We start from the raw sequence: 455,882 nt of genomic DNA, 5'->3' as shown, positions 1-455,882 counted from the left end.
AACTTTACCAAGTCGGGCTACATGGAAGCGGTTGAAAAGGCCAAGGAATACATCCGCGCTGGCGATATCTTCCAGGTTGTTCCGGCGCAGCGTTGGACGCAGGATTTTCCGCTGCCGCCTTTTGCGCTTTATCGTTCGCTGCGACGCACCAACCCCTCGCCGTTTATGTTCTATTTCAACTTCGGTGGTTTTCAGGTCGTTGGTGCCAGCCCCGAGATTCTGGTGCGTGTTTTCGGCAGCGAAGTCACCATTCGCCCGATCGCAGGCACCCGTCCCCGTGGCGCGACCCCCGAGGAGGACAAGGCAAACGAGCTTGACCTGCTGGCCGACAAGAAAGAGCTGGCCGAACACCTCATGCTTCTGGACCTCGGGCGCAATGATACCGGCCGCGTGTCCAAAATCGGCACTGTACGTCCCACCGAAGAGTTCATCATCGAACGCTACAGCCATGTGATGCACATTGTCTCGAACGTGGTGGGTGAATTGGCGGAAGACAAAGATGCGTTGGACGCCTTCTTTGCCGGGATGCCTGCGGGCACCGTCTCGGGCGCGCCAAAAGTGCGCGCGATGGAGATCATTGACGAGCTTGAGCCGGAAAAACGCGGCGTCTATGGCGGAGGTGTCGGCTATTTCAGTGCGGGCGGTGACATGGACATGTGCATTGCCCTGCGCACCGCCATCGTGAAGGATCAGAAACTCTATATTCAGGCTGGTGGCGGTGTTGTCTATGACAGCGACCCTGAGGCCGAGTTCATGGAGACTGTCCATAAGTCAAACGCCATACGGCGCGCAGCGGAAGATGCCGCACGGTTCACTGGAAACGGCAACGGTTAAAGAACAAGGCGGCGATCGCCGCCTGATTCAAACAGTCACTGAACCTGTTTCATCAAGACGGCCGAGATCGGCGCCATCGCCACCCGGCTGCCACGATCCTCAAGACCCCACAGCAAAAGGGCCGAGATTGTCTCGGGCCGTACCCGCCCCAGCATGACAACGGTTCCTTCCTGACCTGCCCGGAACGCGGCCTGATCCAGGAACCGGCGCATGATTCTGGGATCCTGTCGTGCCCCATCGATATCGCGAAACACTACGCTGGACGGAATGCCATTGCGAACCGCCAGCTTTTGGACAGTATTCAGCCCATTGTCCTGAGTGATCAACCCTCGTCCGGTTCCGGCGGCAATCGCCGCGACCTGATCGGCCAGCTTGCGATTTCCCTGAATGCCGCTGTTCACGCCTTCCAGAATACCAACGGTTTCCGGCAACGTGTCCAGCCACACAGACAGGGAAACTTCGGCATCCTGCGCGCTTGCTGCCTCGGGCAGGTCCGCAAGGGCCAGAACTTCGAACCCGGCCGCGCGGTGCCGTGCCATCTTTTCCGCCGCATCCGGATCAGACGGGTTTACGGCAAAGCTGATCGGGTAAGGGAAATCCTGCAACGCTTCGGCACCGAATGCGCCTTCGTCATCAATCAGAATGATCGACATCAGCGGCTTAGCTTCCGGGTTCTCGAACTTGGCGGCAAAACGTTCAATCGGTTTTTCCGCAGATGGCTGTTCGGAAATCGCCTGTTCTGCAACAGGCTCATCATCTCGTTCCGTCAATGGCAGGATACGTTTTCCGACAATCGAACTGGTACTTTCTTCCTGTTCTCCCCCGATCTGAGGCAGCGCAGCAATGCGCGGAAGCTCGCGGGGCAAGGTGTCTTCATCCCCTTCCACCGCAATCGGACTGCTTTCAAATGAATTTTCTGTCGTTGTTTCATTTGTTTGTGGTTCGGCCTCAACCTTAGGCAACGGATTTGGCTCGGGCTCAAGAACTGCGACCTCGGATGTGTCGGACCCGGTCGGCGGCGCGGGGGTTTCATCAATTACAACCGGCAAGGTCTGTTCCTGCTGAACTGCGGGCACCTGGCTGGGCTCGGGCGGCGCAGCAGGGGCTTCGGTCATGACAGACACTTCGGTCGCCACCGTTGCAGCGGGCTCGTTCGGGGCCTCAGCCGCTTTACCAACCTCGGGCTGCGGCTCGGATGACGCTTCCAGCCCGGACAGGTCGGCCAGATCTTCGCTGGCATCATCGGCGGCTTCTGGCGCACGCGGGGCCAGTTCCACCAGATCGGCATCAGAAACATCCTCGGCAAGTTCACTAGGCGCCTCTGGTGTTTCTGAAATTGTCGGCGCTGGTGCTTCGGTCGCGACAACCGGTGTGTTGACCATCGGCGTGTTGAGCGACACGACCGCACCCAAGATCAAAACAACGATCGCCCCAGCGACCATTCCTCCGAAAAATCCGCCCATATTTCCTGCCTTTCGCCTCTTTTCCCTGCCTCGCCCTGCTCTGCGCCATCTGGTGTGGCACTCGGTCAATTGGAGGCGTCAGAAACCGTATGTCCTCTTGACGCTGCCGCCCAAGCCTGAGCATGTATGTGCGGACATTATACCGTGGCCCGGGGTTGCATCGCCAGCCCGAAATGCCCAAGCGAAGATAAGTGCCCATATGCTGCTGCTGATCGACAACTACGACTCGTTTACCTACAATTTGGTACATTATTTGGGCGAACTTGGTGCCGAAATGGTCATTCGCCGCAATGATGCGCTGGATGTGCAAGAAGCAATGGCCATGAACCCGGCTGGGATCCTGCTGAGCCCCGGCCCCTGCGACCCGGATCAGGCGGGCATCTGTCTAGCTCTGACCGAAGCCGCGGCCGAGACCAAAACGCCCCTTTTGGGGGTTTGTCTTGGGCATCAGACCATCGGACAGGCGTTCGGTGGCAAGGTTGTTAGATGCCACGAAATTGTGCATGGCAAGATGGGCATCATGCACCACACCGGAAAAGGCGTCTTTGCTGGCCTTCCATCGCCCTTTGAAGCCACACGCTACCATTCACTGGTGGTCGAGCGCGAGACGCTGCCCGACTGTCTTGAGATCACAGCCGAGCTGGAAGACGGCACGATTATGGGGCTGCAACACAGGGAACTGCCTATTCACGGTGTTCAGTTCCACCCTGAATCGATTGCGTCCGAGCATGGTCACGCCCTTCTCAAGAATTTCCTGCAAGAACTGAAAGTCCCCGCATGAGCGACGCGCTGAAACCGCTGATTGGAGCAGCCGCCGATCGTCCGCTGACCCGTAAAGAGGCCGAGGCTGCCTTTGGCATCCTGTTCAACGGCGAAGCCACGCCAAGCCAGATTGGCGGGCTGTTGATGGCCATGCGTACAAGGGGGGAAACGGTTGATGAATATGCCGCGGCCGCGGCTGTGATGCGCGCCAAGTGCAATGCCGTGCGGGCGCCCGAAGGGGCGATCGACATCGTTGGCACGGGCGGAGACGGGAAAGGCACCCTGAACATCTCGACCGCGACTGCATTTGTCGTCGCAGGCGCTGGCGTGACAGTCGCTAAACACGGCAACCGCAACCTAAGCTCCAAATCCGGCGCAGCGGATGCATTGGGGCAAATGGGTATCAACGTTATGGTTGGCCCACAAGTTGTTGAAAGTGCTCTGAAAGATGTCGGTATCGGTTTCATGATGGCACCGATGCATCACCCGGCCATTGCGCATGTTATGCCCTCGCGGCAGGAACTGGGAACGCGCACGATTTTCAATATCCTGGGCCCGCTGACCAACCCTGCCGGTGTCAAACGGCAACTGACGGGTGCCTTTAGCCGCGAGCTGATCCGCCCCATGGCTGAAACACTAGGCTTGCTGGGGTCAGACCGCGCATGGCTGGTACACGGATCGGACGGGACAGACGAGTTGACGATCACCGGTATCAGCTGGGTCGCCGCTTTGGAAGATGACGTGATCAAAGAAGTCGAGCTGCACCCCGAGGATGCTGGCCTGCCTGTGCACCCTTTCGAAGACATCCTCGGCGGAACCCCTGAAGAGAACGCCATCGCATTTCGTGCTCTGCTGGACGGTGCTCGGTCAGCGTATCGTGATGCCGTGTTGCTGAACTCTGCCGCCGCATTGGTTGTCGCTGATGCGGCAGGTGATCTGCGCGAAGGTGTGGCCATGGCCGCTGCGAGCATCGACAGCGGTGAAGCCAAAAACAAAATCACGGCCTTGGCCGCCAAGACTCAGGAGGCCGCATGACCGAAACCGTTCTGGACAAGATCAAAGCCTACAAACTGGAAGAAATCGCAGCAGACAAGGCTCAGAAGTCCTTGGAAACGCTGGAAAGTGAAGCACGTGCCGCTTCGGAAACCCGCGGGTTTGCCGCAGCGCTTCAAGCTGCGTCCCGGCAAGGTTACGGCCTGATCGCTGAGATCAAAAAAGCCAGCCCTTCCAAGGGTTTGATCCGGCCTGATTTTGATCCGCCTGCCTTGGCCAAGGCTTATGAAGAAGGCGGTGCTGCGTGTTTGTCCGTGCTCACCGACACGCCCAGCTTTCAGGGTGCAAAGGAATATCTGACACAAGCGCGTAACGCGACATCTCTGCCGGCTTTGCGCAAGGATTTCATGTATGACCCGTATCAGGTGGTCGAGGCACGTGCATTGGAAGCCGACTGTATTCTGATTATCATGGCATCCGTCAGCGATGACCAGGCAGCCGAGTTGGAACAAACCGCTTTCGATTGGGAGATGGATGTTCTGATTGAGGTTCACGACCAAGCCGAGCTTGAACGCGCAGCCCAACTGAAAAGTCCATTGATCGGTATTAATAACCGCAATCTCAAGACCTTCGAGACCACTCTTGACACAACACGCCGCCTGTCCAAACTGGTGCCAGCGGACCGTACTATCGTGTGTGAAAGCGGGTTGGGCACGCCAGAAGACTTGCGGGATATTGCGCGCTATGGCGCCCGGTGTTTTTTGATCGGCGAAAGCCTGATGCGCCAGGACGATGTCGAAGCGGCCACGCGCCACATCCTGTCCAATCCGCTTATCCCCGGAGTGATGTGATGCCGCTGACCCATTTCGATGCTCAAGGTCAGGCGCATATGGTCGACGTCTCGGGCAAAGAGGTCACAGATCGCATAGCCGTGGCTGTGGGTTACGTGAAGATGGCACCGGAAACCTATGAAATCATTTCAGAACAACGCGCGGCAAAGGGCGATGTTTTGGGCGTTGCCCGCTTGGCCGGCATCATGGGTGCAAAGAAGACGCCGGATCTGATCCCGCTCTGCCATCCTTTGCCGGTGACCAAGGTTGCCGTTGAACTGACCCTCGACCCGGACCTGCCGGGTGTTCAGATCGAAGCGACGGTCAAAACGTCAGGTCAAACCGGAGTTGAGATGGAGGCTCTGACCGCCGTTTCCACCGCGGCCTTGACTGTATACGACATGACCAAAGCCGTCGACAAAGCGATGGAAATTGGCGGCATTCATGTAAGTCTTAAAGACGGCGGGAAATCAGGGCGTTACGAGGCGAAATGATTACCGTCGAAGAAGCGCGCGCCCTGGTGTTCGATCTTGTCGGCCCTCTACTTTCGGAACAGGTTCCACTGGCCCAGTCCGCGGGACGTGTTCTGTCGCACGCGGTTGTGGCAACGCGCGACCAACCTCCTTTCGCCGCATCTTCGATGGATGGCTATGCCGTCAAAGCCGACGAAGTCGAGCTTCATGCCATGTTCAAAGTGGTGGGCGAATCCGCTGCGGGTCGTCGTTTCGACGGCTCGGTGGGCCCCGGTCAGGCCGTGCGTATATTTACCGGCGCTCCGGTTCCCGATGGCGCGGATTTCGTTGTGATTCAGGAAGATACCGACCGGCGTGGCGATCTGATCACGATCACAGACCACCCCGGCCCCAAAACGAACATCCGCCCTGCCGGTGTGGATTTTATGGCAGGCACGCCCATCACGGCACCGCGTTTGATCCGCGCCGAAGACGTTGCCCTGATGGCTGCGATGAATATCGCGTGGGTCCCGGTCTCTCGAAAACCCGTCATTGCTCTGATCTCGACCGGCGACGAACTTGTCATGCCCGGCGAAGAACCGGGACCGGACCAGATTATCGCGTCTAACACGTTTGGATTGCGGGCATTGCTTGAGGGGCTCGGTGCTGTAGTTCGTGTCCTTCCGATTGCACGGGACACGGTTTCATCGCTTGAGACTGCGTTTGATCTGGCGCGAGGGGCCGATCTCATCGTGACGATTGGCGGCGCGTCGGTTGGTGACTACGACCTCGTGTCTGACGTTTCGCAGGGCTTGGGGATGGATCGGTCGTTCTACAAGATCCGAATGCGCCCCGGAAAACCCCTGATGGCTGGTCGCATGGGTGACACCGCGATGGTCGGACTTCCGGGAAACCCGGTCAGCGCGATGGTCTGTGGCTATCTGTTCCTTGCCCCGATGGTGCGCCGGATGCTGGGGCTGGAAATGGTTCTGCCGCCGTTTCACTCTGCCCGGTTGACCGAACCATTGACAGAAAACGGTCCGCGCGAGCATTACATGCGCGCGGTTCTGGGCGAAACAGGCATCCAGGCCTGTGCAGATCAGGACAGCTCTCTCCTTAGCGTTCTGGCGCAGGCAAACGCCCTTTTGGTCCGTCCCCCGAACGATCCCGCCCGCAAGACCGGGGAAACGGTTCAGTACCTGCCTATCTGAACTTCGCCCAAATTCATTGACACAAAACGTGAACATGCGTAGAACAAAAGAAAACGCATGAGCGACGAGGTGTGAGCAATGCTAACCAAGAAGCAATTGGATTTGTTGAAATTCATCCAAAAACGCGTGCAGGCGGACGGTGTTCCACCCAGTTTTGATGAAATGAAGGCCGCGCTTGATCTTCGGTCGAAATCCGGCATCCACAGGCTGATCACTGCGCTGGAAGAACGCGGCTTTATCCGTCGCCTCGCGCATCGTGCCCGCGCGATTGAAATCGTAAAGCTTCCCGAAAGCCTAGGCGGTGAACCAACTACCGGATTTTCACCCCGCGTGATCGAAGGCGACCGACCCAAAGGCCCCCGCCCGGCCAATATTGAGCCTGTTGCTGTGGATGCGCTGGAATTGCCGGTGATGGGCCGGATCGCGGCGGGTGTCCCCATTGAGGCGATCAGTCACGTGTCGCATCACGTGGCAGTCCCCGGCCCCATGGTGTCCGGGAAGGGCCAGCACTATGCGCTTGAGGTTCGCGGCGACTCGATGATCGACGCGGGCATCAATGACGGGGATGTGGTTGTTATCCGCGAAACCGCGACTGCTGATAACGGTGATATCGTGGTTGCACTGGTAGAAGATCAAGAAGCGACGCTGAAACGCTTTTTCCGCCGCGGCAACGCTATCGCGCTCGAAGCGGCCAACCCGGCTTATGAGACACGCGTTCTTCCCGAAGAAAAGGTCAAGGTTCAAGGTCGCCTAGTCGGTCTGATCCGCACCTATTGACCCAGCTTCAAATGACGGTCCCCGACGGGATTCGGGGACCAGAGACGGTGACCTGTCAGTTCTGCGCTTGAAGTCAGCTTTCCATCCGACAATGACAGGCTGCCGGTTTTGGACAGGTGATCCGGATCGAAGATGGCGCACGCGCCCTCAAGTGGCAGCGCAACTGTCGAAATAATGATCTGGTTGCCTTCGCATTCGTCGAACTTGCGCGCAGCCCTTTTGCCCGGGATATGGATAATTTCCTTGTCCTGATAAGGGTACCGCTGAACGGTGCTGCTATCAGGCCATCTGCCTGCTGCCGCGATCTGATCGGCACCGTCGCCGTCATTCTCAAGCCAGACGCTGGCAACAAACCCACTGCCTTTGCTTTTACTCAGGGCCCGGCCATGATAGGTCATCACGCCAACTAACCCCCCGTTTTCCGCGATCAGAACATCTGGCCTGTGGCCGGAGTTCCAAAGCAAAAACGACAAAATGACGGGCCCGGCCCCGTACCAACGCGCGCGCCCTTGCCACAAGGCAAGCCACAAAGCTCCAACAGCAACAAGTGGCAATACATACCAGGGCGGACTGACGACGAAACCCTGAGCACTATCCAGGTGCGACACCCAGGTTGAAACCCCAAGGATCCAATGCAGCGCCCAGCCCATAACGGTCAGCGGAAAAGTTTCCAACCCAAACGGGGCCGCCAGTGCGGCGACAACTGCCGCAGGTACAACGACAAGGCCCATCACGGGCACGGACAGCAGATTCGCCAGCAACCCATAGTGAGACATTGTATTGAAATGCGCTGCGCCAATTGGGGCCGTAGCAAGCCCGGCAATCGCCGAGGACATCACCAAGCCAGCAATCGGTTTCAACCAGTTCGGGCCGGGTAACGGACCCACCTTTTGCAATGCACCGAAGACGGCGACCAAGGCTGTCGTTGCGGCAAAGGACATCTGAAACCCCGGGCTCAGCAGCGACTCGGGCCAAAGAACCAGAACGATCAGCGCAGCGACAGAAACCGCGCGCAATGAAATCGCACGCCTGTCGATCAACACGGCCCCCAGCATCACACTGACCATGACATAGGCGCGTTCGGTTGCGATATTCCCACCGGACAACAGCAAATAAAGCGTTGCCGCGACCAGCGCGAACACAGCCGCAACTTTTCGAACAGGTAGCCGCAATGCCACGAAGGGGATCAGTGACAAACCAATGCGACAGGCCACAAAAACAAAACCCGTCAGTAACCCCATGTGAAGCCCGGAAATGGCAAGCAAGTGTGCCAGGTTCGACGCGCGCAGGGACAAGAGCGTCTCTTGCCCCATACCGCTGCGATCGCCTGTGGTGACGGCAGCGGCAAACCCACCAATTTCTCCGGGCAGGACTTGTTTCACTTGATGCGATATCGCCATTCGGATTGCCGTAATCCGAACACCGTCGATACCGGCTTTGGCTGGCGCAATCCTCAGAACAGGAACGCGGGTATACCCGACCGCGCCCAACCCCTGAAACCAGGCATGGCGGCGAAAATCGAACCCGCCGGGTTCAACAGGGCCCTGCGGCGGCGAAAGATGCGCTGTGGTCATGATCCGTTGCCCAGGTGCAAAAGGTCCTGTTGCGCCATGAACAGAAAGACGGATGCGTTGAGGCCTGCGCTCCTGCGGCACGTCCCCTACGCGCACCTGATCGAGCGTCAACCGCAACGCATCCGAGGCAGACCGATCCATGGCGACGACCCTCCCCTCGACAGGGCCATAGTACCGCCAGGACAGAACCGGTTCTGCCACCATATGAGCGCGAGTGCCTGCCATTATGAAACCGACCGCAATCAGCGCCCCCCCGGTCGCTAACGTTCCCACCCCCGGTGGCAGCCGGCGGCTCAGGGCGACAAGAGCCAGGAACAAGCAAGACAGACCTGCGTATACCGGCCAGCCAGGCTCGCTCCGGGCACCGAAATAGAGACCGATCCCCGTTGCCAGCATCACTGGCGTCCACGGAAACAGATACCCAGTCTGGTGCAGCAGCGCGGCCTCGACCCGTGTAAGAACACGCATGGTTGCCCCCGTCCTTCGGGCTCGTTAGACAGGCGTCAAACTATGCCAGATACGGTTACCAAAAGGTTAATCCTCAACATGTCCGAACAGGTCGTCACACGTTTTGCCCCCTCGCCCACAGGTTTTCTGCACATCGGCGGCGCGCGCACCGCATTGTTCAATTGGCTTTATGCCCGCGGACGTGGCGGAAAGTTCCTGCTGCGGATCGAAGACACCGACCGGGAACGCTCGACCCCCGAGGCAACCGACGCGATCCTCCAGGGCATGGAATGGTTGGGACTGGATCACGATGGTGATGTAGTCAGCCAGTTCGAAGGAGCTGCCAGGCATGCCGAAGTCGCGCACCAGCTTCTGGCCGAGGGAAAGGCATATAAATGCTTCTCGACGCAGGACGAAATTGCCGCCTTTCGGGAACAGGCGCGGGCCGAGGGCAAGTCGACCCTGTTCCGCAGCCCTTGGCGTGACGCTGATCCTTCCGCACATCCCGACTTGCCATTTGTCATTCGCATCAAGGCTCCGCAGGACGGCACAACAGTAATCCGCGATCAGGTTCAGGGCAACGTGACCATTCGCAACGACCAACTGGATGACATGGTTTTGCTGCGTTCCGACGGGACACCGGTCTACATGCTGGCCGTGGTGGTTGACGATCATGATATGGGTGTTACCCATGTCATTCGCGGCGATGACCACCTCAATAACGCGGCGCGCCAAATGATGATCTATGAGGCAATGGGATGGGATGTTCCGGTCTGGGCCCATATTCCGCTGATCCACGGGCCAGACGGTAAGAAACTGTCCAAACGCCATGGTGCGCTTGGCGCGCAGGAATATCAGGCCATGGGCTATCCTGCCGCCGGGATGCGCAACTATCTGGCCCGTCTGGGCTGGAGTCATGGTGACGATGAGTTCTTTACCGATGCGCAGGCAAAGGAATGGTTTGATCTGAACGGCATCGGCAAAAGTCCGGCCCGGTTTGATCTGAAAAAACTTGAAAACCTTTGTGGTCAACACATCGCCATCTCCAATGATGCTGCATTGCGGCATGAAATCGAAGCGTACTTGGCCGCAGCCGCTTTATCCCCCCTGACAGATACACAATCGAGTGATTTGGAACGTGCGATGTATTGCCTCAAGGATCGAGCGCGAACCTTTCCTGAACTCCTTGAAAAAGCTCACTTTGTCTTAACCGAACGCCCAATTTCTCCCGACGAGAAAGCTGCAAAGGCGCTGGCATCTGTATCCGACGGTATACTGGGTGAATTGACGCCGCAGCTGCAAAATGCTAGCTGGTCTCGGAACGAACTGGAGGAGACCCTGAATTCCTTTGCCGAGTCAAAGGAGCTCACGTTCGGCAAGCTGGCTGGCCCGCTCAGGGCCGCCTTGGCTGGTCGCGCCGTCACACCTTCGGTTTTTGACATGATGCTTGTGCTGGGGCGGGATGAAACCCTGGCGCGGCTTTCAGAAGCAGCGAAATAACCCGAGCTTCATAAACGGGTAACGCTGCTCCGCTAACACCCGGACTGCGCGAGAGCGCGCAGTCGTTGCCCGCACTGCCAGAGGTTCCTTTGGCATGCGCATGAATGAAGAAGGGATAACCATGACTGACAGCAACAAAACAGCCACTCTGACCGTTCACGGCAAAGAGTATGAGTTGCCGGTTCATTCCCCGACCGCCGGTCCGGATGTCATTGATATTCGAAAGCTTTACGGTCAGGCCGGCGTCTTCACCTACGATCCTGGATTCACTTCGACCGCCAGTTGCGACAGCACCATCACCTATATCGACGGCGAAAAAGGCGAACTGCTGCACCGGGGCTATCCGATCGACCAACTGGCCGAGAAATCGCATTTCCTCGAAGTCTGTTATCTTCTGCTGTACGGAGAACTACCGGCGGCAAAGGATCTTGAGAAGTTCGAGACCACGATCACACGCCACACCATGCTGCACGAGCAGATGCAGTATTTTTATCGTGGTTTCCGCCGTGACGCGCACCCGATGGCTATCATGGTCGGCGTTGTTGGCGCGATGTCGGCCTTCTATCACGACTCAACGGATATCTCGGACCCGCAGCAGCGCGAAATCGCATCGCATCGTCTGATCGCCAAGATGCCGACAATTGCTGCGTGGGCCTATAAGTACCACACCGGTCAGCCTTTCGTTTATCCACGCAACGATCTGGACTATGCGTCGAACTTTCTGCGCATGTGTTTCAGCGTCCCTGCCGAGGAATATGAGGTCAACCCGATCCTCAGCCGCGCAATGGACCGCATCTTTACGCTGCATGCAGACCACGAACAGAATGCCTCGACATCGACCGTGCGTCTGGCGTCGTCCTCGGGTGCAAACCCGTTTGCCTGTATCGCCGCTGGCATCGCTTGCCTTTGGGGTCCGGCACATGGCGGCGCAAATCAGGCCTGCCTGGAAATGCTGGAAGAGATCGGCACCGTTGATCGCATTCCCGAATTCATCGCCCGCGCCAAGGACAAGAATGACCCGTTCCGCCTGATGGGCTTTGGCCACCGTGTGTACAAGAACTTCGATCCGCGCGCCAAAGTGATGAAGCAATCGGCAGACGAAGTTCTTGATCTGCTGGGTGTTGAAGACAACCCGAAGTTGCAGGTTGCCAAGGAACTGGAACGCGAAGCGCTGGAAGACCCGTATTTCGCCGAGAAAAAGCTGTTCCCGAATGTCGACTTCTATTCGGGTATCATCCTCGAAGCGATGGGTTTCCCAACCTCGATGTTCACGCCGATCTTCGCCCTGTCACGTACTGTTGGCTGGGTCAGCCAGTGGAAAGAGATGATCGCCGATCCACAAAACAAAATCGGCCGCCCGCGTCAGCTGTATCTGGGTGAGACGCTGCGCGACTACGTGGACATCGAAAACCGCTAATCCATTAGGGTTCGCAACCAATCCAGAAGGCCCCGGTAAAACCGGGGTCTTTTGCTTCCGATACTGAAGCAGCGGACGGTTCGGCGTTTGGTTTCAGAACAAGCTCATTTGATCCCCGGGCTGCGGCGGAACTGCAAACTGATCGCATCGTAATGGGGCGGATTTGTTCGAAAGCCCCAGTCTTTTGCAGGTTTTAGCAAACCTCAGGGTGATGAGCTCGGCATAGTCCCCCTCACCCCGCATCCTGTGCCCCCAGCGCGGGTCATAATCCCGCCCGCCATGCATTTCGCGCAGCTTGGACATGACCTTCTCTGCACGGGCGGGTTCGTACTCTGCCAGCCAGTCCTGCCAAAGCTGAGAGACTTCGCGCGGCAATCGCAACATGATCCAACTTGCCGCATCTGCGCCCGCCTCTTTTCCGGCGTCCAACAGGTTCTCCAACTCATGATCTGTCAGCCCGGGCACAATAGGCGAAGTCATTACGCGAACCGGAACACCCGCATCGGTCAACGCTCTGATCGTCTGCAACCGACGCGCCGGAGACGGTGCGCGGGGCTCCATCCGCCGGGACAGACCTGCATCCAGCGTGGTGAGCGATACACCGACCCGCACCAATCCCCGGCTGGCCATGTCAGCCAGAATATCCAGATCACGCTCGATCAGTGTTCCTTTGGTCACGATTGCGACGGGGTGGTTGAACTCTTGCAAGACCTCAAGGCACGACCTTGTAATCAGGCGGTTTTTTTCAATGGGCTGGTATGGGTCAGTGTTTGTCCCGATCGCGAGCGTGGCGACCTTGTAGGACTTTGCCGACAGTTCCTTGCGCAGAACAACGCTCATGTTGGGGCGCGCAACAAGGCGGGTTTCGAAATCCAGTCCTGCGGACAAACCCAGATAGGCGTGGCTGGGTCTGGCAAAACAATAGACACAGCCATGCTCGCACCCTCGATACGGGTTGATCGAACGGTCAAAAGGCAAATCGGGTGAGCGGTTATAGGTGATGGCACTGCGCGCCACCTCATCCCGCATCTCGGTTCGCAGGGGCGGCAAGTCTTCATCGATATACCACCCATCGTCAACGGCGTGCGTTGCAAACCGTTCAAACCGCCCGGTTGTATTGGACGCCACCCCCCTTGCCTTGACGACATACCCGATGCTCACGGCACATTTGTTCCCTATTTGTTCTTTTTGCACGATAGGCCTGAACCAAAACCAGTGCAAGCCAACCCAACGAAGAAAAAGGAACGCATAGATGAAAAACAAACAGGATAATATTGCAGACTTTTCAATCGAGCCGGTGCCATTTTTGGCATATAGGTCGGTCCCGAAACGACCAACGTCGCAATCGTCACAGTCAGAATGCGACGTTTTGGCCAAAACGGAAAAAATGCCACCACGGGCCGATAGCCCGCCCAGCACAGGGAATACCCCATGTCCGACGAAGAAGATATCGTCCTGTCCGAACTGAATGATGACGAACTGGTCGATCAGATGTTCGACGATCTCTATGACGGATTGAAAGAAGAGATCGAAGAAGGCACCAATATTCTGCTGGAACGCGGATGGACGCCGTATGACATCCTGACCAAAGCCCTGGTTGGCGGCATGACCATTGTGGGCCATGACTTCCGCGACGGCATTCTGTTTGTTCCCGAGGTTCTGCTGGCGGCCAACGCAATGAAAGGCGGCATGTCGATCCTCAAGCCGCTGCTGGCCGAAACCGGTGCTCCGCGTGTTGGCAAAATGGTCATCGGCACAGTGAAAGGCGACATCCACGATATCGGCAAGAACCTTGTGTCGATGATGATGGAAGGCGCGGGCTTCGAAGTTGTCGATCTGGGAATCAACAACCCGGTCGAGAATTATCTGGAAGCACTGGAAACGGAACAGCCCGACATTCTGGGCATGTCCGCCCTGCTGACCACGACGATGCCCTACATGAAAGTCGTTATCGACACTCTGGTCGAACAGGGCGTGCGCGACGATTACATTGTTCTGGTCGGTGGCGCGCCGCTGAACGAAGAGTTCGGCAAAGCCATCGGTGCAGACGCCTACTGCCGTGACGCTGCGGTTGCAGTGGAAACCGCCAAGGATTTCGTGGGCCGCAAGCACAATCAACTGGCTGGCTAAGACCCTTAAGGTATTCTTGAAAGGCCGCCCTTTTCGGGCGGTCTTTTTCGTTTTAGCGCGCCGTCCCTCCTGAAGTGCATCGATTATCCGTTTGTAAACGAAAGTGCGGCTAAAAACCGAAACATCCAAGTTTCGGGGGTTCTGTGCCGCAGTCATTCACAGCCATTTCGTTGGGCAAACTCGCCGATATCGACCGTGTTGAGGGCAATTACGTTGCTGAGAATGCTTCCGCGCTTGTTGGGCAAACCTTTGGTAACACGGACGCGCCGTTGGCGCACAACAACGTAACATGGAACGCGATTGGAAACCCCGGATCCACCTTTGATATGAACAACGTGACTGCCAATGATCGATTTTCGATCGACGGCGGCGCACCGCAAACCTTTGATGGCACGTCAGTTTACCACGCCACCGTCACTTATTTCGACGGCAGAAGTGCAAATATTACTGCCGTTGTCGCGCAGGATGTGGATGGCAACACATATCTGGTACCAGAGTTCTCGGCCAATGCAGATCAGGCCGCTCTGGAAGCAGGGCCTATACAATCGATCACCTTCAACAGCCTTGCCGGCAATCGGTATTCAGGCATGGTGTCCAGCCGAGAGGACTGGACTCTGGTCCCCTGTTTCACGCCCGGAACACTGATCAGAACCCGCAAGGGTGAACGCCCGGTGGAAACGCTGCACCCCGGCGACTGGGTGGAAACCCTTGATCACGGGTTTCAAACGGTACGCTGGGCCGGGCAGCGGCGGGTTCAGGCGGTTGGAGCGTTCGCGCCGGTCCTGTTCAAGGCAGGTGCGCTTGGGAACACCCGCGATCTACTGGTGTCGCAGCAACACCGGATGCTGATCCAGAACTGGCGCCTGGAACTGCATACCGGCCAAATCGAAGCACTGGCCCCGGCCAAGCACCTGATCAACGGACATGACATCATCCTCAATCCCGGCGGGGTCGTAACCTACATTCACCTGCTGTTTGATCAGCATGAGCTGCTCTGGGCTGAAGGCTGCCTGAGCGAGAGCTTTCATCCCGGCGCCCAAATCTGGAACGCCCTTGAACAGTCAGCCAGACAGGAGATTCTGTCCTTATTCCCCGAGTTATCGAAGCAAGGTATCGCCGCCTACGGCCCGCCCGTTCGGCCTCTGTTATCGGCATTCGAAACACGAACGTCGGCAGCCTGACACGAGATGTCGGAAGAAGGCTTGCCTGCAAGCTGTTTTCATTCTCTTGTGCCATGAGCCCATAAGGATGCCGATCCATGCCAAGCGATACGCTACCAGATGATGCAAGCCTGACGACCAAAGGCTATGACGGCGTGGAAAACGCAAGCATCCTGCTGATCGCCTGTGGGGCACTTGCGCGCGAAATTTTGGATATCAAAACGCGCAACGGCTGGGATCACATGGCGCTGACCTGCCTGCCTGCAATCCTGCATGTTCATCCGGAACGGATCACACAAGCAGTTGAAGACACCGTGGCCAAACACCGCGACAGGTTCGAAAAAATCTATGTGGTTTATGCCGATTGCGGAACCGGAGGCCTGCTGCAATCCGCCTGCAAAAAACTGGGTGTCGAGATGGTAGAAGGCCCTCACTGCTATTCGTTCTTCGAAGGCAATCAGGCCTTTCAAGAACGCGGCGAGGACGAAACAACTGCCTTCTACCTGACTGACTTTCTTGCCCGCCAATTCGACGCGTTTGTCTGGAAACCACTGGGCCTGGATCGCCACCCGGAACTGCGGGACATGTATTTCGGCAATTACACCAAATTGATTTATCAGGCCCAGATCGACGATCCGAAACTGACTGAACGCGCACGGGAATGCGCGGTCCGCATGGGATTGGCGTTCGAACGGCGTTTCACCGGCTACGGTGATCTGGAAACCACTTTGTCAGACTGGGCAAACCGCCCCGAGTGACCTTAGGCGTTTTCCTGCGCGACCTGGCGGATACGTTCGATCATGGCTCGCAATCCATTGGACCGCTGCGCTGACAGATGATCGTTTAGGCCCAATCGGGCCAGTTCCGCCGCCGCATCGACCTGCGGCACCTCGGACACCGGCAGCCCGTTGTAAAGGGACCGAAGCACGGCGATCAGCCCGCGAACGATCAGCGCGTCACTGTCGCCATCAAATTTGAACACGCCAGCTTCGATTATCGGGTGCAGCCAGACCTGACTGGCGCAACCATGAACCTTTGTCGCCGGAACTTTCAACGCGTCATCCAAAGGCTCCATCGCCTTGCCCTGTTCGATGACATGGCGATACCGGTCTTCCCAGTCTTCGAGAAACTCGAAATCCTCGACAATGTCTTCAAAGGCAGGCGTGGCCATGGCGCAGTGATCCTTTCGTTGAAATCACAATGTGACCTAAGCCGACGACCACCTGCTGTCCAGCCCCAGCTGTGGCTTTTCAACGCGAAGAAATTGCGCTAACCCATTGTCTGAATTCATGTGAAAAGCAGTGGGTCCATGCAAAAGTCTCTGTCCGTTCTTATCATCGCCATGCTGACCCTGACTGCCTGCGGCAGCTGGCGCGACTCGCGGGTGAATCCGTCAAACTGGTTTGGCTCCAGCCGGTCTGTGAAGTCTGAAACACCGCCGGACCCAAACGCCGCCGATGCGTTGGTTCCCAAGACAAGAGAGGGAAGCGGCCTGTTTTCGCGCCCAGATGCCGAAGACACCAGTGTTCCAATCGCCAAGATCGACGAACTGCGGATCGAACCAATACCATCAGGCGCGATCATCTACTCCTCTGGCACCGCGCTTCGGCAGGGTGCCTATAACGCACGCTTGGTTTCGGTTAATTCAGAAGAAAACAAAGAAAAGGGAGTTCTGGAGTTTGTTTTCCGAGTGAATTACCCCAGCTCACAGACCCCGCAAGGATCTGAACGCACACGAATGGTGTCGGATGCAATAAATGTCTCGACCCAGGATCTTGAAGGCATTCGCCTGATCCGTGTCGTCGGGCAACAGAACACTTTGGAATCGCGGCGGCGGTAATCGCCGTTAAAGCGAGACGACCTTGACCGCCTGCCCTTTGGCCGCCAGCGCGATTTTCCCCTCGCACAGTTTCAGCGCGTCTTCACCAAAGACCTCGTAACGCCACCCCGACATTGCGGGCAATTCTCGCTCGCCAGCGGCAATCTGGTCCAGTTCGGAACTTGTTGCGATCAGTTTGGCCGCAACGCCCGAACTTTCGGTTTTGGATTTCAGCAGAACCCGAAGCAAGTCAGCCAAAGCCGGGTTGACCTTCAGGTTGTCACGGGAATTGTCGATCTTCGGCAGATTTTCCTGCGGACAATTCACGCCCTTCGTCACCGCAGCAAGAATACCTTCGGCAATCGGGCCTTTGCGCGCCTCGCGCAGCAAAAGCCTAGACGCACCGAGATCGGCGATTGTTTTAGGCTTGGTCGACGCCAGTTCGACCAAGGCGTCATCCTTAAAGACCCGGTTGCGCGGCACGTTATGCTCCTGCGCATACCCTTCGCGAAACTGCGCCAACTCGCGTACGACGGCTAGGAACTTGGCCGAGTTCGTTCGCGTTTTGACCCGCTTCCACGCCTCTTCGGGACGGATATCATACGTGGCAGGCTGCGTCAGTGTACGCAACTCTTCAGCCACCCAGTGGTTACGCATCGTTTTATTGAGTTCCGCAGCGAGGTGTTCATAGATTCTGCGCAGATGCGTCACATCTGCCAATGCATACGTTTTCTGGGCTTCCGTCAAAGGACGACGGGACCAATCGGTGAACCGCGACGTCTTGTCCACGCCCTGCTTGCAGATTTTCCGCACCAGCGTCTCATAGCCGACCTGCTCACCAAACCCGCAGACCATTGCGGCGACCTGTGTGTCGAACAACGGGTTGGGGAACACACCCGCCTCGACCCAGAATATCTCAAGATCCTGACGCGCGGCGTGGAACACCTTGACCACGTTCTCGTTTCGGAAAAGCTCATACAGAGGTTCGAGGGACAGGCCATCCACCAGCGGATCGACCAGAACCGCGCTGTCTTCATCATCTGAGGGAACCGCCAGTTGCACGAGGCACAGTTTCGAATAATAGGTCCGCTCGCGCAGAAACTCGGTATCGACTGTGATATATGGATAGCTTGCGGCCGCCTTGCAGAAATCGGCCAGTTCTTGCGTCGTCGTCAGAGTTTTCATGCGCCGTACTAGTTTTGCTCTTGCTCTTGTGAGTGCCCGTAATATCCCTCGCCCCCAAGCGATACCGACGACCATAGGACGATTTTCAGGCGAGTGTAAATCACCCTCGGAACCTCACGGCATGAGAACAGGTGACCTGTTGCCTTCGGCAAAGCGGCGCAGCACCGCCGGATAAAGTTCATGTTCCCAGATCAGAACTTTTGCGGCCAAAGTGTACGGGGTATCTGCTGGTTCGATATCCACCCGCGCCTGCCCCAAAATCGGGCCATCATCCAGGGCCGCCGTCACCTCATGAACCGAACATCCATGTTCCGTATCACCCGCTTCAATTGCGCGGGCGTGGGTATGTAACCCCTTGTATTTGGGTAGCAATGAGGGGTGGATATTCAACATTCGCCCCTGAAAGCGCGTCACGAAATCCGCGGTCAGGACCCGCATAAACCCGGCCAGGCAGACAATATCCGGCCGCGCTTCTTCCAAAGGCTTCAGCAACTCAGTCTCAAAGGCTGCGCGATTGCCCTTGAATGGCCGGTGATCGACCACTGCGGTCGGAATGCCACGGTCCGCAGCTTTTTTCAGCCCGCCCGCCTGCGCATTGTTGGACAGAATCAAACAGGGCCGCGCCGGATGATCACCGGTCATGCTGTCGACAAGCGACACCATGTTGGACCCGCCCCCCGAAATCAGGATCGCGACGCGCTTGGGGCTCACAACAGTTTGCCCGAATAGGCAACTCCGGGGGTTTCGGTGACAGTGCCGATCCGCGCCACCGTCTCGCCGGCCTCGGCCAGCAATGTCGAAAGCTGATCGGCCCTATCCGGGTCGCACACAATGATCAGACCGATGCCACAGTTGAAGGTCTTGAGCATCTCGGCTTCCGCAATACCGCCAATCTGCGCCATCCAGCTGAATACAGACGGCAATTGCCAGCTGTCCAGATCAATCTGGGCCCCCAACCCTTCCGGCAATACGCGCGGCAGGTTCTCGGTCAGACCGCCACCGGTGATATGGGCCAGTGCATGAACGCCACCTTCGCGGATCGCGGACAGGGCCGGTTTGACGTAAAGGCGCGTCGGTGTAAGCAGCGCCTCGCCCAACGAACCTTCACCAAAGGGGCACGGTGCATCCCAGCCCAGCCCAGACAGTTCGACGAGTTTACGTACCAGTGAGTACCCGTTGGAATGCACTCCGTTCGAGGCCAGACCAAGCAGCACATCCCCCGCCTGCACCCCCGAAGGCAGATCGGCACCGCGTTCCATTGCCCCGACCGAGAATCCGGCCAGATCGAAATCGCCATCAGGGTACATGCCGGGCATCTCGGCAGTTTCGCCACCAATCAGAGCACAACCGGATTGTGCACAGCCTTCGGCAATTCCTTCAATGATCCGCGCGGCTGTATCTGTGTCCAGCTTGCCTGTCGCGAAATAGTCGAGAAAAAACAGGGGCTCGGCCCCCTGACAGATCAGGTCATTGACACACATGGCCACCAGATCGATGCCAACCCCATCCACGACGCCGGTATCGATCGCAATTCGCAGTTTTGTACCAACCCCGTCCGTGGCACCAACCAGAATGGGATCCTGATACCCAGCAGCTTTCAGGTCGAACAGTGCGCCAAAACCGCCCAGACCGCTCATCACGCCGGGGCGGTTGGTTCGCTTTGCTGCGGGCTTTATCCGGTCAACCAGAGCATTGCCCGCGTCAATATCCACGCCTGCATCGGCATAGGTGATTCCGTTCTTGCCCGCTGTCATGGCCAGTTCCTTTTGAATGCTTTGCGGGCGGGTTATTCGATTGTGGCGTTTGTTGCAACGGTCAGGCTTGACGCGGCTGTTCACCGTGATACGCAATGCGCCTAGGCGGGCCTGTAGCTCAATTGGTTAGAGCAGAGCGCTCATAACGCTTTGGTTGGGGGTTCGAGTCCCTCCGGGCCTACCAAATCACCGCCACGTGCCTTGAACACACCGCCCATCCTGCTGGTTTTGTTTGTATTTATGACCTCAGGCGTTCGTCACGTCTTGCGTACCCTGTCCACATACGCTTGGAAATCAGACGAATTTATTCAGTTCATCGATTTTCGCTCTCGGTTTAATCGCCGTGGGATGACAGGTCTTACTAAAAACTCCGAAATCATCTCGCGAGAAATCCAGCGCCTCGGCTCAGAAAATCGTCATATTGGTGCAGGTTTGGAGCGGCAAAGGTGTCAGGCGTTTACCGTCCAATAATTATATCCGCGCACAAACCGCCCAGGCGTTCACTTTTGGCCAATCGCAGAGTGCCACCATGCGCGCGCGCAACATCCGCCACGATCGCCAAACCCAAACCCACGCCACTGCCCTGATTCTGGTTGCGCGCAGGGTCAAGCCGCGTAAAGGCTTTGACCGCCTCTGTGCGCTGCTCTGCGGGAATTCCAGGGCCATCATCTTCGACACGGATGCGCATCGACTTGGCGTTCAGCGACAGGCTGACCTCAGCACGGCTGCCGTAGCGCACGGCGTTGCCGATCAGGTTTTCAACGGCCCGACGAACAGCCATAGGGCGCAGCATTGCCGTTCCCTCCCCCTCGACAGTGACCAACTCGGCCCGATGCCCTGCCCGATTGGCGTCATCCACAATCTGTCGAACAAATTCCGCCGGGTTGATTTCCTCTGGCGATCCTTCGGACGCCCCGCGCGAAAATTCGAGGAATGCATCAACCAAGGACTGCATTTCCTTTACATCCTGTAGCAAAGGTCGTGCCTCATCCTCGGGCAGCATGGCCAGTCCAAGCTTCAGGCGCGTCAAAGGCGTGCGCAGATCATGGCTTACGCCTGATAACATCAGCGTCCGTTGTTCGATCTGACGTTCGATCCGTGACCGCATATCCAAAAACGCATTCCCCGCCGCGCGTACTTCGATGGCACCGCCCGGTGAATATGGTACGCTCCGCCCTCGTCCAAACGCCTGCGCCGCATTGGCCAGCCGTGTGATGGGGCGCAACTGGTTTCGCATGTACAGAAATGAAATCGAGGTCATTATGATCGCGAAAAACAGCATCGTCACGATCAACTGATGCGGCGCCGCTGGCGACAATCTGCGCCGGTCAAAGGTCAGTTCCAGCACCCCCAGATGTGTATCCAGGTACAGACGCGCTTCGCGGCTGCTTGGCAACGCTACAGCACTCAGCTCTGGCAACCTTGCACGAAGTTCGGCCTCGACCTGCGGTGCTATGAAGTCGTACCACCGTGGACGGTCAATTTTGGGAGTTTCGTTGGCGGGCAGAAATCTGGCCTGCATTTCCAGCGCCAGAAGATCCGGGCGCACTTCGGCCAATGCCTGGTGCTGCGTCTCGGCCCCCTCCATCATGGTGGTGATCAGCATCACTTCCCTTGAGGCTGCGCGCGTCATCTGGTCAGTGACATCTTCCAGATGCTTTTGAAGAAAAGCAACTCCAACGACCAGAAGCAGCACGATCACAGGAAGAACCAGAATCAATGCTGCCCGGGCGTAAAGGCTGCGTGGCATATAGGGTTTGAGCCAGTGCGTGGACATGCGCTAAACCTAGCGGGCTGCCCGTACAAGAGGAAGAGCACAGAATGCAGGCACCTGACGAATTCAATCCGCCTTCGGGTGTTGCGACGGAACTACAACCGGGTTTACGGCGCATTCTGGCTCCTAACCCGTCACCGATGACCTATCGCGGCACCAACACCTATCTGCTGGGCGATCGCGACATTGCCGTCATTGATCCCGGCCCTGCAAGCGAGGTGCATTTGAACGCGATCCTGAATGAACTGCGACCTGGTCAGAGAATCAGCCACATAGTCGTGACGCACACCCATCTGGATCACTCACCCCTGGCTGCACCCCTGGCCGCCCGAACAGGGGCTGCGATCTATGCGTTTGGTGGCCCGGAAGCCGGTCGCAGCGCTGTTATGACAACCCTTGCAGCGCGTGGGTTGGCCGGAGGTGGCGAAGGCATCGACACCGCGTTTCGACCGGATGTCGAGGTTGCGGATGGTGAGGTCATCTTGGGCGATGACTGGCAGCTTGATGTTATTCACACCCCGGGGCATCTGGGAAACCACATTGCCCTGGCATGGAAGGATACCTGTTTCACCGCCGACCATGTGATGGGATGGGCCAGTTCGCTGGTGTCACCACCGGACGGAGACCTGACTGATTTCATGGCGGCCTGCCATCGCCTGCGCGCGCGCGACTGGTCAGTTTTTCATGCAGGCCACGGTGCACCGATTACAGACCCCGCTGCGCGATTGGACTGGCTGATCCGACACAGGCAAAACCGAGAAGCACAGATTCTGTCTGCATTGGGGGATGCACACGGAACGGCATGGCAATTGGCCGAGCGTATCTACACCGACACACCCGCGACCCTGCTGCCGGCCGCAGAGCGGAACGTTTTTGCCCACCTCGTTGATCTGACTGGAAAAAAGCAGGTATCACCGCACGGCGAATTATCTGCCAATGCAGTTTTTCGCAGAGTTTCTTAATACCGCCAAAAATTTTTGTGGTTGATGCGCTTACCCTCTGGACGCCGGGAATCCGGATTGTTATACGCCCCTCAGTTCCGGCGTAGCTCAGCGGTAGAGCAGTTGACTGTTAATCAATTGGTCGTAGGTTCGATCCCTACCGCCGGAGCCAAAATTTCCCAATATTCAATCTTTTGTCAGGGGCAGAGTCCACATCGGTATTCTGGGGCTTTTTCGTTGAAAAAATGATGACCGCCCTCTGGACGCCGGATACTCCGGTTGCTATACGGCGCGGACCGTTCCGGCGTAGCTCAGCGGTAGAGCAGTTGACTGTTAATCAATTGGTCGTAGGTTCGATCCCTACCGCCGGAGCCAATTTACCCCGCAAGATCACATCTCACCCCGCTAGGGCATCCTTGAAATCCGAACGCAGGTTTCGTTTCAGCACCTTTCCGGTTGCGTTCAGCGGCAGCGCGTCAACAAAGACGACTTTGTCAGGAATCTGCCATTTGGCGATTTTCCCTTCGAAGAAGGCCAGAACCTCTTCTTCGCTTGGATTCTCACCTTCGGCCCTTACAGCGACCAGCAAGGGCCGTTCGTCCCATTTCGGATGCGGAACACCGACAACGGCGGCAGTTGCCAGTTTCGGGTGCGCAACAGCGATGTTTTCAAGTTCGACCGAGCTGATCCACTCCCCTCCGGACTTGATGATGTCCTTGGATCGATCCCGGATGGTCATGTAACCATCGGCGTCCAGCGTTGCGACATCGCCTGTGGCGAACCAACCGTCTTGCAACAGATCCTGATCCTGCAGCAGGAAATAGCTGTCCAGCACCCAATGCCCCCGCACCATCAGATCGCCCTGCGTTTCACCGTCATGCGGCAGATCGTTGCCGTCATCATCTACGATTTTTAGTTCAACCCCAAACGGTGGCCGGCCCTGACTCAGACGGATAAGGTGTTGTTCGTCCAACGGCAGCACCAGATGTTTGGCCAATGGGTGGTTGGCGGTGCCTAGCGGGCTCATCTCGCTCATGCCCCACGCATGGACCGTATCGACGCCATATTTATTCCGGAAGATATCCATCATCGAGGGTGGGCAAGCGGCACCCCCAATCACGGTCCGTTCGAGGCTTTTCAAACTCGTCCCGCATTTGGCGGCATGCGCCAACAGTCCCTGCCAGATGGTTGGCACCCCCATTGCCAGCGTCACACCATAGGTGTCGATCAGGTTGACCAGCGCCTCGCCATGCAAATCCGGGCCGGGCAGCACAAGACGTGAACCTGACATGGCGCAGGCATAAGGCGACCCCCATGCATTAACGTGGAACATAGGAACGACGGGCATCACGACATCCATCGCCGAAAAGCCGATCACATCGCGCGTATTCGACGCGAAACTGTGCAGGACCGTCGATCTGTGGGAATAAAGAACCCCTTTGGGGTGGCCTGTTGTGCCGGAAGTGTAACACAGCCCTGACGCGGTGTTTTCATCCAGTTCAGGCCATTCAAAAGCCGCGTCACCGGTTTCGATCAGTTCATCGTAGAATTTCAAGTCGGGTATTTGTGCTGCAGCCTCATCACTGCGGGGGCCCATCAAAACAAAATGGTGAACATCCGTCAGCGCACCGTGCAAGGCGGCAACCAGCGGAATGAAGGTTGCATCAAAGAAAAGCACCCGATCCTGAGCATGGTTGATAATATAAGTCAGTTGTTCAGGAAAAAGCCTTGGATTGACTGTGTGACAGACATACCCCGCACCCGAAGTGGCATAATAGATCTCCAGATGGCGACGATTGTTCCAAGCTAGCGTTCCGACCCTGTCCTGCGGCTCCAGACCCAGCCGCGTCAGGGCCGACGCCAAACGCCGGGCGTTCACAGCTATCTCGGACCAATTAGTTTCGGTCACCGTTCCATCCGTTTCGACCGAGATGATCTCGGTCTGACCGTGGTAACGCTGTGCGTGATCAATCAGCGACGAAATCAGCAAAGGCTGCGTCATCATCTGTCCCAGCATGGACATCCTCCCGTCATAGGCGGGGCCTTGCCTGGCCCCTGCCTGTTCTGTCTGGCACTGACAAGCAGGGGTGTCTCCCGTACTGTCAGTTCAGGCGTTTCCTAAGACGGAACCCTGCCAATCATTTAATTGTCTGACAATAGAAGAATGCAGCCCACACCGATAGCGGACTACATTCCCACCGCTTAATCCCGGTGTTTCAGCGCGTAGGCGACCAATGCTGCGGTCGATCCATCCTTGCCCTCGGCGCTTTCTTCACCGTCCACGATGGGACCAAGCGAGTTGGCCAGTTCCTTGCCCAGCTCAACCCCCCATTGGTCGAATGAATTGATGCCCAGCAACACGCCTTCGACAAACACCCGGTGTTCGTAAAGCGCAATAATCTGACCCAACACAAACGGTGTGAGTTTGGGGTAAATCAATGTTGTCGAGGGACGATTGCCGGGGAAAACCCGGTGCCGGGCCTGTCGATCAAGTTCATCCCCCAGATACCCCTGCTGCGCCATACGCTGACGCGCTTCTTCGAACGAACGGCCACGCATCAGGGCCTCGGACTGCGCCAGACAATTGGCCAAAAGCAGACGGTGGTGATGGGTCAGTTCGGGTTCATGCCCCTCGGCCGCAACCATGAATTCGCAGGGAATGACATCAGTACCCTGATGGATCAGCTGATAAAACGCGTGTTGTCCATTGGTGCCCGGCTCACCCCAGACGACAGGACCTGAAGGCATGGCGAGGGTTGAGCCATCCATCGCCACGGATTTGCCATTCGATTCCATTTCCAACTGCTGGAAATATGCGGGCAGGCGCAAAAGCCGCTGGTCATAAGGCAGCACCGCACGGCTGGTATGCCCCAGAACCTGACGATGCCAGATGCCAACCAATGCCAGCATCACAGGCATGTTTTCATCCCAGTCAGCCGAGCGGAAATGCAGGTCCATCGCCTGCCCGCCGCGTAATAACGCGTCAAATGCGTTTGAACCAACTGCAATCATGACCGGCAAGCCGACCGGACCCCAAACCGAATAACGCCCACCGACCCAATCGGCGAATCCGAAGACATGCGCCTCGGGAATACCGAAGGCTTTCGTCTTGTCCAAAGCGCTGGAAACGGCGGCAAACTGGCGCGACGGATCGCCCCCGCCTTCGGACATCCACGCGCGGGCGGTGCGTGCATTGGTCATCGTTTCGATTGTGGTGAAGGTTTTTGAGGCGACAATGACCAGCGTACGCATCGGGTCAAGCTGCCGCAACGTGTCCGCGATATGCGCCCCATCCACGTTCGAGACGTAATGCACCCGTGGTCCATCGTGATAAGGTGCCAGCGCCAAAGTGGCCATGACAGGGCCGAGGTCTGACCCGCCGATGCCGATATTGACCACATCGGTAAAGTTGCCCCCCGCCCCAGCGATAGCGCCGCCGCGCACCTCTTCCGCGAACACGCGCATCCGTTGCAGCGTATCCAGAACCTCGGGCATAACGTCCTGACCGTCCACTTCAACCGGCCCGCCATCAAGGTTGCGCAAGGCCGTGTGCAACACCGCGCGCCCTTCGGTCTCGTTGATCTTCTCGCCCGCGAACATCGCATCACGCCGAGACGCAAGACCAGCCTCTGCACACAATTGAATGAGCGCGGATCGCACCACATCATCGATCTGCGTTTTTGAATAGTCGAAAACCATATCCCCGGTTGAGGCTGAAAATACTTCGGCCCGGTTTGCATCTGCCGCAAACAGGTCAAGGATACGACGGTCACTTGTCGTCTGAGCCAGTGTTCTCAAAGCATCCAGATGCATTGCCTTACTCCGCCCAGTGTACGGTCATGCCACCAAGAACTGCGGCGATCGGTGCCTCTTCCGGTGGTAGCGACATGGCTTTTTCAAGAACGGCGCGTTTTGCCTGTCCATAGATGATCAGATGTTTCGACAGCGCCCCGTCCAGGACCGGAGCGGTCAGGGAAATTCGCGCCTCTGGCTGCGTTTCGGTCCGGGCGACGATCAACGTAGGTGCATCACTGCGCAATGCCTCGTCCAGCCCCTCCATCCCCGGAAACAATGAGGCCGTGTGCATGTCTTCGCCCATTCCCAGTACCAGCACCGACAATGGCAATACCGGCGCAATCAGCGATTCGATTTCGGGCAACGCTGCCTCAGGTTCTGAACCAGGGACATAAAGCGGAATGTATTGCGCCACTGAAGCCCGGCTGGTCAGCAACCTTTCGCGGATCAAACGTTCGTTCGAGCGGTCATGATCTGCTGGCACACAGCGTTCATCCGTCGGCAACACACGCACACGATCCCACTCAAGATCGGCAGCACACAGGCTGTCAAAAACGGGGCCCGAAGTTGTTCCCCCAGGAACGGCCATTGCAACGGTATCATGGTGCAGCAATGCGGCCTCAAGGTCGCCCGCCAGCACGTTGGCCACGTCGATGGCAAGCATTTCGCGATCAGCATATTCCTGAATTTTCATGGCTTTATCCCTTGCCAGTGACGTCCGTCACGTTTCATCAGAAGTTCGGCGTCGCCCGGCCCTGTGCTGCCGCTGTCATAAGGCTTTGGTACGTCCCCACGTGCCAACCATCCGGCGATGATCGGATCGGTCCAGGCCCAGGCGGCCTCGACCTCATCCCCGCGCATGAACAGGGTCTGGTTTCCGCGGATCACGTCCATCACCAGGCGTTCATACGCATCTGGCGGGTCCTGATTTTCGGGGCCCAGGGCTTCGGCAAAGCTCATGTCCAAGGGAACGTCGATCAGTCGCATCCCCCCCTGCCCGGGTTCCTTGATCGTCACCTTCAGCGTGATCCCCTCGTTCGGCTGCAACCGGATCGACAACGTATTTGCATGGCGCCCCGCCTCTTCCCCAAATATCGAATGCGGCGCGTCCTTGAACATCACGTTGATCACCGACGAGCGCGCCACCAGGCGCTTACCGGTGCGCAGGTAGAATGGTGTACCTGCCCAACGCCAATTGCTGATATGGGCCTTCAACGCCACATAGCTTTCGGTGGTTGATCGCGGATTGCCAACGCAGTCCCGGTATCCCGGCCCGTCTGGACCGGCCGCAAACTGCCCCCGCACGATGTGGTGCGGTTCAACCGGATCAAGCGCCCGGATCACTTTAAGCTTTTCATCCCGAACTGCGTCAGGATCAAACTTGGCCGGAGGTTCCATCGCAATCAGGCAGAGCAGCTGCATCAAGTGGTTCTGCACCATGTCCCGCATCGCGCCCGCGCGCTCATAATAATCTTCGCGCCCTGCGATACCGACAGTTTCCGCAACCGTTATCTGGATATGGTCGACATACTGGCTGTTCCACAGCGGTTCGAACAGCATATTGCCAAACCGGACCGCCATCAGATTCTGGACGGTTTCCTTGCCCAGATAATGGTCGATCCGGTAGATTTGATTTTCATCAAAATGCGCGGCCAGTGTTGCATTCAACTCCCGTGCGCTCGCCAAATCATGCCCAAACGGCTTTTCGACCACAATACGGGTTTCTTCTGTCACCAGATCATACGCCCTAACCCGCTGGGCCAATGGTCCGAACAGGCTGGGACCGACTGAGAAATAGAAAGCGCGAACCCGGTCGGGCGAGAGTTTTTCACTCAGTACATCCCAACCATCCGTCGTCAGGGCATCCAGCGACACATAGTCGACCCGTTGCAGGAAATGGTTCAGGGCTTGCGAATCCTGCGCCCGTTCCGAAGCGTGCCGATGCAGCGACGCAGCTACCATGTTTCGAAAATCATCCGCCGAATGACCGGCACGCGCGGCTGCTATTATCCGGGCATCCTCGTGCCACTGACCCGCACAATACCGACGGTAAAGCGCAGGCAGGATTTTGCGCTGCGCCAGATCACCGGTGCCGCCGAAAATGATCAGATCAAATGGATCAACAGGGATGACACGTGAAACCATGAGTTGTCCTTACCCTGACACTTCCAGCATGTCCAATGTTAGCGCAACCAAAGCTCAATAAATCTCGCTGTTCAAAACTCTGTCAGAACCCCTGTGCCAGACTTACCAAACCCGCGACAAAGGGCTAGATCAGTTTGATAACTTCAACGAACCGGATGTGGGAATGAAAGACAACGCCCCTCAGCTTGCCAATGTCGGCAAGTTTCAGCGTAAACTGGTAACGGCCGACGGCCAGACCCGCGCAAAGGTTTCCCTTTCCAACCCTCAGACGCTGTGGTTCAATACCGGCACGCTGTGCAATATTGAATGCGCCAACTGCTATATCGCCAGCAGCCCGACCAATGATGCGCTGGTTTATATCACTGCGGACGAGGTTCGTGACTATCTTGATCAGATCAAAGCCCGCAATTGGCCGGTGCGTGAAATTGGTTTTACGGGCGGCGAGCCCTTCATGAACCCCGAGATGATCGACATGACACGCGCCGCGCTGGAGCGTGGGTACGAAGTTCTGATCCTGACCAACGCGATGGCCCCGATGATGCGCCGCAAGATGCGCGACGGTCTGCTGGCATTGCAAAAGACATTCAATGACAAGCTGACCCTGCGTGTTTCCGTAGATCATTACCGGGCAGGACTGCACGACCTTGAACGCGGCAAAGGAAGCTTTGGAAAAACCCTGACGGGTATGAAGTGGCTGCACGATCACGGCTTTAACATGGCTGTCGCCGGACGCACCGTTTGGGATGAGTCTGACACGGAAAGTCGTGCGGGTTACGCCGCATTCTTTTCAGAACACGGCTTTGGCATAGACCCGTATGATCCGACACAGACCGTCCTGTTCCCAGAAATGGACGAAACTGTCGAAGTGCCCGAGATTACAACGGCTTGCTGGGATATACTGAACAAGTCACCCGATGCGTTGATGTGCGCCAGCGCCCGCATGGTGGTGAAACGGAAAGGCGCTGATCACCCGGCGGTGCTGGCCTGTACCCTTTTGCCCTACGAGCCTGAGTTCGAGATGGGTCATTCTCTGGCCGAATCCGAAGCAGACGTTCACCTTAACCATCCCCATTGCGCCAAGTTCTGTGTGCTGGGCGGAGCCAGTTGTTCTGGCTGATCAGTTCAGGAGTTACCGGACTTCGTTCCAGTTGTAATAGTGTGTACGCGCCGGTCCCTTGGCTTTTTTACCTTGAGAGCATGCAGCATCAGATCCTGCACTTGCCCCTCGCTCAATTCACACGAAACTCGCCCACCATGTTGCGCCACTCTCCGGGTGCGATCATTTTGCGGTGGGTGAACTTGACAGAATGCAGCGGACCTTCGATTTCGCGCTGCCAGAAGTCGATGAATTTGAACAGTTTCGGATGATCCGGCGCAAGGTCGTAATCCTGCCAGATGAACGTGTTCAACACGTGGATGTAATCGGGCAGATGATAGAAAAACTCCGCCGTCGTCAGCCCATACCCCTTGAGCATCAGTTCGGTTTCGCTTGGCTTCATGCAGACCTCCTGTTTGATACAAGGTCCATTCAAGATACCACGAAAACCTTCTAATACTTATATAACAATATGTTACTTGAGTATTACCGGGGAAATTCCCCGTAAAGGCGCTGCTTGCTTGCACCTTATGTGCCGGGTCTGATAAGATACACCCACAAGATATAGACCCAGAACAAGACACGGGCAGTTTACGTGAGCGATACGCCAGAAATCCCCGAAAACATGGATGAAATCCCGCCCGAGCGCCCAGTCTATGACGGCCCGACGGTTTCCATCGAATCCGAAATGCGCACGTCCTATCTGGACTATGCCATGTCGGTCATCGTCAGCCGCGCGATCCCTGATTTGCGCGACGGGCTGAAACCGGTGCACCGGCGTATCCTTTATGCAATGCACGAAACGGGGAATACGCACGATAAGGCGTACCGCAAATCGGCCCGTCCGGTGGGCGACGTGATGGGTAAGTACCACCCGCATGGTGACAGTGCGATTTACGACGCGCTGGTGCGGATGGCGCAGGATTTTTCGATGTCGCTGCCGCTGCTGGATGGTCAGGGCAACTTTGGCTCGATGGACGGCGATAACCCGGCGGCGATGCGGTATACCGAAGTGCGGATGGACAAGCCCGCTGCTTCCCTGTTGGCTGATATCGAAAAAGAAACGGTCGATTTTCAGGACAACTATGACGGCAAGGACCGAGAGCCGACGGTTTTGCCGGCCCGTTTCCCGAACATGCTGGTCAATGGTGCCGGTGGTATCGCCGTGGGGATGGCGACGAATATCCCTCCCCACAACCTCGGCGAGGTGGTCGACGCCACGCTTGCGCTGATCGACGACCCCGACCTGACGTCAGAACAGCTGATTGAATACGTCCCCGGCCCCGATTTCCCGACCGGTGGCGTGATGCTGGGTCGTTCCGGTGCGCGTAAAGCCTATCTGGAAGGCCGTGGCAGCGTCATCATCCGGGCCAAGACCCGTGTCGAGGAACTGCGCAAAGATCGGTATGCGATTGTCGTGGACGAGATCCCGTATCAGGTGAACAAGGCCGCGATGATTGAAAAGATCGCCGAGGCCGTGCGCGAGAAGCGGATCGAAGGCGTGGCCCATGTACAGGACGAATCCGACCGCAACGGCGTACGCGTTGTGGTCGAGCTCAAGCGCGATGCGACGCCCGAGGTGGTGCTGAACCAGCTCTACCGCTTTTCGCCGATGCAGACCTCCTTTGGCTGCAATATGCTGGCGTTGAATGGTGGCCGCCCCGAACAGCTGACCCTGCGCCGGTTCCTGACCTCGTTCATCGATTTCCGTGAAGATGTCGTTGCCCGCCGTACCGCCTATGACCTGCGAAAGGCGCGCGAACGCAGCCACATCCTGTGTGGCCTGGCTGTGGCGGTGTCCAATGTCGATGAAGTGGTTGCAACGATCCGGTCGTCTGCGGACGCGGCGCAAGCGCGCGAAAAACTGATGACCCGCCGCTGGCCTGCCTCCGACATCGCTGGCTATCTGCGCCTGATCGATGATCCTTTGTCCAAGATGAATGACGATGGCACCTATAACCTGACCGAGGTGCAGGCCCGTGCCATTCTGGAGTTGCGCTTGCAACGACTGACTCAACTGGGCGTCAAAGAAGTCACGGACGAACTGGAAGAACTGGCTGCCAAGATCAAGGAATACCTTGATATTCTTTCCTCGCGCGAACGGATAATGAGCATCATCGCTGATGAGCTGCGCAGCGTGCGTGAACAGTTCGCGGTCGACCGCCGCACTGAGATCGTCGACTGGTCGGGCGACATGGAAGACGAAGACCTGATCGAACGTGAAGACATGGTCGTGACTGTCACTTCGGGCGGCTATATCAAACGCACGCCGCTGGCAGATTTCCGCGCCCAGAAACGCGGTGGCAAGGGCCTTTCGGGGATGCAGACCAAGGAAGAGGATGTTGTTACCAACCTCTTTGTTGCGAACACCCATACACAATTGCTGTTCTTCACAACAGACGGGATGGTCTACAAGCTCAAGACCTGGCGCTTGCCCCAATCCGGGCGCACCGGCAAAGGTAAGGCCATCGTCAACATCCTTCCGATCCCAACCGGCGTTTCCATCGCCGCGATCATGCCCGTGGATGTACCGGACGAGGAATGGGAAAACCTCCAGATCGTCTTTGCCACCAGCGCAGGTGACGTGCGTCGCAACCGGTTGTCGGACTTCACCAATGTCCGGCGCAACGGCAAGATTGCCATGAAACTGCCTGACGGCGTTGAACTGGTGAATGCGCGCATCTGTTCGGAAGACGAAGACGTGATGCTGGTCACCAATTCCGGCCGCGCGATCCGCTTCCGGACAACTGACGTGCGTGTCTTCAACTCGCGCGAATCCACAGGTGTCCGGGGGATCAGGCTGACCAACGGTGATCGTGTCGTTTCGATGTCCGTAATCCGCCATTTCGAGGCGACCCCCGAAGATCGTGTGGCCTATCTCAAGATGCGGCGTGCGGTTGCGGGGCTTACCGAAGAAGATGCCGGTGACGACGAGGAAGCCGCAGCAAGCAGCGATTTCAGCCAGGAAAAATATGCCGAGATGTCGGCGGCCGAAAACCTGATCCTGACCATAACCGCCGGAGGTGCAGGCAAGTTGAGTTCAAGCCACGACTACCCCGTGCGCGGACGTGGCGGCATGGGCGTGGCCGCGATGGACAAGGCGATGCGCGGCGGCGATCTGGTTGCATCCTTCCCGGTCGAGATCGATGATCAGATCATGCTGGCCACGTCAAAAGGCCAATCTATCCGGGTGCCGGTCGATGGCATCTCCTTCCGCTCACGCTCCGCGGGCGGCGTGAAAGTCTTCAATACCGGCAAGGGCGAAGAAGTCGTCAGCGTCGCGTGGATCGCCGATCAGGGCGACGAGGAAGAATGACAGTAACCCCGGGCACCGGTTCGACGGTTCCCGGGGTTCAGTTCATGTCAGGTAGGCATTGAAAAATGCAATGGTCCGGCTCCAAGCCAGATTTGCCGCAGCTTCGTCATACCTGGGCGTCGTATCATTGTGAAAACCGTGATTGACATCCGGATAGAAGTGCACGCTGAACTTCTTTTGATTGGCTTTCAACGCCTCTGAATATGCAGGCCATCCAGCGTTGATACGCTCGTCCAGACCGGCATAGTGAATCATAAGGGGTGCTACGATGGACGGAACATCTTCGGCTGGTGGTTGCCGACCGTAGAATGGCACCGAGGCTGCAAGGTCCGGATAGGCCACGGCCAACGCGTTGCAAACACCTCCGCCATAGCAGAAGCCGACAGCGCCAACTTTGCCGGTTGAAAGATCATGATCACGAAGGAATTCAAAGGCGGCGAAGAAATCCGCCATCAGTTTTTCCCGGTCCATCGAGCGCTGCATCTCGCGCCCTTCTTCATCAGTACCGGGATAGCCGCCAAGGGGGGACAACCCATCAGGTCCAAAAGCAAGGAAACCGGCCTTGGCCGCGCGGCGCACAACGTCCTCGATATAAGGGTTCAGACCCCGGTTCTCGTGCACGACCAGTACCGCTGGCAGTTTACCCGCGGCATTTGCCGGCATCGCCATCAGGCCGCTGGTTTCGCTATGCCCATCCGGGCTGTCATATGCGACCACCATGGTTTGGATCGCGGGATCGTCCGGGGCCACCTGTTGCGCCCAGGCGTAATTGGGTTGCAACTGGTCCAGAATCATTGCGCCTGTCATTCCGGCAGCCGTGTATTTACCGGCTTTTGAAATGAACTCACGCTTGGACATCGTACCGTGCACATATCCGTCGAATATCTCTAGGATACGCGGATCAAAATCACTGGCTTTCTTGCGGGCTTTTCCGGTCATCGAAGCCTCCCAGGCGATGGTATCGGTGCACCGATTCTAACGCCTGAGCTGCAATTCGGAAACTCACAAATCGTAGAGCGCGCCGAACTTGGCCTCGAGATAGCTTAGCAATGGGTCCGGTCCGGGCTCGATGCCGCTTGCACGGGCAATCACCTCGCGCGGTGCATAAAGGCCACCATGCTGCTGCACATGCTCACGCAGCCAGCCGGTTGCGCCGGTGGTGTCGCCGCGGGCCAGTTGCGCGTCAAGATCGGGCTCTGAACCGCGCAAGGCCTGGTAGAGGCACCCAGCATAGACATTGCCCAGCGAGTATGTCGGAAAGTAACCGAACAACCCAACCGACCAGTGCACATCCTGCAAACAACCGTTCGAGGGCTTGTCGACCGCATAACCGAAATCTGCCTTAAACCGATCATTCCAGGCGGCCTCCAGATCGCCGACCTGCAAGTTTCCGGCCATCAGCGCGCGTTCCAGATCAAACCGCAACATGATGTGCAGATTGTATTGGACCTCATCCGCCTCGGTGCGGATATAGCCGTTATGGACGCGGTTGACCGTCGCATAAAACGCATCCGGGTCGGCAATGCCGAAATCGCCGAACGCCTCTTTCATTTGTTCGAACAACCAACCGGTAAAGGCCCGCGACCGACCCAACTGGTTTTCGTAGATCCGGCTTTGACTTTCATGCACGCCCATCGACACACCAGAGCCGAGCGGTGTCAGCAGGTATTTCCTGTCGATCCCCTGTTCATAGGCGGCGTGGCCCACCTCGTGAATGGTGGAATAGAAACAGTTGAACGGGTCGGTTTCGCTGGTTCGCGTGGTGATGCGGACGTCAAGACCGCTGCCGGAACTGAACGGGTGAACCGCCTTGTCCACGCGGCCATTGTTCAGGTCATAGCCAAAAGCGATCGCCAGTTTTTGTGTCAGACGCATCTGGGTCTGCTCATCAAAACTGCGGTTCAGGGCAGCGGGTTCGGGTCGCTCCAGCACAGCGGCGCGCAGGGCCACCAGTCGTGGGCGCATCTGGTCGAAGATATCCGCAATCTGTGCGCTGGTCGTGTAAGGCTCGTAATCTTCGACCATGGCGTCGTATACGTCGCCCCCTTGTGCCAGCGCCTCGCCTTCCTGTCGTTTCAGCGATACGACCTCTTCCAGAACCGGAAGAAAGGCCGAGACATCTTCGTCCGCGCGCGCCTGCGCCCACTTTCCCTGCGCGGCGGATGTCACACGGGCAATCGCCGTCGCCAGATCGGCTGGCACCTTCACCGCGCGATCATATGCGCGCCGGATTTCACGCATCTGCGCCTTGCCGACCTCATCCTGAGGCGCGGCCTGATCCAGCCATTCGGCAACACGAGGATCAGAACGACGTGCGTGCAGGACAGATTCGATAGCTGCCATTTCTTCGGCGCGCTGTGGCGCTGCGCCGCGCGGCATGACGGTTTCCTGATCCCAGCCAAGCCGACCGGCGATCTGGCCCAAAGCCGAAGTTTCCCGCTGAAAGGTCATCAGTTCATTGAAAGCGGTCATAATTTTTAAACTCCGCGCACAGATGTTGCGATTGGATAAGCCGTGAGGAACCGCGCGCGCAGGATCAGCGTCCAAACGATGACGGCCATAAACTGGTGGAAGATAGCGACCTGCCATGGCGCGCCGTAAACCACGGTCACGATGCCGACGACGACCTGTAACGAAAGCGCGGCGAAAGCAGCGTTGAAGGCAAAACGCGTCTGCGGATGCGCGCTGCCGCTGCCACGTCGCCAGACGACAACGGCGAAGATGAACAGCAGATACCCTGCACACCGGTGGATGAACTGTACCAGACCGGGGCTTTCAAAGAAGTTTCGCCACATCGGCTCCAACATAGTCGCATCCGGTGGAAGCAACTGCCCTCCCATCAGCGGCCAGTCGGTGTAAGACCGCCCGGCGTCGATCCCGGCGACAAGCGCGCCAATGAGTATTTGTAAAAAGGCGAAGTGCATCAGCCCTGTGGACAATGAAAACAGCCTGACCTCTTTGGCCCGGCGCGCCTGCATCAGGTCACGTTCTTCCCGGCCAAGTTCAAAGATGTACCAGGCCAGCGCTCCCAGGATCACAAAAGCCAACCCCAAATGCGTTGCCAGACGGTAACTTGCAACAGCCGTCATGCCTTCACCCTGGGTGACGCCCGAGGCCACCATCCACCAACCAACAGCGCCCTGCAGACCGCCAAGAAGACCCGGAACGATCAGCTTTCCCGTCCACCCTGTCGGGATCTTGCGGGTGAGAAGAAAAGTCAGAAATCCAGCGGCCCAGACCAGACCGATCATGCGACCCAACTGACGATGGCCCCATTCCCACCAATAGATGGATTTGAAATCACCCAGTTCCATCCACTGGTTTTGGATGCGCCATTGGTCAATCTGCTTGTACTTGTCGAACTCTGCCTGCCAGTCCGCTTCGGTCATCGGCGGCAAAGCTCCGGTGATCGGGCGCCATTCGGTGATCGAGAGGCCGCTGTCAGTCAGGCGCGTCAAGCCGCCAACCGCGATCATCACAACGACCAGAGCAAACAGGATCATCAGCCAGACGCGGATCGCATTGCGCGCGCCGCCGCGCCCCCGGTCGATCATACCGGGTTGAACCGCCTGTTGTTTTTTGGTGTCCGTGACCTCTTCGAAGATGCTGCGCTTACCGCTCATGCTGTCCTCATGTCCTGATTTCGTCGCAAGCTAGGGCTTGGGCAAAGATAGGTCCAGCCTCAGCCTTTATCCTTCCAGCGGACCATCTGACGCATGATCCCGTGCAACATCTGCACATCGGCCCGCGTCATCCGCATCCGCGACCACAGGTTGCGCAGGTTTACCTTCATCCCTTCGGCCTTTTCGGGAGGGTAGAAGAACCCCGCCTCCTCCAGCCTGTCCTCGTAATGCTCGACAAGTTTTTCGACCTCGACCCCAGTGGCCCAGTCACCTTTGCCCAGGTCAGTCGATTCATGCACCACTTCGCCGGTCTGGCGCATCCACTCATAGGCGGTCAGCAATACGCATTGACCAAGGTTCAGCGAAGCATATTCCGGGTTTACCGGCACCGAGATGATCGCGTTGGCCTTGGCGATGTCTTCATTCTCTAGCCCTGCGCGTTCAGGGCCGAACAGAACGGTAACCTTCTCGCCCGCAGCGATCTTTTCGGCGGCAACCTTCATTGCGTGTTCGGGGCTGTAGACAGGTTTGGTCAAGCCCCGCTGACGGGCTGTCGTGGCGAAGACAAACGTGCTGTCGGCCAGCGACCCGGCCAAGTCGTCAAACAGCTGCGCCTCATCCAGCAAGCGCCCTGCTCCGCTGGACATTGCCACCGCTTTGGGGTTCGGCCAGCCGTCACGCGGGGCTACGATACGCATCCGGTCCAGCCCAAAGTTCCACATCGCCCGCGCAGCAGCACCGATGTTTTCACCCATTTGCGGGCGCACAAGCACGAAGGAAGGCTGGGGTTTGACGCTGGGCATGGCTCACCTTAAGAAAACTTGGCCTGCTGTAATTGGCAGGCTCTTGCAGGGCAAGGCGCAGGGGCGTTATTTGCAGGCTCTGGACCATAAAAGTTTGCTTCCCAGCCGCAATCCGCTAAACCGCGCCAAAGACTGAAAGCCGAAGGACGCGCCCATGGACACCCCCGAGCAGCCGCAGATTTACCTGATCACGCCTCCGACCATCGAGTTGAGCACGTTCACGAACAAGCTGGCGACTGTGCTGGACGGGGTCGAGATTGCCTGTATTCGCCTCGCTTTGGCCGGAAGCGACGAAGATACCATCGCCCGTGCAGCGGACGCTTGTCGCGAAGTCGCCCATACGCGCGACGTGGCCATCGTGATATCGAACCATGTATTGCTGGCGCAGCGCCTGGGGCTGGACGGGGTGCATCTGGATGATGCTGCACGCTCGGTCCGCACCGCGCGCAAGGAACTGGGTGCCGATGCAATCGTCGGAAGCTTTTGCGGCGCGTCCAGCCACGATGGTATGACTGCTGGCGAAAACGGAGCGGATTATGTGGCCTTCGGTCCTGTCGGCTCGGCCAAACTGAGAGATGGGACCCGCGCCGAAAAGGATCTGTTCCAATGGTGGTCCGAGATGATCGAGGTTCCGGTTGTGGCCGAAGGTGGGTTGACGCCCGAATTGATCCGCGACCTAGCCCCCTGCACCGATTTCTTTGGCATTGGCGATGAGATATGGGGCAGTGACGATCCTCTGGGCGCGCTGAAAACGCTGCTGGCCGCGTTGCCTTAACCCAGCACCCAAGGCTCGACAATCCAATAGACCCCGGCACCTGCAATCAGCATCGAGGCCAGAACCGATATCCGGCCTCGTTTACGGTGTGAGCCGCCAGAAAACAAAAGCGCCAGAGCAAGCCCCGCAAAGGCTACAACAACAAGCGGCAGAATATTCCCGGCGCCAAAGCCTAGGATGGCCGGAGGCAGATGATCTGGCGGTACCCCGATGCCGATCAGGGCCGACGCAAATACCAGACCTTGAAGACCGCCAATGGCGAGAACCGCCAGCAAACGCCAGACCTGCAATCGCCGGGCAACCAGGTTCCACAGCGCCAGAACGATGGTCGAAGCCACCAGAACCGGGACCTCGCTCACTTTTCCTGCATCCAATACGCCATACAAACCCAACCCAAGCCCGATCAGAGCGCCCGCTGACAGGAACACCAGTTGGGACACCACTGGGCGCAACTTCAAAGACAGAAACACTAGCGCCAAGGCGAGTATGGACGGCTTGATCGGGTTTCGGACAAAATGATCGGCCCCTTTTGTGAAATATGTCCGCAGCGTTTGCTGCGTTGTCAGAGACGCCCCGCCTTGCAAGGGGATCAGCGGGCTGGTTTCACCGGCAGCCAAATACCCGGTGTATGGGGCTGCAACATTTTGCTGTCGCAGAACGATTGGCCCGTTTTCTGACGGCCAGCTCAGACGCAGGTTTGACACCTGATCGGGTAAAGATGCAGTCAGCAACAGTTTGGAAATGCGTACTTTTTCCGTATCCCCCACTACAGGAATACGCACACCTTCATAAGACAAACTCAATCGCTCTGGTGCCTCTACCACAAGATTTTGTTTCCATAGCTGAACGAACTCTTTGATCTGGGGTTCCAGTTCAGAGGAAACCAGACGCCGCAAGGATTTGTAGTTTGGATCGTCGGAAAACGAACCGGGCTGCGCGGGATTGTTCCCGGTCAACATAGCCTCGGCATTCCATTTCAACTCAAGAAACAAAGTGTCGGACTTGACCCAGAAATCAACGACGGTCGGCGGGGCGGATTGCGCCCTGCCCGATCCGGGATGCAAAATTACAAGAACAAGAAAACTCAGGGCACAGGTTTTGAGGGTTCGAAAGATGGCGCGGAAAACAGGGCCATTCATACGAAAAGCTCCAACAGGAAAATCAAATTACCAATCATTGCCTTCGATTGTTCCCGCGAAGGCGGCAGATCGCAAGCCCAAAGGGCATATGGGACCTGTGCACCGCAAATCTCTGATTGCGGTAACGTTCTGACTTGCATGGGCATCACCGCTGCGGCATGACGTCCTTTATGACTCAGAACAGTAATATCCTGTGTATCGGCTCGGTCCTGTGGGACGTGATCGGACGATCGGCCAGTGCCATGCGGCAAGGCTCGGACGTGCCTGGCCGGATTACCCGCCTGCCGGGTGGTGTTGCGATGAACATAGCCATGACGCTGGTACGTTTTGGTATGACGCCAACCCTGCTGACCGCCATTGGCCGCGACCCCGAGGGCGACGAGCTGATACATGCCTGTTCCCGCCTCGGAATGATCACGGATCACATCTATCGCTCGCAGGACCTGCCGACCGACCGGTATATGGCTGTCGAAGGTGCCAACGGGTTGATCGCGGCCATTGCCGATGCGCATTCACTGGAAGCCGCTGGCGCTAAGATCCTGCGACCGCTGATGCACGGCCCGCTTGGCTATGAAAACACGCCCTTTGAGGGACCTATTGCGCTTGACGGCAACCTGACCCTGAACCTGCTGGAAGAAATCGCCCAAAGCCCTGCATTTGCCCGTGCCGATCTGCGTGTTGCCCCGGCCTCTCCCGGCAAGGCCGAGCGCCTATTGCCCTTCCTGAAACATGCCCGCGCCACGCTTTATGTGAACCTGGAAGAGGCAGGAATACTTTGCCAACGCGAATTCACCGATTCTGAAACTGCTGCAAAAGGCCTTCTGGATCGTGGCGCGCTACGCGTGCTGGTGACTGACGGTGGAAACTCAGCTACGGTCGGCAGTTCCGACGAAATTCTGACCCAAACACCCCCATCCGTTCTGGTCACCCGTGTGACCGGTGCCGGGGATACCTTCATGGCGGCTCATATCGCCTCCGAATCCGGCGGCGCATCGAGTGATGAGGCTCTGACCCGCGCTCTGCATGCCGCAGCAACCTACGTTTCCGGAGAAACCCCACTGTGATCGACATTCAATATTCAGCCGAGGTCCGCGCTGCCAAGGACGCAGGCCGTCCCATCGTTGCGCTGGAAAGCACCATCATCACCCATGGAATGCCCTACCCGCAAAACATCGAAGTTGCGGCGCAGGTCGAACAGGACATCCGTGATGCCGGCGCAGTTCCGGCAACCATGGCGGTGATTGAAGGCAAACTACACGTGGGGCTCGAGCCCGACCAGTTGCAATGGCTGGGTCAGGCTCAAGGCGTTGCCAAAATCTCGCGCGCGGATATGGCGGCCTGCATCTCGACCGGTGAAACCGGCGCCACAACCGTGGCCGCCACCATGATCGCCGCACATTACGCCGGGATCGAGGTATTTGCTACTGGCGGCATCGGTGGTGTGCATCAGGGGGCTGAGACGACGTTCGACATCTCGGCTGATCTGCACGAACTTGGCCATACACCGGTCACCGTTGTCGCAGCTGGGGCCAAGGCCATCCTCGATCTGGCCAAAACTCTTGAGGTTCTGGAAACACTGGGGGTGCCCGTCATCGCCCATGGTCAGGACGCGTTCCCTGCCTTCTGGTCTGCAAAATCACCCTATGCCGCCCCCCTGCGCATGGACACGCCAGAAGCTATCGCCAAGGCCCACGCAACCCGTCGCGCGTTGGGCCTGCCCGGCGGGCAGCTGGTGGCCAACCCGATCCCGATCGCGGATCAGATCCCTGCCGAAATACTGGCCCCCATCATCGCCGAGGCGCAGGCTGATGCAGATGCGCATCGGATTACCGGAAAAGATGTGACGCCTTATCTGCTGCAACGTATCTTTGAAATGACCGAAGGCCGTTCGCTGACCGCCAACATTGCCCTTGTGCGCAACAATGCGCGCCTCGCTGCGGCGATTGCACGCGCACTGGTAGAACAGGGATAACGCAAGCCTATTGTGCCAAAGCCACTGATTGACTACCTAAATCCCGACAACCACTCGGAACCAAGATGAATACACCGTTCGACGAAGAACCGCATCATCGCCGCCCCGGCATGCTGGCACGGCTGCGCGCGTCGTTCCTGACGGGGCTGGTTGTCATTGCCCCGGTCTGGCTGACGGTCTGGCTGATCTGGTCAGTTGTCGGTTGGATCGACAGCGCGGTCCTGCCGCTGGTGCCTCATCAGTTCCAACCGGAACAATACGTTGGTATCAACCTGCGCGGTGTAGGTGTGGTGATCTTCCTGATCTTTACCGTGATCGTAGGGTGGATCGCCAAAGGAATCCTGGGGCGGTCCCTGATCCTGTTCGCTGAAAGCGTGGTAGATCGGATGCCGGTCGTCCGCTCGATCTATTCCGGGATCAAACAAATCTCGGAAACCGTATTTGCCCAAACCGAACGCTCTTTTGAAAAGGCTTGCCTGATCCAGTACCCCCGCCGTGGGATCTGGGCCATTGGGTTCGTCTCGACAACCGCCAAAGGCGAAATCAGCAAACGCGCGGAAACCGGCGGAGAGCTGCTCAGCGTCTTTGTTCCGACCACCCCCAACCCGACCTCGGGCTTCTTGCTGTTTTTCCCGGCGGAAGACGTAATTATGCTGGACATGACAATTGAGGATGCCGCGAAACTGGTGATCTCGGCCGGGCTCGTTTATCCCAACGAAAAAGACCCCACGCAACCGCCCGAGTGATTAACCGAACATGGCTGGCAGATCGACAGTACTGGTCAGACCCAGATCGCTCTTGTGCTTGGCCAGAAAACGATCCGCCGCCGCCCGCCCCGCCTGTTTCAGCTTGTGCAATATAACCGGGTTGGGCACGGTTTTTGTGGCAACAGACAGGCTGCTCATCAACTCGTTATCCGCAATCATATGCACCAGGACGCGGCTCATGTCCCCGGCCTTCAGCTTGCCCTCTTTCAAAAGCCGCTGAACAAAGCTGATTGCCCGCAATTCGCGAAACAGGGATGAATTGAAGCTGATCTCGTTGATCCGGTTCTGGATCTGCTGCGGTGTGACCGGCACCGCGTCGCGCTCCAACGGATTGATATTCACGATCACCACATCATCCGGCAGATCAGTGTTGAACAGCGGATAGAGCGCCGGATTACCAGTATAACCGCCATCCCAATAAGCCTCGATCCGGTTCGTCTTTGGATCAAATATCTCGACAGCCTTGAACAGGGTCGGCAGGCAGGCCGAAGCCAGAATAGCATCTGTCGAGACCTCCTCGCCGGTAAACACCCGGATCTTACCGCTTCTCACACAGGTGGCGCACACAAACAGGCGGGGTCCCGAATCGGCGCAAACTTCCGCAAAATTGAACCTGTCCACCACCGGCTCCAGCGGATTGCTGTAGAATGGACCATAGGCATAAGGCGACACCATCCGCGACCAGGCATCACCAATGGAAAACGGCACCGAATATTCCATCGCCTGCGCGATTGCGGCCGGTTCCAACCCGCGAAACCAATTGGCAATGCGCATGTCACCAATCGCGCCCATACGCCTCCAAAGCCCATCCAGTTGCGCGCGCGCGCCCTCGCGTCCTGAATGAACCATCCCCGATTTGAACGCCGCACCATTCAACGCACCGGCAGATGTTCCGGTGATAGCGGCAACCTCGATGTCTTCTTCATCCAGCAGACGGTCAAGCACACCCCAGGTGAACGCCCCATGCGCACCGCCGCCCTGCAAAGCCAGATTGATCCGTATCACAGCCCTCACCCTTCATCTTTTCAAAAATACTCCGGGGGTTTGGGGGCAGCGCCCCCAAGGCCAATCACAAGGCGGTCCAACCGCCATCGACAGAAATCGTGGTTCCCGTGATCTGCGCCGCCGCGTCTGAGCACAGGAAAATGGTTGTTCCGCCCAATTGCTCAACCGTGGCGAATTCCTTGGAAGGTTGCCGTTCCAGAAGCACGTTTTTCACAACCTCCTCGCGGCTCATATTATATTCTTTCATTGTGTTCGGGATCTGGGCCTCGACCAGAGGCGTCAGCACATAGCCCGGGCAAATAGCGTTGCAGGTGATCGGTTCTTGCGCGGTTTCCAGTGCAACGGTCTTGGTCATCCCTACCACCCCGTGCTTGGCGGCAACATAGGCTGCCTTGAACGGCGACGCCGTCAGGCCGTGAGCCGATGCGATATTCACTATCCGACCCCATCCCGCCTTGCGCATCATCGGCAGCGCGGCAGCGGTCGTGTGAAAGGCCGAGTTCATGTTGATCGCGATAATCGCATCCCATTTATCCACCGGGAACTGATCGATCGGGGATACATGTTGAATGCCCGCGTTGTTCACGAGAATGTCGCAAGATCCGGCCTGTTCAATCAGCGCGCGGCACTCTTCACCTTTTGACATGTCCGCCTTGATGTAACGTGCTTTGGTTCCGGTCTCTTTGGCAATCTCAGCGGCCAGCGCGTGATCTTCGTCACGGTCCGTAAAGGAATTCAGGACGACATCCGCTCCGGCCTTCGCCAGCTCACGCGCGACCCCCAGACCGATGCCAGAATTAGATCCCGTGATGATTGCTGTTTTGCCGGAAAGGCTCATGACCGTTCTCCCTGATGCGATGATTTGGTGCACAATGCCATGCTGCACCTGCAAAGAAAACGGGGAAACACACCGGTCCGAAATCCCAGCCTGACACTTCTCAAGCAGCCAAAAAAAACGCCCGCACGAAGCGGGCGTTAAGTTATTGAGGCAGGTTTCATACAGGCAAGAAACCTATCGAGCAGTGCATCCTTTATAAGCAATTCCACGCCTTCGTCCAAGCTAAAAGTTTGATAATATGAAAAATCATCACTACGGTGAATCCCAACAAAATAAGGCCAGAGCAGGATTGTTTCCAAAATGAGCCCGGATTTTCTCCGACCGTTTCGACCACTTGTGGCGGGAATCGCCAGCATTTTCATGATCTCTGTCGCCCATGCAGAATCGTCTCATGGCATAGCTATGTATGGGGACCCGGCCCTACCACCGGATTTTGTGTCCCTACCCTATGCCAACCCCGATGCGCCCAAAGGCGGTAAAGTCGTTTTCGGAAATACCGGCGGCTATAACAGCCTGAACCCGTTTTTGCAAAAAGGCACCTCGCCCTGGCAATTGCCTTTTTGGACCCATGAAAGCCTGATGGGGCGATCCTGGGACGAACCTTTCACACTTTACGGGCTGTTAGCCGAATCAGTTGAGACGCCTCCGGACCGGTCGTGGGTTGAATTTACCCTACGGGAAGAGGCCCGTTTTTCTGACGGCACCCCGGTCACGATTGACGACGTGATCTGGTCATACGAGACGCTCGGTACTCAGGGGCATCTGCGCTATCGCGGTTTTTGGGACAAGATCGACAGGATCGAACAGACTGGCCCGCGTTCGGTTCGGATTACTTTCAACGTGCCGGATCGCGAACTTGCCCTTCTCGCAGGGATGCGTCCGATCCTGCAAAAGGCGCAGTGGCAGGACAAGGAATTCGCCGACGCCGCTTTGCACGATGTCCCAATCGGCACCGGCCCCTATGTGATCGATAGCTACGAGGCGGGGCGCTATGTGAACCTTCGTCGCAACCCCGAATATTGGGGGCAGGATATCCCGTTCCGTCGCGGCACCATGAATCTGGATGAAATGCGGATCGAGTTCTACGGCGACGGCAGCGTCCTGTTCGAAGCCTTCAAAGCCGGTGAGCTATCAGCGGTGCGTGAGTTCAACGGCGACAAATGGGACACGCAATACAGCTTCCCCGCCGTTCAGCGCGGCGATGTCATCAAGACCGAGATCCCGCATGGCAAACCGTCAGGCATGACCGGGTTCGTGATGAACACCCGCAAGGCCCCGTTCGACGACTGGCGCGTTCGCGAGGCCCTGACGCTGGCCTTCAATTTCGAGTTCATCAACGACACGATCACTGGTGGGGCGCAGCCACGGATTACGTCCTACTTCTCGGGCTCAGACTTGGCCATGCAGCCCGGACCGGCCCAAGGGCAGGTAAAAGCCCTGCTGGAACCCTTTGCCTCGGATCTGATCCCCGGCACGCTGGAGGGGTATGAGCTGCCGAAGGGCGACGGTTCAGCCCGCAACCGCGCAAATATTCGCAAAGCCACCAAACTGTTGACCGAAGCGGGTTGGACCGTTCAGGACGGGGTTCTGCGCAACACGAATGGTGACCCGTTCAAAATGACGGTCTTGCTACAGCAGGGGGATAGCGAGATGGCGTCGGTGGTCGAGATTTTTTCCCGCGCGCTGGAACGACTTGGCATTCAGGTCATGACGGAACAGGTCGACAACGCGCAGTATGTCGGGCGCACCGGGGAACTGGATTTTGATGTTACGCCTTTCCGGCGTGCTCTTTCACTGTCTCCAGGCAACGAACAGCGTTTGTATTGGGGAAGCGAGAACGCGGACACACCCGGTACACGCAACCTGATGGGCGTGGCCTCACCTGCTGTTGATGCGATGATTGACGCCATGCTTGCCTCGGAAACACCTGAAGATTTTACCGCTGCAACCCGCGCGCTTGACCGGGTTCTGACGGCCGGTCGCTATGTCATCCCGATCTGGAGTTTTGATGTCGGGCGGATTGCCCACATCCGCGAGCTCAAGTTCCCTGAGACTGTGCCAATCTATGGCGACGGACCGCAATACATGCCGGAAGTGTGGTGGTACGACGCCGGGTAATCACTTGAACATCAGGGCAGCCGGGCTTTGCACGACAGCGGCTGTTCTCCGCGGGGTGTTGGCGGACCCCTTGAAAAACACGATTCCTTCGCGCTTCCAGCACGATTGGCCCCGGAAAACCACGCCTGTCGGCGGAATTCAGCACATGGCCATCACACTAGGGATACGTTTCGCGACAGCAGGTCGCAGCATCAGATGTAGGCCATATCGGATGCCGGATGATCCCATGAGACGCACCTTCAGCCTGCTTCGGTCAACGTTAAAAGCTGCATTGAATCGCGGTATTTAGACATAACCCAAAGATGGAGGTCGCCTTTACAACTCGCGCGCCGGGAATACCCGGTTCCGCACCAAACAGATCTCCTGATCCGCAGGTGCTTTAAACAGTTTCAAGCCTGCCGCCCTGTTGCGGCAGGTATTGCAGAGGCACAATCTTGTAAAAGGAATGCAGTGGCATGCTGCGACATTTTGTCATGTCTTCCCTAACGGCACCCATTACGTACCCTAAAGAGGGGGAGAGCAGTCCTAAACGCTACATAAGGAAAGCTCATACATGATGAACTGGACGGATCTGACACAAGACTGGAATGCGGCCTACGCACGTGCAAAGCGGCGTTTTCCGAATTTGCGTGACCAGGACATGATGCGCGTATCAAAAGATCGTAAAGGGTTCGAAGCCTATCTGGCAGAGCGTCACCAGTTAACCATGAACGAAGCTCATGAAGAGGTCGAAGATTTCCTGTTCACCGAAGGTCTGAACAGAGAATTCTGCCGCGCGTCGCTAAGCAAGTGATGTGACCCAAAGGATTGTCGCATCTTCGTCACTGACGGAGATTACGTTATGGCCCATGCTGCCATCGTAATAGGCGCTGTCACCCCTGCGCATTTCAACCGGCTCATAGAATTCGGTATAGAGCCGGACAACACCGGTCAGAACATACATGAACTCTTCGCCATCGTGGCGCACCCAGCCGTCGAATTCGTCCATGGATCGCGCCCGAACCCGCGCGCGGTAGGGCAGCATGTGTTTCTTGGTCAGGGTTTCGGCCAGCAACTCATGCTCGTAGGTCGTTGTCGCATGGGCCGCCCCTTCGCCCATCCTGGTAATCGCCATCCGTCCGATGACCTGATCCCGCTGCGGCGGTGTGAAAAGCTGAGGCACCGAGATTTCCAAGCCAACCGCAAGCTTTTTGAGCGCGTCATAGGTTGGTGACATCTGCCCGTTCTCGATCTTGCTGAGAGTAGAACGGGCCAAACCGGCCTGACTGGCGGCCTGCTCCAGCGTCCATTTCCGCGCTTTTCGCAATTCGCGCACGCGCGCGCCAAGGTCCAGCGGTTCAACTTCGGTGTGATCGCCGGAATCGCGGGCAATTCGGATCAGGGATTTGGGATCTTGGGTGCTCATGCCATTCTCTATAGGCTTGGCCAGCCGCGCTTGCAACGCGCCAGACACCACGTTAGCCAATGGCTATGTTATCTGTCTTCGATCAGGGGGCGCCCGCGCCCTGCCCAGCACCCTTCAATCTGGCGGCGCACGTCCTTGGCCGCGCGGATCAGGTCCCCGACAAAGTGGCTTTGTCGGTATTAATGCCCCACGGCGCGCAGGACTGGACCTATCACGACCTGCAATCCGCCGTATTGGGCACTGGCACAGGATTGCTGCAAGCAGGTCTGACACCCGGCGATACCGTTCTGATGCGGCTCGGCAATACAGTGGATTTCCCGATTGCCTATCTGGGCGCGATTTCAGTGGGTATCATTCCGGTGCCGACATCGTCGCAACTGACGGAACCCGAAACCGCCAGAATGATAGACGATCTGTCCCCGGCTGCGGTTCTTCGTGATCCCGCTGTCTCATGCGCGCCTCATCCCAGACAGATCGAGTTGGATGCATTAAAGGCCATGCGCGACCTTCCACCCGCCGGTTATGACCTGGGTGACCCCGAGCGTATGGCATATGTCGTCTACACCTCGGGAACGTCGGCTAGTCCGCGTGCCGTGGCCCACGCCCATCGGGCCATCTGGGCGCGGCAGATGATGGTCGATGGCTGGTATGGTCTGCGCGCGTCCGATCGGCTGTGTCACGCCGGTGCGTTCAACTGGACCTATACACTTGGCACCGGGCTGATGGACCCGTGGACCATCGGCGCAACCGCCTTGATCCCGGAACCGGGAACAGCAATCACCGCCCTGCCTGCTCTGCTCCACCAGCATCGCGCAACGATCTTTGCGGCGGCACCGGGGGTCTTTCGCAAGTTGGTGCAAGAGTATGAGCAAATCAGCTTGCCTGACCTGCGCCACGGTTTATGCGCGGGGGAAAAGCTTTCGCGCGCCCTGCACGAGAAATGGTCAAGCGCCACCGGTACGGAGTTGTTCGAAGCCTACGGCATGTCGGAATGCTCGACCTTCATATCCTCCAGCCCGGCCCACCCTGCGCGCGGCGACGCATTGGGGCACCCGCAACCGGGTCGTCGCGTGGCCATTCTGGGCCCGGACGGCCCGGTGCCGCAGGGGCAAGAAGGCACCATTGCCATTCATCGGTCTGACCCCGGATTGATGCTGACCTACCTCAATGCACCCGATGAAGTTGAAACCCGGATGCAAGGCGAATGGTTCCTGACCGGAGATCAAGGGGCAATGGCAGTGGACGGCCAGATCAGTTATCTGGGCCGGGACGACGACATGATGAATGCCGGAGGCTACCGCGTGTCCCCGGTCGAGGTCGAAACCGCCCTGTCCCGTTTTCCCGGCATCACGCAGGTCGGCGCGGCTGCGGTCGAGGTCAAACCGGACACACTTGTGATAGCAGCCTTCTATACCGGCCCGGAAAAGCTGGACGATGCGGCCCTGCGCGCCTATGTCGAGGCCAATCTGGCGCGTTACAAACAACCGCGCGCCTTCATCCACCTGTCAGCGCTGCCCACCGGCGGCAATGGCAAACTCCTGCGCCGGGCGTTGCCGGCCTATTTCGAGGCACCAGCCACATGACCCAGACCGTCAAGCTCGACATCCTGTCCGATCCGATCTGCCCGTGGTGCTATATCGGCAAAACGCATCTAGACAAAGCATTGGCCAATGTGCCCGAACACCCTTTTGTCATCGAATGGCATCCGTTTCAGTTGAACCCTGATATGCCGGACGCAGGTATGGACCGTCGCGAATATCTGGAACGCAAGTTCGGCGGCAAGGACGGTGCCGTGCGTGCTTATGCGCCTGTGGTTGAACATGCTGAAAACGCCGGTCTGAAGATCGACTTCGAAGGCATGAAGCGCACGCCCAACACGCTGGATGCACATCGTCTGATCCATTGGGCTGGGATCGAGGGCAAACAGAATGCCGTGGTTGACGCGCTGTTTGATGCCTACTTTGTTCAGGCCCGCGATATCGGCGACCCCGAAGTATTGGCTGACATCGCAGACAGCGCCGGAATGGACGCCGCAGTGGTCATGAAGCTGCTAAAATCCGACGCTGACCGCGAGGATATTCGAAACCGCGACACCCACTCACGCGAAATGGGCGTCAGTTCGGTCCCGACCTACATAGTTGCCAACCAACATGCCGTTCCGGGTGCTCAACCACCTGAAATGTGGGAGAAAGTGATCGCCGAGATCATGTCTCAACTTGAGGCTTCTCCTGCAGAATAGCACAGAGGTCTGTGCGAATTTCCAGTCTGGTCTAACCCGATTCACCGTGATAGCGCGAACAGGTTAGGAGTGCTTCATGGCCAACCGCATGTCGAAGGCGGAATTCATTGCGCTGATCGCAATGATGTTCGCCACTATCGCGTTTTCAATCGATTCAATGCTGCCTGCCCTGCCCGAAATCGGCGCGCAGCTTAGCCCCGATGACGTCAATCGCGCCCAACTGATCTTGACATCCTTCGTTCTGGGAATGGGTATCGGTACATTCTTTACCGGCCCGTTATCGGATGCGCTGGGGCGCAAGCCAGTGATCTTTTGCGGTGCGCTTTTGTACATTGCGGCTTCGGCTGTGGCCTGGGCCAGTTCTTCGCTGGAGCTTGTGCTGATTGCGCGTGTTGTGCAGGGTCTGGGCGCTGCCGGGCCACGTGTCGTGGCGATGGCCATCATCCGTGACCTGTATTCGGGCCGGGAAATGGCGCGCATCATCTCAATCGCTATGATGATATTCACTTTGGTACCAGCAGCGGCCCCGATGCTGGGCGCGGGCGTTATTGCCCTCTTCGGCTGGCGCGGGATATTCATGTCCTTCATCCTGTTTGCCCTGATCGTCGTGATGTGGATGGGCACACGACTGCCCGAATCCCTGGCCGTCGAGAACTGCCGTCCCTTCCGTCTGCATCTGATGATTGCGGCCGTGAACGAAATGTTTGCCCATCCCACCGTGCGCTTGTCTATCTTCGTGCAGACCTTGTGCATGGGGACCTTGTTCACCATGCTGACTATGGTGCAGCCGGTCTATGACGTGATCCATGATCGGGCCGACAGCTTTCCCTTCTGGTTCGGATTTGTCGCCCTGATGTCAGGTTCGGCCAGCCTTTTGAACGCAGCTTTGGTGGTGCGCGTCGGGATGCGCCGGATGGTCACATTCGCCTTCGGCGCGCAGATTGCCATCACGTCTGTCGTCATCATCCTGAACATGGCGAACCTTTCACCCGATATGTCATTTGCCCTGTTTGTCTTCTGGCAGACGATGGTCTTTTTCATGGCTGGTGTAACCATCGGCAATCTGAATGCCATTGCCATGGAACCCATGGGCCACATCGCAGGCATGGCCGCGTCGGTTGTCGGGTCGATCTCAACAGTAATGGCCGCGGCAATCGCCGCGCCGATCGGGCTTCTGTTCAACGGGTCCATCGCGCCTTTGACAATTGGCATTCTGAGTATGTGCGTTCTGGCGTTTGGCCTGATGATCCACATGGGTCGCATCGAAGAACGGCTGCCAGCCTGACCTGTGAATCGCGGGTGAAACACGCTATCCTACCCAGAACTTAAGGGGAGGAACTGCGATGTGCGATTACTACGATCTGGGCAACTATTCCTGCGCGATTTCCACATCCAGTCCCGAAGCTCAGCTGTGGTTTGACCGTGGCCTGAACTGGACATACGGTTACAATCACGAAGAGGCGGTGGTCTGTTTTCAACGCGCGGCCGAGCATGATCCGAATTGCGCGATGGCCTATTGGGGTGTCGCGTATGCCGCCGGACCAAACTACAACCTCCCGTGGGACCTGCTGGATGAGAGAGGTCGGGAAGAAGCGTTGGCACGGGCTTACGACGCGATGCAGAAAGCCCTTAACCTGCTCGCAGGGTGCACTGCCGTCGAACAGACCCTGATTCAGGCCCTGCCTGCGCGTTACCCGCAACGTGATCCGGTTGAGGACATGCACCAATGGGACCACGGTTTTGCCGACGCGATGCGCACGGCATTTGCGGCACACCCGGACCACCTCGACTTGCGTACCATCTATGTCGAAGCGCTGCTGAACCTGACACCATGGCAGATGTGGGATCTGAAAACAGGCCAACCCACCAAAGGCGCAGCAACGAAGGAAGCGCAAGATGCGCTTGAATGGGCTATGGCGAACGATCCGTCTGCGATGTCTCACCCAGGCCTGCTGCACCTCTATGTTCATCTGATGGAAATGTCTCCAGCACCAGAGAAAGCCCTGAAAGCAGGGGATGTCCTGCGCACGTTGGTTCCGGATGCAGGCCACTTGGTACATATGCCGACGCATATCGATGTGCTTTGCGGACACTACCACAACGTTGTGCACTGGAACGAAAAAGCCTCGGAAGCCGACCTGAAATATTACGAGCGCGAAGGCGCGTTCAACATCTACACAGGCTATCGACAGCACAATTATCACTTTGCCATATACGGTGCGCTTTTTCTTGGACAGATGGAACCGGCCCTACGTGCCAATCAGGGATTGTGGGACACAACGCCGGAAGAATTGCTGCGCATCGAAAGCCCCCCGATGGCCGATTACTTTGAAAGCTACATGTCCATGGGCCCTCATATCCTGATCCGGTTTGGCCGCTGGGATGAGGCTAAGGCACTGGAACTGCCCTCAGATCCAGACCTGTTCCGCACCCTGACGGCCACAACACACTACGCGCGCGCCATCGCTCATGCAGCAACCGGTGATATCGCCAATGCCGAGGCCGAAGAAAATCTGTTTCTTGCCGCCAAAGAATGCGTTCCGGAAACACGCAGGCTGCACAACAACCGTGTGATTGACCTGCTGGAAATTGCGCGGGAAATGCTGCGCGGTGAGATCGAGTACCGCAAGGGCAAGTTTGAAATCGCGTTTGCCCATCTGCGCCGCTCGGTCGAGCTGGACGATACTTTGCCCTATGACGAACCCTGGGGATGGATGCAGCCCACCCGCCACGCGCTTGGCGCGTTGCTGTTCGAACAAGGTCATGCGGCAGAAGCGGAGGCCGTCTATCGCGAAGATCTTGGCCTTGGCGGCTCGCTCAGCCGCGCTTCGATCCATCCCGACAACGTGTGGAGCCTGAAGGGGCTGTACGATTGTCTCAAAGCCCGCGGGGAAGATGTTGAAATCCTACAGGTCAAACAACGTCTGGATCTGACTCTGGCCCGCGCTGATCGGGCGGTTGCAGCGTCCTGTTTCTGTGCGCAGGCTGCAATGCGTGTTTAGGCGGGAATCGTGCTGACGCACGATGCCTCCGGCGGGGATATTTTTAGCCAGATGAAGCAGGGATCCGCTTCTTCATCTGGCCTTAAGTATCCCGGGGGAGATGCGCGGAACGCGCAGCGGGGGCAGAGCCCCCTCTCACATCTCAACCTGCTTTGACCTTTTTTTGCGCCGCGACCACTTTTTCAGCGAGATCCCGGGCAATTGCAAAAGCCCCTTTGATCTTGTCGCTGTCCTTTTTCCAGTCCCGGCGCACGACGATTTTGTTGTCTTTGACCTTGGCCATACCGCGTTGATTCTGAATGAACGCAACCAGTCCCTGCGGCGAGGCGAATTTGTCATTGTGAAACTGGATGGTCGCGCCTTTCGGCCCGCCGTCAAGCTTTGCGATCCCGGCGCGTTTACACATGGCCTTGATCCGCACAACCAGCATCAAGGTATTCACCTCTTTCGGCAATTTGCCAAAACGGTCGATCAATTCCGCAGCAAAGCCTTCCAGTTCGACTTTTGTCGACAGCGATGACAGGCGGCGATAGAGCCCCAAGCGCACATCCAGATCTGGCACATAGTTCTCGGGGATCAAAACCGGCACACCCAGATTGATCTGCGGGGCCCATTGATCGTCCGCATCCGACAGCCCCTCCATTTCACCGGCTTTGATTTTGGCAATCGCCTCTTCCAGCATAGATTGGTAAAGCTCATAGCCGACATCTCGCATCTGGCCGGATTGTTCTTCACCCAACAGGTTGCCCGCACCACGTATGTCCAGATCCTGCGAGGCCAGAGTGAACCCGGCCCCCAACGTATCCAGCGAGCCCAGAACACGCAGGCGTTTCTCGGCGGCAGCGGTCAATTTCTGACGCGGTTTGGTGGTCAGGTAAGCATAGGCACGGGTTTTCGAGCGCCCCACCCTGCCCCGGATTTGATAGAGCTGCGCAAGGCCAAACATGTCCGCGCGGTGCACGACCATCGTATTCGCCGTCGGAATATCCAGCCCGCTTTCGACGATTGTCGTGGCCAGCAGCACGTCGAATTTCCTGTCATAAAACGCGTTCATTCGATCATCGAGCTCACCCGCTGCCATCTGGCCATGGGCGACCACGTAAGTGAGCTCAGGCAGTTGATCTTTCAGAAATTCTTCGATCTCAGGCAGGTCCGAAATGCGCGGTACAACATAGAAACTCTGCCCCCCACGATAGTGTTCACGCAGTAGCGCTTCTCGGATTGTAACGGCATCGAACTCGCTGACATAGGTGCGGATCGCCAGTCTGTCGATTGGAGGTGTTCCGATAATCGACAGGTCGCGCACGCCGGTCAACGACAGTTGCAGCGTGCGCGGGATCGGTGTCGCGGTCAGGGTCAGCACGTGAATGTCTGAGCGCAGCTGTTTCAGCCGTTCCTTATGGCCCACGCCAAAATGCTGTTCCTCGTCGATGATCAAAAGCCCCAGATTGTTGAACCGTATGTTCTTGGCCAAAAGCGCGTGCGTTCCGATCACGATGTCCACTGTCCCGCGGGCCAGCCCGTCACGGGTTTTCTGGGCTTCTTTCGACGAAACAAAGCGCGACAATTGCCGCACCTCCAGCGGGAATCCCCGAAAGCGCTCCCTGAAACTCGCGGCATGCTGGCGGGACAGCAGGGTGGTGGGCGCTACAACCGCAACCTGAACGCCCGACATGGCGGCGACAAATGCGGCGCGCATGGCAACCTCGGTCTTGCCAAAGCCGACGTCACCGCAGATCAGACGATCCATTGGTGCGCCGGAATGGATATCTTCCATCACATCCGAGATCGCTCGCAACTGGTCTTCGGTTTCCTGATACGGGAATCGCGCGCTGAATTCCTCCCACGCGTGGGGCGGCGGATCCATGACCGGGGCTTTGCGCAACGCGCGTTCAGCGGCGATGCGGATCAGCTTATCGGCCATCTCGCGGATGCGCTCTTTCAGCTTGGCCTTCTTTGCCTGCCATGCGCCACCGCCCAAACGGTCCAGCAGACCTTCGTCATGGCCGTATTTCGAAAGCAATTCTATGTTTTCGACCGGCAGGTACAGCTTCGCCTGTTCGGCATATTCCAGCAACAGGCATTCATGGGCGGCACCGGCTGCGGTGACGACCTCCATTCCCATGTAACGACCTATGCCGTGATCCACGTGTACAACCAGATCACCGGGGCTGAGCGATTGGGTTTCGGTCAGAAAGTTTTCAGCCTTGCGGCGCTTTTTGGGCTGACGGATCAGCCGGTCGCCCAGCACATCCTGTTCAGCAATCACTGTTAGATCAGGAGTTTCAAACCCGTGCTCCAACGCCCAGACGGCAAGGTGCAAGCCGCGTTTACCAATACGGGTGCCGTTGGCCACATGTATCGCCTCGGCCAACCCCTCGTCTTCGATCAGGCCGGTCAGGCGTTCCCGCGCACCGTCAGAATATGAGGCGATCAGCACCGGGCCTTTGTCGAGCTTTGCAGTAATGTGACTGGCCAAAGCACCGAACAAGCTGATGCTTTCCTGCTGGCGTTCCGGCGCAAAATTGCGCCCGATGCGTCCTCCCGCGTCGATGACACCGGGGCCAGAGGCTTGCGGCAGCGGGCTGAACTGCAATACCCGGCGATCCGCGACAGCTGCCTCCCAAGCGGTATCGTCAAGATACAGCAACCCCGGAGGTGTGGGTTTATAGACCGTGTCCATGCGGGATCGGTTTTCCAGCGCCAGCCGCCGGGTTTCATACTGATCGGCAATTGTATCCCAACGCGCCAGCCGCGCGGGCGTCACCTGATCATCGACAGTGATCACCGCATCCGGCAAATAGTCGAATAGCGTCTCAAGTTTTTCGTGGAAGTACGGCAGCCAGTGTTCGATCCCCTGATGTTTGCGGCCCGCGCTTACGGCCTCATACAATGGGTCATCTGTACCGGCGGCACCAAACTCGATGCGATAGTTCTGACGGAACCGGGTTATGGCGGCCTCGTCCAGGATGACTTCGGACACCGGTGCAAGTTCAACGATGTCCAGCTTTTCGGTTGTTCGCTGGGACGCCGGATCAAAGCGTCGCGCACCGTCCAGAACGTCACCGAACAGGTCCAGCCGAACCGGGCCCGTCTCTCCCGGAGGGAAGATGTCGATGATGCCGCCACGGATGGCGTAATCGCCGGGTTCCATCACCGTTGGACTTTGTGTGAACCCCATACGCACCAGAAAGTTTCGCAGAGCGGTTTCATCTATGCGATGGCCAACTCGGGCAGTAAACTCCGCCTCTCGCAAAACCTCCCGTGCCGGGACGCGTTGGGTCGCGGCGTTCAGCGTGGTCAGCAATACATACTGTTGGGGCATCTGGTGAACCAGCGCCGCCAGTGTGGCGACGCGCGCCGCCGAGATATCCGCATTAGGCGAGACCCGATCATAAGGAAGGCAATCCCAGCCCGGAAACACAAAGACAGGCATCTGAGGCGCAAAGAACGCCAGTGCTGAACGCATCGCTTCCATCCGCTTGTCATCGCGTGCGACATGGGCCACCGGCCCCTTGCTGCGGGCAATCTCGTTCAGCACCAGCTGCGCGTCAAACCCTTCGGGGGCGCCGCCAACTGTCACGTGGTTCGGAGCCTTCATCGCCTCGCCTTTCAGAATCTTCTATCCCAGAACGCCAATCGAAAGGTTCTGATACATGCCCCAGAACGAAGTGACCAGTATCGAGATCATGCCGATGATCTGCGTATACAGTCGGCAGCGGGAAATTGTTTTTGAGACAGTTTCAAGCGTCAATTCCTGCCGCCGAAGACGCCTTGCATGCACGATATTGACCAAAAGCACAAAGGTCATTGGGAACAAAAGCAAAAACAGGGCCTGCGCGAATTCGACGTCATAATAGAACCCAAGCGTGGCCATCCCGGTAAACAGGAAACACCCAAACGCCAAAAGGATGGTTCCAGACATGTCGACAATCAGCAGAATCCGGTTTGTATGGATGCGAACGATGTCGAGCAGATCGGTTTCGACCTGACCTCCGATCCGGCGGGCGCGGACAACCAGATCGTATGGGATGCCCATCACCCAGTGGCTGGCCGACGACCAGAGTACCGCCAGTACGATCCAGAACCACAGATTCGAAAAGCTGCGCATGTCGATGAGTTCAAAGATCGAAGAGTACCAGTCCAAACCCAACCCTTTATTCGCACTACTCAGGGGGGTTCCATCTAGGCGCGCGTCCATTGATACCCTTGAGACCTTTGTGAATTCATGCCACCCAATGCACGAATGTTCAAGGAGAACGCGCCATGAAACCGACCATTGCCCCATTTCCCATGACCCGCTTTCGCCGCGCCCGTCAATCACAGGCAATTCGTGCGCTGGTGCGTGAGAACACGCTGACAACGGATGACCTGATCTGGCCGGTTTTCGTGCGCGATGGCGAAGGTATTGAAGAGCCCGTGCCTTCGATGCCTGGTGTGGTTCGCAGATCGGTTGACCTGATTGCCAAAGCGGCAGTCGAGGCCCAGGCCCTTGGGATTCCTGCGATTTGCCTCTTTCCCTATACCGACCCTGCGCTGAAAACCGAAGACTGCGCCGAGGCATGGAACCCCGACAACCTGTCAAACCGGGCCATTCGGGCAATCAAGGCGGCGGCTCCGGACATTGCTGTAATGACAGATGTGGCGCTTGATCCGTATAACATCAACGGCCACGACGGATATGTCGTCGAAGGAGAAATCGTGAACGACCAGACCGTCGAAGCTCTGGTAAAGATGACGCTGGCACAGGCCGACGCCGGTGCGGACATTATCGGCCCGTCGGACATGATGGACGGCCGGATCGGGGAAATGCGTCGCGCGCTGGAAGGTGCAGGCCATCACAACGTGATGATCCTCAGCTATGCCGCAAAATACGCCAGTGCGTTTTACGGACCCTTCCGCGATGCGGTCGGTGCATCGGGGGCCCTGACGGGCGACAAGAAAACCTACCAGATGGACCCCGCAAACTCGGACGAGGCCTTGCGCCTGATCGAACGCGACCTGACTGAAGGCGCGGATATGGTGATGATCAAGCCAGGCATGCCTTATCTGGATATCTGCCGCCGCGTGAAAGACAGTTTCGGTGCGCCGACATATGCCTATCAGGTATCGGGCGAATACGCGATGATTCAGGCCGCAGCCCAAAACGGTTGGATCGATGGCGAGAAGGTGATGCTGGAAAGCCTTCTGGCCTTCAAACGCGCCGGATGCGACGGAATTCTGACCTATTTCTCTCCTCAGGTTGCACGCATTCTGCAGGGATAAAGCCCGCAAGTTTCGCGATATTTCGCCGATAAGATTGCCTGAACGGGCAGCTTTCCCGTGACACATCGCCCTGATCGGCGTATCGTTGCCGCCAAGACCGGGATCACCCGGCATATCAGGCACAGTTACAGAGATATAAAACCATGAGCAGTTCCAACTCCCCCCGACTGAATCGTCGCGGCTTTGCCTTGGGCATGGCAGGTCTGAGCTTGACCGCCGCCTGCGGCAACGGTGTCGGCAATTCCAACGCAGCAACAATCGATGCCCGTGTCGACGCCACGCTGACCGAGATGTACAGCCGCTATCCCAATACGGTTGAGATTGCGAACAAGGCCAACGGCATGCTGGTCATGCCGCTGATTACCGAAGCCGGTTTCGTGTTCGGTGGCGGTTACGGTCGCGGCGCGCTGCGCATCAGCGGTGCAACAGTTGACTTTTACTCGGCCGTCAAGGGCACGGCCGGGCTACAGATCGGTGCGCAGCAATATGCGCATGTTCTGTTTTTCATGACCGAAGACGCCCTGAATGATTTCCGTCGTTCCAGTGGTTGGACAGCCGGAGCGGATATTGGCTATGTGGTCAGCGATCAGGGCGATTCCCTGTCGACAGACACAACGACACTGCGCTCGCCCGTTCTGGCCGCCATTTTCGGACAGGCTGGGCTTCAGATCGGTGCAACCGTGGAAGGCACGAAATATACCCGCATTATTCCATAATTCGGGCATCCCACTTCTTCTGACAAACCCCATCACGGCGGAATGCTGCGCTGGGGTGTTTGTTTTCATCCTTTCCGCACAGGTTCTTGCCGCGTTCCTCTTTCGGTTGGACCCGCCATCCACTAATCTCCGCGCAACCTTCATGTACTAGAATTTGGGGCAGTAATGGGTCTTGTTTTCCGCTGGCTAGTGCGCATCGTGTCGGGTCTGATCATGCTGATCCTCGCTGCAATGGGCCTTGTCTATTTTCTGGCCAGCCAATCACTGCCGGATTATGACCAGACACTCGAAGTCAACGGGTTGACCGCTCCGGTTGAGATCGTGCGCGACACCGCCAATGTGCCGCACATTCTGGCCCAAAATGACCCGGATGTGTTTTTCGGTCTTGGATATGCCCACGCGCAGGATCGGTTGTGGCAGATGACAGTCATGCGCCGCACTGCACAGGGCCGCTTGTCCGAGATCTTTGGACCGCGCACCCTGCGCGTTGACAAGCTGCTGCGCCGGCTGGATCTGTACGGCCTTGCCCATCGCTCGGTCGAGGTACAGGACGACTATACCAAGGCCGCCCTTCGTGCTTATGCGGCCGGGGTCAACGCACGCCTGACCGAGATCAACGACGAGGCATTGGGGCGCGGCGCGCCTGAGATGTTCCTGTTCAATGCCCCCGTCTCACCCTGGCAACCGGGCGACAGTATTGCCGTAATCAAGCTTATGGCGCTGCAACTGTCCGGTCACCTGACAGACGAGGTTCTGCGCGCGCGTACGTCTTTGATGCTGAGCAATCCTGACAGACTGGCAGACATTCTGCCCGATGTTCCCGGCCCCGGCATTGCTGCGCTGCCTGAATACGCTTCGCTGTTTCCCAACCTTCCGCGCTATGCCGCTGGTACGAGTTTTCCCGAAACGCCTCTGTCACCCCTTCCCAAACGCGGGCTGGCGGGCGCATCAAATGCCTGGACCGCTGCGCCTTCGCGCTCGGCAAGCGGTGGGACGTTGCTGGCCAACGACCCACATCTGGGCTTCACTGCACCCGGCGTGTGGTATCTGGCGCATCTTGGTCTGGCAAAGGGAAGCGTCATTGGGGCTTCGATCCCTGGTATTCCCGCAATCATGACCGGACGCAGTGACCGTTTGGGTTGGGGGGTGACGTCGTCTTATCTTGACGATCAGGACATTCATATTGAACAGCTGAACCCGGAAAACCCCGAAGAGTACCTGACCCCGGATGGCTATAAGGAATTCCAGACCCGTCCTTCGATCATCGAAATCAAAGGGGAAGCTCCGGTCACACTGACGCTGCGCTGGACTGAGAACGGGCCAGTGTTGCCCGGTACGGATTACAAGCTAGAAACCATCACACCGCCCGGCCATGTGGCGTCTTTGTCCTGGACGGCGCTCAGCCCGCAAGACACTTCGATGACGGCGTCCATGGCCCTGATGAACGCGGACAACGTGCAGGACGCCGTAACCGTGGCCCGGCAATTCATTGCGCCCTCGCAGAACTTGTCACTGGTCGACAAAACGACAATAGGGATGAAACTGATCGGCGCTATGCCCCGGCGTGAACTGCAAAACCAAAGCCGCGGACGCATTCCGACACCCGGCTGGATCGAGGCCAATCGCTGGCAAGGCCGCCTGCCCTATGCCGACAACCCGGAATTCGTGGCCCCCGTCGGCGGCGTTCTGGGCAACACCAACAACAAGATCATCGACCGCCCGTTCCCGGATCATGTGTCCTACGAATGGGGCGACACTCAGCGCGTGCATCGCTGGGAACGTCTGATGCAATCGCGTGAGGTGCATACCCGCGATAGTTTCATCGAAGCGCAACTGGATACGGTCAGTTTCACCGCGCGCTCTTTGCTGCCGCTGATCGGCGCTGACCTGTGGTATACCGGTGCTTCGGCCCCCGAAGGGACGCCCGAACGCCAGCGCCAGATTGCGCTGTCGCTGCTGGCCGACTGGAACGGCGAGATGAACGAGCACCTGCCCGAACCGCTGATCTACGCAGCCTGGGTGCGGGCGCTTCAAATCCGCCTGATCTCGGACGAGCTTGGGCCGCTGGCCAGCGAGTTCAAACATGTCGAGCCTCTGTTCATCGAACGGGTCTATCGAGACATTGATGGCGCCGGTGTCTGGTGCGATGTTCGACAAAGCGCGCCGGTTGAAACCTGTACCGAAATGGCTCGACTTGCGCTGGATGATGCGCTGATCTGGATCACCGAACGTTACGGTAGCGCACTGGAATCCCTGCGCTGGGGTGATGCCCATCAGGCAACCCACGATCACCCGGTTCTGGGGAACGTGCCGATACTTCGGTATTTTGTGAACATTCGCCAATCGACCAGTGGCGGTGACAACACCTTGCTGCGCGGGCGCACGTCGGGCGAAGGGCTCGACCCGTTTCAGAATGTGCACGGGGCGGGCTATCGCGGTGTGTATGACTTTGCTGATCCCAACAGTTCGGTCTTTATCACGGCTACCGGCCAATCGGGCCATTTCCTGTCGCGCTATTACGATGATCAGGCGCAGCTGTGGCGGCGTGGCGAATATATTCCCATGTCGCTGGACCTTGACCTTGCCCGCGCCGCTGCTGTCGGAGTGACCAATCTGATCCCACGTTAAGCATCAGAGTTTCGGCGACTCCCCGCCCCTTTTTGCCCGGACCGTGGACGCCATGCGGCAGTTTCGCCTACCATCACCGGGCGAACTGTTTCGGACCAGGGGGAAACTATGGCCAGCATTCGGGATACTCTGAACAACCTTGCCCGGGATTACGCAATTGCCTGGAGTTCAGGTGACGCCGATGCCGTTGCCAGTTTTTTCACGCAGGACGGTCGGATCACAACCAACCGGGGTGAGCCTGTCGAAGGGCGTGCCGCAATTGCTGAGATGGCCCGAGATGTCTATTCCGATTTTCCGGATCTGGAAGTGCGGTGCGACATGATGCGATGGGCTGGCTCTCACGCCCTGTTTGTCTGGACACGTGAGGGGCACCATGCTCAGACTGGCAACCATGTTATCGCGCGCGGCTGGGATGAATGGGAACTTGCGCCCGATCATCTTGTACAGTCATCAGTCGGCTGGTTCGACACCGATGACTTACAGCGACAACTTGAAGGCACGTGACTTAGGTCGTCTTTTTGCCAGCGGTTTCAATATTGTAACTCCGCGGTATTCCCAGTGTAATCAGAAACCACTCGGATGCCTTCGTCCGCTGCTGATGCACATCAAAGGCCTGCTGATTCACAAAAACCTCTGATACAGTGAACCGTCCGGGTGTGATCTGGTCCTCGACAATGTCGAACGACAGGCAACCCTCTTCCGCCTTTGTTAGGGCGATATGCATGGGCAGAGCGGCGCGCACATCGTCCAGACGGTCCGCTGGAACATCAATAAATCCGGTCAGAAATACTCTTTGTTCCGATATATCAGTCATGTTCCGCCATTTCGCCGTTTCTATAGTGTGTCAAATTGGGCGGCCTGCTTATCCGTCCAAAGGACAGTGATACGAAACCCGTCTTCGGTCTGCTTTTCGGATTGTACAACATCCTGCCGGAACAACCACGCCCGCTTGTTACCTTCCGCAAAGGTCAGGTTCAGAACAACCTCGTGCCGGGCCCCTTGCAGGATTGCCGCAATCTCGGACAGCAAAGGGATCACGCCTTCGCCGGAAACCGCCGAAATGGCAAATATGGCCGGATCGCGATCTGCCCTCGCCAATGTGGCATCTTTTTCTTCGGCGCTCAGCAAGTCAGTCTTGTTCCAAACCTCAAGCCGGGGACGTTCTTCGTCGACACCAAGCGAGGTCAGGATTGCTTCGACATCCTGCGCCTGTGCTTCGGTTTCTTCATGGCTGATATCACGCACATGAACAATCAGATCAGCGCCCAACACTTCTTCAAGCGTGGCTCGAAAAGACGCCACAAGCTCGGTCGGCAGGTTCGAGATAAAACCCACCGTATCCGACAGGATCACTTCCGGGCCATCGGGCAGTTGCACGCGGCGCATAGTTGGATCCAGCGTGGCAAACAACATGTCCTTGGCCAACACTTCGGCCCCGGTCAGCCGATTGAACAGGGTGGATTTCCCGGCATTGGTATATCCAACCAATGCAACGATCGGGTATGGCACCTTGGCCCGCGCGGCACGATGCAATGTGCGGGTCTTGACCACTTTCTGCAATTGGCGGCGCAGACGCACCAGTTGTTCGTCAATGGCGCGACGGTCAGCTTCGATCTGGGTCTCGCCGGGTCCGCCGACAAATCCCAAGCCGCCACGCTGACGTTCAAGGTGGGTCCAGGCCCGCACCAGCCGTGTCCGCTGATAGCTGAGCGCAGCCATTTCGACCTGCAACACCCCTTCTCGGGTACGCGCACGGTCGCTGAAAATCTCAAGGATCAGCCCGGTCCGGTCGAGGATCTTGACCTTCCATGCCTTTTCCAGATTGCGCTGCTGAACCGGAGTCACTGGCCCATCGATCAGAACCAGCTCAACCTCGTTTTCACGAAGCCGCTCACCCAGTTCTTCGATCTTGCCACTGCCAAACAAATAGCCGGGTTGGGCACGTTGCAGGCGTACGATTTCAGACCCGATCACATCCAGATCGGGCAAAGCAGCAGCCAGCGCAACCGCCTCGGCCAGCGCTGGTTCAGGAACGCGGCGCTGTTCATCTGATTTGATTTCGGGATGCAGCACCCAGGCCCGGGTGCGCGTCCGGTCATGTTCCATCAAGAGGCGTCTTCGCCCTCATACAGGTTGATCGGCTGTGATGGCATGATGGTTGATATTGCGTGTTTGTACACCAGCTGCGACTGTCCGTCGCGGCGCAACAATACACAGAAATTGTCGAACCAGGTGATCACACCCTGCAATTTCACGCCATTGATCAGGAAAATTGTAACCGGAACCTTAGCTTTCCGTACATTGTTCAGGAAAGCATCCTGAAGATTCTGTCTGTCCGAAGCCATATTTTGATAATCTCGCCATTGTTCTTGCTACGCGTTGCGGACCAACGCGCTCCCTCCCGGTAAGTATGGAGTGCCGCGGTAAGATATTCCAGACGAAAAATTAAGCACTAAAGACGACGGGATCCAACCGGTTCAATCCCGCCACAGCGAAGGGGTGATCAGGGCGATGATCGCAAGCGTCTCGAGCCGACCAATGACCATCGCCGCGCACAGCGTCAGCTTGGCGCCTGCGGACAGGTCGATCAACCGGATCGGTACATCAGTGGCCAATTCAATCAGTGGGCCTGTTGTGCTGAGTGTCGCGACACTGAGCACCATGGCCTGTTCAAACCCTGCCCCCATTGCGGCCAGCAAAACGTTGAACACTGCCAATGTCAGCGCGAAGAGCATCAGAAAAATCCAGGCGATAAACGCGCCGTCCCTTTGAATGCGTCGGTTGCCGCCTCCAACCCCGCTGACCGACGAGGGATAGATCAACCGGTCGATCTCGCGCGCACCGTTCAGGTACAGGGCAAAGACCCGCAGTAATTTCACGCCGCCAGCCGTGGTCGCAACCCCGCCACCGATCAGGGCCAGCCCCATCAGCAACAATCCGGGCGTTCCCAGGCCCGACAGTTGCTGCGCGTCATCCCAGTTTGCGCTTTCAAACCCTGCTGTTGTCAGGAAAGCCAGAACAGTGAACAGCATACCCCAAATGACCTGCAATGCCTGCAAAGGTTCGATTTGCCTGCCGATTTCCGTAACGCCTGCAATAACGCGAAAGAACAGTAGCGCTGCAACGGCCAGAACAATCATCAGGCCAATGCGAAACTCCGGGTCCGCATCCAGGCGGGAATAACCGGACGTTGCCGTGTCGGTCGAAAATGTCAGGCGCGAAAGGGCAAAGAACAGGAACAGAAACAGGATCGCCTCGCCCGTGAAGCCCGCTTGCGCGCCTTCCATGCCACCCACCGGAGAAATTCCGGACGTCGCCATGACCGACATTGCGTGGCAAACGGCTGTCAGACCATTTTCGCCATCAATCAGAAGAAGGATCCAGATCACTGCCGTCAGCCCGGCATAGACCGGGGTCAGTCCCTTTGCCACACGGATCAATCGACCGCGCGGATCAACGCGTTCGCTTTGCGCAACACCCGACACGGGGCGACCCGGCTGACCACGGGCCGTGACCTCGAACCCCCCCAAGGACAAAGGGGCAAGGATCGCAGCGGCGGCAATCCACATCAGCAAACCGCCCATCCAACCAACCAAGGCGCGCCACAGGTGCAGCGGGGCCGTCAGGCGATCTGGATCTGGAAACAGATCCGCTCCCGTGGTTGTCAGGGCACTGACCATGTCAAAATAGGCGTTCAGGAATGTGGTCGTTCCCAGCGCATCGTGAAATGGAATTGCTAGAAAGACGGGAAGAATGGTGAAACATGCAAGCATCACCGCCAACTGCCCCAAAGTCCCGCGCCGTGGCACGCGATTGGACGAGGCCAATGCGATACTGGCGACCAGAAACAACCCGATTATGCCGGAATACAGAAACGACCGGGATGTGTCGTGATCATCCAGCGCCAGCGCGTAAACTGCCGGAACCCACATGGCCAGTGACGCAATAGCCCAGATCAGAAGAAACAGCGGCAACCGCCGCAATAGCCCGATCTGCTGTATCCCCGCACGCGCCATCAGAAGAAATCGATTGAAACCTGCATCAGGCGTTCGACCTCTGGCACGTCGTTGGCCATGGCAAAGATCGCGACGACATCCTTTTCATCGATCCTGAGGCTGCCCGTCGGTCGCATGACCTCATCTCCTTTGCGCACGGCCCCCACCAATACGCCCTCGGGAAAATCGATGTCGCGCAGCCTTTGACCCGCCATGGGAGAGGTTGACAGAACCTCAGCCTCGATCACTTCGGCCTCAGCATCTCCGATCGAGTAGACCTGTCGCACCCGGCCATGACGGATGTGGCGCAAGATCGAACTGACGGTGGTTGCGCGCGGATTGATATACGCATCAATCCCCAAAGGTCCCATCAGGGCCACCATACTGGGATCATTGATCAAAGCGATCGCCAGGGCACAACCCTCGGATTTGGCGCGTACAGCGGCCAGCATATTCGTGCGGTCATCATCCGTAACCGCCAGCATTGCATCCGCCCTGTCGATACCGGCCTCGCTCAACAAACCGGCATCCAGACCATCACCGTGCAGCACAATCGTTCGTTCCAGCGCCTCGGCGGCGATCTCGGCACACCGCCGATCCCGCTCGACAATCTTGGCGCGCACGCGGCTCTTTTGTTCTTCCAGAGTTCGCGCCACTTCAAGCCCGACATTGCCCCCGCCCACGATCACCACACGATCCTGACGCTTTTGGGTCTTGCCAAACACTTCCATGGTGCGATCCACGTCTTTTACATTGGTAAAGACGTAGCATTCATCGCCTATAAACAACTGATCCTCGGATTCTGGTGCAAAAAGCGTGCCATCGCGACGCACCCCGACTACGATCGAACTGAGCGTCGAGAACAAATCGGTCAATTGCCGCAAGGGTGTGTTCACAATCGGGCAGTCTTCATCCACGCGAATACCCAAAAGCTGCGCCTTGCCGTCCATGAAAATCTCGGTGTCGAAGGCGGACGGGGCCGACAGGCGGCGCATCGCGGCTGCGGCCACTTCGCGTTCGGGGCTGATCACCACATCAATCGGCAGATGATCGCGCCGGTAAAGGTCCGAGTGGATCGCCTCAAGATAGGATTTTGACCGCAGTCGCGCGATCTTGCGCTGGATCGAAAAGACCGAATGCGCCATCTGGCAAGTGACCATGTTCACTTCATCCGAATGGGTCGCAGCGATGATCATGTCCGCATCGCGCGCGCCTGCCCTTTCAAGCACATCGGGATAACTTGCAAACCCGGCGATCCCCTGCACGTCCAGCGTTTCGGTCGCCCGCCGAACCAGGTCGGGATTGTTGTCGACAACGGTGACGTCGTTCAATTCACCCGAAAGGTGCCGCGCAATCTGCCAGCCGACCTGACCCGCGCCGCAAATAATGACCTTCATGTTTCTGGCCCTTCTGCCTGAAAGGATTGAATGACAGATGCCCCCAAAGCGGTCAATTGAATTGTCATCGCTGATCAGCTGCGGCAAGATAAGCATATGAAAACGCTGTTTCCTATGCTGGTGCCCCTGATGGTGCTGTCCTCGTGCGGGCCGCTCTCGCTTTACTATCGCGAGGGTGAAACCGTGTCACGTCTGCAAAAAGAGACCACCCAGTGTCAGCTTAGGGCGGTCAAAGAGGTGCCAGTTGCCAATCAGATCCGCCAAAGTCCACCGACATATTGGCCCGGGCGCACGTATTGCGACGGCAGGGGTCGTTGCTATCAATCCCCGGGCTGGTGGCAGCCCGGCAGGGTCTATACCGTCGATGTGAATCAGGGTCTGCGAAACACGGTTGAGGCGCAATGCATGGCCGAAAAGGGATTTCGCCCTGTCAGTTTGCCGCCCTGCAAGCAAAATGTGAAATCGCGTGTACCATTGGCGCGAACAACAACATTGCCGCCCCTCAACAGTGCTTCATGCTTTGTGAAATTCGATGACGGGTCGTTTCAGATCATCACTCCGGGGCAAGCCGGGTAAGCAAAACCACGGTACCTCCGATTGATCATTCCAGTCCGGTTCAAGCGCGTTTGCGCCGCGCGGCAAGCCACAAATGAAGCGCCATGGCAACAGCATAGAACCCGACCACGGCAATCAACATGCCTGCTTCACTGGTCCGCCACAGTATTGCAAGCAAAACAGGTGTGCCCAATAGGTTACCCGCATTCCCCATCTGCGCCATCGCACCATAGCTCAGCGCCTGGCTTTCGGGTGTCGAGTTCAACTGCGGCACCGCCGCAAAGCTGCCGCCCTGAACAAGCCCCAGCACCGCAAAAAGCGCAATGCAGACCACGGGCAACGGGGCGCCAAGAAACAGGGCGCCTATCGTAAGGATAGACAGCCCGAAACCGAGGGTAACAACAAAAACAGCAGAACAAACGTTCAGCAACACTGGGACGGTAATCCAGGAAATCACGATCCCGGCCAACGGCATCAGACCAGCAATCATCGCACTGACATCGTCCGGCAATCTTCCCGGAAGAATGGCCAGCAGCGAGACAAAGGTCAGCGTGTAAAAGAACCACCCGAGCGCCGGCGCCGACACAAACGCAGAACGATAGGTCTCTACGTGTATGCCAATCAGTGTTCGAACGTTCCAAAAAGGATTGTTCGCCAAAGCCGACGCACTGTTGGGACGGAAAGACACGATCAAGCCGGCGATCAGAAACATCAGCACGCCATGGGTAGCAAAATAAACCGGAAGCCCGACCCGAGAGATCAATGGAAGCCCAAGCCATGCGTTCAGGGCAAAGGCGACGCCAAAGAAACTGCTCCACAAAACCAATGCCGCGTTGCGCCATTTTCCAATCGTGATTTGCGCAATCAGTGTTGGTGCTGCGACAACGATGGCCAGATGAGAGACCCCTTCGACAACGCGACTGACCAGAATCAGGCCCAAACTGGGGATACTGGCCTGAAACAGGGACACCGCCCCGCCAAGGATCAAGCCAAACATCAGCAGCCGGACAGGTCCCACTCGCCCGGCTATCGCGCCGGACAATGCACCAAGAATCGCGCCAATCAGGCTGATGACTGACAAAAGCCAGCCAATCTTGTCCGCGTGCGCAGGATAGAGGGCTGCGACTTGAGCAAAAGGAACCGCAATTTTGGCGAATTGGGTCGCCGCACCTAGCCCGGCAAGCCAAAGCAACAAAACCTGTAACAAGATGCGTAATGGATGGGGCATAAGCCGGTTCTACTGCACCCGACCTCACAGGAATACGCATAAATTATGCGCGTCCCGACCGTGCCCCACTGACCAGCCGGACCGGCGTTCCATCCGACAGGTACAACCGTTCCCAGGTGATCTGTCCGGCGCTGATCCGGATACGGTCGTGCCGCGCTTCGGAGGTTACAAACGACTTGGGGTTGGGCGCGTGCAAATCCCACCATCCCTCATCCTGTAGCTCGGCCTCAGCCTGGCGGATCTCGTCCGTCGCAAATTGCCAGAGGGATACGCCAAGCAGTGCCCGTTGGGAGGTTTTCCAGTCCCGCGCCCGCCGGCGGGAATAGGCCAGGCACATGTGGCTGGCCTCCTCAACCAGATGGATGCAGTCGGCCGAGTTCACGACAAGCCGTCTTAACGCGTTGTCATCCGCCCTGAAAGGAGCCAGCGCAGCAAACACCGAGTGTTGCAGATCAGGCGTTGGAAGCTGAACCCCGTTCTCCCATCTGGAAACCGTGGTCTGATCGACCTCCAGAACCTTGGCCAGCGCTGCTTGTTTCAACCCGATCGACCGTCGAAGACGCTTTAAACGCCTGCCAAAAGCCGGGTAGCCTTCGATGAACCGGCCCGTCAGATCAGAGTTTACCGTTCTCGCCATCAGTTCCACACATCCGTCTGCCCGTGAACTATGACCCCAGACTCATTCTGCCGGTTCGGGCTCGTCGATTTGCGCGACCCGCGCACCGGATTTGTTCGAGGTCACAACACCCAGCGACTTTAGCTTGCGATGCAGCGCACTGCGTTCCATGCCGACAAAGCTGGCGGTGCGGCTGATATTGCCGCCAAAGCGGTTGATCTGGGTCAGCAGATATTCTCGCTCGAACGCTTCGCGGGCCTCGCGCAGCGGCAGAGTGGCCAGCGCACCCGACAAGACAACGCGGCCCGACTCTTCGGCCTTGTCTTCTTCGCTTGGCAGCTCGCGCGCTTCAATCGGGCCGGTGCCGTCACCCAGGATCAAAACACGTTCGATCAGGTTCTTCAGCTGACGCACGTTACCCGGCCAGGTCATGGTCTGAAGCAAAGCGACCGCCTCTTCCGACAGCTCCCGCATGGGCAACCCTTGGGTTTCATTACACATTTCAATGAAATGCTGTGCCAGAACCGGAATATCTTCGCGCCTGTCCTCGAGAGAGGGAACGGTAATCGGTACCACATTCAGACGGTGATACAGCTCTTCCCGGAAACGTTCGGCCGCGATTTCATCATCAAGATCCTTGTTGGTTGATGAGATCACCCGAAGGTCCACGCGCACTTTGTCCGAGCCACCCACGCGCTGGAATTGCTGATCCACCAGCACACGCAGGATCTTGGACTGTGTGCCCAAAGGCATGTCGGAAACTTCATCAAAATAGACCACGCCGCCGTGGGCTTCTTCCAGCAATCCGGATTCCACACCGCGTTCGGCCGATTCCCGACCAAACAGAACTTCTTCCACACGCTCAGGCTCAATCCCAGCGCAGTTGACGGTCACGAACGGAGCGTTCGCACGGTTGGAGTGGGCATGGATATAACGCGCAGCGATTTCCTTGCCAGAACCCGCAGGCCCACGCAGCATGACGCGACCGTTTGATTTGGTCACCTTGTCCAACTGCCCCTGCATGGCCCGGAACGACGCGGATTTGCCGATCATATCCGAGTTGTTGACCTCTTTCCGCTTCAGGGACGCGTTCTCGCGCCGCAGACGAGACGTCTCCATCGCGCGGCGGATCACCACCATCAACTGGTCAATGTTAAAGGGCTTCTCGATAAAGTCGTAAGCACCCTGTTTGATGGCCGCTACAGCGATTTCAATGTTGCCGTGGCCGGAAATAATCACCACCGGCACATCCGGGTTATCACGCTTTACCGCCTTGAGAATATCGATCCCGTCCATGCGGCTGTCTTTCAGCCAGATATCCAGAATCAACAGACCCGGCGGTTCGGAATTGATCGACGCCATGCACTCGTCCGAGTTGGCTGCCAGCCGGGTTGAATAGCCTTCGTCCTCCAGAATGTCGGACACCAGCTCGCGAATATCGCGCTCGTCATCTACGATCAGAATGTCGCTCATCTTTGGCCTGCTTTCAGTTTGTTGGTTCTAATTGCCTGCTTCTGTGGCGCAACGGTTGGGGACATACTTGCCCCAGGCAAACGGATCACAGCCATTGCGCCAAAATGGCCCTGTCCGTCAAATACGGGCGCGTCCTCAAGGGTCAGCGCGCCGCCGTGCTCTTCTATGATTTTCTTGACAATCGGAAGGCCCAATCCGGTCCCTTCGTCGCGTGTCGTTACATAAGGTTCAAACAAACGCGCCCGGTCCTCCGGCAGACCGATCCCATTGTCTGCAATGGTGATGACTGTACCTGCATCATCGCTTGAAAGAGCCACCTTGATCTGTGGTTTCAGGTTTTCCGGGGCCCCTTTTTCTTTCAAGGTAACAATAGCTTCTCCGGCATTCTTAATCAGGTTGGTCAACGCTTGGTTGAGCATGGTCGCATCTACATCCGCCATGATTGGCTGCTGCGGCAGGTCAGCGTCAATCTGTACGTCCGGTTGTCCCGCGTGCTGCAAAAGAACGGCTTCGCGCACCAGTTCGACTAAGTCCTCTTCGCGGCGAACGGGTTCGGGCATCCGCGCGAACTTGGAAAACTCGTCCACGATACGCCGCAGGTCGTTTGTTTGCCGCACGATGACACCGGTCATCGATTCAAGGCTGCCGCTGTCTTCCTCATCCAGTTTGCGGGCAAACTTGCGCTTGATGCGCTCTGCGCTGAGCTGGATCGGCGTCAATGGGTTCTTGATTTCATGTGCAATACGGCGGGCCACGTCACCCCACGCTGCCATTCGCTGCGCGCTGACCAAATCGGTTACATCATCAAAGGCAACCACATAGCCTTCCAACCCGCCATCCTGTCCGCGACGGATGGCCATGCGGACCAGCAGGTTCTCCAGCCGCCCCTTGCGTGTGACCTTGATCTCGCCCTGAACGGCTTCTTGTCCGCTGTCCTTGAGGCTCTCAAACAAAGGCAGAAACTCGGGAACCGCAATGCCGATAGCCAGGTGTTCTTCGCCCCGCGACCAGTCCAGCAAGCGTTCAGCCGAACGGTTGACGAAGGTAACGCATCCATCGGGATCCACGCCGACAACACCGGACGTGACCGAACTGAGCACGGAATCAAACAGGCGACGCCTGCTTTCGATTTGCTGGGTGTTTTCCAGCAGCGTGTCCCGCTGCCCCTTGAGTTGTCGGGTCATCTGGTTGAAATATCGGCCCAACATCGCGATTTCGTCGTCGCTGGCCTCTTCGATCACCTGAACGCTCAAGTCTCCGGCGCCGACCCGCTGCGCCGCCGTGGTCAAACGTCCTACCGGGCGCGACAGGCGTTCGGCAAACCACATCCCCAGCGACATCGCAGCCAGGATCAGGATCAGCGCAAAGCCGAGATACAGCAGGCCGAACTCGAACAGTACCCTGCCCCGTTCACTCTCTAATTGTTGATAAAACTGTGCCGTTTCCTTGGTGTCATCCAGCAGTGTCAACAACTGCCCATCCACCTCGCGGCTGACATACAGGTAACGGTCCAGATAAGCGGTAAGCGGCACCAGCGCACGGAATTCATTATTCGGCCAGTCGGCAATGATCAGCAGCCCCTTATCTGCCGCTTCGGTCATCTGTTCCGCTGTAGGCGCCTCGTAGTTGAACAGATAGGATCGATCCCCGCGCGACCGGATTTCGCCCGTGCCGTCGATGACATAGGCCTCGCGCAATCCGCGCTGAATCCGGGCCTGCCCCTGCGCCAGAACCTCGCGGAGTTCGGCATCAGAAATGTAAAATTCCACTGAGCGTGCATTGTTCAGGAACCGCGCTAGGACGGTTGCGTCCTGCGTCAGACCGCTGCGATGTTCCTGCTCATAAGCCTCTGCCGCCGTAAGGGAAGACCCGACAACCTGGCGCACGCGATCCGAAAACCAGCCTTCCAGACCGATATTCACGGTCAGGCCAGCAAAAATGGCGACCGTAACGGTCGGAACCAGCGCAAGCAGCGTAAACGCCCCGATCAGGCGCAAATGCAGACGCGAGCCTGCCGACTTGGCCCGCCTTGCAGCAATCAGGCTGCCCAACTGACTGAGCACCAAAGCTGCCACAACCAGAACATAGACAAGATCAGCCAGCAGAATCAGCCGCAATGTCGGCGCGGTCGCACCTAGGTCAAAAGGACCAATGACGAGGTATGTGGCAAGCGCCAGAACTGGCCCCATGAGGACCAGCCCAAAGGTGCCGAAATTGCGCAGTTTCCGTGATTTACGCCATCGACCAATCGATGGGATCATCCCGCTCTGTGCTCGGGTTGCCACCGTCTGCCCTCATCCTGATGTGCCGCTTGTGCGGCTTACCGCCATATGTCGTGATCTTTTCCCGACAGATGCCGGGATGCCACGGTTTGTGTGGCGATATTACATCAGTTTGCGGCGCCGTGTCACCTGTATATCGAGATCTGTTATCTTTTTTCGCAGCGTATTTCGGTTAATCCCCAGTAAATCAGCACATTTTGCCTGGTTCCCACCAGTTGCATCCAATGCGATTTCGATCAGCGGGGCCTCAACCTCACGCAAAATCCGCTGATAAAGGCCCGGCGGCGGCAATATATTGCCGTGCAGATCGAAATACCGTCGCAGGTGACGCTCGACCGAGGTTGAAAGCTTCTCGCGTTCGCCGCCGCTCAGAACCGGCGCAGCCTCAGGCTGGCTGCCCAACACCATTTCCACCTCGGCCTTCGAAATCTCATCTGCCCGGCTGGTCAGCCCCAAACGGCGAACGGCGTTTTCCAGTTGCCGGACGTTCCCTGGCCATGAATAGCGCCGCACCAACTCAACCGCTTCCGGGCTGAGCCACCGCTTGTTTCCGCTTTCCTTCTCTTCCCGGGCCAGGAAATGTTCGGCCAGCAGTTGAATATCGTCGACCCTTTCACGCAACGAGGGCACGTGGATCGTCGCCCCGCACAAACGATAGTACAAGTCCTGACGGATACGGCCGTTTTCCATTCCATCGGTCAAGTTTGTCTGGCTGGTTGCCATGAAACGCGGAACATGATCGCCGGGCGTGTCCATCATACGCACCACGCGGGCTTGAATTTCATCGCCGATATCCGCGATTTCATCTATCAGCAGCGTACCGCCACGCACCCGCGCCATCACGCGGGCCGGGCCCTCCAGATCGCTTAGGTCGGCTGCGGTGACTGTGACAAAGGGCAATGTACGCCGATCCGAAAAGTCGTGAATTGCCCGGGCGATCAGCGACTTACCCGTTCCGCTTTCACCCGAGATCATAACCGGCAGGTCGGTGTTCATCACGCGGGCGACCAACCGATACAAAGCCTGCATGACTGGCGTGCGGCCGACCAGCGGCAGCTCATCCGGACGCTCACCACCTGCCTGTATGGGTTCCGGCTGTGCGCGCTGCTTCTGATCCAGCGCCCGCGCCGTGCGCTTCATCAAATCCGGCAGGTCAAACGGTTTGGGCAGATAGTCATATGCGTCAGCCTCAGCCGCCTGAATCGCGGTCATGATCGTGTTTTGCGCGGAAATCACGATAACCGGTAATCCAGGGCGATCCTTTGCGATCTTCGGCAGCATCTCCAGACCGTTGCCATCGGGCATGACAACGTCCGAGATCACCACGTCGCCTTTGCCTTCGCCGACCCAACGCATCAGGGTGGTCAGCGAAGACGTTGCGTGCACCTTGCATCCGGCCCGCGTCAGCGCCTGAGTCAGAACGGTGCGGATAGTGCGGTCGTCATCCGCAACCAGTACGGTGCCATCCATCAGGTGCTCTCCTTCTTGTGCTCTGTTGCATCTCGCGGCGCGCGGCGCAGCGACAGTTTGAAAACGGTGCGGCCGGGCACGGAGTCGGCCGAAATCCAACCGTCATGGTCGGAAACGATCTTGCTGACCAGCGCCAGTCCCAGACCGGTGCCGTTTTCCTTGCCAGACACGAACGGGTCAAAAATGTCACCGCGGATATCCTCGGGCAGGCCCGGACCGTCATCGATGATCTCGATCTGCAACGGCAGGGAATGACCCGATCCATCACTTCGGCGCAGGCGGAAGGAATGTTCGAAATACGTGCGCAGACGGATTGTTCCGCCCTGAGGCCCCGCGGCCTCGGATGCGTTTTTCAGCAGGTTCAGAACCACCTGAAGAAACTGGTCCGGATCGCCATAGGCCAGCGGCAATGACGGATCGTAATCCTCGATGATTGTCATATCCGCGCCAAATCCCAGCAGCGCGGACCGCCTTGCACGGTCCAGTACATCGTGGATATTGACCGGCCTGAGGTCCGGTTTCTGCAAGTTGCCGAATTGCTCGACCTGTTCCAGAAGCTTCACGATCCTGCGGCTTTCGGCCACAATAAGGTCTGTAAGTTCAAGATCCTGTGACGAAATATTCATGCTCAGCAGTTGCGCTGCACCGGTAATCCCGGCCAGTGGGTTCTTAATTTCGTGCGCCAGCATCTCGGCCATGCCAATCGCCGACTGCGCCGCTGACTTGACCGTGTTGCCCAAGGTCATCCGGCCCGCCAGTTCACGAGGCGATATGATCATGATCATCGACCCCGGATGCCCGACCAGAGGCGCGATTTGCAACGCACATTGCAAGGGTGCACGATTCCCAGAACCCGCATCCACGTCATTAACGAACAGTGGCGTGCCTTGCGACCGGGCGCGCAGGAATGCTTCCTCAAGCGGCGCGTCAACGGCGATCTGGTCCCATACCGGATGCCCGATTACCGACCGGCGCGAGGCATTCAAAAACCCCTCGCCCGCCGAATTCACATCTGCGATGCGGTCGTTTTCATCAATAATGAAAGCCGGAACCGGCAAAGAGTTCCAGATGTTGGCGTTGGAGTTCATGCCGCCGCCTCGCCCGTTTCGGCAAGTGCATCCCCAAGAAGGCGCAGGACATCATCCGTGTTGCGCGACGTCAGAACCGCCCGGCGCAGCGGCGCAGGGGTTGCGGCCTGATCCATATACCATCCCAGATGCTTACGGGCGACACGCAGGCCCAGATCGGCACCGTAGAACCCCAGCATCGCCTGATAATGCGTGCGCACCATGTCGATCAGGTCATTCCCGACCGGAATATCCGGCGCATCCGCCCCGTAAAGGTCGTGACTGATCTGCGCCAGAAGCCAGGGTTTACCCTGCGCGCCACGCCCGACCATGACCCCATCTGCACCAGATTGTTCCAAAGCGGTTCGTGCGGCAGCTGTGTCTACAATATCTCCGTTCGCAATGACCGGAATCGACACGGCCTGTTTCACGGCCTGGATCGCGCTCCAGTCAGCGCGCCCCTTGTAGAACTGGCATCGCGTGCGTCCGTGGATCGTAACCATCTGAACGCCTGCCTCTTGTGCACGGCGCGCAACCTCGGGGGCATTCAGCAGGGTGTCATCCCACCCCAGACGGGTTTTCAATGTCACCGGAACGTCAACTGCACTGACAACGGCCTCGATCAGCGTCAGTGCGTGGTCCGGTGTTTTCAGCAGGGCCGAACCGGAATACCCATTTGTTACCTTCTTGGCGGGACACCCCATGTTGATGTCGATCACCCGCGCGCCCCGATCAGCAACCTGACGCGCGGCCTCGGCCATCCAATGCGCCTCGCGCCCTGCCAGTTGCACAGCTGTGTTTTCCACATCGGCGGACAGTTCGGCGCGTTCCCGCACTCCGGGTTTGGCCTGCACCATTTCCTGACTGGCGACCATTTCGCTGACGACCATGCCGGCGCCAAAGCGCATAACCAGATCCCGAAACGGGCGATCCGTGATTCCGGCCATCGGGGCCAGCAAAACCGGCGGTGTTAAGAGTTTGTCAGCGAAGCGCAAAGTCAACGTGCTTAATCCTTGGGCAGTTGCAGTTCTGATATCGAATTCTGCGCATATGAACAACAAAACGACGCGCAACAAGCCTGCAAAACCATCAAATGCCTATTTTTTAATCACAAGACCATAGGTGATTGCCTCTGCAATCACCGCCGCCTAAACAAACGCAACAAAATGGAGGGCGCCCGGCATGACCACAGCTGCCATCATAGTCGCCGCAGGCCGCGGCCTACGCGCCGGGGGCGACGTCCCAAAACAGTGGCGCAGCCTTGCAGGCCGCCGCGTGGCAGACTGGACAATCGATCGGTTCCGCGGACAGGTCGCCCATATCGTTCTGGTCTTATCCGACGAAGACACTCTGGCCTGGGGGGAGTTTCGTAACAACGATCTGATCCTCGCGACGGGCGGCACGGATCGCGCGGGTTCTGTGCGCAACGGTTTGAAGGCCCTGACACATCTCGAAGTGACGCGCGTCTTGATTCATGACGTTGCCCGACCTTGTGTTTCGTCGCGCACCATTCAGGATGTCTTGACCGCATTGGATGCACATCAGGCCGCAGCCCCCGGACTGGCGGTAACCGATGCCTTGTGGACAGGACAAGACGGGGCCGTGACAGGCACGCAAGACCGCAGCAACCTGTTTGCTGCACAGACACCGCAAGGCTTTCATTATGACACCATCTCCGCCGCCCATGCGGCGCATCCGGGCGGTGCTGCCGATGATGTTGAGGTTGCACGCGCTGCGGGGGTAGATGTCTGCATCGTACCGGGCGATGCGGACAACCTGAAGATCACTCACCCCGAGGATTTTGCCCGGGCGGAACGCATCATGGGAATGGATATGGATGTAAGACTTGGCAACGGCTATGACGTGCACCGGTTTGGCGACGGGGATCATGTGGTCCTTTGCGGTGTGAAGGTTCCCCATGATCGCGGGTTGCAGGGGCATTCGGATGCGGATGTCGGGATGCATGCTGTAACCGACGCGATTTATGGCGCATTGGCGCAAGGCGATATCGGACAGCATTTTCCTCCCTCGGATCCGCAATGGAAAGGTGCCGCCAGCGAGATATTTCTGCGTCACGCGGTCGAACTGGCCGGACAGATGGGGTATCGCATCTCGAACGTGGATTGCACGCTGGTCTGTGAATATCCGAAGATTGGCCCTCACGCCGCTGTCATGCGCGAAGAAATGTCCAAAATCATGGGCTTGCGGGCCGATCAGGTCTCGGTCAAGGCCACCACGTCCGAGCGTCTGGGCTTCACCGGTCGCGGTGAAGGCATCGCATCGATTGCGACGGCCTGTCTGGTGAAATCATGAACGCGGCGCAGTTGATTGGTACCGTTGGCGGTGTCGGATATATGCGCCCTGCCCCCGGCACCTGGGGTTCGCTGGCCGCGCTGCCGATGGCTTGGGGCCTGCACACGCTGGGGGGATTCCCATTGCTGGCAATCGCGACACTGGTGGTGTTCGCAGGCGGCCTGTGGGCCACGCGCGTGATGACCGACGGTCAGGACGATCACGACCCGTCGGAAATCGTTATTGATGAGGTTGCAGGCCAGTTCATTGCACTCTGGGCGATCTCATATCCGTCCTGGGCGCATGGGATCGACATAACCGCCCTCTGGCCCGGTTGGGTTGCCGGGTTTGCCCTGTTCCGCCTGTTCGACATCACCAAACCTGGCCCCGTCGGTTGGGCAGATCGTCGCGGCGATCCTATGGGAGTGATGCTGGACGACGTGATTGCGGGTATTCTCGCAGCCATTGGCGTGATGGTTCTGGCAGGCATCGCACACGGGGTTTTGGGCCTATGAACGTGCCCGACCTGCTGAACCGCGCCAAAGCGCAGGGCGTTATGATCGCCACAGCGGAAAGCTGCACCGGCGGTATGGTCGCTGCGGCCCTGACGGATATACCCGGCAGTTCGGCTGTCGTGGATCGGGGTTTTGTCACCTATACCAACAGGGCCAAACAGGACATGCTGGGTGTGTTGGCAGAAACCCTGGAGGCTTTCGGCGCAGTGTCCGAGCAGGTCGCTCGCGAAATGGCCGAAGGCGCATTGCGCAACTCACAAGCGCAGCTTGCCGTCGCGATTACCGGCATTGCCGGGCCGGGCGGGTCTGAATTTAAACCCGAAGGGCGCGTATGTTTCGGACTGGCCAGAGAAGGCCGGGAAACCCGGAGTGAAACGATTGAGTTTGGCGCGCAAGGGCGGGATGCGGTGCGCCGCGCCGCGCGGGACCATGCGCTGGCGTTACTTCTGACTGGACTTTCATAACACGCACGATTTTTAGGCATTATCTGCCCACAGCCGCCAAAACTGTCATCACTTTAACAAAAGGCGACAAAACGGGCGCTCATTTCGGGTGTTGCCTCTTTTTTCCTCACCTGCCCTCCGCTTCAAGGCTCTGCACATACACTCACTCGACCCCGGAGCGTTGTCAGATGACCTGCCCGGGAAACCATGCAGGGAAAAGGAGAGCGGCCCATGAATGGAGCCGATACAGCCTGGATCATTGTTGCTACAGCTCTGGTCCTTTTCATGACGTTGCCGGGGCTGGCCTTGTTTTACGGCGGGCTTGTACGTGCCCGAAACGTGCTCAGCGTTTTTATGCATTGCTTTGCCATTGCCTGTTTGATGAGCATTCTGTGGCTGGTCGCCGGGTACTCCATCGCCTTTGGGCCCGGTGAAAGTGGGCTTTGGGGTGGTTTGGGCAAGGCTTTCCTCAACGGTGTTGATGTGGACAGCCTTGCTGGCACTCTACCGGAAATCCTGTTCTTTGCCTTTCAGATGACCTTTGCCATCATCACCCCAGCCCTGATCGTGGGCGCATATGTCGAACGGGTGGGCTTTGGCTTTGTGCTGACCTTCTCGGCGCTGTGGATGCTGCTGTGCTATGCGCCGGTGGTTCACTGGATCTGGGGCGGTGGCATGCTGGCCGATGGAGGTATTTTGGGCGACATTGGCGTGCGTGATTTCGCAGGTGGTATCGTGGTGCACGAAACCGCTGGTCTGGCAGCCCTGATCATCGCCGTCATCCTTGGCCCGCGCCGAAACCGCACGACCCCGCCGCATAATCCCGGCTACGTCATGGTCGGCGCCGCGATGCTGTGGGTCGGCTGGTTCGGCTTCAATGGCGGTTCGCAACTGGCCGCGGACGGTGGTGCTGCGATGGCGATGACCGTTACCCACCTGTCCGCCGCAACCGCCTCGCTGACATGGGCGCTTTGGGAACGCATCCGCTTTGGCAAAGCCTCGATGGTGGGTCTTGTTACCGGAACAATTGCAGGTTTGGCCTCGATCACGCCCGCTTCGGGTTTTGTGGGTCCGGTTCAGGCCCTTATCATCGGCGCTGTTGCGGGCGTTCTGTGTCAGGAAGCCGTCAGTCTGGTGCGCAACAAGCTGAATATCGACGATACGCTGGACGTGTTCGCGGTACATGGCGTCGGAGGCATCTTCGGCACCATCATGATCGCCGTGTTTGGCCTTGGCACATGGACCGCACAGTTGGGCGGGCTGGTTATCGTGGGTGTCTTTACGGCAGCTGTCACGATAGTTCTGATCAAGGCGGTTGCACTGATCACACCACTTCGCGTAAACGCCGAGACCGAGACAAATGGCCTCGACCTCTCGGTACATGGTGAGCGGGCCTATGACATGAGCAGCTAAGCCCACCTTGGCTGCCTATCGCCCGTAGGGGCAAAAGCGGACCTGTCACGGGTCCGCTTTTCTTGTTTTCGCATCTTGTCCACGTACGACACACCCAAAACACCCTGAACCTTCAGGGCAAATGATCAGCCTGACGCAGGATGCGCATTGGTTCCCTTCGGAATTACGATCCGGCATTCCAGACCGCCAAGCGAGTTGGATGCACCCAGATCAAGTCGACTGTCATAGGCCTTCAACAAATCAACCGCGATGGCCAGCCCAAGGCCACTGCCCGAGACAGAGGTATCCAGCCTCCCCCCCGATCGCAGTGCCTCGCGGTGAGCGTCCTGAGGAATTCCCGGACCATCGTCGTCAATCACAACTTCAATCCCGTTCCGGGTTCTCCCAGCCGTCAATCGGACCTTGGATTTGCACCATTTGACCGCGTTATCCAGCAGGTTGCCCAAGACTTCTTCGATATCCTGCGCGTCCATTCGCACCCAAAGACCGGGGTCGCGTTCAATTTCCAATGACTTTCCTTCGCGCTCGGCCATGGTCGTGAACAGACGCGCCAGTCGATCAATCGAATGAGACAGATCGGTACGAGAATGGGTCAAGTCCGCAGTATTCAGCGCCCGCATTCGGGCAAGCGACCGGCCCAGCTGCGCGTCAATACGGTCGAGAGCTTCCACAGCGGTCTCCGTAGAACCTCCCGCTTCGGACAACAGCAACAATTCGTTGCGCATGATCGCGGTAGGTGTTTTCAGGGCATGAGCCAAATCTGCCGCCTGACGACGTGATCCCGATACAATTTCCCGGTTTCGGCGCAAGAGCTGGTTCAGATCCTCGACCAGAGGAGAGACCTCTTCAGGATAATCACCTGGTTTAAGGTCTTCGTCCCGATCCCAACGGTGCGCCACGTCCGACCTTAGCTTTCTGAGTGGTGTCAGGATGATTGACGTCAGAAGTAGCGATCCAACGACACCGATCAGACCGACCAGCGCAAAAACCGGAAGCAGGCTTTGTTGTGCAGTGTGACGCTCTGCGACAAGCTGGGCCTGACTTTCGGCAACGCTGACCCCCCAGACCGTACCGTCCTCATAGGTAATTTTCTGATAGGCTCCTCGTAAAGCTTCGTTTTCTGGACCACGAGTATTCCAAAGCGTCGTTACATCAGGGGTGCCAGGGGGTTCGGCGATGACTCCGTCGAACAGGGAAGCCGACGTAAAGATTTCGCCTTCGCTGTTGCTGACTTGCCAGTATCGGCCAGAATACGGTGTGCCATAGGCTGGATCGAACATCAAATCGCGCAGCGCATCCGGGTCATGGGTCGTGACGCTCAACCCAACGACCAGTTGCGTGTGACGATCAAGCAATGCGGTATCAAACCTGTCTGAAACGCGGGCATTGATGAACGAGAACACGGCCAGCGTACCGACACCCACTGAAAGGGCACCCGACGCGGTCCCCCCCAGTAGAGCCCGTTGACGCAGGGATAACATCAGGCGGAGTCGATCATGTATCCGCGGCCCCGAATCGTTGTGATCAGATCAGGGCCAAGTTTTTTGCGCAGACGGGTTATAAAGACGGCAATTGTGTTCGAATCCCTGTCCCCGTCGTATTCGTAGATATGCTCTGACAGCTCGGTCCTTGAAATCATACGCCCAACATTGTGGGCGAGATACGTGAGAACAGCCAGTTCCTGCGCAGTCAGGTCGATTGGCACACCATCCGCCGTTACACGCCCGTTGCGGGTGTCCAGCACAACATTTCCCATTTCAACGACGGGATTCAACTGACCGCTCTGCCGCCGCAGAATGGCGCGGACCCGCGCTGCCAGTTCGGGCATATGGAACGGCTTGGTCATGTAGTCGTCCGCGCCCGCGTCCAACCCGTCGACCCTTTCGCTCCAGCCATCGCGGGCCGTGAGGATCAGCACAGGTGTCTTGATACCCGCACTGCGCCATTCCCGCAGAACTGAAATGCCGTCGCGTTCCGGCAATCCAATATCGAGGATGATCATGTCATAAGGTTCTGTTGCGCCCAGATGCAAAGCTTCTAGGCCGCTGTTCACAATGTCCACGACCCGACCTTCAGCGTTCAACAGTTTCTTGATCTGCTCGCAAAGGTGCGGCTCGTCTTCTGCCAGTAAGACTCTCATACTTGGGAATTATAGGCGCGCGATTGGCAGTTTAACCATTACTTTTTACCACCGCCGTTGCCGCCACCGTTTCCACCACCGTTGCCGCCAGAATTGCCACCACCGTTACCACCGCCATTGCCACCACCGTTACCACCGGAGTTGCCGCCGCCTTTACCTCCGGAGTTGCCTCCGCCATTGCCACCAGAGTTGCCGCGACCGCCACCGCTGTTCCCGCGATTGCCGCTTTGACCGCCATTTGTTTTGGCTGAAGACTTGCCTTGAGATCTTGCACTGGCCGAGTTTCCAGGCGCAGATTTTGCCGCTTCCGAGATTTGTTTTCCGATTTTGGACCTGTTGGAAACGACGACGCCGGTTTTTGCGTTAACAATAACACTGACAATCTTCCCGTTCGGTTTTTTGACCAGTACTCGGTAGTAAACTTTGTCGGCCTGAAAAGCACGCGCATCAATGGGCGTGCCGCCAAAGACCTGCTCGACCCCTTTGATGACTTTTTGCAGACGGATTGCGTTGCCAGACGTTGTCGCTTTGCGCAGCTCTGCCTGCTTCAGCTCACGAACGGCTGAATTGCCTTCTCCGGGCTGGAGAAAGACAATAAGAAACATGATGGTTAAGAGCTTTCTCATCTTCGGCACTCTTTACCGCGCAACCACCTACACAATCTACCGATTTCAACATGAACTGGGGATGAACGACCAGTTTGGCGTAGGTTCAATGATGATCGGTTTAGATAGCACCTGTCAGATCTTGATGCCGGCAAGCGGTTTCCCTGTGTGCGAATCTTGGAAAACTATGTCGGACCACTGAAACACGCCTTCGATTTACGAGGAACGCTATGAAAACCAATATGACCGGCTTGCTGAAAGCCTCTGCACTCGCAATCGCAATGTTAGGCTCCACCGCAATTGTTGGCGCGATTGCATTTCCTGACGTGGCTTATGCAAAAGATGGCAAAGGCGGCGGTAAAGGAAACGGCGATGGCAATGGTGGTGGTAACGGAAACGGCGGTGGTAACGGTGGTGGCAAAGGAAACAGCGACAGTGCCGGAAAGGGCAAAGGCAACAGCGGCGGTAATGGCGCGACCAAAGGTGGCGGTTCGAAATCCGCCGGCAAGTCAGGGCGCACAACCTCTGGCGCAAAGGGCTCGAAGTCAAAAACCTCGAAGGGAAAATCGTTCTCTTTGAAAGAACTGTTTACCGGTAAGAAGTCCAAGAAAACTCAGACCAAATTTGCACCAGCTGCACACACGAAAAAACCTAAGGTTCAGATCGAGGGAACAGAACTGACCGAGACCCGCAAGAAGGGGAATAAACTGGCTGCTGCGCTGGGTGTCCACCCATCTGAACTAGGCGCACTGAACGCAGCCAACGCAAGTGAGAAGGCCCTTCAGAACGCTTCCCCGAATTCGCGCGTCGGTCGCATTGCGAATTATCGCGATACCGTTCTGGCTGGCGAAAGTATCCGCGCAGAACTTGCTGAAAAACAAGAGCTTCTGGATGAGATGACTCCACCAGATCGTTCCAGTGAAGAAATAAACGACGACCTAGAGGATGCTCTGGCCGATGTTCAGGAAAAGCAGGACATCGTTGATGATCTTGAACAGCAGCTGGCCGACGCGGGAGGCACCGATCCTGATATCGAGGACGCCCTTCAGGCAGCAAACGATGATCTGCAGGCTTCAAAAGACACGGCAGACAACCTGAATGCCGAAAAACAGGCCGCCTTGGAATACGAGGAAGCCGTGCAAGACGTCGAAGACCTGGCAGATGCCGTTGAGCAACAGTCACTCGATGAGCGCGCGGCACTGGAAGACGCAGCGAACAAACCGGTCACCGATGAGGTTGAGGCTGCTGTAAAGTCAATGCTTGGCCTGGATAGCTAACGGCTTTTGTCCTCGTTCTTAGGAAGTGGGCAAAAGACCGGGCCAGCTAAGTGTTTACCAGCCGTTTGGCTGGCCCGACTTTCTTAAAAAGATACCGGTCCACCAGGGTGCTTGGCACGTATGTCCTTCGCAAGTTGGCATTGGAACTTGAAAAAAGATTAAGCCCGCTCCATTTCGGAGCGGGCTCTAATTTTCCTGACCTTGTTGATCTGGAAGCCTATCGGACGTTCTGATTTTCAGAAGTCCCGGTTCGCCTCTTCAAGTCGCTTGTTATTAACAATTTCCGATAGTGCATTTTCGATAGGAGGGAAGCGACTGCTGCTCGAATTCGTATTGTTTGAAACTTCACCGTTCATGACGGGATCTTGGGGTTGCATTGTCGCACATGCATACGGCGCAACCTCAATAGCAGTCTTGATCATGCTGTTCCCCTTCCATTCAACCGGACGTGGTTTGCCCGGCCTGTGCGATCAGTATGCCCCGAACCAGTTGAACACTCAGAGAATACATTGTTCACATTATGTTAATGTTGTCGCGAAATCATGAACAACGACTAAGTAATTAACAAAAAAGGATATTATTTCGCCAACAGATACAATCAGGCTGGATGGACAAAAAAATAAAGCACTCTCTCCCTACTCCGTAAGGTTGTTTAACCCAAGCAAAAGCGACATACGTTTATGGCGAGCGAGTCAGGTTTCCTACACCGAAATAGGGGGCAAAATTGCAGCTGACTAGTCGAAAAAAGGCATCCGACGAAATTGCGACGCAGTTCAGCGGTTGTTCGATCTGCGCGGCACCATTAAGGGCGTGACCATGACGGCGGATGGATCCCTTGACAACCAAAACGGTCTTCAGGTCGTCCCGGTAGCAATACATTCGGTTAACTAACCCGCGATCTGAGCAAAACCCCTGTCAGCATCAACGTTTCGGTTTAACAGATGCAAAAGCTCGACCTGGCTCGTCGCCCCTGTCTTGGAAAAAATGGAACTTAGGTGCGAACGAACTGTTGTCGGGCCAATAGACAGAGTCTCCGAAATCGTCTTCACAGTCATTCCCTCTTTCATCATCGCGCACACCCGAAACTCGCATCTGCTGAGGTCGGCCGGATTGTGTGGATCAAGGATCGGGACAAAGCGATTGTTGCTGTTGAATTTGGACCGGTGACTCCGAAGAACCTCGGAACAGGCAGCAACCGTTCCGGGCAAACGTTTGCCCCAGCCAGAAGATAGTGTTGGTGCCAGAGCAGTTAGCAGATCCAGTTCGCAGGCCTGCGGGCGGATACTGTAATGCAGTTCAATGTAATCGACTTGCACCCCAGTTACGTCCAGCGGAATTAGTATAACCTCCACCAGCCCTTCAGGCCTTTGAAGCCGATTGTGGGTCATTGATGTTGTGTCGGAAAACACCAGATCTGATAGTTTCCATACAGAACCCGGTTTCGCAGTTGATATACTATCCCCAATTACCAACTCTGCCTGTGTATGCGGCTGTGAAGGCCAGATTTTTCCCTGCTGGACGCAGCAGCGCGCAATATGCTTGGCTTTCCTATCCTTTTTGGACGTTCTGACAATTAGAACCGCATCAGCGTTTACCAGGCACATTAAACAATTTACAGCCCTTGATAGGGAACCATTACCGCATAGGGCCTGAGTCCACTCAACAACGAAGTTCAGACTCTCCCTCGCCTGAGCGCTCTTTAAGAAACTCACACTCATAACAATTAACCATTCAACAAAACAGACCGACCCAACAAACAGGTTCGGCTTACAACAACAAATTTGAACCCCTCAGGTAGTCTCAGCAATCGGAATTATCAGCTTGTCTGCGGGGCAATATTTTTTGGCAAAGTCTTCGAGTGCAAAATAGTTATTTGTTTTTATTATATTTTTCTTAAATTCATCATCACTAAACCTCGCGTCGCCATCCAGTGAACGCCTAGTCAGTCAGCAGAAATCAACACCCGTCTCGCTCACAATTCCGATCCCACGCCTCTCATTGTTTCCGAAAATAAGCGATTCGGAATTTGTTAATATGTTGTTAATTCAGGGTTAAAAGTGTTCGCCCCAAAGAGCATTTTTGTTAGCATGTTTCAATTATAGAGTGTATTTCACTTACCTTTGAAGGAAGGCACCTAAATCCCCCGAACCTATTCTGATCCCCGAGCTAATGCATTTTCGCCTGGCTTGCGCTCAGAAATACAGAGCGCTGAAAACGTCTAACCTATTTGGGGGAAATAATGACTAAATTCATGAAGAAGTTCGTTAAGAATGAAAGCGGTGCGGCAATTGTCGAATATGGCCTGGCTCTTTTGGTCGTGGCGTCGATTGCAGTTGGCGCATTCTCGTACCTGGGCACCACTACCAACACAAATGTGACTGGTGCATGCGCTGCTCTGGGTAGCGCGACCTGCTGACCCAAACACACTTACCAAAATACAGAGCTCTGTGCCGCCGCGCCACTGTTGCGGCGCAGAGTTCACCGCCAGGAATTTCGCGAAAGCAGGACGACCGAAGTTCCATATTTCAGAACGTAATTGTTGGAGAGAGTGATGCGTATCAGGCCAATCATTTCTACACTGTTTGGAATTGCGATAGCGTCCGGTTCCGTTTACCTGGCGAAGGATCACATTCAGTTTAAGACAAGCACTGCCAGTATCTCGCCAGATGCCGATCTGGTTGAGATCTACGTGGCCCGATCAGAAATCGCTTTTGGTCAAACGATCGAAGCGCACGACGTCACAATTCACCCCTGGCCGCGCGAGGCGCTCCCGGCCGGAGTTTTCACGGACATCGATGTACTTGTTCCAAACAATCGCCGTCAGCTGCGGCGCGCCAAGGGTCGGTTCTATCCCGGCGAAGTAATGCTTCTTTCCAAGGTTTCTAACTTTGGTGAAAAAGTCACCCTTGTTCAGAAGTTGGGGGAAAACACACGTGCCATGGCGATCGAGGTCGATGCTGTAACGGCCGTGGGCGGTTTTGTTACCCCGGGCGATCACGTTGATATCGTCTTGACCCAAGGTGCCAAGCAGGACCTGCGCGCGGTCACCATCTTGCAGAATATTCGCGTCATTGGCGTGGACCAGCAGTCGGAAGAATTAAGCGATCAGCCGGAGGTCGCCCGCACAATCACGGTGGAAGTGACCCCGCAGCAAGGTCAACGTCTGGCCCTGGCTCAAAAGGCCGGAACCCTGAGCCTGACACTGCGCACCCTGGACAGCGTCGAGGATGAACCCATGGAGATGGTTCGCCTGCGCGACCTGTTGCAGGAGGAAGGGCCGGTAGAAAAGGTTGATATTCAACCCACTGTAAAGCTGCGCCGGGGAACCGAGACCGAGGTTGTGACCATCCAGCGGCAACAGGAAGAAGCGGAACAGGCAACAGAAACTGCGCCCGCCGCCGAATTGCAACCTGATACCCAAAAAGATGCGCAGCTTGCGCCGGCATCCACGACGCCACGCGTCAAACCCCGCATTCGCCCAATCAAAGTCAGTCAGACACCTAGCCAATAAGTTCAGCCATGCAAACACGCGCCATCATATCCGCATTCGCCCAAGAGGAGAACGGCACCGTCGCGATCCTGTGGGGCACTGCCTTGGTCGCATTCCTCGGGTTTTTTGCGATCACACTGGACGTTGGCCGGTTGAATTCGACACATGCAGAGCTTCAGTCATTCGCCGACAACGTAGCTTTGGCCGCAGCAGGAGAGTTGGACGGCCAACCGGACGCGATTACGCGCGCCACAAATGCAGCAGCAAATCTTGTCAGCGATAGCCAGACATTCGCGAACGGGGCGACCACGCTTTCAGGATCTTCGGATTATACTCTCCTGTTTCACTCGGCGCTTCCGGCATCGGATCTGACCCCGCTTGGCGCAGATCTTACAACCGATCCACGGAAGGCCAGGTTCGCGCAGATCGTGTTGACACCCAAGTCCCTGACGATGAGCCTGGCTTCGGCGCTGGACAAAATGCTTGGTGGGGCTGGGTTTTCTGCTGCCAGCGTTTCAGCCGAGGCAGTGGCCGGATACTCGAAAGCGGCGTGCGATATCTCACCCCTGATGTTCTGCCTGCCCCCGAATTGGGAATCCACTTTGACTGTGGGCGACCAGATTCTGTTGCGCAGTGGCGGCAACGGAACGGCCTGGGGACCGGGTAACTTCGGCTTTATTGATCTGGCGAATTTTCAAGACAGCTCGGGCGTATGTGCCGACGAAGGGGGCAATAAACTGGCCTGTCTGATCGCGGCGCAAAGCCAGATCACCCAGTGTGTTCTGACCAATGGTCTGAACACCGAACCCGGCCAGAAAAACGGCATTACCAATGCTGCGTTCAACGTCCGCTTTGACATCTACCGCTCGGTTCTCAACGGTGAGAAGAACAATATCGATTTCGCGCCCGCACCGAATGTTATTAAGGGGATTGAAAGCAACGGTGGCGGCGCTTGCATTCAGGGCAATGAACAGACGACCCCTGATACAACCGGCCTAGGGCGCGATCTGTGCATGACGGCAGGCACCTGCGGTGGAAACAACCGTTTCGGTGACGGCAACTGGGATCGAACCGGGTACCTTAATCGAAACCACGATCTGGCAGATGGGATTGCCGACGGCATCGGCAGCGACACACATCTGCCACCACTGTCCGGGTCGGATACCGTTTTTTCCGGGACGCGGTATGGAATGTATCTGAGGGAAATAGCCTACGGGAACACGAACCCCTACGCGGCACCGAACGCAAATTCCATTCTTGACCCTTCACTTGCCGAAACCGGCCGTCCAATGTGTTCCAGCCAGATGTCCAACGACCCGGCACGGCGCGTTGTAACAGCTGCCGGTATTGATTGCGCGCTGAACCCAGTATCTGGTTCGACAACTGGGGTTCCGGTCACCAAATTTGTTGCCGTGTTCCTGACTGAACCGGTCGGTGATGACGGTGGCTCACCCCCCAGTTTCGACATCCACGGAGAGGTCGTCGGTTTCCCCGATGTGACCGGCGTTGGCAGCGGCGGCAACGGGTTTGGCGGCATCTTTCGCGACGTCGTACAGTTGTATCGGTAGGGGCTGAGGGTTCATGTGTATTCGCCTCAAATCCCCTTTCAAGCGCTTCGCCAAAAGCGACGATGGAGCGATCCTTGTCGAGTTCGGCCTCGTCATGCCGATTATGCTGCTGCTGTTGGCGGTGACATTGGAATCCGCACGCCTTATGTGGTCGTACCAGTCGGTCATTGCCGGTGTCCGGGATGCCAGCCGCTATATGTCGCGCGTCACGCCCTCGGATATCTGTTCGTCTGGCGGAACAGTCGCGGGGCTCAGCACAACTCTGAAAGGGATCGTCGAGCGTGACATTCATGGCAACAGCCTGTTTCCGCCCAGCATAACCGTCAACTCGGTAACACCCAGCCTATCCTGCGTGTCCGGCACGTATCGCATGAACCCGGCGCCCGTCGGTCAGGTAAGCGCCAATATCACCGTTCAGTTCCCGTTGGGGGGCATACTGAAGCTTTTCGGCAGCGGCGCGTCATCGATAACCACCGACGTCGCTGACACATCGCGGATATTTGGCCAATGACAAGGTTGCGGAATAATCGCGCCATCTGGCGCCAGGTCGCGGACAAGATGATGCGCGACCAAAATGGTGGGGTTCTTGTCGAATTTGCCGTGGTGGTGTCCTTGTTTTCCTTCCTGTTCCTGGCATTGCTGGACTTTGGTCGGCTGTCATACAGCGGAGTGAACGCGCAGAAGGCGGCACAGCTGGCGGCGCGCATCGCTGTGGTGCGCCCTCCGGCGTGTCCGGGTGTGCCACAGACCCACACGCGGGGAACATCCGCGTTGTCCCCTCGCTTTGGCACCCCATGCAATGCGTCGACTGGCGTGTGTGCCGACCCGGTAACGCCACCTTGTGCGGGTGACGCTACCAACACCACAGCATCTGAAATCTGGGGGCGCATCAACCCGTTGCTGCCCCCCGGCACGACGATTGACGCCTTGCAGTTTTCCTATGACTTCAATTCCAATCTGGGCTTCCTGGGTGGCCCTTACACACCCATGGTCACGGTTGAGCTGAACCTGAATGATTTTCAGTTCGTGTCGCCGCTGGCCGCGCTTGCAAATGCCGCGGGCGCGACCAGCAGCACAATTCCTTCAACAGCCGGGTTTTCCAATTTCAGCGTTTCGCTGCCTGCCGAAGACCTGGCATCAGGAGAGTCAGGTTAATGGTTAAGAACGTTTCCAATCTCAATTCACATTCTGTCATGCTTGTATCTGAAAGCGAAACCGTCGCTCAGGTGGTCGCCAATGCCTTTCCCGCCGGTCAAAATAATGAAATCTCAGAGAATGCGGGTTCGTTCAAAGCGTTGAACGGCACGGCGCGCAATCTGGCATTCAAGCATGACCTGGTTATTTTTGAAATCGACCCCTGCGACGCGGGCGAGGTTCTGGCTGTCAAAGACCTGCTGACCCATCGACAAGACGACACCTTGTTTGTCGCGCTGACGCAGAATGACGTTTCGATCTCGGTCGCCCGCGAGTTGCGGAAAATCGGCATTGACGAGGTTCTGCCCCTGTCCATTGACGAGGATGGGCTGAAAGCCGCAGTTGCAGAAAAAATCTCGTCCCGATCACTTCCGCAAGGATACATTCAAAATGGCCCCTCTGCCCTTGGTACAGTGATCCCGGTTGCTAAATCCCGCGGTGGGATCGGAGCGTCGACGGTCGCCGTAAACCTTGCCTGCTCGCTGGCGGGCGGAAAAGGATCATTCCTTAGGAAAAAGGCGAAAAGCCGCGTCGCGCTTCTGGATTTCGATCTGCAATTTGGAAACGCGAACGTGTTTCTGGATCTTGAAGATAATGGGGGATGCCTCCAGCTCATCGAAAACCAGGAAGAGCCGGATGATCATTTCCTGACATCGATCCTTCAGAACCATACGCTCGGCATTGATGTGTTGTGCGCGCCCGCGCCGCTGGTTCCGCTTCAATCCATACGACCGGGCTTGATCGAGGGGATGCTCGACCTGCTTCAGCGCCGGTACGACTATGTTGTCATCGACCTGCCCTGTGCCGTTGTGGAATGGGTCGAACCCATTTTCAAACGCGCGAACCAACTGGCGCTGGTTACTGACACGACGGTTCCATGCGTTCGCCAGACCCGGCGCCTGATCGATTTCTATCGCGAGGCGAACGTGGCCCTGCCCGTCGAGGTCGTCGTGAACCGCGAACGGAAGACGCTGATCAAACCCGCACACGTTCGCGAGGCCGAAAAAGTGCTGGAAACGAAACTGAAGCACTGGCTGCCGGACAATCCCAAGATTGCGCGAAACGCGGTCGATCTGGGACGACCGATTGTGGACATGAAGCCGCATTCGGACCTTGGCAAGGCCCTGACGAAACTGGCTGCGTCCATGTCCGAAGGCACCCGGCCAGCCACACAAAAAACTGCATAATGGGAGATCGCCGTGTTTAACGAGTACAAATCACGCCGGGCCGCGTCCAAGTCGAACGTGTTGGTTCTGGAACGGCCGATCGAGGTGCCAAAGTCCAAAGCAACACCAGAGCCGGTGGACGTTGACCTGCAAGCGCATCTGGAGCTTAAAAGCCGCCTGCACAGCGAGCTTCTCGACCGTCTGAACCTGTCTGTGATCGACAAGGTCGAACGGTCCGAACTGAAACGTCAGATCGCCGCGCTGGTCACCGGGCTGATCGAAGCCGAACGCCTTCATTTACGGTCCGAGGCATTTACAGCTCTTGTTGATGAGCTCATTCACGAAGTGATGGGTCTGGGCCCGCTGGAACCCCTTTTGGAAGACCCGACCATCAACGACATTCTCGTCAACTCTTATGATCAGGTCTATGTGGAACGATTTGGCCTGCTGGAACAATCCTCCGTACGCTTTCGCGACGAACGCCATCTGCTTCGGATCATTGACAAGATCGTCAGCCGGGTCGGCCGCCGTATTGATGAATCCCAGCCATGGGTCGATGCGCGTCTGGAAGACGGAAGCCGGGTCAATGCGATTATCCGCCCGTGTTCAGTTGATGGGCCGGCGCTGTCGATCCGCAAATTCTCGCGCAATCCTCTGACCATCGACAAGTTGGTTCAGCGGGACAGCCTGAACGACCAGGCCGCCAAGCTTCTGGCCGCGCTGGTCGAAGCCAGGCTGAACATTCTGATTTCTGGCGGCACCGGTTCGGGCAAGACAACAATGCTGAACGCCGTTTCATCCTATATCGACGGCAAGCAGCGTATCGTGACAATCGAAGATGCGGCCGAACTTCAGTTGCAGCAAAGCCATGTCGTCCGCTTGGAAACCCGCCCCCCCAACTCGGAAGGTCAAGGGGTGATCACGCAACGCGATCTGGTGCGCAACGCGCTCAGGATGCGGCCTGACCGCATTATTGTCGGCGAAGTCCGTGGTTCCGAATGCTTTGACATGCTTCAGGCCATGAATACGGGACATGACGGCTCCATGACGACCGTACATGCGAATTCGGCCCGCGATGCGCTCAGCCGGGTCGAACAGATGGTGACAATGCTGGGGGCGGACCTGCCCGTCAGAACCATCCGGTCTCAAATCGCCTCGGCCATTCAGATCGTCCTGCAACTCAGCCGACTGAGCGACGGGACACGCAGGGTCGTCAGCATCTCGGAAATCACGGGCATGGAAGACGATACGATCACGATGCAGGACATCTTTGTTTTCAAGCGCCGTGGCAAGTCTGAGAATGGCGACGTTTTGGGAGAGTTCCTGCCGACCGGCATACGGCCAAAATGCTTCGACCAACTGGTGGCGGCTGGTGTCGATGTGGACACCAACATGTTTATTCACGGGGCGACGGCATCATGATTGACCTTCAGCCCAACATACTGAACATCCTGATCTACGTGTCGATTTTTCTGGGTATTCTGCTTGCCTACGAAGGCGTTCACCAGCTTCTGGCGCGCAAGGAAACGCATGGCGAAGCCAGAAACCGCCGCATGAAACTGATCCAGAACGGGGCTTCGACGGATCAGGTGTTGCAGCTGCTCCGCGATCCCGCAATGATGGCCGCTGGTGAAAAAGCTGGGCTGATTACGCGGTTTCGCCGTCTGCTTGTGCAAGCCGGTTTGGCGGTCAGCCCGATTTGGGTCGTGCTCGCCGTCTCCCTTCTGGTTTTGATGATCTTTTTCGGGGCTTCCCGGTTCCTTGCCCCGGAACTGGCGGTCATTCTGAGCGCTGTGTTCGGCCTCATCGGCCCGGTTATCGTGTTGGTCGCCATGAAAGACGCCCGTTCGAAGAAACTGACGAAACAACTGCCAGACGCGTTAGACCTGATGGCCCGCGGGTTGAAGGTGGGCCACCCTGTTGCAGTGACGGTTGGAAACGTTGCCTCTGATCTGCCGGATCCGATAGGGTCAGAGTTTGGCATCATCAAAGACCAGATCAACTATGGCGATGACGTCGCGACCGCCTTTCACGACTTTGCGCACCGCGTCGGAACAGAGGATGCAAAATATCTTGCTGTAAGTATCGGCATTCAGCATGGTACCGGCGGCAACCTGTCCCGCGTTCTAAGCATTCTGTCCCAGACCATCCGGGACCGGCACACGATGCAAAAGAAGATCAAGGCAATCTCTGCCGAAGGTCGCCTGAGCAGCCTTATTCTCACGATTCTGCCGGTCATCATTTACCTTTCGATCGAGATCTCCACCCCAACATTTTACGGCGACGTACGCAGCGATCCGCTGTTTCCGTACTTCGCCCAAGTGATCATTGGCCTGACAATTGCCCAGGGTTTCATCCTGAAACGGCTGGTTAAGTTCAAATTCTAAAGGGAATTGGGATATGGATATTCTTCAGGACATTCTAAACGATCCGCGCGTCACACCGCAGTTGATCCTGTTGGTCGGAATCGCCCTTAGTGTTTTCTTTGTCTTCATGGGCTTTGCCGGATTTACAACAAGCGAAAACACAGCAGCACGTCGCATGCGCGTTGGGTCGATTTCACAAGGGCATGGGCAGGATTTTGACCTTATCCAGGGTGACAACAGCGACCCGCACGGGCTGCTGAAGGCCTTTGTCCCGTCGTCAAAACGCGAACGCTCCAGGATCGGCAAGCTTTTGAAACAAGCCGGAATTCGGCAAAAGCACGCCATTCGCACCTATTATACATTTCGGGTCGTCCTGGGATTTGTGTTGCCTGCCGCGTTCGTTGCAACCATGGCTTTGCCGATCGAAACGCAAGTTCAGTTAGGGATCGCCGACCTTTTGCAGGGTGTTACGTGGGTTAACACAATGCAGGTCGTGACGGCACTGATGGTCTTGGGCTTTTATGGCCCGGCACTGTGGTTGCGACGTCGCATAAAGAAACGCCGCCAGGCCATCGAACACAGCCTGCCAAACGCGCTTGACCTGTTGCAAGTCGCCATCGAGGCCGGGCTGGGCTTTGACGCGGCGATGATCCGGGTCTCGCATGAAATGGCCAAGGCAGCTCCGGAAATCTCGCAGGAGTTTTCGGTTCTTCAACTGGAGTTGCAGGCAGGCAAAGAACGTCAGGCCGCCTTTCTGGACATGGCGAACCGGGTCGGTATCGACGAGATGAACTCGTTCGCGAACGCCTTTTTGCAATCCAACCAGTACGGAACCAGCATATCCGCATCGTTACGCCGCTTCGCCACTGACATGCGGCTTGACCGAGAGCTTCGCGCCCAGGAAAAGGCAAACCGTCTGCCTGTGCAGATGTCTGCCGTGATGGCCATGTGCATGATGCCTGTCCTATTGCTGATTTGTCTGGCACCAATGCTGATCCGGTGGGTCAACATGTTCGGGCAAGGGTAACACAGCGACGATGGTGTTCGCATAGCAGTATGCCCGGAAACAGCGGACCTTAGGGGGGTCCGCTTTTCTTTTGTTCCAACAGCTCTCGACTCCGGGCCAAGGGTCGGGCTATCAGCCCGAAACATCATTTCATCGCCGAGGTCCTGCCATGATCCCCAGTTCTTTTCCCGACAGCACTGAAATCGCTCGCCTGACGGCCCGGATGCTGCTGGAGATCAAGGCCGTCCACTTCAACGCGCGCGAGCCGTTCACGCTGGCAAGTGGCCTTCCCAGCCCGACCTATATCGATTGCCGCAAGCTGATCTCCTACCCGCGCATTCGTTCCACGCTGATGGATTTTCTGACTGTTACGGTAATGCGGGACGCGGGTTTCGAAGCCTTTGACAATATCGCGGGCGGCGAAACTGCTGGCATCCCCTTTGCCGCGATGGTGGCTGAACGTATGGCGCTGCCGATGACCTATGTGCGCAAGAAGCCCAAAGGTTACGGGCGCAACGCCCGTATTGAAGGCGCGATGAGCGATGGCGTACGTGTGCTGCTGGTCGAGGACCTGACCACCGATGGCGGTTCGAAACTGTCCTTCGTCGATGCAATTCGAGAAACTGGTGCCACCTGCGGGCATACGGCTGTGATCTTCTATTACGGTATCTTCCCCGAAACCGAGAAGACGCTGGGCGACCATGGTGTAAAGCTGCATCACCTTTGTACGTGGTGGGATGTTCTGGCCGAGGCCAAGGCGCAAAAAGCCTTTGATCAGGAAACACTTGACGGGGTCGAGGCGTTTCTGAACGATCCGCGAGGCTGGCAGGACGCGCGAAAATCGTGATTTTCAGCCTGTGGACGGCTTGGGGATAGTTGATTTTCGAATCGCATCAAAGCACGCCTATCTAGTCAAGATATCCAGCCACCACACCAAATGTTGCGATAACGCTGCGCCCGTGTAAAACTGGTGCTAAGTTATCCCCATTGAGGTGGGCAGTTATCCCAAGGCGGGGGGCAGTTATACCAACTTACCCCCATTCATTTGCAGATAGCTTGAACCGGGGCGTGGCGTGTAGAACCTCGGAACGGGCAGCGGGGACATGATGAACGAGATCAGCAGTATCGAGCAGGCAGCGGCGCATATTCAGAACGCCGAAACCATGCCGCATTCCATTGAGGCTGAACAGCAGCTTCTGGGTGCAATTCTGACGAATAACGACCTTTACGACCGGGTCGCTTCGATCATTGGGTCCGAGCATTTCTATGACCCGGTTCATGCCCGCATTTATGAGGTCGCAGCCGCACGCATTGCAAAGAACGCGCTGGCCTCGCCTGTGACGCTGAAATCCTTCATGGCCGAGGATGAGGGCCTGAAGGAATTGGGCGGGCCCGCCTATCTGGTCAAACTGGCCGGCGCGTCGATCAGCGCCTTTGCGGTACATGACTACGCCCAGATGATCTATGACCTCGCCATCCGGCGCGAGTTGATCCGCTTGGGCCGCGACATCTCCGACAAGGCCGCGCGGGTCGATGTAGCCAGCGAACCGAAAGAACAAATTGTCGAGGCCGAACAACAGCTTTATCAGCTTTCCGAGCAGGGCCAGACCGAACAGGGGTTCCAGTCCTTCCTCAAGGCGGTCACAGAAGCCGTCAACGTCACCAACGAAGCCTACCAGCGCGGTGGCGGCATGGCTGGGATCTCGACCGGTCTGGTCGATCTCGACAAACAACTGGGTGGTCTTCACCCCTCGGACCTGATCATTCTCGCGGGTCGTCCATCGATGGGCAAAACCTCGCTGGCGACCAACGTGGCCTTCAACGTGGCCAAAGCGTACAAACGCGGTCTGAAACCGGATGGTTCCGAAGGCGCAATTGACGGCGGGGTCGTCGGCTTTTTTTCGCTTGAGATGAGCGCCGAACAGCTGGCCGGGCGGGTTCTGGCTGAGGCGTCCGAAATCTCCAGCCACAAAATCCGTCAGGGCGACATGACCGAGGCCGAATTCCGCCGTTTCGTGGATGCGGCCAAAGAACTTGAAGCCTGCCCGCTTTTTATCGACGACACGCCCGCTCTTCCGATTTCTCAGCTTGCCGCACGCGCGCGCCGGTTGAAACGCACGCATGGGCTGGACCTGCTAGTGATCGACTATCTGCAACTCTGCCGCGGCATGTCCGACAATCGGGTTAACGAGATTGCCGAGATTTCGATGGGCATGAAAGCAATCGCCAAAGAACTGAACATTCCGGTGATTGCCCTGTCGCAGCTTTCCCGCCAGGTCGAAAACCGCGACGACAAACGTCCGCAGCTGTCAGACCTGCGTGAATCAGGCTCGATCGAACAGGACGCCGATGTTGTGATGTTCGTGTTCCGCGAGGAATACTACAAAGAACGTGAAAAACCCGGCGATCACGAGCTTGAGAAGATGGAAGAATGGAAACAGGCCATGGAACGCCTGCACGGCAAGGCCGAGGTCATCGTTGGCAAACAGCGCCACGGTCCAATCGGCACGGTCGAGCTGTCGTTCGAGGCGCAATTCACCCGGTTCGGTAATCTTGTCAAACCTTGGCAGCAGGGTGGTGAAATCGAAGGTTATTGATCGCGAAAAGGACAGCCTTACTTGGGTTTTCCTGACCTTCTTTTGATTGTTGGCAAAGCAAAAAAGGTTCTGTGAACCTTTCGCGCGATTCAGGATCTGATGCGCGAACCAAGAATAAGTTTTGCCCGCCTATTCACTGACAGTTTGAACCTTGCACTCACCAAAGCGTCGGATTGTTCAACGCGGAAACACATTGCGACGGGCCGCTGAGTGGCGCAAGCGCCTGACCATCCAGCGACTGCCCCAGCCAGCCGTGCGGATGGCTCAGCTTTAGCGGCGGTTGTGCAGTGGCCTCAGAAATCTGTTCGAAACCTGTTTTTCGATAGTAAGCGGGATCACCGTAGGTGAGCGCCACGTTCACGCCTGATGCCCGCAGGCAATCCAGACCATAGGCAATCAAAGCCTGACCAATCCCGGTTTTTTGCCTGTCTGTTCTGACAGCCATAGGCGACAGGATAAAAACCCGGCGCGCGTCCTCTGGAAACAGCAATCGGGAAAAGATGGCGCAGCCAAGCGGCACCTGATCGCGACGCGCGGTGCACACCATCAGGTCCTGTGGTGGGGTGGTATCGATCATCTCTTGAACAAAAGCTTCGATAACCGTCCCCTCGTCCGGGCCTTCCGACGCCGAAAACACATCTGCGAAAAACCGGGCTGTTTCGAACGGGTCTGGCGTTTGATCGATATAAAAATCCATGATTTCCTCGGGATATGCCGCCGCACCGTTTTTTGCCGCGATGGGACGATCTTGTTCACAAGATCACTTTAACACCTATGTGAAGACAATCCCGAAAACGGCCTAGCACAGCAGTAAGTCGCCAAAATGTCTGCTTTTTTGGGTGTTTTCCGCCGTACCTGTCGTTTGATGGGCGCAATCTGTCGCGGAAAAAGCCCTTTCCCTCTTGACCTTGGACGGCGCAATGTCATGAACAGTCCCATGAGTACTGCACGTTTAACGATCAATCTTCAGGCCCTCGCCAGAAACTGGCGGGCACTCGACGCGAAAACCGGGGTCGAAACCGGTGCCGTGGTCAAGGCAGATGCCTATGGGCTGGGCGCAGGACCTGTCAGCGACATGTTGGCAGAAGAAGGCGTTCGCAAGTTTTTCGTGGCTGCCGCAGAAGAAGGCACAACCGTTCGCGAGGCAGTTGGCCCCGGCCCGATGATTTTCGTTTTTTCGGGACATATGGACGGCGATGCCGATCTACTGCGCGGCAACGACCTGATACCGCTGATCAACTCGCCAGAGCAGTTTCAACGCCACACAGAGGCCCTGCCCGACCACCCGTTTGGTATCCAACTGGACAGTGGTATGAACCGGCTTGGTCTTGAACCTGCTGACTGGGCTGAGTTGCGTTCCAAGGCCGAAGCCTTGAACCCGGCGCTCATCATGTCTCATCTGGCCTGCTCGGACGAGCCGGACCACCCGATGAACCAGCAACAACTGAAAACCTTCCGCGAGATGACTGATGGGGTCGCTGCGCCGCGCTCCCTGGCAGCGACGGGCGGGATGCTTTTGGGGCCTGAGTTTCATTTCGATTTCTGCCGCCCGGGTATCGGTCTTTATGGCGGAATGCCCTTTGTCGGTGCAAAGCCTGTCGTAACCGTAGACCTTCCTGTCATCCAGGTACGCAAGTTGGCCGTGGGCGAGACCGTGGGTTATGGAAACACCTGGGTGGCGCGACGGCCGTCCCGGATCGCCACCGTTGCTGCCGGCTATGCAGACGGCCTGCATCGCGCTATTGGCGGCGGCATCGACACATTTGCGGGCGACCAACCGTGCCCGGTTGTTGGACGTATCTCAATGGACCTGATCACCGTGGACGTCACGGACCTGCCGAAAGACCCGGAGCGCTTGCGCATTCTCAACGGTCATCAAACCGTTGATGATCTGGCCGAGGCTGCTGGTACAATTGGCTATGAAATCCTGACATCAATGGGCAATCGCTATTCGCGGGGCTACGTGGAATGAACCCAATCAGCGCGCTGGGGGGGCTGGGCCGCACCGTGCTGGGCCTGCTTGCGGCCTTTGGCCGGGTGGCCCTGTTCGCGCTTGATGCAGTGTCGCACATCCTGCGCCCACCCTTCTATCCGCGCGAATTCGGGATGGCCCTGCTGAATATCGGCTGGCTGTCCCTGCCCGTCGTCGGCCTGACCGCCATTTTCACCGGCGGTGCGCTGGCCTTGCAAATCTATGCGGGCGGTGCACGGTTCAACGCCGAGGCCGTCGTGCCCCAGATCGTCGCTATCGGCATGGTGCGCGAGCTTGGCCCGGTGCTGGTCGGCCTTATGATCGCCGCGCGCGTGACCTCGTCCATCGCGGCCGAGATCGCCACGATGAAAGTGACCGAGCAAATCGACGCTCTGGTCACGCTGTCGACCCACCCGATGAAATACCTTACTGCTCCGCGTGTGCTGGCCGCCCTGATCACCGTACCTGCGCTGGTCGCGGTGGGTGACGTTATCGGGATTGCAGGCGGGTACACTGTCGCCACGCAGAATCTGGGCTTCAACCCGGCGGCCTATCTGAAAAACACCGTCGATTTCCTTGAGATGCGCGACATTGTATCGTCTCTGGTTAAGGGCGCGGCCTTTGGCGTGATCGCGGCTATCATGGGCTGCTACTACGGCATGAACTCGGGCCGCGGCGCACAGGGTGTCGGTCGTGCAACCAAAGGGTCGGTCGAGGCCGCAGCCGTTTTGATCCTGGCCGCAAACTTTGTTCTCACAGGGGTGTTCTTCTCGCTATGATCCGGATGGAGAACGTAGAAAAAGCCTTTGGCGACAACCACGTATTGCGTGGAATGAGCCTAGAGATACCCAAAGGAACCTCGATGGTCATCATCGGGGGTTCCGGCACGGGGAAATCTGTTGCCCTGAAATGTATCCTGGGCCTGATCAAACCCGACAGCGGCATGATCTATGTCGACGGCAAGGACGCAACCAAAGGCGACCGCGACGCGTTTCTGGCCCGGTTCGGGATGCTGTTTCAGGGTGCGGCCCTGTTTGACTCGCTGACCGTCTGGCAGAATGTCGCATTCCGCCTGCTGCGTGGATCCCTGAAACGTCCCACCGAAGAAGCGCGCGAGATCGCCATCGAAAAACTGCGCCGCGTGGGCCTGAAATCCGACGTGGCCGACCGTTTTCCGGCAGAACTGTCAGGCGGGATGCAAAAACGTGTGGGCCTTGCCCGCGCCATCGCCGCCGAGCCCGAGATCATCTTTTTTGACGAACCCACCACCGGCCTCGACCCGATCATGTCCGGCGTCATCAACGACCTGATCCGCGAAATCGTGACCGAGATGGGCGCCACCGCGATGACCATCACCCACGACATGAGTTCCGTCCGCGCGATTGCCGACAACGTTGCCATGCTGCACGGAGGCGTGATCCAGTGGACCGGCCCGGTCGGTCAGATGGATGCCTCGGGTGATCCTTATGTGGAGCAGTTCATCAGCGGGAGTGCCGAGGGGCCGATTGAGGCGGTGCGCTAATCCTCCTCACTCACTAGCCAGTTTTTCGCGCTTGCGACAACCTCATCTGGAAGCAATTCGGCTTTTCGAGTTTCGAGATTTAACAAGACACATTTGAACACTGTTGAGAATACAGTTTTTCTGTCGGCAGAGCGCAGCAATCTGTGTCGGAAGGTGACCGACTTTCCGCCTATTTCTAGTACCTCACTCTCCATCTGAATTGCCTCCCCCGCTCGAAGTTCGGCGAGGAAACTACTCTCCGCATGTACGACCGCAAATGAGAGCTTCCGTCCCGAACGCATGTCGTCTGCGTTCAGTCCCATCTCCGATTGGATAGCAAACACCGAATCTGAGCAAGCCGCAAAGTATCGCGAGACATTCATATGCCCCAGAAAATCGCAATCCGAAGGATCAACAATTGACTTGAAAGCCACAATAGCTGGCATCTGACTTCTCCCCACTGACAAAAACGAGTTTGAATTCTTGAATTAAGCTAACACATAACTGAAACGCGTCGCCCGATTGGCGGCGGAACACCTAAAAAGTACTTATGACCCTCCGCCTCGCCACCCTCTCCCTCCTGATCCTCTACCCCATCGCGTGGTTCGCCCCGCTGATGCGCGCGGGGTTCCTGCCGATCTTTGGCCTCAGCGAAATCAGCGTCATCACCGGCCTCCAGTCGCTTTGGAAATCCGACATCTTCCTTGCGCTGGTTGTCACCATCTTCGCCCTTTTCGCGCCCTACATCAAAACCATTGGCACCGCCCTGATACAATGGAACCTGCTAGATGCCCGTGTGCAGCCTGCACTCAACATCCTAGGCAAGCTGGCTATGGCAGATATCTTCCTGATCGCGCTTTACATCACGCTGGCCAAAGGCATCTCTTACGCCACTGTTGAAACCGCATGGGGTCTTTACCTGTTCACCACCTGCATCCTTACCTCCATCGCTTTGGGCATTCTCACCGAACGCCACTGCAAATCCATCGCTCGGACATAGGGCGCTGACGACGAGGAAAGCCCAGCAAGGGCTTGAAGAACCGCCCGTCCTCGGGCACCAAGACGTCATGGCAAAACCAACCTTCTCCTGCTCCGCCTGCGGCGCATCCCATTCCCGCTGGTCGGGCCGCTGCGACGGGTGCGGCGAGTGGAACTCGATCATCCAGGACGTACCTCTGTCGGCAGGCCCAGCCAAGAAATCGCTGGGCTCGAAACGCGGACGGTCGATGACGCTCACCGACCTGTCGACCGAGGAAACCCCGCCACCCCGCACACTCTGCGGAGTGGAAGAGCTGGACCGGGTGCTTGGCGGCGGGCTTGTTCCCGCATCTGCCCTGTTGGTGGGCGGCGACCCCGGCATCGGTAAATCCACCCTGCTGCTGCAAGCGGCTGCCCGATTTGCCCGTGCTGGCGTCAAGACGATCTATGTCTCGGGTGAAGAAGCCAGTGCGCAGGTTCGCATGCGGGCGCGCCGCCTTGGGCTGGAGAACGCTCCGGTGCAACTTGCTGCCGAAACCAACCTACGCGACATTCTCACCACGCTTGAAGCCGAGAAACCCGGTCTGGCGATCATTGACTCGATCCAGACCATGTGGGCGGACAATGTCGACAGCGCGCCGGGGTCCGTGTCGCAAGTCCGGGCGGCTGCTCATGAATTGACCGCCTTTGCGAAACGGCATGGTGTGTCGATCATCATGGTCGGGCACGTCACCAAGGAAGGCCAGATCGCAGGGCCCCGTGTTGTCGAACACATGGTTGATACGGTGCTGTATTTCGAGGGCGAGCGCGGCCATCAGTTTCGTATTCTGCGGGCAGTCAAGAACCGCTTTGGTCCCGCCGACGAAATTGGCGTATTCGAGATGACAGGCAAAGGGCTTGCGCAGGTCACCAACCCCTCGGCCTTGTTCCTGTCGGAACGTGGTACACCCAGCCCTGGCTCTGCCGTCTTTGCCGGGATTGAGGGCACACGGCCCGTTCTGGTCGAATTGCAGGCCCTTGTCGCCCCGTCCCCCCACTCACAACCACGCCGGACAGTGGTGGGATGGGACAGCGGGCGGCTGGCAATGATCCTTGCCGTTCTCGAAGCGCGTTGCGGCATTCCATTTGCGGGTCTCGATGTCTATCTGAACGTGGCCGGTGGATTGAAAGTCAGTGAACCCGCCGCCGATCTGGCCGTTGCTGCTGCATTGCTGAGCGCACGCGAGGACACGGCCCTGCCCTCAGACACCGTCGTTTTCGGGGAAATCTCGCTATCCGGCGCACTTAGACCGGCTCCGCAGACAGAAAACAGGTTGAAAGAAGCACAAAAACTTGGTTTCACAGCAGCAATTGCTCCGGCAGGTGGCAAAACCGGTACTGTGGCAGGTCTGACACTCACCCGGCCCTCTGATTTGGTGGGGTTTGTTGGCGAAACCTTCGGAGCAGGTTAAAGTCGCGCCTTGAGGGGCAGAAAAGAACAGGCGAGGGCCATGGAAGGTTTTACAATAATCGACGGGGTGGTTGCCCTGATCATCGTGCTGTCAGGCTTGCTGGCCTATTCGCGCGGTTTTATGCGCGAAGTTCTGGCCATCGCGGGTTGGGTTGCGGCGGCCGTTCTGGCGTTCATCTTCGCCCCGCAGGCGGTACCTCTGGTCAAGGAAATCCCGGTCGTCGGAGATTTCCTGCGTGACAGCTGCGAACTGTCTGTGATCACCGGGTTTGCGGCAGTCTTTGCGGTGGCGCTGATCGTGGTCAGTATCTTCACACCGCTGTTTTCATCGCTGGTTCAGCGCTCGGCCCTTGGCGGCCTGGATCAGGCTCTGGGGCTGTTCTTCGGCATCGCTCGTGGCATTCTTCTGGTTGCGATTGCGTTCTTCGTTTACGACACCGTCATGACCGGCCAGTCTTACACAATTGTTGATGAGAGCCGGTCGGCCAAGGTGTTTGAACAGTTCAGCGGCCAGATTGAGGAACAAAACCCCGAGGCAGCTCTGGGGTGGGTTACAACTCAGTATGAAGAGCTGGTCGCCAGTTGCACGGCTGGAAACGATGAACCAACAACAACTGCGCCTTCCAACGGCTGATAGAGGCCGATCACCAGTTCATGAAAGCCCGGCGCTGCCGGGCTTTTTTGTTGCAGATCAGACAAACCCCTCGCCACCACACACCGTGCAGCGGATTGTTTTCAAGCCAAAGCACCCGTCGCATCGACTGAAGATTGGTTTTCCAAAGATATCTCTGCTTTTGGCGACCTCGCCCGCTCCGTTACAGATCTGACACGACGCGCGTCCCAATCCTCTGCACCGATGGCACCGCTGCCTGATCCGTTCCTGGTTCTTGTGAGGAGGTTTATGTTGCCACATTCAGGTCCCCCCGAGGTACTGAGTTTTAGCAGTTATGTATACAATCCAATGCATGACAGCACATATGTTTGCGCATGTCACCATCTTCGTTTTTCTACATCGACATGCGTAAACTTGGCCTGCGGCATTTGGCTATTGTGATCCTTTGATGACAGCCACGCCAATAGGCATTATGTGGGGGCCAACCCGCCACGGAATCGGAGCCACCGATCTTGTCCTTTCTGTATGAATGCGCGCTGATCGCAGTGATGGTCGCCCTAACGGCGTCTTGTTCCTGTGTAGCGAACATTTCCGCTTTGAAGATGCAGAAAGTCCGGTGCCGAACTGCGGCCAATCCTCGAATGAAATCGTCATAGAAGTTGGAGCCCCGTAGATGTGTGGGATTTTAGGAATCGCAAGCCGGACACATGATGTCTTTGCTGAGATCTATGACGGGTTGCTGATGTTGCAGCACCGGGGTCAGGATGCCTCGGGGATCGTGACCTACAACGGCGAATTCTTCCGGGAAAAGAAAGCCAATGGTCTGGTCAAGGACGTGTTCAACGCCCAGGATGCTGAAACCCTTTTGGGTCATGTCGGCATGGGGCATGTTCGTTATCCCACGGCCGGATCACTCAGCGCGGCTGAAGCGCAACCTTTCTTCGTGAACGCACCCTACGGTATCTATCTTGTTCACAACGGCAACATCACCAACACAGCGGAACAGCGCGAGAAAGTGACCGGGAAATACAGCCGTCACCTGCGCACCACATCGGATTCGGAAATCTTGCTGAACGTGCTGGCCGACAAAGTGGCTGACGCCATCAAGGTGAACGGCAATTCGGATCCGATCCGAAACATCTTTGCCGGTGTGAAGATGACGATGGAGCGGGTTCAGGGCGCCTATTCGGTAATCTGTCTGGTGGCAGGTGTCGGCATGCTGGCGTTCCGCGATCCATTTGGCATTCGGCCACTTTCGGTCGCAAAGCGCAATGTCGACGGTCAGGGGGACGATTATGCTTTTGCTTCAGAAGACGTGGCCTTTGGCATCAACAGTTTTGAAAAGCTACGCGATCTGCGCCCCGGCGAGGCCATCCTGATTGACCTGAAAGGCAACATGCACGAGTTTCAGGCGGTCCAAGGCAAGCTGACGCCCTGTATCTTCGAGTATGTGTATCTGGCACGTCCGGATTCACTGCTGGACGGTGTCTCGGTTTATAAAACCCAGATGCGTATGGGACAGACGCTGGCGAAACAAATTCAGGACTCGGGCCTGGAAATCGATCGGATCATTCCCGTACCCGACAGCGCCCGCCCCGTGGCACTGGAAGCGGCTAAAATCACCGGCATCCCCTATCGCGAGGGGTTGGTGAAGAACCGTTATGTCGGGCGTACCTTCATCATGCCGGGTCAGGCCGAGCGACAGAAATCCGTGCGCCGCAAGCTGAACGCAGTTCCGCTGGAATTCGAAGGCCACAGCGTTCTGTTGATCGACGATTCCATAGTGCGCGGCAATACCATCAAAAAGATCGTTCAGATGTGCCGCGACGCCGGGGCCAAAAAGGTTTATGTGGCCAGCGCCTCGCCGCCGGTCAAATACCCCAATGTCTATGGCATCGACATGCCGACCAAGGCCGAACTGATCGCAAATGGCAAAGAGATCGAAGAGATCCGTGAAGAGCTGGGCGCCGATGCGCTGTTCTATCAGCATCTGGAGGACCTGATTTGGGCCGCCCAGGAAGGCAACCCGGACATTCAGGGATTTGATTGCTCCTGCTTTGACGGCAATTACATTACTGGCAGCGTCAGCGCGGATTATCTGGACAGTCTGGAAAACAGCAGCCGTGTCAGCCAGAAACGCGCGGATATGCAGGTTCCGGGCGGGTCCTGGAATGCGGCCAAACTGGCCTCAGGCTGAAAGACCTAGCCCACTGAGGGCATGTACTGTTTTTGTTCGGACGGCGATTCGAACCGTTCGACATGCAGATAGGGAAGCCCCGTTCAAAGAGACTCTCACTTGTGCTGATCAACTGATGAGTGGAAATCTGCCACAACCCGGCGGCGAATCCTGCACGATCACAAGGACTAACAAAAAGGTCGCTACGTCGTGAAGCGCAGTGTCTGTGAGGGTCTTTTGCTTACCTGATCGTTTTGTTATCGGGCGGCAACCACTCACTCAAAAAAAGGGGTTCGGATCTCGCGCCGGGCCACGGACCATGTCAAACACCAATGTCAAAAGCGCGGCCACGCAGCAGGGCGCGTTGAACAAGAACTCCGTTTCTGTCCTGGGAGTGTTCGGGCCCAAAACCGAACTGCACGCCTTGGTACGCCTGTCATCGGGCCGCGTAAAAGAGGTTGAACCCGGAAGCCGTGTCGCCTCGGGTACAGTGATAGCAATCGACGAACAGGGCATCATGCTGCGACAAAGCGGCCAGACCAAGCGGATCGCCATTCCCGGAAGCTAATCGCGACTTGACGCTCCTCGCGTAGGGGTTCAAACCGCAGCCATGACCGATCAGACAAAAATCGCCCTTATCACCGGGGCCTCTCGCGGGTTGGGCGCTGCGCTGGCCGAAGCGCTGGCACCTGAATACCATATCGTCGCCGTCGCCCGGACCACCGGCGGGCTGGAAGAGCTGGACGACCGTATCAAGGCCAAGGGCGGGTCAGCCACCTTGGCCCCCATGGACATCACCGATCCAAACGCCATGGCGACCCTGTGTCGTGGCATCCATGACCGTTGGGGTAAGGTCGACCTGTGGATGCACACAGCCATCCACACATCAGCACTGACACCGGTGCATTTTGTTGACCCCAAGGAATGGGCCAAGGCGATCAACACAAATGCAAACGCGACCTCGGTTCTGATCCCCTATGTCTCACCCCTTCTGGGCGAGAGCGGCCATGCGGTGTTTTTTGACGATCCGAAAGCTGGCGAGAAGTTTTATGGCATCTACGGTGCCACCAAGGCCGCGCAGATGGCTCTAGCCCGCAGTTGGGCCGTCGAGACCGAACGCACCGGCCCGCGGGTTTCGGTTGTCGAACCCGCGCCGATGCCCACGGTCGTCCGCGCGCGGTTTCATCCCGGGGAAGACCGGAGCGTGTTGAACAGCACCAAGGATGAAGCTGCGCGGATTCTGGCACTGCTTTAGGAAATGGCCCTGACGGGCCATGCCTCTGGCGGGGATATTTGCAGCCAGGTGAAGCCGGGATCAGGTGATATGAACGCCGTTGCGCCCGGCCAGATCGACGAAGAATTGCCAGGCGACACGGCCAGAGCGCGAACCGCGCGTGGCCTGCCACTCAATTGCCTCAGCGCGCAGGGTCTCTGCATCAACTGAAACGCCATAGGCGGCGCAATAGCGGTCGATCATCGCCAGATACTCGTCCTGATCGCAGGGATGGAACCCAAGCCACAAGCCGAAGCGATCCGACAGCGAGACTTTTTCTTCGACCGCCTCGGAAGGATTGATCGCGCTGGAGCGCTCGTTTTCGATCATATCCCGCGGCATCAGATGACGGCGGTTTGAAGTGGCATAGAAGACCACATTCTCTGGCCTGCCTTCAATACCACCGTCCAGAACAGCCTTGAGGGATTTATAGTGCTGGTCATCGTGGCTGAACGACAGGTCATCGCAAAACAGTATGAACCTGTAGGGCGCGGCGCGCAGATGGTTCAGCAGCCGCGCGACCGTGCCCATATCCTCGCGCTGCAGTTCGACCAGCTTAAGGTCGGCGTACTCAACGCTCAGAGAGCCGTGCACGGCCTTCACAAGGCTGGACTTTCCCATCCCCCGCGCCCCCCAGAGTAGCGCGTTATTTGCCTTGTAACCTGCTGCAAACCGGCGCGTGTTGTCCAACAACGTGTCGCGAGAGCGATTGATGCCGACCAAGAGGTCCAGATCGACCCGGTTGACATGCGCAACAGGTTCCAGTCGATCCGGATCGACATGCCACACAAAAGCCGGAGCAGCGGCGAAATCAGGCGCCGCCAAAGGAGCCGGTGCCATGCGTTCCAACGCCTCGGCGATACGGTTCAGGGCTTGGTCGTCCATACGGGCCTCCGGTTTTGTCTTGAGGGGGTCAAAGCACGTTCCAATTGGCACAACAAGAGTTTCAAACAAAAAAGGCGCGCCTTTGGATGGCGCGCCCTTTTGTTTTCATCGGCAGACTTACTTGTCGTCTTCGAATTCCTGCATCAGGTCATCATCCGCTTCCGGCTCATCATCGTAATAACCGTCAGCGCGCAACTGGTCCTCGCGTTTCTTTTCCACCCGCGCGACCAGGAAGATCGAAATCTCGTACAAGCCGTAGACCACCACAAACAGAATGATCTGTGTGATGACATCCGGTGGTGTGACAATTGCGGCCAGAACCAGAATGCCAACTACCGCATATTTCCGAACAGCGCCCAGCCCCTCGGCACTGACCAGTCCTGCCTTACCCATGAGGGTCAGGAGAACCGGCAGTTGGAAACATAATCCAAAGGCCACGATGAACTTGATCGTCAGGTTCAGATATTCCTGGGCTGAGCCCTGGAACACCACGGTATGTGGCGCAGCAGTTGCAGCATCGACAACCGCCTCTCCCTCTGTTCCAAACTGTTGGAACCCTAGGAAAAAATCATAAGCCAGCGGCGTGACGACATAGAACGCAAAGCTCGCCCCCAACAAGAACATGAAGGGTGAAGCCAGCATGAAAGGCAGGAACGCGTTTTTCTCGGACTTGTAGAGGCCCGGCGCAACGAACCGCCACATCTGCATCCCAATATAGGGAAACGCCAATACGAACCCACCCAGCAGAGAAACCTTGATGTAAACGAAAAAGCCCTCTTGCAAGGCGATAAATATCAACCCGCAATCCTGCCCGCGTACAGCAAGAGCCTCACACAAAGGGGTTGTCAGAAAGTTAAAGATCGGCTTGGCCACTGAAAAACAGATGATCATACCGATCAGAAACGCCACGACACAGTGGATCAACCGTGTGCGCAGTTCGGCCAGATGTTCAATCAACGGGGCCGAAGAATCGTCAATCTCGTCGGTTTTGCTCATGTCTTGCTTTCAGTGTTCAGCGCGGCTTCGGCCTCTTCTGCCTTGGCCAGCGCATCGGCTGCTTCTTTGGCCTTGCGCTCGGCGGTGGCACGGGCGGCTGACGCCTGAACCTTTTTGGCCTGCTCGGCCCGCTCGGCCGCCAGTTTACCCGTTTCGCTTTCAGGGTCGAACTTTGTAGGATCGATGCTTTTCGCCATCTCCTGCGCGGCTTGCTTGACACCGTCCATGGCCGATCCCACTGGATTTACGGCAGCGTTGAGACCTTTCTTGATCTCATTCACCCCAGCCTGATCGGCAGCCTCGTTCATGGCGCTGCTGAATTCGCGCGCCATTCCACGCGCCTTGCCGACAAAACGTCCGACATTGCGGAACAGCACCGGCAGGTCCTTTGGCCCCACAACGATCAGGGCAACGATGCCGATGACCAGAAGCTCGGTCCAGCCCAGATCAAACATCCGTGCTTACGCCTTGTCTTTCTCGGTTTCAGGTGTGACGTCCTTGGCCAGTTCAGAGGCGTCCTTTTCCAGCTCTTCCGAACCGTCCTTTACGCCCTTCTTGAACGCAGTGATGCCTTTGCCGACTTCGCCCATGAGCGAACTGATCTTGCCGCGCCCGAACAGAACCAAAACCACAACGGCGATCAGCAGCAGGCCAGGAAGGCCGATATTGTTGAGCATGTCTTTTCTCCTTTTTCATCGGCACGTTTGCGCGCCGGGAACATCAACTGACTCAGTCTTTACGCCTCGATCGCCGGTCTCAAAAGACATCTGCGCCGGATTGCGGGTAAAAATTGTAGCAAACGCGTGAGATCTAAGGGGTCGCAATTCTCAACTGACAGGTTTATGTCAGTTGCTATCCGTTAGGGATTTGGCATCGAAACAAGGTCAATGGAGAAATAAATGACCCACGTTGCTGAAATCGTCACTTTCACGCTGGCCAATGGCACCACGCCGGAAGAGTTCGTGAAACTCAGTCAGGCCTCTGAGGCCTTTGTGCGCAGCGCTCCGGGATTTGCCCATCGGCAGCTTAGCCAGGGCGAAGATGGTCGCTGGACCGACTATGTTGTCTGGACCGATTTGAAGGCGGCACAGGACGCTGCTGCGCAGTTTCCGCAACAGGAATGTGCAGCAGGCATGATGGCGGTCATCAATCCAGATAGCATCCAGATGCGTCACGAGAAAGTACTATGGAACATGACTGCCTAAACGCAGTCAGAACGGCGCGTCATGCGCCGCACTGACCGCCTGTTCGATATCATCCAGATCCTGCGCGACGGCAAACTGCACCGCGCGCAGGACATTGCGGACCGGCTTGAGGTGTCGGTCCGCACCATCTATCGCGACATGGATACGCTGGTGGCCTCGGGCGTTCCAGTCGAGGGAGAGCGCGGTGTCGGCTACATGGTGCGCGAGCAGATCACCCTGCCCCCGTTGAACCTGACCCCAGCCGAGCTTGAGGCGCTGAATCTTGGCATGGCCATCGTGGCCGAAGCTGCGGATACTGACCTGAAAGCAGCCGCACAATCGCTTGCCGACAAGATCGACGCTGTTTTGCCAACGCAGGTCGTGGCCGAGGCGGACAGCTGGAAATTCGCGGTCTACCCGTTTGCCGATGCCGCAAGGGGCCTTGCCCATATGGCCCCGATCCGTGCAGCCATCAAATCTCGTCAGAAGCTTCACCTGTCCTATCGTCGCATTGACGGTGTTTTGACAGAACGCATCATCCGTCCGCTCCATATGGAATACTGGGGGCGGGTCTGGACCCTTACCGCCTGGTGCGAGTTGCGCAACGGATTTCGTGTTTTTCGAATTGACCTGATCGAAGCTGTTTCACCCCTTCCGGAGATCTTCGCCGACGAACCCGGAAAACGCCTGAGTGACTATGACCCGTACGCCTGACAGGCTTCATCTTTTCAGAAATACTCTCGCCGAAGGCATGGCCCGGTACGGGCCATACAACCTCACTTCAGATAGGGCTCGGGGTCGACGGACTCGAACCCTTTGCGGACTTCGAAATGCACATAGGCATTGTCGCCGCCCCGCAGTTGCGCCAGCTTCTGGCCACGGCGTACCTTATCGCCTTTCTTGACAGTGATCTTGTCGACATTTGCATAGACAGTCAGAAGATCGTTGTTGTGCTTGACCACAATGATCGGCACCTGATCCGCGTCCGCGGTGATCGCCGCGACCGTACCGGCTTCGGCAGCTGTGACCGACGTACCCGGAGCAGCAGCAATGTCGATGCCCTCATTCTTGCCCTTGTCATAGCCGCGAATGATAGTGCCGCCAACCGGCAGGGACAGCGCAGTAGTGCGCGTATTGGTTGGCGCTTCGGCGGTCACGTCGGGGGCCTCGGCCAGCGGCTCGATTTTTTCGTCCGGCAAGGGCTGCGTAGCGCTGGGTGGTGTCGGCGTCGGAGAACCCTGCCCCGGTTCCGTCACCTCTGTGGCGGGAACGGGCGCGGCACTAGCCGCATTTTGCCGGGGCGCTGGCTGGTTTTTGACCGGAATCAACAAGTATTGACCTTCACGCACGGTAAAATCTGATCCTAGCCCATTCCATTCCGCCAGAGATTCAACCGGCACCTGGTAGAGGCGCGAGATTGTATAGGCCGTCTCACCCCGCTTGACCTTATGCCTGACAGGCTCCGGTCCGGTTGAAATCGGCGCAGGGGTTGGTGCCTGTTTCGCGGGTTCCAGTGTTGTGGTCTGAACCGAACCCGACGCCGGCACCTGGTCAATTGCAGACCCGGCAACCGACGCGATGTCCACGCCGCTGCCAGCACCAACAGTGCGTGGCAATGCAAGAACCTCACCCTCTCTCAGCGTGTCCGTTGTCTGCAGGCCGTTGAAGCGCGAAAGCTCGCCCTCGGGCAGGCCAACCCGCGCAGCCACGTCCCGCACCGTATCGCCGCGGCGCGCCACGACCACCTGGTAATTCGGATAGGTAATGACACCCCGGCTGTCCGGTGTCGGGCGGGATGCCGTTGCGGATTGCGCTGCATTGGTGGTCGAAAATCCACCGATCTGCCCGCGAAGGTCATAATCCAGAGGCCCCTCGCACCCGGCCAGAATGGCCAGAGCGGCCACCCCGGTCGCACAGCGGTGCATTGCTGATTTGGATACTGCTCTCATAATTCTGTCCTCAACGCCTGCCCCTGTTGCCCGGAGTTCCGGCGACCAATTCTTTAAGCCTATTACGCCTCGTCCTTTCCAAGCCCCTCCAGAAGGGGCACGAAACGGACAGACGTTAATTCGTCATAGTCCAGACCATCTTCGGTGCGCGTCACTTTGATCAGTTGCTGCACCGCGTCCGACTGGCCCACGGGTAGAACCATAATACCCCCGATTTTCAGCTGCGCCAAGAGCGGGCCCGGAGGATCCTCGGCTGCGGCTGTGACAATGATCCGGTCAAAAGGGGCTTGTTCCGGAAGGCCAAATGACCCATCCGACAACATCGACGTGATATTCGTCAGGCCCAGGTCGGCAAACAGCTTGCTTGTTTCGCTCACCAACCGCCTGTGGCGTTCCACTGTGTAGACCCGGCGGGCCAGCTTGGACAGGATCGCCGCCTGATAACCTGAACCTGTCCCAATCTCGAGCACCGTGTCCCGGGGCCTCACGTTCAGGGCCTGCGTCATCAGGCCAACGACCGAGGGTTGACTGATCGTCTGACCGCAGGAAATCGGCAGCGGCATGTCCTCGTAAGCACGCCCTGCAAACAGGCCGGTGACAAAGCGACCGCGGTCCACCTGCTCCATCGCAGCCAGCACGCGCGCATCCGTGACCCCCCGTTTGCGCAGGGCAAACAGGAATTGCATTACTGTTTCAGGGTCCAGTCCGCTCATTCGACCGCCTTCAATGCCTCCAGCATGTCATGTGCAGTCAGGTCAGCGCGCATCGGCGTGACCGAGATATAGCCTTCCAGATTGACAGCCGCATCCGTTCCGGGTGCGGTCGGATTGTGCTGATAGCCACCCTTGATCCACAGGAACCGCCGCCCCGAAGGCGAACTGTGCGGTTCGACTGAAAACCGTGTGTCGCGCCGAAACCCTTGCGCCGCGATCCGCGTGCCCAGCACTTCGGCTGCCGGAACCGGGGGGAAATTCACGTTGTAAAACAGCCGGTAATCACCTTGTTCTGCCGGAGTTGCGTCCAGAATCCGGCGCACCAGATTTGCACCATACCGAGCGGCTGCCTCGAACGGGTCGTCAACGCCCAGGTTGCGGGGGCCAAAATATTGCGACAGAGCAATCGCCGGGACGCCCTGCAATGCCGCCTCCATCGCGCCACCGATCGTACCGGAATACAACGTGTTTTCGGCCGAGTTATTACCCCTGTTCACGCCGGACAGAACCAGATCGGGAGGGGTATCCAACATAACATCGTGAAGCCCTGCCAAAACACAGTCGGCAGGCGATCCTTCGGCGGCAAAGCGCCGCTCTCCCAGCTTGGCGACCATCATCGGATGCGTGTAGCTGATGCAATGCCCAACCCCGGACTGTTCAAACGCGGGCGCGACCACCCAGACCTCTCCATCCGGTCCGGCCAGTTCAGCCGCAATCGCCTCAAGCGTGATCAAGCCCGGCGCATTGATCCCGTCGTCATTGGTCAGAAGAATTCGCATGTGCCCGATTTACCCCCGCGTTTGGCTCTTGATAGACCCGGGCCTGCGTTGCGGCAAGCGACGTGGTCCCCCAATCTGAGGATTTCGCGCACCACTTTGGTGGAAATCGATGGATCAGCGCCTTGTCTCGGGGAAAACGAAGCACCTGTCGCGGCGGATGGTCAGCCACATGACCCGGCCCGGGTTGGGGACAAACACGTTCGGAACCGTCGCCTTTAGGATCGAACCATCATAGTCCATGCGGAACTCTACCAGACTCTCATTGCCCAGAAATCGCGCACGTTCAACGACACCACGGGCCGCGACACCATCTGTCGGCGTCGGCAGTGGCCCCTTGCCGTTGCGGTCAAAGTCCAGCTTGATGTGCTGAGGGCGAAAAACGATCTCGACATCCGTACCATTCGGAATGCCCGGTGCCAGGAACTGACCAAAGGGCGTGTCCGCCAATGCGCCATTCACTTGTGCCCGTAAAACATTGACATCACTGAAAAAAGATACCGCTGCCTTGTCTGCGGGACGCGTATAGACGTTATAGGGCGCGCCCTGTTGCACGATCTTGCCACGCCGCATCAGGGCGATCTCGTCGGCCATGCGCATCGCTTCTTCCGGCTCGTGCGTGACCAACAGTACGGCGGCATCTTCTTCCTTGAGAATGGCCAGCGTTTCGTCACGGATACCATCACGCAAACGGTTGTCGAGGCCGGAAAACGGCTCGTCCATCAGCATGATGCGTGGGCGCGGCGCCAGCGCACGCGCCAACGCAACGCGTTGTTGCTCGCCACCCGATAGTTGATGCGGGAAACCGTCGATAAACCGCATCAGGTCGACTTTGCGCAACAACTCCTCGACCCGGACACGTTTTTCGTCCTTGCTGCCCTTCAGGCCGAAGGCCACGTTATTGGCCACGCTCAGATGCGGGAACAGCGCAAAGTCCTGAAACATCAGACCGATCTCGCGCCGTTCCGGAGGCACCCGGAACACGGTGTCGCAGATCAGCTTACCATCAACATAAATCTCACCCGAGTCCTGCATCTCGACCCCGGCGATCATGCGCAACGTGGTGGATTTCCCGCAGCCCGACGGCCCTAGAAGACAGGTCACCTTGCCTGCCTGAACGGTCAGCGAAACATCATCCACAACAACCCGGCCTTCAAACCGACGGATAATGTTGCGAATTTCCAGACGCGGCGGAATTGCGTTACCTGTCACCGATGGACCCCGTTGCCTTTCCCGATCAAATCCATCGGGCTTGAGCGGGGATAGCAACCCCGCCCCTCAGGCGCAAGGGATCAGCAACACCCGCCAGAAGCGACAGATGCACCCGTGGCCTCAAACGGGCTTTCGCCACCACAGCCTTCGAAAATGCCATAATGGGTCGAAAAATCGCCGATAAAGTCAAAATGACGGGCAAATCGCGTGTCATTCAGCATCATCCAGGTGTTGCCGCAGACCGGAAACACCTTGCCGGCTTCGATAACGTGATGGTCATCCAGAACAAATTCATGCGGTGCGTTCGGCACGGTCCCCTTGTAGATCACGGCTTGCCCATAATCCTCACAGGCCGGTTCCAGTGCTGGCAGCTTGAACAGACGGTATGTCGCGGACAGGAACTTCAATGGCGCAACACGCTCTTCCAATACCGGATTTTCGATCGTCAGTGGACGGTGCGTCACGCGGCGCGGGTCGCCGAAACCGGCCGTTCGAGCCATTGACAGGAAATCATTCCAATAAAGCGCGCCGGACAGGCACTCGCCATAAAGTACTTCGTCCTCGGCCATCGCCTGGGGAATACGGCGGTCTGCATAGACATCCGAGAAATACATCTCTCCGCCCTTTTTCAACAACCGATGCGCGCCGCGCAGAACCGCATTCTTATCCGTGGCCAGGTTGATCACGCAGTTCGAGACGATGATATCGAACGATCCGGGTTCCAGATCAAGCTCATCCAGTTTTTCGATATAGCCGTGATGGAACTCTACATTGCTGCGGGCATATCCAAATGCTTCGGCGTGATATTCCTGATGCGCGCGGGCGACGTCCAATTGTTCGGACGTCATGTCGACCCCCACCACCCGGCCCGTCTCGCCGACCATGGCGGACAAGGCATATACATCCCGCCCGGCCCCACACCCCAGATCGAGGATCGACATGCCTTCCAGATCAAGTGGGGCAATCAGACCGCAGCCATAGTAGCGAGTCAGAACGTCGTCATGAATCTTTGAAAGGATCTTTTTGACATGACCGGGCATGTCGTCGGGCGTGCAGCACGCATTGGTCTGCAAGTCAGCACTGCTTTGCAGGACTTCACCGTAATAGTTCTGCACCGATTCATGTTTCATCGCGCTTTTCCCTCGCAAATGGTCATGTCCGAGCTAATGCAAGCGCCGGGAGTTCGCAATCCGGCGAAGGCGTTTTTGACGAAAGCGTGAGTGGTCCCGCGCGGTTTTACCCAAGCAGATCGAAGTCCACGCCCGCACGAATTTTGCCATTCACCTGAACCTCAAACCGATGTGCGCCGGGGACCAACTTGAACGTTGTGGCGTCACCCTTCAACTTGTGGCGTTTTTCCAGCGTCAGTTTCCCGTTCTTCAAAGCCGCCTGCTTCAACTTGTGCACCTTGGCTGAGATTTTCCCGCCAGGTCTTTGAAAATGAATGACATAGTCAACCAGAACTGGCAGCTCTCCGCCCCCTTTCAAAGTGACCGAAAAGGCCAGAGCGTCCCCAATTCGAGCTTCGGAGTTCAGGTTGACCGCGACCTCGATTTCCGCGTCCGGGTCATAGCCTAACATCTTCATTGCTTCAGGATGCCCCGCTTTCACAAGTCCGCGCAGGGTGTGTGACGTCATCCAGTCCAGTTCGTCCTGAGTCTGATGACCCTGGTTGCGCCACGCCTTCAGGCGATCCAATACCAGATCCGGGTCTTTCTTGGTGATGTCGTTCAGGTGATTGGATACGGACCGGGTGACATACCGCGTCGAATCCATGTGCAAATTGTCCAGCAACGGCAGCGGGTCCTGCAAACCCAATGCGACCGCCTGCCCCCATGGCAATCGGGGGCGCGTCCCCTCGCTGACCAACCTGCGCACGTGGTAACTGTCATGAGAGCACCAATCCTGCATCCGCCGCAACACCCGGTCCGGGTCATGGTTCAGGAACGGTCGGATCGCCCATTCCATTGAAAACCTCTGTGTCAGTTCCTCCATCACGTCCAAAGCCAGATCAACATGCTCAAGGCCTATGGCCGCTACCCACTCACCGACCGGCGCAAAGATGAAATCGCCAAAATCGTCATCCGTTTTCGTCGGGTCCAAAGGCGCAGGCAAGGCGCGCAGGATCGTCGGGGCAACAGCATGCAAGTCACCGGGCACCGCCTGTTGCAGACAAGTGGCGATCCAGATGATCCGATCCTTCAACTCTAGATCCAGCAATCGCGACATGACCGCAGATCGGAATGCCGGGGCATCAAATTCTGCATGAGACTCGGAAAACAAACCACTGAGATAATTTACTTTCTCAGCGTTGAACATCTGATCTTTCAACGAAAACCCTTGCGCCATAGTCACATCGTCAAATTGGTTGCGCCACCATCCAGCAGAATGTTCTGACCAACGATGAACCCCGCATGTTGAGAGCACAGGAACGCGCAGGCTGCCCCGAATTCCTGCCGCGTTCCATAGCGTCGCGCGGGAATGGTTGCCGAACGGTTTGCGCGTGCGTCTTCGATCGAGATGCCTTGCTGTGAAGCCACACCGCTGTCCAGCGCATCTGCACGATCCGTCGCGTGAATGCCGGGCAGCAGGTTGTTGATGGTCACGCCATGCGGTGCAACCTGGCGTGAAGTTCCCGCGACATATCCGGTCAAACCCGTGCGGGCTGCATTCGAAAGCCCCAGCACCGCAATTGGCGCGCGCACAGATTGCGAGGTGACGTTCACAACCCGGCCCCAACCTTTGTCCATCATTCCAGGAAGCAGCGCCTTCATGAACGCAATGGGGGTCAACATATTGGCATCCAGCGCCTTGATGAAATCATCACGCCCCCAATCCGACCATAAACCCGGCGGCGGGCCGCCGGCATTTGTCACAAGAATATCAACGCCCTGCGCTGCTTCGATCACCTGCGCCTGCCCTTCCGCAGTCGTCACGTCACAAGCGACTGTTTGTACCTCGACACCTTGCTCTGACCTGAGGCGTGCTGCCTCGCTCTCCAAAGCGTCCGAACCACGCGCATTCATCACAAGATTTACGCCAGCCTCAGCCAAAGCCTCGGCACAGCCCAAACCCAACCCTTTGCTGCTGGCACAGACCAGCGCGCGCTTCCCTTTTATTCCAAGGTCCATCGGATCCTCCCTGTCAGTCATTGCCGCATGTCTAGCATCGACCAGACAGGGAAGACCAGAAATGGCTTGGGATCAGTAGAAGAACTCTTCTCGCACGATCTTGCCATCTGCGACGTGATAGACACCCACTTCGCGCATATCAAAGGCTTCGCCCGTTTCCTTCACCTTACCCTGCACTTCGAAAATCACTGCAAAGCGGTCCTCGCCGTGCACAAACGGGTCGCTGACCGAAGCGCCAGAAACCTCGTGGGCTCCTTCCCACCATTCATGTTTGCCGCGGATCGCTTCACGCCCCTGCATTTCGCGCCCCATGCCTGAGTAATCGACTGCTTCGACCGAAACCGCGTCTGGCGCATACAATTTCTCAAGGTTTTCCTTGGCGCGGTCCTCACGGCAGCCGGCCACCAATTCATTGGCAATCTCTTTCAAATCCATCGAATTACTCCATTATTTGTTCACTATATGTTCTTATATCCACAAGGCCGTGATTCGAACCAGCCCCTTTGTCTTGCCTCGGCAGGATTCCCCGCCTATACGCGCGTTCATGCTTGATACCTCGAACCAACCTGCCCTGCCGCCCGAGATTGCCCGTCGCCGGACATTCGCCATCATCTCGCACCCGGATGCGGGCAAAACGACGCTGACTGAAAAGTTCCTGCTGTACGGGGGCGCCATTCAGATGGCGGGTCAGGTGCGCGCCAAGGGCGAGGCACGGCGGACACGCTCGGACTTCATGCAGATGGAGAAAGATCGCGGCATCTCGGTTTCCGCGTCTGCAATGTCGTTCGACTATGGCAATTTCCGGTTCAATCTGGTGGACACGCCCGGCCACAGCGATTTCTCGGAAGATACCTACCGCACGCTGACGGCCGTGGATGCGGCCGTGATGGTGATCGACGGTGCGAAGGGTGTCGAAAGCCAGACGCAAAAGCTGTTCGAGGTCTGCCGCCTGCGCGACCTGCCGATCCTGACCTTCTGTAACAAGATGGACCGCGAAAGCCGCGATACGTTTGAAATCATCGACGAAATTCAGGAGATGCTGGCCATCGACGTCACCCCCGCCGCATGGCCGATTGGCGTAGGTCGTGATTTCATCGGCTGCTACGACATGTTGCGCGACCGGCTGGAGCTGATGGACCGCGCCGACCGCAACAAGGTGGCCGAGAGCATCGAAATTAACGGGCTTGATGACCCGAAACTCGCAGAACACGTACCCGAACATCTGCTGGAAAAGCTGCTGGAAGAGGTTGAGATGGCGCGCGAGTTGCTGCCTGCGCTGAACCCGCAGGCGGTGCTTGAAGGGCACATGACCCCGATTTGGTTCGGCTCGGCCATCAATTCGTTCGGCGTTAAGGAACTGATGGAAGGCATCGGCGCTTACGGCCCGCAGCCGCAGGTGCAATCAGCCGAACCCCGCCAGATTTCGCCGGATGAAAAGAAGGTCGCCGGCTTTGTTTTCAAGGTGCAGGCCAATATGGACCCCAAGCACCGTGACAGGGTGGCGTTTGTGCGCATGGCCTCCGGCCATTTCAAGCGCGGCATGAAGCTGACCCATGTTCGGTCGAAAAAGCCGATGGCAATTTCAAACCCGGTGCTGTTTCTGGCCTCTGACCGGGAACTGGCAGAAGAGGCCTGGGCCGGAGATATCATCGGCATTCCCAACCACGGCCAGCTGCGCATCGGTGACACGCTGACCGAAGGCGAGGCGCTGCGCGTCACCGGCATCCCCTCTTTCGCGCCGGAACTGCTGCAAGGCGTCCGCGCGGGTGATCCGATGAAGGCCAAGCATCTGGAAAAGGCCCTGATGCAGTTTGCAGAAGAAGGCGCGGCAAAGGTGTTCAAACCTTCGATTGGCTCGGGCTTTATCGTCGGCGTTGTCGGTGCGTTGCAATTCGAAGTGCTCGCCAGCCGGATCGAGATGGAATACGGCCTGCCCGTGCGTTTCGAGGCGTCTCAGTTTACCTCGGCCCGCTGGGTCAGCGGTGACAAGGCCGAGGTCGAAAAGTTTGTGAATGCAAACAAGCAGCACATCGCGCACGACCATGACGGCGACATTGTCTATCTGACCCGGCTGCAATGGGACATCGACCGGGTGGTTCGGGACTATCCCGCCCTGAACCTGACTGCCACCAAAGAGATGATGGTGTGATCCAACTCACTGATTGCACAGCCGAGTCTGCCTGTGCAATTCTGCGCGCATGAGCAAGAATGAACTGACTTTCCCCGGCGGTCTGCCCGACATGCTGGACAGGTATGAAAACCGGCGCAGCCCGTTTCAGTTCGGCACCACCTCGTTGCCTGACCTTGACATCGACCTCATTGAACTGGCCGGTCGTACATTGCCCGAAAGTGCGACTGTGCCCCCGCCAAAGCCTAATACAAGCTGGGATCGCAAGTGCGCTCAGATAGCGCGGGAATTTGTCGGAAATTCTGAACTTGCTTTCCTGAATGCCCAGTTGATCTCGAACCTGCGAAAGCGGTCCTTCCCGCGCCACGCCCCGCTTCTGTTTTGCCGCCTTTGGGACGAACAGTCGGACCACCTTCTGTCCACGCTTGATCTGCGGTGGCTGGTCTCGTCGGTTCAGACCTTTGCGGACCACGGCCAAACTGCAACCCAGCGCGAGGTTGGTCATGCGTTGCGCATGTTGTTCGGCATGATGAAGCTTTATGAGTTCGAGAGGCGCTTTTCGCAGCTGCCCCCGGAAACACCATTTCCGTATCAAAAATTGAAACACGTCCCGCTGCCCTATCAGATGAAAGGGTTTTCCCTTGGAAGTGGCGGACTGGACGTCAATCTGATTGCTCCGGTCTGGACCAAAGCCCTAAGCGACACCACCATCGCGCCGCTGGTCGATCACTTGATGACCGAGCTCAACAGTGATCCCGGCGGTGTCTTTCGCCGCCTGAAACTCATGCGCGAAGCGCGCGCGCAGCGCACATGACCACATGGGGTGTCGTGTCGATGGTCAGGGGACCGACCGAAGACGTCCTTCGGTTCGTAGCCTATCACCTCGATCTGGGTGCCGAGACCATCTATATCTATCTGGATGAGCCGAACCAGCGCACGTTCGAGGCGCTGAAGGCGCATCCCAGTGTTTGCGTACAGGTTTGCGATGATGCTTATTGGCAAAAACTAAAACGCACGCGACCGGACAAGCACCAGGTTCGCCAATCGGTCAACGCCACATACGCCTATCGTGACACGCATCTGGATTGGCTGGCCCATATCGATGTTGACGAGTTTCTGTGGTCGCCGACCCCAATCTCGGATGTGTTGCGCGAAGTCCCGGACAAGGTTCACGCCGCCCGTGTCCGCCCGATCGAGGCGCTGGCAGGCGGCGACGACCTGTACAAGGCGCATGTGCCGCAAAGCCCGGCCCGTACAGAGTTGATTGAGATGCTTTATCCCAACTATGGGGCCTTCGTCCTTGGCGGGTTCCTCAGCCATGTACAGGGCAAGTTGTTTGCGCGCACGGGATTGAAACGTCTGAGTTTTCGTATCCACAACCTGTTTCAGAACGGGAAATTGCTGCCGTGCAAATACGAGCTTGTGCAAGTCGATCTATGCCACCGCCATGCGCCGGACTGGGACCACTGGATCGCACATTATCCGTTCCGCATGGATCGCGGCTCGTATCAGGCTGGTATGGCCCCGAATGCCCCGCGCGAGATGGGGGGACTGAACAAGAATGAATTGCTCAGTTGGATTGAAAGCGAACACGGCGAGGACGGGCTGCGCGCGTTCTTCAACGAGATGAGCGGCGCTGACCCAGATGTCCGCGCCCGGCTGAAGCAGAACGGGCTGATCCGCCACCGCGCATTGAATCTGGACGAGAAACTGGCGAAACACTTTCCCGGAAGTTGCTGAATTGTTGCGCAAAACTCGAACCTGTCTCAACGAAACCCGGATGCAGCGGTCTTCATTTGACCCCGACCAACGTTTTTGTTATGTCCGCGACCAAGCCGAAATGTCGCATCACGCGCATGGCCATCCGGGCCCGGCACATCTTATACGCGCGGGCCAGGTCAAGTGTCCGCATTCAACCGGACTTACATGACAAAGTTTAGCGAACTGAACCTGAACCCGAAGGTCCTCAAAGCCATTGAGGAAGCCGGATACGAAACCCCAACTCCGATCCAGGCAGGTGCGATTCCGCCCGCATTGGAAGGGCGTGATGTTTTGGGCATCGCTCAGACAGGCACGGGTAAAACCGCCAGCTTCACTCTGCCGATGATCACACTGCTGGCCCGTGGCCGCGCGCGTGCGCGTATGCCGCGTTCGCTTGTCTTGTGCCCGACGCGGGAACTGGCCGCTCAGGTGGCCGAGAATTTCGACACCTATACCAAACACCTGAAACTGACCAAAGCGCTGTTGATCGGCGGTGTCAGCTTCAAAGAGCAAGAAGCCCTTATCGACCGCGGTGTCGACGTTCTGATCGCCACGCCGGGCCGTTTGCTGGATCATTTCGAGCGCGGCAAGCTGTTGCTGACCGGCGTGCAGATCATGGTGGTGGATGAGGCGGATCGGATGCTCGACATGGGGTTCATCCCCGATATCGAACGCATCTTCTCACTGACACCTTTCACCCGTCAGACCCTGTTCTTCTCGGCCACCATGGCGTCCGAAATCGAGCGGATCACCGACACGTTCCTGTCGGCCCCTGCCCGGATCGAAGTGGCCCGTCAGGCGACCGCATCCGAGACAATCGAACAAGGCGTGGTCATGTTCAAAGGCGGACGTCGTGACCGCGAAGCCAGCAACAAACGCAAGGTTCTGCGCGCGCTGATCGATGCCGAAGGTGACAAATGCACCAACGCGATCATCTTCTGTAACCGCAAGACGGATGTCGACATCTGCGCAAAGTCATTGAAAAAACACGGTTACAACGCTGCCGCCATCCATGGTGATCTGGACCAGTCGCAGCGGATGAAAACACTGGACGGTTTCCGTGACGGATCATTGCGCCTGCTGGTGGCATCGGACGTCGCGGCGCGCGGTCTGGACATCCCGTCGGTCAGCCATGTGTTCAACTTCGACGTCCCCGGCCACCCCGAGGATTATGTGCACCGCATTGGCCGCACCGGTCGCGCCGGGCGTGAAGGCAAGGCCATCACAATCTGTTCGGGACGCGACGAAAAAGCACTGGTTGCGATCGAAAAGCTGATCCAGAAAGACATCCCGCGCTTAGACAACCCGGTCCAGGAAGACCCGAGGCCCGAACAGCCAAAGCCTGAGAAAAAGACCAAAGCCGCCGAAAGCCCGAAAGAGGGCAAAAAAGTTCGCGAGCCTAAGGGGCGCAGTCGTGGACGCAAGGAAGACACCGGCCCGGCCGTCGTGGGCATGGGAGATCACCTACCCAGTTTCATCGCGCTCAGCTTCGACGAACGTCGCGCCAGCTAGATTGCCAGCACAAGTGCTAAAATCGAAAACCCAAGCAACATCATCCCGGCGATTTCGCGCCGGGTGATTGTTTCTCGGAAGAACAGGATCGACGCCATCAGGCTAAAGATCAGCTCTACCTGCCCCAACGCTTTGACATAAGCCGCATTCTGCAAGGTGAAGGCCCAGAACCAGCAAAACGAGCCACCGAGGCTGGTCAGGCCGACAAATACCCCGGTCTTTCGCGTTTGCCAGACTGCATGCAGTTCGGCCCGGTCGCGCCACAGCAGCCATATTCCCATGCTGGTAAACTGGAATGTCACCACCGCTGCCAATGTTACCAGCGCCCGGAACCACGCATCGATATCGCCCAGTTGCAGCGAAGCCCCACGATAGCTGACGGCGGAAAACGCAAACAAGACACCCGATCCAAGCCCCAATTGCGAAGCCCGATTGGTCAGATGGCGCCACCAGGGTCCGTCCCCACCGGGTGTTTTTGACAACAAAAGCACAGCCATCAACCCCAACAGGATCGCGATCAACGCACCGCGCGACACACTGTCCCCCAGGATCAGGAAGCCAACAATGGCGGTCTGGATCACTTCGGTTTTCTTGAAGGTAATTCCAACGGCAAAGTTGCGTTGTTTGAACAGCGCCACCACGCAAATCGTGGCAAGGATTTGGGCTGTCCCGCCGATGACCGCGTAAAGCCAGAATAAACTGCTGAGCCGGGGTATACTCGCCCCAGTTATCTGCAACGCAACACATAGCCCGATAACCGCCAAAGGCATGGAATAGGCAAACCGCGCAAAAGTGGCGCCTGCGGCAGACAATTTCACGCTGGCCAGCGACTTTTGCAGCATGAAACGCACAGTCTGGAAACTGGCGGCAGCAATTGTGACAGGGATCCAGAGACTCATGCCACCCGTTGTGTCGTCAAATCAAGACTTTGGCCAGAGCGGATGTGGCACAGGGTCTTTTGCGTGAAAGAAATACTGCCGGAAAATCTGTGCATAGGACCGGTAAACATAAGCCTCATTGCAAGCCAAATACCTGTCCTTTCCGTCCCTGTACAACGATGGCAGGCGATACCATGGTGCAGTCGGATTCATATGATGAACGACGTGCAGGTTATTGTTCAGAAACAGGAAAGCCAAAGGCCCGCGATCTTCGATGATTACCGTGCGGGCGCGGGATTTTTCATGTGCACGATGTTCCAGAAACGTGCGGATCTTCAAAAGCGACAACCCCAGATAGGCCGCGATCAGATAGGCCCAAACCGGCATGGCCGATTGCGCAACAACCCACAGCACCACTACCGCGCCGGGTAGATGCACAGCCCATGCCAGCAGGATCGCCCTGTCCCCGCGCATAAATCCGCGCCATTCGTCCCGCATAAACAGAACCTGACCAAGGACGGGCCCCAGCACCATCCGCCCCAACAGCGTATTGTTCAGGCTCAGGATCATCTGCGCCAGCCGGGGCAACCCCGACCAGATATGAGGATCCAGATAATTCGATTCCGGGTCGTCATAGGGGTCCGTCAAAGTGGCATCCTGATGATGCGCCAGATGCAGGTCCCGAAAGCGGTTATACGGAATGGCCAATGTCAACGGCAGTGCCATCAACGCCTCGTTCAGCCATTTGGCACGAAAAGGGTGCCCATGCAGGGCCTCATGCGTCAGTGACGAATGCAAAGCCGCAACAACACCCAGAGCAGGGACAGCCACCCACAAGGATGTGTTTGTCAGCCAGTACAGACCGGTAAGCCACGCGGCATAACACAAGACTATCAGGAAAAACGTACCCCATTCAGGCGATTTGGGTGTAGTGGGATCAGCCATTGCGTCCCCACGAAATGTTCGCCCAGATTCTTTCGTAAATCACGTACATCGTCAGGCCGATGGCCGTGTTCACCAGCGCCAGCGCCCCTCCTACAGCGGCCGAGCCTGTTGCGATCAAGCCCACCACTGTCATGATCGCCAACCCCATCACATTCCAAACGATTGCTTTCACGACTGATCTTCGCCGCGTTTCCATTCCGAACCCCGTTCTTTTTCTTACTCAAAAGCGTTACATTCGGACCCCGGTATTGGAAATTCTGAATATGATTAACAAAATTCATCAAATGTGATAAAAAACACGACATGCAGGAAAATATCGACAAGCGCGACCGAGCCGCCCAGTTTCGTCTCCGCCTCGCCCGTGCAATGGAAGAGCGCCATGTCAGCCAAAGTGCCCTTGCGCGCAATATTGGCGTTGACCGCTCGACCGTTTCCCAACTGTTGACAGATCATGGCGCGCGGTTGCCCAACGCGCATGTCGTTGGCGGATGCGCAGCGGCACTTGGCGTGTCGGCTGACTGGTTGCTGAGCCTTTCTGACAGGCCGGAAAGCGCGGCCGAGCTTCTGGCTAGCTCGCTGACCTTTACCGAGGCCCCCCGCGCCCTTGTCGATGAACGTATCTTCGAGTGGCATCAGGAGGCCGCCGGGTACAAGATCCGCTATGTCCCGGCCACCCTGCCCGACATGCTGAAGACGCGTGCGATACTGGAATGGGAATACGCCCCGCATCTGGGTCGGACCGCTGATCAAGCCATCGGCGCGTCGGCGGATCGTCTGGCATGGATGCGCAGCGCCCAGTCGGACTATGAGATCGCTATGCCGTTATTCGAAATCGAAAGCTTTGCATACGCGACCGGGTATTATCAGGGTCTCAGCCCCGAAGTTCGGCTGGAACAGATCGATCACCTGTTGGCGCTGTGCGAACAGCTCTATCCGCGGATGCGCATCTATCTGTTTGACGCAAAACGGCTTTATTCGGCACCGGTGACGATTTTCGGCCCGCTGCTTTGTGTATTCTACGCAGGAAGTCACTATATGGCCTTCCGCGACCGGGACCGGATCGAGACGTTCTCACGCCATTTCGACACGCTGGTACGTGAGGCCGACGTGGCGGCCCGTGACTTTCCAAACCATCTGCGTCGCCTCAGAACGGCGGTTTCCCGCGACGGGTGATGCAGCAACGCTCAACCTGTGCTATTTTACTTTGGCGCGAACCATAAGGCATTCCGAACACAGACGGAGGAGCACAGGAATGGACGCAATTCAAACCGCTCAATACGCACGTGCACTTTTTGACGCCCATGGAGACCAAGCCGAAGCCGAAGCCGCGAAAAAAATGCGCGACTGCGAAGCTGCCGGAAACCGACAAGAAGCCCAGGACTGGCAGGCAGTCCGTCAGACCATCCGCCAGATCCGTGGCCCAAATCAGGGCTGAGTTACAGTTTCGGGTCCGGGTTGACCGTGTGACCATCCACCGCGATCACCTGACCTGAAACCAGACGCGCCGCATCTGAGGCAAGGAAGACTGCCATATTGGCGATATCCTGCGCTTCAACAAAGCGCCCCATTGAGGTGCCCGAGGCATAGCCCTGATAGACCTCGTCACGGGTCATGCCCTTGGCTGCGGCCTCGCGGGTCAGGACACCTTCCATCCGAGGGCCTTCAACTGCGCCCGGACAAATGGCATTGGCGCGGATGCCATAGGGCCCCAACTCCATGGCCAGCGTCTTCATCAACCCGATGACAGCCCATTTTGCCGACGCATAGGGTGCGCGAAACGGGTAGCCATACTGCCCGGCTGTCGACGAGGTCAGAATGATACTGCCCGCCCGCGCCGATTTCATCAGCGGCGCTGCATGTTTCGCCGCCAGAAAAGCACCATCCAGATTGACCGCGACACAGGCACGCCAGGCATCCAGATCGATATCCTCAATAGCATCGGTCGGACCAGCAATACCTGCATTGGCACAAAGCACATCCAACCCTCCCGTCGATTGGACGGCGTCAAATACCGCGCGCATGTCAGCTTCGTCCGCAACATCCGCTCGGTGCCTGGTCCAATGTTCGGGCAAAGAATCCAACGCCGCCTGATCGATATCCGTGACCCGGACGTCATAGCCGACAGCGTCAAACGCCTCGGCCATGGCCCGGCCGACGCCTGACGCGCCAGCCGTCACCAGAACCCGGCGCGTCATGAACGCTTCCTGATCGCCGCGCCTGCGCCTTCGGGGTAAGGCAACCCGGCCTGAGCCTCGGCAACCCGCGCCATCGCCGCCTCAATCTCAGCAGATGGCGGGCTGGGGCGGCGGGTTTTCAGACTGACATGCAGCAGAAAACTTTCGCCGGTGGCCAGCAGCTTGTCGCCCTCATACATGCTGTGGAACACATGCAGCTTCTTCCCCTGCCCCAACAGCATCTGCGTGCGCACGTCGATTTTGGCACCAGCATGAGCTTCATCCACATAGCGAATGTGGTTCTCCGCCGTGAAATAGCTGCCACCCGAGGCGATGTAATCCGCATCGCATCCGATGATTTCCATGAACCGATCGGTGGCGGAGGCAAAGGCTTCCAGATATTTCGCTTCGTTCATGTGGCCGTTGTAATCCGTCCAGTCCAGCGGAACGGCCCGCGACAGGGTCAGGATGGGCTGGCTCAGATCCGCTTGATCCAGCGTCGGCAGCGCTCCGGGTTTCAACCGTGCATCATGTTGGTTCAGCACCGCCCCCGCGCCGTAATTCTGCGCCTTGAGGGCCCGCATCATACCAACAAGGTTGTTATCGCGAATACGCTCTAATTCTCGGATCGAATGCATCCCGGATTGTGCGTCAGATTGATTGGCGATCAAATCGACCAGTTCGTCAGTGAACTCAGGAACATCCATCAACTTGGTCCACGGCCATTTCAAAGCAGGCCCGAACTGCGCCATGAAATGGCGCATCCCCGCCTCGCCCCCGGCCACGCGGTAGGTTTCGAACAGACCCATCTGCGCCCAGCGGATGCCGAAGCCCATACGGATGGCCTCGTCAATTTCTTCGGTTGTCGCGATCCCATCCTTGACCAGCCAAAGCGCCTCGCGCCAGACAGCTTCCAGGAACCGGTCGGCGATATGCGCATCGATCTCTTTCTTGACGTGCAGCGGGAAGAACCCAAGCGATTTCAACAGCTCCTGGGCCTGTTTGATCATCTCGGGCGAGTTCTTGCCTGTTGGTACAAGCTCGATCAAAGGCAACAGGTAAACCGGGTTGAAGGGGTGCGTCACCACGATCTGCTCGGGGCGCAGCGCTCCGTCCTGAAGTTCGGACGGCTTGAACCCGCTGGTCGAGGATCCAATGATCGCGCCTGGATCGCAAGCCTCCTGCAAGCCTTTGTAAACCTTCAGTTTCAAATCCAGACGTTCCGGCACGCTCTCCTGAATCCAAGTCGCACCCTTAACCGCTTCGGCCATGTCGCTGTGAAAGCTCAGCACACCCTCGGCTGGCAACGGAACATCACTCAGCCCCGGCAAGGACCGCCTTGCGTTATCCAGCACCTCGCCAATTTTGCGTTCCGCCTCGGGGTCAGGGTCAAACACCCGCACGTCCCAGCCATTGAGCAGGAACCGCGCAGCCCATCCACCGCCGATAACTCCGCCCCCAATAATTGATGCCGTTTTCATGATTTCCCACCTACTGGCTGCGCATGATTCATCTTTTTAGAAATATTCCGGGGGCTTGGGGGCTGGCCCCCAAACTCCGCGTGCCCATTATTTTGCAACCGGTGCCTGCTTGGTCAGCCCCAGCTTCGCACGGACTTCGTCAGGGCCTATCACGCGCGCGCCCATATTCTCGATGATGGATCCCGCACGTTCCACCAGTTGCCAGTTCTCGGCCATTACGCCCTTATCCAGCCAAAGGTTGTCCTCAAGCCCCACGCGCACGTTGCCGCCTGCCAGAACCGAAGCCGCGACAAACGGCATCTCGTTCCGTCCCAGCGAAAACGCGCTGAAGGTCCAGTCATCCGGCACGTTGTTCACCATCGCCATAAAGGTATTCAGATCATCCGGCGCGCCCCACGGCACCCCCATACACAGCTGAACCAGAGCGTTGGGCGCCAGAATCCCTTCCTTCACCAGTTGCTTTGCAAACCACAGGTGGCCGGTGTCAAAGGCTTCGATTTCAGGCTTCACACCCAGATCGGTCATCATCTTGCCCATTGCGCGCAGCGCACCGGGCGTATTCGTCATAACATAATCGGCCTCGGCAAAGTTCATTGTGCCGCAGTCCAAGGTGCATATCTCGGGCAAACACTCGGCAATATGCGCCACACGTTCCGAAGCGCCAACCATGTCGGTGCCTTCGGCCACAGGAAACGGGTTTTCAACACCGCCAAACACGATATCGCCACCCATCCCTGCGGTCAGATTCAAAACGGCGTCCACATCAGCGTCACGGATGCGGTCTGTCACCTCACGGTACAAATCCAGCCTGCGGCTTGGCGCACCGGTCTCGGGGTCGCGCACGTGGCAGTGAACCACTGCCGCCCCGGCCTTGGCTGCAGCGATTGCGCTGTCGGCGATCTGCTGTGGTGACCGCGGCACATGCGGGCTGCGGTCCTGCGTTCCACCCGAGCCGGTTACGGCACAGGTGATAAAGACTTCGCGGTTCATTTCCAAAGGCATGGTGTTTTCCCCAGCTTATACCGGCTTGTGCCAAGGGTTTTCCCCAGGCTTTTCCCCGGATTCCGATTTGCGTTCTGACCCGACTCTGGCGCAGCTTTGGAAAACCCACTTGGCAATATGCGAATCAAACTTGATGAAATCCGCAAAAAACATACTGCAACCGGAACACCGCGCCCTGAAAACAGCGGTGCTTGTGCTGGACGAATGCAACACGCTCAGCTTTGCCTCTGCGGTGGATCCGATGCGGGCCGCGAACCGTCTGGCAGACCGCCCGGCCTTTGACTGGGACTATGTGACCGCGACGCCAGAACCCGCAATGCTGACAAGTGCGTTGCAAGTGCCTGGTATTCCACTGGCCCGGCTGCAATCCTGCGACCTGATGATCGTGGTCGCCGGGTTCCAACTGGCCCGCCACGCCACCCCCAGCCTTCTGGCTGGTCTGCGCCGCATCGCCGGCACCGGCGCAACGATGGCAGGCATTGATGGCGGTCCCTGGCTTCTGGCCGAGGCCGGGCTACTGGACGGCCACCTGGCAACAACCCATTGGGAAGACCTCGAAAATTTCGCCACCCGGTTTCCCGAAGTTGATGTACGCACCGACCGCTTCACCGTTTCGGGCAACCGCCTGACTTCGGGTGGCGCAATTCCGGCTGTCGAGATGATGCTGCACATCATCGCCGCCCGTCACGGCGCGAGTTTCGCTGCGCGTGTTGCGGGCCTGTTCCTTTACGATGGCGCTCCGGCCCCTGGAAAACCGCAAAGCCGCACAGGCGCGCCACATCGCCACACAGCACTGACCGCAAAGGCCAACTCAATGATGCAGGCGTCACTGGATGATCCTCTGCCGTTGGCCTATATCGCAGATCGCCTAGGCACCAGCCCGCGGACGCTGCAACAACAATTCCGCCTGCGCCTGAACACGACGCCGCAGGACCACTATCTGCAACTGCGCCTGGCCGAGGCCCGTCGTCTGGTCACCGACACCGACATGCCATTGATGGATGTAGCGCTCGCCACAGGCTTTGCCTCACAATCCAGCTTTGCCCGCGCCTTCCGCACCGCCCACGGTCAATCGGCCCGCGACCTGAGACACGAACGCGCGCATCCCACCCATCACTGACCGGATCCTTCTTCATCTGGCCAAAAACATCCCGGGGGCGTCGCCAAAGGCGACGGGGGCAGAGCCCCTAAAACGGCATCGGATGCGCCCGATGCGCCCTGCTGATCTCGGCCAACACATCCTTGGGTAATTCAAGATCCACGCCCGCCAGAATATGATCCAGCTGTGCAACGGTCGTGGCCCCGAAGATTGCCGACATCATGAACGGGCGCGTCCGGCACCACGCCAGTGCCATATGCACCGGATCCAGACCATGCCGCGCGGCGATGTCCAGATAAGCTGCAACCGCCTCGAAAACACGACCGGATTTCCGGCCTCCCATCTCGGGCACAAAGGACATACGCGATCCGTCGGGGACGCAGTCATTTTGATACTTCCCGGTCAAAAATCCTGCCGCCAAAGGGGAAAACGCCATCAGCCCAACATCTTCATGCACACTCAACTCACCCAGGTCGGTGTCGAAATGGCGGCACAGCAATGAATATTCGTTCTGCACCGATGCCACGCGCGGCGCCCCCATCTGTTCGGCCAGCCGCAGCCATTGCGCGGTTCCCCAAGCGCTTTCATTAGACAGGCCAAAGGCACGGATATTGCCTTTGTCCACCTGAGCCTGCAATGCCTCAAGGCATTCCTGCATGTTGCTCAGCACTTCGTCCGTGTTTTCGCCAGACGGCGCATAATCCCAGTTCTGCCGAAACATATAGCTGCCCCGATTGGGCCAGTGGAACTGATAGAGGTCGATGTACCCGGTCTGCAAACGTCGCAAAGACCCCTCAACTGCTTCGGGTATTGTGCGGGCAGTGATCGGCGCACCATCACGGACAAAAGACAGCCCCGCGCCGGAATGCTTGGTCGCCAAAACATAATCTCCCCGGCGGGTAGGATTGGCGGCATTCCAGTTTCCCAAAATCTCTTCGGTGCGCCCGATCGTTTCTTTCGCTACAGGGTTCACCGGATACATTTCGGCCGCATCGACAAAGTTGATCCCCGCGTCCAACGCCATATCCATCTGACGGTGCGAATCCGTTTCAGACGTTTGAGAGCCAAATGTCATCGTGCCAAGGCACAGATCGCTCACGATAATTCCGGTACGGCCCAAAGGCTTTTTCTGCATTGTCGTATCTCCTGAAAAATGCGGGCCGGTCAGGCTTCAGCCTTTTTTTCCCACCGCCCGGACTCCTCCGACCAGTATTGTGCGGAACATCCGGCATCCGTCAGCGCTTTCCACTGCCCGCGCGCCTGTTGTACAGCCATGTCGTCATTGCCATCGAACAGGATACAAACCCGTTCCAACGCGGCGACTTCTTCTGCTTCGACCGGCGCGCCATCCACAGCCATGATACAGGTCGCACCATTTCCCGCCACGGCGCTGGTGGTCAGCAGGATCGGCTGGTCCGCGTCGTGCGGGCCGCCAGCGCGACCATGCGGCAAGAATCCCTCCTCGGGGCCCAGCCACAGCTTTTCATCCAGCCAGTCCATCCGCGCAGGGTCAGTACCCCGCACGGCTATCCGCCACCCGGCTTGCCGCGCCTTGTCCAGCAGCACGGGCAAGGTGTGCTCCAGCGGCTGGCGGGTCAGGTGGTAGAAATAGACAGCGCCCATATGCTTACTCGAAATTGTCCTGCACAAACCGGCTCAATGCGCGCACGCCCCAGCCGGTGGCACCTTTGGGCGCATAAGAGGTCTCTTCAGCCACCGAGGCGACGCCCGCGATGTCCAGGTGAATCCACGGCGTTTCCTCTTTCACGAACCGCTGGAGGAACTGCGCGGCGGTGACTGAACCGGCGGGGCGACCGCCCACGTTCTTCATGTCGGCAATGCGCGATTTCAGCAACTTGTCATAGGCGTCGCCCAATGGCATCCGCCAAGCGCCTTCATCCTCGGCCTTGGCAGATTTCAGGAAGGCATCACAAAACGTGTCATTGTTCGAAAAGACACCAGCGTTTTCATGGCCCAACCCGATGATGATCGCACCGGTCAAAGTTGCCAGGTCAATCATACCGACCGGCTTGAATCGTTCCTGCGCGTACCACATCACGTCACACAGAACCAGGCGGCCCTCGGCGTCGGTGTTGATGATCTCGACCGTATCGCCCTTCATCGACCTGACCACATCACCCGGACGGGTGGCGTTACCTGATGGCATATTCTCGACAAGACCGACCAGCGCCACGACATTGGCTTTTGCCTTGCGCTTGGCCAGCGCGCGCATGGTGCCCGCAACAACGCCGGCGCCGCCCATGTCCATGGTCATCTCTTCCATGCCAGCAGCGGGTTTGAGCGAGATACCACCCGTGTCGAACACCACGCCCTTTCCGACCAGTGCCAAAGGCGCGTCATCCTTGGCCCCGCCATTCCACTGCATCACCACCACTTTCGAAGGGCTGTCCGAGCCCTGCCCGACGCTTAGCAACGTGCGCATTCCCAGCTCGGCCAGCTTGTCTTCGTCCAGTACTTCGACCTCAAGACCCAGCCCCTGCATCTCAACCAGGCGGTCCGCGAATTCAGTGGTGGTCAAAACATTTGCTGGTTCATTGGTCAGATCGCGCGTCATCCGAACGCCATCAGCAATTGCATAGAGAGGTGCAAAATCTGCCTCGGCCTCCGCAGGCTTTGCGTGGCTGATTGTCACTGTGCCCGCCTTCTGGCTTTCCTTGGTTTTATGCGCGTCGAATTCATAGCTGCGCAGAACAATCCCCAGTGCCAGATCCTCGGCCCGCGCCTGATTGCCCACCATCACCAGCATGTCCTTGCCGCCTGCCAGCTTAGCCAGCGCCGCCCCTGCCTTGCGGGCTTCGCCGGCCTCGGGGCGACGTGGCAGAACCAGAACATCCAGCGCCTCTGCCGCCATCCCTGTGGGCCATGCCATCGAGACGACATCACCTGTCTTCGACTTTCTGAAACTCTCGCTTTCAACAAGCCGCGCCAAGCCGCCCTTCGTCAGACGGTTTGCCCGGCGGGCTGCCGGGCTCATCTTACCGTCATCCGGAATGATGATAGCGACGCGCCCCCCGGCCTGCGCCATAGCTTCAAGGTCAAATTCCTGAAAACGGATCGGTATCAGACTGCTCATTGTACACTCCTCGAATTCTGTTCCCCAAGACCTAGCCCGCGGGGCACGCATTGACCAGATAGCAGTTTTCCCCGCCTTTCAATTGCATTAAGGTCCCGAAAAAATGACCGGCAGGCTCGGGGGAGAAAAAACGTGGTACGACAGGGCAGGCATACGCTGTCGCGCGCAGCATTGCGCAGGCGCGATATCGGCCCGAACCCTCGCGCTACAGGCGCAATGGGTTCGCGCCCATGATCCTGGACCGTTATTTCGCTCGCCGGTTTCTGCAAAGCTTCATGGTCATCGGAGGTATTTTTCTGACCTTGATGATTCTCATCGATCTGATCGAACAGATTCGCCGCTTTGACGATTTCGACCTGTCTTTTGCCCAGCTGCTGCACCTCACACTGCTGAATACACCAGCCGCCATCAGCGAAATGCTGCCTCTGCTGGTGATCCTGTCCACCATTGCGCTGTTCGTCGGGCTGGCACGTACGTCCGAACTTGTGGTGACCCGTGCAACTGGCCGCTCGGGCATCCGCGCCTTGGTTGCGCCTGTCCTGTTGTCGCTGATCATCGGCACGCTGGCAGTCGCACTGCTGAACCCTATTGCAGCAGCCACATCCGAAGAATTCCGGCGCTTGTCGGATTCCTACCGAAACAACGGCAGTTCGGCCCTTTCGATCAGCAGCGAGGGCCTTTGGCTGCGCCAGTCTGCCGAGAATGGGCAGGCTGTCATCCACGCCCGGGCAACGTCGAACCAAGACAAGCTGCGGCTGGACGGAGTTACCGTCATCACTTTTGGGCGGGATGGCAAACCGACCCAGCAAATTGTTTCGGACCGGGCAGAGTTGGATGGCGGGAACTGGGTTCTTTCCAAAGCAAAGGTATGGGCTTTGCAGGACGGGCAAAACCCCGAATCCAACTCGGTTGCACACGAGCGTCTGGAGCTGCCAACCTCACTGACTCGGCAGCGGATCATGGACACTTTGGGGCAACAGGATTCGGTTTCGGTATACGACCTGCCCCAGTTGATCAGCGACCTGCGCGAGGCGGGATTCTCGACCAAGCAATATGAGGTCTGGCTGCAGGTACAGCTGGCCCGGCCTTTCTTTCTGATCTCGATGGTTCTGATCGGGGCCGCGTTCACCATGCGCCACGTTCGGTTCGGCGGCACAGGGATCGCCGTCCTGACAGCCGTCCTGCTTGGATTTGCCATCTATTTCGTGCGCAATTTCGCGCAAATCCTCGGGGAAAACGGACAATTGCCCATCTATATCGCCGCCTGGGCACCGCCCTTTGCCGCAATTCTGTTGTCTCTTGGTCTGCTACTGCATGCGGAGGACGGCTGATGCGGCATATCGTTCCTGTGTTGCTTACCAGTGCACTCGCTTTATCCATTCCGACGGGACTTGCGGCACAGACCTCTCAAGGCCAACCACAGCCACAGGGCGCACAAGCGCAGCAAGAGCCTGCCTTGCTGGTGGCCGACAAGGTATTCATCACGCCTGAGCGCAAACTTGTGGCTGAAGGCAATGTCGAGGCCTTTCAGGGCGACACCAAATTGTCCGCCCATCGTATCACATATGACCGCGAGACTGGCGAGCTGACACTGGAAGGCCCAATTCGTATCGATCAGGGTGGTCAGACCACCCTGCTGGCGGATTCAGGGCAACTGGACAGCGGAATTCAGAACGGACTGCTGGTTGGTGCGCGCATGGTGTTTGAACAGCAGGTACAGATCGCCTCGGTTCAGGCGAAACGGGCCGCAGGCCGTTATACACAATTCAGCAAGGTTTCAGCCACATCCTGTCATGTCTGCAACGACGGCAGGCCGCCTCTTTGGCAAATCCGGGCGCGCAAAGTCACGCATGATCAACTGGAACGGCAACTATATTTCGAAGGCGCGCAGCTTCGGGTGTTGGATTATCCGGTATTCTACTTTCCTTATCTGCGCCTGCCCGACCCAACGCTCGAGAGGGCAACCGGATTTCTGGTTCCTTCGATCCGCAGCACCTCGCAATTGGGCACTGGGGTTCAGGTCCCCTATTTCTTCAAGCTTGGCGATCATAAGGACCTGACACTTACGCCTTACGTCTCAGCCAAGACGACTACTCTGGGATACCGCTATCGTCAGGCCTTCGTAAACGGACGTATTCAGGTGGATGGCGCGTATACACGGGATGATGTGCAACCCGACCAGGATCGCGGCTACCTGTTTGCCAAAGGCTGGTTCAATCTGAAAAACGATTTCCGGCTGACCTTCAATCTGGAAACCACATCCGACGATGCCTACCTGGCTGACTATGGCTTGCCGGACCTCGACCGTTTGCGCAGCGAAATTGCGCTGGAGCGGATTAAGCGCGACAGCGCGTTCAAAACCGGCGTGATCTACTACAAAACACTGCGGGACAGCGAAAATCAGGACGAGATTCCGTCTCGCGTCTTCGATCTCAACTATGAAAAACGCTATTTTCCCAGCACGCTAGGTGGCGAGGTTCGGCTGGCTTTTATCGGTCACGCGCACGAACGCACCAGCGATACAGATGTTGTTGGTCGCGACATTGCACGGGCCACCTTCGATGCCGAATGGCTGCGCAGCTGGACTTTCTCATCGGGGCTGCGGGTCGATACCACGCTGGGGGCGTCGGTTGACACTTTCAACATTCGCCACGACAGCAACTACCCCGACAATGTGACCCGATCTACGCCGCGCGCGGCTTTAACTCTCCGTTATCCAATGACCCGGCGCGAAGAATCGGGGGCTGTTCAGTTCCTCGAACCGATCGCGCAGTTCGGATGGACACATGTATCGGACACCGATGTTCCGAATGATGAAAGCACTTTTCAGGAATTCGATCAGGGCAACCTTCTTTCCCTCTCGCGGTTTCCTGCTGAAGATCAGCGCGAGAACAGCGCCACAGGTGTTGTTGGCCTGAACTGGGCCCGGTATGGCGCGGGTGGTTGGCAGGCCCAGGCGACTGTGGGCCAAGTGTTTCGGGCCGACGCCGATCCAAACTTCACGCTCACATCGGGCTTGCAGGGCACATCATCGGATTTGCTGGTAGCCGGGCAGATCAGCACGGCCAATGGCTGGTCACTTGCCGGGCGCGGTCTGATAGACGGGGATCTAAGTTTTGTCAAAGCCGAGCTGCGCGGCGCATGGGTATCCGAAAATGCCGGCCTTTCCGGCAGCTATATCTGGCAAGAGCCGGACCCAGCGGAAAACATCACCGAAGAAATCTCGGAAATTCTGCTTCTTGGGCGCTACCAGGTCGATCAGAACTGGCTGACCAATGCCCTGGCGCGCTACGATCTGGCCGAGTCGGAACCGATCCGGCTGGGTCTGGGTGTGACCTATCAGAACGAATGCGTTCGGGTTAACATGTCCGTAAGTCGGCGCTTTACTTCAACATCCACTATTGAGCCTTCGACAGAATTCGGCTTTACCCTTTCTCTGACAGGGTACGCCCTTGAAGGCGGTGGCAAGACATACAAGAGAACATGCAGTTGATATCAGGTTTCTCCAGGTTTCTCCGTTCCGGTTGGCTTAAACCGGTCACACCGGCACTGGTTGCCGCAGTTTTTGCAATCGCGCCTCATCAGAGTGGCGCGCAAAGCCTGTTCTCACCCGCGATCCGCGTCAATCAGGACATTGTCACCTGGTACGAGCTTGAACAGCGCCTGCAATTTCTGAATGTTCTGGGTTTGCCCGGTGACAACGAAGCTGACGTCAGGGATGCCCTGATTGATGAAAAACTGCGCAAGCAGGTCATGCGCGACGCCGGCGTGCAAGCGACGCCCGAGGCCGTTCAGCTGGGCATCGACGAATTCGCCGCGCGCGGACAACTGTCATCCGAACAATTCCTGAAACTTCTCGGCGACGCTGGCGTCGACCCTGAAACGGTCCGGGATTATGTCGCGGATCAACTGGCATGGCGCGACTATATCAGCTCGCGCTATCTGTCGCAGGCCCGCCCGACCGAGGATGAGATCGATCGCGCACTGGGCCAGACGGGCGGAGGCGGATTGCAGGTCCTGCTGTCCGAAATCATTATCCCGGTAAACCCGCAAACGGTTGCCCAGACCGAGCTGTTGGCCGAAGAAATCTCGCGCCTTGAAGGGCAGGACGCGTTTTCTGCTGCCGCCGCTCAGTATTCCGCAGCCGCAACACGGGGTCAGGGCGGACGTCTGGAGTGGCTGAACATCTCGAACCTGCCCCCGGCGCTTCAACCTGTTATACTGGGGCTTCAGACCGGTGAGATCACCGACCCGATCACCCTGCCGAACGCGGTTGCTCTGTTTCAGATGCGTGGCTTGCGCGAAGTCGCAACCGGCGCTCCGCGCATTTCAAAGCTGGATTATGCCGCCTATTACCTGCCAGGCGGACGCAGCGCCGAAACCCTTTCACGTGCCGCGAAGCTGAAAGAAGAAATCGACACTTGTGATGATCTCTATGGCATTGCCAAGGATCAGCCGGCCGAAGTTCTGGACCGGGTCGAAGCCGCGCCTTCCGAGGTGCCCGGTGATATTGCCGTGGAACTGGCCAAGCTGGATCGGAACGAAGCATCGGCGACTCTGACCCGCAACAATGGTCAAACGCTTTTGTTCCTGATGCTATGCAACCGCACGCGCGATCTTGGTGAAGACACCTCTCGGGGCGATGTCGCCAACGCGCTGGCGCAGCAACGTCTTCAGGCGTTTGCGGCCAGTCTGGTGGAGCAGCTGCGGGCTGACGCTGTCATTACTCAGGAATGATACGGCCCATCGCGCTCAGCTGCGGTGAACCGGCTGGTATCGGTCCGGAAATCGCGGCCAAAGCCTGGGCTGACCTGCGCGATGCCTGCCCGTTCTTCTATATCGGAGACGCCAGCCACCTGCCCGCCGGTACTCCAGTTGCAATAATCGACCATCCCGGTCAGGTTGCAGAAACTTGTGATCGGGCCCTGCCCGTTCTTCAGATGGACTTCCCCGCCCCGAACGTATTCGGACAGCCAAACCCGGCCAACGCGCCGTCGGTGGTTGACGCCATCGAAACCGGCACCGAACTGGTACAGACCGGCGAGGCCGCAGCGCTTTGTACCGCGCCGATCAACAAGAAAGCCCTGATTGACGGCGCAGGCTTCACCTTTCCCGGTCATACCGAGTTTCTGGCGGCCCTTTCCGGAACCCGCCGGGTTGTCATGATGCTGGCTAGCGAGCAATTGCGCGTCGTTCCCGCGACAATTCACATTCCGTTGTCACAGGTTCCCGCTGCACTTACCCCTGACCTTCTGCGCGAAACGATTGAAATCACTATGCACGGTTTGCGTGATCAGTTCAGTATCGCGCATCCCCGCATAGCAGTTGCAGGCCTGAACCCACATGCAGGCGAAGGTGGTAAAATGGGCACAGAGGAGCTCGACTGGATTGCTCCGATGCTGGCTGATCTGAACCCCAAGGGCGCAACCGTTACTGGCCCCCACCCTGCGGACACGCTGTTTCACGCCGCCGCCCGCGCCCGCTATGACGCCGCCATCGCCATGTATCACGATCAGGCCCTGATCCCGATCAAGACGCTGGATTTCGACCGGGGCGTGAATGTCACCCTTGGCCTGCCGTTCATCCGCACCTCACCCGACCATGGAACAGCACTGGACATCGCGGGGAAAGGCATCGCCAACCCCACCAGCCTGATCGAAGCCCTGAAACTTGCCCAACGGATGGTAATAAACTCTTGATCCTTCACCTGGCTGAAAATATCCCCGCCGGAGGCACAAAAATCTCGGGCACAGCCCCTTTCACAGGCGCCAAGGTAATCCGATCATGAGCGCTATAGACACGCTTCCCCCGCTGCGTGAGGTCATCGCAACCCACCAGCTTTCAGCGCGCAAATCGCTGGGGCAAAACTTCCTGCTGGATCTGAACCTGACCGCCAAGATCGCTCGACAGGCCGGAGATTTGTCAGAATGCGATGTGCTTGAAATCGGCCCCGGTCCCGGTGGGTTGACGCGGGGCCTGCTGTCCGAAGGCGCGCGCAAGGTGGTGGCCGTCGAAAAAGATACCCGGTGCATTGCCGCCCTAAACGACATCGCCGCCGCGTATCCGGGTCGGCTTGAGGTAATCAACGGCGACGCCCTGGAGATCAACCCGCTTGAATATCTGACACCACCAATCCGCGTCGCGGCCAACCTGCCCTACAATGTCGGCACCGAGCTGCTGGTGCGTTGGCTGACACCGCCCGAATGGCCCCCATTCTGGCAGAGCCTGACGCTGATGTTCCAACGCGAAGTAGCCGAGCGTATCGTTGCCCAACCCGGCAGCAAAGCTTATGGACGCCTTGCCATCCTTGCCCAATGGCGGGCCGAGGCACGTATCGCCATGTCGCTCCCCCCCGGGGCCTTCACCCCGCCGCCCAAGGTTTCAAGCGCTGTGGTCCACCTGACCGCCCTGCCCGAACCGCGCTATCCTGCCGACGCCGCCACCTTGTCACGTGTCGTGGCTGCCGCATTCAACCAACGCCGCAAGATGCTGCGCGCCTCACTCAAAGGTCTTGCCCCGGATATCGAAGATCGCCTTCTGGCCGCTGGTATCAAGCCCACTGACCGCGCCGAACAAATCCCGCTGGAAGCGTTCTGCGCTTTGGCGCGAGAAATCAAGAAAACCTGATCAAACAAAAAAGCCCCGAGTTTGACCTCGGGGCTTGGTTCATTGGACATCGGCTTTATTCAGCCGCCTCCGGTGCGTCCCCTGTGTCGGCAGAAGCATCCTCTTTTGCCTCCGGTGCAGGTTTGGGCTTCCGGGCGCGTGGCTTGCGCGCGGGTTTTTCCTTGCGCGGAGCCTCTTCCGGTGTTTCAGCCGCCGGGGTTTCTTTGTTCTCCGGGGTCTCTACCAGACCGCTATCGGGCTCTGAAGCCTGATGGGTAAGGTCCATCACATCAGGCTGCGGTGCCTCGGCCGGATCAGACTGACGGGTCGCTTCGCGTTCCTGACGTTCGGCACGTTCACGGTCGCGCTCGGCCTGGCGTTCGCGGTTCTGGCGCTCCTGCTCTTCACGGCGTGCGTCAATCTCGCGCTGCGCCTCGCTCAGCATCCGCAGGTAGTGTTCCGCGTGTTGCTGGAAGTTTTCTGCCGCCACGCGGTCATTCGACAGCTGAGCGTCACGTGCCAACTGGTTGTATTTGTCAATAATCTGTTGCGGCGTGCCACGGACCTTGCCTTCAGGACCCGAGCTGTCAAAAACCCGGTTTACGACGTTGCCGCCAGAAGGACGATTGCGGTTATTCTTGGCCCGCGAACGGGGTTTGGAAGATCTCATCTTACTTTACGTCAGCCTTATCTATGCGATGTCGTTCAACCCGTGTTTTGCACTGCTCTAAGGCGTTTGCCGTGACGGGAAGTCGACTTTTTGGGCTTGGCGTCAGGGGTGCGCTGCAACAGCGTCAACCTCGCCGACTAATCCTGAGTAAACATGTCCTGACGGCGCAGACAAGAGGAATCTCGGGTTTTCACCAGCTTTTTTGTTCAGGTCGGCGGTTTTTGCCGCAAACCCGCCGCTCAACCCGGCATTCTCGCGCCGACAACGCGGTCGCGACCGTCCAGATCATGGATCACCCGAACGTCCACCAATCCGGCGGCGTCGAACAGGGCTGATACTTTTGCCGCTTGCGTCGGACCAATTTCGACAAGAATTCGCCCGCCCGGAAACAGAAAATCCGGGGTCGCCGCCGCGATCCGACGATACGCGCCCAACCCGTCCCCTTCATCCGTCAGGGCCATACGCGGCTCGTGCTCACGCACTTCGGGCGAAAGCTCTTCCATCTCAGACACTGAGATATACGGCGGGTTGGAAACAATAAGGTCGAACTGCCCCTCAATGTTTTCAAGCCAGTTTGATCGAAGGATCTCAACCCGCGCCTCTACCTGATGCTGAACCGCATTGGCACTGGCTTGCAGGCAGGCGGCTTCGCTCAGATCAACACCCAAGCCCGTGGCACTGCTGCGTTCGGCCAGAAGGGTTATCAGGATACATCCCGAGCCCACCCCCAGGTCGAGGACATGATCAAATGGTTCGCTCAACGCCGCTTCGATCAAGGCTTCAGTTTCCGGGCGCGGATCAAGGACATCCCGGCTGACGCGGAACCTGCGGCCGTAAAACTCCCGCTCACCCAACAGATGCGACACCGGAACCCGAATGGCACGCAAGGAGATCAGCTGATCATAACGCTCGGCAATTTCGGGCTGTAATTCTTCCGGGGCAATCAGCGTCACGCGGCTGGCTTCAATCCGTGCAGCGTGGGCCAGCAACAAACGCGCGTCGCGCGCCGGATCGTCAACACCGGCCGCACGCAGGCGCGCTGTCGCCGCCACCATCGCCTGTGCCGCTGTTTGCAGACCCGTCATAGTGCCATCTCGGCCAGCAGCCGGGCCTGATCATCCGCCGTCAGCGCATCAATCACTTCGTCCAGATCGCCCTGCATCACCTGATCCAGCTTATAGAGCGTCAGGTTGATCCGGTGGTCGGTCATGCGCCCCTGCGGGAAATTGTAAGTACGAATGCGTTCCGAGCGATCCCCCGAGCCCACCTGACTGGCACGATCTGCCGAGCGTTCACTGTCAATCCGCTGCCGTTCCAGATCGTACAAGCGCGTCTTCAGAACCTGCATGGCGATTTCGCGGTTGCGGTGCTGAGATTTTTCGGAACTCGTCACCACCAATCCCGTCGGAAGATGCGTGATCCGCACAGCCGAGTCTGTCGTGTTCACGTGCTGTCCCCCGGCACCCGAGCTCCGCATCGTATCGATTCGGATATCAGTGGCGTCGATCTGGATGTCTACATCCTCGGCCTCGGGCAGAACCGCCACTGTCGCCGCCGAGGTGTGAATGCGCCCCCCGCTTTCGGTTTCGGGCACGCGCTGCACCCGATGGACGCCGGATTCATATTTCAAGCGCGCAAAGACATTGTCGCCTTTGATATGGGCGACCACTTCCTTGATGCCGCCCAGATCCGAGGCCTGCTCTTCGATAATCTCGAATTTCCAGCCACGCGCCTCGGCGTATCGCTGATACATGCGCAATAGATCACTCGCGAACAAAGCGGCCTCGTCCCCGCCGGTGCCAGGGCGAATTTCCAGCATCGCTGGACGGGCATCTGCCGCATCCTTTGGCAACAATGCCAGTTGGAGCGCGTTTTCCGCCTTGGGGATGCGAGCCTGCAACTCGGGGATTTCCTCCTCGGCAAGCTCTTTCATGTCCGGGTCAGTCAGCATCGCCTGCGCCTCGGCCAGATCTCCCACCAGCTGTCGCCAGGCCATGATCTGATCGACGACAGGCTTGAGGTCGGAATATTCTTTGGCCAGCGCCGCAATATCACCACCCGACGCGCCATCGGCCATGGCAGCTTCGAGGTACTGAAAACGCTGGGTGATCTGTTCAAGACGTTCTTCGGGGATCATCCCGGCGGTGTCTCTCATCCGGGGGCTTTGGTCAAGGGCAACGTCATGCTAAGCTGGCAGCCATGAAACGGGTTTTTCTTACTCTGCTGGTGACGACCACGCCTGCATTCGCCGATTACATCGGCCCTGACGGCAAGACGCGGGATTGCTATTGCACCGACACATCCGGGTCACGCATCGAACTGGGTGAAATGATCTGCCTTCAGGTCGACGGACGCATGTTCACCGCGCAATGCCAGATGTCCCTGAACGTTCCCATGTGGCGCGAGGTTCAGGAGGGGTGTTTGTCGTCCAAATTACAGAGTGAGCCTTTCGACCCCATTGATATAGACGATGCGTCCTGACCGTTTGCGCAACGACTAGAACTGCGCCAACCACCCATCGACCCGCGCCCTGTTCACCCCGAAATCCTTGCGACCAAACCGCAGGCGGCCATGAATGCGCAGGGTGTCTCCGTCCTGCTGAGCCGTGGTGTAGTCGGGAAAGCCGATCCATTTCGTGCGGGTGATATAGGTTATCATGCCCTCGCTGACCGAGCCGGCCAATACCTTAGTGCGCGGTGTGGTTTGGGCAATCTCGTCAAGACGCTGCAACCCGTCGGGGCCGGTTTCAACAACGCGCAACACACCACCGGGCAAGTTCTGGCTTTCGGTCGAAACGAAAGCGACGTGCCACCGCGCAGGGTCTGACGGTGCCAGCCGGACATAGGCGCCTGCCCCAACCACAAGCGCAATCACTGCCCACAAAGCCATCTTTTTCATCCCGCTCCATCCCTTTTGTGAACCCTAAGCGGAACAAAACCGGCGGCAAGACATTCCACCGCGTCTTACCGCGACGTCACACCCGGAAGGATACACAGCATCTCATAGATCAGGTTGGCTGCTGTCAGTGCTGTGTTGCCCGATGGATCATAAGGGGGTGAGACTTCGACCAGATCGCATCCCACCACGTTTACCCCATGCAGGGCATGGATCAGCTGCAACGCTTGCGGTGTCGTCAGCCCTGCGATTTCCGGCGTGCCGGTGCCCGGAGCATATGCGGGATCAAGGCTGTCGATGTCATACGAGATGTAAACCGGGTGGTCCCCGATGATCTTGCGAACCTGCGATCCGATCTGGGTCAGGTTCTGCTGCCACAGCTCCCAGGCCGGGAACTGGCGAAAACCCCAGTCCTTGGCTTCGGTAAAATCCGAGGCTGCATAGCCCGAGCCGCGAATGCCGATCTGAAACGTCTTGTCGGGAACAATCAGCCCCTCTTCATATGCACGACGGAAAACGGTGCCGTGGGTTTCGCGTTCACCGAACATCTCGTCATTCACATCGGCGTGGGCGTCCACATGCACCAACGCCACGGGCCCGTGTTTGGCCTTGATGGCTCGCAGGATCGGCAGGGTGATCGAATGATCGCCCCCCATCGCCACCGGGACCACGCCTTTCGCCAAAATGGCGTCATAGCTTTCCTTGATGATCCTGAGGCTGTCCGCCAGCGAGAAGGTGTTGATCGCCAAATCCCCAATATCGGCTATCTGCAAACTGTCGAACGGGGCCGCTCTGGTGGCCATGTTATAGGGCCGGATCATCGCGCTTTCGCCGCGGATCTGCTTGGGGCCAAAGCGCGTGCCCGACCGCCACGACGTGCCGATATCCATCGGCACCCCCAACACTGCCACATCCAACCCCTCAAGCGAAGAGGCCTGCGGCAGGCGCATGAATGTGTTCGGCCCGGAAAACCGGGCCAGATCATTCCCGCTAAGTGGTTGGTTGAAATCGGTCATGTGCGTAATGGTCCCGTCCCTGTTTGTCACTTGATCCAGCACATACCTTAAGCATGGCTAACTGTTGGTTAACGTGAACCCGTACGGGTTTACCCTTCTGCTTTTTCCAGCTTGTTCCACCCCAACAGGCAAATGATCTGAGTCGCCACATGGGCCCCAGCAATCGCTGTCGCACCTGAGGTGTCAAAGGGCGGCGATACTTCGACCACATCCCCGCCCTTGATATTGATCCCGGCAATGTCGCGCAGGATGATCTGCGCCTGAATCGAACTTAACCCACCCCAGACCGGCGTGCCCGTACCAGGGGCAAAGGCCGGGTCAAGACCATCGATGTCGAAGCTGAGGTAAACGGGGCTGTCACCAAGAATACCTTTGATCTTCTGCGCGACCACAGCAGGTCCCGATTCATGGACCTCGCGCGCATCGATAATGTTCACGCCCAGCGTATCCTCATTTGTGGTGCGAATACCCACCTGGACCGAGCGTTTCGGATCGACGATGCCCGACTTTACAGCCTTGTAGAACATTGTCCCGTGATCCACGCGGGACATGTCATCATCGGCCCATGTGTCGGTATGCGCATCGAATTGCAGCAGGGACATTGGCCCGTATTTCTCGGCATAGGCTTTGAGGATCGGAAAGCTGATATAGTGATCGCCACCCAGCGCGACTGACGCCACATCAGAGCCCAGAATGGTTCGGATGTGGTCGGTCAGCGTTTCGGGAAAGGCCGGGATATTGGCGTAATCATAAGCCATATCGCCATAATCCACGATCGCCAGCTCACTCAGCGCATCAAAGGGCCAGCCATAAGGCGCATCGGGCGACTGAAGCGCGCTGGCCTCACGGATCGCCCGAGGGCCAAGGCGCGTGCCGGGCCGGTTCGTAACCGCCTGATCAAACGGCACGCCAGTAACGGCGATGTCCACGCCCTTCAGGTTCTTGGTGTAAAGCCGCCGCAAAAAAGACGTCGCCCCGCCGAACGTATTTTCATAAGACAACCCCTTGAGGTCCGGATTGGTGAATGCCTCATCCACCTGGTTTCTTGCGTCTTCCAGTGCCATGTCTTCTGTAGTCCCTTTCCCGAACCTTTTTTCAGCTCAACGGCTGCGCTTTTTCCACGATCCGCGCGAAAAACGACGCGCCCACCGGTGCAATTTCGTCGTTAAAGTTGTATTTCGGATGATGCAGCCCCGCGCCCTCACCCTGCCCGAGGAACAGATAAGCACCGGGGCGCTTTTGCAGCATGTACGAGAAATCCTCGGCCCCCATCTCGCGCCCGGTATTGCCGGTGACCCGGTCGTCACCGGATATTTCACGCGCCACCTCGGTCGCAAAGCCCGCCTTTTCGGCATCATTTATGGTGGCTGGGTAATCGACATTGTATTCCAATCGCGCCTCGACCCCATAGGATTTGGCTTGCCCTTCGACAATCTCGGCCATGCGCCGCATCACCATCTGCTGGACGTTCGGATCGAATGTTCGAACGGTACCGTTGATATAGGCCGTATCCGGGATGACGTTGTTGACCGTGCCGGTGTGGATTTGCGTGACCGAAACGACAAGATCGTCCAGCGCATAATGGTTGCGGCTGACAATGGTCTGAATGGCCTGCGCAATCCCACAGGCCGCCATAACCGGATCACGGGTTTCATGCGGCATCGCACCGTGGCCGCCGACACCCTGAATATGCACTTCGAATGTATCGACAGCCGCCATGATCGGCCCCGGCGTTGTATAGAATGTCCCTTCGGCAAATCCCGGCGCGTTGTGCAGCGCATAGACCTGCGAGATGTCGAACCGGTCCATGATGCCTTCTTCGACCATCACACCAGCACCACCGCCATCTTCCTCGGCGGGTTGAAAGATCAGCGCCACGCGACCGCTGAAATTTCGCGTCTCGGCCAGATAACGTGCCGCGCCCAGTAGCATGGTAGTATGCCCGTCATGGCCGCAGGCATGCATCTTTCCGGGGTTCTGAGAGGCATAGTCAACGCCCGTTTCCTCGGTAATTGGCAACGCATCCATATCGGCGCGCAAGCCAATCGTCGGCCCGTCGCCCTGCCCGTTGATGATCGCGACCATCCCGGTCTTTGCGATCCCCTCATGCAACTCATCAACCCCGAACTCACGCAGACGTTCGGCCACAAAGGCTGCCGTTTCATGGCATTCGAATTCCAACTCGGGGATGGTATGCAGATACTGGCGCCATCTGGTCATGTCGGCAGAGAAATCGGCAATTCGGTTGACGACGGGCATCTGGGGTGGACTCCTGATCGGGACTGCGGAATGGATGCATCTGACACCGGAATGAAAGGGTTCGCAATGGCTGAAAATCCTCTGATCCATGACAGCGATGCAGGTATCGAACGGCTGCTGGAAATCATGCGCCGCCTGCGCGATCCGCAATCTGGCTGCCCGTGGGACATCGAACAGGATTTCGCGACCATCGCCCCCTATACGATCGAAGAGGCCTATGAGGTCGCGGACGCCATCGAACGCGAAGCCTTTGACGAGCTTAAGGGAGAGCTGGGGGATTTGCTTTTTCAATCCGTATTTCACGCCCAAATGGCAGAAGAAGCAGGACATTTCACCTTTCAGGACGTGGTGCGCACCATGTCCGACAAGATGGTCAGCCGCCACCCGCATGTGTTTGGCGATGAATCCCGCGACAAGTCGGCCGACCAGCAAACCAAAGATTGGGAAGCCATCAAAGCCGCCGAGCGGGCGGGCAAAGAACAAAAAGGTGCACTGGACGGTGTGGCCGCAAACCTGCCCGCCCTGTTGCGCGCGCATAAGCTGCAAAAACGAGCCGCTCGGGTGGGGTTCGACTGGCCTGACGCCAGCCATGTGCTGGCCAAGATCACCGAAGAAGCCGCCGAACTGGAAGAGGCGCGCGACAAGATGGATGCCGACGCGCTGGAAGACGAGTTCGGCGATCTGCTGTTCGTGATGGTCAATCTGGGCCGTCATCTTGGCATCGAACCCGAAGCCGCCCTGCGTCGCACCAATGCCAAGTTCACCCGTCGCTTTGAAAAGATCGAAGCCCGGCTGGCCGAACGGGGCAAGACCCCCACACAAAGCGATCTGGCCGAGATGGATGCGCTGTGGGACGAGGTCAAAACTGAAGAGCATCGTGCCAACGGCAAACTCCCGCCGGTGGATGCAGTGGCGGCGACCAGAAACGGGTAGACAAGCGATCCGACACTTGCGAGTGTCCCACCTTCACGACCCCCGGAGACGCCAATGCCCCCTCGCAAGATCATCATCGACACCGATCCCGGACAGGATGACGCCGTCGCCATCCTGCTGGCGCTGGCCAGCCCGGACGAGATCGAGGTTCTGGGTATCACGGCCGTCGCAGGTAACGTTCCGCTCGCCCTTACGGCCAAGAACGCCCGAATCGTTTGTGAATTGGCCGGACGTACGGATGTGCGGGTTTATGCGGGCTGCGACAAACCGCTGAACCGCGCGCTTGTCACCGCAGAACACGTGCACGGGAAAACCGGGCTGGATGGCCCGGTCCTGCCGGATCCGCAGATGCCATTGGCCGACGGTCACGCAGTGGATTTCATCATCGACACCCTGCGCGCTGAAGAACCGGGAACAGTGACCCTATGTCCGCTGGGGCCGCTGACAAACATCGCGACTGCATTTCGCAAAGCCCCCGATATCATCGACCACGTGCAGGAAATCGTCTTGATGGGCGGGGCGTATTTCGAAGTCGGCAACATCACCCCCACCGCTGAATTCAACATCTATGTCGACCCAGAAGCTGCTGATATAGTATTCAAATCCGGAAAGCCAATCGTTGTCATGCCATTGGATGTCACACACAAGGCGTTAGTGACCAAACCACGAAATGACGCGTTCCGCGCATTGGACAGCAAGGTAGGAAATGCCGTGGCCGAGATGACGGATTTCTTTGAACGCTTCGACAAAGAGAAATACGGCAGCGCGGGTGCTCCCCTGCACGACCCTTGCGTCACCGCTTATCTGATACGCCCCGAGCTGTTTTCGGGCCGCCGGGTGAATGTCGAGATTGAAACAGGGTCTGACCTGACCTTGGGCATGACCGTCGCCGATTGGTGGGGTGTCACCAACCGAGCACCAAATGCGCTGTTCATGGGAGAAATCGACGCCGACGGCTTTTTCACCTTACTGACAGAAAGGCTGGCCAGACTATGAGCGCTGCCCTCCGCCTTGCGCGCCCCGACGATCTGGATCGCCTGATGACACTGGTCACCGCCTTTCATACCGAGGTCGGACTGAAACAGGACACCGACAAGACACGCGATGCCCTCGCCCCCATGCTGGATGGCATCCCTCATGGCTGTGTCTATCTGATCGGGCCCGGACGCGCGCCGTTGGGATATATCATCCTGACCTTTGGCTGGTCAGTCGAGTTCGGCGGCATGGACGGTTTCGTGGACGAGATCTATATACGCCCCGCCGTTCGGGGCCGCGGCATTGCCACCGAGGTTCTACTGGACCTGCCTAAAGCTCTTGCCGGGGCAGGCCTGATGGCTCTTCATCTGGAAGTCGACCGGAACAATGAAACTGCCCAAAAACTCTATCTGCGCACGGGGTTCAGACAACGCGACAGCTATATGCTGATGAGCAAGGTACTTTAGCGCGACTCGCCACGGAAGATATTTGCCGGATTCATGTCCTGAACCGGGTCATTCGACGAAACCTCTTCTCCGGTTATCGGATACGTTCCCGGACCCGCACACGCGGACAATACCGTGATGGACGCTGTGACGATTATCAGAAGGAATTTGGATACAGACATCGTGGTCTCCTTTCTGCAATGAAGAAAGACTACGGCATTTCGAGTGAACGCGATAAGTAACAAGTTCACACATAAGAAAATTAAGCCACTTAATTATTATCAAATTTCTACATCAAAGACGACCATACCCCTGAGAGTTTTATCTTTTCTCTGGCACGCCAATGTCTTTCTCAAAAAGCGACATCTCGAAAAAAAGCAGGTGATCGCGTGCGATTTCAGGAGTTTCGTAATAGGCGTCGCGCAGGTGAAAGCCCAAAGACAGGTATAACCGAGTCGCCACTTCCAGGGGTTTGCCGGTGTCCATTCGAATACAGTCGAACCCAAGGCCACGGCACATTTCGATCAGCGAAAGCATGATGGCACAGCCTGCGCCGGTCCCCCTTGCAGCGTCGGTTACAAATACGCGTTTGATTTCAGCCACACCGGGCTCGTACGTGTGAAACATGCCGCAGCCGACCGGTTCCCCATGCAGCAATGCCAGTTTGATCCCACCGGTCGGCGGTGCGTGTTCCGCGTCAATGTTGTCCATTACACGGGCGTATTTTTCGCTTGGGTAGAAAGCCTGCACAATCTGGGCGGTTCTTTCATCCAGCGCCAGCAGGAAATCCCTGTAATCCCAACACAAACGCCGAACCGCTTCAAACTGGTCCGGCGTTTCCGGTTCGATGATGTTCAGCACAATGCGACCCCCGGATTAAACCCAGGGGCCAGCCTAGCACCAAGTGCGTTATTTGCGAAGGATCGACGCGCCTGCGTATTCCGCAACCTCGCCCAGCGATTCCTCGATGCGGATCAACTGGTTGTATTTGGCCAACCGGTCCGACCGCGCCAGCGAGCCGGTTTTGATCTGACCGCAATTGGTCGCCACCGCCAGATCGGCAATGGTGGCATCCTCGGTTTCACCCGAACGGTGCGACATTACGTTGGTATATCGCGCCCGGTGGGCCATATCGACGGCGCGCAGGGTTTCGGTCAGCGATCCGATCTGGTTCACCTTGACCAGCATCGAGTTCGCGCAGCCGCGCTTGATCCCTTCGGCCAAGCGCGCCGGATTGGTCACAAACAGGTCGTCGCCCACCAGCTGCACCTTGTCGCCGATGGCGTCAGTCAGGGCTCTCCAGCCGTCCCAGTCATCCTCGGACATGCCATCTTCGATCGAGATGATCGGATAGTCATTGACCAGAGCCGCCAGATAGGCTGCGTTTTCCTCGGATGTCAGGGTGATCCCCTCGCCCGCCAAAACGTATTTGCCGTCCTTGTAATACTCGGTCGCCGCGCAATCCAAGGCCAGGTGGATTTCTTCTCCCGGTTTGTAGCCCGCCTTTTCAATGGACTTCAGGATGAAATCCAGCACCTCGCGGGTGCTGGCGATGTTCGGGGCAAAACCGCCCTCGTCACCGACACCGGTGGCCAGACCGGCAGCCGACAGCTCTTTCTTCAGGGTGTGGAACACTTCGGACCCCATGCGCACGGCTTCGCGGATATTCGCGGCCGAGGTTGGCATGATCATGAATTCCTGAATGTCGATCGGGTTGTCGGCATGTTCGCCGCCGTTGATGATATTCATCATCGGCACCGGCAGCACGCGGGCCGAGGTGCCGCCGACGTAGCGATAAAGGGGCTGCGTGGTGAAATCTGCTGCGGCTTTGGCAGTTGCCAGCGACACGCCCAGAATGGCGTTGGCACCCAGACGGCCTTTGTTATTGGTTCCGTCCAGTTCGATCATCGCCTGATCGATGGCCACTTGCTCTGTCGCGTCAAAACCCACCAGTTCCTCGGCGATTTCACCATTCACGGCGGCCACGGCTTCCAGAACCCCTTTGCCCATATAGCGGGATTTGTCGCCGTCGCGTTTTTCAACGGCTTCATGTGCGCCGGTGGACGCACCGGACGGTACGGCGGCGCGGCCCATGGTGCCGTCTTCCAGAATCACGTCGACCTCGACCGTCGGGTTGCCCCGGCTGTCCAGAATTTCGCGCGCGTGGATGTCAATGATGGTGCTCATGAGGTCTGTCCCTATGGCTGCAGTCGGTTGCACGCGTCATAGCAGCAACCGACCAAAAGTAAACCGGTTCCGTTATCGCTAACACGTATATTTACCGACCTTTAGGGCTAACAGTTTGCTGTTTGCGCCAACAGGTTCACACCGGGACCAGATTGCGCGCCAGACGTCGCTCGCGAATAAATGTATACAGGCCAGATCCGATGATCAGGCTCGCCCCAGCCATTGTCAGCGCATCCGGGCGTTCACCGAACATCAGCATTCCGGCAAGGATCGAAAACACCAGACGCGTGTAGCGAAACGGCATCATGGCCGAAGCCTCGCCAACCCGCATGGCCGTGACGATGCCGTAATACCCTAGAACACCAAAACCGATCGCCCCCAAATACGGCCCTGCCTGGCCGCTTTGCACCGGCACAAAGGGTGTTCCTGAAACAACCATCAACAGCAGCCCGGCCAGCGCCACTGCGATATACGCCTGCATCGCTACAACCGATGAGGCCACCCGAACATCCAGCCTGCGCGTTATCAGATCGCGCGCCGCAATCGCAAACACGGTCAGCACGACAAACAATGAATCTGGCTGAAACCCTTCCAGTCCGGGGCGAATGATCATCAGAACACCGATAAAGCCGACACCAATGGCGCTCCAGCGGCGCCAGCCGACCTGCTCTCCCAGAAACAGGGCCGCGCCCATGGTCACTGCAAGCGGCATGGCCTGAAACACGGCGGCGACAGTGGACAGATCGATCAGCGATAACGCGGTGACAAAGGTTACGGCACCGAATCCTTCTGTGCCTGCGCGCAGCATCGGCAGCAGTTTCCACGCTACGGGATCGAAGATGCGTTTACGTGTGACCACCGACATCACCGCAAAGACAAGCCCGCAGAACACACCCAGACACACCATGATCTGACCGGTCGGCACAGCGCCCGACAGGAACTTGATGAACATATCCTCAAGCGAAAAGGCCGCCATCGATCCGATCAGCAAAAGGATGCCGTTTACGTTATTCATGCGCGCGTCCACAGGAAAAGGGCACTTGGGGTACAGTATGCGGGCACATGAACCGCAACCAGCGACGTCTGGCAAGCCATTTCCCGACACGTTCAATGAATTAACGTGTTGGGGCCGTTCGCGATTTGTGATGGATCACTCCTGCTTGAGCGGTACGCCGTACAGCTCAAGCCGATGCCCTTTCAGCTTGTACCCAAGCTTGGCGGCGATCTTTTCCTGCAGGGCTTCGATTTCGGGATCGACAAATTCGATGACCTCGCCCGACTGCATGTCGATCAGGTGATCGTGGTGATCACGCTCGGCATCCTCATAACGGGCCCGCCCATCGCCGAACTCCAGACGCTCCAGAATACCGGCCTCTTCGAACAGTTTGACCGTACGATACACCGTCGCAATCGAGATGCCTGTGTCGATGGCAGAAGCACGCGCGTACAGTTCTTCGACATCCGGATGGTCGTCGCTTTGTTCCAATACCTGCGCGATGATCCTTCTTTGACCGGTCATGCGCAGACCCTTGGCCTCACAACGTCCAATAATCGTTTCCGACATGATGCCCCTCAGAATTGCTCGGGTGTCTGTCTTAGTATGTCTGCGCACTTTGCGCCACAGGGATTTCTTCTTTTCCGTTGAAGTTAAGCCACGCGCGCCAAATCAGCCCAGACCGGTAAATGATCCGATGCGATATGTGCAGGGCGCGCGTCATGGACACCATGCGCAGTGGCCCTGACGCCCGCGCCCAGCGCGATCCGATCGAGCGCGCCCAGCGGCTGCGCGGCGGGAAAACTTGGCTTGGGGGGCAGGAAACGCATTTCCGGCGCAAGGTGATCCAGAACCGGCTGTCGGGACCATTCGTTGAAATCCCCCGCCCAGACTGTCGGCATCTGCTCCAGCTCTTTATCAAACCGCCTGATATGCGAGATCTGCTGACGTCGCGATGCAGGCAACAGCCCCAGATGCATTCCCATCACCCGCAACGGCCCGATATGGGTATCAAATTCGACACGGACCGCCCCGCGCGGTTCAAGCCCGGGCAATTCGTGATGTCCGGTCCGCCGGACCGAAAGGCCCTCGCCGCGCCAGATCACCGCGTTGCCATGCCAGCCCAGACTGCCGGCACCGCCCAGATCGACGATCTGCCACCCGGCTTCATCCAGCATGAAATGCGGCAGGGCCGCCGGGCGCGGCGGCAGACGTTTGTCGGCCTCCTGCAACACAACGATATCGGCCTGCATATGTTCGATGACCTGCAAAATGCGCTGCGGCTGGCGCCGAAAATCCAGCCCGAGGCATTTCTGAATGTTATAGCTGGCAATTCGAAGGGTGGAAGATAACTGCATATAGATCTGACCAGTGGGCTTGACCCAAAGTGACACGCCTGCCGCCGGACGCAACCCTTCAGTTTCACGTCGCAACAACGGCAACTGGGGAAGTCGCCTTGGCATGGTATATCGCTTAAAAACCCGGCACGTGGTCGGCCTGAGTCTGATGGGTTCCCCACCTGCATCATTTCGGTTCACAAGGACGGAAATGTCGCAGGCTCAGCGCATCTGACACCGATCTGGACCGGACAAATCCGTTCGCCCCTCCCAGCGAACCGTTCCGCAGCGAGGGATATCCAGAGATGTTTGATCGTCACGTACCGCAGAACGTGGCGTGCACGACCTCGTTATCAGCCGGGGGCTGTTTCAGATCCTCCGCATCTGCCTGATCGTCGTAAGGCCGCGCGAGGACGGCGTTCAGCCGAAGGAACGGCTGGTAATCCCCCGCCACCGCTGATTGGATCATCTGCTCGACACGGTGATTGCGCGGAATATAGGCGGGGTTCGCTGCGGTCATCACTTCATGCGGTGACGCCTCTCGCGCCAAACGCGCACGCCAGCCCTCTGCCCAGCTGTCAAAGGCCTGCGGGTCGATAAACTGGTCGCGCGCGGTATCTTTGCCCAGCGCACGGAAGGTGTTGGTGAAATCAGCCTGCCCCTTGGCCATGCGTTTTAGCAGATCGGTGATCAGCGCCTGATCGCCTTCTTCAGCGGTCGTCAGTCCGACCTTTGCCCGGAACCGGGTCAACCAGTTCTGTTGCAGCAGATCCGGCATGGCATGCACGATCTCGGTCGCCTCCTCAACAGCGGCGTCCTTGTCGTCCATCTGCTGGATCAGTGAGGTTGCCAGCTGCGCCAGATTCCAGACAGCAATATCTGGCTGGTTGGAATAGGCATAACGGCCCATCCGATCTATCGAGCTGTAGACCGTATTGGGGTGATAAACGTCCATGAAGGCACAGGGGCCATAATCGATGGTCTCACCCGCGATCGAGCAATTGTCGGTGTTCATGACCCCATGGATAAAGCCCACGCCCATCCACTGCGCGATCAGGCGGGCCTGCGCATCCCGAACGGCCCGCAGCAGGCCCATTGGCCCTTGGGCTGCGGGATAGTGGCGCGCGATGGCATAGTCCGTCAGGCGCCGCAGATTGTCCAACTGCCCCCGCGCAGCAAAGACCTGAAAGGTGCCTACCCGCAAATGGCTGGTTGCAACCCGGGTGAGCACCGCGCCGGGCATCGGGCCCTCCCGGAACACGGTTTCACCGGTCTCTACCGCCGCCAGTGCGCGTGTTGTGGGGATGCCCAGCGCGTGCATCGCCTCGGACACCACGTATTCGCGCAGAACCGGACCCAGCCAAGCCCTGCCGTCGCCGCGACGCGAAAACGGCGTCGGGCCCGAGCCTTTCAGCTGAACATCCCGCCGCACACCATCCGTTCCGACAGTTTCGCCCAACAGCACCGCGCGCCCGTCCCCAAGCTGCGGGTTGTACTGGCCAAACTGATGCCCGGAATAAAGTTGCGCGATGGGGTCCGCACCATCGGGGATGCGATTACCTGCAAAGGCTTCCGCCATCTCTTGCACGTCGCCCGGATGGACCTGCAACAGCCGTGCCAGATCATCATTGAACGCGATCAACTTGGGCGCGCGTACAGACGCCGGTTTCTGTCGCGCAAAGAACGCGTCCGGCAGGCGGGCATATGAGTTATCGAAAGGAATGGTCAGTGTCATGGGGCAAACATATTCCCCGTGCGCACGAATACCATAGCGGATCACACCTTGCCGTGCATAATTGCGCCAAACACACGAGGGGCCACATGACCGCACAAGAGATCATCGACCGCCTGAACCTGCAACCTCATCCCGAGGGCGGCTGGTACGCGGAAACCTGGCGCGCCGAGAACAAGGGCCGCCCGACCGGCACCTGCATCTACTTCTTGCTGCAAGCGGGGGAAAGCAGCCACTGGCACCGGGTCGACGCGACCGAGATCTGGCTCTATCACGCGGGCGCGCCACTGATTCTGTCCTTGAGCGCAACAGTCAAGGGTCCGGCGGCCGACCATGTGCTGTCGCCCGATTTGTCTCGGGGCGCACCGCAACTGATTGTTCCCACCGGCCATTGGCAGGCCGCACGCAGCACCGGTGATTACACACTGGTCAGCTGTACAGTTTCACCCGGATTTCAGTTCGATGGATTCCAACTTGCAGAACCTGGGTTTGATATCCCTCGGGGATAAGCTGATCTTGGAATGCTCTGAAAAGGTGAGTTTACAGAAAGTTACGCATTTATCATTCTGTAAACGCAACCGCAGGTATCGGAGCATAGAGTGATTGTGAAACGCATCTTCCTGATCCATCTGCTTCTGTTCGCAAGCACCGGTCTTGCAAACGCCGAGATCGCCTGTGCAGAATTCCCCCTTTCATCCGAATTGGCGCTGCCCGATCTGGAGGAGGAAGTCGCAACCGAACACATCGAACCTGCCGCGGCTGTCGAACCTGCGGTGCTGATCTCGAAACGCCCTGCGCTGCGCCCTTGCAAGTTCCGCCAGTTTGAAGTGGGTCGCCAGCGTATGCGTGACCGCGGGGCGGTCTGTGGTGACTGGACCATCTTGGGCGAAACCCGCATGTCTTTGGCTGGAAAAGCGCAAGGTTGCGGCATCGCCAACCCGGTCCGGATTTACAGAATTTCGGACATTGCGCTCAGCCAGTTTTCGCTGATGGACTGTCAGACAGCCGTTACGCTGAAAACGTGGATCGAAAACACAGCCAAACCTGCCTTCGCCGAACTGGGAGGTGGGCTCAAGGGGATGCGGGTTGTTGGCCACTATGCCTGCAAGACGCAGAACAACCAGCCCTATGCGCGCATTTCCGAACATGCGCGAGGTCGGGCCATCGATATCTCGACCTTCGTGTTGCAGGACGGAACGCAGATCACCGTTCAGGACGGATGGAGCGACACCGATCAAAGCACCGTGTTACGAGAGTTGCACAGCGGAGCCTGTGGCCTGTTTGGAACTGTTCTTGGTCCTGATGCTGACCGGTATCACAAAGGGCATTTTCACTTCGACACAGCCCGTCGCAGTGGCAAGCCTGTGTGTCGATAACGCGTTAGCCGTTACCTGTATGCAACCTCAACCCACCGGTTGAGCGTTCACTGTACTGACCATGCCGCCACCCACCAGCGCTTTCACCCCGGTTGTTCCCGGGCACGAGGTTGGCAATCCCCGCGCCACGCGCACGGCCAGATAGGCAAAAGCCTGCGCCTCGAGCATATCACCGTCCAGCCCCACGGCCTCGACCGGTTCGACCGGGCAGTCGAGGGACACGCGCAGCATCTCCATCAAAACCGGATTGCGCCGTCCACCGCCTGTAACCAGCACGCAAGACGGCGGTTGCGGACAATGTTCCATCCCTTGCACCACCCCCGCTGCGCACATCCCGGTCAGGGTCGCCACCGCGTCAGCGTCACCCAGTTCTTTCACCAGGTCGATCATCTCAGAGAAATCGTTCCGGTCTAGCGACTTGGGCGGCATACGTGCAAAGAAAGGCTCAGCCAGAAACAACTCCAACGCACCCATTTCGACGGTGCCATTGCGCGCAACCGCACCATCCCGGTCCATCGGCTGCCCCAGCCGGGCCTGCATCAGGTCATCGACCGGCGCGTTCGCTGGCCCCGTATCAAAGGCAAGCAGCGCCCCAAGCGCCTCGGGACCATCAAAGCTTGGGTCCACATAGGTCAGATTACCAACACCACCCAGGTTCAGGAAGCACAACGGGCGGTCCGCGCCAAACCACTTGGCGCAAGCAAAGTGAAAAAACGGCGCCAGCGGAGCGCCCTCGCCCCCCATCGCCACGTCGTCGCTCCGGAAGTCCCAGACCACCGGGCGCCCCAGCGCCTGCGCCAGCCCAAGACCATCGCCCACCTGCAGTGTGCCACGCCCGCGCGGTTCATGCGCCAGCGTCTGACCGTGAAAGCCGATCAGATCTACATCTTCGAACTCGGACAGCGCCTCGGCATGGGCTATGGTTACCATTTCAGCCGCCGCATCGACCTGCGGGCCGTGCCATTGCCCCAATGCCGCCCGCAGCACTTCGCGCTCGGCTTCGGTATAGGCGCGATAGCCGCTTTTTCCGAACCCAGCGATGGAATGCCCGTCGGTTTCCACCACCGCAGCGTCCACCCCGTCCAGCGACGTACCGGACATCGCGCCCAATGCCCGAACCATTCCGTGTTTCTTGATGGTTTGGCCCACGCCCGCCTCCTGATCTGGCAATGTTTCCGCCGTGCCCGGAGTTCTGGACTTCGCCTCTGGGTTGCAGCTTGGTCAAGGTGCTTTTGTTATGCCGCCTTGGCAAGCCTTCTGATTGGGGGCGTCGGTTTTTTTCCGACGCCGCGCTTCAGGATCAACACCCCTGCTATCAAGTTGCGCGCGCATATCACGGCATGCGCTTTTAGAATGAAAAGGTGGCTTTTCCTCATCCGCAGCGCCGCCTATACAGTGCCGCGCAACACAAACCCCGAGGGCACGATATGACCTACCACCCCAAATCGGATTTCATCGCCACGATGATCGAGCGCGGCTTCCTCGCCGACTGCACCGATTATCAGGGCCTTGACGACGCGCTGATCAGTGGGTGCAAGCCGGCCTATATCGGCTTTGATGCAACGGCCAAGTCGTTGCATGTGGGCAGCCTGATCCAGATCATGATGTTGCGCTGGTTTCAGAAGACCGGCCACCAGCCGATCACCCTTATGGGTGGCGGCACCACCAAGGTGGGCGACCCTTCGTTCCGCGCGGATGAACGCCCCCTGCTGGGACCCGAACAGATCGACGAAAACATCGCGGGCATCAAGAAAGTGTTCGCGGCCTATATCGATTACGACACTGACGCCGAAAACAAGGCACTAATGTTGAACAATGCCGAATGGCTGGATGATCTGAACTACCTTGATTTCCTGCGCGACATCGGGCGGCATTTCTCGGTCAACCGGATGCTCAGCTTTGAATCGGTGAAATCCCGGCTGGATCGCGAACAGTCGCTGTCGTTTCTCGAGTTCAACTACATGATCCTGCAAGCCTATGACTTTCTGGAGCTGAACCGTCGCTATGGCTGTGTTCTGCAAATGGGCGGCAGCGACCAGTGGGGCAACATTGTCAACGGTATCGACCTGACCCGCCGGGTGCTGGATCACGAAATCTACGGCCTGACCTCTCCCCTGCTGACCACCAGCGACGGTAAGAAGATGGGCAAATCGCAGGAAGGCGCGGTCTGGCTGAACGCCGAGATGCGCTCACCCTATGAATTCTGGCAGTTCTGGCGCAACACCACCGATGCGGATGTCGGGCGGTTCCTGAAGCTCTATACCGAATTGCCCGTGGATGAATGTGACCGTCTTGGCGCGCTTGCCGGGTCCGAAATCAATGAGGCCAAAATCCGCCTCGCCAATGAGGTGACAGCCCTTCTCCACGGGGCGCAAGCTGCGGCAACGGCCGAAGCCACAGCCCGTGAAGTGTTCGAAAAAGGTGGGGTTGGAGACGATCTGCCCACCCTGACCCTCAGCGCGGACGAGCTGGGCGACGGCATGTCCATCGTGCAGATCATTGTCAAATCAGGCCTGGCCAAGTCCGGCAAAGAGGCCAAGCGCCTGATTGCCGAAAACGGGGCCAAACTGGACGACGCTCCGCTGACGGATGCGGGCTTGATGATCGACGCGGGTGCATTGACGTCTCCGATCAAGCTGAGTGCAGGCAAGAAACGCCACGCATTGGTGCAACTGGGCTGACGCCCCTTTCACCTTTGATTGCAAAGCAGGAAACGGCCACCCGATTGGGTGGCCGTATCTATTTTGGAATCAGCACGGCTACTGACGTCCCTTTCCGCGACCGGGCCGGTCGCTTTCGCCTTCATCGTCATTGGCGTTGTTTCCGCGACCCGGACTACTGCCCTCGCCGCCGTTGCCGCCGCCATTGTTACCCTTATCGCCACCTTTGCCGCCGCCGTTATGGCCCTTTCCGCCGCCGTTATTGCCTTTGCCACCGCCGGGTTCACCATCGCCACCGCCGGATTCCCCGCGACCACCGCCGGGCTCTCCACCGCCACCGCCGGGCTCTCCGCCACCGCTGGGTTCACCACCGCCACCACCGGGTTCTTGGCCGCCGTTGTCAGGCTCTCCTCCACCACCAAGACCGTCAGGACCAACCGCGTTCGCAAATCCTGCCCCGCCGGGTTCTGAACTGCGGCTTTCGCCCCGATTTTCTGCCGCGCCGGTCAAGCTTGCCGTTGGCAAATCCGTCAACAACGCGGCCAGCCCCGGGCATTGCGCCCCGGCAATGCTCAGCGTTGTCTCAAAATCCGGTCTCTTCTGAAGTCTGTCCAGAAAGCTCGGGGTCACCTGAACACAATCGCAAAGCCCGGCATAGTCGCCTGCATTCGCAAGATTTCGAGCCGTTTTCCAGTTACAGGTTTCCGGCGCTGCAACAGCACTGCCGGCAACCACAATTCCAAAGACAGGTGCAGTCAGTACAGCACCCAGTGATTTATTCTTACCATTTACCATATCGGAACCTCCTGACGAAAAAACACGCAATGGCTGTGATTACTTCGTTCACGAACAGGCGCGTTTTCGTGAAGTGCGGATTAAGATGCCTTAAAGATGCGAATTTGCCCGGCGGTCAGTCCGCCCCGCCCCTTTAGGCGTTCAGGCTCAAAGATGTGGACACCGACCCTGCAATGCAGTTATTGAACAGCTGTTCATATCCCAGGGAGGAGTTCCGATGCACCTGTCCACCACAGCCGCTCTTGTCACCGGCGGCGCATCCGGTCTGGGCGAAGCCACCGCCCGTCACTTTGCCGCGCAGGGTGCGCAAGTCACTATTCTGGACCGTGACGCGGACCGTGGCGCTCTAGTCGCCTCCGAAATCGGTGGGTATTTTGCGCTGACGGATGTAACCGACGAAACCTCGGTCGCAGCTGCCGTACGCCACGGCATGGACAAGATGGGCAAGATCACCGCGACTGTGAACTGCGCGGGTATCGCTTATGGAATCAAGACAGTCGGCAAGGATGGACCCCACCCGCTGGACGCGTTCCAGCGCACGATCGACATCAATCTTGTCGGCACATTCAACGTCTCAAGGCTGGCCGCGGCTGAGATGGCAAAGAACGAACCCGAACCGGACGGGGCGCGCGGTGTGATCATCAACACTGCATCGATTGCTGCATTCGACGGCCAAAAGGGACAGACGGCTTATGCTGCATCGAAAGGCGGCGTGGTTGGCATGACCCTGCCAATGGCCCGCGATCTGGCCTCGTCCGGGATTCGCGTCATGACCATTGCGCCGGGTATCTTTATGACCCCGATGTTGGCGGGCCTTCCTGACGACGTGCAGCAACAACTGGCCGCCGACGTCCCGAACCCGGCCCGCCTGGGTGACCCCAAGGAATACGGGCGGCTGGCCGGTTTCATCGTTGAAATGGGCTATCTGAACGGCGAAGTCATCCGCATCGACGGCGCTCTGCGGATGCGGTAAGACGGCCCCATGTCGGAGCGCCAGAAAATGCAGACCGGGCAGTGGTATTGCTGTCTTGATCCTGAATTGGATGATCTGCGCGCGCGGGCACGACGGGCTGTTCACGCTCACAACACCTGTCCGCCCGACACACGCGGCGCGATGGCCCCGGAACTGCACGCGCTGCTGGGCCATGTCGGCGAGGACTGTTTTCTCGAAGCCCCTTTTCACTGCGCATATGGAATGAACATCCACCTCGGCAGCCGGGTTTTCTTCAATGCCGGATGCGTGGTTCTGGACACGGCCCCCGTTCGGGTCGGCGACGACACGATGTTCGGCCCCAATGTTCAGATTTACTGCGCCCATCATGCCAAGGACCCGGCTGGTCGGGCACAAGGGCTGGAAATCGGCCTGCCCGTCACCATCGGCAGGCACGTTTGGATTGGCGGTGGCGCGATCCTGTTGCCCGGCGTAACCATAGGCGACTACGCCACAATCGGCGCAGGCAGCGTCGTTACCAAAGACGTCCCCGCCAGAGAAACCGTGGCAGGTAATCCGGCAAGGCGTCTGGCGCGCTAAGCGCTTTCAGCCTTCTCTTCGAGCGTCAGCCATTCCTCTTCAGCGGCCGAGAGTTTCTCCTGCCTCTCAACCAGCGCTTCGGTCGCTTTTTGGAACTTCACCGGCTCGCGCGTGAACAGCTCGGGATCGGACATCAACTCTTCCAGCTTGGCGATCTCGGCCTCAAGACGCGCGATCTCGGCAGGCAGTTTCTCCAGCCGGTGCTTCTCTGAGAAGGACAGGCCGGATTTCGGCCTTTCTTCCTGCTTGATCTTTGGCTTTGAAGCTTTTGCTTTTTCTACGCTTTTTTGGATCACGTCGCCACGCTGCGCGATGTAATCCGACCAGCCGCCAGCATAGACTGTCGCCCGTCCGTTCCCCTCCATCGCGATGGTGGTTGTCGCCACGCGGTCCAGAAAATCCCGGTCATGGCTCACCAGCAGAACGGTGCCGTCATAATCATCCAAAAGCTCTTGCAGCAGGTCCAGCGTCTCGACATCCAGATCGTTGGTCGGTTCGTCCAGCACCAGAAGGTTCGAGGGTTTCGCCATCAGCTTAGCCAGTAACAACCGGGCTTTTTCCCCACCTGACAGGGATTTCACGGCTGCTCGGGCCTGCCGTTCGTCAAACAGAAATTCCTTGAGATACCCTACAACATGTTTGGGCTGCCCGCCCACCATCACCTGATCGGCCTTACCCGACACCCGCATTTCCGGATCGCCGGTCAGACTGTCCCACAGGCTCATCTCGGGGTCCAGTTGGGCGCGGGTCTGATCGAACACCGCGATTTCAAGGTTCGTCCCCAAGGAAACCGAGCCCGCGTCCGGCTCCACCTGCCCCAGCAGCATCTTCAGCAAAGTTGTTTTTCCAACACCGTTCGGCCCGACAAAGGCCACCCGGTCTCCGCGCTGTACCAGCAGATCAAAGTTCCGAACGATCTGAGTGGCATCAAACGCTTTGGCCAACCCCTTGGCCTCGATCACTTTTCGGCCCGATTTTGGCCCGGCCTCCAGCGCCATTGCAGCCGAGCCCTGACGTTTGATCTGCGCCGCCTTTTCAGCTCGCAATGCCTGCAAGGCCCGCACCCGGCCTTGGTTACGTTTGCGTCTGGCACTAATGCCCTCAACCGCCCATTTCGCTTCGGACTTGATCAGGCGGTTCAGCTTATGGCGTTGCTGGTCTTCTTCCTCCCAGACCTTGTCCCGCCAGGCCTCAAAGGCTTCAAAGCCCTGCTCCTGTCGCCGAACAGCCCCCCGGTCAATCCAAAGTGTTGCCCGCGTCAGCGCCCTTAAAAAGGCCCGGTCATGCGAGATCAGCACAAAGGCCGCTCGGGTCGCGCCAAGTTCGCGTTCCAGCCACGCGATGGCTTCGATATCCAGATGGTTGGTCGGCTCGTCCAGCAACATCAGATCCGGTGCTTCGGCCATCAGCTTGGCCAGTGCCGCCCGCCGCCGCTCTCCGCCCGAAGCGGTCTCAACCGCGCGTGAAGGATCGAACTTCAACCCTTCACCGGCCCGTTCAACCTTGTAAAGTTCTCCCGGCTCCAACCCGCTGGATGCGTAATCCCCCAGCGTGGCAAAGCCCTCCATCGTCGGGTCCTGCTCCATGTAGCCCACGGATTTTCCGGGCGGCACGACAATCTCGCCCCGATCCGCCTCGACCAGACCGGCCATCACTTTCATCAGCGTGGATTTTCCGGATCCGTTTCGCCCCACCAGCGCAACACGATCTCCGGGTTGAACCACCAGATCCAGTTCGGAAAACACCGGGTCACCCCCGAAAGTCAGGGAAATGCCGGACATCTGCAACAAAGGAATTCTCGCCATGTGCGCCAGCTAAACCGGCTGACACATTGCGTCAACGCCCCGTCTTCACCTTTTCAAAAATACTCAATCTACCCGGCCACCGCCCGCAACAGACGTTTGCGTGCCGAGGGGATCGCACCGATTTCCACCCCTGTGAAAACGTGCAGCGTGTTCATGTGGCGATCCACCACCGCATGATCGCTGACCCAACCGCCCATCATCAGGTAGGTCCGCAACAAGGGTGGCATCCGCAGCATTGCCTTTTTCACATCCGGTCTGCGCCGCAGACGCGCGGCAAAACGAAACACATCCGGAGCCTTCACGCGCGGCAACCAACGTTTCGGGCCCAGATGGCGATGCTTGAGCATCGCAAAAGCATCCAGATACTGCTCTGTTTCGGTACCGGCAAAAGAGGAACATCCAAACAGCATCTCGACGTTGTTCCGGTCAACGTAGGCCGTCATTGCCCCCCAGGCGACACGCAGGATGTCGGGGTCGCTGTGATTGGGGTGGATACAAAATCGTCCCATTTCGACCATCCGACCTTTAAAGCCTTCCAGCGAGGTCAGGTCATAGAACTGTGACGAATAGCTTCGCTTGATCTCGCCGCCACTTTCCATGGTCAGCATCCGAAAGCAGCAGACCAGCCGTTCTGCCGAGCGCATATCCTCGATCAGGATATGGCTACAGCGTGCATCAAACTCGTCGCAGTCCGGTTGCTCTGTGCCAAAAGCCAAAGTCCGCAATGCCTGAGCTGTTCTGATATCCTCGGGCGATTGCGCCAGTCTGGCGTGATAGCGCCCCTTGCTTAACAAAACTGCCGTTGCCACGGTCGCGTCCTCCACGGTTGCCGACCCTCAGGCGTCGGTACGACACCGTTAGCACATGACATGTGACTGCCCTGTGACCACCGCAAGGTTTTGGCGCAAATTAGTTGGCGCCCGGAATGTTGGCCGGGTTGAAGTTGCCGATATTGCCCAGCAGCTGACGCAGGAAGCCCTTGTCCTGAACGTTGGAATCGGTAACGCGGCGCTCCAGAGCAATCACATTCCCGTCTTCTAGACCAAAGCGTTCGATATTTCTGACGATACCGCGCTGGTCAAAACTGATGGCAACCAGCTCGCGCGATACCACCTCGGGCCGTTTCGGACCGTAGTGACGCACGCGAGAGCGGACGTAGTAATAGCCCGATTCCCGAACCACGCCGGATGCGCCCGGCGCGCCGATGGCCTCTTGCACGCTGTCACGCGTGTCTACGCCAACTTTGATTTCCGCCAGTTCCTCGGCCGGTGGCACATAGCCGTGATTCTTGAAGACAGCCGTACAAGCCCCGGTCGCAGCCAGAAAGGCAACAAACACAAGCGATTTCGCAGCTGGTTTCAACTGGTTCACTACCTTCAACATCTGCACCCTCTTGCCTTGGCCTTCTTCGGCTTCTATCCGATTACATAAACCGCTGCCACGGTTCAACACATAGAAAGGCTCACGAATGAGCAACACGACATCATTTCGGGTGTCTGACCTGCCACAGAACGCCCCGACACCGTTCGATCTGCGCCCCGCAACCACCGTGCTTGAGCAAATCAGGCAAGACCTTGGGCTGCTGGGGTTGCGCAAGCTCAGCTTTTCGGGCGAAGTGCAGGCACAAGGTAAACGGGACTGGGAATTGAACGGCAAACTCGGTGCAACTGTCATCCAACCTTGCGTGGTAACGCTGGAACCGGTGACGACAAGGATCGATATTCCGGTGTACCGGACTTTTCTTGCGGATTGGGCAGACCCTGATGATCCAGAGTTCGAGATCCCGGAAGAAGACGAATCTGAACCTTTGGGGCCTGAAATTGATCCGGCCCTAGTCATGATCGAGGCCCTGTCCCTGGCTCTGCCACAATATCCGCGGAAAGACGGCGCAGAACTGGGTCAGGCTGCCTATACAGAACCGGGCAAACAGGCGATGACGGATGACGATGCCAAACCCTTTGCAGGATTGGCAGGATTGCGCGATGTGCTAAAAAAAGACGAGTGACAGGTGCCAGTTTTCCTGTCATAGCAGGCGGTCAGAAAAATCGCTTGAACATGCCGAGAATCGCAGTATTTTCGCGCGCTCATCGGATTTTGGGTTGGACATTGCGGGGCCCGTCGCCTAAACGCGCGTCAAACCACGATAAACGAACTACGAAACCCGGGTCGGCAGCGAATCTGCGGCCCCCAGTCAGACAAAGGTTGAGACCATGGCCGTCCAACAGAACAAAGTTTCCAAGTCGCGTCGCAACAACCGCCGCGCACACGACGCTCTGGTTGCTGCAAACCCGAACGAATGCCCGAACTGCGGCGAGCTGAAACGCCCGCACCACGTTTGTGCATCTTGCGGCCACTATGACGATCGCGAAGTCGTCGCACAGGCCGACGAAATCGATCTGGACGAAGACGCAGCCTAAGCCTGATCGAGCGCAGGCCAAGGCATGAACGATCAGCCCACGCACGCCGGACGGATCACCATCTCGGTTGACGCAATGGGAGGGGACGCAGGTCCCGCTGTCGTCGTTGCAGGTCTGGCGAAATCGGCTGGCAAGAACCCGAATATCGGGTTCCTGCTGCACGGGCCCGAACAGGTATTGCGCAAGCTGGTTGCCAAACGACGTGTCCTTGAAGGGCGCGTCGTTTTTCGTGATTGCCCCGACGTTGTCACGATGGAGGACAAGCCCAGCCAGGTTGTGCGCAACGGCAAGCAGACCTCGATGTGGTCCGCGCTGGAAGCGGTTCGTCAGGGCGAAGCCCATGGCGCTGTGTCCTGCGGCAACACCGGTGCCCTGATGGCCCTGTCAATGATGCGCCTGCGCAAATTGCCGGGTGTCAACCGCCCCGCAATCGCGATCCTGTGGCCTTCGCGCAACCCGCAGGGGTTCAATGTGATGCTGGACGTGGGCGCCGATGTGCGCGCCGACGCCAAGGACTTGCTGCAATTCGCCCTGATGGGCGCGTCTTATGCGCGCAACGGCATGGCCCTGAACCGACCCCGGATTGGGCTGCTGAACGTTGGCACAGAAGAGCATAAAGGCCGCGCGGAACTGAAAGAAGCACACGCCTTGATCTCGGATTTCGCGGAACAGGCGAATTTCGAATTTGTTGGCTTTGTCGAAGGCAGCGACATTCCCGGTGACAAGGCAGATGTCATTGTTACCGATGGGTTTACCGGCAATGTCGCGATCAAAACGGGTGAAGGCACCGCCGGCCTGATCGGAGATCTTCTGCGTGAGGCGTTCAAATACTCTCCGTTGTCCCGATTGGCTTCGGTCCTGGCCATCACGTCGCTGCAGCGCCTGAAAAAGCGCATTGATCCGCGGCGCGTAAACGGTGGCGTGTTTCTGGGTCTGAACGGGACAGTTATTAAATCCCATGGCGGGGCAGATGCGACCGGAGTGTCGGCGGCGATCAAACTGGCCTTTACCCTGGCACAGTCCGGCTTTGCCGAAAAATTAGCTGCGCGGGTTGCATCCACGGCCCAGCTTGCACAAGATGCCGCGCAAGCTGCGCCGCAGACCGATAAATAACAAAAAAGGCAGTACCTCAAAAATGGCAGGCCGTTCAGTTGTAGTAGGTGTCGGGCATTATTTGCCGGAACGTATTGTTCCAAATTCCGAGTTCGAGAAAACGCTGGACACGACTGATGAATGGATCAGAACCCGGTCGGGGATCGAACGCCGTCACTTTGCCGCCGATGACGAAACGACGTCGGACCTGGCCACCAAAGCTGCCGAGGCTGCGCTGGCCGATGCGGGCCTGACAGCGGATGATATCGACGCGATTGTCCTGGCGACCTCGACGGCGGACCTGACCTTTCCTTCTGCCGCGACCATGGTTCAGGCCCGGCTGGGCATGACAAAGGGGTTTGCTTTCGACGTACAGGCTGTCTGCGCGGGATTCGTTTTCGCGCTCAGCAACGCAAATGCGTTGATCCTGTCCGGCCAAGCCAAACGCGTGCTGGTCATTGGTGCCGAAACCTTTTCCCGGATTATGGACTGGACCGACCGCTCGACCTGCGTTTTGTTCGGGGATGGCGCCGGCGCATTGGTACTCGAAGCGCAGGACGGCGAAGGCACCGCTGCGGATCGCGGCATACTTGCAACCGATCTGAACTCGGATGGGCGCTACAAGGACCTGCTTTATGTCGATGGGGGTGTTTCGACCCAATCCACCGGGCATCTGCGGATGCAGGGCAATCAGGTCTTCCGACATGCCGTTGAAAAGCTTACCAAAACCGCTGAGACAGCCCTGAGCCGCGCCGGGCTGAGATGCGCTGACGTCGACTGGATTGTTCCTCATCAGGCCAATATTCGCATCATTCAGGGCACGGCCAAAAAGATGGGCCTGCCGATGGAAAACGTGGTTGTGACCGTTCAGGATCACGGCAACACCTCGGCTGCATCGATCCCATTGGCATTGTCGGTTGGTAAACAACGCGGGCAGATCAAACCCGGCGACCTGATCGTGACCGAAGCGATTGGCGGCGGTCTGGCTTGGGGCGCGGTGGTTCTGCGCTGGTAACCGGCGCAATCCAGCTTACACAGCTGCTTGCAATTCATTGATATTGACAGCGAATTTGCCATACCCATATGCTTTGACAGCAACAGGGGAAATGACATGGGCGACAATACACTGACTCGAATGGATCTGAGCGAGGCCGTCTTTCGCGAAGTCGGGCTTTCACGCAACGAAAGTGCGCAGCTGGTCGAAAGCGTTCTGAACCACATGTCCGACGCTCTGGTGCGCGGTGAGCAGGTGAAAATTTCGTCCTTCGGTACATTCAGTGTTCGCGACAAGACCGCGCGAGTCGGTCGCAACCCCAAAACCGGCGAAGAAGTTCCGATACAGCCCCGCCGCGTACTGACCTTTCGCCCGTCGCATCTTATGAAAGATCGCGTCGCCGTCGGGAATCGCAAGTAACCCAGGGTCACGCGGATATGAGCAAGTCTCCCGACGCGTTTCGCACGATCAGTGAAGTAGCGGATTGGCTTGGGGTTCAGGCCCATGTTTTGCGATTCTGGGAAAGCAGGTTCGCTCAGGTCAAACCGGTCAAACGCGCGGGCGGGCGCCGGTATTATCGCCCCAATGACATGCGTCTTTTGGGGGGCATAAAGAAACTGCTTCACGAAGACGGGACCACAATCAAGGGCGTACAGCGAATCCTGCGCGAGCAAGGCGTCGCACATGTCGCAGCACTGTCTCCGCCTCTGGACGAACCGGGTCCTGCCCTGATTGAACCCGTTCAAGGTACTGTGGTGCCGTTCGAACCCAAACCCGCTGCCGCCACCGAACAAATCCCTATGGATCTGGACGGACCGTCCGAGCAGCCGGCGAATGAATGCATGCAGGCCGACGCACGTCCCACGGCTGTGTCAGTACAAGAACCAGACCTGAACACAGCGCCCCTGATAGGCGGAATTGCTTCGCTGGCATGGAAGCGTGCCGAGTTTGACGACGAACTTCTGCGCCAGATTGCACCGATTGCAAAAGACCTGCGCCGCTGGCTGGATCGGGTCGAAACACAGGCGACGGGTTAGGAAAAAAGGCAGTGTTTTCCTCTTGCCCCTGCCGGGAAAATCTTTATGAACGGCCCAACGTCGGGCTATGGCGCAGCCTGGTAGCGCGTCCGTCTGGGGGACGGAAGGTCGCAGGTTCGAGTCCTGCTAGCCCGACCAAATCACACCGACGTTTATGGCACAAAGGCCAGATCCCGCTCTGGCACATGAGGGGATCGAGATGACAGGTGTTTGCGCGAACCAGCAAATCGAAGCAATGATCGCGCGCGGAGAGATCGCCGCCAACCCCGATGTCCTGTCAGCGCAAATTCAACCGGCCAGCCTTGATTTGCGTTTGGGAACAGTGGCCTACCGCGTTCGTGCCTCATTCCTCGCGGGCGAAGGACAGACCGTTACGGATCGCTTGGCCGAGTTCGAGATGCACCGCATCGACATCTCGGACGGCGCTGTTCTGGAAAAGGGCTGCGTCTATCTGGTGCCTCTGATGGAATCGCTTGCCCTGCCCCGCGATATAACCGCCGTCGCCAATGCCAAAAGCTCGACCGGGCGGCTTGACCTTCTGACCCGTACCATCACCGATGGTGGCACCGAGTTCGATCGCGTGCCCGCAGGCTACAAAGGCCCGCTTTATGCCGAGATCTGTCCACGTTCGTTTTCGGTTCTGGTCCGGCCCGGTATGCGTCTGAACCAGATCCGTTTCCGTCAGGGTCAGGCCGTCTTATCTGACGCCGAACTGACCGCCCTGCACGCCGAATCGCCGTTGGTAGACGGCCCTGCCGTAATTCAGGACGGTCTTGGCTTTTCGGTCGATCTGCAACTGCCCGATACTGATCTGGTCGGCTATCGCGCCAAGCCCCATACCGGGGTAATTGATCTGGACCGAATTGGCGAATACGACCCCCAGGACTATTGGGAGGAAGTACGCACCAAGGACGGTCGCATCATACTTGACCCCGGTGCATTCTATATCCTTGTCAGCCGCGAGGCGGTCCACATCCCGCCGATGTATGCCGCCGAAATGGCACCTTATCTGGCGATGGTTGGTGAATTCCGGGTGCATTATGCCGGATTCTTCGATCCCGGCTTTGGCCATGCAGCCGCCGGGGGGGCCGGGTCGCGTGGCGTGCTTGAGGTGCGATGCCACGAAGCGCCTTTCGTGCTGGAGCACGGACAGGTGGTCGGTCGTCTTGTTTATGAGAGAATGGCCGAGATGCCCACGCAGCTATATGGTGCCGGGATTGCATCGAACTATCAGGGGCAAGGCCTGAAACTGTCCAAGCACTTCAAAGCGGTTGGATAACCCTCCGAATTTCTTGCAAGGGTGCATATGCCGGATAACCCGCGTTGCCTGTCGCAGGTTCTGCGCCTGACCTGTAGTGACCTGTCCGGATTTTTACTCCTCAAACAGTTCCGACTGGTCTTCGTCCACTTCGTCTTCGCGCGCCTCGCCCAACGGGATCGCCCCCGGCGGAGGTCGGTTTTCCAACAAACCCGCAGCCCTTAGTTCCTTGAGACCCGGCAGGTCGCGGGCGTTCTCCAGACCAAAATGATCCAGAAACTCGGACGTCACCACAAATGTCACCGGACGACCCGGTGTCATGCGGCGCCGGCCCAACCTGATCCACTCCATCTCAAGCAACTGGTCAATCGTCCCGCGTGAGACTGACACACCGCGAATTTCCTCAATCTCGGCGCGGGTGCAGGGTTGGTGATACGCGACGATGGCCAATGTCTCAATCGCGGCCCGGCTGAGTTTACGGGACTCGACCGTTTCCTTCTGCATCAGAAAGCCCAGATCGGGGGCTGTGCGAATCGCCCATGCCTCTCCAACACGCACCACGCGCACGCCGCGCCCTTCGTAACGTCTCTGCAACAATTCAACGGCTTGCGCGGCGTCGCTTCCATGCGGCATCCGCGCTTCAAGATCGGCAATCGTCACCGGATCGGCACTGGCAAACAACACCGCCTCGACCATACGCTCCTGTTCCGCCAGGGGTGGCGCCTCGAACAGGGTACCGGTTTCTTCTGGGGCATCAGTCACGTGTCTGTGTCCTTTTGCGCAAATGGATCGGCGCGAATGTCTCGCTCTGCTTGATCTCCATATGTCCTTCTTTCACCAGTTCCAGCGAGGCCGCAAAGGTCGCAGCCGTCGCCGACCTGCGGCGCACCGGGTCAGTATCCCAACCATCGGGCAGATAGGTTTCCATATCGGTCCACGTCCCCGCAAAACCGATCAGCGGGCGCATCCGCTCCAGTGCCTGCTCCATCGTGAACACCGCATCGCGGTCCATCACAAAGGGGCGGAATTCGTCACGGGTGCGGATACGGGCATAACCCTGCATCAGGTCCAGCAGCGTGGCGGAATAAGTCACGGTGCGAATGCGGGTGACGTCCTCGCCCTGCCCGCGCTTGAAAAAATCACGACCCAGTTGGTCGCGGGCCATCAGCCGTGCAGCGACGTCGCGCATCGCCTGCAGGCGTTCAAGTTGAAACGCCAGATGCGCGGCCAGTTCTTCACCCGATGGCCCTTCGTCATCGGGGTCTGGCGGCAGCAGTAAACGGGACTTGAGAAAGGCCAGCCACGCCGCCATGACCAGATAATCGGCGGCCAGTTCAATGCGCAGCGCACGCGCCTTTTCAACAAAGGCCAGATATTGCTGCGCCAGCGCAAGAACCGAGATCTTGCGCAGATCCACTTTTTGCGTGCGTGACAGGGTCAACAAAACATCCAACGGGCCTTCGAACCCGTCGACATCAACAATCAGCGCTTCGGCCGCAAGACGATCCGCGACCGAGACAGGGTCTTCGCTAAAAAGATTATCGTTCATATACCTGCCCGCCCATTAGGGCAGATAGTTCCGCTTCGGCGGCTTGGATGTCAAGTTCCCGCGGGCGTTTGCGCATCGCCAGCGCCCGTTCTGCGCGGGCTTGTGCCACATCCGACATTTCTCCGGCAGTTTCCATCACAGCGGCACGTTCAGAAAAACTGCCATTGCAATGCAGGACCACATCACAGCCCGCCTGCAAAGATTGGCGAGTGAGGTCCGTCAACGCCCCACTGAGCGCCTTCATCGAGATATCGTCGGTCATGATCAGGCCGCCAAAGCCGATATTGTCTCGGATCAGGCCCATCATGGCCGCAGAAATGGTGGCTGGCCGGGGATCGATCTGATCAAAGACCAGATGCGCCGTCATCCCCATCGGCAGGTCGTTCAAGGCGCGGAACGGCGCGAAATCGCTGTATTCCAACTCTACCAGCGGCAAATCAACATGCGGCAGGTCATGGTGACTGTCCAAAGTGGCCCGGCCATGGCCGGGAATGTGCTTGAGAACCGGAAGAACGCCCCCGTCCAACAGGCCCTGTGCCACGGCCCTGCCGACCCTGGAAATCTGCTCAGGATCAAAGGCATAACAGCGGTTTTTCAGAAACGCGTGGGTCTCGGGCCGCGCCACATCGACCATGGGGGCACAGTTGCTGTCGATACCCAGACCAAACAGCTCATCCGCAATCAGGCGGTACCTGAGGTACATGGCGCGTTCCGCTTGATCACCCGCCCTGGTCACATGATCCAGCGGCGGCAGCCATTCGCGGGCCAAGCGTGCGCGCAAACGCTGTACGCGCCCACCTTCCTGATCAATGGTAATGGGACAGTTGCGCCCAACGGCCTCGCGGAAATCATCACACAAGGCCCGCACCTGATCGGCGCTTTCAATATTGCGGGCGAACAGGATGAACCCAAACGGGTTCATCTGGCGAAACAGGTCTCTTTCCTGCTGCGTCAGGCGCAGTCCTTCAGCATCTGTGATCGCTGCTCCGAACTTCACCTCACGGCCACCGGGATACAATCAGCGCCTTGCGCGACCAGAGCGGCGCAAAACTGGCGCGAGTCGCTCAGGTCTTCAAACCCCAGAACACGCAGGCGGTAGAAAGTCCGTCCACCGCTTGAGGTTTTCTGAATAACGCGTTGTTTTCCCGACAAATACTCACCAAACTGACCATTCAAACGGTCCCACTCGGCCTGTGCCACTTGCGTACTGTCATAAGCCCCAAGTTGCGCCAGCCGGGTTCCCTTGGCCAGTGTATCCGGATCAACATCCACCCCAACGGCTGCTTTCACCGCTGCATTAATGGCGTCTTCGGATTTCTCGCTGGGCGCGACCTGACTGCGGGTGGACCGTGCCGGACGCGTCACAGGGCGCAACGATCGGCGGACGCCCGGCAACTCGGCGAAACTCGGGTCCGGCAAGGCCGCAGCAAAATCTGCTGGGTCAATGGCGGGTTCTTCATCGGGGGTGGTCAGCGATGCCAGTTGCACACCGTCTTCGAACTCTTGCTGCGTTTCTGCTGCCGCACCCACCAATTCCGCAACCAGCGCATCTACTGCGTTCTGGCGCAGGCGCGCGGCCTCCTGCGTGGTGATAGGTTCTTCGACCACATGCAGCGCAGGGGTCGGCTTCAGTTCTCCGGCGGGCAGATCTTCGTCCGTCAAGGACACCGGGCGCGGTGCAAGGATCAACCGGTCGGCCGGCGCCGCAGCGCTGCCTTCGGCGGCGACGGCATTCACGGCAAAGCCCTGATGATCGGCGGGTGTTCCACCCGGATTTTCCGGCTGTACACGCATCGGCCCTTCGGCGGCGCGAACAACCGGCACGCCACTGACATCGCGCATGATCAGTTGATAGCCCCAGACCCCGACACCAGCGACCAGCGCCAAGGAAGCAACAGCCCCCAGGAAATTGACTGCCCTGCCCAGACCAAACGAGCCTCGCGGCGCGTCATCTTCCTGCATATCTTCGGGAAAATCATACACATCATCAGAATGCGCTTGATTCGGGTAATGAATCTGCCCGGGGCTTTGATGCCCCGAGTAATCGTAACTCGCCATGTCCGCCTCACTGCCCGTTTCGCGCCTGAAAATAAGGCCCGCGGGTCATTTCTTGCCTACCTCATACCGGCGGTTCGGGCGATATTTTTTACCGCATCTCCTGCGCCGGAGTAACGCCAAGAATACCCAAGCCCGCTGAAATCACAACAGAAACGGCCCGGGCCAAAGCGATTTTTGACTGGCTTGTGGCAACATCGCCATCCTGGATGAAACGCAATTGCGTCTCGTCATTGCCCTTGTTCCACAACGCATGAAAGTCGCCTGCAAGTTCATAAAGGTAAAAGGCGACCCTGTGCGGTTCATTGGTTCGCGCCGCAATCTCGACCAGCCGTGGCCATTCTGCCAGCTTCTTGGCAACAACCAGTTCCGAGGCATGATCGATCTTGCTCAGGTCAGCGTCCGCAAGGGTCGCATCATCAGCCGCAATTCCAGCTTCGGCCGCACGGCGCAGCACGCTCATGACACGGGCATGTGCGTATTGAACGTAGAACACGGGGTTCTCGCGGCTTTGTTCCAGCACCTTGTCAAAATCGAAATCCAACGGCGCGTCGTTCTTGCGGGTCAGCATAACAAACCGCGTCACGTCCGGGCCCACCTGATCGACCACATCGCGCAGAGTGACAAAGTTCCCCGCCCGCTTGGACATCTTGAACGGCTCACCGTTTTTCCACAGCTTCACCAGCTGCGTCAGCTTGATATCAAGCGGCACCTTACCGTCGGACAGCGCCGACACAGCGGCCTTCATCCGTTTGACATAGCCGCCATGGTCGGCGCCGAACACGTCGATCAGCGCGTCAAAACCACGGGTCACCTTGTCATAGTGATAAGCAATATCCGGGGCAAAATAGGTCCAGCTACCATCCGATTTCTTGACAGGGCGGTCGACGTCGTCCCCATGTTCGGTCGACTTGAAGAGGGTCTGTTCGCGTGGCTCCCAATCTTCGGGCTTTTTGCCCTTCGGCGGCTCGAGCACACCTTCGTAAATCAGGCCCTTGTCAGTCAGCGATTGCAATGCGGCCTCGATCCGACCAGTGCCATAGAGAGACTTTTCCGAGAAGAACACATCCATCTCGACGCCCAGCGCTTTCAGGTCAGCGCGAATAAGGTCCATCATCGCGTCGGTCGAGAACTCACGCACCTCTTCCAGCCAGTCACTTTCCGGCTTGTCGATCAGGCTGTCGCCGTATTTCTCTTTCAACGCCTCACCGATTGGGATCAGGTAGTCGCCGGGATAAAGACCTTCGGCAATTTCGGGGCTCAGACCATTGGCCTCGCGATAGCGTTCGTAAGCCGAGCGCGCCAGCACATCCACCTGCGCGCCGCCGTCGTTGATGTAATACTCGCGGGTCACGTCATGGCCGGAATAGGCCAGCAGGCTTGCCAGAGCATCCCCGAACACTGCACCCCGTGTATGACCCACGTGCAGCGGTCCGGTTGGGTTGGCCGAAACATATTCCACGTTGACCTTCTGCCCGTGGCCCATAGTCGAGCGGCCATAATCGGTGCCCTTCTCCAGCACAGCCGCCAGCACACCTTGCCAGACCGACGGTGCCAGCCGCAAATTGAGAAAGCCCGGACCTGCCACATCGGCGCTGGTGATCCGGTCATCCGCTGCCAGCTTCCCAGCCAAAACATCGGCAATGTCGCGCGGTTTCATCCTGGCCGGTTTTGCCAGCACCATCGCCGCGTTTGTCGCCATGTCGCCATGCGCCGCATCACGCGGCGGTTCGACCGCCACGTTGTCAAAACTCAGTCCCTCGGGCAACGCGCCTTCAGACTGCATCTGCGCCAGCGCGTCCAATACGAGGCTGCGGATCTCGGAAAACAGGTTCATTTCGGATGTCCTTTTGCTTGTCGCGGGGTTTACCACGCAATGCGGCAAGGTCAATGGAAGCCTATTGTTTGAACTCGGTTGGCGCCAAATGCCCGCCAATCTCGCCCGAATATCCGCTGCCTGAGACCTCAATTGCCCTGCGCGCTGTCTGTCGAGCTGCCACCGACCACCATTTCCCGGCTGCGCAAGACACATCACCCAACCTGCAAAAAGGCCGCGAAAGCGGATTATTACCCGTGTCGTTGCAGCGCAATCAGCCCGTCAGCCGTGCGTGATCCTGCAAGGCAAAACGGTCGGTCATACCTGCGATATAGTCCGATACGATCCGGGCCAGAGCGGTCTCGTCCGCCGCAGCTTCAATATCCTCGTGCCAGCGTGAGGGCATCTGTTTCGGGTCGCTCAGATAGATCGGAAACAAGTCTTCGACAACCGTTGCAACCTCGGCCCGTACCTTCATGACGCTGGGTGCGCGATACATCCGGGTGAACAGGAACGCCCTGATTTGTTTCAGATCCGTCCAAGTTCCGGCCGAGAATTGGATGACAGGATACCCGAGATGGCGAATCTCTTCGACCGTCTGCGCGCCCGAGGCCGCAATCAAGTCACGCGACGTTGTAATAACGTCCGCCACCATGACGCCAAAAACCCGCCGGAGTGATTCATGACGTCGCCGATACGGATCAAGGCCGGGGTATTTCGCATCTACATCCGCGTAACACGCCCCCACGATCGGAAGGTGACGCAAATCATCATCTTCAAACAACCCCGCGCGCAATCCATCCAGAAGGTCGTGATTGTTGTAAGCAATGTCATCAGACAAGGCCGCCACCTGCGCCTCGGCACTTGCATGGGTATGAAGTTCAAGATCAAAGCCCTGGTTGCATTCCGCCAGGGCCCAGGGCAATTCGCCAACAACTGGGCCGTTATGCTTGGCGATACCCTCCAGGCACTCCCAGGTCAGATTGCATCCGTCAAACCCGGCATAATGCCGCTCCAGCTTCGTTACGATCCGAATGGCCTGAGCGTTGTGATCAAACCCCCCGTAAGGCGCCATCAGCGCGTGGAGGGCGTCCTCACCCGTATGACCAAAGGGGGTATGACCCAGGTCGTGCGCCAGGGCTACAGCTTCGGTGAGTTCTGGATTCAGGCCCAACGCCCCTGAAATGGTTCGCGCGACCTGAGCGACTTCGATGGAATGGGTCAGCCGTGTTCGATAGCTGTCACCTTCGTGCTCGACAAAGACTTGCGTCTTGTGCTTGAGCCGTCGAAACGCACTGGCATGAATGATCCGGTCGCGATCGCGCTGAAAGCTTGACCGGAAGCTGCTTTCTTCCTCTGGCACCAGCCGCCCCCTTGCGCGGTCTGGGTCCGAAGCAAAACCTGCTCTGTCCAAAGGCCTTGTCCTTGTCGGCTGTCTTTTGGTTTCATATATTGTAGGACGCTTGGGAAATAAACCTTTGGAGACCGGCATGAATCTGCCCCCATCAGTCACCGAACGCGCCTATGACCGCCTCGCCGAGATCGGTGCCGCGGAACAGGGTCAAGCCCTGCGTGTCGCAGTGGAGGGCGGTGGATGTTCCGGTTTTCAATATGAAATCGCTCTGGACACGCCAAACACCGATGACCTCATCCTTGAAGGCAAGGGGCAAAAAGTCATCGTCGACCCTGTCTCTCTGCCCTTTCTTGAAAACGCTGTGATCGATTTCACTCAGGAGCTTATCGGTGCACGGTTTGTGATCGACAATCCCAACGCCACCTCGTCCTGTGGCTGCGGCACGTCGTTTTCAATGTAACCAGTGGGGGGCTTTGCCCCCACACCCCCAGGATATTTTCAGCCAGATGAAGCAGGGATCCACTCTCTGACTATAGCGACCAGAGAGCTTCACCTGGCGCGGTCATCGGCGTCCCCGCCTGTACCGCCCTTTCAAGTATCGAGAAAATGGTTAAGGATCCGTTTCTTCATCTGGCTAAAAATATCCCGGAGCGCGAGGCAGAGCCTCGCTAGTCCGATCTCCGACTTGCCGCTGGGCCCGTTCTGAGCGATAGGTTGCCACAAGGCTTCGGAGGATCGCGCATGAAAATCGCCACGTTCAACATCAATGGCATCAAGGCGCGAACCGAGGCGCTGCCCCGCTGGCTGGACGACGCCCAGCCCGACGTTGTCCTTCTTCAAGAAATCAAATCCGTCGACGAAAACTTCCCCCGCGAGATGTTTGAAGATCGCGGGTACAACGTGGAAACACACGGGCAAAAAAGCTTCAATGGTGTCGCGATCCTGTCGAAGCTTCAGCTGGAGGATGTATCACGCGGCCTTCCCGGCGATGACAATGATGAACAGGCACGCTGGATCGAGGCGACTGTCGTGGGCAAAAAGGCCCTGCGACTCTGTGGGCTGTATCTGCCCAACGGGAATCCGGCACCCGGACCGAAATACGATTACAAGCTGGCCTGGATGGAACGGCTTTACGACCGCGCCAAGGCCCTGATGAAGTCAGAGGAGCCGGCTCTGATGGCTGGAGACTATAACATCATCCCACAGGCCGAGGATGCCAAACGCCCCGATGCCTGGCAGGAAGACGCGTTGTTCCGCCCGGAAAGCCGGTCCGCCTTTCGAAAAATCCTGAACCTTGGCTTTACCGAGGCCTTCCGCGCGACAACGCAGGGTCCAGACCACTATTCTTTCTGGGATTATCAGGCTGGCGCGTGGAACCGGAATGACGGAATTCGGATTGATCATTTCCTGCTAACGCCACAAGCGGCCGACCTCATGCGGGATTGCCAGATTGATGCCGCTGTTCGGGGGCACGAAAAGCCATCCGATCACGTTCCTGTCTGGATTGACCTGGATCTTTGAGGCCCTAGGCAGCCGTGACGTCGTGACTGTAGATCCACTCATAGCGTTGTGACAACCGGGCACCAACGACCCGCAGCACACATTGCGCAGCCATACGGGCTGGACCGCGCAGATGAAAGTTCCGCGCATTTGACCCGGCCGCCGCGACAACGCGCTGCGCCCTTGGCTTGCGGGTTGTTTCATAGGCCGCTAGTGCGTTGGTGATACCCGATCGTTCGTCAAACGCACGCGCCAGCACCCAGGCGTCCTCGAGCGCCAGACATGCCCCTTGTGCCATGAATGGCAACGTCGGATGGGCCGCGTCCCCCAGCAGTGCCAACCGACCATTCTGCCAGTTTTGTGCGACAGGCCGAAGAAACAATGCCCACAGATGCACTTCCGTGACTTTCGACAGAATGTCGCGCACGGGGCCACCGAAATCTGAAAAGCGCTTGCGCAGCTCTTCAGGGTCGCCCGTCTGACGCCATCCTTCTTCCCGCCAGTCCGAGCGCTCCTCGACCGCAACAATGTTCATCATGCTTTCGTCACGCAACGGATAGGTCACCACATGCCTCCCCGACCCCATCGTCAGGGATGCGGAAACCGGATCATGACCGGGCTGCCAGGGGATGGTGGCGCGCCAGGCCACTTGATGCGTGAACTCCGGCACCTCTGCCCCGTTCAAAGCCGGACGGAGCATGCTACGGCCGCCATCGGCCGCAATGGCGCATTCAGCGCGAATTCGCTCGCCTGACGCCAAGACCACCTCTGCCTCGTTGGGATGCTTCTGCACATGCGAAACTCTGGTGCCCAACCGGATATCCACGCCTGCCGCACAAGCCGCGTCATGAAGAAGGTTCAGAAGGTCGGCACGGTGATAGTAATAGGTCGGACCAGCTGAGGGGCCCGGCAGTTGACTGACCACGCGCCCTTTTCGGTAATCGCGCAAGACCGTTCCATGGGACTTCTGCCCGACGGAAAGACCCGTGACACCAAGGGCATGAAGAACGCGCATCCCGTTCTCACTGATCTGCAAACCAGCACCGACTTCGGTCAGGGCCGGGGCTTGCTCCAGAAGCGTGACATGCGCCCCACGGTGTTGCAGCGCCAGTGCCGAGGCCAGCCCGCCGATTCCACCGCCGATTACACAGAATTTCAATCCGTCTATCTTCATGACACCCGCATAACGCAAAAACGCCGGAGCCACAGGCCCCGGCGCTTGGATTTCTTACACATACCCGGCGATTAATCGTCGCGGTGGACCTTTTCGCGACGCTCGTGGCGCTCTTGCGCTTCAAGTGTCATGGTTGCAATCGGTCGCGCGTCCAAACGCTTCAGCGAGATCGGATCGCCCGTCATTTCGCAATACCCGTATTCGCCATCATCGATCCGGCGCAGGGCCGAGTCGATCTTTGCGACCAGCTTTCTCTGACGATCACGGGTCCGAAGTTCCAGCGCACGGTCTGTTTCTTCGCTGGCGCGGTCCGCGACGTCCGGAATGTTGCGGGTGTTGTCTTGCAGCCCTTCGATGGTGTCGCGGCTACCAGCCAGTAACTCTGTCTTCCAATCCAGCAGCTTGCGACGGAAATACTCAAGCTGACGATCATTCATGAAAGGCTCATCTTCGGCCGGACGGTAATCTTCCGGCAGAAAAACTTCCTGCTTCATATTTGCTCCCTCGGTTTGGCCAGTGACGTCGTTCGCGGCTGTTTCAGCTGACATTTGGCTCTCCCTTCTGCGCAGCGTTTAGCCGACGGGCGGTGGAATGTCACTACACAAACGTTGCACGACAGTGCACCCCCGCGGATTTGTCTAACTATGAGACAAACATCAACAAAACCTTGTATTTCTATGAAATTTGACAGGCTTTTTTGGGGCGACAGGCACAACGCCTGCGAATGGTCTTTACCGGAATCAAGCAAAAGGGCTTGGAGTTGCAGCACAATTCCCGAGGGGCGACGCAGGGACGCGGGTTGTAAAAAACCTTGCCGCTCTGTAACCCGGAAACCACAACCTGCCCGTCCAACGCAAAATACGCACGAGAGGCCCATGACCGCACGTTTCCAAGGTACAGCCGAATATGTCGCCACCGACGATCTGACCATTGCCGTGAACGCCGCCGTCACGCTTGAACGCCCCCTGCTGGTAAAGGGCGAGCCCGGTACCGGCAAGACCGAGTTGGCCAGACAGGTGGCCGGGGCGCTGGGGCTGAGAATGATCGAGTGGAACGTGAAATCCACCACACGCGCGCAGCAGGGTCTTTATGAATATGATGCCGTCAGTCGCCTGCGTGACAGCCAACTGGGCGAAGAGCGTGTCCATGACGTGTCGAACTATATCCGCAAGGGAAAGCTGTGGCAGGCCTTCGACGCCGAAGAAAAGGTTGTTCTGCTGATCGACGAAATCGACAAGGCGGATATCGAGTTCCCCAACGACCTGTTGCAAGAGCTCGATAAGATGGAGTTCCACGTCTATGAAACGGGCGAGACAGTCCGGGCCAAGCACCGCCCCATCGTCATCATAACCTCGAACAACGAAAAAGAGCTGCCCGACGCCTTCCTGCGCCGCTGTTTTTTCCACTATATCCGCTTTCCGGACGAGGCGACGATGCGCCGGATCGTCGATGTGCACCATCCCGGCATCAAGGACGCGCTTCTGACCGCCGCGCTGACGCAATTCTATGAAATCCGCGAGACGCAAGGGCTCAAGAAAAAGCCCTCGACCTCTGAGGTGCTGGACTGGCTGAAGCTTTTGCTGGCCGAGGATCTGACGGCCGAAGACCTCAGGCGTGACGGGGCCAGCGCGCTGCCGAAGCTGCATGGCGCTTTGCTGAAAAATGAACAGGATGTGCATTTGTTCGAACGTCTTGCTTTCATGGCACGTGGCAAACGCTAGCCTGCGTGTGAACAACTTGTGATCACGGCTTGCCATTGGGTATCTCGGGTGTCAGCATCGAGATACCTGACGCAACCGCGTTTCGAAGCAGCAATATTGGGGTCATTACTTGGCGAACGCTCTGACAATCCGGACCCTGCGGGCCGAGGACAAAGATCAGTGGGCCGAAATGTGGCGGGATTATCTGGCGTTTTATGAAACCACCCTGCCTGAAAACGTGTATGAATCGACCTTTTCCAGATTGTTGGGCGACGAGCCGCAGCATTTTTCCTGTTTTGTCGCGGAACAGGAGGGCGTTTTGGTCGGGCTGACGCATTACCTGTTTCATCGCCACGCCTGGAAAGTGGAAAAGGTCTGTTACCTGCAAGACCTGTTCGCCCGACCTGAAACCCGAGGAACGGGCGTCGGTCGCGCTTTGATTCAGGCGGTTTATGAAGAGGCCGATCGCCAGGGCGCCCCATCCGTTTACTGGCTGACGCAAGAGTTCAACACCACGGCACGCCACCTTTATGATCGCATCGGCACCCTGACACCGTTCATCAAGTACGCCCGCCCATGATGCGTTTGGGCGCCCTTTTTCTGGCGCTGGTTATCGCTGGCTGCACATCTGTCGAGACAATCGAACTCGGGAACGATGCCCCATATGTCGAAGTGGCGTTGCCGCCGGCCAAGTCTTTTGCGGCTCCGCGTCCCTCTCCACCGGCACGGTCCAATACGAACATCGCGTCGGATTTCCTGTCCCTGCATTTCGAACTCGAAAGCGGGGCCGCCCTGCCCGTTTTCACCCGGTTCGAAACTCCGATCACCGTTCGCCTGACCGGATCGCCGACACAAAGTATGCAACAGGATTTGACCCGCCTGCTGAACCGCCTGAAGCGCGAGGCGGGTATCAACATCCGACAAATCAACGAAGGTCAGGCCAATATCACGATCGAAGCGGTCAGCCAGAAGGACATTCTGAAAATTCTGCCAAACGCGGCCTGTTTCGTGGTGCCAAACGCGTCCAGCCTGGCTGAGTATCAGCGCGACCGTCGCAAAACCAAAAGCAGTTGGGTTGAGCTGCGCCAACGCGAACGATTGGGGATATTCATCCCCTATGATGTCAGCCCGCAGGAAATGCGCGATTGCCTGCACGAAGAACTGGCGCAGGCCCTTGGTCCGCTGAACGACCTCTATCATCTGCCGGATTCGGTGTTCAACGACGACAATATTCATACGGTCTTGACCGGGTTCGACATGCTGATCCTGCGCGCGGCTTATGCGCCCGAACTGCACACCGGCATGACCCGCGATCAGGTCGCCGCCGTCATCCCCGGAATTCTCAGTCGTCTAAATCCACGCGGCGACAGAATAGCTGCGCAACCCCCCACAAATACTCCCCGAGAGTGGATCAACGCGATCCAGAAATCACTGGGACCGGGGCCGGGTTCCCCCCGACAGATGCGCGCCGCGCAAAAGGCAGCCCGCATCGGGCAGCAATTGGGATGGACGGATCATCGCCGCGCCTATCCCCACTACCTTATGGGTCGGATGGAGCAGTTTCGAGACCCGGCAGAGGCCCAGCGGCAGTTCAAGATCGCGCAACAATTTCTTCGCGCGACGCCCGGAACCGAGGTTCATCAGGCTTATGTCTCAACCCAAACCGCAGCCTTTGCGCTTGCGCAGGATCGCGGGCCCGAGGTCCTGCCCGAACTGGATCAGGCCATCGACGTGATGACCCGGGCGGAAAACGCTTCGCTTCTGGCAACGTTGCTGCTGTTGAAATCCGAGGCCTTGAAGCAGGCCGGTCAATTGCAGCAGGCACGCGCCGTCAGGCTGGACAGCCTTGGATGGGCGCGATACGGGTTCGGTTCGGATTTGGTGGCTCAATCTCTGGTTCAAAACAGTGGCCGACGCCCCGCTGACAGCACGAAAGACGGATGAAACACATATGTTGCTAGTACTGGGAATGGCGATACTGGGTGCAATCCTGGGCGCTTTGACCGCAAAAAAACGCAATGGAAACGGTGCTGACATGGCGCAGTATGCCGCCGGATATGGGATCGCTTTTGCGCTTGTGGGGCTGGTGATCTCGCTGGTTCTGCTTCGCATGGTGGCGTGACCCGATGTTCCTGCCCTTTTTCGAAAACCTCCGCAAAGCGGGCATCCCGGTATCGCTCCGGGAGTATCTGACTTTTCTGGAAGGCATGAGAAAGGGTCTGGTCACCTATGATGTCGAAGCGTTTTATTACCTTGCCCGGGTGTCGATGGTGAAGGACGAGCGCAATATCGACAAATTCGACCGCGCCTTTGCCGCCAGTTTTGAGGGCTTGGGCGAGATCAGTTTCGATCAGATGTTGGAAGCTGTCGATATCCCCGCCGATTGGCTCGCCAAGATGGCCGAGAAACACCTGTCGGACGAGGAGAAAGCCGAAATCGAAGCGCTAGGCGGTTTCGACAAGCTGATGGAAACACTGCGCGAACGACTCAAGGAACAACAAGGCCGCCACCAGGGCGGCAACAAGTGGATCGGCACCGCCGGAACCTCTCCGTTCGGGGCCTGTGGGTACAACCCTGAAGGCGTCCGTATTGGTCAGAAAGAAAGCCGCCACCAGCGTGCGGTCAAGGTCTGGGACAAGCGGGAATTCAGGAACCTGGACGACACGGTTGAACTGGGCACCCGCAACATCAAGGTCGCCCTGAAACGCCTGCGCCGCTGGGCGCGGGAGGGAGCAGCCGAAGAGCTGGATCTGGACGGCACCATCCGCGCCACGGCCGAGCATGGCTATCTGGATGTCAAAACCCGGCCCGAGCGTCACAACGCGGTGAAGGTGCTGTTGTTTCTGGACGTCGGCGGCTCGATGGACCCGCACATCAAGGTGGTTGAAGAGCTGTTTTCCGCTGCAAGAACCGAGTTCAAGCATCTGGAATATTACTACTTCCACAATTGCCTGTATGAAGGGGTCTGGCGCGACAACCGCCGCCGCTGGAACCAACAGACCCCGACCCACGAAGTACTGCGCACCTATGGATCCGACTACAAGTGCATCTTTGTCGGCGACGCCTCGATGAGCCCCTATGAGATTGCCTATCCCGGCGGTGCCAATGAACATTGGAATCAGGAAGCCGGGCAAGTCTGGCTACAACGCGCGCGCGAACAGTGGGCGTCAAATCTGTGGATCAACCCGGTGCCCGAGAAATACTGGGAATACACCCACTCCATCGGCATGATCCGCGACATCTTTGAAGATCGCATGGTGCCCATGACACTGGCTGGTCTGGAAAAGGGAATGCGCGAGCTGACGCGCTGACACACGCCATCAGGTATTCCTGCTGATTAATACCTTGACCTCAAGCTGGGTTGAGCTTTCACAGTATCCCGGTTGCCGTTTGAAAACCTGAGGAGCTTACTGTGCATCTGCTGACAATCCTGGATCACCCAAAGCCGAACTCCTTTACGGCCGCCGCTGTCGCGAAACTCAGCGAAGGCGCAAAGGCGGCTGGCCATACTACCGAGATTGCGGATTTGCATGCAGAAGGGTTCGATCCACGCTGGTCAATGGCGGACATAGAAGGCGAAGCAGGCACTGGCGCACCGCAAGACATACTTGCGGAACAAACACGGATTGCGCGCGCCGATGCAATCTGCCTGGCGTTTCCGTTGTTCTGGTGGGGAATGCCTTCGATGATGAAAGGCTGGGTCGACCGCGTGTGGATGTGGGGCTGGGCCTACGATCAGTTGGACGATCCGGAAAAGTCCCTCCAGAGGTCCCGAACAGGGTTACTGTTGGTGCCAGCCGGTGCGCGTTCTGACGAAATGGAAGCCAAAGGATACACCGACGCGCTTGAGACACTCTGGACGAAAGGCACGTTTGGGTATTTCGGGTTTTCACCCCGGAAACTCGAGCTGTTGCATGGTGCGACCGGGTCAGCCCTGCGTCGACAGGCGCTTTTGGAACGTTGCTATGAAATTGGACTTACGCTTCCGCAACCTGAAAGCGATCCATGAACACGGTTACATCGACAGCCTCACTTCGAAATGAAACAGAACAGAGAAAAGCTGTTATTTTCCATTTGCTCTTGGGGTGTTGAAAACCCATATCTAACCCATGCTTCGCCTGACCCCGATCCTGCTGGCCATTGCCTATGGAATTGTGATGTACCGGATTTCCGTCTGGCGCACCCATCGGGAACTGGACGCAAAATCGACCGAACTTGTTGACCCGGCCCTCAAGCGCATGACCGACCGGCTGGCTGCCGCGCTCGAGATCGAACGGGTCCCGGTTTATATCTACGAGATCGACCCGGTGAACGGGTTGGCCGCACCGGACGGGCGGATATTCATCACCCGGGGATTTTATCGCAAATTCCGCAACGGCGAGGTTTCGGCTGAGGAAATGGCCAGTGTAATCGCGCATGAGTTGGGCCATGTAGCGCTGGGTCACGCGCGGCGGCGGATGATCGATTTTTCGGGGCAAAATGCGATGCGAACAGCACTGATCATGGTCCTGAACCGGTTCATCCCTTTTGTCGGGGCGATGATTGCCAATGCGTTGACCGCACTGATCGCCTCGCGCCTGTCGCGGGGGGATGAGTATGAAGCGGATGAATACGCAGCCGCTTTGCTGACAAAAGCCGGTATCGGAATAGGCCCGCAGAAATCACTGTTTCACAAGCTGGAAGAGTTGACACAGCAGCGCGCCGGGGTGGTCCCGGCATGGCTGATGAGCCATCCCAAGACGGATGAACGTGTTGCGGCGCTGGAAAAGCTTGAACAGCGTTGGGCACAGCGGTGATGCCTGTGCTGCGAGAGGCCAGCCTCTCGCGCTCTCCGGGATATTTTTGGCCAGATGAAGCTGGACCCCACTCAGGTGGCGAGTGCCTTGCCCAATCGCGGAAGCCGGGCTTTTTTCATGAGCGCGCGGAGCGTCCACTGTTCGGCTGAGAGGCGATTGGCTTCGGCAAGGACCTGAGTGGCAAGTGTGCCCATGCCCTCTGGATTGAATCGCCAGAAGCCGTACAACAGGCTGTCGGGATCTTTCCGGTCAAGCCCTTCATCCGTCAGGATATTTTTGGGGAAATCCTTGGCATTTACCGTGACAATCAGATCAGCGGAAGCCGCGATTGCTGTGGCCAGCACATGGATATCTGCTGCGTCCGGCAGCCACAGGCGGTTTTGAAGACCCTCGTTCGCTGGACGTTCGGCATCTGGCCAGGCCGCTTGCACCAGCGCGATTTCAGCGCGCGCCTGCGCTTCACCCGTCGGGCCCAGCTTGCGGGCGGCGCGGGCCCATTCTTCGAGGATGCGGACGGACCAGATCGGGGTGAAATGCCCCAATCGTGCGGCACCCAACAGCATCTCGCGCATGACCGTTGGATAGAGGACACAAGTATCGAGAACAGCCTTCATAGGCGGTAGAACACCGCTTTGAGGTAGCCGCTTTCCGCCAGTTGCGGCAGTTGCGGATGATCCGGCCCGGCAAATCCGGTGTGGATCAGTTGCGCCTGTCGGCCCGCGCGGCCAATCCCGCGGGAGGAGGCATCGCGAAACCGCCCCAGATCGGCGGCATGAGAACACGAGCACAGCCCCAGATAGCCGCCGGGTTTGACCAGAGGTGCGGCAAGCCGCGCGATACGCTCATAAGCGCGCAATCCCGCATCCAGCGCTTGTTTTGACGGGGCAAAGGCAGGTGGGTCACAGATGACCACGTCAAACGCCGCACCCTCGTCCCCCAATTGGGTCAACACATCGAACGCATCGCCCTGCCGTATCTGGAACCTGTCGCCAAGGCCCGAAGCCTCGGCACCTTTGGCGGCCAGTTCCAGCGCGGCAGCAGACCCATCGACGGACAGGGCTTGTCCGGCTCCTGCGGCCAGCATCGCCAGGCCAAAGCCGCCAACATGGCTGAACACGTCAAGCACCTGCGCTCCGGGATGTACCAGCCGTGCGGCAAAGGCATGGTTGGGGCGTTGATCGTAAAACAGGCCGGTTTTCTGACCTCCGGTCAGGTCGGCCATATACGTGGCACCATTCATCGGCACAGGCAGGGGTGCGTCGGGTGCGGTGCCGTGCAAAGTCAGGTTCTCATCGTCCAGCCCTTCCAGCCCGCGCGTGCGTCCCGAGGCGTTTTTCAGCACCGTCGTCACGCCTGCGACCTTGACTAGCGTTTCGGTGAGCGTATCCAGATGCACCTCGGCCCAGGCCGCGTTGGGCTGGATGACACAGCTATCGCCAAACCTGTCGATGATCACACCGGGAAAGCCATCGGCCTCGGCATGGACCAGACGGTAGAAAGGCGCATCAAACAAGCGTTCACGCAATGCAAGGGCGCGGCTAAGGCGGGTTTCGAACCAAGTATTGTCCAATTGTGCGGTGGTATCACGATCCAGCACCCTGCACATGATTTTTGAGTCAGGGTTGACCGCCACCAGCGCAAGCGCCGCGCGGTTGTCATCCTCGAGAATCGCCAGTGCGCCCGCGGGGATCTTGCGCGTGCGGCGGTCTGTGACAATGTCATTTGCATAGACCCAGGGGAAGCCATGGCGCAGCCCGCGCGCGTTGGCTTTGGGTTTCAGGCGGATACGGGGGCGGTCGGCAGTTTGGGTCATGGCGCTCTCTTAGTCGCGAATGTGCCGATGGAAAAGCCCTAGCGGTTCCGAGAGCGCCAGCCGCCACGCCGTTTCGGGGTTTGGGCCCCCTGAAGGCCCTCGGACAGAACCTGAGTCATGGGATGATCCGGGCTGTGCAGCGCGTATGCCGCGTGCAATTCGGTCAGCGCCGTGTTCTGGTCACGCTCTTCGGGCAAGCTGAGCGCCCAGTCCAGAAATATGCTGCGGCATTCCGGCAGGGTGATGCCTTCGATGCGATAGGCTTCCTGGATCAGACCTTTGTGGTCATTGGGATCAGTACTGCGTGCCATCTTCGCCCTCTTGGATCACGCCGCCGATCAGGTCGGCCGCAGTTGTGTAACTCTCCTGCAATACCCGTTGCAGTGCATCGACCTGTTCAAACCCGGTGGCACGGCACAGGAAATCCACACCTCCTTCACCGATCTGCTCCGCCTCGATGACCTTGCCCGAGAGAAGCCGGGCCGCACATTGCACCGACCAGCATAGGCTGTAGCAGTCTTTCAGGGATTGCGCCTGCGCGACATCCAGCAACCCGGCAGCGACGGCTCCATCGAGGCCCGAGGACACATCGCGTGCCGTAGTCCCTGCCAGCAAGGCTCCGGTTTCGGCCATCAGTTCGATATCCATCAGGCGGCCGGGCCCGTTTTTAGCATCCCAGATCCCGGCGGGTGCCTTGGCCGCGGCCAGACGCGTTCGCATTTCGGCGACTTCGCGCAAGACCTTGTCCCGCTCGCGTGGGCGCGACAGAAACCCGGCGCGGAACGCTTCGATATCATTTGCCAAACCGGCATCACCCGCAACGACATGAGCACGGGTCAGGGCCAGATGTTCCCACACCCAGGCCTCATTCTGCTGATAATTGGTAAAGCTGGCCCAACTGGTGGCGACTGGTCCCTGATTGCCGGACGGGCGCAGGCGCATGTCGACCTCATACAGCCTCCCCTGAGACATCGGAGCCGAAAGTGCCGTGATCAGCGCCTGCGTGAACCGCGCATAATAGGTGCGCGTGGCCAAAGGACGCGGACCATCGGACATGTCCTGATCCTGCGGATCATAGATCACAATCATGTCCAGATCGGATTGCGAATTGATCCGTCCTGCGCCCAGCGATCCCATGCCCAACACCGCCGCTCCGCGTCCCGGTGCGGGACCGTGTTTACGGGCGAAATTCTCGGTAACATAGGGCAGGATGGCGGCAATCACCGATTGTGCTAGCTCTGCATATTGCCGGCCTGCCTGTGCTCCGTCGATCAGACCCCGCAAGTGGTGGACGCCGACCCGGAAATGCCATTCCTTACACCAGCGCCGCGCAAAGTCGAGCCGGGTTTCATAGTCAGACTCCTCCGCCAACGCACGGGCCAGTTCGACCTGCAATTCCTTCAGCCCCGGCCAATCGGCAAAGAAACTGCCGCCGATCACCGCGTCGAAAACCGAGGCATTGCGCGACAGATGCGAGGCCAGAGCGTGAGACGTGCCAACGATATCGACCAGAAGGTCGATCAGTTGCGGATTGGCCTCGAACAAGGAAAACAGCTGAACCCCGGCGGGAAGGCCAGACAGAAACCCATCCAGCGCCATCAACGCCTCGTCCGGTTTGGCGGTCTTGGCGAGACGCGACAGCAGCTCGGGCCGCAACCGTTCGAATATCCGCGACCCGCGCTGGGACCTTAAGGCCGGATAGGTCGTCCACCGGGCCAGGACACTCTGATCAAACTCCACATCCTGCGCCGCCAAAGGTGCAGGACCGGGCCCGGGCGCAAAAAATCCTTCGGTCAGTTCGTGCACTTCGGTCAGGCGGTTTTTCACGTCCTGTTGCAGTTCATCACTTTCGATCCCCATCAAACAGGCGATACGTTCGATGCCTTCCTGTGATTTCGGCACCTTATGCGTCTGTGCATCATGAACCATCTGAATGCGGTGTTCGACTTCGCGATGCGCCCGGTAATGATCGGTCAGTTTGTCCGCGACATCCTGCGGCACCCAGCCTTTTGACGCCAACGCCGCCAACCCGGGAACCGTTCCACGCACCCGCAAATCCGGATCGCGGCCGCCTGCGATCAACTGACGGGTCTGGGTGAAGAACTCGATCTCGCGAATACCGCCCTGCCCCAGCTTCATGTCGTGGCCCGGGATCGACAAGGCCCCGCCCGTACCTTTGTTTTCCCGGATGCGCAGGCGCATGTCATGCGCGTCCTGAATGGCGGCAAAATCCAGATGGCGACGCCAGACAAAAGGGCGCAGACTGTCCAGAAACCGCTGCCCCGCGGCCAAGTCTCCGGCGCAGGGGCGGGCCTTGATATATGCCGCGCGTTCCCATGTGCGGCCAAGGCTTTCGTAGTACCGTTCAGCGGCCTCCATTGCCATGCAAACCGGTGTTACGGCGGGATCTGGCCTCAGCCTCAGATCTGTACGGAAAACATAGCCATCGGCAGTCTTGTCGCTGAGCGTTGCGCAGAAGTTCCGCGTTGCCCGCACCATGCCCTGCCGGGCCTCGTAGAAGTCATCCGGGTCAAACCGTGTCTCATCAAACAGCACAATCAGATCGATATCCGAGCTGTAGTTCAGCTCATACGCGCCCATCTTGCCCATGGCCAGAATGACCATCCCGGCGGCAGTTTCGATAGCATCCTCGGTCATACCCGGCAATTTGTTGCGCCGGATCAACATGGCGATCTCGGCCTTGGCCGCAACATCCGCGGCCAGTGCTCCGAAATCGGTCAGCGCCGCGGTGACTTTCTCAAGCGGCCAGGCACCTGCAATGTCGGCAAGCGCGGTCAACAACGCCACACGCCGCTTGGCCTGCCGCAATCCGGATTTCAGCTGATCCGGCGGCAGCTCACGCGCATCCGCCATGACTTCAGACAGAGCCTGATCCGGGCGCATTATGGCATCAGGCAGCCATTCCCTTTCACGCTCGATCAGGCCTTTCAGATATGGGCTGGACCCGGCTGTTCCCGCCACCAGCTCTCCCATCTCCTGCGACAGATCAGGTATCAGAGCGCGGGTTTCATTGCCCAGAGACGGATCAAACGCACGCGGAAGGCGGGTAATGGCAAGAGCGTCAGTCATGCGCGCACCCTGCGCATTGCGGGGCGCAATCGTCAATGGGGCATTCTGATTAGGTTTCCTGAACCGGCGTATCCTGACTGAAGCTGTTGATCCATACGTCGTTTCTTCTTTCCCACAAAGATGAAATCAGCATTGCCTCGCGCCGATCTGCGCCCGGGCGTAGGTAATCGGCGCGGTATGACAACAAGACGATATCCGGGGTCAAAATGCGTAACCGGGCGTCACTCAGATCAAACTCGGCCATCGTTGGCGCATCTGCAAATTGCCCGACGTGATCGTCCCGATTGGCAAACCCCGTGGGATAAACGCCCAGAAAATCCGCGCTCAGCAAGGCGCGGTCGGCGCTTGCATTACCTTCAACCAGCGCCACCCAGACCTGTGTTTCCAGTTCAAGTATGTCCTTTAGTGCAGGGGCAGCTTTGTTGTCCGTCATATCCATACTCCGACCCTGCGAGCCAGTTCCTGAAACGTCAACCGGATTGCATAATGTAAATCTTTTTCACATTACCCCTTGCGCCCGTCCAAACGGTACCCCATCTATGCAATGTGAATAGAGTTTACATCAACCCTGGAGAGCTCAAATGACCGCACTGTCCGACCCCGCCGTCCCCGCGAATCCGGGATGGCTTTACCGAACCGAAGCCTGGCTGGATGACAAAGGCAAAGGGGCCTGGATCGCCGCCATGGTTCTTGGTTTCATCTTCTTCTGGCCCGTTGGCCTTGCCCTACTGGCCTATATGATCTGGAGCAAACGCATGTTCAGCAAATCCTGCAACCGTCGTAAATCCTGGCACAGCCACATGAGCGCAATGAAACCCTCGGGCAACAGCGCCTTTGACGCCTACAAAGCAGATACCCTGGCCCGCTTGGAACGTGAACAACAGGATTTCGAAGCCTTCCTGCGTCGCCTGCGTGACGCCAAGGACAAGGCCGAATTCGACCAATTCATGGATGAACGCGCCCGCGAGAACCATGACGAAGACGGCAAGGGCGAGCCCGCCTGATTGACCTTGCCCTGCCCCGGTGTTTCGGGACAGGGTACCCCTACCCCAGTTTTTCGGACCCATCGAATGAACCATCTGCCCGACCCCGACACCCAACCCGATTTCTATCGTTCCGTGACAACCAAACGCTTCGTCGCCTGGCTGTTCGATATCGCCTTCATTTCGCTGCTTTGCACGGTGGCAATCCTCTTTACTGCGTTTCTGGGTCTGTTTTTCCTGGCCCTGATCTACGCCGTCGTTAGTTTCGTCTACCGGGTGGTGACCATCGCCAACGGCTCTGCCACGCTGGGAATGCGATTTATGGGGATCGAGCTGCGCGACGCGTTCGGAGAACGAATGGATCTGGGCAAGGCGCTTGCCCATACTGCGGGCTATTTCGTCAGCATGGCCTTTCCCGTGGTCCAGATCATCTCGGTCATCATGATGATGACCAGCGCCCGTGGCCAGGGTCTGACCGACAGTTTTCTGGGCACCGTCATGATCAATCAACGGGCCTGACCCAAGGTTGCGTGAAACACTTGGCGGTCTCGGGAACGGTTGCTATCATCCCTCCCGAGGCTGGATGGGGATTTCATGCGACATACGCTGCCAATTGCGCCACAATTCTATGTCACGGCACCGCAGCCTTGCCCTTATCTTGGCGGCAGGATGGAACGTAAACTGTTCACCGCCCTGCAAGGCGAAGGGGCTGAACAGCTGAACAATTCCCTGTCTCAACAAGGATTTCGCCGGTCTCAGAATGTGCTCTACCGGCCTTCGTGTACGGATTGCGCCGCCTGCCTGTCAGCCCGGATCGATGTGTCAGCCTTCCAACCGACCAAAAGCCAGAAACGCGCGGCAAAGCGGAACGGATACCTGGAACGCCGCGCAACCTCGCCATGGGCCACGGACGAGCAATACGAGCTGTTCCGCCGTTATCTTGACACCCGTCACGCCGATGGCGGCATGGCTGACATGGATGTTTTCGAATTCGCCGCGATGATCGAGGAAACACCGATCCGCAGCCGCGTTGTGGAATACGCCGATCCTGAAACGGGCGAGTTGATCGCCGTCAGCCTGACCGATGTGCTCGATGACGGTCTAAGTATGGTCTATTCCTTCTACGACCCGGAACAGCCGCAAAACTCACTCGGCACCTACATGATCCTCGACCACATCGACATCGCACGTGAGGCGGGCCTGCCCTATATCTATCTGGGGTACTGGGTCCCCGGCAGTCCCAAGATGGGCTACAAAGCCAAGTTTTCAGGACTTGAGGCCTATATACAGGGGGGCTGGCAAAAGATCAGCGATCCGGATGCCTATACCGGCACATCGCATCACCCCTTATCGGCGCCACCAATCGCCGAACAGGTCGCCAATATCCAGCTCCCTGACCGGCATCCGACCAAAGGCTGACCGCGCGATGAAACAAAGCCTGCATGCCGTCACCCTCGTGGTGCCGGATTACGACGACGCCATCTTGTTTTATACAAAGACGCTCTGCTTCGAACTTATCAAGGACATCGACCTCGGCAATGGCAAGCGCTGGGTTCTGGTCGCGCCTCCCGGTTCGGATAACGGCTGCCTTCTTCTGGCAAAGGCTGACGGACCCGAACAAACCGCCGCCATTGGCAACCAGACCGGCGGACGCGTCGGGTTCTTCCTACAAACCGATGATTTCTACCGCGACCATGCGAACATGCGCGCAAGGGATATCCACTTCGAAGAAGAACCCCGTCACGAACCTTATGGCATTGTCGCAGTCTGGCGTGATCCCTTCGGCAATCGCTGGGACCTGATCCAGTTCACCTGATCCGTATCTTCATCTGGCCGAAAATATCCCGGGGATGAATTGGCCGCAGGCCAAGAAGGGGCTGGCCCCTTGCCCGAAACAAACAGAAAAGGGGGCCAACCGGCCCCCTTTGCAATATTCCCTTCCGGATCGGATCAGTTTGGCATCAGGTCCGGAACGATCGTGACAATCGTCGGGAAGAACCACAAGATCGCGATCCCCATCACCTGGATCAGAACAAACGGAACGATCCCGCGATAAATATGACCTGTTGTGACCTCTTTCGGCGCAACCCCCCGCAAGTAGAACAACGCAAACCCGAAAGGTGGCGTCAGGAAGGACGTCTGAAGGTTCACCGCCACCATGATTGTGACCCATTTCGGATCGAAAGAGCCGCCATAGATCACAGGGCCCACGATAGGGATCACGATGTAGATGATCTCAAGGAAATCCAGCACGAACCCCAGAATGAACAGCACCAGCATCACGATCAGGAAAACCGTGAACTCGTTGTCAAAGCTCTTCAGGAATTGCTGGATATAATGCTCCCCTCCGAATGAAATCACCACGAGGTTCAGCAACTGCGATCCGATCAGGATGGTGAACACCATCGAGGTCACCTTGGCCGTCTCGCGCACCACCGGGGTCAATACACCGCTGGAATAGAGCACCCAGCATCCGTACAACAGCCCGAACAGGGCGTACAGGTAAGCCGCATAGGCAATGATGAAGGCGATCCAGGTTTCTACCGTCACACTGCCTTGATTGATACGCAGGTCAAAGTTGACCCCCATCAGCAATGCAATGACAACGGCGAAGGTCGACCAGATGACCACTTTGCCCGAGCGGCCTTGATCCTGCAGCTTGCGATAGGCTGCCAGCATGATCGCGCCACCCGCACCCAGCGCAGCCGCCGGTGTCGGATTGGTGACACCACCCAGGATCGAGCCCAGCACCGCGATGATCAGAACAAGTGGAGGAAAGACCACACGGATCAGATCGTTTGTGGCACAGCGGGCTGCAGCCTCTTTGCAGCCATACATGGCCAGCGCGAACGGCAGGGCGAGCAGCACGAATGTCAGGCCAGAGGATGTGGTCGGCGATATCATCAAGATGTCGACCAATGCCATCAGCAACAACCCGATCGCGCCAAGGATCAGCGGCTGCGGTGACCGCGACGGTGCGATACCACGGCCCAGAACCAGGGTCAGACCCAGCAGAACAAGGGTTACCGCCACTCCGGTGCCGATCGGCGCCGCATCGGCAATCCTTTTTTGCTGTTCGGCCGCCAGTTCCTCTTCTGTCAGGCGATGCGCTTCGGCTGTGCCGCCAGCGGCATCAATTGCCTCCTGCTCGGCAACAGCCTGATCCCAGGCAACCTGCCCGTGCAGATCGATCATCGACGCCTTGCACTCTGCCGACACGTTGGTCCGCAACGACGCACCCTCGCCAATATCCGAAAAGGCCGAGACCGAGATATTCTGGCTTCCGATCACACCGACATTGCCCAGAAGGACCGCACCGACGATCAGGGCAACCGGCGCACCCAGCAACCATGTCAGGCCTTCTGACCGCGTTATGGGTTCCCCGGAGCCACCGGACACAGCCACTGCAGGCGCCTTGTGCGGGTTCAGCAGCGCATAGCCAAAGGCGTAGAGCGCGTAGAGCAGCGCGAGCATGATCCCCGGCAGCAGCGCAGCCTGGAACAACGTCCCGACCGAGACAACCGCAGGCTCACCCAGATAGGTCAGCGCGTCGGTACAACCGGCTTCAACAGCCCGGGTTTCCTGCGCTGTCGAATACAGATCCCCCGCCAATGTGCCCAGCAGGACGATCACGATCGACGGTGGAATGATTTGCCCCAAGGTGCCCGATGCCGCGATCACACCGGTCGCCAGTTCCGGCGAATAGTTGTTGCGCAACATGGTTGGAAGCGCCAACAGGCCCATCGTCACAACGGTCGCGCCAACGATACCGGTCGAAGCCGCAAGGAACGCCCCCACAACCACAATCGACACGGCCAGACCACCCGGAAGCGGGCCAAAAACCCGCGCCATTGTGGTCAGAAGATCGTTGGCAATCTTTGACCGCTCCAGCGTGATGCCCATCAGAACGAACATGAGCACGGCCAGAAGGGTCTCGATGGATTGCCCGGCCAGCACGCGCTCGTTCATGCGGTTCACGATGAACGACACGTTCCGGTCCAGCGCGGTTTCCCAGCCCGAGGCAAAAACCGGTTCGGCGAGCCTTGGCAAATCCGGGTATCGGAACACGGATATGGTGTCCGGCTTGATCCCGGAGTTCACAAGGTCCCGATAACTTTGCGATCCGACGTCAATCGCCTGGTGGATCAGCAACCCCGCGCTGTCCAGCGCGGCGATGATGCCAAAGGATATGATCCCTGCCCCGCCGATGGCAAAAGCCACCGGAAAGCCGGAAAGAATGCCCCCGAAAAGGCAAAAGAATACGATAATGAGGCCTATCTCGACGCCATCAAGTCCGAATAGCATTGTCTTTGTCTCCGCCCTTAATGCGCGCCTTCATAGGCTTCTTCGCCCTCACCAAGGCTGTCCTTGTCGAGGTATTTTCCAACGCTGTCCGGTCCTTCCACGTATTCCAGATACGACCGGTACAAAAACGCGATGGCGTGCAGGAACACCATGGCCGCAAACGCCACCAGAAGGATCTTGAACAGGAAGTAGGCATTGAACCCGTTGGGGCTGAACCCGATGGTTTCCACGTTCCAGCGCAAGGCGCGGGACTTGGCCACCAGACGGTCCAGCGCGTCACTGGCCGAAGGGTTCGGCACGATCAGGTGACGCCACAGGAAGAACCAGCCGTACATCCAGGTCAGCACCGCCATTGGCATCATGAACAGCAACGCACCGCACATATCGACCACACGCTTGGCGCGGTGGCTGATACCGGCATAGATCAGATCAACGCGCACATGCCCGCCCTGCACAAATGTGTAGGTACAACACAGACAAACAACCATGGCGTTATACAGTTTCAGCTCTTCCGCGAACCAGCTGATATCCATCTGGAACGGTATTCCCAGACCGAAGGACATATCAGGACGGGTAAAGACCCGTTGCATGAATACGATGACGATCTGCTGAATCACCATCAGCAGACCCGCCCAGGCAAAGAACCGCCCGGTGGTGTTTGCAAAACCTTCCAGGCCGCGCACGATGGCCCACATGAAGTTCCGGTAATACAACCCGACGGCTGTCAGAACCAAAAAGAAGGTGAACACCACAAAGAAGAACTCGACCGAGCCGCCGTAATAGACAAAGCGCATGATCGACGCCTTGTCAGACCAGTCCAGCCAGAGCTGCGGATGCGTGACCGCATATCCGAAATTATAGAAGGCTTCGGCAATGTTCTGAATGAACCAGACCAGTCCATTCCACAGGGCGCCGAAGAACGAGATACCGTTTTCGTCCTGCATGTTGTCCCCAGGTCGTCTCAGTTGCGCGCAGGCATATTGTGGCTTGCCCAAGTCCCTTCACGCAACGGGAAAGGCTTCCCCGCAAGGCGCGGGGAAACCGTTTTTCCTTTGATCAGGAAGGCTTAGCCGCGAACACGGTCACGCTGTGCGGTGTAGACACCCGACGACAGGTTGTTCCATGCCGACGAAGCCGCCATCGACGACATCGCGCTGTCGTGGATCTTCTTGAACAGCTCATCGCTCATGTTCTCGTCCAGAACTTCCTGGCTGGCCTTGCCGAACGCATCCCAGACACTGTCGGGGAATTCCAGGACCTTGACGCCACCGGCCTGCAGGCGCTGCAGCGCTGCACCATTGTTGGCTAGGAACTGCGCCAGGTTCCACTGGTGTGCTTCTGCGGCAGCGATCTCGATGATCTTCTGCTGGGCCGGGGTCAGTTCATTGAACACGTCGCGGTTGGTTGCCAGCGACAGACCTGCGCCCGGCTCGTGGAAGCCCGCGGTGTAGTAGGTCTTGGTGATTTCCTGGAAGCCCGCTTTTTCATCGGCCCAGGGTCCGATCCACTCGGTTCCGTCAATCGCGCCGGACGACAGCGCCTGATACACTTCAGAACCGGGGATGTTCTGAACGGACGCGCCCAGTTTGCCCAGTGCTTTACCGCCCAGACCGGGCATACGGAACTTCAGACCATTGAAGTCTTCGGGGCTGTTGATCTCTTTCGAGAACCAGCCGCCCGCCTGCGCACCGGTGTTACCGGCCAAGAAGGACTTCAGGCCAAAGATTTCGCCCAGCTCATCATGCAGCTCCATACCGCCGTCATGATAGTACCAGTTCACCAGTTCCTGCGCGGTCATGCCGAAGGGTACGGCCGTAAAGAACGCATAGCCCGGGTGCTGACCGACAAAGTAATAGTCAGCGGCGTGATACATGTCGGCCTGACCGGACGAAACCGCGTCAAACACCTCGAACGCGCCAACCAGTTCTCCTGCCGCTTTGATCTCGACATTCAGGCTGCCATCCGACATCGCGTTGATGCTGTCGGCACAACGCTGCGCACTGTCAAACACGCCAGCCAGACCACGACCCCACGAGGTCACCATGGTCAGTGTGCGCTGTCCCTGCGCATAGGCCGGAGCCGCCAGAGCGGTTGCTGCAGCTGCCGAGCCGCCCAGCGCGGATTTTTTCAGAAATGAACGACGATCCATATGAGTGTTCCTCCCCTTCATAGTCACGATCCGGCAGTACCGGATCTGTCGCATTCAGTGCGCGTCAGCCTAATGTGAGCGAAGCGAAAGGGAATACCTACTACTGCGTAGAGAATCGATTTCTTTTGGGGATGCGGTGAAATTTCCGAATGAAAACTCCAACAAAAACGGCCCAAATACCGGAATTTCACAGACCAACGCCAATCTTTTTGCATTTTTGCCGCCGCTTGCGTATCGATTCGTCCATGCAAAGACTTCGACATCTGGTCTCGCTGACCTATGCGCAGAAACTGTCGCTGGTGGCCGCAATCCCGCTGGTTGTGGCCGTGGCCGCAATCGCTGTGCTTGTCGCATATGAGGCGCGTGCGACCGCCGAGCGCGAGATCGAAGCCCTGGAGCGCAGCCTGATCGAAGCCAAGAAAGAAGAACTGCGCAACTACGTGACGCAGGCGCGCAATGGTTTTGCCTATATCTATGGCCGCGCTGAACCGGATGACGAGGTGTCAAAGAACCTTGTCTCGCAGATACTTTCGGCAATGATCTATGGGCAGGACGGGTTCTTTTTTGTTTACGACTATGATGGCAACAATCTGGTCAGCCCCCGTCAGACACAATTTATCAACCGCAACTGGGAAGGTCTGACCGACAGCGATGGCACGCCCATCGTTGACGAGTTCATTCGCCTCGCCCGTCAGGGGGCCGGGTGGCACAGCTTCATGTGGGAAAAACCCTCGACCGGGGATGAGGCGCAGATGATCGCCTACGTCGTCGGGTTGCAGGACTGGCGCTGGGTCGTGGGTACCGGGGTCTTCATTGACGACATTGTCGCCACGGTCGCCAACGCAAGGGCCGAGGTCGAGGCCCGCGTGCAGCGCACCTTCATGTATATCGGCGCCATTGTTGTTGCTGCCGTTCTGATTGTCTTTGCCTCGGGCATGTTGCTGAACATTCGCGAGCGGCGGTTGGCGGATGCCAAGCTGAAGGAACTGACGCAACGTGTCTTCGACGCGCAGGAAGAAGAACGCGGCCGGGTTGCCCGCGAACTGCATGATGGCATCAGCCAGATCCTTGTGGGTGTACGCTATGCGCTGGACAATGCGCGCCGCCGTCTGTTGCGCGGCGATGATGCAGGTGCGCGCGATCCGCTGGACAAAGGCATCGACCATCTTCGCACCGCCATCACCGAGGTCCGTCGCATCAGCCGTGACCTGCGCCCCGGCGTGCTGGACGACCTTGGTCTTGGACCTGCGCTGAAGGCTCTGACCGACGATTTTCGCGAACGAACCGGGATCGAGACTGAGTTTTCCACCGTCGTATTCCGCAACCGGCTGGATCAGGACAGCAAGATCGCGCTCTATCGCATCGCCCAAGAGGCGCTGACAAATATCGAACGCCACGCCGACGCCTCTTATGTGACGATTGACCTGCGCGGCCACAAGAAAGGCGCAACCATGCGGATCACCGACAATGGCCGTGGCTTGCGCGCAGAATCCGGGACCCCGACCACCGGCATCGGTCTGCGCAACATGCAGGAACGAATTGAGCAACTTGACGGATCGCTGCGTATTCTGTCATCACGCGGGCCGCGCGGCGGTACGGTAATCGAGGCCAGTCTGCCGCTGAGCCACCTGTTGCCACCGCAGGAAGACGCAACTCCGAACCGAAAGGCCGGTACATGAGCGCCAAGAATATCCGAGTTCTAATTGTCGACGATCATCCCATGGTGGCCGAGGGCATTCAGTCGATCCTTGAAAGCTACGACGATATCGAAGTGGTTGGGACACTCGGCAGCGGTCAGGCCGCGGTGGATCATGCGGTTGGCCTTTCCCCGGATGTCATCCTGATGGACCTGAACATGCCTGGCCTCGGCGGCCTCAGCGCCACGGAGATCATTCTGGAACGTCTGCCCGATACGTGCATCCTGATCCTGTCGATGCATGACAGCCCCGAATATATTTCGACCGCGCTCAGCCACGGTGCAAAAGGCTATGTTCTCAAAGATGTCCCAACCGAAGAGATCAAGCAGGCCATCGATGCGGTCATGCGGGGTGAGCAGTATCTGTGCACCGGCGCAAGTGGATCCCTGAAGCCCAAAGGCGGCGACGCGCGCGAGGCGCTGACAGGGCGCGAGCAAACAATTCTGCTGGAACTGGCGCAGGGCAAATCAAACAAAGAGGTTGCACAAAAGCTGGATATCTCGGTGCGAACGGTTGAAACGCATCGCAAGAACATCAAGCGCAAACTGGGAATTTCCTCGACCGCCGGGCTGACCCGCTATGCGCTGGAACATGGCATGCTGCAAGGCACCGGGGTCGGCTTCTGATCGATGCGCGGTCGCAGCCCAGTGCTGCCTTACCCAACTAGAGGAGGCTTGCCGCAAGCATAGCGATAACAGGCGGGAGCGTTCACGCCCGGGGTCTGATATCCTGACCAAAGAACACAAGTGTTCCGTCTTCATCCAGAATGTGAAACTCACGCTGCAAATAAGGTTGGTCGAACGGAGGCCGAACGCGCCCCTCGGGCAGATCGGCCAACCCAGCCCGCAAGTTTTCATAAAAGCCGTCGATATCGTCTACATCAACATAAAACGACTGGTCGTCGCCCAACGCCTTGCCATCCTCTCGCGGTGGGCATTCCAACAACCGAATGGCGACCGGGCCAAGTGACAAAAATGCGTAATTGTCCTGCTTGAAGCTACAGGTAAATCCTAGTCGCTTACAGTAGAAATCAATCTGGTTCTGCAAGGATGAACACAGTACAAATGGGGTAAGTTGCAAAATCTTGGGCATCTGAAGCTCCGAACAGGAAATAGTTTCAGTTTACCCGTGATGATCTGTTAATCCAGCAACTGATCCCTTCGCAAACCCGCACGCTCGTAATGGTGCGGCAACACGCGTCCATAGAGCTGCTGCGTCCGCTCGATCCCGCCGCACATGCCTTCGGCCTCGACAAATGAAAAGATACCCACATACCGCCGCCGCGTGCCCTTGACCGGTGCGACCCTGTGCAGGGAATAGCGGCCTTTGAATATCTGCAAATCCCCAGGTCGCAATTCCAGCCGATGAACACGCGCCGTGTTTCCATCCAGAACCGAAGCGACCTGATCGAAATTCTCATCCTCGGCTGAGCGCAGATTGGGCGCGTATTCGAATGCACCGCCCTGCTCGCCATTCTGGATCGCCAGTGTCACGGTGTAGTTGTTGGTGTCGAAATGCCAGGGAAAGCCCTGCCCCTCTTCCACGACATTGATGATCACGTCTGCCAACGGGTCGTCGTAACGAAAGAAGCGGTCCTCAGGCTCATCCAGCGCATCCCGAATGAAGGGAAGAAATCCGCTAAACTCGTAAATCCTGCGCAGAGGACCGGACTGCGCAAAATTGTCGGCAGGAACAAACGCGTTCGAACGGTCATAGAACCGTCTGATCGGATGGGCGGCGTCGAACCGTGGGTCGTCTTTGGTGAAATAGGCATTTGTACGATTGAAAGACCGGTGTGCATTGGGCGCCACCTCGTCGGCCTCTTGCACCAAAAGCTCGATCCCCTGTGCATGTGCGAAACCCGGTAGAACCGCACATCCGTCCTGTTCCAACTCGCGCCGCAAATCCTCGATCAATCGCCTGTAAGCTGGCGAATCCGAGCGATCGATCGGATATCGTCCCAGATCTACCAGGTCCTGTAACATGCTCCGCCTCCCTCGTTTGCGACCACAAGGTCAGCGTGACCCAGACAAAACACCGGATCATGCCAGTTTCAGACATCGGCCTGACGCATTCAGACCTTCATACCTGTCCCGCCCTCAGGAGAACGACCGCCCTTTTCCCGGAAATTCCGGGCATGCGGCAATCTGCGCAACAAAATTTCGCAAAATACCGCCATTGAGATAGAAAATTGGTAGATTTGCCTGTTGACGCTCCTCCCCCCCGACCATAATGTCCCCTGCAAGCAAAAAGGAGCCTCTGGCGATGAGAACGCTAGTCGTAATCGTAGGAACCACGCGCATGGGCCGGTAACGGTAAACCATAATCGAACCCATGCGCCTCCGAAAATTCGGGGGCTTTTTTTTGTCAAACGCAAGACACATGTCGCGAACGGAGCAAAGCAGATGACACGTGAGATGACCGGCGCAAAGATGGTGGTTCAGGCCCTCAAGGATCAGGGCGTGGACACGGTATTCGGATACCCCGGTGGCGCCGTCCTACCGATCTATGACGAGATCTTTCTGCAAAACGACATTCGCCACATTCTGGTGCGTCACGAACAGGGTGCAATCCACGCCGCCGAAGGCTATGCGCGGTCGACCGGCAAGCCGGGTGTTGCGCTTGTAACCTCTGGTCCCGGTGCCACAAACGCCGTTACCGGCCTGACCGATGCGTTGCTGGACTCGATCCCGATTGTGGTTCTGACCGGACAGGTCCCGACCTTCATGATCGGATCGGATGCCTTTCAGGAGGCCGACACCGTTGGCATCACCCGCCCCTGCACCAAACATAACTGGCTGGTAAAGGACACGAATTCGCTGGCCGAAACGCTGCACGAGGCTTTCCATGTGGCCAAGTCGGGCCGTCCCGGCCCGGTTCTGATCGACATTCCCAAGGATGTGCAGTTTGCCACGGGTGAATACAACAGTCCGAAACCTTCGACCTCGCACTACCAGCCTGTGCTGAAAGGCGATCTGGAGGAAATCAACGAGCTTGTTGCAGCCATTGAAAAAGCGAAGAAGCCGGTTTTCTATACGGGCGGTGGCGTCATCAATTCTGGCCCCGCAGCCAGCCAGTTGCTGCGCGAACTGGTGGATTCCACCGGCTTCCCGATCACCTCAACCCTGATGGGTCTGGGCGCTTATCCCGCGTCGGGCGAAAACTGGTTGGGTATGCTGGGGATGCACGGCCTTTACGAGGCGAACCTTGCAATGCATGGCTGTGACCTGATGATCAACATCGGCGCACGGTTCGACGACCGGATCACAGGGCGCATTGACGCGTTCTCTCCAAAGTCCAAGAAAGCCCATATCGACATTGATCCGTCTTCGATCAACAAGGTCATCCGTGTGGACATCCCGATTGTCGGCGACGTGGCGCATGTACTGGAAGACATTCTGAAGGTGTGGAAATCACGCGGGCGCAAGACCGATGCAGCAGCCGTCAAGAAATGGCAGGCACAGATCTCCGAATGGCGCAAGATTAACTGTCTGTCCTACACCAACAGCGAAAAGTCGATCAAACCGCAATATGCGCTGCAACGTCTTGAAGAGCTGACGAAAAAGCATGACCGCTATATCACCACCGAGGTTGGCCAGCACCAGATGTGGGCAGCACAATATCTTGGGTTCGAAGACCCCAACCGCTGGATGACATCGGGCGGGTTGGGCACTATGGGCTACGGCTTCCCCGCCTCCATCGGTGTCCAGATGGCACATCCGGACGCGCTGGTAATCAACGTCGCCGGTGAAGCCTCTTGGCTCATGAACATGCAGGAAATGGGCACGGCCGTTCAGTACCGCCTGCCCGTCAAGCAGTTCATCCTGAACAACGAGCGCCTTGGCATGGTCCGTCAGTGGCAGGAACTGCTGCATGGCGAGCGCTATTCGCACAGCTGGTCCGAAGCCCTGCCCGATTTCGTGAAACTCGCCGAGGCGTTTGGCGCCAAAGGTATCCTGTGTTCCGACCCCGCCGATCTGGACGACGCGATCATGGAAATGATCAACTATGACGGTCCGGTAATCTTCGACTGTGTGGTAGAGAAGCACGAGAACTGCTTCCCCATGATCCCGTCGGGCAAGGCACATAACGAGATGCTTTTGGGCGAAGCCGAGACGCAGGGCGTGATCGACAGCAAAGGTTCGGTTCTGGTCTGATACCGTCCAAGGATTATCGCCGGGCGACTATTGCACTCGGCAAACACAGGATGATGAAAGGGACATAAATGTCTGCCCTACATATCAAAAAAGGCTCCAATCGCCATTCGGCCTACAACCTACGACCTACCTTCTCGGACGTGCAGGAACGCCACACCATTGCCGTGCTGGTCGAGAACGAACCCGGTGTCCTGGCCCGTGTGATCGGACTGTTCTCGGGGCGCGGATACAACATCGAAAGCCTGACCGTGGCCGAGGTGGATCACACAGGACACCTGAGCCGCATCACCATTGTCACCACCGGCACACCGCAGGTGATCGAACAGATCAAGGCGCAGCTGGGCCGGATCGTGACTGTCCACGACGTGCATGACCTGACGGTCGAAGGCCCTTCGGTTGAACGCGAACTTGCCATTATCAAGGTCGTGGGTGAAGGCGACAAACGAGTCGAGGCGCTGCGCCTGGCTGACATCTTCCGCGCCAATGTGGTTGACAGCACCCTGAACTCTTTCATCTTCGAAATCACCGGCGCGCCCGACAAGATCGACGCTTTTGCTGACCTGATGCGCCCGCTGGGCCTGATGGAAATCGCCCGTACCGGCGTGGCGGCCCTGCTGCGCGGCGACTGAACAACATGCCCGCCTTGGGGATTATCTTGCCCCCAGGTGGGAACACTATTTGAGGTTGGTGGGCCTTTCAAAAAACGGCCCAAACGCCTTTCTATGCGCTAAATTTGCCATAGAACTGTCTTTTCCAGATAAAGATCAGTCATTTTTAGATAAAGCTTATTGCCATTGCGCTTTATGGCTTTAGCCTTGATGCCGCAACGCGACGTGGGGATACGTTGCTTGGGGTCAATCTGTACGATTTTTCACTGCGCGCCGGGGCTTGGTTCCAGTGCTGCGATGGTTTTTCAGGAATCTCAGCAAGACGTGGGCATCCATGACCAACGACATTCGCAGCCCGGCTGAACTTCGCGCGATGTTTGGCGCGAACCTGCGGCAATTGGCACGAAGGTATCGGTCAGTCTCGGCACTGTGCCGCAAGCTTGGCGTAAATCGCACGCAATTCAACAGGTATCTTTCGGGCGAAAGTGTTCCACGGCCAGATGTTCTGGATCGCATCTGTCGGTTTTTCGACGTGGATGCGCGCATTCTTCTGAAGCCGCTGGACGAAATTGAAAAGGTCGAGGATCACGCCGCGAAAACTGCCTTGACCGAGTTTCTTGGGTCAGGTGTGGACATGATCGCCAGAACTGCGTTTTCTCCGGGGTTTTACGCCGTGATCGAAAGCGTCTCGGCCTCGCACCGTATGACCCTTCTGCACGCCCGGCCACAGGCCCAATGCACATTGATACGCGGATATGTGTCGCGCGCGGCGATGCCTGAGGCAACGCCGCAAGCGCGCGAAATACAGGGGATCGTCGCCTGCTCCGGCGATTCCGTCTATATGCTGACCTCTCAGCGGGAGGGTCAAAACAGTCGCGTTTATATGATTTCACCCGATCCGACGGGAACAGCGGTTCAGTGGCGGGGTACGGTTATCAGCCCGGCCACCCCTGAAGCACCGGAGCCCGTGGTTCTGAAATATCTCGGGCATGATGCAGCTGCAATTTTCGCCGCTGCGCGGCTGTCTACGAACAATCCGGCTCAGCAACTCTGACCGGTTATCTCAGGACGATGCTTCCCCGCCTTCGACTTGGGTGATTTGTCTATACAGGTGCCAACTGGCGTGGCCCAACAGTGGCAGGACCACCAGAAGGCCCAGAAACCAGGGCACCATGGCCAGGAACGTCAGAACAGCGATGATTACCCCCCAGACAAGCATCACCGGAAAATTTCCGGACACATAGGTAAAGCTTGCAATCATCGCCGTGACAAAATCCAGTTCGCGGTCCAACAGCAGTGGGATCGACAAAACAGTGATCATATACAGAACGGTTGCGAAAACCGCCCCAACCACCGTGCCCACAGCCAGCATTGTCAGGCCGTTCACCGTCAGAAAGACTTCAAGCGAGGACGACACGTTTGTCATCGTAGCCAGCCCAAGGAATAGGGCAAAGATCATGTGCCCCAGAAAAAACCAGAACAGAAACACCACGACGATGATGGCACAGATCGACGGCAATTGCCGGCGGCTTTGTTGCAGCACGACACCAAAGATCGCGCCAAGGTCCAGCGGTTCGCCCTGTTCCAGCCGGTGCGACACCTCATAAAGGCCAACAGCGGCAAACGGGCCGATCAACGGAAAGCCAATGGCTGCCAGAACCAGCCAGAAGGTTGTACCGGTCTGGATGGTGACCCATGCCATTGCCCATCCCGCAAGCACGTAGAACCCGGCAAAGATCAACCCGAACTGCGGCGCACGCAGAAAGTCGGCCCAGGCGCGCTTCAACGCCGTGCGCAGCATAGCGGTATCTACCGGGCGCATGTCTGGAACACCAAAAGGCTTTTCCATGTCGTTTTCTCCTCCCTTACCGACGTTATGACATCGCCGGTCTCTTGTTTGGCCAGTCAATTTCGGCGTGATAAGCCGCTCCGACCGACAGTAATTTGTGATCCGACCCTCTTGGTCCAAACAATTGAAAGCCCATGGGCAGACCCTGCACACCAAATCCCGCGGGTGCGGCCAGACAAGGCAAGCCGATCAGGCTGACCGGTACCGTGACATGCATCCAGCGATGATATGTATCCATTGCGCGGTCCGCGATCCGGGTGGGGTATGGCGTTTCGATCCCAAACGGCCAAACCTGTGCGGATGGCAGGACAAGGGCATCAAACTGCTCGAACAGTTCAGCCGCGCGCCGGAACCATTCTGACCGGATTACGCTGGCGTGATGCACATCCATGGCACTCATCGTCAGACCCCGGTCCAGCTCCCACTGGGCTGTGTCTTTCAGATGGTTCCGTCGTTCAGCCAAGGGTTCAAGCCCCGCAGCAACACTCCAGGATCGCAGGGTGATCCAACTGGTCCATAACCGTTCGGCATCAAAAGGCGGGGCGACATGTTCAACGCGCGCGCCCTGCGCTTCGAACACCTTCATCGCATCTTGGCACAGCTCAAGAATTCCGGCTTCAATAGGAAAGGCCTCGCCCCAATCGCCCAGCCAGCCAATGCGCAACCCGTTCAGATCTGCTGCGACCACCGGGGAAACCCGTGCGTATTCTCCGACCAATGGCAGGCGCGGATCGGGCCCCGAGATCACATCGAGCAGGATACCCAAATCTTCGGGACTGCGCGCCATCGGCCCCAGCGTGGACAGTTGATGCAGGAAACTGTCACCCACAGGATCAGACGGCACCCTGCCCCAGCTTGGGCGAAAGCCGTAGACGTTGTTCCAGGCTGCCGGGTTGCGCAGGCTGCCCATCATGTCAGACCCGTCGGCCAATGCCACCATACCCGTTGCCAAAGCCACTGCCGCACCACCGGATGAGCCGCCGCAGGTGAAACTGGCATCATACGGGTTGCGCGTTGCACCATAGACCGGGTTGAACGTGTGCGAGCCCAGCCCGAATTCCGGTGTGTTGGTCTTGCCGATCAGGATGGCGCCCGCGGCCCTCATCCTTACGGCAATCAGATCATCCCTGTCAGGAACGACATCCCTGAAAACAGGCGATCCGTGCGACGAGACAATACCTGCCACATTGACCAAATCCTTGACCGCAATTGGCAAGCCGTGCAGCGTGCCAGTGACGGGGCCGCTGTCGCGGGCCTGTGCTTCGGCCATCAGTTCACTCTTGTCCAGCAGCGCCACGATGGCGTTCACGTCACCGTTGACCTTGGCAATACGATCCAGCGTGGCCTGCATGACTTCCGTGGCCGAAACCTGCCGGGTAGCCAGTTGGTTCAGAAGCTCTGTGGCAGATATCCGGGTCAGGTCCATAACACGCCAGTCTGTTGTTGGTCTTCGACAGCCTAGCGAGCGGTTCACCTCATTTAAACCCACTGTTTAGATGTATCTTTTCTTGTCTTACTAACAACAGCATCACAGTGCTTTGCGGTGCAATGGCAGGTTGCTGTCCCGGCCCAGCCAATACCGTAGGCAAACGGCAATGGCCGCGCTACTCAACACCAGCCAGACCCCACCCCACAGCATCGCGGTGCCGCCGAATTCCTCGGCCAGTAGGAACGCGTCCGAGTGCGCGCCGGACCGTCGGATGGTGTCATCAAAGATATCAAACGGGACATAGATCATGCTGGTCAGCCCGATGACGCGCAGCACCAGATCACTGACCTCGTGGCTCATGAACCACGCTGTCGCAATCATTGCGGCCCCGACGCCTGCGCAAAATAACAAGGCGAAAGCATCGCGTATGTACAGCAGTGCGATCAGACACATGATTGCGCCGAAAACAGCCAAAACAGCCCGGTCAACATTTGTCCGTAAGGCGATGATCAAAAGCGCCATGCCAAACACGAGCGAGCCGAGATAGCCGGCGGACAGGCTGAGAAACCTGCTGCCGCCCCGGCCGATCACCATCCCTCCTTGCTGGGGTGAGATCGTGAAACTCTCGACCGAACCGCCAGTCAGTAGGATTGTCACGGCATGAGACAGCTCATGCAGAAAGACGACCAGAATTTTCAGCGGAACTACAACCGGCGTGTTCCAGAGCGCAAAGACCAGACCGGTGATCAGGATTAGCTGCCAGTGCCCTTTCAGCAGGTCCAGAAAGGAACGCTGGCGTGTCACCTTAGCTGTCGCCCTGCGCCTCGGATCGACTTTTGCCTGACACGTTCAGGGCCAAGGTTGCCGCCATGAATCCGTCCAGGTCCCCGTCCAGAACACCTTTGGTATCCGAGGTTTCGTGATTGGTTCGCAGGTCCTTGACCATCTGATAGGGCTGCAACACGTAAGACCGGATTTGGTTGCCCCAGCCCGCATCGCCCTTAGCCTCGTGCGCCGCGTTGATATCCGCGTTGCGGCGATCCAGTTCCTGCTGGTACAGGCGCGATTTCAGGGCTTTCATGGCAATATCGCGGTTCTGGTGCTGCGACTTTTCCGAACTGGTCACAACAATCCCGGTCGGGATGTGCGTGATCCGAACGGCCGAGTCGGTGGTGTTCACGTGCTGGCCACCAGCCCCCGAAGACCGGTAGGTGTCGATGCGGATATCGGCCGGGTTCACCTCGATCTCGATATTGTCGTCGACCACCGGATAGACCCAGACCGAGCTGAAAGACGTATGGCGTTTTGCCGCCGAGTCATAGGGCGAGATCCGCACCAACCGGTGTACGCCGCTTTCCGATTTTAGCCAGCCATAGGCGTTGTGGCCGGAAATCTTGTAGGCTGCGGATTTGATCCCCGCTTCTTCGCCCGGTGTCTCGGATTGCAGCTCGACCGTGTAACCCTTTTTCTCGGCCCAGCGCACATACATGCGCGCCAGCATCGACGCCCAGTCGCAGCTTTCGGTTCCCCCCGCGCCCGAGTTGATTTCGAGGAAGGTATCATTGCTGTCAGCCTCGCCGTCCAGCAGCGCCTCAAGCTCTTTTTTTGCAGCCTTGGTTTTCAGCGTCTTGATCGCGGCTTCGGCATCCTGAACGACTTCCTGGTCTTCCTCCATCTCGCCCAACTCAATCAGTTCGATATTGTCGCTGAGGTCGGTCTTGATGGATTCATACGTTTCGATTGCATCGACCAGCAACTGCCGCTCGCGCATCAGTTTCTGCGCATTTTCAGGGTTATCCCAAAGGTTGGGGTCTTCGACACGCGCGTTGAATTCTTCAAGGCGATGCGGCGCGGTTTCATAGTCCATACGCTGCGCCAGCAGCTCCAGTGACTTTTTGATATCCGCCACGATGTTCTGGGTTTCGGCGCGCATGGTCTTGTCCCAACTTGCTCAATCAGGCCTGCGTGATAGCAAGAGGTGCGAGACACCACAAGACAGGCTGGACGCTGAAACAGCTATCGTGCTTTCAATCAGAAAGATGCGCAATCGCCCGAATTTCCACCAGCGCCCCTTCCCGTCGCAATCCCGCAACTTCAACTGCGGTCCAGGCCGGGTAAGGCGCGGTCAGAACCTCAAGGCGCACGCGGTCAAACACGTCGAAATGATCTCGCATTTCAACATGGTAGGTCGTCATCTCGACCACCGCATCCAATCCAAGGTCGGCTTCCTTCAAGACCTCTGCAATCTTTGCAAAGGCGTTTCGGAATTGTTGTTCCGGATCGCTTGGCATCGAGCCGTCCGCCGCGCTTCCGGTCATGCCGGTGAGAAACACGTGCTGGCCCGAGAGGACGCCCGGAGAAATGCGCAACTGTCCGGGTGCCCCCAACAAAGAATGCGGAATCAGCGGGGTTTTAGCCAATTGGAACGCGCCTTGTCAGTAAAGCCCGCCGGTGCTCAGGTCCCCTTGGGAAGCTTTCGGACCAACGGTCACGGTCTGGCCCGTCGACGTCTGAACCTGTACGCCCGCGCGCTGGACTTCTTCAAACAATGGCAGGTCCGATCCGATGGCAAAACCACCATCATAGACACGGTCGATAAAACCATCGACGCCGTCGCGGAAGAATTCGGCCACGACATAGTCACCGGTGGCATCATCGGGCAGACGGGCCCCGCTGAAGCGGTCGATCTTGATGAAATGACCACCTTCCGGCACTTCGAACGGACCGCCGCCGTATTTTTCGACCGCTTTTTCCATGAAGCTCTGGAACACAGGGCCACACAGCGTGCCACCATAGGCCCCACGTCCCATCGGACGCGGTCGGTCATAACCGATGTAGCAACCGGCCACGATGTTCGACGTAAAGCCGATGAACCACGCATCCTTGGAGTCGTTGGTGGTTCCGGTTTTGCCCGCTGTTGGCACGGGTAGATTCACAACGCTGGATGCCGTCCCGCGATCGACCACACCCTTCATCATCGATGTCAGTTGATAGGCGGTGATCGCATCCATGACCTGCGCGCGATCCGTGACAAGGGTGGGCGATTCATCTGGTTCCAGCCAGGTCGAGTTACAGTCCAGACACTGACGGTCATCGTGGCGATAGATGGTTTTTCCGAACCGGTCCTGAATGCGGTCGACCAGAGTGGGTTCCACACGCTGGCCGCCATTGGCGAACATCGCGTAGGCCGCGACCATCTTGTAAAGTGTAGTTTCCTCGGCCCCCAGCGAGTTGGCCAAAAACGCGCCCATCCTGTCATAGACACCGAACCGTTCCGCATAGCCCGCAACGACAGGCATTGTAACTTCCTGCGCCAGACGGATGGTCATCAGGTTCCGCGACTGTTCTATCCCTGTGCGCAAAGGAGTTGGACCGTAGAATTTGTTGGAAGAGTTCTTGGGGCGCCACAGCCCCTGCGGCGTGTTCACTTCGATCGGCGCATCGACGACGATGGTCGCGGGGCTGTATCCGCTGTCCAGCGCAGCAGCATAGACAAACGGCTTGAAGGACGATCCCGGCTGGCGCTGTGCCTGTGTGGCCCGGTTGAACACGGTGTCCTGATACGAGAACCCGCCCTGCATCGCCAGAACGCGACCCGAGTTCACATCCATCGCGACAAAGGCACCCTGCACCTCTGGCACCTGGCGGGCTGACCATTGCCCATCTTCACCCGCAACAACAAGAATGACATCGCCGCGCTTGAAGTTGGCCGCAAAATCACCCTGCATCCATTTGATGTCCGCGCGCGGGATTATCCCATCGGCAGGACCTTCTTCGACACCAACTGTCAGTTGCTGGTCGGTCATGCCCAGGACCACGGCGGGATACCACCGGGTTGGCAGAATGACGTCGCGCGGAACTTCCACGGCCGCCAGCGCCTCGCGCCATTGCGCCTCATCCGCTAGTTTTTCTTCCGGGATCACGTCACCTGTTCCGCGCCATTTGCCACGGGAGCGGTCATATTTCTCGAGCGCCTCGCGCAAGGCACGTGCGGCCTCAACCTGCATTTCCTCATCCACCGATGCCCGCACGGTGAAGCCGCCCGTAAAGAACTCGCCCTCACCAAAATCTTCGCTCAGCTGGCGACGGATTTCGTCGGTGAAATAGTCTCGGGGCGGCAGGGCTGTACGGAAACTTTCAAAATCTCCGTTCTGGACTGAGCGCAGTGGCAATTCGACCTCGGCCTCAAAAGTCGCCTGATCGATGTAACCGTTCTGCTGCATCTCGCGTAACACGTAATTGCGCCGGGCCAGAAGGCGCTCTTTTTGCCAAACGGGGTGGTAATCTGACGGCGCTTTGGGCATGGCAGCCAGCATGGCGGCCTCATGCGGGGCAAGTTCCTGCAGGGTCTTGTTGAAATAGGTCTGCGCGGCGGCAGTCACACCGTAAGAGTTCTGGCCCAGAAAGATCTCGTTCATATAAAGTTCGAGGATCTGTTCCTTGTCCAATGTATCCTCAAGCCGGGTCGCAAGAATGATTTCCTTGATCTTACGCTCGGCCCGGCGGTCACCGGACAGCAGAAAGTTCTTCATGACCTGCTGCGTGATGGTCGACGCACCGCGTACGGTTTCGCCCTTGGTCCGCACCGCCTCGACCCCGGCGGCAATGATGCCACGCGGGTCATAGCCCTGATGGTTGTAGAAATTCTTGTCTTCCGCCGAAATAAACGCCTGCTTCACCAGATCCGGGATTTCCTCGGACGGGGTGAACAGGCGGCGTTCCTGCGCGAATTCATCGATCAGCTTGCCTTCACCCGAATAGATCCGGCTGATTGTGGGTGGCTTGTACTGTGCCAGCGACTCGTGGCTGGGCAGATCGCGCCCATACATCCAGAACACCGCACCGATCACCAGCGCGGCCATGAAAATACCCAATGTCACGAGGCTGAAAATCGCCCCGAAAATCGAAAGAATGAACCGGATCACGTTACTGCCTTTTTCTCGCGGTGCCGCCTATATAGTGATGCGCCGCCCAAGGGTCAAAACACCGAGCGTATTCTAGCCGTTTCGCGCCGCAAGGTCACTGGCCAATAAGGGATTTGCGGATCACATCCTGCTGGTGCCAATCTTCAAGCCCCCGATGAATTCCCAGCGCCATTCTTGCCCGCCAATCAGGATCTTTGAGGTTCTTGAGGTCTCTGGGGCTGGACAGAAACCCAAGCTCGACCAGAACCGACGGGATGTCCGCCGCCTTGAGTACTGAAAAAGATGCGGTACGCAGGGGTTTGCCGTTCATCGGCCCGCCTTGTTGTGCCAGACCGTTTGCAATGGCTTTGGCCAGCGCGCTTGTGCGTGGCATCGTTTCCTGACGGGCCATGTCCAGAAGGACATCCGTGACCTGATCATCTGCCCCGTTCAGATCGATACCGGAAATCAAATCCCCGCGGTCGTGCCGTTCTGCCAGCTTCGCACTGGCCACATCCGAGGCATCGTTGGACAGGGTATATACCACCGCGCCATGCGCCCGCCCTTCGGACAGGGAATCAGCGTGTAGCGAGATGAACAGGTCCGCACCGGCCCGGTGCGCCAGCGCAATTCGGCGCTCCAGCGAGACGAACTGATCGTCGACCCGTGTCAGAACCACCTCGTACCCGCCTGATCTTAGTAGGATTTCGCGCAACTCACGCGCGAAAGTCAGCATAAGGGTTTTTTCATCAATCGCGTCAGTCTCGGCCCCCGGATCGATGCCTCCGTGGCCCGGATCCAGCATGACACGCAAGGGTCGGTCGGCACTGCGCACCGCGGCTTGCGGCACATCCGCTGGTTCCGGCAAGTCCCAGCCCGGGTTTCGCGGCGCACCTGCCGAGGCGTTGAAGGCATCGAAATCCGTCCCCTTGAGGTCGAGCGACAGCAATGCGGCCCCCGAATCCTCTGCCACCAACATTTCTGCTTTCGTCACTGCCATCGGCGCACCCAGTTCCAGCACCAGACGTGACCAACCCGGAACATATGCGCCGAACTGCACGCCGCTGATGCGATCGGATTGCAGGAAATCTTCGCTGGTCAGCCCGGCCCAATCCACTTCGTTGAAGTCCAGAACCATACGGTAGGGATCCTGCAAGGTGAAAATCCTGTAGGGAACGCCCTGACTGAGGGCGATGTCCACCCGAACACCGGTACGCCCGACATCCGTAATACGGCTCTGCTCAGGCTGGACACGCGCCAACGCGCTGAAATCCTGCGCAATGGCACCACCAGCCAACGCCCAGAACAGCGCAATGCTTAAGAAGATCCTGCTCATGGCCTCAAGTTTTCCCGAGATCGTTTGTCGGGCACCCTATACCACAAGGGGCGGTTTGTGAACGGCTCAGGCCCGTTCCCTGACAGCGCCGCGCCGGGTCATAAACAGGCGCAAACGCTCAAGCCCTTCCTGAATGTCATCCGTCGCGCGCGCATAGGAAAACCGCAATGTGGTATGGCCGCGCTGCGGGTCGAAATCCAGCCCAGGTGTCACGGCTACACCGGCCCGTTCCAGAATCTCGGCCGCAAATGCGCGGCTGTCATCGGTCAGATCAGACACATCTGCATAGACATAAAACGCCCCGTCGGGCGGCGCGATGTTCGAAAACCCGGCCTTGGGCAGCCCGTCCAGCATCAGCGCGCGATTGCGGCGGTACACGTCCAGATTGGCTTGCAATTCGTCGTCGCAGTCCATGGCAGCCAGCGCCGCGACCTGACTGGCGTGGGGGGCGCAGATGAACATGTTCTGAGCGATCCGTTCGACCACGCGCACCTGATCCTCGGGCACCACCATCCAGCCTACGCGCCATCCGGTCATCGAAAAGTATTTCGAGAATGAGTTGATCACATAGCATTCATCTGTCAGTTCCAGCGCCGTCACGGCCTTGGCTTCGTATTCCAGCCCGTGGTAAATCTCATCACTGATGAACGACGCGCCCTGCCCATGAGCCGCCTCGATCAAGGCACCCATGGCGGCGCGATCCAACATCGTACCGGTCGGGTTTGCGGGTGAAGCCACCATCAGCCCTTTCAGGTCCATCCCCTGAATATCCGCTGCGACGGGCTGCAACCTGTTTTCCGGCGCGGTCGGCAGGTCGACCGGGACCAGACCCAGCGCCTTCAGGATCTGGCGATAGGACGGATAGCCGGGCGCCCCGATACCGACACGGTCGCCACTGTCGAACAAAGCGGTAAAGGTCAGCAGGAATCCGCCGGACGAGCCAGGAGTGATCACCACCCGCTCGGGGTTCAGGTCGACATTGTACCAATCGCCGTAAAGCCGGGCGATCCGCTGCCTCAGGGCGGGCAGACCCAGGGCAACCGTATAGCCCAGCGGGCCTTGCTCCATCGCCGCGGCCAAAGCTTCGGTCGCACCCTTTGGCGCGCCGGTTCCGGGCTGGCCGACTTCCATGTGGATCACGTGGCGACCTGCCTCTTCGGCCTTGCGTGCCGCCTCCATCACATCCATCACGATGAAGGGATCGACCCCGGACCGGGTTGAGTTTCTCATGCCCATCTCCCATGTTGCAGTCATGGCTTTTGAGCGCGTATCCCGGTTGGCGTCAATCCCGGCCTTGATGGTTGCCGTTGTCGTCTGGCTGGCGGCAGCGGTGCAATCGCACGCGCAAAGCCTGATCCGCGACCCTGATATCGAACATGGCCTGCGTGAACTGGCGTTTCCGGTGTTGCGGGCTGCGGGGCTGAACACGAACCGGGTTCAGATTCTGGTCGTAAACGACAACACGTTCAATGCATTCGTCATCGACTACAACGCGATTTATGTGAACTACGGGCTGATTCTGACCGTCGAAAGCCCCGAAATGTTGCAGGCTGTCATCGCCCACGAGGCCGCACATATCTCGAATGGTCATCTGGCACGACGGGCTGAGAACCTGAAAGCGGCGCAGCGCAACGCCAGCCTCGGCACGGCTTTGGCCCTGCTGGCAGCTGCGGCGGGTGGGGGCGAGGCCGCCATCGGGATCGCTGCTGGCACCCAAGGCGCAGCAATTCGCGGTTTTCTGGGTCACACCCGCGCGGAAGAGGCATCCGCCGACCGCAGTGCCGCAAGTTACCTGCGATGGGCCGAAATCTCACCCAGCGGGATGGTGGAACTGCACCGGAAGTTCGCCGGTCAGGAACTGCTGAGTGTCGCCAATCAGGACCCCTATATGCGCTCACACCCAACAAGCCGTGATCGTCTGCGCGCTGCCGAGGCGTTCCTGGACGAGTTTGGCGACCGCGCCGTTCCAAACCCCAATTCGGATTACTGGTTTGCGCGGGTTAAAGGCAAGCTGTCGGCCTTTCTGCGGTCGCCCAGTTGGACCTTGCGGCGTGCCGGTGAAGAACCCTATCGCGACATCCGCCTGATGCGAGAGGCTTCGGCCTATCATCAGAACCGTGATCTGTCCCGCGCCCGTGCCGCGATAGACGCGGCACTTGCCGAACGCCCTGATGACCCATTCTATTACGACCTGAAAGGGCAAATCCTGTTGGAAAACAGAAAGGTAAGCGAGGCTGTTAACGCCTACGCAAACGCTGTTAAAATGGCCCCGAACAATGCGTTGATCCTTGCGGGCTATGGGCGCGCCCTGCTGGCGCAAGGGGAAACAAAACAGGCATTGAATGCATTGGAACAGGCGCGTGCGCGCGACTTTCGTAATGCACGCCTGATGCAAGACCTGGGTGTGGCTTATGCACAGGTCGGAAATAACGGTATGGCTTCGACCGTGACGGCAGAGCGTTATGCGCTGCAAGGTCGGATGGAGGATGCCGGAATTCACGCGAAACGGGCCGTGGCGCAATTGCCCGAAGGCTCTCCGGGTTGGCAAAGGGCACAAGACGTGCTGATTGCCTCAGAACGACTCAAGAAAGACAAAAGGAAACGGAAATGATCCTCAGACATGCTGCACCTGCCCTTCTGGGGCTTTCCATGGCGGCGACCTCGGCACAGGCGCTGGACCTGAACGCGATGAATGATGCCGAAAAGGCAGAGTTTGGCGCTCAGGTACGCGAATACCTGCTGGAAAACCCCGAAGTCATTATCGAGGCAATCAATATCCTCGAACAGCGAAACGCAGTGGCCGAAGCGGCCGCAGACAAGGAACTGGTCGCCGCCAACGCGGAAGAACTGTTCGACGATGGCTATAGCTGGGTTGGCGGCAACCCGGATGGCGATATCACACTGGTCGAGTTTATGGACTACCGCTGCGGCTATTGCCGCCGTGCGGTGCCCGAAGTGGCAAACCTGCTGGCCAGCGACGGCAATATCCGCTTTGTGATCAAAGAGCTGCCAATTCTGGGCGACGCATCTGTTTTGTCCTCGCGCTTTGCGGTGGCAACCAAGCAAGTGGCAGGCAATGACGCCTATAAACAGGTTCACGATGCGCTGATGGAATTCAGCGGCGAACCCTCAGAAGTTACTCTTCGCCGCATCTCTGACGGGCTGGGTCTGGACAGTGACGCGATCATCGCCGCGATGGACAGCGACAGCGTCACGGATGAGATCAGCCGCACCCGTGCTCTGGCGCAACGGATGCAGATTTCGGGCACGCCCTCATTCGTGTTGGGAACCGAGTTGCTGCGCGGCTATCTGCCCGCCGATCAGATGCAGCAGATTGCAGATGGCGTTCGCGCAGAACAGGGTTGATAGGTATTGGGGGCGGCACAGCTGCCCCCAGACAAAAAGGCGGACTGATCGCTGACCTCAGCCGTCTACCGGTTCCACGGCCCTTTGATAGAGATGCCACGTGGTATGGCCAAGGATCGGCAAGGTAAAGATCAAGCCCATAAACGCCGGAACCATCGACAATAACATTGTGACCGAGATGATCGCTGCCCAGCCGAGCATGACCACAGGGCTTTCCGAGACGACGCGTAAAGACGTCAACATGGCTGAAACGAAATTTGTTTCCCGGTCCAGAAGCATGGGCATGGCGACGACAGTGACCGAAAACAGGACAGCCGACAGGAACGCCCCGACACAGGTGCCGATTGCAAGGAAAGTCCAACCCTGCGGAGTGAACAAGATGATGTTCAAGAATCCGTCAAAATCCGAAAAGGATGAATTCTGCAGGATGATCGCAAGCCAAAGCCGGACCTGATAAACCCAAACCCAGAAAATGAACAGCGTGACAAAGGCCATCCAGCCCATTTCGCGCTTGCGTTGATCGGCCATGACAGTGAGGATTTCATACCAGCCAAAACTCTCGCCCTTCTTTAACCGCCGGGACATCTCATAAAGTCCTGCAGCGGCGAAAGGCGCGACCAGAGGAAATCCGACAATCGCAGGAATGATCATCCAGATCTTGCCAAGCCAGACCAAGCTCCAGACCATCAGGATTCCGAAAGCTGCATAGAAAAGCCCGAAGAAACCGCTCATGAAGGGGCGCGCCAGAAAATCGGAAAACCCAGCTTTCAGTGACGCCTTTATTTCATCCGAAGTAACACGATTGACCTTGGGCATGGCCTGCTGGTGTGGCGTCAGGTTCTCGGGTGGCGTAGGGCCTGCGGTCTTGGATGTCATGACACACTCCTCCCAAAGCATGGGTCCGCGCTGGTCTGCTTACCGACGGAACCAGCGGCGAAACAGGCAAGTTCAGTCACGAAACAAGTTAGCAACAGCTCAGGCACTGGGGCAAGGGATGAGTAAGGTCGCTATGCCTGCGTTACCGACACAGCCGACCCCACACTACTCTGCCGCTTCCGCAGCCGCGTCCAATTCAGCCGCTTTCTTTTCGACCTGTTCCACGATGTGGTCGATCATCTGATCGTTGGACATCTTGTGGCTGGCCTTGCCCGCCAGATAAACCATCCCGGATCCTGCCCCGCCACCGGTAAACCCGACATCGGTCATCAGCGCCTCGCCCGGTCCGTTGACCACGCAACCGATGATCGACAGGCTCATCGGTGTCTTGATGTGTTCCAGACGACGTTCCAGCGCCTCGACGGTCTTGATAACGTCAAACCCCTGTCGCGCGCAGGACGGGCATGAGATGATATTGACGCCCCGGTGGCGCAGACCAAGGGATTTGAGGATTTCAAAGCCGACCTTAACCTCTTCTACCGGATCGGCAGACAGGCTGACGCGGATCGTGTCACCGATCCCCATCCACAGCAGGTTGCCCAACCCGATGGCAGATTTGATGGTGCCGGACACCAGCCCGCCCGCCTCGGTGATACCCAGATGGATGGGCGCATCTGTGGCTTCGGCAATGCCCTGATACGCGGCCGCGGACAGGAATACGTCGCTGGCCTTCACACTAATCTTGAACTCGTGGAAGTCGTTGTCTTGCAGAATCCGGATATGTTCCAACCCACTTTCGACCATCGCCTCGGGGCACGGCTCGCCATATTTCTCAAGCAGGTGCTTTTCCAGACTGCCCGCATTCACGCCGATGCGGATCGAGCAATTGTGGTCGCGCGCGGCCTGAATGACTTCTTTCACCCGGCGCTCATCGCCGATGTTGCCGGGATTGATGCGCAGACAGGCAGCGCCTGCCTCGGCCGCTTCGATACCGCGGCGATAGTGAAAATGGATGTCCGCAACGATGGGCACCGGGCTTTCGCGCACGATCTCTTTCAATGCCTTAGCCGACGCCTCATCGGGGACTGAAACGCGCACGATATCCGCGCCAGCCTCCGCCGCGGCCTGAACCTGCGCCACCGTTGCCGCCACATCGGTGGTCAGGGTGTTGGTCATGGTCTGAACAGCGATCGGGGCATCGCCCCCAACAGGGACGTTGCCGACCATGATTTGACGGGATTTACGACGATAAATGTCGCGCCAGGGGCGCACGTGATTAAGGGACATAAGGACGGATCCGCGTCTGCATGAGTTGCGACTGTAGATAGTCCGGCACAGGGGTTACCGCAATGGCAAGATCAATCGGCGGGCGCTTCTGTCGCCTCGGTTTGCAGCTCAGCCACCAGCTGCTTGAGTGCGCTGTTCTGTTCCGCCTCAAGATCGGCAACGGCATAAACTTCAGACACCGCGTCTTTCGAAAGGATCACCCCTTTGGCAACCGTGCCGGGCGCCCCTGCCGGGCCATAGTGCTCGCCGTTCATCGAGAAATAAACCGATCCCGAGGCCCCTGCCCGCAACAGCGGCGGTTCTTCTGTCAAAGGAACCTCAAAGACACTGCCTTGCTCGACCGTTCCAAGGGTGCCTTCGAAAATGACACTGCCATCTGCCGCCGTTACCCGCATCCAAGCCGGATCGACAGCTACGATTTTCAGCGTGGTATCAACCTGTTCCACGACCTGCGGCAAGGCTGGTCGTTCAACCGTGTGCACTTCGGCAACTTCGAACTGCGGCAGGCTTGGTGGGCGGAAGGTTCCGACATCGCGTGGATCAAGGGTCGAGATCGGCGCATCGCGGGCAACCAGAACCGGCACATCCAAGGCCTGCGGACGATAGAGACGGTCCAATGCCTCGGTGTTCGCCACTGCCACCTCGTCCTCGCCAGTGCCACCGCGCACGGCATCAAGTGGATCAAGGTCGGAAAGCACCACAGGCGCTTGTTCAACCGGGCTGACCTGCACCTGCTGGATCTTGTTCAGAACGGCCCACCCGCCATAGCCGATGCCACCAATAACCGCCAACAGCACCAGCGACGAGCCGATGGCGCGCGGTTCAATCTGACTGACCAGAGATTCCTTGCCCGGAATATACGGCGTATTGGGCGAGATGAAGGGATCGCGCCCCATTGGCCCGCGCGCCGGAAGCGCGCCGGTCGGCTTTCGCACCACCGAGGCTTCGGCCGACATGCCATGCGCGACCGCAAAACCGCTTTCCGCGCAGAAAGTCGAGAATGTTTCATCCGGGTTCATCCCCAGATAACGCGCATAAGAACGCACATACCCGGCAATAAAGCCGGGCGTGTCAAAGGCATCAGGATCTGCGTTTTCGATGGCAGCAATGTAGTTGGCTTTGATCCTCAGCTCGCGCTGAACATCCAACAGGGATTTGCCCATGGTTGCGCGTTCGCCGCGCATCTTGTCACCAAGGCGTACTTCGTAGTCGTCAAACCCTTTTGGTCTGACATCTACGTCCTCATCAGATTCGCGCTGTGATCTGCGCCCAATCATTCCTGCTGCCCCATTCTGCCTGTCGCGCGTTTCGCGTTAGCGGCGAATCATCCCCAAAACGATTCGTCCGCCAATTTTGTTAGCGTAAGCTTAACACGCGGCAAATACGTTGCACACTTTGGCGTGAGGTTAACCGGCAAGTTCGGCGCGATTTAGCGCACAATGTGACCAAAGTTCGTCCATCGCCTGCACCAGACGGTTCATTTCGTCAGGCCCATGCACCGGTGAAGGGGTAAAGCGCAGACGCTCGGTTCCACGCGGAACGGTCGGGAAATTGATCGGTTGCACATAAATGCCGTAATCATCCAACAGCATATCGCTGAGCTTCTTGGTATGGACCGGGTTTCCGACGATCACGGGCACGATATGGCTTCCGTGGTCGATCAGCGGCAGTCCCATCCCCTTCAACCGCAGCTTGAGGATTTTTGCCTGCGTCTGATGCTGCTCGCGCAGTTCAGGTGCAGTTTTCAGGTAGGCAACAGATGCGGCAGCCCCGGCCGCAACCGCAGGTGGCAGGGACGTGGTAAAGATAAAGCCCGGTGCGTATGACCGCACGGCGTCGCACATCTTGGCGCTGGCCGCGATATAGCCGCCCATCACGCCATAGGCCTTTGCCAGCGTGCCATTGATGATATCGATCCGGTGGGCAAGGTTATCGCGCTCGGTCACACCGCCGCCGCGCGGGCCATACATGCCTACGGCGTGCACTTCGTCGATATAAGTCAGTGCGCCGAACTCATCTGCCAGATCACAGATCTCCTCGATCGGACCAAAATCGCCATCCATAGAGTAAACCGACTCGAATACGATCAGTTTGGGCGCGGCGGGGTCATCCGCCTCAAGCAGTTCGCGCAGATGCGCCACATCATTGTGCCGGAAGATGCGCTTAGCCCCGCCGTTCCGGCGCACACCTTCGATCATCGAGGCATGGTTCAGCGCGTCAGAATAGATGATCAGGCCCGGGAACAGTTTGGGCAGCGTGCTGATCGTTGCGTCATTGGCGATATAGGCACTGGTAAAAAGCAGCGCGGCTTCCTTGCCGTGCAGATCGGCCAGTTCAGCCTCAAGCCTTTTATGATAAACCGTGGTGCCCGAGATATTGCGCGTACCGCCCGAACCTGCACCGGCTGCATCAACAGCTTCGTGCATTGCATTCAGAACGACCGGGTTTTGCCCCATGCCCAGATAATCATTGCCGCACCATACGGTGATATTCTGCTGTGACCCGTCCGAACGCGTGCGCACCGCATGGGGGAAATGTCCATTGCGACGTTCGATATCGATAAAGGTCCGGTAACGTCCTTCGTCATGCAGCCTGGCGATCGCTGAATCAAGCTGAGCAGTATAGTCCAAAGGACCCTCCTTGAACGCCCGTTTCCGGTTTCCCATTGGGCGATATTTCCGTCACCTCCCACAGCTTACCCTGCTTCGGTGGCTTTGTGTTCCCTTATTCAGCTGGTTACAGCCGAAAAGGTGAACCCAACTTTGATTTGCATCAAATATAAGTTTGCACCCCATCCGACAAGTAAAGTTACGGCCATCGGACGCGTGGAAACGACGCAGGTCTCGCCCACTACCCAAAGATTACACTGCCGGGCCGCAATCCGTGTCAACACCTCTGGACGGCGCCGGCAACGCTGCTAGGGTTCGCAGGAACAACAAAACAGGCAGGAGCCTCCCATGTCGCTAGACGCCGTGCTGAACCGGATTGACGAAGATTTGCAAACCTCGATCGACCGCCTGATGGAACTGCTGCGTATCCCGTCGATCTCGACCGACCCCGCATACAAGGTCGAGGTCAGCCGCGCCGCAGACTGGCTGGTTGCCGATCTGAACAGTATTGGGATTGCGGCTGAGAAACGGGAAACACCGGGCCACCCAATGGTTGTCGGTCACGTGGGTGAGGACGCGACTGCGCCGCATTTCCTGTTTTACGGCCACTACGATGTGCAGCCGGTCGATCCGCTGAATCTGTGGAACCGGGATCCGTTCGATCCCGCCATTGAGGACACCGAAACCGGTCCGGTCATCCGCGGACGCGGAGCATCAGACGACAAGGGTCAGCTGATGACTTTTATCGAAGCCTGCCGCGCCTGGAAGGCCGTGCACGGATCCTTGCCCTGCCGCATCACTTTCTTTTTCGAGGGCGAAGAAGAATCAGGCTCGCCCTCACTGGTTCCTTTCCTCAAGGAAAATGCCGCCGAACTCAAAGCGGATCTGGCGCTGGTCTGCGATACATCCATGGTATCACGCGGCGTTCCGTCGATTGCGGCGCAGTTGAGGGGCATGCTGAAGGACGAGTTTACCATTGTGGGGCCGCGCATCGACCTGCATTCCGGCCACTATGGCGGCCCGGGCCTGAATCCGCTGCGCGAACTGTCGAAAATCGTGACCTCTTTTTATGACGACGAAACCGGACGGGTCGCGGTCGACGGATTCTACGAAGGTGTGCATGAAGTACCCGAAGACCAGTTGCGCCAATGGCAGAATTGCGGCTTCGACGAAGCGGATTATCTGAATTCGGTCGGCTACACCCAGCCGCATGGCGAAAAGGGGTACTCCACCTTGGAGCAACAATGGGCACGACCAACGCTCGAAGTGAACGGGCTGTGGGGCGGTTATAACGGTGCGGGCTCCAAAACCGTTATTCCGTCCGAGGCCCATTGCAAAATCACCTGCCGCCTTGTTGGTGACATGGACCCGGACGCGCTGCGCGCCAAAATCCGCAAACATGTCGAGGATCGGCTGTCCCCGGACGCCAAAGTGGTCTGGGACAACGACATGGAAGGCTCTCCCGCGTCGGTCATGAATATCACCCGACCCGAATTCGAAGCCGCGCGCGGCGCGCTGTCGGATGAGTGGGACCGCGAGGCAGTGTTCACCGGCATGGGGGGATCAATCCCTGTTGTCGGCTATTTCAACACCGTTCTGGGGCTCGACTCGATGCTGGTTGGCTATGCAAACGAAGATGATGCCATCCATTCGCCGAACGAGAAATATGACGTGAAAAGCTTCCACAAGGGCATCCGGTCATGGGCGCGCATTCTGGATGCTTTGAACACATAGTTTTTTTTGCGAGGCTCTGCCTCGCGCTCCGGGATATTTGCAGCCAGATGAATAATGGATCCCTGCTTCATCTGGCCCAAAATATCCCGGGGGAGGCGCGCGGCACGCGCGGCGGGGGCAGAGCCCCCCACCCGGCCGGGGCAAATACGCCGGTCTTACATATGGATCACGCGGCCATAGGCATCCAGCACACTTTCGTGCATCATCTCTGACAGTGTCGGGTGCGGGAAGACAGTGTTCATCAGGTCTTCTTCCGTTGTCTCCAATTGACGACCGACCACGTAACCCTGAATCAATTCGGTAACTTCGGCGCCGATCATGTGGGCGCCCAGCAACTCGCCTGTTTTGGCATCGAACACGGTTTTGATCAGCCCGTCAGGCTCACCCAAAGCGATGGCCTTGCCATTGCCGATAAAGGGGAAACGGCCGACTTTGATGTCGTAACCCAGCTCTTTGGCTTTTGCTTCGGTATATCCAACCGAGGCAACCTGAGGCTGGCAATAGGTGCATCCTGCGATGCTTTCGGGTTTGACCGGGTGCGCATGTTGACCCGCGATGAGGTCCGCGACCATGACACCCTCGTGGCTTGCTTTATGCGCAAGCCAGGGAGCCCCCGCAATATCACCGATCGCATAAAGGCCCTCAACACCGGTGCGGCAATACGCGTCCGTGACCACATGTGTCCGGTCGATCTTGACACCCAGAGCTTCCAGACCAAGGTTTTCGACATTGCCGACGATCCCAACGGCCGAGATCACTGTGTCGAACTCGTGTTTTTCAACCTTACCTTTAATCTCGATATGCGCGGTCACCTTGCCCTTGCCACGGTCCAGCTGCTTGACCATGGCTTTTTCCATGATGGTCATGCCCTGTTTGGTGAACGCCTTCTTGGCCAATGCGCTGATCTCGGCATCTTCTACCGGTAACACCCTGTCCATCACCTCGACAACCGTGGTGTCTGCGCCCAGCGTATTGTAGAAGCTGGCAAACTCGATGCCGATTGCACCAGACCCGATGACGAGCAGTTTTTTCGGCATCCGCGGCGGTTGCAGCGCGTGCTTGTAGGTCCAGACCAGATCGCCGTCAGCTTCAAGGCCCGGCAGTTCCCGCGCCCGTGCTCCGGTTGCGAGAATGATGTTCTTGGCGGTCAGCTCCTCGGTGCCTTTGTCGGTCTTGACGCTGACCTTGCCCTTTGCTGGGATCGTGGCCTGCCCCATCACGACGGCAACCTTGTTCTTCTTCAACAGGTGGCCGATGCCACCTGACAGCTGTGCGGCCACGCCACGGGATCGTTTGACCACCGCATCCAGATCATATCCGATCTTTTCGGCTTTCAGACCGAAATCCTTGGCGCGCTCCATCAGATGAAACACTTCGGACGACCGCAACAGCGCCTTGGTGGGAATACAGCCCCAGTTCAGGCAGATCCCCCCCAAATGCTCGCGCTCGACAACCGCGGTTTTCAAGCCCAGCTGGGCTGCGCGGATTGCAGCGACATAGCCGCCGGGGCCAGCCCCGATTACGATCAGATCATAGGATTGTGCAGCCATGTGTTCCTCTCGGCGCAGGAGTTGAAAATTTAGTTTACCATTAAACTATTATTCGGAACGCATCAATATACCGATCCCGCGACAAATAGGACGCAGGGTAAGCGATGCCTAAACTTGCGGAATTCAGCCTATACCCCGGGCCATGCAATGGCTAGAAAAGAAACGCCGACACCGGTCGGACCTATTCTTTTCTCAACCCATTCAAGGGGCTGACCATGGCCAAAACTCTGAAAGATCTGCTGCTTGCCCTGCTCAACGCCACATTGATACTTGTTGCGCTGTGCCTGTATCTGGGCTGGAAACTGGCGTCGAAAGCCGAAAGCATCACTGCTGAAGTCTCGCAAACGGTTCAGGCCGTGGCCCCCCTCCGGGATGAGGCAAAGGGCATTCGGGACGAGCTTGCGGCGTTGCGGACTGATTTGACGGTACTTCTACAACAAGACACGTTGGCAGACAGCCAAGCCGCGCAAAACCTCCGGGCAACGCTGGGGCGCCTGAATGCAGCAGAACAGAAGCTGCAAACGGTTCAGGAGCGGATTTCGGAACTTGCTGACACGCCAGAAGTGCTGATTGCGCAGGCGATCCAAACCAGTGCCGATATCGCGGCAGAACGCGTTTTGGCATTGCGGGGATGTACACCGGAGTCATAAAGCGCAGCCGCGACCAAAGCGCGGTTGCGGCTTCGCGCTCAGCCCGTTGCCTGTAGTTCGCGCACGGTCGTGCCGTACCCGCCCATATCGACATAGGCCGTTTCATGCGGGGTCGAGCTGCGGGACAGCGCCGCGTTCCGATACGGGAAACGACCGAACTTGCGGATCACCTCGCGATGCGCTCTGGCGTGCAGAAGGTTGCTTGCGTCACTGCTCATGTTTTGGCAGATCAGACGCACACAGCGTTCCTGATCACACAGGTTTTCCGAGTGCATCATGGGCAGGTAAAAGAACTGTCTGGCCGGTTCGTCAATCTTTTTGTCCCAGCCTTTGTCGACTGCACATTTTGCTGCCGCCAAAGCCGCGCGATCGGTCGAGAAGGCACGCGCCTCCCCCCGGAACATGTTGCGCGGGAACTGATCTGTCAGGATGATATAGGCAAGCGCCCCACTGGGATAAGTCAGCCAGAGCGAGAACCGACCCGCTGCCGCTGCTTCCCAAGTTGACTGAAACCGCGCCCGAATGTCTGCATCCAGCGCCTCATCTTCAAGATACCAACCCTTAGGGCCAACTTCATCTAACCAAAAACTCAATACTTCTTCAGGCGTTACCATTGCCTTAAACTCCGTCAATTGCCCGCGCCCCAGACGTAACGTCATTAAAGTCCCTTTTACAGAACTGTTACAGTAACATATTGCAACACAACCGACATAATTTCGTGTCTTAAGCGGTTTCGCGCGCGCCTTCCTCGAACTCGGCTTCTGCCGCCTCAATGGCAACTTCCTGTGCGACCTCGAACGCAACGGGCGACGCGGTGGGATAGAGCGTCGACATGGTGCTGGTTTCATCAACAGGAACTGCTGCACGCTGTGTCATCCGGTAGACCGAATAGGCGGCCAACGCGACAAGCAATACGGCGATGATCAGGAAAAAGCCCGGCGGGCCAAACACCGCGTCACCCATCAGCCAACCTGTGATAACGGGTCCGGTAATTGCACCAAGGCCGTTGATAAAGATCAGGCCGCCGGATGCCGCGGCCATATCTTCGTATTCCAGAAAATCGTTGGTGTGCGCAATTAGCAATGAATACAAAGGGTTGGTCATTCCGCCGATCACAAAAGCAGACGCCAGAAGGATTTCGAAGGAAAAACCATAAAGCATACCACTGACGGCGCCAACTGCACCGGTTGCCGCGACCAACAGGATCAGGAAACGCCTGTCCATCCGGTCGGAAAACCAGCCCAGCGGGTATTGCAGGACAATTGCCCCAACATAGAACGCCGCCACAAACGCCGAGATTTCAACCAAGGACAATCCGGCCTGAGCTCCATAAACCGCCGACATCCCGAACTGCGCCGAGAACACGCCCCCCAGCAGGAACATGCCGACACACCCCAGCGGAGAGCTTTTCATCAACTCCCGCAGCGTCATCGGCTTGGTAGTATCGAACGCCGGAGTTGGTGAGATCGACAGCAAAATCGGTGCGAAAGAAACCGAAACAAGGATCGAGGCAATCACGAATGTTTCGTACCCGGCAGGGTCGCCCAACAGGAAAAGGCCCTGCGCGCCAATGATTCCCAACATCTGAACAATCATGTAAAGCGACAGGGCCTGCCCGCGGTTTTCATTATTGGCTGAATTGTTGAGCCAGCTTTCCGCAGTGACATAAACACCCGAGAAACAGAACCCGATCACCACGCGCCCCAGAACCCATGCAATCGGGTCTGCCAGCATCGGATACATGATCATCACGGCAGAAATGAAAGACGCCAGTGCAGCAAAGACCCGCACATGGCCAACACGCCGGATCATCTCGGGCGCAAGCCGTGAACCGCCCAGAAAACCAACAAAATAAGCTGACATTACAAAAGACATCTCAAGGGTCGAAAATCCTTCAAGCTGTCCACGAACACCCAGGATCGTGCCCTGAAGGCCGTTTCCGACCATCAGCAACCCCATGCCGAGCAACAATGCCCATGCGCTGGACAGAACCTGAATCATTTGGGCCTCCGATAGGTGCCAACCTTGTTTGAGTTTTGTTCTGCGATCAAAGACCGCTTCCATCGCGCTTGTCTACGACATTCCCTGTCGGTGATGCCGTATGCGCGCCTATCCGGGGATCAAAAGCGACGCATCGCCATAAGAAAAGAACCGGTAGTTCTGCGCAATGGCATGGGCGTAAACCTCACGCATCCGATCCTGACCCATCAACGCCGAAACCAGCATCAGCAACGTGGATTTCGGCAGATGAAAATTTGTCATCAGCGCATCGGTCACATGAAACTGGAAACCGGGATAGATGAAGATATCGGTGTCACCTTCCCACGGTTCGATCGTGCCCGAACGCGCAGCACTTTCGATCAGGCGCAAGGCGGTGGTGCCCACCGGGATGACACGCCCGCCCGCAGTTTTTGTGGCTTGTATCTCGGCAACAGCCTCGGCGCTGACCTGCCCCCATTCGGCATGCATCTTGTGGGTTGTCACATCCTCGACCTTGACCGGCAAAAAGGTTCCGGCGCCAACATGCAGGGTCACATGTGTGACGGCGACACCCCGGTCCGACAAAGCCTGCATCAGGGCATCGTCAAAATGCAACGAGGCGGTCGGGGCTGCCACCGCACCGGACTTGCGGGCCCAGATGGTCTGATAATCCGTCTTGTCCTGCTCATCCGCCGGACGTTTGGCGGCGATGTAGGGCGGCAGCGGCATCGCACCGGCCTGATCCAGCGCCTTGTCGAAATCCTGACCGCTGAGATTGAAGCGCAAAAAGGCCTGTCCGTCTTCCACCCGATCCAGCGTCGCGCTCAGATCGGCCGAAAACACGATCTCTTCCCCCGGCTTCACTTTCTTCAGCGGCTTGATGAGCGCAGACCAGGTGCCATCGGCTTGCGGGTCCAGCAGAGTGGCCTCGACGCCGGCGGAAACCGGGCCTTGCGCGCTGTCCCTGTGGCGCCGCCCGTTCAGGCGCGCCGGGATAACGCGTGTGTCGTTCAGCACCAGCCGGTCGCCCGGCCGCAGAAAATCGGGCAGATCGAACACGTGGCTGTCCACAGTACCACCCCCCTGCGCCACAAGCAGGCGCGCAGAGGATCGCGGGCAGGCAGGCCGCGTGGCAATCAGGTCGTCGGGCAGGTCGAAATCAAAATCGCTGAGCTTCATGACCGCGCCTTACAACCCCACAAAAGATTCGGCCATATCCCCTCAGCGGTCACTGGGAGGAGAGCCAAAAGTCGGTTTCGGCTCGTCAGGTTCCACCGGCGCAGCATTGGGGCCGTCCGAGACCGTTGGCGCAGGCTGACGCAAGAGATCACGCAGAAAAAGGGGCGCCAGACCGGACAGAGGGTTCACCGCGACTTTGGGCGAGGATATCGGCCCGGTCAGCGTGTAATTGAACCCAAAGACGCCTTCACCCTTGCGGGTAAATACGCTGCCAACGGCATTGAGAAGGTAAATCGGTGAAATCGCCCCCCGCAGGTTCAGCAGGCTGTTCACGGTGTCGATTGTGCCATCAAACGAAAGCCCCATTGACGGGCCAACAGCGCTGCCACTCAGCACTTTGATGTCGGTGGGCGATATCCTCATGCGGCTGTCAATCGCCGAAAAGAAGATCCCCTGCCCGGCCATCTCGTCCAGCAGACCAACAAGGCTGATCGCGTTCAGGATCGCGGCCATGGCCGGGGCATCGGTGATCCGGGTATTAACGATCTTCAGGATCACGTCGTAACTGCCGGGCGCAGCTACTGGCTCAAGCTTCAGGTCCAGATCACCGCCGCGCGCCTGTGTCAGAACCCCGGCTGATCGCAAAACGGCCCCCGCGTCTTTCGACGTCAGGTCAACGGCGCTTCGATTTCCTCGCGGGGTCACTTGACCGGAAACAGCCGCACCGCCGTTCACCCGCGCTGTGAAGGTGCCATTTACGCCACCGGTTGTCTGGAACGCCCCCCGGAATCCTGTCAGCGCGACAGTTTCGGTGACCTGAAGACGGTCCAGTGCCACGTCCAGCTTCGGCCCGGGGGCCCCGCCGCCACCCGATCCTCCGCCGCTTTCCCCGAAATTCGCACGCCCCATGTTCAGCACACCGCCTAAGACGCGGATATCCGGGACAGCAGCCCCCCGCCCGATCAGCTCCGCTGGAACCGCGAGCCAGTCCCCCAGGTCGAACGAGCTGAACTGGACGCGGTCATATTCACCGTTTTCGTGAAAGGAAATGGATGCGGTTGTGCGCAGTCCCGCTGCATCGATCCGCAGGTCGCCCACCTTCAGCTGCGCGCCCAACGTCGCGTCCGCAGTCAGCGATCCCGTGGTGTTCGCTGCCTTGCGCCAGCCAAGTTCGGGGATGGCAAGTGCCACGCCCTGAAGGTCCGAAACAACAGACAGTTTCGGAGGTACCCCAGCGCCCAGGCCCAGTGTAATATCGGCAGTTCCTTTGCCCGTCAGCATCCCCGGCGGCAGACCGGCCCTGATCTCAACCATCAGACGCGGGGACAGTTCGATCTGGCCGGTCAAGGTGCTGCGCTGTTCAGTTTCGCCGTCAATGGGTTGCTGCCAAAGTGCCTCTAGCGGTACATCGCCGAACTGACCCAGTCCCTGAATCTGAACACCCGACTGATTGCCGGAAATATCCAGAATCGGGGCACTTACGGAAAATCCCGGCACCAGACGGTCACTGGACAGATTGGCCAGCGTACCGCTGAAGTGAAATTCGGTATCCTGAAACTTCAACTCTTTTATCAACGGCAGGAACAGCGTTCCGGTCAACGCAACCGTGCCTGTGGCAACGTCAACGGGCAACCCGGCCTTGCTCAGCAATTCCAGCGGCGGTCGGTCCAGCAGCGACAACGCAGAGGTCACGCTGCCCTTTGCCTGAATACGCGCGATGCCGGGTGCGGATTTCTTGATATCCGTGTCAGGTATGATGAAGGACGTCCCCGCGGCATCCACACTCCCCCCGTCATCGGCGATCACCACCCCGTGCTGCGCAGTGACCGTAAACCGGCTGTCGATCAGACTGGCCTGCCCCTGCGCATTCTCGATCGGCGGCAGGGTCTTGGCAAAGCGGACCTTGGCCTGATCGAACCCGAAATCAAGATACAGATCCGGTTTGGAACCGGGCTCCAGACGCAGGGCGAAATCCATGTCTGACAGAACCCCCTGATAGAGGTTTTCCGTCACCCATTCCCGTGGCTTCGGTGCCAGACGCTCGGGCCAGTAGCTCAGAACATTGTCCGAGCTCATCTGATCCAGATGGGCATCCAGCGCCACAGCCCAGCCATCGGGACGCCCGTGCAATTCCCCGAAGGCGCGCACGGTGTGGCCCGGATCTTCGATGGTCATCTGGCCAAGGCGCAGCTGGAACGGGTTGAACGCCATCTTGAAATCCACGCTGGCGCGCGACAGCTGAATCGGCTCTGGGAACAGGTTCGCCGGGTTCACATTGATCCCGGACAAGCGCAACTGCGTCTCCAGACTGTCCAGCACACCATCCTCAGCCCCTTGCAGAAACGCCTTTCCATCGGCTTGAACCTCGCCCCAGGCCGACACCACCGACACCTCATTGAAGTCCAGCATCTGGGCTTTCGGGTCATAGGTGAAATACGTGCGGGCAGATTCGAAAGGAACCGGGCGCGTTTCCGGGTTGGGCTGCACCGCCCCGGCCCCCAGATTGAGGGTTGCGAACACGGTTCCTGTGGCCCCGTTTTCATCGACACTGCCGCGCAAGGCCCCTGAAATCGGTGCGCGCAGAACCTGCAACCAGGCAAGGGCGGGGCTTTGGCCTGCTATGTCCTCGGCCGGAAGATCGGTGACCGAGATGCCAAAGCTGGCGGCAAGCGTGCCCAGTACGCTGGTATAGTTGGCCTCGATACTGCTGACATAGTCACGCCCCGACAGAACCGAAAACCCGGTCGCAAGCCGCACTTCGTTGCCACTGCGGTTCGCCTGAAGATGCCCACCGTCCAGAACCCACGACCGCCCCTGTCGCAGGTCGCGGTAATCCAGCGTAATCGCATCAAATTCGACCGAGGTCAGTGCCGACAGGATCGGAGACTGAAACACCTCGTCCGAGGCCTCGATTAGTTGTGCAAGGTTCGGCGCTTCCTGAACCGGCGCGCTGCCGGATCCTACGGTCAGGGTCAGCGCCCCGTCCTGATCGCGGGTCATGGTGATCTGCGCGCCACTCAGAATGATGCGCTTGGGCCGGACCCGACCGCGCAGCAAGGGGCGCATGGCCAGGCTGGCGCGCATGTCAGAAACCTGCGCAATCTGCTGGCCTGCCGCGTCACTGATGGCAACATCGGTCAGCCGCAGACGGGGGCGCCAGCCTTCGTGGATGATGAAACTGGCGTCTCCAAACCGGATTTGCAGCCCGCCTAGCGCCCGTTCCAGCCGGGCTTCGACCCTGTCGCGCAGCCAGACAGGTGCGTGCATCCTCTGCCCCACGACCATGAAACCGGTGAACAACGCCAGAAGCACCAGCACAATGGCCCCACGCATGGCCCACAGACCAGCAGTGCGGTGGCGCGACCGACTTCGCACGGGCTTGCCCGGCTTTACTTCGTCGTCGTCTTCGTGCTGCTTCAATTTGCTATCCACGCCTTCCAACCCGCACGCGTTGCCCTATGATGATGGGCAGCCTTTAAAAACCTTTAGCGGAGTTTCCAATGCCCGACGTTTCAGACATCGCCCCCGACTTCACTTTGCCGCGCGACGGCGGTGGCGAGGTGACGCTTTCGGCGTTGCGCGGTGGCACCGTGGTTTTGTTCTTCTATCCCCGTGATGATACGCCGGGCTGCACCAAGGAATCCATCGGTTTCTCAGAGCAGCTTCAGGCGTTTACCGATGCAGGGGCTCACGTTTTCGGCATTTCGCGGGACAGCGTCGCCAAGCATGACAAGTTTGTCGCCAAACACGGGCTGACCACTCCGCTGTTGTCGGACGAAGGCTCGACCGTCTGCGAGGACTATGGCGTATGGGTTGAAAAGAACATGTATGGCCGGAAATCGATGGGGATCGAGCGATCAACCTTTGTCATTGATAGCGAAGGACGCATTGCCAAGGTCTGGCGCAAGGTCAAGGTGCCCGGCCATGTGGATGAGGTGCTGGAAGCGGTGAAGGCGATCTAAGCCCCCCTCGACCTGCCGCGCCATCCGGTCTATCACCCGCGCTGACATGCCAAAGGCGGAGCGACCCGGTGCCCAAAACACTGACACAGATGGCGACAGAGGTTCTGACAACAGCGGACGGGCGGGCCAAAACCGCCCTGTCCAAAGCCCATGCCGCCGCGTGGTTTGCCTCCCGCAAGGCCGAGGGTGAACCCATCGAGATCGGCACCGCATCACCGCCGCTGTCCCCCGCGCGCCCGGACAAGCCCGCGCTGTTGTCTCCGCGTGAGGTACCCAAACGGAAACCGGGTACCGAGGCCGGGCGCATTGCCCTGCTACACGCGGTTGCCCATATCGAGCTGAACGCCGTCGATCTGCACTGGGACATCATCGCGCGCTTTGGACATGTTCCCATGCCCATCGGGTTCTATGATGACTGGGTGAAATGCGCCGAAGAAGAATCGCGCCATTTCGAGATGGTCTGCGATTGTCTGGAACAGATGGGCAGCCACTATGGCGCCCTGCCCGCCCATGCAGGCATGTGGCGCGCGGCCGAGGACACCGCAGACGACCTGATGGGACGGCTGGCCGTTGTTCCCATGGTGCTCGAAGCGCGTGGGCTGGATGTGACCCCCGGCATGATCGAGATATTCCGCAAGGCCAAGGCCGAGCAGGCCATCGCCGCGCTCGAGGTAATCTATGCCGAAGAGGTCGGCCACGTCGCTTACGGCTCAAAATGGTTCCACTTCCTGTGCGGCCGCGAAAATGTCGACCCCAAGGATGTGTTTCACGCGCTGGTCCGGCGATATTTCCACGGTGTTCTCAAACCGCCCTTCAACGAAGAAAAACGGGCCGAAGCCGGGTTGCCCCCCGATTTCTACTGGCCCCTGACCGAAGACCTGCCCGCGCCCGGAGACCTCTCGAACTGACACTTCTGCGTCATTTTCGGCAAAATCTCGCCGATCTTTGGGGGATTTCAGCGCCGTTTGCACTTGATTAGTCAACAAACTTGCCCGAACGCCGCTGCCGCTTTATGCAATCGGCGCAAGGGACGGCAGGCACTCACGACCGGTTCCGATCTTGGGGATGAAAGGTAGGGCGCGTGCGAACACGTCTGACAATTAAACTGCACTCACTGCTTGAGAGGCATTTCCCGGAACGCCGGGTCTTTCTGAAATCCGACAAGGACACAAGGTTTATCCGGCTCAGTTCGGAAACTCAGGTGGTCGCAGTGGCCGGAGTTGCCGTCATGGTCGGATGGACAGCGGTTGCGACAGCCATACTGTTGATGGACAGCATCGGGGCCGGGAATTTCCGGGAACAGGCAAAGCGCGATCAAGCCATCTATCAGGAACGCCTGAACACCCTGTCGGCAGAACGCGATTCCCGCGCACATGAAGCACTGGCCGCTCAGGACCGGTTCAATGCCGCGCTGGACCAGATTTCCGCGATGCAGTCGGAACTGCTGGCCTCGGAAAACCGTCGCCGCGAGCTTGAGACAGGTATCGAAGTTATCCAGACAACATTGCGCGCCACGATGAAACAGCGCGAAGAGGCGCGCTCAGAGCTGGCCCAATTGAAACAGGACACCAGCGGCTCTGATATGTATGCCGCGGTTTCCAGCGCCCCGGTACAGATGGCCTTCATGACCGACGCCTTGGCGCGGACCGCCAAAGAACGCGATCTGATCGCCTCCAACGCGCAGGACGCGCTGGAACAGCGGGACGATCTGGAACTTGAAATCCGTCTGATGCAGGAACGCAGCGACGAGATCTTCCGCCAGCTGGAAGAGGCGATGGTCATCTCGGTCGAACCTCTGGACAAGATGTTCCGTCAGGCCGGAATGCCCACCGATCGCATCATCGAAGAGGTCCGGCGCGGATATAGCGGTATGGGCGGTCCGCTGACCCCTTTATCCCTTAGCACACGCGGCGAAGAAGACGAGCTTTCGCCCGAAGAAGTCCGCGCAAACACGTTGCTGCGCCAGATGGATCAGCTGAACCTGTACCGGATTGCTGCGGAAAAGGCCCCCTTCGCCAATCCCGTACATTCTGCCGTGCGTTTCACCAGTGGCTACGGCAACCGGCGTGACCCCAAGTCCGGTGGTCGCCGGCAGCATAACGGTGTCGATTTTGCAGGACCACAAGGCACAGATATATTCGCGACCGCTGATGGTGTGGTCACGCATGCCGGCTGGCAATCAGGCTTCGGACGCCTTGTGAAAATCAAGCACGCGTTCGGAATTGAGACACTTTATGCTCATAACACCAAGATCAACGTAAAGGTCGGCCAAAGGGTCTCGCGCGGGGATCATATTGCTGATATGGGTAGCACCGGACGGTCCACCGGCACGCACCTGCACTATGAGGTGCGCGTGAACGGAAATCCCGTAAACCCAATGACTTACATCAAGGCTGCGAAAAATGTTTTCTAAAAGCAAAATCAACGAGCCCGCACCCAAAGCACCTGAGGCGGCCAAACCTGCCGCTCCGGCGACCCCAGCGACTCCTGCTCCGGCTGACGCGAAACCTGCAATGGCACCCAAGCCCAAGCCGCCGGCCTCGGTCCTGTCCTCGGATCTGCACATCACCGGCAACATCAAGACCAGCGGTGACATTCAGGTGGAAGGCACCGTCGAAGGCGACATCCGCGCCCACCTGCTGACCATTGGTGAATCGGCAACGATCAAAGGCGAAGTCACCGCAGATGACGTTGTGATCAACGGTCGCATCGTTGGCCGCGTGCGTGGTCTCAAGGTTCGCCTGACATCGACGGCCCGGGTCGAAGGCGACATCATCCACAAGACCATTGCCATCGAAAGCGGCGCGCATTTCGAAGGCTCGGTTCAGCGTCAGGACGACCCTCTCAACCCCGGCCGCAGCGCCAAAGCCGGATCGAACCCGGCGGCAGAAGTCAAACAGTAAGCAGACTGCATTTCTTGTCAGGACGCCGTGGGGCAACCCGTGGCGTCTTTTCTATTGCGCGACCGTTTGGGGTCGGGATTCCCGTTTTCGTCCCTTTCTGATCGCGCTACAGTCGATCCATGTTGCTTTTTCTGACGGTTGTTGCGCTGATCGCTGGCGCTGCGGCCTTTCACTTCTGGTCGAAAAGACAATCCCGCCTGACCTTGCTGGCCACGTCGCTGTCCCAGCACCAGCGCGATATTGTGAGCGCTCAGGTGCCGATAATCCGGAAACTGCCCAAAGACCTGCGCGGGGCGCTGGAAGGAAAGATCAACCTGTTCCTTGATCAGGTCGATTTCGTCGGCTGCGACGGGCTGGACGTTACCGAAGACATGCAGGTGTCGATTGCCGCCCAAGCCTGTCTGCTCGTGGTGAATACGGACCAATGGTACGACAACCTGACGACCATTCTGGTTTACCCCGGTGCCTTCAAATCAAAACAGCGCCGTCACAGTGGCTATGTCGTCACCGAACAGGAAATCATCCGCAGCGGGGAAAGCTGGAACCGCGGCCCCGTGATCCTGTCCTGGACCCACAGCCAGCGCGGTGCCCTGAATGATCACGATGGCCGGAACGTCGTCTTTCACGAGTTCGCGCACCAGCTTGATGACCTCTCGGGCGCAACCAATGGTGTTCCCGTGCTCAGCAATGGCCAAAGCTTTGGCGAGTGGGAAACCGCCTTTCTGAACGGTTATAAGGCACATGTTCATGCCGTGGAAAACGGAAAACCCACAGTAATCGATCCCTACGGCGCGGAAGGGCACGAAGAATTCTTTGCCGTTTCGGTCGAAGTGTTCTTTGAACGGCCGAAGGAACTGAAATCCTCTGACCCGGCAATCTATGAACAGCTGTCTAAGCTTTTTCATCTTGATCCCGCTCTATGGCACAGAGGTCAGTTCTGACCCGATTGAGGAAGCGTCGTAAAAAATTCCCCGTTCGCAACAATTTAACATAAGTTAATTCTTGAATTACGGTTAACCTCATTATTGGGCGGAGGATTTTCTATGTCATCGAAACTACTTGCCGAGTTCTTCGGCACGTTCTGGTTGGTTCTAGGGGGGTGCGGCAGTGCCGTTCTGGCGGCTGGTGTCGCAGATGTCGGCATCGGTTGGCTTGGTGTTTCCTTTGCCTTTGGCCTTACAGTTTTGACGATGGCTTATACAGTCGGCCCAATCTCGGGCGGGCATTTCAACCCGGCGGTCAGTTTGGGCCTGATGATTGGAGGGCGGTTTCCGGCCAAAGACCTTCTGCCCTATTGGGTTGCACAGGTCATTGGCGCAATTGCCGCCGCAGTGGTTCTGTACCTGATCGTCAGTGGCGCACCCGATTTCGCTGGTGTCGGTGGGTTCGCGTCAAACGGGTATGGTGAGGCCTCGCCACAGGGATATTCGTTGATGTCGGCTTTGATCATCGAAATCGTGATGACGGCTTTCTTCATTCTGATCATTCTGGGCGCGACGTCGGACAAGGCACCTGCCGGGTTCGCTCCGATTGCCATCGGTCTGGCGCTGACCCTGATCCACCTGATCTCAATCCCGGTGACGAATACCTCCGTCAACCCGGCGCGCTCGACCGGCGTTGCCTTGTTTGCCGACGGCCCTGCTTTGGCTCAGCTCTGGCTGTTCTGGGTAGCCCCCCTGATTGGCGGCGCAATCGGTGCTTTGATCTGGAAAGCAATGTCCTCGGATGACTGATCCGCGCGGGAAAGGTAATTATCCCGTTTACTGAAAAACACGGTATCCTTCCGTCAAATCTGGCTAGGTCACGGCCTTTGGTTCAACGGGAGGATACAATGAAGATATTTACCACAGCATTTTTCCTAAGCTGCGCCGCGACGGCAGGCTGGGCCGAAGACAAATGGCTGAGCATCCCGCAAGTCCCCCAGATGCCCGCCGCCACCGAGGCGGGCACGGCAGAGATCAACGGCATCAACATGTATTACGCCACGTATGGCGATGCGGGCGGCACCCCGGTTCTGTTGATCCACGGCGGGCTTGCCCATGGCGATGTCTGGGCCACGCAGGTTGCCGACCTGTCGCAGGACCACAGGGTGATTGTGGCGGATACGCGCGGCCATGGACGATCCACCAACGATGGCAGCCCCTATTCCTACGCGTTGTTGTCGCAGGATTATCTGGCACTGCTGGATCATCTGGGGGTCGATCAGGTGCATCTGGTCGGCTGGTCCGACGGGGCAAATATCGGGTATTCAATCTCGACCACCAACCCGGATCGGCTGGCCAGTCACTTTGCCCACGCAGGCAATGTCACGCTGGACGGGATCGATCCTTCGGTGGAAACCAACGAGGTGTTTGGCACTTACGTGGGCATGATGGCCCAAGATTATGCGGCCATGTCCCCCACCCCTGACGGGTTCGAGGCATTCCTTGGTGGGGTTGCCACCATGTGGGGCACCGAAAAACCCGGCGGGCTTGAGGCGCTGTCATCGATCACCGTCCCGACACTCGTGGTTCAAAGCGTACATGACGAGGCCATTCTGATGGCGCATTCACAAGCGATTGCTGACGCTATTCCGGGCGCCAAGTTGCTTGTTCTGGAAGATGTCAGCCACTTCGCATCTTTTCAGGATCCTGGTGCCTATACCCGTGCCATCCGCGACTTCATCGACCAATAGACCAAAGAAAAAGCCCGGCGCTTGAGCCGGGCTAAATCGTCTTATTCGGTAACGGTGACTTTTTTCATCACATCCGGTGCACCGATGATCGCACCGTTCTGACCTTCGCCCCGCTTGATCGCGTCAACCACATCCATACCGTCTGTCACCTGACCAACCACGGTATACTGGCCGTCCAGAAACGGGCCGGGGGCGAACATGATGAAGAACTGCGAATTGGCCGAATCCGGATCGCTGGACCGGGCCATGCCGACAACGCCCCTGTCAAAACTCACGTCCGAGAACTCGGCCGGCAGGTCCGCGCGATCAGACCCGCCGCGCCCGGCATAGCGCATGTCGAAGCCGTCCGCGCCCGAGTTGCCGTATTGCACGTCGCCGGTTTGCGCCATGAAGCCATCGATCACGCGGTGAAACACGACGCCATCGTACTGACCGTCAGCGGCCAGAGCGGTGATCTGTTCCACATGCTGGGGTGCCACATCTTCGAACAGGTCGATCGAGATTGTGCCATTGGCCCCTTCCCCTTCGACCTCGATCTGCAAACCGCTGGCCAGCGCCGGGCTTGCCAGCAAGGCAAAAGCCGCAGCCAGTTTATGCATCTGCGGCCACCTTGACGCTGATCATGCGGTCCGGGCTTGCAGGCGGCTCGCCGCGTACAATCGCATCGACGTGCTCCATCCCGTCGATGACCCGGCCATAGACCGTGTACTGACCATTCAGGAAGTGATTGTCCTTGAAGTTGATGAAGAACTGCGAATTGGCCGAATCTGGGTTCTGCGAGCGCGCCGCGCCCAGCGTACCGCGATCATGGGGCAGCTTGGAAAATTCTGCCGGAACATTCGGCAGTGACGAACCCCCGGTGCCCGCCATGCGCAGGTTGAACCCGTCTTCCATATCGCCATGCTGCACGTCGCCGGTTTGCGCCATGAAACCGTCGATCACACGGTGAAAGGCCACATTGTCATATTCACCGCCACGGGCCAGTTCCTTCATCCGCGCACTGTGCAGAGGCGCTACATCCGGCAGCAGCTCGATGACGACATTGCCGCCTTTCAGCTCGATGATGATTGTGTTTTCGGGGTCTTTGATCTCGGCCATGAGGCCCTCCTGTCGTTTATCTTGCGCAAATACCTATGACGCACGCGTGCGAATGCCAAGTGACGCATTGACCTGAGGGCAAAATGCAGGAAAAGAACCGCCTAAATCGGTTGCCAATGACAAGGATCGCACAATGGGCTGGAAAACACTGGACGATATGGACCTGAACGGCAAACGCGTGCTGGTGCGTGTGGACATCAACGTGCCCGTGGTTGACGGTGTTGTGACCGACGCCACCCGCATTCAAAGGATCGTCCCCTCGGTGCGCGATATTCTGGCCGCTGGCGGCAAACCGATCCTTCTGGCTCATTTTGGCCGTCCGGGTGGCGAACGGCGTGAAAGCCTGTCACTGAAACAACTGGTCCCGACTTTGGAAAGCGCTTTTGGCGCAAAGGTTCTGTTTGCTGCCGATTGCGTCGGGGCCGAGGCGGAACTGGCCGCCGCTGCCTTGCAGCCCGGCCAGGTCCTACTGCTGGAAAACACCCGCTTTCACGCGGCCGAAACCAAAAACGACGCCGATCTGGCCGCTGGCATGGCCAAGCTGGGGGATATTTATTGCAACGATGCGTTTTCAGCCGCGCACCGCGCCCACAGCTCAACCGAGGCCATCGCCCGTCTGCTGCCTGCCTGTGCGGGCCGCCTGATGCAGGCCGAGTTGCAGGCGCTGGAAAGCGCACTGGGTGCACCCAAGCGCCCGGTAACGGCGGTTGTCGGCGGCGCCAAGGTCTCGACCAAGCTGGAACTGCTGGGCAATCTGATCGACAAGGTCGATTATCTGGTGATCGGTGGCGGTATGGCGAACACATTCCTTGTCGCCCAAGGTATCGGCGTTGGCAAATCACTGGCTGAAACCGCGATGAAGGACACCGCCGCCGAAATTCTGGCCAAGGCCGAAAGCTCGGGCTGCCAGATCGTCCTGCCGCGTGACGTTGTAGTGGCCGAGAAATTCGAGGCCAACGCGCCCCACAAGGTTCTGCCCGCCGATCAATGCCCTGCGGATGGCATGATCCTGGACGCGGGCCCTGAAAGCGTCGCCGCGATTACCGCGATTTTCGACAAAAGCCAGACCCTGATCTGGAACGGCCCGCTGGGCGCGTTCGAGCTGGAGCCGTTCGACGCAGCCACCAATGCCGCGGCCCTGAAAGCCGCAGCCCTCAGCCGGTCGGGTCAGCTGATTTCGGTCGCGGGTGGCGGTGACACGGTTGCGGCGCTGAATGCGTCGGGGGCGGCCAAGGATTTCACTTATATCTCGACCGCAGGCGGTGCATTCCTTGAATGGATGGAAGGCAAAACCCTGCCCGGTGTCGCTGCGCTGGAACAATAAGCGGCACTGATCGCATTTGGCCGCTTGTCACGGTTCATGGTATTATCCCCTATTTGAACGGGGGATTATGTCATGAGGTCATTATACCTGCTCATCCTTCTCGCAATGCCGTGGCCTGCAACAGCACAATCCAGTTGCGGTGGCCAGACACAGCTTGATGCAAATTTCTGTGCCAAGGAACAATGGGAAGCCGTTGACCGCGACCTCAACCGGTTGTGGAAACAGATCAAGCCGGTCGCTGATGCACGTGGCAACGGCGATGCCCTTCTGGCGGAACAACGTGCGTGGCTAAAGGCGCGGGACGCCACCTGCGACAAGGAACTATCCGGCGGCGGCAGCGCTGCGCCCATGTTCTACTGGACCTGTATGAAAGAGCAGACGGTCGCAAGAAATCAGCAGCTTCAGTCCTGGCGCTGAGCTTTAACCGGGACGCACACGAAATACTGATGAAAAAACCGAATCAGGGGATTCACAACCCGAATCGCCTGTGACATAGTGCGATCAGAGGCTCGGAAAGAGCCCGTTATTGAGGCAAGTTTTCATACGGCGGTAAACAGAGTGTCCCGTTCCCATCGGCCCGGTTTGGGTGCAGTTCTCTTCTTCTCGGTGGCTTTCATGCTGGGTGTGTATTTCACCTTTGCCGCTGTTCAAGGGGATTACGGCCTGTTCCGGCGGGTCGAAATTGCGGCGGAACGGGACGCTCTGTCACGCAGTCTGGAAAAACTGAATGTCGAAATCGCCGAGATGGAAAACCTGACACGGCGTCTGTCCGACACCTATCTGGATCTGGACCTGCTGGACCAGCAGGCGCGCTCGGTTCTGGGCATGATCCGGTCGGACGAAATCGTGATCCGCTGATCAAAGACCCTATTCAGAAAAGGCAACTCAGGCCCGGCGTTTCGGCCGGGATGCGCCGTGGCGAACGCTGCGTCACATTTCCCCTCGCCAGAAAGCCCCAAATGCTTTATGAGATAGTTTAACGCTAAACTATCTGTCCGAAAGGGGGAGATCGCCACGATGGCTGCGCGAAAAACCACAAAGAAACCAAATGTTTCTGCGGAAGAACTCCAGACATACTACCGCGAGATGCTGCTGATCCGCCGATTCGAGGAAAAGGCCGGTCAGCTTTATGGTATGGGCCTGATCGGCGGGTTCTGCCACCTTTATATCGGACAAGAGGCCGTTGTTGTCGGGCTTGAGGCCGCCGCAGAGGAAGGCGACAAGCGTATCACCTCATATCGCGACCACGGCCACATGCTGGCCTGCGGCATGGATCCGGGCGGCGTGATGGCCGAACTGACCGGGCGCATCGGTGGCCTGTCCAAAGGCAAGGGCGGCTCGATGCACATGTTCTCGAAAGAAAAGCACTTCTACGGCGGGCATGGTATCGTCGGCGCGCAGGTTCCGCTGGGCGCGGGGCTGGCTTTTGCCGACAAGTACAAGGAAAACGGCCGCGTGACCTTCACCTATTTCGGGGACGGTGCCGCGAACCAGGGTCAGGTGTATGAGACCTTCAACATGGCGGCCATCTGGGGCTTGCCGGTGATTTTCGTGATCGAGAACAACCAGTACGCCATGGGCACCGCTCAGTCCCGCTCGACCTCGACCAAGGACATCTTCCATCGCGGCGAGGCATTCGGCATTCCGGGCGAGATCGTCAATGGCATGGATGTGCTGGCGGTCAAGGAAGCAGGCGAAAAGGCTGTCGCGCACTGCCGCGCGGGCAAAGGCCCCTATATCCTGGAAATCAAGACCTACCGCTATCGCGGCCACTCGATGTCCGACCCGGCCAAGTACCGGACCCGCGAAGAAGTTCAGAAGGTCCGCGAACAAAGCGACCCGATCGAACATGTGCGCGAGTTGCTGCTGACCGGCAAGCACGCGACCGAGGATGACCTGAAAGCGATCGACAAGGAAATCAAGGAGATCGTCAATCAGGCCGCCGAATTCTCGAAAGAAAGCCCCGAGCCTTCGGTCGAAGAGCTCTGGACTGACATTTACGCCTGAGAGGACGAATAAGACATGGCAACCGAAATTCTCATGCCCGCCCTTTCCCCCACGATGGAAGAGGGCACGCTGGCCAAATGGCTGGTCAAGGAAGGCGATACCGTATCCTCGGGCGACATCATGGCCGAGATTGAAACCGACAAGGCAACGATGGAATTCGAGGCTGTTGACGAAGGCATCGTCGGCAAGATCCTGGTCGCCGAGGGCACCGAAGGTGTCAAGGTGAACACTCCTATCGCCGTGCTGGTCGAAGAAGGCGAAGACGCCTCGGCCCTGCCCGCGGCAACTCCCGCTGCCGCAGCGGCGCCCGAGACCGCCCCCGCAGCGGCCCCGGCCCCGGCTCCTGCCGCAGCAGCCCCCGCTGCTCCGGCGGTGGACCTGTCACCCGACTGGCCCGCGGATGCTGAAATGAAATCCGAAACCGTGCGCGAGGCCTTGCGCGATGCAATGGCCGAGGAAATGCGCGGCGATGAAAACGTCTACCTGATGGGCGAGGAAGTCGCTGAATATCAGGGGGCCTACAAAATCTCGCAAGGTTTGCTGGATGAATTTGGCTCCAAACGCGTGATCGACACTCCGATCACCGAACACGGGTTTGCCGGTATCGCGGTGGGTTCGGCCTTTGGCGGTCTGAAACCTATTGTCGAGTTCATGACCTTCAACTTCGCCATGCAGGCGATTGACCAGATCATCAACTCTGCGGCTAAAACGCTCTATATGTCCGGTGGCCAGATGGGTTGCCCCATCGTGTTCCGGGGGCCCAACGGGGCCGCGGCCCGCGTGGCCGCACAGCACAGCCAGGACTATGCCGCGTGGTACATGCAGATCCCCGGCCTGAAGGTCGTCATGCCCTATTCAGCCGCTGATGCCAAAGGTCTGCTGAAATCGGCCATCCGCGATCCCAACCCGGTAGTGTTCCTGGAAAACGAAATCCTCTACGGCCGCTCCTTCGAAGTGCCGCAGGTGGATGACCTGACCATTCCGCTGGGCAAGGCCCGCATCTGGCGCGAAGGGTCAGATGTGACAATCGTCAGCTTTGGCATCGGCATGCAATACGCGCTGGAAGCTGCTGACAAGCTGGCCGAAGACGGCATCAGCGCCGAAGTGATCGACCTGCGCACCATCCGCCCGATGGACACTGGCGCCATCATCAACTCGGTGATGAAGACCAACCGTCTGGTGACAGTGGAAGAAGGCTGGCCGCAGGGGTCTGTCGGCAGCTACATCAGCTCGGTCGTGATGCAGGAGGCGTTTGATTACCTCGACGCGCCGGTCATCAATTGCACTGGCAAGGACGTTCCGATGCCCTATGCCGCCAATCTCGAAAAGCTGGCCCTGATCACCACGGATGAGGTGATCGCCGCCGTCAAACAAGTGACCTACCGGTAAGGAGCGACAGACAGATGCCTACAGAAATTCTGATGCCCGCCCTGTCCCCGACCATGGAGGAAGGCACGCTCGCCAAATGGCTGGTCAAGGAAGGCGATACCGTCTCCTCCGGTGATCTGCTGGCCGAGATTGAAACCGACAAGGCCACGATGGAATTCGAGGCCGTTGACGAAGGCACCATCGGCAAGATCCTGATTCCCGAGGGCACCGAAGGGGTCAAGGTCAACACCGCCATCGCGGTTCTGCTGGAAGACGGCGAAAGCGCCGATGACATCGGCACGGCTCCGGCGGCTGCTCCGGCGGCTGCCCCCGCAGCCGTCGCGGGCAACGAGGCTGCCGCGCCAGTGGCACCCGAGGCGCTCGCCCCTGCCCCGGCCGCTCCGGCCAAGGCAGATGGCGGTCGGATTTTTGCCTCGCCTCTGGCCCGCCGGATTGCTGCGCAAAAAGGTCTCGACCTGACACAGATTTCCGGTTCCGGCCCGCATGGTCGCATCGTCAAGGTCGATGTCGAAGGCGCAACTGCCACCGCTCCGGCAGCAGCTCCTGCCACTGCTCCCGCCGCCGCCGCGCCCGCAGCTGCCCCAGCAGCTCCGTCTGGTCCATCGGCGGATATGGTCGCGCGGATGTACGAAGGCCGCCCGTACGAGGAAATCAAGCTCGACGGTATGCGCAAAACCATTGCTGCACGCCTGGGCGAGGCCAAACAGACCATCCCGCATTTCTACCTGCGCCGCGATATCAAGCTGGACGCGCTGCTGAAATTCCGTGGTCAGTTGAACAAGCAGTTGGAAGGTCGCGGCGTCAAGCTCAGCGTCAATGACTTCATCATCAAAGCCGTCGCCAATGCGCTGCAACAGGTTCCGGCCTGCAACGCCGTCTGGGCAGGTGACCGGGTACTGCAACTGAAACCGTCAGATGTGGCTGTTGCCGTCGCAATCGAAGGCGGGTTGTTCACGCCGGTCCTGCAAGACGCTGACATGAAATCCCTGTCAGCCCTTTCGACCGAGATGAAAGACCTTGCCGCCCGCGCACGCGAGCGCAAGTTGGCTCCGCATGAATATCAGGGCGGCACCTTTGCCATCTCGAACCTGGGCATGTTCGGCATCGACAATTTCGATGCCATCGTGAACCCGCCCCATGCCGGTATTCTGGCCGTCGGCACCGGCGTCAAGAAGCCGGTTGTCGGGGATGATGGCGAGCTGACCGTGGCAACGGTGATGTCTGTCACCATGTCCGTTGATCACCGCGTCATCGACGGAGCGCTTGGGGCCGAACTGCTCAAGGCCATTGTCGACAATCTTGAAAACCCGATGGTCATGCTGGCGTAAGCCATACCGACCTCGCAAAAAAAGGCCGCCTCGAATATCGAGGCGGCCTTTTTTGTTAGTCCAATCGACCTACTGATCTTTGCCCAGCATGTGGTCCATCGAGATCGACGGCTGATCGCATCCAGCCTCGCCCACGATCTTGGCCGGGATACCGGCAACGGTCTTGCACGGCGGAACGTCCTGCAACACCACCGAACCGGCAGCGATACGGCTGCAATGGCCGACCTTGATGTTACCCAGAACCTTTGCCCCGGCCCCGATCAGAACACCGTCTCCGATCTTGGGATGGCGGTCTTCCTCTTCCTTGCCGGTTCCGCCCAGCGTCACCGAATGCAACATCGACACGTTGTCTCCGACCACGGCGGTTTCACCGATGACGATGGAATGGGCGTGGTCGATCATGATCCCCTTGCCGATCCTTGCGGCCGGGTGAATATCGATGCCGAAAATCTCCGAAGATCGCATCTGGAAGAAATAGGCCAGATCAAAGCGCCCCTTGCGCCACAGCCAATGCGCGACGCGATAGGCCTGCATGGCCTGATAGCCCTTGAAATACAGGATCGGCTGCAACAACCGATGGCAGGCCGGATCACGCTCGTAAACCGCCATCAGGTCGGCGCGGGCGGCTTCCAGCAAACCGGGATCGTTTGCATAGGCCTCGTCCACGATCTCGCGCAGCACCATCATCGACATTTCGTTCGAACACAGCTTGGCCGCGATCCGATAGGACAGCGCACGCTCAAGGCTGCGGTGATGCAGGATACAGGCGTGCACAAGCCCGCCCATAAGCGGTTCTGTCTCGACGGCTGCTTGGGCCTCGGATGTGATACGGTCCCAGACCGGATCGACCGGTGTCACAGGGCTGCGTTTTTCAAACATAGCTTTTGATCCTTTGCTGCGCCTAGAATGCCATTTAGTGGCAAAAAGGCCAAACGCAAACCCGTGATCCGCGATACAACGAAAATGAATGAGTCCGAGCGCACATATTTCGAAACACGAATTCGCGAGCGTCTGGCCGAACTGGATCAGTTGTCCGCATCAGGCCAGCAGGCTCAGGCCGTTGTTGAACTGGATCAGCAGGCGGTTGGTCGGCTCAGCCGCATGGATGCGCTGCAAAACCAGGCGATGGCAAAGGCGCAACAGGTGAATCGCAATGTCGAAACCCGCCGCCTTCAGGCCGCGCTTATGCGGCTGGACGAGGGGGAATACGGGTATTGCGAAGATTGCGGCGACCGTATTCCCGATGGGCGATTGTCTCTGGATCTGGCTGCCAGCAAATGCGTCAGCTGCGCGACCGGGTGATCAGAAACTCGGCAAGATGGTGCAGAACCAGCGAAAAACACTGACAATATTGCAAATCGTCAAACCCCGGCTCATCGGCCAGCACCCTGTTGCGCGCAACCGCCATCAGCGATCCGTTGCCGTAAACCGGATGCAGCTGACCCGTGCGCGCCCGGTGTATGTCGGCCAGTTCCGCTTCATGGATCATCCGGACGCATAAGCGGGTCCGCTCTGGCGGCGGCGCCGCCAACAAGGCGCGCGCCGCGGCACTTACATCACCGTGCAATAGCGGTCGCATCGTGCCGCTTACCCGACAACCAGACGCGCCATCGCACCGGGGCCGTAAATGGCTGACACCTGCGCAATCCCGACCTCATATGACCCGGTCAGACCATCTGCCGCCTTCATTGCCGCCGAATAGGACCACCCCGGCAGGGATGTCATCTCTTCACGGATAAGGGTTCCCCCAGCAAAGACACGCACAAGATAGGATTCGCTTTCCTCGCCCAGCGGAACCTCCAGCCCTGACCAGTCATCCCCATCCAACCGGGCGCGCCGCACCCAGGTCAGGTGATCGCCGGTTGCGTCGGATCGCACCTGAAGGTGAACCGGGGAATACGGGCGCAAACCATTGCCGTCGAATGAGGCGATCAGGTGCTGGTAAGCCGGATCGTCGTAACCACGGGTCGCCGGGCCGATGCGATAATGCTTGGCCAATCCCCGCTCGTTACGCAACAGGTTGATCTGCTGCACCTGATCGTTCAGCAACACGAATATGGACCCGTCCGGCCAGACATCCGGCATCAGGGCATCCGACCCCAACTGGCCCCTCAACCGCCCGGACCGGGCGTAAACGCCGGGGGAGTCAAGCGTGGCATCCGAGAACTGGAAAACCTCCCAGTTGCCGGGTGTTCCGTCGCCGATGGCCGCCAGATTGACACCGTTCAGAACCGCGCCACGCGGACGCGATTCCAGCTGACCGGCCAACAGCCGCACCTTCACCGCCGGGCCCTCGTCCCAGACGCCGATGCTGGCGCGCCTCAGCGGCGTTTCGGTCACGCCCATAATGGCCTGACCGGGGATCACATCACTCAGGCTGTACCCCTCATCGGTTGAGGAGGAATAAACCGTCGCGGCCCCCGGCCAGGGATCAGCGGTCACCGCAAGATAAGGTGCATGCGGGATCTCTGACCCGGTGATCAGCGGCAGGTCCAGAAACACCGGCAGCACGGGAACGGGCGCGGCATAGGGTCTGGCAACCGCCGGGTCGTCGTGCAGTTGCGATCCCTTATATACACCCTGTTCAACCCGGACCGCTTCGACCAATTGCAGATCGGCAGATTCCAGACGGTCAATCCGGTAAACGGGGCTGTTTTCGGTCTCTGACAACCGCACCAGATCACCTGCGCCCAGATGCAGCAGCGATGGCGGCAAGGCAAACCGCACCGTATCGCGGGAAACACGGGCCTCGCTCAACCAGCGCTCAGCCGTTTGTCGGCCTTCGGTGCGTGTCATGGATAACGGCATCTCATTGACCGAGACCGAATGCGTGCTGTCCTCGGGCAGAACCGCCTCTTCCGCGACCAGATCGTGATCCGCATCCGACTGGACAAAGCGCAGGCGCACGCGACCGGTCATCTCGGCCTCGGCTTCTCGCCGGTGCTCAACCGTGCCATCCAGATCACCGCTGATCGCCAGATGATCAGGGTTCAGGGCGATCGCGCCATAGCCATCGCACATCTGAAAGCGCAAGATGCCGTTCCGTTCGATCGCGTCGAACCCATAGCGCAGCATCAGCGGCTGCAAAGCCGACCGCGCATTTGTCACATCTTCGATGACATATCCTCGAACCACGCCGTAAAGCCCGGAAACATCGATATCCGTCACCCCTGCCGCGTGGCATATTTCAGTCACGACCGAGGCCAGCGTGCGCGAGCCGGACCGGCCGTTCAGCCAATGCCCCCGGTCATAGTTTGCCCCATCATCCCACTGGCTTCGCAGATTGGGAAAGGTCGGAAACGGGCGGGTATCCCACGCCCAGACATAGGTATTCGCCAGATCCAGCATTAGCCCGCCATAGACTTGCGACACCGGGTTGATGTTCGGATCGCTCCAATACCCAAGGGTCGACGCAAGGTACTGGACCTGAATGAAATCGTCGCGCAGCCCGTTTGAATATGCGGGCAGCAGCGATTCAGACGATTTCGGGTCCAGAAACTTGTTCGGCTGGTTCGTGCCCTTGTCGATTGCCGCACATCCCAACTCATCCACCCAGGCCGCATCAAACTGCGGCCCGCGCAGCCCTTCAGGATCATGTGCCGAAAACGCCTGCGCCTCGGCCCCGTTGGGCCAGATCAGCTTGCGTTCGGATGCCTTCCACACGGGCCGCCGATCCGGGGGCGAGCATTGCAATATCCCGCTGTCGCTGAAAATCATCACGTCGCGCACCTGATCGAATGTCTCACCCACCAGCGCCACGCGGCACGCCTCGCCCTTGTCCAGCGGCTTCGGCCCCTCGACCATCGATCTGACCCATTCGGCCCCTGCCCGCGTTTTGCCCGCGCCACGCCCGCCCATGATCACCCAGGACCGCCAGTCGCCTTCGGGCGGCAATTGATGCGGTAGCGCCCAGAATTCAAACAGGAAAGGGAGGGCACACAGCCCCCCCTCCCCGATCTCACTCAGAAATCTCTCCCGCACCGCAGCATTGGCGGAGGCGAGCCAGCCTGCACCCGATCTCAAATCGGGCCCGCTCAAGGTCGAGCGCATAGCCCCCTTGGGCAATTCCGGCTTGTCTGTAATGTTGTTCGACAAAGCTTGTCTCCACTTTCTGGCAACTTCGGATCAGCCCCTCCAGCTGACCGAGTCGCTTGGCTGAACCAGCAAGATCTGCATCCTCCCCGGCACCGATCTGTTTGCGCAGGTCTTCTGCCGCTTGCCGCAGATCGCGAATGGACCTTTCCAGGGACTGCAACAGTTCAGCCGTCTGGGAAATCCGCTCTTCCGGGGTAATCAAAGTCATGTTTGCCTGTGACCTCATGCGTGAGTGTTCTCCGCACGAGAGAAACGAAAAAACGGCCACCGGGTCACCCCGAGGCCGTTTGCCCACTTCTTCTAGCATGACACAACCTATACGGGATAAAGCGCGCAAAGTCAAGGGTTTACGCAACAGTCGCGCAACAGGGATCGTACGGTGAGGGTTAACGGACAGTGAATTTCCGGCTGCGGTAATCCTCGGCCAAAACGCCGACCCGTCCTTTGGGCTTCCCAAGCCCTGACCGCCTCACCGACCAGAGGGATTAACACAGGGTTACCGCCGTACCGCTTTCGGAGCGTACAAATTGTACAAACCCCGCGCGGACGCGTGTACAAATCTGACATTTCCGAAATCGGGTGCAAAATCACCCGCGTCACCCGATTTCGGCGCGTCAGGGTCCTGCGCGCTGCAAAACCAGTCCTTGACATTCCCCCCCGAAACCCTCATGTGCCCCTCATCACGGCGCCACCGCGTGAGCATCGTCGGGCTTCAGGCCCCACAGCGCCAACACATAACTCCCGGTTCCCCTTCACGCAGGGTTCTTTACGCGATGGCCGGATGGCGCTGGATTCGCCCGCGCATCCCGAGGTCTCGCACAACCCTGCCGGTCACTGAACGTGGCCAGTCACCACCTGCTCGTGCGGTTTAACCTGCGGGCCGGAAAGGATAATTTTTTGTTCGACTTCGATATGCTCGGCCTTGCGCCGACACTGAATGACGCGTTGAAACGCGCCAACTTCACACAACCCACCCCGATTCAGAACCAGGCCATTCCGCTGGCCCTGAATGGGCATGACATCCTCGGGCTGGCCCAAACCGGCACCGGCAAAACACTGGCCTTTGGCCTGCCCCTGATCGACCACTTGCTGGCGCAGCCCGGCAAGCCCGATCCCAAAACAGCCAAAGCGCTGATCCTCGCCCCCACCCGCGAGTTGGTGAACCAGATCGCCGACAGTTTGCGCACCCTCACCAAAGGAACAAAGCTGCGAGTCGCCACAGTTGTAGGTGGCCAGTCGATCAACAAACAAGTGATGTTCCTTGCCCGAGGCACCGATATTCTCGTCGCCACCCCGGGCCGCCTGATTGACCTGATGGAACGGGGCGCTGTTGACCTTGGCTCGGTTCGCCATCTGGTGTTGGACGAAGCGGATCAGATGCTTGACCTGGGCTTCATTCACGCTCTGCGTCGCATCGCACCTGCACTGGGCACGCCCCGCCAGACCATGCTGTTCTCGGCCACAATGCCGAAACAGATGGAGGAGCTCAGCCGCGCCTATCTGAACAATCCGCAGCGGGTGCAGGTTTCGCCTCCGGGCAAGGCCGCAGACAAGATCACCCAGTCCCTTCACTTTGTTTCGAAACCCGGAAAACCGTCGAAACTGCGCGAAATCCTGTCGCAGGACGCGGATGCTCTGACGCTGGTCTTCACCCGCACAAAACACGGCGCTGAACGGCTGATGAAAGGGCTGGTGGACGACGGCTTCAACGCGGCGTCCATTCACGGGAACAAAAGCCAGGGCCAGCGTGACCGGGCGATCAAGGCCTTCCGCGCTGGTGAGGTGAACATACTGGTGGCCACCGACGTTGCCGCGCGTGGCATCGACATCCCTGGCGTCGCCTATGTCATCAACTTCGACCTGCCCGACGTGCCCGACAATTACGTCCACCGTATCGGGCGTACCGCCCGTGCCGGGCGCGAAGGCGAAGCGATTGCGTTCTGTGCTCCGGAAGAAGTCGACCTGCTGCGTCAGATCCAGAAGCTGATGAAAACTGAAATCCCCGTCACAAGCGGCACCATGCCGGAAGGGGTCGAGATTCAGCAACCTGCACGTCGTCAAAACAACCGCCGTCGCGGGTTCAAGCCCAAACCGGCCAACGGCGATGCGAAACCGTCCAGCAACAAACGGCGCCGTCCCAACAAAAGACGCTCAGCCGCCTAAGGACTGAAGAGGCTGCCAAAGAAAACGCCGACGCCAGTTGCTATACCGGCGTCGGCGTTTTTTGTTAGCTAAACCAGCAACCCGCCGGGTTTAATTCCCCGAGCTCTGCTGTTCCTCGATCTCGCGCCATTTGGCAACGTTGCGATTGTGCTCCTGCAGGGTTTCTGCAAACGCATGCCCGCCCGAGCCGTCGGCGACGAAGAACACATAGTTGGTGTCATCTGGCGCAACCGCAGCTTCAAGACTCGCCAGACCCGGATTTGCAATCGGCGTCGGGGGCAGCCCATCAATCTGATAGGTGTTCCAAGGTGTCGGACGGTTCAATTCGCTGCGCCGCAACCCGCGACCCAATGTGCCCTGCCCCTTTGTCACGCCATAGATGACGGTCGGATCGGTTTGCAACCGCATCCCTTGTTTCAGGCGGTTCACGAACACACTGGCGACCTGGCCGCGTTCCTCCGGAACACCGGTTTCCTTTTCGATGATAGACGCAAGGATCAGCATCTCTTCCGGACTGTCCAGCGGCAACCCGCCTTGGCGGCTTTCCCAAACCGCATTGATCCGCAGTTGTTGCTTGTCCTGCATGGCCTGCAAAATCGCATTGCGATCCTGTCCGACCACAACATCGTAACTGTCCGGGGCCAACATGCCCTCAGCCGGGATCTCGGTCACCTCACCTGACAGCGCTTCGAATGATTTAAGGGCCTCGACCACCTGCCACGAGGTCACACCTTCGGCCAGTGACACCCGATAGCGCGTGTCAGCCTCGTTGCGCTTCTCGGTATAAGCATCAGGCGTTTCTTCCTCTGCAGCATCAAATGAAGCAATCTCGACAAAATCCAATGTTGCCGGGTCCAGTTCACGCACGCGGGTTTGGGTGCGCGTTACACCGATACGGTATTCGATTTCCGACCCACAAGTGCTGGCGCCGCTGCTGGTAATCTCTTCGATGATCTGCGCCATCGACGCGCCTTCGCGCACCAGAAAGCTGCCCGCTTTCAACCGCTGCGCCTGATCGGTATAGTCAGCGGCCATCCGAAACAGAATTGAACTGCGAATGGCACCCTGATCTTCCAGATCGCGACTGACACGTGTCATGTTCGAGCCGCTTTTGACCTGAAGGCAAATCGCAGTTTCAAGTGGGCCTTCGGCCTTGTACTGCGACTGTCCCCACAAGATCAGACCGCCCACCAGAAACAGGCCGACCACCAGGATGGTCAGCGCATTCGAAGCGATGGCCCGCCACATTTAATTGACCTTTCCGAAGATCACGCTGGCATTGGTTCCACCAAACCCGAACGAGTTCGACAGCGCCACATTGATTTCACGCTCGCGCTTGGCATTGGGGGCAAGATCAATCGGAGTTTCAACAGCCGGGTTGTCCAAGTTGATTGTTGGCGGTGCGACCTGATCGCGGATTGCCAGGATTGAGAATATTGCCTCAATCGCACCCGCAGCACCCAGCAAGTGACCGGTTGCCGACTTGGTCGAACTCATCGTCGCATTCCCGGCATGCTCGCCCAACAGGCGCTCAACCGCGCCCAGTTCGATCGTGTCCGCCATGGTCGAGGTGCCATGCGCGTTGATGTAATCTAGGTCTTTCGGCTCCAGCCCGGCGCTGCGCAACGCGGCTCTCATGGAGCGTTCGGCCCCGTCGCCATCCTCGGACGGGGCGGTGATGTGATAGGCGTCGCCCGACATACCATAGCCCAGCACCTCTGCGTAGATCTTGGCACCACGCGCCTTGGCGTGTTCGTAATCTTCCAGAACCACGATGCCGGCACCCTCGCCCATCACGAAACCGTCACGGTCCACGTCATAGGGTCGGCTGGCAGCCTTGGGATTATCTGCGTATTTGGTCGATAGCGCTTTACATGCGTTGAACCCGGCAATACCGATCTCGCAGATGCAGCCCTCGCCACCACCTGCCACCATGACATCCGCGTCACCCGCCCGGATGATGCGGCTGGCGTCGCCGATTGCGTGCGCACCGGTTGAACATGCGGTCACGACCGAGTGGTTCGGCCCTTTGAACCCGTGAAGGATTGATACCTGACCCGAGGCCAGGTTGATCAGTGCGCCCGGAATAAAGAACGGCGATACCCGACGCGGACCTTTGTCGCGGATCAGGTTCGCAGTATTGGCAATCGATCCCAGACCACCAATGCCCGAGCCAATCAGAACACCGGTCCGCAAGCGCGATTCTTCGTCTTCCGGCAGCCAGCCTGCATCCTTACAGGCCATTTCTGCGGCCGCGATGGAATACAGGATAAAGTCCTCGATCTTGCGCTGCTCTTTCAGCGGCATCCAGTCATCGGGATTGAAGGTCCCGTTGGTTCCGTCGCCGCGCGGCACCTCGCAGGCGTAGGTCGTTGCGACCCCGCTTGCCTCTGCATCGAAATGCGTGATTGGGCCTGCACCGGACTCTCCGTCCAGCAGCCGCGACCAGGTTTCCTCGACCCCGCTGGCCAAAGGAGTGACCAATCCAAGACCGGTTACAACGACTCTGCGCATGAAGTGCCTCTTGCCTGCTTCCTCTTATGAGAACCGCTCATACCCCGGCCCGGGGTGCGGGGGCAAGAGCAACGGTTCTTTCCGCTCTGGCGTCCTGCCGCCGATTTCCCAAGGAAACCGGAAATTCGACGCTTGTCAAAAACCGCCCCTTCGCGCGTCCAGCCGAAAGGGCGGAGTTGCTTACTGAAACTGCGCGACCGGCTCGTGGGCCGATTTGGCAGTTTCAAGCGCTGTGGCCAAGTCCAGTGTCTTGCGGAACAACGCACGCCCGACAATCGCGCCCGAGATATTGGGGATGTATGCCAGCCGCGAGATATCGTCTGCTGTGCGCACGACACCGCTGGCAATCACCGGGGTACGCGAATGGTTTGCCAGCCGCGAAATCAGACCAAGCTGTGCCTCGACATCTTCCATGTCACTGTCGATGTCGGTTACCACGATAGCGGCAAAGGGCGCATCGCCGAACGCATCAATAAAGGCTTCGGGCGTGAATGCACTTTGGCTGCGCCAGCCGTCAGTCATGACAAGGCCTTGCCACACATCAACCGACAGCACGATCTGATCCGGGTAAAGCTTGGCCAGTTCCTTAACCAGGTTCGGTTCGCGCGCGGCCAGCGTGCCAACCACAACGCGGCCCGCGCCCTTGTCGATCCAGCGCTCAATCTGTTCGCGCGTGCGCATGCCACCCGCCAACTGCACCGGAATCTCGGCCTTGCGAATGATATCTTCGACCAGCTGCGCGTTGGTATCCTTGCCCTCGATCGCGTCGAAATCCGTCAGGTGCATCCATTCGGCACCCGCCTCTGCCCAGCTCCGTGCGGTATCTACCGGATTCACGTGCCAGATCATCGCATCATCCAGACGACCTTTGTCCAGTGAGACACACCGGCCGTTCTGCAGTTCCATCGTGGGGTAAATCCTCATGAGCTCGGTCCTCCGCTCAATCGTTTTGAAATCCCCGGCACCATACAACTGGAATGCCCGCCCGAAATCTCCGGGATCGGCACAGTTTGGCCATTTTGCGGCATACTGATTAAGTGGCGAATTTACGCGCGGGCTGGCGGTCCGTTGCGCCTTAACAAATGCACCGGGGTTTCATTATACACCCCTTCCCGCATCAGAACATAGCCAAGCTTTTTGGCGAGTTTCTGCGAAGACGCGTTCGATGCGTTTATCATCGCGACCAACGGTCCGGGAATCACCCGGTCAAACCAGTCATGCGCAGCCTTGGCGGCCTCGTATCCCAATCCCTGCCCTTGTGCTTCGGGGACCAGTACCCACCCTGCCTCGGGGAAGCCGTCGAAATCCTCGCCCATGCGTCGATTGCTATAGAAGAATCCGGCTTGCCCGATCAGCGTACGATTCGATTGCTGCATTACGCCCCACTGACCAAAACCGGCCATCTGCCAATGCCCCGCATTACGCAAGAACGAATCCCACGCTTCGCCACGCGATCGGGGAGAACCGCCGATATGCTGCACGACGCAAGGGTTACGCCAGATTTCCGCGAACCGGTCAAAATCCTCTGGGCGCATGGCGCACAGCGTCAAACGCGCGGTATTTATCATCGGAGTGGATCTTATCATGCCCTGTCCACTTTGAGTTTTGCCTCAGTGGAAACAGTGCGCAGGCCACAATAGCCACGCAAGCCCGAAATTCGGGCAGGCATAAAAAAACGGCGCCCCCGTTGCCCGGAAGCGCCGATTTTGATCAGAAAGAAACGCTTAGGACGCTTCGCTGATGAACTTGACGGCGTCGCCAAAGGTCTGGATGGTCTCGGCTGCGTCATCGGGGATCTCGATGCCGAACTCTTCTTCGAAGGCCATGACCAGCTCAACAGTGTCCAGGCTGTCTGCGCCCAGATCGTCGATGAAGGACGCGTTTTCCACGACTTTATCTTCTTCAACACCCAGGTGCTCAACAACGATCTTCTTAACGCGATCTGCGACGTCGCTCATGTCTATTCCTCATTCCTTTACAGGGCGGTCCGCCCGATTCTGCCCTTGCCCGCACGGGTTGGCTTTGGTTTGCCCGTTTTGGGCGGTTTCGGTCCCGGCGAACCGGGAAATAGAAGGCCGACCTGAACGACCGGCCCCGCATAGATGCGCCGCCTATAGCATAGTCGACGCAAGAGGCAAACGCTTTCGCACTTGCCCCTGTCGCGCTCACAACATGGCCATACCGCCATTTACATGCAAGGTGCTTCCGGTAACATAGCCCGCTTCGGGGCTGGAAAGATACAGAACCGCAGCTGCAATTTCTTCCGGATCGCCCATGCGCCCGGCCGGAACCTTGAGCAACAGACCCTTTTTTTGTTCCTCGGTCAGTTTTTCGGTCATTGCCGTCGTGATAAATCCAGGTGCCACGGCATTCACAGTAATTCCGCGGGTCGCGACTTCGTGGGCCAAAGCCTTGGAAAACCCGATCATACCGGCCTTCGACGCTGCATAGTTCGCCTGCCCCGGATTGCCGATTGCGGCCACCACGGACGAGACATTGACGATCCGGCCCCAGCGCGCCTTCATCATGCCCCGGATCACACCTTTGCACAGTTTCATGGTCGAGGTCATGTTCACGTCAATGACGCTTTGCCATTCCTCATCAGACATGCGCATGAACAGGTTGTCGCGGGTGATTCCGGCGTTGTTTACAAGAATATCCACCGATCCCATCGCCTCGGCCGCTTGCTTTGGCAACGCTTCCACGGCTTCCGGATCGCTTAAATTGCAGGGCAGAACATGCGCGCGTTCACCCAGTTCGTCGGCCAGAGCCTGAAGCGGTTCAACGCGTGTACCGGACAACCCAACCGTTGCACCTGCGCAATGCAACGCACGTGCGATGTGGCCTCCGATACCGCCCGAAGCACCGGTGATCAGCGCATTCTTACCTGTTAAATCAAACATTCGGTTTCCCTCTTGCTGCGTCGGTTACAACGCGAATTGAGCTTACGATTCGGCCTGAATGGCCTTCTGGACGTCTTCCGGTGTGCCCACAGCCTTGCCCGCGATTTCGCGATCGATCTTGCGGATCATACCGGACAGCGCTTTGCCAGCGCCGATTTCCCATGTTTCAGTCACGCCTTGAGCCGCCATATATTGCACGCTTTCCCGCCAGCGAACCGAACCCGTCACCTGCTCGACCAGCAATTGACGGATCAGATCCGGGTCGCTGACAGCCTCGGCGCGCACATTGGCCACCAAAGGTACGACAGGGGCCTTAATTTCGACGGCAGCAAGCGCTTCTGCCATTACATCTGCAGCAGGTTTCATCAGCGCACAGTGAAATGGAGCACTTACCGGCAACATAACGGCACGTTTTGCACCTTTTTCCTTGGCGATCTCGGCAGCGCGTTCGACAGCCGCTTTTGAACCCGACACGACGACCTGTGTGGGATCGTTGTCATTTGCGGCCTGACAGACCTCGCCCTGTGCGGCTTCTTCCGCCACGGCGCGCACGGCCTCCAGATCCAGCCCCAGAATGGCGGCCATGGCCCCCTCGCCCACGGGTACGGCGCTTTGCATGGCCTGACCACGGGTGCGCAACAGACGCGCAGTATCTGCAACAGACAAGGCACCCGCCGCGGCCAGAGCCGAGTATTCACCCAGTGAATGCCCCGCCACAAAAGCCGCCTTGCTGACAGATACGCCTTCGGCTTCCAAAGCGCGCATGGCTGCCATCGACGTTGCCATCAACGCGGGTTGTGCATTCTGGGTCAGTGTCAGGTCAGCAATATCGCCGTCCCAGATCAGGCTGCTCAACTTCTCACCCAACGCGTCGTCCACCTCATCGAAGATGGCCTGAGCCGCCGGGTAGGCCTCAGCCAGAGCTTTGCCCATACCTATGGTCTGGGCGCCTTGCCCCGGGAAAACGAACGCGAGTGTCATTGCAACCTCATGGATGGTGTCAGGTTGCGGCGGGGTGTAAACTGACTGACCGTCTGGCACAAGCATTGCCTGCTTTCTGCATTCTGGCACCTTTTGTGTGCACCCGCGCTCACTTGTGTCTGTTTCATCCGGCTTTACCTTGGGCACACCCTAGAATCCCGGAGCGCCCGACATATGCAATCGACCAATTCCTTTTCAAGCTACGGCAGCATCGCAAAGACGTTTCATTGGCTGACCGCGTTGCTGATCTTCACGGCTTTGCCCCTCGGCTGGGTCGCAGATAATCTGGCGCATGCGGTCCTGCACTCGGCAACGGCCCCTACCGAGTTGGAAATTGCCCGTGCGGCGCGCGTGTTCTCATTGCATAAAACCGTGGGGGTTACCGTTTTCTTCGTGGCATTGGCCCGCATTCTTTGGGCGTTCACGCAAACCAAGCCCGGCCTTCTGAATGCTGACAACAAGCCCGAAGCCTTTGCCGCTGAAACCGTCCACTGGCTGCTTTACGGTTCGCTGGTCCTTGTGCCGCTGACCGGCTGGATTCACCACGCCGCGACCGAAGGCTTTGCCCCAATCCTTTGGCCCTTCGGCCAAAACCTGCCTTTTGTACCGAAATCCACCGCCGTGGCCGAGGTAACAGGGGTTCTGCACTGGCTTTTCATGTGGGTTCTGGTCGTTTCCCTTGTCCTGCACGTTGCAGGTGCGCTGAAACATCACATCATCGACAAGGACGGCACATTGCGCCGGATGTTACCGGGCCTGTCTGATGTGCCGGAACCACCACATCAAACCCATTCACTGATTCCAGCCGTCGCCGCATTGGTGGTCTGGGGTGTCGTCGTCACCGGAGGCTGGGCAACGGGTAAGCTTACCCCTAACGTAGGTGAAGCACCGGATGTCCAACTGACCGAGGTTCAATCCGAATGGCAGGTTCAGAACGGCACGTTGTCGATTACGATTTCGCAACTGAATAGCCCCGTCACAGGTTCGTTTTCGGACTGGACGGCCGCAATTACTTTTGACGAACCCACAGAGCCGGGCCCGGCAGGGTCTGTCGATGTCACGATAGCCATCAGCTCGCTTAGTCTTGGAACCGTAACCGATCAGGCCATGGGACCGGATTTCTTCGACAACGCCCGGTTCCCGACTGCTCAGTTCAAAGCCGACCTTTATAAAACCGAAAATGGTTACGAGGCGCGCGGTCCGCTTACAATTCGCGACAAGTCGATCGATGTCGTTTTGCCCTTCTCGCTGGATCTTCAGGGCGACACAGCCACCATGGCGGGCACAATCGAGCTTAACCGGCTGGAGTTTGATGTAGGCACATCGCAGCCTACCGAAGACTCGCTGGGCTTTACCGTCGCAGTATCCGTAGAACTCACAGCGGCACGCGGTCAGTAAGGCAAAAAAAACGCCGGTGATTTGATCATCGGCGTTTTTCTGTTCGTGATTCTGTGATTACTCGGCTTTTTGTGCCTCGACCGAAATCTGGATTTGCACTTCGTCGCTGACAAACGGTGCAAACTGACCCAGGTCGAATTCGCTACGGACAAGCGTTGTTGTCGCGTTGAAACCAGCCCAGGGCTTGTTTGCCATCGGGTGGGTGTCAGCCTTGTTGAGCTTTGCGTCCAGAACAACCGATTTGGTCACACCGTTCATCGTCAGATCGCCGGTGATGTTCGCGGTGTTTTCACCAGTCACCTCGATTCCTGTCGAAGTAAAGGTGATCAAATCTCCTTCGGCCGCGCCAAAGAAATCCTCGGTCATGAAGTGATCTTCACGGGGTTTCCAGCCGGTAAACATCTCCAAAACGGGCATCGACACACTCACGCTCGAAGCGGCGGGGTTTTCCTGGTCGAACATGATCTCGCCTTCAAAGCCGGAAAACATGCCAGTCGTGGTTGAAAACCCAAGGTGGTCATAGCTGAAAATGACTTGGCTGTGGCTGGGATCCAACACGTATTTCTCGGCGCTGGCGAATGCCGTTGTCGCTGATACGGCCAATGCAGCAGCAAGAAGGGTGGATTTCATATCAATCTCCGCGGTTTTGTGAATGCAGTCCGTCAGGACTGCTTGAATACAAAATGTGCCGCCCAAGGGCGGCACACAACCTTTTTTGATTCACAACTTCTGTTCTTTTTTGAACAGAATAAAAATCAACCGAAAATTGTTACGCTTTTGCTGAGCTGCCCTTTCAGCGCCCGGCTGACATCCGCCGATTCAAGCGGCAGCTTCATCAAAAGACTTCCGTCCACGTCAAACAGGTGAACCTCATTCTCTTCAAAACGCGCCCCACCCAGCGAGTCATAGCTGCGGCGCAGGACAGTCTGAGGGCGTCCGTCTTCGTTCTTTTGCAATACCCGGACTTCGCGGCGGATCGGGTCGAAATAGGCGTCTGGGCGCGGGTCGAAAACCTCGATTGTCAACAAGGCGACGCCAACGACCAGAAACAGCATGGATGCCGACATCTTGATCGGCCAAACATCTGCGCCAACGACCGATCCGGGCATCAACCACATTGAAAACGCGGAAACGATCAAAAACGCCCCGACCATCCGCGCCAGTATCAGGCGGGCCTTCCAGTTCGGTGCAAATGTGATCATTACCGGCACCGAATTCTCAAAGCGCGAGCCGGCAACGTTTTCCTGATATGCGTTTGTGTTAGTAGCGGTCATAACGCGTCACCCTTTTAAGGTTACTTTCGAAATTCTGTTGATCCGGTTGATGCCCGGTATGCAAAACAACTTTGAGCCGAAAAGCGTCAGCAATTGGGCGACCCAAAGGAATTTGGGCGGCGTCTCAGAGGCATGTGTGGCAGGGCTTGCCCTTGCGGCTCAGACGTGTATACGGGGCCATCCTTCGCAGTCGTATGAATCGCGCAGCCTCTCGTGGCAGGGTCGCGAAGGAACGTTTGGCCCCGCCTATGAAATGCGCCTTGATATAAACAGGAGTGCACATGCCACTGTATGAGCATGTAATGATCGCGCGTCAGGATCTGTCCAACGCGCAGGCGGAAAGCCTCGTCGAACATTTCGGCACCGTTCTGGCTGACAACGGCGGCAAGCTGGTTGACAGCGAGTACTGGGGCGTCAAGACGATGGCCTACAAGATCAACAAAAACCGCAAGGGCCACTATGCCTTTCTGAAAACCGATGCCCCCTCGGGCGCGGTACAGGAAATGGAACGCCTGATGCGTCTGCATGAAGATGTCATGCGCGTTCTGACCATCAAGGTCGACGGCCACGAAGATGGTCCGTCGGTTCAGATGCAGAAGCGCGACGAACGTGGCGAACGCCGCGAGCGCCGCTGATCAACGCCTGAGAAAAGGACTATAACCCATGGCCGCAAAACCATTTTTCCGCCGCCGCAAGGTCTGCCCGTTCTCGGGTGAAAATGCGCCGAAAATCGACTACAAAGACACCCGTCTGCTGCAGCGCTATATCTCTGAGCGTGGCAAGATCGTGCCTTCGCGCATCACCGCCGTTTCGGCGAAAAAGCAGCGTGAACTGGCCCGTGCAATCAAGCGCGCCCGCTTCCTCGCCCTGCTGCCCTACGCTGTGAAGTAAGGAGAGACTGACATGCAAGTTATCCTGCTGGAACGCGTTGCGAAACTGGGTCAGATGGGCGACGTCGTTGACGTCAAGCCTGGCTACGCCCGCAACTTCCTGCTGCCCCAAGGCAAAGCCCTGAGCGCATCGGACGCCAACATCGCGTCGTTCGAAGCCCAGAAAGCGCAGCTTGAGGCCCGCAACCTGGAAACCAAGAAAGAAGCTGAGGCCCTGGCTGAAAAACTGGACGGTCAGCAGTTCGTCGTGATTCGCTCGGCATCGGATGCCGGCGCTCTGTACGGTTCGGTCACCCCGCGTGACGCCGCTGACGCCGCAACCGAAGCAGGTTTCACCGTCGACAAGAAACAGATCATCCTGATCGCCCCGATCAAGGAACTGGGTCTGCACACCGTTGCAGTGAAACTGCACCCCGAGGTTGAAGTCGAAATCAAGATGAACGTAGCCCGTTCGGCAGAAGAAGCTGAACTGCAGGCTTCGGGCAAATCGATTCAGGAACTGGCTGCTGAAGAAGAAGCCGCTGCTGAATTCGAGATCGCCGAACTGTTCGACGACATCGGCTCGGCCGCTTCGGATGATGATGACATGGTTGCCGACGCGGCACCGGTTGAAGAAGACGAAGCCAAAGCCTGATCCGGCTGCTTGTGAGAACTTTAAAGGCCGCGCTTTGGCGCGGCCTTTTCTTTTTTCCCTGTGTGTTCACAGGTCGTACCGGCAAGTTTCAGCCCATTTTCCGGGGTAAGCTTGAAGGCTGATTGTCGATCCGTATCATCGCCGCCGAAACTCAGAGGACCGAAAAATGCTTGTATTTCTGCGCCAAAGTTTCTTGGCACTGTTTCTATTTGTGTCGTTGGTTGCCTGCGGGGCAGACCAGGTCTCCAAGGCGGGCACGCCACATTTTGACCCGCCGCTCCACCCGAATGAAACGCCCGAGCTGAGAGCTTCGATCAACAGATGGGCGGACCATTACGAGATTCCGCGGGAGCTGGTTCACAAGCTGGCCATTCGTGAAAGCACCCATCGACCATGGGCCGTCAACCAGCCCTATTACGGTCTTCTACAGGTCCTGCCCGCCACGGCGCGCTCGATGGGTTATTCCGGAAAAGCCGAAGGTTTGCTTGACGCGGACACCAACCTTGAGTTTGCGGGAAGGTACCTGCGCGGAGCCTGGCTGCTGGCCGACGGGGATCAACGCAGGGCTATTTTCTTGTACGCCAAAGGTTACTATCCAGAGGCAAAAGCCAAGGGTATGCTGGTCGAAACCGGGTTGAGACCTGCACCCTGACGGTCATTCGCGTCAGAAATCGACCAAAATCAGCACTTGAGAGTGAATAGTGACAAAAATGCTCTATTGGTTGTCGCAATATGCTGTATTGCACAGACAATTAAGACCTCTCCTTGTCATGTTTAGAAAAGTATGGTGTTCTGACTTGGTGAGGTAAACGGGTTCCACTCTGTGTAATACGCATGCTCGACGACACCATCGGGCGGCAAGATGGGCCACAGCTGGTAGGCGCCACATGGAAATTGTCGATCTGAGCACTCTGCCGGATTCAGAAGTTCGATACACCGAATTTCTAAGGCAAATCTGTGAGAAGCATGACATGGATCATGCTGCCTATGCTGGTATGAACCCAGCAGCTGGAACAGTGGCTGGCTTTGTCACCTATGACGACGCCTGGAATGAGCACTACCAGAAACAGGGTCTGATCATGATCGATCCGACCATCCACATGGCCCGCCGCAGTATTGCGCCGGTGGATTGGAGCCGTCTGGAAAGAAGTCCAGACTTTCAACGCGTGTTCCGGGATGCTCATGATTTTGGCTTGCCCAGTCAGGGTGTTACGATCCCGATACGCGGCCCTTACGGTGATATTGGCCTGCTGAGCGCTACCCGAAATTGCAGCAAGGAAGAGTGGCGCAAGCTTTACACAAACTTTATCGGCGATTTGCAGGCCATGGCCGTGCACATCCACGACAACGTCGTGTCCTCGGATCAGCTGACCGGTGCACTATATCATCCGACCTTGTCCTCTCGCGAAGCGGAAATCCTGCAATGGGTCGCTGCAGGTAAGTCGCAGCAGGATATCGGCGATATTTTGTCTATTTCGCACCGAACCGTAGAAGTACACTTGCGTTCTAGCCGGGAAAAGCTTAGTGCGCTGACCACCCCGCAGGCCGTAGGGCGGGCTATCGCGATCGGGCTTATTACCCCGGGATAAACAAAAAAATCCCCAAATTTCGCCAAAATACGGGAATCCCCCAATAGAAAAATCTTTCGAGAGCGGTAACGTCAGTATTACCGAACAACCACTCGAAGGGGGAAGAAATGATCATCGTGGTAGATGGCCTGAACAGACACATGTTCAGCGAAGTTCTTGACGAAATGTTCGAGTTGAGAGCACGTGTTTTTGGCGGACGTCTTGGATGGGACGTAAAGATCGAAGACGGCAAGGAAATTGATGAATTCGATCATCTGGACCCGGCATACGTAATCGGACTCGACGACGGGGGGAATGTCGTCGCAGCCGTGCGTGCCCTTCAGACCACAGGACCTCATATGTTGTCGGATGTGTTTTCGGCCATCCTCTGCGGGGAAGCACCACTGCGCAGCGCAACAATGTGGGAATCGACACGCTTCTGCGTGGACACGCAACGCCTTACACGCGGCAAGGAAAAGAACTCAGTCTCTTATGCCACCTGCGAGCTTATGATCGGCTCTCTGGAATATGCCAAGAACGCAGGTATTCAGGATATCATCACCGTAATCGATCCGGTCATGGACCGGGTTCTGAAACGGTCGAACTGCGCGCCATATGACTATGTCGGCGAAACGGTTCCCATGGGGAAAGTCTCGGCACTGGCCGCCCTGTTGGATTGCACCGATGAACGCATCTCGGGTCTGCGTGAGTTTGCAGGCATCCATGAGAACGTCTTTATGGATGACGAAGAGGCACTGGCACTGTTTGCAGCCAAGAAGGCAGCAACCCAGAGCCCGGCCAATCAGGATCACAAGCCACTGACCGAACTTGAGAAGTATTTTGTGGAACAGATGAGCGCCGCAAGAAACGAAGCTGAACGTCAGGACGTTTTGAAGCTGATCGAAGCGCTCTCGGATACGTTCACACCAGAGCAGAAGATCGCTCTGCTAGATACCCCCCGTGCTTTTGCTCATGAGGCCTGACCCCCTCACCTCATAGATACAAAAGCCACCCATGCGGAGCCGTCTGTTTACAGGCGGCTCCGTTTTTTTTACCCCTCTCTGAACAAAGAGGGAAGGAAGAGGATTATTCCTCTTCCAATGCCTCAATGGCTTTTTGCAGGTCGTCCTTGCTGACTTCCTTGTCGCTGACCTGCGCCAGCTCGAACACATAGTCGACAACCTTGTCTTCGAAGATCGGCGCGCGCAGTTGCTGCTGCATCTGAGCGTTCTGCTGCACGAACTCGAAGAACTGGCGTTCCTGACCCGGGTACTGACGCGCCTGGTTCATGATCGCCTGGGTCATCTCGGCATCGGTGACTTCCACCTCTGCCTTCTGGCCCAGCTCGGCCAGCAGCAGACCCAGACGCACGCGGCGTTCGGCCAGCTTGTTGTGCTCATCGGTGGGTTCGATCTCACCGTGGTCGTGACCGGTTACTTCAGGGTTTTCCTCGTGCCACAGCTGATGTGCAATCTGCTTGGCTTCGGCTTCAACCAGCGACGGCGGCAGGTCGAACGACACTTTTTCGTCCAGCACGTCCAGCAGGGCCCGCTTCATGACAGCACGCGACGCGCCCGCATATTCTGCTTCCAGACGTTCCGAAATCTGAGTTTTCAGAGCGGCCAGATCCTCGGCGCCGAACTTCATCGCCAGCTCATCGTTGATCTCGGCTGCAACCGGCTCTTTCACTTCCTTGATCGTGCAGGTGAAGACCGCGTCTTTTCCGGCCAGATGTTCGGCACCATATTCTTCCGGGAATGTCACGGTAACGTCTTTTTCTTCCTCGGCCTTCACACCGACCAGTTGCTCTTCAAAACCGGGGATGAAGCTGTTTGAACCCAGAACCAACGGATAATCTTCGGCTGATCCGCCTTCGAATTCTTCGCCATCAACCTTGCCAACAAAATCGAACACGATCTGGTCGCCATCCTTGGCTTTCGACCCCTTGCGGCGGGCTTTGAAGTCCTGAGCGGTTTCAGCGAGGTTGTTCAGCGCTTCCTCGACGGCGGCGTCATCCGCCTTGACGATCAGCTTGTCCAGCGCAACCGATTTCAGATCGACCTCAGGGATCGCGGGCAGCGCTTCGTAGGACATCGCGACCTCGATGTCGTCGCCTTCTTTCCAGTCCTCGTTGGTCATCTTGACTTCGGGCTGCAGCGCCGGGCGGTCGCCGCTGTCCTCGAAATGCTTGTTCATTGCACCGTCGATGGATTCCTGCATCGCCTCGCCCAGCAGGCGTTGGCCAAACTGCTTTTTCAGCAGCGCCATCGGCACCTTGCCTTTGCGGAAGCCTTTCATTTCGATTTCCGGCTGTGCTTCGGTCAGCTTTTCATTGACCTTGTCGTCCAGTTCGGCTGCGGTCACAACGATGTTGTAGCCGCGTTTCAGACCTTCGTTCAGCGTCTCGGTAACCTGCATTTTGGTAGTCCCCATAGGATTCAGGGCGCGCAAAACGGGCGCGCCGGGCAAATTTGACGCCTTCTATTTGCCCTGCCGCCAACGTGCAAGGGGCAAAGGCTGAATCAACCTGGTTTTGGCAAAAAAGAACGCCCCGAAAACCGGGGCGTTCGTGTTGGGTCTCTGGAAGGCGATTAAAACTTCCAGCGCGCGCCCAGAACCCAGGCCTCGTTGTTTTCGAACGACGTTCCGTCATCGAAATCGTGGTTGCGATACTTCAGGTAAACATCGGTATTGATCGCTTCGACCTTCTGCACGACAGCGATACCCCATGCCTTGGTGTCGGACCCGTTGGTTTCGAAATCCGCGCCGTCATAATAGTCGATACCGACACCAGTCTTGCCCCAGGATACCCAGTTCCCCTCGTACGAGACCTTGCCGTACCAGTAGTTCGGATCCGTCTGGCCGGCTCGGTCATCGTCACGCGTGCCGCCGGCAATCGTGAAACCCAGACCGCTGGGCAACAGCACCGAGGCCGAACCGATTGTATCCTTGCGATCCCCTGAATTGTCATCCCGATCCCGCACCGAATACGCGACAGCTGCCGCAAACTCTACACCGCCTGCAAAGGTGTTTTCATAGAACACACCGACATCATAGTAGTCATCATCGTCACTGCTGGACAGGATGTTCTGACCATATGCAAAAGCGGCCGAGAACCCGTTAACCGTTGGCGTGTCATACCTCACACGCCCGCGACGTGAGCCGTCAAAGTTGCTGGAACTGTCACCAACCGTAATACCGCTCAGCACACCATTCGTGCCGCGATAGAAAAAGCCCGAGTTCTCATCGTTTGTAAACGAATACAGCGCGGTGCCGACATAGGACAGGTCCACCTCGGCAGCACCATCTGCCGCCATGCTGCCCTGACCAGCCGAGAATTTGCCGTAGCTGCCCTTCAAGGCAAAATCCACAAACCGGATATCGTCGCGAGTCCAGCCGCTAAAGTTTGTACCGTTCTGGTTCCATTCACTCGAGTTCGGCAAGCCCAATGCCGATTCAAAGCGGAACGTAAACTCGTTCTGGCCAAACGGCTGCATCAGACGCAGGCCAACCCGGCTGTTCGACAGATCGTTGTCGAGGACCCGGGTCTCGGTATCTTGTCCGTCATCAACAGAAATCAAGGCCGGGTTAAACTGCCCGTAAAGCAGCACATAGCCGCCGCTGTTATTTTCGTATTTCAGCTCTGCGGCTGCCGGAACAGCGACCGTGGCAGACAGAAAGGCAGCAACCGATATCTTTTTGATATTTGGGGTCATTTCACTCACCATAATTGGTTCGGGGTTCAGATACTGCCCATTTGTTTACTGAATCCGAGCGTTCCAGTGGTCTGCGCTTTGTCTTACGCAAGAATTGTATTTTTGCAACAGGACACACTGATAATTCTGCTATTTTACATTATTTTTCATCAACTTACAAGATACGACTCCAGCTCCCACTGGCAGCTGGCAAATGAATACTGATGCTTACCTATGCACCTGACAAATATGCGGTATGCATCCGCGCGCGGCTTGACGGTGAAAACATGCCATTCGGACAGAGCCTGAGCTGCTTTCTGCCCAAAACAACTAGATATTCAGCTGTTTGAAAACACCGGGCAACTGCTCAGGCAGATCCTCGGCGATCAATCCCGGCCCGAAAAGACGTGCGCATTCCACGTGCAGCCATGCTGCTGTCTCAGCCGCCGTCATCGGATCGAATCCCCGCGCCAATAGCCCGGCGATGTAACCGGCCAACACATCGCCTGACCCGGCGGTTGCAAGCCAAGGGGCCGCGCGATCATAGCATGCGGCATTGATCGAACATCGCCCGTCCGGCGCCGCAATGACAGTATCCGGCCCTTTGAACAACACGACACATCCCGCACGTGCCGCTGCCTCTCGTGTTGCGTCCACCTTGGAATAGGCGGGGCCTCTGACCGGCGTTTCGCTCAGCTTTTCCGCCAGATCGGGGAACAGCCGCGCAAACTCTCCGCCATGCGGGGTCAGAACGCAGCGGTCATGCAGCATTTCAAACAGGTTTTCTGGATCGCCCGCAAAAGCTGTCAGCGCGTCCGCATCCAAAGCCGTCGCACGTTTCGCAATCAGGGCGACCGGCACCAGGTCCCGCGCTCGTTCCAACCCCAAACCGGGGCCCAGACAAAGGGCGTTCATCCGCACGTCCTGCAATACGTCTGACAGCATTTGAGAACCATCAACGCACTGTAGCATGAGGGCAGTGATCTGGCTCGCCACCTCTTCCAAAACCAAGGATGGCACACCCAGCGTCACCAACCCTGCCCCTATCCGCAGCGCTCCCCGCGCGGCCAGGCGCGCCGCACCGGTCTTGCCGGGCCCACCGGAAAGGATCAGGGCGTGGCCATGGGTGTATTTGTGCGCAACGACTGAAGGTAAATGGCTTTGCTTTGTCAAAACTGCTCTTGCGCGCCGCCCGCTATCAATCGCGATGTCGTTTAGATCAATGCCGCGGACTGGAACCCTGCGTGCTCCTTCTCCTTGCAATTCAACCTGCCTCCAGTGCCGCTCCGACGTTTCATTCAGTCCAATTGCTGCGACGATCACCTTCCCGCAATAAGCCGGACCGTCGCTCAACACATGCCCAAGTTTTCTTCGTTCGAAGGTTACTGTCAGATCCGCAGAAAGGGGTCTGGCGTCGGTAAATATTTCTGCTCGGGCTCCAAGCACCTTTCCGCTGTCCATGCACAGCCCCGAAGGTGAATCTACCGCCACAAAGCGAACATGTGATGACAAACTAAAAAAGAACTTCAACGATTGCCCAAGCACAGGATCAATTTGGCGCGTCAAACCTGAGCCGAAAATCGCATCTACCAATACATCAGGCATCCCAAAACCAGCCAAGTGATCACCCTTTAAGCTTTCTTTGGAAAACTCAATGACGTCACCCAACTCATTCCATCTCTCATAGTTCATCCGCGCATCCGGTGGCAGCCTGTCAGGATCGCCATACAGGAATACCTTAACCTTCCAGCCCAACCTCAGCAAAAGCCGCGCCACGACAAACCCGTCACCGCCGTTGTTTCCGGGCCCGCACAACACAACAGCGCGCAGCGGATCTTCTTCATCTTTTGCCAAATACTCCGGGGAGCGCGAGGGGCTGGCCCCTCGCCTGACCAGCTCTGGCCATTCCTCAAAGATCGCCTCGACAACGCCTTGCCCTGCCCGCTCCATCAGGTCCAAGCCCGTAACATCACCGGATTCGATAGCCGCGTGCTCAATGGCTCTCATCTGCGCCGCTGTCAGCAATTCGGTCATGTCACACCCTCACACGATTCAATTTCGATTACTTTTTGTGCAACTCGCTCAAAAATTAGCACAGAGCCTGATTTCAACGGATCCCGCCCCGACCGATACCGCAATCACATTGCCGCCCGATCTTAGACGTGATCATTGCCCCAGAGACAACCATTGAAGGTGAGCCGGATGAAAAAGATCGAAGCGATCATCAAGCCGTTCAAGCTGGACGAAGTGAAAGAGGCGTTGCAGGACGTAGGTGTTCAGGGTCTCAGCGTCGTCGAAGTCAAAGGTTTCGGCCGTCAGAAAGGCCATACCGAGCTGTATCGTGGCGCGGAATATGTTGTCGACTTTTTGCCCAAGGTGAAGGTCGAGGTCGTATTGGACGATGACCAGGTCGATGCGGCCATCGAGGCCATCGTTTCGGCAGCCAAGACCGACAAGATCGGCGACGGAAAGATCTTTGTCTCTCCGGTTGAACAAGCCATTCGCATCCGTACCGGCGAGACCGGCTCGGACGCACTGTAACACCACAATCTTCAAGTCAGAGGAATCAAGAGAATGAGCAAGGACGCAGTTCTTCAGCTGATCAAGGAAGAGGGCGCCGAATATGTCGACGTCCGTTTCACCGACCCCCGCGGCAAGCTGCAGCACGTGACCCTGATGGCCGATCAGGTCGACGAAGACTTCCTGGACGAAGGCTTCATGTTTGATGGTTCGTCCATCGCAGGGTGGAAGTCGATCGAAGCATCGGACATGAAGCTGATGATCGATACCGAAAGTGCATATGTTGATCCGTTCTACGCAGAGAAAACCATTTGCGTGCACTGCTCGGTTGTCGAGCCCGATACAGGCGAAGCCTATGAGCGTGACCCGCGTGGCACAGCGCAGAAAGCCGAAGCCTACCTGAAAGCATCAGGAATCGGTGACGTCGCATATATGGGTCCCGAGGCTGAGTTTTTCCTGTTTGATGACGTCCGTTATTCGAACACAATCAACAAGGTATCCTACGAAGTTGATGCAACTGACGCATCGTGGAACACCGACACCGAATACGAAATGGGCAATATGGGCCACCGTCCGGGCGTCAAGGGCGGTTACTTCCCTGTGAACCCGATCGACGAAGCGCAGGATCTGCGGTCTGAAATGCTATCGACCATGAAGCGTCTGGGCATGAAGGTCGACAAACACCACCACGAAGTAGCGTCTTGCCAGCACGAGCTGGGCCTGATCTTCGACAGCCTGACCAAGCAGGCGGACGAGCTGCAAAAGTACAAATATGTCATCCACAACGTGGCTCATGCCTACGGCAAGTCGGCGACCTTCATGCCGAAGCCTATCGCAGGTGACAACGGCACCGGCATGCACGTGAACATGTCGATCTGGAAGGACGGCAAGCCGCTGTTCGCAGGCGACAAATACGCAGATCTTTCGGACGAAGCGCTGTACTTCATCGGCGGCATCCTGAAGCACGCCAAGACACTGAACGCCTTCACCAACCCGGCAACCAACAGCTACAAGCGTCTGATCCCCGGTTTCGAAGCACCAGTTCTGCGCGCCTACTCGGCCCGCAACCGTTCGGGTTGTGTTCGTATTCCGTGGACCGAAAGCCCCAAAGCCAAGCGCGTTGAGGCTCGTTTCCCCGACCCGGCTGCGAACCCCTACCTTGCGTTCGCCGCTCTGTTGATGGCTGGCCTGGACGGCATCAAGAACAAGATCGACCCGGGCGAAGCCATGGACAAGAACCTGTACGATCTGCCTGCCGAGGAACTGGCCGGTATCCCGACTGTCTGCGGCAGCTTGCGTGAAGCTCTGGAAGCGCTGGCTTCTGATCACGACTTCCTGCTGCAAGGTGACGTGTTCACCAAAGACCAGATCGACGGCTATATCGCCCTGAAGATGGAAGAGGTCGAAACCTACGAGCACACCCCGCACCCGGTTGAATACGGCATGTATTACAGCTGCTAAGCAATACGGCATGGATTTACAGGGGCGCCTATACGGGCGCCCCTGTTTCATTTGCGCGGGTCCGTCGCTGTTCAGCCTTTTCTGGCGCCACAGCGCAGATTAATCACCTTTTTACGTTTGCTCCTGCTCAGTGCACGATGCTGAGGATCTGAAACCCTTCAAAGGCGTTCCTCAGATCAATCAACTAACTTGAGTAGGAGCGGTTGGCGCAACTCCAACGAACTGCTTTGCCCAATTCAAAGCTCAAGGTAGGTTGGTCACAGATTTCAACACTACCGGATTATCTGCATGTTTCGCCTTTACGTATTATTCGCCCTGCTTGTGTCTTCGCCCCTTCTGGCCGCGCCTTGTGGGAATACCAGCGCGGGGTTCGAGGCCTGGAAGGCCGATTTCGCCCAGCAGGCCCGCAAGGCTGGTGTGAAAAAGAAGGGACTTCAGGCGCTTGCCCAGTCGCAATACGCCACGCGCACAATTGCGGCGGATCGCAATCAGAAAAGCTTCAAATACACGCTGGACAAATTCATGCGTGTCAGAGGTGCTGATGCAATCGTCTCGCAAGGGCGCAAGCGCAAGGCAACCAATCCAGGTTTCTACGCTGCGCTTGAACGGCAATACGGTGTTCCGGCGGGCGTTCTGATCGCCATTCACGGCATGGAAACCGGCTTTGGCACCTTCATGGGAGACAGTCAGGTTGTTTCCGCAATCACGACACTGGCCTATGATTGTCGCCGATCCGAGTTCTTTGTTCCGCACGCAATCGGGGCACTGAAACTGGTCGACGCAGGAAGCATTACCGTGGCGACAAAAGGGGCAAAACATGGCGAGTTGGGTCACACTCAGTTCCTGCCGGGCAACGCCCTGACCTATGGCGTCGATGCCACTGGCGACCGTCGGGTGGACTTCTATGACATGACCGATGCGCTTGCCTCGACCGCCAATTTTCTTCGCAAGAAAGGGTGGAAGCCGGGGCGTGGCTATCAGCCAGGGGAGCCGAATTTTCGAGTTCTGCAACAGTGGAACGCGGCCTCTGTTTATCAGCAATCCATAGCAATCATGGCCGCCCGAATCGACCAATAGCCCGGTCGCACCAAAAACACACTCCGCACCCGCTTTCGCCACATTTCCGCCACAGTGACAAACAAAAGCCTTTAGTTTCTTGGTTTCCAATGCGTAACCAATAGCGGAGCAAAATCACCTTTTTTGCATTTTCCGCCAAATTCTCCTCACGAATGGTTGTTACAGTGTTTGCTGAACAGTACGCAAAAAAGGACAGTGCAGTGGCTCGGAAGCACAGCTACCATGGCGGCCTGCAATTTAATGGCGACGCAAATGGCGCGATCGAGCGTTTTGGCACAATCGTTGCCACGACGCTGGAAGATTACGGCCATCTGGTCGAACGCAAGGCGTTGCTAAGCAATTCTGAAGCCAGCATTGTTTCAAGCCAGTATCTTGTGCGACTGACCTTGGATACAGGCACCCCCGAGCAGGAAGACCGGTACGAGCGTATGGATCGCGCCGCGGGGTTAAAAACGATAACAAAACCCCGCGCCGCAAATCCGCAAAACAGGTTGGTTCTTTCGATCACGCCGGTCTCACCCCTGCTGGATGACTCCGAGATTTCGGAACTGATGATGGTCGTCATTCTGTATCGCATGGTCGACATTTGTTCGACCCGGCGCGTTGAATGGCTGTCGCCACACACGGTTCTGACTGTCGAACAGTTCATGAGCGCCTTTGACACTCTGGCCCCCAGTCGAACACGCGACAGAAAACAGATTTTCCAGTCGCTGACCGGGCAATTCTCGGGAGTGAATGTGCCCGAGAACGAAGACACCATTAGTGTTCTTCACACGCCTGCGGCCCGCCCGATCCAACTGACAGATGAACAATTGCTCAGCATTGCGTTTCGCAGTGAAGATACTAACAGGCCAGGTCAGGAAACATTGGATGACGAAGATGGGGTCGTAAAGCCAAGCGACGTTTTGCGTCTCAGCAGTTGGTGCATGACGGGTGTACTGGCAGGCGTTTCGACCCCGATTGCCCTGTCAATGGCTGCCGTCAATCTGATCCGGGGTGAGGATTTTCGCCTCAACACACAGGTACTTGTCTTTACTTTCGCGATAGTTGCGCTGAATGCAACGAATGCGTTTGCCGATGTTGCGGCCGCCTTGGGCCGATAAGAGAATTACAGAAGACCCTCCTTGGATGCCCCGCCTTCAGGCGGGGTTTTCCATTTTGGGAACCGAGTTCGCGGCCAGAACATAAGTGTGGATCGAAAAAACGACCGCATCCGTTTTCGGCAAGCGCAGCAGGGTTTGCCGCTCACTTCGCAGGTAGGACGATTGACGTCGATCTGTGACTGAACGCCTGTCATTTGCGCTTCGGGGCTGAAACAACTCGGCGTCTTCATACCAAAGCACGTTAAAACGCCAAAGTGGGCGACCGGGCTGAATCCCGTCGAATAGGCGCTGCACCCGCTTGGCGATATTTTCGTCGTAACTTGCGACCGGCACATGAATGTCGATCAGCGGCCGCATGAATTTCTCGGACAAAAGCCAACTGGCCGGGAAACACAGGATTGCGCCGGTCAAAACATGTGCAGTTCCACGCTTTTGCAGGATGCAAAAATCCTCCTGTACAAGCCTGCACAATGTATCAAGCGGCTGGGTCCGGTCGACCGCGACCGTTACACCATCGGGTCTGACGACTTCTTCAGCTGCATTGGGATAGACCTGCGACAGCACAAGGTCGAGCAGTTCCCGAGCGGCGGGTTCTGCCTGCGGATCAAGCGCCAGAACGTCATCACGGCGTTCCGTCAGCAGCTTTTCCCGGCGTCGCATCTGACCGGCAAAAGCCTCGTCCCGATGCAACCAGTTTTCCATCGTTGCAGGCTGGATACCCGGCAAAGCACGCGGGTCGCCGACATCATACGGTATTTTATCTTGCAGAATTTTATTCATACCAGCGACTTAGCATGGGTCGAAATATTTGTCGGTCGAAAACGACAGGATCGCCGTCGCATTTTTCCAAGACGATCCACATGGGCACCTTAGGTTTGACTGAACAAGCAACGAGGTCCGTCATGAACAAGCATTACCGAGACACGCGCAAGATTGACCCCAGCCGAGGCGCTACGCTGGGTGATGGCACGCCAAACGAAAATGACCGGATCGAGATCGGACCGACACAGCTGGCTTTTGACGAATGGGCTGAGGCAGGTCTGGAGCTGCCCAATCTTGCACGGATGCGGGAACATCGCTGGAAGCGTCTGACGCAGGCCATCGTTGATCGCGGATACGGAGGTTTGCTGGTTTTTGACCCGCTGAACATCCGCTATGCGACCGACAGCACGAACATGCAGTTGTGGAATACGCATAACCCGTTTCGCGCAGTGCTGTTATGTGCCGATGGCTATATGGTGATATGGGACTACAAGAACTCGCCTTTCCTCAGCACGTTCAATCCGCTGGTGCGCGAACAGCGTTCAGGTGCGGACCTGTTTTACTTCGACCGTGGCGACAAGGTGGATATCGCGGCAGATGTCTTTTCGAACGAGGTGCGCGTGCTGATCGATGCGCATGGTGGCGGCAACAAACGTTTGGCCGTCGACAAGATCATGCTGCACGGTCTGCGTGCGCTTGAGGCGCAGGGCTTTGAGGTCATGGAAGGCGAAGAGCTGACCGAAAAAACCCGTGCCGTGAAGGGACCGGATGAGATTCTGGCCATGCGCTGTGCCAATCACGCCTGCGAAACCGCTGTGGCGGAGATGGAGAGCTTTGCACGCGCCAATGTCGGCAATGGCAAGACTACCGAGGATGATATCTGGGCTGTTCTGCACGCGGAAAACATCCGTCGCGGTGGCGAATGGATCGAAACCCGGCTGCTGGCGTCAGGCCAACGCACAAACCCGTGGTTCCAGGAATGCGGCCCGCGCATCACGCAGCAAAACGAAATCATCGCCTTCGACACCGATCTGATCGGGTCCTACGGAATATGCATCGATATCTCGCGCACATGGTGGATTGGCGACCAGAAGCCCCGCCCTGACATGATCTATGCCATGCAGCACGCGCATGAACACATCATGACCAACATGCAGATGCTGAAGCCCGGTGTGATGATCCCGGAACTTACCGCCAGGTCGCACAGGCTTGACGACAAGTTTCAGGCGCAGAAATACGGTTGCCTGATGCACGGAGTGGGATTGTGTGATGAATGGCCGCTGGTCGCGTATCCGGACAAAGCCGTGGAAGGCGCTTATGACTATCCGCTGGAGCCCGGCATGGTGCTGTGCGTCGAAGCCTGCGTTGGCGAAGTCGGTGGCGATTTCAGCATCAAGCTTGAGGATCAGGTTCTCATTACCGAAACCGGGTTTGAGAACCTGTCCAGATATCCCTTTGACCCCCAATTGATGGGGATCGAATAAGGCCGGGCCTTCAATTCGACCAATGGGACCGGCGGACATTTCCATGCCAGTCTTCCGTGGCAGGGCTGACCTGAACCTGTGAACCACCTTGGGGCGCGGGCCAGGATTGGCCGACCGCGAACCCGGCAAGGCCGACCAGAACAATAGCCAGGATCATACGTGAACGCAGGTCGGGTATCTGGGGCGTAATATCTGCATGTGACATCTGTGTCTCCTGTTTCAGCTTTCAGGAACCACAGATGGGATGAGGAGGATCATAAGTGAAACGAATGTTTGTTTGCATCGCCATCACTATTCTTGATAATAAAAGAAGGTAAGAGCTCCGCCGTCATGCGGCCCGAAGGCGACAGGGATCTTGCGCCGTCCGTGCAACGCCCGTTTGTTCTCACCTTCCTGTTACGCGTGTGACTTAAGGGTTGTGACCCAAGGGGCAAATACACAGTATTGGGCGTGTTCCCCCGTACCATTCAAGGAGCCGACATGCCCACGGAACGCATCACTTTTGCCGGACATGACGGCAGCCAATTGGCGGCGCGACTGGATTTGCCGGATGGACCCGTGCTGGCAACGGCCCTGTTCGCCCACTGCTTTACCTGCTCCAAGGATATACCGGCCGCCCGGCGCATTTCCGCCCGTCTGGCTGCCATGGGTATCGCGGTGCTTCGGTTCGATTTCACCGGACTGGGCCATTCCGAAGGCGAGTTTGCCAATACGACCTTCACTTCGAATGTCGAGGATCTGATTTCAGCCGCGCAATATCTGGCCGGTCGAAACATGGCACCTGCCCTGCTGATCGGCCACTCGCTTGGGGGCGCGGCGGTGTTGCGGGCGCGGGCAGGTATTCCCACTGTAAAAGCCGTCGTGACATTGGGTGCACCGTCGGACCCCGCCCATGTGTCGCATCACTTTGAGGCCGCGTTGCCTCAGATCGAAGAGGATGGCAGTGCCGAGGTCTCTCTGGGTGGTCGCCCCTTCCGCATCGGCAAAGCTTTTGTGGACGACATTGCCAAATCGGCCCTGTCATCTGCAATCGCCGACCTCAAAGCTGCCCTGTTGATCCTTCATGCCCCACGCGACGAAACGGTCAGCATCGACAATGCGAGCGCGATCTTTCTGGCCGCGAAACACCCCAAAAGCTTTGTTACCCTTGACGATGCCGATCACCTGATCACCCGTGCCTCTGACGCCGAATATGCGGCCGATGTCATTGCCGCTTGGGTTTCGCGCTATGTGAAACTGTGCCCACCCGCGCCGCCACCGGGTGCGCCAGAGGGCGTTGTGCGCATAACCGAAGCAGATCCGGGCGGGTTCATACAGGATATTCAGGCCGGTCCAAACCACCATCTGGTCGCGGATGAGCCCGCATCTTATGGCGGTACCGATAAGGGTATGTCGCCTTATGGCTTTGTCTCGGCCGGTCTGGGGGCCTGCACGTCGATGACAATACGCATGTACGCCCGGCGCAAAGGCTGGCCCCTGACAAATGTCAGCGTCGATGTGTGTCATGACAAGGTTCACGCGCAGGATGCCGGATTGGTGAATGACGGCAAGGTGGACCAGTTTCGCCGGAAAATCCGCCTGAGCGGCCCGCTGGATCAGGAGCAAAGGCAACGTTTGCTTGAGATTGCGGACAAGTGCCCGGTTCACCGGACGCTTGAAGGCTCGGCCCACATTACGACCGAGCTTCTTTCATAAGAAAGGCCGCCTGACAGGCGGCCTTTTGTTCCTTAGCGTCGCGGGCCCGGTCGATGAATGGGCGGGCGGGCAACCGGCGGACGCGCCACAGGTGGGCGCGGGCGCGCGGGAGGCTTGGCAACAGGCGGTTTCGGACGCTCGGGGCGCACTGGTCGATCAGGCCGGTTGGGGCGATCTATGTCAATGTCCACATCCACGTCATGGTAGTAGTCGTTCCACAGCATCGAGTCGTAAAACGGGTCATACCCGTACCCGACCCCAACTGTCACACCGTCACAGGCCGACAGCGTCAAAGTCGCGATCCCCAACCCCAGCGCAAGGGACATCCTTTTGATCAGTCTAATGCTCATCGCCCCCTCCCTTACTGAAGCGCCCGGAACGAGGCGAATACGGCGTTCAGATCATCAGCAAAACTCGGGTCTGCTCCGTCCCGCAGAATGGCAACTGCTATGGCAACCCGGCCTTGCGGAAGGTCAATGACGGTGGCGGTAAAGCTTACCCCCTTGCCGTCCCGGTGCCCGGTGCCTCGAAACACGCGTGCTGGCAACCCGCCAATACGGGTATCGCTGGTGCTGGTCATCGTCGGGTCTTTGACCAGAAACCTGTCGATATCCTGCAGGTACCGGACACCGCCCTGAATTGTTCCAACCCCCGCAGGTGATACGAAACCCATCCACACCGCGTCGTCTGTCACCGGCCGGAACCCTATAACCCGTGCGACCGCACGGGCGTCGCCCAGTCCGGTATCCTCAATCTCGCGCGGGCCGCCGGTGCGAAGAATCCAGAAGTCGGGCACTTCGAACCGAAAAAGCGCTTGGCCTTCTTCGGTGTAGGTCACGGGGGTGTCAGCCAGTGCTGGTGCAGCTGTGCCGACGTAAAATGCACCACAGAGGGCAAGTATCGAACATGAAAATGAACGCATATCTCAATAACCTGATTAGTTCCTTCCGTTCAGATTGAACTGTCAAAGCGCTGTTTGTCCAGCATCGCTTGGCAGCAAGGGCAAGACGGGCATCCACCCCAACTGGCAGCATGATCCGGTGAGAACTAGTGCAGGTACAAAACCTGTCTTTTTGCGGCACCCTGCCCGTCACTATCGTGCCATGTCCTTTGCAGGACAGTTTTCCGAACCCGTCAGCTGCTGAAAAGCCCGAACAAACGATAAGAATCAGGGCAAACCGTCTCATATTCGCTCTCGCATCTTGTTCCCTACCCCGCACGCGGCTAAACCCCGCGCCAACGCCTCATCCAATCTGCAAAAAAGGTGCCGTCGCCTATGATTCCCCGTTATTCCCGCCCCGACATGGTTGCCATCTGGTCGCCCGAGACCAAGTTCCGCATCTGGTACGAGATCGAGGCGCACGCGTGCGATGCCATGGCAGATCTGGGCGTGATCCCGCGTGAAAATGCCGAAGCCGTCTGGAAAGCCAAGGATGTGGAATTCGATGTCGCCCGCATCGACGAGATCGAAGCCGTTACCAAGCATGACGTTATCGCATTCCTGACCCATCTTGCAGAGCATGTCGGCAGCGAAGAGGCGCGTTTTGTGCATCAGGGCATGACCAGCTCGGACGTGCTGGACACCTGTTTCAACGTACAGCTGACCCGCGCCGCCGACATCCTGATTGCCGATTTGGAAGGGCTTCTGGCCGCGCTCAAGCGCCGCGCGATGGAACATAAGAACACGGTTCGTATCGGACGCAGCCACGGCATCCACGCCGAACCGACAACCATGGGTCTGACCTTTGCCCGCTTCTACGCCGAGATGGACCGCAACCTGTCCCGGATGCGTGACGCACGTGCGGAAATCGCCACCGGAGCGATCAGCGGTGCAGTTGGTACCTTTGCCAATATCGACCCCGCAGTCGAGGAACATGTCTGTGACAAGCTGGGACTGGTGCCTGAGCCGATCAGCACGCAGGTCATTCCACGTGACCGCCACGCGGCCTTCTTTGCCACGCTGGGCGTCATCGCCAGCAGCATCGAGAACATCGCCATCGAAATCCGCCACATGCAGCGGACCGAGGTACTGGAAGGGGCCGAGTTCTTCTCGATGGGCCAGAAAGGCTCTTCGGCGATGCCGCACAAGAAAAATCCGGTGCTGACCGAGAACCTGACCGGTCTGGCGCGCATGGTCCGCGCGTCCGTAATACCGGCGATGGAGAATGTTGCGCTCTGGCACGAACGCGATATCTCGCACTCATCGGTCGAGCGCATGATCGGGCCGGACGCCACAATCACGCTGGATTTTGCCTTGGCCCGCCTGACAGGCGTGATCGACAAGATGCTGATCTTCCCGGAAAACATGATCGAGAACATGAACAAGTTCCCCGGGCTGGTCATGAGCCAGCGCGTTCTGTTGGCACTGACCCAGGCAGGTGTCAGCCGTGAGGACGCCTATGCCATGGTACAGCGCAACGCGTTGAAGGTTTGGGAACACCGCACCGACTTCAAGGAGGAACTGTTGGCGGATGCTGATGTAACTGCCGCACTCAGCCCTGCAGAGATTGAAGAGAAATTCGACCTCGGGTATCACACCAAGCATGTCGATACGATCTTTGCGCGCGTGTTTGGCGAATAACGGTTATCTTTTCAGTCTGTTAGCCGGGGGTGCTCTGCCACGTGCAGTGTGCCCCCTTGTTTTTTGCCAGACCAACGGAAATGCGGTATCCTGCATGTGCTTTTTCCATACGAGGGAAACATCATGATCCGAATACTCCTAAGCGCATTGGCACTGGTTCTTGTGGCCTCGGCCGGGCTTGCCTGCGAACAACATTCCAAACAGACCCAATCCTGCGCACCCGGGACAACGTGGGATACTGAAACAAAAAGCTGCGCGAAATCTGTCAACAGCTGACAATTTTTGTCCAGTTCGTGAATAAAAGCGACCGTTCCCCTGTTAGCTTTTTTGTAGATCACACTATGATTTCAATAAGAGCCCCGAGAACGGAGTAAAGAAATGCGCCTTTTGTTAGCTTCTGCCCTTGCTTTGCAAGCCTTTGCCTTTGCGCCAGCTGTCCATGCCGCAGGTGGTGACAGCAGCAGCCCGCCGAAACCTACGAATACAACCAAGAAATGCCTGTTCGGCCGTGTATATGACGAAACCCGTGGAAAATGCGTCAAACCCGACAAGTCAAGCCTGACAGATGATCAGCTGTATGATGCGGTCCGCGAACTGGCGTATGACGGGCAATACGGGCACGCTCAGGACATTCTGCGCATCATGGATCAGGACGACGATCGTGTCCTGACCTATTGGGGTTTCACCTATCGCAAGATGGGCGAGCTGGAACTGGCAAATGTCTTTTATCAAAACGCGATCAATGCCAACCCAGACAATCTTTTGGCGCGCAGCTACATGGCGCAGGGGTTTGTGTCCGAAGGCCGAACCGATCTGGCGATCGAGCAATGGCGCGAAATAAAGGCCCGTGGCGGAGAAGGCACCTGGGCCGAGGCGTCGTTGCGTGAAGCGATCCGAACGGGCCTGACATACAGCTATTAAGGTTCAGGGTTATTTAACCCGACTCTCTCTAATCTGCCTGTGGTTCGAAAACTTTGGCTCCACAGGCAGATGCAAAACACCAACGCATTGATTCAAACGGTTCAAGGGGCTTCGGCCCCATTTTCCGCAGGGGGTGGCGACAGCCCGCGCCTTGTTCCCCGATCTTTGACCAGCCGTCAGAAGGCAGCTGTCGTCGTGCGCCTGTTGTTGAACGACGGCGCCGATCTTCCGCTGGAGGAGCTTCCCGATGACCTGCAAGAGAAACTGACACATCAATTGGGGGAAATGGGCCTTGTAGACCGGACGACTCTGGGTGCTGTGGCACAGGAATTCAGCGAAGCCCTGGACAATGTCGGTCTGGCCTTTCCACATGGTCTTGCCGGGGCCTTGGATGCCGTCAGTGGAAAAATCACACCCGCGACAGCCGCGCGTTTGCGCAAAGTTGCCGGAGTTCGTCAGATCGGTGATCCCTGGCAAAGGCTGCGCGACATACCAGCCCAGGACCTTGCGGCCATGGCACAGGCGGAAAGCACTGAAGTGGCCGCTGTGATGCTTTCAAAAATGGATACGGCACAGGCGGCGCAGATGCTGGGCCACATGCCGGGTCCGGTGGCGCGGCGGATCACCTACGCAATCTCGAAAACAGCAAATGTCACGCCCGAAGCGGTTGAGCGGATCGGCTGGTCACTGGCTGCTCAGCTGGATCAGCGGCCTGTTCAGGCCTTCAATGACGGTCCAGGCGCGCGGGTGGGTGCAATTCTGAACCAGTCTGCCTCCGCCACGCGCGACAACCTGCTGAACGCGCTGGATGAGGACGACGCCGATTTTGCCGATCTGGTGCGCCAGGCGATCTTTACCTTCGCCCATATCTCCAGCCGGATTTCGCCCCGTGATGTTCCAGCCATATTGCGGGAAGTCGATCAGCCTGTTCTGGTCGCGGCCCTGGCCGGTGCCGCCGCGGATGATGACAAGGCTTCTGTCGAGTTTCTGCTGTCGAATATCTCCTCTCGCATGGCAGAAAACCTGCGCGAGGAAATCGCGGAACGCGGGCGGGTCAAGCAATCTGAGGCCGAAGATGCCATGACCCAGATCGTTGGGGCGGTTCGTGCCTTGTCAGACGCCGGAACAATTGTGCTGATTGAAAAGGAAGAGGACGGAAGCGTGGATTGAGGCAGGAACAGGCGCACCTGCCAGATCGCTGGGGCAGCCATTTCGCCTGGGTGCTTGAGGTTACGGGTACCGGGTTGTATGTCTGAGGCAACATTTCGCAACACGCGGTGAGACACCTCCATGCCCGTCGAAAAGTCGGAGCTCAGCCGGTTTGAGCTTGGAAAATACTATGTCGCCAATCTGCTCCTGCAGGGAATCATCGGCGCTATGCGCCTGCTTCCTTATGAAAGGCGCATAGCAACCATGGGTGCAATCATGAAAACCCTCGCACCTGTCGTCGGATTTCGCACCCGCGTCCGCCGGAATCTAAAGCTCACCTGCCCTGATTTATCTGACGCCGAGATCACAAAGATCTATCGAGACGTGTCGGATAATGCCGGTCGGGCAATAATGGAGCATTTCTCACCCGAAGGTTTCATCGAACGTCAGGTGAACGCCAAGATATCCGGGCCCGGTATTGCTGCGTTTGACGCCGCGATTGCCGAAGGGCGCCCGGTAATGATGATCACGGCGCATTTCGGTCACTATCTGGCCGCACGCGTCGCCCTGCAGAAACACAGCGGCAAACCGATTGGATGCCTCTACCGGCGGATGGCGAATCCTTATTTCAACGACGCCTATGTCGAAGCTTTTTACAAAACCGGCGCGCCGATGTTCGAACAGGGGCGGCGCGGTATGGTCGAAATGGTTCGGTCACTCAAGAACGGTGGAATTATCGCTATCGTGTCCGACCTGCATGCGTTGGGGGGCGAAGAGCTGACATTCTTCGGCAAGCCTGCCGTGACATCCGTGCTGAACGCAGAACTGGCCATCAAATACAAGGCCGTACTGATACCGTGCTATGCCGTGCGCCAGCCAAACGGCATCGACTTTGAAATCATCCTGCATGATCCCGTGCCGCACACTGATCCCAAAACCATGACCCAGTTCACCAATGATGATCTGGAGAAAATGGTTCGGAAGCATATGGGACAGTGGTTCTGGATCCACCGGCGTTGGAAAAGCTGGAACGGGCTCGGCGTTCAACCGGACGACATGCCCTGATCATTTGGCCCAAGTCGCGGCAACAATTGGCCCGTTACCGGCCCTTTGCACAAGCACAACGGCTGGCAACTCTGGTTTCAGCTGCGCCGAGTAAGTCTGCGGCGCTTTCCCGTCCCACCGGCCTGCAATCTGCCATGTCTCAACAACATTGGCATAATCCAACTCCCGCCCGGCTAGTTCACCACGGCGGATCGAGGCATGGCGCAGAGGCGAATACTGAACGATACGTACGTCATAGGTCTCACCTTCGGGCAGTTCCACAGGCGTCACATTCACGGTCACTTCGTCAGCGTCTCGGATTGCTGTCACCGCCGCTTCGGGCGCGGCCTTTAGATGCGCATCAATCAGACGGTCGAGCTCCTGAGCCTGAGCGCCGACAATATCGTGCTGACCATTTATGATCATCTGAGGCGTATAGATCATGGATTTTCCGTTCTCGCGGGCATAAGCCCGTTGCCGGAGCGTGTGATCAGGATCGGCATATTCGTCCTTCCAGCCGATGTAATCCCAATAGTCGACATGCAGCGCCAGCCCGATGACATCGTCGCGTTTCGCCAGCTCATGCATGATCCGGTCCGCAGGTGGGCAAGACGAACACCCTTGCGAGGTGAACAGCTCAACCACCACAGGATCCTCACCGGCCATGGGCTGGGTGGCGAACAGGCAGGATATCAGGGCGGTCAAAGCAGCGGATCTGAACATAAAAACTCTCGGAGTGAGCGGGTATTCTCTGGGATAGCCGTTTTGCCGCTCAACCGCTAATCAACGTTTCTTGAGGGCGGTATCTGCAATTCTCCGCCTAAATGTGTGCAATGGTATACAAAATCGCAAATCCAGTGTCATTGAACCTTGAACCAGCGGCTTGGGTGATGCAGATAACATTCAGCGATGCCCGAAATCCAAGTCATTTGAGAAGGGAGGCCACCCGATGCCCATTAAAGTCGGACAGGATACCGCCAAGACACGCCGCAGTCTGAACGTGAATGGCAAATCCATTTCCTACTATTCGATTCCCGCCGCGCAGCAGGCCGGTTTGGGTGATTTTTCCAACCTTCCTGCCGCGCTGAAAGTCGTGCTGGAAAACATGCTCCGATTTGAAGACAGTGGCTTTTCGGTCTCGGTCGATGACATCAAAGCATTTGCCGAATGGGGTGCCAATGGCGGCAAGAACCCGCGCGAGATTGCGTACCGCCCTGCCCGCGTGCTGATGCAGGACTTCACCGGTGTTCCAGCGGTGGTCGATCTGGCTGCCATGCGCGATGGGATCAAGGGCCTGGGCGGCGACGCACAAAAGATCAACCCGCTGAACCCGGTCGACCTGGTTATCGACCACTCGGTCATGATCGACGAGTTCGGTAATCCGCGTGCGTTCCAGATGAACGTCGACCGCGAATACGAGCGCAACATGGAACGCTATCAGTTCCTGAAATGGGGTCAGAACGCGTTCAACAATTTCCGCGTTGTGCCTCCCGGCACCGGTATTTGTCATCAGGTGAACCTGGAATATCTGGCGCAGACGGTCTGGACTGACACCGATCAGAATGGCGAAGAAGTCGCCTATCCTGACACGCTGGTTGGCACCGACAGCCACACCACCATGGTCAACGGCATGGCCGTTCTGGGTTGGGGCGTCGGCGGGATCGAGGCCGAGGCCGCAATGCTGGGTCAGCCGATCTCGATGCTGATCCCTGAGGTGATCGGCTTCGAGTTGACCGGCTCGATGGTCGAAGGCACCACCGGTACGGACCTTGTTCTGAAGGTTGTCGAAATGTTGCGCGCCAAAGGCGTGGTGGGCAAATTCGTCGAATTCTATGGCGAGGGGCTTGACCGCCTGCCGCTGGCTGACCGTGCAACCATCGCCAATATGGCGCCTGAATACGGCGCGACATGCGGCTTTTTCCCGATCGACGGCGAAACCCTGCGCTACATGCGCAACACTGGCCGCGACGAAGACCGCATCGCGCTGGTCGAAGCCTATGCCAAGGAAAACGGGTTCTGGAGAGGCCCGGATTATGCGCCGATCTACACTGACACGCTATCGCTGGACATGGGCACGATCGTTCCTGCGATTTCAGGCCCAAAACGCCCGCAGGACTACGTCGCGCTGACCGACGCCAAGGCCGCTTTCACCAGGGAAATGAAAGAGACCTTCAAGCGCCCCATGGGCAAGGAAGTCGCTGTTAAGGGCGAAGACTACACCATGGAGTCGGGCAAGGTTGTAATTGCCTCGATCACCTCCTGCACCAACACATCGAACCCTTACGTGATGATCGGTGCTGGCCTTGTGGCCCGCAAAGCCGCAGCGCTGGGTCTGAACCGCAAGCCTTGGGTCAAAACCTCGCTGGCGCCCGGTTCGCAGGTTGTATCGGCCTATCTTGAGGCCGCTGGACTGCAAGAAGACCTGGACAAGGTTGGTTTCAACCTTGTTGGGTACGGCTGCACCACCTGCATCGGCAACTCGGGCCCGATCCAGAAGGAAATCTCGGAAGCCATTGCCGAGGGCGATCTGGTCGCCACGTCGGTTCTGTCCGGCAACCGGAACTTCGAAGGCCGTATCTCACCGGATGTCCGCGCCAACTACTTGGCTTCGCCGCCGTTGGTTGTTGTCTATGCGCTGGCAGGTACCCTCGATATCGATCTGACGTCCGAACCCATCGGTCAGGACAAGGACGGCAACGACATCTTCATGAAGGATATCTGGCCAACGCAAAGCGAAATCGCGGAACTGGTTGAAGCGACCGTAACCCGCGAAGCGTTCCAGTCGAAATATGCGGACGTCTTCAAAGGGGATGAGAAATGGCAAAGCGTCGAGGTACCGCAACAGGAAACCTATGACTGGCCACCAACGTCGACCTACATCCAGAACCCGCCCTATTTTCAGGGCATGGGAGCGGAACCGGGCACGATCTCGAATATCGAAGGCGCTAAAGTTCTCGCCATTCTGGGCGACATGGTAACCACCGACCACATCTCACCTGCGGGATCATTCGCAACCACAACGCCGGCGGGGAAATACCTGACCGAACGTCAGGTTCAGCCACGCGAGTTCAACTCGTATGGCTCGCGACGGGGCAATCACGAAGTCATGATGCGCGGTACCTTTGCCAATATCCGCATCAAGAACGAGATGTTGGACGGAGTTGAAGGCGGATACACCAAAGGCCCGGATGGTGAACAGACTTCGATCTACGATGCCTCGATGGCCTATCAGGCCGATGGCACCCCGCTGGTCGTGTTTGGTGGCGAACAATACGGCGCAGGCTCAAGCCGCGACTGGGCGGCCAAGGGCACCGCACTGCTGGGCGTCAAAGCCGTGATTGCAGAAAGCTTTGAGCGGATCCACCGGTCCAATCTGGTTGGCATGGGCGTCATCCCGTTCGAATTCACCGGTGGAGATACCCGCAAAACCCTGGGTCTGAAGGGGGACGAAACCGTCTCGATCCATGGGCTGGATACGGTCGAGCCGCTGCAGGTCGTGCCCTGCACCATCACCTATGCAGATGGGGCTGAGACAACCATCCAGTTGAAATGCCGGATCGATACCGCGCCTGAGATCGAATACATCGAAAACGGCGGTGTGCTGCATTACGTGCTGAGAAATCTGGCCAAGGCTGGCTAAGGAACGCAGCGGATAAGAAAATTTTGAGGACGCCTTCGGGCGTCCTTTCTTTTACAAGGCTCTGCCTCGCGCTCCGAAGTTATATTTAGCAGATGCGGTTGGATATACGCGGTACTCTGAAAACAGGAGGTGGTTATGGAAAAGGTGGCGTTGGTAACAGGTGGAGCACGGGGAATTGGACATGCCATCGTAGAGGAGTTGAGCCGCGACCATAGGGTGGCGTTCACTTGGTTGTCCACCAAGCCTCCGGCGGCACTATTGCAGAGAGGAACTTTGGCGATCCGTTCCGATCTGACGGCCCCTGATCAACCAGCGGAAGTGATTGCACAGGTGATGGAGCGGTTTGGACAACTTGATGTGATCGTAAACAATGCTGGTTTGGTTCGGTCGACACCAAAAGAGGAGTTCCAAGTCGAGGAACATCGCGCCATTCTTGACATGAACCTGCTGGTCCCTGCCGCCTTGCTGGCTGCAGCTTTGCCGCATTTGGAACGGGGCGCCACCATTGTCAGTATCTCGTCGATGAATGCGGTGTTACCGCCCCGTGATGCGGTCACCTATGGTGCCAGCAAGGCCGCTCTGAACCTGTGGACCCGTGCCATGGCCAAAGAGTTGGGGCCAGATGGGATACGCGTCAACGCCGTGGCCCCCGGTGCGATCAACATTCCTGAAGCGCCTCGTTCGGAAGAACTGACAGAACTGTTTGTGAAGGATACCGCGTTGGGTCGGGTCGGACGGCCCGAGGATATAGCCAAAGTGATCAGGTTTCTGGCGTCGGACGCGGCCTCATTCATCACTGGTGAAGTTTTGTCGGTAACGGGAGGCTATCGTTTATGAACCGCCCGCCGCCTTTTCAAGCGCAGGCCGGATCGTGCTTTCGATGACACGTTGCGTAATCGGGCCCGCAAAGCGTAATATGATCGTTCCATCACCGTCGATCACATAGGTTTCGGGAACGCCGTACAGACCCCAGTCAATCGCCATACGGCCCTGTTCGTCGCGGCCGATGGCAGTGTACGGATCGCCAAGATCATCCAGGAAAGCCTCGGCATTGCTCAGTTTGTCTTTGTAGTTGATGCCGTAAACCGGGATGCCTTCAGCTGCCAATGCCTCGAGGTTGGGATGCTCGGCACGGCATGGCGCGCACCAACTGGCCCAATAGTTGACCAGCTTGACCTCTCCGTCGCGCAGCGTTTCGTCGTCGAAAAGGGTCTTTCCCGGAAACTCGGTGAGAACCACGGGCGGCGCAGGTTGCCCTTCGCGGGCCGAGGGCAAGGCGTTGGGATCTTCGCGAAACATGCCGATGCCTGCGAGAACCGCGAATGCGCCAAAAATCAGAGGCGGCGCAATCATCAGGGGCGAGACTTTAGCCATTGCGCGACATCCTCTGTTCGACCTTCTCCATTTCCGCGCGCACTTTGCGCCCGCGCATCACGCTGAACGCAACCAGCGCCACGATAAGAGCGATGGAAACAGCATAAGACGACAAAACAGCGTCTGCATATTTTCCAAGATCGGGGATCATCCGCCTACCCTTTCCCGTGCCTGTAGCGCCTTGATACGACGGGCGCGAATTTCCGTTCCGGTGCGGTACAACACCAAGGCGATGAACAGCAGAACAAATCCGATGATGCAGGCCAGCAGGGGGTAGAAAAAGACGTTGCTGACTTTCTCTTCCGTATCCGCCCCGGTAACGGCCCCGGCCCGCATGACCGATGCGCCCTGATGCAGGCCCTGATTCCAGAAATTCACCGCGTATCGGCTGAGGATTGCAAAGACCGACCCAACCAGGCACAGAACCGAGGTCAGATCGGCTGCGGTATCAGGATCCTCGATAGCTTCCCACAAGGCGACATAGCCAAGGTAGAACAGAAACAGGATCAGAAACGACGTCAGGCGCGGATCCCAGGCCCACCATGTACCCCACATGGGCTGTCCCCAGATGGCCCCCGTCAGCAGCGCTATCAGGGTCATAACGATCCCGATCGGTGCAGCAGCCCGTGCCGCAAGCGCGCTGACATGGTGGCGACGCACCAGCCAGACCAATGAGGTGGCCAGCATCATCAGCCAGCAATTGATCGCCATCAACGCCGCCGGAACGTGCAGATAGATGATCTTGACCGTCGACCCCTGCTTGTAGTCATCCGGTGTAAAGAAAAAACCCCAGATCAGACCGACAACAATGCAGATGGTCGAGACGATCCAGAAAAACGGCAGGACCCGTTCGCTGGTTTCAAGAAACTTGCGCGGGTTGGCATATTCCCAGAGGGCGTTAGCTTTGGCTGCGATTGACATGGGCCCTATCTAGTCCGATTTGGGGTGGTTCTCAATTGACATCCATCAAACTTGTCGCGGTTCACCGCAGATTGATACGTAGCACAGCAGCGCTGGCAAAGGGCAACAATGCGATGGTCGCCGCTGTGATCCCGGCCAGCATCAGCAGTGGCGTCTGCACCTCCATCCCTGTTGCACCACGCCGGGCAACCTCGGCCCCGAAAATCAAGGTGGGGACGTAAAGTGGCAACACCAGAAGCGACAGCAATAGCCCGCCACGTTTCAGACCAACGGTCAGCGCAGCACCAAATGTCCCGATGACGCTCATGGCCGGGGTACCGATCAGGAGCGAGATCACCAGCCAGAAAAACCCCGGCATCGGCAGGTTCAGCAAAACACCCAGAAACGGCGCGGCCAGAACCAGCGGTAAGCCGGTGGTCAGCCAATGGGCCAGCGCCTTGACCGTGACAACCGCTTCAAGCGGCAGCGGTGCTGTAGCCAGCAGGTCGAGCGAGCCGTCTTCCCAGTCCAGTGCCAGCAGGCGGTCAAGCGACAGAAGGCAGGCCAGCAAGGCCCCCAGCCAGAGCACTCCGGGCGCAATCGTAGACAGCAGCGAGGATTGCGGCCCCACTGCAAACGGCACCATCACGGTCACGATCAGGAAAAAGGCCAGACCCAGCCCGAACCCGCCGCCCGCGCGGAAAGCCAGTTTCAGGTCGCGCAGCAGCAGGGCGATCACAGGAAACCTCCGTCGAAATCGTCGATGGGTTTGGGTTTGGCCTTGTTCGGACCGACGTCCAGAACCTCGCCATCTAGGCCAAGGTCGATATGGGTCGCGATCAGGGCTGACCCGCCCTGACCCAGATGTGTCCGCACAGCGTCGGCAAACATTTGCACCGCGTTCCTGTCCAGCGAGACGGTCGGCTCGTCCAGCATCCAGATCGGCCGCCCCGTGACCAGCATCCGTGCCAGACCCAACCGCCGTTTCTGGCCCGCCGAAAGGTTGCCGGCGTGACGGTCGGCGAGTTCGTTCAATTCAAAAGCGTCCAGCGCCGGCTGGATGTCATATGTGCCAAAGACCGCTGCCCAGAATGTCAGGTTTTCAGTCACTGACAATGTCGGTTTGAGCCCGTCCGAATGGGACGCGTAAGCGATCTGGTCCTCGGCCCCTTCGATCTTGCCTTCCAGCGGAGGTTGCAAGCCAGCCAACGTGCGCAGAAGCGTCGTTTTGCCGATACCGTTCGGCCCCCGCAAGATCAGAGCTTTGCCCGGCAACAGCTGAAAGCTGAGGCCTTCAAGGACGGGAACCCCGCCACGTGTGATCGACAGATCTGTTACAGTCAAAGTCATGAGACCCGCTTAGCGGATTGTCCGCAGGCGCAAAAGGCGAGATTTGCCGCAGGATGCAGGCGAACAACCGCTGCCCCATGTCGGAGTGAGGGGCCAGCCCCTCACACTCCCCGGGATATTTCCGGCCAGATGAAGAGGATCCCGTCAGACTGGGATCAGGGCAAGTGCGATGCGGCGGCCTTCAGCGAGCAGCACATTGTAGGTGCGACAGGCGGCGGGAGAGTTCATGACTTCAACACCAAGTCCGGCATTTTCCAACTCAACCCGTAGCGATTGGGGGATCTGGGCCATGTCCGCGCCCGTGCCGATAAGCAGGACGTCAATCCTGCCCGCCAGGTCCAAAAGGGGGCGTCGGTCTTCATAGCCGCCCCACTCTGCCGGGCCTGCCGGGCCTGTCAGGACAGCGCCATGGAAGATATCGCCGCCAATTCGAAAAAAACCGGGGCCGTACCCATCTATGGGTTTGGCATCTGTAAAAGTAATCTGATTCAGACGCATGATGTCCCTTCTTCAATCCAGAAGCGGCAGCCCGGAAATGACGGCAATAAGGATAACCGAATAGGCCGCGAGGCGGTAGATCCGTTCAAGTCTCGGGTCGAACAGTGCTTTGCCGATTAGTGTAGTGGTCAGGTAAGGCACGCACAGCAGCAGGACAATCCATAGGATGGACAAATCGGCGGCACCGCTGATGAGGATGTTGAAAACGATGACAACATCCAGCAATGCCAGAAAAATGATCGTGTTGGCACGAATCTTGCGCACGTCGGTGGAACTGGCCAGATAGAACACGATGACAACCGGGCCGGTCAGCCCGGTCATGCCGCCGACAACACCCGCGCTGCCGCCGATGGCGAGACGTCCGGGTAGTCTCAGTTTCCCCTCCCATCGCCAGCCGGTCACCACGGCCAGCAGGGTCAGACCGGTAATGCCGCAGACAACCCAGCGCAACGCAACCGAGTCCACCTGCACCATGATCCACAGCCCCAGCGGAACGGTTATCGTTGCGGCAAAGCCCAGAGTGCTGATTTCGACCTTGTCGCAATCCCTCCATGCCTGCGGAGCCAAGGCAAAGGTTGATGCGATTCCGGTGGCGGCCATCAGAAAGACCACATCCGCTATTGGCAGGAACTGGGTCGCCACCGGCACAAAGATCATCGCGGTTCCAAAACCTGTGAAGCCGCGGACAAGTCCCGCGGCTCCGATGGTAAGGATCAGCCAAGTGAGGCCCGGCAAGGCCAGGGCCTGTTGCAAGGCATCAGGCATCAATGTTGGCAAACTGGTTGCCTGCCGTATTCGACGGTTTGGACCAGTCGCGCTTGACCCCCAGCCAAAGCAGGATGGTTGAAGCCACGAAGACCGACGAATAGGTCCCGACGACAACACCCCAGATCATCGCGAAGACGAATCCGCGGATGACATCCCCGCCCAGCAGATAAAGCGAGACCAGCGCCAGCAAAGTCGTGACCGAGGTCATCACTGTCCGGCTCAGGGTTTCGTTAATCGACAGATTCAGAACCTCTTTCAGGTCCTTCTTTTTGTATTTCCGCAGGTTCTCGCGCACCCGGTCGAAAACGACGACCGTGTCGTTCAGCGAATAGCCGACGATGGTCAGCAGCGCCGCGATGATGGCAAGGTCAAAGCGGATCTGCAGTTCCGAGAAGATGCCGATGGTCAGGATCACATCGTGCACCAATGCGGCAACCGCCCCCAAGGCGAACTGCCATTCGAAGCGCAGCCAGATGTAGACAAGAACGGCACCGATGGCCAAGACAACCGCGATCACAGCCGTCTGGATCAACTCGCCCGACACTTTTGGGCCAACGGATTCGACACTTTCAAAGGGCAGTTTGAGTCCGGGGTCTGCGGCAGCCAGCGCTTCGCCGACCTGGGTGATCACGTCTGCTGTGACCGCTTCGACATCTTCCTGAGCCTGAATACGGATCATCGCGACATTTTCATCAGGACCAAAACTTGGATCAAAAATCTCGGTGATGGTGACGTCACCCAGTTGCAGCGGAGACAAAGCATCGCGGTATACACCCACGTCAATTGCTTGTGCGCTTTGGGTCCGGATCGTGGTTCCACCGCGGAAATCGATGCCGAAGTTCAGGCCCTGCAGCAGAAATGAGGTGAACGCAATCACCATCATCAGGCCGGAGATTCCAAGCCAGATTTTCCAGCGATTGAAAAAGTCGAACGAGGTGCTTTGGGGTACGAGTTTCAGTCTCATGATCAAACCTCGATCGTTTTCGGTCGGCGGCGTTCGAACCACATGACAACCATCAGGCGCGTCACGAAGATCGCGGTAAAGACCGATGTCAGGATACCCAGACCCAGTGTAATTGCGAACCCGCGCACAGGGCCGCTGCCCATGGCAAACAGGATAACGGCGGTGATGAAGGTGGTTATGTTGGCATCCAGAATGGCCGACAGCGCCTTTTCATATCCCAGATCGATGGCGCGGGCCGGACCTCTGGCGGATTTCAGTTCTTCGCGGATGCGCTCAAAGATCAGCACGTTGGCATCCACTGCCATACCGACCGTCAGTACGATCCCCGCAATCCCCGGCAGAGTCAGGGTTGCGCCGATCAGGGACAGCAAGCCGAACAACAAGCCCACGTTGATGATCAACGCGATATTGGCGAAGACACCGAACAAACCATAGCTGAGCGCCATGAAGGTCAGCACGGCGACAAAGGCCACGATTGTGGCAACTTTGCCTGCGTCGATACTATCCTGCCCCAGTTCGGGTCCGATGGTGCGTTCTTCCAGGAATTCCAGCCCCGCAGGCAACGCACCTGCACGCAACAGGACGGCCAGATTGGTGCTTTCCTCAACGGTGAAGTTACCGGTGATGATCCCCGACCCGCCCGGGATATGGCTTTGGATCACGGGGGCCGAGATCACTTCGTCATCCAGCACGATGGCAAAGGGTGCGCCGATATTGTCACGGGTATAATCCCCGAACTTGCGTGCTCCGGATGTGTTGAACCGGAAGTTGACAGCAGGGCGACCGTTCTGATCAAAGGACGGCTGCGCGTCTACCAGTTCCTCTCCTGTCACGACCGGGGCGGATTCGATGTTGTAGTAGACTTCGTTTTCGTCGATCGACGGCACGATTTTTTCACCGACGCCTGCAACGGCATCCGGATCGGTTCCGCGCCCGACAACCGGGTTGAAGGTCAACTGTGCTGTTGTTCCGATAATTTCCTTCAGCTCGCCCGCGCTGCCAATGCCGGGCACCTGAATCAGGATGCGATCAGCACCTTGACGCTGGATTGTGGGCTCTCGCGTGCCTACCTCGTCGATCCGGCGGCGGATGATTTCCAGCGCCTGACGCACCGTGCGGTCATCCGAGGCCAGTTTTTCTGCCTCGGACAACTGAACGACAATTGTATCCCCTTCGGCACGGACTTCGATATCTGTGGCGCCAACACCTGTCAGGGTCTGGACCTGACGGGCCAGCCCGCGCACGGCCTCCAACGCCTGCGGCATTCCTTCGGGCTGACTGATGCGTACGCGAATCTCATCCGCGGCCGAGTCCTGACGGCGGATGGTTCCCACTGTGGCACGTTCCTCGCGCAGGGCATCGCGGATTTCCGGCCACATCGCCTCCATCCGGGAGTCGTAGACGTCTTGTACCTGTACTTCGGCCAGCAGATGTGCGCCGCCGCGCAGGTCGAGGCCAAGATTGACCAAGGATGACGGCAACCAACTCGGCCATTGCGCGGCTTCAGCCTGCATCTGGGGTGTGTCGTTGCCCAGCTCGATCGCGGCTTTGGCGTCGTTGGATTGTTCGACCCGCGTGTAAAACGCGTTTGGCAGGGCCATGAGCAGACCGATCACACAGACCAGCCAGATCAGAACCCGCTTCCAGGTATCAAATTGCAGCATTACCCTGCCTTTTCAAGGAATTTTCGCGCGAAATTACTTCGCCGGTTCGGTCTTGTTCAGAACCTGGGCGATGGTCGATTTGACCACGCGAATCTTGACGCCCTCGGCGATTTCGACCTCGATCTCGTTATCGCCTTCCTTGACCTTCGACACCTTGCCGATCACGCCCCCTTGAGTGATCACCTGATCACCCCGGCGCACGGCATCGACCATGGCCTGATGTTCCTTCATCTTCTTCTGCTGCGGACGGATCAGCAGGAAATACATGATCGCGAAGATCAGGATCAGCGGGAGAAACTGGGCGATTGCACCACCATCCATGGGATATTCCTTTGTTCTAGTCTTGCGGCACAGTTCCGCAAATTTGGGCGGAACCTATGCTTTGAAATGTCGGTTTGCAAGCAAAGGCGGTCATGTATCCCTCCTGAAAACGGGCACATACCGGCAACTACGGGCAAAGCGTTGCAGATATGTCCTAGGAACATAACCAAAACCGGTTATAGTTTATCCGAAGGGGGACACATGACGCGGCCACTCAAGCCTTTCCTTTCGTTGCTTTATTTACTGACTGCCCTGTCGGTGAGTGTGTGGCTGTCCGGTGCGGCCTCGTCGCAGGAAGCACCCGCTGAATCCCCCCTGTCCGAGACTGCGGAATCGGACACGTTCATGGCCCCGGTTATCGTGGACGGGGACATTCTGTTTCAGGTGCGGGGATCCAGCGCCCTGCCTGCTCCGGAGCGCGCCGAAGGCGTACACGATAAGATCATTGCGGTTGCGGAAGCGTCGGAAGCACCTTTGGTCGAGATCACCTATGAAGAGACCCAGTTTGGTATCCGAATTCTGGCCGATGGCCAAAGAATCTCGATCGTGACCAAAGCTGACGCTGAACTGGATCAGATGGAACTAAGTGTTCTGAGCGTCTTGCATGGCGATGCGATCAAACAGTCCATCGAGGCGTACCGAGCCAGCCGAACCGATCAGGCGCGCGTTTCCGGTGCTATTGAAGCGGCTGCCTGGACGTTGGGATTTGTCCTGTTTGTTGTCACTATCCTGTGGCTGCACCGTCGGATCAGGCGTCGCACGTTGAAGCTGGTAAAACGCTTCTTAAAGGATGTCGAAACGGCGACAGCCAAAAGCGTTCAGGCTGAAGCAATCGCGGCACTTATCCGCTATGGTCTGAACTTCGTGCTGTTGATCATATTCTTTCTCGGTTTCTACTATTATCTGTCCTTTGTTCTTTTGGCTTTTGCGGAAACCCGATATTTCGCGCAGCTTCTGCTAACCTATCTGACCGAGCCGGTGCTGCTTATCTTCCGGGGCATCCTCAGCTATATCCCCAATCTGATCATGCTGGGTCTGATCGCTTGGGTCACTTTGTACATTATCAAGGGCCTGCGCGTGTTCTTTGATGCGGTCGAAGCCGGTTCGTTCGAAATGGGTGATTTCGAAAAACACTGGGTCAACCCGACGTTCAACATTGCCCGTGTCGTCGTTATTCTGATCGCGCTGGTTTTTGCGGTTCCCTATATTCCGGGCTCAGATTCCGCCGCGTTCCAGGGGTTGACCATTCTGGTCGGCGCCATGCTGTCTTTGGGCGCAAACTCAGTCGTGTCCAACATGCTGGCCGGGCTGTTTGTGATTTACCGCAGATCTACCTCGATCGGCGACCGAATCCAGATCGGGGACCATATCGGCGATGTGGTTCAGATCAAACTGATGGAGACCCACCTGAAGTCGATCAAGAACGAGCTGATTTCAATCCCCAATGCACAACTGATGAATTCAGATGTCGTGAACTTTTCGAAGAAAACTGATGGTAGCGGGCTGTTGCTGCACACGACCGTTGGTATCGGCTACGAAGAACCCCCTGAGAAGGTTGAGGCAATGCTGATCGAGGCGGCCAACCGCACCTCGGGCATCAAGGCCAATCCCGGACCTTTTGTGCTTTGGACGGCCTTGGCCGATTACGCGATCAACTATCAGATCAACGGTTACACCACCCGTGGCAGCATCATCCCCAAAATCCGTTCGGACCTGCATCGAAACATTGTTGCGGTATTTAACGAAAACAATGTGCAGATCATGACGCCTTCTTATGTGGCTGACCCGCCTGAACCTAAAATACCGGCCGGGGCATGGGAGGGCCATCTGGCGCATGAAACCCACGAAGACGCTGATAAGTCGTAACCGGTGCTACACCCTGCCCCGCAGATGGTGCATAAGCGGGTTCAGTGATTCACGCATTCAAGGATCTGAGACATGCACGACATCCGCGCCATTCGCGAAAACCCTGCCGCCTTCGACGCCGCCCTAGCGCGCCGTGGGGACGCGCCGGTGTCGTCAGATCTGCTGAGGATGGACGAAAGCCGACGTGCCAAGATTCTGGCCGCAGAGACGGCCCAGGCCGAACAGAACAAGGCCAGCAAAGAGGTCGGCGCTGCCAAAGGCCGCGGGGATGAGGCTGAATTCGAACGCCTGCGCGCGCTGGTTGCCGAGAAAAAGGCCGAAGTCGCCCGGATGCAGACCGAGGCCAAGGATCTGGATGCCTTGCTGACCGATCAACTGGCCCGTATCGCCAACCTGCCTGCCGATGACGTGCCGCAAGGCGCGGATGAAAACGACAATGTCGAGGTCACCCGCTGGGGCACCCCGCGCGATTTCAGCTTTGCACCGAAAGAGCATTACGACATTCCCGCCGTCGCAGCCGCAATGGATTTCGAAACCGCCGCCAAAACCAGCGGCAGCCGATTTGTGAACCTGTCCAAGGGGGTTGCCCGTATCCACCGCGCGTTGGCTCAGTTCATGTTGGACACGCATATCGACAAGAACGGTCTGACAGAAATGCAGACACCGGTTCTGGTTCGGGATGAGGCGATGTATGGCACGGATAAACTGCCGAAATTCGGTGACGACAGCTATCAGACGACCAATGGCTGGTGGCTGATCCCAACCTCCGAGGTCACGCTGACTTATTCAGTGGCCGGTGACATTCTTGAAGAGGCTGCCCTGCCCATCCGTATGACCGCCCATACTGTCTGTTTCAGGTCCGAGGCCGGAAGTGCCGGCAAGGACACCGCAGGGATGCTGCGCCAGCACCAGTTCGAAAAGGTCGAGATGGTCTCGATCACCCATCCTGACGCGTCAGATGACGAGCAAAAGCGCATGTTGCGCTGCGCCGAGGATCTGCTGGAACAGTTGGGTATTCCCTATCGCACTGTTGTTTTGTGCACCGGTGATATGGGCTTTGGCGCGCGCCGCACCTATGACATCGAAGCGTGGCTGCCCGGACAGGACACCTATCGCGAGATCAGCTCGGTCTCGACCACAGGCGCGTTTCAGGCACGCCGGATGAATGCCCGTTTCAGGCCTGAAAATGGTGGCAAGCCCGAATTTGTACATACTCTGAACGGTTCCGGTCTGGCTGTCGGGCGTTGCCTAATCGCTGTTCTGGAGAATGGGCAGAATGAAGACGGCACTGTTTCGCTGCCCGAAGCACTTGGCCCTTATTTGGGCGGCAAGCTGACCCTGCAACTGGACGGTACGTTGGCCTGACAGACGAAGCCGGCGCCGTCCGGCACCGGTTAGGACATCAACAGAAGGCGAAGAGGTTTCACTTCTTCGCTTTTTTCTTGTCCTTCTTCTTTCCGCTTTTTTTACCGCCTTTCTTTTTTCCGTCTTTTTTTGACTTCTTGTCCTTTTTGGATTTGGCCTTCACCTTGTCCTTAGCCTTTGAAAAAGCGGCTTCCATCTCTTTGCGTTTTTTCGCGGCTTTTTCGGCCTTGGCCTTGGCTTTGGCCTTTTTCTTTTCAGCAGCTTCGGCTTTTTCGGCGGCTGCTTTTTCTTCTGCCGCCTTGCGTGCGGCTTCCTCGACCCGTTTCTCGGCTGCGGCTGCGGCGATTGTTTTGCGTGGCGCGGCTTTGCGTTCGGAAGGCCTGCGCGCCGCCGGAGTCCGGGCCGCAGTTCGGCGTGTTGCCGGTTTCGCAGCCGCCGGTTTTGCGGCAACGGCTTCTTTGGCAGATGCAATCAAAACCAACGCGCGCGCCTCACCGATCCGAGGGACCTTGACCAAATCAGCGGGAGTTGCCTTGGCTATTGCCTCGGCGGTCTTGAAACCATTGGTAACAAGGGCCTGGCCAAGCGCCTCTCCTACACCTTTTATGTCGGTCACAACGGTCATTATGGGTCCTTTCTCTGTCTGATTACTGGCTCGTATATACAAAAGATACACGAGCCCGCAAGCTGTGTGGTGGTCGTCCCTGTTCTGCCAGCTTAGTTATGGGCAAGACCAGCGGCTCGGTTGTTTCTCGGAAAGGGTACAAGGCGCTTGGCATCTTCGTCCCATAGCTTCAGGTTCAATGCCGCCACGGCCTCGGGAAACTTGATCCGGCGAGGGGTGTATTCCGGCGGCAGATTATAATGGCAGGCACGCAGGCGATATGATGGGATGCGCGCGTTGAAATGGTGGATGTCGTGCAACGTGATGCAGGCCACAGCCATATCGAACCACCACCCGAAATCCAGTGCGGATGATCCCTCAAGCGCCGCTGTCTGAGGATTCAGGTCAGGGCGGCGATCCCAGTAAGTGTCTTCGAAGTTGTGTTGAAGATAAACGAGGAAGACGCCCAGCATTCCACCCAAAAAGGAAAACACCAACCAAACCCAAATGCCCGTCATACCGGCGATCAGATACAACAATCCAAGAAAAACGACGATCGACAGATTGTGCAACACCACACCTTTGGCACCAAATCGCACTGTGTTCTTGGGCCAGCGATATCGGATGAAATAGGTGAACAACGCGCCGACCGGAACCAGGATGAACGGATTGCGATACAGCCTGTAAAACAAACGCGTTTTCCAATCAGCAGCATTCCACTCTCGCAGAGTCATCGTATGAATTTCACCCGTCTCGCGATGTTCAAGATTTCCGATGCCCGCATGGTGCAGATTGTGGTTCTGCTTCATCACCTCGAACGGGGCGAAAGTGAAAGGTGACAGGCCATGCCCTGCCCATTCGTTTTGAATCCGTGTTTCAAACAGAGAGTGATGCCCACAATCATGTTGCAGCACATAAAGCCGTACTGCGGCAAAGGCGAACACGATCCCGGCGGGTATCATGATGTACCAGCGATCAACAAAGGTGATCGCAAGGGTCAACGACGCAAAATACACCGCAAATGTGCCAAAATAACTTGCCGCGGCCAATCTGTTGTCCTGCACCGCGTAATGTCTTGTATATTCCCTCAAATCCATCCAGCCGTCTCCTTACGATGGCCGTTCAGTTTTCTGTTCAAATCTAGGTGCGGCTAGTCCGCGTGCAAGCAGTGCGTGCCCAAACAAATGCACACGCATGAATGCTAGCGTGGAGAACAGAAACTGTCACGCCCCCGTGAGGTAAGATGCTGAAAATTGGCGCAGTTACGCGCGGCCCTTGAGATGTTTGGCCAAGGCGCCGGCATTTTTCTTGCGCCGTCCCTTATATGGGTTCTTGTCACCCTGCCCGCGCAGCGTCAGTCGGATTGGCGTGCCAGGCATGTCAAAGTCCTGGCGCAACCCGTTGACCAGATAGCGGGTATAGCTTTCGGGCATCTTATCGGGATGAGAACACATCACAACAAAACCCGGCGGCCGCGTTTTCGCCTGGGTCATATAGCGCAGCTTGATGCGGCGGCCCTGTGGGGCTGGCGGCGGGTGTTGTTCCAGCATGGCAGTCAGCCACCGGTTCAACGCCGCGGTTGGCACACGGCGGTTCCAGACGTCATGGGCGCGCAGGATGGCGGCGCGCAATCTCTCAAGCCCGCGGCCCGTTTTCGCCGAGACGGTTACCAGAGGGGCTCCGCGCAGCTGCGGCAGCAAGCGATCGAAGGCTTCTTTCAGTTCCCGCAGCTTTTCCTGCTTGTTTTCCTCGACGTCCCACTTGTTTACAGCAACAACAACAGCCCGGCCTTCGCGTTCGGCCAAATCGGCAATTCTCAGGTCCTGTTGTTCAAATGGAATGGCCGCGTCCAGAAGTACGACGACAACCTCGGCGAACTTCACCGCGCGCAAACCGTCTGACACGGAAAGCTTTTCCAGCTTTTCCTGTATCTTTGCTTTCTTACGCATTCCCGCCGTGTCAAAGATCCGCATCGGAGTGCTTTCTCCGTCCGGGTCGGCCCAATCGATCCGCAGGCTGATAGCGTCACGGGTGATCCCGGCCTCAGGTCCGGTCAACAGGCGGTCTTCGCCGATGATTTTGTTGATCAGCGTGGACTTGCCCGCATTCGGACGGCCAACCACGGCCACCTGCAAAGGCTTGGCAGAGGTGATCAGGGGCATTTCGCCCTCACCGTCTTCATCCAGCTCAATCTCAGTTTCCGGGGCTTCCTCGATCTGCTTTTCCTCGGCTGCATCCGCCAATGGCATCAGCTGAGCATAAAGGTCGGTCATCCCCTCGCCATGTTCACCCGACATGCGCACCGGTTCACCCAGACCCAGATTGTATGCCTCGAGCACCCCGGCATCCGCTGCGCTGCCTTCAGCCTTGTTGGCGGCAAGGATCACGTGCTTGGACCGCTTGCGCAGGATTTCTGCAAACATCTCATCCGTGGGCGTCAGCCCGACCCGCGCGTCGATCATGAACAGGCAGACATCGGCCATGTCTACTGCGCGTTCGGTCAGGCGGCGCATCCTGCCCTGCAAACTGTCATCTGTCGCGTCTTCAAGCCCGGCCGTGTCGATTACGGTAAAGCGCAGATCGCCCAGACGCCCTTCGCCCTCGCGCAAGTCACGCGTCACACCTGGCTGGTCGTCGACCAGAGCCAGACGTTTGCCCACGAGGCGGTTGAACAATGTGGATTTGCCCACATTCGGGCGCCCCACGATGGCGAGGGTCAGCGACATGATACTCTACTTTCAAGACTCAAGTTGCGCCCTTTAACGCATCTTGCCGTCAACGGAAAGCGTGTAGATCACCTTTGGTCGAAACAACATACAGCGTCTGCCCGGCCACAACGGGGGATGCTGTCGCGCCACCGGGAACCTCAGCCTGATGAACCAGTGTTCCGTCAACTGGATTGAAGAACCGCAGATACCCGTCGTTGGACGCGACCACGATACGACCACCGGCCAGAATTGGGCCGTAATGCGCAAAGATCGGTCCCCGGCGACCGCGCTTGTCCTTGACAAAGCCCGGCAGATCCTGCGCCCAGATGACAGACCCGTCCGCCGCGTTCAGGCGCACCAGTTGGCTGCGATCACTGATCAGGAAAATGCTGTTGCCCGCAGGCCAGACAGTATCGACCGCACCTTCGTCTGCTGTCCACCGGCGTTCACCGGAAGCGGCATCAAATGCGACGGTCCGGCCCGAGTGATTGCCGATGTAGATACTGTTGCCAACAACCATCGGACCGCCGGTCACATCAACGATCTGCGCCGCAGCGCGCCCGCGACGCCCCCCTGCTACAGACGCGTTCCAGCGACGGATACCGCCGCGGCGGAACGTGGCAGCCACGTCACCCGAGCCAAAGGCGAATACAGCCAGATCAGATGCAATTGCAGGCGCAGGCGCACCCAGAACGTTCCCGACGCTGGGTGTCCCTTCGATTTGCCAGGCTATGCGTCCGTCCTTTGTGTTTACAGCCCACCCAGTTTCGTCTCCGGCCACGACGTATAACAGCCCGTCATTCACCAGCGGTGCGCCGCTGCCCGTCGCTTCCAGGCGTTTTTGCCAGCGCACGGCACCCGATTTAGCGTCCAGCGCGGTCAACCGACCGAACCCCGACGACACATAAAGGACGCCGTCGGCATAAGCCAAACCACCACCTGTTGCATCCGAGTCGCCATCACTTGGCGGGATCAGGTCGGCCTCCCATGCCAACTGTCCCTGCGGTGTGACCGCTGAAACGGTCGCTCCTGAGTCCAGTGTGAAAATCAAACCTCCTGCAACCACCGGCTCGGCAGTAATGCGCTGCTTGCGCGAGTCACCCTGCCCGATCGAAACTGACCAGATCCGCTGTGGCGTCGCGCGCAAAGCGGCATGCGTGGTCCGGTACGCGGGCGTTCCCGGACTTTGTGACCAGTTGGCGTTGACCTGTTGCCCCGGCAGGCTGATTGGTTGCGAACCGCGCTTTTCGACCGTTTCAAGATCTGAAACAGGGCGAATATCCTCGCGTTCACCGGGCAGAATGGCTTCGGGAGGCTCACAGGCCGCCAATGCGGTCAGGGCCAGCGCCGCAAAAGGCATTCCCGTGCGGGAAAAAAATCTTTTTACCATGATACTCCGAACTCGCCTGTCGTTAAGTCTTTTGTCCCGCCTGGTCAGCCTTGCTGCGCCACCAAAGGTTCAGGTTTACCACCCAAAGCAATGATCATTTGCGCGGCGCGCTGTTGCAGGTCGATACCCACCTCGGCATCCTGCCGCAGTGCCTGCAACCGGTCCAGCGCAGCATCGACATTGCCATCGGCCACGTCAATCAGGGCCAACTGCTCTTCCGCCAGCAACCGCAGCGGGGCTCCGGGGGCTGCCAACGCCTCGAACTGCTGGCGTCGGTCGGCGGCAGGCAAGGTATCGCCTTGCAACAGCAGCGATTTGAAGCTTGCAATCGCGCGGTAAATCTCGGGCAGGTCGCCCTGTACGGCCACCGCGTTCAGGCTGTTGACCGCGTCCTCTCGGGATCCAGATTCGACCTGTGACGCGGACAGCAACATATCCAGCACGGCTTTCCCGCCCGGTGACATCGCCTCTGCCTGCGCAAGACCTGCAGCCCTTGCAGCCGGGTCATTTTCGGACAATGCAGCAAGAATCGTGTCACCCAATTGCTGAGCTTGCGCCGTGGCCCGAGCCTTGCGGTATTCATTGAAAGCCGCACCGCCTACGATCAACACGACCGCGACGACGCCCACCCAGCCCCAGCGACGCAACAGCAGATAGATCCGGTCGCGGCGCACCTCTTCGGTGACCTCATCAATGAAACTGTCAGTATCGCTCATCCATGCCCCCGGGCTGTCAATCTTGTATAAGTGCGCCATGTCATACCCCGGCACCAACGCCAAGCCAAGGGTCCGATTTTGCACATTTTGACCGCTTTGCTTCCCTCTTGCGAAAAAAAGAAAACCGAACTATTCAGTTCAGTATGGAAAAGATGCCGAACAAACCCCATTTCAAGGCGTAACAGCCCAAGTTTTAATGGCGTAGATTCTTAGGAGAAACACTGTATGCGTTTGATTTCTTTCATCAACGCTCTTCTCGTGATTGTTGCACTGTATTTTTTGGTGTTTGAACGTGACACCTTGTTCGCCTTTGCCGGGCGCGGTGAAGCCGGGGAAGCGACACAAGACGAAGCAGCGGAAACCGATAACTCCGATATCTCTGCAGTGGGTGTTGTCGCCCTGCGCTCGCAAGCGCGTGAAATTGACAGCGCTGTGCTGCTGCGTGGTCAGACCAAGGCGAACCGGCAGGTCGAAGTGCTTTCGGAAACCACGTCCACCGTTATCTCTGAACCTAAACGCAAAGGTGCGTTTGTTGAGGCGGGCGATATATTATGCGAGCTTGATCCCGGCACGCGCCCGGCGCAACTGGCCGAAGCCATGGCGGGCAAACTGGAAGCCCAGAGCCGCATACCCGAAGCCGAAGCACGCCTGACAGAGGCACATGCGCTTGTTGCCGAGGCCGAGATCAATCTGACAGCCTCGCGCAAACTGGCTGAAACCGGCTATGCGTCGGAAACCCGTCGCATCTCCAGCGAAGCGGTGATGAGCTCAGCGGAAGCCGGTGTGAAAACAGCCGAAGCCGGACTGGAAGCCACGCGTGCAGGCATCGAAGCAGCCGCAGCAGCAGTCGAGGCCGCACAGCGAGAGGTTGGCCGCCTGACCATCAAAGCCCCCTTCAAGGGCTTGCTGGAAAGCGACACTGCAGAACTGGGAAGCCTGATGCAGCCTGGATCACTTTGCGCGACTGTCATTCAACTGGACCCGATCAAGCTGGTCGGCTTCGTACCCGAGACCGAAGTCAATCGGGTGCTTGTTGGGTCCGAAGCATCGGCAACACTTGTGACCGGTCGGCAACTCGGGGGGCGGGTCACGTTCCTGAGCCGGTCCGCGGACGAGACAACACGTACATTCGAGGTGGAAATCACTGTTCCGAACCCCGACTTGACCATTCGCGACGGTCAGACGGCGACAATCAGCATCGCCGCCGAGGGCGCGAAAGCCCACCTGCTGCCGCAATCGGCGCTGACTCTTAGCAACGAAGGGCAATTGGGTGTGCGCACAGTTGGCGCAGGCAACGTTGTTGACTTCATGCCAGTCCGCATCCTGCGCGACACCGCCGAAGGTGTCTGGATCGACGGCCTTCCGGAAACGGTTGATATCATCGTGGTCGGGCAGGAATTCGTGATCCGCGGTGTTACCGTTGCACCAACTTATCGGGAAGCCTCGCAATGACGGGTATCGTCGCATGGGCCGCAGGCAGGGCCCGAATGGTTATGGCGTTCATCGCCATTTCACTGGTCGTAGGCGGCTTTGCCTATGTCTCGCTTCCGAAAGAGGGTGAACCGGATATCGAAATCCCTGCCCTTTTCGTTTCGGTGCAGTTTCCCGGAATTTCAGCAGAAGACTCGGAAAACCTTTTGGTCAAGCCGATGGAGACCGAGCTGGCGGATCTCGACGGACTCAAGGAAATGACGTCGACTGCGGCCGAAGGCTATGCCGGGGTCGCGCTGGAGTTTGAATTCGGCTGGGACAAGACCTCGATCATGGCGGACGTGCGCGATGCCATGAACACGGCCCAGGCTGATTTCCCTGAAGGTGCGGAACAATACTCGCTGACGGAAATCAACTTTTCCGAATTCCCGATCGTCATCGTCAACCTGACCGGAGCTGTTCCGGAACGCACAATGGCCCGTGTCGCCAAGGATTTGCAGGACGAGCTTGAGGCGCTGGATTCCGTTCTCGAAGCGGGTATCGCGGGCAATCGTGACGAGTTGCTTGAGGTCATCATCGACCCCCTGCGGCTTGAGGCGTACAACGTGACCGCGGCCGAGCTGATCAACGTCGTACGAAACAACAACCAGTTGATCGCAGCGGGCGAAGTCGAAACCGCACAGGGTACATTCTCGGTCAAGATCCCGTCGTCATTCAAAACAGCGCAGGATGTCTATGCCTTGCCGGTCAAGGTCAATGGCGACCGGGTTGTTACGCTGGGAGAGCTTGCGCAGATCAACTACACTTTTGAAGATCGCGAAGGTACCGCCCGTTTCAACGGCGAGGCGACCGTCGCGCTGCAGGTTGTCAAACGCAAGGGATTTAACCTGATCGACACCGTTACGCAGGTGAAAGAAACCATTGCTCTGGCCAAGACCAAATGGCCGCCCGAGCTTCAGGCGGCGGTCGAGCTTGGGACGTCGAACGACCAGAGCCGTATTGTCGGTTCGATGGTCAGTCAGCTTGAAGGGTCCGTTCTGACTGCAATCGCCTTGGTAATGATCGTGGTTCTGGCATCTTTGGGTACGCGGGCCGCGCTTTTGGTGGGTTTTGCAATCCCGACCTCGTTCCTGCTGTGTTTCGCGTTTCTGGCAGTCATGGGTGTCAGTATCTCGAACATCGTTATGTTCGGCCTCATTCTGGCCGTGGGGATGCTGGTTGACGGTGCCATCGTGGTGGTGGAATACGCAGATAAACGCATCAAGGAAGGCGTCGGCCCGATGCATGCTTATGTCGAGGCGGCCCAACGTATGTTCTGGCCCATTGTATCCTCGACCGCGACGACGCTATGCGCCTTCCTGCCGATGCTGTTCTGGCCCGGTATTCCGGGCGAATTCATGGGAATGTTGCCGGTCACGCTGATCTTTGTTCTGTCGGCTTCGCTGATCGTGGCGCTGATCTACCTGCCAGTCATGGGTGGTGTTTCGGGGCGTCTGAGCCGCGTTTTTGACCGGTCTTCGAATTGGCTCCGGGCGCGTACCCGGTGGTGGGTTCGGGCGGTGATGGTGCCCCCGTCGCTCTACATGATTTTCCTTGGCGCAATGCAGGTTCTGAACCCTGACTATCTTCTGCCCGGAGGAGTGGTCGCCGGTGCCCTGCTGTTCCTGTTCGGGGCCTTTGCCGGGTCTGTAACGCTGAGCGCGGCCAAGTTCGAACGAGCGGAAGAAGACCACGTCCACACCGCTGACGAACACACACCTTTCGGACATGTGATCGGGTTCCTTGTCGGCAACCCGATCATGCCGATCGTGTCGCTGGCGGCAGTTTTCTCTGCCGTGTATTTCGTGACCTTCGTCTGGTTCCCGCAGGAATCCCGAGGTGTCGAATTCTTCGTTGAAAGCGAACCGGAACAGGCAACTGCTTACGTCCGTGCCCGTGGCAACCTGTCACTGGCTGAAAAAGACGAGATGGTGCTGCAGGCCGAACAGATCATTGGATCTCATCCGGCAGTAATCAACGTCTTTTCCTTTGCAGGCGAAGGTGGTCTGAACCAGAACACCGGCGGTGCGCAGGCACCGGCGGACACGGTGGGGCGCGTCCAGTTCGAAATTATCCCATGGGAAGATCGCCCGAACGTTTCGGAATCCGCTTTGTGGGGATTGTTTGAGCGCCACTTTGTGGCTCCAGAATTTGATGGCGATTACGTAATCGACGATCTTAACGCCAAACTGGCGACAATACCCGGAATCGTTGTTGAAATCCTGGCATTGGAACAGGGCCCGGCCTCGGCCAAGCCCGTTCACCTGCGCATCAAGGGGGACGGTTGGGACGAACTGACATCGGCCACCGTCACCGCGCGCCAGATATTTGACGAAACGCCGGGGCTGATCAAAACCGAAGACACCCTGCCCTTGCCGGGCATCGATTGGCAAATCGACGTCGATGTGGCGAAGGCCGGCCGGTTTGGGGCTGATGTGGCCACCGTCGGTGCCATGGTGCAGCTGGTGACACGCGGCATCCTGCTGGGTGAGATGCGCCCCGACAGCACAGATGAAGAGATCGAGATCCGTGTCCGATTGCCGGAAGAGGATCGCGTGCTGTCGACATTGGACACGCTCAAGGTCCGCACGCCGGACGGGTTGGTTCCGCTGTCGAACTTCGTGACCCGGGAACCTGTGGCCAAACTGGCCCAGATCAACCGTGTCGACCAGCAACGTTATTACGATGTGAAGGCCGATGTCGAACCGGGGCTGAGCAAGGTTGTGACCAAAGGGCCGGACGGGAAAGAAGAACGTCTGGCCGTAATGCGCGAAGTGGCAGACGGTTATTCTCCAACCGGCACTGTGTTGGACGGCGACGGAGGAAAGTCCTACGAGCTGGTTCAACTGACCGGTGCAGAGAGTATTGACCAGCTGCGTAGCGCGATTGACGCAGGAGACACGCAGTTCGCCCTGATTAACCCGAATGAGCGGATTGCGGTTCTGACCGAATGGCTTGAAACCAGCCCCTTCGCCAACTCGATCAGTTGGGAATGGACCGGGGATCAGGAAGAGCAGGCTGAATCCGGCGCATTTCTGGTGAACGCCTTCATGGGCGCATTGGGGCTGATGTTCGTGATCCTGCTGGCCCAGTTCAACTCGTTCTACAATTCGGTGCTGGTGCTGTTGGCGGTTGTTCTTTCGACCACCGGGGTGCTGATCGGCATGATCGTGATGGAGCAACCCTTTTCGATCATCATGACCGGCACTGGCATCGTTGCGCTGGCAGGAATTGTGGTGAACAACAACATTGTTCTGATCGATACCTATCAGGAATACAGCGCCTATATGCCAAGGATCGATGCAATCGTCCGCACTGCGGAATCGCGTATCCGCCCGGTTTTGCTGACCACGTTGACAACGATGGCAGGTCTGACCCCGATGATGTTTGGGCTTTCGCTAGACTTCATCAATGGCGGCTATTCCATCGACAGTCCCACCGCCCTGTGGTGGAAACAGCTGGCCACAGCGGTTGTCTTTGGTCTTGGCATCGCCACTGTTCTCACGCTGATCGTGACGCCGTCGCTTCTGGCACTGCGTGTCTGGGTGACAACTTACGCTGTCTGGCTCAGCCGCGGGCTTGCCCGTGTGACTGCGGGGCGGTCCAGTCAGATCGCACAGGACATGGCTATTGGTCGCTCGGCCCGCAAACTACAGGCGACCGAGATTGTGTGGGACGAGCCGTCACAATCCGAGGCCCGGCCGCGAGACGAACCTATAGATCAGGTTCCGGGATCGCCGCTAAAAGCTGCAGAATAAGGATGAAAGGACCGGGATTCCCGGTCCTTTTCGTTTTCTGCCGTCACAGTCGGGACCAGGTCTGGTGCGCGCAAATCGCATGTTCACAGCCTTTGACCATGAGCTTGTCACCTTGCAACGTCATCTGTGGAACAGCATCAACGTCGATCAGGGGAACCCAGAACTCACCCCCGCCGTATTTTCCACCGCCTTCGCTGGACACGTCCCAGAACAGCTTTTTCCCGATATTCGGCGTTTGAACTTCTTTGCCCGATGAATCAAAAGCCGAAAGTATCGTGCCGCAGAACTTGTCCGCGCAGGCGGATATCTTGATATGCGAGATCAGGTTCTTGCGATCAGGTTCGGTCTTCCAGACGCCCTCGATCGGGTCAGCCGCCACCATAGCCGGAAGAAGAACCACGACCGCTATAGGTACCAATCGTCTTGCTAAACCATTGATCATGGCGTTCACCTTTTTGCACGGCGCATCCTAGCACATTCCGCGGGGCAAGATGAGGCCCTCAGGCGGCCTCACTGTCCGACTGCTGGCGGTTCCACAGTTGAGCATATCGCCCGGACCGCGCCAACAGCTCGTCATGTGTGCCCTGTTCGATGATCTCACCGGCCTCAAGAACAACAATCCGATCCGCCTCGGCAATCGTGCTGAGGCGATGGGCAATCGTGATCACGGTCCGCCCCTCCCCTGCGTGTGCCAGCGCATCCTTGATGTCCTGTTCCGTGTCGGTATCCAGGGCCGAGGTCGCCTCGTCCAGCAACAGGATCGGAGGGTTCTTCAGCAATGTCCGCGCTATGCCAACACGTTGCTTTTCGCCGCCGGACAGTTTCAGACCGCGCTCACCCACCATGGTGTCGTACCCGTCGGGCAGCGAAGTGATGAAGTCGTGAATCTGGGCGGCCCGGGCTGCGGCCTCGACATCCTCAGGGGTGGCATCGTCGCGCCCATACGCAATGTTGTAGCGAATGGTGTCGTTAAACAGCACCGTGTCCTGCGGCACAACGCCGATGGCCGCGTGCAGGCTGGTCTGGGTCACATTCCGCACATCCTGTCCATCGATCTTCAGTGCGCCTTTGGTCACGTCGTAAAACCGGAACAACAGCCGCCCGATAGTCGACTTGCCAGACCCGGTTGCCCCAACGATTGCGACCGTCTGCCCGGCAGGAACCGTCAAGGAAATGCCCTTTAGGATTTCCCTTTCAGGGTCATACCCAAAATGCACTTCCTCAAGTGTGACCTCACCACCATTGACCGTAAGTTCGGGTGCATCGGGCTCATCGGTGACTTCGGCAGGTTGTTCGAGCAGATCAAACATCTGCCCCATATCAACCAGCGATTGCCGGATCTCACGATAGACCGTCCCCAGAAAGTTCAGCGGAACGGTAATCTGGATCATGTAGGCGTTGACCATGACAAAATCGCCCACAGTCAGGTTTCCATTCTGAACGCCAATCGCGGCCAGAACCATGACTCCGATCAGGCCGCAGGTGATCAGGAATGACTGGCCAAAATTCAGAAACGCCAGCGAATAGGCCGTTTTCAGCGCCGCGCCGGCATAGGCTTTCATCGACACGTCGTAACGTGCAGCTTCGCGCGCTTCCGCGTTGAAATACTTGACGGTTTCGAAGTTCAGCAAACTGTCAATGGCACGCTGATTGGCTTCGGTGTCCTGGTCGTTCATCTCACGCCGCAGCTTTACCCGCCATTCGGTCACGGCAAAGGTGAACCAGATATAAAGGCCGATGGTGACGGCGACGACGACCAGATACCAGACGTCGAACAACCACATCAGGATGATCGCAACCAGCAACAGTTCCAGGATCAGCGGCCCGATCGAGAACAGCAGGAATCGCAGCAGGAATTCCACGCCTTTGACGCCCCTCTCGATGATACGACTCAGCCCGCCGGTGCGGCGCGAGACGTGATAGCGCATGGACAGGTTATGGATATGCCGGAACGTCTCCAACGCCAGCGCCCGCAAGGCCCGCTGTCCGACAGGGGCAAAGGCGGCGTCCCGCAGTTGCTGGAACCCAACCGTCATCATACGCGCCACGCCGTAGGCAACCGTCACACCCACTGCGCCCAGCGCCAGCGGCGGCACGCCTTCACCTGCCAAAGAATCAACGGCGCCTTTGTATAGGATCGGGGTATAGACCGCGATCAGTTTGGCCAGAACCAGCATCGCCATTGCGATAACCACGCGGCGCTTTACCCAAACCTCGTCCTGCGGCCAGAGGTAGGGCGCAACCTTGCGGATTGTCCGCCAGCCTGAACTGCGCTCGCCGCTCTGCACCCCGTCACTCGAGGCCATCGGAGATGTTCGTCTCATCACGTACCTTGTCTGCGGTCAGAGAAAGGCTCTGGCCCGCAACGGGCCAGTGCGTTGATTATTCCGGTATCGTAAAGATTTGCCCCGGATAGATCAGATCCGGGTCGCGGATCAAGTCGCGGTTGGCTTCGAACAGGCGCACATACAGGATGCCATCGCCAAAGCGGTCACGCGAGATCGCCCACAGCGTGTCGCCCCGTTGCACAGTGACCGACCGGATTGCCGGTGCATTGTCCTGCCCGGCCGTTCCGTCACCGCCACCCGTTGCAGCTTCTAACACTTCCACAGGCTCGCGTTTGAACGGGGTTTCGACCCGGCTGCGAACTGTCCCGTCCGTGTTCACAGCGTCAACACGCAACGTGTAAACACCGGGGTCGATGCCGTCCAGATCACTCCGCCAGGATCCATCCTGTTCCGGAGCGAGGTCAGCAACCAGACGATTGTCCAGATATACCCTGATGGCCGCCCCGTCCTGCACTCGCCCGGTCAACTGAACATCACCGGTCTCAGAATACCCGATGGTATCCAGCGCGACCTGTTCCGGCGGGGTATCCCGAACTACGGGCGGTTGCACGAGTTCAACGCCTTCTTCGCCCGACCGCAGTACCGCGATCTGCTGACCCGTTTCAGATGTCTCTGCCGACTGGTCGGCAACCTGCGCTTCGCTGGTTTCTGGCGCGGTCGCTACAGGGTCTGGTGTTTCGGTCTCAACTGGGGTTTCGGTCTCTGGATCAACAACCGCCGAGGCTATCTGTTCTTCAGCTTTGGTTGTTTCGCCCTGATCGGCAGCGTCAGTTTGCTGCGCAACCGGCTCTTCTTCGACCGGCTTCGGCAGAGCGGCGATCAGATAGTCGTCAGACCGGGTCGTTTGCGCGCCGTTTTTGCTGTGCAGGATTAGCCCCTGCGCGTTATCGCTGAAGGGGATCGAGACGAACTCGGCGAACTGCCCGCTGCTGTCCACCGTGAATGTGTGTACGGTTTCACCGTTCAGCAGAACCTCAATCTGGCTGCCCGGCTCAGCGTCACCTGACAAAAGCGCCGTTCCGTCTGCTTCAACAAAAATCTGATCTAAAACCGGGGGGGCCGTGCGTGCCGGTGCATTCTCTTCCGATTGGGCCACCGCAGGTTCAGAATCTGGAACAACATCTGTTGCCGCAGCCGTATCTTCGACAGGTTCAGCGGTTGGTGCCTCATCCGGTGTTACGGTGGCCTGCTCAGCTGGTTCTGTTGTGGCGGTTTCCGCGGGCGCTTCGGCGGCTTGTTCCTGCGGCTGCGTGGTTGCAACGGACGCGGGTTCCTGCGGTGCGCCCGCCTCAGGCTCTGGCGCTTTGGTGAAAGCACCGGACAGATACAAACCGCCAACGCCCAGCACGGCAACCAGACCCGCAATCACACCCCAGACAAAATTGCCCGAGCTTCCGTTTCCCGATTTGGCGTCCATTGTTTTCCTTTCACCCCACCGTACAAAAGCTTTGTCTTCAAAAGCCTTCCAGCGGACAGTTGAGCCAATCTATCAATCCCGCTATCACGGGTCAAAACCTCTGACACAACCCCGGAGCGTCTCTTTCATGTCTCAGAAATCCGTCTGTGTGTATTGCGGGTCACGCAATGGGGCCGAGAAGGCTTATTCTGAAACCGCACGACAGTTTGGCCGCCTTCTTGCGCAGGAAGGCTGGCGGCTGGTTTACGGTGCCGGAGATGTCGGGCTGATGGGCGAAGTCGCCCGGGCCGCGCAACAGGCCGGTGGCGAGACCTTTGGCGTCATTCCGGTGCATCTGGTCAAACGAGAGGTCGGCAAGACCGACCTGACCCATTTCGTGATCACAGAAACCATGCACGAGCGGAAAAAGGTCATGATCATGAATGCTGACGCCGTCGTTGTCCTGCCCGGCGGGCCAGGATCACTGGACGAACTGTTCGAAGCACTGACCTGGCGGCAGTTGGGCCTGCACGACAAACCCATCGTGATCGTCAATGTGAACGGCTATTGGGACGCGTTGAAAACCCTGCTGCACCAGGTGATCGATCAAGGCTTTGCAGATCGGTCATTGGGCGACTTTGTCATCTGGGCTGAAGGTGCGGAAACAGCGATGACAGCCCTGCGCGACAAGCTGAGGTAGACCCGGCAGGTTGCGAAAGTGTTCGACCCCTCGCCGCGGTGCATCATTGGCGCACATATCCGGATTAGAGTTGGGGTTGGTGAAACCTCAGGTCTTTAGGCAGTCAGTTCGATGACCGTGATCTCGGGGGTCACACCAAATCGAACCGGAAGGATGGAACATCCGATGCCGCCGGAAACGACCAGATCCCGCCCGCCTTCGCGCACATGCCCATAGGCATATCTGTTGCCGAATTTAGAGGGTACGATCGGCGACCAGCCAAACAGGCGGATCTGACCGCCATGCGTATGACCGGACAGCGTCAAGGCCACCCTGGCGGGCACTTGGGGGAAGATGTCAGGCTCATGCGCCATCATCACAACCGGGGCGTCATCGGTGATTTGCGCCAGTGTCCCTGACAGATCATCCAGCCCCTGCGGTTTACCGTTGCGCCAGATCGCAAGCTGATCTTCAAGCCCCGCCAACCAGAAACCAAGAGCTTCTAGCTTGATGGCGGTATTCGACAAAACCGTAATTCCGCTCTGCTCCAGCGCATCGGCATATTGGTTGGGGCCAGCACCACGGCGCTGCGCCTGCCGGTCATCCCACCAGTCGTGATTGCCAAGTACAGCAAAGACGCCGTTCTTGGCCTCAAGGTTGGCAAGAACCGGTGCCAGATCTTTCATTTCGACAGGACGCAAAACGCCTTTGTGGCTTGCGAAGAAATCACCCAGAAGCAGGATCATATCCGGCGCAAGCGCATTCGTACGCCGTACCACCTGTTTTATTCGGTCCAGCCCGACCAAAGGTTCGCCCAGATGCAAATCTGCCAGTACGGCAATCCTGAGCGGCGGCGCAGTCCAATCCTCTCGGCGTACGTGCCATTTTCGCACACGCAGCCGCAGGCCGGGTTCGATGAAAAACCCGTAGACTGATGTGATTAGGCCTGCCAGCGTCACCGCCAGCAGGCCCTTTATGAACCGGCGTCGGTTCAATTCATTACATCCGCGACGCGACGTTTTCCCAGTTCACCAGATTGTCGAGGAAGTTTGACAGGTAAGCCGGACGCTTGTTGCGGAAGTCGATGTAGTAGCTGTGCTCCCAAACATCGCACCCCAGCAGCGCAGTCTGACCAAAGCAAAGCGGGTTCACGCCGTTTTCAGTCTTGGTCACGGTCAGCGAGCCGTCAGCATTCTTGACCAGCCACGCCCAGCCCGAGCCGAACTGACCGGCACCAGCGGCGCTGAACTGCGATTTGAATTCATCAACCGAACCAAAGCTTTCGGTCAGAGCTTTCTCAAGCTCACCGGGCATGGCGTTATCGCCGGGGCCCATCATTTCCCAGAACTGGTTGTGGTTCCACAGCTGGCTGATGTTGTTGAAGATACCGTTCTGCGCGACGGCATTTGCGTCGTAGGTGCCAACGATGATCTCTTCCAGCGACTTGCCGTCCCATTCGGTGCCGGCGATCAGTTTATTGCCATTGTCGACATAGGCTTTGTGGTGCAGATCGTGGTGATATTCCAGTGTTTCCGCGGACATACCCTTGGCTGCCAGCGCGTCATGTGCATAAGGAAGATCAGGAAGTTCAAAAGCCATGTCGGCCCCCTGTTTAAATTTGAGTTGCGGTTCCCAAGGTTAAATGCTTTGGCAGCCGCCGCAGGTCAAGGGCCGAGACAAGAAAACCCGGAGGCAGGCGATGCTGACACAGGCGCGCAAGATGTTCTACCGCGCCCGCGGTTACTATGCGGGCAACCTGAACGGCGAGCCGTTTCGTCTGGACCCTTACCATTCAAAGTTCTGGCGTAAAGCCTCCACTGGCCAGTGGGAGCCTGAAACCTTTGCCGTGATGGACCGGTATCTTTCGCCTGAAAGCGATTACCTGGATATCGGCGCATGGATCGGGCCCACAGTTCTTTATGGTGCGCGCAAGGCACGCCATGTCTGGTGCTTTGAGCCCGACCCCACGGCGTTCCGCCATCTGGCCTGGAACCTCGATCTGAATGACATTCATAACGTTTCCGCTTTGGGTGTCGCGCTGTCGGATAAGTTCGGTGTCGCCCGCATGGCCTCGGTTCGTGGCGAACCCGGGGATTCTACCAGTTCCCTTTTGCACGACGGCGCGCACGGAACCGATGCTCTGACGATTGCCTGGGATCAGTTCGCCGCAGTGAACGATCTGTCCGCCGTGTCTTTGGTGAAGATGGATATCGAAGGCGCTGAATTTTCGGTGCTGCCGACGCTGGTGCCCTGGTTGAAGCAACAGCGTCCTGCCCTGTATCTTTCAACACATGCAGGACTGTTGGAGCCGAAGACACGACTGGATCGTATGGAGGAATTGGCAGAGCTTCTTTCGTTCTACACTCACTGCCAGACAAGTGACGAGACCTGTCGAAGCTTTGAGTGTATGACCAAAGCTTCGACCTTCTCCGGGTTCAAAACATTTTTGCTGACAGGTTAAGCGCCGCAATTGACCCGACGGCGTTGTTTTCGCCTAGTACAGGCCTGCAGACGCAATTGGTTTGCACGTGCCTGTTCCATATGGTCGGAGACCCACATTTGCGTGCGGGAAGCTGACCCTCATTTTTATGGCATTGTTCTTGGGATTGAGCGTTGCCGTATACGCAACCCTATAGTCGCCTGTTGCTTGCGCTGGCAATGTCACACGCCACGACAACCGATATTCCCCTTTCCCCGTTTTCTTGAATTTGGCGTCTGCCGGTGTTTCAACAGGAGTACTTGCCAGTTCATTTGACGCACGAATTGCTCCGTCATAGGCTCTTGCGCGCTTGCCGTCTGCATCCACGCTCAAAAGCACCTTGCGTGAAATGCATCCCCGATCCTGTGTGCTATGCAGGTCGCATTCATAGCTTTGCACTTCCGCCTGAGCAGCGACTGCCGACAAACTAAAAGCCAGAAAAAGAGAAGTTAGTTTCATTTGATTTACCTTTTCTTGTGTTCTCTTTGTTTTCAACTCGCGCCCTTCGGCCGCCGGCCCTGCATTAGCAGCACAGGGACGAACAGAGGGGCTGTGAGAATAATGATGCTTCGTCATTACGCCCTTGCGAAAATCAGGGCCTATCCGGAAAATGACCGTGCCATCGAAACCAAGTACTTTGATTTGAAAGCAAATTTTACGTCAGACGCTCTTTCGCATCTAGCGCGAACAGACTGAAACACTTTCTCCAAATGGATGCAAGGCCGTCGCGTTCACAATCGTAAGCTCAGGTTAAAAAGGAAAATTAAGTTGGCTGCCCTGAAAAAAGATACCGCCCGCAATTAGCGGGCGGTCTTGTACTTTCGGGCCGAGGAAACTGTCAGTAAACGCCAACCTCACTGCCCGGTTGCGCAGCGACCTTCAGCAGTTTGAAAACGTAATCCGCAGCCGAACGGAAGCAGACCACGCGGAAGGTTTCAGCATCGTCCATCCAGAATGCGCCTGCCACTTGCGCCAGACGCGAGCGGCGAATTTGGCCGGGTTGAAAGGCCTCGGACGACAGATCAACCGGGGCGACTTTGCCCAACACTTCTCGTGCGCTGGCGCCTGATATCGTGAATACCGCGCGGGCATCCGAGACGTTGACGGCCAGTGTGTGAGTTTTTCCCAAAGCTTTGACCATTGCGGCCAGTTTGGTCTCGACCTCGGCATATGGGACCAGCACCAGCAGCTCGTCCGGTGACATCCAGCATACGCCGGTATCGCCGCTGACCAGCGCCTCGCGCTGACCGGGTACGTTCTGCCCAGTCGCATCCTTTACGGCCTTGGCGAGGCTTTTGTCGGACAAGTCGCCGCGCAGGGTGATCATGCCTTGCAGGCCACATTCCCTGACATTGGCGATGCCATCATAGCTGGCGTGGTTCAATGCGCTGATGGGTTCAGACATTCTGCTTCTCCCCGTCCTTGTCGAAGAAGATCGGGTCCACGATCTTGGCTTTGTAGGTTTTGCCATCGGTGCCCGGGAACTCGACGATTTCACCCATCCGGTCCGGGCCGTGCTTGATCAGGCCCATAGCGATCCCTTTACCGAGGTTGGCCGAGAAATAGGTCGAGGTGACACGCCCGATCATGTTGCGCTGACCGTTGGCATTGACGCCCTCACCCACTGCATATGCGCCATCAGGCAGAACAGAACCATCCACAGTCTCAAGCCCGACCAGTTTCCAACGTTCTGGGTCCGCCATATGGCTGCGCGAATGGGCGCGTTTGCCAAGGTAGTCTTCTTTCTTTTTCGACAGCGCCCAGTGGAGCCCCAGATCCTGCGGGATCACGGTGCCGTCGGTCTCGTCGCCGATCATGATAAAGCCCTTCTCGGCCCGAAGAATGTGCAGACATTCGGTGCCGTACGGCATTACTCCGAATTCCTGCCCCGCTTCGAACAGAGCATCCCAGAACGCCTGACCCTGCGATGCTGGCACGGCAATCTCATAAGACAGCTCACCCGAGAACGAGATGCGGTAAGCCCGTGCGTCGAATTCGCCGATCTTGCCATCGCGCCATTCCATGAAGGGCAGCGCCTCTTTCGACAGATCCATGCCGCCGCCCGCTTGCGCGTTCAGCTTCTCAAGCACCTTGCGGGCGTTCGGGCCGACCACAGCGACCTGAGCATATTGCTCGGTCACGTTGGCGACATAGACTTTCCAGTCCCACCATTCGGTTTGTAGCCATTCTTCCATGTGACCATGGATACGCTCGGCCCCGCCGGTGGTGGTGTGGCACAGCCAGGTGTCCTTATCAATGCGTGCGACCACGCCGTCGTCGATCAGAAAGCCGTTTTCCGAACACATCAGGCCATAGCGGCATTTGCCGACTATCAGCGTGGACATCATGTTGGTGTACATTATGTCCAGAAACTTGCCTGCGTCCGGGCCTTTGACGATCAGTTTGCCCAGCGTCGAGGCATCCAGCAGGCCGAGGTTGTCGCGGGTGTTCTTCACCTCACGGTTCACCGCGTCATGCACGGATTCACCGGGACGGACATAGGCATAGGTCCGGCGCCAGTGACCGACCGGCTCCCAGTCGGCACCGTTCCTGTCGTGCCAGTTGTGCATCGGTGTCTGACGGATAGGCTGGAATACTTCACCGCGCGCCTCGCCCCCGATCGCACCCATCGAAATGGGCGTATAGGGCGGACGGAAGGTCGTGGTTCCGACCTTGGGAATCTCGGATTCCAGCGCATCAGCAAGGATCGCCAATCCGTTGATGTTGCTCAACTTACCCTGATCGGTCGCCATGCCCAGCGTTGTATAGCGCTTGGTGTGTTCGACGCTTTCATACCCTTCGCGCGCGGCCAGTTGGACGTCAGAAACCTTGACGTCGTTCTGGAAATCCAGCCAGGATTTCATGCGCAGCTGGATTTCGGCGTTTGCCGGCATCAGCCAGACAGCCTCCATCGGTGCTTCTGCAGTGGTTTCGCCAACCGGAGCCTTGATGTTTTTCGGCTTGAACCCTGCGGCCTTGGCTGCGGCTTTTCCCACCGCGTGGGCGTCGGTCAGAACATCGCCCAGCACCAGCGCACCATTCGATGCCCCGGCGGCCAGAACAAAGCCCTCACCATTTGCGCCCAGCGGCGGGCGCGAGGGATCGGGGCGGAAAAAGGCATTCGCGTCATCCCAGGTCAGCTTGCCACCGCAATGAGACCACATATGAACGACCGGCGACCAGCCGCCCGACATGGCCACTGCATCTGCTTCAACCTCTTCACGAGCGCCTCCAACACCTTCCTGGTTGCAGATGGCGACTTTCTTGACGCGCTTGCCGCCCTTGACCTTGGCAATAGCCTTGCCCGGATCAACGCGGATACCCAACTGGCGGGCTTCCTCTGCCAAAGGTCCGGCCGTTGCCCGTGCGTCAACAATACGCAAAACATCCACACCCGCTTGCTTCAGCGTAATCGCGGTGCGATAGGCGTCGTCATTGTTGGTGGCGACGATGACACGCTCGCCCGGGTTGACACCCCAGTTCACGGCATAATCGCGCATGGCAGAAGCCAGCATCACACCCGGAACATCGTTACCAGCAAAGGACAACGGGCGTTCAATTGCGCCGGTTGCGGTTACAATTTGCTTGGCGCGGATACGCCAGAGGCGGTGGCGCGGGCCTTGCACGCCCGGCGTGTGGTCTGTCAGACGTTCATATCCCAGCACGTAACCGTGGTCATAAACACCCGCGCCCATGCAGCGGGAGCGCATGGAGACGTTGTCCATTGTTTCGAGTTCGGAAACCAATTGCTCCACGAACTTATCCACAGGCTCATCATTGACCGTGCCGCCGTCAACCGGAGCGCGACCGCCCCAATACGCGCTCTGCTCGATCAGCAGAACCTTGGCGCCCGAAGCTGCTGCCGCCTTTGCCGCCTGTAGACCGGCCACACCGCCACCGATGACCAGAACATCGGTGAAGGCATAGAAGTGCTCATAGGTATCGGCATCGCGGCTGTCCTTGTCGGGCGCTTTACCCAGACCGGCAGACTGACGGATAAACGGCTCGTAGACGTGCTTCCAGAATGGTTTCGGATGGATGAACGTCTTGTAGTAGAAGCCAGCTGGCAGGAACCGGGCGAACGCCGTGTTCACGGCACCGATGTCGTGTTCAAGGCTTGGCCAATGGTTCTGAGAGATCGCGGTCAGACCGTTGAACAACTCGGTCGTGGTGGCGCGCTGGTTCGGTTCAAACCGGTTGCCCTGCCCCAGCCCGACCAGAGCGTTCGGCTCTTCCGCACCGCTTGCGACGACACCGCGAGGGCGGTGGTACTTGAACGACCGGCCAACCATCATCTGGTCATTGGCCAGCAGCGCCGAGGCAAGCGTGTCGCCCTCATAGCCCTGCATCGACGTGCCGTTGAAGGTAAACGTGACCTTTTTCGACCGGTCAATCAGCCGGCCTTGTTTTGCGAGACGGGTGCTCATTGTGCGGACCTTTCGCAGGTGGAGGCGTCGGAGCCTCCGGCGGGAGTATTTTTGAAAAGATGAAGCATCAGGAGAACTCTCTCCAGGTCCATCCAGGGCGCTTTGCGGCGATGGCATCTTTGATGTCCTGCGGCGGCTCGGAGGTCTGAGCCGTGTAGGTGCCAAACACTTCTAGCGTGTTTGTGCAGCGCGCCGCGTGAAACCACTTGCCGCAGCCATTGGCATGGCGCCAGCGTTCAAAGTGCACGCCTTTGGGGTTTTCGCGCATGAACAGGTAGTCGTGGAATTCGTCATCGGACGAGCCGGGACCAAAACGCTTCAGATGCGCCTCGCCACCGGCGGCCAGTTCGGTTTCTTCGGCATCAACGCCGCAGTAAGGGCAATTCAGGATCAGCATGTTGTCATCCTTTTGGCGGTTGGTTGGCGCAATGGCCAACCGGAATTCTGTTTCTTGGCAACCTCGGACCCACCTTCAGTGTGCCACCCCGGCGGCCACGCTTTCGTCGATGAAGCGGCCTTCCTTGAAGCGGTCCAGCGAGAAGGCCTCGGTCAACGGCGAATGACCTGTGGCCATCAGTTGCGCCATGCCCCAGCCGGACCCGGGAATCGCCTTGAAACCGCCAGTGCCCCAGCCGCAGTTGATAAAGCACCCGCCCAGCGGAGTTTTCGACAGGATGGGTGAGCGGTCGCCGGTCATGTCTACGATACCGCCCCACTGGCGCAGCATCTTGAGGCGCGAGATCATCGGGAAGGTTTCGACCAAGGCGCGGACGGTTTCCTCGATATGATGGAAGCTGCCACGTTGGGTGAAATTGTTGAACCCGTCGGTCCCACCACCGATCACCATCTCACCCTTGTCAGACTGCGACATGTAGCCGTGCACGGTGTTGGCCATCACGACCACATCCATGCAGGGTTTGATGGGTTCGGATACCAGTGCCTGCAATGCGACGGCCTCCAGCGGGAGACGGAAACCAGCCATCTCGGCCAGTTGACCGGAGTGGCCCGCAACGACGATACCCAGCTTGTCACAATCGATGGCACCCTTGGTGGTGTCTACTCCGACGACACGGCCATCCTGCGATCGGACACCCGTGACCTCGCATTGTTGGATGATATCCATACCCATCGCTGAACAGGCGCGCGCATAGCCCCACGCGACGGCATCGTGACGGGCGGTACCACCGCGTTCCTGCCAGAGCCCGCCCAGAACCGGATAACGGGGGCCGTCCAGATTGATAATAGGCACCAGTTCCTTGACACGTTCGGGCCCGATCCATTCAGTCTTCACACCTTGAAGGGCGTTTGCATGGGCCGTGCGCTGATAGCCGCGAATTTCATGCTGGGTCTGCGCCAGCATGATCACACCACGCGGGCTGAACATGATGTTGTAGTTCAGATCCTGGCTCAGGTCCTCATAAAGGCCGCGTGCTTTCTCGTAGATCGCCGCCGAAGGATCCTGCAGGTAGTTCGAGCGGATGATCGTTGTGTTTCGACCCGTGTTGCCACCACCCAGCCAGCCTTTTTCGATCACCGCGACATTCTGAATGCCGTAGTTCTTGCCAAGGTAATACGCGGTCGCAAGACCATGCCCGCCAGCACCGATGATGATGACGTCATAACGTTTCTTTGGCTCGGGCGAACGCCAGGCGCGTTCCCATCCGGTGTGATAGCGCAGGGCCTCCCGCGCGACAGCAAAGGCTGAGTAGTGTTTCATAAGCGAATCCATCCGGTTCGGTGATTGCGCGCAGGTATGCCGCGCGGTGACAGTTTAACCGCGCCGCGCAACGCCGCAATATCGCACTATTGCGACATGTCGTTCATTCGCGGCCATTTGTCCCTTTTGTCGGACGCCCCACAGGTCTAAGTCAGGGCAGCATCTTCGGAGGGGCCATGACGTTCTGGGTTCTGATTTTTCTTGTCGCGCTTCTGATTGCGGCATTTCTGAGTTTCACATTGCTGCGCAAACGCCGTGGGGATGAACCTGCGGCGGCTTACGATTTGCGGGTGTATCGTGAACAACTGTCTGGTGTTGACCGGGATCTGGCTCGCGGGGTGATTGGTGAGGCAGATGCGGAACGGGTTCGCACCGAAATCTCGCGACGAATTCTTGCCGCTGACGAACAAATGAAAAAGGGTGGCTCGGGTGCCGGGCCATCACGGACCGTCTCGATTGTGACAATTCCGGTTGTCATGCTGATCATCACCGGGGGCGCGATGGCGATGTATCATCGTATCGGCGCCGTCGGGTTGCCCGACATGCCCCTTACTGCGCGGCTGGAACTGGCCGAGGAGGTGCGCGCAAATCGTCCGTCCCAGAGCGCCGCAGAAGAACTGGCAACCCCACCTCAAGCGGCGCAGCTTGACGAAAATTACGCGTCTCTTCTCAAGCAGTTGCGAGAAACCGTTTCGGCCCGCCCGGATGATCTGCAGGGGCAGATGCTTTTGGCGCAGCATGAGACCAATTCAGGAAACTTCAAGGATGGATATAGCGCGCAACAAAGGGTGATCGAACTGTCAGGCGACGCAGCCACAGCCGAGCACTACGCGGATTTTGCCGAGATGATGATCCTGGCTGCGGGTGGATATGTGTCGCCCGAAGCTGAACAGGCTCTTGCCGAAGCTTTGAAACGCGATCCCCATCACGGCCCGGCCCGATACTATTGGGGGCAAATGTTGGTTCAGACCGGACGACCAGACCTTGCCTACCGCATTTGGGTCGAAACGCTGAGGGAAGCCCCGGCAAGCGCGCCGTGGGCGGGTGCGATCCGGGATCAGATTGATGAGTTGGCCTTTCGGGCAGGGGTTTTCAACGCACCGGACCTAAGCGCACCGTCCAGCCCAAGTCGCGAGGACATGGCCGCAGCGGCAGAAATGAGCCCCGAGGAACGGCAGCAGATGATTCAGGGAATGGTGGATCAGTTGTCCGACCGCTTGGCGACGGAAGGCGGCGCGCCCGAAGAATGGGCTCGTTTGATCGCCGCACTGGGTGTTCTGGGTCAGGGCCAACGGGCCATGGATATCCACAATGAGGCGCTGGTGGTGTATGCCGGAAACACCGAGGCCTTGCAGATCATTGATGCCGCAGCCCTGCAAGCAGGGATTGCGAAATGATCCACGACGTTTTCGAAGACTTCGCCAAGGCGCTGCCCCCGATGCATGCGCTGATGGGGCTGGATCTGGGTGAAAAGACCATCGGTGTGGCAGTTTCCGACCGGATGCGGGGCGTGGCCAGCCCTTTGGAAACCGTAAGGCGCAAGAAATTCACACTCGATTCCGCCCGGTTGATCGAAATTGCTGCGGATCGCGAGATTGGCGGCATTCTGTTGGGTCTTCCCAAAAACATGGACGGCACAGAGGGGCCGCGCTGCCAGTCTACACGGGCATTTGCGCGAAACCTGTCCCGTCTGACGGAATTACCTATCGGATTCTGGGATGAACGGCTGAGTACGGTTGCGGCAGAAAAAGCACTGCTTGAGGCGGATACGTCACGAAAACGTCGCGGACAGGTTATTGATCACGTTGCAGCAGGTTATATCTTGCAGGGAGCGCTGGACAGGCTGCGCTTTTTGTAACAGGTCGGAGACCGATCGATGACGAACATGGTTTGGAAGCGCAATGAGGTCGAAAGCCCTTGTGTCCAGATCTGTGTTGTCCATCCGGCCGAGCGTATCTGCACCGGATGTTACCGCACGATTGACGAGATTTCTCGCTGGTCCAGGATGGACAGCAGCGAACGCGCTGAAATCATGAACGACCTGCCTTCTCGTAAACCACGTCTCAGCAAGCGGCGCGGTGGGCGTGCCGCTCGCATGAATGGCTCCTGACTGATCAGCGCAGACGTTTTGATGACATTTCTGCCGGCTGTGTGGCCCTTTTCGGGATAGGTGCGTTCGGCGCGGTGCCCCGCAACTCTTTCTGAAACAAAAGCGCAATCTCGGATTGGCTGGTTTTGGACCGCCGATCTTCATTGCGCGCGTATTCCGATTGCAGCACGTCAGCCGCACGTTTGGTCTTTCTGGTATTAGTGAGTCTTCCTATCAAAGTCTTAATTGGCATTGCGGACGTCCCGTTTCCAGTAACCGTGCCACTGCGGGTCGAGTTCGAGTTCCGAGGGGGTATAGCTCTTGAACATTGAGGTTCAACGTGAGTGGCAACCCGCAGCGACAGGGTGTGGCTAAAGGTATTTCCCGTCACAAGAAGGGGGAAAACACGCGGCGTTTGATCGTTATTGACGCCTTAATCAAGAAAAACTCACAAAAGCGCATAATTTCCTAACGTCACTTTTCGACACGCTTTGCCAAGACTAGGAAAGCTGGGGCTGAAGCTGCGAAAAATCCGCCGTCAGCCGCCGAATCATGCCTGACATCGCACGACCGGATTCGAGGCTGCGTCACGAACCTTGACCGATTGGGTGTTGCCTGCTCAGGCGTTCCGCAGTCAAAGGTTTATCCGGCGGCAAGCCATGCGCTGGCGTTGTCGTACTCTTCGGACGGGAAAAACTGCGTCTGGGTCCCTAACACATGGCTCGCGACCTTCTGTGCCATTCGCTGCCAGCTTTTGTCCCCAACGATCGCGGCTCGGTCCAGTTGTCCGATATGTCGGCTGGCCAACCGAAAATGCGCCGCAAGCGCTGACAGCCCTTGCCAGCCGTCAAACTCCCTGAGGTCTATCAGCAGGCGAAAGCCTGGCCGGTCCTGCAAAAGCGAATCCAGATCACGTTCTGCCTGTTTGTACCTTTCGGGGTCCAGCTTACCCAAAAGGCTGATCTGAACACATGGGCCGCTCAGATCAGTCACGTGGATCGATCCCAGTGACTCACGCATCCAGCGTCGGGCACCCTCAAGCTCGGTCAGATCGAACACCTGAACCGGACAGGGCAGAATGGGGGCAGCCAGACGAACGCTTGTCTGCACCCAGCCCTGATCCGCCACAACAGCGATCCGGTCGAACCCGCGCCAATGGCTTAACCCCAGCTTGGTGTCAGACCAGGCCGCGCCCAGATCGTACCCCTGGAATTCCGGTTGTATTATCGCCAGTAACCTAACCGTGTCATGTTCGGTTAGCGCAGCCTCGATCGCGGGTACCAGAGTATTGGTGTAATCGGCGCTGGTTACTTGCCCCGACAACTCGACTTCTATGAGTGCACCGTCAGAATTCGTATGAACCGTCATCATCGGTCAAAACCTCCAAAGCCAAATAATGACAGGACGTTAGGCGGATTCGATCCATTCTGCTACTCCACCGGCACATTCGGGGCGGAAATAGGCGATCATTCGACCATCTTGCCCCGCCGTCGCCCCTTCGGCCCAAGGTGCAACCCCGTGCAGGCAATGGCGGTGCAGCAGATAGGCCTCTCCCGGCTTTGCAGGCAACTCGATCCTTGGGCAGGTCGCAAACACCTCGCGACGGGCGGATTGGTAGATGTCCGTTATGTCAACGTCGTGCAGGACCTCAGGCGGCATCCCTTCAAGCGCCTGCCTGAACGCGGACCGCAGAATGTGATGACTGCCGTCCCACACCACCATCGGAGACGCGTCTGCGCTGGCCTCGGTCAGTGGAATGCCCAGAATCCAGACATGAGGTTCATCAACCCGGCGGCGGCGATCCGGTCCTGTCGGGCGCAAACCGTCCACATGGGCCGCATCCCTGTGTCGACGGTAACGAGTGGCCGCTTCATTCTCGCCCCGGCGCGGGCGCGGATAACCCGGATAAACAACCGAAACCTGCCCCTTGTGCAGCGGTAAATCTCCAAAGTGCTTGTCGATGAACGCCATGGCCTTTCCGGTCAGAGGCCCGGACTGCCCGACCCTGCCCTTCGTGTCATTGGGCAGTGCGTCGACACCGATGAACCACGTCCCTTCACAATCCAACCATTCCGCATGGGCCGGGTCCGTTGTCGACGCCCGTGCGGCAGGCAAGGCGTGGTTCACCCATTCGGCCAGCACCGAGTCATACGGGAATTTCACCCAGCCCCGGGCCGAAAAATCGCTCATAATCCCACGGCCTTGCGCAGCATATTCAGCGCGACCAGCGTCAGGAACACGGCGAAGACACGTTTCAACGGTTTTGGGTCCATCGCATGGGCCAGCTTTACCCCCCAGGGCGCGGTAACCATTGTCATTGCAACAACGATCCCGAAGGCCACAAGATTAACCGTGCCAATGGTCAACGGGGGTCGATGCTCGGGGGCGATATCCACAAACAAGAACCCAATGACCGACGGTACGGCAATGATCACCCCAAACCCGGCAGCGGTCGCGACCGCGCGGTGGATAGGGGTGTTATAGAGGCTCATCAGCGGCACACCGAAACTGCCACCGCCGATGCCCATCAGAACGGAAAGAAACCCGACCAGTGGGGACAGGACGGCCCGTTTGATACCGCCGGGCATTGCGTCGCCCAACCGCCATTCTGCGCGACCCAACCCAAGATAGGCACCGATCACCATGCCCAGAATTCCGAACAGTGCCTGCAAAGCCTCGGTCCGCAGGGCCGATGCGACCAGCACTCCGACAATTGCGCCGACGACAATACCCGGACCCCAACCGCGCAGGATATCCCAATCCACCGCGCCCTTCTTGTTGTGGGCAAGAACCGACCGCATAGACGTTATGATGATCGTGGCCAGCGACGTCGCCAGACAGAGCTGCATCAATTGCGGACCGCCATAGCCAAGCGTTTGAAACGCATAGAAGAACGCGGGGACCAGCACGATACCGCCGCCCACTCCCAACAGCCCGGCAAGCACACCGGCCAGCGCGCCGATCACAAGCAAAAGGCCCATCATCTGGGCCAGCAACATTGTCTCGGGCATCGTCCCCCCTTTGCCGTCTAAACCTCGGCCATCGGCGCTATGTGGTTCAAGGCCTGTAGCATGACTTCTGGCCCGGCCCCTTCCTGCACGGCCCCTTCGGACAATGCGCGCCGCCATGCCCGCGCACCGGGACTCCCTGCAAAGAGGCCCAGCATATGCCGTGCGATCTGGTGCAAACGCCCGCCATTGGCAAGGTGCATCTCAATATAGGGCACCATTTCTTGAACAACCGTCATCGGATCGCGAACGGTTCCAACGCCAAAAATGCGCTGATCGGCATCTGCCAGGATATCACCGGGCTGATGATAGGCCGCCCGACCGATCATGACACCGTCAAGACCCGCGTCCAGATGTGCTGCTGCTTCGTCCAAGCTGGCGATACCACCATTGATCGATATATGCAGATCCGCAAATGCGGCTTTCATCCGATGTACAAGGTCATAGTCGAGCGGTGGAACATCGCGGTTTTCCTTGGGGCTCAACCCCTGCAACCACGCCTTGCGCGCGTGGATCGTTACTCTTTGACAGCCCGCCGCGCTGATCTGCTCAAGGAACGCGGGCAGAACTTCTTCGGGCTCTTGATCATCCACGCCGATGCGGCATTTGACCGTGACATCCACAGTCACCGCTTCGCGCATTGCTGCGACGCATTCTGCAACCCGCGCCGGATCTTTCATCAGAACCGCCCCGAAAGTACCGGACTGCACCCTGTCTGACGGGCATCCACAGTTCAGATTGATCTCATCATATCCTGCATCAGCACCCAGTCTCGCCGCTTGCGCCAACTCCGCCGGATCGGACCCGCCCAACTGTAAAGCCACGGGATGCTCCTGCGGTGAATGATCCAACAGATGCAGCGCCCCACCCCGAACAAGCGCCGGTGCGGTTACCATCTCGGTATACAGCAAGGTTTCCGAACTAAGCAGCCGATGAAAATACCGACAGTGGCGATCGGTCCAGTCCATCATCGGGGCGATGCTCAGGGCTGCATGGTGTCGAATTTTATCTCTTCCACGTGCAGTCAATTCAACCATCCTCAAGAGTACGAAACCCGCAGCTATCATAGAAAAATCGCCAAAATAAGCCAAATCTTGCGGAAAGTAGAAAGAAGCTGTTCTGCGGGATGAAGCGCCGCACTACGTCTCGATTTCGCGCACACACCCCTTGTGGAATCAAACGTTTCAAGACCCTGCATCCGACGCATTCATTGACCAATATGATCAATGCTTTACCAGTTGTTCCCACGACATCTTTGCCGATGGAAACGCAAGGCGCGAGCCTTGCCAGCAGGGCTTCCTGTGTTATCAGCCGAAAACCAAGCCGAACATACAGATCTGATCCAAAAATCAAAATTTGATCAAATTTGATGACAAATCCGATCCATTGAAGTACATCACGGGGAAACAGAATTGACGGAGCCCCCGATGGACCTGAGCGCCCTGCACAGTTTTCGTGTGACTGCCTGTGACCTGAACGGTCAGATGCGGGGCAAGCGCGTGCCCCCTGAATATGCGGGAAAGCTGGAAAAAGGCGCCGTGCGCATGCCGTTCTCGGCGCTCAATGTCGATCTCTGGGGTGCGGACATTCACGGCAGCCCGCTGGTGTTTGAAACCGGCGATGCGGATGGTGTGTTGCGCCCAACCAACCGGGGTCCTGTGCCTGTCCCCTGGCTTCCGAAAGAAACGGCGCTGGTTCCGATGAGCTTGTATGACGATGCAGGCACTCCGTTTGCGGGTGATCCGCGTCACGCTCTGTCTGCCATTCTTGACCGATATGCCAAACGCGGTTGGTCGGTCGTCGCGGCGACCGAACTGGAATTCACGCTCATCGATGCTTCGGGTGCGCAACCGCAACCTCCGTTGAACCCGATCACCGGACGCCGTTTGTTACATGAGTCCGTTCTGTCGGTCGCTGAAATGGATGCGTTCGAGGATTTCTTTACAGACCTCTACGATGGCTGCGCCGCCATGGACATCCCCGCGCAAACCGCCATCTCGGAAAGTGGCGTTGGCCAGTTCGAGATCAACCTGAATCATCAGGATGCCTTGCGCTGTGCCGACGATACGTGGCTTTTCAAGGCGTTGACACGCGGCCTGGCGCGCAAACACGGGTTTGCCGCAACATTCATGTCAAAACCCTATGCCGATGACGCGGGCAATGGGATGCATGTGCATTTCTCGGTGCTGGACCAACGTGGGCGCAATGTGTTTGACAATGGCGGGCCTGAAGGGACCGACATTCTGCATTCCGCCGTCGCGGGTTGTGTGGCAGCCATGCCAGGCAGCACGTTGATTTTTGCTCCGCATGGCAACTCATACACACGGCTTGTACCGGGCGCGCATGCACCGACCGGGGCCTGCTGGGCCTATGAGAACAGAACAGCCGCAATTCGCATCCCGGGCGGAGCACCGGCAGCGCGGCGCATCGAACACCGCGTTGCAGGTGGAGACATAAACCCTTACCTGATGTTAGCGGCGGTTTTGGGCGCAGCCCTTGTTGGAGTCGAAGACGGCTTGCAGCCCCCTGCCCCAATTACAGGCAATGCCTACGATATCGAAGATCTGCCGCAACTGATGCCGGATTGGGCGGCCGCAATTGACAGGTTTGAGACCGACCCCCTGGTCTCCCGACTTTTTTCGGCTGACCTGATCCAGTACCTGACCATGACCAAGCGACAGGAAGTTGAACGATTTGAGCGCATCACTCCTGAAGATCACTGGCTGAGCTATCTCGAGGCGGTTTGACCCCCCTTGCCGCCTCATTGGGACTCAGCTAGAGTGAATTTGATCAAATTTGGTGACACATGAAAATCGGCATTTTACAAACCGGCCACACACCAGATGCCTTGCATGGCGAATTTGGCGACTATGATGAGCTGTTTCCTGAACTTCTCGGTGGCAACGGATTTGAGTTCCAGACCTTTGCCGTGGTCGACGGCATATTCCCAGGCGGCGCATATGACGCAGATGGCTGGGTCATTACCGGTTCGCGCCACGGCGCGTACGAAGACCTGCCGTGGATCGCCCCACTGGAAGACTTGGTCAGAGAGATTCAGCAAAGCGGAAAGCCACTGATCGGCGTATGCTTTGGACATCAGATCATCGCGCAGGCACTGGGCGGCAAGGTCGAGAAATTCTCGGGCGGATGGGCCGTCGGACGCACTGAATACGAATATGACGGCAACACAGTCTGGCTGAATGCCTGGCATCAGGATCAGGTTGTCGCGCTGCCCGAAGGGGCGCGCGTTTTGGGTCAGAACGCATTTTGCGAAAACGCTATGCTGGCTTATGGAGACACGATCTGGACGGTTCAGGCCCACCCTGAATTCACCAATGGGTTTGTCGCGGGCCTGATGCGCACACGGGGGAAAGGCGTCGTCCCCGAAGACCTGATGCGCGAAGCTGCAAATCGCGAGACCGCCCCGGATGACAACGCCACAATCGCGCGCCATATGGCCGAGTTTTTAAAGAAAGAGAGAGCCTGATGGCTGATTGGACTGATAAACTGCCGGAAGCCGCCAAAGCCTATTTCCACGGACAGCGGCTGGACGAGGTTGAGTGTATCATCTCGGACCTTCCCGGAATTGCACGCGGCAAGGCCGTGCCTGCCACGAAATTTGCCAAGCAAGCCTACTTTCACTTGCCCGACAGCATCTTCTTCCAGACCATCACGGGGGACTGGGGTGAAGCCGCAGGTGACGATGGGTTCATCGAAAAGGACATGATCCTAAAGCCCGACTATTCGACGGCTTCAGCCGCGCCCTGGACCGGGGACTGGACGCTGCAGGTGATCCACGACGCCTATGACCGGGATGGTGATCCGATCCCTTATAGCCCACGCAACGTGTTGAAACGCGTGGTCCAGCTGTATCACAACCGAGGCTGGAAACCGGTTGTTGCGCCAGAGATGGAGTTCTTTCTGGTCGCCCCCAACGTCGATCCCGCACAGGAAATCAAGCCGATGATGGGGCGTTCTGGCCGCCCGGCTGCGGCGCGGCAGGCGTATTCGATGACTGCGGTGGACGAGTTCGGCCCGGTCATCGACGATATCTATGACTTTGCCGAACATCAGGGGTTCGAAATCGATGGCATCACCCAGGAAGGCGGTGCGGGTCAGTTGGAGATCAACCTGCGCCACGGCAACCCGGTCAAACTTGCTGATGAGGTATTCTACTTCAAACGCCTGATCCGCGAGGCGGCATTGCGGCACAATTGTTTTGCAACCTTCATGGCCAAACCGATCGAGGAAGAGCCGGGCTCGGCCATGCATATCCATCACTCGATTATCGACATGGAGACTGGACAGAACATCTTCTCGGGCCCGCAGGGCGGCGAAACGGACGCATTCTATCACTTCATTGCCGGGTTGCAGAACCATCTGCCCGCCGGTCTGGCCGTGATGGCACCCTATGTGAACTCCTATCGTCGCTACGTGAAGGACCACGCCGCACCGATCAATCTGGAATGGGCCCGCGACAACCGCACTACAGGCATTCGCGTTCCTCTGTCCGGACCTGAATCGCGCCGTGTCGAAAACCGCATCGCCGGTATGGATTGCAACCCGTATCTGGGCATCGCCCTGTCGCTGGCGTGCGGCTATCTGGGTCTGGTCGAACAGGAGCGTCCGCGTCGTCAATTCTATGGTGACGCCTATGAAGGCGAAGGGGATATCCCGCAGGTCATGGGCGATGCGCTGGATCTGTTTGACGAAGCCACAGCCCTGCACGAAATCCTTGGCCCCGAGTTTGCCCGTGTCTATGGCATCGTGAAACGGGCCGAGTATGAAGAATTTCTGCAGGTCATCTCTCCGTGGGAACGGGAACATCTGCTGATCAACGTCTGAGACTTTTCGTGAACCTGCTCTATTCCAATGACCGCAAGGGCGAATACCCTGCCAGCTGGTATGCCGCGACGGCAAACCCAACAGAACGCTTTCCTGTTTTGGCCGAAGATATTACGGCGGATGTCTGCGTTGTGGGCGGCGGCTACACAGGCCTGTCCGCAGCATTGCATCTGGCCGAGGCGGGGTTAGATGTCGTTCTGCTTGAAGCCCACCGTGTCGGATTTGGTGCCTCAGGGCGCAATGGTGGCCAACTGGGCAGCGCGCAGCGGATGGATCAGGAAGACCTCGAGCGTCTTGTCGGAGACGCGGATGCCGCAAAGCTGTGGGAGTTGGCCGAAGACGCCAAGGATCTGGTCAAGTCACTGATCGCCAAGCATCAGATCGCGTGCGACTTGCAACCCGGCGTCGCGGTTCTGGGTCTGTCAGCTTCAGAACGAAAAGAGCTGCATAACCATGCAGGCCATCTGTCCGACCGGTATCACTATGATCAGATCAAGCTACTGGATGAAGACGAAGGCCACAAACTGTGCCCCTCACCCGCTTACAAGGGCGGGTATGTGGACATGGGGGCCGCTCATCTGCACCCATTGAACTTTGCGCTGGGGTTGGCGCAGGCTGCGGCCAAAGCGGGTGTTCGCATCTTTGAGGGCACCGAAGTCATCGATATTGACGAAACCCAGCCTGCGCTGATCCGGACCGCCAAGGGGAACGTAAGGGCCGACCATGTTGTGCTGGCCTGCAATGGCTATCTTGGCAATCTCAACCGTACCGTCGCGGCCCGTGTCATGCCTATCAACAACTTCATCGCAGCGACCGAACCCCTTGGCAGCGAGGCTGTGCGGGTCCTGACTCAGGATGTCGCGGTCGCGGATACCAAGTTCGTGGTGAACTATTTCCGCCTCAGCGCCGATGGCCGGCTTCTATTCGGTGGCGGCGAAAGTTATGGCTATCGTTTTCCTGCGGATGTCGCGGCGAAGGTCCGCAAGCCGATGACCGAGATTTTCCCACATCTGCGCGATGTCAAAATCGATTACGCATGGGGTGGAACTCTGGCCATTACCATGCGGCGGATGCCTTATCTGGTACGTGTCGCACCCAATATTCTGTCTGCTTCCGGCTATTCCGGCCATGGTGTAGGCACCGCGACCCACGCCGGGCAACTGATGGCACTGGCCATACAGGGGCAGGCAGAAGGGTTCGATACAATGGCCCGCGTGCCAACCCTGCCTTTCCCCGGCGGTTCCGCCCTACGCAACCCGCTGCTCGTGCTGGCAATGACATGGTTCGCCATGCGAGACCGGCTTGGGATCTGATCCACGTTACTTGTGACAAGTTGGTAAATTTTCGCTGGCACGGCGATTGAGGGCTTGGATTGCCACCTGAATAGCTTTATCTTTACCAAAGATAGAATTCGGGAAATCCAAATATGACGCTTCCACCAAACGTTCATGACGCCGAACCCATCCCAGAAGCAGCAAAAGAAGCCATCGACGCCCTGATGCAGTCGGGCGACTTGTTTCGCTATACCGCCCCGCAAGATGCCCCGGTGGCTTTGCTGGAGGCCGAGTTTGCCGAACTGCTGGGCACAAAATACGCTCTCGCTGTTTCATCCTGCTCTGCTGCGCTGTTCCTGTCGCTCAAGGCACTGGGTCTGCCGCGCGATGCGCGCGTCTTGATCCCCGGCTTCACTTTTGCGGCGGTTCCCTCGTCAGTCATCCACGCGGACTGCATTCCGGTTCTGTGCGAAGTAGGTGAGAATTATCGCATCGACATGGCCGATTTCGAGGCCAAGTTGGATAGTGTTCAGGCGGTGATCATCAGCCACATGCGCGGCCACACATCTGATATGGACGCGATCATGGCGCTGTGTGACGCGCGTGACATCCCGGTGATCGAAGACGCCGCACATTCGCTGGGCACAACCTGGCATGGCAAAAATATCGGCACCATCGGCAAGGTCGGCTGTTTCTCGTTTCAGTCCTACAAGATGATCAATGCGGGCGAAGGCGGTATTCTGATCTCAAACGATGCTGATCTGGTGGCCCGTGCCGTCATCATGTCGGGCGCGTACGAACATAACTGGAAGAAACACAAAGGACCGCACGGTGACAACTCGCCCGAGTTGGAAGAGGCCTTCGTCCGCTGGCAGAACAAGCTGCCGCTTTATAACCTGCGTTTGAACAACCTGAGCGCTGCTGTGATCCGCCCGCAGATCCCGGAACTGGCCCGTCGTGTCCGCGATGGTCTGGCGAACCACGACTATGTTGCCGGGCGCTTGAATACCTCACCCCATATCGACGTGCCCGCGCCACTGCCCCCCGAGCAGCGCGCGCCGGATTCGATTCAGTTCAATCTGGTTGGGTTGCAGGAACACGAGATTCGCGCATTTGCCGCCGCAGCCGAGGCGCGCGGCGTCAAAGTTCAGGTCTTTGGCCTGAGCCAGGACAATGCACGCGCCTTCTGGAACTGGCAATTCCTGCCGGAAACGTTCGAGCTGCCGCAAACACGTGACATGCTGATGAAAGCGTGTGACGTCCGACTGCCCGTACGCCTGACACGCGCAGAGCTGGACGTGATCGCGGATATTCTGCTGGCCGCCGTCGGCGAAGTGACCGGCCCAATGCCGGTCTACGGCACCTGAGACTAAAACTGGCCCACTTAATTGGTGGGCCTTATACTCGGGCTCAATTCAATTTAGCTTTGAAAGCTTCTGTTGTAGTTCAGCTAACTGCTTCTTGATATCGTCAAGATCCTCTTTCGGCTTTGACTTTTCGCTTTCCTTCTCTGGCGAGGACCATCTGCCAGACAACCCACCTGTCATAGCCTTCAAAAATGCCTGCTGCTGTGCTTGCAACGCGTCAAAACCCGGCATCTGAGACATCGGGTTCATGGCATTCATGTTTTCCATCATCTTGCTTTGGCTTTCGCGCAGCATCTCGAACGAGCTTTGCAGGAATTGTGGCATCATGCCTCCGCCCGGCAGCATGTAACTGCGCACCAGGTCGTTAAGAACATTGACAGGCAGCACATTCTCGCCGCGGCTTTCATGTTCGGCAATGATTTGCAGCAGATACTGCCGTGTCAGGTCGTCGCCGGACTTCAGGTCGATAATCTGTACTTCGCGCCCGTCGCGGATGAACCCCGCGATATCTTCGAGCGTCACGTAATCGCTGGTCTCGGTGTTATACAGCCGACGGCTGGCATAGCGCTTGATCAGCAGCGGTTTTTCTTGGTCCGACACCGGGTTCCCTCCCCAAGGATGATGCGTTGCAGCACAGGTTATGCGAGTGCAGCACAAAAAGAAAGGGCAGGTCAATGGACCTGCCCAACGCGATTGCACCTATAGGGAGGGTCGGGTGCGTTTCGCTGACTTTTCTTACTTCGCAGCAGCAGCTTTTTTAGCGGCTGTGGTCACGTCGTTGGTTGCTTTTTTTACAGCGGCGGATGCTTCTTCCGCAGCTTCTTTACCAGCAGCCATCAGCAGTTCGACGGTTTCGGTCTGAACTTTTTTCGCGATTTCTGCGAAAGCGGCCATGTTCTCGGCTGCAACTTCAGCAGACGCGCTTGCGAAATCGGTTGCTGCTTTTGCGTAGTCGGCAGGCTCTGCCTTGGCTTTCGACATCTCGGTCAGTTTAGCCAGCGTGTCTTTGGTCCATTTGCTCGAGATCTCTGCCGATTTCTCAGCTGCTTCCAGAGCAACGCCCGACAGCTTCTCGTTCAGCGAGGCGGTCGATTTGAATGCGCCTTCCATTGCGGTTGTGTCCACAGGGAATGCACCCATCATGTCTTTCATGATCGCGGTAAAGTCTTGGGTCTTAGCCATTGTCTTAATCCTTTTAGCCAGTCCGGGCCCACCCCGGGTTTCATCAGCTTGAGGACAATATGATTGCTGCAACGCAGCATTGCAAGTTTTTTTTGCTGCGCTGCAGAAATAATTAAGTTTCAGAATGAAATCAGGCGTTTGGTTTTGCCACTACATACGTTCCGGGTGCAGCAGCCAGGCTCGGGTGCTTCGAATCGCCCGGTTCACGGGCCGGTACCTGCTTGCCTGAACGTTTCTTCAGCCAAGCATCCCACATGGGCCACCATGACCCTTCATGAAAATCGGCTTCCTTTAACCAGGTGGCGGCGTCTGGTTTCAAATCCGGGTTGGTGTAATGCCCGTACTTTTTCTTGCTGGGCGGGTTCACGATACCCGCAATATGACCCGACTCGGAAACCACGAAAGTTTTTGATCGCGAGCCCATCTTTTGCACACCGCGATAACAATCTTTCCACGCCGCGATGTGATCGGTTTCGCATGTGATGGCCATCAGGGGCACATCAACGTCACCAAGCTTCAGCTTATGCCCCAGCAACTCAAAGCCATCGGTGGCGAATTCGTTGCGCTGACATAACCCACGCAAGTACTCAACCGCCATTTTCGCAGGCAGGTTGGCCCCGTCTCCGTTCCAGTACAGCAAATCAAAGGCCGGGGGCACTTCACCCATCATATAGCTGCGAATGGCCGGGCCATAAATCAGGTCACGTGATCTCAGGAACGACATTGTGCGCGCCATGATCCACGACCGCAGAACACCTTCCTTTTTCACTTCTTCTTCGATTCCGTCGATAAAATCGTTTTGAAGGAAGGGCGTGAACTCTCCCTGATCGGAAAAATCCGTCAATGCGGTGAACAGAGTCGCCGATTTGACCGACTTGTCTCCTCGTTGTTTCAGCAGTGACAGCGTCAGGCTCAGGGTGGTGCCCGCGATGCAATACCCCACAGCGTTGACCTGTTTGACCTTGCAAATCTTCTTGGCCGTCTCGATTGCAGTCAGGAAACCATCCTGAATGTAGTCTTCCATGCCTGTTTCGGCATAGCTTTCGTCCGGATTGACCCAGCTCACAACAAACAGGGTATATCCCTGCTCGGTGATCCATTTGATCATGCTGTTCTGGGCTTTCAGGTCCAGAATATAGAACTTGTTGATCCAGGGCGGGAACAGGACAATCGGAGTCTCATAAACCGTTTCGGTCGCCGGCTTGTACTGAATCAGTTCCATCATCCGGTTGCGAAAAACCACCTCCCCCGGCGTCGTCGCCAGGTTACCGCCGACCTCAAAGGCACTTTCATCTGCCAGTTTGACGACCAGTTCTCCGTTATTGGCCTCAAGATCTGACACAAGGTTTTCCAACCCCTTGATCAGTGACTGGCCCTCGGTTTCGACCGCTTTTTGCAAGGCATCCGGGTTGGTCGCCAGGAAATTTGTCGGCGCCATCATGTCGACGATTTGTTGCGAGAAATACTGCAGCCGCCTTTTGTCCTTGGCATCCAGATCGTCCACGGACGCAACAGCCTGCGCGATCGCTTGCGCATTGGTCTGGTATTGCTGGCGGATCAGACGGAAATAGGGGTTAGTTTCCCAAAGAGGGTTCGAAAATCGCTTGTCTTCTGGCTTGGGTGCTTCGCCTTCCGCGTCAGACGCAGTCAGCGCTTTCTGCGCCTCGGCAAAGTTCAGCACTGACTTACCCCAGAATTCTATCTGCTGTTCCAGTAATTTGGCGGGATTTTGCCAAGCCTCGGCCCAATAGGCACTTGCTGCCCGTGCGAAAAGCTCTTGATTCGGGCCGTCCAGCGCGGGAGTGTGGGGCCGTTTTACAGCCATGACCTCAATCAGGCGCTTCGATAACTTCTCGACCTTATCCATATTTTCTTTAAGGCGTTCAATGTGTTCTTCGGATACGTCTGGCATGTGGTCTTCACTAGTTGTCATTTTAACAATTCCCCCCTAACCTCGCTGCTATGCAGAATAACGTCGTGGGTGCTGGGGGGCAAAGCGACGAATGGTCCGAACTATCAGGCTGACACTCAGGAGGCCCCGTTTATGCGCTATATGATGACCTACGACCTGATGGAAACTGCGCGAAACACCAACCAATGGCTTGGTGCAACCGCCAGCGCGATGGCGTCCTATCCGATGTTTTCGATGGTGCCGAACCCCGCATTCAACTGGATGGCCGCCTGGGGCGAGGTTACCGAGCGTACGTTTCAGCGGATGGTTGCAAAGCCCGATTGGGGTATTCGCACGTTCACCTGCGAAGATGGCAAGGATCATCTGGTTGAAATCACGACTGTTCTGGAACGCCCTTTTGGTGATCTGGTACATTTCCGCGTCAATGGCCGGAAAGAACAACCCCGCAAAGTGCTGTTGGTTGCCCCGATGTCCGGGCACTATGCAACGTTGCTGCGCTCGACGGTCAAAAGCCTTCTGGTCAATTGCGAAGTCTACATCACCGATTGGCATAATGCGCGCGATATCCCTGTGTCCGCAGGTAAATTCGATGTCGAAGACTACACGCTCTACCTTGTAGATTTTATGAAAGAGCTTGGACCGGACACCCATGTTGTTGCCGTTTGCCAACCTGCGCCTCTGACATTGGCCGCAACGGCATACCTGGCCGAAATCGAACCCAAAGCGCAGCCAAGCACTCTGACGCTGATTGGTGGCCCCGTCGATCCGGACGCAACGCCGACCGATGTGACAGACTTTGGCCGTCGCGTCACCATGGGCCAGTTGGAAGAAACAATGATCCAGCGCGTTGGCTTCAAGTACAAAGGCGTTGGACGTATGGTCTATCCGGGTCTGCTGCAATTGGCCTCGTTCATGTCCATGAATGCAGATCGTCACTCCAAAGCGTTTTCCGACCAGATTCAGCGCGTCATGCGGGACGAGGCCTCAGATCAGGATGCGCATAACCGCTTCTACGACGAATACCTGGCCGTTATGGACATGACAGCCGAGTTCTATCTTTCGACGGTCGAGCGGGTCTTTAAGAATCGAGAGATCGCGAGAAACGAGTTCGTGGTCGCGGGGCACAAGGTGGACATCAGTAAGATTACCGATGTTGCGGTGAAGACTGTCGAAGGTGCAAATGATGACATTTCCGCACCCGGCCAGTGTATTGCTGCGCTGGATTTGTGCACCGGCCTGCCCGACAGCAAAAAGGCAAGCCACGTTGAACCCGGCGCCGGTCACTATGGTATCTTCGCAGGCCGCAGCTGGCGCGACAACATTCGTCCTCTTGTGATTGATTTCATGAACGAAAATACGCGGAAACCAAACCGTCGCGCGGCCAATTCCAACAAGGTTGCCTAACCGAAATGAGTGGGTCAGCGCAAAATGGCCTCACCTTTTCCTGCCAATGCGGCAACTTGCAGGGACGTATTTCACCCCGCGGTGTTCAGCAAGGGACACATGTTGAGTGTTTCTGCCACGATTGCCGGGCCGCTCAACTATATTTCAAGCAACCTGACCCGGCACCTGGGCCTGTCGAGATTTTTCAGATCGCACCGGATGCGATCGAAATCAGCACCGGAAGTCAGTATCTTGCGGCGATGCAACTCAGCCCCAAGGGCATGCTGCGTTGGTACGCCAGTTGCTGTAACGCACCTTTGGCGGCAACGCCCAAAACCGCGAAACTCCCGTTTGCTGGCGTTATCGTCGGCAGGGTTGCGGGAGGTGCTTCGGCGCTTGGGCCCGTCACGACACGTGGATTTGTTCCCCAACCGAACGGAAAGCAAAAGCACGAAAATCCCGGCCCCGCTATTTTTGGACTGTTGCGCAGGGCCGTCGGATCGCGCCTGTCTGGGCGATGGAAGAACACACCGTTTTTCGACCGAGAAACCGGTAAACCCGTAGTGACGCCAACTGTCATTTCAAAGACCGAACGCGCGACGCTTTACCAGTAATCAAACCGTTGCTGGGCGTCCAACCAGGTTTGCAGCGCCTCATTGACGATGTCGGGCGTTTCGAGGGTCGGTAAGTGACCGGCCTTTTCAATAACCAGCAGTTCCGCTCCGGGAATGAGCTCTGCCATGAAAGAATGTCGTTTAACCGGTGTCAGAGTGTCATGCGCACCGCACAGAACCAACGTGGGCACCTTGATGCGGCGCAATGCGGCCTGTTGATCCGGGCGTCGTTGCAGGGCACGCATCTGACGCACGAAGGTTTCAACACCCAAATCCTGTGCCATTGCCAGCAAGCCGTTCAGGATGGGAATACGCTGCGGGCCCGGTGCCAGCGTGTCGGACCCCACAAGTTTCCGCATGACCTCCTCCAACCGGCCACCCTGCGCGCCAATGATCAGGTCTTCGCGACCGGCGGCAATTTGAGGCGTGTCCGCCTGCGCATCAGTTGCCATCAGGCACAGGCGTGACACACGTTCCGGGGCCCGGCGGATCAGCTCTAACGCCACCACACCACCCATGCTTAAACCAGCCAGTGCAAACCGATGTGGAAGTTGGTCCAATAGACCCGAGGCGATCTCTTCGATACGCTCACCTGCTGAGAGCGGCGCAACGGTTACGGGTCGCGTCTGCGAAAACACCTCGATCTGAGGGCGATACAGTCGGGCATCGCACATCAGTCCAGGTAGCAGTACCAGCGGCTCGATCACGCGGGGGCTCCATATGCTCGGTAATCCGAGCCCTTGGGTTTGTAGTCAGGTTGAGAGTTTATCACATTCAAACAAGCGGAACGTCACGGATAGGCGATTGCCCGAAAAGCCGGAAAGTCAGCATAGCGGGACCGCCGTGAAGCCGCACTTTCCTCGGGCTCAGCGCCCGGTTTCAGCAGGCATCCGCGTGGCGCAATGTAGCTGTCAATCCGACGCTGCGGTTTCGGGCGCCACACTAAATTGAAAGAGCAGAGTTTCGGAAAAAACCAGATCTCGGAATAATCCAAGTGATCATGCATCCACCATGCCAGATCCCGCCAATCCCGGCCCTGCGCATGCTGATCTGCAAACCACGGAATTACAACAGACGCCCCGGCAATCCGCGCATCCCCGTCCCCACGATCCCAGATGTGGCATTCCAACGGGTGATCATTCCGGGCGCAGTTCAGTTTGTTTTCATTGCCAAACCTGTTTAGCGACGGTGAGCGATAGCCTGAGCGCACAGCGATCCTGCCAAAGGTCTCTTCCAGCGGGTCCAGCAGAGTTTCGCAGAACGCGCGTCCCGTCTCGATAGCCAGATCAGGATTGTCTGGAATGTTCTGTTTCTGGTGAAAGTTCCCGATCTCGGAATAGAGGAAATCGCGCATGAAGAAATACCGGGACAGACGAACGCGCCCCAAGGTCTCAAGGCTCCACATACTGCCCGGCTTTCGCATCGTCCCTCGACCCGAGGCTGCCATCATTCCACCCCCAGCCCTTTTAGCCAATCCAGAATACCGGCCACAGCCGCGCCGGTCTGCCCTGGCGACATCAGGCGGCCAGCTATGACATGAGATGACGGATCATCCTCGGGGCCCATTGTCACCAATTTGACGGATGCTGGCGCACCCCACGCTTCGGCGACCTCGTGTGTGCGGTCAGGGCGCACCACCTGATCGTTGTCCGAGAACCAGAACAGCACGGGCACCAGGGCATTCGAGAAATCCAGCGCATAGACTTTTTCGACCAGAACGGACATCGGAACGACCGACTCCCACGGATAGACAGTAGACCAATACTTGTTCTTTTCCGGGTTTGGCCCCGATACATCGCGTTCGTCCCCCATAAGGACCGGCAACCAATCCCTTGCCCACGGCAAAGTGGGGATCCAGGCCGCAGACGTGTTGACCCCAAAATTAGGTGAGACAAAGACCATGCCGACAACGTCTTCGCTGAGGCTGGCATCCAAAGCAGCGGCGGCTGCAAGCGTCGCACCGGTCGACGTTGAGATCACGATCACCTTGTCCCCAACAGCACGTGCGGCTGCCAATCCCTCGGCAGTGTCCAGCATCCAGCCCGAGGCAGTGCCTTCTGCCATGGCTGATCCGGTTCGCCCGTGACCTTGCAAGCGTGTGTAAACCAGATTGGCCCCCAGCGCGTCTGCCACAAGGTCCGGCACTGGCCGGGTTTCCTCGGAACTTGCTGAAAAGCCATGGATGTAAAGAACGGAATACGGGGTGCGCCGCTCGTTATAACCATCCTGCCAGATCACTCGTTTTTCGACACCCGGAACGATATCGTCAAACGCGGCTTCGGTGCTTTCGAAATAAACCTGTACGCCCTCACCAAACTTTCGAGGATCAAAGCTTGGGCTCAGGTTCACCTCTTCGCGCGGGCCAAACCAGTAGATAAGGCCACCGACGGCAATCAACGCAAGGAACAAGCGCCCCAGAAGCCTTCCAAAACGCCGCATCACGCGTCTCCCAACACATCCAGAACCGCCGCCTCGATCCTGCCAAGACATGCATCATCCGAGAACCTGTGATCGGCATCTTTGACCAAAAGAAGCTGCATGTCCGGCCCTGTTGCGTGGTCCAGCAGCCGAACGGCCGTTTCAGTCGAAACGGCTGTATCCGCTGTTCCCTGTAGGAAACGAACCTTGAACGGTAGGTTCAACGTGTCGCGCAGTACAAGGCGCTGCCGCCCATCTTCGATCATCCGTTTGGTAACGATGTAAGGTTCCATGTAATCGGACGGCAACTCGACATGCCCGTCAGTTTCCAGGGCGGCTTTCTGGTTATCGGTGAATGAAGCCCAATAGCCATCTTCCGTGAAATCCGGCGCGGCGGCGATCGTGACCATACCTGCTATCCGGTCCGGCATGGCCTTGGCCAGCAAAAGCGCCTGCCACCCTCCCATGGACGAGCCGACAACGATCAGCGGCCCTTTGGTCAAGGCATCGACCGCAGCGACCGTGTCCTCATGCCAATCCCCAATGCAGCCATCCTTGAACGCGCCAGAGCTTTCGCCATGGCCGGAATAATCAAACCGCAAAAAGGCCCGCCCCCGCGCCTGCGCCCAAGCTTCCAGATGGACTGCCTTGGTGCCTTCCATATCCGACATGAGCCCACCCAGAAAAACGATGGTCGGCCCTGCCCCTTCGGTCTTGTGATAAGCCAGTCGCCGCCCTTGTGCCGTTTCCAGAAAATCCGTCGCCGCCATGAAACCCTCTTACGCTTTGGGTAACATCATGCACGGCAGCCCGTTGGTCGCAATTCCCGAATTCTGGGTGTCGTGGCGTCAGTGACGGTCCCCTACGACCCTTGACAGGAAATGCTGCACCTGCCACATCAGCCAAACGCAAATAACCCGCAACCGGGCGTTCAGTGGGCGCCAAACCGACGAGGAGAGCCGACATGGCCCTGGATTCAAAATCCGTCTCTCTCACTTTCCCAGATGGCAATGCACGTTCATATGACGCAGGGGTTACGCCTGCGCAGGTGGCTGCCGATATTTCAAGTTCGCTGGCCAAAAAAGCCATCTCAGCCACCGTTGACGGCAAGCACTGGGACCTGCAATGGCCCATCGAAGCCGATGCACAGATTGCCATCCACACCATGAAGGATGACGTCCAGGCCAACGAGTTGATCCGCCACGATCTGGCCCACATCATGGCCCGCGCCGTGCAGGAAATCTGGCCTGCGACCAAGGTCACCATCGGACCCGTTATCGAAAACGGCTGGTATTATGACTTCGACCGGGACGAACCGTTCACGCCCGAAGATCTTGGTCTCATCGAGAAAAAGATGAAAGAGATCATCAACAAGCGCGACCCTGTCACCACCGAGGTTTGGGACCGCGAACGGGCCATCGAGTTCTACAAGGCCAATAACGAGCCCTACAAGGTCGAGCTGATCGAAGCCATTCCCGGGGATGAGCCGTTGCGCATGTACTGGCACGGCCACTGGCAGGATTTGTGCCGCGGTCCGCATCTGCAACATACCGGTCAGGTTCCCGGTGATGCGTTCAAGCTGATGTCCATCGCCGGTGCCTATTGGCGCGGCGACAGCAACCGCGCGATGCTGCAACGCATCTACGGCGTGGCCTTCACCGGCAAGGAAAAGCTGAAAGACCACCTGCATATGCTGGAAGAGGCCGCAAAGCGCGACCACCGCAAACTGGGCCGCGAGATGGACCTGTTTCACATGCAGGAAGAAGCCCCCGGTCAGATCTTCTGGCACCCCAATGGCTGGTCCATCTACACCCAGTTGCAGGATTACATGCGCCGTCAGCAGCGCAAGGGTGGGTATGTTGAGGTAAACACGCCGCAAGTCGTTGACCGCAAACTGTGGGAACGTTCAGGCCACTGGGACAAGTATCAGGAGAACATGTTCATCGTCGAAGTGGACGAGGAACATGCCCGTGAAAAGGCCGTCAACGCGCTCAAACCGATGAACTGCCCCTGCCATGTCGAGATTTTCAAGCAAGGCCTGAAATCCTATCGCGACCTGCCGCTGCGCATGGCCGAGTTCGGGTCGTGCAACCGGTACGAACCCTCTGGCGCGTTGCATGGCATCATGCGGGTGCGTGGGTTCACGCAGGACGACGCCCACATCTTTTCAACCGAAGAACAGATCGAGGCGGAGACCGCCGAATTCATCCGTTTCCTCAGTGTGATCTACAAGGATCTGGGATTCGAGGATTTTTCGGTGAAGTTCTCAGACCGTCCCGAAACCCGCGCCGGATCGGACGATGTCTGGGACAAGGCCGAAGCGGCGCTTTTGTCCGCCACCCGTGCCGCCGGGATCGAACCGGAACTGAACCCGGGCGAAGGTGCATTCTATGGTCCGAAACTGGAATTCGTGCTGACGGACGCCATCGGGCGTGACTGGCAATGCGGCACCTTCCAGGTCGATTTCGTTCTGCCCGAACGGCTGGATGCCACCTATATCGGCGCCGACGGGGCCAAGCACCGCCCGGTCATGCTGCACCGCGCAACACTTGGTTCGTTCGAACGCTTCATCGGTATCTTGATCGAGGAACACGCAGGCAAATTGCCGTTCTGGCTGGCCCCGCGTCAGGTCGTCGTCGCGTCCATCACGTCCGACGCGGACGACTATGTCACCGAAGTGGTCGAAACCCTGCGTGCTGCGGGTGTGCGGGCCGAGGCCGACATCCGCAATGAAAAGATCAACTATAAGGTCCGTGAGCATTCGGTCGGCAAAGTACCTGTAATTCTGGCCGTCGGTCACCGCGAAGTTGACGAACGCACCGTAAGCGTGCGGCGACTGGGTGAAAAACAGACCCAGGTACAACCGCTTGATGTTGTAACAAAAGAGCTGGCACACGCCGCCACCCCGCCAGATCTGCTGTAACAAACAGCACCATTTCCAAAAAAATCCGACCCCTCCTAAGGGGTCGGATTGTAACATTTCACCCTTTCTTCATCAAAAACAGTGTATTACGCTGCAAGGGGGCAGGCCGCCCCATGACGCGCTTGTGAGACACGGGCTCGTGAATTCAACTCTGCCCACCAAGCCACTACCTTTGTCATTGTCACAAGCAGACATACCCAGTCATCAAGAGGATTACCGAGATGTCGAACACAGCTAAGTCCCTGGTTATCGCAACCGCAGTCGCAGCCGCCGTATCGGGTGTCGCAACCACAGCAAGCGCACAGGCAAAAGAAAAGTGCTATGGCGTATCGCTGGCCGGTCAGAACGACTGTGCCGCAGGGCCCGGCACCACCTGCGCGGGCACCTCGACCGTTGATTATCAGGGCAACGCATGGACCTTGGTTGACGCAGGCACCTGCGCCGACATCGAATTGCCTGCGGAAGCAAACGGCACACCGCGCAAAGGTTCGCTGGAAGCGCTGGACCGCGACCTGCCGGCATAAGACTGGCCTGACGATTTCAAGGGGCGGGCACCATCGCCCGCCCTTTCCCTTTCGTGATCAAGGAACTGGCCCATGTTGGATGACACCCACCGGTCAAACCGCTTGCCCGCAGCGCCGGGCGTTGGTTACAAGCCGCAACACTTCGCTCAGATACTTGAACACGCACAGCCCGTCGCATGGTTGGAAATCCATGCCGAGAATTATATGGGCGACGGCGGGCGACCCTTGGCACAACTGCGCCACCTTTCCGAAAAGTTCCCAATCTCGGTCCATGGCGTTGGCCTGTCCATTGGTGGTGAAGGCGCGCTGGACTCCGATCATTTGGCCCGGTTGAAACACCTGGTCGGCTGGCTGAACCCTGCAAGCTTTTCCGAACATTTGGCCTGGTCTACCCATGACAGCCATTTCTACAACGATCTGCTGCCCCTGCCCTATACCGACGAAACTCTTGCGCGGGTTTGTGAACATATCGATCAGGTCCAGCACACCGTCGGGCGTCAGATGCTGCTGGAAAACCCGTCCAGCTATCTGGCCTTCGAGGAAAGCACCTGGTCCGAACCTGATTTTCTGAGGGAGATTGCCAAGCGCACCGGTTGCGGCTTGTTGCTGGACGTAAACAATGTCTTTGTCTCGGCCACCAATCTGGACTTCTCACCAAAAGGCTATATTGACGCCTATCCGATTGAAAAGGTGTCGGAAATCCACCTTGGCGGTCATGACGAGGATGAAGACGATCACGGTCATCCGCTGCTGATCGACAGTCACGGACGTGAAGTGGTCGATCCGGTGTGGACCCTGCTGGATTATGTGCTGGAGCGTTCGGGGCCAAAACCCGTTCTGATCGAATGGGACACTGATGTGCCTGATTGGCCCGTTCTGCGGGATGAGGCCATTCGCGCGCAAACCGCACTGGACCGGATACCGGTATGAGCGTTTCTCAATCTGAATTCCGCGCGGCCATGATGGATGCGTCAGCGCCCGTTCCCGGTGGATTGCTGGACGGCGGTACGCGACCGGCCGGTCGCAGGTTCAGCGTTTACCGTAACAACGTTGCGGTGTCGCTGACCGAAGCGATGCATCAGGCGTTTCCTGTGATTGCCAAATTGATAGGGGCGCAGAACATGGATGGGTTGGCCGGGATATTCCTGCGTCAGCACCCGCCCTCCTCTCCACTGATGATGTTTTATGGCGAGGCGTTTCCTGATTTTCTGGCAGGAATGCCCCAACTTGCCCATCTTGGATACCTGCCGGACGTGGCCCGGTTGGAGATTGCCTTGCGCAAGTCCTACCACGCCGCCGACAGCGAACCTGCACCGGCAGATGTTCTAGCCGTCGAACCCGAACAGGTCATGCAGGCCCGGTTGCAGTTTGCACCGGCCATGCAGGTGATCCGCTCAGACTGGCCAATTTTCGCGATCTGGCGATTTAACAGCGAAGAGAACGCACCGAAACCGAATGCCGGCGCAGAGGACGTGTTGATCACCCGCGCCGAATTCGATCCCACACCCAATCCACTTCCAGCGGGTGGTGCAGACTGGATCGCCTGTATGCAGGACGGTGACACAATCGGTGACGCATATGAAAAAACGACTGCCAAACTGACTGAATTTGATCTTGGAACCACTCTGGCACTGCTGTTGCAGGGCGGTGCAATAACCTCTGTGACTATCGAAAGGCCCGAGACATGACTGCTTTGATCTCAACCTACAATAACACCATGGGAAAACTGGACCTTGCCTCTGGCTGGTTGACCCCTACGCTGGCACGGCTGGTCTTTGTTGCGGTTCTTCTGGTCTATTACTGGAACTCGGCCATGCTGAAGATCGACGGATCGATCTTTTCGCCTTCGGCAGGTGCCTTTGGTCAGATATTCCCCAAAGCGGCCGAGGCTGTTCTGTATGACGTGTCCCAAATGACGTTCTTCCAACGCATCGTCATCTTCATGGGAACGGTTGCCGAATTTGTGCTCCCGGCACTTCTTCTGGTTGGGCTGTTCTCGCGTCTGGCGGCTTTGGGCATGATGGGTTTTATCTGGGTGCAGACCCTTGTCGACGTCACCGGCCATGGCGTGAAACTGGGCAGCTTGTTCGACGCCGCGCCGTCCCTGATGGATCAGCGCACAATGTGGACCTTCCTGATGCTGGTGATCGTCATCAACGGCGCAGGGCCTATCTCGCTCGACCGGATAGTGCGCCTTAAGTAACTTAGAAATGCGCCTTGGGCTGGTCCGGTTTTCCCGCGGCCAGCCCAAGTATCCCGGCGATCCCGGCAAATGTGATCGGGAACATGGTGAAAACACCAAAACCAAAGGCGTAGTACATCGCAGCCGCTGACACCAGCAACAAAACCCCGGCTATCAACGCGCGCGCTGGCGCCATGGCCCCACCCGCGATTGCAAGCAAGGGCGCGATAATCGAAATGGCTTGCACCATATCGGGATTGTCGACCTGGCTTAGAACTCCGTCAATCTCGCCGACATGCTCAACCACGACCACCTTCGCATAGCCGAAGAACCCGACGATCATACCGATCAACCCGGCGATTACACCCAATAGCATTGCGGCATTACGCATTGAAAATCCTCATCGTAGCTTTCACGCAGATAAGCACCCGTTCAGGAAATGCCAAGCTGAGCACGGGTTTCAGCTGTCCAACCCAACAACAGCCTGCCATCGACTTCGATCAATGGGCGTTTCATCAGGGTCGGGTGCTCTTTCAAAAGCTCCAAAGGGGCCTTGGCACGCTGGGTTTCGTCCAATCCGCGCCATGTTGTCGATCTGGTATTAAGCAAGTCATTGCCGAACTCGGCAAAAGCCTGGGACAGCACCGAATCCGGAACGCCGTCGCTGCGCACATCAGAAAATTTGACGTCTGGCAGCGATTTCAATGCTTTGCGACAGGTGTCACAATTTTTCAATCCATAAAGTTGCATGTCTTTGACGCTCCTGCCTATGCTTTGATTTTAAGCAATCTTGCCCGCTTCTTGCGGTTATTCTTGATTTTTTACTTCACCGTGCAATGTTGAAAAAGGCGAAACACACGAATTGGACTGTTCAGCCAGTGCCAAAACATCTTTTTCGTGGTGACGCTGACCACAGCCCCCACCAATTTGTGGGACAATGCGTAAGTAGAAGGAGACACGGGACATGCCAACCGGCACCGTGAAATGGTTCAATACCACCAAAGGCTATGGATTTATTGCCCCTGACGAAGGGGGCAAAGATGTGTTTGTACATATCTCGGCCGTAGAACGGTCCGGCCTCACCGGACTCGCAGACAACCAAAAAGTTTCGTACGAGTTGCAGGACGGACGCGACGGCCGCCAAATGGCAGCTGATTTGAAACCACTGTAACAATATCCCGCTAAACACGCGGTAGATCATTAAGGATGACGGCCAATTTCCGGCCGTTATCCATCCCCCACCGGTTTCGTTCCATTACCCTCGCGCGGGCTTGGCGTCGGCGTGGGTGTTCCAGTTTTCGCCCATGGCAACGATGCAGGATGTGCCTGTCGCGTAGGTGACAACCATGGTCCAGTCTCCGTGCTGACTTGCCCAGACTTCCATAATCTGTTCCGGCCCGCGAACACCCGATGCGACGCGCCGCGCTCCGAACTGCCTTTCCAGTTTCTGGTGCAACCAGGGCGTCGGTTCGCACAAAACCTCGGCTATGGGTGACTCGGCCTGCGCAGGCAGGGCAAGACCAAGAAACAGACAAAACAGAGCAAGATGCAAAACGCGGGCCATGGAACAAGTGTAACAATTCCATGACGACACGTATAGACAAAAGCTATGCAGCTTGTCGGTTCTATTTACGAATGATCGCCTCGAACTCACGCCATTCGCGCGCTGTCATCCCCGAGTTTTCCTGCGTGACCGCCTCACCTGCCAGCATGCGTTGCAGGCTTTCGACCATCTGGGCAGACAGGTTCACCGCACCCAGCCGGTAATCCTCGAACGCCTTATACGCAAACGGCACCCAATCAGCGACGATCTTGCACATCGCTTCGGCATAAACGCGAATTTCATACTGAGCATGCGGGTCGGCCCGCAGGCGCAGGAAGTGGAACAGATTGTGCAGGTCCACCTTCCAATACCACTGCGTATAAACGTTTGCGGGTAGGTTCATGCGGGCCAGTTCACGTGCAAGCCCCTGTTGCCCGTCCTGGCTGATCATGGATTCGTAATTGTCGTAGCAGCGTGTGCTGTCCGCCTTAAGGGTTTCCAATACGCGCGCGGCCTCTTCGCCTTCCAACGTTGCCCCACGGCCCTGATTGTTCACTTCGGACTGTGCCGCCACATGTTCAGGGGCGGGAATATAAAACTCGCGATCCAGAATTGAATACCGTGCCGAGTATTCATTCACATTGGCGGTCCGGTGCCGGATCCACTGCCGCGCCACGAATACTGGCAATTTCACATGCAATTTGACTTCGCACATTTCGAAAGGCGTCGAATGCCAGTGCCGCATCAGATACCGGATCAACCCTTCATCATTCTGGACGGATTTGGTGCCTTTGCCGTATGAAACGCGCGCAGCCTGACAGATGGCGGCATCGTCCCCCATATAGTCGATCACGCGGACAAAGCCATGATCCAGGACCTGATGCGCTGTGTACAGGTGGTCTTCCATTCCCGCCGAGACAACTCGACGCGTGGGATGCGATTGCGCGCGTTGCGCGTCGATCTCGGCCTGTTGATCAGGGGACAGCGGCATCGAATCTTCCTTTCTGGCAATGAGTCGCCTACTACTATATATCGCCGATCCCGGCACAGGAACCGCGATATATGCCGCAGCGGACGCAAAAAACAAATTGCTGCTGAGGGCTCTATCGACACATCGAGGCGGAGCGCTAAGCTCTTGGCAATGTGAGTCGAAAAAGGATGGCCGAAATGGCGCTGAAATATCTTCACACCATGGTCCGCGTGAAGGATCTGGAAAAATCCATGGCGTTTTACGAGCTTCTGGGTCTGAAAGAAACACGCCGGTATGACAGTGAAGCCGGGCGATTTTCTCTGATCTTCATGGCCCCTCCGGGACAAGAAGACGCGCCGATCGAGTTGACGTACAATTGGGACGGCGATGACGAGTTGCCCGCCGACAGCCGTCACTTCGGCCATCTGGCCTACGGTGTCGATAATATCTACGAGGTTTGCCAACATCTTCAGAACAACGGCGTTACGATCAATCGCCCGCCAAGGGATGGTCGCATGGCTTTCGTTCGATCGCCCGACAATATCTCGGTTGAGCTTTTGCAGAATGGCGAAGCACTCGAACCAGCCGAACCCTGGGCCAGCATGGAGAGCAGTGGTCACTGGTGATCCGTTGGCTGATAGCGTTTGGGCTGGTCGTTCAGGCCAGCCCTGTCAAGGCCGAGCAATGTCGCTTGGCGCTGGCCTTGGCGATGGATATTTCCGTTTCAGTCGATGAGGCCGAAGATGTGTTGCAACGGCAGGGGTTAGCCGCCGCCTTGATTGCACCCGAAGTGCAAGAGGCCTTCTTTTCTTCACCGATGCCCGTTGCCCTGGCGGTATATGAGTGGAGTGGCCGCTCAACCCAAAATGTCGTCCTGAACTGGACAATGATCGATGACGTTGGTGATCTGCTGTTCGCATCCAGCCAGGTCAGCCAATCCGTCCGATCTGACGGCGGATCGGCAACAGCTATGGGCTATGCGTTGGCATACGGTGCAAGTCTTATGGAGCAAGCGCCGCAATGCTTGTTTCAAACCATTGACCTGTCCGGCGACGGCACGAACAACGATGGCTATGGGCCGCAGATCGCCTATCGGCACTTTCCCTTCCAAAACACTGTCGTGAATGGGCTTGTGATCAACGCGGCGGATTTCGAGGGAGAGTTGTTCTTGATCCCTTTCTTCGAAAATAACGTCCTGCACGGGCCCGGCGCCTTTTTGGAAATTGCCACCGGGTTTGAAGATTTCGAGCGCGCCATGCGAAAGAAACTGAAACGAGAACTGAGCGGTCTGCAAATCGGAGCATTGCGGATTGAAGGCCCATGATACGTCGCGTGATCGTCTTTCTGGCTTGCCTGATTTCAGGACCTGCCCTTGGCGAGTGCCGCCAGGCCCTTGCGCTAGGGCTGGATGTGTCGGGTTCGGTCGACAGCCGGGAGTACAGGCTGCAACTGGACGGGCTGGCGTCGGCCCTGAGCCGCCCCGAAGTCAGCCAGCTGATGTTGTCGGACGGTGCAACCTCCTTGCGTCTGGCGATCTACGAATGGAGCGAGCGGGGACATGAACGGATGCTGCTGGAGTGGACAGAAGTACGGTCCCCCGCCGACCTGATCGCAATCAGTGATCGTTTGATTCGAACCTCGCGCAGCGCAGCGCCGCAGGGAACGGCGCTAGGGTCGGCCATGTTATTTGGCTCTTCCCTGCTTGATCAGCAAAGGGGGTGCTGGCGCCGTACGCTGGATCTGTCCGGTGATGGCAAACATAACATCGGACCGCATCCACGTGATGTGAAAGCCAGTTTGCGACATGACGGGATCACAATTAACGGGCTGGTGATCGGCGCCGACGATCCGAAAGAAGGTGATCGGAGATATGTTCAGGTCGGTGAACTTTCAGCTTACTATTCAGCCTGGGTCATTTTGGGGCCAAACGCGTTCGTAGAAGTGGCGCTGGGCTTCGAAGCGTATGAAGAGGCCATGACCCGCAAACTTCTTCGCGAGTTGGACAGCCTTGTCCTGTCTGACGCCCGCCACTGATCAATAAATATACCGTATCTGATCCGTCCAATACCGTTCGACGCGACGCAGCGAACTGGTGATATCCTCGATGCCTTCAAGCCCAAGCACCCCCCTGCCTTGCAGACCTTCTGCGTGACGCGCAAACAGCTTGGACACGATATTGCGGATTTCCCTGCCTTGCGGCGTCAGGCGCACGCGAACCGAACGGCGGTCAATCTCGCATCTTTGGTGGTGCATGTAGCCCATCTCAACCAGTTTCTTGAGGTTATAGCTGACATTGCTGCCTTGATAGTATCCACGGCTTTTCAGTTCGCCTGCCGTGACTTCGTGATCACCGATATTGAACAGCAACAACGCCTGAACCGCATTGATTTCCAAAACGCCGACGCGCTCAAACTCATCCTTGATGACATCCAGCAACAACCGGTGCAGACGCTCCACCAGGGCCAACGCCTCAAGATAGCTGGCTATGAAGCCCTTGGTCTCTGGTGTGGAGACCTGCATTTCCATACTCATCCGACCCTCCGATTCAGTCGCGCTGTTTGACACACGATGAACCGAAATTCCGAAAAATCGGTTAAACAGAACTTTGCCTTATTTCTGAAAGGTTTGCGCTATGTCTGCAATCAGGTTGGCAAATCGCGCCGGAGGCTGCACCTGCCCTGTGACCCATTGATAAAGGTCCTGGTCATTTTCATGCAACAGCGCGTCATAGACATCCAGCCCGGCGGTATCCATGTCGGCCAGATTGCGACCGGCATAGGCTGACAGGATAATGTCCATCTCTTTGATGCCGCGTCGCATCGACCGCATTTGCATGCGTTTGATGCGCACATCCCGGGGTTCGCTCAATTCTTCTGCTCCAGCATCTGACGCATTTTCTTTTCCAGACGCGCTGCGCGTTCGGAACATGTGCGCATTTCCGCACGAATGGCGCGCAGTTCGGCCACGGCCGAGGACAGTTCCATGCCGCCTTCGCCTTCATCCACGGGCGCATCCATGCCTTCGCCCTCGCCGGTCAACAACCACATGATCGAGACATTGACCATGCCCGCCATCATTGACAGCCTGTTGGCCCGGGGCTCGGACAAATCATTTTCCCAATCCGAAATTGTTGCCTTTTTGACCCCAAGGCGCCGCGCCAGTTGCGCTTGCGTCATTCCCGCGGCTTCTCGTGCGCCGGCCAGGCGGTCTCCGAATGTAGCAGATTCCGGACCGTACCAGTCGTTTTCGTCATTCATTCGGGTCTCCAATTCACTTTATCTATACGGCTTGATCGTCACTCGGGCGCACCCTATGACAGTCAGGCTGAACATACAAACCGAGGCCGAGCATGAGTTTTCTGTCTGCGACACTGTCACGCGTCAAACCTTCACCCACCATCGCCATGACAGCCAAGGCAGCCGAGCTGAAGGCCGCCGGACGTGATGTCATCGGGCTAAGCGCCGGTGAGCCGGATTTCGACACGCCCCAGAACATCAAGGACGCCGCAGTTGCGGCCATCGCAGCAGGCAAAACCAAATACACCGCACCGGACGGTATCCCAGAGTTGAAGCAAGCGGCGTGTGCCAAGATGAAACGTGATCACGGGCTGGATTATTCACCAGCCCAGATTTCGGTCGGGACCGGCGGCAAGCAAACGCTCTACAATGCCTTGATGGCGACGATGAACGAAGGCGACGAGGTGATCATCCCTGCACCGTACTGGGTCAGTTACCCCGATATGGTGCTTTTGGCCGGGGGCACCCCTGTTGTGGTCGAGACGACGCTGGAAAACAATTTCAAGCTGACCTCAGAACAACTGGAAGCCGCCATCACGCCCAAGACGAAGTGGTTCATCTTTAACTCGCCTTCGAACCCGACGGGCGCTGGGTATAGCCGGGCTGAACTGAAGGCGCTGACCGATGTTTTGATGCGTCATCCGCATGTCTGGATCATGTCGGACGACATGTACGAACATCTGGCTTATGACGGGTTTGAATTTTGCACCCCGGCCGAAGTTGAACCCGGTCTATTTGACCGGACGCTCACCTGCAACGGGGTTTCAAAAGCCTATGCCATGACCGGTTGGCGCATCGGGTATGCCGCCGGCCCGGTCGAGATCATCGCGGCCATGCGCAAGATCCAGTCGCAATCAACTTCGAACCCCTGTTCGGTCAGTCAATGGGCTGCTGTCGAGGCCCTGAACGGAACTCAGGATTTTCTGGCCCCGAATAACGAGACATTCAGGCGCCGACGCGATCTGGTGGTTCGGATGCTGAACGAGATCGACGGTGTCACCTGCCCGACACCTGAAGGGGCCTTCTATGTCTATCCGTCTATCGCCGGACTGATCGGGAAAACGACGCCCGCTGGGACGGTCCTTGTAGACGACGAAGCCTTTGCAACCGCACTGCTGGAAGAGGCCGACGTTGCCGTTGTATTTGGTGCCGCCTTTGGCCTGTCGCCGAATTTCCGTGTCAGCTATGCTACGTCTGACGCGGCACTGACCGAAGCTTGCGGCCGCATCCAGCGCTTTTGTGCTTCCCTGAGGTGACCATGACCGCCGAACTACCCGAGTATTACTTTCGCATACGTGAAAACGGTGCTGCGGTGTTTCGGATCGATACCGAAAACCGTCAGCGCCGGATCGAGATGGACCAGATTGCCGTCATCAATATCCGCAATGGCGAGGTCAAGCCGCACGGGCAGCGGACGCTGTCTGACCGGGATCAGGCCGAAATTACCCAATGGATGGAAGAGCGCCGGGCCCTGCTGGCCCAGCGTGACATCGACGATATTCATCGCGCAGTCGACTATCTGAACCTAACCACGCAATGGGCGCAGTCCAAGGCAAGCGACACGCAGCTAGAGGATGTGACAGACAGGTTACTGATGGCCATGCACGACCTGCGTACGGTACTAGTACGAAAAAAGGCAGATCGGCTGGACAAAGACTAAGCAGGCTCGGCCGATGCCTGTATCTGCTGTACCGAATGCATCCAGAACCGGGTCATGAGAAGCACGGCCGCGAAGGCGAGACCAAGCACTAGCCCCAGCCAGACGCCGATGCCGTCCATATGACGGACAAAGCCGAAATAATACGACGCGGGAATCCCCACGACCCAATAGCTGAGCGCCGCCATGACCATTGGGATCTTGGCATCCTGCAACCCGCGCAACAGGCCCAGCGCAATCACCTGCGCGCCATCAACCAGCTGAAACAACGCCGCCACGGCAAGCAATCCGGTTCCGATGGTCAGGATTTGTCCCCGCTGCGGATCATCTGCTTCCATGAACAGGGAAATCAAAGGCTCGGCACAAGTCAGGAACAGGATGATGGTTGCCACTGACATAACCAGCGACATGCCAGTCACAGAGATTGCGCCCTTTTCCAAATGCGCCCTGTCCCGACGGCCCAGCGCATTGCCAGCCCGGATGGTCGCCGCATTTGATAACCCCAGGTGAACCATGAATGTGGCCGAAGCCAGGTTCAGGGCGATCCCATGCGCAGCCAGCGGGACTTGACCCAGCCAGCCCATCATCACCGCAGAAGTCGCGAACAGTGAAACTTCGGCCAATGTGGTCAACCCGATGGGTACACCCAGCTTCCATACGCTGGCAAACATCTCCCAATCCGGTCGCCAGAACCGTTGGAATAGGCTATGCTCCGGCAACGTCCGGACCACATAGATAACGACCGCGATCAGCGAAACAACTTGTGTCGTAATCGAGGCGGTTGCCGCCCCTGTCACGCCCAGTTCGGGAGCGCCCCAGTTGCCGAAGATCAGCGCATAATTGGTCAGCCCGTTCACAGCCGCCGCCGCAATCGTGATCCATAAAACGATCTGTGTTCGCTCCAATGCTGCCAGATAGCTTTTCAACACCATCACAATGAGAGCCGGAAACAATCCCCAACCGGCAACTCGCAGATATTCGGCTGCGGTTTCAGCAACTTGCGGTTCCTGCTTCATGGCGATCAGGATCGGATAGGACCACCACAGCAAGGGCATGACAACCACGGCATACAGCAACGACAACCACAGACCCATCCGGGTCGAGCGGCGAATGCTGGTTTCGTCCCCTTCCGCCGCTGCTGTGGCAACCATGGGCATCACGGCCCAGCCAAACCCCGCACCAAACAAAAACAACACGAAATAATAACTGTTGGCCAAGGTAACGGCCGCCAACGCCTCGACCCCGTACCAACCCAGCATGATGGTGTCGGTCAAACCAATTGCGTATTGCGCCAGATGACCGCCAACCAGTGGCAGGCCAAGAACGGCAATAGCCCGAAAATGGGCCGGATATGTCATCACCTTTGTCATCGCTCCAGCCATATGCGCGGCTTTGGCGCGGGACAAGGGCGGATCGGCAATATTTCACATTGAGACTTTGATGCCCAACCGTTTCCTGTGGCCGGGCATCTTTGCAATCAGCGGGCGTCGGGGTGCAGAGCCGTACCCAGAATATGCTCGGAGCGGTGAATAACGTGATGCGCCTGCCCTACGATCAGCGGATCAGGCTCGCCCACGATATCGTGATCCTTGCCAGGGTAATCCAGCGAGGACAGGAAGTGACGCATACAGTTCAGGCGCGCGCGTTTCTTGTCATTTGACTTGATAATCGTCCAGGGTGCGTCAGCCGTGTCTGTGTAAAAGAACATGGCTTCTTTCGCCTCGGTATAGTCGTCCCACTTGCTGAGGCTTGCCTTGTCGATGGGCGACAGTTTCCATTGCTTCAAGGGGTCGGTTTCGCGGCTTTTGAAACGGCGCTGCTGTTCTTGCTGCGTAACCGAGAACCAATATTTGTATAGCTGAATGCCCGAGCGCACCAACATCCGTTCCAACTCGGGCGTTTGCCGCATGAACTCAAGATATTCGTTGGGTGTGCAGAACCCCATAACCCGTTCCACACCCGCACGGTTGTACCAGGACCGGTCATAGAACACCATTTCGCCTACGGTCGGCATCTCCTGAATGTAGCGCTGGTAGTACCACTGGCCTTTCTCTTCCCAGGTGGGTTTGTTCAATGCAACGACACGGGCCTGACGCGGGTTCAGGTGCTCCATGAACCGCTTGATCGTACCCCCTTTGCCGGCCGCATCGCGCCCTTCGAACAACAACACAAACCGCTGCCCCGTTTCCTGCGCCCACAGCTGAACCTTTAACAATTCGGCCTGCAACCCGGCTTTCTGCGCCTCATACGTGCCTCGCGCCATCTTGCGCTCGTACGGGTACTTTCCACTTTCGAACGCCTGCCGGATTTTCTCGGGGCTGGGTGCTGATGGGTCCGCGCTGTCGGCAGGTGCCGGTTTGATCTGAGTAAGTTCCGCTTTGTTCGTGGCAATGGCGTCCATGCATTCTGTCCTTTTCTGCTGTTCTGAAGGGTGGCTAGCAGAAAGCTCTGAAATGCGCTTTGATTGGTGTCAAATAGATGCCTCAAAAACCCATGAATTCCAGCGCGGATCACTTGCTCCAATGCAAACGTCTTTTTTCAAGCTGAACGGCCATTCTTTTTACGTCAGGACATGGGGCGACAAAGCCGCGCCACCACTATTGATGCTGCATGGTTTCCCTGAATTCAGCGGCGCCTGGGCTGATCTTGCGCCTCATCTGGCAGAACGCTTTTATTGTATTGCTCCGGACCAACGCGGTTATGGACAAAGCTGGTGCCCCGAGGGGGTGCAGAACTATACCTTGTCGCAATTGGTCTCGGACATGGCCGCACTGATTGAAACCTGCGGCGCGCCTGTTGCGTTGCTTGGTCACGACTGGGGCGCATCGGTGGCTTATGGCGTAGCCATGTTCCGCCCGGAACTGGTTGATCGGCTTATCATTGCAAACGGCGTGCACCCGGTGCCGTTTCAACGCGCCATGGCCTCGGGTGGCGCACAATCCACAGCCTCGCAATATATCAATCTGCTGCGGACACCTGATGCCGAACAAAAACTGTCCGAAAACAACTTTGCGATGCTGGAACAGTTCTTTCGCCATGGTATGGGGCTGGATTGGTTGACCGAAGCTCGCATGGCCAACTACCGCACTGAATGGGCCCGACCCGGTCGGCTGCAGGCGATGCTGAACTGGTACCGAGCTTCTCCGCTCGTTGTCGCCAAACCCGGTGTCCCATCGAAAGACCTGCCTGACCTGCCGCTCGACCGGTTGCATGTCAGGTGTCCACACCTGTTGCTTTGGGGGCCGGATGACAAAGCCCTTTTACCCGAAGCCACAGAGGGGCTGGAGGCGTTCGCCACCAACCTCACCCGTGTCATGATCTCTGGCACAGATCATTGGTTGCATCATCAAGACCCGCAGGCTGTGGCGCAGGCCATTTTGGAATGGACAGGTCAGACGTAATCAGGCCCCGCCCGTGCGCAACGGCAAGCCAAGCAGCCTTTGTCGCAGCGCCATCGATATCTTTAGCACCTTACCGATGCCCCCAGTCGTCAGGGTTGTCAGAATTGTTGGGCGACAAGCCCAATTCATCACCATCGGTTGAGCACCCAAGCCCCAGAACTGTCCGGTTTGCATATGAAAAGTAGGAGCAGACCTGATTGATCTCGAGGATTTCGCCATCATCCCACCCCGCGTTGCGCAAGGCGGTGATGTCCGCTTCGACTAGATCGCCCGGCGCTTCGGTCAGCTTGCGAGCATAATCCATCGCAGCCATTTGCGCCGCATCCAGCGGTGCAGTCAAGGGATCGCGCGCCTCAATCGCTGCCCTGATCGTGTCGCCACGCGCCGCGTCACCCAGCAAGCGCTGAAGACCTGCAAAGTGATGCTCGACGCAATAGCCGCACCGGTTCAGCGAGCTGACCCAAACCCCCAGCACTTCCAGAAACCATTTCGGTATCTTGTTGCCCGAATGATGCAGCACCGCCTTGTACATGGCCATATGGCCTTCCATCGAATGCGGGCGAAGGCTGTGTGCCATCATGATGTTGTCTACGTTATTGTTCGGCCCGGTCACGCGTTCGTAGAGTTTCTTCAACTTTCCAGTCGCTTCTTCGAACGGAACGGTTCTGATCCAGCTCATTTATTCACCTCTGCTTTACCGGGATCAAAGGACGGGTTATCTGCACGGATTGCAAGCGGCTTGGCAGAAAATCCACAACACCTCGCGTCCCTCTTCCCCCGGACCACATCACCTGCCATAATGGCGGAAACCCAAAAACAAGAGCAGCACCCATGCCCGAAGATCTGTTGACGCCCAGCGCCACCTCTACCTATGACGCCTCCTCGATCGAGGTGCTCGAAGGGCTGGAACCGGTTCGCAAACGCCCCGGCATGTATATTGGCGGCACGGATGAGCGTGCGCTGCACCATATGTTGGCCGAGATCCTTGACAACTCGATGGACGAGGCCGTGGCAGGCTATGCCAACCGGATCGAGGTCGAGCTGCATTCCGACTACGCCCTGACCGTCCGTGACAACGGGCGCGGCATCCCGATCGACCCGCACCCGAAATTTCCGGGCAAGTCCGCGTTGGAGGTGATCCTGTGTACCCTGCACGCAGGTGGCAAGTTCTCGGGCAAGGCTTATCAGACCTCGGGTGGCTTGCACGGGGTTGGTGCGTCGGTGGTGAACGCGCTGTCTGATTCGATGGTCGTGCAGGTGGCGCGGGACAAGCAGCTATATGAACAACGTTTCTCGCGCGGTATCCCACTTGGCCCGGTCGAAAAGGTTGGCGCGGCCCCGAACCGGCGCGGCACAACGGTGACCTTCCACGCCGACCCGGACATCTTTGGCCATCACAAGTTCAAACCCGCGCGGCTGTTCAAATCCATCCGTTCCAAGGCCTATCTGTTCTCGGGCGTCGAAATCCGCTGGAAAACCGCCATCGATGACGGTGAAACCCCGCTTGAGGCCTCGTTCCACTTTCCCGGCGGCCTGTCGGATTACCTGAAAGAGACGATGAACGGCTCGTCCACCTATGCCGAGCAACCCTTTGCGGGCACCGTCGATTTCAACGAGAAATTCGGCACCCCCGGCAAGGTCGAATGGGCGATCAACTGGACACCGTCGCGTGATGGATTCATCCAGTCCTACTGTAACACCGTTCCCACCCCCGAAGGCGGCACCCATGTGGCTGGATTCTGGGCCGCGATCCTCAAGGGGATCAAGGCCTATGGCGAGTTGATTAACAACAAGAAGGCCGCGCAGATCACCCGCGACGACCTGCTGACAGGTGGCTGCGCGCTGGTGTCGTGCTTTATCCGCGAGCCGGAATTCGTAGGCCAGACCAAAGACCGTCTGGCCACGGTCGAGGCGCAGCGGCTGGTCGAAAACGCCGTCCGTGACCATTTCGACAACTGGCTGGCGGCTGATACGAAATCCGCCGGCGCGATCCTCGACTTCCTCATCCTGAGGGCCGAAGAACGCCTGCGCCGTCGGGCCGAGAAGGAAACGCAACGCAAGTCCGCCACTAAGAAACTTCGTCTTCCCGGCAAGCTGGTGGACTGTTCCAGTTCAACACGCGATGGCACGGAATTATTCATCGTCGAAGGCGATTCCGCGGGCGGTTCGGCCAAGATGGGCCGCGACCGCAAAACGCAGGCCCTGCTGCCCCTGCGCGGCAAGATCCTGAACGTGCTGGGCGCGGCCAGTTCGAAACTGGGCACCAATGCCGAGATCAACGATCTGACACAGGCGCTGGGTGTCGGGCTTGGCACCAAGTTCAACGTCGACGACCTGCGCTATGACAAGATCATCATCATGACCGACGCGGATGTGGACGGGGCGCATATCGCGTCTTTGCTGATGACATTCTTCTTTACCCAGATGCGCCCGATGATTGACGCGGGCCACCTTTACCTGGCCTGCCCGCCCCTCTATCGCCTGACCCAGGGCGCCAAACGCGTCTATTGTCTGGACGAGGCCGAGCGCGACGAATGGCTGAAGAAAGGTCTGGGCGGCAAGGGCAAGATCGACGTGTCCCGCTTTAAGGGTCTGGGCGAAATGGACGCCAAGGACCTGAAAGAGACCACAATGGACCCCAAATCCCGGAAATTGATCCGGGTCACCATCGACGAGGACGAACCCGGCGAGACCGGCGATCTGGTCGAGCGTCTGATGGGCAAAAAACCCGAACTGCGGTTCCAATACATTCAGGAGAACGCGCGGTTTGTGGAGGAGTTGGATGTTTGATTTAGGATTTTTGTGGTTTCAATACCGACAATAATTCCAAAGCAATCTGATAACAAATTTCCAGTTCAATGTCTTTAAACTCATGTGGCCCCGAAATGTCAGAGGGTGACATTTCTAGCATATGAGGTTTTTTCGATAAAACGTGCAACGAACCGACATCACCTTGAGGCATCTGAACTTCAAACCTGACACCTCTCGTCGTGATGAAATATCTAATATTGGAAAACGCTCCCAATAGCAGCATTTCATAATTTCTATCCTTTATATTTTGGTCTACATGCCCTCCACCATCCTGATTTCGCATCGTGCGAATGAAGTCCATCCTACTTAATTTCAGTTGCCCCTGTAAGTTGATGATGCGTGTTTTTTTCCACCAAGTTTGGAAGTTGACGCGGCTGTCACTATTTACGACACCTACAGCGCCAAATCGGTTTTGCGCCGGAGTCGCTGACAATGAAATCTTTAGAGTTGGGAACCCAAAGTTCACCCAGCCTCTTTGGGGATTAGGAAAGTTCTCCCCGCTTAGCAATCCCAACGAGTTGGCAACAGCAGTGTTTTTTCCACCTTGATAGACTAATTGATAAATTGTCGTACAAAGCTGATAAGCTCTTGACCGCCGCCCGTCTTCGTATTCCTTTGAGAAGTCGTTGAGATCTCGAAAGAGCCGTTGATAGTGTCGTTCTATCCGTTTCATCTTGTCGTGCTACCTCAATCAATACAGCCATCAAAAAGTCAGCATAAAATACATCTAAACAACGATCACGCAGTTGGTTGGACAAAACAAGAAGTCAGCAATCAAAACAATCAAACTTTGCCGTCGTCTCGCGCCAACTTTGAGAGCGGACATGAAACACGCCCGCCCATGGGGGCAGGTCAGCCGCGTGCTTGATGCCTTGCATCAAGCATTGACTAGGCGGAAGACACCCCCACATCACACGCGCCCTCAAAAAACCAAAATCTACTGCAATTCAAATCCCTTCGGTTTACTAATCAAACCAAGACCCGGCTTCCCTGTGACAAGCTGGCTTGGATTTAATGATTAAGGATTTGCAATGGCCCGACTTTATGACAGTCGAAAACGTGTTCTCGTAACCGGTGGGGCCGGGTTTCTGGGCTCGCATCTGTGCGACCGGCTTCTGGATCAGGGGCACGAGGTTTTGTGCGTCGACAACCTGTTCACCGGCACCAAGCGCAATATCGACCATCTGCACAGCAACCCGCGGTTCGAGTTCATGCGCCACGATGTGACCTTCCCGTTGTTTGTGGAAGTGGACGAGATCTATAACCTCGCCTGCCCCGCCTCGCCCGTGCATTACCAGCACGATCCAGTGCAGACGACCAAGACCAGCGTGCATGGCGCGATCAACATGCTGGGGCTGGCGAAACGGCTGAAATGCAAGATCTTTCAGGCCTCGACCTCTGAGGTCTATGGCGACCCGACCATCCATCCGCAGACCGAAGACTATTGGGGCAACGTCAACCCGGTTGGGCCGCGGTCCTGTTATGACGAGGGCAAGCGCTGCGCCGAGACCTTGTTCTTCGACTATCACCGTCAGATGGGGCTTGAGATCAAGGTCGCCCGCATCTTCAACACGTACGGCCCCCGAATGCACCCCGCCGACGGGCGCGTTGTGTCGAATTTCATCATGCAGGCCCTGACCGGCGAGGCGATCACCATCTTTGGCGACGGAACGCAGACCCGGTCATTCTGTTACGTGGATGATCTGATCGAAGGGTTCATCCGCCTGATGGATACTGGCAAGGAGGTCACCGGCCCGGTCAATCTGGGCAATCCCAACGAATTCTCGATGAACGAGCTGGCCCGCGAGGTGCAGGCGCTTGTTGGCGCGGAAACCCCCATCAGTTTCAGGGAGTTGCCCGAGGATGACCCAAAACAACGTCAGCCCGATATCACGCTGGCGCGGACCCTTCTGAACTGGGAGCCTACGGTGCAGCTGAAGGAAGGGTTGGATGCAACGATCCGGTATTTCCGGGCGCTTCAATCAGAAGGCGCAGCCGGATAACGCGTCTCGCCGTGGCTCAGAGAATGGATCAGACCGCCGTGCCGATCAGCGCGACGCCAATCGCCATGAGGACCGCGGCGCCCAGGCGTCGCATCCAGTTGCCTTCCTTCAGGAAAATGAACCCGATCAGCGCCGCAAAGATGACCGAGGTTTCCCGCAGGGCCGAAACCGCCCCCAGCGGCGCAAAGTTCTTGGCGTAAAGCACCAGACCATACGCTGTCATAGAAACCAGCCCGCCTAAAAGGCCCGTCATCCATATTCTGGCTGGTAGGTCTTTCAGGGTGGCGCGTTTCCTGACTCCGACAAACCCTGCAATGAACAGGTGCAGAAAGGCCCCCCACGCCCAATAGCTGAGCGTATTGCCTGACAGCCGCACCCCGATGCCGTCAACGACCGAATAGATCGAAATGCAAAACCCGGTTCCCAGCGCGAATCCCAGCGCGCTGCGCCCGACGCCCGAACGCAGCGCGGCCCAGCTGCTCAGCTGAATGCCAACTGCGATCAGGGCGATTCCGCCCCAGGCTTGCCAGGGCAGAATTTCGCCCACCAGCGCCATCGCCCAAAGCGAGACCAGCGCCGGAACAATCCCGCGTGCTATGGGGTAAACCACACTCAGATCGCCATGCTGGTAGGCCTTGCTCAGCATGAAGTAATAGCCGAAATGCACGACGGTCGAGAGCAGGATATAGACAAAGCTCTGTGTGTTCGGCAGGGGCAGCACCAACACCATTACCGCTGCCGGCAACACCTGACCCAACGCGACCAGACCCAGCATGGTGGTGCGGTCCGCCGCCGTTTTCACGATGGCATTCCATACGGCATGCAGCAACGCCGCCGACAGAATAATCAGAGTGACGAACAGGGTCATGCCCGACCTTTCCCGCAGAATACGCGCAACAAGGGTCTTGGGCCCTATTCACTTGGGCGTGGTGTCTGTCAAAACCGGGATTTTTGTCAAGCGGGATTCCAGTGGTTAAAGTACCGCCACTGTCGGGGATGTGTCCGCAAGCCGCTCCTGGTTTCGTACTGTGCGCCGGTGTCTGGTAAGAAGTTACAACTGCACGTGATCCCGGTTGCAGGCAGCGTGCGACGTTCTAAGATCGTGCACATGAGTTTTGTGACTGACAACCAATTGCCCCTGCTTATCCTGTTTTTTCTGTCAGGATCGATCGGCACCGCCTTTTTGTTCCGTAAACCAGCAGGGCACAGGGCATGGAAACTGGCCGATCTGGTCTGGGTCGTGCTGGGTGGTATCGGCGCATTGGTGGCTGTTCTGGCGGGGCTTTATACGTCGGACAGTTCGCGACTGGATCGCCAGATTGATGTAGCCTACGCCGCAACATTGGCATTCGACCGGGATGCCGCACGGTTTCGTCTGCGTTTCTGCGACCCTGCTTACGATCCTGATACGGCAGTGCTGTGCGACAAGGTTGAATTTTTGTCGGCATCAACTGCCAGCAACTCGGAATTGCCCCTGTTCATCGCTGTAACCAACGAAGTGGCCCCCCTGCAGGGACTGCACTTCCTGTTCGGAAGTCAGGGCAAAGATGAAATGGACGAGCTGCGGGATATGACGGCCAAAGCTGATGCTTTCGATATCGACCAGTTCCTCGTTTTCACGTCTCTGGACGACAAAACACAGGTGGCCATCGACAACATGCGCCGCAAGGTGCCCGCGATTGCCGGAGATTATCAGATCCTGGCACAAAGCTATGACGACCTGATCCAGCAAGTCGGCAAGTTGAAGGACGAGTGGGAATACCTGCAGGCCAATGCCCATATTCTGGTTCTGCAAATCGTGGCGCTTTGTCTTGTTAGCTTTGCGGCCCCGTTTCGACTGGGAAAATCTTTGGTCGAGTTGCGCCGGGCGCTTAACGTCGATAGCCCCGCGCCAGCACCCGTGGATCAACCCCCAGAAAATAGCGCAGAAGTGTCCACAAGTTCCGTGCACCCCGCCGAAACCAACCTGCCTGTTCATAGCGCTCCGCGCTCGTAAAGGCACGCGACCCGAGTATCTCGATCCGTGGCAATGCGCGCACCAGCGCGACGTCTTCCATCAAGGGTTGGTCCGGATACCCACCAGCCGCCAGATAGACATCACGCGGAACCAGCAACCCCTGATCTCCGTAAGGTAAACCGAACAGACTGCTGCGCAGATTGGCCCATCCGGCCACCCAGGCCTGCGCAAACCCACGCGCGCGAAAAGCCAACCGAAACGCCGCTGGTGCGTTGGATGGCAGATGGGCGCTTACGCTCGTGGCCCATCCCTGTTGCAGCACGGTATCGGCATGAAGGATTAACAACCATTCACCATCAGCCTGCGCACACCCCCGGCGCAATTGACCACCGCGCGATGGCTCTCCTTTAAGAACAAGCGCGCCAACATCTTCTGCAATTCTCAAAGTCTGGTCTGTTGAACCTGCGTCGCTGACGATCAGGTCCCTGATCAGCCCGGAATGCACCCCTTCCATCAGGGCTTCTAGGCAGGCAGGCAAGGAACCGGCGGCATTCAAGGTTGGAATCACTACAGTGACGGGTGCGGGCACGTCCGATAACCTCTGGTCTTGACTGCAGGACTTCCTATATCACGAGGCCAAAGGCAATGACGAGGACCAAGCCATGCCCACCCGCCGCATCCTGCGCCTGACCGGCTCGGACACCGAAAACTTTCTGCAGGACCTTGTCACCAATGACGTTCGGGGGCTGGGCAATGGGCTTGTTTATACGGCGTTGCTTACTCCACAGGGCAAGTATCTGGCAGATTTCTTTCTGAAACGCGATAACGGTGGCGTGCTGCTGGACGTGGCCGAGCCACTTGCGGATGACCTGATCAAGCGCCTGAACATGTACAAACTCCGCGCGGATGTGGTGATCGAAGGCACGAATCTACATCTACAACGCGGCACAGGTCCAGCACCGGACACCGCCCTGCCCGACCCCCGTCACCCGGATATGGGTTGGCGTGTCTATTCGACAGCCCCAGAAGGCGATGACGGAACCGACTGGGACGCGCTGCGCGTTCGACACTGCATCCCCGAGGCTGGGGTCGAACTGACGCCAGACAGCTATATCCTCGAATCCGGGTTTGAGGCGCTGAATGGTGTGGACTTCAAAAAGGGTTGCTATGTCGGTCAGGAAGTGACTGCGCGCATGAAGCACAAGACCGAATTGCGCAAAGGCTTGCGGCGGGTCTTTGTCGAAGGCTCGGTTCCGGTGGGTACTGAGATTGCCGCAAACGGTAAACCCGTCGGCACCCTGTTCACGCAATCAGGCGGACACGGAATCGCGTATCTGCGCTTTGACCGTGCGAATGCAGACATGATGGCCGGAGACATCGTGGTTCGCCTGACGGATCAAGCGTAACTTGTTGCCAAATCGGCACGGCCTTATCCGCCGTTTATTTCGTAAAGTTTGAACCCGTTACCCAGCCCTGCCAATGTGTCGGCACAGGGGCAACACGGATACCCGCATGTTTCAGCTTTACTCCGCGATTTGGCGCGCCAGCGCCGGACGGCAGATTGTCCTCATTCTGTTATCCATTGCCATTGCTGCGCTTGCCGCGGTTCCGCTTGAATTTCAACGCGATATTGTCAACCACCTTACGTCCAACGATCTTCATGTCGAAAAGCTGGTTCTGCTGGGCATCGGCATGATGATAGTCATCCTGCTAAGCCTCGCCCTGAAATGGGTTCTGGGTTTTCGCGCGGGTACATTGGGCGAAGACATGATCCGGCTGATCCGGCAACGCTTGCTCTGGCGCGCGACCGACCTGAAGGAAACGGGTGAAAATCTGCGCAAGGGCACCATGACGACCGCCATCTCGGCCGAAGCCGAGGAACTGGGCAAGTTTGCAGGGGGCGCATTTTCGGACCCGGTGGTTCAGGTTGGAACGCTGATCAGCGTGATCGGGTATATATCCTCAACGCAGCCAGGCCTTGGCCTTATCGCGTTTTCCATGATTGTGCCCCAGATCATTATCGTTCTGGTGTCGCAACGCAAAGTGAACACGTTCGTCGCCGAACGCGTCCGCCTTTTGCGCAGCGCCACTGATAGGCTGACCACCGAGGATATCGATGCCGTCGAGCGGGATATCAATGCCCTGTTCGACGACATCTATGACACAAGGCGGCGCATGTTTCTTTGGAAGCTTTCGGCCAAGTTCCTATTGAGCGTAATCAACGGCGCCGGAACCGTAGGTATTCTGATGTTGGGCGGTTATCTGGTGCTGCAAGGAAAGACCGATGTCGGCACGGTGGTGGCCGCGACCAGCGGGCTTGGCCGGATACAGGGCCCGACCGCGTTCCTGATCGCCTTTTACAGACAAGTCAGTGCCAACCGCATCAAATACGAGCTGATGCTAGAACTATTCGGCCCGGACCCCGCGCATTACCGGTACCGCAACAGTGCATAAAAAAGACCGCGCAGCAGCTGTCTGCGCGGTCTGACATTAATAGCGACGAAACGTCACGCGCGTTCGGAATATTCCATCGTTTCGGTGTTCACGATGATCATTTCATCCTGACCGATGAACGGCGGCACCATGACTTTCACGCCATTGTCCAGAATTGCAGGCTTGAACGAGTTCGCGGCAGTCTGACCTTTGACGACCGGCTCAGTTTCGACGATCTTGCAGGTCACTTTCTGCGGCAGCGTCGCGTTCAGCGCTTCACTTTCGTAGAATTCGACAACAATCGTCATGCCATCTTGAAGGAACGGACGACGCTCGCCCAGCAAATCCGCTGGCAATTCAATCTGTTCGTATGTTTCGGCATCCATGAAGACCAGCATGCCATCGGTTTCATACAGGAACTGCTGATCCTTCTGCTCAAGGCGCACACGCTCAACCTTGTCAGCTGAGCGGAACCGTTCGTTCAGTTTCGAACCATTGCGCAGGTTGCGCAGTTCGACCTGCGCGAAAGCGCCGCCCTTGCCAGGCTTCACATGGTCAACCTTGACCGCGGCCCAAAGGCCGTCGTTATGCTCAAGCACATTGCCGGGGCGAATTTCGTTCCCATTTATCTTGGGCATTACATAAATCCTTCACAAACGGTTGATGCGTCAGTTGCGCCTCCTATATCTGGCGGGAACATACCTGACAAGACAACCAAACCTAGTGCTGCAGGTGCAGCGAGATATGCAAGTGACGCAACGCAACTATGCATATTAGCTGTATCCGAATCGCACTTTATCGGTCATAAGGACCGTCACGCCGAAAATTGCAAGAGCAAGAAAAACAAGGAAGACGAGATGAGAGATTTCGTTGACGGCACTGCCTTTAACAACGAACAAGGCAATCGTGCTCGCAAACTTTTCGCGGCCGTTGTGTTGGCCGCACTCGATGACGCCATTGCCGATGACAAGAAGTATGGCAATGGCCCGGAACAAATCGCCCGTTGGGCGCGCTCGCGCGATGGACGCGAAGTGCTGTCTTGCGCGGGAATCGACCCGAACGAGCGGGTTGTCAGCGGACTGATGGAGTTCGTTGGCCGTGGCGTGCGGACCTCGGTCGCGCTGTCGCGTGAAGAAAGCGAGCGTCGCAATGCCGCTCAGCAGGCTGAAGCTGCCTGATCCAAGGCTGTTTCAACTCAGAAAAAACGCGCTCTGCCATCAGAGCGCGTTTTTCTATGCGTATCCCACCACGATCCTGGGCGTCAGGGTGAGTTCGGGGCTTCCCCTGCCCGCCCAAATCAGGTCATCTGCGCCTTGACAGGTAGGAGACAACCCATGGTTCGCGCCATCATGATTCAAGGCACCGGCAGCAATGTCGGAAAATCCGTTCTGGTGGCGGGGCTTGCGCGGGCTTTTACACGGCGGGGTCATCGGGTTGCGCCCTTCAAGCCGCAGAACATGTCGAACAATGCTGCTGTTACGGAAAACGGTGGGGAAATCGGTCGCGCGCAGGCCCTTCAGGCACGGGCGGCAAGGCGGGCGACACATACCGATATGAACCCTGTATTGCTGAAACCCGAAACAGATACCGGCGCGCAGATCATTGTTCAGGGGCAGCGCGCGGGCACCATGAAAGCCGGTGATTACCGCAAGGATAAATCCAGACTGCTAAGCGCCGCATTGGAAAGCTTTGACCGATTGTGCAGCGACGCGGATCTGGTTCTGATCGAAGGGGCGGGCAGCCCGGCCGAAACAAACCTGCGCAAGGGTGACATCGCCAATATGGGTTTTGCCTGCGCTGCGAATATTCCGGTGATACTTGTCGGCGACATTCACCGCGGCGGTGTGATTGCACAAATCGTTGGCACTCAGGCGGTTCTGGATGACGGCGATCTTGCTCGAATTCAGGGCTTTGCCGTCAATCGGTTCAAGGGGGATGTATCCCTTTTTGACGAAGGGCGCGATGATATCGCCTCTCGAACGGGATGGCCCTGTCTGGGGGTTGTGCCATGGTTTCAAGACGCCTGGAAGCTTCCGGCCGAAGATATGATGGACATCCGTTCTCACACAGGCGGCACATGCAAGGTTGTTGTGCCACAACTTGAACGGATGGCGAATTTCGACGACCTTGATCCCTTGTCTGCCGAACCCGGAGTGAGCGTCGAGATCATTCCGGCCGGACACCCTTTGCCGGGCGATGCCGATCTGGTTTTGCTACCGGGCAGCAAGTCAACCATCGGAGATCTGGCCTATTTCCGTGTACAAGGCTGGGACATCGACCTGTTTGGTCATGTCCGGCGCGGCGGGCATGTGCTGGGTCTTTGCGGTGGCTTTCAGATGCTGGGCAAGACCATTTCCGACCCCGATGGCGTGGACGGTCGACCGGGTAAGGTCGAAGGGTTGGGGTTGCTGGATGTAGACACGGTCATGGGAGGGCAAAAGCAAGTTGTTCTGCGTACGGCCCATGCCTTGCCGGACCGAGAGCCGGTCACCGGATACGAAATCCACATGGGCCATACAGACGGGCCGGATTGCACCAATGCATGGCTTGAGGTCGAAGGCCGCCCTGAAGGCGCGGCCAGCGCAAACGGGCGGATCAAGGGAAGTTATCTGCACGGTATCTTTTCGTCCGACGCATTCCGGGCGCGGTATTTGTCAACGATAGGCGTGACCTCGGACCTGTCCTATGAGGACGGCGTCGAGCAAGCGCTGGACGATCTGGCCGATCATCTGGAGCGCCACATGGACCTTGACCTGCTGTTCAGCCTCGCGCAGCCCCCGCACAGCGGGTGATCGCTACTCCAGATCCTGAGCCGCAAGAGCGCGGGCGATCTCTCGCCTGACCATCTTGCGCACATTTCGTGTAATCCGCTCGCCCATCGTTCCTTGCAGCTCGGCGCGGACAACCTCTGCGATCAGGGTGCGCAGTGCGTCTTCATCCATGTCGATCGTCCTGACATTTTCGTCGGAATCAGGTTCTTCGGCATCGGCATCAGACACAACAGCCTGAGACGACCGGATGAATTCCGCCTGACCAGATGCGTCTTCGTCCTGCTGAACCGCCGCTGGTTCGTCACCACCGACAGCATCAATCGACATCGCAGCGGCAAATTCTTCTTCGACATCCCATGGCAGCGCGTGTGACGGTGTGCCCGAATATGCATCCTGGCTGTCACCGTCCGGTTCCCACTGATCTTCTGTTTGCGCAATTGCCGCTTCCAGCGCTTCGATCTTTGCACTCAGGCTGCTTGTTGCATCATCCGACGGAGCGCGTTTCGTCTCGGCGGCTTCTGGCTTGTCCTGGTCAGCGTTCGCAGGTTGACCCGTCTGAACGATGTCACAGGTGCGTAACAACATGGGCTTGGCGGCATCTGAAACTTCGGCTTCCGACACAGCTTTAGCGGGAATCACCCCCAATTGATCTGGTGTGCTGATGCGCAATGCATCAGTAAGCACCAGCCGCCCCGGCTTGCGTGCTTTAGTCGTTTGATCCGAGACGGTTTTATCACGACTGTCTTCACTGACCAGACGTTTGACCGAAGACAGAACGTCTTCGATCCCTGCTTTCACGACATTATCAGACATTGTTCTCTACCGCTCTATCCTTGGATCGAGTGTAGCCAAACAATCCGCGCCTCACAACAAATAGTATTGTCGATCAGTCCCGGCGCAATGCTTTGAGAACGCGATCCAGATCCTTGCTTTGCTTGCTGACCTGTGCCGGCGCATTCTTGACCAGATTGTAATACAATGTCGGATCATAGATTTGCACCGCCAACCCAAGACGCTCGGCTGTCAGAAGGCCCTGCGCCTGCAACAACTGATAGGCAGCCCGCGACCGTTCGGTGCGCGAAGCGACTTCTGCCAGCTGTGCATCCAGCAAATCCTGCTGTGCATTCAATACATCCAGAGTTGTTCGCGCGCCCAGAGTCGCCTCTTCCCGGATGCCATCAAAAGCCACTTGCGAGGCGTTAACGCGCTCGGTTGATGCCCTCAGGCTGGCGCTGGCCGCCTGAAACGCCGCATACCGGTCGGTCACACCCTGCGTGATGTTCTTTTGAACGTTCAGCAGATTCGCACGCGAGGCATCCCGGCTGGCCATTGCGCGACGCACATTTGCCGCCAACCGGCCACCCGCGTAGATAGGTTGTGTGAAGTTCAGCGACACGGTCGCGTCGTTCACATAGTCATTATTGTCATAGCGCTCGGACACGCCAGCATCGGCATTCAGGCTGACATTCGGCCCAAGGTTTGCCCGCTGTTGCTGCACGACCAGATCAAACGCCCTGACCTGATGCTGAGCCGATAGAATGGCCGGGTGGTTGCGTTGCGCTAGATTCACAGCTTCTGCTTCGGAACGCGGCAGATTGGGCAGGCTCGGCTGACCAGCCGTTCGCCCCGGTGCCTTTCCGACTGCATTCACGTATTCGGCCTGCGCAATGCTCAATTCACCGCGTGCCACCGCCAGATCCGCCTGAGAGCTTGCCAGCTGTGCTTCGGACAACGCGACGTCGGTCCTGGTCACTTCACCAACTTCGAAGCGGTCATTCGACGCCCTAAGTTCCTCTGCCGACACATCCACGTTGTTCTGGCGGATCGCCACGGTCTCTTCCTGCAGCAGAACGCCCAGATAGGCATTTGCTGCGCGAATAAGTACCTGTTGTTCAATATCAATCAGGGTTTGCCGGGTCGACAGCACCGTTTCCTGCGCCGACTGCTTGCCTAGTACAGACGCGCCACCATCATACAAAAGCTGGCTCAGCGTCAGGCCCGAAAAGAACCGCGACGGTTCGTTTGTCGTCACGACATTATTGACCCGCGAACGGGTGTAATCCTGGCTGACCTGCACGGTCCAGTTGATGATTGGCCGCAACGCAGAAAGCGCAATGGCCACATCTTCATCCGCCGCGCGCAGCAACGCCCGGTTCTGTTCAAGCAAACCACTGGTGTTATACGCGCCGATGAACGCATCCGTTATGTTGTCTGCCCACGCTGCACGCCCTGGCATCACGCTCATGGCAAGTCCTGCGGTCACAGCAAACGCCCTGACCAGCTTACCTGTCGCCGAACCACGCATACCAAAATCCTCTCAAACGAAATTACACTGCCCTGCAGGCAGTTTGCGGCCTTCTTTTCAACTAATCAAGGCGATAGAAAAATCTATCGGCGGACTATAGCGAAAATGCACACTCTGCCGAAAAACCTTCCAAAACCGGCGCATTGGCATTGAACACATCACGCCAACTGACGCGGCCCCCGGTTTTTCGACCAATCCGAACTGTACCCAGGTTGCCGTTGACAAACAGGCACACGATCCGACCGTGGTCCTTGAGTTGATCCAACAGGGCATCGGGCACCTGCTCGACACCGCCCTGCACCATGATTGCATCATAGGGACCGTGTTCCGCCACACCCTGTTCCAGCGCGCCAACGTGAATGATAGCGTTAAGCACTTCGGCTTCGGCCAAGAGGTTTTGCGCCTCGGTTGCAAGGGTTTCGTCGCATTCAACACCCACGACCAACTCAGCCATCCGTGCGGTAACAGCCGTGGAATACCCCATTGCCGGAGCGATATCTAAGACCATCTCATCCTTGGATATGTTCAACACGTCCAGCATTTTAGCCAGGGTCCGCGGCTCCAGCATGCTGCGCCCGCCACCCAGATCAATCAGGCCGTCCACATAGGCCGCCTCGCGCTGAGAATCGGGTACGAAGCTTTCGCGCGGAACACTCAGCATCGCCTCAATGATCGGGAACTTGGTGACGTCAGAGGGGCGGATCTGCGTATCAACCATTGTGCGGCGCCGGGCTGCGAAGTCAGTCATTGGATATCTCGTCTCATTCCCAAAGATGTCGGGCTTGTGCCATATCCTGAACCTTCCAGCAACGCCCCTGTTGCCGCAACCTGAATCGTGATCACCTTCTTGAGCGTAGACTTCGGCAAATTTCGGTCTTGCCGGCAAATTCGCACGCAATCCACTGGACGCCCCAGAGGAAAGCTGTTAAAAACCCAGTCACACCACAGCAAGTATTTGATTTTACTTGAAAAGGCGAGTTGGCGGAGTGGTGACGCAGCGGATTGCAAATCCGTGTACACCGGTTCGATTCCGGTACTCGCCTCCAATAAAATCAATGACTTGCGTCATCCTTCCTCTCCTTCACTGCCATTTTTGAAACAACCGTTGAAACTTTCACGTTTCGGTCTTGCTTCGTTCCAACTGATTTCTTGCTTCTTGAGCGCGCTTGGCGAGCTCTCTTTGTCGGATCGGCCCGCCGTATTTTTTGAGCATCTCAACGCCTGAGTGACCGGTGACGGCTTTGACCATCTCGTCATCACATCCGGCCAGATACAGCTCGATCGTCGCATTTTTCCTGAGCCCGTGCGTTTTGTAGTAGCTCGCCTTCTCGTGCTTCATCTTCTTTTTGATGGTGCGCATTTCCTCCGCAACGATCCGGTAGCTCACTGGTCGACCCTTGGCGTCGGTCACAACGGTGCCGTCCGTTCGTGCGAGCCCGTCGAGATGGGTTTTCAGGCGGTCGGTGAGCGGGATCCAAAGAGGCTTATCAGTTTTGCCCTGCGTGAAATCGAATCCTTCATCCGAGAAGTGCTCCCACTTCATCTTCACGACATCGCCAATACGCTGGCCTGTTCCAACGCAAAGCTCGTAAACCAGCCGCGCCCTCTTTGAAGCCAGCGCTTCGAACTCGGCACGAACATCATCTGGCCAAGGCTCCCAGCCGTCGCTCTGCTGCTTGAAAAGCGGGATGCCCTTTGCCGGATTGCCGTGCTCTTTCTTGATGAAGCCGATCAACCGGGCGTGATTCATCAAGACGACCATAACCTGAACGAGATAGTTGGCTTGCCTCCAATTATCCGCATTGGCCCGGTGCAGTTCATAAATGTGGTGGGTTTCGATCCTAGCCGGGTCTTTGTCGGCCCAGATCTCACGAATGTGGCTGATATACCGCCGATAGTCGGATCTCGTACGGGGCTTCAGCTTCTTGTAGGCGTCGCTCTCGTAGTAGCTAAGAATCAACGCCTCAAAATTGCGTTTCACCGGCGCTGGCGCTGGTTTTCCCTTCAGCAGGCGATTGTAATGATCCCAAAATTCCGGCGTGCCCGCTTCCTCGTGCATCATGACCGAGATACCGCGTGAACGCCGGATGAACCGTAGGTAGCCCCTGTCATTATAAACGTATTTTGGCAGGCTCTTTCGGGTCATTCGCCCATTCTCAAGTCACTATTGAGAAAGTCGTCGGCTGCCTCTGGCGCGACCATGTTGGCATCGACGATGACACTGCCATCAGGCTTGATCTCGAACTTCGCGCGCTGCCAGCCTGCCTCCCGCGCCTCACGGATGAAGGCCGAGGCTGCCTGCTTCGCCTTTGTCTGTGCACTAGCTTTGGTCATCTTATCGACACCTCTCTCACCTCGTTAACAACGCGCATTATCACATTGATCCATATTGATATTTCCGATTGCTCCGCGCGTAGAACGTCTGTCTTTCGCCGCGCGAATGGCGCGGATCACTTCTGAATTTTGGGAGTCTTCCCGCAACTCTGGGCGCGTTCATTACATGACGGCGCTGCGGCAGAACTGATGGACAAAATCCACGAGCTTGAGCGACAGGTGATTGCAGGGCTGATCGGAGCCAGCCGTCCAGACTGGCCACCAGAAGACTGCGAGTCACTAGCTCTTCACGTCACTGCAGCAATTGAAGGGCTTACTTTGTTCATCGGGCGAAACAAGAAATCACATGGCATCTATGCAGCGCCTGAACAGGAGATTGCACGCGTACTGAGAGTTGTGCTGGGAACCAAAAGCCGTCCGAGCCAGCGCGAAATTTGAGAGCTAAATTGAGTGGTCAGTCTGGGCTCTTTGCGGTCATTCGCTGAAGATGGCCTGATTGACTGCAATGCGCAGAAAAAGTAGACTTTGCAAAGTCCTGTTGTTCTACTTCAATCGCCCTTTGACACAAATCTTTTCCGAGTGAGATCACCCCGTGCTAGAAAACAATCCGGGTTCTTAAACCAAACAGAGTAATGCTATCCTGGTCAGGGTTCAGAAGCGGGTTGGAGATGAATTGTATCGACGGCGTGATCTGCAGCCCGGGTGAGATTGAAAAGCGATAGAATGCTTCAAGCGTGAACTGATCGCCGTCTTTGCCTCTTGCCTCAGCCCAGTTCAGACCCAGCCCGGCCAAATCGGTATTGTGACCGTAATAGCCGATACCGGCAGAAATGGACCGATCATAGAGTGCTGCTGTCCCTTTTGAGGCGCCTGCCCGAAAGAATGGCATCCACTTATTGTCAACAAACCATGCAGCAGAAAACGCGGCGCCGTAATCTTCTGGACGGCTACCATCATCAGCCGCGTCCGCATGCCAGAGGGTCAGATGGATATTGTCGAAGTAGATGCGATCAAAGCCAGAAGTGTAGCCGAGTTCGAGTGATTTGAATAAATTACCATCGCTGAACACATCAAGGTTTGGATCAGACGGGTCGGCATTTGCGTCTGAGACGCTCGCGACGGCGTAAAGGTTATCGCTCAGCTTTACCCCACCGGCAATGCCAATGCCTTGGTTGGGCGTGTTAATCGTCGGGTTGGTGTTGAAGGACAGGTTTTGGAAACCACTGTAGGGGCTTACCAACCCGTAAATATCCACAAAGTCGGTTACATCAATCTGCCCGACTTGCAGCGTCCACGAACCGTTCTCGGCCCTTTGGGTCCAGAACAGGTTGGTCAATAACAAACCATTATCGTTGAAGGCCGTCCCAGTGATCGAAAGCGCTCCGCCATCCAGCCCGAGAAACTGTGGGGCAACATCGGTATAGCTGTGCCGGTTTTCAATCTTGAATGTCAGGGAACCCCGTTCAGTTGCCTGCCAACTTCCGTAGATACGAGCGATTCCACTTGCGGCTTCACCAGTTCCCAAATCTGCATTCGTGGTTTGGCCCAGTGCCAAGTAATCCACGTTGAACCGAAACCCACCCTCAGCCAGCCGGTCTTTCCACTGAAACCAACCCGGAGCGATGTTGCGTGGAAAATCGGAACGGTACTGTGGGTCGGTCAGTCCATCTCCGGGCTGTAGATCAGCCTCGACCGAAGAAGGCCCAGACAGTCCTTGTGCCGAGGCAGCGCCAGCAACCGCAACACTCAATGTGACAACGAGAAGTCTTATCATTCAGACGCCTTTGCCCCGCCGGTCTTGCGATGACCCGCTGCAAGGATGCGATCAGCAATCGATGCCGCCCAATCATTTGTTGTTGGCGTGCTGGTCATCAGATCTCGCATCGTTTCAGTCTGCGAGACCTCCAAAACATAGCTGGAGCTCATTGGCACATTGCCGTCTACGATGCGGAAAGTGTAATTTGTTTCTTCAATTGACAGTTTGCCTGTCAGCCGCACCGGTTCGTGCATAGTAGTGGGGCTCCAGTCGTCAAATACTCGCGCCCGGATCATCTGATTGGCGTTTGGCGGTGGGGTATGGCTGCACATGCCGCGTATGGGAACGAGGTAGACGACAGTGGTCCCGTCCGCTTCGAAAGGCGCTGGGATAGCGTAACCCGCCAATGTAACGATTTGACCATCAAGGTTCGGATTAGCCGCTGTTGCTGCTTTCTTGCGCCGGTCGGCGACGGTCCAGCGTTGGTCGATCAGCCAATCTGCATCAATCCCGTCTTCAGACAGTTCCTCAAGTGCCGCATTGATTTTTGCGGCACCGTCAGCCATCTGAGCCTCGCTGAGAGTGGCGTCGTTCAGCAGCTCCCTGTTTCGTACGATCGCCCGCAAGGATTCGATCTGTTGATAGTTCAAATCCTCAAAAGGATCCTCATAGGTTTGTGCCGACGGATCGATCAGATCCTGCCAGGCGATCTGCTCAGCCGTAGCGGGCGCGGCGAGCGGAACAAACAGCGTCAGAATGCTCATAGTCAGCAAACGATGCATCTCTTTCTCCAAAAAGTGTTTCGCGGGGCGGCCGAGGTAGAAAACCGCCCCGCAGGATCATCGGGTCAGCGTGTTCGTGTACATCACACCACCCAATTCAAATGTTTATGGATAAACAGCTGGTTCACGAACTGCCGGTCGGTACATAATGCTGTCGGTATCGACCATGGTGTTCTTGTAGGCGCGGCCATCCTTCATCACGAGTTGCAGCTTGCTCTCATCCAGGATCAGGTTGATGTCCTCAAGCGGGTTGCCGTCCCAGATCAGGATGTCGGCATAGCTGTCAGGCGCGATCTGGCCCAAGTTATAGGTCGGATAGGGGTCTTTTGGACCAGACCACTTGAGCACGATCCCCGCGTTGCCGGTCCAGTGCTTCAAGGCCTGCGCAGGGCTGAAACCCGCATCGACGTTGCAGGTGATGTCCTCCTTGATCTTCTCGACCAGTCCAGGGCTGAACATGTCCGACCCCCCCACAATGAACATGCCGTACTCATTCATCCACTTGGACATCCGGCGCACGCCTTCGCCGGCCGCTACGCCCTTGAGCTTCTGTTCATGTGTGAAGAATGCCGGCATGGAATCATAGCTACCGAAGGACTTGACGCTCATAAAGCACTGGAAGCTCCAGACAATGTCCTTGGTTTCATTGTATTTTGCGACCATTTTCTTCACCATGTCCTCGGAGATCAGGAAGCCATGTTCGAAAGAGCGGGTACCGAGCCTCAGGTGCCTCTCGTAGCTTTCGTCGTGGTACGCATGCACGGCCACATAAGTGCCGTTGTCACGTGCGATTTCGACTGCCCGGGCAACCTCGTCCTCGGCGAGCCCAAGAATCTCGAGCGGATCGAACTCGCTTGCAACTCCTCCGCCGCCCATGACCTTGAGAAAAGCCGCTCCCCGGCGCAAGTTTAGACGCGCAGCAAGCGTAACATCATCCACTCCGTCGACCACCCAAGTGTTGCCGGTCGCCTGCGCCATATCCAAACCGTTTTCGAGTATGTGGGGCGGTACGTTCCTTCCCGCCCAGTCACTGTGACCGCCAGTCTGGCCAATGGCGCCACCGGAGGAATATACCCGCGGTCCGCGAATGAGGCCCATATCGATGGCCTTGGCGACATCCAGCGGATCGCCGGCGATGTCCCGAACCGTCGTGATCCCCTTCATCAGCATGTGATCGTTCATGTATTGGATGGCAATTGCTCCACCAGCCGCGCCGTCCCAGCGGGTCTGATAGGCTGCTGTGCCTTCGGGCGCGTTGAGCATCACGTGTTGGTGCATATCGATCAGACCGGGCGTCATCACTTTTCCAGTTGCTTCGATGACGAAGGCGCCCTCTACCTCGATCGGATCGGTGGAGACCTGAGTTATGACGTTGCCCTCGACGAGCACGTTGGCATCCTCGATCAGATCCGGGCCGAACCCGTCGAACACATCGACATTGGTGAACAGGATCGGCGGCGGCGTATTATCCTGCGAAGCCGCAGGTGACGCGATCGCTAGCACTGCAACGACCGCCGTTGCGGTTATTGTCTTGGACATGATTTGTCGGACTCCCCTGGTCTTGTTTCGGCATGTGGGAGCCTCGGCCGACCATCGATTACTTTTTTGAGTGCCTCGCGCACAGAATAATCATAGGCGGCAATGTTAGCTCCTCGCACTAAAAGCGTACTAGGTGCGAAAGAGGCCGCCTAACAGTATTCCGGTTTTAGGATGAAATGGTAAATTTGCGGTCGCAAAATGGTAAATGCCTTGCGATACTGCGTCGTGTGCGCTCCGATAATGGTGGAAGGTGTTGGTCGCAGTTGTAAAACTTAGGTACGCGCTGAACTTCGCAATTGCCTGCGAAGACGCTTGCTGTGACCCAATGAAACTCCTGCAAGCTGTCGATATCGACGAACGTATGATGCAAGATCCGGAGTTGATGATCGCGGAGCACCAACTCTGGACAATCGCAAGCGAAGCCGCAACGAGTACCGGAAAATTCGACATCGGCTTTGATGCCGGATCCGTTTCCAGCGTGCAGATGCATGGTACCCTGCGGCAACTTTATGATCAGAAAACACTTATCGAACGCTTGGCCACCTTCTGCAATATGGCAAAGCTGGAATACAGCAGAGCCGATTTCTTTGTTCGCCCGGTCTGGAATGGTCTGGTTTTCGGCCGCAACGCCATTGTTGGCGATCGCGAGCAGGTCCGGCAGGTTGAACTTTATGTTCTTCAACTCATGCTAGAAACCGTCCGGAGTGCACTGGGGCCGTCCTGGGCTCCGAAGAGGCTGAACCTACAGTCGGATCATCACCTCGACCTCGAATGGCTTGCCCAATCCGCGGAAGCAAGACTTCGGTTTTCTCAGCCGGTCACGGAAATCCACATCGAACGCGGGGAAATGGTTTCAGAGGCCGTCATTTTGCCCGGTCCTGCCACGCATGATCAGATGGTTCCCACGACGCGCGCCATTGCCGCGCTGGTCTGCACCTACCTCCACGATTCTCGCTTGTCTCTGCAATTCATTGCGCGGTTGCTTGGCCTGAGTGACCGTCACCTGCAGCGCGATCTTCAAAAAGAAGGGACCAGCTTTTCTGAAATTCTGTCCGGGGAACGGACAAAAGCCGCAATAGACATGCTAAAGGTGCCAGAGTTAACGATATTTGAGATATCGAAATCCTTGGGTTACTCCAACCAGGCGCATTTCACGCGAGCTTTCATCAGAAGCACAGGAATGACACCATCTCAATTCAGGAGAGGCGTCTAAACTCAAAACATCTCTGCAAGCAAGATCTGCAATTTCGTTGGTTGCCAATGAGTTAAGACTCTTTGGGCTGAATGTAGCAATTGAGCTTGCACCAAATGTGGGCTCTGCATGCTCGATGTTGGAGCTGCAATTTGGCTTTTAGGAAAAATATAACTTGCGAGTTTTTTCTGCTCTCAAGCTGATCAAACATACAACGCGTTTCCACAGCTAGTGCTGACGACGGGAGTAATTGGAAACAAAAGCAGCTACTCGTCTATCGCAAACAATTGGCTTGTTTGCCCCGGTGTTGAGTGCCGAAAAGGGATGCAGCGAAGGATCGGTTTCGGATTGAGCCAATATACCGCATCCGAATGACCGGTTCGGTGAAGTGCGCTGCATCGCAATGATAGACGTGCCGCGCCTGTGAGCAGATGGTGCGCAAGCAAACACCCGGACAGGCAACGACGGAAAAGTCCCGCGGAGCACCCTTTCCCCCAACTGCCGGTTCTGCACTTGCAGCGAAAGTCCGGTCTGAGGAGTTGCACTGAAGCGACATCGGATGTTTGTGGAAGTCCAATAGGCAGCGATCTACACCTAACTTCGGGGTTATCCGGGGCGGGCTACCCGCCCCGGCCCCGCTGTCATTCGGTGACTGGATCTTCATCGCGGCGCGGGAAGGCGACCATTTCGACATCGGGGAACATGCTGTGTTTGACGTTGATCGAGGTGATGTTGCCACTGTCGTCGGTGTTGACGAAGAGGACGCCGCAGCGATCCCAGAAGTTCTTGCCGTCTTTTTCGCCGGATTTGACGTTCAGTTTCAGAGTTTGAGTAGCCATTTTTTGATCCTCACTTTGAGTGTTTCGATGAACATGACCAAAGCTGGCACCAAGGGGCTGTCAGCGAAAAACTTGCCTCGCGAGGAATGCGCTGGCGCAGGGGAATTTTCTTGTTGAAGTGGGGACTGCCCCGCGTCTGACACGGCTGCCCGCTTATGTTCAGCAATCAGAAACACGGCGTTGAGGACCTGAGTTTGGCCATCAATCTCTGGGCTTTCCCGCCAAAGCTGGCCTGGAACGCTGAAACTCCTGTATTGGGCCAGCAGATTGCTCTCAGTTAATATGACCTACCGACCATAAAGCGGAAATATGACCTGCGGATCATACGGCATGAAAGGCAGCCGCCCGACGCCGTACTCCAGCAACAATGGCTTCGGCCAATGGCTGCGGGAACCCATCCGGCAAGTCTGCAAGTGTCTTGTCCAAGGCGGGTTCAAGCTCCGTCGCGATGTTCGACAAGACCTCTTCCGCCAGCGCCACACCAAAACCAGCCGCTTTTGCAGCCTGCAGGAAATGGCGGGGCACCACCTCATTGATCCGGTAGTGCCCGTCGACTGCCATCGCGAGACGCATTCGATTCTGACGTATTTGACCGTCATCCACGGCCTTTTGCGCGCTCAGCACGTCATAAAGCGGGGTCATGAGGAAACCACCAGGGCGCAAAGCGATGCTGAAATTTTTGGCGTGCCCGTCCGTCGCGCCCAAGAGCCAGAACAGCACCTGCGCGCGAAAGAAGGCGCGCTGATCTGCCTCGGGGGCATCACTGCCCTTCAGCAACCCGACCCCTTCGGTGATCCCTGGCCCGCCATCCATTTGGTATTTTTGACTGGGTGGGACCGAGAGCGCCTGACAAAAGTCTTCCTGCGGCAGGCGGATCAATCGGCCATCCTTGGTCCAGCGCCTATCGAACCGCGTCACGACAAGGCTTCGCACGTCTTCGAAGTCGGCAATCTCGACCTCCGCCACATCCATGCCCATGGCGCGGCAAAAGTTCATGCAGAAATACTCGTTTTCGACGCTATCGGATAGATCAATCCCTGCGGGCAGAACGCCAAGCTGAGTTTTGAGGATATGTGTCGTTGGGGTGAGCCCCGATGGACGGATCCACGCGCCCTCATGGCGCAGAAGCGCCGTTTTCTCCTGCGCCCCTGCGATAGAAATGCGGAAGTCGTCTTCCTCGTCCAAGCCGAGCGGAGCACTTGCGAGATTGCGCAGCATATCGGCAATCTGTCCCTCGGAAACGGGCTCTCCCTCGAGTGTGCCGTCCTCTGGGACCTCACCAGAGACGAATTGCAAGGCCCCTACGCAATCGCGCCCGATCTTCTCCAGCATGTGCCAGGCGTCCGTACCGCCAGCGCGCACCCGGGCGGCTACGCGCTCTCGTATCGCCTGATTGTCCGGCAAGAGGTTTTCCAGGTAGGCAATGACAGGGCCACCTTGGTGCGCCTCTTCACGCAAAGGCAGCGAAAGCGAAATGGGCATGGAGTGTTCCCACGACAGCCAGTCCGGATCATAGGTGAAGTTAATTGCGCCCGAGCCTGCGAGACGCAAAGCCCCCACCAGCCTTCCATTCAGAAGCACCTGCATCGTGCCGCTACGCCCGCGTTTGGCCATCAGAAGATATCCTCGATTTCAAGCGAGCCACCGCGCTCCACCAACCGGAACTCAAGCCCAAGAGCCGCCATGACAGCGAGCACCGTGGCGAGCTTGGTTCCCGCGTCGCCATTCTCGAGCGACGAAATCGTCGCGACGCGCAAATTCGTGCGCGCGCTGATATCGCTTTGGGTCCAGCCGCGCGTTTTGCGCGTCCGGCGGAGTGCCTCGCCGATCTGCTCGGCCGTTCGTGCTGTGAGGTCCATGATGCGGCTCCTTTTACGGCACAGCGTAAATGAAAACAAATTACGCTGCAACGTAAATATTCACTTTTTACGCTATAGCGTATCACTCGAGCCGCACTCACGCCTGCAACCCCGCAGCGCGCACCTGTTCGGGCGTCACCAGCTTTGACACGATCAAATCCTCGATCTGCCGGTTTGTGATGTGGCGGCACAGGGGATGGCGCTCGTGGATCCATTCGGCAAGGCTGGCGCGCCCTTTGGCTTCGGCCTCTTGCGCCTTCTCGCGGTCAGCCTGCACCTGGGCAAGCCCCTTCTCCCACCGGCGCATCTTGAACCAGTTGTCCGAGAAACAGACCTTGCTGCGCGTGTAGCCTTCGCTTTCCTTGGCATAGGCTTTGATCGCTTGCTTCAGGTCATTGGGCTCCACACCGGCTTTCACAGCCGCTGCAATCAGGCGCAGACTGGTCCGCCGGTCTCGGATCCTGTCTTCGGGATAGGCCGCCAAGATCTTCTCAGCTTCAAGATCTTCAACCTCCTCCGCCGCCTCGCGCTTGCGCGTAGGTGGTTTATGGATGGTTTTAGGATGGTTTGGGGTCCACCGTGAACCCCGTACCCCGTTCACCGTGGACCCCGTACCGGGTTCAGGCTGGACGGGGTTCACAGTGACCCCCGTCTCAATGTCGGGCTCGGCAGTGGGTTCGAGCGCGGCCACGCGCTCCAGAACAATGCGGTAAATGACGGTGTAGCCGTTCTTGCAGTGCCGCCGCCCTGTCTCGATAAGAATGCCCTCACGCAGGAAGTCGATGATGGTGCGCTTCACCGTGCTCTCGCTGAGTTCTGTGTGGCGCTGGATCGTCCCCTTGGAGCACCAGATGCCAGAACCGTCATCGCTTGCCTTATCTGCCAGGAACATGATGATCTGCTTGCGCGCGGCGCTGCCAAAGCGGCGCTCGGCGCATTCATTTGCGATACGCCAGCTCATTGGACCACCTCGCAGGTCAGAGGCCACGAATAAGCCGACTGAGCGTTTGCGGTGTGGCGCTTGCTCATGCTAACGTACTGCGAAAGCTGACAGGCTTTTTCTATTTGGCCCCGGTTCACAGTTGCTGCTGTGACGGGGCCTTTTTCGTTTTGAACCGGCGAATTTGGCTTTGAAACTTTCGCTTTTTGTTCACTTTTTGTCAGGGGGTGTTTTGCACCCTTAAGCCGTTGTTTTCGCTTGCGCTCTTTCTGGATTGCAAATCCGTGTACACCGGTTCGATTCCGGTACTCGCCTCCAACTACATCCAAATCGCTGACTTGGCCCCGCAATACACGCTTGCGATGCTTGGTATTTTCAGACGTTCATGGCCCGCGATTCTGTCGAACTGCGGGCCAGATATGGCGTGTTTTTTCGGATCACCTTCCTACCTCTGCTCGTTCACGGGGCGCGATGTGGTTTGGTATGTGCCTGGCGTTCAGGCGCGCCCTTGTGGCACAACCTCGTATCCCGGCTCTTCCGGCTCATCATCCGTCATTTCGGCTGGGAAACCCGGGGCAGTGATATCCAGACCGGTTGCCTCTTCCAGCCGCTTGATAATATTTGGTGAAAGCTCGCGTTCGCCATAGCGTGCGATACCATCGTTAAAGATGTTGATCATCACCGGATTTATTTCCAGCGGCACCCCGGCGCGGTCGGCGACCTCCTGAAACAGACCGATATCCTTCTTCACCAGATCCATGGTGAAGGAAATATCGCGCGACCCGTTCAGGATGACCTGACTTTCGGTTTCGTGCACGAAGGACGTGCCGGACGAGATTTTGATCGCCTCATAGGTCGTGTTCAGATCCATCCCAGCAGCCTTTGCCGTAACCAGTGCTTCGGCACAGGTGATCAGGTTGGCGGTGGCAAGATAGTTGGTCATCACTTTCAGCACCGACGCCGAGCCCAGTTCACCGGTGTGCAAAACCCGGCGGCCCATTGTCGTCAGGAACGGCAGAATTCGTTCAAACGTTTCCCGGTCGCAGCCCGCAAAGATCGAGATATTGCCCGTCGCGGCACGGTGGCACCCGCCAGAAACCGGGCAATCGACGGCCGCACCGCCGCGCGATATGACTTCGGCACCCAGGCGTTTGACTTCCGCCTCGTCCGTGGTCGACATCTCCATCCAGATCTTGCCGGGGCCCGCTTCGGGCAACATCTCCTGCATGACTGCGTCCGATGCTGCCGGAGACGGCAGACAGGTGATCACCGCATCGCAATCGCGCATCAACTGGGCGGGCCCCTCTGCCGCCTTTGCGCCTTTGGCGACAAACTCGGCCACCAGATCCGCGTTCAGGTCATGCACAGTCAGATCAATACCGTTGCGCAAAAGGGATCCCGAAAGCTTGCCGCCTACGTTACCCAGACCGATAAATCCCACTTTCATATGACGCATCTCCAAGTTCGTCGTTTTCCCGTCATGCGACCACATACCGAACACGTTCTTCATGCCGCCGAACGACGCCTACAGGTCGCTTTTTTCACCTTGCCTTATTTGTTGCGCGCGAACCGCTTGACAAGCGGGTCAGCGGTGCCGCATGTCCCTGTCGTTGGTGTCGGCGACAGCCGATGAAAAGGGAATGCGTCAACGGTTCATCCGCCAAACGCAGCCGCCCCCGCGACCGTGACCGGAGAGGATGCCCAATGCCACTGGCCTGTGCCGGGAAGGCGGGACATCCGACAGAGCGACCGCTCTGGCATCCGCAAGCCGGGAGACCTGCCAACACCCGAAGTTGAAACCGGGCGGGGTGTTCCGGTGTCGGGTCCATGTGCAGACGTGGTGCCCGCATGAAACCCCGTCCCCCGCGAAGAGGATTTGGGGGGATGAGAGACATGACCGAGACCGCACCGGTAGAGCTACTGGTTTGCACGACTTGCCGCCGGGGTCTGCCTGTCGAGGATGACGCCGAGCGACCCGGCACATTGTTGCACCAGGCCCTGGAACAGGCTGCCTTGCCAGATGGTATCACTCTGAAACCGGTCGAATGCCTTTCGAACTGCGATCAGGGCTGTTCCATCGTTCTTCGGGGCGGGCCGGATCGCTGGACCTTTGTTTACGAGAACCTGAATGAAATCGATCATGTCGATGTCATCATCGATGGCGCGACCAAGTATCTGGCCACAGACGACGGTCTGGTGAAGTGGCGCGACCGTCCTGAACATTTCCGCAAAAACTGCGCCTCGCGCATTCCCCCGATTGGAGGCTGAGATCATGTCGAACCTAGAAAAACTTCCCGTCACCGTGATCACCGGCTTTCTGGGCTCGGGCAAAACCACGCTGGTGCGCCATCTGATGCAGAACCCGCAGGGCAAGCGCCTTGCGATTGTTGTTAACGAGTTTGGCGATGTGGGTGTTGATGGCGACATTCTGAAATCCTGCGCGATACCGGATTGCCCTGCGGAAAACATCATGGAACTGGCAAACGGCTGCATTTGCTGCACCGTGGCTGATGATTTCATCCCGACCATCGAGGCGCTGATGGCGCTGGAACCGCGCCCGGATCACATCCTGATCGAAACATCCGGCCTTGCACTGCCCAAACCGCTGCTGAAAGCATTTGATTGGCCTGATATCCGTTCGAAAATCACTGTTGATGGCGTGATCGCGCTGGCCGATGCCGAGGCCGTGGCCGCCGGTCGCTTTGCTCCGAACGTTGAAGCGGTGGATGCCCAACGGCTGGCTGATGACTCGATTGATCACGAAACACCCTTGTCCGAGGTGTTCGAGGATCAGATCTCGTGCGCGGATATCATCCTGCTGACCAAGCCCGATCTGGCAGGTCCCGAAGGTGTCGCGAAAGCTAAACAGATTATCGCCGCCGAGGCGCCGCGCCCGCTTCCCGTCGTCGAGGTTGCAGAGGGTGTCGTCGACGTACGTGTCGTGCTTGGCCTTGAGGCTGCCGCCGAAGATGACATGGACGCCCGCCCGTCACATCACGATGGCCATCACGATCATGAGCATGACGATTTCGAAAGCATCATCGTCGAGTTGCCGGAACAGACCGACCCGGCGGAACTGGTAGCCAGGATTGAACGTCTGGCAACTGAGCTGAATATTCTGCGCGTCAAAGGCTATGCCGCCGTCACAGGCAAACCGATGCGCCTGCTGGTTCAGGCTGTCGGCGCACGGGTTCGTCACCAATACGACCGCCCGTGGGAGCCCGGTGAGGAGCGCCGCTCGCGCCTGGTCGTGATTGCCGAGCATGACGACATCAAAGAGGCCGAGATCCGTGATATCCTCGTGGGTGTGACCGAGGTTGCCGAGTAAGTCATGCACGTCGTCTTTCGCGAAAGCCACGGGCTCGAGGAAACCGAGACCCCAACCGATCTGGGCCAAAGCCCGGCTGATCTGGTTGTGCTGTCCTTTTCCGACAGTGACCTGGGTGCTTTCGCGGCGGGCTGGCATCGCGGCGGCGGACCTGAGGGGCGGATGCCCACGATGCGGCTGGCCAATCTTGCTGCATTGAAACACCCCCTGTCCGTCGACACCTATGTTGAACAGACACTTGAAGGCGCAAAGGGCATCCTGATCCGTCTGATCGGTGGCGTGCCCTATTGGTCTTACGGATTGCAACAGGTTCTGGCACTGGCGCAGGCCAAAGGCATCGCTCTGGCCGTTTTACCGGCGGATGGGCGCGAAGACACTCGGTTGGATGAGTATTCGACCCTGCCCCTCTCGACCCTGCGGCGGCTGGCACATCTGTGTGACACCGGCGGCGAAGTCGCCGCGCAGGCCGCATTGGCCCAGATGGCGCTGGCAGCAGGGCTTTATGCCGGGCCAGTGATAGGCGCAAAAACCCTGCCCGAATGCGGTGCGTGGTGCCCGGATCAGGGTGTCGTCCCGGTGGATTCCGCGTTCGATAACGATGCGAAACGCATCCTTGTCACCTTCTACCGCGCATATCTGACATCCGCAGACACCGCCCCGGTCGCGGCCCTGATCCGCAGCCTGCGCGCCCGCGGGCTCCAGGCGGTGGGTCTGTTTGCCCCGTCACTCAAGGCCCCGGTCGCTGCCGACTGGCTCAGGGAACAGGTCGTTGCCCTGAGACCATCGGCGATCATCAACGCCACTTCATTCTCGGGCAAGGGCGCATCCGGCACGTCGCCTCTGGACGCAGCGGATGTGCCGGTGTTTCAGGTCGCCCTCGCCACCTCGCGACGCAAGGCCTGGGCCGAGGCGGAACGCGGCCTGTCACCCGCCGACCTCGCCATGCACGTGGTATTGCCCGAAGTGGACGGGCGAATATCGGCAGGCGTTGCCTCCTTCAAAGAGCCGGGCAAGCGCGATCCGCAACTGGAATACTCGCGTTTTGCGCATCGGGCCGAGCCGGACCGGATCGAGGCGATCATCGACCGGGTATCGGGCTGGCTTGCCCTGAATGACAAACCAAAGGCAGATCAGATTCCCGCATTAGTACTTTCCACATATCCGGGCAAAGACTGGCAAATGGCCCATGCGGTCGGTCTCGACGCACTGGCCTCGGCTGAGGCGATGTTGTCTGATCTTTGCGGTGAAGGCTACAACATCGCGGCTGGCGAACCAATTGCCGACACACTCTTGGACGCCCGGATATCGTGGCCGCTTGAGGATTATCTGAGCGCACTCGCTGAATTACCCCAGACCCTGCGCACCGATCTGCACACCGTATGGGGCAATCCCGAGCAAGACCCAACTTTCGCTCATGGCGCGTTTCACTTCACGGCTTTGCGACGCGGCAAGGCACTGGTCGCACTGCAACCAGAACGCGGAACACCCGAGCTGCGGGATGACGACTATCATGACCTCTTGCGCACCCCGCGCCACAGTTATGTCGCCTTCTATTTGTGGCTGCGCAAAGGTCTAGGAGCGGATGCGCTGATCCATATCGGTGCGCATGGAACGCTGGAATGGCTGCCCGGCAAATCAGTTGCCCTATCGGCAAACTGCTGGCCCGAGGCGCTGATCCGTGACCTGCCGGTGATCTACCCGTTCATCGTCAACGACCCGGGCGAGGCCGCGCAGGCCAAACGCCGGATCGGCGCGGTGACTCTGGGCCACATCCCGCCTCCCATGAAAGAAAGCGGAACGCCGGATCGGATGGTGCGGCTGGAAGCCCTGCTGGACGAGTTTTCAAACGCGGACGGCCTTGACCCCAGACGCCGTGACCGGTTGCAGGAAGATATCCGGGAAGAAGCACAGGCCATTGGGCTGGAGAACGATCTGGGTCTGGACCAGGCCACCAGCACCGCCGAAGCAATCACCCGCATCGACCGCTTTGTCTGCGATATCAAGGAAAGTCAGTTTGGCGACGGGCTGCACGTCTATGGGCGTGTCCCGGATGTGACCGGCAGTTTCGACCCAGCCCCATCCGCCCATGCCGAACGCAAGGCCCTGATCAATGCGCTGGCCGGCAAGCGGATCGAGGCTGGCCCGTCCGGCTCGCCCTATCGGGGCCGCTCTGACGTGCTGCCGACCGGGCGAAACCTGTTTACCACCGATCCTCGGTCTGTGCCCACCCGCGCAGCTTACGCGCAAGGTGTGAAACTGGCCGAGGAACTGGTACGGCGGCACTTGCAGGAGGAAGGCGATTACCCGAAAGGGCTGATTGTCGATCTGTGGGGATCGGCCACCATGCGCACGGCGGGCGAAGAATTCGCCATGGCCCTGCACCTGCTGGGTGTAAAGCCGGTTTGGGACAAGGGGTCCGAGCGGGTTTCGGGTATCGAAGTGCTGCCCATCACCGACCTGAGCCGCCCGCGCCTGGACGTCACCCTGCGGGTTTCAGGCTTGTTTCGCGATGTGTTCCCTACGTTGTCAGCCCTTTATGGTCAGGCGGTCCGGGCTTTGTCAGTGCGTGATGAAGCGACCGACTGGAACCCCTATGCCGGTCACGCCCCGGCTGCGCGGGTGTTTGGCCCGGCACCCGGCAGTTACGGCCTGAACATGACCCATCTGTCCGAGACCTATACGGACGAAGCGCGCACCCAAGCCGGGGAGGCATGGCTGGAGGCCAGCTCGTACGCGCTGGAAGGTGAGCACGTTGCGCAAGACAAAGAGGGAATCACGGATCGTGTCGCCAATGCCGACAGTTTTGTTCACCTCCAGGATCTGACGGAAACTGACCTGCTGCTGGCCAACGATTATGCCACGCATGAGGCCGGTTTTGCCGCCGCCAAGAAATTCGTCGGCGGATCCGCGCAGCTTTACCATCTGGACAACACCAACCCCGATAATCCGCGCGCCCGGACTCTGCCGGAAGAAATCAGCCGCGTCGTTCATGCCCGTGCTGCCAACCCTGGCTGGATCGCGGGGATGCAGCGCCATGGTTTTCGCGGCGCCGCCGAGATTGCTGCGACGCTGGATCACATGGCCTCTTTTGCGCATCTGTCCGGAACCGTCGCTCCGCATCTATTTGATCTCTACCACGAAGCCACATTGGGCAATGAGGCCGTTGATGCCTTTCTGCAAGAGGCCAACCCGAAGGCCCATCAGGCCATGCAAGACAGGTTCCGTGCATTGCTGGAAGCGGGGCTTTGGAACACACGCCGGAATTCGATCCGTGCCGACTTGGAGGGTTTGGGATGAGTGCACCTATCGTTCAAGGCTGGTGCCCTGGCGCACATCGCCCGATGATGTCAGGCGACGGGCTGGTCGTGCGGGTCCGTCCGCGTCTGGCGCGACTGAGTGCCAGGCAGGCTATTGGTTTGTGCGAACTGGCTGAACGGTTCGGCAACGGCACCATTGACCTGACCAATCGTGCCAACCTGCAACTGCGCGGCGTGGATGAGCGCGACCACCAGCCGTTGCTTGTGGAACTTGCAGCGCTGAACTTGCTTGATACGGAACCCGGCATCGAAGTACGCCGCAATATTCTGGTCACTCCGCTCTATCAGGCGGGCGATTTGACCGCGCGGCTGACACTGGAGTTGATTGATCGACTGGCCGAATTGCCTGCTCTGCCCGCTAAGTTTGGTTTTGCCATAGATACAGGCCCGAAGCGCCTGTTGGCCTCGGATTCTGCAGATATTCGTCTGGAGCTGGGTGCCGACGGTCCGATCCTGCGCGCCGACGGCTGCAAAACCGGGCGGTCTGTGACCGAGGATAACGCCATTGACAACGTGATCGCATTGGCCCTGTGGTTTTCTGAGACTTACACGGCCGAGACACGTCGCATGGCGCGGGTCACCCACGCGTTGCCACAGGAATGGCAGGGATTTGCCCCCGGTCCTTTCGGTGAAAAACTGCAACCCGGCCCCTGTGAACTGGGTGCTCTCTACGGCGCGGCTTTCGGCTCGCTGCCTGCGCACAAGCTTTGTGAACTGATCGAAGCCAGCGGCGCTTCTGCCTTGCGTGTCACACCGTGGCGGCTGATCCTGCTGGAAGGCGGGGCAGCGATACCCGCCCCGGATTTTGTCACTGACGGAGCCGATCCGATGATGACAACCGACGCCTGCCCCGGCGCGCCGTTCTGCCCGCAAGCGCAGGTGGAAACCCGCGACATCGCCCGGGCATTGGCCCGGCGCATTCCCGGTCGCCTGCATGTCTCGGGCTGCGCCAAGGGATGCGCCCATATGGGCCCGGCCGACATCACTGTGGTCGGCAACAACGGGCGATTTGATCTTGTCAAACAGGGCCGCGCGGGGGATGAGCCCAGCCAACGCGGGCTCGACCCGGAAACACTCATGACTATGGACTTCACCTGATGCCCTATACATACGAAACCGATGGCGCGGCGATCTACAAGGAAAGCTTTGCCACCATCCGGTCCGAGGCTGATCTGGCCCGCTTTGATGCCGATGAAGAGCAGGTCGCCGTTCGGATGATCCACGCCGCCGGCATGGTCGGGCTGGAGGAGTTTGTACATTTCTCACCCGGATTTGTGCGGGCCGCACGTACGGCGCTGGAAAACGGCGCGGCGATCCTGTGCGATGCGCGCATGGTCAGCGAAGGTGTCACCCGCTTTCGCCTACCCGCCGACAACCAGGTGATCTGCACCCTGCATGACGAACGCGTGCGCCCCCTGGCCGCCGAGATGAGCAATACCCGTTCCGCCGCTGCGCTGGAATTGTGGCGTCCGCATCTGGAGGGCGCGCTGGTCGCCATCGGCAATGCGCCCACCGCGCTGTTTCATTTGCTGAACATGCTGGAAGACCCGGATTGCCCGCGCCCTGCCGCGATCATCGGCTGCCCGGTCGGATTTGTCGGAGCGATGGAATCCAAAGATGCGCTATGGCAGGCGCAACCGGTGCCGTCCTGCATTGTCAAAGGTCGTCTGGGCGGCAGCGCCATCACCGTGGCGGCCATCAACGCCATTGCAAGCCGAGCAGAATGAAGATGGGCACCATATACGGTGTGGGCCTTGGCCCCGGCGATCCGGATCTGATGAGCGTCCGGGCTGATCGCCTGCTGCGCAACGCCAAGCATGTGGCATTCTTTCGCAAACCGGGTCGCAGCGGTCAGGCCCGCAAAATCGTCAACGGGATGATCCCCGAAGGCGCGATTGAATTCCCGATGGAATACCCTGTGACCACCGAGATCCCGGTCACCGATCCGCGTTATAACGAGTTGCTGGCCGCGTTCTATGAAGAGTGCACAGCACACCTGAAGACGCTGTCGGAACAGGGTGAGGATGTGGTGGTCCTGTGTGAGGGCGATCCGTTTTTCTACGGCTCGTTCATGCATCTTTACAATCGGTTGCGTGACGAAGCTCCGGTCGAGGTTGTGCCAGCCATCACCGGCATGTCCGGTGCGTGGACGGCTACGGGCGATCCGATCACATGGGGCGATGATGTGCTGACCGTGCTGGTTGGCACTCTGCCCGAGGAGGTTTTGGCTGAACGTATGGCGCAGACAGATGCTTTGGTCGTGATGAAAATCGGGCGGAACATCGACAAGGTAAAACGCGCACTGAAAACCTCCGGGCTGTACGACCGCGCTTGGATTGTCGAATATGCGCAAATGCCGAACCAGACGGTGACAAAGCTGTCCGAAGCCTGCGAGAAGATCACCCCGTATTTCTCGATCATCGTTGTGCACGGTCAGGGGCGGCGACCATGAGCGGTTGGGTCAAGATCGCAGGCCTTGGTCCGGGGGATGAGGCTCTGGTCACCCCTGAAGTTACAGCGGCTTTGGCCGACGCCACCGATGTAGTGGGCTATATCCCTTATGTGGCCCGCGTGGCCGACCGCCCCGGCCTGACCCTGCACGCCAGTGACAACCGGGTTGAAATCGACCGCTCGCAACACGCGCTGCAAATGGCCTCCGAAGGCAGGCGGGTGGTTGTTGTGTCTTCGGGCGATCCCGGTGTGTTTGCTATGGCGGCAGCCGTGTTCGAAGCGTTGGAGAATGGCCCAACAGCATGGCGTGACCTTCAGATCGATGTACTGCCGGGGATCACGGCTATGCTGGCCGCATCCGCGCGCGCAGGCGCTCCGATGGGGCATGATTTCTGCGCCATCAACCTTAGTGATAACCTAAAGCCATGGACGCTGATCGAAAAACGCCTGCGCTTAGCTGCGCAAGCCGATTTTTCGATGGCCTTCTATAATCCCCGATCGAAATCCCGCCCGGAAGGCTTTGTAAAGACACTGGAAATCCTGCGCGAAGAATGTGAACCCGAGCGGGTGATCCTGTTTGCACGCGCCGTGTCACGAGCGGATGAGGCGATCCGGATTTCCACACTGGCCGAGGCCACGCCCGAGATGGCGGATATGCAGACCATGGTCATTGTCGGCTCGTCGCGCACCCGGGTCATCGAACGCAACGGCACACCGATCGTCTACACGCCACGCTTCACCCCGGTCGAGGATCAGGGATGAGACAGCCAGTCCAGAACCTGTGCGACAGTCGAAAGCTCGGTCCGCTTGGGCAGAACAGGGCGGTCGATCATAAGCACTGGCAGGCCCAGCGCCCGCGCTGCGTCCAACTTGGCACGCGCACCCGAGCCACCCGCGTTCTTGGACACCACAAGTTGCGCCCTGTGTTGCTGCATCAGCGCACGGTCATCGGCTTCTGTAAAAGGACCCCGGGCCACGACCACCTCTGCGTTGGGCAAGGGCAAAGTGTCGGGCTCATCCACAAGGCGCAGCAGGTAGTAATGCTGGGGCTGAGTAGCAAAGTCCTCAAGGTGCATACGTCCGACAGCCAAAAACACACGCTGCGGATCACCTGCAAGCGCATCGACGGCGGCAGTGATATCTGGCACGCGGTGCCAGACGTCGCCGGGTTGCGGCTTCCACGCCGCGCGGGTCAAGGCGGCCAGTGGGACCTGAGTTGCGTGACACGCCTCAATCGCGTTCCGGCTCATCCGGGCCGCAAATGGATGGGTCGCGTCCACGACATGGTTGATGGCGTTCTCATGGATATAGGCGGCCAGACCTTCCGGGCCGCCAAACCCGCCAACCCGCACCGGCAACGGCTGCGGGCGCGGGGTTTCCACCCGTCCGGCGTAAGAATACACAGCCGCAATCCCTTGTTCCGCAACAGCTTTGGCCAGAGCGTTGGCCTCGGTCGTGCCGCCAAGAATCAGGAGTTTGGGCATGTCTGAATCTCCGTGGCTGACCGTTCTGGGATTGGGCGAAGATGGGCTTGATGGCCTGTCGCCTGCAAGCCGTCAAGTGCTGGACCGGGCCGAAGTGATCATGGGGCCGCCGCGCCACCTGTCGCTGCTGCCGGAAAACGAGGCTGAGCGGTTCGAATGGCCGGTGCCGTTCTCGGACGGTTTGCCGATCCTGAAAGGCCTGCGCGGACGGCAGACGGTGGTTCTGGCGTCAGGTGATCCGTTCTGGTTTGGCGCAGGGTCCGTCATCGCGCGTAACTTCGATGCCAACGAGTGGACCGCCCTGCCCGGCCAGTCCACGTTTTCGCTGGCCGCTGCGCGCCTGGGCTGGCCTTTGGAAAGCACGCTGACCTTTGGCCTGCACGCCGCGCCTTTGACCCGGTTGCGGCCGCATCTGGCCGCGGGCCTGCACGCCATTGTACTTTTGCGTGACGGCAAGGCGGTTGCTGAACTGGCTACATATCTAAGCGAAACCGGATTTGCCGACAGCGCGTTGAATGTGATGCAGGCCCTCGGCGGCCCGCGTGAAAACGTCCAGACAGTGAGCCTGACCGAAGCTCTGCTGGGAACCTTCGATCATCCTGTCTGCGTCGGGTTGGAAGTGACCGGCACTGGGCGGGGAGTGTCCAAGGCCTCGGGCAAGCCGGATGATCTTTTTGAAACCGACGGCCAGATCACCAAACGCCCGATCCGGGCGCTGACCCTGTCCGCATTGGCGCCACAGAGGGGTGAGCATCTGTGGGACATTGGCGGTGGCACCGGCTCGATCAGCATCGAATGGCTGATGTGCGACCCGACCCTGACCGCCACCAGTATCGAACCCCGCGCCGACAGGGCCGAACGCATTCGTCGCAATGCCGACGCGCTGGGGCAGGATCGGTTACAGGTTGTCCACGGTACAGCACCCGAAGCGCTGGCCGGATTGCCCCTGCCGGACGTGGTTTTCATCGGCGGTGGGCTCAGCACCAGCCTGCTGGCGTGGCTTCGCGACGCCTTGCCCGCTGGCACCCGGTTGGTCGCCAATGCGGTAACGCTGGAAAGCGAAGCCCTGTTGGCGCGATGGCACCAAGACCTAGGCGGAGACCTTTTGCGGATCGAACTGGCACATTCTGCACCGCTCGGACCGCGGCGCGCCTGGAAGGCTGCCTATCCGGTTGTCCAGTGGAGCGTGACGCTATGATCGTGGCAGGTTTGGGCTTTTCATCAGACGCGACGACAGACAGTTTGCGCGCCGCCTATGACGCGGCAGCGGCCAGTCATGACGTCCAGGCTTTGGCGACGGTTGCCGACAAAAGCGGCCACTCTGCGCTGGCGGCCTTTGCGGAAAGCCTTGCCCTTCCGCTGCATTTCGTGGCGGCTGCCGATTTAGCCGGACAACGCACCCTGACATGTTCGAACCGCAGCCGTGCCGCTTATGGCACCGGCAGCGTAGCCGAAGCATCGGCCCTTGCCGCCGCCGGGTCCGGCGCGCGGCTGCTTTCACCCAGACATATTTCGGACGACCGGCTGGCCACCTGCGCCATCGCCATCGGAGGACAAACATGACCGTTCATTTCATCGGCGCCGGACCGGGCGCTGCAGACCTGTTGACATTGCGTGGGCGCAACATCATCGCCTCGTGCCCCGTGTGCCTTTATGCCGGATCGCTGGTGCCCGAGGAAATTCTGAGCCATTGCCCCAAAGACGCAAAAATCGTCAACACCGCGCCCATGGATCTGGACCAGATCATGGCCGAGATCGAAGTCGCGCATAAAGCGGGTCAGGATGTGGCGCGGCTGCATTCGGGCGATTTGTCAGTCTGGTCAGCGATGGGCGAACAGATCCGCCGCCTGAAAGAAATGGGCATTCCGGTCAGTGTGACCCCTGGCGTGCCATCCTTTGCCGCCGCCGCAGCGGCCCTGGGCACCGAACTGACCTTGCCGGGATTGGCGCAATCGGTGGTTCTGACCCGAACGCCGGGGCGCGCGTCATCCATGCCCGAAGGTGAAACGCTGGTGAATTTTGCCCGTACCGGCGCGACATTGGCCATTCATCTGTCAATCGGCAATCTGGACAAGGTTATCGCAGACCTGACCCCGGCTTATGGTGCAGATTGCCCGGTGGCCGTTGTATATCGCGCAAGCTGGCCGGATGAACAGATCATCCGCGCAACGCTGGAAACCCTGAAAGGGTCGCTGGATCAAAGCATCTCGCGCACGGCTTTGATCATGGTCGGCCCCGCGCTGGCCGGTGAGGGTTTTGACGAAAGCTGTCTTTATTCCAGAGACTACGACCGCCGCTATCGCCCGCAAAGTGCCGACAGCCCTTGGTCAAGCTGGAGCCATGGTGATGACTAACCCTCCGGGTATTCTGATTTCAGCTCCCTCTTCGGGTACCGGCAAGACGACGGTCATGCTGGGCCTCTTGCGCGCGCTGGCCGAAGATGGCCTGACCGTGCAACCCTTTAAAAGCGGGCCGGATTATATCGATCCCGCCTTTCACCGGGCGGCGGCCGGGCGGGCTTCGTTCAATCTGGACAGCTGGGCCATGGCAGATCCCCTGCTCAGCGCAATTTCTGCTCAGGCCGAAGGCGCTGACATTGTGGTGGCCGAGGGCTCGATGGGTTTGTTCGACGGTGTCGCAAAGCCTGGCGAAGTTGGGCACGGTTCGAGTGCCGAGACCGCCCTGCGCATGGGCTGGCCCGTTGTGCTTGTCTTGGATGTGGGCGGGCAGGCACAATCAGCGGCGGCAACAGCGCTGGGGTTCAGGATGTACAATCCCGATCTGCCCTTTGCCGGAGTTATCCTGAACCGATGCGCCAGCCCCCGCCACGAACGCCTGACCCGTCTGGGAATGGAGCGCGCGGGCCTGCCTGTTCTGGGCGTGCTGCCCCGCCGTGGTGATTTGACCCTGCCAGAGCGGCATCTGGGACTTATTCAGGCGGTTGAACACCCCGATCTGGAAAGCGCCATTGTAGGCTATGCCGCGTTCTTGCGAGAACATGTAGACCTCGACGCTATCAAGCGGGCAGCTTCCTCAGGCCCCGGCGGACCTTCGTCAGCCGCGCTGCCGCAGCCCCCGGCCCAGCGGATCGCGCTGGCCCGTGATGCCGCCTTTTCCTTTACCTATCCTCACCTTTTGCAAGGGTGGCACGATGCGGGTGCCGAGATCCTGCCTTTTTCCCCTTTGGCAGACGAACCTCCGGCGGCGGACGCCGATCTGGTCTGGCTGCCTGGCGGGTATCCCGAATTGCATGCCGGAGCATTGGCGGCGGCCACCACCTTTCTGAGTGGACTGCGTAAACATGCGGAAACAAAACCGGTGCACGGAGAATGCGGCGGCTACATGGCGCTTGGTCAGGCGCTGATCGACAAGGACGGCGTGCAACATGAAATGGCCGGCTTGCTGGGCCTCGTCACATCTTATCAGAAGCGCAAGTTCAACCTTGGTTACAGAAAGGCCGCCCTTCTGGCCCCTATGCCCGGCTTTGCCAAAGGATCGGCATTGCGCGGACACGAGTTCCACTATTCCTCAATCATGGATCAACCGGACGCCCCATTGGCACGCGTGTTTGACGCCGAAGGGGAAGAAGGCCCGCAAACCGGATCACTACGCGGCAATGTCACTGGCACGTTCTTTCACCTGATTGCGGAGGCGTCGGCATGAGCGGCTTTGTCTCTTTCATCGGCTCTGGCCCCGGTGATCCGGAACTACTGACGCTCAAGGCGGTGGACCGGATGCAAAAAGCCGACGCGATCTTGTTCGACGATCTCAGCAGTGGCCCGATCCTGAGCCATGCGCGCGACGATGCGGATCTGGTTGGTGTCGGAAAGCGGGCCGGTCGTCCGTCACCCAAGCAGGACCATGTCAGCCGGCTGCTGGTGGATTACGCGCAGTCCGGTCAGCATGTGGTGCGCCTGAAGTCCGGCGACGGCGGTATGTTCGGACGGCTTGAGGAAGAGCTTGTCGCCCTGCGCGCAGCTGGTATCGCCTATGAGATCATTCCCGGCGTCCCCTCGGCAATAGCAGCGGCAGCAGCCGCTGGCATTCCATTGACGCGCAGGCTCACGGCCCGACGGGTTCAGTTCGTGACGGGCCATGACGTCAGTGGTGATCTACCCGGCGACCTGAACCTGAAAGCGCTGGCCGATCCGCAGGCCACGACCGTCGTTTTCATGGGCAAGCGCACCTTTCCCCTGCTGGTCGATACGCTGCACGCCCAAGGTTTGCCTTTGGATACTCCGGCGCTTATGGCCGAATCCGTCTCGACTCCCGACCAAAAACTGCAACGCGCCACGATTGGCGCGCTCGCAGAACAGCTGAAAACCGAGATTGGCAAAGCACCGGCGCTGATCCTTTATGGTCCGCTGGCGGAGTTCGACGATGATTGATCTGAGCTTGATCGGCATCGGCACCGGCAATCCGGATCATGTAACGTTTCAAGGCGCGCAAGCCATCCGGGCGGCGGATTTGATCCTGATTCCGCGCAAAGGGGAAAACAAGGCTGATCTGGCCGGGCTGCGTGAAGCGATCATCGAGCGTGTCGCCGAAACGCCGCCACAGATCGCCTATTTCGATATTCCCCAGCGCCGGGCCGACGATGGCTACCTGCGCGGTGTCGATGAATGGCACGACGCCATCGCCCTGCGCTGGCAAGCGGCCATTGCCGCGCACCCAAAGGCGCAGCATGTCGCGTTGCTGATCTGGGGGGATCCGTCCCTCTATGACAGCTCACTGCGCATCGCTGCACGATTGAACCCGCAACCAAATACCAAGGTTATCCCCGGCATCACCGCGTTGCAGGCGCTGACCGCTGCCCATGCGATTCCGATCAATGATCTGGGCGCACCTTACGTTGTTACAACCGGTCGTCGTATCCGGGATGAAGGCTGGCCTGATGCGGCCTCGAACGTTGCGGTGATGCTGGATGGCGAATGTTCGTTCCAAACCCTTGATACGGCAGGTTTTGACATCTGGTGGGGCGCCTATGTGGGTATGAAAGAAGAGGTTCTGATCAGTGGCCCGCTGGATGAGGTTGCGCAGAACATCCTTAAGACCCGGGCGAAGGCCCGCGCCGAACATGGCTGGATCATGGATATCTACCTATTGAAGGCGCGACGGAAATAACGCACGGGCAAATAAACACGGGTTTGTGATGACGTGGATCGCTCAGGTCTGGCACACAGGTTGCACCTCAATACAGGAGACGTGACAATGAAAGCCCTCATTCCCTTGCTCTGCCTGATCGCTTTACCCGTTTGGGCACAAGACGCCCCAACCGGTTGGGCCGTGCTTCCTGCGGACAAGACCTACTCGGAACTGGTCGATGCAACCAAGGCTGCAATCAAGGACAACGGGCTAATTGTGGTGACGCAGGCTGGCCCCACCAAAGCTGCTGCGGCGCGCGGGATCACCATTCCAGGCAATCTGGTGATTGGTGCGTTCAACAACGATTACGCGGTGCGGGTGCTGGAAACCTCTACCAATGCGATGATCGAAGCACCGATCCGTTTCTACGTCACCGAGAACGAGGACGGGACCGCAACCCTGTCTTACAAGACCCCCAGCTTCGTGTTTGCCCCTTACATGGCGGAAGGCGGGCAAGTCTTGCAGGACATTGCCGCAGAATTGGATACAGCCTTTCAATCCGTCGCCGAAGAGGCAGTCAAATAGTCACACTGACGTGATCCGCCTTGCGTCTGGTGGCGTCCTCCGCAATCTGCTTCGAAACGGTTATCTCGGAGCATGACTGATGCAGGACCCCACGCCGCGCGCCGCCGATCTTCTGGCCCAACGCCTGTACGAAGAGGGGTGCCGCCACGCGTTTGGAATGCCGGGGGGTGAGGTGCTGACACTGGTGGATGCGCTTGAGAAAGCGGGCATCACCTTTCATCTGACAAAACATGAAAACTCGGCCGGATTCATGGCCGAGGCCGTGCATCACCGCGACGGCGCGCCTGCGATTCTGGTCGCCACTTTGGGTCCCGGCGCGATGAACGGCATCAACGTGGTGGCCAATGCGTTGCAGGACCGTGTTCCGATGATCGTTCTGACCGGTTGTGTCGATGCGGACGAAGCGCTGACCTACACCCATCAGGTTATGGACCACAGCCAGGTTTACCGTTCCATCACCAAGGGCACGTTTACCCTGACGGCCAAGGGTGCGGATATCATCGCAGACAAGGCGGTGTCGCTGGCCACGCAGCCGCGACCGGGGCCGGTTCATATTGATGTCCCGATCTCGGTCGCCGACACGCCGGTGACGGGTAAAAAACGCCGCCGCCTGGCCAAGGTCGCGCCTGTCAGCCCCAATGGTGAATGCCTTGAAAAAGCCCGGCGCTGGGTGGCTGAGGCCGAGCGCCCCATCGCCATTATCGGTCTCGATGTCCTCTATGACGACTCGCGCAGTGTTGTGCAGGCGTTTTTGGAACATTTCGGAATTCCATTTGTTACCACCTACAAGGCCAAGGGTGTTGTTCCCGAAGATCACCCTTTGTGTTTGGGCGGCGCTGGCCTGTCGCCTTTGGCAGACAAGCACCTTGTCCCATTGGTCGAACACGCCGATCTGGTGCTGTGTCTGGGGTATGACCCGATCGAAATGCGCCCCGGCTGGCGCGAAATCTGGGACCCCGAAGAAAAGCGCGTCATCGACATATCAGCGGTGATCAATGACCACTACATGCATCAGGCGGGTCTTAATCTGGTGGCCGACACGGGCGAGACGCTGGAGGCCATCGCCAAGGGAAACCCTGCCCGCGCAACGTGGCCGGGTGGTGAGCCCGCGCAGGTCAAAACCGCACTGGCACAGGCCTTTCCCACCGATGAGGACTGGGGACCCGCAGCGGTCATCGCCGAAACGCGGGCTACCCTGCCCCCCGAAACGCTGGCAACCGCCGACAGCGGCGCGCATCGCATTCTGCTGAGCCAGATGTGGGACTGCAGCGAAGAACGTGGGCTGATCCAATCCTCGGCGCTCTGCACCATGGGCTGTGCTGTCCCAATGGCCATTGGTCTGAAACTGGCCGAGCCTGACCGCCCGGTGATCAGCTTTTCGGGTGATGCCGGGTTTCTGATGGTCGCCGGGGAATTGTCGACGGCGGCTGAAATGGGCGGCAATCCGATCTTTCTTGTCTTCGTTGATGCCAGCCTTGCCCTTATCGAGTTGAAACAGCGGCAGCGGCAAATGGGAAAGAATGGCGTGGATTTCGGTCACCATGACTTCGCGGCCATGGGCCGTGCATTTGGTGGGAACGGCCACACTGTCCGCAACCGGGCAGAGTTGCGTGCAGCACTTGAAGCTGCTGTAAAGGCCGAGACATTTACCGTCATCGCCGCTGAAATCGACCGTGGAGGATACGATGGCCGCATCTGAGGGCCCGCTGAAGGGCGTCAAGGTTCTGGACCTCAGCCGTATTCTGGCCGGGCCGACCTGCACGCAGTTGCTGGGTGATCTGGGCGCAAGCGTCATCAAGATCGAAAACCCTGCCACCGGCGGCGACGACACACGGCAATGGGGTCCGCCCTATGTCACCGATGCCGACGGCAACCGCTCGGACCTGAGCGCCTATTTCATGTCAGCGAACCGAAACAAGAAATCCGTGGCGCTGGATATCGCGACTGAGAAAGGTCAGGCGGAAATTCGGCGGCTGGCCTCACACGCGGATATTCTGATCGAGAATTTCAAACCCGGTGGTCTGGCGAAATACGGGCTGGACTATGCCACCCTGTCGCAGGAATTCCCCAGCCTCGTTTACTGCTCGATTTCGGGTTACGGCCAAACCGGGCCGAACGCCAGCAAACCCGGCTATGACCTGATGGCGCAAGGTTATGGTGGGATCATGTCCCTGACCGGCGACCCGGAAGGCGCGCCGATGAAAGTGGGGGTCGGCATCGCTGATGTGATGTGCGGAATGTATGCTAGCGTTGGCATTCTGGCCGCGCTGCGCCACCGCGACCTGACCGGTGAAGGCCAGCAGGTCGATCTGGCACTTGTTGATTCTCAGATCGCATGGCTGATCAACGAGGGCGTCAATTACCTGACTTCAGGCGACGTTCCGCAACGCCGTGGAAACGGGCATCCCAACATCGTGCCTTATGACGTTTACGAGACATCCGATGGGCATGTCATTCTGGCGGTCGGAAATGATGGCCAGTTCAGAAAGCTGTGCGGTTTCCTGGGACACCCCGAACTTGCCGACGACCCCAGATTCGCGACCAACCCGGCGCGACTGGAACACCGTGATGCGCTGAACGCCATTCTACGGCCTGCTGTTCAAGGTCTGGATACGCGATCCGTGATTTCCGGTCTTGAAGACGTGAAAGTGCCCGTAGGTCCGGTCCAGACGCTGGATCAGGTTTTTGATACGGAACAGGTAGCAGCACGAAAAATGCAGATTTCGATGCAGGCCCAGCCCGGTGCGGTGAACCTGATCGGGAATCCCCTGAACCTGTCACGTACGCCTGTAACATATCGCAGCGCGCCACCCACCTGCGGGGCGGACACTGACTGGGTATTAAACGCTGAAAACCCGTTCGACGATTGAAACACTTGCACAACTAGGCGGCAAGTTGCTGAAACATGCCTTTGAATCGGCGGATTTTTTCGACTTTTTCACACACGACATTTCACCAATTCGAGAGCGGGGTCGATACTGATACGCCGCTCTCGCACACTCTGCTACATCAAACAGTGTCAAATACCGCAATCAGATTGGACCCAAGTATGAAACAAGACGTTTTTGGACAGATGAACACCTTGGCGCAGCCTGAAGCTGTCGAAGCTTGGAATGGTGTTCTGCTTGGGTTCATGGCACATGCCGCGGTTACGCCCCAACATCTGAGCAAAGTGCTGGAGCTTGAGCCCGATTTTGCTTTGGGTCATGCCGTGAAAGGCCTTTTCATGGGCCTTCTCGGTCGGCGCGAGATGATGGCGGTTGCAGTCGAGGCTTTGGCGGCTGCCAATGCTGCGATGAAACAGCAGCCCGTCTCGGCACGCGAGCGGTTGTTTGTCGATGCTTTGGGGCTGTATCTGGCGGGCCAACTGACACAGGCGGTGCAAAAGTTCGAAGCGGTCCTGCGCGATCATCCGCAGGATACGTTGGCGATGAAACTCAGCCACGCGACCCGTTTCGTTCTGGGCGATCCGGGCGGAATGCGCCGTTCGATCGAACGGGTGATGCCTGCATATGAACCCGATCATCCCGGTCGGGGCTATCTGCTGGGCTGCCATTCCTTCGCGCTGGAAGAAACCGGAGCTTATGAAAAGGCCGAAATCGCGGGACGTCAGGCGCTTTGGATGGTGTCCGACGATGCCTGGGGTCTGCACGCGGTGGCCCATGTCCATGAAATGACCGGCAACGCGCAGCTGGGCCTTGACTGGCTGGCCGGACGCGAGGCGGCCTGGGCCCATTGCAACAACTTCCGCTATCACGTCTGGTGGCACAAGGCCCTGATGCATCTGGATCTTGGTCAGGTCGATCAGGTGATGGATCTGTATGACAACCACGTTCGCAAGGACAAAACCGACGATTACCGCGACATCTCGAACGGAACCTCGTTGCTGATGCGGCTTGAACTAGAAGGCGTAAATGTCGGAAATCGCTGGGAAGAACTGGCTGACCTGAGTGCTGCACGCACCGAAGACGGCTGCCTGATCTTTGCGGATCTGCATTATCTGCTGGCGCTGACCGGTGACAACCGCGCTGATGCCACCGCCAAGATGCTGACTCGCCTCAACAAGGATGCAGCGCGCGCCAATGACGACACCACCCGCCGTATGGCCGATCCCGGTGTCGCGGCCGCCATGGGTCTTGAAGCCTTTGGTGACGGCCATTATGGCACGGCATTTGATCACCTGTTGGCAGCGCGCGGTTCGATGCAACTGGCTGGTGGCAGCCACGCGCAACGTGATGTATTTGAACGCATTACCATCGATTCCGGGCTTCGGGCCGGTCGTCTCGATGCCGTTGAACGCATTCTGGACGACCGTCGCGCCAAGCGCGCCGGGGGAGAAGACAATTATGCCATCGCGCGCCGCTCCCTGATTGATGCGGCCCGTGACGGCGGAGACATGCAAAGCGTCCCCGCCGAATAACAAGACGACCAAAAAGGACAGAGACCGTATGGCGACCATATCGCCCGCTGCTGATTTTGCACCCGTCGCAGCCCCGGCTGCGGCCCCCGCCCGCACGCGTGACCCGCGACTGGATTTCTATCGCGGCATCGCGATGTTCATCATCCTGATCGCCCACATTCCTAATGATCCCTGGGCGAATTGGATCCCGGCGCGCTTTGGGTACTCGGACGCAACCGAGATCTTCGTGTTCTGTTCGGGCATGGCCTCGGCCATCGCCTTTGGCGGGGCGTTCCTGCACAAGGGCTGGTGGATGGGCACGGCCCGTGTGGCCTATCGCATCTGGCAGGTTTATTGGGCCCATATTGCCCTGTTCTTCTTCGTCGCCATGACAATGGCCGCGCTGGATCTGACCGGTGCGTTCGAGAAAACCTATGTCTCGTCGCTGAATCTTCAGCATTTCTTCGACGATCCCGCCCCTCAGATGGTGGGAATCTTTACCCTGACTTATGTACCGAACTACTTTGACATCCTGCCAATGTATCTGGTGGTACTGGCGCTGATGCCACTCTACATCGCGCTGTACCGTATCAGTTTCTGGCTGATGGCAGCTGCATCTGTGACCATCTGGTGCATCACCCAGACCGGCGCGCTGGCCCTTCCAGCCGAGCCTTGGTCGGATCGGCAATGGTTCTTCAACCCGTTTGGCTGGCAATTGCTGTTCTTCACCGGATTTGCCTTGATGCGCGGCTGGATTCCCGCTCCACCGGTATCGAAAACCCTGGTCTGGGCAGCTGCCTTGTTCCTGATCCTTTCAGCACCATTCGGATCGTGGAAAGTCTTTATCTGGGTTAACACTGCTGCACCTGAGCTGGGCGCTGTGATCCGCAAGAGCTGGCCATTGACCGAAGAGTTGCGCGGCAAGACCGAGTTTGGCCTGCTGCGGTATGTCCATTTCCTGTCACTGGCCTATCTGGGCTGGGTTGCGGCAGGCGAACATGGTCACCGCCTGATAGCGACGGGTCACGGTTTAGGCGCGCGTGTCTGGCAGTTCCTGCTGACGGTCATCACCAAAGTCGGCCAGCAATCCCTTGCAGTCTTTGTATTTTCCATGGCAGCAGCGCGACTTATCGGCGTTGCCCTCGATCAAGCTGGGCGGGATGTTGCCACCGTCTTTGTCGCCAACATAATTGGCTTTGCCATGATCATTGGCGTGGCTTATCTGGCAGCTTGGTTCAAGTCTCAACCCTGGAAATTGAAGAGATGAATTTCACCCGTCGCGCATTCCTCGTTTCGACGACAGCTTTGGCCTTTGCCCCATCGGCCTATGCGACCGGGGGCACCGTTCCATTTGACCGTGACCACGTGATTGAACTGGCCCGCGATCTTGCCAGCCGTCCCTATGCGGAACGCGAAATGGTCCCCCAGGAATGGCAGGATCTGACCTACGAACAATATCGCTCGATCCGTTTTCGACTGGACCGGGCGCTGTGGTACGAGACCGAAACGCCATTTAACGTCGATTTCTTCACACCGGGCCTTTATTTCCCCCGAACCGTCAAGGTGGAAACGGTCGAAAACGGCATGACCACACCGGTCGATTTCGATCTGGGGATGTTCGACAAATCCGAAGATGTGCCGCAATTGCCCATCGACGAGACCCTGGGTTTTTCAGGCCTGCGACTGCGGACCGAGATGCACCGCCCCGGCAAAACGGATGAATTCTGCGTCTGGCAGGGCGCCAGCTATTTCCGCGCAATTGGCCTGCATGAGGTTTATGGCCTGTCGGCCCGCGGACTGGCCCTGAAAACCGGCGATCCAGATGGTGAGGAATTCCCCGAGTTTATCCGTTTTTGGCTGGAACGCCCCATGCCCGGCCAACGGAATATGGTTGTACATGCGCTTATGGACAGTCCCAGCGTGACCGGTGCTTATCGGTTCGATGTCACGGCGGGCGCGGATTGCATTATCGATGTCGAGGCCACGCTGTTTCCGCGTGATGACCTGCCCCATGTGGGCATAGCGCCGGGCACCTCGATGTTCCTGTTCGACCAGACCAACCACAGCCGGTTCGACGATTTCCGTCCGGCCGTCCATGACAGTGACGGGTTGCTAATCCGCAATGGCGCGGGCGAGGTTCTCTGGCGTCCCTTGGCAAATCCAACCCGCCTACAGGTTTCCTCCTTCGTTGATACTAACCCGCGCGGCTTCGGGCTGATGCAGCGTAAGCGCGAGTTCTCGGACTATGCCGACCTTGAGGCGAATTATCACAAACGCCCGGGCCTGTGGGTCGAGCCTAAGGAAGAGTGGGGCAAGGGCACCGTTACACTGGTCGAGATACCGGCAGATCAGGAAATCTACGACAACATCGTCGCCTATTGGCGTCCGGCTGAACCCTACGCGGCAGGTAGCAGGGTTGACCTGTCCTATCGCCTGATCTGGGGTGAGGAGCCTCAGCTCACTCCGATGCCACGGGTGACCAACACCGCCATGGGCGAAAATACCTTTGGTGAGGGGCGTTTGGTTGTCGTCGATTTCGAAGGCAGCGACTTGTTCGATGATATCGAGACGATCAGTGTCTTCGTGGATTCCCCTCATGCCGAAACCTCGGACGGTGTTCTGCAACGCAACCCGGATACGGGTGGGTTGCGTCTGGCGTTTTCGTTCCAACCTGAAGAGCGCGATCATGTTGAATTGCGCGCGCAGCTGCTGAAAGACAAACAGCCCGCCTCTGAGGTGTGGCTTTACCGATGGACCATATGAACCGCGATCTGCATATCATGCCGCCTGAAGCACCTCTGGCGATGCCCGCGCAGAATTTCAGCGTAGGGTTCCACGATGCCGATGCCCCGTCGGGCACAGACACGGGTGCGACTGGATTTTGGCGCGCGCTTGCGTTTTCACCGGCGATGGTGGCGACATTGGGCCTGCTATGGATCATGAGCGACTGGTTCAGCGCCCAGGGGATCAATCTGATCGAGGGCATCCTGTTGGCGCTTATCTCGTTCAACTTCTTTTGGATTTCATTCACGGTCTGCACCGTTCTGCTGGGTATGGTGTCGCTGTCGCGACAGGATCGTCCGCAGCGCAAGCGCACAGCACAGCCCCTGCGCGTGGCCCTTTTGACACCGGTATACAACGAAGTGCCATGGAACGTGCTGGGCAACGCCCGCACCATGCTTGAGGATTTGCAGGCACGCGGTCGGCAGCATCACTATGCCATGTTCATCCTGTCCGACACGCGCGATCCTGAAATCGCGGCGCAGGAACAGGCCAGCGTCGAAGCCCTGCGCACCACGCTCGCCCCGGGGCTGGAGTTGTATTACCGCCGTCGCGAGCTAAACACCGACCGCAAGGTGGGTAACATCGCCGACTGGGTTAGTCGCTGGGGCGCAGATTGGGACGCGATGCTGGTTCTGGATGCGGACAGCCTGATGACAGGTCGCGCCATACTTCGGCTGACCGATGCGCTGGCGCGTGATCCCGGTGCCGGGCTGATCCAGAGCTATCCGCAACTGATCGGCGCGCAATCGGTTTTTGCCCGGATGCAACAATTTGCAAATGGAGTCTATGGCATCGCCTTTGCCGAAGGATTGGCGCGCTGGTGCGGGCAAGAGGGCAATTATTGGGGCCACAACGCAATTATCCGCACCAAGGCTTTCGCCACCAGTGCCGGACTGCCCAAGCTGCGCGCGCTCAATGGTCAGGACAAGCTGATCATGAGCCATGATTTCGTCGAGGCCGGATTGCTGCGCCGTGCCGGATGGGCGGTGCGGTTCCTGCCACGCATTCGGGGATCTTACGAGGAAACACCCCCCACACTGATCGATCATGCGATGCGGGATCGGCGTTGGTGCCAGGGCAACCTGCAACACCTGAAACTGCTGGGCTCGACCGGATTCCGGGCCGTCTCGCGTTTTCACATGTTCCACGGTGCCGTTGGGTACTTGATGTCACCGCTGTGGTTTGCGCTGCTGTTGATGTGGGCACTGATCGGTCAGGGCAAAGACGCTTCTGTCCTGCATTACTTCAGCCCCGATAATCCGCTGTTCCCGCAATGGCCGGAAATGTCTGAAACCCGGCACGTTCTGATCATTCTCGTGATGTATGCAATGCTGCTGGCACCCAAGGTTCTGGGAGTTCTGGCTTTGCCGCTAAGCGGTGTGCGCTACTCCGAATTCGGAGGCGGCCTCAAGTTCCTGACCTCGTTTCTGGCCGAGGTCATTCTGTCGATCCTTTATGCGCCGATCCTGATGGTGCAACAGATGATCGCCGTGTTCCGGACAGCGCTTGGCATTCAGCGGGGCTGGTCGCCACAAGCACGCGACGGTGGCAGTTACGGATTGCGCACGCTGATCCTGTGTCACGCATTGGAAACCGTCAGTGGCATAGCCTTGAGTGTTGGTATCCTGTCCGGGCTGGTCTCGATCTGGCTGGCTCCGATCGCCGTCAGTCTTGCTTTGGCCATCCCACTATCAGCACTCAGCGGTGTTTCGGCCGGTGCCGCACGCCGGATGGTCGGGATGCGCGAGGATTTCCGCGAACCTTCCATCACCCGGTCGGCCCGCCGTTACCGGGCCGAGCTGAAACAACTGGTTGAAGGTAAGATCAAGATGACCCCGGCAGAGTGATCAACTGCCTGGAAGCCCTTCGTACCAATCCACGACCATATCGGCCCAGCCAGCTGGAACTGTATGACCGCCCGGAAACAAGGCAAACTCCAGCGCGCTGCCTTTGGCACAGGCAGTCCAGCGGCGGCGCATGAATTTTCCTGTTGTGCTGAACCCAGCCGGTTTGTGATCGACGCAGCCATTTGCCTCGCGCCAGATTTCGAGCCCGGCATAGATGTCCCCCTGCTGAAACCGGCCACCGCCCAGCAAGCGCCCCTCAAGCGGAACCACGTTGTCGGTCCAGCCGTGGGTATGCAACATCCGGATCGGACCCTTGCAGGTTTCTGGGTGCGGCCGCCAGAACCCTCCGGACACCGGAACATATGCCGAAAATGTCTCGGGTGCCTTGCAGGCCAGATAGTTGACCATAAAACCACCAGCCGAAAACCCACCCAGCATGACCCGGTCGGTGTCGATACCAAAGCGGTTTACCGCGTCCTGAACTACTTCAGACAGAAAGGCGGTTTCATCCCGTTCGCCAAAACCGGGATAGAAATTCCAGCTTTTTGTGCCACCACGGTCGGGCCTCTCCAAGCCTTCCGGAGCCATGACAGCATAACCCCGCGCCAGCAGAGGTTCGACCATCCCGCGATTTCGCATCGTGCCTGAACCACTGCCGCCATACCCGTGCAGGAACACCACCAATGGCGGGTTTTCTGTGTCGGGCAATTCGATGTGATACGCGCCCATCGGCGTCTCGCAAACGCTCTGTTGATCGGCGCAGCCCGCCTGGACCGTCTGCGCGACAAAGGCAAAGATTGCTGCAAGACTGATTTCCCTGATCATCCCGCATCCTCAATGAATCTGCGAACCGGCAAACCGGCCCTTACCCATCCTGGCCCGGCCGCCGAGCCCAACATTCCCTCGGGTACGTCGATGATATTTGTGAATCCGGCTTCAATCAAACGATTGCTGAGGCGCGCGGACCGCACCCCTCGGGCGCAAATCAGCGCCACGGGAACAGCCTGATCACCACCGGTCATTTGTGTCAGAACGTCGACGAAATCCTCGCGCCGCATATCCAGCGGTACCGCGCCCTCGCCAATTCCCGAGGCGCGCCACTCGCGCGGTGTGCGGATATCAACCAGCAGAACGCGCCCGTCCACAGCCTGCTCATGGGCGTCGGCCACACTGATCCGGCCGCCGCTGTGATCCTCGGGGATCAGTCTGTATTGCCTGATCGCAAACCCGGCAGCAATCGCGGCACCGCCACCAATCAATAGCCACCGTCGGGATCGTTTCATTTTTTCGGCCACACCTCAGCCTCCTGTTCGCTGACACTGGTTCTATCACAACCAGACAGCAAGTTGCGCGGTGAAACACAGCTTGCAGATCAAGATCGCGTCATTAATGCGCAATGCCACCAATGCATTGGTGATCCATTGGAGCCCGGCAAAAAAGTTGCCATCTCTGGACAGTCGGCAAAATATCCTTACAAAATTGACCTCACCCTGACCGCCCAGACCGGAGTATCGCACTTGTCCCTATTCCTTATTGCGGCCCTTCCCTTCCTTGGTGCTGTATTTCCCGCACTGCTGATCCGCGCGGGCCGAAATGCCGCCGCGTCCGCAGCCGGGTTGACCACATTTCTGGCCCTGATGGGGCTGCTGATCCACATCCCTTCGGTCATGCGTGGAGACGTCGTGACCGCCCGGTTTGATTGGATACCGAGATTGGGCCTGAACGCGAATTTCATGCTGGACGGGCTGGGATTTCTTTTCGCTTTGCTGATCCTTGTCATTGGATTGCTCATCATTCTCTACGCACGGTTCTACCTGTCGCGCGAAGATCCGATGGGACAGTTCTATACCTACCTGCTGCTGTTTCAGGGGGCGATGGTTGGTATTGTCCTGTCCGACAACATCCTACTTTTAATTGTTTTCTGGGAACTTACATCGCTCAGCTCATTCCTGTTGATCGGCTATTGGAAACATCTGCCCGATGGCCGACAGGGCGCGCGCATGGCTTTGGCCGTCACCGGCTCGGGCGGGTTGGCGATGATCGCCGGGATGCTGATCCTCGGCAATATCGTTGGATCTTATGACCTGAGTGTCATTTTGCAGAACAAGGCGCTGATACAGGCGTCCCCCTACTACCTGCCGGCGTTGATCCTGATCCTGCTGGGCGCTTTCACCAAGTCGGCACAGTTCCCGTTTCACTTCTGGCTGCCCCATGCCATGGCCGCGCCGACGCCGGTATCGGCCTATCTGCATTCGGCCACCATGGTGAAGGCCGGTCTGTTCCTGATGGCGCGGATGTGGCCGGTTCTGGCGGGAACAGATGCCTGGTTCTACATCGTGGCCACAACTGGTCTGATCACCATGCTGCTGGGTGCGGTCATCGCGCTGTTCAAAGATGACCTGAAGGCGCTGCTGGCCTTTTCGACCGTATCCCATCTGGGCCTGATCACCATGCTGTTGGGCTTTGGCACTAAAATTGCCGCCGTGGCCGCCATTTTCCACATCATCAACCATGCGACCTTCAAGGCCGCCCTGTTCATGACCGCCGGAATCGTGGATCACGAGACCGGTACGCGGAACCTGAAACGGCTGGGTGGCCTGCGCCACCTGATGCCGATCACCTTTACCATCGGCACCATCGCAGCCCTTTCCATGGCGGGTCTGCCGCCGCTGAATGGCTTTTTGTCGAAAGAGATGATGCTGGAAGAGACTGTGCATACCACCTGGTTGCATTCACATTATCTGGTTCCGGGGCTGGCACTTTTGGCAGCGCTGTTTTCGGCCGCTTATTCTTTCCGCTTCGTCAGCCATGTTTTCCTTGGAGCCCAGCGCGAAGACTATCCCACCCATCCGCATGATCCGCCTGTTGGGCTGTGGCTGGCACCCGCATTGCTGGTGGTGCTGGTCGTCCTGATCGGCCTGAATTCCGCAGCACTCGTTGGCCCGCTGATCGCCGTGGTTACCAGCGCGGTGATAGGCGGCGAGAAGCTGCCGTATTACTCGCTCAAACTGTGGCATGGCTTCACGCCCGCACTTTACATGTCGGTTGTTGCGACATTGGGTGGCCTGTTCCTGCTGGCGCTGCACAAACGCGGCGAGCAGGTCTGGAATGCCCTGCCCCGGCCCGAGGCCAAGGTAATCTTTGAGGCGATCATCGACGCGCTGACCAGGCTAAGCCGCTGGATCACCGATGAGATGCATAACGGTGTTCTCAGCCGCTATGCGATCATCTTCGTGGCCTTCACCGTGGGCCTTGGTTATTACGCCTATTCGACGGGAACCATCGGTGTGGAAACCCGCGTTCCGCTGCCAGCGCAGATCATTCCGATCATCGGCTGGATCTGTCTGGTGGGCGCAACGCTGGGCATCATGTGGTTCCATCGGAATCGCCTGTTGTCACTGGTGCTGATCGGTGTCGTCGGCCTGATCGTTTCGGTTGCCTTCAACTATCTCTCGGCCCCAGATCTTGCCCTGACGCAAATCTCGGTCGAGGTGGTGACAATGATCCTTTTGTTGCTGTCGCTGAACTTCCTGCCGACCGAGACACCGTGGGACAGCAGCGCGGCGCGGCGATGGCGGGATGCCGCGATTTCCGTCATTGCCGGTCTTGGTACTGGCGCGCTGGTCTACGCGATGATGATGCGCGATTTTGCATTCCCAACGATTTCAGAATTCCATCTGGCCAATTCCTACAAGGGCGGTGGCGGCACCAATGTGGTCAACGTGATCCTCGTCGACTTCCGGGGTTTTGATACGTTTGGCGAGATCATCGTGCTGGGCATTGCCGCGCTGATTATCTTTGCGCTGACGGAATCCGTGTTAAGCACCAATGTCCGCAGTTACCTGCTGAATCGCAAACCGCACTGGCCACAGTCCGGTGATTCACACCCGCTGATGATGGTTGTGGCGACCCGCGTGATGATGCCGATTGCGCTGATGGTCGGGGCTTATATTTTCTTCCGTGGGCACAACCAGCCAGGCGGCGGATTTATCGCCGGGCTGATCGTCGCCATCGCCTATCTGATGCAATACATGGCCAGCGGCTATACTTGGGCGATTGAACGGCAGCGGTTTTATTACCACGGCACCATTGGCTGGGGCGTTCTGATCGCCGCAGCAACGGGTCTGGGCGCCTGGTTCAATGAACGCCCCTTCTTGACCAGTGATTTCGGCTATCTCCACTGGCCCCCGCTTGAGGAATTCGAATGGGCCACCGCCATGCTGTTTGACACGGGCGTGTTCCTTGCGGTTCTGGGCGCGGTCATGCTGGCGCTCGACAGCCTGTCCCGCTTTGCATGGCAACCCGGAATGGCACAGGAATTTCCGATGGATATCAATCCCCTGCGGGACTCTCCACCGGAACAAGAACAAGAGAAGGAGCAGGCCTGATGGAAGCGCTCGTAGCCTCTGCCGTCGGTATCTTGACCGCAGCCGGAATATTCCTGATCCTGCGCCGCCGGACGTTCCCTGTCATTCTGGGCTTGTCGCTGATTACTTACGCGGTCAACGTGTTCCTGTTCGCGACCGGGCGCCTTGCGCTGAACGCCCCGCCGGTTCTGAACAAATACAAGGACGTCGCTTATACCGATCCTCTGCCACAGGCGCTGGTGCTGACCGCGATTGTAATTTCCTTTGGAATGACCGCGGTGATCGTGATGATTTCGCTCAGCGCGTACCTGTCCTCCAAGGATGACCATATCGACATGACAGCGCAGGACAGCGTGGATGCCGCGGGAGAAGACGCATGAACCACTGGATCGTTGCGCCGATCGTCCTGCCCGCGATCCTGGCTCCGTTTAGCATCATGGTTTTGCGATACCATTTGGACCTGCAGCGCATCTTTTCCGTTGCCGGTGTTGTAGCCCTGTTGGGTATCGCCCTGACAATCACAGCTCAGGCTTCGGGTGGAGATATTCAGGTTTACGAACTTGGTGACTGGCCTGCCCCGTTTGGCATTGTCATGGTACTGGATCGAATGTCGGCCATGATGGTTCTACTAACCGCGCTGCTGGCCTTACCGATTGTCCTCTATGCAATAGCTTCGGGCTGGGATGATAGGGGCAAACACTTCCACGCCCTGTTCCATTTTCAGCTTATGGGTGTCTGCGGCGCATTTCTGACCGGAGATGCCTTTAACCTTTTCGTGTTTTTTGAAGTTCTGCTGATCGCCTCTTACGGTCTGATGACCCATGGTGGCGGTGCGGTACGGTTGAAGGCGGGTGTACAATATGTGGCTTACAACCTGTTGGGATCGACTTTGTTCCTGTTTGCGTTGGGCACGATCTATGGCGTGACCGGGACACTGAACATGGCGGATATCGCCACAAGGGTTGCCGAAATCCCGGCCGAGGATACGGCATTGTTGCGGGTTGGCGCAGTCCTTTTGCTTTTGGTCTTTTGCATCAAGGCCGCCGTTCTGCCCCTGCATTTCTGGCTACCTGCCAGCTATGCCAATGCGCCAATGCCCGTCGCGGCCCTGTTTGCAATCATGACAAAGGTCGGGGCTTACTCGATTCTGCGGATGTTCACACTGGCCTTTGGCCCCGATGTCGCAGCGACAGAGGGTCTGGCGGGTGAGTGGTTGCAACCTGCTGCGCTTGTCACTTTGGCTGTCGGGACTATCGGCATTCTGGGGTCAAAACATATCGCCCGCATGGTGGCGTTCTGCGCGATTGCATCCATGGGCACCCTGTTGATCGCAATCTCGCAATTCACGCCTGACGCTACAGCCGCAGCGCTGTACTATGTGTTCCATTCGACACTAGCGACAGCCCTGCTGTTCCTGGTTGCCGATCTGGTGATGGCGCGGCGGGGCGGGGCCATCGCACCAACGCCCCCCATGCCGCAAAGCGGGCTGGTGTCCGCGCTGTTCTTCGTGGGGGCGATTGCAATGGCGGGAATGCCGCCGTTGTCCGGATTTATTGGCAAGCTGCTTGTGCTGGACGCCTCGCGCGATGCTTCCGATGCCACGATGGTCTGGGCCGTGATTCTGATCAGCTCTTTCGTCACAATTATCGGGCTGGCCAGAGCCGGGACATTGATCTTCTGGAAAAGCCACGACACTCAGGCTGTTCCAATAGAGATGCCTGCGGAAAACGAGGCTGCCCCTGAACCGGTCGCACCGGAACCGCAACCGGGTCTTGCCTTTACCGCCGTTTTCGGCGCAGTAGCCGGCCTGATCCTGCTGACATTGTTCGCGGGCCCTGCGCTGGAATATACAAGCCAAACCGCAGAGCAGCTGTTTGCGCCTGAAAACTACATCTCTGCCGTATTGGGAGGGGCCGAATGATGAAACTGCTACACCGGATATTTCCGCACCCTCACCTGACCATTTTGTTGACGATCGTCTGGATCCTGCTGGCGAACAAGCCGTCGCTGAATTCTCTGGTCTTTGGCCTGATCCTTGGGATCATCATTCCCTTTGTCACACAACCCTACTGGCCCGACAGGCCCAAGCTGCGCAACTGGCCAATGGTCGCCGAGTACATGATCGTAGTGCTGTGGGATATTGTCGTCGCGAATGTGACCGTGGCCCGCATCGTCCTGTTCAAACGCAATGAAGACCGGCGGCCCAACTGGGTGTGCATTCCACTGGAGCTTCGGACACCCGAAGCCATAACCGTGCTGGCCGGGACCATCACGATGACACCCGGCACCGTCAGTTGCGACCTGTCGGCACAGGGGCACAATCTGCTGGTCCATTGCCTGGATGCACCAAACCCGGATCAGGTGCGCGACGAAATCAAGCAGCGCTATGAACGTCGCCTGAAGGAGATTTTCGAATGATCGAATACGCTATCTACTTTGCATTTGCCTGTTTTGGCGCGGCGATCATGATGTGTCTGTGGCGGATCATCACCGCGGACGGCGTTGGGACCCGGGTTCTGGCCCTGGATACAATGGTCATCAACACGATTGCCCTGATGATACTTTATGGCCTTTCAAAAGGGACCGAGATTTTCTTTGAAGCGGCCATGATCATCGCGATGCTTGGCTTCGTTTCAACCGTCGCATATGCGCGTTTCATGCTGCGCGGAAATATCATCGAATGAGGGCGATATGACATTCATTGCAGAGCTTCTGATCGCCATTTTCCTGATAGTCTCGGGTATTTTTGGGTTTGTCGGATCCTTCGGCATGATCAAGCTTAATGACCCTATGTCCCGCCTTCATGCGCCGACCAAGGCGACTACTTTGGGGGTGGGCGGGGTGTTGCTGGCTTCGATCACCCATTCCGTTCTGCTGGAAGGCAAACTGTCGCTGCACGAGCTTCTGATCACGCTGTTTTTATTCCTGACGGCTCCGATCACGGCCCTGTTCATTGCAAAATGGCACATTCACCGTCATGAACTTCCCAGTGACCTGCCCGATGCTGGCGAGGATGAGCTTTGGGCCACCCACGCGGTCGAGCAGGTCGAGGATGTTCCGGACCACAGCGCGAATTAACTCAAATGCACACATCTCCGCTGCCCCTGACCCGAGATCTGGTTTTAATTGGCGGCGGCCACACCCATGCCCTGCTGCTGCGCAAATGGGGAATGAACCCTTTGCCCGGCGCGCGGGTAACCGTGATCAACCCCGGCCCCACTGCCCCCTATTCCGGGATGTTGCCCGGATATGTCGCCGGACATTACGACCGGTGGGAGCTGGATATCGATCTTGTCAGACTGGCCCGTTTCGCAGGTGCGCGAGTGATCTTGGGTGCGGTCAATGGCATCGACACCGAAACACATGAAGTGCACGTCCCCGGGCATCCTCCGGTAGGCTTCGACGTGGCTTCGGTCAATGTAGGGATCACGTCGGACATGCCCGCCCTGCCGGGCTTTGCGGAATATGCAGTGCCAGCCAAGCCGTTGGGACCCCTTGCCGCAAAATGGGCCGAGTATCTAAAGGGTCAAGGGCCGGCCTCGGTCGCTGTGATCGGTGGCGGCGTCGCGGGCGTCGAACTGGTCATGGCGATGGCGCACGCGTTGAAAGCCAGAGGGCGGGCGGCACAGATTACCCTGATCGATAGTGCCTCGGCCCTGACTGCAACCAAACCCAAGGCGGCGGCAACAATCCGGATTGCGATGCATGACCTTGGCGTGGAGGTGATCGAAAACGCGGTAATCGCCCAGATCGGGCAGGATCACGTGGAACTACAGGACGGGCGCACAATTCCGGCTGGTTTCGTAACCGGTGCCGCCGGAGCACGCGCCCATGACTGGATTGCAAACACAGGGCTTGACCTTCATGACGGATACATCCGCGTAAACAGCTACCTGCAATCCAGTGATCCGGCTGTGTTTGCCGCCGGGGATTGCGCCCATCTTTCGGACAACCCCAGACCGAAGGCTGGCGTTTATGCGGTGCGCGAAGCGCCAATATTGTTCGAAAATCTGCGCGCAGCGCTCGGCGCGGGGCGGATGCAAAAATACACACCGCAAAAAGACTATCTCAAACTGATCTCACTGGGCGGCAAGTCAGCACTGGCCGAGCGTTTGGGAACATCGTTCAGCGGCCCGTTGATGTGGACATGGAAGAACCATATCGACCAGACCTTCATGAACAAGTTTCGCGACCTGCCGCAAATGACACCACCCGCTCTGCCGCGCAACCGGGCCGCCGGGCTTGATGGGGTTTTGGGTGAAAAGCCCATGTGCGGCGGATGCGGAGCAAAGGTCGGGCGCGACGCATTGCAGATCGCCCTGAAATCCCTCCCCGCCCCTACTCGTACCGACGTCACCCCCCTGCCCGGCGACGATGCCGCGCTTTTGCAAACGGGCGGGACGCAGCAAGTCATGACATCCGACCATCTGAGGGCTTTCACCAACGATCCCGCACTTATGACGCGTATCGCCGCCGTTCACGCCCTGGGGGATATCTGGGCCATGGGGGCCGCACCTCAGGCGGCCACGGCAACGATCATCCTGCCACGCATGTCTGCCGCCCTGCAAAGCCGCACAATGTCCGAAATCATGTCCGTCGCGAGTGACGTCATGCGCGATGCGGGCGCGGAAATCGTCGGCGGGCACAGCTCAATGGGCGACGAGATGACGGTCGGTTTCACGTTGACCGGCCTGTGCGAAGCTACCCCGATTACATTGGCGGGTGGTCAGCCGGGGGACCGTCTGATCCTGACCAAACCCTTGGGAAGCGGTGTTCTGATGGCGGCGGAAATGGCCGGTCTTGCCGAGGGGGCCTGGGTCGCGGCAGCCTACAAACATATGACACAGCCCCAAGGCAATGCAGCCCGCATTTTGGCCAACGCCCATGCGATGACCGACGTGACCGGGTTTGGTTTGGCCGGGCATCTGCAAGGCATCTGCGACGCATCTCATTGCGGCGCCACGCTTGATCTGGACGCGGTAAATGTGATGGACGGTGCGCTTGCCCTGACTGATCAGGGGGTCCGGTCAACGATTTTCACCGACAACAGCGCGATTGCGCCCAATCTTCCGTCCGGGCGCAAGGCGGCACTGCTTTTTGATCCGCAAACAGCCGGGGGTTTATTGGCCGCCGTGAATGCGAAGGATGCCGAAACCCTTCTGCAAGATCTTCTGGACGCGGGATATCCGGCAATGATCATTGGCCAGCTGACCGACACACCGGGTCTGCGCCTTCAAAGCTGATCCAGAAGGCTTTCGATTCGCGCGGCCGCGTTGCTCAGCCCCGCATTGTCCAAAGTTTCCACATCTAGACTGGCCAACACTTGCGCCGGGCGGGATTGCCGGGATTTAGTGTATGCGGGATCATAATGTTGTTCCATCAACGCCCGTGTCAGCGCCTGTTTTTCACCCGCATCGATCAAGCGCAGCCACCCGTCCACGACCTCATGCCCGCGATGGAACCGCAGCGGCGATAACCGGTCACGCAAACGGTCACTGTCAGACAGGATGTCGTTATAAGCCCGCACCAGATAGGCCGAACGTGCTTCAATCGAAGCCGTGATGTTCACACGCGGAGCATTACACAACGCGTTCCAAAGGCTGGGTGGCAGGATCAAGCCGCCAATTTTGGATGATTCCGCTTCGACCAAGACCGGACGCGCCGGATCCATTGCACACAGCGCAGCGGACAGAGCAGATTCAAACCCCTTCTGACTGGGCTGCCCCCCCGGCCTTTCGCCCAGCAAGGACCCGCGATGGTTGGCCAGCGCTTCAAGGTCCAGAACCTGTACGCCTCGTGCCTGCAACACAGCCAAAAGATCGGTCTTTGCGGTGCCGGTGTAGCCATCCAGCGCGATCAGCCGATGTGGCAAGGGATCATCGTACAAATAAGCGTTCACCAATCGACGATAGGTGCGATAGCCGCCTTCGACCACTTCGGCGCGCCACCCAATTTGTTGCAACATCCATGTGAAAGATCCGGAACGCTGTCCACCGCGCCAGCAATAAACCAAGGGGCGCCACGCTCCGTCATGATGGCTGAGGTGATGTTCGATGTGATTGGCTGCATTGCGGAATACCAAAGCAGCGCCCAGCTTGCGCGCCAGAAAGGGGCTTTCCTGTACATAAATGGTTCCGACCCGGGCGCGTTCCTCATTATTCAGCACCGGCAGGTTCATTGCACCCGGCAGATGATCTTCGGCAAACTCGGCAGGGCTGCGAACGTCAATCACGGTATCATAGCCGTGCGCGTAAAGTTGGGTCAGGTCAGGAAATTTCAGAGCCATGCCGAAGGTCTAGCTTGCCGCGTTTCCAATGAAAAGGTCACGCGTCATAAGGTTCGATCAGCTCAGGCCCGCTGGCCCGGTTCGAGTTCACCAAAGGACTAACCCGGTGGAAGGTCAGCACATCCTCGTGCCCTGGCTGCATCAGTCGTGCGGCCCCTTTTCCAGCTTCACCCAACCACAGTGGCCAGTCTTTGGGTTCTACTATCAAGGGCATTCGCTGATGAATGACCTCAAGCCTTTTGTTGGCAGCCGTCGTCACGATTGCACAAGTGCCCTGCCGTTCGCCTTCAGGACCCCAGTCCTGCCAGACCCCGGCAAAAGCAATCGGAGCTTTGTCCCGACGGTGGATATACCAAGGCAGGCGCGTTCCCTGTTTCGTTTTTGTCCATTCATAGAACCCAGTCGCTATGATCAGGCAGCGGCGCGCCCGGCAGGCTTCACGAAAGGCGGGCTTGTCCGCCAGGGTCTCGGCCCGGGCGTTGATCAGCAACGGCCCCGCCGTTTCGGTCTTGTACCAATGTGGCAGAAATCCCCAGCGCAGCGCACTCAGATGACGGCCTGTTTCACCACTCCGCACGACATGTACCTGATTTGTCGGACAAACATTGAAATTCGGCACCACAGGTAGCGCATTTGCCGGGCGCGCCGAAAACAGCTGAGCCATCGCGTCGTTGGGAAGAGTTATTGCAAACCGTCCGCACATAGGTAATGAACCACCGATACTATCTTGACACAGGCACAGGATCTCACGGGGTCACATGGAAAACCAGACAACACAATCCCTCAAGAGCAAAGCACTGGCCCTTCTAGACGCGGGCAAGCTTCCGCAGGCCTTGAAGAAGGCGCAACTGGGTGTCAAAAAATTTCCAAAAGACTCGGATTATCACGCCATTGCCGGCTTTGTGTTGACCGAGATGAAGCAATACAAGAAATCCATTCCGCATTTTGTTGAAGCCTCGCGAATGAAACCTGACGATTCGCAGTTTGTCGAAAACCTGGCAAATGCTTTGATGCAGACTGGGCAGATTCCCAAGGCCCTAGAATATACTGAGCAAAAGCTGGAACAATTCCCCAACAACCAGGAATTGAACCGCGTGCTGGATGAGATTCACCTCAAGGGCAACAACTGGCGCATGATAATTGAGCATGCGAGCAAAAAGCTGAAAATTGATCCCAACAATGTGGAGCTTCTTGAAAAACGTGCAAGGGCTTACGCCAAGGTTGGCTTTGACGATGAAAACTCTCGCGATATTGCGCGCGCCTACGAGTTGGCCCCCGAGAACACAAAGATTGCCTTTCATAAATCCGCCAATCTGCACCAAAGCGGTGACAAGAATGAGTCCAAGGCAATTCTGAAGCGCATTCTTCAAGATGAACCCGGGCACGTGTCAGCGTTGCTGCAAATGTCGACAATGGTTTCTACGGAGGACGCTCCGGAACTACTGGATGCCGTTAATAAAACGATCTCCGACAAGGGAGATAATATTTTGGAGCTTCAGTTCGCCAAGGCACATTTGATTTCGAAGTTAGACGGGTTGAATGCCGCCATGCCGCATTTTGCACGGGCCAACGATATTCAGCACCAAGGCAATCCTTATGTCCCGTCCGTTGAAGAGGAAAAACTGTTTCGGATCAACAGCTTGTTCCCAATCGATGCCGGAACACCGGAGTCCGGCTTTGACGAGGGGCCGATGCCGATCTTCGTACTGGGTCAACCGCGCTCTGGCACGACATTGATGGAAATGATGCTGAGTTCTGCACCCGGAATAGCCGGTTGCGGCGAACTGACCCTGGGTGCCGATTTGTCGCGTGAGTATGAAAAAAAGGGCCAGAAGTATGACCCATCCGAAGCGTCCAAACTCGCGCGGGAATTCCTCGAATTGATGCCGCCCATTCCTGGCGACTCTGTCGCTTTTGTAGACAAGATGCCGCACAATTATCAGCGCGTCGGGTTTCTGTTGTCCGCATTTCCAAAGGCAAAGGTCATCAACATGCTGCGCGACCCGCGGGATGTGGGATTGTCCAAATGGATCAGACGCTTTCCTGCGGGCGGAATGCGTTATGCCTCGCATTTGCAAGCCATTGCCCATTCTGCAAATTTGTATCGTCGCTATATGGCGCATTGGGATGCCGTGTTCGGCGATCGTATTCTGACGGTCCCTTACGAAGAACTGGTGGCAGACCCGAAAACCTACAGCCAGCAGGTCGCCGCGTTCTGCGGTCTGGAGTGGACCGAAACGATGATGCACCCTGAAAAGAACACGAAACAGGTGCGCACGGCCAGCATCGATCAGGTGCGCAGAAAGATCTCGACCAAGTCTATCGGAGGCTGGCGTGAGGTTGCCGAGCATATCAAGCCGATGCTCGACGGGATCGACCCCGAGCTCTGGCCGGAATACGATTTCAGCTGATCGGTTCCCTAACAAACAAAAAAGCCGCATCACGAGGATGCGGCTTTTGTCTTTTCTAAAATCACTGTTACTTCTGTTTGATACGCCCGTCGACATAGGGCTGATAGGGCGCATTTTCCGCCAGGTATTCCGCGGTGACATCCGCAAGGTCCGGTCCGAAGTCATAGGCGTTCTTGTCGTCGCCTTCGAACATCTTGTACCCGTCACCCCCGTTGCGGACGTAGTTATTGGTGACGACCAGGTAGGTCTTGTTCGGGTCGATCGGAACAAAACCGTCACCCTCGGCAACCATTACCTCGCTGACGCGTCCCTCGTTCGGCGCAACGCTTGGATCCCAAGTAAAGCTTAGGCCGGCGACCTGCGGGAAGCGACCTTTTACTTCTTCTACCTGACTTACACCATTCTCAAGTGCGTCAATGACACCCTGTCCGCTGATTTCAAAGGTCGACAGTGTATTCTGGAATGGCAACACAGTCAGAACCTCGCCCATGGTCACATCACCGGGATCAATGGACGCCCGCAATCCACCCGAATTGGCAATCGCGATCTGAACGCCCTGATCCGCCACGCGCGCCAGCATCGCATCCGCAACCAGGTTGCCCATCTGACATTCCTGCACGCGACAAATTGAGCGATCCCCTTCAATGGCTTCCGCAGCGCTCGCAACGACCTTATTGCGGATTTCATCCAACGGCACCGCCAGTTCCGCAATACGGTCCAGCGCCGCCTGATCCTCGGTCACTGCGTTGTCCATGATCAAAGGCTCGCCAACTGCCTCGATCACTTTGCCGTCGTCATCGAAGGTGACGTTCAACTCGCCCAGAAACTTGCCATAGGCATAGGCCTGAACAATCTGTACGCCGTTTACCACCGTTGGGTACGGACCTGCCGCCTTATCCGACACATTCGAAAGATACGTATTCGAATGCCCGCCTACGATCACATCAACACCGGTCGTCTCTTGCGCGACACGCTGATCGACACCATAGCCGGAGTGGCTGAGAACGATGATCTTGTTGACGCCTTCACCTGTCAGTTTATCGACTTCGGCCTGCACGGCTGGCACCGGGTCCGAAAACGTGACGTTGGGGCCGGGCGAGGCAAGCTCATCCGTGTCGATTGGGGTCAGGCCGATCAAGCCGATCTTCTCGCCGCCCACCTCGATAACAGTCGATTTCTTGATCCTGTCCGTCAAAAGCTCTTCGTCGCGAATATCAGCGTTGGTCATCAGAACCGGGAAGTCGACCGAGTCGATGAACCCTCGCAACACTTCGGGGCCGTCATCAAACTCGTGGTTGCCAACGGTCATGGCGTTATAGCCCAGCTTGTTCATGAACTCCGCCGCGACCTTGCCCTTGTAATAGGTATAGAAAAGGGACCCCTGGAACTGGTCACCTCCATCCACCAAGATCGAATTTTCTGCCCGTGCGCGCGCATCGGCAACTGCCGTTACAAGGCGCGCCGATCCGCCAAAGCACTTACCTTCTGCATTGTCTTCCTCACCGCATCCGCTGTCGTATTTGTTGATCGGCTCAAAGCGCGAATGGAAATCGTTGGTGTGCAGAATCGTCAGCTTGTAGTCGGCTGCTGCGGCACCCGCCGTCAGGCCCAGCACCGCGACCGAAGTTAAAAATCGGGTCAACATCTTGGAACTCCCTGTTATTATTGCCGGGGATCGTGCGCTTATGTCGACCGAGAGTCAAAGGAGAAATCCAGCTTGATTCCAAGCGCCGTGCGGGGCATCAGGTCATCATGCTGATCTACAAGATTTTCCGAGCCGTCGAATGGGCTGAACTGCAAAGTCTGGGCGCCACAGACGGAGCACCCATTGACGTGTCAGACGGGTTTGTTCACTTTTCCACCGCCGAACAAGCTGCTGAAACCGCCGCCAAGCATTTTGCGGGCGTTGAAGGGCTTACGCTGTTGGCCTGCGATGCCGATGCCATGGGCGATGACCTGAAATGGGAAGTGTCGCGAGGAGACGCCCTGTTTCCGCATCTGTATCGTCAGATCAGGTTAAGCGATGTCGTCTGGGCGCGTCCCCTGCCTTTTGTCGGCACGGCACATCAGTTTCCCGAGGACATGGCATGACATCCTATGTCGATCCGGATCGCGCCCAGTTCGAGGCATTCAAGGCTCTGGAGCGCGACCAGCCGATCGAAATGCTCAATCTGGTGAAATTCCGCGCCGAGGCGCAGTATCCCAAATCACATGAATTGGCTGGCGCAGGGCTGACCGGGGCGCAGGCTTATCAGAAATACGGGGTTGAAACCGCCCCAATCATTGACCGTATCGGGGCAAGCATCCTGTGGCGGGGTGCATTTGAAACGACACTGATCGGACCGGCTGATGAGGTATGGGATGCCGTATTTATCGCACGCTATCCGACTGCATATGCGTTTCTGGAAATGGTGACTGACCCGGTGTACCGGGCAGCGGTGGTCCATCGGCAGGCTGCGGTAGAAACCTCGCGCCTGATCCGGTGCGGATCAAGCAAAAGCGGGAAAGCGTTCGGATGAAACTGACCGAGAAGTTCGGGCTTGCGGCCATGCACTGCATGGACCCCGAAACCGCCCACGGGATGTCGATCAGGGCTTTGAAGGCGGGGCTTGCGCCTGCGCCGGGGCCGTTGACAACGCCGCGCCTGAAAACCAGCCTAGCCGGGTTGAACCTGCCTAACCCGGTAGGTTTGGCCGCGGGCTTCGACAAGAACGGTGAGGTTTTGGCACCCCTGTCACGCGCTGGATTCGGTTTCATCGAAGTCGGTGCTGTCACACCACGCCCGCAACCGGGAAACCCTAAACCCCGCCTGTTTCGCCTGACCGAAGACAAAGCGGCGATCAACCGTTTTGGCTTCAACAACGAAGGCATGGAGGTGATGGCAAAACGGCTCGCTGATCGCCCCCAAAATGCGGTGATCGGCCTGAATCTGGGTGCCAACAAGGACAGCGAGGATCGCGCAGGTGATTTCGTCAAGGTGCTGGCGCATTGTGCCCCTCATCTGGATTTTGCCACCGTCAACGTGTCATCCCCGAATACGGAAAAGCTGCGGGATTTGCAGGGCAAAGCAGCGCTGAGCGCGCTTTTGAGCGGTGTGATTGAAACCCGTGATGCGCTGCCTCGCCCGCTGCCTGTCTTCCTGAAAATCGCGCCGGACCTGACCGATGCCGAATTGCAGGACATTGCCGAGGTTGCGCGCGAGACCCGTGTGGATGCCGTGATTGCCACCAACACCACCCTGTCACGCGACGGGCTGCGCAGTTCGCACAAAGGTGAAACCGGTGGGCTGTCCGGTGCACCGCTGTTCGAGAAATCAACACGTGTTCTGGCGCGGCTCAGCCAGTTGACCGAGGGTGACATTCCCCTGATCGGCGTCGGTGGCATCAGCTGTGCGGAACAGGCCTATGCCAAGATTTGCGCCGGGGCATCAGCTGTGCAGTTCTATACGGCGATGGTGTATTGCGGCATTTCTCTGGCGGCCGACATTGCGAACGGGCTGGATAAACTGCTGGCCTGCGACGACTTTGACAATGTGGCTCAGGCCGTCGGCAGCAAACGAGAGGACTGGCTATGATCGAATATTGGCACAACCCGCGCTGTTCAAAATCCCGCGCCGGTCTTGCATTGCTGGAAGAAAATGGTGCACGGGTCACGGTGCGCAAATATCTTGAGGATGCACCATCAATTGATGAGCTGCGAGCGGCACAATCCGCCTTGGGGCTTTCGCCCGTCGAGATGATGCGCACCGGAGAATCCCGGTTCAAGGAACTGGGGCTGACAAAGACCTCGCCAGACGACGCCCTGATCCGGGCCATGGCTGAAAACCCGATCCTGATTGAGCGTCCGCTTGCCATTGCGGGCGATAAGGCCGCCATCGGGCGTCCACCGGAAAACCTTCTTACGCTGCTCTAGGCCACCTGCGCCTCGAGCTTGGGATAGCGCCACCCCAAAGTCACGCCACGTGCGATGTTAAGCACCATCAACGCGGCCCACAGGCCGTGATTTCCGAAACTTGGCACCAGAATAAACAGCGCAACCAGATAGATAGCGACCGATTGGAACATCGCGCTACGCATGGCCCGGGTCCATGTAGCACCTATGTAGATGCCGTCAAACATCCAGCTTGCCACGCCGATAACGGGTGCCAACGCGGCCCAGACAAGAAACTCGCGCCCGGCCTCGCGCACCTGCGGCGATGTTGACATGAGGTCGATCAACGCCGGTCCGGCGACAAAGAAAACCACACCCAGTAACAGGGCACCCCCAACACCCCATTGCGAGGTCATGACAGACGCGCGGCGCACCTGATACCTGTCTCTGGCACCCACCGCGCTTCCGACCAGCGCCTCGGCGGAAAAGGCAAACCCGTCCAGCGCAAAAGCTGTGATTTCAAGAAACTGTAGCAGGACCTGATTGGCCGCCAGATTGACATCACCCAGATCGGAACCGACGAAAAGAAAGGTCGTGAAGGATCCGGTTAGCAAAACCGACCGGATCATGATATCGCCGTTGACCTGCAACATCCGGCGCAGTCGGGCAGCGTCAAATATGCGGGCCCAGTCGCGCCAGATTCCGTCTTCGAACCCATCCCGACACAGCCAAAGGCCCAGCGCCAGACCTGTCCATTCCGCAATCAAAGTGGCTATGGCAACCCCTTCGACACCCCAGCCAAGACCAAGCACGAACCACAGGTCCAAAACGATGTTCAATCCGTTCATCCAGACCTGAAGAACAAAAACCCCGCGCGTGCGTTCAACGGCAATCAACCATCCGGTAACCGCAAAAAGTGCAATAGTGGCAGGCGCCCCCCAAATTCGAACCTCAAGATAGGCGCGGGCAAGTGTTTCGACCTCGGGACTTGCCGGAGAAAGGGCGAATGCACCCGCGAACACAGCCACTTGCGTGAGGACAAAGAACAACCCGGCCGCGCCGCCAAGCATCAGGCCGCGCATCAGCAATGCCCGGGTTTCAACAGCGTCACCTGCCCCGCGTGCCTGCGCCGCCATCCCGGTGGTTCCCATCCGCAAGAAACCGAAGATCCAGTAGATCGTTGACAGGATCACTGCGCCGATTCCGACCGCCCCGATAGGCGCAGCCTGCCCCAACTGGCCGACAACACCGGTATCAACTGCCCCCAGAATCGGAACGGTGGCGTTCGACAGGACAATCGGCACCGCGATCTTCAGCACCCGTCCATGCGTGATGGGCGCCGAGGCGTCCTGCATGGTCAGCTCTTGTCTCTGGGAGGTTGCGGCATCAGGAAATGTCCGGAAGCCTGCGCAAACAGTTTCGCATGATTGTCCTGCCAGGCTTCAACCCGCACCGATGCGTAACGCCGCCCGGACCGGCTGATAAATGCCCGCGCATAGGCGTCTCGCGGCAAGCCCGAGCGCAGATAGTCGACGGTAAAGTCAATCGTCTTCGGAAACCGGATGCTTTCGTCTGACACGATGGCGTCTGCATCTATCTCTCCGCTCTCGATACTTGGAAACATGTGTTCCCAGCTCAGCGTGATAACGGCTGTCACTTCCAAAAAGGCAGCCGTCACACCGCCATGAATTGCAGGCAGAAACGGGTTGCCGATCAGCTTGTCATCGAAATTCAACACGCCGGTCAGTTCATCCCCGCGCCTGTCAAAACTGATGTTCAGAAAACGGATATACGGTACGCCATCGACAAGCGCACGCAGGGCAGCATCGCGGCGCTGCTTGACCACCTGCATCGGTTCGGGACGAGGTCGCGGCATGTTACTTCCCTTCAACCGTAAAAGAGCCCGAGGCAGTCGCCACAGGCAGGTCCGTGTCGTTGTCCATTGCAGTGGCCCGCACGAAGGCAACGTTGCGCGTGATATGATGGCAAACGGCATGCGCAGTAATCGTCTGACCTGGCGTCGCCGCGCGCATATAATCTATCCGCAGATCGATTGTTGCGGTTCCTCCGGGCGCCGACGGGTGGCTCATCACCGCAGCACCACAACAGGTGTCCAGAATCGTGGAAATCGCACCGCCATGAATCACCCCTGTGCGCGGATCCCCGATCAGGTCTTTGTTGTAGGGCAATGTTATCTCAGCCTCACCTTCGCCGATCTGCGTGAGCGTAAGGTTCAATGCCCGCGCATGGGGGATCGCCTCGATAAACTGGCGGGCTAAAACTGTTTTATCGACCATGGGTATGCGTCCTGTTCTCTGCACTGCCTTTATGAGCCGGTGTTCCAGTAAAGAGCAAGCCTGCCTGTTGCGCTTGGGATCGGGACCGCCTAGGTTGCTGACGAGGAGACCGGGAATGTCCAACAACCGTTTGTCATTCAAAGAAATGTGCGCCGAGTTCGACGTGACGCCGCGCACCTTGCGCTATTACGAATATATCGAGCTTTTGCAACCGGACCGCGAAGGGCGTTCGCGCTTTTATGGGGCCCGGGAATGCGCGCGAATGAAGCTGATCATGCGCGGTCGTAAATTCGGCTTCCCCTTGGAAGAGATTCGCCAGTGGCTTTTGATCTATGAAGATCAGGGCAACGAGGCGCAAATGGCCACCTTCGTGGAAATGGCAGACCGCCAGATGAGTGAACTTCAGCAGCAGCGCCAGCAATTGGACGAGGCCATGAACGAACTCAAGCGCCTGCGCGACCAAACCGCCAAATCTCTGGAATAACCTTTTCCGATTTTACAAAATCAAACATTGCAGGTGGCAGAACCTGTCAAAACCGGTGCGCTTCCCCTTCCGCGCTCCCGATTATTCATGCCGGAAATCAGTTGACGTAACGGTAACAAAATTACGTCGGACACCGCTTACGTGTACGGATGTTACGTCAACTTAAAAGTGACGCAGCGTCTGGATTACGTAAACGTCACTCACATGTTGTAAAGCACCCACCAACTGCGCAACTCATGTCTCATGACGCCAGTGACGAGAGTATGACGAATGACCGAAGATGTGATGACCATCCGCGAGATGTGCGAGACCTATGATGTCACACCACGCACCTTGCGGTTCTATGAGGCAAAGGAACTGCTGTTCCCGATCCGCGAAGGCCAAAAACGTCTGTTCACCAAACGTGACCGGGCGCGGCTGAAGCTGATCCTGCGCGGCAAAAGATTTGGGTTCAGCCTCGAGGAAATTCGACAGCTGCTGGATCTCTACCACGTGGGCGATCAACAGGTCACCCAGATGAATCGCACTTATGAAATCGCGTGCGAACGTCTGGCTGACATGGAATCGCGCCGTGAAGAGCTGACGCAGGCCATCGACGATCTGAAAGAGCAGTTGCGCTGGGGCGAGAAAGTCATCGCCTCGATGAAACAGGAAAAGAAGGCGGCCGAGTAACCTCGCCCTGCCTTCCGGACATATGAATTAAGGGAGCTTCACATGCCCGTTTACAACGCGCCAACCAAAGACATGCAGTTCATTCTGCACGATGTTCTGAAAGTCTCACAGTCGGACATCCCCGGCTATGACGAACTGGAAGCCGAATTCACCGGCGCAGTTCTGGAAGAAGCAGGCAAGGTTGCCGCCAACGTCCTGCATCCTTTGAACGTTGTTGGCGACACCGAAGGGTGCCGGTTGGAAAACGGTATTGTGTACACCCCTACCGGGTTCAAAGACGCCTTCGAGCAGATGAAGGAAGGTGGCTGGACTGGCCTCGACATGCCGGAAGAGTATGGTGGCCAGAACATGCCCTACGTGATCGGCACAGCCGTAGGTGAGATGTTCTCGGGCTCCAACCAGGCTTTCACCATGTACCAGGGCCTGACCCATGGCGCAGCCTCGGCCATTCTGGCGCACGGAACAGACGAGCAGAAGAACAAATACCTGCCCAACATGGTCAGCTGTGAATGGACCGGCACCATGAACCTGACCGAACCGCATTGTGGGACCGATCTGGGCCTGATGCGCACCAAGGCAGAACCGCAGGGTGATGGCAGCTATAAGATATCCGGCCAGAAGATCTTTATCTCGGCTGGCGACCACGACATGGCAAACAACATTATCCATCTGGTGCTGGCCAAGATCCCAGGTGGCCCCGAGGGCATCAAAGGCGTGTCGCTGTTCATTGTGCCCAAGTTCATTGTGAACGAAGACGGCAGTCCGGGCGAACGCAACGGCGTATCGGTCGGAAAGATCGAAGAGAAAATGGGCATCCACGGCAACTCGACCTGCGTCATGAACTATGACGAAGCCACCGGCTGGCTGCTGGGCGAAGAGCACAAGGGCATGCGCGCCATGTTCACCATGATGAACGAAGCGCGTCTGGGTGTGGGTATGCAGGGCCTGTCGCAAGCCGAAGCGGCCTATCAGAATGCTCTGGAATACGCCAAGGATCGTTTGCAGGGTCGCGATGTGACCGGCGTTAAGAACCCGGATGGTCCGGCCGATCCTCTGATCGTGCATCCAGATATCCGTCGCAACCTGATGGATCAGAAAAGCTTTACCGAAGGCGCGCGCGCGTTCATCCTTTGGGGCGCGACCATGATCGACAAGGCGCACCGCGCGGGAGACAAGGATGCGGACGGGCTGATCTCGCTGCTAACTCCGGTCATCAAAGGCTTCCTGACCGACGAAGGTTACGACATGACCGTTCAGGCGCAGCAGGTCTATGGTGGCCATGGCTACATCGAAGAATGGGGCATGTCGCAATACACCCGTGACGCCCGCATCGCGATGATCTACGAAGGCGCAAATGGCGTTCAGGCGCTTGACCTTGTGGGTCGCAAGCTGGCGCAGGATGGCGGCAAGCACGTCATGGCGTTCTTCGAGATGGTCAAAACCTTCTGCAAGGATAACGCGGGCCAGAACGAAGCATACGACAAAGCGTTCATTGAACCGCTGAAAGCTGCGTCCAAGGATCTTCAGGCCGCAGGCATGTATTTCATGCAGGAAGGCATGAAGAACCCGAATAACGCACTGTCCGGTTCCTATGACTTCATGCACATGTTCGGCCATGTTTGCCTGGGCCTGATGTGGGCGCAGATGGCCAAGGCCGCGCAGGACGCTCTGGACAATGATGCGTCGGACAAGGAGTTCTACGAGACCAAGATCAACACCGGTCGCTTCTACATGGCGCGTCGCCTGCCAGCGACAGCGATGCATCTTGCGCGCATTCAGACCGGCGCAGACACGGTAATGGCACTGGACGCGGCGAACTTCTGATCTCAGTCTGGGTCCGGGCAACACCGCCCGGACCCAGTTTACCGAAGGAGACCAAATGCCAAAACGTTTTCGCCTGACCCGCCGTTTCCCGGTTGCGATGACTGAAGACGGGTATCGCAAGCTCAAAGCGTTCGCGCGGGATGCTGGTCTGGACGAAGGCGAGGCGCTGTCTTTCTTGTTCGAGAATTTCAACAGCGTGATTGATGAGGAGAACCTGACCCACCGCCTGCGCATCTTCAATTCTGAACTTGAGGCACGGAAAAGATGAGCTGCTACAAAGAAAACTCAACGGCGACGCTAACTTGAATGCCGGACGCCTCCGGCGGGAGTATTTGTGAAAAGATGAAGCGGCGATGCGTCCCTGCCACCGGGCGCACTCGCCATCAGGACAGGAACGACTTCACCTTTTGCGGCCATCGGCTCTCCAGCCTGTACCGCATAACTACTTAAAACGAAGATGGTTGATTTAAGGTTACCGACAGTCCTTCATCTTTTCAAAAATACTCAAATCCAGCCTAGCCACATGCGCCTTGGGAGGGGCGAGCACATGACCATCAAACTTCATTGCTTCGGAGAAAGTGGAAACAGCTACAAGGCTGCTTTGGCATTGGAAATGTCCGGTTTGGAGTGGGAACCGGTCTTTGTCGATTTCTTCAAAGGCGTAACCCGCACGCCGGAATATCGTGCTGACGTAAACGAGTTGGGTGAAGCGCCTGTTCTGGTCGATGGAGATTTTCGCACCAGCCAATCCGGTGCGATTCAAGCCTATGTCACAGAGAAATCCGGCAAGTTCGGTGGCAAGGACCGGGAAGAAAACTACGATGTTCTGCGTTGGGTCTTGTGGGACAATCACAAACTCAGCTCCATGGCTGGTTTGACGCGGTTCCTGATCAATTTCCTACCCGAGCAGCACCGCAACCCTGACGTCATTGCATTCAACAAAGGACGTTTGAAATCAGCTTATGAGATCCTGAACGCGCATCTGGAAGGCCGCGACTGGATCGTCGGCGACGGCGTAACCAACGCCGACCTTAGCTGCTGCGGCTATCTGTATTACCCTGAACCATTCGGTTTTGACCGTGCCGACTGGCCCCATATCGATGCCTGGCTGACCCGCTTGTCCGAACAGCCCGGTTGGAAGCACCCCTATGACCTGATGCCCGGCAACCCGTCGGATCGAGCTTGAGGAGAAGACCCATGACCGAAGCCTATATCTATGACGCCCTGCGCACGCCGCGCGGCAAGGGCCGCAAGGATGGCAGCCTGCACGAGGTAACCTCGGTGCGCCTGTCCGCCCTGACCCTGAACGCGGTGAAAGAGCGCAACAACCTGGAAGGTCACGCCGTCGAAGACGTGATCTGGGGAAACGTCACGCAAGTGATGGAGCAAGGCGGCTGTCTGGCGCGCTCGGCCGTTCTGGCATCCGACCTCGACCAGTCGATCCCGGGTTTGGCGATCAACCGTTTCTGCGCCTCGGGCATGGAAGCCGTGAACCTGGCCGCAAACCAAGTGAAAGGCGGCGCGGGCGATGCCTATATTGCAGGCGGTGTCGAGATGATGGGTCGCGTGGCCATGGGCAGCGACGGTGCAGCAATCGCCGTTGACCCCTCGCTGGCGATGGAGACCTATTTCGTGCCTCAGGGCATCTCGGCCGACATCATCGCGACCGAGTATGGCTTTACCCGTGATGACGCGGATGCGCTGGCGGTTGAATCGCAAAGACGTGCTGCGGAAGCATGGGCCGACAACCGGTTTGAAAAATCCGTGATCACCGTCAAGGATCAAAACGGTCTGACCATTCTGGACCGCGATGAATACATGCGTCCAGGCACCGATATGCAAAGCCTCGGCGCTTTGAACCCGTCATTCGCAATGATGGGCGAACAGATGCCTGGCTTCGACAAGGTTGCAATGCTGAAATACCCCCATCTTGAGCGCGTAAACCACATCCACCATGCAGGCAACAGCTCGGGCATCGTGGACGGAGCCGCTGCTGTTCTGATCGGCAACAAGGAATTTGGCGAGAAATACGGCCTCAAGCCGCGTGCCCGCATCAAAGCAACCGCCAAGATTGGCACTGATCCGACCATCATGCTGACCGGCCCGGTACCGGTGACCGAGAAAATTTTGGCCGACAATGGCATGAAGATCAGCGATCTGGACCTGTTTGAAGTGAACGAAGCCTTCGCCTCGGTCGTGCTGCGTTTCCAGCAGGCATTTGATGTCGATCCTGCACTGGTCAACGTCAACGGCGGCTCGATCGCGATGGGTCACCCGCTGGGTGCCACGGGTGCGATGATCATTGGTACGCTGCTGGATGAGCTTGAGCGTCAGGACAAGGAAACCGGTCTGGCCACGCTTTGCATTGCATCCGGCATGGGTGCGGCAACCATTATCGAGCGCGTCTGATGCCAAAGCTGGATCTTTCTCAGATTCCGTTTCAGGGCGGCTCGGCCTATCCCGGCAAGCTGGCCGAAGCGACCGCAGGTCGCTTCGCGCAGCGCGTGGGCGATGCGGGCGGGCTGACCCAATACGGGGTCAACATCGTGCGGCTGGAACCGCAGGGCCTGTCCTCGCTGCGGCATTACCATATGAAACAGGACGAGTTTGCCATCATCCTCAGCGGCTCGTGCACGCTGGTCGATGATGATGGCGAGCACGAGATGCAGCCCGGCGATTGCGCCGCCTGGCCCGCAGGTGAGGCCAACGGCCATCACCTTGTGAACAAGACCGATGCGCCCATGACCTTTCTGGTGGTGGGCACACGGACCCCGACCGAGACCGGCTATTACAGCGACATGGACATGATGGTGAAGGTTGATGAGAACGGATTCTCCTTCACCCGCAAGGATGGCAGCCCGCTGACGGCTGACCAGATTGGAGATGACAATGACTGATTTCACTCTGAGCAAAGACGCCGATGGCGTCGCCACAATCACCTGGGACGTGGCCGGGAAGACCATGAACGTGATGTCCTTTGACGGGCTGGCAGAATTGAGCGATTGCATCGATCAGGCGCTGGCCGACGATGAGGTGAAAGGCATCATTGTTACTTCGGGCAAAGAAGGGTCATTTGCAGGCGGCATGGACCTGAACCTGCTGGCGGTGATGAAAGAACAGGCGGGCGACAATCCGGCCAAGGGTCTGTTCGAGGGTACGATGAAAATGCACGCCCTGCTGCGCAAGATCGAACTGGCGGGTATGGACCCCAAGACCAAGAAAGGCGGCAAGCCGATTGCTACCGTTCTGCCCGGGACCGCTGCGGGCATCGGTATGGAACTGCCCCTGTCCACCCATCGTATCTTTGCGGCCGAGAACCCAAAGGCGAAGTACGGCCTGCCCGAGATCATGGTCGGCATCTTCCCCGGCGCGGGCGGCACCACGCGGATGGTCCGCAAAGTCGGCGCCATTGCGGCGGCTCCGCTGCTGCTGGAAGGTAAGATGCTGGACGTCAAGAAAGCCAAAGGCGCAGGCTATGTTGACGAGATCGCAGCCGATCCAATGGCGGCAGCCAAGGAATGGGTGCTGAACGCCAAGGACGCCGATCTGGTCAAACCATGGGACGCAAAGGGTTATAAGATGCCCGGTGGCGCCCCCTATCATCCTGCGGGCTTCATGAACTTCGTTGGCGCGTCGGCGATGGTAAATGGCAAGACCCAAGGGGCCTTCCCGGCCTCCAAGGCTCTGCTGAGCGCGGTTTACGAAGGCGCTTTGGTCGATTTCGACACCGCGCTGAAAATCGAAGCGCGCTGGTTCACGTCCGTGCTGATGAACCCGTCGTCAGGTGCGATGATCCGGTCGCTGTTCCTGAACAAGGAAGCACTGGAAAAAGGAGCCGTGCGCCCCACCGGTGTCCCGGACCAGTCAGTCAAGAAGATCGGCGTTCTGGGCGCGGGCATGATGGGGGCTGGTATCGCTCTGGTATCGGCGCAGGCCGGTATGGAAGTTGTTCTGATCGACCGCGACCAGGAGGCTGCGGACAAAGGCAAAGCCTATACCGAGACCTATCTGGACAAAGGCATGAAGCGCGGCAAGGTCACGGCTGAAAAAAAAGAGGCCATGCTGGGTCGGATCACCGCGACGCCGGATCTGGACAACCTGAAAGGGTGCGACCTGATCATCGAAGCGGTCTTTGAAGACATGGGCGTCAAGGCTGAGATGACCAAAAAGGTTGAGGCGATTATCCCCGAAGATTGCATCTTTGCATCGAACACATCGACCCTGCCGATCAGCGATCTGGCCAAAGCTTCGGTCCGGGCTGACCAGTTCATCGGCATCCACTTCTTCTCACCGGTCGAAAAGATGTTCCTGGTCGAGATTATCAAGGGCAAGGAAACCGGGGATCGTGCAGTGGCCAAGGCGCTGGACTATGTGCGTCAGATCCGCAAGACCCCGATCGTGGTCAACGATGCGCGTTTCTTCTACGCAAACCGCTGCATCATTCCATATATCAACGAAGGCGCGCGCATGGTCACTGAAGGCGTCAGCCCCGTTTTGATCGACAACGCCGCGCGGCAGTTGGGCTTCCCGGTCGGTCCGATCCAGCTGACCGACGAAACCTCGATTGATCTGGGTGCAAAGATCGCCCGCGCGACAAAGGCGGCGATGGGCGATGCCTATCCGGAAAGCCCCTCGGACGATCTGATCTTCTGGATGGAGGAACAGGGCCGTCTGGGCCGTAAGGCGAATGCCGGTTTCTTCGACTATGACGAGAAGGGCAAGCGCGTCGAATACTGGAAGGGCCTGCAAGACAAGTATCCGCTTGCCGATGACCAGCCTGACCTGATCGAAGTGCAGGAACGTCTGATGTTTGCTCAGGTTCTGGAGGCCGTCCGCGCGCTGGAAGAGGGTGTTCTGGAGGACATCCGCGAGGGCGATGTCGGCGCAATTCTGGGCTGGGGCTTTGCCCCGTGGTCGGGTGGTCCGTTCAGCTGGCTGGACATCATCGGCACGCCCTACGCGGCCGAACGTTGCGATCAATTGGCCGAGAATTACGGTGAACGCTTTGCCTGCCCGACGCTGCTGCGCGAGATGGCAGAAAAAGGTCAGAACTTCTACGGTCGCTTCAACCCTGAAGCAAAAGCCGCTTAATCCAATGACGCGGGCGCATGTCACCATGCGCCCGCATCGTTCTTGTCAGTGTTTGGTTAGATCTGCCATTCGGGCCGCAGGAACAGAACCGGCGCGCTTGGGCGTCCCGGTCGACCCGGTCGCCTAACCCCAAACGGCGGGCGGATCGGAAATATCGGTTCCTGGGGAATGGGTGCAGGCAGCGCACCCAATGGGTTGGCAAGAGCCGACATATCGCCCTTGCTTATAAGTGAGTGGATCAGGTCTGAGGCCACCTCTTCGGCCGCGACATCGTACCGTGTTCCGGTGGTTGCACCGCGCATGTTGAAGCGACCGGACGGGCAATAGGCCTGCAATCCGCCCTCGACAAAAATCACCTGATCATCATCAAAGAACAAAGAAAACACTTCAAAAGACGACCCCGGTGCCTGTGACGTCAGGTGACCGGCGCCGTTCAGCAAACGCGCTGGCACCACCGAAGGTCCATCGGCCTTGGCGTTGATCCGGGACAGGTTTAGCGCCATGCCCTGTTCGGGCATCAACCAGACAGGTCGCCCGTTATACGCGGCGCGGGCAGGCACGAGGACCGGCAGGAACTCGACCCGGCGTTCATCGGCTGGAATGACCACAACGCTTATCGAGATGCGCCGTACTTCTTTGAACCCGTGATCGAGGGTTCTAACCAGATCACCCACCGTGATCCGTTCGACCGGCTTCCACCCGGCAGTCGTGGCGATCTTGGTGCCGTGCAAAAACCCGCCACGGCGCGCATTTACCGCCTGTTTATTGTTGGTTCGATCAACTTCTGGCAGCTGATCCAGATAAACAGAAATACTTGTTACTTCGGACACGTGCCTTACCCCCTTTTGGCACAAAACGGTTATGCCAATGAGCTAACACCAAATATTCGGCCCGTCACATTTCAGACATATTTGCGCCCAATTTTGACCAATTCCGCGTAGTTACCGCGAGTTTTCATGAACACTCTATGAGCCTCACTGGGCATTTTTTCCATTTCTGAAACGAAGGCGATTTTGTCGATCCTCCGAATCCTCGCGTTTCACAGAGGTTCAGAAGCATCAAGACGATCTGGCTTAGACGTGCATACGACCCAATCGCGTCAGGCTACTTTTTGCTGTTCAGATGATCGGCTGGCACGCCACCCCAGCAACAGACCCGCTGCCGCAATCATAAGGATGCCCGAAATCTGAAAGACGCCAATGGTTTGCCCAAAGGCCACAAATGCGAAGAGCGGGCCGAAGATCATCACAGAATACTCGAACACCGCAACATAAGATGGCTCGCCTACCTGATACGCCTTGATCAGCATGAAAACCGCGATTGTTGAACCGATAGCCTGAGTAACCAGCCACGGTATGGCAGGCCCCATGTTCCAAACCCATCCACGCGAGACAAAGCCATCAGCACCCTCTGCCGTGACGAGCGGTGAGATTGTCAGAAACGCAACCCCCATCGCACCTGCCACACCCAGAGTAATGACCATAACGGCCAGCATGGCCACAGTGCTTTCCTGAGAACAATGCGTACGCGTGAGGATCGAACTGAGGGCATAGAAAAACCCTGCCGCCACAGGCACCAGCGTGCGCAGGTCAAAATCGCTGGGGTTTGGCTGAAGTACCAAAAGGATGCCAGTAAATCCAATCAGTACGGCCAGTATGCGCCACGGCCCTATTGGTTGCCTGAGCACCAGAGCGGAGATCAACAGCACAAAAATCGGTGAGGTGAACAACCCTGCCAGCGCCTGTGCAATTGGCATCATGGCAAGAGATGCAAAATAGAAAAGCATCGCCATGGTAATCAGCACGCTGCGCAAGATGACAGGCCCCCACCGCACGGGCCTCAACCCACCCAGCCCCAGAAACGACAGGCCAACAATCAGCGGCAGCATCAACAGTGCACGGGTCAGATGAAACTGCCACAGCCCGACGGTTTCGGCCAAAAGGATCACAACATTGTCGATGACGCCGATAATTGCCATGGCACTTACCATCAGCGCCGAAGCCAGAACAGCAGAAGATGCGGAATGCGCCTGCATGAAGTCGTGTCCTGATTGCGATGGTGGGCCGACTGTTTCGATCCATTCGGGTATCCAGCACAATTCACAACGACTGCGCAACAGGTTTGCGCCCTGCGATTTCACCATGCTAAGCTGCAACAAAACAAATTCGAGCAGACCAACCCAGATGACGGCCCTGAAACAGTACCAGCGGATCGAAGCCACCGGTCTGTGGCGCCCCTCGCCCGATGAACAGCGGCGCGAGGTTGTTGTGTCTATCGGCGAAGCCACCCTAACCATTTCTGATTTCAATGACAGGGCGCTAACACATTGGTCGCTGGCGGCACTTGAACGCCAGAACCCCGGTTCCTTTCCGGCCATATTCAACCCGGACGGTGACCCGGATGAAACGCTTGAGCTGGCGGAATCCGAAACCACGATGCTTGAAGCGATCGATCGATTGCAGCGCGCTATTGATCGGTCCCGCCCCCACCCGGGGCGTTTGCGCTGGCTGAGTGTCGGAGGCGTCGTGGCCGCTGTGCTGGCCCTGTTGCTGTTCTGGCTGCCCGGTGCGCTGCAAAACCATGTTGTCTCGGTCGTGCCCCAGGTCAAGCGGCAGGAGATCGGCGATATGATCCTGCATCGGATCGAGCGTGTTTCGGGCCAGGCCTGTACGTCGCGGGATGCACGGGATTCATTGGAACAGCTGGCCCGGCGCACTGGCGTACGGCAGATCATCATTCTGCCAGCAGGCGTTCAAGACAGCCTCAGCTTGCCTGGCGGCACTGTCCTGCTCAGCCGTGCTTTGGTCGAGGATTACGAAGACCCTGCTGTCGCAGCGGGTTATGTGATTGCAGAACGGGCGCGGGCCGCGCATAAGGATCCGCTTGATGACCTGCTGGACAGAACCGGCGCGACCTCTGCCTTCAGGCTGCTGACAACCGGCGGACTGACGCCCGAGATTATCGACACATATACCGAGCAGGTCCTGTCACAGCCCCGTCCGGCCATTTCTGACGACGACGTGCTGGCGATGTTCTCGCAAAGCGCGCTTCCCTCAACCCCCTACGCCTATGCCCGTGATGTGACCGGCGAAACGGTTCTTGGCCTGATCGAAGCGGATCCGATGGCGGGAAGGGCGCTGGAACAGGTGCTGCCGGACCGCGACTGGGTCCGGCTACAGAATATTTGCGGCGAATAAACCGGGTTACTTGGTTCCGAACATCCGGTCGCCGGCATCCCCCAGACCGGGCATGATGTAACCTTTCGCGTTCAACTCGCGGTCCAGCGCTGCCGTGACGATACGCACGTCAGGGTGTGCTTCTTTCATCCGCGCCACACCTTCGGGTGCCGCCAATAGGCACAGAAAGCGAATATCCGTCGCCCCGGCCTGTTTCAACAGGTCAATGGCCGCGGCCGAGCTGTTACCAGTCGCCAGCATCGGATCCACCGCAATGACCAAACGGTCCTTCAGGCTTTCGGGGGCCTTGAAATAATACTGAACAGGTTTCAGCGTTTCTTCGTCGCGATACAGGCCCACAAAACCGACGCGTGCTGAAGGCACAAGTTCCAGCACCCCGTCCAACATCCCGTTTCCGGCGCGCAGGATTGACACCAGCGCCATTTTTTTACCTGCCAGTATGGGGGCGTCCATTTCTTCCATCGGCGTTTCGATATTGCGCGTGGTCAGGGGAATGTCGCGCGTGACCTCGTAGGCCAGAAGCAATGTGATCTCGCGCAGCAATTGCCGGAACCCGGCGGTCGAGGTGCCCTTGTCCCGCATGAGCGTCAGCTTGTGTTGCACCAGCGGGTGATCGACGACGGTCAGGTGTTCGCTCATGTGTTCTCCAATCTTTTCTTGACCCGCGCGCGGGTGTCATCATCACAGAAGGCCGCGTTCAGGGCCGTCTCATTCAATGCCGCAAAATCCCCGGCCTCCCAGCCGAAAGCCGCGTTCAACATCTCATATTCCCGCCGCATGGTCGTGTGAAAAAACGGAGGATCGTCGGTGGAAATCGTAACCTTTACGCCCGCATCGCGCAGTTTCGCGATGGGGTGGGCAGCAAAATCCGGGAAAAGGCCCAGAACCACATTCGAACCCGGACACACTTCAAGCGTGATATCCCGGTCAACCAGTTCACGAACAAGATCAAGGTCTTCGATGGCGCGGACACCGTGCCCGATACGCTCAACCCCCAGATCGCGCACAGCGTCGCGCACACTGTCGGGACCGCCAAACTCACCCGCATGCGTGGTCAGGCGAAGCCCGGCTTCGCGAGCACAATCGAAAGACCATTTGAAGTCACCCTGCGTGCCAATGGATTCGTTGCCGCCCATGCCAAAACCGGTGATCCAGTTTCCGGCGGTCTCGGCCGCACAATGGGCACTCCGCCTGGCTTGTTCGGGGCCAAAATGGCGGACACAGGTAACGACACCGCGCAAGGTGATATCGAATTTACGCTCGGCTTCGTCTGCCGCATCCTGAATGGCATTCAGATAATCCCGCCACGCATGCAGGTCGCCACCGCCGCAAAAATCAGGGCTGAGAAAGGTCTCGGAATAAACCACGCCATTTTCAGCGCTTTCCTCAAGAATGGCCAATGTCAACCGCCGGAAGTCTTCGGGCGTTTTCAGAACTTCGCAGGCGGCTTCGTACACGCTCAGAAAATGCGCGAAATCACGAAAATCATAAGATCCGTCCGGTTTGAAGATACCGCTCAGGTCAACGCGTTTTTCATGCGCAAGCTGACGGATAAAGGCCGGAGGTGCCGCGCCTTCGTGGTGAAGATGCAGTTCGATTTTAGGCAGGTCTGCGACGCTCATAAAAAATTCCTTCCCGGCCCTTGCGCCGGAATGTTCAGATGATGGGCAATGCTGGCCGCAATATCGGCAAAATCCACTTGCCCGATCTGTCCCGCACCCTGCCCCGCAATCAGAACCGGTACCTGTTCACGTGTGTGATCCGTTCCAGTCCAGCTTGGGTCATTGCCATGATCAGCTGTTAACAGCAACAGATCGCCTGGGTGCAGCTTCTTCAGAATATCCCCGATCTCGCGGTCGAACCATTCCAACGCTCGGGCATAGCCGCTAATGTCGCGGCGATGCCCATAAAGGCTGTCAAATTCGACAAAGTTGGCGAAGGTCAGACTGCCCTCTTCCGCCTCGTCCACAAGATCAGACAGGTGCTGCATCAGCTGGGCATCCGACCCTTTGCGCAGCGTGTCGATCCCCTGCATCGAGAAGATGTCGCCGATCTTGCCCACTGCATGAACCCGTCGCCCTGCATCCTGCACCCAGTTGGTCAGCATCGGTGCCGGGGGCAGAATGGCGAAATCCTTACGGTTGGTTGTTCTTTCGAACCCCGTCTCAGGCGTTCCGACAAAGGGGCGCGCGATGACACGCCCCACTTTCATCTTGTGCAATCGCGGAGCAAGCGCGCGGCACATGTCCAGCAACCGTTCCAGCCCAAAGCTTTCCTCATGCGCCGCGATCTGAAACACGCTGTCAGCGGATGTATAGCAGATCGGCCAGCCGGTGCGCATATGCTCAGCGCCCAGCTCGGCAATGATCGCTGTCCCCGATGCGTGGCAGTCACCAAGAATGCCTTCGGTCCCGGCAGCTTCGGCTGCCGCGCGGCTCAGTTCTGTCGGAAAGGCCGGAACCGTGTTGGGAAAGTAATGCCAATCCCAGGGCACCGGCAGGCCCGCCAGTTCCCAGTGGCCCGAGGGCGTGTCCTTACCCGGCGAATGCTCACGCGCGCAGCCCCATAGTCCAGCAGGTTCTGCATCGAGGCCCGGAGTGGCCTCTCCAGACGCCAGCCGCACAGCTGCGCCCAAACCCAGCGCGTCCAGGTTGGGCAGGTGCAACGGGCCGGTGCGCCCCTCTTCTGCACGGCCTTCCGCACAGGCTTGGGCTATATGGGCCAGCGTGTTTGCCCCGGTATCCGGGACATCACCGTTGAAAAACTGATCTGCGTCGGGTGCCCCACCTATTCCAACGGAATCCATAACCACAAAGAATGCACGGCTCATACGCTGATCCTTTCGTGGATCAGATCGGGAAGCTTTGGAACTGTATTGCTGATCGTCATCGCGCTCAGCACAGTGTCCGCTGCGCGCCGTGCGGCGTCTTCCCGTGCGGCGTGGACCACGGCAATGGGTGAACCTTTGGACACACGATCGCCCAGCCTGAGGATGTTGGATACTCCTACTGCCGGATCGATCTCATCGCTTTCGACCTGGCGGCCGCCACCCAGTGAGACGACCGCAAGGCCCAGCGCCTCCCCGTCGATGTAGGAGATGTAACCGTCTTTGGGGGCAGGAACCTCCTGAATAACGCTCGCCTCAGGCAGGAAACGGGTCCAGGTATCGACAAATTTCACAGGGCCACCAACCGCTGCTATCATGCGGCCAAACCGTTCCGCGGCGCGACCGTCACGGATGATCCTGGCGATCTGCTCGCGCCCCTCCTCGACCGAATTGCACATGCCAGAATCAGACAGCAGGACGCCGCCCAACTCGGCAGAAATGTCCACCAGTGGCGAAGCGTCAGGACCGGTCAGAACCTTCATCACTTCCGCGACCTCCAGTGCATTGCCTAGCGCCGGGGCCAAAGGCTGGTTCATGTCCGTGATCACCGCCGAAGTCCGGCACCCGGCTGCGTTCGCTGTCTCGGTCAATGCTGTGGCCAGCTTACGGGCATCCTCAATTGTTTTCATAAAGGCACCGCTGCCGACCTTGACGTCAAGAACCAACGCATCCGGGCTGGCCGCCAGCTTTTTGGACAGGATCGACGCTGTGATCAAATCCAGACTTTCGACTGTTGCCGTTACATCCCGCACTGCATAAAGCCGCTTGTCCGCCGGTGCAATCTGGCCCGTCGCGCCAACGATGGCCGCGCCCGTTTCGCGCAATATCTGCGCAAGTCGGTCCTGACTGATCTGAGTGCTGACCCCCGGAATCGCCTCGAGCTTGTCCAATGTTCCACCCGTGTGACCCAGACCCCGACCCGAGATCATCGGCACATACGCACCGCATTCCGCCAGCACCGGAGCCAGCACAAGGCTGACACAGTCCCCGACCCCACCGGTCGAGTGCTTGTCGATCACCGGCCCGTCCACATCCCAACTGAGAACATCGCCGCTATCGCGCATCGCAATCGTCAAGTCCGCACGCCCCTGAGGGCCCAGCCCGCCCATACAGACGGCCATGGCAAACGCCCCGGCCTGCGCATCGCTGACGCTGCCGTCTGCCAACCCTCGCGCGAACCAGATCAGCTCGTCGCTGCCTGGAACTTCGTGCCTGCGCAGTTTGGCTATGATTGAACGGGCGTCCATGCGTTCAGACATCCTCCATGTGCGACGCGTCAAACGCACCCGGCAGCAAATCTCCGATGGTTGTCTCAAACTCCGCACCATCGACGGTTGCCAGAGTGACCTTTACATCGCGCTTGCCAAACTCGGCCAGCTTCTGACGGCACCCACCGCAAGGCGGCACAGGCTGAGGGCTGAAGGCAACCACGTAGACTTCGGTCAGTTCCTGCTCGCCCGCGGCCACCATTGCGGCAATTGCCCCTGCTTCCGCGCAGGTGCCCTCGGGATAGGCCACATTCTCGACGTTGCACCCGGAAAAGACATGACCCGAAGAAGACCGAAGCGCTGCGCCAACTTTGAAGTTCGAATATGGCGCGTAGGCGTTTTCCCGGACAGACAAGGCAGCGTCTTTCAGCGACATGGCGATTCCTCATTTTTGATCATCTGGTCAGAAATTTGCACGCTAACGTATTAAGGCGGGAAATTTGAAGCCCCCGACCCATGTTTTTCGCTTAACCCAGCGTTGTGTTGAAGGTACCGGGTAAGGTGACTTCCAACAATTCGATATTGTCTGTTGGGTCGGACAGCCGTGTGCGCATCCCAGGAGGGATGACAAAAGCATCCCCTTGCTCCAGCCGGTAGGGCTCACGCCCCTCTCCTTCCAAGGTGACCTCGCCGCCCATCACAAAGGTAAAGTGAATGTCGGTGTCATGGCTGGCCCATTCCGGATCCCCCGACCCTTTGCGCACAACCTGCACCCCAGCAACGCCCTTGGTGTTCTCGGCAATCGTGGTGTCGCGGCAGATGTACCCCGGCAGACGGAAGGGCATCCACTCGGCGTTCTTGGCCTGATTGTAGACGAAACGCTGACCCTGCCATTCGCGGTCCGGGCGGATGTGCGGAGTGGGAAGTGTCATGTCATGGTCGATTTCCGTGACATGCTCAGCCGGCACACCGATCTCGATAACCTGAACATTATCAGAAGCTTCGAGAACACGGTGCCGGATTTCCGGTGGTTGAATAAAGCAGTCCCCCGCTGTCAGACGCATTTTCTCGCCCTGATCCTCATAGACCACATCCACCCAGCCATGGATGCAAAAGATCAGCTGAAACCCGACCTTGTGAAAATGCACCATGTCCGGAACCGGCCCACCATCGGGAATGCGGATATGGCTGGCGATAATCGACCCACCCAACCGATCCGGCACCAGATCGCGATAGTGCATCCCGGCCCGACCGATGATCCAGGGGGCCTGATCCTTGAGCCTGCGCACTACAAAGGAATGCACGGTCTCTGGCATCACCAGTGGCGGATTTCGTTCTTCGATTTCGATCCGGGTGCCATTTGGGGCCACCAGAACGCGTTCACTACCCGCGAAATCAGACGGATTATCCGTCAGAATACGCAAAGTTCCAGGGCTTTCCGGTGCGTCTTTTTCAATGCGCAACCGCACACCATGCCCCGAAAACACCGCGACGCGCGGATCGTCAGCGGGATAAATCATGTCCATCTTCATCCCCAGTTTCTTCGTGTAAAAGGGGATGTCGTCGCGAATTTCCCGTGTGGGCAGGCGAATCTCAGCGTGCGTTCGCGCCAGATCGGATGTCTCGGTCATCATTATTCTCTTCGAATTGCAACTTTGGCCATCCGATCAGAACAGACGCCAAAGGCCAACCGAAAAGAACATCCCCGACATTTCTTCAACGGCAAAGATTCGCAGTTCAATGATCACGGGTAACACTCCGCCGATCAGCGCGGTGAATTCGACCAATACCTGGGTGACAACAACCACCCAGCACTGCTGCAACCAACATCCAACCTACTGATCCCTCATTCGTTACCAGCCGGTTCATCAGTTCTGAATGTCACGACAACCTTGCCAGAGTAATCTTGGTCGTCGCAATGTGAAAAGGTGAGAATGAACTCAGACAATATCAATCCGGTTTCACGGTTGCGACATCACGGCAGAGTTACGCAGCGTAGCCAAGTCCAAATAAATAGTTTAAGGCTAAATCAAATTATCAATGGGAGCTGAATCGCCGATGTCTGACACCCCCAGCCTGCGACAAGCTGCGCTCGAATATCATGAATTTCCCAAACCCGGGAAGCTTGAGATCAAGGCTACCAAACCGATGGCCAACGGTCGCGATCTGGCCCGCGCCTATTCGCCCGGCGTGGCCGAGGCCAGCCTTGAAATCAAGGCCGATGCAGCCAATGCCGAGCGGTATACAGCGCGCGGCAACCTTGTTGCTGTGGTGTCAAACGGCACCGCCGTGCTTGGCCTGGGGAATATCGGGGCACTCGCGTCGAAGCCGGTTATGGAAGGCAAGGCCGTTCTGTTCAAGAAGTTTGCGGGCATCGACTGTTTCGATATCGAGGTCGATCAGCCCGATCCCGAAAAGCTGGCGGATATCGTCTGTGCCCTTGAACCGACATTTGGCGCCATTAACCTGGAAGACATCAAGGCCCCCGATTGCTTCATCGTCGAGAAACTCTGCCGTGAACGCATGAACATTCCGGTTTTCCATGATGACCAGCACGGAACCGCCATTGTGGTCGGGGCTGCGGCCAAGAATGCGCTACATGTGGCGGGTAAGTCCTTTGCGGATATCAAGGTCGTGTCGACCGGTGGCGGGGCTGCCGGGATTGCGTGCCTGACCATGCTGGTCAAGCTGGGCGTGAAGCGTGAAAACATATGGCTGTGCGACATTCACGGGCTTGTCTACGAAGGGCGGGCCGAGGACATGAACCCGCACAAGTCACAGTTCGAGCAGAAGTCGGACTTGCGGACGCTGGACGATGTGATCGGTGGGGCCGACCTGTTTTTGGGTCTCAGCGGCCCAAATGTTCTGAAGCCTGATATGGTCCGGAAAATGGCCAGCCGCCCGATCATCTTCGCCCTGGCCAACCCGACGCCGGAAATTCTGCCAGAGGACGCGCGCGCAGTTGCACCAGACGCAATCATCGCCACGGGTCGCAGCGACTTTCCTAATCAGGTCAACAACGTATTGTGCTTTCCGTTTATCTTCAGGGGTGCATTGGACGTCGGCGCGACCGAGATCAACGACGCGATGCAGATTGCCTGCGTGGATGGCATCGCTGAAATGGCGCGCGCGACCACAAGCGCCGAGGCCGCGGCTGCCTATAAGGGCGAGCAACTGACCTTTGGCCCAGAATACCTGATTCCAAAACCATTTGACCCGCGTCTTGTGGGCGTGGTGTCATCGGCGGTCGCCAAGGCCGCCATGGAAAGCAGTGTTGCAAAACGCCCTATTGAGGACCTTGAATCCTATAAGGAAAAGCTCAACCAGACTGTCTTCAAATCTGCCCTTCTGATGCGTCCTGTGTTCGAGGCTGCGGCCGTCGCGTCCCGTCGCATCGTTTTTGCCGAGGGTGAAGATGAAAGGGTTTTGAGAGCCGCGCAGGCCATTCTTGAAGAGACGACGGAAACGCCAATTCTGATTGGGCGACCCGATGTGATCGAAACCCGATGTGAAAAGCTGGGGCTGACCATTCGTCCGGGCAAGGACTGTCAGATCGTTAACCCGGAGAATGACCCGCGCTATTACGATTACTGGACTTCCTACCACCAGATCATGCAGCGCCGCGGTGTGACACCGGATCTGGCCAAGGCGATCATGCGCACAAATACAACCGCCATCGGCGCGATCATGGTGTATCGGGGCGAGGCCGACAGCATGATCTGCGGCACGTTCGGCGAATATCGCTGGCATCTGAACTATGTTGAGCAGGTGCTTGACGAGGGCAACCTGCGCCCGCACGGCGCGTTGTCGCTGATGATTTTGGAAGACGGCCCCCTGTTCATCGCCGACACGCATGTCCGGCAATTGCCGTCGCCGGAAGAACTGGCAGAAACCACCATTGGTGCTGCGCGACATGTTCGCCGGTTCGGGATCGAGCCCAAGATCGCCTTTTGTTCGCAGTCGCAATTCGGCAATCAGGCTGAAGGATCAGGCAAACGGCTACGGGCGGCGCTGGAAATCCTTGATCGGCAGCCGCGCGATTTTGTCTACGAAGGCGAAATGAATCTGGATGCGGCGTTGGATGCAGACCTGCGGGCGCGTATCTTCCCGGCGTCGCGGTTGGAAGGAGCGGCCAACGTTCTGATATTCGCCCACGCAGATGCGGCCAGTGGCGTACGCAATATTCTGAAGATGAAGGCGGACGGAATTGAAGTTGGCCCGATCCTGATGGGCATGGGCAACAAGGCCCATATTGTTACTCCATCCATCACCGCGCGCGGTCTGCTTAACATGGCGGCGATTGCAGGAACACCCGTGGCGCATTACGGTTAACCGGGGGCGGCCTTGCTGGTGCCCCTGCCAACAGGGGGGAGCGCATGAAAGGACATTGCCACTGCAACGCCGTGCATTGGGAAAGCGATGCCCAAGCCGCGTGGAGCTGTTATTGCCACTGTTCAGATTGCAGGCGAAACTGCGCCGCGCCGGTCACGGCTTTTTTCGGGCTGCCGCATGAAGCAGTCAGATGGTTGGGTCAGGCACCAAAGATCTATCGTTCATCCGAAGGGGTCGAGCGTCTGTTTTGTGGCAATTGCGGAACCCAGATGGCCTATCGCACAGCGCGCGACAAGGTGAACATACATCTTTACACTGCAACGCTGGCCAACCCGGGAACCCTGCCGCCACAGTTTCACGTGTTCCACGCCGACCACCTGCCCTGGCTGAACCTTGAGGACAAGCTGCCACGATACGCCAAAACGGCTGGTTGAGATGATTCCCGAAGGGGCGTAGGATTTGCATGCAAAAGTTTGCAATTTTGCAAAACTTCCCACTGCGGCGACGAAAACTCTGCTAGGCCTGTGATTTTGCAAAAATTTGCAAGACATATTTCGCTGATCTGCAAATTTTTTTGCGATAAACTGACGCGTCGTCATGCGTCGCGCTTGCCCGGATGTTTTCTGCGACCTAACACAATGTCCAAGCCGTTGTGAGGAGGACGAGATGGCGTATCAGGACGTTTATGACAGCTGGAAGACTGACCCCGAAGCGTTCTGGATGAACGCTGCAAATGGGATCGATTGGGTCAAGGCCCCCAGCAAGGCACTGTTCGACGACAATGCGCCCTTGTACGAATGGTTCAGCGATGCGCGGGTCAATACCTGTTGGAATGCCGTAGACCGTCATGTGGAAAACGGGCGCGGTGAACAAACCGCCATCATCTATGACAGCCCCATCACCCACACCAAGCGCGAGATATCCTATGTCGAGCTTCGCAACCGCGTGGCCACTCTGGCCGGCGCGCTGCGGGCAAAGGGTGTCGAGAAAGGTGACCGTGTCATCATCTACATGCCGATGATCCCCGAAGCGCTTGAGGCGATGCTGGCCTGTGCCCGCTTGGGCGCCGTGCATTCGGTCGTGTTCGGCGGGTTTGCCAGCAACGAGCTGGCTGTGCGCATCGACGATGCCAAACCCAAAGCAATCATCGCCGCGTCCTGCGGGATGGAACCTGGCCGCGTGGTACACTATAAGCCCCTGCTTGACGGTGCGATCGAACTGGCAAACCACAAGCCTGATTTTTGTGTGATCTTCCAGCGGGAACAAGAAGTTGCTCAGTTGATCGAAGGGCGCGACTTCAACTGGCATGGCTTCCAATACGGTGTCGAACCGGCTGAATGCGTACCGGTCGACGGCAATGACCCGGCTTATATCCTGTACACCTCTGGCACTACGGGTGCACCCAAAGGGGTCGTGCGCCCCACTGCCGGACACCTTGTGGCACTGAACTGGACGATGAAGAATATCTATAACGTCGATCCGGGTGACGTGTTCTGGGCAGCGTCCGATGTGGGCTGGGTCGTGGGGCACTCCTATATCTGCTACGCACCCCTGATCCACGGAAACACCACAATTGTGTTCGAGGGCAAGCCAGTCGGCACCCCGGACGCGGGCACCTTCTGGCGCGTGATCTCGGAACATAAGGTCAAGAGCTTCTTCACCGCACCTACGGCCATCCGCGCCGTCAAACGAGAAGACCCCAAAGGCGAACTGATCGCCAAATACGATCTGTCTCATCTACGGGCCCTCTATCTGGCAGGTGAACGCGCCGACCCTGACACAATTATCTGGGCACAAAATGCGCTGAAGGTTCCGGTTATCGACCATTGGTGGCAAACCGAAACAGGCTGGGCCATAGCCGGAAACCCGCTGGGTATCGAAGAGCTTCCGGTCAAGCTGGGCTCGCCCGCAAAACCGATGCCGGGTTATGACGTGCAAATTCTGGATGAAGGCGGTCACCCGATGAAGGCCGGTGAACTGGGTGCCATCGCGGTTAAATTGCCCCTGCCCCCAGGCACCTTGCCAACACTGTGGAATGCCGAGGCACGGTTCAAGAAGTCTTATCTTGAACACTTCCCCGGATATTACGAAACCGGCGATGCCGGGATGATTGACGAAGACGGGTACCTCTACATCATGGCGCGCACCGATGACGTCATCAACGTTGCCGGCCATCGCTTGTCGACGGGTGGGATGGAAGAAGTGCTGGCCGCCCACCCCGATGTGGCTGAATGCGCGGTGATCGGAGTTTCGGACCAGCTGAAGGGGCAGATGCCGGTTGGCTTCCTGTGCCTGAATGCTGGTGCCACACGGGAACATGGCGATGTGGTTCAGGAAGTCGTCAAAATGGTTCGGGAAAAAATCGGACCGGTGGCCGCCTTCAAACTGGCTGTTGTTGTCGACAGGTTACCCAAGACCCGCTCCGGTAAAATCCTGCGCGGCACGATGGTCTCGATTGCAGACGGTCAGGACTATAAAATGCCTGCAACGATTGACGACCCGGCCATCCTCGATGAAATAAAGGAAGCATTGCAGACAATTGGTTACGCCAAGTAACCATCGGGCGGCACAGGCCGCCCATACCATGTCCGCCCTTGCAACCTGAATCTGGGCCCCTACTGTCGCTGTAAGACAGTGAGGGCCCATGACACATACCGATATCTGGCGTCTCAGCGCCACAGAGCTGACCACCCTGACCCGACGCGGCGATCTGAGCGCGACCGAGGCGGTACAGGCCTCGATTGATCGCATGGACGCGGTGAACCCCGCGCTGAACGCGGTCGTCGAAGATTTGCACACCGAAGCCCTAGAGCGCGCGCAGTCGCTTGATGCTGCACGTGGGCGTGGTCAGCCGACCGGCCCGCTGCATGGTGTACCGGTAACAATCAAGGTGAATGTCGATCAGAAAGGTCACGCTACCACCAACGGTGTCATTGCGCTGAAGGATGTGATTGCACCGGATGACGCGCCGGTGGTCAGCAATTTGCAAAAAGCGGGGGCCATTGTGATCGGGCGAACGAATACGCCCGAGTTTTCCTTCAGGGCCGACACCGACAACCCCCTGCATGGGCGCACATTCAACCCGTGGGGACGGCACATTTCACCCGGAGGATCATCCGGTGGCGCTGCTGCCGCCGTGATGGCAGGTGTCGGTGCGCTGGCCCATGGCAACGATATTGGCGGCAGCCTGCGCTTTCCGGCAGCCGCCATCGGTGCCGTGACGGTCAAACCGGGTTTGGGGCGCGTTCCCGCGTGGAACCCAAGTCAGAAGGCCGAACGCGGATTGCTGGCGCAATCAATGTCGGTTCAGGGCCTGATCACCCGCTCGGCTGCGGATCTGCACCTGTCCATGCCCAGCCTGATCGCCACCGATGCGCGGGATCCGTTCCACGTACCAATGCCCTGGCGCGGCGAGCGTTTTGACCAGCCAATCAAAGTGGCATTCACCAAGAATACCTTCGGCTATGCGCTGCACCCCGAGGTTGAAAAAGCCCTCGACACTGCGCGCGATGCACTGGTCGATGCAGGGTACGACGTTGAAGAGGTCGATCCACCCGATGTCTTTGAATGTGGCCGGATCGGGTATCGGACCTTGATGGGCGAAGTGCTGACCCTGATGAAATCAGACATTGAAGCCGCTGGGTCCAGAACCATCCGCGACATCTTTGACGTCTACTTTCGGGAGTTCCCGCCCATCGTTGAAACAGAATTGGTTCGGATGCTGGCCAAGCGCAGCCATTATGCACGCGAATGGTCCCTGTTTATGCAGGACTACCCGCTGGTTTTGTCCCCTTTCCTGCCACAGCCATTTTTCAAACCTGACCGGGACACCGAAGGCGCGGAAGGCGTGCATGATGTTTTGGGATGCGCTGTCTATTCCTATGCGATGAACTTTCTGGGACTGCCTGCAGCTTGTGTTCCGTCGCGGCTGGCCACCCTTCCCAAAGGACCTCAACCTATCAACGTACAGATCGCGGCACAGCGCTGGCGCGAGGATCTGGCCGTGGATGCCGCCGCCGCGATAGAAGCCCGCGTCGGACAGATGTGTTTCCCGCTTTGGGATCACATGCAGCAAAAATAGACCCCGGGTCATTGTGCCCGGGGTCCAGCTGCTAAAATAAGCCCGGATTTCTGATGACGAGCGTAGCACCACCCACCCTCGCCAGCGCAAAATCTGCGCAACCATTCGAAAACACCGTTCAGGTGGCCACTCACTCCCACCTTGGCGTGTTCTCCGGGCAAGTTCACATTAGCCAATCGTTAAGGGAATTCCTGTGAACTGCTTCACATAGACTTGAGAAAATTCGGGGATGGCCAATTTTACGTGAATTGTTCTGATATTAGACGTTCTTCCAACCCATGGCCGGGGTCGAAAAGGATACGGTGCGCAATGGTTGGTTCCGACCTGATCTCGACCCAGTCGATATCCGGGAAAGAAACGGAATCAGCAGCCACAATGACCGGTCGCTTGTCTGCTTCGACCACATCGAACCTGACTTTCGCCATTTTCGGCAACAAGGCACCACGCCACCGCCGTGGGCGAAACGCCGCGATGGGTGTCAGAGCAAGAACGTCAGCGCCAATCGGAACAATCGGCCCATGCGCGGAATAGTTATAGGCGGTCGATCCCGCGGGCGTGGCAAGTAGTGCCCCGTCACAGACCAGTTCTGCCATGCGTACCCGGCCGTCTACGCTGATCTTGAGCCTTGCTGCCTGAGGGCCGGCGCGCAGCAATGACACTTCATTGATCGCCAACGCTTGGTGCAGTTTTCCTGATTGGTCCATCGCCTGCATGGCCAACGGGTTGATAACCTCTTCCTCGGCATCCTCCAGCCGCGCCATCAGATCGTCTTCGTGATACTCATTCATCAGAAAGCCGATCGTGCCGCGATTCATCCCGTAAACCGGAGTATCGAGATGCTGCACATTGTACAAAGTGTGCAACATGAAGCCGTCGCCGCCCAATGCAACCACAACATCTGCGTCCCGAGGTGCCACATTTCCATATTTGGCCACCAGGATGTCACGCGCTGTTTGCGCCACTTTGACCTCGCTGGCGAGAAAGGCGATTCTCTTTTTCATGTTTTGTGGTTTCCGGTGTTGCACATTTGGTTCCGAAACAAACATACCTTTCCCCAATAGGCCAGTCTTGACGCCGCAGTTGGCCAAATCGTCGCTTTAAGCCTTTTGTGCGTGTGACGTTTCCGATAGGAAATCCGCAAGATTTTACCCAGCCATGTGGAGCGCCCATGAACGCCAATCTTCGTGACACCGGATTTTTCACCCAGTCCTTGTCGGACCGCGACCCTGAGCTTTTTGGCTCGATCCGGTCTGAGCTGGGTCGTCAGCG

At 57.9% G+C, this 455,882-nt stretch carries 449 protein-coding genes, 5 tRNA genes and 1 riboswitch (1 of these 455 running past the window's edge); of the genes, 229 read left to right on the top strand and 225 right to left on the bottom strand.

The window, feature by feature from the left end; translation table 11 throughout:
• Nucleotides 1–834, top strand: the 3' portion of a protein-coding gene (trpE, locus tag I9188_RS02275; RefSeq protein ID WP_209503820.1) for an anthranilate synthase component I. The gene continues 678 nt to the left of window position 1, outside the view; 834 of the gene's 1,512 nt are visible here — the last part of the coding sequence; its start codon lies beyond the left edge, outside the window; the stop codon is at nt 832–834.
• Between the two features lie 35 nt (nt 835–869).
• On the opposite strand, the gene I9188_RS02270 is transcribed toward trpE, so the two are convergent.
• Nucleotides 870–2,297: a divergent polysaccharide deacetylase family protein gene (locus I9188_RS02270; RefSeq protein ID WP_209503819.1), complete on the bottom strand. Its 1,428-nt coding sequence runs from the start codon at nt 2,295–2,297 to the stop codon at nt 870–872.
• Nucleotides 2,298–2,496: 199 nt separating this feature from the next.
• On the opposite strand from I9188_RS02270, the gene I9188_RS02265 reads away from it, so the two are divergent.
• The 6 genes from I9188_RS02265 to lexA all read left to right on the top strand — a co-directional run bounded on the left by I9188_RS02265 (nt 2,497) and on the right by lexA (nt 7,322).
• Entirely contained in the window at nt 2,497–3,078 is a 582-nt protein-coding gene (locus I9188_RS02265; RefSeq protein ID WP_209503818.1) for an aminodeoxychorismate/anthranilate synthase component II, read from the top strand.
• Nucleotides 3,075–4,094 carry an anthranilate phosphoribosyltransferase gene (gene trpD, locus I9188_RS02260; RefSeq protein ID WP_209503817.1) on the top strand — a complete coding sequence of 340 codons (1,020 nt, stop codon included), beginning with the start codon at nt 3,075–3,077 and terminating at the stop codon, nt 4,092–4,094. The genes I9188_RS02265 and trpD overlap by 4 nt, the downstream gene beginning before the upstream one ends.
• On the top strand, nt 4,091–4,903 hold the full coding sequence (gene trpC, locus I9188_RS02255; RefSeq protein ID WP_209503816.1) for an indole-3-glycerol phosphate synthase TrpC: 813 nt from the start codon (nt 4,091–4,093) through the stop codon (nt 4,901–4,903). The genes trpD and trpC overlap by 4 nt, the downstream gene beginning before the upstream one ends.
• Nucleotides 4,903–5,376, top strand: a complete 474-nt coding sequence (gene moaC, locus I9188_RS02250; RefSeq protein ID WP_209503815.1) for a cyclic pyranopterin monophosphate synthase MoaC — start codon at nt 4,903–4,905, stop codon at nt 5,374–5,376. The genes trpC and moaC overlap by 1 nt, the downstream gene beginning before the upstream one ends.
• Nucleotides 5,373–6,545 carry a gephyrin-like molybdotransferase Glp gene (gene glp / locus I9188_RS02245; protein WP_209503814.1) on the top strand — a complete coding sequence of 391 codons (1,173 nt, stop codon included), beginning with the start codon at nt 5,373–5,375 and terminating at the stop codon, nt 6,543–6,545. The genes moaC and glp overlap by 4 nt, the downstream gene beginning before the upstream one ends.
• 78 nt (nt 6,546–6,623) lie before the next feature.
• The gene (gene lexA, locus I9188_RS02240) at nt 6,624–7,322 is read left to right on the top strand and encodes a transcriptional repressor LexA (RefSeq protein WP_209503813.1); all 699 of its coding nucleotides are present in this window, start codon (nt 6,624–6,626) and stop codon (nt 7,320–7,322) included.
• Here the strand turns inward: lexA and I9188_RS02235 are convergent.
• Nucleotides 7,316–9,364, bottom strand: a complete 2,049-nt coding sequence (locus I9188_RS02235; RefSeq protein WP_209599554.1) for a ComEC/Rec2 family competence protein — start codon at nt 9,362–9,364, stop codon at nt 7,316–7,318. The genes lexA and I9188_RS02235 overlap by 7 nt on opposite strands.
• Before the next feature lie 78 nt (nt 9,365–9,442).
• On the opposite strand from I9188_RS02235, the gene gltX reads away from it, so the two are divergent.
• Nucleotides 9,443–10,843 (top strand): glutamate--tRNA ligase, encoded by a 1,401-nt coding sequence (gltX, locus tag I9188_RS02230; protein ID WP_209504883.1) that lies wholly within the window; start codon nt 9,443–9,445, stop codon nt 10,841–10,843.
• 121 nt (nt 10,844–10,964) lie between these two features.
• Nucleotides 10,965–12,260, top strand: a complete 1,296-nt coding sequence (gene gltA, locus I9188_RS02225) for a citrate synthase (protein WP_209503811.1) — start codon at nt 10,965–10,967, stop codon at nt 12,258–12,260.
• Nucleotides 12,261–12,353: 93 nt separating this feature from the next.
• On the opposite strand, the gene I9188_RS02220 is transcribed toward gltA, so the two are convergent.
• Nucleotides 12,354–13,421 (bottom strand): PA0069 family radical SAM protein, encoded by a 1,068-nt coding sequence (locus I9188_RS02220; protein WP_209503810.1) that lies wholly within the window; start codon nt 13,419–13,421, stop codon nt 12,354–12,356.
• A 270-nt stretch (nt 13,422–13,691) separates the two neighbouring features.
• On the opposite strand from I9188_RS02220, the gene I9188_RS02215 reads away from it, so the two are divergent.
• From I9188_RS02215 to I9188_RS02205, 3 genes are all read left to right on the top strand, one after another.
• The gene (locus tag I9188_RS02215; RefSeq protein WP_209503809.1) at nt 13,692–14,390 is read left to right on the top strand and encodes a B12-binding domain-containing protein; all 699 of its coding nucleotides are present in this window, start codon (nt 13,692–13,694) and stop codon (nt 14,388–14,390) included.
• Between the two features lie 143 nt (nt 14,391–14,533).
• Nucleotides 14,534–15,571, top strand: coding sequence for a Hint domain-containing protein (locus I9188_RS02210; RefSeq protein WP_209503808.1), 1,038 nt, complete (start codon nt 14,534–14,536; stop codon nt 15,569–15,571).
• Between the two features lie 77 nt (nt 15,572–15,648).
• Nucleotides 15,649–16,308 (top strand): DUF1638 domain-containing protein, encoded by a 660-nt coding sequence (locus I9188_RS02205; protein ID WP_209503807.1) that lies wholly within the window; start codon nt 15,649–15,651, stop codon nt 16,306–16,308.
• A 2-nt stretch (nt 16,309–16,310) separates the two neighbouring features.
• Here the strand turns inward: I9188_RS02205 and I9188_RS02200 are convergent, their stop codons facing one another.
• Nucleotides 16,311–16,721: a SufE family protein gene (locus tag I9188_RS02200; protein ID WP_209503806.1), complete on the bottom strand. Its 411-nt coding sequence runs from the start codon at nt 16,719–16,721 to the stop codon at nt 16,311–16,313.
• Between the two features lie 138 nt (nt 16,722–16,859).
• Between I9188_RS02200 and I9188_RS02195 the strand changes: the two genes are divergently transcribed.
• Nucleotides 16,860–17,390: a hypothetical protein gene (locus I9188_RS02195; protein ID WP_209503805.1), complete on the top strand. Its 531-nt coding sequence runs from the start codon at nt 16,860–16,862 to the stop codon at nt 17,388–17,390.
• 6 nt (nt 17,391–17,396) lie between these two features.
• Here the strand turns inward: I9188_RS02195 and rnd are convergent, their stop codons facing one another.
• The 3 genes from rnd to purM form a co-directional block, all read right to left on the bottom strand.
• Nucleotides 17,397–18,554, bottom strand: a complete 1,158-nt coding sequence (gene rnd, locus I9188_RS02190) for a ribonuclease D (RefSeq protein WP_209503804.1) — start codon at nt 18,552–18,554, stop codon at nt 17,397–17,399.
• A 114-nt stretch (nt 18,555–18,668) separates the two neighbouring features.
• Complete coding sequence (gene purN / locus I9188_RS02185) at nt 18,669–19,265, bottom strand: phosphoribosylglycinamide formyltransferase (protein ID WP_209503803.1); 597 nt, start codon at nt 19,263–19,265, stop codon at nt 18,669–18,671.
• Nucleotides 19,262–20,308 carry a phosphoribosylformylglycinamidine cyclo-ligase gene (gene purM, locus I9188_RS02180; protein WP_209503802.1) on the bottom strand — a complete coding sequence of 349 codons (1,047 nt, stop codon included), beginning with the start codon at nt 20,306–20,308 and terminating at the stop codon, nt 19,262–19,264. The genes purN and purM overlap by 4 nt, the downstream gene beginning before the upstream one ends.
• A gap of 107 nt (nt 20,309–20,415) precedes the next feature.
• Between purM and I9188_RS02175 the strand changes: the two genes are divergently transcribed.
• Nucleotides 20,416–20,492 (top strand) — tRNA-Ile (locus tag I9188_RS02175).
• Between the two features lie 273 nt (nt 20,493–20,765).
• On the opposite strand, the gene I9188_RS02170 is transcribed toward I9188_RS02175, so the two are convergent.
• The gene (locus tag I9188_RS02170) at nt 20,766–22,085 is read right to left on the bottom strand and encodes an ATP-binding protein (RefSeq protein WP_209503801.1); all 1,320 of its coding nucleotides are present in this window, start codon (nt 22,083–22,085) and stop codon (nt 20,766–20,768) included.
• A gap of 44 nt (nt 22,086–22,129) precedes the next feature.
• Between I9188_RS02170 and I9188_RS02165 the strand changes: the two genes are divergently transcribed.
• The 3 genes from I9188_RS02165 to I9188_RS02155 all read left to right on the top strand — a co-directional run bounded on the left by I9188_RS02165 (nt 22,130) and on the right by I9188_RS02155 (nt 23,398).
• Nucleotides 22,130–23,044: an MBL fold metallo-hydrolase gene (locus I9188_RS02165; protein WP_209503800.1), complete on the top strand. Its 915-nt coding sequence runs from the start codon at nt 22,130–22,132 to the stop codon at nt 23,042–23,044.
• A gap of 76 nt (nt 23,045–23,120) precedes the next feature.
• Nucleotides 23,121–23,195 (top strand) — tRNA-Asn (locus I9188_RS02160).
• Between the two features lie 128 nt (nt 23,196–23,323).
• Nucleotides 23,324–23,398: transfer RNA gene (locus I9188_RS02155), tRNA-Asn, on the top strand.
• A 22-nt stretch (nt 23,399–23,420) separates the two neighbouring features.
• Here I9188_RS02155 and I9188_RS02150 read toward each other — a convergent pair.
• The 4 genes from I9188_RS02150 to zwf all read right to left on the bottom strand — a co-directional run bounded on the left by I9188_RS02150 (nt 23,421) and on the right by zwf (nt 28,963).
• Complete coding sequence (locus I9188_RS02150) at nt 23,421–25,040, bottom strand: long-chain-fatty-acid--CoA ligase (protein ID WP_209503799.1); 1,620 nt, start codon at nt 25,038–25,040, stop codon at nt 23,421–23,423.
• Nucleotides 25,041–25,225: 185 nt separating this feature from the next.
• Nucleotides 25,226–26,836, bottom strand: a complete 1,611-nt coding sequence (gene pgi / locus I9188_RS02145; RefSeq protein WP_209503798.1) for a glucose-6-phosphate isomerase — start codon at nt 26,834–26,836, stop codon at nt 25,226–25,228.
• A 4-nt stretch (nt 26,837–26,840) separates the two neighbouring features.
• A complete protein-coding gene (pgl, locus tag I9188_RS02140) occupies nt 26,841–27,512 on the bottom strand; it encodes a 6-phosphogluconolactonase (RefSeq protein WP_209503797.1) in 672 nt (223 codons plus the stop codon).
• On the bottom strand, nt 27,509–28,963 hold the full coding sequence (gene zwf, locus I9188_RS02135; protein ID WP_209503796.1) for a glucose-6-phosphate dehydrogenase: 1,455 nt from the start codon (nt 28,961–28,963) through the stop codon (nt 27,509–27,511). Before zwf ends, pgl begins: the two co-directional genes overlap by 4 nt.
• Before the next feature lie 163 nt (nt 28,964–29,126).
• Here zwf and I9188_RS02130 point away from each other — a divergent pair, with 163 nt between their 5' ends.
• Nucleotides 29,127–30,080 (top strand): radical SAM protein, encoded by a 954-nt coding sequence (locus I9188_RS02130; RefSeq protein WP_209503795.1) that lies wholly within the window; start codon nt 29,127–29,129, stop codon nt 30,078–30,080.
• A 112-nt stretch (nt 30,081–30,192) separates the two neighbouring features.
• On the opposite strand, the gene I9188_RS02125 is transcribed toward I9188_RS02130, so the two are convergent.
• Complete coding sequence (locus tag I9188_RS02125) at nt 30,193–30,462, bottom strand: usg protein (protein WP_209503794.1); 270 nt, start codon at nt 30,460–30,462, stop codon at nt 30,193–30,195.
• 192 nt (nt 30,463–30,654) lie between these two features.
• Between I9188_RS02125 and gyrA the strand changes: the two genes are divergently transcribed.
• Complete coding sequence (gene gyrA, locus I9188_RS02120) at nt 30,655–33,375, top strand: DNA gyrase subunit A (protein WP_209503793.1); 2,721 nt, start codon at nt 30,655–30,657, stop codon at nt 33,373–33,375.
• A 42-nt stretch (nt 33,376–33,417) separates the two neighbouring features.
• Here gyrA and yghX read toward each other — a convergent pair whose 3' ends face one another.
• The 4 genes from yghX to I9188_RS02100 all read right to left on the bottom strand — a co-directional run bounded on the left by yghX (nt 33,418) and on the right by I9188_RS02100 (nt 37,801).
• A complete protein-coding gene (yghX, locus tag I9188_RS02115) occupies nt 33,418–34,314 on the bottom strand; it encodes a YghX family hydrolase (protein WP_209503792.1) in 897 nt (298 codons plus the stop codon).
• A 63-nt stretch (nt 34,315–34,377) separates the two neighbouring features.
• A complete protein-coding gene (locus tag I9188_RS02110) occupies nt 34,378–35,847 on the bottom strand; it encodes a carboxypeptidase M32 (protein WP_209503791.1) in 1,470 nt (489 codons plus the stop codon).
• Nucleotides 35,848–35,852: 5 nt separating this feature from the next.
• Nucleotides 35,853–36,998: a heme A synthase gene (gene ctaA, locus I9188_RS02105; RefSeq protein ID WP_209503790.1), complete on the bottom strand. Its 1,146-nt coding sequence runs from the start codon at nt 36,996–36,998 to the stop codon at nt 35,853–35,855.
• A 59-nt stretch (nt 36,999–37,057) separates the two neighbouring features.
• Complete coding sequence (locus I9188_RS02100) at nt 37,058–37,801, bottom strand: RNA methyltransferase (RefSeq protein ID WP_209503789.1); 744 nt, start codon at nt 37,799–37,801, stop codon at nt 37,058–37,060.
• A gap of 154 nt (nt 37,802–37,955) precedes the next feature.
• On the opposite strand from I9188_RS02100, the gene I9188_RS02095 reads away from it, so the two are divergent.
• The gene (locus tag I9188_RS02095; protein ID WP_209503788.1) at nt 37,956–38,576 is read left to right on the top strand and encodes a thiamine phosphate synthase; all 621 of its coding nucleotides are present in this window, start codon (nt 37,956–37,958) and stop codon (nt 38,574–38,576) included.
• Here the strand turns inward: I9188_RS02095 and I9188_RS02090 are convergent.
• Complete coding sequence (locus I9188_RS02090) at nt 38,573–39,715, bottom strand: HupE/UreJ family protein (RefSeq protein ID WP_209503787.1); 1,143 nt, start codon at nt 39,713–39,715, stop codon at nt 38,573–38,575. The genes I9188_RS02095 and I9188_RS02090 overlap by 4 nt on opposite strands.
• A gap of 170 nt (nt 39,716–39,885) precedes the next feature.
• Between I9188_RS02090 and I9188_RS02085 the strand changes: the two genes are divergently transcribed.
• The 3 genes from I9188_RS02085 to I9188_RS02075 all read left to right on the top strand — a co-directional run bounded on the left by I9188_RS02085 (nt 39,886) and on the right by I9188_RS02075 (nt 42,433).
• The gene (locus tag I9188_RS02085; RefSeq protein WP_209503786.1) at nt 39,886–40,779 is read left to right on the top strand and encodes a PfkB family carbohydrate kinase; all 894 of its coding nucleotides are present in this window, start codon (nt 39,886–39,888) and stop codon (nt 40,777–40,779) included.
• The gene (locus tag I9188_RS02080; protein ID WP_209503785.1) at nt 40,776–41,687 is read left to right on the top strand and encodes a pseudouridine-5'-phosphate glycosidase; all 912 of its coding nucleotides are present in this window, start codon (nt 40,776–40,778) and stop codon (nt 41,685–41,687) included. Before I9188_RS02085 ends, I9188_RS02080 begins: the two co-directional genes overlap by 4 nt.
• 65 nt (nt 41,688–41,752) lie before the next feature.
• Nucleotides 41,753–42,433: a DUF502 domain-containing protein gene (locus tag I9188_RS02075; RefSeq protein ID WP_209503784.1), complete on the top strand. Its 681-nt coding sequence runs from the start codon at nt 41,753–41,755 to the stop codon at nt 42,431–42,433.
• On the opposite strand, the gene I9188_RS02070 is transcribed toward I9188_RS02075, so the two are convergent.
• The 3 genes from I9188_RS02070 to I9188_RS02060 form a co-directional block, all read right to left on the bottom strand.
• A complete protein-coding gene (locus I9188_RS02070) occupies nt 42,434–43,459 on the bottom strand; it encodes a patatin-like phospholipase family protein (RefSeq protein ID WP_209503783.1) in 1,026 nt (341 codons plus the stop codon).
• Nucleotides 43,460–43,523: 64 nt separating this feature from the next.
• Nucleotides 43,524–44,297 (bottom strand): 3-hydroxybutyrate dehydrogenase, encoded by a 774-nt coding sequence (locus tag I9188_RS02065; protein WP_209503782.1) that lies wholly within the window; start codon nt 44,295–44,297, stop codon nt 43,524–43,526.
• A gap of 137 nt (nt 44,298–44,434) precedes the next feature.
• On the bottom strand, nt 44,435–44,659 hold the full coding sequence (locus I9188_RS02060; protein ID WP_209599589.1) for a hypothetical protein: 225 nt from the start codon (nt 44,657–44,659) through the stop codon (nt 44,435–44,437).
• On the opposite strand from I9188_RS02060, the gene I9188_RS02055 reads away from it, so the two are divergent.
• Both I9188_RS02055 and I9188_RS02050 read left to right on the top strand, forming a co-directional pair.
• Nucleotides 44,658–46,415, top strand: coding sequence for an extracellular solute-binding protein (locus I9188_RS02055; protein ID WP_245223695.1), 1,758 nt, complete (start codon nt 44,658–44,660; stop codon nt 46,413–46,415). The genes I9188_RS02060 and I9188_RS02055 overlap by 2 nt on opposite strands.
• A gap of 553 nt (nt 46,416–46,968) precedes the next feature.
• Nucleotides 46,969–47,208: a hypothetical protein gene (locus tag I9188_RS02050; RefSeq protein WP_209503780.1), complete on the top strand. Its 240-nt coding sequence runs from the start codon at nt 46,969–46,971 to the stop codon at nt 47,206–47,208.
• Here the strand turns inward: I9188_RS02050 and I9188_RS02045 are convergent.
• The gene (locus I9188_RS02045; protein WP_209503779.1) at nt 47,197–47,820 is read right to left on the bottom strand and encodes an XRE family transcriptional regulator; all 624 of its coding nucleotides are present in this window, start codon (nt 47,818–47,820) and stop codon (nt 47,197–47,199) included. The genes I9188_RS02050 and I9188_RS02045 overlap by 12 nt on opposite strands.
• Before the next feature lie 65 nt (nt 47,821–47,885).
• Between I9188_RS02045 and I9188_RS02040 the strand changes: the two genes are divergently transcribed.
• The 4 genes from I9188_RS02040 (at nt 47,886) to I9188_RS02025 (ending at nt 53,061) form a co-directional block, all read left to right on the top strand.
• Nucleotides 47,886–49,403 (top strand): class I adenylate-forming enzyme family protein, encoded by a 1,518-nt coding sequence (locus I9188_RS02040; RefSeq protein WP_209504882.1) that lies wholly within the window; start codon nt 47,886–47,888, stop codon nt 49,401–49,403.
• The gene (locus tag I9188_RS02035) at nt 49,400–50,059 is read left to right on the top strand and encodes a DsbA family oxidoreductase (RefSeq protein WP_209503778.1); all 660 of its coding nucleotides are present in this window, start codon (nt 49,400–49,402) and stop codon (nt 50,057–50,059) included. Before I9188_RS02040 ends, I9188_RS02035 begins: the two co-directional genes overlap by 4 nt.
• 76 nt (nt 50,060–50,135) lie before the next feature.
• On the top strand, nt 50,136–51,344 hold the full coding sequence (locus tag I9188_RS02030; RefSeq protein ID WP_209503777.1) for a multidrug effflux MFS transporter: 1,209 nt from the start codon (nt 50,136–50,138) through the stop codon (nt 51,342–51,344).
• Nucleotides 51,345–51,402: 58 nt separating this feature from the next.
• Entirely contained in the window at nt 51,403–53,061 is a 1,659-nt protein-coding gene (locus I9188_RS02025) for a hypothetical protein (RefSeq protein WP_209503776.1), read from the top strand.
• A 142-nt stretch (nt 53,062–53,203) separates the two neighbouring features.
• Here the strand turns inward: I9188_RS02025 and mfd are convergent, their stop codons facing one another.
• Both mfd and I9188_RS02015 read right to left on the bottom strand, forming a co-directional pair.
• The gene (gene mfd / locus I9188_RS02020; RefSeq protein ID WP_209599553.1) at nt 53,204–56,662 is read right to left on the bottom strand and encodes a transcription-repair coupling factor; all 3,459 of its coding nucleotides are present in this window, start codon (nt 56,660–56,662) and stop codon (nt 53,204–53,206) included.
• Nucleotides 56,663–56,683: 21 nt separating this feature from the next.
• The gene (locus I9188_RS02015) at nt 56,684–57,208 is read right to left on the bottom strand and encodes a component of SufBCD complex (RefSeq protein ID WP_209504881.1); all 525 of its coding nucleotides are present in this window, start codon (nt 57,206–57,208) and stop codon (nt 56,684–56,686) included.
• Nucleotides 57,209–57,327: 119 nt separating this feature from the next.
• On the opposite strand from I9188_RS02015, the gene hemB reads away from it, so the two are divergent.
• From hemB to I9188_RS01995, 4 genes are all read left to right on the top strand, one after another.
• Nucleotides 57,328–58,326 (top strand): porphobilinogen synthase, encoded by a 999-nt coding sequence (gene hemB, locus I9188_RS02010; RefSeq protein ID WP_209503774.1) that lies wholly within the window; start codon nt 57,328–57,330, stop codon nt 58,324–58,326.
• Between the two features lie 143 nt (nt 58,327–58,469).
• Nucleotides 58,470–59,042 carry a YSC84-related protein gene (locus I9188_RS02005; protein WP_209503773.1) on the top strand — a complete coding sequence of 191 codons (573 nt, stop codon included), beginning with the start codon at nt 58,470–58,472 and terminating at the stop codon, nt 59,040–59,042.
• Between the two features lie 165 nt (nt 59,043–59,207).
• Nucleotides 59,208–61,670: a penicillin acylase family protein gene (locus I9188_RS02000; RefSeq protein ID WP_209503772.1), complete on the top strand. Its 2,463-nt coding sequence runs from the start codon at nt 59,208–59,210 to the stop codon at nt 61,668–61,670.
• A gap of 108 nt (nt 61,671–61,778) precedes the next feature.
• The gene (locus I9188_RS01995; RefSeq protein WP_209503771.1) at nt 61,779–62,174 is read left to right on the top strand and encodes a nuclear transport factor 2 family protein; all 396 of its coding nucleotides are present in this window, start codon (nt 61,779–61,781) and stop codon (nt 62,172–62,174) included.
• Nucleotide 62,175: 1 nt separating this feature from the next.
• Here I9188_RS01995 and I9188_RS01990 read toward each other — a convergent pair whose 3' ends face one another.
• The 5 genes from I9188_RS01990 to trkA all read right to left on the bottom strand — a co-directional run bounded on the left by I9188_RS01990 (nt 62,176) and on the right by trkA (nt 67,062).
• Complete coding sequence (locus I9188_RS01990) at nt 62,176–62,484, bottom strand: putative quinol monooxygenase (protein ID WP_209503770.1); 309 nt, start codon at nt 62,482–62,484, stop codon at nt 62,176–62,178.
• A gap of 20 nt (nt 62,485–62,504) precedes the next feature.
• A complete protein-coding gene (gene hflX / locus I9188_RS01985) occupies nt 62,505–63,776 on the bottom strand; it encodes a GTPase HflX (RefSeq protein ID WP_209503769.1) in 1,272 nt (423 codons plus the stop codon).
• Entirely contained in the window at nt 63,776–64,015 is a 240-nt protein-coding gene (hfq, locus tag I9188_RS01980; protein WP_005982826.1) for an RNA chaperone Hfq, read from the bottom strand. The genes hflX and hfq overlap by 1 nt, the downstream gene beginning before the upstream one ends.
• 132 nt (nt 64,016–64,147) lie before the next feature.
• A complete protein-coding gene (locus tag I9188_RS01975; RefSeq protein WP_209503768.1) occupies nt 64,148–65,686 on the bottom strand; it encodes a potassium transporter TrkG in 1,539 nt (512 codons plus the stop codon).
• Nucleotides 65,686–67,062, bottom strand: a complete 1,377-nt coding sequence (gene trkA, locus I9188_RS01970; protein ID WP_209503767.1) for a Trk system potassium transporter TrkA — start codon at nt 67,060–67,062, stop codon at nt 65,686–65,688. Before trkA ends, I9188_RS01975 begins: the two co-directional genes overlap by 1 nt.
• Before the next feature lie 96 nt (nt 67,063–67,158).
• Between trkA and I9188_RS01965 the strand changes: the two genes are divergently transcribed.
• Nucleotides 67,159–67,638 (top strand): hypothetical protein, encoded by a 480-nt coding sequence (locus tag I9188_RS01965; protein ID WP_209503766.1) that lies wholly within the window; start codon nt 67,159–67,161, stop codon nt 67,636–67,638.
• Nucleotides 67,639–67,678: 40 nt separating this feature from the next.
• On the opposite strand, the gene I9188_RS01960 is transcribed toward I9188_RS01965, so the two are convergent.
• The 7 genes from I9188_RS01960 to dusB all read right to left on the bottom strand — a co-directional run bounded on the left by I9188_RS01960 (nt 67,679) and on the right by dusB (nt 76,754).
• The gene (locus I9188_RS01960) at nt 67,679–68,845 is read right to left on the bottom strand and encodes an MFS transporter (RefSeq protein WP_209503765.1); all 1,167 of its coding nucleotides are present in this window, start codon (nt 68,843–68,845) and stop codon (nt 67,679–67,681) included.
• 43 nt (nt 68,846–68,888) lie between these two features.
• Nucleotides 68,889–69,482 carry a helix-turn-helix transcriptional regulator gene (locus I9188_RS01955; protein WP_209503764.1) on the bottom strand — a complete coding sequence of 198 codons (594 nt, stop codon included), beginning with the start codon at nt 69,480–69,482 and terminating at the stop codon, nt 68,889–68,891.
• Between the two features lie 42 nt (nt 69,483–69,524).
• The gene (locus I9188_RS01950; RefSeq protein ID WP_209503763.1) at nt 69,525–70,934 is read right to left on the bottom strand and encodes a sigma-54 dependent transcriptional regulator; all 1,410 of its coding nucleotides are present in this window, start codon (nt 70,932–70,934) and stop codon (nt 69,525–69,527) included.
• Nucleotides 70,931–73,195, bottom strand: coding sequence for a PAS domain-containing sensor histidine kinase (locus I9188_RS01945; RefSeq protein WP_209504880.1), 2,265 nt, complete (start codon nt 73,193–73,195; stop codon nt 70,931–70,933). The genes I9188_RS01950 and I9188_RS01945 overlap by 4 nt, the downstream gene beginning before the upstream one ends.
• Nucleotides 73,196–73,318: 123 nt before the next feature.
• Nucleotides 73,319–74,686: a response regulator gene (locus I9188_RS01940; RefSeq protein WP_209503762.1), complete on the bottom strand. Its 1,368-nt coding sequence runs from the start codon at nt 74,684–74,686 to the stop codon at nt 73,319–73,321.
• The gene (locus tag I9188_RS01935) at nt 74,686–75,774 is read right to left on the bottom strand and encodes an ATP-binding protein (protein WP_209503761.1); all 1,089 of its coding nucleotides are present in this window, start codon (nt 75,772–75,774) and stop codon (nt 74,686–74,688) included. The genes I9188_RS01940 and I9188_RS01935 overlap by 1 nt, the downstream gene beginning before the upstream one ends.
• On the bottom strand, nt 75,771–76,754 hold the full coding sequence (dusB, locus tag I9188_RS01930) for a tRNA dihydrouridine synthase DusB (RefSeq protein ID WP_280922351.1): 984 nt from the start codon (nt 76,752–76,754) through the stop codon (nt 75,771–75,773). The genes I9188_RS01935 and dusB overlap by 4 nt, the downstream gene beginning before the upstream one ends.
• A 181-nt stretch (nt 76,755–76,935) precedes the next feature.
• Between dusB and I9188_RS01925 the strand changes: the two genes are divergently transcribed.
• The 4 genes from I9188_RS01925 to I9188_RS01910 all read left to right on the top strand — a co-directional run bounded on the left by I9188_RS01925 (nt 76,936) and on the right by I9188_RS01910 (nt 80,416).
• The gene (locus I9188_RS01925; RefSeq protein WP_209503759.1) at nt 76,936–78,066 is read left to right on the top strand and encodes a bifunctional 2-C-methyl-D-erythritol 4-phosphate cytidylyltransferase/2-C-methyl-D-erythritol 2,4-cyclodiphosphate synthase; all 1,131 of its coding nucleotides are present in this window, start codon (nt 76,936–76,938) and stop codon (nt 78,064–78,066) included.
• Nucleotides 78,063–78,560, top strand: a complete 498-nt coding sequence (locus tag I9188_RS01920) for a phosphatidylglycerophosphatase A (RefSeq protein ID WP_209503758.1) — start codon at nt 78,063–78,065, stop codon at nt 78,558–78,560. The genes I9188_RS01925 and I9188_RS01920 overlap by 4 nt, the downstream gene beginning before the upstream one ends.
• Nucleotides 78,557–79,024, top strand: coding sequence for a CinA family protein (locus I9188_RS01915; RefSeq protein WP_209503757.1), 468 nt, complete (start codon nt 78,557–78,559; stop codon nt 79,022–79,024). The genes I9188_RS01920 and I9188_RS01915 overlap by 4 nt, the downstream gene beginning before the upstream one ends.
• A gap of 210 nt (nt 79,025–79,234) precedes the next feature.
• Entirely contained in the window at nt 79,235–80,416 is a 1,182-nt protein-coding gene (locus I9188_RS01910; protein ID WP_209503756.1) for an ammonium transporter, read from the top strand.
• A gap of 125 nt (nt 80,417–80,541) precedes the next feature.
• On the opposite strand, the gene I9188_RS01905 is transcribed toward I9188_RS01910, so the two are convergent.
• Genes I9188_RS01905 through I9188_RS01895 form a run of 3 tightly spaced genes read right to left on the bottom strand, consistent with a single transcriptional unit; the run spans nt 80,542 to nt 83,182 of the window.
• A complete protein-coding gene (locus I9188_RS01905) occupies nt 80,542–81,897 on the bottom strand; it encodes a HAMP domain-containing sensor histidine kinase (RefSeq protein WP_209503755.1) in 1,356 nt (451 codons plus the stop codon).
• Nucleotides 81,897–82,556, bottom strand: coding sequence for a response regulator transcription factor (locus I9188_RS01900; RefSeq protein ID WP_209503754.1), 660 nt, complete (start codon nt 82,554–82,556; stop codon nt 81,897–81,899). The genes I9188_RS01905 and I9188_RS01900 overlap by 1 nt, the downstream gene beginning before the upstream one ends.
• Nucleotides 82,557–82,594: 38 nt before the next feature.
• Nucleotides 82,595–83,182: a PepSY domain-containing protein gene (locus I9188_RS01895; RefSeq protein ID WP_209503753.1), complete on the bottom strand. Its 588-nt coding sequence runs from the start codon at nt 83,180–83,182 to the stop codon at nt 82,595–82,597.
• Nucleotides 83,183–83,391: 209 nt separating this feature from the next.
• Here I9188_RS01895 and I9188_RS01890 point away from each other — a divergent pair, with 209 nt between their 5' ends.
• Complete coding sequence (locus I9188_RS01890) at nt 83,392–84,438, top strand: hypothetical protein (RefSeq protein WP_209503752.1); 1,047 nt, start codon at nt 83,392–83,394, stop codon at nt 84,436–84,438.
• A 236-nt stretch (nt 84,439–84,674) separates the two neighbouring features.
• On the opposite strand, the gene I9188_RS01885 is transcribed toward I9188_RS01890, so the two are convergent.
• A complete protein-coding gene (locus tag I9188_RS01885; protein WP_209503751.1) occupies nt 84,675–84,860 on the bottom strand; it encodes a hypothetical protein in 186 nt (61 codons plus the stop codon).
• A gap of 465 nt (nt 84,861–85,325) precedes the next feature.
• A complete protein-coding gene (locus I9188_RS20350) occupies nt 85,326–85,847 on the bottom strand; it encodes a helix-turn-helix transcriptional regulator (RefSeq protein ID WP_209503750.1) in 522 nt (173 codons plus the stop codon).
• Between the two features lie 830 nt (nt 85,848–86,677).
• Here I9188_RS20350 and I9188_RS01875 point away from each other — a divergent pair.
• The 11 genes from I9188_RS01875 to I9188_RS01825 all read left to right on the top strand — a co-directional run bounded on the left by I9188_RS01875 (nt 86,678) and on the right by I9188_RS01825 (nt 97,825).
• Nucleotides 86,678–86,854, top strand: a complete 177-nt coding sequence (locus tag I9188_RS01875; protein ID WP_209503749.1) for a Flp family type IVb pilin — start codon at nt 86,678–86,680, stop codon at nt 86,852–86,854.
• 135 nt (nt 86,855–86,989) lie between these two features.
• On the top strand, nt 86,990–87,949 hold the full coding sequence (gene cpaB, locus I9188_RS01870) for a Flp pilus assembly protein CpaB (protein ID WP_209503748.1): 960 nt from the start codon (nt 86,990–86,992) through the stop codon (nt 87,947–87,949).
• Between the two features lie 8 nt (nt 87,950–87,957).
• Nucleotides 87,958–89,496, top strand: coding sequence for a Tad domain-containing protein (locus I9188_RS01865; RefSeq protein ID WP_209503747.1), 1,539 nt, complete (start codon nt 87,958–87,960; stop codon nt 89,494–89,496).
• Nucleotides 89,497–89,509: 13 nt separating this feature from the next.
• Entirely contained in the window at nt 89,510–90,007 is a 498-nt protein-coding gene (locus I9188_RS01860; RefSeq protein ID WP_209503746.1) for a TadE family protein, read from the top strand.
• Nucleotides 90,004–90,651 (top strand): TadE/TadG family type IV pilus assembly protein, encoded by a 648-nt coding sequence (locus I9188_RS01855; RefSeq protein ID WP_245220402.1) that lies wholly within the window; start codon nt 90,004–90,006, stop codon nt 90,649–90,651. Before I9188_RS01860 ends, I9188_RS01855 begins: the two co-directional genes overlap by 4 nt.
• Nucleotides 90,651–91,877 carry an AAA family ATPase gene (locus I9188_RS01850; protein ID WP_209503745.1) on the top strand — a complete coding sequence of 409 codons (1,227 nt, stop codon included), beginning with the start codon at nt 90,651–90,653 and terminating at the stop codon, nt 91,875–91,877. The genes I9188_RS01855 and I9188_RS01850 overlap by 1 nt, the downstream gene beginning before the upstream one ends.
• A 12-nt stretch (nt 91,878–91,889) precedes the next feature.
• Nucleotides 91,890–93,278 carry a CpaF family protein gene (locus I9188_RS01845; protein ID WP_348540314.1) on the top strand — a complete coding sequence of 463 codons (1,389 nt, stop codon included), beginning with the start codon at nt 91,890–91,892 and terminating at the stop codon, nt 93,276–93,278.
• Nucleotides 93,275–94,243: a type II secretion system F family protein gene (locus tag I9188_RS01840; protein ID WP_209503744.1), complete on the top strand. Its 969-nt coding sequence runs from the start codon at nt 93,275–93,277 to the stop codon at nt 94,241–94,243. The genes I9188_RS01845 and I9188_RS01840 overlap by 4 nt, the downstream gene beginning before the upstream one ends.
• Nucleotides 94,244–94,256: 13 nt before the next feature.
• On the top strand, nt 94,257–95,249 hold the full coding sequence (locus I9188_RS01835) for a type II secretion system F family protein (RefSeq protein ID WP_209503743.1): 993 nt from the start codon (nt 94,257–94,259) through the stop codon (nt 95,247–95,249).
• Between the two features lie 148 nt (nt 95,250–95,397).
• A complete protein-coding gene (locus I9188_RS01830; RefSeq protein WP_209503742.1) occupies nt 95,398–96,075 on the top strand; it encodes an orotate phosphoribosyltransferase in 678 nt (225 codons plus the stop codon).
• A gap of 259 nt (nt 96,076–96,334) precedes the next feature.
• On the top strand, nt 96,335–97,825 hold the full coding sequence (locus tag I9188_RS01825; RefSeq protein WP_209504877.1) for a replicative DNA helicase: 1,491 nt from the start codon (nt 96,335–96,337) through the stop codon (nt 97,823–97,825).
• A 157-nt stretch (nt 97,826–97,982) separates the two neighbouring features.
• Here I9188_RS01825 and I9188_RS01820 read toward each other — a convergent pair whose 3' ends face one another.
• Complete coding sequence (locus tag I9188_RS01820; RefSeq protein ID WP_209503741.1) at nt 97,983–98,522, bottom strand: N-acetyltransferase; 540 nt, start codon at nt 98,520–98,522, stop codon at nt 97,983–97,985.
• A gap of 240 nt (nt 98,523–98,762) precedes the next feature.
• Here I9188_RS01820 and alr point away from each other — a divergent pair, with 240 nt between their 5' ends.
• From alr to I9188_RS01805, 3 genes are read left to right on the top strand one after another with little or no spacing between them, the layout of a single operon-like run.
• Nucleotides 98,763–99,797 (top strand): alanine racemase, encoded by a 1,035-nt coding sequence (gene alr / locus I9188_RS01815; RefSeq protein WP_209503740.1) that lies wholly within the window; start codon nt 98,763–98,765, stop codon nt 99,795–99,797.
• The gene (locus tag I9188_RS01810) at nt 99,794–100,576 is read left to right on the top strand and encodes an ABC transporter permease (protein ID WP_209503739.1); all 783 of its coding nucleotides are present in this window, start codon (nt 99,794–99,796) and stop codon (nt 100,574–100,576) included. The genes alr and I9188_RS01810 overlap by 4 nt, the downstream gene beginning before the upstream one ends.
• Nucleotides 100,573–101,319: an ABC transporter ATP-binding protein gene (locus I9188_RS01805; protein ID WP_209503738.1), complete on the top strand. Its 747-nt coding sequence runs from the start codon at nt 100,573–100,575 to the stop codon at nt 101,317–101,319. Before I9188_RS01810 ends, I9188_RS01805 begins: the two co-directional genes overlap by 4 nt.
• Here I9188_RS01805 and I9188_RS01800 read toward each other — a convergent pair.
• Entirely contained in the window at nt 101,316–101,744 is a 429-nt protein-coding gene (locus I9188_RS01800) for an acyl-CoA thioesterase (protein WP_209503737.1), read from the bottom strand. The two genes, I9188_RS01805 and I9188_RS01800, sit on opposite strands and share 4 nt — an antisense overlap.
• A gap of 104 nt (nt 101,745–101,848) precedes the next feature.
• On the opposite strand from I9188_RS01800, the gene I9188_RS01795 reads away from it, so the two are divergent.
• The 6 genes from I9188_RS01795 (at nt 101,849) to I9188_RS01770 (ending at nt 107,770) form a co-directional block, all read left to right on the top strand.
• Complete coding sequence (locus I9188_RS01795) at nt 101,849–102,298, top strand: paraquat-inducible protein A (protein ID WP_209503736.1); 450 nt, start codon at nt 101,849–101,851, stop codon at nt 102,296–102,298.
• A 67-nt stretch (nt 102,299–102,365) separates the two neighbouring features.
• Nucleotides 102,366–103,727, top strand: coding sequence for a DNA repair protein RadA (gene radA, locus I9188_RS01790; RefSeq protein WP_209503735.1), 1,362 nt, complete (start codon nt 102,366–102,368; stop codon nt 103,725–103,727).
• Between the two features lie 39 nt (nt 103,728–103,766).
• Nucleotides 103,767–104,360, top strand: coding sequence for a CvpA family protein (locus tag I9188_RS01785; RefSeq protein ID WP_209503734.1), 594 nt, complete (start codon nt 103,767–103,769; stop codon nt 104,358–104,360).
• A gap of 652 nt (nt 104,361–105,012) precedes the next feature.
• On the top strand, nt 105,013–106,536 hold the full coding sequence (gene purF, locus I9188_RS01780; protein WP_209503733.1) for an amidophosphoribosyltransferase: 1,524 nt from the start codon (nt 105,013–105,015) through the stop codon (nt 106,534–106,536).
• 298 nt (nt 106,537–106,834) lie between these two features.
• Complete coding sequence (locus tag I9188_RS01775; protein WP_209503732.1) at nt 106,835–107,083, top strand: hypothetical protein; 249 nt, start codon at nt 106,835–106,837, stop codon at nt 107,081–107,083.
• Nucleotides 107,084–107,125: 42 nt separating this feature from the next.
• The gene (locus tag I9188_RS01770) at nt 107,126–107,770 is read left to right on the top strand and encodes an SDR family NAD(P)-dependent oxidoreductase (protein ID WP_209503731.1); all 645 of its coding nucleotides are present in this window, start codon (nt 107,126–107,128) and stop codon (nt 107,768–107,770) included.
• 60 nt (nt 107,771–107,830) lie between these two features.
• Here the strand turns inward: I9188_RS01770 and I9188_RS01765 are convergent, their stop codons facing one another.
• From I9188_RS01765 to I9188_RS01750, 4 genes are all read right to left on the bottom strand, one after another.
• Nucleotides 107,831–108,673, bottom strand: coding sequence for an ATP-binding protein (locus I9188_RS01765; protein WP_209503730.1), 843 nt, complete (start codon nt 108,671–108,673; stop codon nt 107,831–107,833).
• Nucleotides 108,674–108,790: 117 nt separating this feature from the next.
• A complete protein-coding gene (gene tatC / locus I9188_RS01760) occupies nt 108,791–109,669 on the bottom strand; it encodes a twin-arginine translocase subunit TatC (RefSeq protein WP_209503729.1) in 879 nt (292 codons plus the stop codon).
• Complete coding sequence (gene tatB, locus I9188_RS01755; protein WP_209503728.1) at nt 109,666–110,124, bottom strand: Sec-independent protein translocase protein TatB; 459 nt, start codon at nt 110,122–110,124, stop codon at nt 109,666–109,668. The genes tatC and tatB overlap by 4 nt, the downstream gene beginning before the upstream one ends.
• A gap of 6 nt (nt 110,125–110,130) precedes the next feature.
• A complete protein-coding gene (locus I9188_RS01750) occupies nt 110,131–110,346 on the bottom strand; it encodes a twin-arginine translocase TatA/TatE family subunit (RefSeq protein ID WP_209503727.1) in 216 nt (71 codons plus the stop codon).
• A 222-nt stretch (nt 110,347–110,568) separates the two neighbouring features.
• Between I9188_RS01750 and I9188_RS01745 the strand changes: the two genes are divergently transcribed.
• Both I9188_RS01745 and I9188_RS01740 read left to right on the top strand, forming a co-directional pair.
• Nucleotides 110,569–110,874, top strand: a complete 306-nt coding sequence (locus I9188_RS01745; RefSeq protein ID WP_209503726.1) for a hypothetical protein — start codon at nt 110,569–110,571, stop codon at nt 110,872–110,874.
• Nucleotides 110,875–110,895: 21 nt separating this feature from the next.
• Entirely contained in the window at nt 110,896–111,567 is a 672-nt protein-coding gene (locus I9188_RS01740) for a YafY family protein (protein ID WP_209503725.1), read from the top strand.
• Between the two features lie 62 nt (nt 111,568–111,629).
• On the opposite strand, the gene I9188_RS01735 is transcribed toward I9188_RS01740, so the two are convergent.
• The 8 genes from I9188_RS01735 to I9188_RS01700 form a co-directional block, all read right to left on the bottom strand.
• Nucleotides 111,630–112,802, bottom strand: coding sequence for a M23 family metallopeptidase (locus I9188_RS01735; protein WP_209503724.1), 1,173 nt, complete (start codon nt 112,800–112,802; stop codon nt 111,630–111,632).
• A 62-nt stretch (nt 112,803–112,864) separates the two neighbouring features.
• A complete protein-coding gene (locus I9188_RS01730) occupies nt 112,865–113,515 on the bottom strand; it encodes a protein-L-isoaspartate(D-aspartate) O-methyltransferase (RefSeq protein ID WP_209503723.1) in 651 nt (216 codons plus the stop codon).
• Nucleotides 113,512–114,294: a 5'/3'-nucleotidase SurE gene (gene surE, locus I9188_RS01725; RefSeq protein ID WP_209503722.1), complete on the bottom strand. Its 783-nt coding sequence runs from the start codon at nt 114,292–114,294 to the stop codon at nt 113,512–113,514. Before surE ends, I9188_RS01730 begins: the two co-directional genes overlap by 4 nt.
• A 114-nt stretch (nt 114,295–114,408) precedes the next feature.
• Nucleotides 114,409–115,503, bottom strand: coding sequence for an ABC transporter ATP-binding protein (locus I9188_RS01720; protein ID WP_209503721.1), 1,095 nt, complete (start codon nt 115,501–115,503; stop codon nt 114,409–114,411).
• 80 nt (nt 115,504–115,583) lie between these two features.
• Nucleotides 115,584–116,633 carry a methyltransferase domain-containing protein gene (locus tag I9188_RS01715; protein ID WP_209503720.1) on the bottom strand — a complete coding sequence of 350 codons (1,050 nt, stop codon included), beginning with the start codon at nt 116,631–116,633 and terminating at the stop codon, nt 115,584–115,586.
• A 106-nt stretch (nt 116,634–116,739) separates the two neighbouring features.
• Nucleotides 116,740–117,852, bottom strand: coding sequence for a hypothetical protein (locus I9188_RS01710; protein WP_209503719.1), 1,113 nt, complete (start codon nt 117,850–117,852; stop codon nt 116,740–116,742).
• A 2-nt stretch (nt 117,853–117,854) separates the two neighbouring features.
• Nucleotides 117,855–118,634 carry an SDR family oxidoreductase gene (locus tag I9188_RS01705; protein WP_209504876.1) on the bottom strand — a complete coding sequence of 260 codons (780 nt, stop codon included), beginning with the start codon at nt 118,632–118,634 and terminating at the stop codon, nt 117,855–117,857.
• Nucleotides 118,635–118,706: 72 nt separating this feature from the next.
• On the bottom strand, nt 118,707–119,069 hold the full coding sequence (locus tag I9188_RS01700; protein ID WP_209503718.1) for a nuclear transport factor 2 family protein: 363 nt from the start codon (nt 119,067–119,069) through the stop codon (nt 118,707–118,709).
• Between the two features lie 109 nt (nt 119,070–119,178).
• On the opposite strand from I9188_RS01700, the gene I9188_RS01695 reads away from it, so the two are divergent.
• The 4 genes from I9188_RS01695 to I9188_RS01680 all read left to right on the top strand — a co-directional run bounded on the left by I9188_RS01695 (nt 119,179) and on the right by I9188_RS01680 (nt 124,035).
• Nucleotides 119,179–120,783: a peptide chain release factor 3 gene (locus I9188_RS01695; protein WP_209503717.1), complete on the top strand. Its 1,605-nt coding sequence runs from the start codon at nt 119,179–119,181 to the stop codon at nt 120,781–120,783.
• A gap of 49 nt (nt 120,784–120,832) precedes the next feature.
• A complete protein-coding gene (locus I9188_RS01690; RefSeq protein ID WP_209503716.1) occupies nt 120,833–121,576 on the top strand; it encodes a hypothetical protein in 744 nt (247 codons plus the stop codon).
• A complete protein-coding gene (locus tag I9188_RS01685) occupies nt 121,573–122,502 on the top strand; it encodes a glycosyltransferase family 2 protein (RefSeq protein ID WP_245220401.1) in 930 nt (309 codons plus the stop codon). The genes I9188_RS01690 and I9188_RS01685 overlap by 4 nt, the downstream gene beginning before the upstream one ends.
• 186 nt (nt 122,503–122,688) lie before the next feature.
• Nucleotides 122,689–124,035 carry a DEAD/DEAH box helicase gene (locus I9188_RS01680; protein ID WP_209503715.1) on the top strand — a complete coding sequence of 449 codons (1,347 nt, stop codon included), beginning with the start codon at nt 122,689–122,691 and terminating at the stop codon, nt 124,033–124,035.
• On the opposite strand, the gene I9188_RS01675 is transcribed toward I9188_RS01680, so the two are convergent.
• Genes I9188_RS01675 through I9188_RS01665 form a run of 3 tightly spaced genes read right to left on the bottom strand, consistent with a single transcriptional unit; the run spans nt 124,032 to nt 126,054 of the window.
• Nucleotides 124,032–124,934 carry an EamA family transporter gene (locus tag I9188_RS01675; RefSeq protein WP_209503714.1) on the bottom strand — a complete coding sequence of 301 codons (903 nt, stop codon included), beginning with the start codon at nt 124,932–124,934 and terminating at the stop codon, nt 124,032–124,034. The genes I9188_RS01680 and I9188_RS01675 overlap by 4 nt on opposite strands.
• A gap of 21 nt (nt 124,935–124,955) precedes the next feature.
• A complete protein-coding gene (locus I9188_RS01670) occupies nt 124,956–125,858 on the bottom strand; it encodes a fatty acid desaturase (protein ID WP_209503713.1) in 903 nt (300 codons plus the stop codon).
• Nucleotides 125,851–126,054: a DUF2061 domain-containing protein gene (locus I9188_RS01665; protein ID WP_209503712.1), complete on the bottom strand. Its 204-nt coding sequence runs from the start codon at nt 126,052–126,054 to the stop codon at nt 125,851–125,853. The genes I9188_RS01670 and I9188_RS01665 overlap by 8 nt, the downstream gene beginning before the upstream one ends.
• A 107-nt stretch (nt 126,055–126,161) precedes the next feature.
• On the opposite strand from I9188_RS01665, the gene I9188_RS01660 reads away from it, so the two are divergent.
• Together I9188_RS01660 and I9188_RS01655 are read left to right on the top strand one after the other, a co-directional pair.
• Nucleotides 126,162–127,031 carry a helix-turn-helix transcriptional regulator gene (locus I9188_RS01660; RefSeq protein WP_209503711.1) on the top strand — a complete coding sequence of 290 codons (870 nt, stop codon included), beginning with the start codon at nt 126,162–126,164 and terminating at the stop codon, nt 127,029–127,031.
• A 79-nt stretch (nt 127,032–127,110) separates the two neighbouring features.
• On the top strand, nt 127,111–127,293 hold the full coding sequence (locus I9188_RS01655; RefSeq protein WP_209503710.1) for a hypothetical protein: 183 nt from the start codon (nt 127,111–127,113) through the stop codon (nt 127,291–127,293).
• Nucleotide 127,294: 1 nt separating this feature from the next.
• Here I9188_RS01655 and I9188_RS01650 read toward each other — a convergent pair whose 3' ends face one another.
• The 3 genes from I9188_RS01650 to I9188_RS01640 form a co-directional block, all read right to left on the bottom strand.
• The gene (locus tag I9188_RS01650) at nt 127,295–128,053 is read right to left on the bottom strand and encodes an SDR family oxidoreductase (protein ID WP_209503709.1); all 759 of its coding nucleotides are present in this window, start codon (nt 128,051–128,053) and stop codon (nt 127,295–127,297) included.
• The gene (locus tag I9188_RS01645; RefSeq protein WP_209504874.1) at nt 128,050–129,516 is read right to left on the bottom strand and encodes a carnitine 3-dehydrogenase; all 1,467 of its coding nucleotides are present in this window, start codon (nt 129,514–129,516) and stop codon (nt 128,050–128,052) included. The genes I9188_RS01650 and I9188_RS01645 overlap by 4 nt, the downstream gene beginning before the upstream one ends.
• 84 nt (nt 129,517–129,600) lie before the next feature.
• Nucleotides 129,601–130,515: a 3-keto-5-aminohexanoate cleavage protein gene (locus tag I9188_RS01640; RefSeq protein ID WP_209503708.1), complete on the bottom strand. Its 915-nt coding sequence runs from the start codon at nt 130,513–130,515 to the stop codon at nt 129,601–129,603.
• A gap of 133 nt (nt 130,516–130,648) precedes the next feature.
• Here I9188_RS01640 and I9188_RS01635 point away from each other — a divergent pair, with 133 nt between their 5' ends.
• Complete coding sequence (locus tag I9188_RS01635) at nt 130,649–131,635, top strand: GlxA family transcriptional regulator (protein ID WP_209503707.1); 987 nt, start codon at nt 130,649–130,651, stop codon at nt 131,633–131,635.
• A gap of 67 nt (nt 131,636–131,702) precedes the next feature.
• Here I9188_RS01635 and I9188_RS01630 read toward each other — a convergent pair whose 3' ends face one another.
• From I9188_RS01630 to I9188_RS01620, 3 genes are read right to left on the bottom strand one after another with little or no spacing between them, the layout of a single operon-like run.
• Nucleotides 131,703–132,749 (bottom strand): aldo/keto reductase, encoded by a 1,047-nt coding sequence (locus I9188_RS01630; RefSeq protein WP_209503706.1) that lies wholly within the window; start codon nt 132,747–132,749, stop codon nt 131,703–131,705.
• Between the two features lie 29 nt (nt 132,750–132,778).
• Nucleotides 132,779–133,237: a DNA polymerase III subunit chi gene (locus I9188_RS01625; protein WP_209503705.1), complete on the bottom strand. Its 459-nt coding sequence runs from the start codon at nt 133,235–133,237 to the stop codon at nt 132,779–132,781.
• A gap of 4 nt (nt 133,238–133,241) precedes the next feature.
• A complete protein-coding gene (locus tag I9188_RS01620) occupies nt 133,242–134,708 on the bottom strand; it encodes a leucyl aminopeptidase (protein ID WP_209503704.1) in 1,467 nt (488 codons plus the stop codon).
• Between the two features lie 230 nt (nt 134,709–134,938).
• Here I9188_RS01620 and lptG point away from each other — a divergent pair, with 230 nt between their 5' ends.
• From lptG to rsmA, 5 genes are all read left to right on the top strand, one after another.
• Nucleotides 134,939–136,039, top strand: coding sequence for an LPS export ABC transporter permease LptG (gene lptG, locus I9188_RS01615; protein ID WP_209503703.1), 1,101 nt, complete (start codon nt 134,939–134,941; stop codon nt 136,037–136,039).
• On the top strand, nt 136,039–138,201 hold the full coding sequence (gene lptD / locus I9188_RS01610; RefSeq protein WP_209503702.1) for an LPS assembly protein LptD: 2,163 nt from the start codon (nt 136,039–136,041) through the stop codon (nt 138,199–138,201). The genes lptG and lptD overlap by 1 nt, the downstream gene beginning before the upstream one ends.
• Nucleotides 138,192–139,445, top strand: coding sequence for a peptidylprolyl isomerase (locus tag I9188_RS01605; RefSeq protein WP_209503701.1), 1,254 nt, complete (start codon nt 138,192–138,194; stop codon nt 139,443–139,445). Before lptD ends, I9188_RS01605 begins: the two co-directional genes overlap by 10 nt.
• Nucleotides 139,442–140,407, top strand: a complete 966-nt coding sequence (gene pdxA / locus I9188_RS01600; RefSeq protein ID WP_209503700.1) for a 4-hydroxythreonine-4-phosphate dehydrogenase PdxA — start codon at nt 139,442–139,444, stop codon at nt 140,405–140,407. Before I9188_RS01605 ends, pdxA begins: the two co-directional genes overlap by 4 nt.
• An 85-nt stretch (nt 140,408–140,492) precedes the next feature.
• Nucleotides 140,493–141,335: a 16S rRNA (adenine(1518)-N(6)/adenine(1519)-N(6))-dimethyltransferase RsmA gene (gene rsmA, locus I9188_RS01595; protein ID WP_209503699.1), complete on the top strand. Its 843-nt coding sequence runs from the start codon at nt 140,493–140,495 to the stop codon at nt 141,333–141,335.
• 55 nt (nt 141,336–141,390) lie between these two features.
• Here rsmA and I9188_RS01590 read toward each other — a convergent pair whose 3' ends face one another.
• From I9188_RS01590 to prfA, 3 genes are all read right to left on the bottom strand, one after another.
• A complete protein-coding gene (locus tag I9188_RS01590) occupies nt 141,391–141,984 on the bottom strand; it encodes a DUF4167 domain-containing protein (RefSeq protein WP_209503698.1) in 594 nt (197 codons plus the stop codon).
• 239 nt (nt 141,985–142,223) lie between these two features.
• Nucleotides 142,224–143,069, bottom strand: a complete 846-nt coding sequence (prmC, locus tag I9188_RS01585; RefSeq protein WP_209503697.1) for a peptide chain release factor N(5)-glutamine methyltransferase — start codon at nt 143,067–143,069, stop codon at nt 142,224–142,226.
• Nucleotides 143,066–144,121 carry a peptide chain release factor 1 gene (prfA, locus tag I9188_RS01580; protein WP_209504873.1) on the bottom strand — a complete coding sequence of 352 codons (1,056 nt, stop codon included), beginning with the start codon at nt 144,119–144,121 and terminating at the stop codon, nt 143,066–143,068. The genes prmC and prfA overlap by 4 nt, the downstream gene beginning before the upstream one ends.
• 62 nt (nt 144,122–144,183) lie before the next feature.
• Here prfA and I9188_RS01575 point away from each other — a divergent pair, with 62 nt between their 5' ends.
• On the top strand, nt 144,184–144,465 hold the full coding sequence (locus I9188_RS01575; RefSeq protein ID WP_209503696.1) for a hypothetical protein: 282 nt from the start codon (nt 144,184–144,186) through the stop codon (nt 144,463–144,465).
• Between the two features lie 15 nt (nt 144,466–144,480).
• Here I9188_RS01575 and I9188_RS01570 read toward each other — a convergent pair whose 3' ends face one another.
• The 4 genes from I9188_RS01570 to I9188_RS01555 all read right to left on the bottom strand — a co-directional run bounded on the left by I9188_RS01570 (nt 144,481) and on the right by I9188_RS01555 (nt 148,154).
• A complete protein-coding gene (locus I9188_RS01570; protein ID WP_209503695.1) occupies nt 144,481–144,882 on the bottom strand; it encodes a DUF1499 domain-containing protein in 402 nt (133 codons plus the stop codon).
• Nucleotides 144,883–144,947: 65 nt separating this feature from the next.
• On the bottom strand, nt 144,948–145,895 hold the full coding sequence (gene speB / locus I9188_RS01565) for an agmatinase (protein WP_209503694.1): 948 nt from the start codon (nt 145,893–145,895) through the stop codon (nt 144,948–144,950).
• A gap of 89 nt (nt 145,896–145,984) precedes the next feature.
• Nucleotides 145,985–146,959 (bottom strand): agmatinase, encoded by a 975-nt coding sequence (gene speB / locus I9188_RS01560; protein ID WP_209503693.1) that lies wholly within the window; start codon nt 146,957–146,959, stop codon nt 145,985–145,987.
• Nucleotides 146,960–146,990: 31 nt separating this feature from the next.
• A complete protein-coding gene (locus I9188_RS01555) occupies nt 146,991–148,154 on the bottom strand; it encodes a M20 aminoacylase family protein (RefSeq protein ID WP_209503692.1) in 1,164 nt (387 codons plus the stop codon).
• A gap of 66 nt (nt 148,155–148,220) precedes the next feature.
• Between I9188_RS01555 and mazG the strand changes: the two genes are divergently transcribed.
• From mazG to I9188_RS01540, 3 genes are read left to right on the top strand one after another with little or no spacing between them, the layout of a single operon-like run.
• Nucleotides 148,221–149,087 carry a nucleoside triphosphate pyrophosphohydrolase gene (mazG, locus tag I9188_RS01550; protein ID WP_209504872.1) on the top strand — a complete coding sequence of 289 codons (867 nt, stop codon included), beginning with the start codon at nt 148,221–148,223 and terminating at the stop codon, nt 149,085–149,087.
• 54 nt (nt 149,088–149,141) lie between these two features.
• Entirely contained in the window at nt 149,142–150,083 is a 942-nt protein-coding gene (locus I9188_RS01545) for a nucleoside hydrolase (protein WP_209503691.1), read from the top strand.
• Complete coding sequence (locus I9188_RS01540; RefSeq protein ID WP_209503690.1) at nt 150,080–150,529, top strand: GNAT family N-acetyltransferase; 450 nt, start codon at nt 150,080–150,082, stop codon at nt 150,527–150,529. The genes I9188_RS01545 and I9188_RS01540 overlap by 4 nt, the downstream gene beginning before the upstream one ends.
• Here I9188_RS01540 and I9188_RS01535 read toward each other — a convergent pair.
• From I9188_RS01535 to I9188_RS01505, 7 genes are all read right to left on the bottom strand, one after another.
• Nucleotides 150,526–150,690: a hypothetical protein gene (locus I9188_RS01535; RefSeq protein ID WP_171631940.1), complete on the bottom strand. Its 165-nt coding sequence runs from the start codon at nt 150,688–150,690 to the stop codon at nt 150,526–150,528. The genes I9188_RS01540 and I9188_RS01535 overlap by 4 nt on opposite strands.
• Before the next feature lie 139 nt (nt 150,691–150,829).
• The gene (locus I9188_RS01530) at nt 150,830–151,369 is read right to left on the bottom strand and encodes a GNAT family N-acetyltransferase (protein WP_209503689.1); all 540 of its coding nucleotides are present in this window, start codon (nt 151,367–151,369) and stop codon (nt 150,830–150,832) included.
• Nucleotides 151,370–151,417: 48 nt separating this feature from the next.
• A complete protein-coding gene (gene eno / locus I9188_RS01525) occupies nt 151,418–152,695 on the bottom strand; it encodes a phosphopyruvate hydratase (protein WP_209503688.1) in 1,278 nt (425 codons plus the stop codon).
• A gap of 136 nt (nt 152,696–152,831) precedes the next feature.
• On the bottom strand, nt 152,832–153,710 hold the full coding sequence (locus I9188_RS01520) for a DMT family transporter (RefSeq protein WP_209503687.1): 879 nt from the start codon (nt 153,708–153,710) through the stop codon (nt 152,832–152,834).
• Between the two features lie 135 nt (nt 153,711–153,845).
• Complete coding sequence (locus I9188_RS01515) at nt 153,846–154,259, bottom strand: Fur family transcriptional regulator (RefSeq protein ID WP_209503686.1); 414 nt, start codon at nt 154,257–154,259, stop codon at nt 153,846–153,848.
• A gap of 83 nt (nt 154,260–154,342) precedes the next feature.
• Nucleotides 154,343–155,047, bottom strand: a complete 705-nt coding sequence (locus I9188_RS01510) for an endonuclease/exonuclease/phosphatase family protein (RefSeq protein WP_209504871.1) — start codon at nt 155,045–155,047, stop codon at nt 154,343–154,345.
• Between the two features lie 295 nt (nt 155,048–155,342).
• Nucleotides 155,343–156,761 (bottom strand): protein adenylyltransferase SelO, encoded by a 1,419-nt coding sequence (locus I9188_RS01505; protein ID WP_209503685.1) that lies wholly within the window; start codon nt 156,759–156,761, stop codon nt 155,343–155,345.
• 86 nt (nt 156,762–156,847) lie between these two features.
• Between I9188_RS01505 and I9188_RS01500 the strand changes: the two genes are divergently transcribed.
• Together I9188_RS01500 and I9188_RS20435 are read left to right on the top strand one after the other, a co-directional pair.
• Complete coding sequence (locus tag I9188_RS01500; RefSeq protein WP_209503684.1) at nt 156,848–157,267, top strand: cupin domain-containing protein; 420 nt, start codon at nt 156,848–156,850, stop codon at nt 157,265–157,267.
• A gap of 90 nt (nt 157,268–157,357) precedes the next feature.
• On the top strand, nt 157,358–158,134 hold the full coding sequence (locus tag I9188_RS20435; protein ID WP_209503683.1) for an extensin family protein: 777 nt from the start codon (nt 157,358–157,360) through the stop codon (nt 158,132–158,134).
• 27 nt (nt 158,135–158,161) lie between these two features.
• Here the strand turns inward: I9188_RS20435 and I9188_RS01490 are convergent, their stop codons facing one another.
• A complete protein-coding gene (locus I9188_RS01490; protein ID WP_348540313.1) occupies nt 158,162–159,283 on the bottom strand; it encodes an anhydro-N-acetylmuramic acid kinase in 1,122 nt (373 codons plus the stop codon).
• 278 nt (nt 159,284–159,561) lie between these two features.
• Here I9188_RS01490 and tyrS point away from each other — a divergent pair, with 278 nt between their 5' ends.
• Nucleotides 159,562–160,815 (top strand): tyrosine--tRNA ligase, encoded by a 1,254-nt coding sequence (gene tyrS / locus I9188_RS01485; RefSeq protein WP_209503682.1) that lies wholly within the window; start codon nt 159,562–159,564, stop codon nt 160,813–160,815.
• Between the two features lie 78 nt (nt 160,816–160,893).
• On the opposite strand, the gene I9188_RS01480 is transcribed toward tyrS, so the two are convergent.
• On the bottom strand, nt 160,894–161,589 hold the full coding sequence (locus I9188_RS01480; protein WP_209503681.1) for a hypothetical protein: 696 nt from the start codon (nt 161,587–161,589) through the stop codon (nt 160,894–160,896).
• A gap of 217 nt (nt 161,590–161,806) precedes the next feature.
• On the opposite strand from I9188_RS01480, the gene I9188_RS01475 reads away from it, so the two are divergent.
• The gene (locus I9188_RS01475; protein ID WP_209503680.1) at nt 161,807–162,562 is read left to right on the top strand and encodes a 3-hydroxyacyl-CoA dehydrogenase; all 756 of its coding nucleotides are present in this window, start codon (nt 161,807–161,809) and stop codon (nt 162,560–162,562) included.
• Between the two features lie 9 nt (nt 162,563–162,571).
• Nucleotides 162,572–163,120, top strand: a complete 549-nt coding sequence (locus tag I9188_RS01470; protein WP_209503679.1) for a sugar O-acetyltransferase — start codon at nt 162,572–162,574, stop codon at nt 163,118–163,120.
• On the opposite strand, the gene I9188_RS01465 is transcribed toward I9188_RS01470, so the two are convergent.
• The 3 genes from I9188_RS01465 to bamE all read right to left on the bottom strand — a co-directional run bounded on the left by I9188_RS01465 (nt 163,117) and on the right by bamE (nt 166,308).
• Nucleotides 163,117–164,925 carry an ATP-binding cassette domain-containing protein gene (locus I9188_RS01465; RefSeq protein ID WP_245220399.1) on the bottom strand — a complete coding sequence of 603 codons (1,809 nt, stop codon included), beginning with the start codon at nt 164,923–164,925 and terminating at the stop codon, nt 163,117–163,119. The genes I9188_RS01470 and I9188_RS01465 overlap by 4 nt on opposite strands.
• Nucleotides 164,926–164,993: 68 nt before the next feature.
• Nucleotides 164,994–165,734, bottom strand: a complete 741-nt coding sequence (locus I9188_RS01460; RefSeq protein ID WP_209503678.1) for a GNAT family N-acyltransferase — start codon at nt 165,732–165,734, stop codon at nt 164,994–164,996.
• 100 nt (nt 165,735–165,834) lie between these two features.
• Nucleotides 165,835–166,308, bottom strand: coding sequence for an outer membrane protein assembly factor BamE (gene bamE / locus I9188_RS01455; RefSeq protein ID WP_209503677.1), 474 nt, complete (start codon nt 166,306–166,308; stop codon nt 165,835–165,837).
• Nucleotides 166,309–166,393: 85 nt separating this feature from the next.
• On the opposite strand from bamE, the gene I9188_RS01450 reads away from it, so the two are divergent.
• The 8 genes from I9188_RS01450 to I9188_RS01415 all read left to right on the top strand — a co-directional run bounded on the left by I9188_RS01450 (nt 166,394) and on the right by I9188_RS01415 (nt 171,744).
• Nucleotides 166,394–166,930, top strand: a complete 537-nt coding sequence (locus I9188_RS01450) for a DUF177 domain-containing protein (RefSeq protein WP_209503676.1) — start codon at nt 166,394–166,396, stop codon at nt 166,928–166,930.
• Nucleotides 166,931–167,135: 205 nt separating this feature from the next.
• Nucleotides 167,136–167,342: a 50S ribosomal protein L32 gene (gene rpmF, locus I9188_RS01445; RefSeq protein ID WP_008756996.1), complete on the top strand. Its 207-nt coding sequence runs from the start codon at nt 167,136–167,138 to the stop codon at nt 167,340–167,342.
• A gap of 24 nt (nt 167,343–167,366) precedes the next feature.
• On the top strand, nt 167,367–168,455 hold the full coding sequence (plsX, locus tag I9188_RS01440) for a phosphate acyltransferase PlsX (RefSeq protein WP_209503675.1): 1,089 nt from the start codon (nt 167,367–167,369) through the stop codon (nt 168,453–168,455).
• A 22-nt stretch (nt 168,456–168,477) separates the two neighbouring features.
• Entirely contained in the window at nt 168,478–169,449 is a 972-nt protein-coding gene (locus tag I9188_RS01435; RefSeq protein ID WP_209503674.1) for a beta-ketoacyl-ACP synthase III, read from the top strand.
• Nucleotides 169,450–169,545: 96 nt separating this feature from the next.
• Entirely contained in the window at nt 169,546–169,848 is a 303-nt protein-coding gene (gene ihfA / locus I9188_RS01430) for an integration host factor subunit alpha (RefSeq protein ID WP_209503673.1), read from the top strand.
• A gap of 17 nt (nt 169,849–169,865) precedes the next feature.
• A complete protein-coding gene (locus tag I9188_RS01425; protein ID WP_209503672.1) occupies nt 169,866–170,465 on the top strand; it encodes a MerR family transcriptional regulator in 600 nt (199 codons plus the stop codon).
• A 61-nt stretch (nt 170,466–170,526) separates the two neighbouring features.
• Nucleotides 170,527–170,603 (top strand) — tRNA-Pro (locus I9188_RS01420).
• 61 nt (nt 170,604–170,664) lie between these two features.
• Nucleotides 170,665–171,744 carry a 2'-deoxycytidine 5'-triphosphate deaminase gene (locus tag I9188_RS01415; protein ID WP_209503671.1) on the top strand — a complete coding sequence of 360 codons (1,080 nt, stop codon included), beginning with the start codon at nt 170,665–170,667 and terminating at the stop codon, nt 171,742–171,744.
• Between the two features lie 93 nt (nt 171,745–171,837).
• On the opposite strand, the gene scpB is transcribed toward I9188_RS01415, so the two are convergent.
• From scpB to argS, 5 genes are all read right to left on the bottom strand, one after another.
• Nucleotides 171,838–172,485, bottom strand: coding sequence for an SMC-Scp complex subunit ScpB (gene scpB, locus I9188_RS01410; protein ID WP_209503670.1), 648 nt, complete (start codon nt 172,483–172,485; stop codon nt 171,838–171,840).
• On the bottom strand, nt 172,478–173,272 hold the full coding sequence (locus I9188_RS01405) for a ScpA family protein (protein ID WP_209503669.1): 795 nt from the start codon (nt 173,270–173,272) through the stop codon (nt 172,478–172,480). The genes scpB and I9188_RS01405 overlap by 8 nt, the downstream gene beginning before the upstream one ends.
• Nucleotides 173,262–174,269, bottom strand: a complete 1,008-nt coding sequence (gene nagZ, locus I9188_RS01400) for a beta-N-acetylhexosaminidase (RefSeq protein WP_209503668.1) — start codon at nt 174,267–174,269, stop codon at nt 173,262–173,264. Before nagZ ends, I9188_RS01405 begins: the two co-directional genes overlap by 11 nt.
• Entirely contained in the window at nt 174,266–175,330 is a 1,065-nt protein-coding gene (locus tag I9188_RS01395; protein WP_209503667.1) for an SPOR domain-containing protein, read from the bottom strand. Before I9188_RS01395 ends, nagZ begins: the two co-directional genes overlap by 4 nt.
• 88 nt (nt 175,331–175,418) lie before the next feature.
• A complete protein-coding gene (gene argS, locus I9188_RS01390) occupies nt 175,419–177,164 on the bottom strand; it encodes an arginine--tRNA ligase (protein ID WP_209503666.1) in 1,746 nt (581 codons plus the stop codon).
• 53 nt (nt 177,165–177,217) lie between these two features.
• On the opposite strand from argS, the gene I9188_RS01385 reads away from it, so the two are divergent.
• Nucleotides 177,218–177,439 (top strand): hypothetical protein, encoded by a 222-nt coding sequence (locus tag I9188_RS01385; protein WP_209503665.1) that lies wholly within the window; start codon nt 177,218–177,220, stop codon nt 177,437–177,439.
• Here the strand turns inward: I9188_RS01385 and I9188_RS01380 are convergent.
• Nucleotides 177,418–178,557: a deoxyguanosinetriphosphate triphosphohydrolase gene (locus I9188_RS01380; RefSeq protein WP_209503664.1), complete on the bottom strand. Its 1,140-nt coding sequence runs from the start codon at nt 178,555–178,557 to the stop codon at nt 177,418–177,420. The genes I9188_RS01385 and I9188_RS01380 overlap by 22 nt on opposite strands.
• Before the next feature lie 76 nt (nt 178,558–178,633).
• Between I9188_RS01380 and I9188_RS01375 the strand changes: the two genes are divergently transcribed.
• A complete protein-coding gene (locus tag I9188_RS01375; protein ID WP_209503663.1) occupies nt 178,634–178,957 on the top strand; it encodes an iron-sulfur cluster assembly accessory protein in 324 nt (107 codons plus the stop codon).
• 281 nt (nt 178,958–179,238) lie between these two features.
• Nucleotides 179,239–180,018 (top strand): exodeoxyribonuclease III, encoded by a 780-nt coding sequence (gene xth, locus I9188_RS01370; protein ID WP_209503662.1) that lies wholly within the window; start codon nt 179,239–179,241, stop codon nt 180,016–180,018.
• 4 nt (nt 180,019–180,022) lie between these two features.
• Here xth and I9188_RS01365 read toward each other — a convergent pair whose 3' ends face one another.
• Nucleotides 180,023–181,171 carry an FAD-dependent monooxygenase gene (locus tag I9188_RS01365; RefSeq protein WP_209503661.1) on the bottom strand — a complete coding sequence of 383 codons (1,149 nt, stop codon included), beginning with the start codon at nt 181,169–181,171 and terminating at the stop codon, nt 180,023–180,025.
• Between the two features lie 71 nt (nt 181,172–181,242).
• Nucleotides 181,243–181,665, bottom strand: coding sequence for an RNA polymerase-binding protein DksA (dksA, locus tag I9188_RS01360; RefSeq protein WP_209504868.1), 423 nt, complete (start codon nt 181,663–181,665; stop codon nt 181,243–181,245).
• Between the two features lie 381 nt (nt 181,666–182,046).
• On the opposite strand from dksA, the gene I9188_RS01355 reads away from it, so the two are divergent.
• The 7 genes from I9188_RS01355 to I9188_RS01325 all read left to right on the top strand — a co-directional run bounded on the left by I9188_RS01355 (nt 182,047) and on the right by I9188_RS01325 (nt 187,667).
• On the top strand, nt 182,047–182,892 hold the full coding sequence (locus I9188_RS01355; RefSeq protein WP_209503660.1) for a MoxR family ATPase: 846 nt from the start codon (nt 182,047–182,049) through the stop codon (nt 182,890–182,892).
• 109 nt (nt 182,893–183,001) lie between these two features.
• Nucleotides 183,002–183,451 carry a GNAT family N-acetyltransferase gene (locus I9188_RS01350; RefSeq protein WP_348540312.1) on the top strand — a complete coding sequence of 150 codons (450 nt, stop codon included), beginning with the start codon at nt 183,002–183,004 and terminating at the stop codon, nt 183,449–183,451.
• Entirely contained in the window at nt 183,448–184,815 is a 1,368-nt protein-coding gene (locus I9188_RS01345; RefSeq protein ID WP_209503659.1) for a DUF2927 domain-containing protein, read from the top strand. The genes I9188_RS01350 and I9188_RS01345 overlap by 4 nt, the downstream gene beginning before the upstream one ends.
• Nucleotides 184,816–184,822: 7 nt before the next feature.
• Nucleotides 184,823–184,993, top strand: coding sequence for a hypothetical protein (locus I9188_RS01340; protein ID WP_209503658.1), 171 nt, complete (start codon nt 184,823–184,825; stop codon nt 184,991–184,993).
• 4 nt (nt 184,994–184,997) lie between these two features.
• Nucleotides 184,998–186,182, top strand: a complete 1,185-nt coding sequence (locus I9188_RS01335) for a VWA domain-containing protein (RefSeq protein ID WP_209503657.1) — start codon at nt 184,998–185,000, stop codon at nt 186,180–186,182.
• A gap of 101 nt (nt 186,183–186,283) precedes the next feature.
• Entirely contained in the window at nt 186,284–186,880 is a 597-nt protein-coding gene (locus I9188_RS01330) for an NAD(P)H-dependent oxidoreductase (protein WP_209503656.1), read from the top strand.
• Between the two features lie 100 nt (nt 186,881–186,980).
• Nucleotides 186,981–187,667: a M48 family metallopeptidase gene (locus I9188_RS01325; RefSeq protein ID WP_209503655.1), complete on the top strand. Its 687-nt coding sequence runs from the start codon at nt 186,981–186,983 to the stop codon at nt 187,665–187,667.
• Between the two features lie 71 nt (nt 187,668–187,738).
• Here the strand turns inward: I9188_RS01325 and I9188_RS01320 are convergent, their stop codons facing one another.
• The 5 genes from I9188_RS01320 to I9188_RS01300 are packed head-to-tail and all read right to left on the bottom strand — an operon-like array spanning nt 187,739 to nt 193,003.
• Nucleotides 187,739–188,281, bottom strand: a complete 543-nt coding sequence (locus tag I9188_RS01320) for a PIN domain-containing protein (protein ID WP_209503654.1) — start codon at nt 188,279–188,281, stop codon at nt 187,739–187,741.
• Nucleotides 188,278–189,480: a class I SAM-dependent rRNA methyltransferase gene (locus I9188_RS01315; protein ID WP_209503653.1), complete on the bottom strand. Its 1,203-nt coding sequence runs from the start codon at nt 189,478–189,480 to the stop codon at nt 188,278–188,280. Before I9188_RS01315 ends, I9188_RS01320 begins: the two co-directional genes overlap by 4 nt.
• Nucleotides 189,481–189,518: 38 nt before the next feature.
• Complete coding sequence (locus I9188_RS01310) at nt 189,519–189,791, bottom strand: hypothetical protein (protein WP_209503652.1); 273 nt, start codon at nt 189,789–189,791, stop codon at nt 189,519–189,521.
• Nucleotides 189,775–192,570: a glutamine-synthetase adenylyltransferase gene (locus I9188_RS01305; protein WP_209503651.1), complete on the bottom strand. Its 2,796-nt coding sequence runs from the start codon at nt 192,568–192,570 to the stop codon at nt 189,775–189,777. Before I9188_RS01305 ends, I9188_RS01310 begins: the two co-directional genes overlap by 17 nt.
• A 49-nt stretch (nt 192,571–192,619) precedes the next feature.
• Nucleotides 192,620–193,003, bottom strand: coding sequence for a nuclear transport factor 2 family protein (locus I9188_RS01300; protein WP_348540311.1), 384 nt, complete (start codon nt 193,001–193,003; stop codon nt 192,620–192,622).
• Nucleotides 193,004–193,151: 148 nt separating this feature from the next.
• On the opposite strand from I9188_RS01300, the gene I9188_RS01295 reads away from it, so the two are divergent.
• From I9188_RS01295 to I9188_RS01280, 4 genes are all read left to right on the top strand, one after another.
• Entirely contained in the window at nt 193,152–193,574 is a 423-nt protein-coding gene (locus I9188_RS01295; protein ID WP_209503649.1) for a DUF2852 domain-containing protein, read from the top strand.
• Nucleotides 193,575–193,640: 66 nt separating this feature from the next.
• Nucleotides 193,641–194,072 (top strand): RDD family protein, encoded by a 432-nt coding sequence (locus I9188_RS01290; protein ID WP_209503648.1) that lies wholly within the window; start codon nt 193,641–193,643, stop codon nt 194,070–194,072.
• Between the two features lie 75 nt (nt 194,073–194,147).
• Complete coding sequence (locus I9188_RS01285) at nt 194,148–194,972, top strand: arginyltransferase (RefSeq protein ID WP_209503647.1); 825 nt, start codon at nt 194,148–194,150, stop codon at nt 194,970–194,972.
• A 7-nt stretch (nt 194,973–194,979) separates the two neighbouring features.
• Nucleotides 194,980–195,369 carry a VOC family protein gene (locus I9188_RS01280; protein WP_209503646.1) on the top strand — a complete coding sequence of 130 codons (390 nt, stop codon included), beginning with the start codon at nt 194,980–194,982 and terminating at the stop codon, nt 195,367–195,369.
• Between the two features lie 134 nt (nt 195,370–195,503).
• Here I9188_RS01280 and I9188_RS01275 read toward each other — a convergent pair whose 3' ends face one another.
• From I9188_RS01275 to I9188_RS01265, 3 genes are all read right to left on the bottom strand, one after another.
• Nucleotides 195,504–197,858, bottom strand: coding sequence for a TRAP transporter large permease subunit (locus I9188_RS01275; protein WP_209503645.1), 2,355 nt, complete (start codon nt 197,856–197,858; stop codon nt 195,504–195,506).
• A 17-nt stretch (nt 197,859–197,875) separates the two neighbouring features.
• Nucleotides 197,876–198,802 carry a TRAP transporter small permease subunit gene (locus tag I9188_RS01270; RefSeq protein WP_209503644.1) on the bottom strand — a complete coding sequence of 309 codons (927 nt, stop codon included), beginning with the start codon at nt 198,800–198,802 and terminating at the stop codon, nt 197,876–197,878.
• 122 nt (nt 198,803–198,924) lie between these two features.
• Nucleotides 198,925–200,007, bottom strand: a complete 1,083-nt coding sequence (locus tag I9188_RS01265) for a TRAP transporter substrate-binding protein (RefSeq protein WP_209503643.1) — start codon at nt 200,005–200,007, stop codon at nt 198,925–198,927.
• A gap of 245 nt (nt 200,008–200,252) precedes the next feature.
• Here I9188_RS01265 and I9188_RS01260 point away from each other — a divergent pair, with 245 nt between their 5' ends.
• On the top strand, nt 200,253–201,686 hold the full coding sequence (locus I9188_RS01260) for a cache domain-containing protein (protein ID WP_209503642.1): 1,434 nt from the start codon (nt 200,253–200,255) through the stop codon (nt 201,684–201,686).
• Nucleotides 201,683–202,330: a response regulator transcription factor gene (locus tag I9188_RS01255; RefSeq protein WP_209503641.1), complete on the top strand. Its 648-nt coding sequence runs from the start codon at nt 201,683–201,685 to the stop codon at nt 202,328–202,330. The genes I9188_RS01260 and I9188_RS01255 overlap by 4 nt, the downstream gene beginning before the upstream one ends.
• A gap of 82 nt (nt 202,331–202,412) precedes the next feature.
• Here I9188_RS01255 and I9188_RS01250 read toward each other — a convergent pair whose 3' ends face one another.
• From I9188_RS01250 to I9188_RS01240, 3 genes are all read right to left on the bottom strand, one after another.
• Nucleotides 202,413–202,796, bottom strand: a complete 384-nt coding sequence (locus I9188_RS01250) for a VOC family protein (protein WP_209503640.1) — start codon at nt 202,794–202,796, stop codon at nt 202,413–202,415.
• A gap of 47 nt (nt 202,797–202,843) precedes the next feature.
• Complete coding sequence (locus tag I9188_RS01245) at nt 202,844–203,689, bottom strand: 2OG-Fe(II) oxygenase (protein ID WP_209503639.1); 846 nt, start codon at nt 203,687–203,689, stop codon at nt 202,844–202,846.
• 114 nt (nt 203,690–203,803) lie between these two features.
• Complete coding sequence (locus I9188_RS01240; protein ID WP_209596746.1) at nt 203,804–204,040, bottom strand: hypothetical protein; 237 nt, start codon at nt 204,038–204,040, stop codon at nt 203,804–203,806.
• Nucleotides 204,041–204,109: 69 nt separating this feature from the next.
• Between I9188_RS01240 and I9188_RS01235 the strand changes: the two genes are divergently transcribed.
• The 3 genes from I9188_RS01235 to I9188_RS01225 all read left to right on the top strand — a co-directional run bounded on the left by I9188_RS01235 (nt 204,110) and on the right by I9188_RS01225 (nt 207,523).
• Nucleotides 204,110–205,861: an acetolactate synthase 3 large subunit gene (locus tag I9188_RS01235; protein ID WP_209503638.1), complete on the top strand. Its 1,752-nt coding sequence runs from the start codon at nt 204,110–204,112 to the stop codon at nt 205,859–205,861.
• A 68-nt stretch (nt 205,862–205,929) separates the two neighbouring features.
• Entirely contained in the window at nt 205,930–206,490 is a 561-nt protein-coding gene (gene ilvN, locus I9188_RS01230) for an acetolactate synthase small subunit (protein ID WP_209503637.1), read from the top strand.
• A gap of 313 nt (nt 206,491–206,803) precedes the next feature.
• Nucleotides 206,804–207,523, top strand: coding sequence for a helix-turn-helix transcriptional regulator (locus tag I9188_RS01225; protein WP_209503636.1), 720 nt, complete (start codon nt 206,804–206,806; stop codon nt 207,521–207,523).
• Nucleotides 207,524–207,532: 9 nt separating this feature from the next.
• On the opposite strand, the gene I9188_RS01220 is transcribed toward I9188_RS01225, so the two are convergent.
• The 8 genes from I9188_RS01220 to I9188_RS01185 form a co-directional block, all read right to left on the bottom strand.
• Entirely contained in the window at nt 207,533–208,318 is a 786-nt protein-coding gene (locus I9188_RS01220; protein ID WP_209503635.1) for a DUF2189 domain-containing protein, read from the bottom strand.
• A 25-nt stretch (nt 208,319–208,343) separates the two neighbouring features.
• Entirely contained in the window at nt 208,344–209,744 is a 1,401-nt protein-coding gene (locus I9188_RS01215; protein ID WP_209503634.1) for an amidase, read from the bottom strand.
• 102 nt (nt 209,745–209,846) lie between these two features.
• A complete protein-coding gene (locus I9188_RS01210; protein ID WP_348540310.1) occupies nt 209,847–210,551 on the bottom strand; it encodes a M50 family metallopeptidase in 705 nt (234 codons plus the stop codon).
• 1 nt (nt 210,552) lies between these two features.
• Nucleotides 210,553–211,680, bottom strand: coding sequence for a peptide chain release factor 2 (gene prfB, locus I9188_RS01205; RefSeq protein ID WP_209503633.1), 1,128 nt, complete (start codon nt 211,678–211,680; stop codon nt 210,553–210,555).
• A 94-nt stretch (nt 211,681–211,774) separates the two neighbouring features.
• Nucleotides 211,775–212,167, bottom strand: a complete 393-nt coding sequence (locus I9188_RS01200) for a RidA family protein (protein WP_245220397.1) — start codon at nt 212,165–212,167, stop codon at nt 211,775–211,777.
• Between the two features lie 15 nt (nt 212,168–212,182).
• The gene (locus I9188_RS01195) at nt 212,183–214,672 is read right to left on the bottom strand and encodes a PBP1A family penicillin-binding protein (RefSeq protein ID WP_209503632.1); all 2,490 of its coding nucleotides are present in this window, start codon (nt 214,670–214,672) and stop codon (nt 212,183–212,185) included.
• A 94-nt stretch (nt 214,673–214,766) separates the two neighbouring features.
• Complete coding sequence (locus I9188_RS01190) at nt 214,767–215,987, bottom strand: N-acetylmuramoyl-L-alanine amidase (RefSeq protein WP_209503631.1); 1,221 nt, start codon at nt 215,985–215,987, stop codon at nt 214,767–214,769.
• 66 nt (nt 215,988–216,053) lie between these two features.
• Entirely contained in the window at nt 216,054–217,217 is a 1,164-nt protein-coding gene (locus I9188_RS01185) for an aminotransferase class I/II-fold pyridoxal phosphate-dependent enzyme (protein ID WP_209503630.1), read from the bottom strand.
• Between I9188_RS01185 and I9188_RS01180 the strand changes: the two genes are divergently transcribed.
• Together I9188_RS01180 and I9188_RS01175 are read left to right on the top strand one after the other, a co-directional pair.
• Nucleotides 217,216–218,598 (top strand): M48 family metalloprotease, encoded by a 1,383-nt coding sequence (locus I9188_RS01180; RefSeq protein WP_209503629.1) that lies wholly within the window; start codon nt 217,216–217,218, stop codon nt 218,596–218,598. The two genes, I9188_RS01185 and I9188_RS01180, sit on opposite strands and share 2 nt — an antisense overlap.
• A complete protein-coding gene (locus I9188_RS01175) occupies nt 218,595–219,353 on the top strand; it encodes a DsbA family protein (RefSeq protein ID WP_209503628.1) in 759 nt (252 codons plus the stop codon). Before I9188_RS01180 ends, I9188_RS01175 begins: the two co-directional genes overlap by 4 nt.
• Before the next feature lie 57 nt (nt 219,354–219,410).
• Here I9188_RS01175 and I9188_RS01170 read toward each other — a convergent pair whose 3' ends face one another.
• From I9188_RS01170 to hemA, 4 genes are all read right to left on the bottom strand, one after another.
• Complete coding sequence (locus tag I9188_RS01170; protein ID WP_209503627.1) at nt 219,411–220,229, bottom strand: DUF2189 domain-containing protein; 819 nt, start codon at nt 220,227–220,229, stop codon at nt 219,411–219,413.
• Nucleotides 220,230–220,394: 165 nt separating this feature from the next.
• A complete protein-coding gene (ispG, locus tag I9188_RS01165) occupies nt 220,395–221,516 on the bottom strand; it encodes a flavodoxin-dependent (E)-4-hydroxy-3-methylbut-2-enyl-diphosphate synthase (RefSeq protein ID WP_209503626.1) in 1,122 nt (373 codons plus the stop codon).
• 71 nt (nt 221,517–221,587) lie between these two features.
• Nucleotides 221,588–222,793: a helix-turn-helix domain-containing protein gene (locus I9188_RS01160; protein WP_209503625.1), complete on the bottom strand. Its 1,206-nt coding sequence runs from the start codon at nt 222,791–222,793 to the stop codon at nt 221,588–221,590.
• Between the two features lie 129 nt (nt 222,794–222,922).
• A complete protein-coding gene (hemA, locus tag I9188_RS01155) occupies nt 222,923–224,146 on the bottom strand; it encodes a 5-aminolevulinate synthase (protein WP_209503624.1) in 1,224 nt (407 codons plus the stop codon).
• A 327-nt stretch (nt 224,147–224,473) separates the two neighbouring features.
• On the opposite strand from hemA, the gene I9188_RS01150 reads away from it, so the two are divergent.
• A complete protein-coding gene (locus I9188_RS01150) occupies nt 224,474–225,859 on the top strand; it encodes a M20/M25/M40 family metallo-hydrolase (RefSeq protein ID WP_209503623.1) in 1,386 nt (461 codons plus the stop codon).
• A 155-nt stretch (nt 225,860–226,014) separates the two neighbouring features.
• Here I9188_RS01150 and lpdA read toward each other — a convergent pair whose 3' ends face one another.
• Nucleotides 226,015–227,409 (bottom strand): dihydrolipoyl dehydrogenase, encoded by a 1,395-nt coding sequence (gene lpdA / locus I9188_RS01145; RefSeq protein WP_209503622.1) that lies wholly within the window; start codon nt 227,407–227,409, stop codon nt 226,015–226,017.
• 215 nt (nt 227,410–227,624) lie between these two features.
• Here lpdA and I9188_RS01140 point away from each other — a divergent pair, with 215 nt between their 5' ends.
• On the top strand, nt 227,625–228,059 hold the full coding sequence (locus tag I9188_RS01140; RefSeq protein WP_209503621.1) for a hypothetical protein: 435 nt from the start codon (nt 227,625–227,627) through the stop codon (nt 228,057–228,059).
• A gap of 38 nt (nt 228,060–228,097) precedes the next feature.
• On the opposite strand, the gene I9188_RS01135 is transcribed toward I9188_RS01140, so the two are convergent.
• The 4 genes from I9188_RS01135 to I9188_RS01120 all read right to left on the bottom strand — a co-directional run bounded on the left by I9188_RS01135 (nt 228,098) and on the right by I9188_RS01120 (nt 234,638).
• Nucleotides 228,098–228,673: a DUF924 family protein gene (locus I9188_RS01135; RefSeq protein ID WP_209504864.1), complete on the bottom strand. Its 576-nt coding sequence runs from the start codon at nt 228,671–228,673 to the stop codon at nt 228,098–228,100.
• Nucleotides 228,674–228,782: 109 nt separating this feature from the next.
• Complete coding sequence (locus tag I9188_RS01130; protein ID WP_209503620.1) at nt 228,783–230,060, bottom strand: MFS transporter; 1,278 nt, start codon at nt 230,058–230,060, stop codon at nt 228,783–228,785.
• Between the two features lie 108 nt (nt 230,061–230,168).
• Nucleotides 230,169–231,218, bottom strand: coding sequence for a tRNA preQ1(34) S-adenosylmethionine ribosyltransferase-isomerase QueA (queA, locus tag I9188_RS01125; RefSeq protein WP_209503619.1), 1,050 nt, complete (start codon nt 231,216–231,218; stop codon nt 230,169–230,171).
• A gap of 42 nt (nt 231,219–231,260) precedes the next feature.
• The gene (locus tag I9188_RS01120; protein ID WP_245220396.1) at nt 231,261–234,638 is read right to left on the bottom strand and encodes a DUF3971 domain-containing protein; all 3,378 of its coding nucleotides are present in this window, start codon (nt 234,636–234,638) and stop codon (nt 231,261–231,263) included.
• An 80-nt stretch (nt 234,639–234,718) separates the two neighbouring features.
• Here I9188_RS01120 and I9188_RS01115 point away from each other — a divergent pair, with 80 nt between their 5' ends.
• From I9188_RS01115 to I9188_RS01085, 7 genes are all read left to right on the top strand, one after another.
• Nucleotides 234,719–235,180: a peroxiredoxin gene (locus I9188_RS01115; RefSeq protein ID WP_209503615.1), complete on the top strand. Its 462-nt coding sequence runs from the start codon at nt 234,719–234,721 to the stop codon at nt 235,178–235,180.
• 89 nt (nt 235,181–235,269) lie between these two features.
• Nucleotides 235,270–236,088, top strand: coding sequence for a ferritin-like domain-containing protein (locus I9188_RS01110; protein ID WP_209504863.1), 819 nt, complete (start codon nt 235,270–235,272; stop codon nt 236,086–236,088).
• Between the two features lie 173 nt (nt 236,089–236,261).
• On the top strand, nt 236,262–237,593 hold the full coding sequence (locus I9188_RS01105) for a M23 family metallopeptidase (RefSeq protein ID WP_209503613.1): 1,332 nt from the start codon (nt 236,262–236,264) through the stop codon (nt 237,591–237,593).
• Nucleotides 237,583–238,083 (top strand): polymer-forming cytoskeletal protein, encoded by a 501-nt coding sequence (locus tag I9188_RS01100; protein ID WP_209503611.1) that lies wholly within the window; start codon nt 237,583–237,585, stop codon nt 238,081–238,083. The genes I9188_RS01105 and I9188_RS01100 overlap by 11 nt, the downstream gene beginning before the upstream one ends.
• 119 nt (nt 238,084–238,202) lie before the next feature.
• A complete protein-coding gene (locus I9188_RS01095; protein ID WP_209503609.1) occupies nt 238,203–239,024 on the top strand; it encodes a M90 family metallopeptidase in 822 nt (273 codons plus the stop codon).
• A 102-nt stretch (nt 239,025–239,126) separates the two neighbouring features.
• Entirely contained in the window at nt 239,127–239,816 is a 690-nt protein-coding gene (gene aqpZ, locus I9188_RS01090; protein ID WP_209503607.1) for an aquaporin Z, read from the top strand.
• A gap of 98 nt (nt 239,817–239,914) precedes the next feature.
• The gene (locus I9188_RS01085) at nt 239,915–240,757 is read left to right on the top strand and encodes an alpha/beta fold hydrolase (RefSeq protein WP_209503605.1); all 843 of its coding nucleotides are present in this window, start codon (nt 239,915–239,917) and stop codon (nt 240,755–240,757) included.
• A gap of 41 nt (nt 240,758–240,798) precedes the next feature.
• Here I9188_RS01085 and I9188_RS01080 read toward each other — a convergent pair whose 3' ends face one another.
• Nucleotides 240,799–241,356, bottom strand: a complete 558-nt coding sequence (locus tag I9188_RS01080; RefSeq protein WP_209503603.1) for a peptidylprolyl isomerase — start codon at nt 241,354–241,356, stop codon at nt 240,799–240,801.
• Nucleotides 241,349–241,855, bottom strand: a complete 507-nt coding sequence (locus I9188_RS01075; RefSeq protein ID WP_209503601.1) for a peptidylprolyl isomerase — start codon at nt 241,853–241,855, stop codon at nt 241,349–241,351. Before I9188_RS01075 ends, I9188_RS01080 begins: the two co-directional genes overlap by 8 nt.
• Nucleotides 241,856–241,988: 133 nt before the next feature.
• On the opposite strand from I9188_RS01075, the gene I9188_RS01070 reads away from it, so the two are divergent.
• From I9188_RS01070 to I9188_RS01045, 6 genes are all read left to right on the top strand, one after another.
• Nucleotides 241,989–243,179, top strand: a complete 1,191-nt coding sequence (locus I9188_RS01070) for a phosphoglycerate kinase (protein ID WP_209503599.1) — start codon at nt 241,989–241,991, stop codon at nt 243,177–243,179.
• Between the two features lie 72 nt (nt 243,180–243,251).
• The gene (locus I9188_RS01065; RefSeq protein WP_209503597.1) at nt 243,252–243,596 is read left to right on the top strand and encodes a lysozyme inhibitor LprI family protein; all 345 of its coding nucleotides are present in this window, start codon (nt 243,252–243,254) and stop codon (nt 243,594–243,596) included.
• A gap of 141 nt (nt 243,597–243,737) precedes the next feature.
• The gene (locus I9188_RS01060) at nt 243,738–244,037 is read left to right on the top strand and encodes a septum formation initiator family protein (protein WP_209503595.1); all 300 of its coding nucleotides are present in this window, start codon (nt 243,738–243,740) and stop codon (nt 244,035–244,037) included.
• 159 nt (nt 244,038–244,196) lie between these two features.
• Nucleotides 244,197–245,186: a pyruvate dehydrogenase (acetyl-transferring) E1 component subunit alpha gene (gene pdhA, locus I9188_RS01055; RefSeq protein WP_209503593.1), complete on the top strand. Its 990-nt coding sequence runs from the start codon at nt 244,197–244,199 to the stop codon at nt 245,184–245,186.
• A 15-nt stretch (nt 245,187–245,201) separates the two neighbouring features.
• Nucleotides 245,202–246,575: a pyruvate dehydrogenase complex E1 component subunit beta gene (locus I9188_RS01050; protein WP_209503591.1), complete on the top strand. Its 1,374-nt coding sequence runs from the start codon at nt 245,202–245,204 to the stop codon at nt 246,573–246,575.
• A gap of 14 nt (nt 246,576–246,589) precedes the next feature.
• Nucleotides 246,590–247,903, top strand: a complete 1,314-nt coding sequence (locus I9188_RS01045; protein WP_209503589.1) for a pyruvate dehydrogenase complex dihydrolipoamide acetyltransferase — start codon at nt 246,590–246,592, stop codon at nt 247,901–247,903.
• A gap of 69 nt (nt 247,904–247,972) precedes the next feature.
• Here I9188_RS01045 and cysE read toward each other — a convergent pair whose 3' ends face one another.
• Nucleotides 247,973–248,782, bottom strand: coding sequence for a serine O-acetyltransferase (cysE, locus tag I9188_RS01040; protein ID WP_209503587.1), 810 nt, complete (start codon nt 248,780–248,782; stop codon nt 247,973–247,975).
• Between the two features lie 27 nt (nt 248,783–248,809).
• On the opposite strand from cysE, the gene I9188_RS01035 reads away from it, so the two are divergent.
• Nucleotides 248,810–249,205 (top strand): TraR/DksA C4-type zinc finger protein, encoded by a 396-nt coding sequence (locus tag I9188_RS01035; RefSeq protein ID WP_348540309.1) that lies wholly within the window; start codon nt 248,810–248,812, stop codon nt 249,203–249,205.
• On the opposite strand, the gene I9188_RS01030 is transcribed toward I9188_RS01035, so the two are convergent.
• The 3 genes from I9188_RS01030 to I9188_RS01020 are packed head-to-tail and all read right to left on the bottom strand — an operon-like array spanning nt 249,186 to nt 252,206.
• Nucleotides 249,186–249,482: a hypothetical protein gene (locus I9188_RS01030; protein ID WP_209503584.1), complete on the bottom strand. Its 297-nt coding sequence runs from the start codon at nt 249,480–249,482 to the stop codon at nt 249,186–249,188. The two genes, I9188_RS01035 and I9188_RS01030, sit on opposite strands and share 20 nt — an antisense overlap.
• Nucleotides 249,483–249,490: 8 nt before the next feature.
• Complete coding sequence (locus I9188_RS01025) at nt 249,491–251,884, bottom strand: glycoside hydrolase TIM-barrel-like domain-containing protein (RefSeq protein WP_348540308.1); 2,394 nt, start codon at nt 251,882–251,884, stop codon at nt 249,491–249,493.
• Complete coding sequence (locus I9188_RS01020; protein ID WP_209503580.1) at nt 251,862–252,206, bottom strand: hypothetical protein; 345 nt, start codon at nt 252,204–252,206, stop codon at nt 251,862–251,864. The genes I9188_RS01025 and I9188_RS01020 overlap by 23 nt, the downstream gene beginning before the upstream one ends.
• Nucleotides 252,207–252,895: 689 nt before the next feature.
• Here I9188_RS01020 and I9188_RS01015 point away from each other — a divergent pair.
• Nucleotides 252,896–254,161 carry a DEAD/DEAH box helicase gene (locus I9188_RS01015; RefSeq protein WP_209503578.1) on the top strand — a complete coding sequence of 422 codons (1,266 nt, stop codon included), beginning with the start codon at nt 252,896–252,898 and terminating at the stop codon, nt 254,159–254,161.
• Between the two features lie 90 nt (nt 254,162–254,251).
• Here the strand turns inward: I9188_RS01015 and mltG are convergent, their stop codons facing one another.
• The 7 genes from mltG to fabD form a co-directional block, all read right to left on the bottom strand.
• The gene (gene mltG / locus I9188_RS01010) at nt 254,252–255,409 is read right to left on the bottom strand and encodes an endolytic transglycosylase MltG (protein ID WP_209503576.1); all 1,158 of its coding nucleotides are present in this window, start codon (nt 255,407–255,409) and stop codon (nt 254,252–254,254) included.
• Nucleotides 255,410–256,675: a beta-ketoacyl-ACP synthase II gene (gene fabF / locus I9188_RS01005; RefSeq protein ID WP_209503574.1), complete on the bottom strand. Its 1,266-nt coding sequence runs from the start codon at nt 256,673–256,675 to the stop codon at nt 255,410–255,412.
• Between the two features lie 180 nt (nt 256,676–256,855).
• The gene (locus I9188_RS01000) at nt 256,856–257,599 is read right to left on the bottom strand and encodes a 1-(5-phosphoribosyl)-5-[(5-phosphoribosylamino)methylideneamino] imidazole-4-carboxamide isomerase (protein WP_209503572.1); all 744 of its coding nucleotides are present in this window, start codon (nt 257,597–257,599) and stop codon (nt 256,856–256,858) included.
• Nucleotides 257,600–257,721: 122 nt separating this feature from the next.
• The gene (locus tag I9188_RS00995; protein WP_209503570.1) at nt 257,722–258,261 is read right to left on the bottom strand and encodes a GNAT family N-acetyltransferase; all 540 of its coding nucleotides are present in this window, start codon (nt 258,259–258,261) and stop codon (nt 257,722–257,724) included.
• Between the two features lie 138 nt (nt 258,262–258,399).
• A complete protein-coding gene (locus I9188_RS00990; protein WP_050602116.1) occupies nt 258,400–258,633 on the bottom strand; it encodes an acyl carrier protein in 234 nt (77 codons plus the stop codon).
• 207 nt (nt 258,634–258,840) lie between these two features.
• Nucleotides 258,841–259,578 carry a 3-oxoacyl-[acyl-carrier-protein] reductase gene (gene fabG, locus I9188_RS00985; protein ID WP_209503568.1) on the bottom strand — a complete coding sequence of 246 codons (738 nt, stop codon included), beginning with the start codon at nt 259,576–259,578 and terminating at the stop codon, nt 258,841–258,843.
• A gap of 42 nt (nt 259,579–259,620) precedes the next feature.
• Nucleotides 259,621–260,559, bottom strand: a complete 939-nt coding sequence (fabD, locus tag I9188_RS00980) for an ACP S-malonyltransferase (RefSeq protein WP_209503566.1) — start codon at nt 260,557–260,559, stop codon at nt 259,621–259,623.
• A gap of 174 nt (nt 260,560–260,733) precedes the next feature.
• Between fabD and I9188_RS00975 the strand changes: the two genes are divergently transcribed.
• On the top strand, nt 260,734–261,957 hold the full coding sequence (locus I9188_RS00975; protein WP_209503564.1) for a cytochrome b/b6 domain-containing protein: 1,224 nt from the start codon (nt 260,734–260,736) through the stop codon (nt 261,955–261,957).
• Between the two features lie 57 nt (nt 261,958–262,014).
• On the opposite strand, the gene I9188_RS00970 is transcribed toward I9188_RS00975, so the two are convergent.
• The gene (locus I9188_RS00970) at nt 262,015–262,587 is read right to left on the bottom strand and encodes a YceI family protein (RefSeq protein WP_209503563.1); all 573 of its coding nucleotides are present in this window, start codon (nt 262,585–262,587) and stop codon (nt 262,015–262,017) included.
• Between the two features lie 125 nt (nt 262,588–262,712).
• A complete protein-coding gene (locus tag I9188_RS00965; RefSeq protein ID WP_209503560.1) occupies nt 262,713–263,231 on the bottom strand; it encodes a hypothetical protein in 519 nt (172 codons plus the stop codon).
• Nucleotides 263,232–263,512: 281 nt separating this feature from the next.
• Here I9188_RS00965 and rpsF point away from each other — a divergent pair, with 281 nt between their 5' ends.
• From rpsF to I9188_RS00935, 6 genes are all read left to right on the top strand, one after another.
• Nucleotides 263,513–263,866, top strand: coding sequence for a 30S ribosomal protein S6 (gene rpsF, locus I9188_RS00960; protein WP_209503558.1), 354 nt, complete (start codon nt 263,513–263,515; stop codon nt 263,864–263,866).
• A 28-nt stretch (nt 263,867–263,894) separates the two neighbouring features.
• Complete coding sequence (gene rpsR / locus I9188_RS00955; protein ID WP_005608650.1) at nt 263,895–264,122, top strand: 30S ribosomal protein S18; 228 nt, start codon at nt 263,895–263,897, stop codon at nt 264,120–264,122.
• Between the two features lie 12 nt (nt 264,123–264,134).
• Nucleotides 264,135–264,755, top strand: coding sequence for a 50S ribosomal protein L9 (gene rplI / locus I9188_RS00950; RefSeq protein ID WP_209503556.1), 621 nt, complete (start codon nt 264,135–264,137; stop codon nt 264,753–264,755).
• A 166-nt stretch (nt 264,756–264,921) separates the two neighbouring features.
• Nucleotides 264,922–265,407, top strand: a complete 486-nt coding sequence (locus tag I9188_RS00945; protein ID WP_209503554.1) for a lytic transglycosylase domain-containing protein — start codon at nt 264,922–264,924, stop codon at nt 265,405–265,407.
• Nucleotides 265,408–265,642: 235 nt separating this feature from the next.
• Nucleotides 265,643–266,344 (top strand): autoinducer binding domain-containing protein, encoded by a 702-nt coding sequence (locus I9188_RS00940; RefSeq protein WP_209503552.1) that lies wholly within the window; start codon nt 265,643–265,645, stop codon nt 266,342–266,344.
• Nucleotides 266,345–266,451: 107 nt separating this feature from the next.
• Nucleotides 266,452–267,306 (top strand): acyl-homoserine-lactone synthase, encoded by an 855-nt coding sequence (locus I9188_RS00935; protein WP_209503550.1) that lies wholly within the window; start codon nt 266,452–266,454, stop codon nt 267,304–267,306.
• A gap of 103 nt (nt 267,307–267,409) precedes the next feature.
• Here I9188_RS00935 and tig read toward each other — a convergent pair whose 3' ends face one another.
• From tig to I9188_RS00920, 3 genes are all read right to left on the bottom strand, one after another.
• Complete coding sequence (gene tig / locus I9188_RS00930) at nt 267,410–268,741, bottom strand: trigger factor (protein WP_209503548.1); 1,332 nt, start codon at nt 268,739–268,741, stop codon at nt 267,410–267,412.
• Between the two features lie 173 nt (nt 268,742–268,914).
• Nucleotides 268,915–270,039, bottom strand: a complete 1,125-nt coding sequence (locus I9188_RS00925) for a porin (RefSeq protein ID WP_209503546.1) — start codon at nt 270,037–270,039, stop codon at nt 268,915–268,917.
• A 309-nt stretch (nt 270,040–270,348) separates the two neighbouring features.
• Nucleotides 270,349–272,052 (bottom strand): NAD(P)H-hydrate dehydratase, encoded by a 1,704-nt coding sequence (locus I9188_RS00920; protein WP_209503544.1) that lies wholly within the window; start codon nt 272,050–272,052, stop codon nt 270,349–270,351.
• A gap of 168 nt (nt 272,053–272,220) precedes the next feature.
• Here I9188_RS00920 and I9188_RS00915 point away from each other — a divergent pair, with 168 nt between their 5' ends.
• The 4 genes from I9188_RS00915 to I9188_RS00900 all read left to right on the top strand — a co-directional run bounded on the left by I9188_RS00915 (nt 272,221) and on the right by I9188_RS00900 (nt 276,179).
• Complete coding sequence (locus I9188_RS00915; protein WP_209503542.1) at nt 272,221–272,559, top strand: P-II family nitrogen regulator; 339 nt, start codon at nt 272,221–272,223, stop codon at nt 272,557–272,559.
• A 33-nt stretch (nt 272,560–272,592) separates the two neighbouring features.
• On the top strand, nt 272,593–273,999 hold the full coding sequence (gene glnA, locus I9188_RS00910; protein WP_209503540.1) for a type I glutamate--ammonia ligase: 1,407 nt from the start codon (nt 272,593–272,595) through the stop codon (nt 273,997–273,999).
• A gap of 288 nt (nt 274,000–274,287) precedes the next feature.
• Nucleotides 274,288–275,076 carry a lytic murein transglycosylase gene (locus I9188_RS00905; protein ID WP_209503538.1) on the top strand — a complete coding sequence of 263 codons (789 nt, stop codon included), beginning with the start codon at nt 274,288–274,290 and terminating at the stop codon, nt 275,074–275,076.
• 200 nt (nt 275,077–275,276) lie between these two features.
• The gene (locus I9188_RS00900) at nt 275,277–276,179 is read left to right on the top strand and encodes a hypothetical protein (RefSeq protein ID WP_348540307.1); all 903 of its coding nucleotides are present in this window, start codon (nt 275,277–275,279) and stop codon (nt 276,177–276,179) included.
• Nucleotides 276,180–276,215: 36 nt separating this feature from the next.
• On the opposite strand, the gene I9188_RS00895 is transcribed toward I9188_RS00900, so the two are convergent.
• Nucleotides 276,216–276,959, bottom strand: a complete 744-nt coding sequence (locus I9188_RS00895) for a DUF3445 domain-containing protein (RefSeq protein ID WP_209503535.1) — start codon at nt 276,957–276,959, stop codon at nt 276,216–276,218.
• A gap of 122 nt (nt 276,960–277,081) precedes the next feature.
• Here I9188_RS00895 and dddP point away from each other — a divergent pair, with 122 nt between their 5' ends.
• Nucleotides 277,082–278,425, top strand: coding sequence for a dimethylsulfonioproprionate lyase DddP (gene dddP / locus I9188_RS00890; RefSeq protein WP_209503533.1), 1,344 nt, complete (start codon nt 277,082–277,084; stop codon nt 278,423–278,425).
• A 10-nt stretch (nt 278,426–278,435) separates the two neighbouring features.
• Here dddP and I9188_RS00885 read toward each other — a convergent pair whose 3' ends face one another.
• On the bottom strand, nt 278,436–278,630 hold the full coding sequence (locus tag I9188_RS00885) for a hypothetical protein (protein ID WP_209503530.1): 195 nt from the start codon (nt 278,628–278,630) through the stop codon (nt 278,436–278,438).
• Between the two features lie 275 nt (nt 278,631–278,905).
• Between I9188_RS00885 and I9188_RS00880 the strand changes: the two genes are divergently transcribed.
• On the top strand, nt 278,906–280,120 hold the full coding sequence (locus I9188_RS00880; RefSeq protein WP_209503528.1) for a bifunctional alpha/beta hydrolase/OsmC family protein: 1,215 nt from the start codon (nt 278,906–278,908) through the stop codon (nt 280,118–280,120).
• 32 nt (nt 280,121–280,152) lie between these two features.
• On the opposite strand, the gene I9188_RS00875 is transcribed toward I9188_RS00880, so the two are convergent.
• On the bottom strand, nt 280,153–280,470 hold the full coding sequence (locus I9188_RS00875; RefSeq protein ID WP_209503526.1) for a hypothetical protein: 318 nt from the start codon (nt 280,468–280,470) through the stop codon (nt 280,153–280,155).
• Between the two features lie 11 nt (nt 280,471–280,481).
• The gene (locus tag I9188_RS00870; protein ID WP_245220395.1) at nt 280,482–281,042 is read right to left on the bottom strand and encodes a hypothetical protein; all 561 of its coding nucleotides are present in this window, start codon (nt 281,040–281,042) and stop codon (nt 280,482–280,484) included.
• A gap of 354 nt (nt 281,043–281,396) precedes the next feature.
• On the opposite strand from I9188_RS00870, the gene purB reads away from it, so the two are divergent.
• From purB to I9188_RS00850, 4 genes are all read left to right on the top strand, one after another.
• A complete protein-coding gene (gene purB / locus I9188_RS00865) occupies nt 281,397–282,701 on the top strand; it encodes an adenylosuccinate lyase (protein ID WP_209503524.1) in 1,305 nt (434 codons plus the stop codon).
• A 378-nt stretch (nt 282,702–283,079) separates the two neighbouring features.
• Nucleotides 283,080–283,622 carry a tetratricopeptide repeat protein gene (locus I9188_RS00860; RefSeq protein WP_209503522.1) on the top strand — a complete coding sequence of 181 codons (543 nt, stop codon included), beginning with the start codon at nt 283,080–283,082 and terminating at the stop codon, nt 283,620–283,622.
• A 69-nt stretch (nt 283,623–283,691) separates the two neighbouring features.
• On the top strand, nt 283,692–284,792 hold the full coding sequence (locus I9188_RS00855) for a FliG C-terminal domain-containing protein (RefSeq protein ID WP_209503520.1): 1,101 nt from the start codon (nt 283,692–283,694) through the stop codon (nt 284,790–284,792).
• A 120-nt stretch (nt 284,793–284,912) separates the two neighbouring features.
• Nucleotides 284,913–285,836 (top strand): lysophospholipid acyltransferase family protein, encoded by a 924-nt coding sequence (locus tag I9188_RS00850; protein WP_209503518.1) that lies wholly within the window; start codon nt 284,913–284,915, stop codon nt 285,834–285,836.
• Here I9188_RS00850 and I9188_RS00845 read toward each other — a convergent pair whose 3' ends face one another.
• A complete protein-coding gene (locus tag I9188_RS00845; protein WP_209503516.1) occupies nt 285,837–286,538 on the bottom strand; it encodes a DUF1223 domain-containing protein in 702 nt (233 codons plus the stop codon).
• 226 nt (nt 286,539–286,764) lie between these two features.
• Here I9188_RS00845 and acnA point away from each other — a divergent pair, with 226 nt between their 5' ends.
• Entirely contained in the window at nt 286,765–289,455 is a 2,691-nt protein-coding gene (gene acnA / locus I9188_RS00840; RefSeq protein ID WP_209503514.1) for an aconitate hydratase AcnA, read from the top strand.
• A gap of 135 nt (nt 289,456–289,590) precedes the next feature.
• Nucleotides 289,591–290,292, top strand: a complete 702-nt coding sequence (locus I9188_RS00835) for an SDR family oxidoreductase (protein WP_209503512.1) — start codon at nt 289,591–289,593, stop codon at nt 290,290–290,292.
• Here the strand turns inward: I9188_RS00835 and I9188_RS00830 are convergent.
• The 10 genes from I9188_RS00830 to yajC all read right to left on the bottom strand — a co-directional run bounded on the left by I9188_RS00830 (nt 290,287) and on the right by yajC (nt 297,294).
• Nucleotides 290,287–290,829: a DsbE family thiol:disulfide interchange protein gene (locus tag I9188_RS00830; protein ID WP_209503510.1), complete on the bottom strand. Its 543-nt coding sequence runs from the start codon at nt 290,827–290,829 to the stop codon at nt 290,287–290,289. The two genes, I9188_RS00835 and I9188_RS00830, sit on opposite strands and share 6 nt — an antisense overlap.
• Nucleotides 290,822–290,980 (bottom strand): heme exporter protein CcmD, encoded by a 159-nt coding sequence (gene ccmD, locus I9188_RS00825; RefSeq protein ID WP_209503508.1) that lies wholly within the window; start codon nt 290,978–290,980, stop codon nt 290,822–290,824. The genes I9188_RS00830 and ccmD overlap by 8 nt, the downstream gene beginning before the upstream one ends.
• Nucleotides 290,977–291,750, bottom strand: coding sequence for a heme ABC transporter permease (locus I9188_RS00820; protein WP_209503506.1), 774 nt, complete (start codon nt 291,748–291,750; stop codon nt 290,977–290,979). Before I9188_RS00820 ends, ccmD begins: the two co-directional genes overlap by 4 nt.
• Before the next feature lie 61 nt (nt 291,751–291,811).
• Nucleotides 291,812–292,468 (bottom strand): heme exporter protein CcmB, encoded by a 657-nt coding sequence (ccmB, locus tag I9188_RS00815; RefSeq protein ID WP_209503504.1) that lies wholly within the window; start codon nt 292,466–292,468, stop codon nt 291,812–291,814.
• Nucleotides 292,465–293,079 carry a heme ABC exporter ATP-binding protein CcmA gene (gene ccmA / locus I9188_RS00810; RefSeq protein WP_209503502.1) on the bottom strand — a complete coding sequence of 205 codons (615 nt, stop codon included), beginning with the start codon at nt 293,077–293,079 and terminating at the stop codon, nt 292,465–292,467. The genes ccmB and ccmA overlap by 4 nt, the downstream gene beginning before the upstream one ends.
• A 144-nt stretch (nt 293,080–293,223) precedes the next feature.
• Nucleotides 293,224–293,577 (bottom strand): Mth938-like domain-containing protein, encoded by a 354-nt coding sequence (locus I9188_RS00805; protein WP_209503500.1) that lies wholly within the window; start codon nt 293,575–293,577, stop codon nt 293,224–293,226.
• Nucleotides 293,578–293,589: 12 nt separating this feature from the next.
• On the bottom strand, nt 293,590–294,342 hold the full coding sequence (locus tag I9188_RS00800) for a sulfite exporter TauE/SafE family protein (protein ID WP_209599552.1): 753 nt from the start codon (nt 294,340–294,342) through the stop codon (nt 293,590–293,592).
• The gene (gene secF, locus I9188_RS00795) at nt 294,335–295,309 is read right to left on the bottom strand and encodes a protein translocase subunit SecF (RefSeq protein ID WP_209503498.1); all 975 of its coding nucleotides are present in this window, start codon (nt 295,307–295,309) and stop codon (nt 294,335–294,337) included. Before secF ends, I9188_RS00800 begins: the two co-directional genes overlap by 8 nt.
• 2 nt (nt 295,310–295,311) lie before the next feature.
• Nucleotides 295,312–296,973 (bottom strand): protein translocase subunit SecD, encoded by a 1,662-nt coding sequence (gene secD / locus I9188_RS00790; RefSeq protein WP_209503496.1) that lies wholly within the window; start codon nt 296,971–296,973, stop codon nt 295,312–295,314.
• Nucleotides 296,974–297,006: 33 nt separating this feature from the next.
• Nucleotides 297,007–297,294 (bottom strand): preprotein translocase subunit YajC, encoded by a 288-nt coding sequence (gene yajC, locus I9188_RS00785; RefSeq protein ID WP_209503494.1) that lies wholly within the window; start codon nt 297,292–297,294, stop codon nt 297,007–297,009.
• A gap of 201 nt (nt 297,295–297,495) precedes the next feature.
• Between yajC and I9188_RS00780 the strand changes: the two genes are divergently transcribed.
• Complete coding sequence (locus I9188_RS00780) at nt 297,496–299,160, top strand: mechanosensitive ion channel domain-containing protein (protein ID WP_245220394.1); 1,665 nt, start codon at nt 297,496–297,498, stop codon at nt 299,158–299,160.
• Between the two features lie 72 nt (nt 299,161–299,232).
• On the top strand, nt 299,233–300,525 hold the full coding sequence (gene serS / locus I9188_RS00775) for a serine--tRNA ligase (RefSeq protein ID WP_209503492.1): 1,293 nt from the start codon (nt 299,233–299,235) through the stop codon (nt 300,523–300,525).
• Nucleotides 300,526–300,583: 58 nt separating this feature from the next.
• On the opposite strand, the gene I9188_RS00770 is transcribed toward serS, so the two are convergent.
• From I9188_RS00770 to I9188_RS00750, 5 genes are all read right to left on the bottom strand, one after another.
• Nucleotides 300,584–301,150 (bottom strand): helix-hairpin-helix domain-containing protein, encoded by a 567-nt coding sequence (locus I9188_RS00770; protein ID WP_209503490.1) that lies wholly within the window; start codon nt 301,148–301,150, stop codon nt 300,584–300,586.
• Between the two features lie 92 nt (nt 301,151–301,242).
• Nucleotides 301,243–302,226: a fatty acid desaturase gene (locus I9188_RS00765; RefSeq protein WP_209503488.1), complete on the bottom strand. Its 984-nt coding sequence runs from the start codon at nt 302,224–302,226 to the stop codon at nt 301,243–301,245.
• A gap of 165 nt (nt 302,227–302,391) precedes the next feature.
• Nucleotides 302,392–303,855, bottom strand: a complete 1,464-nt coding sequence (gene der, locus I9188_RS00760; RefSeq protein ID WP_209503486.1) for a ribosome biogenesis GTPase Der — start codon at nt 303,853–303,855, stop codon at nt 302,392–302,394.
• 49 nt (nt 303,856–303,904) lie between these two features.
• A complete protein-coding gene (locus tag I9188_RS00755; protein ID WP_245222499.1) occupies nt 303,905–305,197 on the bottom strand; it encodes a PQQ-like beta-propeller repeat protein in 1,293 nt (430 codons plus the stop codon).
• Between the two features lie 74 nt (nt 305,198–305,271).
• A complete protein-coding gene (locus tag I9188_RS00750) occupies nt 305,272–305,943 on the bottom strand; it encodes a hypothetical protein (protein ID WP_209503482.1) in 672 nt (223 codons plus the stop codon).
• A gap of 225 nt (nt 305,944–306,168) precedes the next feature.
• Here I9188_RS00750 and I9188_RS00745 point away from each other — a divergent pair, with 225 nt between their 5' ends.
• Nucleotides 306,169–307,395, top strand: a complete 1,227-nt coding sequence (locus I9188_RS00745; RefSeq protein WP_209503480.1) for an efflux RND transporter periplasmic adaptor subunit — start codon at nt 306,169–306,171, stop codon at nt 307,393–307,395.
• Nucleotides 307,392–311,171: an efflux RND transporter permease subunit gene (locus I9188_RS00740; protein ID WP_209503478.1), complete on the top strand. Its 3,780-nt coding sequence runs from the start codon at nt 307,392–307,394 to the stop codon at nt 311,169–311,171. The genes I9188_RS00745 and I9188_RS00740 overlap by 4 nt, the downstream gene beginning before the upstream one ends.
• A gap of 43 nt (nt 311,172–311,214) precedes the next feature.
• Here the strand turns inward: I9188_RS00740 and I9188_RS00735 are convergent, their stop codons facing one another.
• The 3 genes from I9188_RS00735 to I9188_RS00725 form a co-directional block, all read right to left on the bottom strand.
• A complete protein-coding gene (locus I9188_RS00735; RefSeq protein WP_209503476.1) occupies nt 311,215–311,613 on the bottom strand; it encodes a DUF2147 domain-containing protein in 399 nt (132 codons plus the stop codon).
• 58 nt (nt 311,614–311,671) lie between these two features.
• Nucleotides 311,672–313,477, bottom strand: a complete 1,806-nt coding sequence (locus tag I9188_RS00730; protein ID WP_209504859.1) for an ABC transporter ATP-binding protein/permease — start codon at nt 313,475–313,477, stop codon at nt 311,672–311,674.
• A gap of 76 nt (nt 313,478–313,553) precedes the next feature.
• Nucleotides 313,554–314,936: a LysM peptidoglycan-binding domain-containing protein gene (locus I9188_RS00725; RefSeq protein WP_209503474.1), complete on the bottom strand. Its 1,383-nt coding sequence runs from the start codon at nt 314,934–314,936 to the stop codon at nt 313,554–313,556.
• 127 nt (nt 314,937–315,063) lie between these two features.
• Between I9188_RS00725 and I9188_RS00720 the strand changes: the two genes are divergently transcribed.
• The gene (locus tag I9188_RS00720; RefSeq protein WP_209503472.1) at nt 315,064–315,615 is read left to right on the top strand and encodes a TIGR00730 family Rossman fold protein; all 552 of its coding nucleotides are present in this window, start codon (nt 315,064–315,066) and stop codon (nt 315,613–315,615) included.
• A 95-nt stretch (nt 315,616–315,710) separates the two neighbouring features.
• On the opposite strand, the gene I9188_RS00715 is transcribed toward I9188_RS00720, so the two are convergent.
• Nucleotides 315,711–316,589, bottom strand: a complete 879-nt coding sequence (locus I9188_RS00715) for a metallophosphoesterase (protein ID WP_209503470.1) — start codon at nt 316,587–316,589, stop codon at nt 315,711–315,713.
• A gap of 4 nt (nt 316,590–316,593) precedes the next feature.
• Nucleotides 316,594–317,193 (bottom strand): superoxide dismutase, encoded by a 600-nt coding sequence (locus I9188_RS00710; RefSeq protein ID WP_209503468.1) that lies wholly within the window; start codon nt 317,191–317,193, stop codon nt 316,594–316,596.
• A 100-nt stretch (nt 317,194–317,293) separates the two neighbouring features.
• Here I9188_RS00710 and I9188_RS00705 point away from each other — a divergent pair, with 100 nt between their 5' ends.
• Nucleotides 317,294–318,055 carry an FkbM family methyltransferase gene (locus tag I9188_RS00705; RefSeq protein ID WP_209503466.1) on the top strand — a complete coding sequence of 254 codons (762 nt, stop codon included), beginning with the start codon at nt 317,294–317,296 and terminating at the stop codon, nt 318,053–318,055.
• A gap of 33 nt (nt 318,056–318,088) precedes the next feature.
• On the opposite strand, the gene I9188_RS00700 is transcribed toward I9188_RS00705, so the two are convergent.
• The 5 genes from I9188_RS00700 to I9188_RS00680 all read right to left on the bottom strand — a co-directional run bounded on the left by I9188_RS00700 (nt 318,089) and on the right by I9188_RS00680 (nt 324,217).
• Complete coding sequence (locus I9188_RS00700; protein WP_209503464.1) at nt 318,089–318,649, bottom strand: hypothetical protein; 561 nt, start codon at nt 318,647–318,649, stop codon at nt 318,089–318,091.
• Between the two features lie 262 nt (nt 318,650–318,911).
• Complete coding sequence (locus I9188_RS00695; protein ID WP_209503462.1) at nt 318,912–319,478, bottom strand: sarcosine oxidase subunit gamma family protein; 567 nt, start codon at nt 319,476–319,478, stop codon at nt 318,912–318,914.
• Nucleotides 319,471–322,500, bottom strand: a complete 3,030-nt coding sequence (locus I9188_RS00690) for a sarcosine oxidase subunit alpha family protein (protein WP_209503460.1) — start codon at nt 322,498–322,500, stop codon at nt 319,471–319,473. Before I9188_RS00690 ends, I9188_RS00695 begins: the two co-directional genes overlap by 8 nt.
• Nucleotides 322,501–322,567: 67 nt before the next feature.
• Entirely contained in the window at nt 322,568–322,897 is a 330-nt protein-coding gene (locus tag I9188_RS00685) for a sarcosine oxidase subunit delta (RefSeq protein WP_209503458.1), read from the bottom strand.
• A gap of 75 nt (nt 322,898–322,972) precedes the next feature.
• Nucleotides 322,973–324,217, bottom strand: a complete 1,245-nt coding sequence (locus I9188_RS00680; protein WP_209503456.1) for a sarcosine oxidase subunit beta family protein — start codon at nt 324,215–324,217, stop codon at nt 322,973–322,975.
• A gap of 176 nt (nt 324,218–324,393) precedes the next feature.
• Between I9188_RS00680 and ccmI the strand changes: the two genes are divergently transcribed.
• Genes ccmI through I9188_RS00665 form a run of 3 tightly spaced genes read left to right on the top strand, consistent with a single transcriptional unit; the run spans nt 324,394 to nt 326,327 of the window.
• The gene (gene ccmI, locus I9188_RS00675; RefSeq protein ID WP_209503454.1) at nt 324,394–325,614 is read left to right on the top strand and encodes a c-type cytochrome biogenesis protein CcmI; all 1,221 of its coding nucleotides are present in this window, start codon (nt 324,394–324,396) and stop codon (nt 325,612–325,614) included.
• Nucleotides 325,611–326,075, top strand: a complete 465-nt coding sequence (gene ruvX, locus I9188_RS00670; protein ID WP_209503452.1) for a Holliday junction resolvase RuvX — start codon at nt 325,611–325,613, stop codon at nt 326,073–326,075. Before ccmI ends, ruvX begins: the two co-directional genes overlap by 4 nt.
• Before the next feature lie 18 nt (nt 326,076–326,093).
• Nucleotides 326,094–326,327, top strand: a complete 234-nt coding sequence (locus I9188_RS00665) for a DUF1289 domain-containing protein (protein ID WP_209503450.1) — start codon at nt 326,094–326,096, stop codon at nt 326,325–326,327.
• Nucleotides 326,328–326,331: 4 nt separating this feature from the next.
• Here I9188_RS00665 and I9188_RS00660 read toward each other — a convergent pair whose 3' ends face one another.
• From I9188_RS00660 to dusA, 5 genes are all read right to left on the bottom strand, one after another.
• Nucleotides 326,332–326,559 (bottom strand): hypothetical protein, encoded by a 228-nt coding sequence (locus I9188_RS00660; RefSeq protein ID WP_209503448.1) that lies wholly within the window; start codon nt 326,557–326,559, stop codon nt 326,332–326,334.
• Nucleotides 326,560–326,948: 389 nt separating this feature from the next.
• Entirely contained in the window at nt 326,949–327,674 is a 726-nt protein-coding gene (locus I9188_RS00655) for an STAS/SEC14 domain-containing protein (RefSeq protein WP_245223694.1), read from the bottom strand.
• A 39-nt stretch (nt 327,675–327,713) separates the two neighbouring features.
• The gene (locus I9188_RS00650) at nt 327,714–328,496 is read right to left on the bottom strand and encodes a hypothetical protein (RefSeq protein WP_209503444.1); all 783 of its coding nucleotides are present in this window, start codon (nt 328,494–328,496) and stop codon (nt 327,714–327,716) included.
• Nucleotides 328,493–329,317, bottom strand: a complete 825-nt coding sequence (locus tag I9188_RS00645; RefSeq protein ID WP_209503442.1) for a sulfite exporter TauE/SafE family protein — start codon at nt 329,315–329,317, stop codon at nt 328,493–328,495. Before I9188_RS00645 ends, I9188_RS00650 begins: the two co-directional genes overlap by 4 nt.
• A gap of 17 nt (nt 329,318–329,334) precedes the next feature.
• Nucleotides 329,335–330,351, bottom strand: coding sequence for a tRNA dihydrouridine(20/20a) synthase DusA (gene dusA, locus I9188_RS00640; protein ID WP_209503440.1), 1,017 nt, complete (start codon nt 330,349–330,351; stop codon nt 329,335–329,337).
• A 390-nt stretch (nt 330,352–330,741) separates the two neighbouring features.
• Between dusA and I9188_RS00635 the strand changes: the two genes are divergently transcribed.
• From I9188_RS00635 to I9188_RS00615, 5 genes are all read left to right on the top strand, one after another.
• A complete protein-coding gene (locus I9188_RS00635; RefSeq protein WP_209503438.1) occupies nt 330,742–332,061 on the top strand; it encodes a glutamine synthetase family protein in 1,320 nt (439 codons plus the stop codon).
• A gap of 59 nt (nt 332,062–332,120) precedes the next feature.
• Nucleotides 332,121–332,801: a type 1 glutamine amidotransferase gene (locus tag I9188_RS00630; protein WP_209503436.1), complete on the top strand. Its 681-nt coding sequence runs from the start codon at nt 332,121–332,123 to the stop codon at nt 332,799–332,801.
• Nucleotides 332,801–334,159: a glutamine synthetase family protein gene (locus tag I9188_RS00625; protein WP_209503434.1), complete on the top strand. Its 1,359-nt coding sequence runs from the start codon at nt 332,801–332,803 to the stop codon at nt 334,157–334,159. The genes I9188_RS00630 and I9188_RS00625 overlap by 1 nt, the downstream gene beginning before the upstream one ends.
• An 8-nt stretch (nt 334,160–334,167) precedes the next feature.
• Complete coding sequence (locus tag I9188_RS00620) at nt 334,168–335,472, top strand: FAD-binding oxidoreductase (protein WP_209503432.1); 1,305 nt, start codon at nt 334,168–334,170, stop codon at nt 335,470–335,472.
• Between the two features lie 113 nt (nt 335,473–335,585).
• The gene (locus I9188_RS00615) at nt 335,586–336,800 is read left to right on the top strand and encodes an aminotransferase class I/II-fold pyridoxal phosphate-dependent enzyme (protein ID WP_209503430.1); all 1,215 of its coding nucleotides are present in this window, start codon (nt 335,586–335,588) and stop codon (nt 336,798–336,800) included.
• A 48-nt stretch (nt 336,801–336,848) separates the two neighbouring features.
• On the opposite strand, the gene phaR is transcribed toward I9188_RS00615, so the two are convergent.
• The 3 genes from phaR to phaC form a co-directional block, all read right to left on the bottom strand.
• Nucleotides 336,849–337,400 carry a polyhydroxyalkanoate synthesis repressor PhaR gene (gene phaR, locus I9188_RS00610; RefSeq protein ID WP_209503428.1) on the bottom strand — a complete coding sequence of 184 codons (552 nt, stop codon included), beginning with the start codon at nt 337,398–337,400 and terminating at the stop codon, nt 336,849–336,851.
• Nucleotides 337,401–337,535: 135 nt separating this feature from the next.
• Nucleotides 337,536–337,982, bottom strand: coding sequence for a phasin family protein (locus I9188_RS00605; RefSeq protein ID WP_209503426.1), 447 nt, complete (start codon nt 337,980–337,982; stop codon nt 337,536–337,538).
• A gap of 130 nt (nt 337,983–338,112) precedes the next feature.
• Nucleotides 338,113–339,915 carry a class I poly(R)-hydroxyalkanoic acid synthase gene (gene phaC / locus I9188_RS00600; protein ID WP_209503424.1) on the bottom strand — a complete coding sequence of 601 codons (1,803 nt, stop codon included), beginning with the start codon at nt 339,913–339,915 and terminating at the stop codon, nt 338,113–338,115.
• 111 nt (nt 339,916–340,026) lie between these two features.
• Between phaC and phaZ the strand changes: the two genes are divergently transcribed.
• A complete protein-coding gene (gene phaZ, locus I9188_RS00595; RefSeq protein WP_209503422.1) occupies nt 340,027–341,298 on the top strand; it encodes a polyhydroxyalkanoate depolymerase in 1,272 nt (423 codons plus the stop codon).
• A gap of 5 nt (nt 341,299–341,303) precedes the next feature.
• Nucleotides 341,304–341,891: a DUF6151 family protein gene (locus tag I9188_RS00590; RefSeq protein ID WP_209503419.1), complete on the top strand. Its 588-nt coding sequence runs from the start codon at nt 341,304–341,306 to the stop codon at nt 341,889–341,891.
• Here the strand turns inward: I9188_RS00590 and I9188_RS00585 are convergent.
• The 4 genes from I9188_RS00585 to I9188_RS00570 form a co-directional block, all read right to left on the bottom strand.
• Nucleotides 341,882–342,598 (bottom strand): alpha/beta fold hydrolase, encoded by a 717-nt coding sequence (locus I9188_RS00585; RefSeq protein WP_209503417.1) that lies wholly within the window; start codon nt 342,596–342,598, stop codon nt 341,882–341,884. The two genes, I9188_RS00590 and I9188_RS00585, sit on opposite strands and share 10 nt — an antisense overlap.
• A gap of 83 nt (nt 342,599–342,681) precedes the next feature.
• On the bottom strand, nt 342,682–343,296 hold the full coding sequence (locus tag I9188_RS00580) for a hypothetical protein (RefSeq protein WP_209504858.1): 615 nt from the start codon (nt 343,294–343,296) through the stop codon (nt 342,682–342,684).
• Between the two features lie 41 nt (nt 343,297–343,337).
• Nucleotides 343,338–344,330 carry an alpha/beta fold hydrolase gene (locus I9188_RS00575; RefSeq protein WP_209503415.1) on the bottom strand — a complete coding sequence of 331 codons (993 nt, stop codon included), beginning with the start codon at nt 344,328–344,330 and terminating at the stop codon, nt 343,338–343,340.
• The gene (locus I9188_RS00570) at nt 344,330–345,079 is read right to left on the bottom strand and encodes an alpha/beta fold hydrolase (RefSeq protein WP_209503413.1); all 750 of its coding nucleotides are present in this window, start codon (nt 345,077–345,079) and stop codon (nt 344,330–344,332) included. The genes I9188_RS00575 and I9188_RS00570 overlap by 1 nt, the downstream gene beginning before the upstream one ends.
• Nucleotides 345,080–345,273: 194 nt before the next feature.
• Here I9188_RS00570 and thrS point away from each other — a divergent pair, with 194 nt between their 5' ends.
• From thrS to I9188_RS00545, 5 genes are all read left to right on the top strand, one after another.
• The gene (gene thrS / locus I9188_RS00565) at nt 345,274–347,232 is read left to right on the top strand and encodes a threonine--tRNA ligase (RefSeq protein WP_209503412.1); all 1,959 of its coding nucleotides are present in this window, start codon (nt 345,274–345,276) and stop codon (nt 347,230–347,232) included.
• A gap of 221 nt (nt 347,233–347,453) precedes the next feature.
• On the top strand, nt 347,454–347,756 hold the full coding sequence (locus I9188_RS00560) for a DUF2282 domain-containing protein (RefSeq protein WP_209503410.1): 303 nt from the start codon (nt 347,454–347,456) through the stop codon (nt 347,754–347,756).
• A 72-nt stretch (nt 347,757–347,828) separates the two neighbouring features.
• A complete protein-coding gene (locus tag I9188_RS00555) occupies nt 347,829–348,686 on the top strand; it encodes a DUF692 domain-containing protein (RefSeq protein WP_209503408.1) in 858 nt (285 codons plus the stop codon).
• Nucleotides 348,683–349,444, top strand: coding sequence for a DNA-binding domain-containing protein (locus I9188_RS00550; protein ID WP_209503406.1), 762 nt, complete (start codon nt 348,683–348,685; stop codon nt 349,442–349,444). Before I9188_RS00555 ends, I9188_RS00550 begins: the two co-directional genes overlap by 4 nt.
• Entirely contained in the window at nt 349,441–349,959 is a 519-nt protein-coding gene (locus I9188_RS00545) for a hypothetical protein (RefSeq protein ID WP_209503404.1), read from the top strand. Before I9188_RS00550 ends, I9188_RS00545 begins: the two co-directional genes overlap by 4 nt.
• 1 nt (nt 349,960) lies before the next feature.
• On the opposite strand, the gene I9188_RS00540 is transcribed toward I9188_RS00545, so the two are convergent.
• Together I9188_RS00540 and I9188_RS00535 are read right to left on the bottom strand one after the other, a co-directional pair.
• Nucleotides 349,961–350,329, bottom strand: coding sequence for a hypothetical protein (locus tag I9188_RS00540; protein WP_209503402.1), 369 nt, complete (start codon nt 350,327–350,329; stop codon nt 349,961–349,963).
• Between the two features lie 41 nt (nt 350,330–350,370).
• Nucleotides 350,371–350,688 carry an ArsC/Spx/MgsR family protein gene (locus I9188_RS00535; RefSeq protein ID WP_209503400.1) on the bottom strand — a complete coding sequence of 106 codons (318 nt, stop codon included), beginning with the start codon at nt 350,686–350,688 and terminating at the stop codon, nt 350,371–350,373.
• 214 nt (nt 350,689–350,902) lie between these two features.
• Between I9188_RS00535 and I9188_RS00530 the strand changes: the two genes are divergently transcribed.
• Nucleotides 350,903–351,109 carry a cold-shock protein gene (locus I9188_RS00530; RefSeq protein ID WP_008758035.1) on the top strand — a complete coding sequence of 69 codons (207 nt, stop codon included), beginning with the start codon at nt 350,903–350,905 and terminating at the stop codon, nt 351,107–351,109.
• Nucleotides 351,110–351,193: 84 nt separating this feature from the next.
• On the opposite strand, the gene I9188_RS00525 is transcribed toward I9188_RS00530, so the two are convergent.
• A complete protein-coding gene (locus I9188_RS00525) occupies nt 351,194–351,502 on the bottom strand; it encodes a hypothetical protein (protein WP_209503398.1) in 309 nt (102 codons plus the stop codon).
• A 61-nt stretch (nt 351,503–351,563) separates the two neighbouring features.
• Nucleotides 351,564–352,472 (bottom strand): FAD-dependent thymidylate synthase, encoded by a 909-nt coding sequence (thyX, locus tag I9188_RS00520; RefSeq protein WP_209503397.1) that lies wholly within the window; start codon nt 352,470–352,472, stop codon nt 351,564–351,566.
• A 176-nt stretch (nt 352,473–352,648) separates the two neighbouring features.
• Between thyX and I9188_RS00515 the strand changes: the two genes are divergently transcribed.
• Genes I9188_RS00515 through I9188_RS00505 form a run of 3 tightly spaced genes read left to right on the top strand, consistent with a single transcriptional unit; the run spans nt 352,649 to nt 354,485 of the window.
• Nucleotides 352,649–353,077 (top strand): VOC family protein, encoded by a 429-nt coding sequence (locus I9188_RS00515; RefSeq protein ID WP_209503395.1) that lies wholly within the window; start codon nt 352,649–352,651, stop codon nt 353,075–353,077.
• On the top strand, nt 353,074–353,775 hold the full coding sequence (locus I9188_RS00510; RefSeq protein ID WP_209503393.1) for a DUF1194 domain-containing protein: 702 nt from the start codon (nt 353,074–353,076) through the stop codon (nt 353,773–353,775). The genes I9188_RS00515 and I9188_RS00510 overlap by 4 nt, the downstream gene beginning before the upstream one ends.
• Nucleotides 353,772–354,485 (top strand): DUF1194 domain-containing protein, encoded by a 714-nt coding sequence (locus I9188_RS00505; protein ID WP_209503391.1) that lies wholly within the window; start codon nt 353,772–353,774, stop codon nt 354,483–354,485. The genes I9188_RS00510 and I9188_RS00505 overlap by 4 nt, the downstream gene beginning before the upstream one ends.
• Here I9188_RS00505 and I9188_RS00500 read toward each other — a convergent pair whose 3' ends face one another.
• The 3 genes from I9188_RS00500 to I9188_RS00490 form a co-directional block, all read right to left on the bottom strand.
• Entirely contained in the window at nt 354,486–354,977 is a 492-nt protein-coding gene (locus I9188_RS00500; RefSeq protein ID WP_209504857.1) for a winged helix DNA-binding protein, read from the bottom strand. It abuts the gene before it with no gap.
• Between the two features lie 84 nt (nt 354,978–355,061).
• Nucleotides 355,062–355,319 carry a succinate dehydrogenase assembly factor 2 gene (locus tag I9188_RS00495; protein ID WP_245220393.1) on the bottom strand — a complete coding sequence of 86 codons (258 nt, stop codon included), beginning with the start codon at nt 355,317–355,319 and terminating at the stop codon, nt 355,062–355,064.
• Complete coding sequence (locus tag I9188_RS00490) at nt 355,316–355,708, bottom strand: helix-turn-helix transcriptional regulator (protein WP_209503387.1); 393 nt, start codon at nt 355,706–355,708, stop codon at nt 355,316–355,318. Before I9188_RS00490 ends, I9188_RS00495 begins: the two co-directional genes overlap by 4 nt.
• A gap of 92 nt (nt 355,709–355,800) precedes the next feature.
• Between I9188_RS00490 and I9188_RS00485 the strand changes: the two genes are divergently transcribed.
• Both I9188_RS00485 and I9188_RS00480 read left to right on the top strand, forming a co-directional pair.
• Nucleotides 355,801–357,003: a pyridoxal phosphate-dependent aminotransferase gene (locus tag I9188_RS00485; protein ID WP_209503385.1), complete on the top strand. Its 1,203-nt coding sequence runs from the start codon at nt 355,801–355,803 to the stop codon at nt 357,001–357,003.
• Between the two features lie 2 nt (nt 357,004–357,005).
• Nucleotides 357,006–357,407, top strand: coding sequence for a hypothetical protein (locus I9188_RS00480; RefSeq protein WP_209503383.1), 402 nt, complete (start codon nt 357,006–357,008; stop codon nt 357,405–357,407).
• Here the strand turns inward: I9188_RS00480 and I9188_RS00475 are convergent.
• Together I9188_RS00475 and ppk2 are read right to left on the bottom strand one after the other, a co-directional pair.
• Nucleotides 357,404–358,774 (bottom strand): MATE family efflux transporter, encoded by a 1,371-nt coding sequence (locus I9188_RS00475; protein ID WP_209504856.1) that lies wholly within the window; start codon nt 358,772–358,774, stop codon nt 357,404–357,406. The two genes, I9188_RS00480 and I9188_RS00475, sit on opposite strands and share 4 nt — an antisense overlap.
• A gap of 107 nt (nt 358,775–358,881) precedes the next feature.
• Nucleotides 358,882–359,805: a polyphosphate kinase 2 gene (gene ppk2, locus I9188_RS00470; protein WP_209503381.1), complete on the bottom strand. Its 924-nt coding sequence runs from the start codon at nt 359,803–359,805 to the stop codon at nt 358,882–358,884.
• 121 nt (nt 359,806–359,926) lie between these two features.
• Between ppk2 and I9188_RS00465 the strand changes: the two genes are divergently transcribed.
• Complete coding sequence (locus tag I9188_RS00465; RefSeq protein ID WP_209503379.1) at nt 359,927–360,805, top strand: alpha/beta hydrolase; 879 nt, start codon at nt 359,927–359,929, stop codon at nt 360,803–360,805.
• A gap of 70 nt (nt 360,806–360,875) precedes the next feature.
• Here the strand turns inward: I9188_RS00465 and I9188_RS00460 are convergent, their stop codons facing one another.
• Entirely contained in the window at nt 360,876–361,484 is a 609-nt protein-coding gene (locus tag I9188_RS00460; RefSeq protein ID WP_209503377.1) for a peroxidase-related enzyme, read from the bottom strand.
• 152 nt (nt 361,485–361,636) lie between these two features.
• On the opposite strand from I9188_RS00460, the gene parE reads away from it, so the two are divergent.
• Complete coding sequence (parE, locus tag I9188_RS00455) at nt 361,637–363,595, top strand: DNA topoisomerase IV subunit B (RefSeq protein WP_209503375.1); 1,959 nt, start codon at nt 361,637–361,639, stop codon at nt 363,593–363,595.
• 1 nt (nt 363,596) lies between these two features.
• On the opposite strand, the gene I9188_RS00450 is transcribed toward parE, so the two are convergent.
• Nucleotides 363,597–364,289: a hypothetical protein gene (locus tag I9188_RS00450; RefSeq protein WP_209503373.1), complete on the bottom strand. Its 693-nt coding sequence runs from the start codon at nt 364,287–364,289 to the stop codon at nt 363,597–363,599.
• Nucleotides 364,290–364,647: 358 nt separating this feature from the next.
• Between I9188_RS00450 and I9188_RS00445 the strand changes: the two genes are divergently transcribed.
• Nucleotides 364,648–365,619, top strand: a complete 972-nt coding sequence (locus tag I9188_RS00445) for a UDP-glucuronic acid decarboxylase family protein (RefSeq protein ID WP_209503371.1) — start codon at nt 364,648–364,650, stop codon at nt 365,617–365,619.
• A 28-nt stretch (nt 365,620–365,647) separates the two neighbouring features.
• On the opposite strand, the gene I9188_RS00440 is transcribed toward I9188_RS00445, so the two are convergent.
• Both I9188_RS00440 and I9188_RS00430 read right to left on the bottom strand, forming a co-directional pair.
• A complete protein-coding gene (locus I9188_RS00440) occupies nt 365,648–366,487 on the bottom strand; it encodes a DMT family transporter (RefSeq protein WP_209503369.1) in 840 nt (279 codons plus the stop codon).
• Nucleotides 366,488–367,490: 1,003 nt separating this feature from the next.
• Nucleotides 367,491–368,165: a TIGR04283 family arsenosugar biosynthesis glycosyltransferase gene (locus I9188_RS00430; protein WP_209503367.1), complete on the bottom strand. Its 675-nt coding sequence runs from the start codon at nt 368,163–368,165 to the stop codon at nt 367,491–367,493.
• A gap of 73 nt (nt 368,166–368,238) precedes the next feature.
• Here I9188_RS00430 and I9188_RS00425 point away from each other — a divergent pair, with 73 nt between their 5' ends.
• Together I9188_RS00425 and I9188_RS00420 are read left to right on the top strand one after the other, a co-directional pair.
• Nucleotides 368,239–368,982 carry a folate-binding protein YgfZ gene (locus I9188_RS00425; RefSeq protein ID WP_209503365.1) on the top strand — a complete coding sequence of 248 codons (744 nt, stop codon included), beginning with the start codon at nt 368,239–368,241 and terminating at the stop codon, nt 368,980–368,982.
• A 106-nt stretch (nt 368,983–369,088) separates the two neighbouring features.
• Entirely contained in the window at nt 369,089–370,030 is a 942-nt protein-coding gene (locus I9188_RS00420; protein ID WP_209503363.1) for an ABC transporter transmembrane domain-containing protein, read from the top strand.
• A 53-nt stretch (nt 370,031–370,083) separates the two neighbouring features.
• Here I9188_RS00420 and efp read toward each other — a convergent pair whose 3' ends face one another.
• Nucleotides 370,084–370,647 carry an elongation factor P gene (gene efp, locus I9188_RS00415; protein ID WP_209503361.1) on the bottom strand — a complete coding sequence of 188 codons (564 nt, stop codon included), beginning with the start codon at nt 370,645–370,647 and terminating at the stop codon, nt 370,084–370,086.
• A gap of 219 nt (nt 370,648–370,866) precedes the next feature.
• Here efp and I9188_RS00410 point away from each other — a divergent pair, with 219 nt between their 5' ends.
• Entirely contained in the window at nt 370,867–371,187 is a 321-nt protein-coding gene (locus I9188_RS00410; protein WP_037310273.1) for a DUF6280 family protein, read from the top strand.
• A gap of 156 nt (nt 371,188–371,343) precedes the next feature.
• Nucleotides 371,344–372,801 carry a cobyric acid synthase gene (locus I9188_RS00405; RefSeq protein ID WP_209503359.1) on the top strand — a complete coding sequence of 486 codons (1,458 nt, stop codon included), beginning with the start codon at nt 371,344–371,346 and terminating at the stop codon, nt 372,799–372,801.
• A gap of 3 nt (nt 372,802–372,804) precedes the next feature.
• Here I9188_RS00405 and I9188_RS00400 read toward each other — a convergent pair whose 3' ends face one another.
• From I9188_RS00400 to I9188_RS00390, 3 genes are all read right to left on the bottom strand, one after another.
• Nucleotides 372,805–373,593, bottom strand: a complete 789-nt coding sequence (locus I9188_RS00400; RefSeq protein WP_209503357.1) for a hypothetical protein — start codon at nt 373,591–373,593, stop codon at nt 372,805–372,807.
• Between the two features lie 73 nt (nt 373,594–373,666).
• Complete coding sequence (locus tag I9188_RS00395) at nt 373,667–375,085, bottom strand: TolC family outer membrane protein (protein WP_209503355.1); 1,419 nt, start codon at nt 375,083–375,085, stop codon at nt 373,667–373,669.
• 94 nt (nt 375,086–375,179) lie between these two features.
• Nucleotides 375,180–375,833 (bottom strand): protein-L-isoaspartate O-methyltransferase, encoded by a 654-nt coding sequence (locus tag I9188_RS00390; protein WP_209503353.1) that lies wholly within the window; start codon nt 375,831–375,833, stop codon nt 375,180–375,182.
• A gap of 224 nt (nt 375,834–376,057) precedes the next feature.
• On the opposite strand from I9188_RS00390, the gene I9188_RS00385 reads away from it, so the two are divergent.
• Nucleotides 376,058–376,131: transfer RNA gene (locus I9188_RS00385), tRNA-Cys, on the top strand.
• A gap of 68 nt (nt 376,132–376,199) precedes the next feature.
• On the opposite strand, the gene I9188_RS00380 is transcribed toward I9188_RS00385, so the two are convergent.
• Both I9188_RS00380 and I9188_RS00375 read right to left on the bottom strand, forming a co-directional pair.
• Entirely contained in the window at nt 376,200–377,231 is a 1,032-nt protein-coding gene (locus I9188_RS00380) for a tyrosine-type recombinase/integrase (protein ID WP_209503351.1), read from the bottom strand.
• Complete coding sequence (locus I9188_RS00375; RefSeq protein ID WP_024096637.1) at nt 377,228–377,419, bottom strand: hypothetical protein; 192 nt, start codon at nt 377,417–377,419, stop codon at nt 377,228–377,230. The genes I9188_RS00380 and I9188_RS00375 overlap by 4 nt, the downstream gene beginning before the upstream one ends.
• Nucleotides 377,420–377,548: 129 nt before the next feature.
• Here I9188_RS00375 and I9188_RS00370 point away from each other — a divergent pair, with 129 nt between their 5' ends.
• Entirely contained in the window at nt 377,549–377,857 is a 309-nt protein-coding gene (locus tag I9188_RS00370) for a TetR family transcriptional regulator C-terminal domain-containing protein (protein WP_209503349.1), read from the top strand.
• Between the two features lie 157 nt (nt 377,858–378,014).
• Here I9188_RS00370 and I9188_RS00365 read toward each other — a convergent pair whose 3' ends face one another.
• The 3 genes from I9188_RS00365 to I9188_RS00355 form a co-directional block, all read right to left on the bottom strand.
• Nucleotides 378,015–378,983: a carbohydrate porin gene (locus I9188_RS00365; protein WP_348540306.1), complete on the bottom strand. Its 969-nt coding sequence runs from the start codon at nt 378,981–378,983 to the stop codon at nt 378,015–378,017.
• Between the two features lie 206 nt (nt 378,984–379,189).
• Nucleotides 379,190–379,939 carry a DUF3299 domain-containing protein gene (locus I9188_RS00360; RefSeq protein WP_209504855.1) on the bottom strand — a complete coding sequence of 250 codons (750 nt, stop codon included), beginning with the start codon at nt 379,937–379,939 and terminating at the stop codon, nt 379,190–379,192.
• A gap of 123 nt (nt 379,940–380,062) precedes the next feature.
• Complete coding sequence (locus I9188_RS00355) at nt 380,063–381,496, bottom strand: amidohydrolase family protein (protein WP_209503344.1); 1,434 nt, start codon at nt 381,494–381,496, stop codon at nt 380,063–380,065.
• Between the two features lie 325 nt (nt 381,497–381,821).
• Here I9188_RS00355 and I9188_RS00350 point away from each other — a divergent pair, with 325 nt between their 5' ends.
• Entirely contained in the window at nt 381,822–382,709 is an 888-nt protein-coding gene (locus tag I9188_RS00350) for an AraC family transcriptional regulator (protein ID WP_209503342.1), read from the top strand.
• Between the two features lie 620 nt (nt 382,710–383,329).
• Here the strand turns inward: I9188_RS00350 and I9188_RS00345 are convergent.
• The 5 genes from I9188_RS00345 to I9188_RS00325 form a co-directional block, all read right to left on the bottom strand.
• Nucleotides 383,330–383,527 (bottom strand): hypothetical protein, encoded by a 198-nt coding sequence (locus I9188_RS00345; protein WP_035262952.1) that lies wholly within the window; start codon nt 383,525–383,527, stop codon nt 383,330–383,332.
• A 321-nt stretch (nt 383,528–383,848) separates the two neighbouring features.
• On the bottom strand, nt 383,849–385,141 hold the full coding sequence (locus I9188_RS00340) for a type II toxin-antitoxin system HipA family toxin (protein ID WP_209503340.1): 1,293 nt from the start codon (nt 385,139–385,141) through the stop codon (nt 383,849–383,851).
• A complete protein-coding gene (locus tag I9188_RS00335) occupies nt 385,141–385,386 on the bottom strand; it encodes a helix-turn-helix domain-containing protein (RefSeq protein ID WP_209503338.1) in 246 nt (81 codons plus the stop codon). Before I9188_RS00335 ends, I9188_RS00340 begins: the two co-directional genes overlap by 1 nt.
• A gap of 97 nt (nt 385,387–385,483) precedes the next feature.
• Nucleotides 385,484–386,347, bottom strand: a complete 864-nt coding sequence (locus I9188_RS00330) for a hypothetical protein (RefSeq protein ID WP_209503336.1) — start codon at nt 386,345–386,347, stop codon at nt 385,484–385,486.
• Between the two features lie 475 nt (nt 386,348–386,822).
• Nucleotides 386,823–387,818, bottom strand: coding sequence for an NAD(P)-dependent oxidoreductase (locus I9188_RS00325; RefSeq protein WP_209504854.1), 996 nt, complete (start codon nt 387,816–387,818; stop codon nt 386,823–386,825).
• Between the two features lie 102 nt (nt 387,819–387,920).
• Nucleotides 387,921–388,126: riboswitch (cobalamin riboswitch) on the top strand.
• Nucleotides 388,127–388,219: 93 nt separating this feature from the next.
• Here I9188_RS00325 and I9188_RS00320 point away from each other — a divergent pair.
• The 7 genes from I9188_RS00320 to cobJ are packed head-to-tail and all read left to right on the top strand — an operon-like array spanning nt 388,220 to nt 396,184.
• Complete coding sequence (locus I9188_RS00320) at nt 388,220–388,594, top strand: DUF1636 domain-containing protein (RefSeq protein WP_209503334.1); 375 nt, start codon at nt 388,220–388,222, stop codon at nt 388,592–388,594.
• Between the two features lie 4 nt (nt 388,595–388,598).
• Nucleotides 388,599–389,654, top strand: a complete 1,056-nt coding sequence (gene cobW, locus I9188_RS00315) for a cobalamin biosynthesis protein CobW (RefSeq protein ID WP_209503332.1) — start codon at nt 388,599–388,601, stop codon at nt 389,652–389,654.
• A gap of 3 nt (nt 389,655–389,657) precedes the next feature.
• Nucleotides 389,658–392,951 (top strand): cobaltochelatase subunit CobN, encoded by a 3,294-nt coding sequence (gene cobN / locus I9188_RS00310; protein ID WP_209503330.1) that lies wholly within the window; start codon nt 389,658–389,660, stop codon nt 392,949–392,951.
• Complete coding sequence (locus tag I9188_RS00305) at nt 392,948–394,069, top strand: cobalamin biosynthesis protein CobG (RefSeq protein WP_209503327.1); 1,122 nt, start codon at nt 392,948–392,950, stop codon at nt 394,067–394,069. Before cobN ends, I9188_RS00305 begins: the two co-directional genes overlap by 4 nt.
• Nucleotides 394,069–394,698, top strand: coding sequence for a precorrin-8X methylmutase (locus tag I9188_RS00300; RefSeq protein ID WP_209503325.1), 630 nt, complete (start codon nt 394,069–394,071; stop codon nt 394,696–394,698). The genes I9188_RS00305 and I9188_RS00300 overlap by 1 nt, the downstream gene beginning before the upstream one ends.
• The gene (locus I9188_RS00295; protein WP_209503323.1) at nt 394,695–395,423 is read left to right on the top strand and encodes a precorrin-2 C(20)-methyltransferase; all 729 of its coding nucleotides are present in this window, start codon (nt 394,695–394,697) and stop codon (nt 395,421–395,423) included. The genes I9188_RS00300 and I9188_RS00295 overlap by 4 nt, the downstream gene beginning before the upstream one ends.
• Nucleotides 395,420–396,184 (top strand): precorrin-3B C(17)-methyltransferase, encoded by a 765-nt coding sequence (cobJ, locus tag I9188_RS00290; protein WP_209503321.1) that lies wholly within the window; start codon nt 395,420–395,422, stop codon nt 396,182–396,184. Before I9188_RS00295 ends, cobJ begins: the two co-directional genes overlap by 4 nt.
• On the opposite strand, the gene I9188_RS00285 is transcribed toward cobJ, so the two are convergent.
• On the bottom strand, nt 396,175–396,906 hold the full coding sequence (locus I9188_RS00285) for a cobalt-precorrin-6A reductase (protein ID WP_209503319.1): 732 nt from the start codon (nt 396,904–396,906) through the stop codon (nt 396,175–396,177). The two genes, cobJ and I9188_RS00285, sit on opposite strands and share 10 nt — an antisense overlap.
• Here I9188_RS00285 and cbiE point away from each other — a divergent pair.
• From cbiE to mdoH, 13 genes are all read left to right on the top strand, one after another.
• On the top strand, nt 396,905–398,104 hold the full coding sequence (cbiE, locus tag I9188_RS00280) for a precorrin-6y C5,15-methyltransferase (decarboxylating) subunit CbiE (protein WP_209503317.1): 1,200 nt from the start codon (nt 396,905–396,907) through the stop codon (nt 398,102–398,104). The genes I9188_RS00285 and cbiE overlap by 2 nt on opposite strands.
• On the top strand, nt 398,101–398,469 hold the full coding sequence (locus I9188_RS00275; RefSeq protein WP_209503315.1) for a cobalamin biosynthesis protein: 369 nt from the start codon (nt 398,101–398,103) through the stop codon (nt 398,467–398,469). Before cbiE ends, I9188_RS00275 begins: the two co-directional genes overlap by 4 nt.
• Complete coding sequence (gene cobM, locus I9188_RS00270) at nt 398,466–399,260, top strand: precorrin-4 C(11)-methyltransferase (RefSeq protein WP_209503313.1); 795 nt, start codon at nt 398,466–398,468, stop codon at nt 399,258–399,260. The genes I9188_RS00275 and cobM overlap by 4 nt, the downstream gene beginning before the upstream one ends.
• Entirely contained in the window at nt 399,247–400,569 is a 1,323-nt protein-coding gene (locus I9188_RS00265) for a cobyrinate a,c-diamide synthase (protein ID WP_209503311.1), read from the top strand. Before cobM ends, I9188_RS00265 begins: the two co-directional genes overlap by 14 nt.
• Nucleotides 400,566–401,294 carry a uroporphyrinogen-III C-methyltransferase gene (cobA, locus tag I9188_RS00260; protein WP_209503309.1) on the top strand — a complete coding sequence of 243 codons (729 nt, stop codon included), beginning with the start codon at nt 400,566–400,568 and terminating at the stop codon, nt 401,292–401,294. The genes I9188_RS00265 and cobA overlap by 4 nt, the downstream gene beginning before the upstream one ends.
• Nucleotides 401,287–402,030, top strand: a complete 744-nt coding sequence (cobF, locus tag I9188_RS00255) for a precorrin-6A synthase (deacetylating) (protein WP_209503307.1) — start codon at nt 401,287–401,289, stop codon at nt 402,028–402,030. Before cobA ends, cobF begins: the two co-directional genes overlap by 8 nt.
• An 87-nt stretch (nt 402,031–402,117) precedes the next feature.
• Entirely contained in the window at nt 402,118–402,576 is a 459-nt protein-coding gene (locus I9188_RS00250; RefSeq protein ID WP_209503305.1) for a DUF302 domain-containing protein, read from the top strand.
• A gap of 79 nt (nt 402,577–402,655) precedes the next feature.
• On the top strand, nt 402,656–404,275 hold the full coding sequence (locus I9188_RS00245; RefSeq protein WP_209503303.1) for a thiamine pyrophosphate-binding protein: 1,620 nt from the start codon (nt 402,656–402,658) through the stop codon (nt 404,273–404,275).
• Nucleotides 404,262–405,446 carry a CaiB/BaiF CoA-transferase family protein gene (locus I9188_RS00240; protein ID WP_209503301.1) on the top strand — a complete coding sequence of 395 codons (1,185 nt, stop codon included), beginning with the start codon at nt 404,262–404,264 and terminating at the stop codon, nt 405,444–405,446. Before I9188_RS00245 ends, I9188_RS00240 begins: the two co-directional genes overlap by 14 nt.
• A gap of 179 nt (nt 405,447–405,625) precedes the next feature.
• A complete protein-coding gene (locus tag I9188_RS00235; RefSeq protein WP_209599551.1) occupies nt 405,626–406,996 on the top strand; it encodes a tetratricopeptide repeat protein in 1,371 nt (456 codons plus the stop codon).
• Between the two features lie 28 nt (nt 406,997–407,024).
• Entirely contained in the window at nt 407,025–408,242 is a 1,218-nt protein-coding gene (locus tag I9188_RS00230) for an OpgC domain-containing protein (protein ID WP_209503297.1), read from the top strand.
• Entirely contained in the window at nt 408,239–409,738 is a 1,500-nt protein-coding gene (locus tag I9188_RS00225) for a glucan biosynthesis protein G (protein WP_209503295.1), read from the top strand. The genes I9188_RS00230 and I9188_RS00225 overlap by 4 nt, the downstream gene beginning before the upstream one ends.
• Entirely contained in the window at nt 409,735–411,606 is a 1,872-nt protein-coding gene (gene mdoH, locus I9188_RS00220) for a glucans biosynthesis glucosyltransferase MdoH (RefSeq protein WP_209504853.1), read from the top strand. Before I9188_RS00225 ends, mdoH begins: the two co-directional genes overlap by 4 nt.
• Here mdoH and I9188_RS00215 read toward each other — a convergent pair whose 3' ends face one another.
• Entirely contained in the window at nt 411,607–412,431 is an 825-nt protein-coding gene (locus I9188_RS00215) for an alpha/beta fold hydrolase (protein ID WP_209503293.1), read from the bottom strand. It abuts the gene before it with no gap.
• Entirely contained in the window at nt 412,428–412,889 is a 462-nt protein-coding gene (locus I9188_RS00210) for a rhodanese-like domain-containing protein (RefSeq protein ID WP_209504852.1), read from the bottom strand. The genes I9188_RS00215 and I9188_RS00210 overlap by 4 nt, the downstream gene beginning before the upstream one ends.
• A 234-nt stretch (nt 412,890–413,123) precedes the next feature.
• Between I9188_RS00210 and I9188_RS00205 the strand changes: the two genes are divergently transcribed.
• The 7 genes from I9188_RS00205 to selD are packed head-to-tail and all read left to right on the top strand — an operon-like array spanning nt 413,124 to nt 421,216.
• Entirely contained in the window at nt 413,124–415,994 is a 2,871-nt protein-coding gene (locus tag I9188_RS00205; RefSeq protein WP_209503292.1) for a monovalent cation/H+ antiporter subunit A, read from the top strand.
• Entirely contained in the window at nt 415,994–416,353 is a 360-nt protein-coding gene (locus I9188_RS00200) for a Na+/H+ antiporter subunit C (protein ID WP_209503290.1), read from the top strand. The genes I9188_RS00205 and I9188_RS00200 overlap by 1 nt, the downstream gene beginning before the upstream one ends.
• Nucleotides 416,350–417,894, top strand: a complete 1,545-nt coding sequence (locus I9188_RS00195) for a monovalent cation/H+ antiporter subunit D (protein ID WP_209503288.1) — start codon at nt 416,350–416,352, stop codon at nt 417,892–417,894. The genes I9188_RS00200 and I9188_RS00195 overlap by 4 nt, the downstream gene beginning before the upstream one ends.
• Nucleotides 417,894–418,391 (top strand): Na+/H+ antiporter subunit E, encoded by a 498-nt coding sequence (locus I9188_RS00190; RefSeq protein WP_209504851.1) that lies wholly within the window; start codon nt 417,894–417,896, stop codon nt 418,389–418,391. The genes I9188_RS00195 and I9188_RS00190 overlap by 1 nt, the downstream gene beginning before the upstream one ends.
• Nucleotides 418,388–418,657 carry a K+/H+ antiporter subunit F gene (locus tag I9188_RS00185; RefSeq protein WP_209503286.1) on the top strand — a complete coding sequence of 90 codons (270 nt, stop codon included), beginning with the start codon at nt 418,388–418,390 and terminating at the stop codon, nt 418,655–418,657. The genes I9188_RS00190 and I9188_RS00185 overlap by 4 nt, the downstream gene beginning before the upstream one ends.
• 7 nt (nt 418,658–418,664) lie before the next feature.
• Nucleotides 418,665–419,051: a Na+/H+ antiporter subunit G gene (locus I9188_RS00180; protein WP_209503284.1), complete on the top strand. Its 387-nt coding sequence runs from the start codon at nt 418,665–418,667 to the stop codon at nt 419,049–419,051.
• Nucleotides 419,052–419,056: 5 nt separating this feature from the next.
• Nucleotides 419,057–421,216 (top strand): selenide, water dikinase SelD, encoded by a 2,160-nt coding sequence (gene selD, locus I9188_RS00175; RefSeq protein WP_209599550.1) that lies wholly within the window; start codon nt 419,057–419,059, stop codon nt 421,214–421,216.
• Here selD and mnmH read toward each other — a convergent pair.
• Both mnmH and I9188_RS00165 read right to left on the bottom strand, forming a co-directional pair.
• The gene (gene mnmH / locus I9188_RS00170) at nt 421,207–422,259 is read right to left on the bottom strand and encodes a tRNA 2-selenouridine(34) synthase MnmH (RefSeq protein WP_209503280.1); all 1,053 of its coding nucleotides are present in this window, start codon (nt 422,257–422,259) and stop codon (nt 421,207–421,209) included. The genes selD and mnmH overlap by 10 nt on opposite strands.
• A 37-nt stretch (nt 422,260–422,296) precedes the next feature.
• Complete coding sequence (locus I9188_RS00165) at nt 422,297–422,962, bottom strand: SOS response-associated peptidase (protein ID WP_209503278.1); 666 nt, start codon at nt 422,960–422,962, stop codon at nt 422,297–422,299.
• A gap of 55 nt (nt 422,963–423,017) precedes the next feature.
• On the opposite strand from I9188_RS00165, the gene I9188_RS00160 reads away from it, so the two are divergent.
• Nucleotides 423,018–424,670 carry a sulfotransferase gene (locus I9188_RS00160; RefSeq protein WP_209599549.1) on the top strand — a complete coding sequence of 551 codons (1,653 nt, stop codon included), beginning with the start codon at nt 423,018–423,020 and terminating at the stop codon, nt 424,668–424,670.
• A 67-nt stretch (nt 424,671–424,737) separates the two neighbouring features.
• Here the strand turns inward: I9188_RS00160 and I9188_RS00155 are convergent, their stop codons facing one another.
• Nucleotides 424,738–426,315 carry a bifunctional metallophosphatase/5'-nucleotidase gene (locus tag I9188_RS00155; protein WP_209503274.1) on the bottom strand — a complete coding sequence of 526 codons (1,578 nt, stop codon included), beginning with the start codon at nt 426,313–426,315 and terminating at the stop codon, nt 424,738–424,740.
• 107 nt (nt 426,316–426,422) lie between these two features.
• On the opposite strand from I9188_RS00155, the gene I9188_RS00150 reads away from it, so the two are divergent.
• Genes I9188_RS00150 through arsC form a run of 4 tightly spaced genes read left to right on the top strand, consistent with a single transcriptional unit; the run spans nt 426,423 to nt 428,582 of the window.
• A complete protein-coding gene (locus I9188_RS00150) occupies nt 426,423–426,761 on the top strand; it encodes a DUF952 domain-containing protein (protein WP_209503272.1) in 339 nt (112 codons plus the stop codon).
• The gene (locus I9188_RS00145; RefSeq protein WP_209503270.1) at nt 426,758–427,189 is read left to right on the top strand and encodes a DUF1330 domain-containing protein; all 432 of its coding nucleotides are present in this window, start codon (nt 426,758–426,760) and stop codon (nt 427,187–427,189) included. The genes I9188_RS00150 and I9188_RS00145 overlap by 4 nt, the downstream gene beginning before the upstream one ends.
• Nucleotides 427,186–428,244, top strand: coding sequence for a quinone-dependent dihydroorotate dehydrogenase (locus tag I9188_RS00140; protein ID WP_209599548.1), 1,059 nt, complete (start codon nt 427,186–427,188; stop codon nt 428,242–428,244). The genes I9188_RS00145 and I9188_RS00140 overlap by 4 nt, the downstream gene beginning before the upstream one ends.
• Complete coding sequence (gene arsC / locus I9188_RS00135; protein WP_209503266.1) at nt 428,241–428,582, top strand: arsenate reductase (glutaredoxin); 342 nt, start codon at nt 428,241–428,243, stop codon at nt 428,580–428,582. Before I9188_RS00140 ends, arsC begins: the two co-directional genes overlap by 4 nt.
• Here the strand turns inward: arsC and I9188_RS00130 are convergent.
• The 3 genes from I9188_RS00130 to I9188_RS00120 are packed head-to-tail and all read right to left on the bottom strand — an operon-like array spanning nt 428,579 to nt 430,837.
• Nucleotides 428,579–429,895, bottom strand: a complete 1,317-nt coding sequence (locus tag I9188_RS00130) for an MATE family efflux transporter (protein ID WP_209503264.1) — start codon at nt 429,893–429,895, stop codon at nt 428,579–428,581. The two genes, arsC and I9188_RS00130, sit on opposite strands and share 4 nt — an antisense overlap.
• Nucleotides 429,896–429,897: 2 nt before the next feature.
• Nucleotides 429,898–430,416, bottom strand: a complete 519-nt coding sequence (locus tag I9188_RS00125; protein ID WP_209503262.1) for a PaaI family thioesterase — start codon at nt 430,414–430,416, stop codon at nt 429,898–429,900.
• Nucleotide 430,417: 1 nt separating this feature from the next.
• Entirely contained in the window at nt 430,418–430,837 is a 420-nt protein-coding gene (locus tag I9188_RS00120) for a PaaI family thioesterase (RefSeq protein ID WP_209503260.1), read from the bottom strand.
• A 115-nt stretch (nt 430,838–430,952) separates the two neighbouring features.
• On the opposite strand from I9188_RS00120, the gene I9188_RS00115 reads away from it, so the two are divergent.
• The 8 genes from I9188_RS00115 (at nt 430,953) to I9188_RS00080 (ending at nt 438,908) form a co-directional block, all read left to right on the top strand.
• Entirely contained in the window at nt 430,953–431,321 is a 369-nt protein-coding gene (locus I9188_RS00115; protein ID WP_209503258.1) for a MerR family DNA-binding transcriptional regulator, read from the top strand.
• Nucleotides 431,322–431,591: 270 nt separating this feature from the next.
• Nucleotides 431,592–431,993, top strand: coding sequence for a MerR family DNA-binding transcriptional regulator (locus I9188_RS00110; protein ID WP_209503256.1), 402 nt, complete (start codon nt 431,592–431,594; stop codon nt 431,991–431,993).
• 42 nt (nt 431,994–432,035) lie between these two features.
• A complete protein-coding gene (locus I9188_RS00105; RefSeq protein WP_209503254.1) occupies nt 432,036–433,817 on the top strand; it encodes an acyl-CoA dehydrogenase C-terminal domain-containing protein in 1,782 nt (593 codons plus the stop codon).
• 55 nt (nt 433,818–433,872) lie between these two features.
• Entirely contained in the window at nt 433,873–434,085 is a 213-nt protein-coding gene (locus I9188_RS00100; RefSeq protein ID WP_209503252.1) for a hypothetical protein, read from the top strand.
• A gap of 279 nt (nt 434,086–434,364) precedes the next feature.
• Nucleotides 434,365–435,003, top strand: coding sequence for a glutathione S-transferase family protein (locus tag I9188_RS00095; protein ID WP_209503250.1), 639 nt, complete (start codon nt 434,365–434,367; stop codon nt 435,001–435,003).
• An 11-nt stretch (nt 435,004–435,014) separates the two neighbouring features.
• Nucleotides 435,015–436,226, top strand: a complete 1,212-nt coding sequence (locus I9188_RS00090; protein WP_209503248.1) for an acetyl-CoA C-acetyltransferase — start codon at nt 435,015–435,017, stop codon at nt 436,224–436,226.
• Entirely contained in the window at nt 436,226–436,714 is a 489-nt protein-coding gene (locus tag I9188_RS00085; protein WP_209503246.1) for a cupin domain-containing protein, read from the top strand. The genes I9188_RS00090 and I9188_RS00085 overlap by 1 nt, the downstream gene beginning before the upstream one ends.
• On the top strand, nt 436,707–438,908 hold the full coding sequence (locus I9188_RS00080) for a 3-hydroxyacyl-CoA dehydrogenase NAD-binding domain-containing protein (RefSeq protein WP_209503244.1): 2,202 nt from the start codon (nt 436,707–436,709) through the stop codon (nt 438,906–438,908). The genes I9188_RS00085 and I9188_RS00080 overlap by 8 nt, the downstream gene beginning before the upstream one ends.
• Before the next feature lie 56 nt (nt 438,909–438,964).
• Here the strand turns inward: I9188_RS00080 and I9188_RS00075 are convergent, their stop codons facing one another.
• Nucleotides 438,965–439,738, bottom strand: coding sequence for a Hint domain-containing protein (locus tag I9188_RS00075; RefSeq protein ID WP_348540305.1), 774 nt, complete (start codon nt 439,736–439,738; stop codon nt 438,965–438,967).
• A gap of 269 nt (nt 439,739–440,007) precedes the next feature.
• On the bottom strand, nt 440,008–440,943 hold the full coding sequence (locus tag I9188_RS00070; protein WP_209503242.1) for a DMT family transporter: 936 nt from the start codon (nt 440,941–440,943) through the stop codon (nt 440,008–440,010).
• A gap of 148 nt (nt 440,944–441,091) precedes the next feature.
• On the opposite strand from I9188_RS00070, the gene I9188_RS00065 reads away from it, so the two are divergent.
• Complete coding sequence (locus I9188_RS00065) at nt 441,092–442,105, top strand: hypothetical protein (protein WP_209503240.1); 1,014 nt, start codon at nt 441,092–441,094, stop codon at nt 442,103–442,105.
• 6 nt (nt 442,106–442,111) lie between these two features.
• Here I9188_RS00065 and upp read toward each other — a convergent pair whose 3' ends face one another.
• The 7 genes from upp to I9188_RS00030 form a co-directional block, all read right to left on the bottom strand.
• Nucleotides 442,112–442,744, bottom strand: a complete 633-nt coding sequence (gene upp / locus I9188_RS00060) for a uracil phosphoribosyltransferase (protein ID WP_209503238.1) — start codon at nt 442,742–442,744, stop codon at nt 442,112–442,114.
• A complete protein-coding gene (locus I9188_RS00055; RefSeq protein ID WP_209503236.1) occupies nt 442,741–443,727 on the bottom strand; it encodes an adenosine deaminase in 987 nt (328 codons plus the stop codon). The genes upp and I9188_RS00055 overlap by 4 nt, the downstream gene beginning before the upstream one ends.
• Nucleotides 443,724–444,935: a phosphopentomutase gene (locus I9188_RS00050; protein WP_209503234.1), complete on the bottom strand. Its 1,212-nt coding sequence runs from the start codon at nt 444,933–444,935 to the stop codon at nt 443,724–443,726. The genes I9188_RS00055 and I9188_RS00050 overlap by 4 nt, the downstream gene beginning before the upstream one ends.
• On the bottom strand, nt 444,932–446,239 hold the full coding sequence (locus I9188_RS00045; RefSeq protein ID WP_209503232.1) for a thymidine phosphorylase: 1,308 nt from the start codon (nt 446,237–446,239) through the stop codon (nt 444,932–444,934). Before I9188_RS00045 ends, I9188_RS00050 begins: the two co-directional genes overlap by 4 nt.
• Nucleotides 446,240–446,243: 4 nt before the next feature.
• Nucleotides 446,244–446,636, bottom strand: a complete 393-nt coding sequence (locus tag I9188_RS00040) for a cytidine deaminase (protein WP_209503230.1) — start codon at nt 446,634–446,636, stop codon at nt 446,244–446,246.
• A gap of 91 nt (nt 446,637–446,727) precedes the next feature.
• Nucleotides 446,728–447,831, bottom strand: a complete 1,104-nt coding sequence (locus I9188_RS00035) for a cupin domain-containing protein (protein WP_245220388.1) — start codon at nt 447,829–447,831, stop codon at nt 446,728–446,730.
• A 36-nt stretch (nt 447,832–447,867) separates the two neighbouring features.
• Nucleotides 447,868–448,008 (bottom strand): hypothetical protein, encoded by a 141-nt coding sequence (locus tag I9188_RS00030; protein ID WP_209503228.1) that lies wholly within the window; start codon nt 448,006–448,008, stop codon nt 447,868–447,870.
• A 250-nt stretch (nt 448,009–448,258) separates the two neighbouring features.
• On the opposite strand from I9188_RS00030, the gene I9188_RS00025 reads away from it, so the two are divergent.
• From I9188_RS00025 to I9188_RS00010, 4 genes are all read left to right on the top strand, one after another.
• Complete coding sequence (locus I9188_RS00025) at nt 448,259–450,532, top strand: NADP-dependent malic enzyme (RefSeq protein ID WP_209503226.1); 2,274 nt, start codon at nt 448,259–448,261, stop codon at nt 450,530–450,532.
• A gap of 44 nt (nt 450,533–450,576) precedes the next feature.
• Nucleotides 450,577–450,966, top strand: a complete 390-nt coding sequence (locus I9188_RS00020) for a GFA family protein (protein ID WP_209503223.1) — start codon at nt 450,577–450,579, stop codon at nt 450,964–450,966.
• A 232-nt stretch (nt 450,967–451,198) separates the two neighbouring features.
• Nucleotides 451,199–453,088 carry a propionate-CoA ligase PrpE gene (prpE, locus tag I9188_RS00015; protein WP_209503221.1) on the top strand — a complete coding sequence of 630 codons (1,890 nt, stop codon included), beginning with the start codon at nt 451,199–451,201 and terminating at the stop codon, nt 453,086–453,088.
• A gap of 88 nt (nt 453,089–453,176) precedes the next feature.
• Nucleotides 453,177–454,613, top strand: coding sequence for an amidase family protein (locus I9188_RS00010; protein ID WP_209503219.1), 1,437 nt, complete (start codon nt 453,177–453,179; stop codon nt 454,611–454,613).
• 239 nt (nt 454,614–454,852) lie between these two features.
• On the opposite strand, the gene I9188_RS00005 is transcribed toward I9188_RS00010, so the two are convergent.
• Nucleotides 454,853–455,659 (bottom strand): NAD kinase, encoded by an 807-nt coding sequence (locus I9188_RS00005; RefSeq protein WP_209503217.1) that lies wholly within the window; start codon nt 455,657–455,659, stop codon nt 454,853–454,855.
• Nucleotides 455,660–455,882 lie beyond the last annotated feature (223 nt).

It is taken from the genome of Ruegeria sp. HKCCSA071 (genome assembly GCF_017872555.1).
Classification (GTDB): Bacteria; Pseudomonadota; Alphaproteobacteria; order Rhodobacterales; family Rhodobacteraceae; genus Ruegeria.
This window is presented reverse-complemented; position numbering and strand designations above follow the sequence as displayed.

Excerpts from the sequence above, each read along its gene's own strand:
- I9188_RS02270 (WP_209503819.1), bottom strand. The coding sequence starts at position 2,297 with ATGGGCGGATTTTTCGGAGGAATGGTCGCTGGGGCGATCGTTGTTTTG.
- I9188_RS02265 (WP_209503818.1), top strand. The coding sequence starts at position 2,497 with ATGCTGCTGCTGATCGACAACTACGACTCGTTTACCTACAATTTGGTA.
- trpD (WP_209503817.1), top strand. The coding sequence starts at position 3,075 with ATGAGCGACGCGCTGAAACCGCTGATTGGAGCAGCCGCCGATCGTCCG.
- trpC (WP_209503816.1), top strand. The coding sequence starts at position 4,091 with ATGACCGAAACCGTTCTGGACAAGATCAAAGCCTACAAACTGGAAGAA.
- moaC (WP_209503815.1), top strand. The coding sequence starts at position 4,903 with ATGCCGCTGACCCATTTCGATGCTCAAGGTCAGGCGCATATGGTCGAC.
- glp (WP_209503814.1), top strand. The coding sequence starts at position 5,373 with ATGATTACCGTCGAAGAAGCGCGCGCCCTGGTGTTCGATCTTGTCGGC.
- lexA (WP_209503813.1), top strand. The coding sequence starts at position 6,624 with ATGCTAACCAAGAAGCAATTGGATTTGTTGAAATTCATCCAAAAACGC.
- I9188_RS02235 (WP_209599554.1), bottom strand. The coding sequence starts at position 9,364 with ATGCGTGTTCTTACACGGGTCGAGGCCGCGCTGCTGCACCAGACTGGG.
- gltX (WP_209504883.1), top strand. The coding sequence starts at position 9,443 with ATGTCCGAACAGGTCGTCACACGTTTTGCCCCCTCGCCCACAGGTTTT.
- gltA (WP_209503811.1), top strand. The coding sequence starts at position 10,965 with ATGACTGACAGCAACAAAACAGCCACTCTGACCGTTCACGGCAAAGAG.
- I9188_RS02215 (WP_209503809.1), top strand. The coding sequence starts at position 13,692 with ATGTCCGACGAAGAAGATATCGTCCTGTCCGAACTGAATGATGACGAA.
- I9188_RS02205 (WP_209503807.1), top strand. The coding sequence starts at position 15,649 with ATGCCAAGCGATACGCTACCAGATGATGCAAGCCTGACGACCAAAGGC.
- I9188_RS02200 (WP_209503806.1), bottom strand. The coding sequence starts at position 16,721 with ATGGCCACGCCTGCCTTTGAAGACATTGTCGAGGATTTCGAGTTTCTC.
- I9188_RS02195 (WP_209503805.1), top strand. The coding sequence starts at position 16,860 with ATGCAAAAGTCTCTGTCCGTTCTTATCATCGCCATGCTGACCCTGACT.
- rnd (WP_209503804.1), bottom strand. The coding sequence starts at position 18,554 with ATGAAAACTCTGACGACGACGCAAGAACTGGCCGATTTCTGCAAGGCG.
- purM (WP_209503802.1), bottom strand. The coding sequence starts at position 20,308 with ATGACAGCGGGCAAGAACGGAATCACCTATGCCGATGCAGGCGTGGAT.
- I9188_RS02170 (WP_209503801.1), bottom strand. The coding sequence starts at position 22,085 with ATGTCCACGCACTGGCTCAAACCCTATATGCCACGCAGCCTTTACGCC.
- I9188_RS02165 (WP_209503800.1), top strand. The coding sequence starts at position 22,130 with ATGCAGGCACCTGACGAATTCAATCCGCCTTCGGGTGTTGCGACGGAA.
- I9188_RS02150 (WP_209503799.1), bottom strand. The coding sequence starts at position 25,040 with ATGCTGGGACAGATGATGACGCAGCCTTTGCTGATTTCGTCGCTGATT.
- pgi (WP_209503798.1), bottom strand. The coding sequence starts at position 26,836 with ATGCATCTGGATGCTTTGAGAACACTGGCTCAGACGACAAGTGACCGT.
- pgl (WP_209503797.1), bottom strand. The coding sequence starts at position 27,512 with ATGAAAATTCAGGAATATGCTGATCGCGAAATGCTTGCCATCGACGTG.
- zwf (WP_209503796.1), bottom strand. The coding sequence starts at position 28,963 with ATGGTTTCACGTGTCATCCCTGTTGATCCATTTGATCTGATCATTTTC.
- I9188_RS02130 (WP_209503795.1), top strand. The coding sequence starts at position 29,127 with ATGAAAGACAACGCCCCTCAGCTTGCCAATGTCGGCAAGTTTCAGCGT.
- I9188_RS02125 (WP_209503794.1), bottom strand. The coding sequence starts at position 30,462 with ATGAAGCCAAGCGAAACCGAACTGATGCTCAAGGGGTATGGGCTGACG.
- yghX (WP_209503792.1), bottom strand. The coding sequence starts at position 34,314 with ATGACCGGAAAAGCCCGCAAGAAAGCCAGTGATTTTGATCCGCGTATC.
- I9188_RS02110 (WP_209503791.1), bottom strand. The coding sequence starts at position 35,847 with ATGACCGCTTTCAATGAACTGATGACCTTTCAGCGGGAAACTTCGGCT.
- ctaA (WP_209503790.1), bottom strand. The coding sequence starts at position 36,998 with ATGAGCGGTAAGCGCAGCATCTTCGAAGAGGTCACGGACACCAAAAAA.
- I9188_RS02100 (WP_209503789.1), bottom strand. The coding sequence starts at position 37,801 with ATGCCCAGCGTCAAACCCCAGCCTTCCTTCGTGCTTGTGCGCCCGCAA.
- I9188_RS02095 (WP_209503788.1), top strand. The coding sequence starts at position 37,956 with ATGGACACCCCCGAGCAGCCGCAGATTTACCTGATCACGCCTCCGACC.
- I9188_RS02090 (WP_209503787.1), bottom strand. The coding sequence starts at position 39,715 with ATGAATGGCCCTGTTTTCCGCGCCATCTTTCGAACCCTCAAAACCTGT.
- I9188_RS02085 (WP_209503786.1), top strand. The coding sequence starts at position 39,886 with ATGACTCAGAACAGTAATATCCTGTGTATCGGCTCGGTCCTGTGGGAC.
- I9188_RS02075 (WP_209503784.1), top strand. The coding sequence starts at position 41,753 with ATGAATACACCGTTCGACGAAGAACCGCATCATCGCCGCCCCGGCATG.
- I9188_RS02065 (WP_209503782.1), bottom strand. The coding sequence starts at position 44,297 with ATGAGCCTTTCCGGCAAAACAGCAATCATCACGGGATCTAATTCTGGC.
- I9188_RS02055 (WP_245223695.1), top strand. The coding sequence starts at position 44,658 with ATGATCTCTGTCGCCCATGCAGAATCGTCTCATGGCATAGCTATGTAT.
- I9188_RS02060 (WP_209599589.1), bottom strand. The coding sequence starts at position 44,659 with ATGAAAATGCTGGCGATTCCCGCCACAAGTGGTCGAAACGGTCGGAGA.
- I9188_RS02050 (WP_209503780.1), top strand. The coding sequence starts at position 46,969 with ATGATGAACTGGACGGATCTGACACAAGACTGGAATGCGGCCTACGCA.
- I9188_RS02045 (WP_209503779.1), bottom strand. The coding sequence starts at position 47,820 with ATGAGCACCCAAGATCCCAAATCCCTGATCCGAATTGCCCGCGATTCC.
- I9188_RS02040 (WP_209504882.1), top strand. The coding sequence starts at position 47,886 with ATGTTATCTGTCTTCGATCAGGGGGCGCCCGCGCCCTGCCCAGCACCC.
- I9188_RS02035 (WP_209503778.1), top strand. The coding sequence starts at position 49,400 with ATGACCCAGACCGTCAAGCTCGACATCCTGTCCGATCCGATCTGCCCG.
- I9188_RS02030 (WP_209503777.1), top strand. The coding sequence starts at position 50,136 with ATGGCCAACCGCATGTCGAAGGCGGAATTCATTGCGCTGATCGCAATG.
- I9188_RS02025 (WP_209503776.1), top strand. The coding sequence starts at position 51,403 with ATGTGCGATTACTACGATCTGGGCAACTATTCCTGCGCGATTTCCACA.
- mfd (WP_209599553.1), bottom strand. The coding sequence starts at position 56,662 with ATGAAGGCTCCGAACCACGTGACAGTTGGCGGCGCCCCCGAAGGGTTT.
- hemB (WP_209503774.1), top strand. The coding sequence starts at position 57,328 with ATGAAACCGACCATTGCCCCATTTCCCATGACCCGCTTTCGCCGCGCC.
- I9188_RS02005 (WP_209503773.1), top strand. The coding sequence starts at position 58,470 with ATGAGCAGTTCCAACTCCCCCCGACTGAATCGTCGCGGCTTTGCCTTG.
- I9188_RS02000 (WP_209503772.1), top strand. The coding sequence starts at position 59,208 with ATGGGTCTTGTTTTCCGCTGGCTAGTGCGCATCGTGTCGGGTCTGATC.
- I9188_RS01995 (WP_209503771.1), top strand. The coding sequence starts at position 61,779 with ATGGCCAGCATTCGGGATACTCTGAACAACCTTGCCCGGGATTACGCA.
- I9188_RS01990 (WP_209503770.1), bottom strand. The coding sequence starts at position 62,484 with ATGACTGATATATCGGAACAAAGAGTATTTCTGACCGGATTTATTGAT.
- hflX (WP_209503769.1), bottom strand. The coding sequence starts at position 63,776 with ATGGAACATGACCGGACGCGCACCCGGGCCTGGGTGCTGCATCCCGAA.
- hfq (WP_005982826.1), bottom strand. The coding sequence starts at position 64,015 with ATGGCTTCGGACAGACAGAATCTTCAGGATGCTTTCCTGAACAATGTA.
- I9188_RS01975 (WP_209503768.1), bottom strand. The coding sequence starts at position 65,686 with ATGGCGCGTGCGGGGATACAGCAGATCGGGCTATTGCGGCGGTTGCCG.
- trkA (WP_209503767.1), bottom strand. The coding sequence starts at position 67,062 with ATGAAGGTCATTATTTGCGGCGCGGGTCAGGTCGGCTGGCAGATTGCG.
- I9188_RS01965 (WP_209503766.1), top strand. The coding sequence starts at position 67,159 with ATGAAAACGCTGTTTCCTATGCTGGTGCCCCTGATGGTGCTGTCCTCG.
- I9188_RS01960 (WP_209503765.1), bottom strand. The coding sequence starts at position 68,845 with ATGCCCCATCCATTACGCATCTTGTTACAGGTTTTGTTGCTTTGGCTT.
- I9188_RS01955 (WP_209503764.1), bottom strand. The coding sequence starts at position 69,482 with ATGGCGAGAACGGTAAACTCTGATCTGACGGGCCGGTTCATCGAAGGC.
- I9188_RS01950 (WP_209503763.1), bottom strand. The coding sequence starts at position 70,934 with ATGAGCGACATTCTGATCGTAGATGACGAGCGCGATATTCGCGAGCTG.
- I9188_RS01945 (WP_209504880.1), bottom strand. The coding sequence starts at position 73,195 with ATGATCCCATCGATTGGTCGATGGCGTAAATCACGGAAACTGCGCAAT.
- I9188_RS01940 (WP_209503762.1), bottom strand. The coding sequence starts at position 74,686 with ATGGATGGCACCGTACTGGTTGCGGATGACGACCGCACTATCCGCACC.
- I9188_RS01935 (WP_209503761.1), bottom strand. The coding sequence starts at position 75,774 with ATGAACTCCAACGCCAACATCTGGAACTCTTTGCCGGTTCCGGCTTTC.
- I9188_RS01925 (WP_209503759.1), top strand. The coding sequence starts at position 76,936 with ATGACCACAGCTGCCATCATAGTCGCCGCAGGCCGCGGCCTACGCGCC.
- I9188_RS01920 (WP_209503758.1), top strand. The coding sequence starts at position 78,063 with ATGAACGCGGCGCAGTTGATTGGTACCGTTGGCGGTGTCGGATATATG.
- I9188_RS01915 (WP_209503757.1), top strand. The coding sequence starts at position 78,557 with ATGAACGTGCCCGACCTGCTGAACCGCGCCAAAGCGCAGGGCGTTATG.
- I9188_RS01910 (WP_209503756.1), top strand. The coding sequence starts at position 79,235 with ATGAATGGAGCCGATACAGCCTGGATCATTGTTGCTACAGCTCTGGTC.
- I9188_RS01905 (WP_209503755.1), bottom strand. The coding sequence starts at position 81,897 with ATGTTATCCCTGCGTCAACGGGCTCTACTGGGGGGGACCGCGTCGGGT.
- I9188_RS01900 (WP_209503754.1), bottom strand. The coding sequence starts at position 82,556 with ATGAGAGTCTTACTGGCAGAAGACGAGCCGCACCTTTGCGAGCAGATC.
- I9188_RS01895 (WP_209503753.1), bottom strand. The coding sequence starts at position 83,182 with ATGAGAAAGCTCTTAACCATCATGTTTCTTATTGTCTTTCTCCAGCCC.
- I9188_RS01890 (WP_209503752.1), top strand. The coding sequence starts at position 83,392 with ATGAAAACCAATATGACCGGCTTGCTGAAAGCCTCTGCACTCGCAATC.
- I9188_RS01885 (WP_209503751.1), bottom strand. The coding sequence starts at position 84,860 with ATGATCAAGACTGCTATTGAGGTTGCGCCGTATGCATGTGCGACAATG.
- I9188_RS01875 (WP_209503749.1), top strand. The coding sequence starts at position 86,678 with ATGACTAAATTCATGAAGAAGTTCGTTAAGAATGAAAGCGGTGCGGCA.
- cpaB (WP_209503748.1), top strand. The coding sequence starts at position 86,990 with ATGCGTATCAGGCCAATCATTTCTACACTGTTTGGAATTGCGATAGCG.
- I9188_RS01865 (WP_209503747.1), top strand. The coding sequence starts at position 87,958 with ATGCAAACACGCGCCATCATATCCGCATTCGCCCAAGAGGAGAACGGC.
- I9188_RS01860 (WP_209503746.1), top strand. The coding sequence starts at position 89,510 with ATGTGTATTCGCCTCAAATCCCCTTTCAAGCGCTTCGCCAAAAGCGAC.
- I9188_RS01855 (WP_245220402.1), top strand. The coding sequence starts at position 90,004 with ATGACAAGGTTGCGGAATAATCGCGCCATCTGGCGCCAGGTCGCGGAC.
- I9188_RS01850 (WP_209503745.1), top strand. The coding sequence starts at position 90,651 with ATGGTTAAGAACGTTTCCAATCTCAATTCACATTCTGTCATGCTTGTA.
- I9188_RS01840 (WP_209503744.1), top strand. The coding sequence starts at position 93,275 with ATGATTGACCTTCAGCCCAACATACTGAACATCCTGATCTACGTGTCG.
- I9188_RS01835 (WP_209503743.1), top strand. The coding sequence starts at position 94,257 with ATGGATATTCTTCAGGACATTCTAAACGATCCGCGCGTCACACCGCAG.
- I9188_RS01830 (WP_209503742.1), top strand. The coding sequence starts at position 95,398 with ATGATCCCCAGTTCTTTTCCCGACAGCACTGAAATCGCTCGCCTGACG.
- I9188_RS01825 (WP_209504877.1), top strand. The coding sequence starts at position 96,335 with ATGAACGAGATCAGCAGTATCGAGCAGGCAGCGGCGCATATTCAGAAC.
- I9188_RS01820 (WP_209503741.1), bottom strand. The coding sequence starts at position 98,522 with ATGGATTTTTATATCGATCAAACGCCAGACCCGTTCGAAACAGCCCGG.
- alr (WP_209503740.1), top strand. The coding sequence starts at position 98,763 with ATGAGTACTGCACGTTTAACGATCAATCTTCAGGCCCTCGCCAGAAAC.
- I9188_RS01810 (WP_209503739.1), top strand. The coding sequence starts at position 99,794 with ATGAACCCAATCAGCGCGCTGGGGGGGCTGGGCCGCACCGTGCTGGGC.
- I9188_RS01805 (WP_209503738.1), top strand. The coding sequence starts at position 100,573 with ATGATCCGGATGGAGAACGTAGAAAAAGCCTTTGGCGACAACCACGTA.
- I9188_RS01800 (WP_209503737.1), bottom strand. The coding sequence starts at position 101,744 with ATGCCAGCTATTGTGGCTTTCAAGTCAATTGTTGATCCTTCGGATTGC.
- I9188_RS01795 (WP_209503736.1), top strand. The coding sequence starts at position 101,849 with ATGACCCTCCGCCTCGCCACCCTCTCCCTCCTGATCCTCTACCCCATC.
- radA (WP_209503735.1), top strand. The coding sequence starts at position 102,366 with ATGGCAAAACCAACCTTCTCCTGCTCCGCCTGCGGCGCATCCCATTCC.
- I9188_RS01785 (WP_209503734.1), top strand. The coding sequence starts at position 103,767 with ATGGAAGGTTTTACAATAATCGACGGGGTGGTTGCCCTGATCATCGTG.
- purF (WP_209503733.1), top strand. The coding sequence starts at position 105,013 with ATGTGTGGGATTTTAGGAATCGCAAGCCGGACACATGATGTCTTTGCT.
- I9188_RS01775 (WP_209503732.1), top strand. The coding sequence starts at position 106,835 with ATGTCAAACACCAATGTCAAAAGCGCGGCCACGCAGCAGGGCGCGTTG.
- I9188_RS01770 (WP_209503731.1), top strand. The coding sequence starts at position 107,126 with ATGACCGATCAGACAAAAATCGCCCTTATCACCGGGGCCTCTCGCGGG.
- I9188_RS01765 (WP_209503730.1), bottom strand. The coding sequence starts at position 108,673 with ATGGACGACCAAGCCCTGAACCGTATCGCCGAGGCGTTGGAACGCATG.
- tatC (WP_209503729.1), bottom strand. The coding sequence starts at position 109,669 with ATGAGCAAAACCGACGAGATTGACGATTCTTCGGCCCCGTTGATTGAA.
- tatB (WP_209503728.1), bottom strand. The coding sequence starts at position 110,124 with ATGTTTGATCTGGGCTGGACCGAGCTTCTGGTCATCGGCATCGTTGCC.
- I9188_RS01750 (WP_209503727.1), bottom strand. The coding sequence starts at position 110,346 with ATGCTCAACAATATCGGCCTTCCTGGCCTGCTGCTGATCGCCGTTGTG.
- I9188_RS01745 (WP_209503726.1), top strand. The coding sequence starts at position 110,569 with ATGACCCACGTTGCTGAAATCGTCACTTTCACGCTGGCCAATGGCACC.
- I9188_RS01740 (WP_209503725.1), top strand. The coding sequence starts at position 110,896 with ATGCGCCGCACTGACCGCCTGTTCGATATCATCCAGATCCTGCGCGAC.
- I9188_RS01735 (WP_209503724.1), bottom strand. The coding sequence starts at position 112,802 with ATGAGAGCAGTATCCAAATCAGCAATGCACCGCTGTGCGACCGGGGTG.
- I9188_RS01730 (WP_209503723.1), bottom strand. The coding sequence starts at position 113,515 with ATGAGCGGACTGGACCCTGAAACAGTAATGCAATTCCTGTTTGCCCTG.
- surE (WP_209503722.1), bottom strand. The coding sequence starts at position 114,294 with ATGCGAATTCTTCTGACCAATGACGACGGGATCAATGCGCCGGGCTTG.
- I9188_RS01715 (WP_209503720.1), bottom strand. The coding sequence starts at position 116,633 with ATGAAACATGAATCGGTGCAGAACTATTACGGTGAAGTCCTGCAAAGC.
- I9188_RS01710 (WP_209503719.1), bottom strand. The coding sequence starts at position 117,852 with ATGGCGCAAGGGTTTTCGTTGAAAGATCAGATGTTCAACGCTGAGAAA.
- I9188_RS01705 (WP_209504876.1), bottom strand. The coding sequence starts at position 118,634 with ATGGACCTTGGAATAAAAGGGAAGCGCGCGCTGGTCTGTGCCAGCAGC.
- I9188_RS01700 (WP_209503718.1), bottom strand. The coding sequence starts at position 119,069 with ATGGATTTGAAAGAGATTGCCAATGAATTGGTGGCCGGCTGCCGTGAG.
- I9188_RS01695 (WP_209503717.1), top strand. The coding sequence starts at position 119,179 with ATGCTTGATACCTCGAACCAACCTGCCCTGCCGCCCGAGATTGCCCGT.
- I9188_RS01690 (WP_209503716.1), top strand. The coding sequence starts at position 120,833 with ATGAGCAAGAATGAACTGACTTTCCCCGGCGGTCTGCCCGACATGCTG.
- I9188_RS01685 (WP_245220401.1), top strand. The coding sequence starts at position 121,573 with ATGACCACATGGGGTGTCGTGTCGATGGTCAGGGGACCGACCGAAGAC.
- I9188_RS01680 (WP_209503715.1), top strand. The coding sequence starts at position 122,689 with ATGACAAAGTTTAGCGAACTGAACCTGAACCCGAAGGTCCTCAAAGCC.
- I9188_RS01675 (WP_209503714.1), bottom strand. The coding sequence starts at position 124,934 with ATGAGTCTCTGGATCCCTGTCACAATTGCTGCCGCCAGTTTCCAGACT.
- I9188_RS01670 (WP_209503713.1), bottom strand. The coding sequence starts at position 125,858 with ATGGCTGATCCCACTACACCCAAATCGCCTGAATGGGGTACGTTTTTC.
- I9188_RS01665 (WP_209503712.1), bottom strand. The coding sequence starts at position 126,054 with ATGGAAACGCGGCGAAGATCAGTCGTGAAAGCAATCGTTTGGAATGTG.
- I9188_RS01660 (WP_209503711.1), top strand. The coding sequence starts at position 126,162 with ATGCAGGAAAATATCGACAAGCGCGACCGAGCCGCCCAGTTTCGTCTC.
- I9188_RS01655 (WP_209503710.1), top strand. The coding sequence starts at position 127,111 with ATGGACGCAATTCAAACCGCTCAATACGCACGTGCACTTTTTGACGCC.
- I9188_RS01650 (WP_209503709.1), bottom strand. The coding sequence starts at position 128,053 with ATGACGCGCCGGGTTCTGGTGACGGCTGGCGCGTCAGGCGTCGGCCGG.
- I9188_RS01640 (WP_209503708.1), bottom strand. The coding sequence starts at position 130,515 with ATGCCTTTGGAAATGAACCGCGAAGTCTTTATCACCTGTGCCGTAACC.
- I9188_RS01635 (WP_209503707.1), top strand. The coding sequence starts at position 130,649 with ATGAAATCCGCAAAAAACATACTGCAACCGGAACACCGCGCCCTGAAA.
- I9188_RS01630 (WP_209503706.1), bottom strand. The coding sequence starts at position 132,749 with ATGCAGAAAAAGCCTTTGGGCCGTACCGGAATTATCGTGAGCGATCTG.
- I9188_RS01625 (WP_209503705.1), bottom strand. The coding sequence starts at position 133,237 with ATGGGCGCTGTCTATTTCTACCACCTGACCCGCCAGCCGCTGGAGCAC.
- I9188_RS01620 (WP_209503704.1), bottom strand. The coding sequence starts at position 134,708 with ATGAGCAGTCTGATACCGATCCGTTTTCAGGAATTTGACCTTGAAGCT.
- lptG (WP_209503703.1), top strand. The coding sequence starts at position 134,939 with ATGATCCTGGACCGTTATTTCGCTCGCCGGTTTCTGCAAAGCTTCATG.
- lptD (WP_209503702.1), top strand. The coding sequence starts at position 136,039 with ATGCGGCATATCGTTCCTGTGTTGCTTACCAGTGCACTCGCTTTATCC.
- I9188_RS01605 (WP_209503701.1), top strand. The coding sequence starts at position 138,192 with ATGCAGTTGATATCAGGTTTCTCCAGGTTTCTCCGTTCCGGTTGGCTT.
- pdxA (WP_209503700.1), top strand. The coding sequence starts at position 139,442 with ATGATACGGCCCATCGCGCTCAGCTGCGGTGAACCGGCTGGTATCGGT.
- rsmA (WP_209503699.1), top strand. The coding sequence starts at position 140,493 with ATGAGCGCTATAGACACGCTTCCCCCGCTGCGTGAGGTCATCGCAACC.
- I9188_RS01590 (WP_209503698.1), bottom strand. The coding sequence starts at position 141,984 with ATGAGATCTTCCAAACCCCGTTCGCGGGCCAAGAATAACCGCAATCGT.
- prmC (WP_209503697.1), bottom strand. The coding sequence starts at position 143,069 with ATGACGGGTCTGCAAACAGCGGCACAGGCGATGGTGGCGGCGACAGCG.
- prfA (WP_209504873.1), bottom strand. The coding sequence starts at position 144,121 with ATGATCCCCGAAGAACGTCTTGAACAGATCACCCAGCGTTTTCAGTAC.
- I9188_RS01575 (WP_209503696.1), top strand. The coding sequence starts at position 144,184 with ATGAAACGGGTTTTTCTTACTCTGCTGGTGACGACCACGCCTGCATTC.
- I9188_RS01570 (WP_209503695.1), bottom strand. The coding sequence starts at position 144,882 with ATGAAAAAGATGGCTTTGTGGGCAGTGATTGCGCTTGTGGTTGGGGCA.
- speB (WP_209503694.1), bottom strand. The coding sequence starts at position 145,895 with ATGACCGATTTCAACCAACCACTTAGCGGGAATGATCTGGCCCGGTTT.
- speB (WP_209503693.1), bottom strand. The coding sequence starts at position 146,959 with ATGGCACTGGAAGACGCAAGAAACCAGGTGGATGAGGCATTCACCAAT.
- I9188_RS01555 (WP_209503692.1), bottom strand. The coding sequence starts at position 148,154 with ATGCCCGTCGTCAACCGAATTGCCGATTTCTCTGCCGACATGACCAGA.
- mazG (WP_209504872.1), top strand. The coding sequence starts at position 148,221 with ATGGCTGAAAATCCTCTGATCCATGACAGCGATGCAGGTATCGAACGG.
- I9188_RS01545 (WP_209503691.1), top strand. The coding sequence starts at position 149,142 with ATGCCCCCTCGCAAGATCATCATCGACACCGATCCCGGACAGGATGAC.
- I9188_RS01540 (WP_209503690.1), top strand. The coding sequence starts at position 150,080 with ATGAGCGCTGCCCTCCGCCTTGCGCGCCCCGACGATCTGGATCGCCTG.
- I9188_RS01535 (WP_171631940.1), bottom strand. The coding sequence starts at position 150,690 with ATGTCTGTATCCAAATTCCTTCTGATAATCGTCACAGCGTCCATCACG.
- eno (WP_209503688.1), bottom strand. The coding sequence starts at position 152,695 with ATGAGCACCATCATTGACATCCACGCGCGCGAAATTCTGGACAGCCGG.
- I9188_RS01520 (WP_209503687.1), bottom strand. The coding sequence starts at position 153,710 with ATGAATAACGTAAACGGCATCCTTTTGCTGATCGGATCGATGGCGGCC.
- I9188_RS01515 (WP_209503686.1), bottom strand. The coding sequence starts at position 154,259 with ATGTCGGAAACGATTATTGGACGTTGTGAGGCCAAGGGTCTGCGCATG.
- I9188_RS01510 (WP_209504871.1), bottom strand. The coding sequence starts at position 155,047 with ATGCAGTTATCTTCCACCCTTCGAATTGCCAGCTATAACATTCAGAAA.
- I9188_RS01505 (WP_209503685.1), bottom strand. The coding sequence starts at position 156,761 with ATGACACTGACCATTCCTTTCGATAACTCATATGCCCGCCTGCCGGAC.
- I9188_RS01500 (WP_209503684.1), top strand. The coding sequence starts at position 156,848 with ATGACCGCACAAGAGATCATCGACCGCCTGAACCTGCAACCTCATCCC.
- tyrS (WP_209503682.1), top strand. The coding sequence starts at position 159,562 with ATGACCTACCACCCCAAATCGGATTTCATCGCCACGATGATCGAGCGC.
- I9188_RS01480 (WP_209503681.1), bottom strand. The coding sequence starts at position 161,589 with ATGGTAAATGGTAAGAATAAATCACTGGGTGCTGTACTGACTGCACCT.
- I9188_RS01475 (WP_209503680.1), top strand. The coding sequence starts at position 161,807 with ATGCACCTGTCCACCACAGCCGCTCTTGTCACCGGCGGCGCATCCGGT.
- I9188_RS01470 (WP_209503679.1), top strand. The coding sequence starts at position 162,572 with ATGTCGGAGCGCCAGAAAATGCAGACCGGGCAGTGGTATTGCTGTCTT.
- I9188_RS01465 (WP_245220399.1), bottom strand. The coding sequence starts at position 164,925 with ATGGCGAGAATTCCTTTGTTGCAGATGTCCGGCATTTCCCTGACTTTC.
- bamE (WP_209503677.1), bottom strand. The coding sequence starts at position 166,308 with ATGTTGAAGGTAGTGAACCAGTTGAAACCAGCTGCGAAATCGCTTGTG.
- I9188_RS01450 (WP_209503676.1), top strand. The coding sequence starts at position 166,394 with ATGAGCAACACGACATCATTTCGGGTGTCTGACCTGCCACAGAACGCC.
- rpmF (WP_008756996.1), top strand. The coding sequence starts at position 167,136 with ATGGCCGTCCAACAGAACAAAGTTTCCAAGTCGCGTCGCAACAACCGC.
- plsX (WP_209503675.1), top strand. The coding sequence starts at position 167,367 with ATGAACGATCAGCCCACGCACGCCGGACGGATCACCATCTCGGTTGAC.
- I9188_RS01435 (WP_209503674.1), top strand. The coding sequence starts at position 168,478 with ATGGCAGGCCGTTCAGTTGTAGTAGGTGTCGGGCATTATTTGCCGGAA.
- ihfA (WP_209503673.1), top strand. The coding sequence starts at position 169,546 with ATGGGCGACAATACACTGACTCGAATGGATCTGAGCGAGGCCGTCTTT.
- I9188_RS01425 (WP_209503672.1), top strand. The coding sequence starts at position 169,866 with ATGAGCAAGTCTCCCGACGCGTTTCGCACGATCAGTGAAGTAGCGGAT.
- I9188_RS01415 (WP_209503671.1), top strand. The coding sequence starts at position 170,665 with ATGACAGGTGTTTGCGCGAACCAGCAAATCGAAGCAATGATCGCGCGC.
- I9188_RS01405 (WP_209503669.1), bottom strand. The coding sequence starts at position 173,272 with ATGAACGATAATCTTTTTAGCGAAGACCCTGTCTCGGTCGCGGATCGT.
- I9188_RS01395 (WP_209503667.1), bottom strand. The coding sequence starts at position 175,330 with ATGGCGAGTTACGATTACTCGGGGCATCAAAGCCCCGGGCAGATTCAT.
- argS (WP_209503666.1), bottom strand. The coding sequence starts at position 177,164 with ATGAACCTGTTTTCCGAGATCCGCAGCCTCGTATTGGACGCGCTGGCG.
- I9188_RS01385 (WP_209503665.1), top strand. The coding sequence starts at position 177,218 with ATGGAAGCCTATTGTTTGAACTCGGTTGGCGCCAAATGCCCGCCAATC.
- I9188_RS01375 (WP_209503663.1), top strand. The coding sequence starts at position 178,634 with ATGAATCTGCCCCCATCAGTCACCGAACGCGCCTATGACCGCCTCGCC.
- xth (WP_209503662.1), top strand. The coding sequence starts at position 179,239 with ATGAAAATCGCCACGTTCAACATCAATGGCATCAAGGCGCGAACCGAG.
- I9188_RS01365 (WP_209503661.1), bottom strand. The coding sequence starts at position 181,171 with ATGAAGATAGACGGATTGAAATTCTGTGTAATCGGCGGTGGAATCGGC.
- dksA (WP_209504868.1), bottom strand. The coding sequence starts at position 181,665 with ATGAAGCAGGAAGTTTTTCTGCCGGAAGATTACCGTCCGGCCGAAGAT.
- I9188_RS01355 (WP_209503660.1), top strand. The coding sequence starts at position 182,047 with ATGACCGCACGTTTCCAAGGTACAGCCGAATATGTCGCCACCGACGAT.
- I9188_RS01345 (WP_209503659.1), top strand. The coding sequence starts at position 183,448 with ATGATGCGTTTGGGCGCCCTTTTTCTGGCGCTGGTTATCGCTGGCTGC.
- I9188_RS01340 (WP_209503658.1), top strand. The coding sequence starts at position 184,823 with ATGTTGCTAGTACTGGGAATGGCGATACTGGGTGCAATCCTGGGCGCT.
- I9188_RS01335 (WP_209503657.1), top strand. The coding sequence starts at position 184,998 with ATGTTCCTGCCCTTTTTCGAAAACCTCCGCAAAGCGGGCATCCCGGTA.
- I9188_RS01325 (WP_209503655.1), top strand. The coding sequence starts at position 186,981 with ATGCTTCGCCTGACCCCGATCCTGCTGGCCATTGCCTATGGAATTGTG.
- I9188_RS01320 (WP_209503654.1), bottom strand. The coding sequence starts at position 188,281 with ATGAAGGCTGTTCTCGATACTTGTGTCCTCTATCCAACGGTCATGCGC.
- I9188_RS01315 (WP_209503653.1), bottom strand. The coding sequence starts at position 189,480 with ATGACCCAAACTGCCGACCGCCCCCGTATCCGCCTGAAACCCAAAGCC.
- I9188_RS01310 (WP_209503652.1), bottom strand. The coding sequence starts at position 189,791 with ATGGCACGCAGTACTGATCCCAATGACCACAAAGGTCTGATCCAGGAA.
- I9188_RS01305 (WP_209503651.1), bottom strand. The coding sequence starts at position 192,570 with ATGACTGACGCTCTTGCCATTACCCGCCTTCCGCGTGCGTTTGATCCG.
- I9188_RS01300 (WP_348540311.1), bottom strand. The coding sequence starts at position 193,003 with ATGACGGACAACAAAGCTGCCCCTGCACTAAAGGACATACTTGAACTG.
- I9188_RS01295 (WP_209503649.1), top strand. The coding sequence starts at position 193,152 with ATGACCGCACTGTCCGACCCCGCCGTCCCCGCGAATCCGGGATGGCTT.
- I9188_RS01290 (WP_209503648.1), top strand. The coding sequence starts at position 193,641 with ATGAACCATCTGCCCGACCCCGACACCCAACCCGATTTCTATCGTTCC.
- I9188_RS01285 (WP_209503647.1), top strand. The coding sequence starts at position 194,148 with ATGCGACATACGCTGCCAATTGCGCCACAATTCTATGTCACGGCACCG.
- I9188_RS01280 (WP_209503646.1), top strand. The coding sequence starts at position 194,980 with ATGAAACAAAGCCTGCATGCCGTCACCCTCGTGGTGCCGGATTACGAC.
- I9188_RS01275 (WP_209503645.1), bottom strand. The coding sequence starts at position 197,858 with ATGCTATTCGGACTTGATGGCGTCGAGATAGGCCTCATTATCGTATTC.
- I9188_RS01270 (WP_209503644.1), bottom strand. The coding sequence starts at position 198,802 with ATGCAGGACGAAAACGGTATCTCGTTCTTCGGCGCCCTGTGGAATGGA.
- I9188_RS01265 (WP_209503643.1), bottom strand. The coding sequence starts at position 200,007 with ATGGATCGTCGTTCATTTCTGAAAAAATCCGCGCTGGGCGGCTCGGCA.
- I9188_RS01260 (WP_209503642.1), top strand. The coding sequence starts at position 200,253 with ATGCAAAGACTTCGACATCTGGTCTCGCTGACCTATGCGCAGAAACTG.
- I9188_RS01255 (WP_209503641.1), top strand. The coding sequence starts at position 201,683 with ATGAGCGCCAAGAATATCCGAGTTCTAATTGTCGACGATCATCCCATG.
- I9188_RS01250 (WP_209503640.1), bottom strand. The coding sequence starts at position 202,796 with ATGCCCAAGATTTTGCAACTTACCCCATTTGTACTGTGTTCATCCTTG.
- I9188_RS01245 (WP_209503639.1), bottom strand. The coding sequence starts at position 203,689 with ATGTTACAGGACCTGGTAGATCTGGGACGATATCCGATCGATCGCTCG.
- I9188_RS01240 (WP_209596746.1), bottom strand. The coding sequence starts at position 204,040 with ATGGGTTCGATTATGGTTTACCGTTACCGGCCCATGCGCGTGGTTCCT.
- I9188_RS01235 (WP_209503638.1), top strand. The coding sequence starts at position 204,110 with ATGACACGTGAGATGACCGGCGCAAAGATGGTGGTTCAGGCCCTCAAG.
- ilvN (WP_209503637.1), top strand. The coding sequence starts at position 205,930 with ATGTCTGCCCTACATATCAAAAAAGGCTCCAATCGCCATTCGGCCTAC.
- I9188_RS01225 (WP_209503636.1), top strand. The coding sequence starts at position 206,804 with ATGACCAACGACATTCGCAGCCCGGCTGAACTTCGCGCGATGTTTGGC.
- I9188_RS01220 (WP_209503635.1), bottom strand. The coding sequence starts at position 208,318 with ATGGAAAAGCCTTTTGGTGTTCCAGACATGCGCCCGGTAGATACCGCT.
- I9188_RS01215 (WP_209503634.1), bottom strand. The coding sequence starts at position 209,744 with ATGGACCTGACCCGGATATCTGCCACAGAGCTTCTGAACCAACTGGCT.
- prfB (WP_209503633.1), bottom strand. The coding sequence starts at position 211,680 with ATGCGCGCCGAAACCCAGAACATCGTGGCGGATATCAAAAAGTCACTG.
- I9188_RS01190 (WP_209503631.1), bottom strand. The coding sequence starts at position 215,987 with ATGAGCAGGATCTTCTTAAGCATTGCGCTGTTCTGGGCGTTGGCTGGT.
- I9188_RS01180 (WP_209503629.1), top strand. The coding sequence starts at position 217,216 with ATGCCCATCTCCCATGTTGCAGTCATGGCTTTTGAGCGCGTATCCCGG.
- I9188_RS01185 (WP_209503630.1), bottom strand. The coding sequence starts at position 217,217 with ATGAGAAACTCAACCCGGTCCGGGGTCGATCCCTTCATCGTGATGGAT.
- I9188_RS01175 (WP_209503628.1), top strand. The coding sequence starts at position 218,595 with ATGATCCTCAGACATGCTGCACCTGCCCTTCTGGGGCTTTCCATGGCG.
- I9188_RS01170 (WP_209503627.1), bottom strand. The coding sequence starts at position 220,229 with ATGACATCCAAGACCGCAGGCCCTACGCCACCCGAGAACCTGACGCCA.
- ispG (WP_209503626.1), bottom strand. The coding sequence starts at position 221,516 with ATGTCCCTTAATCACGTGCGCCCCTGGCGCGACATTTATCGTCGTAAA.
- I9188_RS01160 (WP_209503625.1), bottom strand. The coding sequence starts at position 222,793 with ATGATTGGGCGCAGATCACAGCGCGAATCTGATGAGGACGTAGATGTC.
- I9188_RS01150 (WP_209503623.1), top strand. The coding sequence starts at position 224,474 with ATGTCGCTAGACGCCGTGCTGAACCGGATTGACGAAGATTTGCAAACC.
- lpdA (WP_209503622.1), bottom strand. The coding sequence starts at position 227,409 with ATGGCTGCACAATCCTATGATCTGATCGTAATCGGGGCTGGCCCCGGC.
- I9188_RS01140 (WP_209503621.1), top strand. The coding sequence starts at position 227,625 with ATGGCCAAAACTCTGAAAGATCTGCTGCTTGCCCTGCTCAACGCCACA.
- I9188_RS01135 (WP_209504864.1), bottom strand. The coding sequence starts at position 228,673 with ATGGTAACGCCTGAAGAAGTATTGAGTTTTTGGTTAGATGAAGTTGGC.
- I9188_RS01130 (WP_209503620.1), bottom strand. The coding sequence starts at position 230,060 with ATGATTCAGGTTCTGTCCAGCGCATGGGCATTGTTGCTCGGCATGGGG.
- queA (WP_209503619.1), bottom strand. The coding sequence starts at position 231,218 with ATGAAGCTCAGCGATTTTGATTTCGACCTGCCCGACGACCTGATTGCC.
- I9188_RS01115 (WP_209503615.1), top strand. The coding sequence starts at position 234,719 with ATGCCCGACGTTTCAGACATCGCCCCCGACTTCACTTTGCCGCGCGAC.
- I9188_RS01110 (WP_209504863.1), top strand. The coding sequence starts at position 235,270 with ATGGCGACAGAGGTTCTGACAACAGCGGACGGGCGGGCCAAAACCGCC.
- I9188_RS01100 (WP_209503611.1), top strand. The coding sequence starts at position 237,583 with ATGTTTTCTAAAAGCAAAATCAACGAGCCCGCACCCAAAGCACCTGAG.
- I9188_RS01095 (WP_209503609.1), top strand. The coding sequence starts at position 238,203 with ATGTTGCTTTTTCTGACGGTTGTTGCGCTGATCGCTGGCGCTGCGGCC.
- aqpZ (WP_209503607.1), top strand. The coding sequence starts at position 239,127 with ATGTCATCGAAACTACTTGCCGAGTTCTTCGGCACGTTCTGGTTGGTT.
- I9188_RS01085 (WP_209503605.1), top strand. The coding sequence starts at position 239,915 with ATGAAGATATTTACCACAGCATTTTTCCTAAGCTGCGCCGCGACGGCA.
- I9188_RS01080 (WP_209503603.1), bottom strand. The coding sequence starts at position 241,356 with ATGCATAAACTGGCTGCGGCTTTTGCCTTGCTGGCAAGCCCGGCGCTG.
- I9188_RS01075 (WP_209503601.1), bottom strand. The coding sequence starts at position 241,855 with ATGGCCGAGATCAAAGACCCCGAAAACACAATCATCATCGAGCTGAAA.
- I9188_RS01070 (WP_209503599.1), top strand. The coding sequence starts at position 241,989 with ATGGGCTGGAAAACACTGGACGATATGGACCTGAACGGCAAACGCGTG.
- I9188_RS01065 (WP_209503597.1), top strand. The coding sequence starts at position 243,252 with ATGAGGTCATTATACCTGCTCATCCTTCTCGCAATGCCGTGGCCTGCA.
- pdhA (WP_209503593.1), top strand. The coding sequence starts at position 244,197 with ATGGCTGCGCGAAAAACCACAAAGAAACCAAATGTTTCTGCGGAAGAA.
- I9188_RS01050 (WP_209503591.1), top strand. The coding sequence starts at position 245,202 with ATGGCAACCGAAATTCTCATGCCCGCCCTTTCCCCCACGATGGAAGAG.
- I9188_RS01045 (WP_209503589.1), top strand. The coding sequence starts at position 246,590 with ATGCCTACAGAAATTCTGATGCCCGCCCTGTCCCCGACCATGGAGGAA.
- cysE (WP_209503587.1), bottom strand. The coding sequence starts at position 248,782 with ATGTTTGAAAAACGCAGCCCTGTGACACCGGTCGATCCGGTCTGGGAC.
- I9188_RS01035 (WP_348540309.1), top strand. The coding sequence starts at position 248,810 with ATGCCATTTAGTGGCAAAAAGGCCAAACGCAAACCCGTGATCCGCGAT.
- I9188_RS01030 (WP_209503584.1), bottom strand. The coding sequence starts at position 249,482 with ATGCGACCGCTATTGCACGGTGATGTAAGTGCCGCGGCGCGCGCCTTG.
- I9188_RS01020 (WP_209503580.1), bottom strand. The coding sequence starts at position 252,206 with ATGACTTTGATTACCCCGGAAGAGCGGATTTCCCAGACGGCTGAACTG.
- mltG (WP_209503576.1), bottom strand. The coding sequence starts at position 255,409 with ATGTGGCGGGCCATCGCTTCGAATGCGCTGACCATCCTGGTGGTCGGC.
- fabF (WP_209503574.1), bottom strand. The coding sequence starts at position 256,675 with ATGCGCAGAGTCGTTGTAACCGGTCTTGGATTGGTCACTCCTTTGGCC.
- I9188_RS01000 (WP_209503572.1), bottom strand. The coding sequence starts at position 257,599 with ATGAGGATTTACCCCACGATGGAACTGCAGAACGGCCGGTGTGTCTCA.
- I9188_RS00995 (WP_209503570.1), bottom strand. The coding sequence starts at position 258,261 with ATGATAAGATCCACTCCGATGATAAATACCGCGCGTTTGACGCTGTGC.
- I9188_RS00990 (WP_050602116.1), bottom strand. The coding sequence starts at position 258,633 with ATGAGCGACGTCGCAGATCGCGTTAAGAAGATCGTTGTTGAGCACCTG.
- fabG (WP_209503568.1), bottom strand. The coding sequence starts at position 259,578 with ATGTTTGATTTAACAGGTAAGAATGCGCTGATCACCGGTGCTTCGGGC.
- fabD (WP_209503566.1), bottom strand. The coding sequence starts at position 260,559 with ATGACACTCGCGTTCGTTTTCCCGGGGCAAGGCGCCCAGACCATAGGT.
- I9188_RS00975 (WP_209503564.1), top strand. The coding sequence starts at position 260,734 with ATGCAATCGACCAATTCCTTTTCAAGCTACGGCAGCATCGCAAAGACG.
- I9188_RS00970 (WP_209503563.1), bottom strand. The coding sequence starts at position 262,587 with ATGAAATCCACCCTTCTTGCTGCTGCATTGGCCGTATCAGCGACAACG.
- I9188_RS00965 (WP_209503560.1), bottom strand. The coding sequence starts at position 263,231 with ATGACCGCTACTAACACAAACGCATATCAGGAAAACGTTGCCGGCTCG.
- rpsF (WP_209503558.1), top strand. The coding sequence starts at position 263,513 with ATGCCACTGTATGAGCATGTAATGATCGCGCGTCAGGATCTGTCCAAC.
- rpsR (WP_005608650.1), top strand. The coding sequence starts at position 263,895 with ATGGCCGCAAAACCATTTTTCCGCCGCCGCAAGGTCTGCCCGTTCTCG.
- rplI (WP_209503556.1), top strand. The coding sequence starts at position 264,135 with ATGCAAGTTATCCTGCTGGAACGCGTTGCGAAACTGGGTCAGATGGGC.
- I9188_RS00945 (WP_209503554.1), top strand. The coding sequence starts at position 264,922 with ATGCTTGTATTTCTGCGCCAAAGTTTCTTGGCACTGTTTCTATTTGTG.
- I9188_RS00940 (WP_209503552.1), top strand. The coding sequence starts at position 265,643 with ATGGAAATTGTCGATCTGAGCACTCTGCCGGATTCAGAAGTTCGATAC.
- I9188_RS00935 (WP_209503550.1), top strand. The coding sequence starts at position 266,452 with ATGATCATCGTGGTAGATGGCCTGAACAGACACATGTTCAGCGAAGTT.
- tig (WP_209503548.1), bottom strand. The coding sequence starts at position 268,741 with ATGCAGGTTACCGAGACGCTGAACGAAGGTCTGAAACGCGGCTACAAC.
- I9188_RS00925 (WP_209503546.1), bottom strand. The coding sequence starts at position 270,039 with ATGACCCCAAATATCAAAAAGATATCGGTTGCTGCCTTTCTGTCTGCC.
- I9188_RS00920 (WP_209503544.1), bottom strand. The coding sequence starts at position 272,052 with ATGACCGAATTGCTGACAGCGGCGCAGATGAGAGCCATTGAGCACGCG.
- I9188_RS00915 (WP_209503542.1), top strand. The coding sequence starts at position 272,221 with ATGAAAAAGATCGAAGCGATCATCAAGCCGTTCAAGCTGGACGAAGTG.
- glnA (WP_209503540.1), top strand. The coding sequence starts at position 272,593 with ATGAGCAAGGACGCAGTTCTTCAGCTGATCAAGGAAGAGGGCGCCGAA.
- I9188_RS00905 (WP_209503538.1), top strand. The coding sequence starts at position 274,288 with ATGTTTCGCCTTTACGTATTATTCGCCCTGCTTGTGTCTTCGCCCCTT.
- I9188_RS00895 (WP_209503535.1), bottom strand. The coding sequence starts at position 276,959 with ATGAATAAAATTCTGCAAGATAAAATACCGTATGATGTCGGCGACCCG.
- dddP (WP_209503533.1), top strand. The coding sequence starts at position 277,082 with ATGAACAAGCATTACCGAGACACGCGCAAGATTGACCCCAGCCGAGGC.
- I9188_RS00885 (WP_209503530.1), bottom strand. The coding sequence starts at position 278,630 with ATGTCACATGCAGATATTACGCCCCAGATACCCGACCTGCGTTCACGT.
- I9188_RS00880 (WP_209503528.1), top strand. The coding sequence starts at position 278,906 with ATGCCCACGGAACGCATCACTTTTGCCGGACATGACGGCAGCCAATTG.
- I9188_RS00875 (WP_209503526.1), bottom strand. The coding sequence starts at position 280,470 with ATGAGCATTAGACTGATCAAAAGGATGTCCCTTGCGCTGGGGTTGGGG.
- I9188_RS00870 (WP_245220395.1), bottom strand. The coding sequence starts at position 281,042 with ATGCGTTCATTTTCATGTTCGATACTTGCCCTCTGTGGTGCATTTTAC.
- purB (WP_209503524.1), top strand. The coding sequence starts at position 281,397 with ATGATTCCCCGTTATTCCCGCCCCGACATGGTTGCCATCTGGTCGCCC.
- I9188_RS00860 (WP_209503522.1), top strand. The coding sequence starts at position 283,080 with ATGCGCCTTTTGTTAGCTTCTGCCCTTGCTTTGCAAGCCTTTGCCTTT.
- I9188_RS00855 (WP_209503520.1), top strand. The coding sequence starts at position 283,692 with ATGCAAAACACCAACGCATTGATTCAAACGGTTCAAGGGGCTTCGGCC.
- I9188_RS00850 (WP_209503518.1), top strand. The coding sequence starts at position 284,913 with ATGCCCGTCGAAAAGTCGGAGCTCAGCCGGTTTGAGCTTGGAAAATAC.
- I9188_RS00845 (WP_209503516.1), bottom strand. The coding sequence starts at position 286,538 with ATGTTCAGATCCGCTGCTTTGACCGCCCTGATATCCTGCCTGTTCGCC.
- acnA (WP_209503514.1), top strand. The coding sequence starts at position 286,765 with ATGCCCATTAAAGTCGGACAGGATACCGCCAAGACACGCCGCAGTCTG.
- I9188_RS00835 (WP_209503512.1), top strand. The coding sequence starts at position 289,591 with ATGGAAAAGGTGGCGTTGGTAACAGGTGGAGCACGGGGAATTGGACAT.
- I9188_RS00830 (WP_209503510.1), bottom strand. The coding sequence starts at position 290,829 with ATGGCTAAAGTCTCGCCCCTGATGATTGCGCCGCCTCTGATTTTTGGC.
- ccmD (WP_209503508.1), bottom strand. The coding sequence starts at position 290,980 with ATGATCCCCGATCTTGGAAAATATGCAGACGCTGTTTTGTCGTCTTAT.
- I9188_RS00820 (WP_209503506.1), bottom strand. The coding sequence starts at position 291,750 with ATGTCAATCGCAGCCAAAGCTAACGCCCTCTGGGAATATGCCAACCCG.
- ccmA (WP_209503502.1), bottom strand. The coding sequence starts at position 293,079 with ATGACTTTGACTGTAACAGATCTGTCGATCACACGTGGCGGGGTTCCC.
- I9188_RS00805 (WP_209503500.1), bottom strand. The coding sequence starts at position 293,577 with ATGCGTCTGAATCAGATTACTTTTACAGATGCCAAACCCATAGATGGG.
- I9188_RS00800 (WP_209599552.1), bottom strand. The coding sequence starts at position 294,342 with ATGCCTGATGCCTTGCAACAGGCCCTGGCCTTGCCGGGCCTCACTTGG.
- secF (WP_209503498.1), bottom strand. The coding sequence starts at position 295,309 with ATGAGACTGAAACTCGTACCCCAAAGCACCTCGTTCGACTTTTTCAAT.
- secD (WP_209503496.1), bottom strand. The coding sequence starts at position 296,973 with ATGCTGCAATTTGATACCTGGAAGCGGGTTCTGATCTGGCTGGTCTGT.
- yajC (WP_209503494.1), bottom strand. The coding sequence starts at position 297,294 with ATGGATGGTGGTGCAATCGCCCAGTTTCTCCCGCTGATCCTGATCTTC.
- I9188_RS00780 (WP_245220394.1), top strand. The coding sequence starts at position 297,496 with ATGACGCGGCCACTCAAGCCTTTCCTTTCGTTGCTTTATTTACTGACT.
- serS (WP_209503492.1), top strand. The coding sequence starts at position 299,233 with ATGCACGACATCCGCGCCATTCGCGAAAACCCTGCCGCCTTCGACGCC.
- I9188_RS00770 (WP_209503490.1), bottom strand. The coding sequence starts at position 301,150 with ATGACCGTTGTGACCGACATAAAAGGTGTAGGAGAGGCGCTTGGCCAG.
- I9188_RS00765 (WP_209503488.1), bottom strand. The coding sequence starts at position 302,226 with ATGGATTTGAGGGAATATACAAGACATTACGCGGTGCAGGACAACAGA.
- der (WP_209503486.1), bottom strand. The coding sequence starts at position 303,855 with ATGTCGCTGACCCTCGCCATCGTGGGGCGCCCGAATGTGGGCAAATCC.
- I9188_RS00755 (WP_245222499.1), bottom strand. The coding sequence starts at position 305,197 with ATGCCTTTTGCGGCGCTGGCCCTGACCGCATTGGCGGCCTGTGAGCCT.
- I9188_RS00750 (WP_209503482.1), bottom strand. The coding sequence starts at position 305,943 with ATGAGCGATACTGACAGTTTCATTGATGAGGTCACCGAAGAGGTGCGC.
- I9188_RS00745 (WP_209503480.1), top strand. The coding sequence starts at position 306,169 with ATGCGTTTGATTTCTTTCATCAACGCTCTTCTCGTGATTGTTGCACTG.
- I9188_RS00740 (WP_209503478.1), top strand. The coding sequence starts at position 307,392 with ATGACGGGTATCGTCGCATGGGCCGCAGGCAGGGCCCGAATGGTTATG.
- I9188_RS00735 (WP_209503476.1), bottom strand. The coding sequence starts at position 311,613 with ATGATCAATGGTTTAGCAAGACGATTGGTACCTATAGCGGTCGTGGTT.
- I9188_RS00730 (WP_209504859.1), bottom strand. The coding sequence starts at position 313,477 with ATGGCCTCGAGTGACGGGGTGCAGAGCGGCGAGCGCAGTTCAGGCTGG.
- I9188_RS00725 (WP_209503474.1), bottom strand. The coding sequence starts at position 314,936 with ATGGACGCCAAATCGGGAAACGGAAGCTCGGGCAATTTTGTCTGGGGT.
- I9188_RS00720 (WP_209503472.1), top strand. The coding sequence starts at position 315,064 with ATGTCTCAGAAATCCGTCTGTGTGTATTGCGGGTCACGCAATGGGGCC.
- I9188_RS00710 (WP_209503468.1), bottom strand. The coding sequence starts at position 317,193 with ATGGCTTTTGAACTTCCTGATCTTCCTTATGCACATGACGCGCTGGCA.
- I9188_RS00705 (WP_209503466.1), top strand. The coding sequence starts at position 317,294 with ATGCTGACACAGGCGCGCAAGATGTTCTACCGCGCCCGCGGTTACTAT.
- I9188_RS00700 (WP_209503464.1), bottom strand. The coding sequence starts at position 318,649 with ATGACGAAGCATCATTATTCTCACAGCCCCTCTGTTCGTCCCTGTGCT.
- I9188_RS00695 (WP_209503462.1), bottom strand. The coding sequence starts at position 319,478 with ATGTCTGAACCCATCAGCGCATTGAACCACGCCAGCTATGATGGCATC.
- I9188_RS00690 (WP_209503460.1), bottom strand. The coding sequence starts at position 322,500 with ATGAGCACCCGTCTCGCAAAACAAGGCCGGCTGATTGACCGGTCGAAA.
- I9188_RS00685 (WP_209503458.1), bottom strand. The coding sequence starts at position 322,897 with ATGCTGATCCTGAATTGCCCTTACTGCGGCGTTGATGCCGAAGAAACC.
- I9188_RS00680 (WP_209503456.1), bottom strand. The coding sequence starts at position 324,217 with ATGAAACACTACTCAGCCTTTGCTGTCGCGCGGGAGGCCCTGCGCTAT.
- ccmI (WP_209503454.1), top strand. The coding sequence starts at position 324,394 with ATGACGTTCTGGGTTCTGATTTTTCTTGTCGCGCTTCTGATTGCGGCA.
- ruvX (WP_209503452.1), top strand. The coding sequence starts at position 325,611 with ATGATCCACGACGTTTTCGAAGACTTCGCCAAGGCGCTGCCCCCGATG.
- I9188_RS00665 (WP_209503450.1), top strand. The coding sequence starts at position 326,094 with ATGACGAACATGGTTTGGAAGCGCAATGAGGTCGAAAGCCCTTGTGTC.
- I9188_RS00660 (WP_209503448.1), bottom strand. The coding sequence starts at position 326,559 with ATGCCAATTAAGACTTTGATAGGAAGACTCACTAATACCAGAAAGACC.
- I9188_RS00655 (WP_245223694.1), bottom strand. The coding sequence starts at position 327,674 with ATGACGGTTCATACGAATTCTGACGGTGCACTCATAGAAGTCGAGTTG.
- I9188_RS00650 (WP_209503444.1), bottom strand. The coding sequence starts at position 328,496 with ATGAGCGATTTTTCGGCCCGGGGCTGGGTGAAATTCCCGTATGACTCG.
- I9188_RS00645 (WP_209503442.1), bottom strand. The coding sequence starts at position 329,317 with ATGCCCGAGACAATGTTGCTGGCCCAGATGATGGGCCTTTTGCTTGTG.
- dusA (WP_209503440.1), bottom strand. The coding sequence starts at position 330,351 with ATGGTTGAATTGACTGCACGTGGAAGAGATAAAATTCGACACCATGCA.
- I9188_RS00635 (WP_209503438.1), top strand. The coding sequence starts at position 330,742 with ATGGACCTGAGCGCCCTGCACAGTTTTCGTGTGACTGCCTGTGACCTG.
- I9188_RS00630 (WP_209503436.1), top strand. The coding sequence starts at position 332,121 with ATGAAAATCGGCATTTTACAAACCGGCCACACACCAGATGCCTTGCAT.
- I9188_RS00625 (WP_209503434.1), top strand. The coding sequence starts at position 332,801 with ATGGCTGATTGGACTGATAAACTGCCGGAAGCCGCCAAAGCCTATTTC.
- I9188_RS00615 (WP_209503430.1), top strand. The coding sequence starts at position 335,586 with ATGACGCTTCCACCAAACGTTCATGACGCCGAACCCATCCCAGAAGCA.
- I9188_RS00605 (WP_209503426.1), bottom strand. The coding sequence starts at position 337,982 with ATGGCTAAGACCCAAGACTTTACCGCGATCATGAAAGACATGATGGGT.
- phaC (WP_209503424.1), bottom strand. The coding sequence starts at position 339,915 with ATGACAACTAGTGAAGACCACATGCCAGACGTATCCGAAGAACACATT.
- phaZ (WP_209503422.1), top strand. The coding sequence starts at position 340,027 with ATGCGCTATATGATGACCTACGACCTGATGGAAACTGCGCGAAACACC.
- I9188_RS00590 (WP_209503419.1), top strand. The coding sequence starts at position 341,304 with ATGAGTGGGTCAGCGCAAAATGGCCTCACCTTTTCCTGCCAATGCGGC.
- I9188_RS00580 (WP_209504858.1), bottom strand. The coding sequence starts at position 343,296 with ATGTGGAGCCTTGAGACCTTGGGGCGCGTTCGTCTGTCCCGGTATTTC.
- I9188_RS00575 (WP_209503415.1), bottom strand. The coding sequence starts at position 344,330 with ATGCGGCGTTTTGGAAGGCTTCTGGGGCGCTTGTTCCTTGCGTTGATT.
- I9188_RS00570 (WP_209503413.1), bottom strand. The coding sequence starts at position 345,079 with ATGGCGGCGACGGATTTTCTGGAAACGGCACAAGGGCGGCGACTGGCT.
- thrS (WP_209503412.1), top strand. The coding sequence starts at position 345,274 with ATGGCCCTGGATTCAAAATCCGTCTCTCTCACTTTCCCAGATGGCAAT.
- I9188_RS00560 (WP_209503410.1), top strand. The coding sequence starts at position 347,454 with ATGTCGAACACAGCTAAGTCCCTGGTTATCGCAACCGCAGTCGCAGCC.
- I9188_RS00555 (WP_209503408.1), top strand. The coding sequence starts at position 347,829 with ATGTTGGATGACACCCACCGGTCAAACCGCTTGCCCGCAGCGCCGGGC.
- I9188_RS00550 (WP_209503406.1), top strand. The coding sequence starts at position 348,683 with ATGAGCGTTTCTCAATCTGAATTCCGCGCGGCCATGATGGATGCGTCA.
- I9188_RS00545 (WP_209503404.1), top strand. The coding sequence starts at position 349,441 with ATGACTGCTTTGATCTCAACCTACAATAACACCATGGGAAAACTGGAC.
- I9188_RS00540 (WP_209503402.1), bottom strand. The coding sequence starts at position 350,329 with ATGCGTAATGCCGCAATGCTATTGGGTGTAATCGCCGGGTTGATCGGT.
- I9188_RS00535 (WP_209503400.1), bottom strand. The coding sequence starts at position 350,688 with ATGCAACTTTATGGATTGAAAAATTGTGACACCTGTCGCAAAGCATTG.
- I9188_RS00530 (WP_008758035.1), top strand. The coding sequence starts at position 350,903 with ATGCCAACCGGCACCGTGAAATGGTTCAATACCACCAAAGGCTATGGA.
- I9188_RS00525 (WP_209503398.1), bottom strand. The coding sequence starts at position 351,502 with ATGGCCCGCGTTTTGCATCTTGCTCTGTTTTGTCTGTTTCTTGGTCTT.
- thyX (WP_209503397.1), bottom strand. The coding sequence starts at position 352,472 with ATGCCGCTGTCCCCTGATCAACAGGCCGAGATCGACGCGCAACGCGCG.
- I9188_RS00515 (WP_209503395.1), top strand. The coding sequence starts at position 352,649 with ATGGCGCTGAAATATCTTCACACCATGGTCCGCGTGAAGGATCTGGAA.
- I9188_RS00505 (WP_209503391.1), top strand. The coding sequence starts at position 353,772 with ATGATACGTCGCGTGATCGTCTTTCTGGCTTGCCTGATTTCAGGACCT.
- I9188_RS00500 (WP_209504857.1), bottom strand. The coding sequence starts at position 354,977 with ATGGAAATGCAGGTCTCCACACCAGAGACCAAGGGCTTCATAGCCAGC.
- I9188_RS00490 (WP_209503387.1), bottom strand. The coding sequence starts at position 355,708 with ATGAATGACGAAAACGACTGGTACGGTCCGGAATCTGCTACATTCGGA.
- I9188_RS00485 (WP_209503385.1), top strand. The coding sequence starts at position 355,801 with ATGAGTTTTCTGTCTGCGACACTGTCACGCGTCAAACCTTCACCCACC.
- I9188_RS00480 (WP_209503383.1), top strand. The coding sequence starts at position 357,006 with ATGACCGCCGAACTACCCGAGTATTACTTTCGCATACGTGAAAACGGT.
- I9188_RS00475 (WP_209504856.1), bottom strand. The coding sequence starts at position 358,774 with ATGACAAAGGTGATGACATATCCGGCCCATTTTCGGGCTATTGCCGTT.
- ppk2 (WP_209503381.1), bottom strand. The coding sequence starts at position 359,805 with ATGGACGCCATTGCCACGAACAAAGCGGAACTTACTCAGATCAAACCG.
- I9188_RS00465 (WP_209503379.1), top strand. The coding sequence starts at position 359,927 with ATGCAAACGTCTTTTTTCAAGCTGAACGGCCATTCTTTTTACGTCAGG.
- I9188_RS00460 (WP_209503377.1), bottom strand. The coding sequence starts at position 361,484 with ATGAGCTGGATCAGAACCGTTCCGTTCGAAGAAGCGACTGGAAAGTTG.
- parE (WP_209503375.1), top strand. The coding sequence starts at position 361,637 with ATGCCCGAAGATCTGTTGACGCCCAGCGCCACCTCTACCTATGACGCC.
- I9188_RS00450 (WP_209503373.1), bottom strand. The coding sequence starts at position 364,289 with ATGAAACGGATAGAACGACACTATCAACGGCTCTTTCGAGATCTCAAC.
- I9188_RS00445 (WP_209503371.1), top strand. The coding sequence starts at position 364,648 with ATGGCCCGACTTTATGACAGTCGAAAACGTGTTCTCGTAACCGGTGGG.
- I9188_RS00440 (WP_209503369.1), bottom strand. The coding sequence starts at position 366,487 with ATGACCCTGTTCGTCACTCTGATTATTCTGTCGGCGGCGTTGCTGCAT.
- I9188_RS00425 (WP_209503365.1), top strand. The coding sequence starts at position 368,239 with ATGCCCACCCGCCGCATCCTGCGCCTGACCGGCTCGGACACCGAAAAC.
- I9188_RS00420 (WP_209503363.1), top strand. The coding sequence starts at position 369,089 with ATGTTTCAGCTTTACTCCGCGATTTGGCGCGCCAGCGCCGGACGGCAG.
- efp (WP_209503361.1), bottom strand. The coding sequence starts at position 370,647 with ATGCCCAAGATAAATGGGAACGAAATTCGCCCCGGCAATGTGCTTGAG.
- I9188_RS00410 (WP_037310273.1), top strand. The coding sequence starts at position 370,867 with ATGAGAGATTTCGTTGACGGCACTGCCTTTAACAACGAACAAGGCAAT.
- I9188_RS00405 (WP_209503359.1), top strand. The coding sequence starts at position 371,344 with ATGGTTCGCGCCATCATGATTCAAGGCACCGGCAGCAATGTCGGAAAA.
- I9188_RS00400 (WP_209503357.1), bottom strand. The coding sequence starts at position 373,593 with ATGTCTGATAATGTCGTGAAAGCAGGGATCGAAGACGTTCTGTCTTCG.
- I9188_RS00395 (WP_209503355.1), bottom strand. The coding sequence starts at position 375,085 with ATGCGTGGTTCGGCGACAGGTAAGCTGGTCAGGGCGTTTGCTGTGACC.
- I9188_RS00390 (WP_209503353.1), bottom strand. The coding sequence starts at position 375,833 with ATGACTGACTTCGCAGCCCGGCGCCGCACAATGGTTGATACGCAGATC.
- I9188_RS00380 (WP_209503351.1), bottom strand. The coding sequence starts at position 377,231 with ATGACCCGAAAGAGCCTGCCAAAATACGTTTATAATGACAGGGGCTAC.
- I9188_RS00375 (WP_024096637.1), bottom strand. The coding sequence starts at position 377,419 with ATGACCAAAGCTAGTGCACAGACAAAGGCGAAGCAGGCAGCCTCGGCC.
- I9188_RS00360 (WP_209504855.1), bottom strand. The coding sequence starts at position 379,939 with ATGAGCATTCTGACGCTGTTTGTTCCGCTCGCCGCGCCCGCTACGGCT.
- I9188_RS00355 (WP_209503344.1), bottom strand. The coding sequence starts at position 381,496 with ATGTCCAAGACAATAACCGCAACGGCGGTCGTTGCAGTGCTAGCGATC.
- I9188_RS00350 (WP_209503342.1), top strand. The coding sequence starts at position 381,822 with ATGAAACTCCTGCAAGCTGTCGATATCGACGAACGTATGATGCAAGAT.
- I9188_RS00345 (WP_035262952.1), bottom strand. The coding sequence starts at position 383,527 with ATGGCTACTCAAACTCTGAAACTGAACGTCAAATCCGGCGAAAAAGAC.
- I9188_RS00340 (WP_209503340.1), bottom strand. The coding sequence starts at position 385,141 with ATGGCCAAACGCGGGCGTAGCGGCACGATGCAGGTGCTTCTGAATGGA.
- I9188_RS00335 (WP_209503338.1), bottom strand. The coding sequence starts at position 385,386 with ATGGACCTCACAGCACGAACGGCCGAGCAGATCGGCGAGGCACTCCGC.
- I9188_RS00330 (WP_209503336.1), bottom strand. The coding sequence starts at position 386,347 with ATGAGCTGGCGTATCGCAAATGAATGCGCCGAGCGCCGCTTTGGCAGC.
- I9188_RS00325 (WP_209504854.1), bottom strand. The coding sequence starts at position 387,818 with ATGTGGTCGCATGACGGGAAAACGACGAACTTGGAGATGCGTCATATG.
- I9188_RS00320 (WP_209503334.1), top strand. The coding sequence starts at position 388,220 with ATGACCGAGACCGCACCGGTAGAGCTACTGGTTTGCACGACTTGCCGC.
- cobW (WP_209503332.1), top strand. The coding sequence starts at position 388,599 with ATGTCGAACCTAGAAAAACTTCCCGTCACCGTGATCACCGGCTTTCTG.
- cobN (WP_209503330.1), top strand. The coding sequence starts at position 389,658 with ATGCACGTCGTCTTTCGCGAAAGCCACGGGCTCGAGGAAACCGAGACC.
- I9188_RS00305 (WP_209503327.1), top strand. The coding sequence starts at position 392,948 with ATGAGTGCACCTATCGTTCAAGGCTGGTGCCCTGGCGCACATCGCCCG.
- I9188_RS00300 (WP_209503325.1), top strand. The coding sequence starts at position 394,069 with ATGCCCTATACATACGAAACCGATGGCGCGGCGATCTACAAGGAAAGC.
- I9188_RS00295 (WP_209503323.1), top strand. The coding sequence starts at position 394,695 with ATGAAGATGGGCACCATATACGGTGTGGGCCTTGGCCCCGGCGATCCG.
- cobJ (WP_209503321.1), top strand. The coding sequence starts at position 395,420 with ATGAGCGGTTGGGTCAAGATCGCAGGCCTTGGTCCGGGGGATGAGGCT.
- cbiE (WP_209503317.1), top strand. The coding sequence starts at position 396,905 with ATGTCTGAATCTCCGTGGCTGACCGTTCTGGGATTGGGCGAAGATGGG.
- I9188_RS00285 (WP_209503319.1), bottom strand. The coding sequence starts at position 396,906 with ATGCCCAAACTCCTGATTCTTGGCGGCACGACCGAGGCCAACGCTCTG.
- I9188_RS00275 (WP_209503315.1), top strand. The coding sequence starts at position 398,101 with ATGATCGTGGCAGGTTTGGGCTTTTCATCAGACGCGACGACAGACAGT.
- cobM (WP_209503313.1), top strand. The coding sequence starts at position 398,466 with ATGACCGTTCATTTCATCGGCGCCGGACCGGGCGCTGCAGACCTGTTG.
- I9188_RS00265 (WP_209503311.1), top strand. The coding sequence starts at position 399,247 with ATGGTGATGACTAACCCTCCGGGTATTCTGATTTCAGCTCCCTCTTCG.
- cobA (WP_209503309.1), top strand. The coding sequence starts at position 400,566 with ATGAGCGGCTTTGTCTCTTTCATCGGCTCTGGCCCCGGTGATCCGGAA.
- cobF (WP_209503307.1), top strand. The coding sequence starts at position 401,287 with ATGATTGATCTGAGCTTGATCGGCATCGGCACCGGCAATCCGGATCAT.
- I9188_RS00250 (WP_209503305.1), top strand. The coding sequence starts at position 402,118 with ATGAAAGCCCTCATTCCCTTGCTCTGCCTGATCGCTTTACCCGTTTGG.
- I9188_RS00245 (WP_209503303.1), top strand. The coding sequence starts at position 402,656 with ATGCAGGACCCCACGCCGCGCGCCGCCGATCTTCTGGCCCAACGCCTG.
- I9188_RS00240 (WP_209503301.1), top strand. The coding sequence starts at position 404,262 with ATGGCCGCATCTGAGGGCCCGCTGAAGGGCGTCAAGGTTCTGGACCTC.
- I9188_RS00235 (WP_209599551.1), top strand. The coding sequence starts at position 405,626 with ATGAAACAAGACGTTTTTGGACAGATGAACACCTTGGCGCAGCCTGAA.
- I9188_RS00230 (WP_209503297.1), top strand. The coding sequence starts at position 407,025 with ATGGCGACCATATCGCCCGCTGCTGATTTTGCACCCGTCGCAGCCCCG.
- I9188_RS00225 (WP_209503295.1), top strand. The coding sequence starts at position 408,239 with ATGAATTTCACCCGTCGCGCATTCCTCGTTTCGACGACAGCTTTGGCC.
- mdoH (WP_209504853.1), top strand. The coding sequence starts at position 409,735 with ATGAACCGCGATCTGCATATCATGCCGCCTGAAGCACCTCTGGCGATG.
- I9188_RS00215 (WP_209503293.1), bottom strand. The coding sequence starts at position 412,431 with ATGATCAGGGAAATCAGTCTTGCAGCAATCTTTGCCTTTGTCGCGCAG.
- I9188_RS00210 (WP_209504852.1), bottom strand. The coding sequence starts at position 412,889 with ATGAAACGATCCCGACGGTGGCTATTGATTGGTGGCGGTGCCGCGATT.
- I9188_RS00200 (WP_209503290.1), top strand. The coding sequence starts at position 415,994 with ATGGAAGCGCTCGTAGCCTCTGCCGTCGGTATCTTGACCGCAGCCGGA.
- I9188_RS00195 (WP_209503288.1), top strand. The coding sequence starts at position 416,350 with ATGAACCACTGGATCGTTGCGCCGATCGTCCTGCCCGCGATCCTGGCT.
- I9188_RS00190 (WP_209504851.1), top strand. The coding sequence starts at position 417,894 with ATGAAACTGCTACACCGGATATTTCCGCACCCTCACCTGACCATTTTG.
- I9188_RS00185 (WP_209503286.1), top strand. The coding sequence starts at position 418,388 with ATGATCGAATACGCTATCTACTTTGCATTTGCCTGTTTTGGCGCGGCG.
- I9188_RS00180 (WP_209503284.1), top strand. The coding sequence starts at position 418,665 with ATGACATTCATTGCAGAGCTTCTGATCGCCATTTTCCTGATAGTCTCG.
- selD (WP_209599550.1), top strand. The coding sequence starts at position 419,057 with ATGCACACATCTCCGCTGCCCCTGACCCGAGATCTGGTTTTAATTGGC.
- mnmH (WP_209503280.1), bottom strand. The coding sequence starts at position 422,259 with ATGGCTCTGAAATTTCCTGACCTGACCCAACTTTACGCGCACGGCTAT.
- I9188_RS00165 (WP_209503278.1), bottom strand. The coding sequence starts at position 422,962 with ATGTGCGGACGGTTTGCAATAACTCTTCCCAACGACGCGATGGCTCAG.
- I9188_RS00160 (WP_209599549.1), top strand. The coding sequence starts at position 423,018 with ATGGAAAACCAGACAACACAATCCCTCAAGAGCAAAGCACTGGCCCTT.
- I9188_RS00155 (WP_209503274.1), bottom strand. The coding sequence starts at position 426,315 with ATGTTGACCCGATTTTTAACTTCGGTCGCGGTGCTGGGCCTGACGGCG.
- I9188_RS00150 (WP_209503272.1), top strand. The coding sequence starts at position 426,423 with ATGCTGATCTACAAGATTTTCCGAGCCGTCGAATGGGCTGAACTGCAA.
- I9188_RS00145 (WP_209503270.1), top strand. The coding sequence starts at position 426,758 with ATGACATCCTATGTCGATCCGGATCGCGCCCAGTTCGAGGCATTCAAG.
- I9188_RS00140 (WP_209599548.1), top strand. The coding sequence starts at position 427,186 with ATGAAACTGACCGAGAAGTTCGGGCTTGCGGCCATGCACTGCATGGAC.
- arsC (WP_209503266.1), top strand. The coding sequence starts at position 428,241 with ATGATCGAATATTGGCACAACCCGCGCTGTTCAAAATCCCGCGCCGGT.
- I9188_RS00130 (WP_209503264.1), bottom strand. The coding sequence starts at position 429,895 with ATGCAGGACGCCTCGGCGCCCATCACGCATGGACGGGTGCTGAAGATC.
- I9188_RS00125 (WP_209503262.1), bottom strand. The coding sequence starts at position 430,416 with ATGCCGCGACCTCGTCCCGAACCGATGCAGGTGGTCAAGCAGCGCCGC.
- I9188_RS00120 (WP_209503260.1), bottom strand. The coding sequence starts at position 430,837 with ATGGTCGATAAAACAGTTTTAGCCCGCCAGTTTATCGAGGCGATCCCC.
- I9188_RS00115 (WP_209503258.1), top strand. The coding sequence starts at position 430,953 with ATGTCCAACAACCGTTTGTCATTCAAAGAAATGTGCGCCGAGTTCGAC.
- I9188_RS00110 (WP_209503256.1), top strand. The coding sequence starts at position 431,592 with ATGACCGAAGATGTGATGACCATCCGCGAGATGTGCGAGACCTATGAT.
- I9188_RS00105 (WP_209503254.1), top strand. The coding sequence starts at position 432,036 with ATGCCCGTTTACAACGCGCCAACCAAAGACATGCAGTTCATTCTGCAC.
- I9188_RS00100 (WP_209503252.1), top strand. The coding sequence starts at position 433,873 with ATGCCAAAACGTTTTCGCCTGACCCGCCGTTTCCCGGTTGCGATGACT.
- I9188_RS00095 (WP_209503250.1), top strand. The coding sequence starts at position 434,365 with ATGACCATCAAACTTCATTGCTTCGGAGAAAGTGGAAACAGCTACAAG.
- I9188_RS00090 (WP_209503248.1), top strand. The coding sequence starts at position 435,015 with ATGACCGAAGCCTATATCTATGACGCCCTGCGCACGCCGCGCGGCAAG.
- I9188_RS00085 (WP_209503246.1), top strand. The coding sequence starts at position 436,226 with ATGCCAAAGCTGGATCTTTCTCAGATTCCGTTTCAGGGCGGCTCGGCC.
- I9188_RS00080 (WP_209503244.1), top strand. The coding sequence starts at position 436,707 with ATGACTGATTTCACTCTGAGCAAAGACGCCGATGGCGTCGCCACAATC.
- I9188_RS00070 (WP_209503242.1), bottom strand. The coding sequence starts at position 440,943 with ATGCAGGCGCATTCCGCATCTTCTGCTGTTCTGGCTTCGGCGCTGATG.
- I9188_RS00065 (WP_209503240.1), top strand. The coding sequence starts at position 441,092 with ATGACGGCCCTGAAACAGTACCAGCGGATCGAAGCCACCGGTCTGTGG.
- upp (WP_209503238.1), bottom strand. The coding sequence starts at position 442,744 with ATGAGCGAACACCTGACCGTCGTCGATCACCCGCTGGTGCAACACAAG.
- I9188_RS00055 (WP_209503236.1), bottom strand. The coding sequence starts at position 443,727 with ATGAGCGTCGCAGACCTGCCTAAAATCGAACTGCATCTTCACCACGAA.
- I9188_RS00050 (WP_209503234.1), bottom strand. The coding sequence starts at position 444,935 with ATGAGCCGTGCATTCTTTGTGGTTATGGATTCCGTTGGAATAGGTGGG.
- I9188_RS00045 (WP_209503232.1), bottom strand. The coding sequence starts at position 446,239 with ATGGACGCCCGTTCAATCATAGCCAAACTGCGCAGGCACGAAGTTCCA.
- I9188_RS00040 (WP_209503230.1), bottom strand. The coding sequence starts at position 446,636 with ATGTCGCTGAAAGACGCTGCCTTGTCTGTCCGGGAAAACGCCTACGCG.
- I9188_RS00035 (WP_245220388.1), bottom strand. The coding sequence starts at position 447,831 with ATGACCGAGACATCCGATCTGGCGCGAACGCACGCTGAGATTCGCCTG.
- I9188_RS00025 (WP_209503226.1), top strand. The coding sequence starts at position 448,259 with ATGTCTGACACCCCCAGCCTGCGACAAGCTGCGCTCGAATATCATGAA.
- I9188_RS00020 (WP_209503223.1), top strand. The coding sequence starts at position 450,577 with ATGAAAGGACATTGCCACTGCAACGCCGTGCATTGGGAAAGCGATGCC.
- prpE (WP_209503221.1), top strand. The coding sequence starts at position 451,199 with ATGGCGTATCAGGACGTTTATGACAGCTGGAAGACTGACCCCGAAGCG.
- I9188_RS00010 (WP_209503219.1), top strand. The coding sequence starts at position 453,177 with ATGACACATACCGATATCTGGCGTCTCAGCGCCACAGAGCTGACCACC.
- I9188_RS00005 (WP_209503217.1), bottom strand. The coding sequence starts at position 455,659 with ATGTTTGTTTCGGAACCAAATGTGCAACACCGGAAACCACAAAACATG.